This is a genomic window from Muribaculum intestinale (genome assembly GCF_002201515.1).
Taxonomy (GTDB): domain Bacteria; phylum Bacteroidota; class Bacteroidia; order Bacteroidales; family Muribaculaceae; genus Muribaculum; species Muribaculum intestinale.
This window is the reverse complement of sequence record NZ_CP021421.1, coordinates 2,938,628-3,306,969: the sequence shown is the minus strand read 5'-3', so window position 1 is coordinate 3,306,969 and position 368,342 is coordinate 2,938,628. Positions and strand designations below refer to the sequence as shown.

Sequence of the window (368,342 nt, the reverse complement as noted above, 5' to 3'; positions counted from 1 at the left end):
CTCATCCCCTCGCGGCGATGAGACAGAATAATGGATGTTTTTTCCTCCATGTGTAGCATTTTGTGGAATCGTTGATGTCGTTCTTTCTAATCAACGATATCCGGTTGAACTTACCCATGGGGTGGGTCCCTTTTCAATTGCTCTACCTGGGTCCCTTTTCAAATGTTAGATGCAGACGAGGACGGTCATGATATAAAAGTGCCTGACAACGAGGCTATCCAACTTGCCAATACCAAGATTGACGAGATAAGAAACGGATTTAGCGAATGGCTCGAAGCACAGTCGCCGGAGTTTAAGGAGAAACTCGTTGACCTCTACAATGACAAGTTCAACTGTTTCGTGCGTCCGCAGTATGACGGCAGTCACCAGACGTTCCCTGACCTCAATATGAAATTATTGGGTGACAGGTATGGAATCCACTCCATTTATCAAAGTCAGATGGACTGTATATGGATGCTGAAACAGAACGGAGGTGGCGTGTGTGACCATGAGGTGGGGACGGGTAAAACGTTGATAATGTGTATTGCAGCGCATGAAATGAAGCGTCTTGGACTGGCACACAAACCGATGATTATCGGTCTTAAAGCCAATGTCGCCGAGATTGCCATGACATATCAGAGTGCCTATCCCAATGCCCGGATACTGTTTGCCGATGAAAAGAGTTTCAAGGCGGACAATCGCGTCAACTTCTTCAACCAGATCAAGAACAACGACTATGATTGCGTGATAATGTCGCACGACCAGTTCGGCAAGATCCCGCAGTCACCGGAAATGCAGCAGCAAATCCTTCAGGCTGAACTTGACACTGTTGAAGAAAACCTCGAAGTGCTGAAACAGCAGAGCCACGACATCAGCCGCGGTATGCTGAAAGGTCTTATCAAGCGTAAAGAAAACCTTACCGCCAAGATTGCCACCATTCAGTATCAGATGGAGCAGAACAAGGATGCAGTCGTTGACTTCAAGCAGATGGGCATCGACCATATCTTCGTTGATGAATCGCATCAGTTCAAGAACCTTATATTCAACACCCGACATGACCGTGTGGCAGGTCTCGGCAACTCGGAAGGCTCACAACGTGCGCTCAATCTTCTCTACGCAATCCGTACCATTCAAGAGAGAACCGGTAAGGATTTGGGAGCGACATTCCTGTCGGGTACAACAATCAGTAACTCGCTTACTGAATTGTATCTGTTGTTCAAGTATCTCCGGCCCAACGAGCTGGAGCGTCAGGATATCCGATGCTTTGACGCGTGGGCGGCAATCTTTGCAAAGAAGACTACCGACTTCGAGTTCAATGTGACCAATCACATTGTGGCGAAGGATCGTTTCCGCTACTTCATCAAGGTACCTGAATTGGCGGCCTTCTATAATGAGATTACTGATTATAGAACCGCTGAAGATGTGGGAGTTGACCGACCGGAGAAACATGAGATTCTCCACAATATCCCGCCGACACCTGCACAGGAGGCATTCATCGAAAAACTGATGAAGTTTGCCGAAAGTGGCGACGCCACTATACTCGGCAGGGCACCGCTTTCAGAAACTGAAGAAAAGGCAAAGATGCTCATCGCCACGGACTATGCCCGCAAGATGGCTCTTGATATGCGTATGATTGACCCCAACGCCGAGGACGACCCGAACAATAAAGCTTCGCACTGTGCCAAGATGATTGCAGAATATTACAGAAAATACGATGCCCAACGTGGTACACAGTTTGTTTTCAGCGATCTCGGCACATACAAGCCCGGCGAGTGGAATGTCTATTCCGAAATCAAGCGTAAGCTGATAGAGGATTATGGGATTCCGGCGCATGAAATCAGGTTTATACAAGAGTGTAAAACCGAAAGGTCGAGAAAGGCAGTAATCGAGGCTATGAACAGTGGCGATGTGAGAGTTTTATTCGGCTCGACTTCAATGCTTGGAACAGGCGTAAATGCCCAACAGAGAGCGGTTTGTATCCATCATTTGGATACGCCGTGGCGTCCCTCTGACTTAACTCAGAGGGATGGCAGAGCCATACGAGCCGGTAACGAGATTGCCAAGTTGTATGCTGATAATAAGGTAGATGTAATAATCTACGCTGTGGAAAAGTCATTGGACTCCTACAAGTTCAATCTCCTTCACTGCAAGGCGACATTCATCGACCAGCTCAAATCCGGCGCACTCGGAGCACGTACAATCGACGAGGGTGCTATGGATGAGAAGAACGGTATGAACTTCTCGGAATATATGGCTATTCTCAGTGGTAACACCGACCTTCTCGAAAAAGCTAAACTTGAAAAGCGTATCGCGGCACTGGAATCTGAGCGCAAAGCCCACAACAAGGGCATTTCAGATTCCAAGTTCAGGCTTCAGACCATTAGCCACGACATTGCCAACAATGAGGCGGCAATCGGGAGAATGAAAGAGGATGCAGCCCGGTATGCGTCGGTCGTCCAGCGAGACAAAGACGGCAACCCCGTCAACAATCTCACCATAGATACCTGCCACCTCTCTGACGAGAAGAATATGGGTATCCACCTGCAAGGTCTGGCAATGAAGACTGATACCCACGGTCAGTACCAGCGCATTGGCGAGGTCTATGGTTTCCCCATCAGCATCATCTCGGAGCGTAATCTTGTTGACGGCAAGGAGACCGTTCAAAACCGCTTTGTGGTCGAAGGGAACTACAAATACAAGTTCAACAACGGGTTCATAGCCATGAGCGACACTCACGCCGCCTGTATGAACTTCGTCAACGCACTGGAAAAGATACCCGGCATCATCGCCCAGTATGAGGAACGAACTGCCAGACTCAAAGCTGACGTTCCCCAGCTCGAAGCCATCGTCGCCAAGCAGTGGGGCAAGGAGGATGAGTTGAAACAACTCAAATCAGAACTTGCCGCTCTCGACCGCAAAATTACCGCAGAACTCGCTCCAAAGAAAGAGGAACAGGACGGCGAAGAAAACAAGCAGGTTAACACAGTTGAGACTCCTACCACCGACACGAAAAAGTCGATGGTTGCGGAGCCAGCCGACATCTACCGCCAGCGTGAGCCGTTGAGTTCCCGCATAGTAATCGGAGGATGCGGAACTACTCCACCCGGAGGGTTTCGCGCCGCCGGCCCCAAACTATAATTATAATGTGTGCCAGTCCCAAAACCTGTCAGGGACTGGCACACTTAACAACCCGACAGGAACCCAAACCGCATGATTGATATCAATACACTCATTGAAAGCGGTATCACCGATTTCAATATAACGATAAAATATTCTGACCTCGTAATACTCGGAGACCGTCTTGTCGAGAGAATACTCGGTGAGGTCTGTCCAGTGGCCGCCGACAATGCAGTTGAGAAACTGCTTACCAAACCAGAAGTGATGCAGAAATTCGGAGTCTGCCATACCACATTACATAATTGGGCCAAGGCTGGTGTACTCGTCCCTGTGAAGGTAGGACGCAAAATCCACTATCGCCTTGGCGATGTTCAGGCACTGCTTGAACGCAGAGGGGGTAAATGAAAAGACAGCCGGCATCCTTGCGAAAGGGTGTCGGCTGTCGCTGTATATTGTATGTCACGGCATTTCAGACAACAGTACTTTTTCTGGCAGCTCTTCCGTCTGATTTTTCCTGAGCGACAAGATTGTCGTTGAGACAATCGCTGAGGTCATCGCAGAAATAGGAACGACTGTCAAGCATATTTCTACGGTTATATTTTCTGTCGCCTTTACCTTTGCGCTGCTTCATGGTACGCTTGGATTCATAGCATCCATCGACATTGATGTCAACATTGAATACTGAGGCTATATAAGGAACGAGTACATTGGTATCTATATTTCCGTTGTTGAAACACTTCCTTATCTGGAGAGCGTTCAGCAACTCATATAGATTTCCGTTACCTCCTGTCCATCTGATTTCGGTGTCATCACCAGTGGAGAATCCGGAACGAAAGGATCTTATCGTATCCGCGCTTGCTTTCTGAGTCTCAATCAGCAGCTCCTTCATTGTCTTTATCAGTGAGAGGGCAAGAGACAAGTAGGTATGTGAGATGTCACTCTTGACTTTAAGCGTATGCACATGGAATATGGCATTCAGCCTTACAAGACAGTGATGCTTCTCGACCCAGTGAACAGGCTCGTGGATGAAGTTTATCAGATGAGAGGCAAAGGACTCAAAAGCCTCTTTGATTTCGTCAAGTTCATCATTGATGATATGCCTTACGAATGCCGCCTCAACGATTGTGTTGATATTTGTCATAAACATTGGGGGTTAGGGCTTGTTATGAAATTCTTTTAACGAAAGCATAACTCTTGGGCATCAATTTGGTTTTCAAAAAGATAAAAGTTTTGATAAACTGCTGTATGTCTGCGGTCTATGTAAACATAGGCGATGCAAATTGTGTTAAAACATAAAGTGTAAACATAAATAGGCTTTATATTTCCCTCTCACAACTTTATGTTTTTGTGCAAAATGCGGTTTGATTGTTATACTTTTTGCAAACATTACAAGGTTAGAATCTGTTTTATAGCGTAAAACGGCTTTTCATACGAGGGTTGTTGCAGCTTACAGCATCATTCCCCCTTGCTATTGTCGCTTAACTTCAAAAACACCATATTCATTAGTATATGAAGATTCTACTCTATGAACCCGACCAACGTACCGGAGAACCGATTTATCATGCCCTCCGCAGAGAGGGACATGATGTGATATGGATTCAGGAATATATGGATGCAAGAACAAAAATCCTTGACGAAAAATTCGATGCTTCCCTCATTGAGATTGATGATTATGAAGGACTCCGGCTTATAGAGTCATGGGTTGAACAATCTCCAAGGTTGCTGTGCGTGGCCATTTATAAGGAGCAGGATGCTGGTGTCGGTTTCAAGGCAAGTAAACTGGGTTCACAGGAAATATATGAGATTGAGCACGGTAGCATAGCCGAACTTGACAGAATCCTTAAGCAATACAAGATACTTGCGAGATTGCCACAGGTCTATCGTCACAAATCGGTGGAATACAATAAGGCAGTAAGCGACCTCCGGAATCTTGTCAACCATCATAAGCCGGTGATCATAACGGGTGAGGTCGGAACAGGCAAAAGCTATCTTGCAGAACACGTCCACCGTGATGACTCAGACACTGTCTTCCGTCTGGAGGAGATACAATGCTCTACATTGAATGTGGAAAATGCGATGGAGCTGTTTCTTGGTGTCGTCCGGGGTTTCAGGCCGGAAATAAAACAGCACAGGAAAGGGCTTATTGACAAGTCTAATGATAAGGGACTGCTTTATCTGAAAGATATTGCAGACCTTCCTGCAAATTTACAGGAAGTCCTTCTGGATATTCTTGAAAGAGGCGAGTATCGTCGTGTGGGGTCGGAGATATGGGAACCGTTCACGGCACATTTGATTGTATCATGTAAAGACATATCTGAAATCCGCACAGACAGGTTTGACCGCAGACTGTATGATTTGCTGAGCCATAATATTGTGCGAATACCACCGCTCAGAGAGTGTCCGGCAGATATTGTATCTAACGCAGAGCAGATGGCAGAAGATTATTGCAGGTCGAAAGGGATAGTTGCAATACCTGTTTTCAATGCAGACGCCATGATAAAGCTGATGGCACACGACTGGCTCGGCAATTATCGAGAATTGAAGAGCTGTGTTGAAAATGCTGTTGTATGCTGCACAGGAAACACAATCACCGCTTCGGATCTCCATATCACTCCTGTTGAATCGGACACTCCACCTGAAGATGATAAAGGAAAACTGATATTCTACCTTGATAAGTTCTGTGGGAAGAAAGTAGATGTTATGAAGGCACTCGGCATCACGGCACCGACCCTTGACAAGAGATTGAAGAAATACGGAATCGACTACAAACTCTTTAAGAAAAAGAAAGAGCGCAAGCCTCGTAGGAAGGCTGCAACATCCTGATAAAGTCAATTCTCATCACAATAGAAACGAGCCACTCGCAAGTTCTGGATGGCTCGTTTTATTTATATGGTGCAGACAACTTCAAAAAAGCTCGAATCGGACTTTATTAAAAAGAGTTAAAAAATATAAAAACCGACAGAGCAACAAAATTCAGCCCGATTCAAGAGGGTAAAAAATCATATTTTTTCGACCTTCGCTGACAATTTGCTGACAAAAATTGGCATGAAAAAACCGTAAGTATTGAAAATCAATCACTTACGGTTAATATAGGTGCCCAGAACAGGACTCGAACCTGCACGCCTCGCAGCACTCGCACCTGAAACGAGCGCGTCTACCATTCCGCCACCTGGGCATGTGTCTTTATTTATCAAGGCCTTTGCCTTGGATGAGCAATGTTTATTGCCGTTTGCGGATGCAAAGGTATATATAATTCTTTAATAAACCAAAAAAATAATCAGATAAAAAAAGTAAAAACCAATAGTAAAGGCCATTTTCTGCATTGTTGTAGATGCTGTTGAAGCGTGTAAACTATTGGATATTTGGCTGCTGCATAGTGGGGTGGGGCGGATGCGTTGCCTTGAAATAATGTCGGTTTTTTTGATGAACTGTTGACTTTTGAATGTTATTTCGAGAATGTATTGATATTGCGAATATGGAATTACAGACACTCCATTTCATAAAGACGGAACAAAAAGGTAGATAAAACCCGTCAGGCGAGATTCTGTAAAATTATATTTGTAATACGGAAACCAGATGTCGATATAAATATTTGAGTCGGGAGGCATATTTATGCCGTAAATAGTGCTACTATTGTAAAATCTGAAAAATATCCTCTGCTTATTTTGGGCAATTATGCATTTATCTCGCGAATTCTCGCTATTTTTGTGAAGAAATTTTTGAATGACTCAGATTGATTGAAAATTATTCTGAAATAATTAAACGAAAGAAATATATGTCATCATCTGACAACAAGATTATAATCGCCATCGATGGATATTCATCATCCGGGAAGAGTTCTATGGCGCGTGCTTTGGCATCATCAATCGGCTACCGTTATGTCGACTCAGGCGCCATGTACCGTGCTGTAACATTATGGGGGCTGCGTCGTGGTATTGTATCTGACGGCACTGTGGATGAAGAGGCCCTTATTGCTGCCTTGCCCGATATTGCCATAGATTTCCAACCGATTCCCGGTGAGGGGCAGCATACGTTGCTGTGTGGTGAGGATGTCGAGAGTGAGATACGTTCTCTGAGGGTGTCCGACAATGTCTCTCAAGTCGCGGTTATTCCGGCTGTGCGTCATCATCTCGTCGCTCTTCAGCAGCAGTTCGGCAGGGAAAAAGGCATTGTGATGGATGGACGCGATATCGGCACCACTGTTTTCCCTGATGCTGAGATGAAGGTGTTTGTTGACGCATCGGCAGAGACGCGTGCACATCGCCGTTTCCTTGAACTCCAGCAGAAAGGCATGGAAGCCACATATGAGGATGTGCTTGCCAATGTAAAGCAACGCGACCATATCGATACAACTCGCGCTGAAAGTCCGCTGACAAAGGCCTCGGATGCCATAAGCCTCGACAACAGCGACATGACTATTGCTGAACAAAACGAGTGGCTCATAGAACTCTATAATCGTATTTTAGCTGCAAAACGATGAGGGTTGAGATTGATCAGGCCTCCGGATTCTGCAACGGTGTTGTGACGGCCATACGCAAGGCCGAGCAGGAACTCGACTCGTCCAACAGGCTTTATTGTCTTGGCGACATTGTGCACAATAGCGACGAGGTAGAACGTCTGTGCAGTAGGGGACTGGTCACCATCACGCATGATGATCTCCATTCGCTGCATGGAGTCAAAGTGCTCCTGCGTGCCCACGGCGAGCCTCCGTCGACCTATGCTACTGCAAAAGCCAACGATATAGATATTATCGACGCCACATGTCCAGTCGTGTTGCATCTGCAGAAGCGCATACGCGAAAGTTATGACCGACGTTCCCCCGGTCAGCAGATTGTAATATATGGCAAGCGCGGGCATGCCGAGGTTAACGGACTGGTCGGGCAGACCGACGGCGAGGCTGTCGTGGTCGAGGATGTTGCCGGGCTTGACAGGCTCGACTTCAACCGCGACATAATATTATATAGCCAGACTACCAAATCCGTGCATGGCTTTCACGAAATGATTCGTGAAATAGAGCGCCGGAAATCTCCTGATACGCGTTTCGAGTATGTCGACACGATATGTCGTCAGGTAGCCAACCGTGTGCCTCAGCTCAGGGCTTTTGCTGCCGAGCATGAGGTGATTCTCTTTGTCAGCGGACGTAAATCCAGCAACGGACGATTCCTCTATGGCGAATGCCATGATGTAAATCCGATGACATATTTTATCTCCAATCCAGATGAAATACAGCCCGACTGGATTTCAGAGGTTGAAAGTATCGGCATATGCGGCGCCACATCTACCCCCCGCTGGCTGATGGAGCAGGTAAGAGATCGTATAAATCAGCTTCAGCCTAATGGATAATTTCATCGCCATAGATGTAGAGACGGCAAACAACCAGCCGACGAGTATCTGTGCCATAGGTGCCGTCCTTGTAATTGATGGCATTATCAAGAGTACATTTTACGAACTGGTGCGTCCTGAGCCTAACTGGTACATCCGCTATTTTTCCACAAGTATCCACGGTATATATCCTAATGATACTGAAAACTGTAGCGGGTTTTCACTCGTGTGGAGTCGTATGGCCGACACTTTTGCCGTATATGGAGCCGATATGGAAACAATTCCGTTTGTGGCCCACAATAAGAGTTTTGATGAGAAATGTATCCGTGCATGTCATCGCATTTATTCAATGACATGGCCCGACAATCCATTCTTCTGCACTTTGTCGGCTGCACGTCGGTCAATACGCCGAGCTGACATCGGAGGTAGCTATTCACTGCCGTGTGTGGCCAATTATCTTGGCATCCCTTTTGACAATCACCATAATGCACAGGCTGATGCTCTTGCCTGCGCAAAAATTGCAATGTGTCTGTTATGAATTCTGCCATGCGGATTATAAGCCGTTACCATATATATAATGTAGCCGTATCCATATTGATTGCAGCCACTATGGCAGCATGCGGATGCTCTTCATCTCACGATTTCAAACTTGTAAGTCAGCGTGGAGCCAATGATGCACAGACTTTTGTCCAACGGGCATCTTCGATGTCTCAGATGCAGATGGAAGGTTTTCTGTTAAAAGTGCGCGCAAATGAACACGAATATCGCAGCGAAGGGCGCAGTGCGCTGGCCGATGCTTACATTGAGGCGTTCGAAGTGACTCTGGCCCACCGCAGTGATAGCCTGGCAAATATAATTTTAGGGCCTGAAGCCACAGCTGTGCTAAGAGGCCGTTCGGAGATATCAATATCCGATGTCCCGGCACCGGTGGCCTCGAAATCTTCCTCTTCCGGGGAGCGAATTGTGCAGAATCCGGATTTGGTTGACAAGGAAAATGCTGGAGATATCCTTGAGGAGGATGGAATTATTGTTGACGAATCAGGCTCTGTGGCCGACATAAAGTGATATCATACATATTGAACAAACAGTGAGGTAAATTATACGACATGAATACAAAGGAATGGTATGCCGACTATATCAATCAGACTGTAAATGACATAAAATATCCCGTTGAGCCGGAGGGCCTGTATGCTCCTATCGCCTATACTCTCGCCTCCGGAGGCAAACGTCTTCGTCCGATGCTGCTGTTGGCCGCATGTGAGGCATGTGGTGCAAGTGCCGACAGTGCGGTAAACCAGGCGTTGGGTATAGAGATGTATCATAATTTTACTCTTCTGCATGATGATGTGATGGACCGTGCTGATGTGCGTCGCGGCAGGCCCACTGTCCATGTCAAATGGGATGACAGTACCGCCATACTCTCCGGAGATGCCATGCTGACAATGGCCGGACGACTTGTTATGAAAGTCGTGGATGACAAAATACTGCGTCCGGTAATGGAGCTGTTCAATACCACTGCGATGGAGGTGTACGAAGGGCAGCAGTACGACATGGATTTCGAGCACCGTGATGATGTCACTATTGACGAGTATCTCAATATGATACGGCTCAAGACTTCAGTTTTGCTCGGAGCTGCATGCAAGCTCGGAGCGATTGTGGCCGGAGCCGATGCGGCCACAGCTGACAGCCTTTATGAATATGGCACGATGCTTGGACTTGCCTTCCAGCTGCAGGATGACTATCTTGACACATTTGGCGATCCGGCTGTGTTCGGCAAGGCCATTGGCGGTGACATCCTCAATGACAAAAAAACATATCTGCTTATTTCTGCACTCCGTTGCGGCGACGATGCCGTTGCCTCGGAAATCGCGTCAATGTTTGGTGTGCGGTCTGACCATAAAATAGAGCGCATACGTCAACTGTATGTTGAGTATGGTATTGACCGTCTTTGCCGTGAGGCAATTGATTATTACAGTGATATGGCAGAGAAGTCGGTGCTTGCCACAGACTTGCCTGCCGACGCCAAGGAATTTTTTGTAGATATTGCGCGGAAATCGCGTGCCCGTTCAAAATAATGCTCGTAGACACTCACACACATATCTATCTTCCTGAAGAATTTCAGGATACCGACGAGGTCATTGACCGTGCGGTCAAGGCCGGGGTAGGGCATATGATATTGCCAAATGTCGACATGCTTACGCTCCAGCCCATGCTGGCTCTACACGAGCGTTATCCTGAACTCACATCAGTCGCAGTCGGACTTCATCCTACTGAGGTCGATTGCGGTTTTGAGAATGTGCTCGGTCACATGCGCGCTATTCTCGACAATCCACCGGTCGGCCTGTGTGCAGTTGGAGAAATCGGAATAGATCTTTACTGGGATACTACACACCGCTCCGAGCAGCGCGAGGTGTTTGCCACCCAGTGTCGCTGGGCTGTTGAAAAAGACCTGCCTGTAATAATCCATTGTCGCGAAGGGCTTGATGACACTCTCGAAGTGCTTTCCGGTCTTGATGCCACTCCACGGGGCGTTTTCCATAGTTTCGGAGGCTCGGCCGATGATGTCGACCGGATACGCCGCGTAGGAGATTTCTACTTTGGAATCAACGGTATTGTCACTTTTAAAAACAGCAGGTTGCGCGATGTGCTTACTGATATAGGTATCGACCGGATTCTTTTGGAGACCGACTCGCCATATCTCGCTCCCGTGCCACATCGCGGACATCGCAATGAGTCGGCTTATGTCGCTTTGGTTGCTCATACGGTTGCGGATTCTCTTGGTATTGATTATGATGATGTGTGCCGCCGTACTACCGTGAATGCAATGACTCTTTTTGGTATCATGGGGCGAGTCACGGATGCAACTGCATTCAAGACTGTTCAGGTGCAGTCTGATTAATTCGACAAAACAGTGTAACTTTGCAGGCAATACCGGTGTTATGCTGATAAACGTTAAGACTATTTGAGAAATAGAGTGGATAGCAATGATAAGGTAATAGGGCTGTTCAACGACAGCTTTCCTCCGGTGCTCGACGGAGTAACGCTCACTGTCGAGAATTATGTGCACTGGCTCACGACGATGGGTTACAAATCCTGTGTCGTGACGCCGTGGAACCCTGTCATGCCATCTCATGACGGTTTTGACCTTTATCGGTTCTTCTCACTCCCGATACCTTCCAGGGCGCCTTATCGTTATGGCTATCCTAAAGTCGATCCCTTTATATGGAGAAAGCTGCGGCGCACACCATTTTCTCTTGTCCATAGTCACTGTCCGTTTTCTTCAGGGCGTTTGGCATTGTATTCATCGCGATACCATGATGTTCCGCTTGTGGCCACTTTTCACTCCAAGTATCGCACCGATCTGGAGCATTCTCTTCCCCCCTGGATGGTAAAGCGGATAATGAAGCGTGTACTTGATTTTTTCAATGCAGCCGATGAGGTGTGGATACCGCAGGCTCAGGTAGAGGATACCGTCAGAGAATATGGCTACAAAGGGCGTCTCACTGTAGTCGAAAACGGTATTGACCTCGCGATGGAGAATTTCGACAGTATACTTGACTTCAAGGCCGAGTCGCGCCGCCGTATTGGGATTGACAGGTCTGAGATGCTTTTGCTTTTCGTAGGGCAGCACATCTGGGAGAAAGGAGTCGAGGTAATTATACGCGCAATATCCATGTTGAGGGATTTGCCTGTCAGAATGGCATTTATCGGCACAGGCTATGCTGTCGACGATATGAAATCGCTCATCCGCTCTCTTGGTGTTGAAGACCGTGTCACACTCCATGGAGTCATCCGCGATAGGGATACACTGAAACAATACTATGCAGCTGCAAGTCTTTTTCTCTTTCCGTCATTTTATGACAACGCACCTCTTGTAGTAAGGGAAGCCGCAATGATGGGCACCCCCTCGATATTGCTCCACGGGGCCACGGCTGCCGAGGTTATTGTCGACGGGGAAAATGGCTTTCTCGCAAATCGTACTCCTGAGAGCTATGCCGCATTGATTCGTGAACTATACAACAATCCCGAGCGTATCGATATTGCCGCCAAAGGCGCCTCGTCTACTCTCACGCGTTCATGGCGTGATGTGATGGAAGAGGTTGTCCAACGTTATAACGAGATTATTGAACGCCATGTCCGACGAAAAAAATAATAATAAACAATATCCTAATTCGGTGACAAATACCTCTCGGTCGCCGCATATAAGCATGTGGAAGGTGCTCATACCCGTTGTCATAGGCCTTACTGTGGTTGTATGGCTTTTCCGTAGGGAATTCAGTGTAAAGGTATGGGACTCAATTCACTTTGATGTTCATGTGATAGTGTGTATCCTGTTGGCGTGGCTCTGTATGGCTGGGCGCGACTTTGGGCTTACATGGAGATTCCGCTCCCTTACTGACCGTGAGCTTACATGGTGGCAGGCCATCAAGGTCAATTTCATGTGTGAGTTTACGTCTGCGGTCACTCCTTCTGCCGTGGGAGGCTCATCGTTGGGGATGATATTTCTGCATCATGAAGGGATTGCCCTCGGGCGTGCCACTACACTGATGATGACAACCTTGTTTCTCGACGAGCTTTTCTTTGTCGTGTCATGCCCGATAATTGTCGCTATCGTACCCTACGACGAACTGTTTGGATTCAGTCACACTAAATTTGAGATTGGCCTGCGTTGGGTTTTCTGGATTGTATATGCAGTGCTCTTTGCGTGGACGCTGATACTGTTTCTTGGCATCATCCTGAAGCCGGAGGGTGTCAGAAAGGCATTGATATGGCTCTTCGGATGGAAGTTGTTGCGTCGGTGGCAACCGGCTGTCATATCATTGGGCGACAGTATGGTGGCTACTGCTAAGTCATTGCGCACCCGATCTTGGAAATGGTGGGGTGAGGTGTTCGGCGCCACTGCTCTCACATGGACATCACGCTACCTTGTGGTCAATGCCCTTTTTCTCGGATTTGTCCCTGCCGCCAATCAGCTGGTCGTATTTGCCCGGCAGTTTGTTGTGTGGGTAGTGCTCATGGTGAGTCCTACCCCCGGAGGCAGTGGAGTCAGCGAATGGCTTTTTACCGAGTATTACGGAGATATGCTCGGCAATGCCTCTGTCGCGCTAATCATCGCTCTCTTCTGGCGTATAATCACATATTATGTGTATCTGATTGTAGGCGTGTTTCTTGCACCCTCTATGTTAAGCGGTCGTACTGCCCGGCCGGTCGTTGCCGACCTGGAGATTGCGATAGATTCCACCACTGCGGATTCTGATATTAAAAATAAACAAGACGACCGTACTGCGGCCGAAAAATGATATATTTTTTTCCATGACTACATTTATAGGAATTATACCTGCGCGATATGCATCATCGCGTTTCCCCGGCAAACCATTGGCCGACATATGCGGCATGACCATGATAGAGCGTGTCTACCGCCAGGCCTCAAAGGAACTCGACGAAGTTGTAGTAGCTACCGACGACGAAAGAATCGCGGATGCCGTAAGAGCATTCGGCGGAAATGTGGTGATGACATCCGACACCCACAGAAGCGGTACCGACCGTTGCTGTGAGGCTTACCATAAATCCGGCTCAAAGGCCGATGTGGTTATAAACATCCAGGGCGACGAGCCGTTTATCGATCCGTGTCAGATTGCAGCGCTCAAGCAATGCTTTGACTCCGACAGCACAGACATTGCCACCCTCGTGCGTCCGTTCGACCGCAATGGCAGCTATGAGGCTCTTTCTGACCCTAATCGCCCCAAAGTCGTTGTGGGTGATGATATGTCGGCTGTATATTTCAGTCGGTCGGTGATACCGTATCTGCGCAATTATCCTCGCGAGGAGTGGCCGTCGCGTGCGCAGTATTATACCCATGTAGGTATGTATGCTTATCGTGCAGCTGTGCTCGACAGAATCACCTCCCTTCCGCAGAGTACACTTGAGATTGCCGAGTCGCTCGAGCAGTTGAGGTGGCTTCAGGCCGGCTATTGTATAAAGGTTGGCTTGACGGAGTGTCCGACTATCGGCATTGATACCCCTGAGGATTTATGCCATGCCATAGAGTTCTGTAAATCTATTGAAGCCTGACTGCATTATGCTTGATCGTATCACACCGCCTGAGGTGCGGCCGTTCGGACATCTGTCGTTGCCGCCGATGAAACGCATCGTGCTTGACAACGGTATTATACTCAATGTTTACGACCATTCATTCCAGGATGTCAGCGAGCTTATGCTCCTTACTCCGGGAGGGATGGTGGAAGCGATGGGGTCGCCTGTCGCCTCAATGCTGGTGCCGGTGATGCTCGACGGATCCCGGATGTATCCCGGCAGTGCTCTTTCTGATGTCTTTGACTTTAACGGAGCGAAGATTTCACCTTCAGTGTCCGACCACTTTACCGGAGTGTCTATCAGGATGCTTAACTCACATTGGGAAAAACTCCTGCCGGTATATGCCGACATGATATTCTCTCCCGAATTGGACAGTCATGCGGTAGATACATGTCGCCATCGCATGGCGCAGAGCGCGGCGATTGCCATGCAGCGTGTGGAGTATAAGGCCCAAAAGACTGTGCGTGAGCTTGCTTACGGTGCTGATCATCCCAAGGCTGTCATGGATACGCCGCAGAGTGTCGAGGCTGTTTCAAGAGAGGATTTCCTAAGGTGGCATGACTGCATATTCTCCCGCAATCTTTCAGGAGCCGAGCTGTTTCTGTCTGGACGTGTCACTCCGCCGATGATTGATGGCATAAACCGGATATTCGGTTCGGTGGCTGTTGATACAGATAGCGATACATCCCCTCATATTCTGCCGTTTGACACAGTTGCACCATCTTTCAGGTTTATCGAAAGCCCGGGGGCATTGCAGAGTGCCATACGCTTTGCGATACCGTCGATACCGCGCACTCATCCCGATTATATCATGCTTCGTTGTGCCGTGGTTGCGCTTGGCGGATATTTCGGCAGCCGTCTTATGTCCAACATCCGTGAAGACAAAGGGTATACGTACGGTATTCAGGCCGGTCTTCTGGGGTCGCCTGAAGGCACGGTCATGCTTGTCCAGACTTCGGCCGACAATGCCTATGCCGAGGCTGTGGTCAATGAAATCAGGGCAGAGATAGAACGTCTTTATTCGGGCGATTTCACGGATGAGGAGATGGAGCGTCTCCGACAGTACCTGATGAGCACGCTCGCGCAGCATCTTGATACCGCATTCTCGATATCCGCATGTCATGTCACAGAGAGAATTTCCTTTACCGGATCCGAGTATTTTGCCAGACAGGTCGATGTCATTTCATCAATGACCCCTGATGCTCTTTGCAATGTGGCCCGCCGACATCTTCCGCTGGATAAGGAGATTGTTGTAATCGCCGGCAGTAAGGTTTAGAACCCTTGTTTGCATCCGAATAAATGTTAAATAATACTGTTAAGTGTGTTAAATGTTTATCTCCTTTGACTTTTACAGCGGAATTCGCTATTTTTGAACGTTATTGTATTATAATCCACTGACGGTATAATTATTATACAAGCTCTTAAACTATTGCTATATGCAGTAGTCTAATGATTAGATTTGTTCAAAAGGAGAATTAGAATTATGAAATTAACGAAAGCATTTCTCACCGCATTTCTCTGTGGCGCCGCGGCAACCGCTTCAGCACAGGGATACTACGATGATGACATCTACTACGACGCCTCTAAGGATACAAAAGCCAAGGAGGAAATCGCCGCACATAAGAAAGCCGTCGAGGAAGAGCGCATTCGTCAGCAGCAACAGTATGAGGCCGAGCTGGCATACTGGCGTTCGCTTGCCAATCAGCAGAGCACATATAATCCCAATCTCGGCGGTGGCGATTATGCCGCAGCCGATACATATGCCTTGCCCGGTACCGGGTCGGCACGTAATGTCGATGAATATAACCGCCGTGGGAAGTATGCGTCATCTTCACAGACGGGTGATACCACTGCTGTGGACGACAATTTCACATATACACGGCGTATAGAGCGTTTCCATAATGGTGACATTATTGCCGATGTCAAGGATCCCGAACTGGTCGACTACTATTATTCTTCTGCCGCATCTCAGCCCGATATAAATATATATCTTGTAAATTCCGGATGGAATTCCTGGGGGTGGGGTCCGTCGTGGTATGATCCGTGGTGGCCGTCATCGCCGTATTGGGCATGGAATTACTGGGGCCCGTCGTGGTCGTTCGGCTGGAACTCATGGTGGGGTCCGTCATGGTCATGGGGTTGGGGTCCTGGGTGGGGTCCCGGATGGGGACCTGCCTGGGGTCCGTCATGGTCATGGGGCTGGGGACCCGGATGGGGACCCGGATGGGGACCCGGATGGGGCGGTGTGGCTTGGCACCGTGGAAATTATACGCCCAATGGACGTCAGTCTACAGGTATACGCAATGGCTATACAGGTGTCGGCTCCTCGCATCCGGGCTCGCCGTTCAACAGCCGTACTAACGGGCGTGCAGGCAATGTGACACGTCAGTCGCTTGGCAACTATCGCCCGGGCGGATCTTCATCGACTCCGGCATCAAACGGCAATGTCGGAAATTATCGTCCCGGTAATAATGCGTCACCTTCATACACTCCGTCATATACACCGTCGAATAGCAATTCCGGTACATATCGTTCGGGCAGAGGCAACTCTCGTTCCTCGTCTCCGTCCTACAGTTCGCCGTCGCCCTCGCGCAGTAGCGGAGGCAGCGGATGGGGTGGGGGCTCTTCCCGTGGCGGAGGTGGCGGTACTACATCGCGTGGCGGACGCCGATGATGTCACTCTTTTAAAGACCTTGTTACTATATTTTGTTGCATAACTGTTTTCATCCACTGGTATATGAAAAAATCTTTATTTATAGCAGCCGCGGCCGCCGTTCCGGCGATTGCAATGGCACAGGCTGGTGTCGATGTGGCGCATCTGTCAGAACTTGGAATGCGTGGTACCGCCCGATTCATGTCGATGGGCGGTGCGTTTACAGCACTCGGTGGTGACCTGTCCACTCTTGGACAGAACCCTGCCGGTATCGGCATATATCGCAGCAGTGAGGTTGGAATAACTCTTGACTTGAATTTCCAGTCGTTTCAGGCCTCGGCTCCTTCGATGACCGATACGCACAACCAGACCCGGTTCAATGTAAACAACTTTGGATATATCGGTACGATGAAGCTCTACAGCGAGGCTACCCCGACATTTTCGTTTGGTGCGTCATACTCGCGTATCAATTCGTTTGACCGCGTGTTCAAGGGCAACTTCAATAACCTTGGCGGGTCTTCGCTCTCCAACTATGTGGCTGCATTTACCAACTCGCTCAATCCTATGGGCGACGGGTATAGCCCATATAGAGATGTCGACCTTATCTGGGGCAGTAATTACAATCCGTATGATAACGCTCCATGGATGTCAGTATTGGCATATAACAGTCTTATAATAAACAATGGCCAGGAGAACTCCAATGGACAGATATCATTTCAGGGTCTGATGGGCGACGGCACCACCGGTTCGGCTAATTTTGATATCCGCGAGAAAGGGCATGTCGACGAATATAATATTACTTTCGGTGGCAATATTTACAATACCCTTTACTGGGGTATTGGATTCGGCATTACTGATGTTGATTATACCCAGTGGTCGTACTATGGCGAGCGTCTGAGCAACGCATATCTGAGCGTACGTACAGATGAAGGTCCCAAAGATTTGTATTATAAGGATGTCCCGGGCACAGCCAGCTATGGCCTTACCAATTATCTCCATTCGTCCGGTTCAGGTTTTAATGTGAAATTTGGCCTGATACTGAAGCCAATCAACGAATTCCGTATTGGTATCGCGGTACATACTCCTACCTGGTACTCTATGACCGATACATACTGGGGCGCTATTGACTATAACATGCTTCCGGACAACGGGCTTCTTGCACCCAATGGAGAGCATTACAAAAATGAGACGGACAATGTAGTCGCCAATGATTCATATGATAACTTCCATGACTATCATCTGCGTACTCACTGGCGTATCATGGTTGGTGCTGCGGGCGTAATCGGTGGCAAGGCCATTATTAGTGCCGATTATGAATATCGTGGTGCGAATATGCAGCTTTCCGATGTCAATAATAATGAGTATGTCGACGTCTCCGATGAGATTAAGACATATTACAAGGGCGTGAATATATTCCGCGTCGGCGCCGAGTATCGCGTGACTCCTCAGCTCAGCCTCCGTGCCGGCTACAGCTATGAGTCCTCGCCTGTGAAGCAGTGGGTCGCCAATGATGGTGAGAACATACAGTTTGCAGGCACAATACCTTCTTATTCATTCAACAAGGCTACACAATATATTACGGCCGGTCTTGGCTATCGTGTAGGACGTTTTGCGATAGACCTCGCTTATGTCAACAAACACCGTGAGTCGACATGGCATGCTTATTCTCCAATAGTTGCCGAAGGCACTATTGTAATGGATTCTCCTCAAGCTACAGTGAAGTCTAACTACAATCAGCTTGTGCTCTCTCTCGGATATAAGTTCTGATTACCGACAGATAACAATTCTATAAACAGAGCCGCTGCAAGCACATCCCTGCAGCGGCTCTGTTTATATATGCATTTCTTGATGTAAAATGTGTGTAAATGAGGTGTGTGGCTATTTTAGTGTGGCCTACAATGGATAATCTCTCATAGAGTATGTCTATGGCAAAGACTTGAATCGAGAGATTTAGAGGGTGTTTAATAACAAAAGTTAAAACCTGAGTGGTGTATCTTTTGATTAAATGGCTGGCTGTGAGGAGGAAGCATAGCGGTGCTATGTGACCGACGAGCAACAGCCAGTTAACAAAAGAGACACCAAGGCGATGGTAATTTCAAAAAATCACAAAAGAATGAAACATATGACTGACATAAAGATAGCATCATGTCTGCGGCTTTTGAGCGTATTCGGCTCTATGCCTCAGTCACATAGCCCGCTATGCTCCTTCTGCATAGAACCGAATCCATCTCAAAATCCGCAGCTCAGGATTTAACTTTTGTTATTAAACACCCTCTTAATAGTGGTCGATAGGATAGGGGAGCAATGTCATGCCGCCGGATCATGTTATCAAGATGTTTAGGAGGGTGTCATATAAACAACATCCTCTTATAAAAAGAGTAAGCCGTTGTAACATGAGTTACAACGGCTTACTCTTTTCTTTAGTCGGGGTGACTAGACTCGAACTAGCGACCTCACGCCCCCCAGACGCGTACTCTAACCAACTGAGCTACACCCCGCTAAAATATTGTGTCCGAGATGAGATTCGAACTCACACAGCCTTTCGGCCACTACCCCCTCAAAGTAGCGTGTCTACCAATTCCACCACCCGGACTTTTGTCAGCATAATAGATGCATAACTTAGAGCGAAAAACGGGACTCGAACCCGCGACCCCGACCTTGGCAAGGTCGTGCTCTACCAACTGAGCTATTTTCGCAGATGTTTTCGGGGATTTATCCACATGAAGTGGAAAGGTCTGCATCTGTGCTGACTATTATTTAAATGTTCTCTTTATCGTCGGGGTGACTAGACTCGAACTAGCGACCTCACGCCCCCCAGACGCGTACTCTAACCAACTGAGCTACACCCCGCTAAAATATTGTGTCCGAGATGAGATTCGAACTCACACAGCCTTTCGGCCACTACCCCCTCAAAGTAGCGTGTCTACCAATTCCACCACCCGGACTTTTGTCAGCATAATAGATGCATAACTTAGAGCGAAAAACGGGACTCGAACCCGCGACCCCGACCTTGGCAAGGTCGTGCTCTACCAACTGAGCTATTTTCGCAGATGTTTTCGGGGATTTATCCACATGAAGTGGAAAGGTCTGCATCTGTGCTGACTATTATTTAAATGTTCTCTTTATCGTCGGGGTGACTAGACTCGAACTAGCGACCTCACGCCCCCCAGACGCGTACTCTAACCAACTGAGCTACACCCCGCTAAAATATTGTGTCCGAGATGAGATTCGAACTCACACAGCCTTTCGGCCACTACCCCCTCAAAGTAGCGTGTCTACCAATTCCACCACCCGGACTTTTGCCGACATAATAGATGCTGGGCTTAGAGCGAAAAACGGGACTCGAACCCGCGACCCCGACCTTGGCAAGGTCGTGCTCTACCAACTGAGCTATTTTCGCAGATGTTGTATTGATTCCGATGGGGATTGCGGAATCGGCTCGTGCATCATGCCGGCTACATTAATTAAATGTTCTCTTTTGAGCGAAAAACGGGACTCGAACCCGCGACCCCGACCTTGGCAAGGTCGTGCTCTACCAACTGAGCTATTTTCGCGTTTCGCAAGGCGTTTTTGTCGTTTGCGATGCAAAGGTAGGTACTATTTTTGAACTGACCAAATCTTTTTGTCGCTTTTTTTTGTTGTATGTTGCCGGCTATTTATGGAAGTCGGGTGTCAATCTGTTGAATGAGTTAGTGTTAAAGGGATGAAAAAATATTGAAAAACACATATGCCTCAGGCTTGGCGAGAGCTCTGAGACATATATGGTGTATGAATCTTATTGCAGGCGATTATTCGGTCAGAATCCCGTCAGCCATTCTTTAAGCTGATTCAACATTGCGTCGTGGTATTTGAATGATGGTTTATAGCCCCATCCGTGACCTCCGGATGGATATATAACCATTGAAGCCGGCACTCCGGCTTGGTGTAGAGCCTCATAATAGCGCAGACTGTTGGCGGGAACGACTCCTTTGTCATCATCGCTCAGCAATATGATGGCGGGAGGAGTGTCCGCTGTTACCTTGAGCTCATTGGAGTATTCGAGTATATCGGCTTCCGATGGCTTTTCGCCCAACAGGCTTTTGCGAGAGCCGCCATGGGTGATTTCATCCTTCATGGATATGACGGGATAAAACAGTATCTGGAAGTCGGGCCGGGCTGTAGTGTCGGCGTGGGTTGCTACTGTGGTGGCGAGATGTCCGCCGGCAGAAGAGCCCATGATGCCGATATCGTCGGTTTTTATGCCCCATTCGGATGCGTGCTCGCGCATTGTTTTTATAGCATCGGTGGCATCTTTGTATGGCAGTTCCCGATTGCCGGCGGGCAGGGTGTATTCCACTACGGCGTAGGCTATGCCCATGCCGTTGAAGTATGGCACCCAGTCAAATCCTTCATGGCCGGTAGCGAGGTGGGAATATCCTCCTCCGGGGAGGTCTACTACCGCACGGCCTGTTGCTGCGGAGGTTGGAGGCAGAAATACTGTCATCTTGGGATTGTCAATTCTGATGATTCTGGGAGCACCATTTTGTGCAGGCAGGCTTACTGTTGCGAGCGCACCGAGAGACATAGCTGTAAACATTTTTCTTAGAAACTTCATTTAGTTGATGGTTTGAGAGAATGTATGTACTGGAGTGCTGAAGCGCCTGTTTGGCCGGTCGGAATTCAGCATATGTTAACAAAGTTAGCTTTTTTTGCTGACACTTCAATTATATTTGCTTAATTTGCGCATTCAAAAAAAGCCGCATATGGATTCCGTCAACAAATATACCGCAAATATTGATGATATATTGCAGCGCAGGCAGGTGCGTCCTACGGCAAATCGTATAGCGATTTTCCGGGAATTGCTGAATGCCGGCGGCCCACTCAGCATGGCTGAGCTTGAGGAGAGGCTGGTCACTATCGACAAGTCGGGCCTGTCGCGCACGCTTGGGCTGTTTGCCTCTCGACATCTCGTGCATGTGATAGAGGATGGTAGCGGGGCTGCGAAATATGAAGCATGCCAGGGCCATTCCGATCATTCGATTGATGACATGCATCCCCATTTTCATTGCGAGGGCTGTGGCGTGACGGTTTGTCTCGATGATACTCCCGTGCCGCTTGTGTCAGTTCCTGACGGATATGAAGTATATTCAGTTAATTATGTGATAAAAGGCTTGTGTGGGGTATGCGCGAGTAAATACAATAGTTAAATAATGTAAAATGTGCGTGTGCGGGGATTTGTTGCGTCATGATTTTAGGCGCTCAGATTTGTTGTAATGGAATAGAAATCTTATCTTTGCATCGTTTTAAGGGTAAGCTGTGTAGCGGGCCGCATGATAATGGCTATTGTTTTCGTCGCAACGGCATCGGATGTCTCAACCAGCGGAACATAGCGGACTTGCAGGTGGCAGGCATGCTTGATTCTCTTAATTCGTAAAGATATATTAGTCAATTAATTATTACCAACTGCTTAATTTAAGAAATATAGCTGAAGATTAAAAACAACAACTCACTGAATGGCAGAGTATGCGATTCCACCCCTTAATTGTAATCGCTCCTGTCTTTTTATTAACAGGATTTTGACGCCGAGAGGCTGCACCATTCTACGTCAACATTTATCATCACGAAATTTTATTTAGATTATGGATACTAACAACGAAGAGAAGAAACCGCGCCGACCCAGAATCGGTGACCGCATGCAGGTAGGAGAAGGCGGCGATGCCGTGTTCAATAGCACAAAACCTAATTATTCTAACCCCTCGCCGGCCGATGATTCGCAAGGCCCGCGCAATGATTACGGACAACGCCCTTATCAGCCACGTCAATATAACAACAATCGTCCTGGCGGCTATCAGCCCCGCTACAATAATCAGGGTGGCTACAATCGTCAGGGTGGTTACAACAATCGGTATAATCAAGGAGGCTATCAGCCCCGTTACAATAATAACGCTCAGTCGGCTGCTGTTTCAGAAAGTGGCGACTCTGCGTCCGCTTCGCCGGCCACTCCTTACAATTCCGATTCGCAGCAGTCGAATTATCAGGGTGGCTATCAGCCACGATATAACAACCAAGGCGGATATAATAACCGTCAGGGCGGCTACAACAATCAGAACCGTCAGGGCGGCTACAACAATCAGAACCGTCAGGGCGGCTATAACCGTCAGGGTGGCTACAACAACCAGAACCGTCAGGGTGGCTACAACAACCAGAACCGTCAGGGCGGCTACAACAACCAGAACCGTCAGGGTGGCTACAATAACCAGAACCGTCAGGGCGGCTACAACAATCAGAACCGTCAGGGTGGCTACAACAACCAGAACCGTCAGGGCGGCTACAACAATCGCCCCGGCGGCTATAATAAGAATCGCCAGCAGGGAGGCATGCGCCAGCAGGGAGGATTTGGTGCTCCGCGCCAGGGCAAGAGCTTTACGCCACGCCCCAAGCGTATTGAGTACGAAATGCCTATACCCGATCCTAACGAACAGATTCGTCTCAACAAGTTCATGGCCAATGCCGGTATCTGTTCACGTCGGGAGGCCGACGAATTTATCCAGCAGGGACTCGTCAAGGTCAATGGAGAGGTTGTGACCGAACTTGGAACAAAGATTTCACACAACGATGTGGTTGAATACGATGAAAAGGTCGTGACTCTGGAGAGCAAGTGCTACATATTGCTCAACAAGCCCAAGGATTGCGTTACCACCAGCGATGACCCCAACGGACGCACTACTGTGATGGATCTCGTGAAGGGTGCATGCAACGAGCGTATCTATCCCGTGGGACGCCTTGACCGCAATACTACCGGTGTGCTCCTCCTTACCAATGACGGTGATCTCGCCTCGAAACTTACACATCCGAAATATGTGAAGAAGAAGATTTACCATGTGTGGACCGACAAGGATATCTCGGAGGATGATATGCAGGCTATTGCCGACGGTATCGAGCTTGAGGACGGACCCATCCATGCCGATGCAATATCTTATGCTACCGAGACCGACCGTAACCAGGCCGGTATTGAGATTCATTCGGGCCGCAACCGCATCGTGCGCCGTATCTTCGAGAGCCTCGGCTACCATGTGACAAAGCTTGACCGTGTGTATTTCGCCGGTCTTACAAAGAAGAATCTTCCCCGTGGACGTTGGCGCTATCTCACACAGGAAGAGGTCAACTTCCTTAAGATGGGCTCATTTGAATAATGAAAAATATATCATGACAATCTGGCGCGCGTAAGGTGCGCATATCATACGCGCAGCCTGAATGTCATGGATTACTATTACATTTCTAAATGAAAAGAGAAAAAATTATCGACCTTTTCAAGAAGGCCGAACTCATAGGCACTGAAGTCACAGTAATGGGCTGGGTGCGCACACGTCGCGGTAACAAGCACGTGCAGTTTGTAGCTCTCAACGACGGGTCGACCGTGCGCAATATTCAGATTGTGCTTGACATGACCCGCTTTTCCGACGAGCAGCTGAAACCAATCACTACCGGCTCGGCTCTGCGTGTCGACGGACGTCTTGTAGAATCTATGGGTAAGGGTCAGACTGTAGAGGTACAGGCTGACAATGTGCTGGTGTACGGTACCGCCGACCCCGAGACATATCCCCTTCAGAAGAAGGGGCATACCCTTGAGTTCCTTAGGGAGAAAGCTCATCTGCGTCCGCGCACCAACACCTTCGGTGCTATTCTGCGTGTGCGCAGCGCCTTGGCTTTCGCCATTCACCGTTTCTTCCAGGAACGCGGATTCTTCTATCTGAACACTCCGCTTATCACTGGCAGTGACTGTGAGGGTGCCGGTGCTATGTTCCAGGTAACCACACTACCGCTTAACGAGTTGCCCAAGACCGAGGACGGTGTCGTGGATTATTCCAAGGACTTCTTCGGAAAGCCTACCGCGCTTACCGTAAGCGGTCAGCTCGAAGGCGAGCTTGGCGCTACAGCTCTTGGCGCCATATACACATTCGGTCCTACCTTCCGTGCCGAAAACTCCAATACTCCGCGCCACCTGTCGGAATTCTGGATGATTGAGCCGGAAGTGTCGTTCTTTGACATAACCGACAACATGGATCTTGCCGAGGCATTTGTCAAGTACTGTATCTCATATGCTCTTGAAAATTGCCGCGACGATATTGAGTTTCTCGCCGAGCACTACGATAAGGAGCTTATCGAACGTCTGAATTTTGTCATCAGCAATGACTTCGTCAGACTTACATATACCGAAGGTGTGAAGATACTTGAGGAATCCGGACATAAGTTTGAATTCCCGGTATACTGGGGCGCTGACCTACAGAGCGAGCATGAGCGTTTCCTCGTGGAGGAGTATTTCAAGAAGCCTGTAATCCTTACCGATTATCCCAAAGAGATAAAGGCATTCTACATGAAGCAGAACGAGGATGGCAAGACTGTCCGCGCCATGGATGTGCTCTTCCCCAATATCGGCGAGATTATCGGCGGTTCCGAGCGTGAGGAGAACTACGATAAGTTGCTCGCACGCATCGAGGAGCTGGATATCCCTATGAAGGATATGTGGTGGTATCTTGATACCCGTCGTTTCGGCACTGTTCCTCATTCTGGATTCGGTCTGGGCTTCGAGCGTCTGGTGCTTTTTGTTACCGGCATGACCAACATCCGCGATGTAATCCCGTTCCCGCGTACTCCCAACAACGCAGAGTTCTGATTATACATATAATTTATATAAACAGCGCGCCCCGGACTTTCTGCCGGGGCGCGCTTGTTATATGGGTATTTTCCGTGTCGGTTTATTCCATGAGCTTGCGGTAGCGGCGACGGGGCAGTTCCTTTCCGCCGTTGCGGGCCCGCTTGTAATCCTCATAGTCGGAGTACGAACCTTCGTAGAACACTACGTTGCCGTCGGGCTCAAATGAAAGTATGTGGGTGCATATGCGGTCGAGGAACCAGCGGTCGTGGCTTACCACTACAGCGCAACCTGCAAAATCGTCAAGGCCCTCTTCAAGGGCGCGCAGTGTGTTGACGTCAATATCGTTGGTCGGCTCGTCGAGCAGCAGAACGTTTCCTTCCTCCTTCAGTGCCATGGCCAGATGCAGTCGGTTGCGTTCGCCGCCTGAAAGCACACCGATTTTTTTCTCCTGGTCGGCGCCTGTGAAGTTGAACTTCGACAGATAGGCGCGGGCGTTTATATCGCGTCCGCCCATGCGGAATGAGTCGGTGCCTTGAGAGATTACCTCATATACCGATTTCTCGGGCAGGAGGTCGTGATGGCGCTGGTCGACATATGCTATTTTTACAGTCTCTCCTACATCGAATGTGCCGGCGTCGGGTGTTTCCTGACCCATGATAAGGCGGAACAATGTTGTCTTGCCTGCGCCGTTGGGGCCGATTACTCCTACGATGCCGTTGGGGGGCAGGGAGAATGACAGATCCGAGAAGAGCTGTTTCTTGCCAAACGCTTTTGCCAGTCCGCTGGCTTCGATTACCTTGTTGCCGAGGCGCGGTCCGTTGGGAATGAATATCTCCAGACGTTCCTCGCGTGCTTTCTGGTCTTCGTTGAGCAGCTTGTCGTAGGAATTCAGACGGGCCTTGCCTTTGGCCTGACGTGCTTTTGGAGCCATGCGCACCCATTCAAGCTCGCGCTCGAGAGTCTTGCGGCGCTTTGATGCCTGCTTTTCTTCCTGGGCCATGCGCTTTGTCTTCTGGTCGAGCCATGAAGAGTAGTTGCCTTTCCAGGGTATGCCTTCTCCGCGGTCGAGTTCGAGAATCCAGCCTGCCACATGGTCGAGGAAGTAGCGGTCGTGGGTGATTGCGATGACCGTTCCGGGATACTGCTGCAGGTGTTGTTCGAGCCAGTCGATTGACTCGGCATCAAGGTGGTTGGTCGGCTCGTCGAGCAACAGTACATCGGGCTGCTGGAGCAGAAGGCGTATCAGGGCTACGCGGCGGCGTTCGCCTCCAGAGAGGGTGGATATTTTCTGGTCGTCGGGCGGACACTGGAGGGCATCCATGGCGCGCTCGAGTTTTGAATCGATGTTCCATGCGTCGGCGGCATCGAGTTTGTCCTGAAGCTCGGCTTGGCGCTGGATGAGAGCGTCCATCTTGTCGGGATCTTCAAGCACCTCGGGGTCACCGAATGCTTCGTTGACTTTCTCGAATTCAGCGAGAAGGTCCATCACAGGCTTTACGCCCTCGCGCACTACGTCTATCACAGTCTTGTCGGGGTCGAGCTGCGGCTCCTGTTCGAGGTAGCCTACAGAATATCCCGGCGAGAATACTACTTCGCCCTGATAGCTCTTGTCGATGCCGGCGATAATTTTCAGCAGCGATGATTTTCCCGAGCCGTTAAGACCGATGATGCCGATTTTGGCGCCATAGAAGAAGGAGAGATAGATATTTTTCAGTACTTGCTTTTGTGGCGGGTATATTTTTGATACACCTACCATCGAAAAAATTATTTTTTTGTCGTCAGCCATTATATTATTAATGTGTGATAGGGGATACCGGTGTTATTTTCTGCCTTTTTGGGGTGCGTAGCGCACGGGGTAGTCGACACGCTTGCGGCCGGTGATGATTGCCGACAGTTTGGCGCGAAGCAACTGGCGGCGGATAGCTGAGATATGGTCGATATATAGCTTCCCTTCGAGGTGGTCGCATTCGTGCTGTACGATGCGGGCGAGAAATCCTGAGATTTCCTCTTCGTGAGGCTGGAAATCGTCGTCGACCCATTTGAGGCGGATATGCTCCACACGGGGCACTGACTCTGAAAGGTCAGGCAATGACAGACAACCTTCGTTGCGTGTCTCCACCGGGCCGTCGAGTATCTCGATTTCGGGATTTATCAGTGTGAACTTGCGCCCTTTGCACTCGGGGAACGCATCGGCCACAGGGTCTGCGTCAATAACGACGATGCGGTCGTTGCGGCCCACCTGCGGAGCTGCCAGGCCTACTCCGTCGGAGTTGTACATGGTCTCCCACATGTCGGCCACGAATTTCTTGAGTTCCGGATACTCGGGGGTGACATCTGTCGAGATGGCACGCAACACCGGATGTCCGTAAAGGTATACGGGTAGTTTCATTGGTTGAATTGTTTGCTTTGCAGATAATCGTTAAGAATGATAGTGGCGGCTATTTCATCGACCACGGCCTTGTCCTGACGGCGCGATTTGCGCATGCCGCCATCAATCATGGCCCGGTGAGCGAGCACCGAGGTGAAGCGCTCGTCCCAATATGTGATTTCAATATCCTGAGGCAATGCTTTCCTTAGCATGGCTATACCCGGGCGGATATAGTTCATCGATTCCGAGTCTTCGCCACGCATAGTCGACGGCTTGCCTACGATGATTGCATCGACATTTTCCTTGAGTATATAGTCGGCCACCCATTTGGCAAGGTCGCAGGTCCGTACTGTGGTAAGTCCGGTCGCGACAATGCGCAGCGGGTCAGTCACTGCTATGCCGCAGCGACGTCTGCCGTAATCGATTGCCATAAGTCGTCCCATTCTGTGCAAAGTTACAAAAACTTACATGTTTAAGTGCATGTTTAAAAAATAAATGTTATTAAAAATCCACAGCCCATTCATTTCCATTCATTTCAGAGCTGTGGATAGGAAGAGAATACCTTTACAGATGTCTACTCGCACTCGGGTATTACCATGCCTTCGCGGAGCGCTTTTTCAGTTTCCGGGCCTTTTGCTTTGCGTACTATGGCAAGCGCAAATTCGATAGTTGTGCCCGGTCCTTTTGATGTAATCATGCGGTCTCCGATTACTACAGGCTCTTCAGAGTATATCCCACCGTTCCTTTCAAGGTCCTCTTTGAGAAACGGATATCCTGTGGCCTTTACTCCCTTGATGATGCCAAGAGGGCCAAGAATAAGAGCTTGTTTAATAATAAATGTTACCGTCAGGGCGGTCAGTCGGCGAGCAGATTTCCGCTTGTGATGAGGGAGTTATGGGGCTCCATAACGACCGAAGAACGGGCGGAAATATGCCGGCGAATGACCGAAGTGATGTAATTTGTTCCATATTGTTGATATATTTTTACATTTGCTTTAAAGCAGGCAAGAGATTGAATGGTTATAAAGCTACCTTTTGTCTCGTATATCCTGGCCGCTTTTCGCCTTGTTCCTCAGTCATGTACATAAAGTACACTCCTTCGTCACATATCGAAAATCGACTCAAGCTATACGACCCTGGCGGCAACATTTATTATTAAACAAGCTCTAAGAGCCGGGGCGGCACAGATGGCTGCGATATTGCCACCTTTATCCCAATGGTCTTTCACGATGTCATTCAGGCTCTCGTCAAGGTTTACTGCATCCTCCGATTTGTCAGCTCCGGGAAATACGAGCCAGTCAATATGCTCCGGATTTAAATCCGAGATGCCCATGTCAGCCACAATATTGTTGCCTGTGGCTCCTCTTACAAGACGTTTGTCAGTCATGGATACGGTGAACACTTTCATTCCGGCACGTCGCATTACGTCGACCGGAGCGAGAGCTTCGATTTCGTCGAATCCGTTGCCAAGCATCACGAATGTAGCTTTGCCGGACGGTCGTGATGATGTCGGAATTCTGATACTGGTTTCAGTCATAGTTTGATTGTTTAAGTGTTTTTAATTAACTTTACAAATGATAACAGATATCATTTGGATAGCACGAAGTTATATCTCAAAATATTCTTATACAAGAGGTTACTTTGATGATATTCGCTTACTTAAAACTCACTTTCAGTAATAATCAACCGGATGAAGACCGAAAAAATTTCAGAAAAATATTCATGCGTTGCCACGTGTCCGATGAGAAACGTGATAGCCCGCTTCGCCAACAAGTGGTCGATGCTGCTCCTTGTCATTCTCGATGAATTCGGTGTTATGCGTTTCAATGAACTGTCACGAGCGATTCCCGACATCTCACCCAAAGTATTTGAATTATAAGTGATTTTACATCGGCAAAATTACTTATGTATCCTCATACATACAAGTACCGAAAAATTTTTCATATATCGAAAAATTTTTCGGTATTCTGATTATCAGTGATATTGCTTAACTTTGCGGTTAAACATGCTCTCAAATAAATTGTATGGCATACGAAAAGAAGATACCTGTAGACCTTGATTGCCCACTCAGGCTCACGATGAGCTTGATAGAATCCAAATGGAAGTCCTGTATTCTCGACGAGTTACGTTCAGGAGAGGCTATGCGCCCGAGCGAAATACACAAATGCCTGCCGGAGGCTGCTCCACGAGTACTTGACATTCAGCTTAAAGAGATGGTTGAGGATGGACTTGTAGTAAAAACAATATATCCCGAACTTCCTCCCCGCTCTGAATACAGGATTACCGAACTCGGTCAATCACTTATTCCAATAATTGACCTGATGCTCAAATGGGGCAGGGAACACTTCGATATTTTTGAAAAGAAATATGGTAAGAGCTTGGAAACTGTTTAAAATTCATAATTACTCTGCTTTTGAGAGTCTTGTCGGCGTCTTTTAGCTTATTCTTGGGTCATGTAGCTACGGCTACACTCCCTCATCACAAGCAAAAATCCATCAGACAATCCTTCTCAAAATCGGTATCATATAAATTTAAACAGTTTCTTAAATTCGAATCCATAATGTGCTCTTGGCCGCCGGTTATATCATATCTGTTTGTCCCTCCGCTTTAGCATACCATTAAGCCGGTCGCCTGGCGATAATAACTGCTCATATAAATAAAGTGTAAAGTATAATATATTATGAAACGCCCTCTAAAACAGCTTATCATACTTCTGTTCATATTGTTGTCGGTATGTGCCGGATGCTCAAGCAAGCGATATGTGCAGCATGAACGTTGCTATTCGCATATTGAGGAGCGGTTGGCAACATATATTGCCGCCCAGGATGCCCGCATTGGTGTCGCGGTCATAATCGACGGAAGAGATACCATTTCCGTCAATGGCAACAGGGATTTTCCGATGCTGAGTGTCTACAAGTTTCCGCAGGCGATGGCCGTGGCCGACTATTGTATGAAAAACGGTGTCGGACTCTCTGACACCATTTCAATCCGTGGCGATGAGATGAAAGAAAATACATGGAGCCCTATGCGCGACAGATATGGGGTGGGTGATTTACGCCTGCCGCTGTCCGAACTGCTCGAATACTCTCTTCGCGACAGTGACAACAACGCGTGCGATATCCTTTTCCGCCTGATAGGTGGCACACATGTGGCCGACAGTCTTATGAAAGCCATGGATTTTGACGATATTGTCATAGCCTCCACCGAGGATGAGATGCACCGGGATATTTATTTGTGCTATCAGAATCGCTCCACACCCATAGCTATGGCCGGGCTGTTCGACAGATTTTACCGTCAGGAGATGCGCCACGACTCTCCGTTGCATGAGGCAATAGGCAGGATAATGATGACTTGCACTACCGGCAACAGGAGACTGCCGGCCCCGTTGATGCCTACAAATGCTGTCATCGGACACAAGACCGGCACAGGCGATGTCAATTCCCAGGGGCGTATAATAGGCGTGAACGATGCGGGATACGTGTTTCTCCCTGATGGCCGCGGATATGCTGTTGCGGTTTTCATTGCCGACTCTGCTTGCGGTATGGAAGAGACCGAGCGTATGATAGCCGATATTTCCGATATTATATTTCAGACATTATTTAAACGATAATTAAAATGAAGACCACTATATTACTCGCTGCAATGACCATGATGACCTCGTCAATCGTGGCTTTTCCACAAGAACCCGCACTGACTGGCTCATGTGCCGTCCCGGAAGATGTGGCTGAGTCTTTCTTCCCTGAATCCATTGATTCCGGATTGAAGAGCGTGCTACTTCCTGTCGATTATGGCCGAATGGTCAACTGCAGAGAGTGGGTATCTGATGCGCTCGCCACTGTGACTCCTGATTCTTATGGCTATGATGAAAAAAGCGGGGTAGAGAAGCTGTTGAATGAAAAGACCTATCCTGTTACCCCCGCCGACATGGTCGGCTCATGGCGTGTGCGCTCGATACAGATTGATGCACGCGACGGCATATTTTCATATCCTTATTTTAGATGCCGCTTCCGCAATGTTGATGGAAAAGTGTTTTTTGAGAAGACCACCGGCAGTCAGCGTAAATCAGGATTTGTATATCAGAATGGCCCGGAGTCTTTGGCCTTTCTTGGCGGATGGAGCGTGAACGACGAGCCGCAGACTTTATATGGCGCTGAGAATTCAGTTGCCGGAGTCCTCTATAAGATTGGGACGCGCAGAGCTATAATTCTATTCCCGACAAGTGCCGACCGTGTCGAGATATATGAACTGATAAAATGATTTGAATCGGTTGCTTATGGATATCGACGGAATGTTGTCGCGCAAGATAAACCTGCCTGACATAAAGAGCATGGCGCATTGGGCCTCCGGTGATGCCGACCACATGGCGACTTTGTGGTCAGCGGTGTGTTCTGCCGACCGGCTTACGTCTGTGAATGCGCTATGGGTTATGACACATCTGTGTGAATCTGAATCGGAGTGGCTGCGTTCCCGACAGGACATGATTATTGACATGTTACTCGCCGCTACGGATGTGGCAAAGAAAAGGATGTTGTTGCAGATTCTGAAAACTCAGGATTTTGATGCCGGCACAATGCGAGCCGACTTACTCGACTTCTGCTTGTCTAAAATAAATTCGGAGTGTGAGCCATATTCCATAAGAGCATTCAGTATCTATGTCGCATTCCGTATGGCCCGACACTATCCCGAGCTTATCGCCGAACTGAAGGAATATCTTAAGATGCTCTCATTTCAGGGTATGTCGCCGGGACTGGCTTGCGCCCGACGTAATACTCTCGCAGAAATCAGAAGGATTGAAGCCGGTTAATAAGGCTGACATAAACATCAACGGGGAATGCCTCCCGGCATCCCCCGTTGATGATCATATATTCCAACAAAACAGATTAATACAGTAAATGGCTAAATTTCATACTTTAACTTTCCTTGATAGTCCCCCGAAGGGACTATAGACAGAACATCAATATCTTTGGCGTGGGCGAGGCCCACGGTTGTTGTCTTTAGAAATTGTCGGCTTTACGCTCGAAGTAGCCTTGAGGCTTTTCACATACGGGACACTTCTTGGGCGCATTCTTGCCGCGGTGGATGTATCCGCAATAGCGGCATTGCCACAGTACCTCTTCAGCGTCTCCGAACATTGTGTCGGTGGCCAAACGGTCGAGCAGACGCAGATAGCGCTCTTCATGACCCTGTTCTACCTGTGCTACAAGTTTGAAATTGGCGGCAATCTGGGGGAAGCCTTCTTCCTGGGCTGTCTTGGCGAACGCAAGATACATGTCGGCCCATTCCTCATGCTCGCCGGCGGCGGCTTCCTGTAGATTCTGTGCGGTAGTGCCTACCGGTCCTGCAGGATAAGAGGCTGTGATTTCGAGCATCCCTTCTTCCAGATAGCTGAAAAATTTCTTGGCATGGGCATATTCCTGTGAAGCTGTTTCAAGAAAGATGGCGGCAATCTGTTCGTAGCCTTCTTTCTGTGCCACTTCGGCAAATATTGTATATCGGCCGCGGGCCTGGGATTCTCCGGCAAATGACTTCAGAAGGTTCTTTTCGGTCTCGGTGCCTTTGATACTTTTCTTATCCATAGTTATTGTGTGGTGTTTAAGTTCGTAATTGAGTTTTTATACTATCTTAACGCCTCTTCATAAAAATAGTTCACGTGTGTTATAAAAAAACGATGTGGCTTGCCGGTATAATAGATGGAAAATAGTTAATTTTGTGGTCAAATGCAGATAAATAAGTAACTGGTCGAAATTTTTTTGATGTTTATTCGAGTGAAATTTTAGAAATTTTTTCGCTGAAGAAGGAGTGTGGCGAGCTACGCGACTGATGAAGAGAGTGAAATTTTGCCGACAAATATCGAAATAATCCGACCGGTCAATATAAACAGTTACTTAAAACTCTAAAATATTTATGAACGACTATATTGAGTTGCGTGTCGACCTCACCCCCTGTGATGAGGCTGCCACCGATGTACTTGCCGCGTTGCTTGCCGAGCATGGGTATGAGAGTTTTGTGCCTGATGACGGTGGTCTCACTGCCTATGTGCGCGAGCCGGAATTCAATGCCGGGGTTCTCCGGGGAGTAATTGACGACATGCCTTTCGAAGGGATTACCGCAGATACGCGCTGGAGCAAGGTAGAAGGGCGCGACTGGAATGCCGAGTGGGAAAAAAATTATTTTCACCCTATAAATATCGATGGACGTTGTGTCATCCACAGCTCATTTCATACCGATATCCCTGAGGCCGAATATGATATAGTGATTGACCCGAAGATGGCATTCGGCACTGGCCACCATCAGACCACTACATTGATTATACGCCATCTCCTTGCTTCCGAGCTCAAAGGCAAGTCGGTGACCGACGTCGGCACAGGCACAGGCATTCTCGCCATCCTTGCGGCCATGCGTGGCGCGACGCAGGTTCATGCTATTGAGATTGACGAGTTTGCCCATGTCAATGCCGTGGAAAATGTAGCCCTCAACGGTCATCCGGAGATTGACGTGATTCTTGGCGATGCATCGTCGCTTGCACCTTTGGCTCCGGCTGACATCCTGCTGGCCAATATCAACCGCAACATTATCCTTAATGATCTCGGACGATATGCCGATGCGGTAGTAGCCGGTGGAGAGATTGTGCTCAGCGGTTTTTATTCGGCAGATGCCGATGTGATACTGGCAGATGCCGGCAGATATGGACTTGAATACAAGTCGCGAGCTTCAATTGACGACTGGACATGTCTGGTGCTCTCTAAATCCTGAGATTATACTTTTATTGAATATTATTGGAATAATTACGTAGATGGACAATCTTATCGAAGCCTCCGGTGTCGTAAAGCGCTACGACGGGCATACTGCTCTTGACGGTGTTGACCTGTCGATACCCGAAGGCACTATTTACGGTCTGCTCGGCCCTAACGGTGCGGGCAAGACCACACTCATACGTATAATAAATCAGATTATCACTCCCGACAGCGGTACGGTGCTTCTCAATGGGAAACCTTTGCATCCTGACGATGTGATGCGTGTCGGTTATCTTCCCGAAGAACGCGGCCTATATAAAAAGATGAAGGTCATCGATCATATCGTGTATCTCGGTCGGTTGAAGGGGATGACTTCGCGCGATGCAAGGATTGAGGCCGAAAAGTGGCTGCGCCGTATGAATCTTGTCGAATGGGCCAATAAGAAGATTGAAGCCCTTTCAAAAGGTATGGCTCAGAAAGTACAGTTCATCGGCACGGTTGTACACCGTCCGCCGCTTATGATTTTCGACGAGCCCTTCTCCGGTTTCGACCCAGTGAATGCCGAGCAACTCAAACAGGAGATACTCGAGCTTAACCACAACGGAGCCACAATCCTGTTTTCCACTCATAATATGTCGTCGGTCGAGGAAGTGTGCGACAGCATATCGCTCATCAACCATTCAAGGGTGGTGTTGCAGGGCAATGTAGCCGATGTAAGGCAGCGGCATAAAAAACACCTTTTCAAGGTAAGGGTCGCCGAGCCTGTCATAGCTCCAAATCCCGAGTTTTTCAGGATTGACAGTATCGAGCCGGATATCATGGGCGGCTCTCAGATAATTCTGCGGCTTGCTCCGGGGGTGGCAATGCGTACCGTTATTGACTTCCTTAATCCTACATATACTATTCTCGGATTTGAGGAAATTTTCCCTACAATGAACGAAATTTTCATCGAAACTGTGACCGGAAATGAATAAGACACGATTATGGCTTGTGCTGAGGCGCGAGTATCTTTCTATAGTTGCCAAGAAATCTTTTATACTGACCACTCTCCTCGTGCCGTTTCTGATTGTCTCCATAGGGTTTGCCATGGGACTGATGATGGTACTTAATGAAGCTGAAGGCGACCATGTGGCCGTTATTGACCAGAGCGGGCGCTACGGCGCATGTCTGGAAAACACAAGTGAGTATATCTTCGAGATGCCTTCCGACTATAATGTAGGGAATATGCGTCAGAAGTTTGCGAACGATGAAGAGTCGGACGACTATGACCGGCCTCCATATTATGCTATCGTGGTCATACCGGCTACTCTCGATTCCACGTTGCAGGTCAACGTGTTCAGCTCGTCGCCTACACGTTCCTCTCTCCGTGAGGTAATCGAAGACCAGCTCAGCAAGGCCGTGTCGGATACAAGGGTCGCATCCTATGGCATACCTGAACTTGACCGTATCATAAAGGACAGTCAGGTGCAGGTGGCTGTCCGCACAAATACATGGAGCGATGACGGTGACACTTCAGTTACCTCCGACGAGCTCATGTCGGTCATCGGTCTGGCACTTGCATTCCTTACATATATGTTTGTGCTTACTTACGGAGCTATGATTATGAGTTCGGTGGTCGAGGACAAGGTCAACCGTATCGTAGAGGTAATCGTAAGTTCATGCAAGCCGGTGGAGCTGATGCTCGGCAAGATTCTCGGTGTTGCCCTTGTGGGCCTTACACAGGTCGCTATATGGGCTGTGCTTATAGGTATAGGGCTGATGGTGCTCGGGGGGCTGGGCATTGCCGGTTCCATGGATGCCTCGTCGTTTGATGCCGGTGCTGTCGGAGCAGCCGCCGATATGGCGGCCGACAGCGAGCTTGGCGATATGATTCATGCTATTCTTGGGGTGAAGTGGCTGCAACTGCTTGGCATGTTCGTCATATACTTTATTGGCGGATATATGCTTTATGCGTCGCTTTTTGCCGCATTCGGCTCGGCGGTTGACCAGCAGAGCGATGCCAATCAGTTTATGACCCCCCTGATGATGGTGATAGTGTTCTCCCTTATGATAGGCCAGACTTGTATCCAGAATCCTGACGGCACGCTTGGTGTGGTATGCTCGATTATTCCGTTCACATCTCCTATTGTGATGATGGTGCGCCTCCCCTACGATGTGCCGGCTTGGGAGATGCTTGCCTCGATTGTGGTGCTCTATGGCACTGCTGCGTTCTTTACATGGCTGTCGGCGCGTATATATCGTCGTGGTATTCTCATGTATGGACACAAATCTACTTTTGCCGACTTGTGGCGTTGGATAAAATAATCAAATCGACACATTCGCGCAGGTGATTCTGCCGAATTGTTCACAATAACGGGGAATTGGCGAAATAATCCGGCTTTTGCTTGATTGTTTCGCCAATTTCCGTTATTTTTGCGGAATATTGGAATTTGAAAAAGTATTAAAATAGTTTTCCCTATGAGTGACAGACTTTTTATATTTGACACTACTCTTCGCGATGGCGAACAGGTGCCGGGATGCCAGCTCAATACTGTTGAGAAAATCGAGGTGGCCAAGGCGCTTGAGGAGTTGGGTGTCGACGTCATAGAAGCCGGCTTCCCCGTATCGAGTCCCGGCGATTTTAATTCGGTTGTTGAAATATCAAAGGCCGTCACATGGCCTACCATATGTGCATTGACGCGCGCTGTGGAAAATGACATCCGTGTCGCCGCCGAGTCGCTGCAATATGCCAAGCATAAACGCATACATACCGGTATCGGCACTTCCGACCCTCATATAAAATATAAGTTCAACTCCAATCGCGAAGAGATTATCGAGCGCGCGGTTGCGGCTGTAAAGTATGCCAAGAGCTTTGTTGAGGATGTGCAGTTTTATGCCGAGGATGCGGGCCGTACCGACAATGAATATCTTGCTAGAGTCGTTGAGGCTGTGATAAAGGCCGGCGCGACTGTCGTCAATATCCCGGATACTACAGGATATTGTATGCCCTGGGAGTTCCGCGACAAGATAAAATATCTCATGGAGCATGTCGACGGCATACATCGTGTCACAATAGCCACCCACTGCCATAATGATCTTGGTATGGCTACTGCCAACACCATTTCAGGTGTGATGGGCGGGGCGCGTCAGGCCGAAGTCACTATCAATGGTATTGGTGAGCGTGCCGGCAACACGTCGCTTGAGGAGGTTGTGATGGCATTCCGCTCGCATAAGGAACTCGGTATCGACACAAACATCAACGCCACTAAGATATGTGGCGTAAGCCGTATGGTGTCGTCGCTGATGAATATGCCCGTGCAGCCCAACAAGGCTATTGTTGGACGCAATGCTTTTGCCCACAGCTCGGGCATACATCAGGATGGCGTGCTGAAAAATCGTGAGAGCTACGAGATTATCGACCCGAAAGATGTAGGTGTCGACGAGAATTCTATTGTGCTCACCGCCCGCTCGGGGCGCGCGGCGTTGAAACATCGTCTGCATGTGCTTGGTGTGGAACTGAGCAAAGAGGCACTCGACAAGGCTTATGAGGCTTTCCTCCGTTTGGCCGACCGCAAGAAGGAAATCAACGACGACGATGTGCTGATGCTTGCAGGCGAGCACCACAAGGCCAACCGTCGCCTGAAGCTCGATTTCCTTCAGGTTACTTCCGGAGTCGGGGTGAAGTCGGTAGCATCTATCGGACTTGATATCGCAGGCGAGAAATTTGAGGCATGTGCCTCAGGCAACGGCCCTGTCGACGCAGCCATTACTGCCATCAAGCAGATTATCCATCGCAAGATGCTTGTTAAGGAATTCCTCATACAGGCAATCAACAAGGGCTCGAATGATATCGGAAAGGTGCATATGACGGTTGAATACGACGGCAACAGTTACTATGGATTCTCGGCCAACACCGATATTATCGCCGCATCCGCCGAGGCGTTTATCGATGCTATCAATAAATTTGTACATTGACCTGATACTTTATATCTATGCCGAAAACTCTTTTTGATAAAATCTGGGATGCCCACGCCGTAAATGTCATAGAGGGTGGACCAACACAGTTGTATATCGACAGGCATTATTGCCATGAGGTGACAAGTCCGCAGGCCTTTGACGGTCTGCGCCGCCGCGGCCTCAGGGTGTTCCGCCCCGGACGCACTGTCTGTTCTCCCGACCACAATATTCCGACAAAAAACCAGGATAAGCCGATTGCCGATCCGGTGTCGCGCAATCAGGTGGAGACACTCAACCGCAATGCGGCTGAGTTCGGTCTGGATATCTTCGGGATAGGGCATGAGCGCAACGGTATAATCCACGTCATCGGGCCCGAAAATGGCTTGACACTCCCGGGCTACACGATAGTGTGCGGCGACAGCCATACTTCCACTCATGGCGCTTTTGGCGCGGTGGCCTTCGGGATAGGTACCTCGGAGGTGGAGATGGTGCTTGCCTCGCAGTGCATACTCCAGCCTAAGCCAAAGTCGATGCGTATCACCGTTGACGGGCATTTGCGTCCCGGTGTCACCGCCAAGGATGTGGCGCTTTATATAATATCACGGATGACGACATCCGGCGCCACGGGATATTTCGTTGAGTATGCCGGAGAGGTTGTCCGCGATATGTCGATGGAGGAGAGAATGACGCTATGCAATCTGTCGATTGAGATGGGCGCGCGCGGCGGCATGGTAGCCCCGGATGAAACAACATTTGCCTATCTCAAGGGACGCGACTTTGCTCCCAAGGATGACAAGTGGGATGAGGCTGTGGCATATTGGCGCACTCTCCCTACGGATTATGATGCCGTTTTCGATGCCGAGGTGAGATTTGATGCTGCCGATATCGAGCCGCGCGTCACGTTCGGCACTAATCCTGGGATGGGTATCGGTATTTCTGAGGTTGTGCCACGGAATCCCGGGGAGAATGATGCTGAACGTGCAGGATATACACGTGCGCTCCGGTATATGGGATTTGAAGAGGGAGAGAAGATTACCGGTACGCGGGTGGATTACGTGTTTGTAGGCAGTTGTACCAATGGCCGCTTTGAGGATTTCAGGCTTTTTGCGGAAATGGTCAAAGGGCGTAAGAAAGCTCCCGGAGTGATAGTATGGCTTGTGCCGGGAAGCCGCAGGGTGCTGGGACAGATTCGCAGTGCCGGACTTGACCGCATTTTTGCCGAGGCCGGATTTGAACTGCGTGAGCCGGGATGCTCGGCATGTCTTGCGATGAATGACGATAAGGTAGCTCCCGGCAGGCTTTGTGTGTCTACCTCCAATCGCAACTTTGAAGGACGTCAGGGCCCCGGTTCCCGAACGGTCCTTGCCGGCGTGCCTGTAGCCGCCGCTGCCGCCCTCACCGGATATATCACAGACCCCCGTACGCTTTAATACAGAAATGGACGAAAAGATTACAATAATAACATCCACGGCAGTGCCTCTGCCTGTCGAGAATGTGGATACCGACCAGATTATCCCTGCCCGATTTCTTAAGGCTACCTCAAGAGAGGGGTTCGGTGACAATCTGTTCCGCGACTGGCGATTCGACAAGGAAGGAAACAAGATTGACAGTTTTGTGCTCAATGACCCGCGATATTCCGGTTCGATACTTATTGCCGGAAAGAATTTCGGCAGCGGTTCCTCTCGCGAACATGCCGCGTGGGCCATACATGACTATGGGTTCCGCGTAGTAGTGTCGAGCTTCTTTGCCGATATACATAAGAATAATGAGCTCAACAACTTTGTGCTTCCGGTGGTGGTCTCTGATGAGTTCCTGAAAGAACTTTTTGATACAGTGTTTGCCGCCCCGGGCTCGCAGATATGTGTGAATCTTCCCGATCAGACCATAACAAATCTGTCGACCGGACACATGGAGCACTTCGACATCAATCCATATAAAAAACATTGTCTGCTCAATGGTCTGGATGACATATCCTATCTGCTCTCACGCAAGGATGACACCGAGGCCTACGAGCGTAAGGCAAAACATTACTAAACAGACTATAACTTATACTGATGAATTTTAAAATAGCGGTATTGCCGGGCGACGGCATAGGCCCTGAAATCTCCGCACAGGGTGTGCTCGTCATGAAAAAAGTGTGTGAGCGTTTCGGACATACTGTCGAATTCTCCTACGGTATCGTCGGTGCTGATGCCATCGATAAGGTCGGGGATCCGTTCCCCCATCAGACATATGAACTGTGTCGCGACAGCGATGCTGTACTGTTCTCTGCCGTAGGCGATCCTAAATACGACAATGACCCTGACGCGAAAGTGCGGCCCGAGCAGGGATTGCTCGCAATGCGCAAGAAACTCGGTCTGTTTGCCAATATCAGGCCTGTGACGACTTTCCCGATGCTGCTCGATAAATCACCGTTGCGTGCCGATATAATTCGTGGCGCCGATTTTGTGTGTATCCGAGAGCTTACCGGCGGCATGTATTTCGGCAAAAAGCATGAAGGTGACAATGAGGCCTGGGATACCAATTTTTATACACGCAGTGAGGTAGGGAGGATATTGCGTGTCGGCTATGAGTATGCACGCCGCCGCCGTCGTCATCTTACTGTGGTTGACAAGGCTAACGTATTGGCTTCCTCCCGCCTGTGGCGCAAGGTTGCAAAAGAGATAGCGGCAGAGTATCCCGATGTCACCACTGATTTCATGTATGTCGACAATGCGGCCATGCGTATGATTCAGGACCCTTGCTTTTTCGATGTGATGGTTACTGAAAATACGTTCGGCGATATCCTTACCGACGAGGGTTCTGTGATATCCGGCTCAATGGGATTGCTCCCGTCGGCATCGACCGGAGAGTCGACTCCGGTGTTTGAGCCTATCCATGGTTCGTGGCCCGAGGCAAAAGGCCGTAATATCGCCAACCCGATTGCTCAGATTCTGTCGGTGGCCATGCTCTTTGAATACTTTAATCTTCCGGATGAAGGCAAGGCTATACGTGATGCCGTGCAGGCTTCGCTTGAAGCCGGATTTACGACTCCCGACCTTTCGAAGCCGGGATACCGCACGTATGAGGTAGGGCAATGGATTGCCGAGCATATCTGATGTGCCGCCCGACGGTTGCAGAGACAAGATGATGCGGATGTAACTATTTGCGCATTAAAAGTGTTATAATATGGAAGTTGTTGCTGATATACAGAGATGACTTCCATATATTTTTTAATTTGTAGTATGGTCATTATGAAAAAGCGTTTGCCATTGGCAATATTTGCACTTTCTGCCGCATTTGGAGCATCTGCTCAATACTATGAGCTGGCCAACCAGTTGCCCCAGCTTTTGCGTCCGGCTCTTTCCGGCTCGTGGCAATATAAGGGGTTTGTTGATGCGACAGCAATGGCAGGACTCGGCCATAACAGGGCCAACATACTGAGTGTGTCCACATCTCAGGGATTCCAGTACACATCATGGTTCTATATGGGCGTCGGCCTGGGTGTCGATGTCGCTTTTTCAAATTACGATGGTTCACTCTCAAGAGCCGATGTGCCGGGATACTGGGAGCACGGCGCCAATAAGACCGGTGCCATGTTGCCGTTGTTTACCGATTTCCGTTTTACATTCGGTGGCGCGTCAAACGAGTTGTCGGCTTTTATTGATCTGAGGCTTGGCGCTACATTTCTGCTCGGCAACAATTATCTGGAGTTCGGCAACGGATATCTGTCCAACGACGGTCAGTTCTATCTGCGTCCGTCGGTCGGATTGCGCATTCCCGTCAATTCATCTAATTCAAAGCAGGCAGTCGACCTCGGCATCACATACCAGCTTATTACTTCGGCAAACAATTATACATGGGGAGGTCGTGGCATGAGTCTCAATGCCCTTGGCTTTACAATAGCCTACGAGTGGTGATGCGATGGCCCGTGTCATATAAATGGCCGTAGCAATATGTGTATGCCTCTGCCACCGCGGCGGGTATAGGCATATGCTGTTTTCAACAACAGTCTGCGCCAATGGCTGTGCGCTCTCTTCATTACCTCGTTGTAAAGCCTGTCGGCCTCGGGACTTTTTTCGCGGGCATAAAGCGATGCGAGAATCATGCGGCGTAGTTCAAGCCACCGTAGTTCCTTCCGGAGATTATATTTTTGCAATGTCTCCTCGCAGCAGTCGAGCGCATATTCCCATTTTTGTGCTCCGGATGAATAGTCGGTGCCGGTGATGGATTTTCTCTGTTCTACAACAAGCACTGTCGGTTGTCCGTGAATCTTTAAAACCCGGGGATTCTCAGCGGCAAGACGCATGCCTGTTTCATAATCGTCCCAGCCCAATACTTTTGCATTCCAGGCCCCGGCTTTACGGAAGAAATCGGTGCGTACGGCATAGCGCTGTGTTGAGAAAATGGCGTTGAATATATTGCGGAACATTATATCCTTGTCTGCGAAATCGCGTATGGTACTGCTTCCGTCGAGGCATCGTACTGCAACATCCCAGCCGATGATATCATTGTCAGGATATCTTACGATTGCCTCGTGTACACGCTTGAGATGTCCGTCGAGCATCAGGTCGTCAGAATCGAAAAACATCACCCACGGAGTGTTTGCTTCCTGCAATCCGCGGTTGCGTGCGGCAGCTGCGCCGGCGGTTGTTTCCTTTACGACCGTTATGCACCAACCGGCTTTGTCTTGTTTTCGGGCCCAGTGCTCCAATACTTTTGATGTGCCGTCGGTACTGTTGTTGTCGACCAGTACAACCGGACATTTCAATCCTTGTCGTTCAAGCGATTCCAATGTCGCTCCGACAATATCTTCACGGTTGAATACAGGTATGACTACAGTAAGCAAAGATTCCATAACTTACAATAAAAACGAAAAACAGCTGTTCTTTATTATATGAGAATACTGTTATTGGGCGACGCAAGCAATTACCACAATTGTCTGGCCAAAGGACTTGAAAATCTTGGACATGATGTAGTTGTCGCATCCAACGGGAGCACGTGGATGGGCACACACCGCGATATCGATCTTGACCGGCACATACCGGGAAAGGTCGGTGGGGCCATATTGGCTGCCAGGATTAAGTGGCTTATGATGTCGGGACGTCTTTCCGGATATGATGTAGTGCAGATAGGGACTCCTTTTTTTGTCACACAGCGCCCGCAGCGTCTGAAATGGATTTTCGATTTCATCCGCAGAAACAACCGTCTGGTATTGAATTCGGCATATGGCGCGGAGCCGTACTGGATAGACTATTGTCTTGACAGAGGGGGTATGCGTTACAACGAGTGGCGTATCGGCTCCGGCCCGGGACCTCTCGCAGTCAGTAGTCCCGACCTGATGACGTCGTGGAACACTCCCGAGATGAGGCATTATAATGATTATGTATTCTCTCGTTTTGACGGTGCCGTTTCCGCTCTGTGGGAATACAATGAGGAGATGTTGCGCCATTTCCCGGCAGAGAAAGTCGCATATGCCGGCATTCCTATTGATGTCGATTCATTGTCACTGCGTCCCGAGATAGATTCGATACCGGGAAAGGTAAGGATATTCCTTGGTGTACATCGCGACCGAATGGTTGAAAAGGGCACCGACCGTATGCTCGCGGCTGTAAAAAAAGTCGTGGAGCGTTATCCCGACAAATGTGAACTTACCTACGTGGAAAGTGTGCCATATAAGGATTATGTCGGAATGATGCGCTCGTCACACGTAATTCTCGACCAGCTGTACAGCTACACACCCGCTACAAACGCCATGCTCGCTATGGCGCAGGGCATAGTAGCGGTAACCGGTGCAGAACCTGAATTTTACGATTTTATAGACGAACATGACAATCGTCCCATAATAAATGCTGTTCCTGACGACGAGGCATTGTTCCGCACTTTCGAGGATATAGTGCTGCACCCTGAACGTATTCCTGCACAGTCGCGTGCATCACGCGATTTCGTCGCCACGCACAATCATCTCGATGTGGTGTCGCGTCGCTTCCTTGACTTTTGGGCTAAGGGATTGTCTAAGCCTCCGTTCCCCAATATTTGTTAACGCCGTTCCGAGCCGTCGGATGATATATGTCTGTAACGGTATATGCATCCTTTCAGCATCAACTTTAACATCTGGGGAAACGATGTGTCAAGATGTCGGCTCCGCCGGTATGCGTTGACAATAATGCGGGGAAACCATGTGACAGGATGAATCAAGGCTATTGATGCGCCGTGAGCCATGATGACACCTTCATTGAGTGCCATATGCTCCATTGTTGTAGGATTAGGGTGGCTACACAGACTCAACGGGAAATATCGTCCGGTCATATTCCGTTTAAAAGCCTGATGGAGAAATACGGCGATTTCTCCGGATTGCAATATTGGAGCATTCCGCCCGAATAGTTCGTTGAATCTGACTTTATGGCGTCGGATACTTTCAAGATTAAATGCAATTTCGAATTCCAACGGCCAATAGAAGCGCGGAGGGTGTCGTAGGTCAAATGAATACGATGGCATATTGCGTTCCATTTGGCATTCCGCTTTAAAAGCAAAGATATCGACCGATGGATTATCCTTGAAGATATCAAATAAATGCCTGATGCTTTCTTCTGTGTATATCAGGTCATCATCTGAAATCAGGCAATAGTCAGCCGTTGCTTTTGATAATGCGAAATTCCTGTTTCGGGATACACCCGTTGAAAAGTGGGAATATATATCAATGTCTTTCCTTTTCAGAGAGTCGGGGATTTGCCCGGGAACTTCGCCCCTTGGTATTTGCCATGAAACAATGTACCTTACCCCCGGTATCGGGGGTAAGGTCATTTGGCTTACTCGGATTATGCCTTGATTGCCATATGTAGCAATGAGTATGTCAAGTGTCATCGCTTATTGCTGACAATCGGTTGTTAGAAATGGCGTCCTACGGTAGTGGAGATAGCGGAGGGATCTGTTACGCGGTCGGTAATCTGTCCGTTGGCGAGGACGAATGTGGTCGGAAGCCCCTGCACATTGTAGTTCATGAGAGTCTGGGCACCCTGTGTCGAGGGATGGTAGACGGTAATCCATGGAAGGTTTTTTGCCGATTTCTTCCATTGGAATTCATCGTCGTCAAATGCCACCTGATATATCTCAAGACCCTGGTTGTGATAGCGGCGGTATGCCTCGGCCAGAAGAGCATTATAAGCGGTGGAGCCTTCGGCGGTATAGGCGGTAAAGCTCAGTATCACTGCTTTATTGCGGTTTACAGCATCTGACAGCGAGATGGTGTCGCCCTTCTCATTAGTGAGGCTGATATCGAAATACGCGAGTTCAGTGGCCTGGATTGTGTCTGTCGGCATGGTTAAGTCGGGATTCATGGCCACACGGTTGGCCAAATACAGTTGCTTGAGATATGATGTGCGTGGGTCGTCGGGCCGTTTCTCGCTATATGCATTTGCCACGGCACCGATTACCCGGTTGTCCATTCTGTCGGCGGGATTGAAAAGATATCTGCCGTTGATTTGTTTTGAGATTATATAATATGCTACAATACCCGACGGATCCGCCAGGATTGTCTGGGCGAGTTCTCTCTTGAGTTCTGAGTCGGTCAGTGCCGATTCGGCTCCCTTGGCTCTTACCGCATCCATTAGTTTTCTGTCGGCTTCCATCATGGCTTCGGCGGCGGCGCTTCCTTCGATGGTGTAGGAAGCGTCAAACAGGCTGTCGGTCGTAGCTACTGTCACAGTCTCGATGCTGTCTATCGGGAAATATATATTTCGTCCGTCAAGATTCAGTCGGTACACGTCGGGACGTCCCATGGCAGTATGGGAATATTCGAATTTGCCATTTTTCCCGGTTGTTATAGTATCGAGTGTATACCAGCGTCCGTTGTCCGATGCCTGAACAAGTATCTCTTTGCCTGCACCACCTTCGAGAGTGCCTTTTACATGCCATTGGTTGTTGCTGCATGCTGCCGCGATAAACAACAGTGCGCAGCCTGTAGCGGTTGATATATGCTTCATATCTATATTGTAGAAATGGTTGTTTGGTCTTATTTGTTGTCGTTGATGTTGAATGTGCGCTTAAGTTCGGTAGTCACCTGGTGGGCGTCAAGAAGAGCCTGCACATAATGATTGTGCATCGACATTATCTGAGGATTGCTCTCCGGGTTGAATTCTTTGTTGATCATGCTGTCATCGAGCCATTCTCCAGGACTGTCGAAATCGGTGTCGTATCCAATCTGCTGGGTGAAATCGCGCATGGCGTCATCGCGTCTCATCTGGTCGAGCGAACGCACTGATTCGGTCCATCGGTCAATCACCGACACTAATATCTCGGGAGTGATGTCCTCGATATTTACCGAGTAGCATTTATTGAAATTGTGGCATACGAATGTCCACGCATAATGGTCGTATTGCGAGCCCTCGTAGTTGAGTCGTTCTGACAGTTGCTCTACCGACGTTATTGTGCCGTCGATGATTGAGCTGAATATATCCTTGATTTTACTTTCCGGAACGATTAGCGATACAATATCGGCCCAGTCGCCCGCTACATTTACCGGCTCTTCCTGTAGCTGTTCCCAAAGAGTCTTGTCAGGATTAAGTGGTGTGTGGAGCAATTTCTTCACTATTGTCTCGCCCATGAAATAATCGATGGCGAGAGCATAGTATTCACGTCCCTTGCGTATGTACTCGCGTTTGAGTCTGAAGTTATGACGGCGCGGATAGTCGTAGTTTTCGTCTGCTTCAATCTGTTCGAGCACACTCAGCGCCCTATATAATACAATCGCTGTAAGTGGGCTTAGCGATACAGTGTTGACATAATCGAGCTTGGGAATGTCGTGACTTCGCTTGTCGCGGATACGCCATTTCAGGATGTCGCGTATGGTACCGGCTGTCTTTACGTTGGCGCCGGGATATATCAGGCTCTCGCCGTTAGGCTGGCCGATTGCATAGGAGAAGGGGAGGGCAGAGGTGTCTGGATGGCGGCTGTGTTTGCCCAACACGAGTGTGAAGTCGCCGAAATGAGCCGGCCATATTATGTAGCTGTTACTGCCCGTCTTGCAGCCATGTTCGAGTATGCCGTTGTGTATAGGCCCCGTACGGTATAAATGGTTGCTCTGGTTGGAGTTGGAGCCGGCATTGAAGAAGGCGTAGTATCCGGCAATGAGCAGGGTCGATTTGTGGTGTGATACGCAATGTGGGCCGGCGAATATACTGCACGACTCGCCGCATTCCATATGGCAGTTGGCGAAGAATACCGAATCGTGGGCCGTGAAGCCATTGCGTATCTGGCTCGCCTGGCCTACAAAAGCATTATGCACCAGCACTGAATTTTCTACCACCGCCTCCGACGAGATTATGAAATTCTCAGCGATTACATTGCAGCCTACCGTGGCCCGGAATCCTACGGTGCCGTTGATAAGAGCCGATGCTCCGCTTATCGTGGCACGGTCAAGAATGCGCACGTTCTGTATTCTTGTTGTGTCGGTGATAGTGACATATGAGCCTATTTCTCCGGTATCCGACGAATGCTCTTCCGCATATCGTCGTATCATGTTGTGGAGAGCTTCGATGAGCTGTGTGTTTTCGGCGTAGATAGTCTGTAGGAAAGATATCTGTGCCGATAGCTTGTCGTATATGAGGTTTACCCTGCTTCCGGTCTCCTCCATAACGTTTACTTTCACGCCGTTGCCGAAAGCCGTGCGTCCGTTGCATATAATGGAGCCCACGTTAGAGATGCATGTGTTTGAGCCTATGCGGTAGTTTACGATGCATTCACGTATGTGGCTTATGCGCACATTGTCACCTATCTCGCAGTCGCGCAGCGTAGCGCTGTATATGCCGGTCGGGAAGTCGAGGCCGCCAAGCCCGCGCAATGAGCCTTCGGTTATGCCAAGGCGTATGTCGCCTATGAATACGCAGTCGTGGTAGTGGCATGGCTGAAAAGGGTCAGCCACCTTCACGCGTACCCATTCGTTGCTGTGGCATCCGTTTTGCCGCAACTGTGTGATTTCATCAATAGTAAGTTCTCGAAAATTAGCCATTGCTGTCTGGATAGAATACTGTGTGATTTGTTTATATTACGCTCTGTATTGTGATAAAGCAGATTATTCCTTGTCAGATGTCGGGGCGGTATCGTCTGATTCCAGATCCTCATAGGTCTGGTATAAAAAGTCGTTGTACGGGAACCGCTGCATGTGTACCTCGCGTGCCATTTCGTAAAGTTTCTTTCGCAGTTCGTCGATATTGGTCTGTTCTTTGGCCGAGATAAACACGCAGTTGTCTGATAGTTTGGCCATCCACGAAGCCTTAAGTTCGTCGAGCGACACATTGGCTTTTGTGCGCGGTGTCAGGTCATCCTCATCTTTGGGTGTATATGAGAATGCATCGACTTTGTTGAATACGACAATCATCTTCTTGTCGTTGTCTTTACCGCAGATATCGGCCAACGTGCGGTTGACAACCTCTATCTGTTCCTCAAACTGCGGGTGGCTTATATCCACCACATGTACAAGTATGTCGGCGTCGCGCACCTCGTCGAGTGTCGACTTGAATGAGTTGACCAGATGGGTAGGGAGCTTGCGTATGAATCCTACCGTGTCGGTAAGCAGAAACGGCAGATTGTCGATAATCACCTTGCGCACGGTGGTGTCAAGTGTGGCGAACAGTTTGTTCTCGGCGAACACATCGCTTTTGCTCAGCAGATTCATGAGGGTGGACTTGCCTACGTTGGTATATCCTACGAGGGCCACTCGGGTAAGTTTGCCGCGATTTTTACGCTGTATTGACTTCTGCGAGTCGATTCTGACGAGTTCGGCCTTGAGGCGCGATATTTTGTCGAGGATGATACGGCGGTCGGTTTCAATCTGCGTCTCGCCGGGACCGCGCATGCCTATACCGCCACGCTGACGCTCCAGGTGGGTCCACATTCTGGTAAGGCGCGGGAGCAGATACTGGTACTGGGCCAGTTCGACCTGGGTCTTCGCATTGGCTGTCTGCGCGCGCTTTGCAAATATGTCGAGAATAAGGCTTGTACGGTCGAGAATCTTAACCTTCAGTTCGCGTTCAAGATTGGCCACCTGCTTGGTCGTAAGGTCATCGTCGAATATTACGAGTCCTATGCCGTTTTCCTCGACATACTGCTGTATTTCTTCAAGTTTGCCTTTCCCTACGAATGTACGTGGGTTGGGATAGTCGACTCTCTGGAGAAAACGTTTCTCGGTGACAGCACCGGCTGTATCGGCGAGGAACGCGAGTTCGTCGAGATATTCGTTGGCTTTGGCTTCCGGCTGCTGAGGAGTGATAAGTCCTACGAGCACGGTGCGCTCCGATACCGGATTGGAGATTATATCTTCTTTCATAATCGTAAATGGTTCATTCGCCTCCGAGCAGACGTCGGTACTCTTCGGGCGAGTTGATAAGTCGCAGCCCTTCGGTAAATGTCGGGTTGTGCATGTTGGCAATGCGGTAGTACGAGCCTGCGTCGTAGAGGTCGCGTGCAAGCATCGCTTTTACTACCATCGATATATATTCGCGGCTCTTTTCATATTCTTCCCGGTTCATTTTCACACCTTCGTCCTCGGCACTCTTTGTGAGAGAATCGAGCATTCCGGGGGTTACGTCGAACCGGTTGGCAAAGTCATCGACCGTAGGATAGTCGCGAAGCAGCGAGGCGCGGTGGCTGTCGATATATCCGATTGTATATTTTACAATCATGCCTTTGGCCATCAGGTCGCGGTAGTATGGAGTGAACCATGCCGTGTCGAGTGGCACGGCTACATCGGGCATTATGCCTCCTCCGCCATACACCGTGCGTTGTTTCTTAAGTGTGGTAAAACGCAGACTGTCGGGCATCACCTTGCGCAGACTGTCGGGATGCATCAGTTCGCCCGAGTCAAAGCGCTTTTTGATGTCGAGTGCATAGTCGTCGATGTCGCCCTTTACATAGGGCTTCTGTATGCAGCGCCCCGACGGGGTGTAATATTTTGCAACAGTGAGACGTATCATTGATCCGTCAGGAAACGGAAACGGCCGCTGTACCAATCCTTTTCCGAAAGTACGTCGCCCGGTGATTACACCACGGTCATGGTCCTGGATGGCTCCTGACAGAATCTCGCTGGCCGAGGCCGAATATTGGTCGACAAGCACTACCACACGTCCGTCGTGGAAGTCACCGTCGCGAGGCGCGCGGTATGTATGGTTGGGTGTCTTTGGCCCTTCGGTGTATACTATCATATCGCCTTTGTCGAGGAAATGCGCTGCAATTTCCTGGGCGGCGTTCAGATATCCTCCGCCATTTCCCTGAAGGTCAATGATGAGATTTTTCATCCCCTCTTTTTTCAACTTTTCAAGAGCTTCCGAAAATTCCTTGGGAGTCTGTTCGGCAAAGCGCGATATACGTATATAGCCTGTTGTGGGGTCGGCCATATAGCTTGCGTCGACACTGTATATGGGTATATCGGCGCGGGTGATGGAAAAATCAATAAGCCCGGGCACATTCTGACGCATTACCTTGACGTCGACGCGAGAGCCCTTGGGCCCGCGCAGGCGGCGCATGACGTCGGAATTCTTCATTTTTACACCGGCGATAATCGTGTCGTCGACCTCGATTATCCTGTCGCCCGGCAGTATGCCTACACGTTCCGAAGGCCCTCCGGATATGGTCGATATCACATACAGCGTGTCCGATGCCATATTGAACGAGATGCCAACTCCGGAGAAGTTGCCGTTGAGCGGTTCGTTGAGTTCCTTGGTCTCTTCGGGGGTGGAATATATAGAATGAGGGTCGAGGGTCTTGAGCATTGCCCGTATGGCCTCGTCTACGATTGTGTCTCTGTCGACAGGCTCCACATAATAGTGCGATATGAGATCTTCCGCAATCTGGAGTTTTCGGTTGGCCGGCAGAGGTGTCATCTGTGCGGCCGAGGGTATGAATGTTGTTGCCAGCATTGCCGCAGAGAATATGCTTAACAAAAAGTGTCTCATCAGGAAAATTACGATAGTAAGTTAATGTATGGCGGTTCGTGAAGGATTGGGGATTATGTCTGTGGACATTCTCTCAATGATGCTCACGAACCGTATACTTATATATTAATGTATATCTGTATCGGAGTGTTCGCAGTCGGGAGCTTTTGGTACAAACTGGCTTATGTCGTAGCCGCAGCGGTCGAGGTCGCGTACCATGGTCGAGCTTACATACTGCAGTTCGGGTAGGGTATACAACAGTACTGTCTCGATTCCCGAGATGCGGCGGTTGGCATAAGCGAGGTTGCGCTCATACTCATAGTCGGCTACCGTACGCACCCCGCGAAGTATGAATTGGGCTCCGTGGCGGGCAGCTACGTCAACGGTAAGTCCGTCGTAGCTTGTCACCTCTACACGAGGCTCATCGGCCATCACGCCTTTTATGTGTTCCACACGTTCGGATGTCGGGCGGTAGCATCGTTTTGAGTCGTTGATACCTACGGCCACTATTATTCGGTCGAATAATTCAAGGCCTCTGTTGATTATCGACAGGTGGCCTATTGTGAATGGGTCGAATGTGCCCGGATATAGAGCTATGCGCTCATGATATTTGGGAGTCATCTTCTACTACAAGGTTGTCAATGATGAAATTTTGTCGCTCGGAAGTGTTTTTGCCCATATAGAACTCAAGCAGTTCGCCTACGGCATCTTCCTTGCGCAGTGTCACGAGGTCGAGCCGCATTTCGGGCCCGATAAATCCGCGGAACTCTTCGGGAGAAATCTCTCCGAGACCTTTGAATCGGGTTATCTCGGCATTGTTGCCGAGCCTGGCTATCGCAGCTACACGCTCCTCCTCGCTGTAACAGTAATATGTTTCGTCGGCGACTGAACTTTTTTTCCCTTTGGCTGCGCCACGCCGGCGGTTTACATTCTTGTTTCTTACTCTGAAAAGCGGGGTCTGCAACACGTATACATGCCCTTTCTTTATCAGCTCGGGGAAAAACTGGAGGAAGTATGTGAGCAGAAGCAGGCGTATGTGCATTCCGTCGACATCGGCGTCGGTGGCTATAATCACGTTGTTGTAGCGCAGGTCGTCGATGCTGTCCTCTATGTTGAGGGCCGCACGCAGCAGGGCGAATTCGTCGTTCTTATACACGTCGACAAGAGGCATGCCGTAGGTGTTGAGAGGCTTGCCTCGCAGTGAGAATACAGCCTGGGTGTCGACATCGCGTATCTTGGTGATTGAGCCGGCGGCTGAGTCACCCTCGGTTATGAATATCGACGAGGCGTTTTTGCGCTCTTCATCCCCCTTGGTATCGCTGAGATGCACACGGCAGTCGAGCAGCTTCTTGTTGTGCAGGGCTATTTTCTTTGCTTTCTCGCGCACAGCCTTTGTGACACCGGCCATTGCCTTGCGTTCCTTTTCGTTCTGCTGTATCTTCTTAAGGAGTATGTCGGCAGTGTCAAGATTGATATGCAGATAATTGTCGAGTTCCTTTTTTACAAAATCACCGATGAATTTTGCTACGCTCGGTCCGTTGGGGCCCATGTCGCGCGACGTGAGCTTGATTTTTGCCTGCGAGTCAAACACCGGCTCTTCAATCTTTACCGATATGGCGGCCACGATGCCTCCCCTTATGTCGGAATACTCGAAGTTTTTGCCGAAATGTTCCTTGATAGTTCTGGACAGTGCCTCGCGGAAAGCTGTGAGGTGGGAGCCGCCCTGCGTGGTGTGCTGGCCGTTGACAAATGAATAATATTCTTCGCCAAACTGCTTTGTGTGGGTGAGAACACATTCGATATCGTCGCTGCGCAGGTGTATTATCGGATAAAGCGGGTCCTGCGTCATATTTTCTTTCAGCAGGTCGAGCAGACCGTTGCGCGAATAGTAGCGTTTGCCGTTGAGAAATATAGACAGTCCGGTGTTGAGGAAAGTATAGTTTTTAATCAGACGCACGATATACTCCTCGTGATAGCGGTAATCGCGGAATATGGTGGCGTCGGGAGTGAAGCGCACAAGTGTGCCGTTGGGCTGGTCGGAGGCCTCCACCCGGCTGTCGCTTATGATTTCCGCACGCTTGTAGTCGACGGCATGGGTCATGCCGTCGCGCCAGCTCTGTATGTAAAAATCCGTCGAGAGCGCATTTACCGCCTTGATGCCGACTCCATTCAGACCCACCGACTTTTTAAACGCCTTTGAGTCATATTTCGCTCCGGTATTCATCTTTGAGCTGACATCTACGATTTTGTCCAGCGGTATGCCGCGTCCGAAGTCCCTTACAGTGATGGTCGTGTCGGTAACAGTCACTTCGATATGCTTTCCGAACCCCATCATATACTCGTCGATGGCGTTGTCGAGCACTTCCTTCAGCAGCACGTACACGCCATCGTCGCTCTGCGAGCCGTCGCCCAGGCTTCCGATATACATGCCGGGACGCAGGCGTATATGCTCGCGCCAGTCGAGTGTCTTGATGTCGTCGCCGGTGTAGTTTGATGGCAGTTGCGGTTCGTTGGCTTCGGGAGCCTCGTCGGGAAGTTGTGGAGTGTATTCTTGTTCTGAGTTGGTGGATGCCATTCTGTCTGATAGTTAAAAATGCGGTAAGAGAATCATACCTGCCTAATCAATTCACAAATTTAATAAAAAAATACAACAATGTAGCCTCGCATATCTAAAAATGGACTATATTTGCTAATAAAAGCATCGATTATGGCTGTAGAAATAGAGCGCAAATTTTTGGTAAAGAACCACGATTACCGGCACATGGCAGTCGGCAGTACTCGTATTATGCAGGGGTATCTCTCGACTGAGATAAGGGCCACGATAAGGGTCCGGTTGTGTGGCGACAATGCTTACCTTACTGTCAAGGGTGCAAATATCGGCTCTGTGCGCGACGAATGGGAGTATGAGATTCCTGTCGACGATGCCATGCGCATGCTTGAGCGCTGTGCGGCGGGAGCTGTTATCGACAAGGAGCGCTACCGTGTGCCCCACGAAGGGCATATGTGGGAAGTCGACGAATTCCATGGTCACTATGAGGGGCTTGTAGTGGCTGAGGTAGAGTTGTCGGATGAAAACGAGGAGGTGGCTATCCCCGACTTTGTAGGGAAGGAGGTCACAGGCAATACCCGGTACTATAATTCGGTGATGGCCTCTGCCGACAATCTGCGTGTTGTCGACGGGCGTCTTGTCTGAAGTGCTGCCACTACACACTGCGCCCCGGCACGGGAACTTTCCCGGGCCGGGGCGCAGTGTGTAGTCAATGGTCGAGTGGTCAGCCCCGTTTCACCAGTTTTACCACATTCTCCACATGGGCTGTATGCGGGAACATGTCTACCGGCTGTATCTCCTCTATGCGGTACTTGGCGTCGAGCATAGCGAGGTCGCGTGCCTGTGTGGCGGGATTGCAGCTTACGTATACTATGCGCTCAGGTTCGGCATTGAGTATCACTCCTACCACATCTTCGTGCATGCCGGCGCGAGGAGGGTCTACAATCATCACTTCCGGGCGTCCGTGGATTTCGATAAATCCGTCGGTGAGCACATCTTTCATGTCGCCGGCAAAGAATTCGGTATTTTCGATGCCGTTGGCTGCCGAGTTGATTTTAGCGTCCTCAATGGCTTCGGCTACATATTCTATGCCTATTACCTTGCGGGAGTTTTCTGCCACGAAGTTGGCTATGGTGCCCGTGCCGGTATAGAGGTCGTAGACGAGTTCATTGCCCGACAGTCCGGCAAACTTTCTGGCCACCTTGTAGAGTTCATATGCCTGGCGCGAGTTGGTCTGGTAGAATGATTTCGGGCCGATGCGGAATCGGAGTCCCTCCATCTCTTCCTCGATATAGTCGCGGCCTTCGAATGTCACTACAGTCTGGTCGCCGATAGTATCGTTGACTTTGGTGTTGATAACATAAAGCAGCGATGTGATTTCCGGAAATTCGGTCGCTACGGCGTTGAGCAGTGACTCGATTTTCTCGCGGTCATCTTCGCCAAACTGCATCAGAGCCATCACCTCGCCTGTCGATGCGATACGTACCATCAGGTTGCGCAGCAAGCCCTGCTGCTGGCGCAGGTCGTAGAATGTGTATCCGTGTGAGCGGCCGTAATCGCGGATGAAGTTGCGCAGACGGTTGCCCAGATTGTCCTGAAGGTGGCAACACTCTATGTCGAGCACCTTGTCGAATGCGCCGGGGATGTGGAATCCGGCTCCGTCGCGGTCGGTGAATTCCTCGCCTGATTCAAGCTGCTCACGTGTAAGCCATTTTTTGTTGGAGAATGTATACTCCATTTTGTTGCGGTACTCCCATATATCCGACGAACCCAGAATAGGGTTGATTTCCGGCGCATCCACTTTGGCGATGCGCTGTACGGCATCCTCTACCTGGCGCTGCTTGCATTGCAGCTGAAAAGAGTAGGGGAGATGCTGCCAGCGGCATCCGCCGCATATTGTGAAATGGTCGCAACGGGGCGCCACACGTATCTCTCCGGGAGTAATCAGGCGCTCGATGCGGCCGTCGGCATAGCTTTTGCGCTTTTTCAGCAACTTTATGTCGGCAATGTCGCCTGGTGCGGCAAACGGCACAAACACGACCAGTCCGTCTACACGTGCGAGGGCATTCCCTTCGGCGGCGACATCGGCTATCTCTATATGCTCCAGTACCGGGAGCTCCTTGCGTTTTCTTGACATCTGTTTCTTCTGCGAAATTTTTTTGCAAAATTAATGAATTTTATCGCTACTTTTGCACTCGATTTGCCCATTTCCCCTTTTTACCCCCTATTATGTCGGCCGGTTGCGGGTATGGCGCTTATCCGCAGACAATATTCAGATCCTTAAATTTCAGTATTCCGGTATGGTAACACTTATGTTAGTAGTCTTTGTGATAGGCTATCTGCTTATTGCTTTCGAGCATGTGATTCACATCAATAAGGCCACATTCGCGCTCCTTATGTGCGGAGTTCTGTGGGCTATCTATGCACTCGTCACTCATGACCCGGCTACATCCCACGATCTTGTCGTGGCGCTTGGCGACACCTGTGAGATTGTCGTGTTTCTTATCGGAGCCATGACGATTGTTGAGCTTATCGACCGTTATGGAGGCTTCCATATAATAGTAAAGCACATACGTGCCGAAAATAAGCGCGGACTTATGTGGGTGCTCGCTTTTGTCGCTTTCTTCATGTCGAGTATCCTTGACAACATGACGACGACCATCATCATGGTGATGATGTTGCGTCGCATGCTGCGCGACCAGAAGGAACGCTGGCTGTTTGCCTGTGTCATCGTGATAGCCGCAAACAGTGGAGGTGCATGGTCGCCTATCGGTGACATAACGACAATCATGCTGTGGATGAAAAATTATGTAAGTTCCGTCGACCTTATCGTAAACCTTCTCGTGCCCTGCATCGTGTCGGTGGTAATCCCCGTGTTCCTCGCTTCGCGCCAGATACAGCCTGCGCCGGTCGAGGCTCTTAACGCGCAGGACCAGCGCATAGGATATGAAATCTCCAAAGAGCACCACAACCTCTCGATACTTATCCTCGTGTGTGGCGTAGGAGGTCTGCTCTTTGTGCCTATGTTCAAAGCGCTCACCGGTCTCCCTCCATATATGGGAATACTGATTTCGCTAAGTGTGCTGTGGCTTATAACCGAACTTGTGGTGCGCCACTACAACCTCGACGGCAAGATTGAGGGCCGTATCTCAGGCGCTCTGAAGTCGATAGATATGCCTACAATCCTGTTTTTCCTCGGAATCCTTATGGCTGTAGCCGCCCTGCAGGAGGCAAAGATTCTTACCGCACTGGCCACATGGCTCAATGAGGCCATACACCAGCCCTACATCATCAACGGCATTATCGGTGTGTTGTCGTCGATTGTCGACAATGTGCCGCTTGTGGCCGCATGCATGAATATGTATCCGGTGGCTTCGGAAGCGATGATTCAGGCCTCGGCCGACCCATCGTATATGATGGCGTTTGTAGAGGATGGCCTGTTCTGGCACTTGCTTACTTTCTGCGCCGGTGTGGGAGGTTCGATGCTTATTATCGGATCGGCCGCAGGTGTTGTGGCCATGGGTATCGAGAAAATTCCGTTTATGTGGTATATGAAGCGTATCACATGGATGGCTTTTCTCGGATATATCGCCGGTATGGTGATGATTTGGCTTGAGACTTTTGTAATACATATCTGATAGTCTGTCGGAGTCATGATATAAGTAAGAACTTGTTTAATAATTTTTACGACTTACTTATAACGTCAGGCGTTGCTGCGGATAGTCCGCGCAACGCCTGACGTGCTATGTGTCATACTGTCGAAACGGTCGGCTCAACAATTGGACTATGCGCGGTGTTTATAAATCAATACGACACATTAATTTAGCCAAGAGTTATGTTACGACAGGTTATACTTACCGCTACATTGATTGGGCTGGGCGCCGCAGGCGCGTCAGCGCAATTCTTCTCTTTCGATGCCGGCACAGACGGTGTCAATTTCCATCTGTCTAATTTCTATCCCGCTCCGCGCATGCCTGTTGTGCTTACACTGCCTCGCGTGGTTGAGCCGTATCATCCGGCTGTGATGCTGACTCCGGCTCCGAGGTATTACCACAAGGCCATCAAGAAAGCCGCCAAAGCCTATCGCAAGGAGATGCGTCATCACAATTATTATGCATCTCCGGCATTGATGTATGTCGGATATGATTATGATGATGATTACGATGACTACATGGAGGATATGCACAAAGCCCGCAAGAAGGCTTACAAAGCATACAAGAAAGAGATGAAGAAGCATTACAATCATCATCATCATCACCATCACCATCACGATGATGACTAAAAGCTTGTTTAATAATAAGTGTAAAAGTCATATTCAAGAGGGGGTATCAAGCGTCGCTTGATACCCCCTCTTGAATGCTATATGAGATTTTGTGCCTATTCGAAGTGGGTGAAACTGAGCGGGAGCAGAGAGTGGACAGAATCCAGCACATAGCACTGGCGGCTACCCGCAAGCACTACACGCACGTTGTGGCCGGCAAGTGTCTCAAACTCAAGCAGCGCCTGGCGGCATGCGCCACATGGCGAAATAGGATCAGCCAATTCGCTCCCCGTCGTGTCGCGGGCGGCGATGGCTATAGTCTTGAACTTTGCGTCGGGATAGGTGGAGTGTGCGTAATATGCCGCTGTGCGTTCCGCACACAGGCTTGACGGTGTGGCTGCATTCTCCTGGTTGGAGCCTGTGACGATTTCGCCGTTGTCAAGCAGTATGGCCGCGCCTACATGAAATTTGCTGTAGGGTGCATAGGCCCGATAGGTGGCTTCGCGCGCTTTCATCACGAGCACACGGTCGGTCTCTGTAAGTTCGTCGTCGCGCAGGGCGGTGACGGGGACTGCAATATCGATTCGTTTCATATCTTTTGTACTTGAATTGTTGGTTTCTGCTGTCGCCAAAACCGGCGGCAGAGACAAATATACTATTTTAATGTGACATCGCACTCACTGTTCCCCTTTTTTGTAACTTTGTAGTTAATTTAACCATCCTTTTAGCTTTGGAAACGAATACTACCGTTACTACCGACAAGGAGGCATGCCGCATATTGGTATCGCTGCTTGAGAAGCATTGTGTCGAGGAGGCTGTTGTGTCGCCCGGCTCACGTAATGCTCCGCTGATGATGGCACTGAGCGCATCCGGCTCAATACGCTGTACTGTTGTCATCGACGAGCGCAGTGCTGCTTTTATCGCCCTCGGGAAGGCATCCGTGACAGGGCGTCCTGTAGTGCTTGTCTGCACATCGGGCACGGCTTTGCTGAATTATGCTCCGGCGGTAGCCGAGGCATATTACCGCAAGGTGCCTCTGATTGTGGTGTCGGCCGACCGCCCGGTAGAGTGGATTGACCAGGATGACAGTCAGACTCTGCGCCAATATGAGGCTCTTGCCAACTATGTAAAGGGAAATTATAATATTCCCGCTGACTGCTCGGCTCCTACCCGGCAATGGTATGCCAACCGCATGGTCAACGATGCGCTTATATCCGCCACTTCGGGCCGACAGGCTCCGGTGCATATAAATGTGCAGCTTGACGCGCCTCTGGGGGGTATGGCGGGATGGAATGACACACGCTGGACTGCGCGCACCGTAGGGATTATACAGCCCGACCAGCGTCTGTCTCATGCCGATGCTGCATCTCTTGCCACGATTGTGTCGACGTCGCCGCGGGTGCTCGTCATTGCCGGATTCCACAATCCTGACGTGGCTCTGCGTGATGCCCTTGAACGCCTGTCGCTACGTGGCAATGTAGCGGTGATGACCGAGACGATATCCAACCTCTCCTCTCCGCGGTTTATCAATGCCATCGACTCTGTGCTAAGCATTATGTCGGAGGACGAGCTCGACCATATGCGTCCCGACCTGGTGATAACTGTCGGTGGTGCCATAGTGTCGCGATTTATCAAGCAGTATCTGCGGCGTGTACATCCCGACGAACATTGGCATGTGGGCCTTTCCGACACGACTATCGATTGTTTCCAGTCGCTTACACAGCGTATCGATATGGAAGCCGCGCCATTTTTCAGCGGACTGCTGTCGGTTATAGATGAGGATTGTATTGCGTGCTGTCAGTCGGGATATTATGAGGCATGGATGGCGCTCGACTGTTCTGCAAGGAAGATTCACTCCTACTTTCTCCAATCTGCGCCATGGAGCGATTTACGCGCCGTGTCCACTCTTATGGATGCCGTCCCGGAGGGTACGGCCTTGCAGCTTTCCAACGGTACATCGGTGCGATATGCCCAGCTGTTTCCGGCACTGCAGTGCTCGCGTGCCGACAGCAACCGCGGAGTAAGCGGTATCGATGGCTCAACCTCTACGGCCATAGGCGCTGCTTCGGCGTTTCCCAATCGGCTTACGATGTTGCTGACAGGCGACATGAGCGCACAGTATGACATCGGCGCTCTGGCTGCACCGTGTATACCGCCCACATTCCGTATGGCGGTGCTGTGCAATGGCGGAGGCGGCATATTCCGTTTTATCGACGCTACACGCTCGATGCCGATACTCGACCGCTTCCTTGTTGCCGACCGGCCGTTCCCATTGCGGCAGTTGGTCGATGCATATGGATTTGCCTATCTTGAGGCATCATCCGAAGCTGAGCTCGTCGCTGTGCTGCCTGAGTTTTTCTCTCCGTCCGACCGTCCGGTGATTCTTGCCATCAATACTCCCGGCGATGTCAGCGCCAATATACTGCGCGACTATCTCGGATTGCAATGACTACATCCTTTAATACCATTTGTTTGTCTCGCCGATAGATACCTTGACCTTGAGGCTTGACGAATGGGAGTCGGCCGAGGTGTGCATGATAAGCGCGGCGGGCGACTAGTCCATTGTGTCGGTCACTCGCCGAGCCGTGAACCCCTTTGAAAGTGCCGGAGTCGGATTTCATCAAGCCGATTGCCCCGGAGGATGGTCATTACGCCGGCAACGTATACCTTTTGACATCCGGAAAGACTTTCTCGGCTGCCGCATCTTTTGCATGGACGTTTGCCGAATGCAATATCGGTACGATTATCGGCGAAGAGACCGGAGGGATGAGTGTGTGCTACGGTGATAAACTCTGGTATCATCTGTCTGTGTCAGACCTCGAGTGTGGCATTTCATTCAAGCGCTTCTGGTATCTTAATGCCGATGAAGATTATTCATGGAGCAATGCCCGATATAGCGGTACCGGCCTCCATGGCTCTTGACAAAGCACTCTCCCTGATTAAGCGTAAGTAAGTCGTAAAATAATTTTTACGACTTACTTAAAAAAACTATCTTTGCCATCGGATTGGCATAGCCGATCCGCGACATTTTTGAAAATCAAGAAGCGTTATGCTTATTTCGTAGTCGGGAACGTAGGAAATTCAAGACTTATCCGAGAGTAGGCATAGTGGTTCTCACGCGTATAGCGTGGGCTGCTATTCCCACATCTTTGGATAAAGGTTTTCCTACGACCTCCGACTCATGACGTGGCATAGTTGGCTCACGTATTTCTTTATCAGATACAACAGCCGCAGAGTCAGTGGCTGAACTATAAACTCTTGTGTAAGGTAATAGTATAACTTTACTTCGGGGTTTAATAATCATATTTTCAGATGCGTAAAGGAATTATGCTCACAATGATTTGCGGCATTGTTGCCACAACAGCCGGGGCACAGACAGAGACTTCTGATTCTATCAGGGCGCAACAACTTGACGAAGTCGTAATCGAGGCATCCAATCAGCGCATAAATGCAGAGGTGTCGACCTATATACCTATGGTACGTCAGAAAAACGCGGCTCAAAACGCTGTATCGCTTCTTTCGCAAATGTCTATTCCTCAGATTAGCGTAGACCCGGTCAGTCAGACGATACAGACCGCACACGGACAAGATGTGTCTGTATTCATTGACTTTATCCCTGCTACTTCTGAGGACTTGAAGGGCATGAGAACGCAGGATGTGAAGAAGGTCGAGTATTACACTCATCCGGCTGATGCACGTTTCCAAGGCGCTAAATATGTCATTAATTTCGTTATGCAGAAATACGAATGGGGTGGTTATACGAAGCTCAACGCCAACAAATGGTTTGGAGTAAACCGCACTGAAGGCTCTGTATATTCAAAAATTGCATACAAGAAAATGACATTCGACTTATTTGCCGATGAAATATATCTGACGAATCGGCATACGGGGCAGAATTCGGTTGAGAATTTTAGGTTTGCCGACTTGTATGGAATGGGACCAAAGGATGTGAGCAGAGTATCTGAAATGAGATTGGGGCGTTATCGCAACAATAGCAATGATATAAGTTTCAGAGCATTGTATGACACCGAGAATATACAGATATCAAATCGCATAGCCTATAGCCTGACAAATGTGCCACGGAATGATGTCGGTAATACTCTGACATACTCCGACGCTTTGTTCCCCTCCACAGAGTCATTCACAAAAACCTCGTCAAAAGATTGGGCCTTAAAATACAGCGGGGAATATTTCTTCATGCTCTCAAAGCAGACGGGGCTGAATGTTGATGCCAGTTATACCTACGGCCATAATGACCTTAACTCCGACTATACCGCTCATGATGACCTTTCGATTATAAATAATGCAAAGGAGGAGATTCACAAATTGAGTGTATATCTTCATTTGAACTGGAATCCCGGCAAAGCCAATCGCTTCTTTACGAATTTCGGAGTGCAGCACGACTGGAACATCATTAATTATTATGGCAATTCCCCGTCGAAGCAAAAATATGATGTCGGTATATATTTTCTTGGACAGAATTATCAGCATGTTTTTAACGAAAAATGGAATGTCGGAGCCGGTTTGGCGTGGATATGGGAGACAAACAGAATCTCAGGAGTAAATGCCGACAATAATTTCCCCCAGACCAATATTAATGCCACATGGTCGCCCAACGACAAGCATCAACTTTATCTCACTGCCAATTATGGTTCAATGTTTCCGGGCTCATCACAAAAGAGTCCCAACATGCTTCAGCAGGATGAACTTATGTGGTATCGCGGAACACCGGAGCTGAATGACTACAAATACACAAACGCACTGCTTTCATACACATGGTTGCCAGACAATCGGTGGCAGCTGTCGGCTGATGCTTATTTAGGGATGATTAAGGACCGGTGTGTCACGCTTTATTCTCCCACAGGTCCCGACGGCACTATGCTACGTCAATATTTTAATGGAGGCAACTATTTCAGCGAATATATCGGGGTCAGTGCCACAGGCAAATTTTTCGGAGGTAAACTGGTAGGCAAACTACGCCCTCAATTCTGGATTCGCAAGACCACAGGCGAGTATGCTTGGCATGACAATCAACTTACATGTACGGCTCAGCTCAATTACTACCTGGACAGCTTCTACATTTTCGGATGGTATATGACTCCCGGAAAATATCAGGAGACTCACAGTGGTGTTATCAGTAAATCTCCTTCAAAATATCAGATTGAAATCGGATGGGGGAAGAATGGCTGGAATATAAGTGCGTCAGCGTACAATTTTGCTCATACATCATGGGAAGACCTCAGAGAAACCCTCACAAGCGAATATTACAGTTTTGACCGCACTACATTCGGCACTCAGCATCATGCGCGATATACTATTTCCGTATCCTACACTATCGGATATGGCAAAAAGGTACAGCGCAAAAACGAGATTTCAGGCTCAGGCACAGCCGACTCGGCAATCTTGAAATAAGCGACGTTGACGGTCAATAGATAAGGTGTTCGCGGCGCGAGGCGTCGATGCGTAGAAGTATGAACAGCAGGAAGGTGAAGCCCCACAGCGAGGAACCGCCGTAACTGAAAAATGGCAACGGGATGCCGATAACGGGACAGAGCCCGATGACCATGCCTATGTTGATGGCGATATGGAATATCAGGTAGGAGGCCACACAATAGGCGTAGACGCGGCCAAATGTGGTGGGCTGACGCTCGGCTATCGAGATGATGCGGAGTATGAGTGCCAGAAACAGCAGAAGCACTACCGCTGATCCCAAAAATCCCTCCTCCTCGCCGATTGTGCAGAATATGAAGTCGGTATGCTGCTCGGGCACATATTTCAGTTTAGTCTGTGTGCCGTTGAGAAATCCCTTGCCGAAGGTGCCTCCCGAGCCGATGGCTATTTTCGACTGGTTTACGTTGTAGCCGGCTCCGCGCAGGTCTTCCTCGATGCCGAGCGACACCTTGATGCGTTGCTGCTGGTGGGGCTGAAGCACGTCGTTGAACACCTTGTTGACCGAAAACAGAAAACATATGGAAAGTACTGCCGCACCGGCGGTGACGAAAATCTCGCGCTGAGGTATGCGCAGAGCCTGAAACAGAATGTAGCCTATGGCTGCGCCGATTACTGTCAGAAAGAATACCAGACCGGGAATCACCACACCGCAGACAGCGAGCAGCCATGCCAGAATGCCGGTAGCGGTAAACCATACAAGCACGTTGCGCGCCACTGTCTGCAATTTGCAGTATATGGCGAGCATGGCCACAAGGCCGGCCTCAATCATGACAAATACAGCTACCTCTCCCGAAGGGATACCGAGCACAAGTGTCTCTGTATACTTTATCGTCGTCACGAAAAACACTACGGTGGCGAGTGCGGCTGTAAGCACAAGCCCGCTCATACCCTCGCGGTAGAGCACAAAAAACAGAGCCAGATAGGCGAGTGCCGAGCCGGTCTCTTTCTGTGCGAGGATGAGGAATATCGGGAGGAAGATAATCAGCAGGGCTTTCAGGTAGTTGGAGGCGCTTGCGTTGAGACTGAAATTATAGGATGAGAATAGCTTGGCGAGAGCAAGCGCTGTGGCAAATTTGCCGAACTCGGCCGGTTGCAGACTCATTGGCCCCAGCACGAGCCACGACCTTGACCCCTTGATGTCGGGCGCAATGAATATAGTGACAATCAAAAGTAATATCACCACACCGTAGATTGGGTAGGCGTATGCCTCGTATACTCTGAAGTCGATAAGCATTATCATGGCCCCGGCCAGGAAGGCCAGGCCGACCCATCGCAGCTGCTTGCCGGAGAACTCGTCGAACGAGAACATGGATGCATTGTCGAAGTCGTAGCTCGCGGCATAGATGCTTACCACGCCGCACAGCACGAGCAGCACGTATATTATCACTGTCGGCCAGTCGAGGCCGCGCAGCAGCGATGATGCGTTAGTGTTTCTTGACTCCACTGCTTATGATTGTGTTTGATTCAAACATGCGTTGTTCAATATATTTGCGCTCGGGGGCGATGGAGTCGTTGAGATATTTCTCCATCATCAACGAGCCGATAGGCACACCATATGTGGCGCCGAACCCGGCATTCTCTACGTAAACACAGATTGCAATCTTCGGGTCGTCGTAGGGGGCAAAGCCTATGAATGCCGAATGGTCCTTGCCGTGGGGGTTCTGAGCCGTACCGGTCTTGCCGGCCACGGCCACATCCTTGAGGTTGGCAAGGCGGCAGGTGCCTCCGAGCACGGCCATGCGCATACCTTCGGCTACATCAACGAAATGCTGTCGGTCGATGGTGGGGACGCGCTTCTCGGTTATCTCTTTCGGGAGTATGGTGTCCTGTATCTCTTTTACGATATGTGGGGTGACAAACCATCCGCGGTTGGCTATCGTGGCACAGAGGTTGGCTATCTGGAGCGGGGTGGCAAGTATCTCACCCTGGCCGATTGCAATGGATATTATTGTGTTGGCGCTCCATCGCCCCTCTCCGTAGATTTTGTTGTAGAACTGTGCGTTGGGTATGAATCCGCGTCCTTCGCCCGGTAGGTCGACTCCAAGGCGGTAGCCATAGCCGAGCGATACGAGATGGCGTTTCCACACCTCGAACGCCTCGGCGGTCGAGCCATATTTCGAGCGGTTGTTGTCAAGCATGCTTTTCAGGCCCCAGCAGAAAAATGCGTTGCATGAGGTCTGTAGCGCGGGTTTCAGTGTAATCGGCGATGCGTGTCCGTGGCATCCTACCTTAAGGCCTCCGCTGATAAATCCGTGGTAACATGGATAGGCCGTACTGAGCGTGATTATGTTCTCTTGACGCAGGATGAGGCCTTGCGAGGGCTTGAATGTGGAGCCGGGAGGATATGCACCCTTCAGAGCGCGGTCGAAAAGCGGCTTATAGAGGTCGGCAACCAGTTCGTTGTAGTGCTTGCCTCGGTCGCGTCCCACGAGCAGACGAGGGTCGTATGTCGGACTGCTGACCATTGCGAGAATCTCTCCGGTGGCCGGCTCAATGGCCACGATGGCACCGATTTTGTTGGCCATCAGCTTCTCTCCGTACTCCTGGAGGTCGATGTCGATTGAAAGTTTCAGGTCGCGGCCCGACACGGGAGCTATGTCATGTATGCCGTTCTCGTATTTACCCTTTATGCGGCCATATGCGTCGCGGATAAGAATCTCGACACCTTTTTGTCCGCGCAGGTACTCTTCGTAGCTTTTCTCTACGCCAAGGTCGCCGCAATAATCGCCGGGTGCGTAATATTCGTCGTTGTCGATTTCTTTCTGTGACACCTCGCGTATGTTGCCGAGGATATTGCCGCCGGCGGGGCGGTCGTATTGCCGCAGTATGCGCTGCTGTATGAAGAATCCGGGGAAGCGGTAGAGTTTCTCCTGCAGACGTCCGTAGTCCTGGGCGGATATGTGTGTGATGAAGCGCTGTGGTGTATAGGCCGAGTATCCGGGATTGAGGCGACGGTCCTTCATGTCGGCGAGCCTGCGGTCAAACTGCTCGCGGGTGATGCCCAACGTACGGCAGAAGTCGAGGGTGTCGAATGCCTGTACGTTTTTGGGAATCATCATTACGTCGTAGGCAGGCTGGTTGTACACAACCAGCTTGTCGTTGCGGTCGCGTATCATGCCGCGCGATGGGTATAGGGTCTTGCGCATGAATGCGTTGCTGTCGGCAACCTCCTTGTAGCGCGAATCCATTACCTGAAGGCCTAACAGACGTATGATGTATATGCACACAATCACGAGGATGAATCCCCCGATTACATATTTTCTTTTTTCAAGTTGATAGTCTTTTCTCATAGGTGGCGGAGAGTCAGCTGCCGCGCGATATCACACTGTCGAGACCAAGCAGCAGCAGAAAGGTGAGGAATGTACTGCATATGACACGCAGCATTATCCTGAGAGGGTCGAACAGGGAGAACGCTTCGATAAGGAATATGGCCGTGCAGTAGAAGAGCACCATTGTAAAGAGATATCGTCCGTATATCTCAGGGCCAAGCGAGCGTATTGACGGCTCCGGCATGGTGAGCTCGTCCTCTCGCGGGAAATAGAGATGCAGTATCGGACGCCGTGCCATTGCGAGCAGTGTGCACGCGAGCGAGTTCATACCCTGTGTGTCCGAAAATATGTCGACGACCAGGCCGAGGGTAAAACCGATTGTCAGTACCCAGTTTACGGCAAGCGTCATCGGCAGTCGGATTATCACATATATGAATACAAAGGGAACAGCCGCTCCGAAAAGGCATACATTGTTGAATACGATAGCCTGGGCGAGCGCGAGCACTATATATAGGATTGTAAACTGTATGGCTGTCTTTGTCATTTTGGCGGCAGGTGTACTCTCGTGGGTGGGTTATTCGGGATTAAAGAGTATTTTTTTCGACATACGAGAATATGCCGTGGCATATCATGGATTGGTACGGCTGTCATTTTCCTCTCCTGCGGTAAGAGAGTCAAGTTCTTGGCGCATGTCGTTGGCGATGACTCTTACGGTTGAAAGGGTGGAGAAGTCGGTCAGCAGCTTGATGCGTAGCGCGTAGAAGTTGTCGTCGTGCTCCTTTTCGTGGCTGATGATTGTGCCTACGGGTATACCTTCGGGGAATACGGCCGAGTATCCCGACGTGACTATGGTGTCGCCTTTGCGAAACCGTTCGTGTCGCGGCATCTCTTCAAGGACAGCCTCGCCCGGATTGCGTCCGTCCCACACGAGCGAGCCGAAATAATCGCGGCCTTTTACCTTGCAGCTCAGGCGCATCTTGGGGTTGAGCAGGGAGATGACACGGGCTGAATGGTCACCTACTACATTCACTATACCAACCACACCGTTCTGGTCTACAACTCCCATTTCTGGTCTTACCGAGTCGAGACGCCCTTTCTCGATGGTGATATAATTGTGGGTGCGCGATACGCTGTTGCTTATCACGTGAGCGATTATGAAGTCGAACGGCTGCATTACCGAGTCGTGGGCGAGCGAGTCGGCATACACTTTCTCGTTCATGGCCCGGAGTTGGTTGCGCAGTCCGATTACCTCGAGCTCAAGGTCGGCGGTGCGTCTCTGCAAGTCCTCGTTTATGTCGTGGAGATGGAAATACGATGTGACATTGGCCGCGACACCATATATAGCCGAGGTGACACGTCCTGCCGAGGTCATCCACACGTAGTGCTGATAAGGGTTTGTATCAAACAGCAGTATGCAAGATACCACTACGTAAAACGTGAATAGAAACCATCGGCTATATTTAAGCAAAAAGTCCCATAGGGTGCTCATCGATACCTGTCAGGGGGTGAAGCGGGGATGGATTAATAAATGTTTTTTCAGGATTATGCTCTCCATGAGCCGGCTGTGGCGGCTTGCGGAGTCATAATCCTGAAAATATTGACTGCTGATACCGGCGCCTTTTCAGGGCTTGCCGTAATGTGGCGTCAGCGTATCAGGAACTTGAATTTGTCGATATTCTTCAGCGCCACGCCTGTGCCGCGGGCAACAGCCAGCAGCGGATCCTCGGCGATGTGGAACTGGATTCCGATTTTGTCGTAAAGGCGCTTGTCGAGTCCGCGCAACAGGGCGCCGCCGCCGGCAAGCCAGATGCCGTTGCGCACGATGTCGGCATATAGCTCCGATGGTGTCTGCTCGAGAGCGCTGAGCACGGCGGCCTCGATTTTTGAAATCGACTTCTCGATACAGTGGGAAATCTCCTGATAGCTCACAGGCACCTCCATAGGGAGGGCTGTCATCTGGTTGGGGCCATGCACGATGTAGTCTTCCGGTGGATTTTCGAGCTCGGTAAGAGCTGAGCCTACATTAATCTTGATGAGTTCGGCTGTGCGTTCGCCTACACGGATGTTGTGGGCGCGGCGCATGTGCTCTTTGATGTCGTCGGTAAAGTCATCGCCGGCAATCTGTATGGATTTGTTGCTGACGATTCCGCCGAGCGATATCACGGCGATTTCAGATGTACCGCCGCCTATGTCCACAATCATGTTGCCTTCCGGGGCACGCACGTCAAGGCCGATACCAAGGGCCGCAGCCATTGGCTCGTATATCATATATACGTCGCGGCCGTCGGCATGCTCCGATGAGTCGCGCACAGCACGGATTTCGACTTCAGTGGAGCCTGACGGGATGCCGACAACCATGCGGAGCGACGGGCTGAACCAGTTGCTTTTGGTGCTTACCTTTTTTACGAGACCTCTGATCATCAGCTCGGCGGCGTTGAAGTCGGCGATAACGCCTTTGCGCAGAGGGCGTACGGTGCGTATGCCTTCAGGCTCCTTGCCCTGCATCTGCTGGGCCTCTGTGCCTACGGCAAGCAGCTTTCCTGTCTTGGTGTCGAGGGCCACAATCGACGGCTCGTCAATCACAATCTTGTCATTGTGAATGATGATGGTGTTGGCGGTGCCGAGGTCGATGGCTATTTCTTTTGTGAATGAGAATAGACCCATTTTTGATTTTCTTATTTTATATGCATGCTCCGTCCGTGGCAGGACGTGAGCATGCACAGAGATGTGTTGTTAGTGTTTGAAGTGGCGGAACCCGGTCACTGCCATAGCCATGTCGTGGGCATTGCAGAAGTCAACCGACTCCTGGTCGCGGATTGAGCCTCCGGGGTGTACCACTGCCTCTATGCCGGCTTCATGGGCGATTTTCACGCAGTCGGGGAAGGGGAAGAAAGCGTCGGAAGCCATCACGGCACCCTTCAGGTCGAAGCCGAAGCTCTGGGCTTTGGCAATGGCCTGGCGCAGGGCATCGACACGCGAGGTCTGTCCTACACCGGATGCGTAGAGCTGTCCGTTCTTAGCAAGAACAATTGCGTTGCTCTTAGAGTTCTTGACAATCTTGTTGGCGAAGAGGAGGTCGGTTATCTGTTCCCCGATGAGGGCGCGGTTGGTTACGCATTTGAGTTCGTCGGGGGTCTCTATCTTGAGGTCGCGTTCCTGACCGAGGGCTCCGTTGAGGCATGAGCGGAACGACATCTTTGTCGAAAGTGGCTCGTTCTGCACGAGAATGATGCGGTTCTTTTTCTGCTGGAGCACCTTGAGGGCATCGTCGGTGTATGCGGGTGCAATGACTACCTCGAAGAAAATTTTGTTGATTTCTTCGGCTGTGGCTTCATCGATGGTGCCGTTGGTCACGAGCACTCCTCCGAATGCGCTTACGGGGTCGCCGGCGAGGGCGTCTTTCCAGGCGTCGAGTATGGTGGCGCGGGTGGCTACACCGCATGCGTTGTTATGCTTGAGTACGGCGAAAGTCGGGTCGGCGAATTCACTGATGAGGGTAACGGCCGCGTCGATGTCGAGGAGGTTGTTGTAGGAAATCTCCTTGCCATGGAGCTGGGTGAACATTTTTTCGAAATCGCCGAAGAAGAATCCTTTCTGATGGGGATTCTCGCCGTAGCGCATTGTCTTGGCTCCGTCGATGGCCACACGCAGAGCTGAGGGGCCTCCGTCGAGGTCGAAATAGTTGAATATCGAGCTGTCGTAGGCCGAGCTTACGGCGAATGCCTCTTTGGCAAACCAACGGCGCTCGTCGAGCGACGACTTGGCGCCGTTGCGGCGGAGCATTTCGGCGAGGGGGGAGTACTGGCCTTTCGAGGCCACGATTATCACGTCGTTGTAGTTTTTAGCGGCTGCGCGTATGAGCGATATGCCGCCTATGTCGATTTTTTCGATGATATCGGCGTTGGATGCGCCGGAAGCGACTGTGTCGACAAACGGATAGAGGTCGACAATTACCAGGTCGATTTCAGGAATCTCGTACTGTGCTATCTGGGCCTTGTCGCCTTCGTGTTCGCGGCGGTTGAGTATGCCGCCAAACACCTTGGGGTGAAGCGTCTTTACGCGGCCACCGAGTATCGAGGGATAGCCGGTGAGGTCTTCCACTGCATCGCAGGGATAGCCGAGACTTTCGATAAATGTCTGTGTGCCACCGGTTGAGAGAAATTTCACACCGTCGTTGTGGAGTAGGGAGAGTATCTCGTCAAGGCCGTCTTTATGATAGACCGAGATGAGTGCAGTCTTGATGTTTTTGATGTCGGACATGCGTTAATTCTTTTTTATAGTCGGATTCAGAGCGCAAATTTAGTAAAAAATGCGCGTACTTAATAATGTGAGAAGAGAAAATTTTCCAAAAGATTTTCGTGTGTATATGCCTCGGGCCGGCAATGGCTTTTTGGGGAGCTTATTGCGATTCTTTTGATGGTGATATCATATTGAAATATGCCAATAATGAGGCGCACATGATTGCCTGTAGCTAAGGATGTGGGGGTGGGAATCGGTGGTGTGTCATAATTATCAGATTAATTTTAGATGATAAATGGTGTGTTGTAAATTCCTTGTGTAAAAATACATTGCAAATGTATGGATTATTTTTGTATTTGCAAAACTGTTGGCGAAAAATTTTCGTAAAAAATTTCCATAAAAAAGTTATATCTTTGTAATTGGGTATGTCAAATATCTGCCTATGGTATCCGATAATACGGGTATTGCCTTGTTTAATAGTGAAATACATTTTTATTCGAAACGATTATGAACGGACTGATTCGACTGGCGGTCGGCACTGCAGTGCTGGCTGTCTCTGTTGCGGCAGGCGCTCAGGCTCTTTATCAGGATGAGAGCGCACCTGTTGACGCAAGGGTGGCTGACCTTATCGGACGGCTTACAACGGAAGAAAAAGTGGGATTGCTGAGAGCTACCTCTCCGGCGATACCCCGACTTGGTATTGATAAATATTATCATGGCAACGAGGCGCTCCACGGTGTGGTACGCCCCGGACGTTTTACGGTTTTCCCGCAGGCCGTAGGGCTGGCGGCTACATGGAATACCGATTTAATATATAGCGTGGCGACTGCGATATCGGACGAGGCGCGCGCACGCTGGAACGAGCTCGACCAGGGGAGGAAGCAGACCGAGCAATTTACCGACCTGCTTACATTCTGGTCGCCCACAGTAAATATGGCTCGCGATCCCCGCTGGGGGCGCACTCCCGAGACTTACGGTGAGGACCCGGTGCTGAGCGGAGCTATGGGGGCGGCGTTTGTCAGGGGATTGCAAGGCGATAATCCCCGTTATCTGAAGATTGTGTCCACTCCAAAGCATTTCGCGGCCAACAACGAGGAGCATAACCGTTTTTCGTGCCTCCCGCAACTCACGGAGAAGCAACTCAGGGAGTATTATCTTCCGGCGTTCGAGCAGTGTGTGACCGAGGGGAAGGCGGCCTCAGTCATGGCCGCGTATAATGCCGTGTTCGATGTGCCATGCGCGGCCAATCCGTGGCTGCTGACCAAGGTGTTGCGCGATGACTGGGGATTTGACGGTTATGTAGTGAGCGACTGTGGCGGAGTCGCTGCCGTGCGCAATGCGCATAAATACTGCAAGACTCTGGAGACTGCCGGCGCGCTCTGTCTGAAGGCCGGGCTTGATCTTGAGTGTGGTGACGAGGTATACGACGAGCCGTTGCTCCGCGCCTATAGGCTGGGGATGGTGACAGACGCCGATATTGACACTGCGGCTACCCGTGTGCTCAGAGCCCGCATGCGTCTCGGCATATTCGACTCCGGGAAGGACAATCCGTATGCCCGGATACCGGCGTCGGTGATAGGCTCGGCCGAGCATCAGCGTATCGCGCTTGAGGCGGCACGCCAGTCGATAGTGCTGTTGAAGAACTCGGGGTCTACATTGCCACTCGATTCAAAGAGGATAAAGACGATTGGCGTGGTGGGAATCAATGCCGACAAAGCCGAGTTCGGCGATTACAGCGGCATGCCTGTCGTGGCGCCTGTGTCGGTGCTTCAGGGTATACGTGACCGGGCCGGCAAAGACGTGAGGGTGCTGCATGCTCCGTGGAAATCAGCCAAGGATGGCCTGGAGATTATTGACGAGCGTTCGTTTCCGGAGGGTGTCAAGGCCGAGTATTTCTCCAATATGAATCTTGAGGGCACGCCAAGGGTGCGCCATGAAAAGTGGGTCAACTATGAGCCTGCCAATCAGGCACCTGACCCGTTTCTGCCGGGCAATCCGGTGTCGGTGCGCTGGACCGGAAAACTCCGTCCGCCGGTAAGCGGCGAGTATGTGATGACATTTACCAGCGATGACGGTGCACGACTGTATATCGACGACAAGCTGCTCGTGGATTCGTGGGGAGGACATGCCGTGCGTACCGACTCTGCGTCGGTGTATCTGGAGGCGGGACGTGACTATAATCTGCGTGCCGAGTATTGGGACAACCGCGACTATGCCATAGCACGCCTTCAGTGGAGGGTGCCGAGCGCTCCGGCGTCGACGCGTCTTGATATGTTTGGCGAGGCCGGTGATGTGGCTCGTAAGAGCGATGTGGTTGTCGCGGTGATGGGTATCAACAAGTCGATTGAGCGTGAAGGGCAGGACCGCTATGATATATCTCTGCCCGACGACCAGCGCGAGTTTCTGCGTGAGCTCTACAAGGTGAACCGTAATATAGTGCTTGTGTCATTCGACCTCAGCAATACCGGGCGTTATGACGGCGATGAGGTGGCGCAGGTATACATGCGCTTGCCGGAGTATGGCTGTGCGATAGCTCCGTTAAAGGAACTCAAGGGATTCAGGCGCGTGAGTGTGGCCCGCGGAAAAAGGGAGCGCGTGGCGATAGCGGTGCCAAAATCGTCGTTGCGCTACTGTGATGAAACGACGGGCGGTTTTGTGACTGTTCCGGCGGGTCTGTATGATGTGTTTGTCGGGTCGTCGTCGGCTGATATCCGCCTCCAGACAGCCATTATGCTCTGATTTATTAGGTATAATTGATTAAAATGTATTATCTTTGTGGAAATTATGAAAATTATACTAACTGTAATACCTTAAACGACATGATTAAATCATCCATGAAGTATGCAATCCGTGTTTCGGCGTTTTCGATGTTGATGTTCGGCAGTATGGGAATTTCCGCCCAACAGGTGCATACCGCGGAGTGGGCCGACGGGGTAGAGCGCGCGCTTGTATACCGCCCCGGCGACTATGGTTCGAAATTCTACCGTATCCCGGCGATAGTCACCGCAAAAGACGGTTCGCTCGTCACAGTGGCAGACAAGCGTATAGAGCACAACGGCGACCTTCCGGCCAAAATCGATGTGGTGTCGCGCCGCAGTACCGACGGCGGCCGCACATGGAGCGAATATGTCACAGTGGCCGCTCACGATGAGATAGGCGGATGTGGTGACCCCGCTCTTGTGGTGGATCAGAAATCGGGCGATATCCTTGCGATATTCAGCCATGGCAACGGCCTGTGGCAGGAGAGTCCGGCGCATATCAGCGTTGCCCGCAGTAAGGACAACGGACTGACCTGGGGGCCAATACTCGACATCAATCCTCAGATACTTACCACCGACCCTTCGGGCAAGCAGCCGATAAAATGCACAAGCGCCTTTGCCTCGTCGGGACGTGCCACTCAGCTCGACAACGGGCGCATAATGTTTCCGCTTGTAGTGCGCGAGAAGGAGAATCCGTGCTTCAAGGTGTATGCTATCTATTCCGACGACTGCGGCAAGACATGGATGGTGTCGAAGAATCCGGCCACTGCCGACGGTGACGAGTCGAAGATAGTGCAGCTTGCCGACGGGTCGCTGATAATGAGCATACGGAACCGTTTCGGCTCGCTCCGCAAGTTCTCGTATTCTCACGACCGCGGCGAGACCTGGAGCGACCCTGTGCCTATGGAGGGTCTGCCCGATCCGCGATGCAACGGCGACATCATCCGCTACAACCGCGACGGCCACGACCTGCTGCTGCAGTCGCTTCCCGGCGACCCCAACGGCCGCAACAATGTGGCTATCTATGTGAGCAAGGATGGCGGCAAGACATGGCCTGTGAAGAAGACCGTGGTAACCATTCCGTCGGCTTACTCGTCGATGACAATTCTGCCCGACGGCAGTATCGGCATCCTCACTGAAGAGAGCGCCAACGGCCACTACAGCTACGACATATGGTATACACGCATGCCTATCGAAGTGATTCTCGCCGGCGACAAGAAATAGTGTCGCAGACGTGATATATAACCATACATTCAGTCTCCGGCGGCGCGTAAATTACAGTTAGCCGCCAAATCGACTGATAATCTGCAAAAAGCGTCCGTTGCCACAAGGCATCGGGCGCTTTTGCTGTCCGGTGGGTTAATTAAGGTTAAATATTAAATGCTTTTGGCAATAGTGCTGATTTTATATAAAATTACCGCTATATTTGCGATTATTGCTAATAATATTTAAAATGATTGCTTATGGATGTCATGCGCCCTATATCAATGTCAATTAATTATGTTGGTAGCAATCGGTATTTGTTTCAGAGCGATGAAACGCTTAATGACAATATCGAGCTTCCGGATAATACCGAAATCATATTGCGCAATGATGCCCACGTGTCGTGTGGCAATCAATTAATTTAATATATTATGAGTATGAGAAGATTACTGTTAGTTATATGTATCATATCCGGTATAGGTGTCTGCGATGCTTATCAATGGAGAAGTGAAGGACGCAAGATGGCTTATTGGAAGGGTACGCATGAGCCTTACTACTATCCATATACATGTGCTATGTGGGAAGAGTCTGGAGGGCTTCAGGTAAAAATACAGAACCTTTATTATGACACTTGGAATGCGACTCCCTACAATTTTTTGGGACTATCACATTCGGTACCGGTGCTTGAGATACCGTCAACTATAAGTATCGTTCCATTTGATGAGAATGAGAAGCCATGGGAATCAATACCATTGGTAAGTGATGGTCCGTGTCATATGCATACGCCTACGTTAATGCTTGAGAAAAAAAATTTTGATGTACTGTCGCTGTACAGAATAGAGCCGAGACCATATGAGGAAATGGAATATTGGTATAGATTTTATTATGATTCCGATTACTCAAATGTTTTGAGTGTGGATAAATCTTATGGTAATTCTTTTTATGATAACTCTAGCAAGGAAAAAAGGTACGAAGAAATAAAGAATGTCAAATATAGGCTTTTTTGGGGATTTGAGTCGGTGGTATTACCGTTGAGTCTGAAGCATATCGCCGACTCGGCCTGTGTGGGGGTGGTTGATATTGAGACTCCGCTCATTGTGACTGAAAAAGTGGAATATATAGGAGATATGGCGTTTTGCTGCGGAGATTTTGATGTGGACATGTCGCAGGCCAAATCGTTGACTCATATCGGAGTAAAGGCTATGTATGCCATGTCGGCCAAAGAGATAGTTGTTCCCGAGTCGGTGAAGGAGGTAGGTGAATTAGCTTTCGGCCCTGCATTGGAAGTGCTAAAGACTCTTGATTATGAGGGTGCTACTGTTTGTTTATTTCCGCCTTATTACATAAGTTCCGGCCGTTTTGTCCGAGAGTATACTAAGGATGTGTCTTATCAGGCAGAAGTGTGCCTTGAACGTCTGGTGTCTAAAAATCCTGAGCCTCCGGCAATTGTCATGGAATACAAGCGTGATGAAGATACCGGCGAACTGACGGACGAGCCTTTGCGGACCGAGCCGATACTTTGTCACCCGGAGTTTTCTTCTCGTATACCGCTGTATGTGCCCGACGGCTCGGTGGATGCATATAGATCGGCTCCCGGCTGGAAGAACTTTACGCAGATATATACGCTGTCGGATCTTGAGGCGAGCGGTATTGACAATGTGTCGTCGGACATACAGGCCGTAGAGACCGGCCGTTATGATATCAATGGGCGACCTGTCGATGGTGAATACCGTGGAGTGGTGGTCGTAAGGTATTCCGACGGCAGCGTGAGGAAGGAGCTGGCGAGGTAGGCCCTGTGGGCCTGCCTCGTGCCGGGGCGTCGGAGTGGCTGCGGGAGTGCGGGCTGTGTGACGCGATGTTGAGATGGCAGTTGGGAATGTCGGCAATTATGATTAACTTTGCTGTTGCGATGGCCGGATGGCTGTCGTGGCAGCCGGACAAGGTGTAATTGCCGGTATGCCGGAAAGTATCTGATTCTCACTGTCATTGAAATCTCTTGCAAAAGATGAGTCACTCACGTCAGGAAAAAATCGAGGCTATCGGCCGGGTTATAGACACTCTCGAACGTCTGCGTGTCGAGTGTCCGTGGGACCGCAAGCAGACCAATCAGTCGCTGCGCCCGAATACAATTGAAGAAACATATGAGCTATGCGAGGCTCTGCTCAATGAGGACAACGCCAATATCTGCAAGGAGCTTGGCGATGTCCTTCTCCATATACTTTTCTATGCCAAGATAGGGGAGGAGAAGGGGGTGTTTGACATCGGAGATGTGGCCACGTCGCTCAACAACAAGCTGATTTTCCGTCATCCCCATGTGTTCGGTGAGGCCAAGGCGGCCGACTCGCATGCTGTGGAGCAGCGCTGGGAGGAGATAAAGCTGAAGGAGAAGGGTGGCAACCGGACGGTGCTTGCCGGCGTGCCTTCGTCGCTGCCTGCGCTTATAAAGGCTTACCGCATACAGGAGAAAGCCGCCAATGTGGGGTTTGACTGGCATGATAATGCCGATGTGTGGGACAAGGTGAAGGAAGAGGTGGCGGAGTTTGAGGCCGAGGCCTTGGCCGGAGACCGCGAGCGGATGGAATCGGAGCTTGGCGATGTGCTGTTCAGCATAATCAACGCCGCCCGCAAGTATGGCATCAATCCGGAAAACGCTCTTGAACGTACCAACCAAAAGTTTATATCCCGCTTCGGCTATGTCGAGAAGGGGGCTACGGAGAAGGGACGTTCGCTGCGCGACATGTCGCTTGATGAGATGGACGCTCTTTGGAACGAGGCTAAATCACTTGAAGTAAAACGGCAAGAGGATGTAAAATGAGCAATTCCGGTAAACGCCGTGTAGGCATATTTATAGGATGTGTGGTGGCGCTGTTTGTGGCCGTGCTCGTGGCTCAGGCCCATGTGGAACGCCGGTACAGAACCACTGCATCGCAGCATATAACTCTGGTGGTCGACAGCATCGACTATCGTCAGGACCTTACCCGTGTGTACGGCAAACTTATAGGCACGCCCCATACGTCGCAGCGCATCGATGCTATGACGCTGACTGCGGGCAGCAACGCGCATGAGGCTGTCGATATCGACGGCGTTGACTTCAGTCGCTGGTTTCAGTGGGAGGAGGATGGTGTGATTGCTGTAGAAATCGACTTTGAAGCAATGGCTCCGGTAAGGGATGGAGTGATTACGATAAATACCCCGCGAGGAGTCGACACGATGCGCATTGACCGGCCATGAAAGTGTGTATTACCGAGAAACCGTCGGTAGCCAAGGATATCGCCGCCATACTGGGGGCTGATGTGAAGCGTGACGGATATTACGAGGGCGCCGGCTATAGGGTTACGTGGACATTCGGACATCTCTGTACGCTTAAGGAGCCTGCCGATTATACCGACCTGTGGAAGCGGTGGTCGCTCGGTGCGTTGCCGATGCTGCCTCAGCGGTTTGGCATAAAACTGATACCCGATGCCGGCATCGAACGTCAGTTCAACGTCATACGCTCGCTTATCGCGGAGGCCGACGAGGTAATCAACTGTGGTGATGCCGGCCAGGAGGGTGAACTGATACAGCGCTGGGTGATGCAGCTCGCCGAGACCAGGTGTCCGGTGAGGCGTCTGTGGATCAGTTCGCTTACCGATGAGTCGATACGGGAGGGATTCCGGGATTTGAAGCCCCAGCGGGATTATGACCGTCTGTATCATGCCGGCCTGTCGCGTGCCATAGGCGACTGGATTCTCGGCATGAACGGCACGCGTCTTTATTCGCTCAAATACTCGTCGCCCGGCAATGTACTGTCTATAGGGCGTGTGCAGACCCCGACGCTGGCGCTTATAGTGCAGCGGCAGAATGAGATTGATAATTTCACTCCTCAGGATTACTGGGAGCTCAAGACGGTGTATCGCGACGCAACATTCAGTGCAGTCGATGGACGGTTCAAGACGGAGGACGAGGCTCAGGCTGTGGTAGGGCGTATCTCTGCCGTGCCGCTGGTGATACGCGACGTTGCCGACAAAAAGGGACGCGAGGCGCCTCCGCGATTGTTTGATCTTACTTCGCTCCAGGTGGAGTGTAACCGCAAGTGGGGGTGGACGGCCGACGATACTCTCAAGACCATTCAGTCGCTTTATGAGAAGAAGGTGACTACGTATCCGCGTGTCGACACCACTTATCTGAGTGACGATATATATCCGAAGGTGCCTGATATCATGCGCCGTATGACTCCATATGCCCGTTGGACGGAGCCTGTGCTTGCCGCGAAGCTGCCCAAATCGAAAAAGGTATTTGACAATTCAAAGGTTACGGACCACCATGCCATTATCCCTACCGGTCAGTCGCCGTCGGCTCTTGTAGGGCGTGAGCGTGATTTGTATCATCTTGTCGCGATGCGTTTCATTGCCGCATTTTATCCCGACTGTCAGTTCCGGCAGACAACCGTGATGGCCGATGCCGCAGATGTGGCTTTCAAGGCTACGGGAAAGGTGATAGAGAGTCCGGGCTGGCGTGCGCTTTTTGCCGACAAGGACAAGAAGACGCAGGAGCAGGGCGATGCTTCAAGCGGTGAGTCGGCTGATGGAATCCTGCCTCCGTTTGTTGTCGGAGAGTCGGGACCGCATACTCCCTCGGCCACAAAAAAGCAGACTCAGCCACCGAAACTGTATACCGAAGGTACGCTTCTGCGCGCCATGGAGTCGGCCGGAAAGACGGTTGACGACGAGGACTTGCGTGAGGCTATGAAGGAGAACGGCATTGGGCGTCCGTCGACCCGGGCAGCCATTATCGAGACTCTGTTCAAGCGGCATTATATCGCCCGCAAGGGGAAAAGTATCACGGCTCTTCCTGCCGGAATCGAACTAATAGCTACCATAAATGAGGAACTGCTCAAGAGTGCCAAACTTACCGGTCTGTGGGAGAATAAGTTGCGACGTATCGAGCGCGGAGAGTTTTCGGCGGCTGAGTTTATTGCCGAGCTTAAGGAACTAATGGTGCAGATTGTACACAATGTGTTGAGCGACAACTCCATGCGGCGCATTGACACCGGTTCGGCTCCTCCTCCGGGAGGCAAGAGCAGTGGCAGTGCCGAGGGTGCTGATGGCGTTGAGACGCCCAAGCCTCCTAAGCCGCGTGCTCCCCGTATTAAAAGTATCGAAGAGATTGCATGCCCGTTATGCGGCGAGGGGCATCTGCTCAAAGGACGCACGGCCTATGGGTGCAGCCGTTTCAGAGAGGGGTGTACGCTGCGTCTTGATTTCGCGCAATATCCACAGGATGCAACTCCGGGCAGGTTGCGTGACATGGTGAAGAAGAATTTTTCAAAGAAGCAGGCGAAGTAGCTGTCGCATAGCGCGTGGCATATATTGCCTGTTATGAAACATGCTCTTATAATAATTATGTTATGAACGATGAGATATTTCCGATTGTTGAGCCTGACGGAAGGGTTGTTGGAAAGGCTACGCGCAGAGAATGTCACGGTGGTTCCATGCTGCTGCATCCTGTGGTGCATCTTCATGTAATCGGGGCGGGACATACGCTTTATCTGCAGAAAAGGGCAATGACTAAGGATATACAGCCGGGGAAATGGGATACGGCTGTAGGCGGACATGTGGACTTTGGCGAAAGTACGGAGGAGGCACTCCGCAGAGAGGCCCGCGAGGAACTTGGTCTGACCGGATTTGAGATGACGGCTCTGCCTCCGTATGTATTCTGTTCGGACCGTGAGCGTGAACTAATCAATCCGTTTATTGTTATAATCGGGGAGGAAACGACGATTGTGCCGGATCCTGTTGAGATAAGCGAAGGCCGTTTTTGGCCGCTTGCCGAGATTGAATGTGCGATAGGAACCGGAGTGTTTACTCCAAATTTTGAACAGGAATTTAGTATTATAAGAAAATATCTTGATTGATTATGGCATTGATGACCGACGCCTACCTGCTGCAATGGGTATGGGTGGCGCTGATTGTTATTGCGGCTGTCATATTTGCAATAAATGCAATTATGCGCTATGTTAAGCGAGTCTCCGAGAAAAAGGAGTGTTGTGGGTGCGAACTTGCCGATAAATGTTCATCGGCAAAATCCGAAGTGTGTGGCAGACGTTCGTCTGGATGCAGTGGAGGTGGTTCCTGTAAGAAATGACTGTGTGATTGTATCTCTTTGGTTTATAGGAGAGAATTAAAAAACATCGGGCGTGTTAACTTTTATTAACGCAATATGCATTGCAGATAGCGTAAAATCCGTTAACTTTGCATTCGATTTGAGAGGGGCGCTGGAAAGGTGTCGTCCAATTCAGAAAGCAAGAGAGCTTTCACAATGCGAAAGCATACTATGGAGCGATGCTCGAGTGGCTGAAGAGGCACGCCTGGAAAGCGTGTATACGCCAAAAGCGTATCCCGAGTTCGAATCTCGGTCGCTCCGCCTTATTGACCGTTTTTATAATGGTTTCGGTCCTATAGCTCAGTTGGTTAGAGCACCTGACTCATAATCAGGGAGTCCTTGGTTCAAGCCCAAGTGGGACCACAAATTGAAAATCAAGCACCTACATTCATTTGTAGGTGCTTTTCTTTTTATAGGTCGGAACTTATTCGGAACTTTGATTTTCGATTCCTGCTTTTCGCCATCTTCTTGGGAACTTCAACGAGCGCAGATTTGCGTTGGTTGATAATCCTGCCATCGAATCCACATTAGGACTGGTCGAGGTTTTGCGGCATAATCCGCATAACTCTGCTTCTGAATCCAGTCTTGGACGCAGTATTGCCATCAATAGCAAAAGAGCCATCACCACGACTGGCAACGGCTCATCTTGATAAGGGGTGCAGGGGGTAAAAGTAGCTGCCCACATTTTTGTGGCGAGTGTGACCTTGAAAAATTTTTTGTTGAGGTTTTCAGAGCATACCCCGCCCCCCCCTTTGAAGCCGCAGGTTTTAGTATGTCAGCATCCCCCGAAATTTTTATTTTATTTTTTTCAGATTGGCGAGGTATCAATGTTTTTGACCTGCTTTCCCCGCCATGCTTCCCAACGCCTTTTCCCCTTGAAGCCTTTTCTGCTGATATAGAGTAGTCCGCCATCCGCGCAGTCAATCACTCGGTCTAATAGTTTTTGTATCTGAGGCTCACGGACACGCCTACTGGCAAGCACCGCGCTACTTTGCATTGTCGCAGATGTTTTGTAGCTTAGTCTGTAAGCCATAGCCGCAGAAAATCCGCTTAACATCAAAGCGACAAACATCTTATCCTCCTCAAAATATTTATGACTATCCGAATAGCTGTTCAAGCACTCGTAGATTGTCATTTTATGAGATTCAAAATATATTTCCTGCTTAGATTTTCTTCCCATATAGTTTTAATTTTATGATGAAATAGTGAGTATCGGGAACGGAATCCGAGAAGCTGAAAATCTCGCACTTGATAATAATAACCAAAAATGCTGATTATTACCCGACATTCACATTGATTAAATTAACTCGATTGTTAACCACAATATCGACAAGAGTTTACTTTTTTAGCGATATCACGTACATTTTGGAAAGGAACATTTACTTGATAGCCTTAAAAGTTACCTTGCCGATATTGTGAGCCGTTTTTTTCAGTTGAGGTTCAAGGCTGCAAGTGCAGGCGAACCGCAATTGTCAATCCTTATCCATTCGGGAATCTCCAGTTTTGGTGAAGTCTTGGCGATTTCCGATTTAAGGTGTTCAAGGTTATAGTATCCGTTTGCTTCTGCCACGTTGTCATCGACCCGCATTTCAATGATTCCAGTAACGAAGTTGAAGCGGAACTGAATATCAAGCCGATTGTCGTAGCGCATTGTCTTATAAGTCCACATATCTTTGATAGTTTTGAGTTATACGATTTGCCACTGGCCGTGATAACCATAGCAAGTTATGATTAAATCCCATATCGGCTTCCCTGCTTGAACGTAGCGCAGAATCACGTCGTCGAAGCCATCACCATCTTCAATCTCGCAGTCGATAGCATGAGGGTGAAGATTCCGCTCCATAGCCGTACTTATCCACACTTCCTTGCAGAATCCTTTGAGCTGCTCGCCCTTGGCTTTCCAGTCCTCGAACTTGCCGTTGTCGGGGAATAGCACGACTTTTCGATTCTTCAAGACTTGAATCTTGTTATATGGATTTTTACGAGAATCCAAACTTGGATTTAGGTTGCCGCATGAGCAAGTTGCCATCGGGACTTCCGTCATTCGACATCCGCCCCACATCAGAGCGATAGACATAATGACTGCCGCTTTGGGCGATTCAAAAAGATATATGATAGGCTCGACTTCACATTTCTGCATATTTGGAATAGCATCCCATTCTTGATGAATCTCTGCAACGACTTTATCAGCGGAATTGATGAGGTGACTGCCGAAGTAGCATTGTTCAAGTTTATAATCGGGATAATTCTCCTGCATCACGGAATGAACCCAGTTTTGTTGCTTGTGATTACGCTTGCCCGAAGTTGCATCATATCCTATTATCTGCCCGCTTCGGATTCTGCCGAACTGGTCCACCTGCCAAAAGATAGCCGAACCGCCATATCTTGACGAGGTGCCAACGGCATAACGCTCGATGTTGGCTTGAACTATATCCGCACCTGCTACCTCATCAAATGTAGAGTGCAGAAACTTTGCAAACGAATTCATTTCATATCCGCGCATAGTATCAAGCATAAGCGAGGAATCAATATAACTTGGGGGTGTTATGACTGGTCGCTTCCGTTGAGGTCTGAACTGACTGAATCTTGCAGGCTTGAATGTAGGATTGTCTTTGAAGTATTCTCTTGGGGGATAATGAACGCCACAATTATCCGCTCGGTCGCACTTGCCGCACACGCCATCAGCGACTGGAGCGCCATCAGAATAAATGTAGTTCACAAAGGACTTTTTGCCGCAGTATGAGCAAACCGCTTTCCCACGTTTGGCAAGTTGTATGTCTTGATTATATCTTCCCATAATTTTAATTCTTTTTGTTCACGCTGTTCATCTGTTCACGCCTTGAACACGTGAACAAAATGAACATTGCGAACATCGGTTATCATTTGTTATGAGATTTAATGATTTTGTTGACCTTGCCAAGACTGACCCCGATTTCTCGACTTATCTCACGTTGCTTTTTGCCTTGACGGTGCAACTCCATCACTCGACTATCAATTTCGGATTCATCTTTATCTGATACTTCTTTCAGATGTTCGCGTTCCTTGGCGTAGCCGATATGATTAAACTTCAAGAAGCCATACTCCTTTGATATGTCAGCGACAATGACATTATCCGCGCCATACTCAAATGAGCCGTAACGACATTTTATCTGCTTGATATATCGTAGTGCTTCATCTTTGGCACTCCTGCCGATAGCGAAAGCACTATCAAAGAAGTTAATCAACTTCTTACTCCCTGCAAGTGTGTTTTGGTCGATTGGCGAAGTCAGAGGTCTTTTAGGGGTGTGAGCGATAATCAGCAACGACCATCCATGTTTCTTTTTGAGTCGCACCAAATTCACCATTAGACGCCCTGCCGCATCTCCTTTCTCGCTTGCGTTGCATATCCAACTGAGATTGTCGATGATGATAACCTTGACGGAATGAGCGATTGCCGCGCTTTCAATGTCTTGAACGACTATATCTTCATAGTCTGCTCCCATTACACTTTCCCCCATAGCTTCGGGGTCTATCTCGGCACGCTTGAAGTTTGCGGGGAATTTGTAAAGTGTTCCAGTCGCATCATCGGAATAGCGAAGTTGAAAAGCCTTGTCGGAAAGCTCGAAGTCGCAGTATAAAACTGGCTCATTCTTGGCTATCTCATTGGCTATCTGAACGGCATAAATCGACTTGCCAAGATTGGAGTCAGCAAATAGACACGCACATTCGCCCTCATACCATAGCGACATCCACAACTGCTTGGGGTCGGGTCGTTGAGCCGCTTCTTCGCACCATTCGTTTGCGTCCTTGATACATAGAATCCCGATAGAGGACTTGTCGATTTCGGGTTCAGTCGGATTGCTGACGAGAGCCATCAAGGAATTAAGCTCACTGCTTTGCTCATGTCGCTGATTTTCGCTATCTTTGCACTGGAACTTAGTAACGCTTGACGTTGCTGCCCCTGCTTCTTCGGGAGTGGGGGTATTTGTTTTATTCATACTGCCGCACCTCCTTTCAGAGCCGCATCCACTTCTGACGGATAGAAGAGATAGCGATTACCAACTTGACGGAACGGAATCTTATCCGCTTTCATCATTTTGTTGAGCGTTGCGGTACTCATCCCATAGTGACGGCATAAAGCGCGTACACCGCGCAGGGGTTTTTCTCCAGTTGTACACGGCTCGACTTCTTTCTTGTCAGGAATAATCCCCATCAGCTTGCTTGCAACCTTATCGGCAACTGAATCGGTGAACTCATCCCATGACTTGCCACTCATCGCCATTGACAATGCCAATTCAGCGAGATTGGGATTCTTTTCAGGTGTTGTTATTCTTTTCATATCATTTTTTTGATTCTGACGCGAAGTTACAACACTCTGAAACGCACCACAATAGACAAAATATTAGTCTATTATTATCTATTAAAGTCTATCATTTTTGTTGGGTAATGAATCTTTTTATCATATTTTCGAGAAACACTTCTCGCTTGGAATTATCCTTGTAATATCCTATATCGGTGTAAGTGCTGAATCCTTGCTTATTCCCAATTCCCTTGCCGAATAATCCAACTACTTGCTTATAAGAAGGAAGATTGATAAGTTTTCCTGCTTTGAAGCAAGCCAACATCGCGCATCCGACGATTTTACCTTTATTGCCATCTACTATTTGATGAAGTGTGTGCAGAGTTTTCTCGCATTCCTTTTTATCACCCACTAAAAGAGTGACAAAAGATTCCTCATCAGACTTCGGCCTGCCTATTTTACCCTTGTCCCCATTATTGCTTGGCTCATTTAGTCTTGATAGATGATATTCCGCTAATCGGGGAGTTCTGAAGTCCATCCATAAATCATTTACATCAAGACGCTCGATTATAGTAATGCCGCTTCGGTTCTGAATGTCTAAGATATTTATCCCAAGTTTTGCGAGTATTACCGCAAGTTTTTCAGCGAATGTTCGGAACGCACTTCTCCATGTATGAAAGAAGTCCTCAATAGAGTGAAGTTGTATAGTATTGCTGACCGCATCCAATTTTTCTTTTGATAGAGAGTAGAGCCATACCCACGTCTGCATCTTACATATCATTTCTTCGGCATACATTTGTCGGCCATCATCGGCGAGAGAGGCGAGATTATCAGCTATCTCATCCATCAGAGGACTGCAATTACCAACACCGCCCCACGGCCACGTATTGAACGTTTCCGTACGTTCTCGAATTTCAGCAAGAACGCCATCGGGATAATCTTTTCTTCCTGCCGTACCATTGCCGATGCCACAATATTCAAAGTGCATCATGTCGAGCGTCATTATTGCCGCCCCGTCATATTGGAACTCTTTGAAAAATTTGTATTCTAATTCTCTTTTCATAGTTGGTCGAGGTGCTATCAGTTTTGAGGAATCGGCGGAATGATGAAGATTTTCTCATTGTAGGCTTGCATAGCTTCATCAGATAGATTATTGATATAGCCTGCAAGAAGCGCGGACACTTCCGATGTTGTATGCCCCACGGCATAGTCGATATAAGAAGTCATCACGCCATGATGAGCCAACGCGGAAATGAAACTATTGCGGGCATATTGCGGTGTTATGCGCTGAATATCGAGCGAGTCACACACTTCTGCGATATTCTTTGATATGCGTCTATTGAAGTCGTGAACGCGAATCACCTTTGCTTCATCGGTGACGGCATTGCCGAATATATCGGGGAACACTGGCGCACCTGCCTTGAATGGACTGGCATATTCATTGAGCAACTGCCGAAGTTGAGGTATTATCGGAATGATAGTCACATCGAGCTGCTTGCCTACTGGCTTGTTTGCCCGGTCTATCTTTGAGCGAATAAAGCTAAGTTGAGGATAATCCTCATCAGCGGAACTATTGCCCTGCCATACCAACTTGGCCATATCGATAGCGTTAAGGCCGTTGAGGGAATATAGCATAAGCCATCGACCAACGGCACGACCTTTGGCGGACTGCTTGCCACGGCTATCAAGAGAAGTCCAGTAGTCCCATAGTTTGAGGACATCTTCGACTGATATAGCGTTTGTGCGTCGACGATTCCCAGTGTGCATGAAGTCCTTGAACTCTGGAACTGCATCAATCAAGCCATCTTTCTTTGCTTGATTCAGCACGGCACGAAGCGCACGAAGTATCATCATGCGAGTATCAAGCGACAACGGCTTATTCGGCTTCTCGCCCTTGCGTACGACTCCCGATTTTTGCTTCATGAGCCACTTGTCGAACTTGCCGATTAAGTCAGTAGTGACATCGGGTAACTGGATAGTTGAGCCATTGCGGAACTCACGGAATCTTTTCAGTGCCATGTCGTACATCTGACGGGTCTTGACCTTTTCCTTTCCTGCCGATAAATTCTCCCAGTAGGTGAATGTATCATTGACTACTGGCTTGAATCCCTTGGCTACTTCTTCTTGCAGGCGTTCAAGCGTGAATCGACCTTTGCTTGATAAGATGATAGACTTGACTACATCGAGAATCATATTGAAGTAGTCGAGTTGTTCTTTTCGGTCGGGTCGGGAATCACGCGCACTTACAAATGATAGATATTCCTTTGATGAGGACATCTTCATTCCAGTACGGAAATACTTCTTATCTTTGTCGTATGACACGCGCACAGCAAGGGGAACATCTTCACCACGCTCAAATTTGGCGTGACGAACATCGGCTATCAGAGATAGGAACACGCCGCCGAAGTCTGCTTTCATAGCGACTGGCAAGCGTTTAGCCGAATTTACGGAACTTTCGTTTGACATTGCTTTATCTAATTAGTTGGAACTTAGTATTGTTACAGACATCAGTCACGGAACTTTGCGGAACTTATTCGGAACTTTCAATCTGAAACAATGCAAAATTAACAAAAACAATCGACATATACAACTATCTAATTCAAAAGTTTTTACTAATTTTGTAGCACGATTAAAAACGCTGAAAAACACTATTGGATATAACTCATAATCAGGGAGTCCTTGGTTCAAGCCCAAGTGGGACCACCTCCTGAAAATCAAGCAGTTACGAAACAACTCGTAGCTGCTTTTTCTTTTCCCTTGAACACAAATCTGAACACAACTCCGCACCAACTCATTTCAGGTCCCTATGGCATACACCTGTGTTCATGCCCCTGTGTTCAAAATCATGACTGAGGAAAAAGAAAATTTAAGGAGAGCCATTTTCTTTTGCCCAGTCTCCATATATAGGTTTAGGTTTATCCGGGCATATATAAAGCCCGAACCAAACCAAGAACAGCGAATATCTACTTGTGAAAAGATAATGCTGAACTGCACTCTCGTTGCAGATAGCTATCTTGTGAGTATGCCGTGTAGAATTTGACCAACAGGGAGGCCGATTGCTACTTTTTTCTTTCCGGTGCCTACTTTGACGTAGGGAGTAACTATTGGTTCGGGACGGTATTCCCGGGTGTACACCTGTTGGACGGTCTGGCCACCGACAAGAACCCCAAATCGCTCGCCTAACGATTGGTTGACGTACCCTCCGAATTTAGACGTATCGTAGTAGCCAACCATCGCTGGTGGCATTGGCAGTCCGCCGCCAATCATAGGCGGTCTGCCGAAATAGTATGTGCCAAATGCTGTGAATGAGGTTGTCGGAGATAAATTATATGTGATGCTTCCATCCACTCCGTATTGAGTGTGTATGCCTCTGAAAAATCCATACTTGTTAACTTTCCCTCCAACATATATGTCAAAGTTACCAAATCGATGAAATACACGGAGAGCACCACTGTCAATCTGCATCAGTCCCGGATATACCGTAGTACCGCCCGAGGCTATGAATTCCCCATTTGTCCACCGGAAGATTGAAGCTTGTCCCGGAGCAAAGGTAAAATCGGGGATATTCAGTTTTAAAGGAACTGAAGCACTATTATCGACGAGCGGGGTGTTCTCAGGGGCATATTGAAATGTCGGACCGATGTATGAGGTCAGATTGTCGCTTTTGACTAAACCGCCGATATTGATGGATTTAGCCAATGAGTCGCAGCGCAGACTGATTGTGTCCGGCACTTCCCGCTGTGCGAAACCCGCCAGCGGTGCCGCCAGGCAGATAACAAATGTAAGGATGTAAGCTTTCATAGTCCGGTTCATTTAATGGTGAGCATATAGCCGAACCCACGTTGATTGATGATAGAAATTGATGGATCGTGACGGAGGGCTCGGCGGAGTTTGTGGATGTAGCCATGCAGGGAGTTGCGGTTGCTTTGTTCATCGCGCTGCCACACGGCAATCATCAATTCTGAGGCATCGACAGTCTTGCCAATATTGGTTGCCAGACGTTCAAGAATCTTGGCTTCAAAGTGAGACAGCTCTGTCTCTTTGTCGCCAAATGACAATGTCTGGGTTGTTACGTTAAAAGTATAGGCTCCAATTGCAAACCGGATATCCTCGGTGCGATTGTTACCATATCGTCTTAATAGTGCCTTAATCCGCACTATCAGTTCGCGGAGTTCAAAGGGCTTTTTAAGATAGTCGTTGGCTCCGATTTCAAAACCTTGCTCAACATCATCTATTGTGCTTTTTGCGGTGAGAAAAAGCAATGGCACTGTCGGCGACAATTTCCTTATCTCCTTCGCCATAGTGAACCCATCCATTTTGGGCATCATGACATCAGCCACGACTATATCGGCAGCTTCGGTTTTGAATTTCTCAAGTCCGACTACGCCATCAACAGCAGTGACAACTTCATAGCCTTGCCCGCGCAGAGTGTCGGCGACAATCAGCGTCAGGTCTTCCTCATCTTCTACAAACAGTATCTTATTGCTCATCTTTGCTGAATTTAATAGTGAACACCGAACCTTCACCTTCTGTACTCTTGGCCTCAATATCCCAGCCCATTTTGTCGAGAATACTCTTTACATAATATAGTCCTATGCCATAGCCACGGACATCCTGACGGTTGCCATGCGGAACGCGGTAGAACTTATTGAACAGGTAGGGAATGGATTTTGACGGAATGCCGATGCCGTTATCTCTTACCGAAAGGTCATGGCTGTCGCCGGTTATCGTTATCTCAACGCTATCTCTGGAGTATTTGATAGCATTGTCAATCAGATTGTTCAGTACATTTGCCAAGTGCGCCATGTCTGCCTCAATGGTGGTATTTTCGGGAATATTAACATTGATGGTTATATCCTTATCGCCTCTCATGCGCTGGGCTGCGGCGATTTCTTCTATAAACTCACGCAGCGGTATATCTTCCGGTCTGAGTTTCATAGCCTTTCGACGTTCCATACTCATTGCAAGGATATTTTCCACAAGTTCGCCAAGTCGTTTCAGTTGCTTGTTTGCAATCGTCAGATACTTTGTCTTTTTGTCGGGGTCGTTGGTTGTGTCATAATTGAGCAGAGCGTCATTGGCTGAATATGCTATGGCAATAGGCGTTTTCAATTCATGGGTCATATTGCTGACAAAATCATCTTTCATCTCCTCAATGGTGCGCAGTCGCGAGACTGTGCGGAACAGATACCAAAACGCCAGAGAGAATGCAACCATCAGAAGAAATACCGTAATAATGATTCCAAACATCTGCGATAGGATATGGCGGGTCAGTGGTGTCATATATGCCTTGTAATATATTCCCTCGTCAGGATTGATATTGAAGCTGAATGAATCCAATCCTGATTCTCCGTTGAATTTGGGATTGCCGCAAATCACGGAATCGTTACTGTTGACAACTTCCACACATAGGAAATCCGGATATATGAACCTATTGGAAAGTCTCTTATATAAGACGCTATCCATAACCTCCATATCGTAAGGGATGTATCTATCCATTATAGCGTGAAATTGCCGGCTCATAGCATCAACCATCTGATTGGAATAGGACGAGTTTTCAGATAACATCGCGCGCTCTTCAATAACAGTTCCGTCGGCTTCAGTCCGGACTGATATGAGTTGACCGTTTTCATCTTTATATGTTGATGCTTCTGCTTTTCTGGGGGCATTATATTCTTCAATGTCTTCCTGCATTTGTACATTTGATGCCAATGCCTGCGCCCTCCCTGCCCGATACATTAGGTCGTCAATATCAGCATCAGCCAAAGCAGTCATTACATCGCGTTCGACATCTGTCCTGATCGAATTGTAAAGGGATATGAGATAATAGACATTACAGCTGAAAATAACTGCAATGACAACAATAAACGTAGTCGAGATAGTCTTAAAGCGTTTCATAATGCGAAGTTACTAATAATCCGTCACACAATTGTTTAGGAACACTTCAATTTAAGACTAAATAAGGGAGCATTTCAGACTAAATAAGGTTGAGGATTATCTGCCAAAGGCCATATGCCTGTAATTTTGCATCAAACAAAAACTAAACAGCTATGAGGAAAGGCATATTATTCGCTTCATTCATTACGTTCATATCGGCTGTGGCTCAGACGGAAGCAACTGATACAATTTCTACCAGACAGCTCGATGAAGTTGTTGTAAAGGGAGAGAAACCTCAAGTCAAAGGTAAGGACGGAATTATGGTAGTCGACCTCCCCGGAATAGTCAAGGACAAACCGGTTAACAATATTCTTGAAGCCCTTGGCTATATGCCCGGCGTCACAAACAATAACGGTATGATCTGGCTCGCGGGAGCTTCCAATGTCACCATTATTCTCAATGGTGAGCTTACCAATATGCCGCTCCAGAATCTTTATCAACTTCTCTACAACACTTCGGTTGACAGACTGAAAAACGTGGAGATTATGTATTCCGCTCCGGCAAAGTATCATGTAAATGGCGCGGTAATCAACGTGGTTCTGAAAACGCCGACGCCTCTCGACGGCTTGCAGGGACAAGTCAGAACCGGATACAATCAGGCTCATTATGGTTCGTATGGCGGTGTACTTGCAGCCGCATACGCTATAAAGGACTTGACTTTTGATTTGAATTATGGGCTGTCGCTCACCAAGTCTTGGAGCCGCGAGGAAACATGGTCGAATCATCTTAATGATGGTAAGCGAACTATGATTGAGGATGACATGAGCCGAATCGGTCAGAACTGGAGCAATACCATATTTGCATCCGCTTCTTGGAAAACGCTCAAACTCACTTACAACGGTCAGATAATCTCCGATTCAAAGAGATGGAGTCTCTCATCAGGCACTTTGGGCAACTATACAAATGCCTACAACATGCTGTCGCCTGTCGGCTATCATAATATCGCCCTGCGCTACACGGCGCCATTCGGCATGACAATAGGAGGTGACTACACCCGCTATTCCGAAAACCGCTCACAGTCATTATTTAAGGACACAGACTACCTTCTTGGCTCTGAAAACCGTCAGGATATTAACCGTTGGCATGCATATATTGACCAACAGCATCAGCTTGGACAGTGGCAACTGAACTATGGCGCGGAATATCAACACTCAAAAGATCACAGTTCACAACACTACGCAATGTCCGACAATCCCGATTTCGATGATATTCTCAACGAAGATGTGGCGAGTTTTTACGTCGGCACAGAACGGTCTTTCGACTGGGGACTGTCGTTCAATCTTTCGGCAAAGGGTGAGTATTATTACACTAAATATCAGCACAACTGGAATTTCATTCCTCAGTTCGGGGCGACTTACTACAAAACACCCAAAAGCATATTTCAACTGAACTTCAACACCCAACGCATATATCCCTCATATTGGGAACTACATGGCGGCACGAGCCACATTAACGACTACTCGACAATTGTCGGTAATCTCCAGTTGCAACCCTATATTCAATATGATGCCCAGTTCAACTATATCCTCAGGCAAAAAATAAGTAGCGACCTTCTATTTCCAATATGGCGACAAGACCACGGTGCAGCTTCCTTACCAATCGCCGGATGCCATGAATCTCATCTATCAGACCATCAACATGAACTATAAGCGCGTTGTCGGGCTTAATCTTTATGCGCCTTTTGGTGTAGGATATATCTGGAATGCCACGGCCACAGCCAATGTTTTCAATCAGCGGGAGAAAGCCGACCATTTTCATGACATCGGCTTTGACAACAGCAAGTGGATATTCTATGGTGAATTTAGCAATTCTTTTAAGTTCAGTCAGAACTGCCCGGTATCACTGACCGTTGATTTCAGCTACATCTCGCCATCATTGCAGGGTATAGCCGACTTATCGAGTATATGGAAAGTCGATGCCGGCGTAAAATGGCAGTTCGGAAAGAATCGATGCTGTGAACTTGATTTGAAAGCCGATGACATTTTCAATAAATGGTCGCCGACCATGACTATCAACCATGCCGGTCAGGATTACCGGATGAAAGTGCGCGACATGTCTCACAATCTCAAACTGACATTCATCTGGCGGTTCAACGGCTTCAAACCCAAAGAAACAAACATTGACACATCGCGTTTTGGCACAGGAAAATAGCGTTAAACTACTGATTTATGAGAATTTTATTACTACTAATAACATTGATGGCTTTTTGCTCTTGTAGCTTAGAGAAAAAAGTTATTGTTACAACACGAGGATATGAACCATATCGTCAAACAGGAATGTCTGATGCCCAAATTAAAGGGCTGCAACGATCAGATGCTGCACGTGCGGATACGCTCTTTCTATACAAGTTCAAATAATATCAGCTTAATCATACAATAGACAAAGACAGGCAACCTCGGCAGAAATGTTGGGGTTGCCTGTCTTACGATTAGAGTAATGCTATTTCTCCGTGGGGTTGAAATAGAGGAAGGTTTCTTCTATGTGTCGGGATTTTTCGAGCTGGCGGGTGCGGTTCTTTATTGAATCCTGCTCATGTTGTGTGCCGACAGCAAAGATTTTTTCTCGGCGGAGCATATCTTCCTGTTCCTTGCCTTCCCACCAAAGCCTTTCGTATCGGTAGAGCCATTCCACATCTTTTAGCTTTGAGTTTTCGTTGAGCTGATAGAAGAATCCATAACCGAAACCTCCGGCGGCGAGAAGCAGAACCACAAAGATGGCATAGACCCAATGTGGGGTAGCACGCCACCATTGCCCCCAGATTATCGACTGGGCTTTGTAGCGCATGTCGTTCACCACGTCATAGAGCTTTCTTCGCTCATCCGCAAACTCCCTGCGGAATCCTTCATAAAGAGCGTCCTTGACCTTGTCTCCCAGATTGTCGGACAGTACATCCGCAACTCCTTTCGACAGGCTACCCGGCAGTTGCTCCATAACTTTTTTGAGTGTGCCGTTGGTTGAGGTTTCTGATAGTTTCTCATCAATCAGTTTGCCGACGCTTTCATTGGTCGCTATGTTGTCGGGCAATTTCACCGTTATAGGTCCTTGATTGACTGCTTGTGTCGGCGGCGTTGCCTTCGCTTTTGTTTCGAGGGTCTCGATGCGTGTGCCGTGGTTGGTAACTGTCTTTTGCAGGTCGTCAATCTGCTCTCCTTGTTTCTTGACGTCATCATATAGCTTTGACATATTCAGATTCTTCTTGATTTGCGTTTACGTTTGGCTTCTTCTTTCTTGATGGCGTTTTGAAACGCCTGTTCCTCAGGGTCGAAGCCGGGGCCGAGAGTGAACAGATTTCCGATTGCCCCGACGGTGGCTTCAATCACATCTTCCACAAGTGAGGACTTTTGCGTCGGGGTATATTCGACGGTTACCTTGGGGCGCGTCGGAGCGTAATCAGACTGTTGTTGCCCATGCTTGCGGTTAAACTCAAAGAGGTTGTTCAGGCGGCGATATGTGAAAGCACGGTCGATTTTAGACCCGTTGACTGTTATATCACCGTCTGTAAATTTCACGCCGATGCGTATGCCGGTGTTGTGGTCATCATGGAATTTTACCTCAAGTCCTGCACAGGCAAGGCGGCGCGAGAACTCATCCCACGACTTACAGCCATAAATCGCCTGACTGATCCGCTCCTTAAATACCGGAATTTTGTCCTCGTATTTCTTTTTCAGCGGCGAGTATGTGAGTCCGTATTTGTCCTTGATAGCCTTTACAACACGGTCGCTGCGCCTGAAATTGTTGCGCTCGTCGACTGCCTTGCCTAACATATCCACACGATTATAGACGATATGAAAATGCGGATGTCCGGTTTCCAGATGGCGCACGACAAGATACTGGGTGTTCTTGATTCCCATGCCGTCCATGTACTCTTTGGCGAGCTGAGCCATGAATTCATCGGTCAGGCGAGGCGCATCGGCGTTGTCAAAACTGATGGAAATATGTCCTGCCGGATTCTCCTTTCCGGGCATAAATCCATGTATAGCTTCAAACGATTGTACCATTTTCGCATAGTCGGAGACGAAAATATTTTCGCTTCCGATGATGCGCCATGTGTCGGCTGTGTACTCTTTCGGGTCGTGGAATTGGCGCGTCACATACCCCACGACATCGTGAAATGTGCCGCTTTTAAGTATTCTTGCAAACATAATCAGTCTCTTTATTGGGTCTTAATTTTTTGAGAATGTCAAACATCTTATCGACGACAGCGGCTAATTTATTGGCCGCGCTGCGAAGTTTGAGCTGATGAAAACAGGTCATTGCCTGATTGAAATCGGAACTGAGATTTAGTATTCCTCTGGCAATTTCCTGTTCAATCCCGCTCAGGCGACTGACAATCGTGAGCCGGAACGCGCCGTGTCTGACATACTCCGCCATCTTTACTCCGGCGGCTTTTGACCGCTCCAGAAGGTCGGAGTATTCGGCATCGTTCAGTTTGATTGTAACCACATGGGTGCGCTTCTCATCGGTCGGTTTAGAGGGACGACCACCCTTCCTGACAGTAGGTTTACTCATAGTAGACATTGTTGTGGTTTATTTGAATTGGGAGGCAAAGAGCGGCTTATGCTGCGCAGTTTTGGGAGTCGTTTTCGGAGAAAAAGAAATCCCGAAACATATCCTTGCCTTCCCAATTCACTACGTTCATCGGGAAGCTGCCCCACGGTGTACCGGGTGCAGTGGTCCCCCGACATTATTATCTCAGAGTTTACGCCATATTTCGATGTCGTCGGCATAGAGATTGAGATGCTCCAAAAGGACAGCATTGATGTAGCTGCCGACGGTGGTGTCACGGTCACCGAGGATGCGGGCGATGCGTTCGAGCTTCGCCCATACGCTGTCCTCTATGTTGACCTGATGACGCTTCATCAGTTTTGCAGGTGTGAGATAGGTAGCCTTGAACTCGGCGTAATCCAATTTGCGCTGCTGCTTGCCCACGCGCTGTTGCTTGGGCTGCTCGGTAGTATCGGTTGCCGTCTGCTCGTTGTCGAACAGATTGTCTGTATTGGTAGGATTGGTGCTGTTAACAGCGTTGTCGCTGTTAACAGGATTGACAGGGATGGTTGAGTTGATTGAATTATCCGGTTGCATAATAATTTGTGATTTGATGGTTGATACTTTGGATTCGGGTGCATCGGTCAACTCGGTTGACTTGGATGCGGTGGATTTATTTGTTTTCATTGGATAGTGTGTTTTTGGTGAAACTTTGATTTGTGAGATACTCATTCAAGTCGTTGAACTCGGAGTATAGTATGGAGCGGTCAATCACCGCAGAGCCATATATGGCTGTCAGCTCGGTGAGTGCTGTTCGTCCGGCAGTGTCGTTGTCAAGATAGTAGTTGATGGTGGTGTAGCCTTTGAGATATGGCACAGCCTTGTTGGTATTGACAACCGAGTTGAGTATGATTGCGTCGGCTCCGCTGATTATGCCGAGTGTGAGTGCGGAGAGATAATCAATAAACCCCTCGAACACGGCACACTCTTTTGACGGGCCATCTCTCGCCCACGGCAGATATGAGATGTCCTTGCGACCCCGGCAACCTTTGAAATATCGGTTGCGCAGTTCCCGGCCACCGCTGACATTCTCGAATGCCACGGCAAAATAAAATCTGCCGTTAACGTTGTAGTGAGCCTCCTTGCATTTCGCTTTGGCGATGTGTGCCGGAATGCCACGCTCTTGGAGGTATGCGACAAGTGCGCGGTGTTCCAGTGGCACGACCTCAAATCGCTCCATGCTCGGCGCAGAGTGTCGCTGGGGATAAGAGGAAGCGACTGTCTGCACCGATGGCACCGGACAACTGTCAGCGATGCAACGCATGAGATAGCGCAGGTCGGTTGACCGATATATCTCGGTTGCAAGGTCAATGATGTTGCCGCCTCTGCCAAGTCCGAAATCATACCAGCAATTGAGCGTGGTTTCCACCTTAAACGACGGCGTATGTTCCTGTCGCAATGGCGACTTATACCATAGCCTCGTTCCTTTTCTTGCCGTCGGTTCATGTCCGAGTTGAGACAAGAAGGTGGCTAAAGGGATTGATTTAATCTCTTTTATCATGAGTTCTAAAATGTTTGGGTGAGCTGGTTCGTGGTTCAGGTCCTATTATATATGCCCTTTGCTAAACCAAACCAGAATTGTGTTTCTCAATAGTAGAAATCCGGATTGTAGATATACTCGCGGTTCTCATAGCGAATCATGCCTTTGTTGTCAAGAAAGGTCTTTAAGCCCTTGACCTTATTGTTGGAATACGAGTGTCCGCAGGCGGCATATCCGGCTTTCAATGCCGCCTCGAAATTGCGACAACCTTTTATCGGGCCGTTGACGAAAACTACCGCCAACGCTTCGCGGTGCTGTTCCTCGGTCAACTCCTTGTAGGGATACGGATCTTTGGCTTTCTTGCCCGGTTCGGTGAACACATATCCGCTGGCTATCTCCGGCAGACCGTAGTCATTGATACGGAATGCAAACGGGTCGAACTCGGCGGCGCGTATCATGGCGGCGCAGACCTCAGACACGGTATCATCTGTTTTACTGCGGCTCACCTGAAGGACGGTTTCAGCCTTGTTGTTCAGCTCGGTACCTACATGGCCACGGGCATTGTCATCGCTCTTGTTGAGATGCAGGACGGTGTGTATATGTATCTGGAATTTGTCAGTCCATTCCATCAGCTTGCCAATAAGGTCGGTGGACTCCTTGGCGCAGTTGATGTCATACATCAGGTCGCGCACACCATCGATGATTACCAGACCAACGCCGGGAGTATTGATGATGGCCTGTTCGATAACCTCAAGGCGCAACGAGGGTGTAAGCTGACGCAGGGCCGCGAATTTCAGATTCTCCGGATGGGTGTCGGTCGGCAGTTTTGCCAGTCGCAGAGCGCGCTCCATGACCTTCTGACAGTGATACGGACTTTGCTCGGTGTCGAAATAGAGGATTGTGCGCTTGTCGTCAGGAAACTCGACGGTATAGCCCAGCACCTTGCCGTTGACGAGCGAAGCACCGACAATGGCAGCTACATTAAAGGTCTTTTTGCTTTTCGCCTTTCCGGTGGATGCCGAGAAGTTACCAAGTGTGCCGATAACGCTGCCATTGGCATACAGCACCTCCGGCGCAGTCTGAATCTCATCAGTGATTCTCAACTGCTTCTCCTCCCAGAGTCGGAGGATGTCTTGCTTTACTTCGCTCACTTTTCACCTCCTTCCTTATAAGCCTGCATAAGGTCGAGTGCTTTCTGGGCGTCTATGACGATTTTTCTGCCTGATTGTGTAATGGCATCTTTGATTACGCCACTGTTCTTGATACGGTGTGCAGTAGCCTTGCTGCACTGGAGAAGGTCGCATAGTCCTTTGATTCCATAAACGAGCCAACGCTTTGCTGTGGTGGCAACATTTTCGTCAGAGGTTACGCTTGTGGGTGCGGGTGGAGTCTTGACAAAATGAGAGTCAAGTAATTCTAAAAATTGTTCTCCGGTGTACTGCCAGAGAGGAAGTTTGAGTAACTGGTCTTTTGTCATACGCAGTGTTGTTTAGAGTTGTACTTACCGCCCTCTTGTAGGGCGCATCCGAGTAACTCCCGGACACTGCAAAATTACTGCCGGCCATGAGTGGTGTGTATGTGGTGTATGAATATGTATATAGCAAAGCTACCCGCCAGAGTATCAAACTCTAACGGGTAGTATCATGAGGTTTCAAAAGTGGAATTTCAAGTGGTGAAAGTGGTGCGCGAGTGGTATCTTTAAGTTGCAAGGACTCTCATGCTCGCTTTTTATGATTTTTGAGGATTCTGTCAATCTCATCAGCATACTCTCTGCTTGACACACTGGCATCATCGCCGCGTGGATGACAATACTTCTTTTCATAGTAGCTCCACTGAATATCAAGATGAGCGAGAATATCCTCGCGCCACGCTGCTTTATGCTTGGCCGGAACAATCTCGTATAATTTCGATATGAGATAACACGCCTTGATTTTCTGTTTTGGTCGTATCTTTATAGGTTCATGCTTACCATGGAGATTGAGCGATGAATGGAACTGAGTCTCGGTGCTGTCGAAAACATCAGAACAAACTTCGTATAACTCCGAAACAAGTAACATAGGGAACAGATCTTCTTCCCATTGTCGGCATGATTTCGTATTTGTCTGATTCTGTTTTACAGGTTGTTCAGGTGCCGGATAACTACCATTGGGAACCTGCATCTTTTGGATAAAGGTTTCTTTACATTTCGGATGTAACCGAATTTCACATGGCGGAAAGTATCGCTCCACCGTGATGAAAATTCTACGACAGACACTTCGCAACTCATGGTACACATCGAATGATGGCTTCAACAGAAATTCGTCATATTCAACGCTTTCCTGTAATTTCTTAAGGAACTCCCGTTTCTTTTCAAGCCATCCTTCACGGGTTTCGGACATATGGAATTGCTCGATTTCCTGTTTGTATTTATCTATCGTCCAGTCGTCAGGCACCGGGATTTTGTGGCAAGCCTTTAGTGCGTACTCATAATGAGCTGCACAGATATAGAAAATCTCCACGTCTTTTAGGAAGTGGTTGCTTTCGTACCCGTCTATCATGTCTGCCTTGGATTTATTCTTACGTTCACGGTCCAACGTATGGAATACACTCCAGAATGTAAGTAGCCTTGTTGCAATCTCGGCACAGTAATTTCGGGTTTGGTCAGCTTGTACCTTTCCGATTTCTCCAGAGGCGTGAGATTCGATGATAGCGTTTTCGATATCAATAGAACATAGTTTGCTGGTGGCTTCGGCAATTCGCTTGTATAAAATTGTATCCTGTTTGGCTACCAGCGGAACTTTCGTAAGCTGCCTCAAATCTTCCAATATTGGCACAACATCGCGTAAGGTCGTATAGTTTGGCATTGGCGGGGTGGTATTTAACGGGCTGATGAATATGAATGCCAATCTTTCTTAACAATACTTGTTGAAACGTTATGAAATTTTAGCACTCAGTAACTCAAACAACTAATATATCAGGAGTGTTCACAGAAAGTCTAATTGAAAGGAATTAAAATACTGAAGTGTTATTATGCTAAAAAAAGTTAAACCTTTAAGTCGAAGGTGTAAAAGTCTGAGAAATTTGTTTTATCTTTGCAGATTAAGAAATCAGAACTCCCTTACAAAATGATTGATGTTAGGACAGCAGCAAAGTATCTGCTTCAGCGATACGAGCAAGAATCAGGTAGTACTATGGATGAAATGAAGCTCCATAAATTGCTTTATTTCACCCAGAGGGAAAGTTTTGTCCTATTGGGGAAACCTATGTTTCTTGACAAATTTGAAGCGTGGAAATACGGACCAGTCATGCGCTGTCTCAGAAAAACACACTGGGATCGTCAGGTTCAATCGTTATCAGCAGACTCAGAATATATTCCTGTTCTTGAAGACACATTAAGGAGATATGCAGGGATGGGGTCTTGGACATTGAGCAATATTTCTCACGGCGAGACTTGTTGGCAAAAGGCCAAAGATAAAGAGGTCGGTTCATACCCTGTGGAAATTGAGACTTCCGATATAGAGTATGATGCCAGGGTCATCAAGTACAGACGATTCATGTGTCCCCAATGAAAATTACCAAAGATCAATTAGACATTCTGAATTCATTCAGCGTCACGCGATTGAAAGAAGACGATTCATTGCTCAGAGAAGTCAGTGACTTTGAGAACTCCAAAAACGAGAATTTGGTTGACTATCTTGTAGGAAATGCATTTGATGACGATGCTGAGAACAGGTGTGCATGCTATGCAGTTAGGAATGAAGACGGCGAAATCCTCTGTTATTTTTCAATCAAGTGTGGGCTCCTTTACTCAGAATTTGAGGAATTGAAGAAATTTGAAAAATTCAAGAACCATAAAATAAAGCTTATGGAACTTGAACAAAGAGGCGATCAAGCTGTGGTAAAGGAGTATATAGAAGAAATCAAGACGAAACTCAAGGAAGCAAAGGAAGACATCGAACGATTATTGGGTAAATTCGACTCAATGCCTACCAATAAGCAGGTCGCCAAATCTTTTCCTTCTATAGAATTGACCCACTTTTGTGTCAATGAAGCTTACCGGAATAAATGGCAGACATACGGGTTCTCAGCAAAAAACAGAATAGGATCCACTATGTTCTGGCATGTGATTGTTGGCATTGTTGAAAAGATAAGAAGCCTCACTGGTTGTGAATTCTTATATCTCTTTGCAGCCGACTCCACTTCCGACCGCCATTTGGTGAATCATTACAAGAATATGATGGGACTCCGTGAAGATATGGCAATGTCAGCACTTCAGCCAATCTATGACTTCAACTGCACATTCTTGTGCGCGGACATCGATTCGCTCCTCAAAGCCAGAGAGGATTTCTACGAAAATTTCAATGTTACTGAAGATTTTGTCTGAAGTTGCAATTGAATTCAGTCTACAATAAAAAGAGCGGCCTTGACCGCTCTTTTTTCGTTTACCAGCCATGTATTGGCTATAAAGATCAAACTTCGGTAAACCCGCAAATTTTAGTATGTCAAACTACGATAAATAGGCATATTGGGGGGATACGTACTACGATAAACCGACATTCATGACATTTTTTTTGGATGAAGCTTCATAAAATTGGTGGCACTATGAAGATTTTCTCGTTGAAAGCCTGCATCATAGCGGGTGTTACATTGGATATATAACCTGCAAGGAGTGCAGACACCTCCGATGTGGCATGACCTACCGCATAGTCTATGTAAGCGGTCATGACCCCATGATGCGCCAATGCCGAGATAAACGAGTTGCGGGCATACTGGGGAGTGACACTTTGGATTCCGAGAGATTCGCATACGTCCTTTATGTTCTTTGAGATGCGGCGGTTAAAGTCGTGAACACGGATTGCTTTCTGTTCATCAGTGACGGCATTAAGAAAAATATCAGGGAAAACCAGTTCACCGGGACTATATGGTGATGCATACACATCAAGCAATTGCCGTAACTGCGGAATTATGGGTACTGATGTTTCATCAAGCTGCTTGCCGATAGGTTTGTTTGCCCTGTCAATCTTAGATCGGATGAAAACAAATTGCGGAAATTTCTGCGAGACTGCCGCCTTCTCTGTCCAGACGAGTTTAGCCATATCTATAGTATTCATACCATTCAGACAATAAAGAAGTAGCGAGCGCCCAACGGCACGGGCATACTTCGATTGCTTATCAGGTGCAGCAAGCCAATATTCCCACAACCTCAATACTTCTTCCACAGTCAAGGCATTCAAGCGGCGACGGTTGCCTGCATGAATAAGACCTTTGAAATTGGGAACCATAGTGGTGTGTCCGTCTTTATATGCCTGATTGAACACAGCACGAGTGGCGCGAAGAATTACCATTCGCGTGTCCAAAGAAAGCGGCTGATCTGTGCCGTTTCGCGCTTTCTGTTCATCAAGCCATTTGGCGAAGCGTGTAATTATGGCGGTATCGACAGCACTGAGAGAAATAGGTTTATCCTTGCGGAACAGTTTGAACCAGTCAAGCGCGGAAGAATACATAGCGCGGGTCTTTACTTTTTCTTTCGATGCTCCAAGAGCTGCCCAATAAGAAAAAGTATCATCTGCTCTCATCGTTTTTTCTGTCACTTTCCCTTCCGACTTGTCGAGATAGCTTTTCAAGTCGGCTACAGAGAAGCGATTGAGCAAGATAAGCTCATCAGCTTTGGCGCATACCCGATCAAACATCTTGCGAAGTTCTTTTCGAGTTTCGATGGCGGTATTAGATTTTGAGAACAGAGCCTCGTATTCTTTCATTGATGACACCTTATATCCGGTTGAGAAATATCTTCTCGCCCGCTGATGGGTGACGCAGACTGTCAACGGCACAGATTTGCCTGTGTCGAATTTATATCTATTATCAGGAGCGAGAATGATATACACCGTCGCCCCTGCGAATCTCCGGGATTCGTCGCTGAAGAGAGCCTTATTCATATTGATGTGTTCAAAGTTGTGTTCAAGTTTTTATCAGACCTGCCAGATCCAATAAAACAATCAGGGAGCGTGTTCAGCAAATGGGGTTTGAACACATTTTGAACACAACTCGCGAGTTTCAAGAGGTCTCGCACAAAATTACAAAGATTGTTTTGTACTTGCAAATATCTGATAATCAATCTGTATATTATTAACAAAGTTTCATACGGTTTCGTTCAAAATCACGCCTTCCACCTACTCATAATCAGGGAGTCCTTGGTTCAAGCCCAAGTGGGACCACCTCTAAAAATCTCTACTTATCTATAAATTAGGTAAATAGAGATTTTTTTGTTTTGTATATTTGTCCGCAAATTGTCCACGAATTTGAGTTTTAGAGCGGGGTGGACAAGAAAATTTTGTTAAAAATAGTGGTCTTTTCTTTATTCGGGCAGATTCTCCCCCCAATACGCATTCACTGAACTTTTCTTTTGGGGAAGCGTTTTCAATGGTGATGTAATATTTTGTTTCACTGTTAATGCCCCCTGAATGAATAAAGAGGACACTAAAAGGCTTACCAAAGAGCTGCTGAAAGAATGGCAGCGCACCCACTATCAGGAATATTGCGATTTCTCCGACTTGATGCACAACCGCGATGGCAAGGGGTTCGATGTGGTATTTGCAGAAGCGTGTATGATGATTCCAAGATTTGAAAAGGAACTCGTATTGTATCTGAAGAATGACCGCTCCGAAGGGATAGAAGATCTGGAGACCATGCTCAAGGAGGAAGGAATTATCTCCAAATTATCCCTACACTTCTTTGCCCAGCTGCCCGACAGTAATGTGCCGGCCATGCTATGTTGGCTTTTCTTTGGCCGCAGTTTCGAGTGTATGGTAGAATATGGAGAGGAAATGATCCGCAATCCTAAATTGAATTTTCTTTTACGTCGCCTCGCGCGTGTAAACATTAAGGTCATTATCAACCGTAGCATTTCGATAAAGGCAAGGACGGAGGCAGACTGGGTCAAGTTTGTGGAAGAACTTGATGAAATCGGAGAGACCCCGACAGTCACTGCAAGTGTGGTATCTAAATTCAAATCATTGCCGACAGATACGAAAGCGACAATGAAAGAAACCTCCGAGAAGAAACCTATCACCGGCAAACAGAAGAAACGCCGGACGCTTGAAGAACTGCTGCCCAACGGTGATGAGTATCTTTTCGATTCTATCGACGAACATGTAAACCTCCGTCAGAGCGGGCGCGATCTGGCGATGCTGTATCTCGTTCTTGACAAAGGTCGGGCTATGGTGAGGACAACCGTCACTGAATTTCATGCCGCACTCGTTGTGAGATATAAGGACAAGAAGAATATAGAGATTCCGGGACACCGATGGATTCAGGGTGCATTGAAAGATTATCTTGAACCTACGGAATATCGGCAGAAATCTATTCTTACTTTCGAGCGACCCGAACACATTGTTGATTACAACGAGTTGCGGGAACGCCTCAATGTCGCCGACTATATGTATTCATACTGACAGCACACATTATATTATAATATTATAACCGGGAGTCATCCGACATAACGTCGAGTGACTCCCCGTTTCTTTTTTCATGCTCTGACGCTATTTCGACAGCCTTCTATCCAGCATAAAATCCACAAAATTCTTCGTTTTACTTCGCAACGAATTAAAGCGAACTTAACACGCTGTGTATCAGTGTTATAAATTTGGAGAAAGCAAACAAATATGCTTACTTCGCACCGTCAAAACGCAAAAGCGAATGTCGGAATTGATATTGCTAAGGGTAAAGACCGGTCACCCGATGCCATCAGTTCCATTCATTATTTCGCTTTCCGCGCGGCGACCGTCGGGCATTTAATTGTTGTCGGTGTCCGATGAAAAAAATAACACAGACGACGCGAGGAATAAAAGATGATTGATTTTTCAAATCTCTCGCCCGAGGAGCTGACCGGACTTTCTATCACGCTCCCTCTGGCACACCTCTTTGAAATTGTCGAACACACGGCAGAACGTGTAGTGGATAAATTCAAGGAGGAGATTCTTCCGGCACATAAGCCCGTGGATCAGGATCCTCTCATTCCCCGCTTGGAGGTGATGAGAATCCTTGGAGTCTGCTCCAATACTCTCCGAAATTGGCGCAGGAGTAAATATCTTGAAGCCACCCTTGTCGGCGGCAAAGTCTTCTATAGGACATCGGCCATTAACACTATTCTCGATAAGTATGGAAAAGAACACATCTAACCAGAAATCAGTTGACCCGATGCTCGTTCTCGGCAAAGCCGTTGATATGAGCGTGAAAATCCGTGGCGGGGATTTCCCTCTGGGCGCGTTGCCGATTAAGATTCAGAGAATCGTCATGGAAGCGCACGACTGTTACGGCTATCCGGTGGATTATCTTGCCGGGGCTATGCTCGTGGCTATAGGACTTGGTATAGGAAATACCCATTTCGCACGGCTCAAAGGGAAATGGGACGAGAGTGCCATACTTTTCATGGCTCTTGTCGGAAGACCGGGAGCCTGCAAGTCACATCCGCTGAATTTTGCCATCAGACCGTTCACAGAGCTGGACGGTGTGGCGACACGCGCCTATGTCAAGGCGTGTGAGGAATACGAGCGTCAGCGCGAGTTACCGATAAAGGAACGCTCAGAGCCGCATCCCGTCGCCCCTGTATGCAAACGGTTCCTGATTTCAGATGCGACACCCGAAGCGATGTTGCTTATCCACTCGCAGAATCTGCGCGGCATCTGTATGTGGAATGATGAACTCGCGGGCTGGTTCAAGAACTTCAACCGATACAACAAAGGTTCTGATGAAGAATACTGGCTAAAGCTGTTCAACGCAAATCCATCATTCTCTGACCGCAAAGGAGTGAAGAATTCGGTATATATCAGCCGCCCTTTCATCTCGGTGGTGGGGACTATCCAGAACGGTATTCTCAACGAACTTGCGCAGGGAAGCCGCACATCAAACGGTTTTATCGACCGCTTGCTGTTTGTCATGCCCCACAATCAGGACAAACAGCCGTGGAGCGACAAAGAGCCAACTTTCGATATAGAAGCGGAATGGGCGGAGATAATAGAAAGGCTCGTCGCTATTCCATACGAAACGGATACAGACGGAAATGTCATAGCTAACATCCTACCCTTTGCGCCGGATGCGAAGACAAGACTCTACGAATGGCAGCGTCGGAACACCGAGGAATGTAACCGCGAGGAATGTGACGCGCTTAAAGGAGTTTACAACAAGTTCGATTTCCATGCAATTCGGTTCTGCCTGATATTGCAGATGGCGAGATGGGCCTGCGGCGAAGCCGACAGGACAGAAATAGACCTTTTATCCGTAGAAAATGCCATATCGCTCGTGGATTATTTCAAATCCACCGCCAGAAAAGTACATGGCATCATCAGCGAAATGTCGCTGACCGAGCAACAGAGAGCCATCATCGCCGCTCTCCCTGACTGTTTCACGACCGAGGAAGGGATAGCTGTAGCAAAGGAGAACGGTATGCCGGGGCGCACGTTTCAGGACTTTCTCAAACGGTCGGTATCATTAGGCAATTATTTCCAACGTGAGAAGCATGGGCATTATTCCAAACTTTGACACCTGCGCTTTCTGCATTTTCCGCATTTTCTATCTCCAAAATGCGGGTTACGCAGAAAATGCAAGCATATTTCTTTGAGAATCTATGAACGCACACCGATTCATTCTCCAGCCCTATAAGGGAGCGGCGACACGGCACACTTGCCCTGCCTGCCACAAAAAACGCTGTTTCAGCCGCTACATCGACACCGAGAAACAAATCTCGTTTCCTGATGATGTCGGAAGATGCGACCATGAACAGAGTTGCGGTTACCACTTGACGCCGAAGGATTATTTTGAGCGTAATCCGGAGGCGAAGCCCTTGCGCTCCGCTTTCGCCACTCCGTCAGCATGGCGAGCCAAATCGACCGAGCAGCGAAAACCAACATCTTTTATCGCGTCAGAGACTGTTTCACAGACTCTGCACGGCTATGAGAAAAACAATCTCTATCTGTTCCTCCGCTCCAGGTTCGGAGCCGAGGATGCTCTCCGACTGATAAAGGATTACCGCGTCGGCACATCGAAGCACTGGCCGGGGTCATGCGTGTTCTGGCAGACCGACATCAACGGCAGTGTCCGTACCGGAAAGGTAATGCTCTACGATGCCGAGACTGGCAAGCGCGTGAAGGAACCGTTCAACCATGTTACATGGGTTCACTCGTTGCTCCGACTGCCCGATTTCAATCTGCGTCAGTGTTTCTTCGGAGAACACCTGTTGCCGATGAACAGAGGCAAACCTGTTGCCATCGTCGAGAGCGAGAAGACCGCACTTGTGGCATCGTACTATCTGCCCGAATATGTGTGGCTCGCTTCCAGCGGTAAAAACGGATGCTTCAATTCTGATGCACTCCGTGTTCTCAAAGGTCATCAAGTTATTCTGTATCCCGACATCGGCGCAACCGACCAGTGGCGGCAGAAACTGAGTTTGCTCCGCAATCTCGGTATCGAGGCAAGCACCTTCAACTATCTTGAAGAAATTGCCACTGATAACGAGCGAACAGCAGGACTTGACATAGCTGACTATCTCCTGCAAATCGAGCCTGACCAAGCTGTGCTGCAATCTATGATACGCCGAAATCCGATTTTGCAGAAACTCATTGATGACCTGCAACTCACTCTCGTGTCAGTCGAACGGTATGACCCGGATACTGATGCTATTCACAAACCCTCAAACACTGAAAAACAATGATTGCGAAAAAATCTCCGTCAACAACCGCATCCAAGTCAACCAAGTTGACAGATGCGACCAAATCCAAAGTATCAACCTCTAACCCCGAAGTTACAATGAAATCAGATAACTCTATCAACTCCACCATCGCTATCAACGCGACCACCACAATCAACAGCGATAACGCTGTTAACAACACTACTCCTGCCAACGCCGACAATCTGTTTGACAACGAGCAGACAGCAACCGAGGCAACATCTGTGACCGCCACAACCGAGCCGCCGAAACAACAGCGCATCGGCAAGCAACAGCGCAAATCGGATTATGCCGATTTCAAGGCCACGTTCCTTACACCGTCAAAGCTGATGAAGCGTCATCCGGTCAACATCGAGGACAGCGTATGGGCGAAGCTCGAACGCATCGCCCGTATCCTCGGCGACCGCGACACGACTGTCGGCAGCTACATCAACGCTGTCCTCTCCGACCACCTGCGAGCCTACTCCCCGGACATCGAAGTTTGGCGCAAACTATGAGATAATTATTTCGGGATACCACTGCACCCGGTACACCGTGGGGCAGCTTCCCGATGAACGTAGTGAATTGGGAAGGCAAGGATATGTTTCGGGATTCCTTTTTCTCCGAAAAACGCCTCCCTAAACTGCGCGTTGAAAAACGCTCTTTGCCTCCCCAATTCACATAACCCATCATAATGACCACAATGAGTAAATCACCCACAAGAAAGGGCGGTCGCCCCTCTAAACCGACCGACGAGAAGCGCACCCACGTGGTGACAATCAAGCTGACTGATGCCGAACATGCCGACCTCAAAAAGCGGTCGAAAGCTGCCGGTGTAAAACTGGCAGAGTATGTCCGCCACGGAGCGTTCCGGCTCACAATCGTCAGCCGCCTTACCGAGATTGAAAAGGAAATAGCCAGAGGAATACTCAATCTCAGTTCCGATTTCAATCAGGCGATGACCTGTTTTCATCAGCTCAAACTCCGCAGCGCGGCAAATAAATTAGCGGCTGTCGTAGACTGGATGTTTGACATTCTCAAAAAATTAAGACCCAACAAGGAGACCGACTATGTTTGCAAGAATCCTTAAAATCGGCACGTTTCACGATGTCGTGGGGTACGTGACACGACAGTTTCACGACCCGAAAGAATACACGCCCGACACATGGCGCATCATCGGAAGCGATAATGTTTTCACCTCCGACTATGCCAAGATTGTGCAATCCTTTGAGACGATACACGGATTTATGCCTGGCAAGGAGAATCCGGCGGGGCATATCTCCATCAGTTTTGACAATGCCGACGCTCCCCGGCTTACCGATGAATTCATGGCTCAACTCGCCAAAGAATATCTGGACGGAATGGGATTCAAGGACACACAATACCTTATCGTGCGTCATCTTGAAACCGAACATCCGCATTTCCACATCGTCTATAACCGTGTGAATCTTCATGGCAAAGCCGTCAACGAGCGAAATAATTACAAGCGGAGCGACAAGGTTGTCAAGGCTCTGAAAGACAAATACGGGCTTACATATTCACCTCTCAAGGAGAAATACGAACAGAAAAAGCCCGTGTTCAAGACAAAGATTTCCGCTGCCATATACGGCTGTAAGTCGTGGGATGAATTCTGCCGCCGTCTCGCCTGTGCCGGAATTGACGTGAAATTTCACGATGACCACAACACCGGCGAGCATATCGGTGTGAAATTTTCCGATGGCGATATTACGTTGAACGGCTCCAAAATCGACCCGGCTTTCACATATCGCCGACTCAATAATCTCTTTGAGTTCAACCGCAAGCACGGGCATCAGCAGTCAGATAATGCGACTAAGCAACCCAACGTAACCGTGGAATATGCTCCGTCTCAAAAGACCTCTCTTATCGGGGACATGATGGAAGCCACAGTCGGTGCAATCGGAAATCTGTTCACTCTCGGACCCGGCTTCGACCCGGAGGAACAGGCGTTCCAGAACGCAATCAAGAAAGAGGAAGCCAAACGTAAACGCAAATCAAGAAAAATCTGAACATGTCAAAACTCTACGATGACGTCAAAAAACAAGGAGAGCAGATTGACGACCTGCAAAAGAAAGTAACTGGCCACGACACCCGCATCGAGACTCTGGAAACTCAAGCGATGGCGACACCGACAAATTCGGACGCGCCGATGCCGAATGTAACGGTGTCAATTCCCGACAACATCGCAACCACCGAAAATATATCGGATCTGGTCGATGACGCTATCGAAAGGAATACGGAGGTCATGACAAATGCAATAACGCAACTGTATACAACTGTCTTGCCGAAGCAGTCAGCAGCCGAGCCTTCGCCAGCGGCTATCAGCAATGAACAGATAAGAAAAATCGCACAAGAGGCGGCGGACAAAGCATCGGAGAAGGCGATGACCATCCGTTATGACAAATTGGATGCTGCGGCAGATACCGTCATGCACCGCTTATACAATCTTGTCAACGGTGCTATATGGGCGGCAATCCCCAGGTGGGTATATATTGTTTTCGCAGTCGCTGTTCTCGCCGCCGGAGGCTTCGGTTACGGCTTCTTCTATATGCTCAACGAAAACTCCAAGCTGAAAGATGTCGAATGGCTCTATCGCTACGAGCGCGGACTCAACCGTGACCTGAATGTAGTAATGCACCGTGAGCGTCAGATGCTCCATGGGACATCTCATGAAGTTGACAGCCTGAAATCGCTGATTCGCCACCACGAACAGCGAACCAACGCCGATACCACTTTCATATACTTCTATCCCTCAAATCTATAATCACTATCAATGCCATCGACAGTTCCACAGTTGTCGGTGGCATTTTTATTATTCTGAGCTATGGGATATAGCAGCAAGAGACATCAGTATCCCCAAAGGCATATGTGTATCACTTCGCAGCCCAAAGAAGAACCTATATATTTTGCTGTTAGATTTCATTCGTAAGAAACAATCATTATAATCATTCTTTAGCTGATTCGGTATTGTATCAAGCAATTGTTCGTGAGAAACAAATAGATACTATTTCCATAAATGGAACATGCTGCATATAATTCACTGTTAGGGATATCAAAGGTTTCCCAATCTTTTCCTGAATTATTACTAATCACGAGCTTGTACTTCATGAATATTCCCGATGTATATCCTAAAACCAAAATAATAGTATCCTCTTTGTCGGTTATAAGCTCTTTTACAAACGTATAATCGTTAGACGAATATATAAGTAGCGGATTATGTATGGATTGATTATAAAAATAAACTTCCACTCCATTAGATTCAGTAATTCCGGAAATACATATCCCATCCTCAAGTTCTGCAATGAATTCAGGTGATACCGGACATGTAGATATGCCCCATTGTCCGTTTTTATCAAGAACAAACACATTATTGTTTCTAACGTATCGTTTTATTGCAATCATCTCATCTTTCCCCAAAAGGCTTTGGGATAGAGAAGGAGATGGAACACTATTTATGACATAATATGAGGAATCCATCGTTATCAGATTATGCTCATCCTTAAAATCTGCTACCGAATAAAGCAGATTATTTTTGAAAGCAATAGGATAAAATCTTGTTTGACCAGTAGAAGTTAATTTTGCCGAATATTCTGGAGCATACGTTATTCGCAATAAGTAGGCATCTCCACTTTGCGAAAATAGAGGCGTTAATAAGTAGGAATCACTTTTAATAGTATTTCCAATATGTGTAAGATCATCAAAGTAGAATTTTGATTTTAGCAACCATTGGGCACCTTTATTTGATGACATATATATTTCAATGGAATTACGATATTGAGTTGATATAGAGTCATTATATTCTTGATGCCTGCCAATTATGATTCCGTTGTTTTGATTTAAGAAACAAGCATAACTAATTGTAAATCCTAATTGTGGGATACCATCCATAAATGTGCTATCGGGCTTCACATGGGAACAACCTGACAGAACTAATATGATTATGATAAAATTGGTGAATCTCATATGTCAATTTTTATTACACGCAGCTACATCCCTATCAAGATTTATTTAGCTATTAGAATCAGAACCACTGCTAAAACAAGTAAGCCGAGAAATCCATTGACAAGGTTGTTGTCAGCATGGTCTATGTTATTAAAATCTTCCGAACCATAGCGGATTTGCCTGTATGACACTTTCTGCCCGCGATGAAACAGCCGCAGACACCCATACCGAAGCCCGGCTCCGATATGTCTAATCGCCGAGCCGAACCATGACCGTATAAACATATCATTTTGAGATTATTTAAGAATCTGTCGTTTAAAAACGGAATTACTGTCAACTCCGATAGATGTGACAAGATTGTATGCACTTATTTTGTTGGAAAAGTCTGCTCCATAACGCTGATTATCTCATCAAGACGTGAGAAGTAGTCGATTACATTTGGCTCATGCCTATTAGCCATTTTTTGGACTTGCGCCAAGACTAATTCTTTGACTGCCGGATAATCTTCAGGTGACACAATGCGTGTTAGAGTAAGATACTTAAACGCCCAGTCTGCTCCGACATCTGGTAACGCCCTCTTACCCTCCAATCTGGGTATAATCTCGCGGTCAAACATATCACGTAAGGACGTGTATGATTGAAAGACTATGCCGGAACAGTCGGCAAGCGTGCCACAGAGTTTTGAGTAATCGCGCTCCAGATTGGCTTCTGAAATCATAAACTTATCCTGTCTGCCAAGCATATTTCCGGTAAATCCAACAGAAGGATTGTCCTGCCGGTCCTGCCGTGATTTGACGTTATATGGCTCAAACCATTTTAACAGGATATCAAAACGAACCATATAGATAGGATAGACGATAAGCACTCCGTCTTTGGTCCAATGGTCCAATTCGATATGCCGCCGTAAGCCTTGCTCTTGTTGAATAAAAGAGTAGTCACGTTTGCGAAACTTAAATCCATTGAGAAAAAGCTCAGCCTTTAGCCGATCAACTACGGTTAAAAATAATTCTTTGTTTGTCATATCACTTTTCTTTCACCGCTATCTATTTTTATAATCTTATTTGTGGTCCCGTCAACTTCCATGTACAGGATGTCTGTCACGTTATCATCGTTGTGGTAAGGCTTGAATTTAACCTCGAATGAATACTTTTCCAACGGAAGTCCCGTAAAGCCGTCTTGAGGTTCTATTTGAATTGTCTTATAGGCGTGCCGAAAGTCGGTATTATCCGAAACGATCGGGAAAGTCGCCGCAGATAGTTCTTCGGCAAGCTCCTTGGAGCAATACTGCTCATACAGTCTTTTCAAGTCGGCCGATGATGCACCAACTGCTCTTTCGTTCAGATACAGAGCCATAAAGTCAGCCACTACATCAAAGCCATCAATACCCATATATACATCTATAACAATGATGTTGGATTTGCCATCCGGTAAAATTTGATACAGCATATTCCAGCCGTCGTCCGTGTCAGGGAGGAAGCAGCCAAACGATAAGTAGATAGCTGAATCCGATACCCAAAAAACTTCACCGCCCCATTGCATGATATATTCACCCTCGCTGCCGACCACATCTTTCGTCCGTATTTCCTTGTCGGAGTACACAATATTTCGGTCATAGAATAGGGTCAGAAAGACGGAGGAATCTTTCACTGCCCAGTCATGTCGCCCAACTACAATATCATTGGAATCTTTGGTCGCTTTGATAGTCCAGTGCCCGATAACGGTATCTTCGATTATCCGGCCTCTGATAACATCAGCGATATTTTCAGTTTCAGAATCTCCTATCTTTTGCAGCTTTGTGATGTCGCCGGATTTATTTCCTCCGTTGCATGCAATAATTAAAGAAGATATAATAATCGTTAGGAGCGTAATACCAATCAAATTTTTCATAACATCAGTCATTTGATAACCATAATTCAGTCATTTCCCTATAATATGCCAGCATTGCCGGATTGTCGAGTCTGGCGATAGCTGCATCAATGTTTTTGCGGGATTGCGGGGTGTATGTGTAGTAGAATCCAAGAGGCATCGTCAGGGACAGAGATTTATATTCGCGATTTTCGTAAATATATTTCAAAACCTTTTCCGGCTGTGGCATGAATACATAATTAAAAAAGTTGAATATGAATGATTCAGCCGTAGCTCCATCAACACTATTACCCAAACTATCCCATTTATCAAGTACACTTTCATCAGAATAAGGATAATGGGTAAGAGTCTGTATCTTTCCAATCAGATCCCATTCCTCCTTGCTGTCTGAGCCGCTCCATAGTCTGAATACACCTTCCTCATAGGCATCAGCCTCAGGCAAACTTATTACTATTTTGCCGTTCATCTCTATGTTACAACACATTGAAACTGTTTTAGAGTATGTGGCTGTGTCCTCGTCAGTATTGATGTTATGTTCTATTTCTTTGTATTCATAGTTGTATGTAAATTCATGGTCTGCGATAAAATATATCAAAGTATGCTCGGCGCATATTAACTCTGTTGAGTCTGACGGATTATCTATTAAATCCGACTTATCCCAACAGTTCCCTGCATACATTGCGTCAATCAGAACTCCGTCAGTATTGTATGTGGCAATATACACATCTTCGAGATCGCTGAACAGATATTTATATTGACATAATACTACATTATCATTTATTTGCCTGACTGATACAAGATATGCCGATGCGGTATCGGACAGGTTAAAGTTTGAAGTGATTACACCTTTGAGCAACGCCCCTTGCTCTTTTGCGGTAAGAAGATAATCTCTGTCAGATGGAGCCGGCAAAGAATCATCTTTCGCGATTAGTGATTCTTCTTCAATGCCGAGTTTCCTTAGGAATTCAAATGATTTGCTATCGTTTATCTCTGTAATAGAATCATGCTTATTGTCATTTGATGGCGATGTATTGCTTTTGCCCTTGCACGATATACACAAAGTCAATAATGCTATTATTATCAAAAGTAAATATTTCATCGCTTGCCTCCTTTCAGGCAGAACAAGAACGATAGACTTTGCGCCCAGAGGTTACTGGAGAGAGCAAAGCCAACACACAGAATCAATATCTTATAGAGTGTTGCCATACGCAAAGTTACTACAAAATTTTGTAACTCTGTGATAATCGGGCAAGAAAATCCGCATCTCCACGGCAGCCACCATAAAAATGCGGATAATGTAGAAAATGCAATGTTATTTCAGCTCTAATTCAATGTCCTCTATTGATGGCAGGGAACTCTTAAATTCATCGGGGATGAATTTTGTAAGTTGAAACTCTGCCACGCCGATAGGCTGCGATGACGATTCAAGCGCATATTGAGCAAGCACATTATCTTTATCCTTGCATATCAGAAGTCCTATGGTCGGATAATCCTGCTCGGTTTTCAGAATATGATTGACAGCCGTCATATATGTGCCGAGTTGTCCAATGTCCCCGGCTCCGAATGTACCCGTCTTGACTTCTATAACACAATAAGCGTGCAATTTTATATTATAAAACAGCAAATCAATGAATTGCTCCGTATGCCCGACTTTAAGACGGTATTCTTCCCCGACGTATGCAAAACCCGATCCAAGTTCAAGCAGAAAACGAGATATGTTTGACATCAGAGCCTTTTTCAATTCCCGTTCCTTATATGGCTCCGTCATTTCGGTAAAGTCGAAGATATACGGATCTTTGGTCAGTTCCTGGGCAAGGTCGCTGTCGGGAGCCGGCAGTAGACGAGAAAAACTTGTCAATGCCTTGCCCTGGCGAAGATGCAGATTGGTATCTATAAATGACTTCAACACGTTTCTCGACCAACCTTCTTCTACAACCTTGTGGGCATAGAATAGCACGGTATCCCGTTCTCCTTTTTCGAAATATTTATCTATCAGAGTACAATGATGTCCCCACGGAACAGAAAAGATAATATCGTCCTTGATACATTGAGATATGCCAACAAGCTGTTGGCACATTTCGGCTTTAGAATTGCCAACAGGTTGTTGGCAATTTGTAGGCAGCTCACTATAAAGAAGATACATCTTCTTCATATATTGCAAATTCTGCCGAGAAAAGCCCTCTGATTCTGGAATAGCCTCTTTCAAATCCTGACTGAGATTCCGATAGAAACTGCTGCCATAAACATTCTCGGCATCACGAGCCACGATGTCACGACCGAGCGACCAGTAGAAGCGCAGCATCTCGCAGTTCACTTGGGCAGCGGCCTTAATCTGACTGCGGCGGTATCGTTCTTTCAACTCCTGTATCCACCGGGAGTATTCGGCATCGGTTTTTATCAGCTTGCTCATGCTTTACATTCTTGAAATTATCCTATTACAAAATTACAAAAATATTCTGATACTGAGAGCATAATTAATCCTATTACCGGCTATTGTCAATCCAGCAGCCCGACAAGTTCCTTTTTGATGTCCTCGTCAATCTCACGGTAGCGGGCGAATGCTTTGCTACCCTCCTTATGTCCGGACAAAACACCGACAAGACTGGGGTCTTTTACCTTCTTATAAAGATTGCCGACAAAGGTGCGGCGAGCCATGTGGCTGCTGGCTATCTCATTTATTGGGCGACGTTCCTCTTCTCCGGTTTTTGGGTTGAGAACGGTAACGATTCGCGTTATTCCACAGGCCGTAAAAATGCTTTTGATTGCATCGTTGTACTTTTGCGTACTGATAAAGGGGAACAATCGACCTTTCTTGTCGACACCTTCGTATTTCTCCACCAAAGCCATTGCCCGTTTGTTCAACGGAACGCGAACAACCTCTGGCCGTTCTCCTTTCGTCTTGTTCGGCATATATTCGACGGCTCCGTCGATAATGCTTTCCGGAGTCATCTCTATCAAGTCGGAGACTCTACATCCTATGAGACACTGAAAGATGAAGATGTCGCGTTGAACTGCTAATGCCGGTTTATCCGAGAAATCATGGTCGGCGATTGTATCTCGTTCTTCGATGCTTATATAATATGGAGTGCCATATTTTTCAGCACCTATGCTTGTGCAGGAGGCAAAGGGAGTGCGGGTAATGTAACCACGCTTGACACACCAGTTGAAGAACGCCCTCAGTCTTTTCATGATTGCGATGACTGCGTTATGACCCCGCTGCTCAGGTTTGCGGGGCTTGCGTTTGGTCTTTACAACCTCAGACACATCCTTATATATGGAAGGGAATCTTTCGTATATCTTCGGTTCGTCAATTACGAACTGTTTGAAAGCATCCACCACTTCACCCGTAAACTCTTCAAGTTTGAGAGCGAAATTCTGTCGCGTCGATTTCCGTTTGTATTTCTCATATCTCTCCAGCAATCTCGCCAATACGCGGTAATGGCTCGACAGTTTGGTGCCGTCTTGTGTTGTCACAAGATATTCGTTGAAGGTATCGAAGAAACTCATGCTTACCGGTGCCGTCTCAAACAGTTCCGGATGATTGTGGCGCATTATCGCATCCTCAAAGAATTCCTTTGAAAGAAGATTCTGGGGAGTATTTACGCATAGAGATACCAATCTGCTCTCAAGTGAGACAAGATTATCGCTGATTGTTTGTAAATTTGCAAGCGTCTTGCGGTCGGCTCGCGGCATTATAAATTTCCCGTCACGAAATCGAGACGGATCAACGAATATGCCGCTTTTGAGCCTGAGGCGTAAATCACGCGACACCGATAGCCGGAGCATGATTTCGGACTCGCCATTGCCGTTTACCTTAGAGGAAAGAGACCTTGTTATAGTAGCCATATTGAGAGAGGTTTTGATTACAGGTACAAATTTACTAAAATTTGTCCACGCACCAAAATTTCTGTCCACGTTTTGTCCACATCCTTTGCTCCTGCTTGCACTGCGTTGACATGCAAGATGCAACAATAAGCCTCATTACATATTTGCAACGCTCTGGCTATCAATGGGTACGACAACGAGGCTAATGAGAGCTGACATTCAAGCAGATTCAACGAAATTCAGATTTACAGCTCCAAGTGGGACCACAAGTAAAAATTACAAAATTAAGAAAATCGCTGAAAATCAGATATTTCAGCGATTTTTCTTTTGCACTTTTCCATCGAAAATCGGCAAAATATTGAAGTCTGCGGAGTATAATTCGGGAACAGTCAAAATCAAGTCAGTTTTGTTCACCAGAACCGCTGTAACTCACTGATAATACAGCGATAGCAGAAATACGACTTGATTTAATGGCTCGATTTCATCGTTTTTACTCGATAAAATCATGACCCCATTCTTGATGTTAAAGTCACTGGATACCAACAGTTAAATAATGTTGAGATTCGAGAGTCTCAGAAGAGCGGAAGCAAATATAGGAGTAGATTTGAGGCGATTTTCAGAACTCTGTTCCCGATTCTTACACCTGCAATGGTGATATTTCTCTGATATTCAATTTTCTGCGCCATAAGAGCATGACACGTGATAATTAATTTTGTGTCAAATTAAAATTGACTCTTATGTATCAGCCAAATTATTACACGCTGTCCTTCATGATGAGGTCGGCTCGCTCCACCAGAACAGGTGAGGCACCAATCTACGCATGTATCTAACATTTGAAAAGGGACCCGGATAGCATTTGAAAAGGGGACCACCCGGGATGGGGATGCAAAGATAATTATATTTGTTGAGTCATCATTTCCTGAGTTTCTTTCATGCGGTATGATTTGCCTGTCATGTTAAGCAGTATAGCCTTGTGGGTCAGGCGGTCTACCATTGCGGTGACCAGTACTTTGTCGTCAATAATCTCGTTCCAGCGGTTGAAGGCGAGATTGGTTGTGACGACGGTCGTCTTCTTGTCGGTGCGGAGGGAGAGATGGTTAAAGAGCATCTCTGCGCCGGCCTTGTCGCAGGAGACGTATCCGAACTCATCACAGATGACCATGTCGTATCTCTCGAACTTGTTTTCCAGCGACCGGAGTGTCAAAGCGTTGCGGCACTCGCGTATCTGCGTGAGCAGTCTTGGCACGGATGTGAACAGCACCGAGTGTCCGGCATTACATGCGGCGATACCGAGAGCTGTCGCCAGATGAGTCTTGCCTGTTCCGGGATTGCCGTATAGAATGAGGTTGCGTCCGTTTTTGATGAAGTCGAGTGTCTCGAGTGTCGGGAGCGCTTTCCGGGCATCGGCGGGCAGAGCGTCGGTGTCGATTTCGTTAAGATAGCGAAGTTGCGGGAACCCTGCGTTTTTGATGCGGTGACGGCGCTGGTTTTCAGAGCGGTTCTCTTTTTCGCGCCGGAGCAGTTCGGCTGTAAACCGCCATAGGTTCCATTGTTCGTCGGCGCTCTGCTGTATAAGCAGGTCGATGTCGCGCCGCACAAGCGGGAGTTTAAGGTCGAAAGCGCATGAGCGAATGAGCTCCCGAAGTCCGTCACGGTCTGTTTCATGTATGTCTGTCATTGTCATTCAGTGTATTGGTTGTTTTTTGGGGGGGTATTCAGTCTGCCTGCGATGCGCGGGTATATTCCATAAATGATGAAAGCATGTCAAGGGTATGGCTTGCCGAACTTTCTATTTCAGCCTGTTGCGGGTCGGGAACGTTCGTTGCCGCGATATCGGCGGTTGACTGCATATGTCCTTCCGCCGAGATCATCTGAGCCTGTATCTGTTCAGATGAGAGGCGCTGGAGCCCGCGGGACGAAAGACTTGTGGCGGCACGGACGATGTCAGTGTATGCCAGATTGTTGTCGCGGGTGAACACAAGCAGTTCTATGAAGCTTCGCGGAGACTCGCGGAAGTGTTCGCGGTAAAGCGCCGCCACCGACGGATGTACCTGTTGCAGAGCCACAGACCGCCCCAGAGCGGCCGGTTTGCGCAGGAATGTACCCAGATAATGCATCAGGTCGATGACCCAGTCGCCGGAGCGTCGGCTTCGGGCATGATTGGCCACCTTGTCGCGTCCGTAAAGCACCACGATGCGCTCGGAATACAGCTTTACCGCCACCTGCGAGCCCACCAGACGGTCGGGCACAGAGTAGTGCACTCCGTCAACGGTTATCGTTGAATACTTTCCGACGCGGTACAGCCGCTGCTCGAAGCAGCCGATGTCACCGTGGTCCAACGGACGTAGCGCCGCCAGATCGGCCTGTATGCGCAGGCGTTTTTCTTCCGCCGACATGTTGGACGCCTCTGTGTTGAGCCTGTCGCAGACTGCCGCCAGATGCGTCTGCGCGGCATCCAGGGAGTCAAACCGGACCTCGAACGAGAATGCACGACGCCGGATATATTCCACCGAACGTTCCACCTTGCCTTTTTCCCATCCCGAGCGAGGGTTGCAGAAATGGGGTGTGAAACAGTAGTGTACCTCCATGCGCAGCAGCGCATCCGTGTGCTCGCGGTCGCGCCCGAGGAACTTCTTTACGGCGGTACGCATGTTGTCATAGGCCATCACGCGCGGGGTGCCCCCCAACTCCCGGAAGCAGTTGCGGTGGGCTTCCATAAGAGCCAGGGTATCTTCGCGCGAAAACAGATATGCCTTGCGCATATTGCTGTGGTCGAGGGTGAATACCGCCATGTGAAGGCGAGTCCTGACTCCACCGATCCACAGGGTAAGCACGCCCCAGTCGAACTCGCAACGGAATCCAGGCTCATAGTCCTGACGGATATATGCCTTTGCAGGCTTTTCTTGCGACTTCGGCGCTGCCTCCAGCGCACGGACATACTGACATACTGTGGAATAGGCGATACGCACGCCATCGTCCTGAAGACGTCGCCACATATCGAGCTTGCGCATCTGCTGCTTGTGCAATCCGGCAGCGACGTTCTCCCGGTTGCGGGCGATAAAACCATCGATGCGACGGCGGACATCATCGGTCACAACACGCCTGACGCGTCCGCTGCTGTCATACTTCGGCCTGGTCAGCAGATAATCGTCAACCTCCCGCTCTGTCGGTGACGGGCCGGCCTCTCTCTCGAACTCGCGCAGATACTTGCGCACGGTCTTGCGGCTCATGCCGTTGCGGCGCGCTATCTCGCGGATGCTCATCCCCTCGCGGCGATGAGACAGAATAATGGATGTTTTTTCCTCCATGTGTAGCATTTTGTGGAATCGTTGATGTCGTTCTTTCTAATCAACGATATCCGGTTGAACTTACCCATGGGGTGGGTCCCTTTTCAATTGCTCTACCTGGGTCCCTTTTCAAATGTTAGATGCACCCCACTGACATGAGCGTGCTGATCTTCGGAGAGAACGGTACGGGCAAGGAGCATATCGCCCACCTGCTGCACGATAAGGGCAAGCGGGCAGGAAAACCGTTTGTGGCTGTGGACTGCGGTTCGCTTACCAAAGAACTTGCGCCGTCGGCTTTCTTCGGACACGTCAGAGGGGCATTCACTGGTGCGGACAATGCCAAGAAAGGTTATTTCCATGAGGCGGAAGGCGGCACGTTGTTCTTGGACGAGGTGGGCAACCTCGCACCGGAAACACAACAGATGCTACTCCGCGCCATACAGGAACGGAGATACCGTCCCATTGGTGATAAGGCGGATAGAAGTTTCAATGTCCGCATCATCGCCGCCACCAACGAGGATTTGGAGAAGGCGGTCAATGAAAAGCGTTTCCGGCAGGACTTGTTGTACCGTCTGCATGACTTCGAGATAACCGTCCCGCCGTTGCGCGACTGTCAGGAGGACGTCATGCCGCTGGCTGAGTTCTTCCGTGAAATTGCGAACCGGGAACTGGAATGCGATGTCACCGGCTTTGACGGAGAAGCCCGCAAGACATTGCTGACCCATGCGTGGCCGGGCAATGTCCGCGAGCTTCGGCAGAAAATCATGGGTGCGGTGTTGCAGGCGCAGACGGGTCTTGTCACGAAAGAGCATCTGGAACTTGCCGTGACGAGGGCGACTTCACCTGTCAGCTTCGCCCTGCGCAGCGATGCGGAAGACAAGGAGCGTGTCTTACGCGCGTTGAAGCAGGCGAACGGGAACCGCAAGGTTGCCGCCGAACTGCTCGGGATAGGACGTACGACGCTGTACAACAAACTGGAAGAATATGGATTGAAGTATAAATTTCAGCAACCATAGCCGGTAATTCGCTGAATTTGTATGATTTTGATTATCAGAATTTGGTTAATTCTCAAAATAATATTATCTTCGCATTGAGCTATTTGAAATGATTGAGAATCATGCAAAATGATGAAGACAGGTGGTTTCTAAGCCATTACCTATATCTCTATTATTAGCTTATAATTTATTGATAATCAACTACACATTAGTTAGTGCAACAAATGTGAAGCAGCAGAACACGAATGTGTCCCTGACAAGTTCCAGGCGCGGCATCATGGAGAAGTCGAGTTTGAGAATCTCCATAATCTCAGCCTCAGTCAAAAATTGGCGTTTAGCCTGAGTGCGGTGGAACTTTCTGCCGATGAACGGGTCTTCAGTTATCCACTTATGCGCGTCTTGAGATAGCGGAGATACTTCACAGCCGTGTTGTTGGCGCAGTTCTTGCTGACACGCAGGAAATGCTCGAAATCATCTATTATTCCTGCCGTGACATCCCTTACCGGAATATCATCGACATTCATAGTCAGACGCAGGAACTCGCCGAGATAGGTCACACACCGCTCCCAACGAAGATAGGTGGCATTGACCATATCGCCACGCTCCATTTCCTCTTTTCTCTTTGCGTTGGATTCAGTGAAAATCTCACATAGCATCTTAGGCTTCTCAACTTTGCCGAGAAACAGGTCGCGCATGACAATAGGGTTTACGAGTTTCTTCTCACGCACGAGATTAGTATGAATCTCGCAGAATCTGGCCCGTATCTCATCAAGGTACTTGTTCAGCTCCAGATCGCGCCGGGAGCGACCTTTCGAGATCTTGCGTTTCTGGTCCCAGTTCTCAGGATTGACCGAGCGGCCTATGGCGAGGTCAGTCTGCTGACCTGCCACTGAAATTCTGACATACACCTTGTGGTCGGTGTAGCCTTCCGACCTTGGCTTCCTTGTGAAGAAGGTCAGGGTGAAATAAGGGTTGTTTGTCATGTTACTTACGGGTTTAATGGTTACTTAAAGATACTCATTTTTAACCCGGATTCCAAATGCGCTTCGGAACATGATACTCCGGCGGTGGCGTAACCGTGTACATCCGGCCGATTTTTCGGCGAAATTTAACATTGTACACGAATTTCACACGGCAGAATGGGGAAGACCACAGCAGGGACGACTGAGAAAATCATCGGATAAGGTCAAATCTTAAATAAAGTTAAAATTCACCATATCGCACCCGAATTGTGGGTCGAGGGTCGCGTTCCCGCCCGCAGAACCCCACATTTTCAAAGTTGAATTTCTGCAAATGCACAGTCATCAGCCTGTTGCGGGCCTTTCCGTGTAACCGTGTACATTTTTGTACACGAAACACGATGTACACGTTTTGTACACGCCTGTAGGTAATATTCTGCGTTATCCTGCAATTTCACCAAAAAGAAAAAGCACTGAAAATCAACTGATTTCAGTGCTTTGCGGTGTTCTTCCGAACCCTTTCGTGATCCGGTTGGTGTCGGATATTTTACACTCAACTGAGTTGATTTGTAGCGTTTTATCTTTCGTGTCCATATTCCTGACCACGAATTGCACACGGCATGAATTCATCGGTTTTCCATGATTTGCCATGTGAATGCGACCGGAACCTCTGTCCCGGAAGGTGATTGAGTGTCCTCTTTCACACCGCAAAGATAGCAGTTTTTATTGGTTCGGACACCATTTTCGATGTTAAAAATCGTGATTTTTGATTCGATTATTTTAATTAAGCGGTCTTATATGGCGTAATTTGATTTTAGATTTGGAGAAAAATGCCCTAAAACAAGAATTAAAACCGCTAAAAATTCGATTTTGATTTTGTGATGCGACGGATTTTCGCTATATTTGCGCCATTAAAACGCATCGGATATGATACAAGAGCTGAAAATACGTAATTTCAAGTCGTTTCGCGATGAAGTGGAATTGAGTTTTGAGCCGTCGACAGACGACCGTTACAACAGTGTGGTCACGATGCCTGACGGCGTGAAGCTGTTGCGCTTTGCAGTGGTGCTCGGCGCAAACGCCAGCGGCAAATCAAATCTGCTTGAAGCGATTGAGTTCCTGCGCGGTTTCTGGAACACACTTCCATCCACCAACGATGACGGTACGGATGTGCAGCCATTCCTGTTACGCGACGATGCGCTGTCTTTCGACACGGAATTTGAACTTAAATTCTATGCTGAAGGTCTGCGCTATTGGTACAAACTCAAGGTAAATCCTGAAAAGGTCTGCCATGAGTCGCTCTTCGTCTATCTCACCAACCGCCCGACAAAGGTGTTCTGTCGCGAGGATGTCGGTGGTATATCCAGGTTGAATTTCAATCCGGCTGTCGTCAGACTTTCTCAGGCGGAGGTGGACGTCATGACGATGAACTGTCTCCGCAATATGTCGCTGCTGGCTACCATGAAGAAGGTGAATGTCTCGGTCGCATATCTTGACAATATGCGCCGGTGGATTGACAGCCGTATTCTTCCGTTGCAAAGCGGTTCGCTTTCCTCTCTTTCAAATGATGCGAAAAAGCACATAGCGGACAGTGAGGATTTCCGCGAGTATCTTTTGCAATTCGCAAAGGAGGCCGACTTCAATATCTCGGATATCAGGATTCAGAAGATGGCGGCTCTGTTCGGACATAAGGTTGAGAATGCCGACGGTTCGCATGATTATATTCTCCCTGAGGCTTGCCAGAGCACGGGCACAAAGCGAATGGTTGAGCTGGAGTCTCTGATCTACGAACAGCTCAACCGTCAGGCGTTCCTTTGCATTGACGAGATTGAAGCCTCGATGCACCCCAACCTGATGGAGTATATCCTCTCGAAATTTGTCAATACACCGGATAACCAGTCTCAGCTTCTTGTCTCTACACATTACGACCCGATTCTTAAAGACATCGACGACATTTTCGGCAAGGACTCCGTATGGTTTACCGAGAAAGGGAAGGACGGCAACTCGCAGTTGTTCTCGCTGGTTGATTTCAATGGCCTCAACAAACTCTCATCTATTCACCGCGCTTATATGAACGGTCGTTTCGGCGCACTTCCCAACGTATTGTAATCATGGCAAGAAGAATCAAAGAGCGTAAACTCAGAAATCCGGCGATTACAATCATCGGCGAGGGTGCTACCGAGCGCTACTACTTCACACACCTGAAACTCCTCAACGGTTATAACTACGTCTGCAAGCCCCGCAACTTTGCCGAGCAGAACATTGATGACATTCAACGGCAGGTGGAACGGGTACTCGCTGATGAAGGGATTGCCGTATGTGTATTCGATGTGGATGTAACCCGCATACATCCGGCGGACAAGGTCAAATTCGATGCCATGCGTCGGCGTTATGCCGGTAATCCGTCTGTAATCATCTGTGAGAGTATGCCGTCGATTGAGTTCTGGTTTCTTCTCCACTATCTCAATACCAACCGCTATTTCGCTTCATCTGATGATGTGATTGCCCTGCTCCACAGATTCATGCCTAATTTCAGCAAACAGCAGTCATTCCTGTCCCGCGACAATTGGGTAGCCACACTATTGGCCGACAACAAACTTTCAACAGCCATCTCTAATGCCATTGGTATCGGAGAAGACGGAGAATCATATTCCAACCTTCATAAGTTATTCGCGCTTCTTAATTCATAAGGCGACTCACATAATACCATAACGTAATTTTCGGTTATTCCCATACAAAATATTGCGATTAAGCACCGTCGAAGGTACAAATTTTTGCGATTATAACCGTAATTTTTACAAAAAACTGAGTTTGGAACATAGGTAAAGCGATGGGACGAGTGGCGGCGGTGCATATGTCATGTCGGCATAGCCGTCAATAATGTCGGGGCCAGCCCTGACATCCTTGACCGCCATTCCGACAACGGCGGAGGGCGACACCGCAAGATCCAACACGAAACCTATGCCACCATACCCTTACGGTGTATCTAACATTTGAAAAGGGACCCGGATAGCATTTGAAAAGGGGACCACCCGGGATGGGGATGCAAAGATAATTATAATTGTTGAGTCATCATTTCCTGAGTTTCTTTCATGCGGTATGATTTGCCTGTCATGTTAAGCAGTATAGCCTTGTGGGTCAGGCGGTCTACCATTGCGGCGACCAGTACTTTGTCGTCAATAATCTCGTTCCAGCGGTTGAATGCGAGATTGGTGGTGACGACTGTCGTCTTCTTGTCGGTGCGGAGGGAGAGATGGTTGAAGAGCATCTCTGCGCCGGCCTTGTCGCAGGAGACGTAACCGAACTCATCACAGATGACCATGTCGTATCTCTCGAACTTGTTTTCCAGCGACCGGAGTGTCAAAGCGTTGCGGCATTCGCGTATCTGCGTGAGCAGTCTTGGCACGGATGTGAACAGCACCGAGTGTCCGGCATTACATGCGGCGATACCGAGAGCTGTCGCCAGATGAGTCTTGCCTGTTCCGGGATTGCCGTATAGAATGAGGTTGCGTCCGTTTTTGATGAAGTCGAGTGTCTCGAGTGTCGGGAGCGCTTTCCGGGCATCGGCGGGCAGAGCGTCGGTGTCGATTTCGTTAAGATAGCGAAGTTGCGGGAACCCTGCGTTTTTGATGCGGTGACGGCGCTGGTTTTCAGAGCGGTTCTCTTTTTCGCGCCGGAGCAGTTCGGCTGTAAACCGCCATAGGTTCCATTGTTCGTCGGCGCTCTGCTGTATAAGCAGGTCGATGTCGCGCCGCACAAGCGGGAGTTTAAGGTCGAAAGCGCATGAGCGAATGAGCTCCCGAAGTCCGTCACGGTCTGTTTCATGTATGTCTGTCATTGTCATTCAGTGTATTGGTTGTTTTTTGGGGGGGTATTCAGTCTGCCTGCGATGCGCGGGTATATTCCATAAATGATGAAAGCATGTCAAGGGTATGGCTTGCCGAACTTTCTATTTCAGCCTGTTGCGGGTCGGGAACGTTCGTTGCCGCGATATCGGCGGTTGACTGCATATGTCCTTCCGCCGAGATCATCTGAGCCTGTATCTGTTCAGATGAGAGGCGCTGGAGCCCGCGGGACGAAAGACTTGTGGCGGCACGGACGATGTCAGTGTATGCCAGATTGTTGTCGCGGGTGAACACAAGCAGTTCTATGAAGCTTCGCGGAGACTCGCGGAAGTGTTCGCGGTAAAGCGCCGCCACCGACGGATGTACCTGTTGCAGAGCCACAGACCGCCCCAGAGCGGCCGGTTTGCGCAGGAATGTACCCAGATAATGCATCAGGTCGATGACCCAGTCGCCGGAGCGTCGGCTTCGGGCATGATTGGCCACCTTGTCGCGTCCGTAAAGCACCACGATGCGCTCGGAATACAGCTTTACCGCCACCTGCGAGCCCACCAGACGGTCGGGCACAGAGTAGTGCACTCCGTCAACGGTTATCGTTGAATACTTTCCGACGCGGTACAGCCGCTGCTCGAAGCAGCCGATGTCACCGTGGTCCAACGGACGTAGCGCCGCCAGATCGGCCTGTATGCGCAGGCGTTTTTCTTCCGCCGACATGTTGGACGCCTCTGTGTTGAGCCTGTCGCAGACTGCCGCCAGATGCGTCTGCGCGGCATCCAGGGAGTCAAACCGGACCTCGAACGAGAATGCACGACGCCGGATATATTCCACCGAACGTTCCACCTTGCCTTTTTCCCATCCCGAGCGAGGGTTGCAGAAATGGGGTGTGAAACAGTAGTGTACCTCCATGCGCAGCAGCGCATCCGTGTGCTCGCGGTCGCGCCCGAGGAACTTCTTTACGGCGGTACGCATGTTGTCATAGGCCATCACGCGCGGGGTGCCCCCCAACTCCCGGAAGCAGTTGCGGTGGGCTTCCATAAGAGCCAGGGTATCTTCGCGCGAAAACAGATATGCCTTGCGCATATTGCTGTGGTCGAGGGTGAATACCGCCATGTGAAGGCGAGTCCTGACTCCACCGATCCACAGGGTAAGCACGCCCCAGTCGAACTCGCAACGGAATCCAGGCTCATAGTCCTGACGGATATATGCCTTTGCAGGCTTTTCTTGCGACTTCGGCGCTGCCTCCAGCGCACGGACATACTGACATACTGTGGAATAGGCGATACGCACGCCATCGTCCTGAAGACGTCGCCACATATCGAGCTTGCGCATCTGCTGCTTGTGCAATCCGGCAGCGACGTTCTCACGGTTGCGGGCGATAAAACCATCGATGCGACGGCGGACATCATCGGTCACGACACGCCTGACGCGTCCGCTGCTGTCATACTTCGGCCTGGTCAGCAGATAATCGTCAACCTCCCGCTCTGTCGGTGACGGGCCTGTCTCTCTATCGAACTCGCGCAGATACTTGCGCACGGTCTTGCGGCTCATGCCGTTGCGGCGCGCTATCTCGCGGATGCTCATCCCCTCGCGGCGATGAGACAGAATAATGGATGTTTTTTCCTCCATGTGTAGCATTTTGTGGAATCGTTGATGTCGTTCTTTCTAATCAACGATATCCGGTTGAACTTACCCATGGGGTGGGTCCCTTTTCAATTGCTCTACCTGGGTCCCTTTTCAAATGTTAGATGCACGATTGGCACATGATTGGCCAACGACATTGTCGCAAAGGTATGTCGGGCTATATGCGACGTCAGGTGTTTCTTGATTTTAGCCAGCGATGCTATCTCTTTCAGATATGAGTTTGTGCGCTGGTTGGAGAAAACCGGTATCACCACGTCATCGGCAACAACTTTCGGATGGTCGGCATATTTCTCCATTATCTTCTGTGGTATTTCCAGAAGCGGGATGGTGCTGAGTTCTCCTGTCTTTTCCCGATGCTTGCGTATCCACTTGTTGCCGTCGGCATCAACATAGATGTCACTGCGTTTCAGCGACGAGATGTCGATGAAAGCGAGTCCGGTGAAGCAGCAGAACACGAATGTGTCGCGTACTGTTTCCAATCTCGGAAACTCATGCAGGTCAACATTCATCATCGCTTGCAGTTCCGGCTCTGTCAGAAATTCTCTTTCCGCTACTGTACGCTTGAAGCGTTTGCCCACGAAGGGATCTTCAGAGACCCATTTGTGAGCCATTGCATACTGCATCACATTCTTCAGGTAACGCAGGTAGCGAACCGTGGTGTTGTTGGCCGTTTGCTTTGTCATTCTCAGGAAATGCTCGAAGTCTTGAATAAAGCCTCGGCTGACTTCCTTGATAGGGATGTCCTTGGTGTTCTGGGTGAGTTCCATGAACTCCTCCAGATAGGTGACACAGCGTTCCCATCGTCCGAGGGTGGCAGCGCAGATATCGCCGCGCTCAAACTCTTCCTTGCGCTGCTTGTTCACTTCGCGAAACACATCGCAAAGCATCTTCGGTTTCTCCACTGTGCCAAGATAGTGGTCACGGAGGACTTTCGGATTCACAAGCTTGTTCTCGCGAAGAAGCATATTGTGGATTTCATTGAAACGGGTGCGGATATTCTCAAGGTACTTGTTGAGTTCAAGTTCCTTTTTAGCGCGACCCGTTGCAACATTTCTCTTTTGATCCCATAGTTCGGGGGCAACGCTTCTACCGATGTAGAGCTCGGATTGCTGACCACTTACAGTGATACGGGCAAAGATTGGAAGTTCACCGTTTCTCAACGGTCGGTTCTTTCTCACGAAGAACGCCAGTGTGAAATAACTGTCGTGTAACATAGAGGTGGATTAAAAGGGTTAATAAATATAATCATTTTTCTCCACATATGCAAATCTAAAAGGCATAAAATCAGTGCCGTGACTCATCAATCGTGGGCAAAATCGTGGGCAACAAGTACCCATTCAAAAAATGCCCACGGCGGAATGATGCAATTCTATGAAATCATGGCAGAGTTTGAGAAAGAATAATCTCAATTCAACACTAATTTCAGCTTAAATCGAGCGAATCGTGTTAATATATGTTATATCACAATACTATGCGGCCTACAATATATAACAAATGTTAATATTCGCTCAATTCCCGCGAAATCTGAGGCTTCTGATGGCTATTTTAGGTTCAGAACCCCACCATAAATGCGGGAATTCATCTCTAAAGTTCTAATACTGCGAGAGTAAGGTATCGGGATTTTCAATCGTGGGCAAAAATGCCCACGGATTGTTTGCCCACGATTTGCCCACGCGTGTATCGCACAGGGCGCACTCAGATGCCGTTTGGACATAAAGAAAAAAACACTGCTACTGAACCAGTTGCAGTGTTTTGCAGTATTCTGCCGAATACCTTGGTGATCCGGTTGGGATTCGAACCCAAGACCCACAGCTTAGAAGGCTGTTGCTCTATCCAGCTGAGCTACCGGACCGTATATATGTTATTCGAGGTGTGCAAAGGTAGTAATTTATGAGTTAACGTTTTATTGACATCACGTTAAAAAATGCTAAACAAAACATCCGAGTAAATTCTACTCTTGTGCAAGTACAAGATTGCCAGATGGTTATGATGGCTGTCGAAATGGGGATATCTCGATGTCTGGAGTTTCAGATACCGCAATATCTATGAAACTTCTATTATAGAGAAGCTCACCTTTTGCTATGTCAGACAAATTGCATATTTTTGTAGATTCAAAGATAAGAGACTGTCATGGTTTGTCTGCCGCAATATTTTGATAGTGCATGCGAAAAGAATTTAACAACTGCAAACAAATTCAAGATGGCTGATTTGGAAAATGCAATAGCACTATACTTCAATATGGAGGCATGATTCTATACGGTTTCTTATATGATTGGTTAAGATAATATGGAATTTCAGCTACAGTCAGAATATTCACCAACTGGCGATCAGCCTGAAGCAATCCGCCAGCTTGTGGATGGCATCAATGATGGTGTGCCCGCGCAGACCCTTCTTGGAGTTACCGGCTCCGGCAAGACATTTACTATGGCTAATGTCATTGCCAGGGTCAACCGTCCCACGCTTTTGCTCAGCCACAATAAGACACTTGCCGCCCAGCTCTACGGAGAAATGAAACAGTTTTTCCCAAGCAATGCGGTAGAATATTTTGTAAGCTATTACGATTATTATCAGCCTGAGGCCTATATACCTTCTTCCGACAAGTATATTGAAAAGGATTTGATGATTAACGATGAAATAGACAAACTGCGTCTCGCTACTACTTCTGCGCTCCTCTCCGGACGTCAGGATGTAATTGTCGTCTCTTCTGTATCATGTCTTTATGGTATTGGTAATCCTGAAGATTTTCATGCTTCGGTAATTGATATCCGTGTCGGACAAAAGATTGCACGTAACGTATTCTTGCGCAAACTTGTAGATGCATTGTATTCTCGCAATGAACTGGAACTCGGCCGCGGTAACTTCCGCGTGAAAGGCGACACTGTAGACATTCGTCTTGCCTATGAGGAAATCACTCTTCGTGTGGTATTCTGGGGCGACGAAATTGAGGCGATACATACCATACATGCTGAATCAGGAACTTCGCTTGGAAAACACGACCAGTTTAAGATATTTCCGGCCAACATTTTTGTGACTTCACGAGAAAGAGTGGGGCAGGCAATAGCGAAGATGGAGATTGACCTTGGCGAGCAGGTCGATTTCTTTCGTCGGGAGGCCAAGGAGATTGAGGCCTCACGCTTATACGAGCGTACTACCTATGACATCGAAATGATACGGGAAATCGGTCATTGCAGCGGAATAGAGAATTATTCACGTTATTTCGACGGACGAGAACCCGGGATGCGACCATTCTGTCTACTCGATTATTTTCCTAAGGATTTCCTTACTATAATTGATGAAAGCCATGTTACAATACCTCAGATACGCGCCATGTATGGGGGAGATGTTTCACGAAAAATGAATCTTGTGGAGTACGGTTTCCGTCTGCCTGCGGCCCTTGACAACCGGCCTCTTAAGTTCAATGAATTCGAGTCCCTGACCTCCCAGACTGTCTACGTTTCGGCTACTCCCGCCGATTACGAACTTGAGAAGAGCGATGGTGTCATTGTCGAGCAGCTGATTCGTCCTACGGGACTGCTTGACCCTGTTATCGAAGTGCGTCCGAGTCTCAACCAGATTGATGATCTCATGGAGGAGATTCAGCTACGCATCGAACGTGGAGAGCGTGTCCTGGTCACAACACTTACAAAACGCATGGCCGAGGAGCTAAACGAATTCATGCTCAAAATGCGTATCAAGGCCGCATATATTCACAGCGATGTCGATACTCTCGACCGTATTCGTATTCTTGATGACTTGCGCTCCGGTACATATGATGTACTAATCGGTGTCAACCTGCTTCGAGAGGGTCTCGATCTTCCGGAAGTGTCTCTTGTAGCAATACTTGATGCCGACAAAGAGGGCTTTCTGCGTAGTCACCGCTCGCTTACGCAGACTGTGGGTCGTGCTGCACGAAATCTTAATGGCACTGTAATCATGTATGCCGACAAGATTACCGACTCCATGCGTCTTACAATTGAGGAGACTGAGCGCCGTCGCGCAATCCAACTTGCCTATAACGAGGAACATGGTATCACTCCCCAGGCAATAGTCAAGGCCCGACAGGCAATAATTGGCATTGATGAAGATACAGAGACGGTCTCTCATTCATCTGATGGAAAGAGATTACAGTCGCACAAAAAAGAGCGTGGTGTCGCTATCTCCAAATCCAAACTGGTACCATATATGCAGGAATATACTCACAAAGTCGACATCGCGGCCGACCCGATTGTTCCGTATATGAACCGCGACGAACTACAGCGCTCAATAACTCGCCTGCGTACCGAAATGGTGGCTGCCGCAAAGGCTATGGATTTCATGGAGGCTGCCCGTATGCGCGATGAAATCCTCCAGATGGAGGAGCATCTCAGTCGCCTTTCTGAATGAGATGCTACCTATGAATTTTTTCTTGATACATCGTTTAAATGGACAAAATCACATATACTGACCCTACACTCTGGCTTCCGACTTCCGTCAAAGAAGTTAATGCTCTTGGCTGGGATAGACTTGATGTAATAATCTTTTCCGGCGATGCTTATGTCGACCATCCCTCATTCGGAGCAGCTGTAATAGGCCGAGTCTTGCAGGCACATGGACTTAAAGTCGCCATTGTGCCGCAGCCCAACTGGCGCGATGATTTGCGTGATTTCCGCAAACTGGGCCGACCGCGCTTGTTCTTTGGAATATCACCTGGTGCCATGGACTCCATGGTCAACCATTATACGGCAGCCAGGCGTCGTCGAAGCGATGATGCATACACCCCTGATGCGCGCCATGGCATGCGTCCTGATTATCCTACAATTGTATATTCCAGGGCATTGCGCTCAATCTATCCGGATGTTCCGATTATTGCCGGAGGTATTGAGGCATCCTTGCGTCGTGTGAGTCACTATGATTATTGGCAGGACTGTCTGCGTCCGTCAATAATGGTTGACGCTGATGTCGACATGATACTCTATGGCATGGGTGAGTTGAGCATCGTGCAGCTTGCCGAACGGCTTGCATCAGGTGAAAGAATATCACAAATCACAGATTTGCCACAAAGTGTCATACTCCGTCCGTTGAGTGAAATGCCCTCTGCCGACTCTGGTAATATCATACTCAATTCGTATGAGGAATGTCTGCGTGACAAACGTCTGCAATCAGCCAACTTTAAACATGTCGAACAGCAGAGCAACCGCATGCATGCATCTGTCATCTGGCAGCCGCATGGCGATAGGGTGGTGCGTATCAATCCAATGCATCCTCCGATGACTACCGCACAGATTGATGCATCGTTTGACCTACCTTATACACGTTTGCCTCACCCGCGCTATAAAGGGAAGACTATTCCCGCATGGGATATGATTAAGCACTCCATCAATATGCATAGAGGGTGCTTCGGGGGGTGTGCGTTCTGCACAATATCAGCTCATCAGGGAAAATTTATTGCGTCGCGAAGCAAGGAATCGATTCTACGGGAGGCCCGTCAGGTGACGCGTATGGCTGACTTCAAGGGATATATTTCTGACCTTGGCGGCCCGTCGGCCAATATGTATCGTATGGGTGGCCGCAATCTTTCGCTCTGTGAGCGGTGTATGCGCCCTTCTTGTCTGCATCCTAAAGTATGCCCCAATCTCAACAATGACCATGGCCCGCTGCTTGACATATATCATGCGGTCGATGAACTCCCTGGTGTAAAGAAATCGTTTATAGGAAGTGGTGTGCGTTACGACTTGTCGATGCATGTGTCCGGTGACGAACGAGTTGACCGAAACAATCGCCGATACAATGAGGAACTAATTCGCGACCACGTATCAGGACGGCTGAAAATCGCGCCAGAACATACTTGCGATGGTGTACTGAGTGTCATGCGTAAGCCTTCGTTCAGTCAATTCTATGAATTCAGAAAGATTTTCGAACGCGTAAACCGCACGTGTGGTTTGCGGCAGCAGCTGATACCCTATTTCATATCCTCTCATCCCGGATGTCGAGAGATAGATATGGCTGAACTGGCCGCCGAGACACGCGACCTTAATATGCATCTCGAACAAGTGCAGGATTTTACGCCAACACCCATGACGGTAGCTACTGAGATATACTACTCAGGTTATCATCCTTACACCGGAGAACGTGTATTCTGTGCTGTATCGCCTGAAGAAAAACTCGCTCAGAGACAATATTTTTTCTGGTACGACCGCGCTTATCGTCAGGGAATCGTTGCGTCTCTTCGCCGTCTCCATCGCCCTGACCTGATACAACGTTTGTTCCCGGGCTATAATTCTCGCTTTGACGTTTCACCAAAGACTAAGGTGGCCCCATCCTCAAAAGGCAGATATCCGGGGAAATCCAACAATGTAGCCTCCGGCCAGAAACATGGCTCAACACGAAAACAAAGATGACAGGGTTATCCCAATCGATACACAAGGAAATCCGATTATTTAAATTTTAGTTAACTTATTTCGTAGATTCCACCATTTGAGTTAACTTTGATGGTTAATTGCATGATGGGTTCGTTCCTCTACATAATTATACGCGGGCTCGCTATAGGCGTTCTCATATCGGCTCCAATGGGGCCGATAGGGATGTTGTGCATTCAGCGCACTCTTAACAAAGGACGTTGGCCCGCATTCTTTACAGGGGTGGGAGCTGCATTGAGCGATATAATATACTGCTTGCTTACAGGACTATGCATGTCGTTCATTACCGATTTCATACAGACCAACCAACTCATACTTCAGATACTCGGCTCAGTCGTTCTCGGAGTATTTGCCGTGTTGCTGTTTAGGCAGAATCCAGCCCGCGGACTGTCGACACCGTCCGATTTGCCAAATACATATTGGAAAGATTTTGGTAGTGGATTCTTGCTTACATTCTCCAATCCTCTTATTCTGTTCTTTATAATCGGCCTTTTTGCCCGGTTTAACTTCCTTCTGCCTGAGTTTCGCTACTATCATTATATAGCCGGATATACTGCTATATTTGGTGGCGCGCTGCTTTGGTGGTATTCGATAACATATTTCGTAAATAAAGTCCGGACACATTTCAATGTGCGCTCCTTGTGGCTTATCAACCGTATTATCGGTGGAGTGCTTTTGCTCATGGGCATAGTGGGGCTTGTAATGGGTGTTAAGGACTATATCTTGATTTCCGAATGACAACTCAATTCAATAATTCCGACATCCTCGCCGTGCCGTGTATCAGTGAGCTTGACGATATGTCACCTGACAACTTGATTACAACTCTTGATGACCGGGGTGTACGGCGTACGATAGAGTATGTGACAGATCCGAAATTTCCTTATCGGCCTCTGACTACATTCTCTATGGCTCATTCCAATCGATACATATATATTGACTTTTTTGTACGGTGCAATTTCCTTCGTGCGGTGAATTATATTACCAATACTGCCGTATATGAAGACTCGGCTGTGGCGGCAATGATTCAACCTAATCCCGGCGATTCTACAGTATACGTTTTTACATTCAATTGTATTGGTACTGTTTCCGGCTTTATCCTGCGTCCGGGTCATGATGATGTCGCTATAGAGCCGGAGATACTTGGTCGCATACAGAGAGTCGCCTCCTGTGGCTCGCGGCCGTTTCAGGAACTAGAGGGATTGTTCTCATGGAATATTCTTGTCGGAATTCCACTCGACCTGCTTGGCATATACGGAGACTCATGGCCGATGGAGATTAAAGGAAATTTCTTCAAATGCGCTACAGCCACCTCTCAGCCGCATTTTATGAGTTGGCTCCCTGTAGATGGCAATTTTCCGTACACATTGCAGCCCGACCGCTTCGGACGTATGATTCTTGATTGATGTAGCCACATATTGTTAACTTAATATATTATGAGAAAGATATCAGTATTGCTTGTCGCTGCTATATGCTGTTTCATGACAGCATCTGCTCAGAAAGTCGATTTAGGCTCATTGCTTGGCAAACTCTCGTCAGCCACAAAGGATTCTACCGCAACTGCCGGATCGACATCATCCGCCGGTCTTGGCGGGGTTCTCGGAAGCCTTCTGTCCAATGTGCTTGGCAACGATAAGATTACCACTGACGACATGGTCGGCACATGGCAGTACTCCTCGCCTGCAGTTGCCTTCAAGAGCGATGACTTGCTGAAAAAAGCCGGAGGAGCTGCGGCCTCGGCTGCCGTAGAGCAGAAACTCGCGGAATATTACAAAATGATAGGTTTTGACGGAATGACTCTTACTGTAGCTGATGACAAAAGTTTTACGATGAAGAGTTCGCGTCTGTCGCTTTCCGGCACTGTAGAGCAAGGTTCTGAGGCCGGCGAAATCCTGTTTAAATTTACTGCGCTTAAAAAGATTCCTCTTGGCAGTTACACGGCCCATGTATCTATTGTCGCCGGACGCATGACAATTACGTTTGATACGACCAGACTTATGGCTTTGGTCAATACCATATCCAAGTTTGCCGGCAGTACCTCATTGTCAGCGCTGAATTCCGTGCTTCAGCAGTTCGACGGAATGGAAGCTGGTTTTGCCATGACCAAACAACGATAAAATAAGGTGTTGTCCAGAAATTAACATATATTTGCTTTATAATACTAAAAAAGGTTGCACTTTTGTGCAACCTTTTGCATTGTTGACGCATCTATCAGACGTATGATACATTTAAAAGACGTACATAAGACCTATCCCGGAGCCGTGCCGCTTCATGTGCTCAAGGGCATTAACCTCGATATTGAGCGAGGCGAACTAGTAAGTATCATGGGTGCTTCCGGCTCTGGAAAATCCACGTTGCTTAATATTCTCGGCATTCTCGACAACTATGATTCTGGAGAGTATGTGCTTGACAAGCGCCTTATCCGTAATCTTGGGGAGAATGCGGCTGCGGATCTACGTAACCATCTTATTGGTTTCGTATTTCAGTCATTCAACCTTATAAGCTATAAGGATGCTGTTGAGAATGTGGCGCTCCCGCTGTTCTACCAGGGTGTGTCGCGTCGTAAGCGTAATGCTATGGCCATAGAGCAGCTTGACCGTATGGGGTTGCGTGAATGGGCTCATCATCTGCCGAGCGAGCTTTCTGGCGGACAGAAACAACGTGTTGCTATTGCCCGGGCTCTTATTACCAACCCGGCCATTATTCTGGCCGATGAACCTACCGGTGCGCTCGACAGTAAGACTTCTGTAGAGGTGATGAAGATATTTCGTCAACTCAACAACGAGGGAATGACAACAGTAATTGTGACCCACGATCCGGGTGTTGGAGCTCAGACCAATCGTATTATACGTATATCCGACGGACTTATCATACCCGATAGTCAGATTGTGAAATCGCAGACTGACATGGATAATAAAAAGACTGATAATGTATCGGTTCAGCACTCTTGATTGTCGACAGTCCGAAAAGTAATCTTGACTATGTTTGATCTTTTCAACGAAATATTGCAGACCATGCGCACCAACAAGTTGCGCACCATACTTACCGGCATCGCCGTTGCGTGGGGCATATTTATGCTTATTGTGCTGCTTGGTTTTGCAAAGGGTGTGCGTACGGCTTTCGAGGATTCTCCCATGGGGCAGACCAGCAATGTACTACAGTTGTGGAGCGGACGTACATCCATGCCTTTCAATGGATTGGGCGCCGGGCGCACAATCCCGGTCAGAGAGCGCGACATGAAAGCATTGCGGCACGATATTGTCGACAATGTTTCGGCAGTCTCCGGTGTGCTTGAAGGTAACACCGTGGTGATGCGTAGCGATAGCTCAAGCATATCCTCCACCTATTCAGGTGTATATCCGATAATGCAGCGGGAAGAACAGCTGAGAGTTACCAACGGTCGTTTTATCAACGACCGTGATGTTAACGATGCTTCAAAAGTAGTCGTACTTGAAGAGCGCAATGCAACTACCTTATTCGGTTCGCCTCAACGTGCCATAGGACGCATACTGGATATCAATGGACTGGCTTTTAAGGTAGTCGGCACATATGAGCATCGATGGATTTCTTCTGTATTTATACCTTATTCCTGTGCCAAGGCTATGAATGGTTTTTCCGATGTGCTCGGTACGATACGCGTCAACGTAGAGGGCATGTCGACACAGGAAGAGGCCGAGGCTATCGAGCGCTCTATACGTGAATCCATCGGGCGTTCAGAGTCGTTTCATCCTGATGACCAGAGCGCTATATGGATATGGAACCGTTTTTCCAACTATCTGAGCCAACAGACAGCCATGAGTGTGCTCAACTGGATAATGTGGATCATCGGATTGCTTACTCTTATTACCGGTGTGGTCGGCGTGAGCAACATCATGTTTGTAAGTGTGCGCGAACGCACACATGAGATAGGTATTCGTCGTGCTATCGGAGCACGTCCACGATATATTCTTACGCAGATTATTCTTGAAGGAGTTGTGATTACCACTCTTTTCGGTTATGTCGGCATATTGCTTGGCACAATTGCAGGAGAGATAATGGCATATGCCTTTGCTGATGTCGAGTTTATAAAAGATCCACGGGTCGATGTCGGGCTGGCGTTTCAGGTTACGGCGTTGCTTGTTGTTGCCGGTGCTTTTGCCGGTTTTTTCCCTGCAATGCGAGCGTTGAAGATACGTCCGGTGGAAGCATTGCGCACTGAATAGCCTTCTCAAAACAATCATTATAGTCAATGAAAAATCCGATTTTCGATATAGATAACTGGCGAGAGATTACAGCTATGCTATCTCGCAATAAGACCCGTACTTTCCTTACCGCATTCGGTATATTCTGGGGTACAGCCATGCTCGCGATGCTTATGGGTGGCGCGCAGGGTGTCCGTGGCCTTATGATGCGCAATTTCGACGGTTTTGCCACAAATTCCGCATTTATATTCTCGAGCAATACAACCCGGGCATACAAAGGATACCAGAAAGGACGTGAATGGAGTCTCACGCAAGGCGATGTGGATGCATTGCGTGTCGGAGTTCCGGAAATTGACGCCATTAGTGGTATCGTACAGGCAGGCGGTGCTGTGTCCTATCGCGATAAAAGTTACGTCAACGGCAATATTCTCGGGTTTACTCCGGATTATTATCAAGTGATGGAACCTATGCTCATAGAGGGACGTCTGCTCAATGAAAGCGACGAGATGCAGTTACGTAAAAATTGCCTTATCGGAGCCAGGGTGGCAAGCGAACTGTTTGGCACTGAGTCGCCTATAGGCAAATACGTACAGGCCAACAATATATATTATCATGTAGTTGGCGTGGTGCGTCCTCGTAACGATAATATAAATATCGGCGGCAATATGGAAGAAATGCTTATGCTTCCGCTCGCTGTGATGCGGCAGAATTATAATCTCGGAGAAAAGGTATATTATGTCGCATTCACCGTTCGTGATGGATGCACACCGGGCAAATTGCGCGGTCGCATAAAGCGTATTCTCCAGAGCCGCCACACAATATCGCCTGAAGATGACGAAGCTGTTCCTTACTGGGATATCTCTGAAGATTTCGAACAGGTTGACGGGCTATTCAGCGGAATAGATCTTCTCGCGATTTTCGTAGGATTCGGCTCTCTGCTCGCAGGTATAATCGGAGTGGGTAATATCATGTGGATTATCGTCAAGGAGCGTACACAGGAGATTGGCATACGCCGTGCCATCGGCGCCCGGCCTCGCGATATAATAGCGCAGATTCTTTCCGAGGCAGTAGTGCTTACCACTGTTGCCGGTGTGGGTGGAATATGTTTTGCGGTATTCATACTCGCGGTCGCCGGAAGGCTTACGGCCGGTCCCGACGGTTCGGAAGTCAGTTTTCAGTTGGCGTTTTCCACAGCGTTCGCCATACTTGGAGTATTCCTTGTGCTTGGCATGGGCGCCGGTATTATCCCGGCTGTAAAGGCTATGCGCATAAAACCTATTGAAGCGTTGAATGACAATTAAATAGAAACAATCAAAATAACGTACTGCAATGAGGAAAGCCTCACGTATTATTATCTGGACAATAGTCGTCCTGCTGTTTGTAGGCACATTCGTCTATCTTTTTCTCAATTCTCGTGAAAAAAGTGTAAACTATGAGCTTGTTAGCCCGTCAACAGGCAACATAAGCCGTACTACTGTGCTGACCGGAAAGATTGAGCCGCGCGATGAGATTGAAATCAAGCCTCAGATATCTGGCATCATATCCGAAATCAACGTAGAGGCCGGCGACATGGTCCGTGCCGGCGATGTGATAGCCCGTATTAAGGTGATTCCTGAAGAGTCGCAGCTTTCGGCGGCACAGTCAAGGGTGTCAACTGCAAAAATTGTGCTTGACCAGGCGCGTCAGCTATTTGATCGCACACGCGGTCTTTATGAACGCAAGTTTGTTGCCCGGGAAGAGTACGAACAGTCGGAGACTGAATATAAGAAAGCCGTTCAGGAACTTGATGCCGCGGAAGATGCGCTCCGTATTGTCCGTGAGGGTGTCAGTTCATACAACGCTACTGAGTCTAACACTCTTGTGCGTGCCACCATTGACGGCCAGGTGCTTGAGGTGCCCGTAAAAGTCGGCACATCTGTCATTCAGGCCAATACAATGAACGATGGTACGACTGTGGCAAAGGTTGCCGATATGCGCAATCTTATATTCCGCGGTAAAGTAGATGAAACTGAAGTCGGGCTACTGAGAACCGGAATGTCGACCACCATATCGATTGGTGCTCTTCCCGATGTTATGCCTGCGGCAGTAATCGAATATATTGCTCCTAAGTCAACCGAAGAAAACGGCTCCAACACGTTTGAGATTAAAGCAGCCATTGAGGTGCCCGATTCTGTGAATCTCCGTGCCGGATATAGTGCAAACGCTACAATTACGCTGGCTCGTGCCGATTCGGTTATGACACTTCCGGAGTCGGTGGTAGAGTGGGGTGGCGACTCTGCTTATGTATATGTTCTTACAGATACAGTGCCTGAACATAAATTTGAGCGCAAAGCCATATCTACCGGTCTTTCCGATGGTATCAACATTCAGGTTAAGGGTGGAATTAACGCTGACGACCGTTTGCGCGGCAGTGAAATTTCAGGAAAATGATTATGAAAAAATCTCTTTTTACCATATCGATGCTCATGGCCGTGAGCTCGGCAGTCGCATCACCGTGGAGTCTTGACTCCTGTATCAGTTACGCCGTAGAGCATTCACTTCAGGTGAGGCAACGTATTGTCGAGGTGCGCCAGGGCAATGTTGAAGTATCGTCGGCAAAATCGGGGTATCTGCCAACACTTGGCGCTCAGGTATCGCAAGGATGGAATATCGGGCGTGGACTTACTTCCGACAATACTTATGCCGACCGCAATACGTCCAACACACAGTGGGGCGTGAATCTCTCGCTTCCATTGTTCGATGGCCTTAACACACCGCGTCAGGTAGCATATGCCAAGGCTTCACTTGCAGCGTCTCTGCAACAGCTTGAGGCAATCCGTGACAATGTTACCCTCAACGTTATTGCCGGTTATCTCCAGGTGCTTTATCAGAAAGAACTCCATCAGGAGGCTCTGCATCAGGAAGCCCTGTCATCATATGAGTTTACACGCCGCAAAGCGTTGCTCGAAGCAGGCAAAATTCCCGAAATTGACATGCTTGAGGCTGAGTCACAGCTGGCACAGGACCGTATGTCGGTGGCGACTTCTGCCAATGATACACGCCTCGCTTTGGTTGACCTTGCACAGCTTCTATATATAGATGATATCGATGGCTTTGATATAGAGCCAATTGATACCGATATGCCGGCACTCACGATGGCTCCGCTTGCCGAACTTTATGCCCGGGCCTTGGGCCGGAGTCACGCGGTAGCCGCTGCTCGTGCGAATATAACGGCAGCCGAACGTGGAATAGATGTCGCAAAAACCGGTTATATCCCTCGTTTGTCTTTTAATGCCGGTATAGGCTCAAGCTACTATACTGTAAGTGGATTCAGTAATGAACCATTCGGGCGTCAGATGAGAAACAATTATGCGACTTCGATGGGCTTCTCGCTCTCAATCCCTATATTCGACGGATTGCAGACACGTAATCAGGTAAATCGTGCCAAGGTGCAGAAAGTCAATGCCGAGTTGCAGCTTGACCAGGCCGAGCAGGAACTTATGCGTCAGGTGCAGCAGGCGTATTATCAGGCCGACGGAGCAAGAGCGCGTCTTGCGGCAGGCGAGACCGCCCGTGATGCCGCCAATAAGGCTTTTGAGGCGATGCAGGAAAAATACAGTGTCGGACGGGCTACTCCTACCGACTACGAGCAGGCAAAATCCAAAGCCTTGACAGCCACTACGCAGGCCATTCAGGCTCGCTATGAACTCATACTCCGTACGCGTATCCTCGATTTCCTTACCACTCCCTCCTTACGTTGATTAATATCATACTTTGTAAATGTTGCGAGACGGCTTCAGATTGGCCGGTCTCGCAATATTTTTTATAGGGTGAAATGATATAGATATTGGCTCTGTGGGATTTTTTTGATGCATTATGATATTGTGCGGTTCATATGTTTGAATTATATTTGCTGAGTAAGTCGCAAAAGTTGAAATCTCCTCGTAAATATTCTCTTAGACAATGAATATATCTCAAGCGGAAATGTCCGCGCATGAAAATAAACTCCTGCTTATAATTGACCCGCAGATTGATTTTATCACAGGTGCGCTGCCTGTGCCTGGAGCAGAGCGTGCAATGAACGCTCTTGCCGGGTATATCCGCACTCATAACATTGATTATGCCTTCATTATAGTGACAGCCGATTGCCACCCCATGCGCCACTGTTCATTTAAGCCCGACGGAGGCGAATGGCCACGTCATTGTATCGCAGACTCCGTGGGTGCTGCAATATGGCCTCCGGTAATGACTGAATTGCTTGATAATTCCGACAAGGTTGTCATTCTTCACAAAGGCAAGGATGCCGGGCGTGAGGAGTATTCAATCTTCAAAAACTCAGTAGCAGCAGAGAGGATACTTCATATCATTGAATCGTACGATATCAAGAGAATTGACATCTGTGGACTTGCCGGTGATGTATGTGTGTCGGATACCATACGCGATGGCGTGGAACTGATAAAGAATTCGCGGATTAATGTCCTCTCAGCTTTTTCGCCATCGATTGATGGAGGCGATGTGTTGCACTCTGTAATCTCAGCGTATGGCTTGTCATGCGACACTGATGCTGACATATGATTGTGGTCTACAGCGGATTCACGACTGATATTCTGTTGCAGATATTTCTATATTGTACCTCCCGTCTGAGACCGCACATAAGAGTGTTGGCGGATTCATATAATATTGTTACCTTTGTGGGAAAATATAATATATTGCTATGTCAGAAATTATTGAAACAATCAATGACGAGGAGAGCAAAAGCGGTCTCAACTTTGTGGAGCAGCTTGTAGCCGATGACCTTGCCGCCGGCAAGAATGGAGGACGCCTTAATACACGTTTCCCGCCGGAGCCTAACGGCTATCTACATATAGGCCACGCCAAGGCAATATGCATGGACTTTGGTGTCGCGGAGAAATTCGGCGGCACATGCAACCTGCGTTTTGACGACACCAATCCTACGAAAGAGGATACAGAATATGTCGATGCCATTCGCGATGATATCCATTGGCTTGGTTTCGACTGGGGTGACCGTGAATATTATGCAAGCGACTATTTCCCTCAGCTTTATGATCTTGCCGTACGAATGATAAAGGAAGGCAAGGCATATGTAGATCATCAGACTTCTGAGGAAATCGCCCGACAGAAAGGCACTCCTACTCAGCCCGGTGAGAACAGCCCTTACCGCGATCGTCCGGTAGAGGAGAATCTTGATTTGTTTCATCGCATGAATGCCGGTGAATTTGACGAAGGCACCTACGTGTTGCGAGCCAAGATTGACATGGCATCGGACAATATGCACTTCCGCGATCCGATTATGTATCGTATCATCAAAACTCCGCATCACCGTACCGGCACTACATGGAATGTATATCCCATGTATGACTTCGCCCACGGTCAGAGTGACTATTTCGAGGGCGTGACCCACTCGATATGCACTTTGGAGTTTGTGCCTCACCGTCCGCTCTATGAGTACTTTGTCAAAGAGCTTGCCGACGACAGCTACTGCCCACGTCAGATTGAATTCAATCGACTCAATCTTACATACACGGTAATGAGCAAGCGCAAGTTGCTCCAACTTGTAAAAGAAGGCCTTGTGGCCGGATGGGATGATCCCCGTATGCCGACTATATCGGCTATGCGACGTCGTGGCTATACCCCCCAGTCAATTCGTAATTTTGTAAATCTTATAGGATATACAAAGGTTGAGGCGCTCAACAGCATATCCTTGCTTGAGCATGCGGTGCGCGATGACCTCAACCGTGTTGCTACACGAGTGATGGCTGTGATGAATCCCGTGAAAGTCATCATAACCAACTATCCCGAAGGTCAGACTGAAACTGTAGAGATGGAAAACAATCCGGAGGACAGCACCGCAGGCACACACAAGATGCCTTTCTCACGAGAGATATATATAGAACGCGACGACTTTATGGAGAACCCTCCCAAGAAGTTCTTCCGTTTGGCTCCCGGTGGCGAGGTGCGTCTGAAGGGCGCTTATATAATAAAGTGTGAAGATGTGGTAAAGGATGCCGAAGGCAATATTACCGAAATTCACTGTACATATGATCCCGATACCCGAAGTGGCCTTCCCGGTAGCATGCGTAAGGTTAAGGGTACACTTCATTGGGTGTCGGCCGCACATGCCATAGATGCCGAGGCTCGTCTCTATGACCGACTTTTCTCTGTGGAAAATCCGGCCGAGGAAAAGGACCGCGACTTCCGTGAGATGCTCAATCCCGATTCGCTGAAAGTTGTCGATGGAATAAAGATAGAGCCGTTCCTCGCCGAGAATGCAAAGGTTGGTGGTCATTATCAGTTCCAGCGTATTGGTTACTTCACACTTGATTCCGACGCTACTGCTGCTCATCCGGTATTTAACCGTACCATACAGCTCAAGGACACCTGGGAGAAGATTCAGAAGAAATAATTGTATCCCCGATTCCGTTTATACGGTATATACTCTATAACGTGACAGCACACCCTGTATAGCTTTGTGTGTGCTGTCACGATAACCATTTATCCCCTTGTTTCATGGATCAGGAGCAGAAACGCAGAGAAAATCTCTACAGGAAGTTTCGCGAGTTGGCTTCGTCGGGCGAGATTCCGTCAAACTTCGATGAAAACGACCTTGTGGATATTTATGACTACGCCAACGATAGTTATGACGAGGCCGTGCAGTTGCAGGTCATTTTTGCAGCTGTAAGATATTTCCCTGACAGTGACGAACTGATGCAGCGGCGGGCTTATTTCCTGCTTGAAAATCTGTCGATGAGCGACTCTGCGATATCCATTGCCGAAAGCCACAGGAATACAGGCACTCTGTGGGATTTGCTTGTGTTGCGAGTGAAACGTCCTGTAGGTCAGGATGCGGCTGACGCCATGTCGGATATCCTCAATCGTTATGGCGACTATGATGACGAAACTATAATACAGCTCGTGACAACATTCTCCGAACTTGGGCTGCTCGACTGGCTTAAGGAACACAAAAATCTTATACAGCAACGCTGTATGTATAAGGATACATTCTTGTATGAGCTCGCCCAGGAGGTGGAAGAACAGGGAGACTATCACTTTGCCATCAAACTGCTCGATGAGCTTACCGGAATGGAGCCGTTCAACTCTACATACTGGCACATGCTCTCACAGGAATATCTTAATGTCGATGATTATGAGAATGCTCTCGGGTCTATCGAATATGCTGTGGCTCTTAATCCGGATTCCGCTTCCATACTCACCACGAAAGCTCAGATTCTCTTCGACATGAAGAAGGATACACAGGAAGCCTACAGGATGATGCGTGAGGTTGTGGCCCGGGACAATGAGTACACTCCTTCACTCTTTACTCTTGCTGCTATGCTTGCAATAGACGGGAGTGAGGAAGAGTCGGCAAGTCTGCTTGAAAAGTATCTTGCCGAACATCCGGCAGAGCGAGAAGCCGTAGAACATATACTTAAACTCGGCGACTCTTTGCGCAATCTGCGTGTACTGCGGCAATATCTGCCAAACTCAGGAATGAACAGTGACGAATGGACTGCATGGGCCCGTGGATTTTATGAAAGAGGCCAATGGCAGTCTGCTGCCGACATTCTTCTCACATGGTTGTATGTAAAGGGGATGTCGGATGACTGGAATATTCTGGTTGAGTCGCTTTACCGACAGAAAAGAGTAGGGGAGATTGCTCAGCTTTATCGGGAATATCTGCTTAAAATTGATGATCCACAGAGCACCAATATATCTTTCATGACATATCTGTTGCTGATACTTGCGCTTTTACGCGCCGGACAGCAGGGCGTGGCTCAGAACATGGCTGGCTATCTCCTTTCGGTTAATGTGAATATTGTGGATTCTCTTGAACAGAGAATGCAGCTTATCGGTGCTCAGAGTATCATACGTTCGATGCAGGATGTCCTTCTTGGTGACGAACATGTCGACATCGATTCCATTGATCCATTTATCACTTCTGCCGTGGATGGCAAAACATCCGGCAATGACACTGTGCCTGAATGAATATAAAAACATCAATATTATTCTTTATGACACTGGCCACGGGTAGCGGAGTCTATGCCCAGACTCCACTCAGACCCGACGCACCGGCGCATATACCGACACACGCTCCATCGGGAGATGTTCTTCCGGAGCAGGAGACAACTCCGGCTGAGGAAGTCACGGCCGAACCTTATGCCTGGAAAATCCTCCCTCCTCTCGGATTGAGAGAGCCTTCCACTATTGATACTCTCTATGTTAATTATGCGCAGCGATTTGTTCCGTCATTAGTGACTGATGCGTATGGGACAACCGGCAACTTCGGCGCTCCGGGCCGCACGTTGCTCTACTTCGAGCGCGAGCCCATGAGCGATTTTTTCTTTACCGATGCTCTAAGATACTGGAAACCGTCGCTGGCAGGTATGAAATTCTATAATACGCGCATTCCGATGACTCTTCTGTCATATAATAATGCGGGAGGAAAGGAGAACGCACAGGACCGTTTGCATGGGATATTCTCAGGCAATGTGGATGCTCACGGACAGGTTGGAGCCATGATTGATTACCTATACTCAAAGGGTTGCTACGACTATCAGGCGACAAAACATCTCAACTGGGGATTTTCCGGATCGTATATAGGTGACAGGTATGAGTTTCAGGGATTTTTCAACCACTGGAATATGCTTAATATGGAAAACGGTGGTATAACTGATGATTTATATATCACCGACCCCGCACAGCTTCAGGGCGGACAGGCTTCTATTCAGCCCAAAGCAATCCCTACCAATCTTACAGGTGCATTCAACCGTGTGAGCGGCGCGCAACTATATCTCAACAATACATACAATGTCGGGTTTTGGAAGGAAGAGGAGGTTGACGATACTACAACGGTGAGAACATATGTGCCTGTGACGCGTTTTGTATGGACTTTAGACTATCAGAAAGGACGGCATACTTTCCGCGACACACAGGCTTCCGATACTGAATTCTGGAAGAACACATATCTTTATCCCGACGAATCAAATGACCGCACGAACTATTGGTCGCTGTCAAATACGTTGGGTGTGCAGCTTATTGAGGAGTTCAATAAATTTGCCAAGTTTGGTCTGTCTGCATTTGTCACTCACCAGATACGCAACTACAAGCAGACAACGGATACAATCGACCGTGTCGTTCCGCTCCCTGACGGATTATCCCCTTATCCTGTAGGCAAGGTTCCCGGAAGTCATAGTGAGAATCTCCTATGGGTCGGAGGACAGTTGACCAAACAGCGCGGATCGATTCTGACGTATGATGCGACTGCTCGGTTCGGACTGATCGGACCGGCAGTGGGAGACCTTGAGATTGACGGACGGGTCAATACTCGGTTCCCTCTTTTCGGAGACTCAGTGAGCATTACCGGCTATGGGCGTTTCCGCAATGTGGCGGCTCCGTATCTGATGAATCATTATGTTTCCAACCATTTCATTTGGGATAATGATTTCGGAAAGACTCGTTCGTTGCGGTTAGGTGGAATTCTCAACATTCCTCACACGCGTACATATATAAATGCCGGGGTAGAGAATGTACAGAATCTTATATATTTCGGACCTGATTGTCTGCCGGTTCAGGCCGGAGGGAGTGTGCAGGTAGTCAGTGCGTCTCTTCATCAGGATTTTAAGTTTGGCCCTCTTGTATGGCAGAATCGCGTGACACTCCAGACCTCATCGGACGAAACTGTGATACCGTTGCCCAAACTTGCAGTATATTCCAATCTGTCGCTTAACTTCAAAGTGGCCGGAGTGCTTCATGTGCAGCTTGGCGTTGATTGTGACTATTATACGAAGTATAAGTCAATCGATTATCAGCCGGCCACCATGACATTCTACAATCAGCGCACAATAGACGTCGGCGGTTATCCGCTTATGAATGCATTTGCCAACATGAAGTTGTCGAAAGTGCGTTTCTATGTGATGATGAGCCATGTAAACCAGGGTATGATGGGCGACAACTACTTCTCGCTTCCTCATTACCCCATCAATCCACGCCGATTTCAGATGGGATTATCGGTCGACTTCCCCAACTAATCTCAAGTGCGGATTGTTGTTACTCTATGAGGCCATTGGATAAAAATGTATTGTCATGGAACTGATGCCTAAGAAAGGGAACGGAATACTTTATGCGACATTGATGCTGTTTGTACTGCTTGGTATGTATGGCCTTCGGCGTTGTGCTGTCGACAATAATCATAGTAGCGCGGAAATACGTCCTTCAGGGGCTGATACGATTGATGTCGCTATTGAATATACGCCGCTTGTCTGCTACACATATGGCGATACTCTTGGTGGCTTGCACTACGATATGTTGCGCGATATTGCCTCGCGTCATGGACTTGTGGTAAAGTTTCATCCTGTCACATCGTTTGAGAAGAGTCTGCCGCTTATTCATGACAGTATCGTAGACCTTTTGGTAGCCGATCTTCCTATGACAGCTGAATTTCGCCAACGTTACCGTTTTTTGGAACCGGTGGTGGTGGATCGTCAGGTCCTCGTACAGTTGCGCGATTCTGTAAAAGGGCATGGAGCTGTGCGTAACCCCCTTGATCTCGGAGGCGATACAATATGGATTGCCGCCGGCTCTTCGGTAGAGAGTCGTATAAAAAGTCTTGGCCGGGAAATCGGTGATACCATATATGTTAAGTCAGAAAGTGATTACGGCCCGGAACAACTTGCTATAATGACAGCTCTTGGTGAAATACAGGGGGCGGTAATCAGTCGCAGGGTAGCTCAGGAGATTGCCGGAGATTACCCTCAGCTTGATGTGGTTACCGAAGTCTCGTTCAACCAGTTCCAGTCGTGGATTTCTGCACACCGTTACTCCGCTCTTGCCGATTCTCTTGATTCGTGGATAAAATCATATAAGGGCACTCCGGATTACGACAACCTGCTGAAGCGCTATGGCGCTTTTTAGGGCCGCTTCAGGAGGTGTGCTTTTATAGCGCGCGCCATAAGCATAGTCCCACGTGGATTAGGATGGTCGTTGGGTGCGTATACGTGGGCTTCCTCCCCTTTGAATACATCAGTCAGAGATATTACGCTCATATGGTTGTCAATAGCGGTAGTATTGATTCTTTCACACATTTGTTCGTAGTATCCTTTGTTTTCAAATCCCCATGAAAGTGTCTGAGGTGTTTCCTGCATATATGGTTCGATTACAAGATATATTTCAGGGAGAGCCGGTAGCATGCTGAGTGTATCTACGAGAGATTGATAGTCTGCCGTAAATTCACTGTTGAAATTTTCCCAATTGTACGATTTGCAGTCATTGACTTCGAGGGCGATTATTACTATGTCGGGATTGAAGTCGATTACATTGCGCATGGCAGTGTGTATTATATAGCCGAACGGACGTCCTGCATCCGTGCCATTCCGAAGCATTGTCGCACAGCTGACTCCGAAATTACCGACCACATATTCCCGGCCCGGGAGTGTCTGAAGTTGTGCCGGATAGCTCTGAGTGGAGAAGTCATCGGTGCCAACGCCTTCGGTCATGCTGTCTCCGATACATGCTACCCGGATTGGGCGCAGGTTATGTTGGCCATACAGACATTTGTATATAAATTCAGCTATCGGATATGGATTGCCGATGCCAAGTGGATGATGGCCGGAATGTGACCTGACGACTGATTTTAACGGCATATCCCATCGCCGGTATGTATCCTTGATTATTTTTCCGTTACGCTCGTATGGAACTATTGTATCGGCACCTCCTGACAGCAGCAACACCGGGATTTTGTTGTCAACAAGTATCGAAATATTACATGCGGCATTTTCTGCTGACCCTGGGGGCGGCAAAGAGTCCTGACTCCACTTGGTAGTCACATCGTTCCACCAATCGACGTTGCGCCGCAGTTCATTGATATCAACAAGTGGATTGTCAAGCAGTAAGGCTCCTATGTGTTTGGGATATGTCTGTGCGAAACGTAATGAATAATATCCCCCGCGGCCCAGTCCCTCCATCACAACCTTGTCCATGAGGCCATGCTCTATGGCGTAGTCAAAGAACTCCTTTCCTGCGCGGAGCGATGACGGACGCGCCCATTCATCTGTCACATTATATAAGCGATATGATATCCTTGCTCCAGCATAGCGATATCAATCGACGGAAAGGCATCGAAAAAGGCCGGTCGCCATATCCACGGATTTCCGGGGAGCGGATTGTCGGGAACTATCATTATTGCGCTACGGCCGGCAATTGTGAAATCATATCTGTCGGCTCCGTGCCACACACTTTTGGCTCCATGCCATTCTGCAGATAATACAATATTTGCAAATGACGCGACAGCTGTCGCCAATAGTATAAATAATCGTTTCATCTATGATAACTTTTGCTTTTGCAAAGATAATTGTAATGACCCAATATCTACAAGTGTTTGATGTCGTAGATACAAAAAAAATAAGACTACCTCACGGCACCCTTATTTCTCGCTTGTTGCTTGTTGAATATCTATTCTGTCTTTATTGGAAAGTTACGTATGAAAAAGTATTCTGTTTACCTTTTTGTTGGTGTTGTTTCGTGGATGTCAGATTTCTTAGTTAGCTAAGAAGATTTGTTCAATCGGGAGGTTTATTTCCCTCTTGCATTGCAAAGGTAATAAATTGTTTTGTACTATCAATGGCCCCTGCTATATGTTTAACAACATATTTTGGCAATATGTAGGGTAATAGTGGGTACTATTGCTTAAATTTGATAATGAATGTGGTGTATAATTGTGAAAAGTTAATATAGATAGGCATAAAGTGAAAATCATTAAATACGTAAAAAAAAGTTAAAATGCAATCTGCTCTGACCTTATGATACAAAAAGCAGTCCTATCTATACTCAGATAGGACTGCATGCTATCATTTTGCTATGATTTCCGGCTCAAACGAGGTGTGATAATTTTGAAGTTATGCGATTGAAATCATAGTGTATTGCTTTCAATTGCCATAGATAATACATGATGACATTGAAAGGATAGTTCCGGAAATAAGTCCATCGCTCACGTTGAAGCCTAAGCCATGTACATTGTCGGTGTATGTCCCTTTGGCAAGAGATGTGGGAAGATTCACCTGCTGTGGTTCGTCCGAAATATTTATCAGTATAATGCCTTTATTCCCACGTTCGACAGCAATTACAGCACCATTGTCAGTGGCTGATATCTGTTCTGACTGACCATGCATTGCATGGCGGAAGTGGTTGGCGGCAACAACTTCCGGATTAAAAAACTCATCGTTGCCACGGGCCCCGATGCGGTTATTGCCCCAATAATTCTGGCGGGTAGAACCCATCGGACGGCTGAAGAAAAGCGGGGTGCCATATTGTCGCGCCACAAGAAATACATATCCCTGGCGAATCTGGTCATCCTCAAGATCTGCTGATTCATGTTCGTTTGCATATGTGTCATGCGACTCAACCCATGTCACAAGTCGGGCCGGTGGCGCGGGATTCATCCATTGTGCAAGTGAATCGGCAAAGTAGTTTCCCTCGGAGAGTACATGTCGGAGGGCATGGCCGTAGTTGCTTGCAGTTACGCCCATATACTCGGCATAATCGGCTTCACGTACATTTTTGTCCTGAAGCACTTCTCCGTATATAAACAAGCTGTCGGCAGGCATTGCGAGAGAAAGTCCCTGCACACTTTCACGTCCGGTGGCAATGTCCCAGAAGTTATTGCGTTCAGACAATGAATCGCGCGGGTCATCGGGTAGTCCGATATGTTTGGCGGTATCGTATCGGAAACCTCTGGCACCACAGGCGAGAAGATCGTTGACATACTGCAGGTAGTAATGTTGGAACCCGGGATTTTCAGTATTGACATCGGGTAGTCCTCCCATCATTCCTGTGGTACATTCGTATCTGTCGTTCCACTGATGGATATTGTTGAATCCGTTGGCATGGAAAAGTTTGTCATGGCCTCCCGCTGCACTGTCAAGATCGGCTGTAACCGCACTGTGGTCTACTGCTGTATGATTGGGAAGAACATCGACAATCACTTTTACACCATACTTGGCTGCGCTGTCACACATGTTTTTAAACTGCTGACGTGTGCCAAGAAGATGATTGCCGATTTTCCAGTCGATTGGCTGGTAATAATAATACCATTTGCCTTTCACAGAATCGCCTTCTTCACTGAATAGAGCCATGCCGCCCTGCTCGCCGATGAAACATGTGTTGGCCGGGGAGGTCTGTACATAGTCAAATCCGGCGTCTGCAATGGCTTTCATATTTGCGGCAATAGTGTCGAATGACCATGACCACGCATGAAGAATAGCCCCGTCGCATGTAGGTACTTCGTTTGTTTCGGGCTTGCATCCTATGACACTGCCGGCAATCATTATCCCTACTGTCGGGAACAATAGAAAGTTTTTCATCATAATAATTTGGTTAAGTTTATCTTTAGAATACTTGTATGGCTATTTATAAATCGGTCTGACTGCCGTGAAAATAAATCATGCAGACTCCCATATGCCGATGTGTATATGAGAGTCTATACGATACGATATGCCCCGTATTTCAGAATGATGTTATACGTTTGTCGTGGCAACGCAGAAGCCTGGCCGGAAATTGCTCTACTAAAGCGAGATTATGTGTAGCCATTATTACCGCTGTACCTTCAGCGGCAATCTGGTGCAGGAAGGCTACAATCTGTTCTCCGGTAGCGGGGTCAAGGTTGCCGGTTGGCTCGTCGGCAAGAATAAGCCTGGGCTTGTTCAGAAGTGCACGGGCTATAACTATTCGTTGTTGCTCTCCTCCGGATAATTCGTGAGGCATTTTGTAGCTTTTGTTGAGCATCCCTACTTCTTTCAATACCTGTTCGATACGTTCGTCCATGTCTGCCTTGATCTTCCAGCCTGTAGCCTGAAGTACAAAAAGAAGATTGTTGTAGACCGAACGGTCGGTAAGTAACTGAAAGTCTTGGAATACTATGCCGATTTCTCGGCGAAGCATCGGCACATCCTTGCGTTTTATAGCCGTCAGATTATATCCGAGTACATCGGCATCACCTTTTATAATGGGAATGTCGGCATACATCGATTTCATAAGACTGCTCTTGCCGCTGCCAACCTTTCCGATTATATATAGGAATTCGCCTGCCTTTACCTCAAGATCAATGTCCTTAAGTACAATCAGTTCTTTGCGATGGAGTTCTACACCCTTATAGGATACTAATACCGATTCTTCCATAGGCATTTGTCGACCGGTTATTCTTTATGGCGCTTTTGTAGTTCGGCTGCAAGATGCTCGATACGCAGTCCTTTGGATGTGAGAAGTACAATCAGATGGTATATGAGATCGGATGCTTCATATACAAGACCGTCGATAGTGCCGTTAGTGGCTTCGATGACAGTCTCTACCGCTTCTTCTCCGACTTTCTGTGCCATGCGGTTTATCCCTTTCTTGAAAAGCGAGGTTGTATATGAGCCTTCCGGCATTTCATCATGACGACGGTCTATGAAGTCCTGGAGATATCGTAGGAATTCGATGCCCATAATATTGGGTGTGCCGAAGCATGTGTCAGTGCCTTTATGGCATACCGGACCCACCGGCTTTACTTTTATGAGGAGTGTGTCGTGATCACAGTCTTCTTCGATGCTTATTACATTGAGGAAATTGCCGCTCTCCTCTCCTTTTGTCCACAATCTGTTTTTGGTGCGGCTGAAGAACGTTACTTTGCCTGTTTCAAGTGTCTTGCTATAGGCTTCATCGTTCATAAAACCAAGCATTAGCACATTTTTGGTAGCGTCATCCTGGATTATTGCGGGAATCAAACCGCCTAATTTATTATAGTTCAGTTCTGACATAGTCTTACAGGAATATTATTTTGAGAAAGATAATTTTTTAGTTCAGGGATAGATACTTCTCCAAAATGGAAAATACTTGCGGCAAGTGCGGCATCGGCATGTCCGGTGGAGAATACGTCGACAAAGTGACTCATGTCTCCGGCGCCACCCGATGCTATAACAGGGATGGTGAGTTTTGACATCAGTTCGGCCAACGCCTCGCAGGCGAAGCCTGTTTTTACTCCGTCGTGATTCATTGATGTAAACAGAATTTCACCGGCACCACGTTCCTGGGCTTCATGCGCCCATTCGAAAAGAGTGCGGTCTGTCGGTTTACGGCCACCGTTGAGATAACACCGCCATTTGCCATCGTCAAAACGGGCGTCAATGGCTGCGACACACACCTGGCATCCGAAGCGTGAAGCAATACCGTCGATAAGTCCCGGATTGCGCAATGCAGCCGAGTTGACCGATACTTTATCGGCTCCGGCATCCAACAGCCTGGCCACATCATCGACAGCACTTATGCCTCCACCTACGGTAAACGGTATATTTACATTTTCGGCAACCCGTCTTACAAGGTCGATGAATGTTCCTCGTCCTTCATGGGACGCTGTAATGTCAAGGTATACCAGCTCGTCTGCACCATTCTCGCTATACTGCTGACCGAGAACCACAGGATCTCCTGCGTCGCGGAAGTTGACGAAGTTGACACCCTTCACTGTCTTTCCCTCCTTGACATCGAGGCAAGGGATTATTCTTTTGGCTAACATGACGATAGGTTGATACGTGATATATCGGAGAGTGAGATACGTCCTTCATATATGGCTTTGCCTACTATGACAGCCGGTACACCGGCGGCGTCAAGCATTGCGATGTCTGATATCGAGCCTACGCCGCCGCTGGCTACAAGCCACAACTCAGGTAATATGTCGAGTATACGTCGGTATAGGCTGACCGCCGGCCCCTCAAGGGTCCCGTCGACACTTATTTCGGTAGATATGACCCGTCGTATGCCGTGACTGGCATATCCTTCAATAAACGGTACAATATCACGGTCGGATGTCGCAGTCCATCCCTCGGCGGCGATTTTACCGCCGCGGGCATCTGCACCCAATATTATGCGGTCGGGGCCATAAGTATCAAGCCAGCGAAGAAATGTGTCGGGACACCGTACGGCGATACTGCCTCCGGTCACCATAGCTGCGCCGCTTTCGAATGCGATGCGCAGGTCATCATCGCTTTTCAGCCCTCCGCCGAAATCAATGGTGAGTGGTGTGCGCGAAGCCACCTGCTCCAATGTGCGGTGATTGACAATATGATTGCTCTTCGCGCCATCGAGGTCCACAAGATGCAGACTGCGGCAACCGGCATCGACAAAACGCTTTGCCATGTCGACCGGGTCGTCGGAATATACTTTGGAGGTGGAGTACTCGCCACGTGTGAGTCTGACGCATTTGCCTCCGATAATATCTATGGCAGGAATAATCTCAATCATAAGCAATCACAAGTTAAGAAAGTGAGAGAGTAGGCAAGTGCCGGCGGCTCCGCTCTTTTCGGGATGGAACTGTACGGCATAGAAGTTGTCGCGATGCATAGCGGCGCTCCACGGACCACAATAATCGGTTATTGCGGCTGTATCAGAGTTTACAGGTACGACATAGCTGTGCACATAATAGAAATATTGCCCGTCGAGCATCTCCGGTACGGGGCCGTCGGGAGCCGTAACGGTTACTGTGTCCCAGCCGGTATGAGGTATCTTGAAATTATGCTCGGTGGATACGAGGCGTCTTACGTCCGCGTCAAATATCCCGAGGCAGTCAACATCTCCCTCCTCGGAATGGCGGCACATCAGTTGCTGTCCGATACATATGCCTAACACCGGATTTGTGAGGTTGCAAAGCACACGGTCGAGGCCTGTGCTACGAAGATGGTGCATGGCAGCGGCGGCCTCGCCAACGCCGGGGAAAATTACCTTGTCGGCAGAACGCAAGGTCTTCTCGTCGGCAGTCAGTACAAACTCAACGCCGAGACGGTTGAGTGCACACTCTACGGAAAATACATTTCCGGCGTTATATCTTACTACTGCTATCATGAATCGTGTCCGATTGAGTATAATTGGGAGTGTCTGACTGCAATCAGCAAATCAGCTGAATACTACAGTCTTGTTGTTGTAAGTGAGAATCTTTCTCTGGATATGTTTCTCGACTGCTCTCGACAGCACTATTTTTTCAAGGTCACGACCTTTTTTTACCAAATCGTCAATCGTATCCTTATGTGTTATGCGCGTGATGTCCTGTTCGATAATCGGACCTGCATCAAGATCGGTAGTCACATAATGAGAGGTGGCCCCAATAAGTTTCACTCCTCTGTCGTAAGCGGCATGATAAGGTTTGGCTCCAACGAAAGCCGGGAGGAAGGAATGGTGTATGTTTATAATGTGGTGGGGGTAATGGCTGATGAAGTCGGAAGAGAGCACCTGCATGTAGCGAGCGAGTACTATGAAGTCGACATTGAGCTCACGCAGGAGCGCCATTTCGGCTGCTTCCATCTGCTCTTTGTTGTCCTTTGTGATGTGGAATACTTCATATCTTATGCCAAACTGTCGTGCCACCTTTTCCATATCGGGATGGTTTGATATGATGACCGGGACTTCAACATCCCATTCACCGGCTACAACGCGTGCGAGGATGTCATAAAGGCAATGCGACATTTTGCTTACAAAGATGGCCATGCGTTGTTTCTGTGACGAGAACTTCAGAGAATACATCAACTCATAGCGCTTTGCATATAGGGTGTTGAAATAGTCGCTTATCTTCTCTTTGGGGATGATAAATCCGTCAAGGTCCCATTCAACACGCATATAGAAAATCCCGTTGGCTTTATCAACATACTGGTCAAGGTACATGATATTGCCGCCGTTTACGGTGATGAAATCGGTTATCACCGCTATGATTCCCGGCTGGTCGGGGCAATTCATAAGCAGAATTGCTGTATCTTTTTCTTTCTTTTCCACGGGTTTCGTATTGTTTTATCGGCAAAGATAGTAAATTTATATCAAAATGCAAATAGACGGCACGTCGATGCCGTCTATTTGCATTTTGATATATCAGTTGCCGAGCTCTGACAGGAACTTGATGCGCACCAGTCTGATTTCCTCTTCGCTGTACTCATTGCCGAGTTCATCGATAGCAGCTTCAAGGTCATCGCTCTCGCTCTCCTTGAAATATTCGAAAATGTCGGTCTGACGGTCGTCATCCATTATCTCGTCAAGGAAATAATTGATGTTTATCTTTGTGCCTGAGTATACGATGGCTTCAACTTCGTCAAGAAGTTCGGAGAATTCGAGTCCTTTGCTTTCGGCAAGAGAGTCGAGCCCGATTTTGCGGTCAATGCCTTGGATGATTGAGATTTTTAATTTGCTTTTGTTTGCGACACTGCGCACACGTAAATCCTCGGGACGTTCAATCTCGTTTTCCTCGACATGGGCCTTTATCACTTTCAGGAAATCCTCGCCATAGCGTTTTGCCTTTCCGGCTCCTACGCCCGGTATATTCTGAAGTTCATCGATTGTGATGGGATATGTAGTGGCCATTGCCTCGAGTGAGGGATCCTGGAATATCACGTAGGGAGGAAGTTCGAGGCGTTTGGCCATCTTCTTTCTCAAATCCTTAAGGATATTGTATAATTCAGGATCGACTGCGCAGGCTGCGCCGCTTTTCATTACCTGTTCTTCCTCCTCTTCGCTGAAGTCATTGTCTTCAACTACTTTGAAGGATGTAGGTTTTTTGTAGTACGCCTTGCCTTTTGCGGTCAGTTTCAGTATGCCGAAATTCTCGATATCGCGGTCGAGATATCCTGCAATCTGTGCCTGACGGATAATTGTAGAAAGTGTACGTGAATCACTGCCCTGCATACAGCCGAATACTTCAAGCTCGTCCTGGGCATCGGTCTTGACAGTCGAGGTGTTTTTCCCGAGCATAACATCAATAATCTGCTCGGGCTTGAATTTTTCTTTCAGTGCGCTGACGGTTTCAATTACGGCGCAAAGTTCATCTTTAGCTTCCACGAGTTTCTTTGGGTTTAAACAGTTATCACAGTTCCCGCAGTTTTCTTCAGTGTATTTTTCACCGAAGTAGAGCAACAACAGTTTCCTTCTGCACAGTGACGACTCCGCATATGCCGCAGTCTCAAGCAACAGCTGTCGGCCTATTTCCTGCTCGGCCAACGGCTTGCCCTGCATGAATTTCTCCATTTTCTGGAGATCCTTATGCATATAGAATGCAATGCATTTGCCTTCTCCGCCGTCGCGCCCTGCACGTCCGGTCTCTTGGTAATATCCTTCAAGAGATTTCGGTATGTCATAGTGAATGACAAATCTTACGTCGGGCTTGTCGATTCCCATGCCGAACGCTATAGTAGCGACAATTACATCGACTTTCTCAAGCAGAAACGCATCCTGGTTGGCGGCTCTTGTGCTCTGGTCGAGTCCGGCATGGTAGGGGAGGGCACGGATGTTGTTAAGGCGAAGTATTTCCGCAAGCTCTTCGACTTTCTTACGGCTCAGACAGTATATAATGCCGCTTTTCCCGGGTTGCTGCTTGATAAAGCGTATTATATCCCGGTCGATTGTCGAGGTTTTGGGCCTCACTTCGTAATAAAGGTTGGTGCGGTTGAACGACGATTTGAAGAGTGTGGCGTTCTGCATGCCGAGATTCTTCTGTATGTCGTGCTGAACTTTTGGGGTCGCAGTTGCCGTCAACGCAATTACCGGACGTGGACAGATTTCATTGATTATAGGCCTGATACGCCGATATTCGGGACGGAAGTCATGGCCCCACTCCGATATGCAGTGAGCTTCGTCGACTGCGTAGAAAGAAATGGGTACTGTTTTTAGAAATTCAATATTGTCTTCTTTTGTAAGAGATTCGGGCGCAACGTACAGCAGCTTTGTCTTGCCGGAAAGGATATCGGCCTTTACTTCTTCTATGGCTGCTTTTGACAGTGATGAATTCAGGAAGTGGGCTATGGTGTCGACCTCGCTGAAGCTGCGCATCGCATCCACCTGATTTTTCATCAGGGCAATCAGTGGCGAAATCACAATCGCGGTCCCCGGCATCAGTAATGCCGGCAGTTGGTAGCATAATGATTTGCCGCCGCCGGTGGGCATAAGCACAAATGTGTCGTTCCCCTCCATCAGAGAGGTGATAATGGCTTCCTGGTTGCCTTTGAATGTGTCAAATCCAAAATGCTTTTTCAGCTCATCGGTGAGGAAGGACGACTTGTTTGGCATGGCAGTGATTGGGATTTATGCGCCGAATCTTGGCGAAATTAGAATTTTATTTGATTGTCTCGTATATATCTGAAATTTTATCGTTGCTGCGTTTATTTTGCATCTGAATGTGCGGCTTCAAAGTTGGCTTTTTCAAGCTGCTCTAATGCATATTCACGCGTTACGGTAAATGATTGGTCGTCGGATGACGGAATCTCGAACATGCTGTCAATCATTATTGTCTCTACAATCGACCGCAGACCTCGCGCTCCGAGTTTATATTCAATAGCCTTGTCGACAATGAGTTCCAGAGCGGCATCGTCGAAAGAAAGCTCTACACCGTCCATAGCGAATAGCTTCTGGTACTGGCGTACAATTGCATTTTTCGGTTCGGTTAGCACGCGTCGCAGAGCTTCGCGGTCAAGAGGCTCAAGATTTGTGAGGATAGGGAGTCGACCTATAATCTCGGGGATGAGACCAAAAGATTTCAAATCCTGCGGCATCACATATTTCAGATAATTTTCGCGTTTTATGCGCTGGCGCCCCTGGTCGGTCGAATATCCTACAACATGAGTGTTGAGGCGGTGGGCTATTTTCTGCTCGATTCCGTCAAAAGCGCCTCCGCAGATAAACAGAATGTTCTTCGTGTTGACGGGAATCATACGCTGCTCGGGGTGTTTTCTTCCTCCTTGTGGCGGCACATTGACAACCGAACCTTCAAGGAGCTTGAGAAGTCCCTGCTGCACTCCTTCCCCACTTACGTCACGGGTGATTGAGGGATTGTCGCCCTTGCGGGCTATTTTGTCGATTTCATCTATGAATACAATCCCTTTTTCAGCTTTTGCCACGTCATAGTCGGCAACCTGAAGCAGGCGCGTAAGCAGACTCTCGATATCTTCGCCCACGTAGCCTGCCTGAGTCAGGACAGTGGCATCGACAATAGTGAACGGTACGTTGAGCAATCGTGCAATTGTCTTGGCAAGAAGTGTCTTGCCGGTACCTGTAGGTCCGACAAGAATTATGTTGCTTTTTTCGATGTCGATATCGTCAGCATCCTGTGCAAGGCGTTTGTAATGGTTGTATACGGCTACTGACAGGTATTTTTTCGCATCGTCCTGACCGATTACGTATTGGTCAAGGAATGCGCGTATTTCCTTGGGCTTGGGTATATCGTCGAGTTTTGTCTCGCTGCTGTCGCCGGATGATGATTGTTCGTTTCTCAACTCTTTTATCATCTGCTCCATGGCGTCGACACAGTCGGTGCAGATATACGTGCCGGAATTAGTGGCCGAAGGTATCATACCTTCAGTCATGTCGGCCGGCCGGCCGCAGAATGAGCATACCGGTGTTGATTTTTTTGCCATTTCCTTTACTTAGTGTTTGGCTTTTACAAGTACCTGGTCAATCATGCCATACTCTTTGGCTTCTTCTGCGGTCATCCAATAGTCGCGGTCGGAGTCGCGTTCTACCTTTTCGAACTGCTGGCCTGAGTGGTCGGCGATGATGGTGTAAAGTTCTTTTTTTAGTTTTTGTATCTCCCGGGCAGTGATTTCGATGTCGCTGGCCTGACCTTGAGCACCACCCATCGGCTGATGAATCATGACGCGGGAGTGCTTCAGCGCATAGCGCTTTCCGGCAGCGCCGGATACAAGCAATACTGCAGCCATAGATGCGGCCATGCCGGTACAGATTGTGGCTACATCCGATGAGATGTACTGCATCGTGTCGTATATACCAAGACCTGCATATACCGAACCTCCGGGTGAATTGATATAAATGGAGACATCCTTGCCGGGATCGGACGAGTCGAGATACAGGAGCTGTGCCTGAATCACGTTGGCGGTATAATCGTTGACATCTGTGCCGAGAAAGATGATTCGATCCATCATGAGACGGGAGAATACATCCATCTGGGCTACGTTTAGCTGGCGTTCTTCTATGATAGTGGGAGAGATATAGCTGGAAGTGATGTTGGCGGCATTGGCGGCGGCGATATATTGGTCAAGCGCCAGGCCGTTAAGCCCGCAATGCTTTACAGCGTAGTTTCTAAAGTCGTTGTTCATATTTCAAAGTATATGTTGAGGGTGGATGCGTATCCGCCTTTTTAGTTTCAGTTATTCAAAGATATGAAATTTCTGCGATATTTCCATAAAATTCCGGCATGATTTGAAATTTTTCCAAATTAATACCTGTTTAATCAGAGTGAGGGCGATGCTGCACGTATTGTGCGCATCGCCCCCGCATCCGTTTTGTCCGGACAGATCCGGTATGGGAATTATCAGAGATTCTGAGCTATTTCCTTAAACTCGTCGAGAGATACGGCTTTTTCGTCGAGGGAGACTTTGGCCTCAACGGCGTTGAAGAGTTTGCTATCGCCTACCTCTTCGATAAGGCGCGGACGATAGTTCTTGTCGGCGAGAATGCGCTTTGCATATTCTTCGAGTGTATCGTCGGGAACATTGGTCATGCCGTACTGTGCAAACTGCTGGCGTGCAATCATTTTTGCAAAGTCGGTGAGGTCCTTCTCTTCAATCTTGATTTCGCAGAGTTCGGCCATGCGCTCCTTAATCAGCTGCCATTTGAGAGAGGGGAGCATCTTTTCAAATTCGGTGTCGACATTTTCGGCGTTGATGCCCTCATTTGTAGCTACGAGCCATTTCTTGAGGGTCTCGGCGGGAATTTCCATGTTGCCGTATTTTTCGGTCATGTATTTCTGTACATCGGCACGGAATACATACTTGCTGTTCTGCTCAAGGTCGCGCTCTATCATAGTTTTTACGCCGGCGAGATACTGGCTTTCGTCGGTAGCTGCATCCTTGCCAAGAACGTTGTCGAACAGTTCCTGATTGAGTTCGGCAGGACGTACGACGATGATTTCGGAGATTGCCATCTCGAAGTCGCCCTTGACATCTGCTGCTTTTTCTTTGTCTATGCCGAGCATTGAAGAGAGTTCGGCCGGATTGCCGTCACATGTCTTCCAGGGGTTGAATACAACCTTGTCGTCAATTTTCTTTCCGGCAAATTTTTCTGCTTCGGCCTTGTCCTTGAAATACATGGGAGCAACAATGCCGTTGATCATCTGGATAGCGTCTTCGTCGGTCTTTACGTTGCCTTCTGCATCCAGCTCCATTATTGAGCCTTTTACAAGAGCATTCGGTTCGACGGCCTCTCCGGGCACCTGAGCGCCGAAGCGTTCACGGAACTTATCGCTCTGCTCATTGACCATCTCGTCGGTTACATTAATCTTATAATAGGGGATATGCACGTCCTTATTGAGCTCTACATTGATTTCAGGCACGAGGGCGAGGAGGTACTGGAACTGGAAATCCTTCTGGTTGTCGAGGTCAAGTTCTTTTACATCTACGGGTACGGGCTGTCCGAGGACTGCGAGTTTGTTGTCGCGGATATAGCCTACGACAGCGTTGTATACTATGTCGTTGATAGCATCGGATGTGGCCTGCTTGCCGAATCTTTTCTGAATCATGCCTGCGGGTACATGACCTTTGCGGAATCCGGGGATATTGGCGTTGCGGGCGATTTCCTTAAGTTTTTTCTCTACTTCGGGCTTGTAGTCGTTTTCTTCAATAGACACATTGAGCACGGCGCTCACGTTGTCGGTCTTGTCAAGTGTGACGTTCATTTCGTTGACGATATTTTTTATTGTGATTATTCTTGTTCGGGTGTCATATGCCTACGCAATCCGCGGTTGATTGATGGAAAGGATACGCACGGATGTCAGACAATTCCGGCACAAATTTAGTGCTAAAATTGGCAAACATGCAAATTTCGCATAAATCTTTTTATACTCTTTCTCGCATGGCGCCGACATATATCCTACAATGGATAATGCAAAATGCGTGCCAAAGTTCTGCCGGATATGGAATGTTTATTATTTTTTGCATTTCTGGCATATTGTCAGTATTTCAGGTGTCGGGCATGACACGGTTTTATAATAGGCGACGGTAAAAATAGTCCCATATCGGTATAGCCGGCCAACTTTTTTGGCAAAAATCACTCAGATGAGCCGAAAATTTGTAATTTTGCATTCCTAAGCGCATCGGCATACCGATGCATGCAAAACCAGTCATCAACATTTATCAGGAAATAGATAGAGTATGGTTGTATTCTTCAAAAAAGGCGCCAATCTTGTGATTGCCGTCGAGACTACCCACCGACCGGATGCCACAGAAGCGGAAAAGCTGTCGTGGCTCTTTGGAGGCGCTACCCTCCTTGTTGCTACCAGCCTTAAAGGTCGCTTTATAGGGCCACGTCGGGAAATGATTACCCCGTGGAGCACAAATGCAGTGGAAATCACCCAGAATATGGGGCTCGAGGGGATTACCCGAATCGAGGAGTTTGTACGCACTGTCGAGCCGGAACCGCGTTACGACAAAATGCTACAGCGGGTTTATGAGGGCCTCAACAGTCGCATATTTACAGTCGCAAAGACTCCGGATCCGATAGTATATATCGACGATATTTCAGAATACAACAAGGCTGAAGGTCTCGCGCTCAGTCCTGATGAAGAGCAATATCTGCGCGATCTTGCAGCAAAGCTCGGTCGCCCGCTGACTGATAGCGAGGTGTTTGGCTTCTCTCAGGTCAATTCGGAGCATTGCCGTCATAAAATTTTTAATGGCACATTCGTGATTGACGGCGAGGAAAAGCCAATGTCGCTGTTCAAACTTATTAAGAAAACATCTCAGGTCAACCCCAACAAGCTCGTTTCGGCATACAAGGATAATGTAGCCTTTGTCGACGGCCCAAAGGTTGACCAATTTTATCCTGTAAACCCCGACCGTCCGGATTATTTCGAGGTGAAGGATCTTGATACGGTAATCTCGCTCAAGGCCGAGACTCACAACTTCCCCACTACTGTCGAGCCATTCAATGGCGCAGCCACAGGCACAGGCGGCGAAATCCGTGACCGTCTTGGCGGAGGCAAGGCCTCACTGCCTATCGCCGGAACAGCGGTTTATATGACTTCATATCCGCGAATGGCGCCCGAGCATCGTTGGGAACTTATGATGAATCCGAGGGTGTGGCTATATCAGACGCCTTGTGACATTCTTATCAAGGCTTCCAACGGAGCAAGCGATTTCGGCAACAAGTTCGGTCAGCCGCTTATATGTGGTTCGCTTCTTACTTTCGAGCATGAGGAGAATGGTAAACAGTATGCCTACGACAAGGTAATCATGCTTGCCGGCGGAGTTGGTTTCGCTGCTAAAAAAGATGCATTGAAGGGACATCCCGTTGCCAATGAAAAAGTAGTGGTAATGGGCGGCGACAACTACCGAATCGGTATGGGCGGCGGCGCTGTGTCGTCGGTTGAGACGGGCCAATATGACAATGCCATTGAATTGAACGCTGTACAGCGAGCCAATCCTGAGATGCAGAAGCGTGTCAGCAACGTGATACGCGCTCTTGCAGAGAGCGACAACAATCCTATTGTATCGATTCACGACCATGGCGCCGGCGGACATCTCAACGCATTGTCGGAGCTTGTCGAAGAGACCGGTGGCAAAATTCATATCGACGCACTGCCTGTCGGCGACAAGACGCTCTCGGCCAAGGAGATAGTAGGCAATGAGAGTCAGGAACGCATGGGCCTTGTGATTGAGGAGAAAGATATCGACTATGTGCGTACAATCGCCGAACGGGAACGTGCTCCTTTCTATGTGGTGGGAGAGACTACGGGCGACGACCGTTTTGTGTTTGAGCAGGCCGACGGTGTCAAGCCTATTGATTTAGGAATGGCCGATATGTTTGGCAACTCGCCCAAGACTGTACTTACCGACACTACGGTCAATGTAAAATATAAGGATGCGGTCTACGATGAAAACCGCATCGAGGAATATCTGACCGACGTGCTTTCGCTTGAGGCGGTAGCTTGCAAGGACTGGCTGACCAACAAGGTTGACCGTTCGGTTACAGGAAAGGTTGCCCGTCAGCAGTGCCAGGGCGAGATTCAGCTCCCTCTGAGCGACTGCGGAGTGGTTGCGCTTGACTACCGCGGAAAAGCCGGTATCGCCACATCTATCGGTCATGCACCACAGGTGGCGCTGATTGATGCCGCCAAGGGTTCTGTGATGGCGGTTGCCGAGGCTCTTACCAATATAGTGGGGGCTCCTATGGCCGAAGGGTTGAAGAGCGTTTCGCTCAGTGCCAACTGGATGTGGCCATGCAAGAATCCCGGAGAGGATGCGGCTCTTTATCGTGCTGTAGAGGCCTGCTCCGACTTCGTGTGTGAGCTTGGAATAAATATCCCTACCGGCAAAGATTCGTTGTCAATGACACAGAAGTATGGCAACGATAAAGTATATGCTCCCGGAACTGTCATAATCTCGGCGGCAGGCGAGGTAAGCGATGTGCGCCGCACTCTTACTCCGGTACTTCAGGCCAAACCATCTACATTATATTATATAGATTTTTCAGGCACCTCGCTTGCATTGGGTGGCTCGGCCTTGTCGCAGGTGCTTAATGCTTTAGGCAGCGAGGCTCCTTATGTTTCCGACGCCAAGCAGTTTGCAACTACTTTCAACGCCGTACAGACTCTTGTAAAGAAAGGTATGCTTCTCGCAGGACATGATGTGGCAGCCGGCGGTCTGGCAACTACACTTCTTGAAATGGCATTTGCAAATTGCGACGGAGGTATAGACTTCAATACCGAAGCATTTGTGGCAGCCGGCGAATCGGATCTTGTCAAGATTCTTTTCGCCGAAAATCCGGCACTGGTAGTGCAGGTGGCTGACGAAAAGTGTCAGCGAGTGGAGGATGCTTTGTCAGCGGCCGGTGTTCGCTTCTTTGCCATCGGCACACCATGCGCCGAACGCATGCTCACCGTAACCCACAACGGTGCCGACCACATCTTCTTTATTGACCACATGCGTGACGTATGGTTCCGTTCGTCATATCTGATGGACGCTGTGCAGAGTGGCGAGAAGTGTGCGGCAGAGCGTTTTGAGAACTATAAGAAGCAGCCTATACGCTATCGTTTCCCGTCGGGATTCAAAGGCTCGCTTGCGTCACGTGGTCTGTCACTCCGCCGTGACGGCAAATCGGGCGTACGTGCCGCAATTATTCGAGAGAAAGGCGTCAACGGCGATCGGGAAATGGCCTACTCGCTGTATCTGGCCGGCTTCGATGTCAAGGATGTGCATATGACCGACCTCATGTCGGGACGTGAGACACTTGAGGATGTCAACATGATTGTATTCTGTGGCGGATTCTCCAACTCCGATGTGCTTGGTTCTGCAAAAGGATGGGCCGGTGGATTCCTTTGGAATGACAAGGCCAAGGCTGCTCTTGAGGCATATTACAAGCGTCAGGACACCCTGAGCCTCGGTATCTGCAACGGTTGTCAGCTCATGATTGAACTCAATCTCATCAATCCTGAGCATAAGCGCAAGACAACCATGGAACACAATGTAAGCCATAAGTTTGAGTCGCAGTTCCTTGGATTGACCATTCCAAAGAATGATTCAGTTATGTTCGGTTCACTCTCCGGCTCGAAGCTCGGTATCTGGGTTGCGCATGGCGAGGGACGTTTCAACCTGCCTGAACCACTCTCAAGCTATAATATTGTTGCCAAATACAACTACAATTCTTATCCTGCCAATCCCAACGGCAGTCGTGGAGCCGTTGCCGGCCTGGCGTCGGCCGATGGCCGTCATCTGGCTATGATGCCTCACCTGGAACGTGCTATCTTCCCATGGCAATGTGGCTACTATCCTGCCACACGTCGCTCGGAGGATGTCACACCATGGATTGATGCATTCGTCAATGCCCGTCGTTGGATTGAGGATAAAACCAAATAACCTATTAAAGATTCACAGTTTCTATGGGTGGCTTTTTCGGCGTTGCAAAACGCACAGAATGCATCAACGAGCTATTTTACGGAGTTGACTACAACTCCCACATGGGTACAAAGCGCGCAGGTATCGCAACATGCAACAACGGCGTCTTTACCCGCTCGATACACAATATCGAGAACAGTTATTTCCGTTCGAAGTTTGAGGGAGACCTCAAGGACTTTACCGGGAATGTCGGTGTCGGTGTCATAAGTGACACCGATGCCCAACCAATTATCGTGAACTGCCATCTTGGCAAATTTGCGATAGTGACAGTAGGACGTATAAATAATATCGCCGAGCTGGAGAAGGAACTGCTGGCCAAGGGTCATCACTTCTGTGAACACTCCTACGACATTATCAATCCTACAGAGATGGTTGCTGCGCTTATATGCGAGGGGAAAGACTATGTGAGCGGTATTGAGAATGTGTATAAACGGCTCAAGGGCTCATGCTCGATGCTTCTCCTGACAGAGGACAGTATTATTGCCGCACGTGACCGTCTCGGACGCACACCAATTATAGTAGGGAAGAAGGAGGGTTCTCATGCGCTTACGAGTGAGACATGTGCTTTCCCAAATCTTGGGTATGAGGTGTGCTACAATCTCGGTCCGGCCGAGATTGTAGAAGTCAAGGCTGACGGTTTCCATCAGCTTAAGGCTCCCGGAGAGGAGATGCAGGTATGTGCTTTCCTTTGGACATATTATGGATATCCCGTATGTGAATATGAGGGACGCAATGTCGATGAAATGCGTTATGAGGCCGGGATGGAAATGGGTCGCAATGATGACCAGGAGGTCGACTTTGTGAGCGCGGTTCCGGATTCAGGTATAGGCATGGCTCTTGGATATGCTGAAGGTAAAGGCGTGCCTTATCGCCGGGGGATAGTAAAGTATACTCCGACATGGCCACGCAGCTTCACCCCTTCAACTCAGGAGCGCCGTGAGCTCGTTGCCAGAATGAAACTTATACCTAATGGCGCATTACTTTACAACAAACGTGCGATATTCTGCGATGACTCTATCGTAAGAGGAACACAGCTACGCGACAATGTGAAGGATTTGTTTGACTGTGGTGCCAAGGAGGTACACGTACGAATAAGTTGCCCGCCGCTCATATATCCGTGTAAGTTTATCAATTTCACCGCATCCAAGAGCGATATGGAGCTGATAACCCGTCGCGTCATTAAAGACCTGGAGGGCGATGCCGATAAGGATCTGGATAAATACGCTACTACCGGCTCGCCACAATATGAGGCCATGGTAGAGAAAATCCGTGAGCAACTCGGGCTTACATCGCTTAAGTTCAGTTCCGTAGAGACTGTGGTCAAGGCTATCGGGTTGCCCAAATGCAAGGTCTGTACCCATTGCTTCGACGGCACCAGCTACGAGTGATAATCAACCGAATCAATTAACTTAATATATCTAATAACCTTAAAAGTATGAGTCTTAACATCATCGTGCTCGCCAAGCAGGTGCCTGACACCCGCAATGTGGGCAAAGATGCCATGAAGGCCGACGGTACCATCAACCGTGCCGCCCTTCCTGCAATCTTCAACCCGGAGGACTTGAATGCTCTTGAGCAGGCGCTCCGCCTCAAGGATGCCAATCCGGGATCTACGGTGACCCTTCTTACAATGGGTCTGCCACGTGCTGCTGAAATTATCCGTGAAGCCATCTATCGCGGTGCCGATACCGGTATAGTCCTTACCGACCGTACACTTGGCGGTGCTGATACACTTGCCACATCGTACTCACTGGCCCAGGCTGTAAAGAAGTTTGGCAACTATGATATAATTCTCGGAGGCCGTCAGGCTATCGATGGCGATACCGCACAGGTTGGCCCCCAGATTGCCGAGAAACTTGGCATTCCCCAGGTGACATATGCTGAAGAAATTCTTGACCTCAAGGATGGCAAGGTGACAGTGAAGCGCCGCATAGAAGGCGGGGTGGAGACTGTAGTGGCACCACTGCCATGTGTAGTTACTGTCAACGGCTCGGCTGCTGAGTGCCGTCCCCGCAATGCAAAGCGTGTACAGAAATATAAATATGCCGTATCTCCGTCAGAGAAGGGAAACCTTTCTCCTGAAATACAGGCACTTGTTGATGCACGCCCGTATCTTAACCTACAGGAGTGGAGTGCGGCATATGTAGATGCCGATCCCTCACAGATAGGCCTGGCCGGATCTCCGACAAAAGTGAAAGCCATTGAAAATGTAGTATTTACAGCCAAGGAGAGCCGTACTCTCACAGATGATGACACTCAGATAGAGGATCTCATCAAAGAGCTTATCGTCAACCATACTATCGGCTAATTATATTGAATCATGAACGACAACAACAATCTCATAGTATATTGCGAGTATGAGCATGGCAAAGTAGCCGATGTGAGCCTTGAACTTCTCACCAAGGGCCGCGTGCTCGCCGACAAACTTGGCGTTAAACTTGAAGCATTGGTAATAGGCGATAAACTCAACGGTATCGAGGATTCGCTCTTCCCCTATGGCGTGGATGTGGTTTATAAGGTAGAGGACGCTCGTCTCTATCCATATACCTCCAACCCCCACGCAGCAGTGCTTATCAATCTTTTCAAGGAGATTAAGCCCCAGATTTGCCTTATGGGAGCCACATGTATTGGTCGTGACCTTGGCCCACGTGTCAGCTCATGTCTCCACAGTGGTCTCACCGCCGACTGTACTTCGCTTGAAATCGGCGACCATACCGATCCCAAAACCGGTAAAAGCTACACCGACCTCCTTTACCAGATTCGTCCTGCATTCGGCGGCAATATTGTGGCCACTATCGTCAATCCCGATCATCGCCCCCAGATGGCTACCGTACGCGAGGGTGTGATGAAGAAGGAGATAAAGGATTCCGCATACAAGGGTGTAGTAGTAGACCTTGAAGCTGACAAGTATGTTAAGCCAGAGGATTTTGTGGTAGAAATAATCGACCGACATATCGAGAAATCGAAAATAAATATCAAAAACTCTCCGATAATTGTGTGCGGCGGTTATGGCATGGGGTCCAAAGAAGGCTTCGACATGCTCTATGATCTTGCTGCCACTCTTGGCGCCGAAGTAGGCGCTTCGCGCGCCGCGGTTGATGCCGGATTTGCCGAACACGACCGTCAGATTGGCCAGACAGGCGTTACCGTACGTCCCAAGCTGTATATCGCCTGCGGTATTTCCGGACAGATTCAGCACATTGCCGGCATGCAGGAAAGCTCTATTATCATTTCGGTCAATAATGACCCCAACGCACCTATCAATACCATCGCCGATTATGTAATCACCGGCAATGTGGAGGATGTCGTGCCCAAACTCATTAAATATTACAAGAAAAATTCGAAGTAATGGCAAATTTTTATAACGACAATCCCGCTCTTAAGCATCACCTTACCCATCCTCTTATGGGTAAGATTGTCGCCCTCAAAGAACGCAATTTTACCGAAGCTGACAAGTTTGATTATGCTCCGTTCAACTTCGATGATGCTATGGACTCCTACGATAAGGTACTTGATATCGTAGGTGAGATTACAGGCAATATCATAGCCCCTAATGCCGAGGCTGTAGATCATCAGGGGCCTCAGGTAATTGATGGACGTGTGAAGTATGCCGACGCCACTGCGGAGAACCTTGATGCCTGCCGCAAGGCCGGTCTTATGGGTATGGCTATGCCTCGCCGATTCGGTGGTCTCAACTTTCCGATTACACCCTATATCATGGCTGCTGATATTGTCAGCCGTGCGGATGCCGGATTTGAGAACCTGTGGGGACTTCAGGACTGTGCTGAAACAATCTATGAATTTGCCGATGAAGACCAGAAGAGCCGCTTCATTAGCCGTGTATGTGAGGGTGAGACCATGTCGATGGACCTTACCGAGCCTGACGCAGGTTCCGATCTCCAGTCTGTAATGCTCAAAGCCACTGAACAGCCCGACGGCACATGGCGTCTGAATGGTGTTAAGCGATTTATCACCAATGGTGACAGTGATATCCATCTGGTGCTTGCACGCTCTGAGGATGGAACAAAGGATGGCCGCGGCCTGTCAATGTTCATTTACGATAAGCGCGACGGTGGAGTAACCGTACGCCGTATCGAAAATAAAATGGGCATCAAGGGTTCTCCCACCTGCGAGCTTGTTTACCGCAATGCAAAGGCTGAACTCTGCGGTTCGCGCAAACTTGGTCTAATCAAGTATGTGATGGCTCTTATGAACGGCGCCCGTCTCGGTATCGCCGCGCAGTCTGTCGGCATTTCAGAGGCGGCTTATCGTGAAGCCCTTTCTTATGCCCGCGACCGCAAGCAGTTTGGCAAGGCTATCATCGAATTCCCGGCAGTATACGAAATCCTTTCGGTAATGAAGGCCAAACTCGAGGCTTCTCGCTCTCTTCTTTATGAGTGCTCTCGTTTTGTCGATATCTATAAGATTTACGATGATATCGCCAAAGAACGTCCTCTCACTCCGGAAGAACGCAAGGAGGCAAAATACTACAGCAAGTTTGCCGACGCATGCACACCCCTTGTCAAAGGTCTTGGCAGTGAGTACGCCAATCAGAATGCATATGACGCTATCCAGATTCACGGTGGATCCGGCTTCATGAAGGATTATGCATGCGAGCGTATATATCGCGACGCACGCATCACATCAATTTACGAGGGCACCACACAGCTCCAGGTTGTTGCCGCTATCCGCCACGTGACAACCGGTACTTACCTCAACCTCATCCGTACATATGAGGCACAGGAAATCGGACACACCTATAAGCCGTTGCGCGACGAACTCGCCCGACTTACCGCTACTTACGAGAAGTGTGTGAAGAAGGTGACCGAAGCCAATGACCCCGCATATCTCGATTTCATGGCTCGCCGTCTTGTAGAGATGGCCGGTAACATCATAATGAGCCACTTGCTCATACTTGATGCGTCTCGCAATGCTGATCTGTTTGATGCCAGCGCACGTGTTTACTTCAATCTTGCCCAAGCTGAAGTAAACAAGCATGCCGACTTCATCAACCGTTTCAATCCTGCCGAAACAACACTGTACAAGCAGGCATAAAGGATAATAATAAGGAGAATGAATGGAGCGCCAATGTGGATTTGGCGCTCCATTCCTTTTTTATTTTATATCATCAAAATTAATCCGCCATTTAGCCGTGAAGCTAAATGGCGGATTAATTTTGATTGCTTGTATATAACCTTTATTTTATTCCTGCGGCTTTGGCTTCGTTACGAGAGAAAGAGTAGGGGGCATCTGAGGGAGAAGTACCTCTTGTGGTATTGGGAGTAGCCGACTTCTTAATCTTGATAGTGGCGCCATTCTGCAGGTCGTCATGGTGCAGGAAAGTCGGGGAATATGGCTTGCCGTTTAGTACCACAGAGTCAACATACCATTCTTCAGGCGAGGATTCAATTACAGTCTTTTTGCCACCGGGCATTGTGAGGGTGGCTTTGCCGAATAGGGGAGTGCCGAGCACATACTCTCCGGTACCGGGAGTTACGGGGTAGAAACCGAGGGCTGAAAATACGTACCATGCGGATGTCTGGCCATTATCCTCGTCGCCGCAGTAGCCGTCGGGAGTGGGGGTATACATGCGGTTCATTACCTCACGCAGGCGTTTTTCAGCTTTCCATGGCTCACCGGCGTAGTTATATAGGTAAATCATATGCTGGATAGGCTGGTTGCCGTGGGCATAATTGCCCATGTTCATGACTGTCATCTCGCGAATCTCATGAATCGGGAATCCATAATAGCTGTCATCATATAGGGGAGCCACGTTGAATACAGAGTCGAGCATTTCCACGAATTTCTTACGTCCTCCCATCAGACCTATCAGGCCGTCCACATCGTGGAATACCGACCAGGTGTAGTGCCAGCTGTTGCCTTCTGTGAAAGCGTCGCCCCACTTGAGAGGGGAGAATGGGCTTTGGAATGTGCCGTCGGCATTGCGGCCACGCATAAGATTGCTTTCTTTGTCGAAAACATTGCGGTAGTTCATGGCACGCTTGGCATAAAGTTGCTGCTCTTTTTTCGGTCGGCCGAGAGCTTTTGCAAGTTCATATATACACCAGTCGTCATAAGCATATTCAAGTGTGCGGGCAACGTTTTCGTTGATTTCAACATCGTATGGAACATATCCAAGCCAGTTGTAATACTCGTGGCCGCGGCGACCGCTTGACGATACTGTAGGATGTACATTCTCGGTGCCTTTCACAATACCTTCCCACAAAGTGGCTGTGTCGCTGACTTTCACTCCGTTGAGATAGGCATCGGCCAGCACGGATGCCGAATTATTGCCGACCATGCAGTCGCGGTGACCGGGACTTGCCCATTCGGGGAAGAAGCCGCTTTCGCGATAATGGTTGAGCATTCCTTCCTGGATTTCTGAGTTGACCTCGGGATAGAAAAGATTCAATAAGGGGAATAGCGCACGGAATGTATCCCAGAGTCCGGTGTCGGTATACATGTATCCATCCTTTACCTCGCCGGTATGAGGGCTGTAATGAACGGGCTTGCCTGAAGCATCGAGTTCGTAAAATTTGCGTGGGAACAGGAGGCAACGGTAAAGACACGAGTAGAATGTGCGCATGTCAGTTTCCTTTCCGTCCTCGACACGGATTTTGCCGAGTTCAGTGTTCCATCTGTCTTTGCCTTTGGCTACAAGTATATCGAAACTGTCGTTCCCAAGTTCATTGAGGTTAAGTAATGCTTGTTCGGGCGATATGAATGATGACGCCACACGGGCATTCACAATCTCGCCTTTGGAAGTCTTGAAGCCAACTATAGCACCGGTGTGATTGCCTTCGGCGCTTGTTGCCCCTTTTGAAAGCACACTGTCGGTCACAGTGTAGAAATATTCAAAAGGCCGGTCGAACTCAACAACGAAATAGTTGCGGAAATTATCAGGTACACCTCCGCTATTGCGTGTCGTATATCCTGTGACACGGTGTTTCGACGCATCTATATTTATTGCTGAGCCGCGGTCAAAGGCATCAATAATCACATTTGCACTGTCCGTGGCAGGAAATGTGAACCGGAACATTGCAGCACGCTCAGTCGGTGTGACTTCAGCCACCACATCGTGGTCGGCCAGATATACCTTATAATAATGTGGCATAGCTGTTTCTCCTTTATGTGAGAACCAGCTTGCACGCTTTTCTTCGTCAAACACAGGAGTCCCGACTGTAGCCATCATGGAGAACTGACCATAATCGTTAATCCACGGACTTGGCTGATGGGTCTGCTTTATACCGCGGATTTTATGCGCGTCATATGTGTATGCCCATCCATCTCCCATCTTGCCTGTCTGGGGTGTCCAGAAGTTCATGCCCCAAGGCATAGCTACTGCCGGATATGTATTTCCTGTCGAGAGTTCAAAGCTCGACTGTGTGCCCATCAGCGTATTGACATACTGAGTGAGGTCGTCATTGGCCGTTGCTGTACAAGCAATAGTGGCGGCCATGGCAAAAAGTTTGATTCTATTCATCAGATTTGAGGTGATAATTGCATTCTGTAATAACTGTAGTGCAAAATTACAAAAATTTATTCATTGTCGGGGAATGACGCCGGAGTAGCTGACATCTCCATGTCTACAGTAGCTCCCGACATTATCTGCTCGTGAGTGATGAAAGTCTTGTCATAAGGCTTACCATCGATTTTTATCGAGCGGATATATATGTTTTCTTTGCTGACATCAGGAGCATTGACGGTAAATATTTTGCCGTTGTCAAGATGCAGCTGCATCTTTTTAAATAGCGGAGTTCCCAACTCATATATTCCATTTACGGGATTGACCGGATAGAAGCCCATTGCCGAGAATACAAACCAGGCCGACATCTGTCCGCAATCCTCATTGCCGCATAGACCTGCAGGTGTCGTATTGTAAAGCTGCTCCATTATTTCAGAAGCATATTTCTGGGTTAAATCGGGGCGTCCGACATTGTTGTACAGATACACTACATGATGGCTTGGTTCATTTCCATGAGCATATTGGCCTATCATTCCGGTGCTGAATATCGGGAGTGAGTCATTGGGCGAAGGATTGTAGGTCATCATGCTGTCGAGTTTTTCTTTAAAGCGGTCTTTCCCTCCGACAAGGTCAATGAGTCCGTCAATATCATGTTGTACCGACCAGAAATACTGCCATCCATTGCTCTCACAGATATCTTCAGTATAGTCATCGGGGTTGAAACCGTCAAGAAAATCTCCTTTAGAGTCGCGAGGCTGCATGAAAGATGTCGCAGGATTATATACGTTTACATAATTGCCGGATCGTCGGTAGAATTCGTCAGCGACATCCTTACGCCCCATATTTTCAGCCATAAGAGCTATACAGTAATCATCGAATGCATATTCAAGTGTTTTCGAAAGCGACCAATTCTCTTCTCCTTCGATATGGCCGGGGCTAGGCACATAGCCAAGGCGCTTATAGTCGCCTATCTGTCGGTATGAATCAAGATTGGCAGTGGCAATGCATGCGTCAAGAGCTTTTTCTGCGTAGTCATTATCGATAAGTCCTTTCATATATGCGTCGACTATCACAGGAACTGCATGATATCCAATCATCATATCAGTCTCCGAACCCTGGAAGTTCCATACAGGCAGGCGTCCGTTCTGTTCACCGAATTCTACAAGTGATTTTACAAAATCATGAGCGCGAACCGGCTGTAGATAAGTCATCAGAGGATGTGACGCCCTGAAAGTATCCCACAGTGAGAAAGTGCCGTAGTTAGTCCATCCCTCAGCCTGATGGTTGGCTTTGTCGGGACCACGATATGCACCATCGACATCGCCGTAGATAGTAGGAGCGAGCATTGAGTGGTAAAGAGCGGTATAGAATTTTACTTTGTCATCATCGCCTCCGTCAACGGTGATTTTTGACAAAGCTGAGTTCCATGTCTTACGGGCGTTTTCGCGATATTTGTCAAAATTGTCATCAGGGACCTCTGTGGTAAGATTGAGTGCCGCTCCTTCTGCTCCTGTACATGACAAGGAGGTGCTGACGGAAATCTGCTCCCCGGCTTCGGTCGAAAAATAGAACCATGCCACATCGCCGTTGCCTATCGTTTTCCCGTCTTTTATAATCGGAGTGCGGTCTATGCGCAGAGAATCCCACGGCTGTGAGAATCTGGACCGGAACCATAGCCGTTGGTCGCGGGCCCATCCGTCAGAGAACCGGTATCCTTCGATTGTTACCGAGTCAACAACAGAAATATGACTGTCTTGTGTAGCGTCCCAGTTCATTGCTTTGGCAAGATTCAGTATTACGGCGCCATCGCCTTTAGGGAATGTATAGCGCTGTATGCCACAACGCTCGGTTGCGGTAAGTTCTACATTGATGTCGTAATCGGTAAGGCGCACCTGATAATAACCTGCGTTGGCAGTCTCATCGTCGTGAGAGAAACGGGAGTGTACGCCGAGCGGTGCATCGGACTCACGCACCGGAAGCATAACAGGCAGGAATGAGATATCATATAAGTCGCCTGCGCCGGTACCTGACAGATGGGTGTGGCTGAATCCTGCGATGGTCGAGTCGGGATAGAAATATCCGGCAATACGATCCCACCCGGGTATACCGTTGTCAGGACTTAGCTGAACCATTCCAAATGGCATTTGAGCGCCGGGATAAGTATTTCCGGTGAAGTCGGTGCCGATAAGAGTATTGACATATTGTGTCAAATCTTGATTCTGACTGGCATCATTATGTCCTGCACAGGCCGGCAAAACGAGTGCCAGAGGCATTAGATGCAAAGTAGACATTTTCATAATCTCTAAGGATGGTTTAATAAAGTTTAGATGTATAATACACGATTGAAGGATGGGGGGATTGTGTCAAAAGAGACAGACTATTGGCTATATTATTTTTAAATCAAGTTTATCTGAAAATCCCCGTGCTCTCAGATACAATTCTGACCTATTAAAATATAAAACGAGGGAATTGGTCGATTTATTGCATTATGTTCATTTTATTCATACTGCCTGAGGCATTGCGATGAATCCCAATGAGCCCACAATGAGTTGTTGTGTCAAAAATTCCACCTATTACGGTATGTATTGCACCGACTATAGCGGAGTGTTATAGCTATATTTGCATATCCCATACTAAGATGTGTGGAATGTATAATCTTAAATCGACATTACAATAATCTTAGATCCATAAACTGCATGAAATTAAATCCAAGTTTCCTGTGTGCTTCCTCAATCGCACTGTTTGCCTCGTTTTCGGCAGATGCTGCGATAGAGGGGTCTTTTGATCCGGCTTCTGTCGTGGAGCAATGGAGCAATTCATCGACTTATCCAAAAGTGATTGACATCAACTTCAGCGATGAGAGCTGGCCTTCAACCTGGCAGAAAGAGACCGGACGTGACTGTCCGGAATGGGCCGACGGAGGATATGTCAACGCTGTACTAACCACTCCGGCCAATGGCGATGCCTCCGATGTAAGTTACCCGGTGTTGTTCCACAACTGTACTTTTGCGACCAAGAAGTCGTTTAACGGTAGAGCCGGAGTGACGGCCGCTTTTGCCCGACAGTACTATCTTGGCGATAAGTGCTCCGGCAACAGTTCATCGACATACAATAATTGGACGGTAAAAGGGCACACACATTATCTTGAAGATAACATTACCTATGATGACAAAGGCAAACCTAATTATGGAGAAGCCGGCTTTGTACAGATGTGCCGTAATGCAGCCATTAACGGCGAGTCGATGCACGGCTGGATGGAAATAGACCATATACCGTATGTCGACATAATCCAATGGTCATGGTCATCTACATCCTGGGGACGAGGTATCAAATGTGACTACAAGGTTGGCGACGGCGAATGGAAGCCACTTGTATGGATGGGATCAGAACGTCAGAAGAATGGCTGGACTGTATTCTCTGATCAGGGATACTTCATGGAGAATAAAATCGATGCTCATGATGTATCTATCCGCTGGCGTGTATGGGATGGCGAGATAAAGGGCAATCCCGTACAGAGCGATGTGTTTACCCATTATGCCGACCCGATGGCGGAGCGACAGGCACCACGTGTGCATAAAATCCAGATTTTCGGAACTGAAATTACCGCTTCTGATGCAGAATATGCGCGAGAGAATCCAATCGGGGATATCGGTACACCCTCCGACCTTGGCGACTACGGCTTTTCCGGAGACACACAGAAAAAACCGTCGCCCGATACTGATGCTGAGATTGTAACCTATACTGTCGGAGCAGCTGATACTGCTGATTACAGCAGTATACAAAGCGCAATAGATGCAATTCCGGCATATACACGTGGTATCATATATCTGCATCCGGGCATATATGAGGAGAATGTATATGCCGGCCGCAAGGGTGAGGAACCTAAATTTATCAGTATCATCGGCGAGGATCCGGCCACCACTATAATCACATCATCCACCAGCCGTGGCGGTAGCAATTCAGGCAACAGCTATCTGGATTGTGCCGCTCTCAATGTGTTTGTCGACCGATTCTATGCCGAGGGGATAACAATACGCAATACTTCGGGGAATGTCGGACAGGCAGAAGCACTTTATACAGCAGGTGATGCACATGTATTTAACAACTGTGTTATTTCCGGTTATCAGGATACATATAAAGCTAATGTCGGTAGCCGGGGCTATTTTGTCAACTGTGTAATTTCCGGTGCTACGGATTTTATTTACGACGGAGGCCTTGAATGGTTTGAGAATTGTGAGATACGATGCCTGAAAGGAGGAGGCTACATAACTGCTCCTGCTGAAACAGCGATGCCAATGACTAAACTCCTTTATCCGGAACTTAGTGCCGACCGTTTCTATCCCGGACTGTTTTTCCGTAATTGCCGCATAACATCCGAGAACGGAGTAGCAACCGGTGCATATACCCTCGGACGACCATGGAAGGATACCTGTGGCGCAATGTTTATAGGGTGTATCCTTGGCAATCATATCAGCCGCGCGGGATGGTCATCCTGGAACGGAACTGAAAACAATGCGTCACTGTATGAATATAAGAATATGACTGAGGACGGTACTTTTACGGATATCTCCGGTCGCGCGTCGTTCAGTCATCAGGCTACCGATAACGAAGTTGAGGCATATATGAATCCGGAATTCATGTTTGGCAAACTGTCAGATATAGAGTTCGACTACTCTTCGATACTTCGCGGCAGTGCTACTCCACGCAACTTTGATATAACCGACAAAGGCATATTCTGGGACGCAGATGAAAATGTGGCCGCATTCATCATATATAAGAATGGCAAGTTCTGCGGCATATCCGCCAAGCCGGAATTCACCGAAGGCATTGAGCCGGGCGCGTCATATGCCGTACGTTCCGTATCGCGACATGGCGTAATGTCATCTCCGGTCAATGCGTCTGAGGCCCGTTCGCTTCTGGCATTTCCATCAGCCGAGGGATTCGGCAAATATACCTCAGGCGGCAGAGGAGGTCGTGTCGTGACTGTTACATCTCTTGCCGATGACAATTCCGAGGGGACTCTGCGATGGGCGTTTGAGCAGCATAAAGGCGAACCAATCACTATCGTCTTCTCGGTCAGTGGAAATATCCAGCTGAACCGTGAATTGCGAGTTAGTCGCTCAGATTGGACTCTTGCCGGTCAGACAGCTCCCGGCGACGGAATACTTATAAGCCGCAATAAAGTCAACTTTGGTGGTTCCAGCAATTTTATTGTCCGAAATATGCGCTTCCGTATCGGACAGAAGAGTATCAGTGGAGATATTCTTGCGGAAAATGCTTGTGGTGCGGAAAACTGTTCCGACTTTATCTTCGACCATTGTGCTTTCGGATGGTCGGTTGAGGAAAATATGAACACAGCAGATGCTCATTTCCTTACAGTACAGCATTCGATTGTACATGAAGGCCTCTACAATGCCGGCCATTCGAAAGGTGCGCGTGGATATGGATGCCAGTGGGGAGGCTCTCCGGCAACATACCATCATAATCTGCTTGCCCACAACAACTCTCGTTCTCCGCGATTCAATGGCGCACGCGGAGAGGACTATGTAGTGTTTATGGAATATGTCAACAATGTGAATTATAACTATGGCTCCAGAGGAGGGTGCTACGGTGGAGAGAACACTGCTGCAATCACATCTTACAACGGGCTTAATTCCGCACATGAATGTAATTTCATAAACAATTATTACAAGCCGGGACCAAATTCGAGCAAGACGGAATTGTGGTTTGTCAATTCGAGCGGAGCAAGAGAGGGCGCTACCTCATGGGCTCCGGCAAAATGGTGGGTTGACGGCAATGTCGGCGAGGGATTTGCCAAAGCGACAGCCGACAACTGGAAGGCGATGAATACCGAACTTTATACCCTGGATCAGATACGCGCATCGGAACGTATAGTTCCGGCAACACCATATTATAAGTGGACACTCGCCGGTCCGGTCGGCACCTATGTGCCGGAGCGATATATGCTTAGCGGGTATATGTCGGGTGAGGAGGCTTACAATTATGTAGTAGAACATGCCGGTACTGTTAATCGTGACAAGGTAGAACAGCGGGTAGCCGAGGAGGCCCGCACCGGTAAGGCTACGTATGGAGGCTCACTTGGACGCACACGCGGTATTATCGACAAAGAGACGGATGCCGAAGGCTTCTATGAATACTCGATCGATTATATTGTGCCTGCTGATACTGATGGCGACGGTATGCCTGACGAATGGGAGAAGTCGGTAGGACTTGATATTAATGCCACTGATAACAATCGCATCAATTCCGACGGCTATACAGCTCTTGAAGTGTACCTTGCGTCATTAATGGGAGAGAGCATGTCGACTGACTTTTTAATGTCAGGAATAGAGAATGCTGTAGTTAGTGCCAAGATATCCTACGACCCGTCTACTTCTATTCTGACAGTAAGCCCGGATGCAATCGGAGCGACACTTTCAGTATACGCTCTTGATGGACGCATGATTTACAATCGGGTCGTAACCTCTTTAGAGTCGAGACTTCCGCTTCCATCCGGAATAAACCTACTGCATCTGCATGGTCGTAATATTGCGCCACGGATGCTTAAAATCTCACGCTGAGATACTCAAGACCTAAATTATAATATGCGGCAGTCCTTCAAAATTTGAGGGGCTGCTATTTTTTTTTGAATGTTTAGAACATTTTGTATAGATGAACTGTTTTACGATTAATACCAATATATCAAGGATTCAATGCCAATATTATAACATCTTTGCCCGATATGAAAGACGTAAAGACCACCTTACTCGATCGCCGATGCATTCGTCGCTATGAACGTGAAGATATACCGTCAGAAATGATGGGATTCATATATGATGCGATACGTAATACACCCACAAGCTATAATGGACAACAGTTCTCAGTCATAGATATTGATGACCAACCTACCAAGGAGAAGCTATACGAGCTTACGGGGCAGAAGCAGATAAAGACCTGTCGCCATTTTCTGCTTTTCTGTGCCGATTACAATAAAATATCACTGGTGGCTGAAGCCAAAGGCATTGACATGCCTGATTTCGCTCACACGGCAGACGGTGTGATAGTAGGTATTGTAGATGCTACGCTTGCCATGATGAGCGCACTTACGGCGGCAGAGTCGGAAGGACTTGGAACATGTCCTATCGGATATGCGCGTACTGCGGCTCCGGAGGCTATCGCTCGCCTTATGAAGTTGCCGCCCAAAGTATTTGTGGTATGCGGGCTTGCAATCGGTATCCCACGCGAAATGCCGGATCTTAAGCCGAAGCAGAGTGCGGATCTTGTCGTCTATCACAATACATACCGTCAGGATAATCTTGTGCCCGAACTTTTGCAATACGATCAGCAGATTCGCGAGTACAATGCGACTCGTGCCGGTACAAAGAGCAATAATGACTGGGTATCCCATATAATATCCTACTATAAGGAAGCGATGGACTATCATACCCTTGACGCACTTCGTCGCCGCGGATTTGACATGTGCCGTTGAGGAAAATGTTGCCTTTAAAATTAAACTAAATATTTGGGAAGGCTTGCAACATATAATATCCAAATTGCGATTCCGACTTTTGTAGTTGTTATCGCATTTTTATTTTCAGGATGCAGTCTCATATATGAGCATGATGAATGTCCCGTAGCTTCGTATAATGGAAATTTCCATATTGATGTCAACTGGGAATATGCTCCGGATGCTATGCCTGAGGGAATGGCATATATGTTCTTCCCGATAGAAGGCGATGATGTATGGCGATTCGATATTCCGGGCAGGAATGGCGGAGATATTGAGATTCGCGATGATGATTATAGAGTAGTATGTATGAATGATGATACCTCCGGCATCCTTTTTAAGGACGAAGACAGTTTTTATTTTACATGCTACTGCCGCACAGGTGGCCTTTATGATGGTCTCGGAGGTACTCTTGATAATCCAATAGGCCCGGCTGTCGCCGATAATGGAGAATCCGTTGAAGTATGCCCTGACATGATGTGGTGTGGCTCGGTGTGGGAGATGGATTTGAATGCGTTGGGTGAGTGGATTACATACAATGAAGGTGAAGATAATGTGTTACAGGATATCCGGGGAATTACATTGTACCCTCGGCCTGCTGTGGCAAATTATCGGTTTATCATTGAAAATGTATCCAATCTCTCCGGAGTGAAGAGGCTGTGTGCGTCTATAAGCGGTATGGCATCAGAGATGTGCCCGGCAACTTTGATGTGTGGCTCCAGATGCGCTACATTGCCATTGAAAGCCGATGCGGCTGGCGATGATTGTATTGAAGGCCGTTTTTTGACTTTCGGGCTGCCAAAAAGTCCTGAGTCTGCCAATATATTGACTTTATATGTGTGGCTTACTGACGGAAAGAAATTACGATACGATTTTGATGTCACTAAGCAGGCTCGCAATGCAAAGGATCCGATGAATGTCAGTCTTATTGTCGGAGGCATTGAGCTTCCGCCTTCAGACCCTGTTGGTGGAGAAGGTGGACTTGATGTAAGCATAGATGGATGGATTACTGAAATAATCGACATACAATCATGAATATATACTCTCTTGTCTTAAAAACTTATTGGTTTGAAGCAGTGTTATAATCTATATAATGAGAATATACGAATCTTTAAGGTTTGAATTATGAAAACAAAGTCTCTTTTAGCTCTTGCTTTTGTATCTTCGGTAGCATTTATATCATGCTCTGATGACGGGTCTGGTATAAATGTTCCTGATGATAGCCGTGAGAATGCGATTGCATTCAATGTCATGGTTCCGAAAGCTCCCCGCGCGGCTTCGACCACAACTGCGACTATAAAAGAATTTTATGTATATGCCTTTACTGCAGGTAAACCATATATGGAGCGCGTTGTGGTAAGACGCAACGGTTCATCGTGGACTTATACTCCTACTATGTATTGGCCTGATACTCCGGTCAATTTCTATGCTTATAGTCCTAATATAACCAATTCTCCAAATGTCGGAGACGATGCAATCGGAGATATACCCGATTATACATGCGACGGGCAGACTGATTTGCTATATGCCGTAAATATAGGAGAGACGTCAAAAGCATCTCCCGTCAATATTAATTTCCGGCATGCGCTGTCCAAGGCCAGCATCATGCTGAGCAGTTCGAATGAGGCTATCAGAGTCAATGTGCGTCATGTTGTACTTCATGGTCTTAATCATACCGGTACATTCTACTACCCGGATGCCACTACTTCACAGTCAATGCACCAGAATGTAGGACATTGGGAAGACTTGAAACTCAGGTCTCCACTCATGATATTTTATGCAATTGGTGAGGAAGATTTTGTAAACCTGACAACCACTCCTGTTGATATCACAGAGAACAATCTCAATATGAGTTTCTTTCTCCCGCAACCTCTGACCAAACTTGAATTTGACGGTTCAAACTACACCGGGAGCTATATAGAAGTAGACTGTGAGATTTTCGATGTTGCCTCCGGTGCCAGAATATGGCCGACTGCATCAACTCCACCTTCACAGTTGGTCGATGAGAGTCCGGCCGGACGTCTGATATTCCCGATGACCTCCTCGGCAGTATCGGACTGGAAGATAGGTCATGCATACATATATAATATAAAGATTGATAATCCTACGGTTCTCCAGCCTATCGATTTTAATGTGACGGTCGACGACTTTACTTTGGAGAATTAATGTAAAGGATAAATCCCGATAGCGGATTGATATATTTGTACTGCCGCCAAAGAGTTCTGAATAGATACTCTCTTTGGCGGCAGTACTGTTGTGAGGTGTAATTTATTATTAAGCAGATTCTAAAGTATAGACAAATTCAAAAAAGTTGTTACGGTTAGGATAGGCTTGCCTGTGAGGGCGAGCCTGTCTTTTTTGTATTTATCAAGTTGTTTTGAGAAAAATTGCTATATTCGCAGAAAAATTGAGAAGCGCTTTAAGCTGTCATCAATACATCTACAGATATTCGTAGTGCTATAATTTGATTATGAATGATATGAACAAAGATAAACTCCCTGTGATTCTGGTGTCTAATGACGATGGAATCAATGCACCCGGTATACACCGACTGATTGACTATATTGCAGGACGAGGACGAATCATAGCCGTAGCACCCGATGGTCCCCGTAGTGGGCAGTCATCGGCTCTTACGGTAAATTCGCCGTTGCGCATCACTCGTCTGCCGGATTATAATGGTGCGGAGATGTACAGTGTCAATGGCACACCGGTTGACTGTGTCAAACTTGCCGTACATGTAGTGCTTAAAGATATGCATCCCGACATGCTGTTGGCTGGTATAAATCACGGTTCTAATTCAGCGATAAACGCATTGTATTCCGGCACTATGGGTGCTGTATTCGAAGGGTGTTTGTTGGGAGCCGACGCAATTGGCTTCTCCTACCATAGTCATGATGAGAATGCATCACTTGCAGCATGTGCGCCTGTCGTCGAGGAGGTTGTAAGTCGTGTGATGGAAAAAGGCTTGCCAAAAGGCGTATGTCTGAATGTGAATATTCCAAAATGTGACAAAGTCGCCGGAATAAAGACTGCACGTGCAGCCGAAGGATACTGGACTGAGGAATATGCTGAGTACACCGACCCTCATAATCGACCATACTACTGGCTCACAGGTCGTTTCCACAACGCAGAACCGGATGCTCGTGACACTGACCTTTATTGGACTGACCGTGGATATGCCTCAATCGTGCCATGTCGGCCTGACCAGACCGCATACACCGATATATCTGCTATAAAGTCGCTTTTTTAGGATTGACCGAATCTGTCGTTTATGCAAATTAACCGAAAGGTGAGTGCTATATTAATAATTTGAGTAACTTTGTACCAGTATGGACTCTTCTACTCTAAAATCACATTCGCCATATAAGCGTGGTGCTGACTGGGGTGCCTGGTTTGGCATTTACCTGTCGGTTCTGTTTTTTGTTACGTCATATTCGGTAAGCAGTCCTGTCTGCGCCTTGATAGGACTGCTTATGATTATTGGAGTGCCTCCATGTATATACTTCATGTTGCGTAAAAGCTATGTGTCTGACAACGGCACTACCATTTTTTCATCTCTATGGATGGAAGGTATCTCGATATTCTTTTTTGGCGGCTTGATTGCCTCGATTGTGGCAATGATATATATGCGTTGGATTGACCCTACTTTTTTTGACAGCAGAATTGACACTCTTATCGACATGTATTCATCCATGGATATGCAGCAGGCGCAGGATGCCGCTGATATGCTTACCGCAGCCCGCGACCAAAAGCTCTTGCCTAAGCCAATTGAACTCACTGTCGATATGTTGTGGCTGATTGTATTTTCCGGTTCGATTCTATCCATGTTGATATCATGGTTGGTTCAGTTGACAAAAGTGGCTCCAAGAGTTCATAACCAAAAGAAATAAATTTAATATAATAAAGTCTATGGACATATCTGTCGTAGTACCTCTATATAACGAAGCCGAATCCCTTCCTGAACTTGAGGCGTGGATTGACCGAGTTATGAAAAACAACGGTTTCTCCTATGAAATACTTTTCATTAACGATGGGTCGACCGATGATTCATGGGATGTAATCACTGGACTCTCCCAAAAGAATCCGTCAGTCCGTGGAGTATGTTTCCGCCGCAACTATGGTAAGTCGCCTGCATTAAATACCGGATTTGCCCGTGCTAAAGGAGATGTCGTGATTACTATGGATGCGGATCTTCAGGACAGCCCGGATGAAATACCGGAACTATATCGTATGATAACCGAGGAGGGCTATGACCTTGTCAGTGGGTGGAAGCAGAAACGCTATGATCCTCTGTCAAAGACAATACCTACCAAGTTGTTCAATGCCACCGCACGCAAGGTAAGTGGCATTCACAATCTGCATGATTTCAACTGCGGGCTCAAAGCATACCGCTCAAAAGTGGTTAAGCATATTGAGGTATATGGCGACATGCATCGCTATATACCGTATCTTGCGAAGAATGCCGGGTTTGGCAAAATCGGAGAAAAGGTAGTTCATCATCAGGCCCGCAAATATGGTTCTTCAAAGTTTGGACTTGACCGTTTCGTAAATGGATATCTTGACCTTGCCACATTATGGTTTACATCAAAGTTTGGCGTTAAGCCGATGCACTTTTTTGGATTGCTTGGCTCACTGATGTTTTTGCTCGGCTTTATAGCTGTGGCTGTTGTGGGTTTCTCCAAACTTTACAATATGCATCATGGACTTGATTATCGCCTGGTAACTGATTCGCCATACTTTTATCTCGCTCTTACGTTAATGATACTCGGTTCTCAGCTTTTCCTCGCAGGATTCATAGGTGAGCTTGTCGTAAGAAATTCTCCCGGACGGAATCATTATGAGATAGAGGAAGAAATAGTACGATAAAAAAATAATAACCAATAAAATATTAGAATATGTATCCTCAATTATATAATCTGGTTAAGCAGCGTTACAGCTGCCGCCAGTATCTTGACAAACCGGTAGGTCGCGACTTGATTGCCGCTGTCCTTGATACGGCGCGTCTCGCACCTTCCGCATGTAATCGTCAGCCTTGGGAATTCCTTGTGATTGACACAGACCCTTTGCGTGGAAAAGTAATAGAAAGTTATGGCCGCGACTGGGTAAAGAATGTTCCTGTGTTTATTGTAGCTTTAGGACGGCACGACGAGGCCTGGAAGCGACCTACAGATGGTAAAGACCATACCGATATTGATGTAGCCATTGCTGTAGAACACATGTGTCTCGCCGCAACATCAATGAATCTTGGCACATGTTGGATTTGCAACTTCGACGCGGCTCGTCTGACTGCGGATCTTGGACTGCCTGAAGGGATTGAGCCGATTGCGATAATTCCGCTGGGTTATCCTGACCCTACAGCTTCATTGCCTATGAAAAATCGCAAGCCTTTTGATCAGGTAGTAAAATGGGGTGTTTATTGAAATATAAGGCAATAGTAATATTTGCTGCATGTTCAGGCATATCTCTGCTATCGGGGTGTAACTCTTCCGGATGTACTGACAACAAGAGTTCCATCCCGTTGGCCGGATTTTATTCGTATACGACTCTGTCTCCGATATCCGTAAACAAGATATCGTTGGGGGGCGTAGACGCACCCGACGATTCCTTGATTATCAATAATGCGTCGGCATCGGAGGTGTATCTGCCATTTCGTGCCGAACATGATGAGACTCAGTTTTATATACATTATCATTCCAGAGGTATTGATGATTCCGCATTCAATGATACCTTGACATTCCGATATAACCGTCTCCCATATTTCGCATCCGAAGAATGCGGTGCAATGTATAAGTATGAGGTCAAGGAATTCTCATCTACTTATCATCTCATTGACTCAATCGCACTGCTTGATGTGAATATTACCAACACCGACAGAGAGACAATAAGAATATTCTTCCGAACATATACCGAGCCGCCGGAGGAAGATACCGATGACTCCGAAAACACGGACGATTCTGTCGATTCAGCAAATAGAAATATGCTATGAGCAGTATACGCCACATATTGATACTTGTGTGTGCCATGTTCGCCGTAACGACCATGGCACAACGTCGTATCACGCCTGTAGCCAATCCTGAGAATAAACGCCCGGAGACTGAGACTCCTGTGGTAAAAGAAGTAAAACCGGGTGAGACACCTGTACGACCGGCCAGTGTGATTGAAACGCATGACATGGAGGGCCGTGTGGTTCTTGTCGATACCATATCCGGAGTGGAATATCACGACACCATTACCGTGAAAGCTCCTCCTACGGTTTATCCCCGGTTTGCAGCCGTATCTGTCGGAGTAAATGCCTGGGATGCTCTTGCACGTCTTGCCGGTCAACAATATGGAGTAGGGGGTGTATGGGCCGAACTCAGTATACACAATTGGTTTAAACCAATTGTGGAATTTGGTCTCGGTATGGCCGACTATATGCCGAAGGACGAGAGTTATCGTTATAAATCAGGCATGGCTCCATACTTTAAAATCGGGCTTAACTACAATTTCCTATATAACTCGACTCCCGATTATTCAGTATATCTTGGCCTTCGTTATGGAATATCTTCGTTTAGCTATAGAATTGAGGATGTCACTGCGGTAAACGGCTATTGGGACGAATCAACCACATTGAGCGTTCCTTCTCAGCATGCCACAGCGGGCTATTTTGAATTTCTTTTTGGATTACGTGTCCAGATATGGCGTAATATATCCCTTGGATGGGAATTGCGTGTACACAAATTATTGCATCAGGGTACACATCTTTATGGAGATCCATGGTACATACCAGGATTTGGAACAGATGGGTCACTTTTTTCTGGAGCATTCTCTGTGAGCTATACTTTGCCGTTTCAACGCACATCAAAGAAATCCACCATATCTGAGATGGAAAATTAAAGTATACGATGGCAAAATGTTGGAATTATGCTTAAGATTTTATACTTTTGCATATAATGTCTTGAAATGAATAGAAAAATAACAATATAAACAATAGCAAATGATGGAACATATCTCAGACCGTGTAAATGCGTTGGCTCCTTCACAGACCCTTGCCATGTCGCAGAAAAGTCAGGAACTGAAGGCCCGGGGCGTGGATGTTATCAATCTCTCTGTTGGAGAACCCGATTTTAACACACCTAACCATATCAAGACTGCCGCTGTCAAGGCTATTGACAACAATTTCTCTTTCTATACTCCGGTTCCCGGATATATGTCATTGCGTAAGGCAATATCTGAAACTCTTAAGAAAGAGAATGGCATTGACTTTGCTCCGGAACAGATTGTTGTCAGTGGCGGAGCAAAACAGTCGTTATGCAACGTAGTGCTCGCAGTAGTAAATCCTGGCGACGAGGTGGTGATTCCTACTCCTGCATGGGTAAGCTATGTAGAGATGGTAAATCTCGCCGGAGGAAAGAGCGTAGAGGTTCCTGCTACTATTGAGAATGATTTTAAGATTACTCCGGAGCAGTTGCGTTCAGCGTTAACTCCGCGCACACGCCTTATAATGTTCAACTCGCCAAGCAATCCTACCGGAAGCGTGTATAGCCGCGAGGAGCTTCAGGCTCTTGTTGATGTGCTTGCCGATTATCCTGATGTGTTGGTGCTGTCGGATGAGATTTACGAACACATCAACTTTACAGGCTCCTTTACTTCCATGGCTTCATTTGAAGCTATTGCCGACCGTACTGCTATTGTCAACGGTGTGTCAAAAGCATATGCTATGACCGGATGGCGTATCGGATTCCTTGCCGCTCCGCTGTGGCTTGCGAAGGCTACCTCCAAACTGCAAAGCCAGTACACTTCAGGAGCATGTTCTATAGCCCAGAAAGCTGCTGAGGCTGCCTATACCGGACCACAGGAGTGTGTTGAGGATATGCGCAAGGCGTTTGAGCGTCGTCGCGACCTCATTGTCGGACTTGCGCGTACAATCCCGGGGTGGAAAGTCAACGAACCTCAGGGCGCATTCTATCTTTTTCCGGAAGTCTCAAGATATTTTGGCAAACGCAATGGTGATTATGTCATAAATAACGATTCGGATTTGGCCATGTATCTGCTTCAGGAAGCACACGTGGCAACTGTTGCCGGATCTGCGTTCTGTGCTCCGGGGTATATCCGTATGAGCTATGCCACATCCGACGACAATATCCGTGAAGCTATGGAGCGCATAAAAAGCGCACTTGCTCTTCTCGTATAAACAGATTGTCTGCAAGTATAAATCTCGCAGCTGCAATCAACATATCCATTACCTAACTGAGAATAAGTTTATAACAATGTCAGAATCCACCTCGGTAGTTATCATACCTACTTATAATGAGTGTGAGAATGCCGCCGCCATCATAGAGGCTGTACTTTCACTGGCGACTCCGATGGATGTCCTTGTAGTTGATGACGGCTCGCCTGACGGCACTGCCGCCATTGTGAAGAGCAAACAGACCGAGCATCCGGGACGCATTCACTTAATTGAGCGTTCCGGCAAACTCGGACTCGGCACCGCGTATATAACCGGATTTCGCTGGGCTCTTGAACATGGTTATGAATATATATTTGAGATGGATGCGGACTTCTCGCATAATCCTCTTGACTTGGAGAAACTGTATTCTGCATGCGCTAATGGTGCGGATGTTGCGGTAGGGTCGAGATATGTCACCGGGGTGAATGTAGTGAACTGGCCGATGAGCCGTGTTCTTATGTCATATTTTGCATCAAAATATGTCCGATTGATTACCGGTATGCCGGTACATGACACTACTGCCGGATTTGTATGCTATCGGAGACGTGTTCTTGAGGCTATGGAGCTTGACAAAATACGCTTTAAGGGCTATGCGTTTCAGATTGAGATGAAGTTCACCGCCCGGCAGTTGGGTTTCCGTATCGAAGAAGTGCCTATAATTTTTGTCAATCGGGTGCTGGGAACAAGCAAGATGAGTTCGGGAATATTCTCGGAGGCTATGTTTGGTGTGATACGCTTGAAGATTGACAGTTGGTTTAGAAAATATCCGGGAAAATGAACAGTACAATAATATATAACGGGACTATCATAAACGAAGGCCATAGTTTCAAGGGATATCTGATTTTTGATGACCGTGGAATAATACGTAGGGTCTGTCATGGTACACCTGCCAATGAAATTATAGCAAACTGTACCGATTCATTTGATGCCGGCGGATGTATTGTAATTCCCGGCGTTATCGATGACCAGGTTCATTTCCGTGACCCGGGGCTGACACATAAGGGTGATATCGCTACTGAATCGCAGGCTGCCGCCGCCGGAGGTGTCACTTCATTCATGGATATGCCCAACACTAAACCTCCGACAGTAACGACCGATGCATTACGAAGCAAGCTGATGCGAGGTAGGGAAGTGTCTGCGGTGAACTATGCTTTTTTCATAGGAGCCACAAACGACAATCTGGACACTCTTCTGAAAACCGATTTCACAAGATGTCCGGGTGTGAAACTGTTTCTCGGATCTTCTACGGGAAATATGCTTGTTGACAACGAGAAGGCTTTAAATAGAATTTTCGCGCGTGTACCGGCTGTTATTGCCGTACACTCAGAGGATGAAGCCACCATATGTGCTAACCGTGAACGTATTTCTGCCGAGTATCCGGATGGAGTCCATATTGCTCTTCATCCGGAAATCCGCTCTCGGGAGGCTTGTATACTCAGTACCGGGAAAGCTATTAGACGGGCTCGTAAGTATGGTAGCCGCCTGCATGTGCTGCATGTGAGTACTGCGGAGGAAGCTGCGATGTTTTCAAATCGTCCATTGGCGGATAAGCGTATTACGGCAGAGGTTTCGGTGCATCATCTTTGGTTCTGTGACCGGGATTACGAACGTCTTGGCGCTCGGATAAAGATGAATCCGGCCATCAAGACGTCGGCGGACCGTGATGCACTGCGCAAGGCGTTGTCCGACGGGCGTATCGACATTGTGGCCACTGACCATGCTCCACATTTGCTTGTGGAAAAAGAAGGCGACGCCCTTACAGCAACTTCAGGTGCACCAATGGTGCAGTTTTCTCTCCCGGTGATGCTTGAGATGGCAGATATGGGTATATTCACACGCGAGCTTGTTGTAGAAAAAATGTGCCATGCTCCCGCGCGTCTGTTCGGTATACGACGTCGTGGTTTTTTGCGCAAGGGATTTGCGGCCGATATAGCGGTAGTGCGTACCGGCACATCCTATACCGTGACCGATGATATGGCGCTCAGCCGATGTGGATGGACTCCGCTTGCCGGAACTACTCTCCATAATCAGGTGATTGCAACATGGGTTGACGGTAAACCTGTTTGGCGGGACGGAAAGATACTTGCAGAGACCCGAGGTCAGGCCATACGTTTTGAATTGCGCAAAACAAGATAATTAATACACACTATAATAGACCATCATGTTAGAAAAAGCTGATGTAAAGACCATTGATAAGGTGGTAGTAAGATTTTCCGGTGATTCTGGCGACGGTATGCAGCTTGCCGGAAACATTTTTACAAATGTATCGGCTGGTGTCGGTAATCAGGTGTCGACATTCCCTGACTATCCTGCCGAAGTACGCGCTCCTCAAGGGTCGCTCAGTGGCGTATCCGGGTTTCAGGTAAACCTTGGTATCGGAGTGCATACGCCCGGCGACAAGGCCGACGTCCTTATTGCAATGAATCCTGCCGCATTGAAGCAGAATGTCAAGCATCTTAAAAAGGGAGGCGTGGCAATTGTCGACATTGATTCTTTCAAGGAGAGTGACCTGAAGAAAGCTAAATTTGAGACATCTGATCCGTACACCGAACTGGACCTTAAGGTCGAGGTGGTCGAAGTGCCCGTTACGTCAATGACTAAAGCTGCGCTTGCAGATTCCGGACTTGACAATAAATCGGTACTTAAATGCAGAAACATATTTGCCCTTGGTCTCGTATGCTGGCTTTTCGATCGTCCGCTTGATGCTGCAATCCATCATCTTCACAACAAGTTTGCCAAGAAACCGGCGGTGTTTGAGGCGAATGCGAAAGTAATACGTGCCGGATATGACTATGGAGCGAATATCCATGCCGGAGTGTCTACCTACCGCATTGAGTCAGAGGCTGTGCGCCCGGGAGTATATACCGATATCAATGGCAACACGGCTGTTGCCTGGGGCTTGATTCTGGCTTCTGAAAAAGCCGGCCGTCCTCTGTTCCTCGGAAGTTACCCTATAACTCCGGCTACTGATATCCTTCATGAGTTGGCCAAGCGCCGCGACCTGGGAGTCAAAGCTATACAGATGGAGGATGAGATTGGTGGCGTTTGTGCTGCTATCGGTGCTTCATTTGCCGGGAATATCGGTGTCACCTCGACATCCGGCCCCGGTCTGGCATTGAAGAGTGAGGGTATCGGATTGGCTGTTATGGCAGAATTGCCTCTTGTTATTATAGATGTGCAGCGTGGCGGTCCCTCTACCGGTCTTCCGACAAAGACCGAACAGACCGACCTCATGCAGGCCCTTTATGGCCGCAACGGTGAGTCTCCTGTTGTTGTCGTGGCACCGGCTTCTCCTACCGATTGCTTTACTATGGCTTTTGAGGCTGCGAGGATAGCCATTGAGCATATGACTCCCGTAATACTGCTTTCGGATGCATTCATCGGCAATGGCTCGAGCGCTTGGCGTGTACCCGATGCAGAAGATTTCCCCAGGATTAATCCCCGGTATGTTCCTGACGGACTGCGTGAATCGTGGAGACCATATCTTCGCGACGAAGACACTTTGGCACGTTATTGGGCTATCCCGGGCACCGAGGGTCTGGCCCATCGTCTCGGAGGTTTGGAAAAAGACTATAACACAGGAGCATTGTCCATCGACCCTGTAAACCATGAAAAGATGGTATATGCCCGCCGCGAAAAGGTAGAGCGCGTCGCTGACGATATCCCTGAACTTGAAGTAATCGGATGTGGCGACGCCGACACCTTGTTAATCGGGTGGGGTGGTACTTACGGCCATCTGCGCACTGCCGCCGAGGAACTCGTAAAGGAGGGTTGTAAGATTGATTTTGCCCACTTCCGCTATATCAATCCCCTCCCGCGCAATACACATGAGGTGCTTTCGCGATACAAAACAGTAATATGTGCCGAACTCAATACCGGTCAGTTTGCCGATTTCCTCCAGAGCCGTAATCCAGGGCTTCAGATTAAACGCATAAACAAGATTCAGGGTCAGCCGTTCTTGATTAGCGAGGTCGTAGCCGGTGTAAAGGAAATTCTCGCCAAATAGTCCCTTAATTTAAAAAGACTTTAGTAACAATGGATACAAAGCAATATACTCCCGCCGACTACAAGAGCGACCAGCCGGTACGCTGGTGTCCCGGTTGTGGCGACCATGCTATTCTCAATGTCCTCCATAAGGCCATGGCCGAGATTGGAGTTGCGCCGCATATGACAGCTGTAATATCCGGTATCGGATGCAGCTCCCGCCTGCCGTACTATATGAATACCTATGGATTCCACACTATCCATGGGCGAGCCGCGGCAATTGCTACCGGATTCAAGGTAGCCAATCCCGATATGACGGTGTGGCAGATATCCGGTGATGGCGACGGCCTTGCCATAGGTGGCAACCACTTCATCCACGCCGTGCGCCGCAATGTCGATATAAATCTACTGTTGCTCAACAACAAGATTTATGGATTGACAAAGGGACAGTACTCTCCCACATCCGACCGTGGATTTGTGAGCAAATCTTCGCCTTACGGCACAACGGAGGATCCATTCATCCCGGCCGAACTCGTGTTTGGAGCGCGAGGCACATTCTTCGCCCGGTCTATCGATGTAGAACTTGCCACCTCGCAGGAAGTAATGGTTGCCGCCGGACGCCACCGTGGCACCTCGGTCGTCGAGTTGCTTCAGAACTGTGTGATATTCAACAACGGCATCCACAATCATATCACCGACAGAGAATATCGAGCCGACCGCACTATCCATCTGCGCCATGGCGAGAAAATGCTTTTTGGCAAGGAGATGAACCGCGGACTTGTGCGTGATGGATTCTATCTGAAAGCCGTCGAACTTGGCAAAGACGGCTACACTATCGACGATGTGCTTGTGCACGACGCACATACACAGTCAAACTTCCTCCACCAGCAGCTTGCCATGATGGATGGACAGGAGCTACCGCTCGCCATCGGTGTAATCAGGGATGTCGACTCTCCGGTCTACAATGAAGAGATTGACGCTCAGATTGCCGACGTTCGGGCAAAGAAAGGATTTGATACGCTCCGTTCGATGATTCTCGCAGGCGAGCATTGGACGGTAGAATAATAATCGGTACACGATATTTATCCAAGGCTACAGATTGCAGCTTAACCGCAGGCAATCTGTAGCCTTTGGTATTCAAGCTATTATACTTATCTCGGCTATAAATATGCCATTAAATTTGACTGAATCGCATATTTGGCTTAACTTTGCAGAAAAGAATCGGCCTTTATCCGGCAAATGCAGCAGAGGTATTTCTGATATTATGCTTTGATTCTATGTGTGTTATCTGTGATTACACGCTCATCCATCATTATTACACCAGTCACCCCACTCAATTCCGTACGGTTTGTGGGGGAGAGAAAGAATTGCCGCTAAATCAAGCGGTTTAATTTTTTATGTACCCTCCTGTCACAACAGCAGAGCAAATCTCGGTCGACAATCTCGAACGATATGTCGAAGAAAATTATTCCGAAAAGTCTCAAAAGTTGTATCTTGCTGTATTAAAGCAGGTTAGAACACATGGGGGGGGGTATTTGACACCTTCTGAAATTGATGGAAAATACATTGCAGGATTCCGGACACACCTATCCGACCGACTTTCTCCAGGAAGCATATCCCAATATCTGCGCAGTCTGCGCTCGCTCCTCAACTCCTATCTCGGGCCGGAATACCGACCGGCGATAAAAGAAGCGTTTGCCGGCATCGGCTCCAAAAATGAGAGCGACACACGCCACATCACCCCCGCCGACTTCCGCAAGATCAAGGACACAACAGCACTGTCCACCTATCCGGCGCTTGAAAAAGCACGACGAATATTCATTCTCAGCACACTGCTGGGCGGGATCGACATAGAAGAGCTCCCTGCGGCACTTAGTGCTATCGAGACGAACGGTCGCTCCACATTGCGCACCGGAGTCTCAATAAGTGTACCGTCACAGGCACTGTCCGTGATACGGCATTTCAAGGAAGAGTTCGGAGTAAGCATTTCCCAATGCCTCTCGACTCTTGCCGATGACAGCTACCCGAAATGTCTCGATGCCATTGGTGCGACACTCTCACTGCGCCACCCCCTCCTCCCAAAATCATCGGCTGATGTATGGGTAGCATTGGCCCGCACCGACGGAGTCCCGGCCACGGTAATAGCCTCGGCTGTCAACAACAGCGACGTTGCCATCCTGCGCTATTCCGAAGCCGACGAGTCAATCTCCGCCGACGATATTCAGGAGGTATACTATGCCGTTGCCGACACCATCGAAAGTTCCACAAACCACTGGTATGGAGCGCGATGCTTCACCACCGCTCCCTCAGAAATAAAAGAGCGCCTGCTCTATGCCAAGACAAAACTCGGCATAGAGCCCGACGACGTATACATCCCCTTCAGCGGAGACTCAGCCGTCACTGAAGGCTGCGACAAGGTGATGCAGCCGATGCTCTTTTTCCGCGCCACCGCCACCCGTGCGCGAGACATAAAGCGCCATCTCGGCAGCCACGCATACGTCTATTCATACCGCACCGGCGAGAAAAGCCCCGCCATCATCTCCGACACCGAGATGATGACATTCATGCTCCTTGCCCGAGTCGGCGCCGACACCATAAAACTGTACTTCCCAAAGGCTGGCGACAATCCTCCCGGACTGGAAATCAACGATACGGTAATAATCACCGACGGAAATTTCTCAGGACATGTAGGCATAATCGAAAAAGCCGGGAGCGACAGTTTCCGAGTCATAGTACGCATAACCGGCATCAGCGCGGTAGTCACCGCCGAAGTGCCAAAGAAATTCCTCCGTGGAGTGGGGGACAATGCCTGAACAGCCATGGCCACCACTCCGCATACCGATATAAACTCAGGACGTGCCTGTGCCAATGGAGCTACACCGAGCCCTGAATCCGGCAACCGCATCCTGCCTACATCTGTTGTCTGCCCGCCTATAGACGCATCTACCGCCACATGGGCCGAGCTCGATGCACGCTACCGCACACTCCTCTCCACATACGGCGACGGCACATACCCTCCGGCAGACGAACGCGACTGCCTCACCGCCATATTTGCCATACTGCGCCAGCGCTCCGCAACAACCACTGACCCAGCCGAAGCCGCACACTGCTGCGCCACAATGCTCGACATCCTCTCCCGCGCATTCCTCCTCCGTCCCGATCTCTCCCGCTACCCCTACCTAGGCGCCCGCGCCCACATCGACCGACTCCAACGCACATTCCGACACATCTGATGAGAACAAACGACAAAAAAAGAGGGATGATTCACTGGTGGCATCTCGTATACATAATTGGGATACTCCTTACGATACTCTTCTGCGTCATAATCTGTCTGAGCAAAGAGAGCGTGAGCGATGCGGCGATGGACAACGTCTCGTTTGCCTCCGCCATCGTTTCCATAGTTCTCGCCGTAGTATCGATTGTAGTATCTCTATATGCCACATTCAGCACCTCGGCCAACCTTGGCTCCATGCAGGATGTAGCCCACGGCATCAAACGAAGCCTCAGCAAACTCAAATCACTCAAAAATGTGGCCGACGACAGCAACCGACGCATTCAGGAATTGACATCAAAGATGCTTGAGAAGGCTACCCCCGAAGAGGTGTTGCAAAAACAAGCCATAGAGCAGATTGAAGCAGAAGAAGCCGCCGAATCAGAGAATGAAAAAGGGAGTGCCTCCAATGATGACACACCATCTGAGGATGATAAAACCACGGAATCTTCCGATACGGCAAAAGGCACATCGCCCGACGGTACCACTCAAAGACAGACCATTACACGACATGAAATCAGCGAGATAGAGGCAAAAGCCATCGAGAAAGTGCGCGACATGCTTGGGCTTGGCGACATTATGCGCGACTATAAGCTCAGTGTCAATGATATGACACTGATGTTCGACGCAGTGTCTGAGTCACCATTAGGCAAATATACCTTTATAGAAGTGGGTATTACACCGGCTAGCCCATCATTTGTTGAAATGCGCATATCTCGCTTCCGCCAGACTATCTCCATGATGTTTGAAAATATGCAATCTGCCGGCAACCATGTCTACTATGTAGTGGTATTCCGCGACAACAATAAATCCAGATTCCTCTCTCGTATCCGACTCCGTCGCCGTAACCGCCCTATTACCCTCAGCAACACCCCTTACCTCACCATCCTCTACTTCAATCTCAACGAACTGTAAAGCCGCAAAGTCAATGGCGCTACATCTATCGAAAAATAAAGCATATGTTCGTCTGAAAAGCAGTCGACTATTCAAAGATTCGTTCTGGGCAATATGTGGTAATGTAATAAATAAAGGAGCTGCTTTAGCTGCTGCTGTCATTATTGCCAGATGGCTTGGAAAGGATATGTATGGAGAATATGGAGTCATTCGAAATGCTCTATTATATATAGCTGTATTTTCGACATTTGGTCTTGGTTTTTCCGCAACCAGATATATATCCAAGTATTATAATAATGGTTCTTTAACATTACAGGTTATTAATGCCGGCTATATTATTTCTTTATCGTTTAGTGGAATTATGGCTATTGCTCTAACGATATTTGCACCTCAACTTTGTACATATCTTGAGATTCCGGAAGAGGTAAAAATAATGCGGCTGACAGCTATTACGATTGTTTTTAATGCATTATGCACATTTCAAATAGGTGTAATAGCCGGATTTAAACAGTTTAGAGAATTAGCCAAAATCAATGGAGTTGTAGGAATCTTGACATTGCTATTCACATTGTTTCTAACTTATTACTATGGACTACAGGGGGCAATATTTAGCCTATTGATTACAAATGTGTTGAATAGTCTATTAAATTGGCGTTTAATACGTCAACAAACACAGAATTATGAGCCAATCGAACACTGGTTTGATTTGACTGTAGCAAAATCTCTTGCAAAGTTCTCATTCCCAATTGCTCTTCAAGAGAGTTTATATACTGTATCGTATTGGGCCGGGATGTTGATTCTCATAAAAATGTCAGATTATGGAGAAGTTGGATTAAATTCAGCTGCTACTCAATGGGCTGCTGCTATATTGTTTATCCCAAGTGTGCTGCAAAATGTGATGCTGTCACACTTATCCGTCACAGAACAAATGTCGGAACACAGCAGTAAGCTAAAACGAATGCTACTGATTAATTTTATATGCACGACATTGCCATTCATCGCTATACTAATTGCAACACCGTTGATTCTTTCATTTTATGGTGAAAATTTTAAAGGACTTGGGCTGGTATTGAACGTTGCAATAGCTGCAACAGTAATAAGATGCCTTATTCAAGTGTTTGTACAGGAATACATTGCAACAGGACGCACATGGCAATTGTTTGCGATTAGACTCTCCAGGGATGTATTCACGCTTATTCTTGCGTGGTTATTTATCTCTACATTAAAAGAGAAGGCTGCATTCTACTATAATTTGTCGTATCTGATAGCAAGTCTATTATGTTTATTATTCTTAATTATATATCAAAAATATGGGTATAATAAAATTCATTAAGAAAGCAATTAAATATTTATATCGAGAAACAGTATTGTATGCAATCTGGCATTTTTCATCCTATTTCCCCCTATTTCCGACGTTTATGCTGAGTAAATTTAGACCTATATCATGGCGATGGTTAGGCGCTGAAATTGGTAAGGGATGCTTAATTGGTTACGGGATATATTTGGATGTATCGAGTCTTAAAAGATTACATATTGGAAATAATGTATTTTTTAGTTCCGAATCCTTAATTCTATTACATCGTAGGGATCTTAAGAAATATTGTCAAGGAATGTCTACACATGATATTCCGATGAAAGAATATCATATCTACATAGAAGATAATGTACAGATTGGAATGCGAGCGATGATAATGCCGGGAGTTCGTCTTGGCAAAGGTTGTGTCGTAGGAGCCAACTCAATTGTGACAAAAGACGTACCTCCATATACAATTGTTGCAGGACAACCTGCAAAAGTGATAAAGGAAGTTCCAGAAAAGATTTGATATAATGATTATTCTTCTTAATTATTGGGAGAAAACAGAGCTTCCAAATTGGAAGTTGCAGATAATCAGTCTTCTGAGTAATTCTGGGGTAAAGTATGTGATTAAATACATAACTGCCCCAAAGCCTCGAATCCCTTTATCCTATAAACTGGAGCATAAACTTATAGGTAGCGGAGAGATTGTCCCTAACATAATCCATGCAACCAATAATGAGAGTGTTGAGGATGACAGAATCCTTAATCTTTCCTCTATGTCAGGTCTGCAGGTACTGAATAATAATAAGGATTGTACAATATTAGAGTTTCAGTATAATGGAAATAATGTTGCATCATTGCTCTCTATCGGCGAATTGGAGATAGTAAAGTCTCTTCCTTCTATAAAATTATCGTTAGTTGAAATTTCGCAAGCTGATTCTATATCAGAAGTTGAGATACATATACTCCGGACATTTTCCGCATTGAGAAATCTATTGAACGCACAAAATGAATGTGTAAACTTATTAAAGTACTATCTGTATTCTTATAATAACGGGAATAATCGTTCCGGAAGTAATTTTATTAAATTAAATTGGTCGATAAAACTATTATACCATCTTGAATTCTACAAACAATTATCAGTCAAGGCTATAAATATCGTAAAGAGCCGACTAATAAAATCACATAATGAACATTGGACTGTCGGATTAGGTAAATCTCCATTTCTACATTCTGATTTAAGGGATATCACTCTGATTGAAATTCCTCAGAATGAATTCTGGGCGGACCCATTTTTGTTCACAAATAATGGTGTAACGTATCTGTTCTTTGAACGGTATCCGTTTGATACTTGCAAAGGCATTATTTCTGTTGGTGAGGTCAAGGACCAGCGTATTGTAAATGTCCGGGATATTCTTATCCGACCATACCATCTGTCATATCCGAATGTGATTGAGGAAAATGGTGAAATATACATGATTCCGGAATGCAGTGCAAACAGATGCATTGAAATATGGCGAGCTACTAAATTCCCAGATGAATGGGAATTATACTCAACGGCATTTCAAGGACGAAATATGGCAGACTCTGTTTATTACTGTGATAAGAATGGGAATAAATGGCTTTTTACATCCGAGGCTTCAAAATCACCGGATGAACATTGCTATAAATTATCTCTGTTTAAGATTGATTCTTTGGCGATGCATGAAATAAAGGAGCATCCATGTTCTCCAATCGTTATTGACTGCTCATGCGCCCGTAACGGAGGCCGCATTTTTGAAAAGGACGGACATATTTATCGTGTAGCTCAGGATAATAGTTTTGGTGAATATGGGCATGGCATTGCAATTATGGAAATTATAAAGTTAAATGATGATGAGTATCAAGAGAGCTTAGTGAAAAGAATCGATCATCCTATATGTGAAACCATGTTAGGAACTCATCACATGACCGAAAGCGGCGGTATGTATGTAATGGATATTTGTACTAAAAGGTAAATACACAAAGATAATGTGGTCAGTTGTTTTCTATGTTATATCCTTTTGGTGGGTTCATGTTTGTGTGAGAAATTCCAATTTTTCCCCACGAGTTAAAATGGGATTTGAGGCGATATATTGTTTCTTCGCTCTATTTATATTCTTCTGTTTTCGAGACATAACTATTTTAAATGACACACATGCATATTTTGAGTGGTTTGATGATTTGAGCCATAGTGCAGAGCACATGTCTCATGGAATTTGGCACGTTAATGCACTTGATAGATTTGAGCCCGGTTTTCAGATTTATGCAAATATGATAATGCATTTCATTACGAGGAATGCATACGGAATTATATTCATTTCAGGTTTAATTGTCACAATTGCCAATATCTTATTTATACGCAAGTTTACGAATGGCATATGTCTGGTTGTATTTCTGATGTTATGTGCCGGCGTTTTAGAGAGTGAATACTCCGGCATGAGACAAGGAATAGCCATATGCGTATTATATTATGCTTATTTTCAATTATTAAAACATCGATTATTTATTTTTATATTATGCGGTATTATAGCAACGACGTTACATAGCTCTGCTATAGTATTTTTTCTATTGCTGATATTACAGAAGGTAGAATTGAATCGTAAATTCATCTCTATTACGTTTATTGGTGGCATAATCATTGCTTTTTTTATTGATAAGGTGTTTGAAATGCTTGGATTAACCGATTTGGTATATTATGAGCAGGGAATGACGCGCGATTCTGTTGCGTGGGCAGCAATTATTAATACCGTTATTTCCGCAATAGTACTATGGTTCTGTTATTATATCCAACGAAAATATTCTTTTAAGGTAAAAGAGCCATTGTTGTGGTGGATGACAATCCTGAATGTCATATTCAATATGACGTCGATAACATTCCCAATCATGACACGCTTCTCTCTGTATTTTTATCCGTTTATTTTTATTCTATGCATACTCTTGATTAATAGAGTCCCAAGCGGTAAAACTCGACTTAAATATATTAATCTTATAATCATTGGATTTTTATTGCGTTTTATTGTGATTTTAGAGTATAAAAACGATTGGAATGTAATGTATCCATACTTATTCTATAATTTTAATTAGCATATGAAAATAGCAATTTTGTACATCTGTACCGGAAAATATAATCAGTTCTTTAATGATTTTTATTCATCATGTGAATCTAAATTCTTAAAAGGACGTGCAGATAAGGAGTATTTTGTATTTACTGATGATTTATCGATTTCAAATCAAAAGAATGTACATCTTATAGAACGGCAATGTATGGGGTTTCCTTTGGATTCACTCTTGCGGTTCGAAATATTTATGACAATCAAAGACAAACTTCTAAAGTTTGACTATATTTTCTTTTTTAATAGTAATGCTTTGTTTGTTGACTCTGTAGGAATTGAACTACTACCCTCTAATTCTGAAAAATTAGTTGGAGCAGAATGGCCAGGCAAACGTAAACCATTTAAGCATCCGATGTTCTATCCATACGAGCGTAATAAGAATTCTGCTGCGTATATTGCTCCATATGAAAAGCAACCATATTTATATTATATGGGAGGACTAAATGGAGGCGAAGCTAAAGCATATCTTAATATGATTTCAACGCTTGCCCAAAATATAAGGAGAGATTATGATGCAGGAATAATAGCTCGTGTTCATGATGAGTCTCATATAAATAAATATTTTCGAGCCCATCCATGTAAAATCCTATCCCCCGAATATTGTATGCCGGAGGAATGGATAACTCCCGAATTCACACCTAAAATTATATTTAGAGATAAGGTGAAAATTGATCAATATTTCAATAAAGGCCGGTCATCATCATATGGGTCTAAGATAAAAAAAAGTGCGTTAATAATTAAAGATGCTCTTATTTGGTATTTAAAATGAAAATAGTAAAATTCTTAGGTGGACTCGGCAACCAGATGTTCCAACTTGCCTTATTGAAATCACTGCAAAACCTATATCCTGAGGAACGTATACTTGCCGACATTTTTTCTTACAATGGATATGGATTACATAATGGTTTTGAGGTAGCAGATATATTTAATTTATCAGTTGAATTTGCCACCCTTAAAAATGTAGCGAGTGTCGCTTGGCCTTTTCCCAACTATCGTACATGGCAAATTGGTAGCCGCATCTTACCGCAAAGGCGTTCAATGTGCATTGATTTGAAAAATGCTGATTGGGATAATCCGAAATATAAATACTACGAAGGTTATTGGCAGAATGAAAAATTTTTCAAATCGATTCGCCCGTCTCTATTAGATGTATTCTCTTTCCCATTAGATGATAATATACACAACAATAAACTTTTAAATGATTTAACGAATACGTCAAGTATATCTATTCATATCAGACGGGGTGATTATATCGGCAATAAATTATATCAAAATATTTGTACTTCAGAATACTATAGAAATGCGATAGAATTCGTCACAAGTCAATTACAAGCTGTAGACATAGCCTGTATATTTTCCAATGACATGGAATGGTGTAAAAAAAATATTCCAGTATTATTGCCAAGCGGTGTAGATATTAGATATGTGGATTGGAATACAGGCATCAATAGTTTCCAAGACATACATTTAATGTCTAAATGCAACCATAATATTATTGCAAATTCTTCATTCTCATGGTGGGGGGCTTGGCTAAATCAGAATCCTAATAAAATAGTGGTTACTCCTAATAAATGGACAAATAATACTATTGGGGAGAATCCAATATGCGACTCTTGGAATAGAGTCAAAATAAATTAAATTACTGATAATAGATTCTATATCTCATGTTATTTTCTGTTTTGATGTCGCTCTACGCCAAAGAACGGCCCGACTTTCTGCGTCAAAGTCTCGACAGCATATTTAGCCAGACAATAGCACCTACTGAAGTTGTTATTGTAGAAGACGGTCCACTTACTACAGATTTATACTCTGTACTTGATGAATTTGAGTTAAATCATGCTGAAATCAAACGTGTAGCACTTAAAGAAAATGGAGGGTTAGGTAATGCACTTAATGAAGGGTTGAAATACTGTTCACATGAGATAGTGGCACGAATGGATACTGATGATATTGCACTTCCCAATCGTTTTGAAAGTCAGATAGACATATTTAACACATACCCTGATGTGCAGGTTGTAAGTTGTTGGATTGACGAATTTGAGGGTAACCCTATGAACATTGTTTCTACCAGGAAAATACCTGAATTCCCATTTGAAATTTATAAATATGGGAAAAAACGGTGTCCAATTAATCATCCTGCATCTGTATTTCGTAAAAGTGCAATTTTATTTGCTGGTGGATATCGGCATTTTCCTTTATTTGAAGATTATTATCTTTGGGTACGTTTACTATTAAATGGTGCTAAATTTTACAATATTCAAGAGTCATTATTGCTTTTTCGCTCATCTTCAGATGTGTTTAAACGTCGAGGTGGACTAAAGCATGCATTGGAAGAAGTAAAATTCCAAAATCACATACGGGCAATCGGATATATAAATATGTTACAAATGGTTGTAAACATTACGATTCGATTTACCACACGAATAGTTCCTAATTCATTGCGTGGATTTATATATAAAAAGCTACTCCGCTAATCACCAGTTAACAAATTCTATGATAAAAAGGCTTGGTTATATTGATTGCCTGAAAGGATTTGCAATCTTTCTCGTTGTCTTAGGGCATGTTGTCCAAAATTATAATCTGATGGACTCGTGGATTTTCCGGATTATTTATTCGTTCCATATGCCATTGTTCATGTTTATGAGCGGATACTGCTTTGACCTGTTTGCTAAAGTGACCGGCAAAAAGCTGACTTTATACGCTTGAGTTTGAATTCGTGCATCCTCGTCCCGACGACATTACTTTCAAGTCGGGACGAAATCAATATAATGTCATTTCATTATGTTAATTGAAAATAAATTACCAAAACTTCAAAATATTATAGTATTAAGGACTTTTGCAATTATTGCAGTAGTCCTATATCATTGTTATTGTCCTTGGTTAGAAGCCTGGAATTGGTATAAATGTGAGTATCGTTCTCTTTATTCTTTTATTTTCGAAACTGTCTTAGTCGGACGAATGCCATTATTTGTCTGTGTATCAGGATATCTTTTCTCTCATTTATATCTTGACAGAGGAAAATATCATGAGTTTGGCAATTTCTTGCAAAATAAGATAAAACGACTTCTTGTTCCATGCATGCTTTTTACCGGTCTGATGTGTTTGATTCTCCAACTTAACTATGTTGAAAACATCGTTGGTTATGGATTCCATTTATGGTTTTTGAAAATGCTGTTTTTTTGCTTCATGACAACTTGGTTATGTGCAAAATATATACATCAGATCAAACTTGATATTATAGCAATATGTATAAGCATCATAATGATGTTCATATCAATGCCTAAATTTCTTGGAATAGGACAATACTTTAAGTATTACTTTTTCTTCTTAGGAGGGTATATGCTATATAAATATCGTTACCAACTGAAATTTTTATATAATAAATATTTCGCAACATTATTAATGACTTTTTTCACCTTAATTTGTATTATATGCGCATGGCGATATCTAGCTCAACCTCAGCTTGCTAATGGCGATATCATACATCTTGATAAAGTCGTTATGATATGCAGAATGCTTTTAAGACCATTGACTATTTTAATTGCCTTTATTATTGTTGATTTTTATCTTAAACATAATACCACATTAGTTAATACATTCGATCATATGAATAAACTAAGCTATGGAATATATCTGTTTCATATGCTTTTCCTCCAAATTATCCACAAATATTATTTTTCTTACACACAAAGTGTATGTGAAATTCATTATATAATATCACCAATTATATTCTTCATCATAATCTTATCATTAAGTATATTATTTCAGGGCTGGCGCATGAGATTTAACTCAAATTCAGTCAAAAATTCACCTGATTATGTGAAATAAACTTTCAGATATTGCATATATTGCTGAAAATGGATATATTAGAGGTATGCAAATAGAAATTTTCAGCAAAGTAAAAGACCCGCGTGACTTGGGCAAGGTTAAACATGAGCTCGAGGATGTGCTCCGAATGGCACTCATCGGCGTGTTGTGTGATTGTGAGGACTGTGACGACATATCGGATATGGTTACAGACCGAGAGGAAGAATTCAAGGCCGCCGGATTGCTGAAGCTTAGCAACGGCGTCCCGTGTGGTGACACGATACTTCGTGTTGTAGAGTCTGTCAATCCCGCTCAGCTCCGGGCAAGTCTTGATTGCTGCCGAGGCCACATAATCGAATCCCTGTGCGGCAATCAGGTCATCATTGACGGTAAGAAACTGCGGGGTGAAAATCCCAGGAGTCCCGGATGCCACGGACTGTATATCCTCAATGCGTGGGTATCTGAAACAGAAATCTGCGTTGCCGAAAAGCCGGTGGATGGCAAGACCAACGAACTTACGGTTCTGCCGTCCGTATTGTCCTCTTTATGGCTTACAGGGGCATTGGTTTCAGTCGACGCAATGGGGACCCACCGTAATATCGCAGAACAGATCATACTCCAGGGCGGCGACTATCTGATGGCGCTTAAAGACAATCAGCCGATACTCAAGGGCTTGACGGAAAGTATCTTTAGTCGCACTACTCCAATATCGGTATACACAACCGAGGAAAAGGGGCACGGAAGAGTTGAGAAGAGAACCTGTTCAATTATGGATACGACACTTTTGGAACAGGAGGGAATGTACGAGAAGTGGCCCGGTCTTAAACGTATCATAAAGATGGAGCGTGAGCGTACTGAGAACGGTGCCCGCTCGCGTGAAACAATCTACTATCTCAGCAGCGTGGAGAAAGATGAGGCTTCTTACTATGCGATGCGTATTCGTGCGCACTGGGGTATCGAGAACAAACTGCACTGGCATCTCGACGTGACGTTTCGGGAAGATATGTGCCGCGTACGCGCCAAGAATGGCGCTGTCAATTTTTCAGCGATGCGCAAGTATGCATTGGAAATGCTTAAAAAGCAGAACGATAAACTCAGCCTTAAACGAAGACGCAAAAAATGTATGTGGAGCACTGAATATCTGTACAAAGTCTTTAAGGATAGTTAAATCTCATGCGCCAGCCCTGATATTATTTACGTACTTATTGCGTAAAACGAAATGGGGAATATATTTAATTGGCTAATTGTAGATTGTTAATCTTATTTCCAATTAATAATAGTCTGTAACTGCTATACTGAATTTTCGTAAATTTGGAGCGTGTCCCCAATGGTGTGGGTAAGGCTTCCGTTTTTTAGGGGCAAAGGTAACCGATAAAGCATTAATGGATATGGCGAAAGAGATACTACCGACGAGATAGTAGAGACAATGGCGGCGATGCGTGATGATGTGCAGCGCAGGGTGTTGTGTCGGTTTTTCAAGACAAGACCGGCCTAGCAACAACGGCGTCCCCGCCATTACTTCTAAAAACGCCTATATGGAGCATACACTGGCTCCATATAGGCGTTAAATCATTTTATTGTGTGTCGAATGGTATAGCTATAGGGCGGAATAGTAGTGGTCGAGGATATCACGAGCGGCGGTGAACGACGACTGTCGGTTGGCCAGCACGCGTGCCTCCTTGTCGGAAAGCATGGCCTCGATGTCGGGACGTGTGTAGAAGTTGCGGCGCAACTGCTCGTCGATGGTCTCATACATCCAGTAGCGCGCCTGCTCGTTACGCTTGCGCTCGAAGTAGCCGTTGGCCTTTACATAGTCGAAATATCGGTCAATCATGTCCCACACTTCTGCTATGCCTATAGCATAGTAGCCGGAGTAGCAGAGCACATCGGGCGACCATCCGGATGGCGACGGAGGAAAAAGCTGCAACGCGCTGCGAAACTGTGCCTGCGCCAGGCGCGCACGGTCTACATTGTCGCCGTCGGCCTTATTGATTACAATGCCGTCGGCCATCTCCATGATGCCGCGTTTTATTCCCTGCAGTTCGTCGCCTGTGCCGGCAAGTTGAATCAGCAGGAAAAAGTCGACCATAGAGTGCACTGCGGTCTCGCTCTGGCCTACGCCTACGGTTTCGACGAAGATATTGTTGTAGCCGGCGGCCTCGCATAGCACGATAGTCTCGCGGGTCTTTCTTGCCACTCCCCCCAGACTTCCGGCCGACGGGCTGGGGCGTATGAATGCATGGGGATTGACCGACAGACGCTCCATTCGGGTCTTGTCGCCGAGTATCGAGCCTTTTGTGCGCTCGCTCGAGGGATCGATGGCGAGAACTGCAAGTCTGCCGCCATCTTTCAGTACATGTAGCCCGAACTCATCAATCGAGGTCGACTTTCCGGCACCGGGCACTCCCGTTATGCCGATGCGCCGAGAGTTGCCGGAGTGGGGGAGACATTTCTCAATCACCTCCTGGGCGATTGTCTGATGTTCCGGAGAAAGGCTTTCGACCATGGTCACAGCGCGGCTTAGCATAGTGACATCGCCTCGGAGTATCCCTTCGACGAGTTCGCCGGCCGACGGCAACGGTCGCCGGCGCCGGGCCTTCAGGTAGGGATTGACTGATGGCGGCTGGGCCACTCCGTTGTTGACTGTAAGACCCGCAAACTGCGAGTCATTTTCGATATGATGATGGTTGTCGTGATGGGCGTCCATGGTGATTTCAGTTTTACAATAATGCAAATTTAATAATTCATGAACCAATAAGCAAAATAAGAGCCGGCAAGATTTAGAGCTTGTTTAATAATAAATGTTACCGTCAGGGCGGTCAGTCGGCGAGCAGATTTTCGCGTGTGATGAGGGAGTTATGGGGCTCCATAACGACCGAAGAGCGGGTGGAAAGATGCCGGCGAATGACCGACTGGAGGTAATTTTTCCCATATTGTTAATATATTTTTTACATTTGCTTTAAAGCAGGCAAGAGATTGAATGGTTATAAAGCTACCTTTTGTCTCGTATATCTTGGCCGCTTTTCGCCATGACCCTCAGTCATGTACATAAAGTACACTCCTTCGGCACATGTCGAAAATCGACTCAAGCTATACGACCCTGGCGGCAACATTTATTATTAAACAAGCTCTTATAATCACACCGGCTCTCGAAGGCTGTAGAGGCGTAACTCTACTTATGTGGCATGTCGTGCCCGGCATCAATGGTCGGACATCAATCCCTTAATCTGCAGCCTGCTCCACTGCCATGGCAACTTCGGAGGGTTTCTCAGCCGGTTTCGACAATGTGACGGGAATCTTTACCCACAGCCGTCCGGGGATAAGACGCCAGAAGAATACTGCCGCAGCCCACCGACGGTCAATGACGGCGATTCGGGTGCGTTTCTTCAGTGCCTTTACAATCATCGGCACAACTTCGCCCTCCTTCATCGTCATAGGATATTTGCGGTCAGGGTCGAGCAACGGGGTGCGCACCCATCCCGGTCGGATATCGGTAAACGCAATCTTAAGTCCGTGCATGCGCGACAACTGCTCCAGAGCCTCGATGTAATTCTGCTGATAACGCTTCGACGCAGAATATGCCGCAATCTCGCCTATGCCTTTGGTCCCCGCCACCGACGATATTATGGCAATGTGCCCCTTGCCGACATTACGGAAATAATGGAACGCGGTGTCTATCATTCGGGTAAATCCTACCACATTGGTCTCTGCCGTGTCCACTTCCCGCTGTATATCGAGCTTCGGGTCAAAGAATCCGATTCCGGCCACATGGAAATAGATGTCCATACCGCCGATTTTCCGGATAAGCGACAATAGCTTGCGTGGCGCTTCCGACTTGGTAATGTCTATCGCTTCCCATTCGATAGAATCGGGAAACATCTCTTTGAGGGCTTTCATTCGATCTACCTTGCGCCCGGCCACGCCGACACGCCATCCGGTTGCAGCCAACGATTCAGCTACATGCTCTCCGATTCCCGAAGTGGCGCCCATTATCACGATTTTCTTCATGTCAGAGTTGTCTTGATTTTATGTTACAGAGAAATATTACTTAAATGTAACGCATGCCATGCATGTATTGTTGGATTTAGAGCTTGTTTAATAATAAATGTTACCGTCAGGGCGGTCAGTCGTCGGACAGATTTTCGCTTGTGATGAGGGAGTTATGGGGCTCCATAACGACCGAAGAGCGGGCGGAAATATGCCTCCGAATGGCCGACGGGAGGTAATTTGTTTCATGTAGTTGATATATTTTTGCATTTACCTTACAAGCAGACAAGAGATTGTAGAGGTTATAAAGTTACCTTTTGTCTCGTATATCCTGGCCGCTTTTCGCCCTGTTCCTGCGGTCATGTACATAAAGTACACTCCTTCGTCACATGTCGAAAATCGACTCAAGCTATACGACCCTGGCGACAACATTTATTATTAAACAAGCTCTTACATGGCACAAATATACGGATAAGACGAGCGGCACCGCCCGGAAGGTGATGCCGCACATACAATAAGGTTTATTTCAGACTGTTAATTGCCTTGGCCAACCTGTGGCTTGATATCATAGGCAAACATGCATATCGAGAAGCCCCAGTAGATAAATGCCAGAGAAGTAAGGAAGCTGACCATCTCCATATTCTGAATCCATCCGGCCTCTACGAAGAAAAATCCGATAAGCATAAGCAGTATGCCGTTTATCAGATACAGCCACCAGTATTTTCCCTTATGCCCGTTGACCGAACTTATAATCATCGTGATGCCCCAATAAATGAAAATAAGAGCAAGGAAGTAGGGGAATACCTCTTCCGACAGAATGATGCTTCTCACCATAAGGAATCCGATAAACATGTCAATCATACCTCCGGCAATCCACCATCCCCATCCTTTCGGAAAATGGGGCCCAGCAGCTACTATAAGCTGTACAATACCGGCAAGAATCAGAAGCCAGCCGAATATCTGGGACGCAACAGCATACCCTGCTACCGGCCAAAACCAGTATGCGAAACCGCACAACACCATTACGATACCGGCTATCAACACGAGCCACCAGCTCTTGGAGTAGCCCAGGAAGTTTAATTTTGAGAGACTCATAATTTAATAAATTTAGTTGAACTATTATTTTAATTTAATAACAATGCTATTTGTGAAATAGTTGCAACTGATATTGAAATTATTGAGCCTCCTGTGATGTAGCGGATTATATCAATAAAGCATAAAAAATGCTCCTCCGGCGCATGCATGACACCGAAGGAGCAATATATGAGGGATTATATATCGGTCTATGATTAGAACGCGGTAACGATACCCATGAAAGAGGCTGCATCAAGAGCTGCGCCACCGATAAGACCGCCATCGATGTCGGGCTTGGCAAAGAGTTCTTTTGCATTTGAGGGCTTGCAGCTGCCGCCATAGAGGATAGAGGTATTGTCGGCTACTTCCTTGCCGTAACGCTCTGCAATGAGGTTGCGGATATGAGCGTGCATGTCCTCAGCCTGCTCGGGAGTAGCAGTCTTGCCGGTGCCGATAGCCCATACGGGTTCGTAAGCAAGAATAATCTTGCCGAATTCCTCGGCCGACAGATGGAAGAGAGCCTCTTCAATCTGCTTCTTTACTACCTCGTTGTAAGAACCGTCCTCACGCTCGGCAAGCACCTCGCCGATGCAGAAAATAGGGGTAAGGTTGTTCTCAAGGGCAAGAGCTACCTTCTCTTTCAGTATTTCAGAAGTTTCACCGTAGTACTGACGACGCTCCGAGTGACCGAGAATCACGTATGTCGCGCCGGTTGAAGCCACCATAGGTGCGGAAACCTCGCCGGTGTAAGCGCCCGACTTGTGGTCGGCACAGTTTTCAGCGCCCAGACCCAACTTATTTGTGTCGATTACAGCGTTTACAGATGCAAGGTGAGTGAACGGGGTGCAGATAACCACGTCGCATTTGGGTGTTACGCCACAGAGGGCCTCGTTGACTTCTTTGGCAAGAGCCACGCCTTCCTGGAGAGTTGTGTTCATCTTCCAGTTGCCGGCTACTACATTTTTTCTCATAGTTGTATTGAATTTTATTGGGTTATGTCAGTTGCATGAAGAGAGGAGCTGCCTGATGATGTGCAAATTTACTTATTTTTTTTGATTCCTGCGAGTAAAATGCAATTTAACAGCCCTACCACTTCTGTCAAGAATCCATAAGAAAAGTTCAAGACCGCAAAAAAACATCGTCAGAGTCAGCATTATGGTCTTTCCGGAAAATCCGAGTGATGCCAAAGTATCCGGACCGGGATGCTCGAAAATTTCGGAATCAATCGAACTGAGAGTACGCTTCCATCGGATAATGCCATCGCTAAGATAGACTACAGCAATACTGCCACGGGCGATTTCCTTTATCGATGTGTCTTCACTGGTATAAATAGAGTATGACGCCATCGACAGGTCGCGCCACATATCCACTCCGTCGCTGTCGGCCGCGATTATTGCGGCCATTGTGCCGCCTCGCGAATTGATATGTCTGTCAATCTCGTTTATAAGATATGTAGAAGACACATCTATGCCGTGTAAGTCCGGGATAAGAAGCAGTATCTCCTCACCTTCGGCTGAGATAGCATCAGCAGTGGCGTCATCTCCATTTTCGTCATATACAGTAATCATACCATCATAGCCGATACTGTCATGACTTATGTTGCCCTCTGCCGGCTTCTCCTTGCGTTCAACAAATACCCATGAATCATCCGGTATGGAATCCTCGGTGAAATCACGCCTTACACCATCTTTTTCATATACAAATATATACTCGGGTATGTAACCGTCACCGCTATTGCGCGCAAGTTCTCCTATTGGTGTGCCTACTGGATATGGTCGGAAGTCGATAAGCGGCTGGATATTATAGCCGAATATTGCTATTAAGAGAACATATATGATGGCTATAACGGCAACAAGCCATTGACTATACGTGGTAAACAACCCGGGTACGCTTGAATTCCTTAAAATAAGGTATATGACAAGTGCCGTCAGAACTACATTCTTGAGAAAAGTTGCCGTATTTGATATCACCCACATGTCGCCGAAACATCCGCAGTCGGCCACCGGATCAGCTATCATTATATATAATGTGAGCGGAAGCATGCCGGCCATGATAAGGCCTATCAGCCATGCACATGTGCGCTTGTAGCTGCCGGTAATAAGCAGAAAGCCCAACAGAAATTCCACCGCTGCAAGAGCTGTAGCGCCGGTAAACACCACACCATGCGGCATAGGCATCTGCCACACGGCCAGATACTGGTCGATTTTGTATACAAACCCCCATAAATCTATGGTCTTGGATATACCGGATACGACAAAAGTAGAGCCTACTATTATACGGCATATCCATACCAGTATTGTAGTGCGGGGAGACACAAGTCGAGTCTGTGTATCGCTGCTATTCCCTTCAGTCGGACCTGGGGCATTGGCTGTCACCGGAGCGGGATTACTCGATGCCGGTGAGTTTGATAAGGGCGAAAGCTGCATAGTTTATCATATCCTTATAGTTGGCGTCAAGTCCTTCACTTATAAGCGTTGTGCCTTGATTGTCTTCAATCTGCTTCGTACGCCATAGTTTTTGGAGTATTATATCCGTAAATGAAGACACTCTCATCTTACGCCAGGCTTCATCATAATCATGATTCTTGTCAAGCATTAGAGCGAAAGCGCATTCCAGATGTCTGTCATAAAGAGCAAGAGCATCCTCGATTGACAAATCAGCGGTATCGGCCCATCCTTTTTCGAGCTGGATGAGTGCTATTACTCCATAATTGACTATGCCAACCCACTCAGGTATGACCCCTTCCTCCACACGATGCTCAGATTTTGTCTCAAGCGAGCGTATGCGTGCTGCCTTTATGTAAATCTGGTCGGTCAGCGACTCCGGACGCATCAGACGCCATGAGGAACCATAATCCTTGAGTTTTTTTTCGAATATGTCGCGGCACATAGTGCCTACCTTACTGAATTGTTGTGCGGTATCTGCCATATTTATTAACATTAAAGATATCGGAGAGATAGTACAGTGATATATAAACCTTGTGTAGAATCAACTAATCACTCCGCGCGCGGTCAGTATCCTGAATACCATATCATGCATCAGGTCATATGGATCCTGCCTGGAACCTACGCCTTTTGTCGCTGCATCCGTACGTCGGAGTTCCCGCAATATTTCTACAGTCTGACGAGCATTATATTGCTTCATGCCGTTCTTGTAGTCTTTTGAAAGCCAGTTGCCTTTACGTCCCAAAGCAGCACACAAGGCAGGCTCGCTCTTATCCCGGGTGTAATGGATTATGAGCAGATTGGAAAAGAATGTCCATAGCATGCCCAATGTCGGCGGGAACGGATTATCCTTAGGGTTTCGGCGGAAATGGTCGATTATGCGGAATGCGGCTACGCTGTCCCTTACTGCTACAGCGTTGATGAGCTCAAAATTATTAAAATCCTTACTCATGCCGATGTGCGACTCGATTACCTCCGGAGTAACCATCGAGCCCGGAGGCAATGCTACAGTGAGTTTCTCGATTTCATTATATAAACGCGAAAGATCCGCTCCTACATAGTCACTGAGCATCGACAGTCCTTTTTCCTCCACATGGAGCCCTTTTTCAGTAATCACATGTCGTATGGCATCAGTAAGAGCCCTGTCACGAAGTTTCACCGCTTCAAACACACACCCTCCGGCTGCCACAATTTTAGATGGAAGCTCTTTTGACTTCACCTTTGCTCCTCGTCCACAGATTACGAGCACTGTTGTCGATGTCGGATTGGAAAGATAGCCGATGAGTTTGTCAAGTTGTGCGGCAGGCACAGATTGAGCCTCTTTTAATATCACGACCTGATAATCCGACATCATCGGATATCTGCGACATGCGTCGATTACAGTGTCTATGTCAGTCTCCGGCCCATATAGAGTATATAGATTGAAATCATGATCCGCTTCAGGGACAATTGCCTCAAACTCTTCGACAAGACGGTCGATAAAGAATCCCTCCTCGCCATGTATGAGGTAGGCCGGAGCATAGTTTTTTCTGCTAAGCGATGCGCGGAGCTCGGCGTATGTAACTGTTTTGGCTGTTGCCATGCTGGTAGAATCGGAAATTTCCGTAAATTTACAAAAAGTTTTTCACTCAGTATCCCCTAAAAGCATTATCTCTGACATGAACCATACCCCGCAAAGTTGCATTGTGCCGCTGAATCTGCCTCCAATCGATTCGTCGCGCCTTAGACAAGGTGAATCATATATCGAGATTTTCGACCGGTTACGCCACAAGCACGTAGTCCTTACGCCGGAAGAATGGGTACGGCAGCACTTTGTTGACTACATGATAAAAGAGAAGCAGTTTCCTGCTTCTCTTATGGCAAATGAGATAGGGCTTGAACTCAACAATACGCGCCGCCGTTGCGATACTGTGGTATTCGACCGAACCGGCAATCCCATGATGATTGTAGAATACAAGGCTCCGGGCATAGTAATCAGTCAGAAAGTATTCGACCAGATTGTCAGATACAACATGGTGCTGCATGCCCGCTATCTTACCATATCCAATGGCATGACACATTATTGTTGTCGTATAGATTACGACACGCATACATACACGTTTCTGAGGGAGATACCGGACTATACCTTGTGTTGTGCCTACGGTCAGAACAGATAGGTGACACGTAAATCCATTGTGCGGTTCTTCGCGCTGAAGTGGTCGAGCAGTTTTGTCTGTTCGGCATATACCATTCCCCAGGTAAACGAATACGACACCTGCCAGTTACGCATGATTTCCAGTCCGCCACCGACTGTCAGTCCCATTTCACCGTTAGCATATTCAAGAGCCTTGATATGGCTATGACCGATGAGAAGGCTGAATGACGGGCCTCCAAACACAAATGGCGCTACATAATCCTCAATTCCCGACATTCGGGTCCACTTAAAGCGGAGATGAATCGGTATTTCCAGATAGTGCAGATAACTGCGCTCGGTGCCGAAGCCTTGTGATGACCATATGAGTTTGCCGCCTAAATGCAGCTTGGCGCCTCTCATCTCATAATATATACCGGAATTTATGCCAAATCCGAGGCCGGGGAATATAACCTCGGTAGTTACACCGGCCGACATGCCGCATACTTTATTTACTTCAATAAGCGACTGCTTAAACTTCAGAGTGCTCATGTTCACACCGAGCATCGGACCATATCGCAGCTCGGCATCAGCCTTATTAGGGGCGCTTAATATTGCGATGAGTACTGTGAGTGCAACGAAAAATCTCTTCATTATAGATCTAATTTATTGGCAAAGTTAATAATATTCCCAATAAATCGGCACTCCAATGTAAAATTTCGCTCATCGACTATATCGATGAGCGTATTAATGTGATGGTTATGTGTGATATATACATTGATTAACAGACGGCGCCGGTATAAGGGACTTCAATGTCCCGTCGATCGGCTCAGGATTCCTACAATCCACAACAGCACTACCGCACCCACAACGGAGGTAATCAGACTCCCGATTATTCCACCGGCAGTAATTCCGACCAGCCCGAAAAGCCATCCTCCGAGCACGCCGCCTATAATGCCTACAATAAGATTCACCACCAGTCCGAAACCACCGCCACGCATAAGTTTGCCGGCTACAAATCCGGAGGCAATACCTATTAATATGTACCAGATGAAACTCATAATATATTGCTTTTATATGTTAGTGATACCTCACAAACAATAAATCGAGCTATGTGGTTCGCGGCAGTATTGTCGTTATGATTTCTCCGAGAGTTCAAGCCATCGCATCTCTTTTTCGTCAAGCAGTGTCTGGATTTCCTGATAGCGAGCCGACTTTCCTGCTATATCCTCAACATCAACACCGCTGCTGAATAGTGTGTCAAGTTCCTTTTTTTCTGTTGTAAGCACGTCGATATCTTTCGTTAGCTGCTCAAATTCGCGCTGCTCCTTGAAAGTCATTTTGTTGGCATCGCGTTCTCGTTTCGGACGATTCGCAGTCTTTTTCTCGGTCGACCCTTTCGTCGGTGTGTTATCGAAGGCCTCTCGCTCACGCGTCCATTCACGAAAATCACTATATGACCCCGGGAAATCGCGTACAACACCATCGCCTTCAAGCACAAAAAGGTGGTCGACAATACTGTCAAGAAAGAATCGGTCGTGACTTACCACAATCAGGCATCCTTTAAAGCCGGCGAGATACTCCTCCAGCAGTCCGAGCGTGACAATGTCAAGGTCATTGGTCGGTTCGTCAAGTATAAGGAAGTTCGGAGAACGCATAAGCACCGAAGCCAAGTGAAGGCGTGCTTTCTCTCCTCCGCTAAGTGTTCCGATATATTTCTGCTGGTCCGCAGGTGAAAACAGGAAATGATTCAGAAACTGCATGGGAGAGTAGTGGACTCCGTCGTTGACTATGACTTCCTCAGCAATATCGGTAATGGCATCAATCACACGCTTATTGTCATCAAGCTGTATGCCGTCCTGACTGTAATATCCGAATTTTACAGTTTCTCCTACGTTCCAGTTTCCGCTGTCGCATGGCACAATTCCTTGAAGCATCTTTATAAATGTCGATTTGCCGACGCCGTTGTGACCGATTATGCCCACGCGTTCATAACGAGCGAATACATAATTGAAATCACGGAGTATCACTTTGTCGCCAAAAGCCTTGTTTATATGCTCCGCTTCAAAGATTTTTGAACCGATGTAACTCGACTTGACATTCAGGTCTACATTCCCTTCAGATGCCCGGGACGAATTCAGTTCGTTTTTGCGGTTGCTGAGTGCATGGTAGGCATCTATCCTGAACTGTGCTTTCCCGGCTCGTGCCTGCGGCTGCCGTCTCATCCATTCGGTCTCGCGGCGTAATGTATTCTTTATCTTTGACATTTCTGCGGTGAGAGCTTCGATGCGCTCTTGCCTGCGACGCAGATAGTAGTCATAATTGCCGTTGTAGGTGAATATCTGCTGATTGTCAATCTCAATAATCTTATTGGTCACACGGTCAAGGAAATAACGATCGTGTGTCACCATCAGAAGTGTCACACGGCTTTTGCGCAGATAATCCTCAAGCCACTCTATTATCTGTATGTCAAGATGGTTGGTAGGCTCATCAAGTATGATAAGCTCCGGCTCCCGCAGTATGACATTGGCAATCGCGATACGCTTTGCCTGTCCGCCCGACAGATGTTCTGTCGAGGCTGTCAAGTCTGTTATTCCAAGCTGGGTCAGAAGCTGCTTTACCCGGTCCTCATATTCCCATCCACCCAGACTGTCCATTATATGGATTGACTCATTCAGCTCGTTCTCATTGCCGGAAACGAGAGCTTTCTCGTAGCGGGATATGGCCCGGCATATGGGGCTGTCCTCCTGAAGGCATGCCTCGATGATGCTTGCACCGGGGGCAAATCGAGGGCTCTGCTCAAGAATGCCCACTCTCAGTCCGTTGCGAAAAATCACATTGCCGGAGTCGGGACTTTCATTCCCTGCAATTATATTTAATAGGGTAGACTTTCCGGTACCGTTTTTTGCGATAATGCCGATTTTGTCCCCTTCATACACACCGAAGGTTACATCACTGAAAAGCATACGGTCTCCGTAGCTTTTTGTCAGATTTTCTATTTGTAGATAGCTTGTGGCCATGCTGATTTTTTGAGTTGCAGGCTACAAATTTACTCAAAATCCGCCGAATGATAGAATTCTCGACAAAAAATTTGCGTATTGCAATTGTTTGTGGTATCTTTGCAGTGTTATTCGTTATGAGTCGTCCGATGATTCGCGACTGTTGCGAAAAATAATCAAAGTGTCTCTTTGGAAATTGATATTTCCTGCCAAAATATTAAATTTGCACCACCAAATTAATCTTAATAAACAGATAACAGATATGGGAAAAGTAATCACACTCGGCGAAATTATGCTTCGCCTCTCGCCTGCAGGCTGCAACCGCTTTGTGCAGGTCGACAATTTTGATGTAATATGGGGCGGCGGCGAGGCCAATGTCGCTGTCAGTTGCGCTAACTACGGACACGAGTCGGTTTTCGTAAGCAAACTGCCGACACATGAGATTGGGCAGGCTGCTGTAAACGCATTGCGTCGTTACGGCGTCGTCACTGACCATATTGCCCGTGGAGGAAACCGCGTAGGTATTTATTATTGTGAGACAGGCGCGTCAATGCGTCCGTCAAAGGTAATATATGACCGCGCGAACTCTTCTATATCGGAAGCTGACCCTGAAGATTTTGACTTCGACAAGATTATGGAAGGTGCCGACTGGTTCCACTGGAGCGGAATCACCCCGGCCATTTCCGACAAGGCCGCGGAGCTCACTCGCCTTGCATGCGAAGCCGCCAAGCGCCACGGTGTCACCGTTTCGGTCGACCTTAATTTCCGCAAGAAACTTTGGACTTCTGAAAAAGCCCAGTCAATCATGCGTCCGCTTATGAAGTATGTCGATGTATGTATCGGCAATGAAGAGGATGCCGAACTTTGCCTCGGATTCAAGCCCGATGCCGATGTCGAGGGTGGTAATACCGATGCTGAAGGCTATAAGGGAATATTCGCGGCCATGATGAAGGAATTCGGCTTTAAATATGTCGTTTCCACTCTGCGCGAATCATTCTCGGCTACTCACAATGGCTGGAAGGCTATGATATACAACGGTCAGGAATTCTATCAGAGCAAACGCTACGATATCAATCCGATTATCGATCGCGTAGGCGGAGGCGACAGTTTCTCCGGCGGCCTTATACACGGCCTTATGACAATGGATAATCAGGGAGAGGCTCTTGAGTTTGCGGTTGCTGCATCAGCACTCAAGCACACAATTCCCGGTGACTTCAATATGGTCACAGTTGATGAAGTCAAAGCTCTGGCAGGCGGCAGTGCCAATGGTCGCGTACAGCGTTGATACATTTATAAATGAAGTCCGGGGCACTGTCTGCTATCTGCACGACAGGCAGTGTCCCGAAATAATCCAATGAATAAAAATGGCAAAATTCGATAAAATCCAGGTCCTTCAGAAGATGGGCGAGACCGGAATGGTACCGGTGTTCTATCATAAAGATGCCGATATAGCATGCGCGGTAGTGAAGGCATGTTATGACGGCGGAGTGCGCGCCTTTGAGTTTACCAATCGTGGCGACTTCGCTCATGAGGTGTTTGAAAAAGTAGTTAAGTTCGCTGCAAAAGAATGCCCGGAAATGGCAGTCGGAGTTGGCTCTGTCGTTGACCCGGCGACTGCTGCACTCTATATGCAACTTGGTGCCTGCTTTGTTGTCGGCCCGCTTTTTAATCCCGAGATTTCGCGCATATGCAACCGCAGGCTCATTCCTTACACTCCAGGTTGCGGCACTATATCTGAAGTCGGGGCCGCTCAGGAGACAGGATGCGATTTGTGCAAGGTATTCCCCGGCGACGTTCTCGGCACTAAGTTTGTGAAAGGCCTGAAAGCTCCAATGCCCTGGTCTAAACTGATGGTCACCGGAGGTGTCGAGCCGACAAAAGAGAATATCGAGGGATGGATAAAAGCCGGAGTATTCTGTGTAGGCATGGGCTCAAAGCTGTTCCCGTCCGACCGCGTCGCCGCCTCTGACTGGGCATATGTGACTGAAAAATGTCGCGAGACCCTGGGCTATGTGGCTGAAGCACGTAAATAACACTGCCGAATATATCCAATGGCGTTATTTCTGATTCCAAGGAGTAATAATTGAACTTTTCGGGCGTGCATGTGTTAATAGTGTCAGAATTATTTAACATAGAAATCACTAAAGTCTTATATAAAAAAGACCTATAAAAACGTTAACACTTTATGAAACCCTTACACATCATTCTATCTGTAATCGGCGGCGCTGTCGCTGGTGCAGCGGTCGGCCTTCTTCTTGCCCCCGAAAAAGGGGAGACAACACGCGACAATATCCGTCATTTCCTGAAAGAGAAAGGCATTAATCTTCGCAAGGATAAATTGGAAGAACTTGTCGATGAGATTGCTGATGAAATCGAGAAATAACTCTAAATCCCGATAAATCAATTTAAACGATGAACAATACCCTCGGACTCATAAGCGCTTTCCTCGGAGGCGCAATTGTCGGAGCCGGTGCGGCCCTGCTTTTTGCCCCGGAGAAAGGCTCGGAACTTAGAACCCGCATTGCCGACATACTTCGCAAGAAAGGCATCATTTGCTCTGACAGCGACGTTGATGCCCTCGTCGACAAACTTACTAAAGATCTTCAGGCAGAAGTGTGCGATTAATCGCAATACATCTTGTTATTTCCGGCCGGGCAAACTCAATATTTCCGGCCGGAAATATTATATCGATTGTCTCAAAAGTTACCCCTAAATATATTAGCCTTAATTGTCATGAGTGAAAAATCTGACGAAATGCGTTCAGTATGGAAAGCCGTACTCACATATCTGAAACTCCAGATTGAGAATATACGCCTTGTATCTACTGAAAAATCCGCCATATTGCTGTCAACAGGTGTTGTTGCTGCAATCCTCGGCATAATGCTTGCATTCGCATTGTTTTTCATATCCATTGGGCTGGTGTTGCTATTGGCCACCGCACTGCCTATATTTTGGTGTTTTATGATTATGGGCGGTATATATATATTACTTGGGGTAACGCTATATCTCATGCGCACCACGCTTATCACAGATCCGATTGCACGGTTTCTGTCGCGCCTGCTGCTTGATGAACCCGATGCTGATAAACAACAAAAATCCCTTTGACGTATGGCCACCGATTCACTTCCACCTCATGATCCGGCATCTTCCGCCAAGCGCTGGAGCGGATATACAATCGACGACTTGCGATATTGCCGCGCCGTAAACCATGTGAAAATGGAAATGGTACGCGAACAGCTGATGTCAAAAGCCTCGAAAGTCACAAACTTTAAAATGCTCGATTCGTTAGGCGGCAACAAACTGCTTGGAAAGATATTGTCAGGATTCTCTATGCTTGACTATGGCATACTGGCGTTTCAAGGAGTAAGACAGGCTACACGTCTGTATCATTTCTTTAAAAAACGCAAATAGATTTTTGCCCGATAACCATTCGATTGCCTCCTCAGCCGGCTCGTATTGAGCATTTATGTTGTTTTTGTGAAGAAACTTTGGTAAATTTGCATTCTAATTTAGAATGCATGAATACCGCTACACTCTTCCGCCTACTATGCCTCACGGCTCTATGGATTATATTGTGTTACCTGCTCATTCAGGGACGCGGCATCAATCTGTGGACAATTTTTGTTATTGTAGCTTCCGGAATTGTGGTATTCGTGCCTCTTTACAAAAAATATATGCGCAATGGAAATGGAAAGGCCTGATACCACAATCCAGGAAGCCGATAATAAATATCCCCTCCTGCAATCCATCGATTCGCCGGCCGATCTGCGCAGGCTTCCGCAGTCGGCACTCCCAGAAGTATGTTCGGAAATACGTGAATTCCTAATAAACTCTCTATCTAAAAATCCGGGTCATTTTGCCTCAAGCATGGGTGCGGTAGAGCTCACTGTCGCTCTGCACTATGTGTTTAATACTCCATACGATCGAATCGTATGGGACGTAGGGCATCAGGCTTATGGACATAAACTGCTTACCGGACGCCGTGAATTATTCGCTACCAATCGGAAATTCGGAGGTCTGAGCGGCTTCCCGAACCCCGAAGAGAGCGAATATGACACTTTTACAGCTGGACATGCATCCAACTCGATATCCGCAGCTCTTGGAATGACTGTCGCGTCCAAATTGCAGGGCGAATCTCCGCGCCGTAATGTCGTGGCGGTAATCGGAGATGCATCTATCTCAGGCGGACTTGCATTTGAAGGCCTGAACAATGCCGCAATCACCCCCAACAACCTGCTGATTATACTTAATGATAACGACATGTCGATTGACCGCAATGTGGGGGCATTGAATTCATATCTGACACACATAAATACGACAAAGGCCTATAACACGTTCAGATACCGGATATATAAACTGCTTAAGAATATGCATCTGGTAGGCGAACGCAGCAAAGGTTCCATACTGCGTTTCAACAATAGCATAAAATCGCTCCTCGGCAAGCAGCAGAATATATTCGAGGGCTTGAATATCAGATATTTCGGACCATTTGACGGACACGATATAGACCGAGTGGTCAGAGTTCTCAATGACATAAAAGAGATGGACGGTCCGCGTATTCTGCATCTTCGCACTGTAAAGGGCAAAGGATATCGCCCAGCCGAGAAAGATCCGGCGAAATGGCATGCTCCGGGCCTGTTTGACGCTGTTTCCGGGAAAAGAATAGGGGATGGCTCCGCGTCCGGCCCTTCCAAATGGCAGGACGTATTCGGTGAGACACTCCTTGAACTGGCCCGGGATGACAAACGTATCGTCGGCATTACAGCCGCCATGTCATCAGGCACATCAATGAATATAATGCAAGAAGCCATGCCGGAAAGAGTATTTGATGTCGGCATATCCGAGGGACATGCTATAACATTTGCCGGAGGCCTTGCAAAAGAGGGCATGCGTCCATTTGCAGCAATATATTCGTCTTTTACCCAACGTGCTTATGACCAGATAATCCACGATGTCGCCATCCAGCATCTTCCGGTCACCTTATGTCTTGATCGTGCCGGCATAGTAGGGGAGGACGGTGTGACTCACCACGGCGTCTTCGATATGTGTTATCTACGGCCGATTCCCGGTATAATAATATCATCGCCAATGGATGAGTCGACATTACGCTCTCTGATGCTTACATCTGTGAGCGGAAATTACGGTCCTTTTGTAATACGCTATCCACGAGGCAAAGGAAACGACGCCATGTGGCGTGAAAAGACACCCGAAGTAATTCCCGTAGGGAAGGGACACAAGTTGCGTGATGGTAAAGATGTGGCTGTGCTTTCCATTGGTCCTACTGGACGATGGGCCGTTGCGGCGGCCGACAGAGCAGCAGCCGAAGGCATCAGCGTAGCACATTACGATATGATATTCCTGAAACCCATCGATGAAGAGATTCTTCGCGAAGTGGGAGAACGCGGCGTCCCGGTGATTACCATAGAGGACGGCATGCGCGACGGAGGTCTTGGCTCTGCTGTGGCCGAGTGGATGGCGGATCATGACTATCATCCCGAGATTATCAGAATCGGCGTTCCTGATCGATTTGTCGCTCATGGAAAGGTGCCTGAACTGATGAGAGAGTGTGGGATGGACGAGGATGCTATTTTCTCAGCCATAAAAGAAGCCGCAAGCAAATCGGCCGTTTAAATTAAATAGGTATGAAGATTGTAATCGTAGGAGCGGGAGAAGTCGGCTCGCATCTGGCAAAACTTCTGTCAAGAGAAGAGCAGGATGTAATGCTTGTGGATGATGACGCCGAACGCCTTGCCAGTATCGACGCCAACTACAACCTGATGACGCTACGCGGCAGCGCGATTTCGTTTAACACTCTCCGTCAGGCTGGAGTGGAAAAATGTGACTTGTTTATCGCGGTGACACCTGACGAGACACGCAATGTCACTTCCTGTACTATTGCCAAAAGCATAGGTGCAAGAAAGACAGTAGCCCGCATTGACAATTACGAATTTCTTGATAAGAATAATCGCGATTTCTTCACCCGGCAGGGAGTCAACGCATTGATTTATCCGGAGTACCTCGCGGCACAGGAGATTATAACCGCACTGAGACGCAATTGGGTGCGTCATTGGTTTGAACTCCATGATGGCAAGCTCGTAATTGTAGGCGTGAAGCTACGCGAAAATGCCCGCATTGTAGGCATGCATCTTAAAGACTTCGCCCGGACAGAGCATAATTTCCACGTTGCAGCAATAAAGCGCCGTCATGAGACAATTATACCGCGCGGTGATGACGTACTGAAGCCCGGCGATATCCTATACTTTGCCACCATGCGCGATCACGTAAGTGATTTGCTTGACCTATGTGGGAAAGAGGAATTTCGCATACGGAAAGTCGTTATCATGGGAGGAAGCCGTATTGCTATCAGACTTGCCCATATGGCTGCGGATGAATTCCGCATTAAAATTATCGACAATGACATGGCACAGTGCCGCCGGCTACCGGAAAAATGCCCAAATTGCGACATAGTATATGGTGACGCACGCGATATTGACGTGTTGCGTGACGAAGGTGTCGACGAGGCAGATGCCTTTATTGCTTTGAGCGACAGTTCGGAGACAAATATCCTCACATGTCTTACCGCCAAAGAACTCGGAATACGAAAAACAGTAGCTGAGGTCGAAAACCTTCAGTTTATCTCCGAGGCAGAGGGTCTTAATATCGGCACTATTATAAACAAGAAGCTCCTGGCTTCAAGTAAAATATTCCAGATTCTTCTTGATACGGACGTAACCTCCTCAAAATGTCTGGCGCTTGCCGACGCAGAGGTTGCTGAAATCGAAGTAAAGCCCAACAGCAAGGTTACCCGCGGTCCGGTCAAATCATTATCTTTGCCATATGGTATGACCATTGCGGGACTCATACGCGGCGAAACAGGCATGCTCGTTACCGGTAATACTACAATAGAGGCCGGTGACCATGTCGTAGTATTCTGCTTGTCAGGAGCATTGCATAAGATAGAGAGACTGTTTAGCTAACAAAATTCATATATGAACTTTTTTGGCAGCAAAAGCCGCGACAAAGTCCAGAGTACGACTCTGTTCGGCAATGTTCGCAAAATAAATTTCCCGATGCTTGTGAGAGTATTGGGCTGGCTTCTCATGATTGAGGGCATATTCATGTTTGTGCCTATACTTACATCGCTTATATACTCCGAGAGCGATGTAATGGCATTCATTATTGCTGCCGGAATCACACTTGTCACAGGTGCGGTGATGACATTCTGCATCCGTCCGTCACATACTCAGATGGCAAAGCGCGAGGGATTTCTACTCACGGCTCTTGTATGGGTGGTGTTTAGTTTCTTCGGTATGATTCCATATATCATATGCGAGCATCCTCTTAGTGTCACAGATGCTTTTTTTGAAACCATGTCGGGCTTTACTACAACAGGATGTTCAATTTATGAGTCAGTCGATGTGCTTAGCCATGGCATTAATATCTGGAGATGTCTGACACAATGGCTTGGCGGCATGGGTATCATCCTCTTCACCCTCGCAGTCATACCGATGCTCAACTATTCAGGAGGAATGCAGATGTTCAATGCCGAAGTAACAGGCATCACCCACGAAAAACTGCGCCCTCGAATAAGCCAGACTGCCAAAAGCCTCTGGACTATTTATTTTGTGCTCACCACACTTCTGATTTTGCTTTTATGGGCCGGTCCCATGGATATTTTCGACAGCATATGCCATTCTCTGTCCACAGTATCTACCGGCGGCTTTTCCACCAAAAACAGCAGTATCGGTTTTTGGGATTCCAACTACATCAAGTGTGTGGTTACTCTGTTTATGTTTCTTGGCGGAGTCAATTTCAGTCTGATTTATAAGGCATATCATGGTGATTGGCGTTCATTGCTGCGCAATGATACCTTTATGGCATATATCGGCATACTTGTTGTAATGTATGTGATTTTTGTCATCAGTATTGCCGTTACCGGACATGCAACATCCATAGAGGCTGTCACAATCGACCCTATTTTCCAGATAATAACGACAATTACATCGACCGGCCTTACTGCCGATAACTTCGAAAACTGGGGTCCGTTGGTACTCTCCCTGTCATTCTGCCTGATGTTCTTTGGCGCCTGCGCAGGCTCTACGAGCGGCGGAGCCAAAATAGACCGTCTGCTCTATCTGCTTAAGAACACCAACAACGAACTGTATCGCTCGGTACACCCCAATTCAATACGTTCGGTGCGAATCAACGGTAATGTAATGGCACCGGAGGTTGTCGATAAGGTGATTGCATTTTTGTGCATATATGTTATGGTCATCGCGGTAGGCGGAATTATGCTTACTGCCATGGGGCTGCCGTTTATGGACGCATTCTTCAGTTCATTCAGCTGCGTAAGCAACACCGGGCTTGGAGCCGGTGTGACCGGTTATGGAGGAGGCGGTTATGAAATCATACCTGACTTCGGCAAATGGGTACTGTCAATATTGATGCTCATCGGGCGTCTTGAGATTTTCACCGTACTAATACTGTTTACACAGGCTTTCTGGAAGAAATAATCAAAAGTATATGGATGATAAACTGATTTATGCCGCACCCCTGCAAGGCTATACAGATGTGGCATGGCGCTTGGCCCATGCCGGTATTTATGGCGGTGTCGATGCATATTTCACACCATTTATCAGAGTTGAAAAGGGCAGCGTCAGGCAACGTGACCTTAATAATGCGATTCAGAATATGCCGTCTGGCATACCGGTAATCCCACAGATTATTTTTGGGAGCCGTGACGAATTTATCATACTTGCCGACACTTTGATTGACGCCGGAGCAACACATATCAATCTGAACCTCGGATGTCCGTTTCCACCACAAGTAAAACATGGGCGGGGAGCGGGTGCATTACGGGCTGCTTTGATTGAGGAAATCGCAAGCATTATAATCACGCGTTATTCATTTGCTGTATTCTCGGCAAAATTACGTCTTGGCATCAATAGTTCTGATGAATGGCGCCCGATATTGAACATATTAAATACAATTCCTCTCGATCATATTACTCTTCATCCAAGAATCGCGGCTCAGCAATATGTAGGAGAATGTAATAGTGAGATATTTGATGAGTTTTTAGCATCTACAAGTCACCGTGTAGTATATAACGGTGATATACGGTCAGTTTCAGATATCGCCCGCATCGGCAGTGTGCACAATATCTCTGTGGATGTAATGGTTGGAAGAGGATTATTGTCACGCCCGTCGCTTGCTCTGGAATATCGCAGTAATGAGGAGTGGTGTCACGACAAGCGTGTTTCAGTTTTAAGAAGATTCCACGAAGAAATATATTCCACCTATATGACTGTTCTTTGCGGAGACCAGCAGATATTACAAAAAATCAAACCTATGTGGGATTGGCTTGAAGACGAGATTGGTCATAAAGCCTGGAAAGCAATCCATAAGGCCACTACTCTCAGAAAATATGAATCGGCTGTGGCTGATGCATTGTCATAAAAACGGCCTGAAAATTCAAAGATTGTCAAAATTTATATAAGAAGGATTCTCCGATGGATTTTTGCCTGTTATGAGGGAGTGTAGCTGTAGCTACATGATTGAAGAATAAACAAAAAGACGCGGACAAGACTCTCAAAAGCAAAGTAATATGAATTTTAGACAATCTTTCAGAACGGCGGATAGAATGCATCTGGAATGTGTTCAATTTCAATAATTTCCCCATCATCATTGGCCGAGACAAGCAATATGTCGAACTGAACCTCAAATGGCAGATTTCGTGATTTTACGTATGCGTCAGCCGCTCGCACAAGAGATTTGATTTTTGCTTTGGTTATGCCTTCTATGCCTGAAAAGCCGGTCCCGGCAGTGCGCGTTTTTACTTCAGCGCAGACAAGTCTCGGACCGACCATTGCGACAATATCAATCTCCAGATGCCCTACACGCGCATTCCGTTCCATGATGGCATACCCCTTGGCTGCAAGATAAGAGCATGCTGCATCTTCTCCAATTTTACCAAGGGTGTTATGTCGTGCCATCTGATAATCTAAGAATCAAAACAATTTATAGGATATGCGAAAATTGACTGATGGGAATACCTTGAACGAATTTACAATATCGACATAATCACCGACCTTACCGTTCACATTTTCAACGTCATTAATCAAGTCGATACCTTCATGAGTAACTATCTTAGGGCTTCCACCCCAGAACATCACTCCGGCATCAAATCCGATTGACAAACGTCCGGATTTTCCCACCTCATTATTATATCCAAAGCCGATATAGGGGCGGAAACGGTTGACCAAAGCCTTTGCTCTAACAAGTCCGTCGGTTCCCGGGCGCATCATGTATGGCTGTCCCTTTCTATAGATGATATTGCCTTCGTTATCGTGTATATCACGGCTGAATGTGCCGACATTTATACCAACCGCGCCACGTTCAATGAGTTTCTCAGCCATTTCCGGCGACATATAATAGTCATCATATCCCGGAATCATAGGCTCATCCCAATATGCCCCGCTTTTGGCAAAATCATAAAAATGATTATAGATATTCACCGCGAGCAGAGATGGCATCTCTTCGATTGTGTTTCTGGCGTTGGCAATCTTATTTGACCCAAGATAAAAACCGGCGGTAATATGCCAGCGTTTGTCGGCCCATGGCATGACGTCGACCATAAATTTAAAATTCCAGAAAGAGGGCCGACCCTGCATGTCGACATGTTCGTCGACATGTATATTGGTGATTCCGTACATCAGCTCCTGCAGCTTGTCAAAATTACTTTCATTCACTGTATAGCCATCATCCGGTGTGGCTCCCTCTTTATAACTTGTTATGTTGAATGACATCGGCACTGCAAATTCAGGCATATAATCAACACCCGCGCGTAAGCGTACCCAATCAGTAACATTGGTTGATAAGTCAAGCCCAATTCCTGCCGAGCCCAGAGAAAGGCCGACATCCAGATGATTGAATATATTGCGGTCAATGCGAACACCGTCACCGGCAGTAGCAGATGGAGCAACAGACTGAGAGTAAAGGATAGTAGGGGAGAAAAGAACGGCCAATGCCGCTATAGATGGCAATTTCATTTGATTGTCTTGAATAAATGCGTGTGATTGAGAATCAATATTATTTTGACAAAGGTAAGCAATATTTCTAAACAAAATCAAAAACATTCGCATAATTAACACGTATGTTAACTTAATTATGCGTCAAAATATTCCGGTTCATGACAGAATTTTCGTATATTTGCAATAAACAATAACATTACAGTGATGAAATGTGGACTTGTACTAGAAGGCGGAGCAATGCGTGGATTATTCTCAGCCGGAGTAATTGACATAATGATGGAGCACAATCTCCGTCCTGATGGCATTGTCGGCGTATCAGCCGGAGCTGCTTTCGGATGTAATTACAAATCAGGACAGCATGGGCGTGCTTTACGATATAACCAACGTTTTGCCCGAGATTCCAGATATTGCGGAATTCGCTCACTAATCAAAAGCGGGGATTTATTCAATGCGGAATTCGCGTATCATATTGTCCCGAACCATTATGACGTGTTTGATTCCGAGGCCTTTGAACTGAACCCAATGGAATACTATGTAGTATGTACCGACGTAGATACGGGAGAGGCCGTCTATCACAAATGCACACATGGCGGAGATTTATTTTATGAATGGGTAAGAGCCTCGGCATCAATGCCTTTAGTATCAAATATTGTTGAAATAGATGGCCGACGGCTCCTTGACGGAGGCATGTCCGACTCTATACCTCTCGAATTTTTTGAACGCTGTGGTTATGATGCCAATGTAGTGGTGCTGACTCAACCGGAAGGATATGTAAAGAAATGTTCCCGATTCATGCCGATGATAGAGTGGGGTCTGCGCAAGCATCCGGGAGCAAGAGACGCGATGAGCCGCCGTCATGTAATGTATAATGCCCAGCTCGAATATGTCCGTCATGCAGAATCTGAAGGCCGCTGTGTAGTAATCCGGCCGGAATCTCCGTTGCAAATCGGACATGTGTCACACAGTCCGGATGACATGCAGCGCGTCTACGATTTAGGACGTGTTGCCGCGCAGAAAAAGATTCAGGAAATCAAAACACTTTGGCATCAATAATTGATTTATTGCCCATTTCCCAAAGACATAATATTTTTTCTTTCAGATGAAAATCTCTACCAGCAGATGCCGCAGGCTTTTTCAAAGCCCTTGGTGCAAACAATCTATTGAAATAGTCTTCTTCAATTCCATATAGCTTATTAGGACATAAACTATAGAAAACAGATAGAATTTGTGAGCTGAATGATTTGCGGCTTACGTCCCATAATCTGTATTATGTTAAATTGCGTGAGCGAGAGTTTCTCAACTTCCCTCTTGCCATAGTGCTTCATTCCCATTACTCACTCATGGTATCTCCCAATCCCCCTCGGCGATATCGGACTCTCTCTTTTACTGTCTATCGAACAAAATGAAAGGCATACAGGCCGAAAATCACGAAAAATCAAAGCGCAATATTAACGACAGATACGCCGTTTTGAAAAAAACACTATCTTTGTATGTTATGGCATATCTTGACAAACGATTCAAAAGATTGAAGGCAATACCTCGACACATAATTCTTGGTATCGGAATCTGTGTTTCCCCAACAGGCATTCCTCAATATATGTCGGCACAGGTATCAATCACCGGCGATATATATCCTCCTATTTCTATAACACCGGAAGCGTCTACCGGGCTTTCGGCTATATACGTGCTACATTCATGTCAAGGCAGCACCTCGCTTACCTATCAAGCAAAAAACACCACCCACCCTATATGGTATACATTCGGGCAGCTTGGAGCTGCATATGCCGAGCCGATACCAGAGAATAAGATAGACTACTCAGGGGCGGAATCGATATTAAATGAGGTACGGTCTGATTGCGGGTATGTGATTGAAGATGGCAATTCACGCACATATTTCTGGATAATCGATTATTCGGAATACGAACTTCTTCTCAGTTCCCTGTCGGTTGACGGAGACAGTGATTGCTACACTACAATCTTAAATTTAGGAGGAGATGCATATCCCATATATTATTATACAATAACCGGTCGTCGCGGCGAGTTGTCGCGAGAGATGTCGCTGAAATATACCACGATGGAATATTCAGCAGATTATCAAGGATATAGAGAGATTGAAGCTACAGTATCCCTGCCAAATGCGGATGGTGCAATTCATTGTACCGCAGCGCTATGCGACACTGAATACACTCTTGTCGGAGACAGATTTCTGCGAGAATGGGGTCTGCCGGAGTTGTCGGTTAGCACCGACGTGATTGCGGCCCGTCGTGTTGAGGCCCATACCTCCGCAGAACAGGAGACAGAGACATTCGACAACCAGCAGAGAACATCATCAGGAGAAGGCTCGGCATCTCTTGGCGGCTCGGCGCCGGTTGAGATTTCTTTCATCGCAGATGTCACCCCTGCTGCGATATTTACCGAATGGCAAGTATCAACCCATCCTGAATTCGAGGATATCTTATTGCGCGACAAGAATCTTTCATTTACCCGTACATTCCGCGATGCAGGTACAACATATGTACGCTTCATGGCGGCTGACGCCGATGGTGAATGTGAGCATTATTCCGAGACATATCAGATAAATATCGGAGAATCCGACCTGCATTGTCCAAATGCGTTTTCGCCGGAAGGCTCTCCGGGAATTAATGATGAATGGAAAGTAAGCTACCGCTCAATAACTGAATTCAAGTGCAGTATATTCAACCGATGGGGTATCTGTGTTGCGACTCTTGATCACCCATCACAGGGTTGGGATGGCAAGTATAAAGGGAAATATGTCGGCTCAGGTGTTTATTATTATGTAATAAAGGCTCGTGGAGCCGACGGCCGCGTTTACAACCTAAAAGGAGACATCAACATTATAAAATATAATAACGAAAATCAAGGCATAGCCTCTCCTCAGCCATAAAACTTAACTAACATGCAAATTTATTATCATAAAATAATAGCCACCGCACTGTTTTGCGGACTTTTTTCCGGCACAATAAATGCCGAGGCAACTGACATAAAAAACGGCGATTCGTCGACACTGTTCAGCACCGTTGTCAATCCGAGAATTCCGTCAAAGGTTACATTTGCCGGACAAACGGTAGATCTTGACCGAGTGGATTTATTCGAGCGTCTTGACCGTGAACTCACATCCATGGCTTATACGCATGGCAATACTCTGCTCACAATAAAAAGGGCCAACCGATACTTCCCTAAACTCATCCCCATTTTGAAGAAAAACGGAGTCCCTGAGGATTTAATATATCTTGCATGCATCGAGAGCACGCTAAATCCTCGTGCATACTCCCCGGCAAAGGCCGCGGGTCTGTGGCAGTTTATACCGTCCACAGGAAAAGAATATGGCCTTGAGGTAAATGAATTTGTCGACGAGCGCTATCATCCGGAGAAAGCGACACAGGCTGCATGCAGATATCTAAAAAACGCACTTGCCAAATATGGCAACTGGGAGTCTGTCGCCGCAAGCTACAATGCCGGCATGGCTCGTATATCCAAAGAACTCGACGCCCAAAAAAGCAAATCAGCCTACGACCTGTATCTCAACGACGAGACATCGCGCTATATATTCCGTCTCATCGCCATGAAGCTCATAATGGAGAATCCGAAGGCATACGGATATCGCATAAGCTCTGATCAATTGCATACTCCAGTACGCACAACGACTGTCGAAGTCAATGGTCCAGTAGAAGATTGGACTGCTTGGGCAAAATCTCATGGCATAAGCTATCTTACCTTGCGCGATTTCAACCCATGGATAAGGGCAAAATCGCTCCCTAACAAAACAGGAAAAACCTACCGGGTTGAAATACCTCTTGCTGACGATATGCTTCGTTCTACAAGTAAGACACACGTCTACAATCCCGCGTGGGTAGTAGACTGATGGATGAATATTGATTTATGAAAAAAGATATAACCGAAAATATTCCGGCAGATGCCGATAAATTATCGGTGCTTGGCGCACGCGTCCATAATCTTAAGAATATCGATGTGGACATACCTCATAATTCCCTTTCTGTAATTACCGGACTTAGCGGAAGCGGAAAGTCGAGTCTTGCATTCGACACAATTTTCGCAGAGGGACAACGTCGGTATATCGAGACATTCTCGGCATATGCACGCAACATGCTCGGTACTCTTGAGCGGCCGGATGTAGACCGCATCACTGGCCTGAGTCCGGTTATTGCTATTGAGCAAAAGACCATAAACCGTAATCCGCGAAGCACTATCGGCACAACAACCGAGGTGTATGACTATATGCGCCTGCTATTCGCTCGCATCGGTGTAGCGCGAAGCTATATCAGCGGAGAGAAGATGGAGAAATATACTGCCGAGAAAATCGTGGCACTTATATTGTCACGATATGACGGGCATAAAATTTATGTTCTTGCTCCACTTGTGAAGAATCGTAAAGGCCATTACAAGGAACTCTTCGAACAACTGCGTAAGAAAGGATACCTTACAGTAAGAGTCGACGGCGAACTTCGCGAAATTACATTCGGTATGAAACTCGACCGCTACAAGAACCATTCCATAGAACTTGTGGTCGATAAGCTGAAAGTAGGCCGTAAGGATGCCATTCGTCTGAATGATTCTGTAGAAAACGCATTGCGCCAGGGAGACAAACAGATGATGGTCTATGATCTTGATGAAGATACTGTAGCCCACTATAGCCAGATGCTGATGGATGCTGAAAGTGGGTTGTCATACCGTGAGCCTGCTCCACACAACTTTTCATTTAATTCTCCCCAAGGGGCATGTCCCTGTTGCAAGGGACTGGGCTATGTCAACATTATTGACAGGCAGAAACTGATTCCGGATTCGTCGCAGTCAATCTATAAAGGTGGTATCGCCGCACTCGGTCCATACAAGAATACAATGATATTCTGGCAGATTTCAGCCATCTGTGAGAAATATGGGTGCTCATTGAAAACACCGATATCCGACTTGCCAGAAGAGGCTCTGAACGATATTCTAAACGGGACTGACGAGCGTCTTCAGCTAAAGACCGACATGCAGAGCACCTACAACTATTTCCGCACATATGAAGGTCTCGTCAAGTATATCGAGCTGCAACAATCGGATGATGCAGGAAGCAAGGCCCAGAAATGGAGCGGACAGTTTTATTCCCGAGCAACATGTCCTGAATGTGGAGGTCGACGACTTAACCGTGAAGCATTGCATTTTTTTGTTGACGGATATAATATTTCCGATCTGGCGCGCATGGATATCGGCGAACTGTATGAATGGGCTTCGCAGGTAGAGAAGCGCCTCGATTCACGGAGTCTGATGGTCGGCGGAGAGATTCTGAAGGAGATACGTTCCCGACTGCGCTTTCTTGTGGATGTCGGACTCCATTACCTATCTTTGGACAGAGCCTCGGCTACACTTTCCGGAGGCGAAAGCCAGCGTATACGACTGGCTACACAGCTCGGGTCGGAACTGGTCAATGTAATGTACATACTTGACGAGCCGAGCATAGGTCTGCATCAGCGTGACAACAAAAGGCTGATTGATTCATTAAAGAGATTGCGCGATGCATTTAATACCATCATTGTTGTCGAGCATGATAAAGAAATCATGCTCGAAGCTGATTATATCGTAGATATCGGCCCTAAGGCGGGCCGCAAGGGTGGCAACGTAGTATTCGCCGGCACCCCCAATGAAATGCTTGCGCAGGATACTCTGACAGCACGATATCTCAACGGCACATGCACAATAGAGCGTGGCAGTGCTCCACGGCCCGGTAATGGCAAATATCTGCGTCTTGAAGGATGCACGGGCCATAATCTCAAGAATGTCACATTAGAGATTCCACTCGGATGCCTGGTGTGTGTGGCCGGAGTGTCAGGCAGTGGGAAATCCAGTCTTATCAACGGCACATTGCAGCCTATACTGAGCCATCATTTCTACCATTCTCTGCAAGAGCCCCTGCCATATAAAAGCATCGAAGGGATTGAGCATATCGACAAGATTGTTACGGTCGACCAATCGCCACTCGGGCGTTCTCCACGATCCAATCCTGCAACGTATACCGGAGTATTCTCCGATATACGCTCTCTGTTCGTAAATCTACCGGAGGCCAAAATCCGCGGTTACAGACCCGGCAGATTCTCATTCAATGTGGCCGGAGGCCGATGTGAAGCATGTAATGGCAATGGCTATAAAACAATTGAGATGAATTTCCTGCCTGATGTGCTTGTGCCTTGTGAGGTATGTGGCGGGAAGCGCTATAACCGCGAGACGCTTGAGGTGCGTTACAAGGGGAAATCTATCGCCGATGTTCTCGACATGACCATAAACCAGGCTGTCGAGTTCTTTGCCGGTATCCCAGGCATATTAAAGAAACTTCAGGTGCTTCAGGATATCGGACTCGGATATATCAAGCTCGGACAACCTTCGAGCACACTTTCCGGAGGCGAGAACCAGCGCGTAAAACTCGCTACAGAGCTTTCAAAACGCGACACCGGACGTACTATGTTCATACTTGATGAACCAACAACAGGGCTGCATTTCGAAGATATAAAAGTGCTGCTTGGAGTATTGAACCGTCTGGTCGAAAAAGGGAACACCGTAGTCGTTATCGAGCATAATCTTGATGTGATAAAATGTGCAGACTATGTAATCGATATGGGGCCGGAGGGAGGCAAAAACGGCGGCATGATAATAGCGGCAGGAACTCCTGAAGAGATTGCTCAAACCAAGTCGCCGACGGCGGCATATATAGCCGAGGAACTTGATGAATCAGAACGCCTGAAGAAACGACAAGAGCATATTTAGAGCTTGTTTAATAATAAATCTTTCCCGAAGGAATTAAAGCAATGCCGTGTCCTACAATTATAGGGGCACGGCATTGCTTTATCTATATACCGGTTTTTCAAGGAATAATACTACCAGCCTCTGTATATTCGATTGAATTTCTGCTATAAAACATGTGAAAAAATTTGCAAAATTCGCATTTATTATACCACAAACGCAAATTGGTGTTAAATTACAGAATATTAAGCACTTGAATAGTTAATGAATTCTTATTAAGAAATCTTAACAACATATTTCTGTGTTATATTTGCAAATGTCAACTTATTTACTTTGAAAGGAACAGCCACCAAATAGATTTGCAAACAGCACAATCTGAAATCCAATTTGCAAATGCATATTGAAATATCAAAGCCCATAAATTTACATTATTAAACACGAATTTCATATATGTGTGGTTCGCAAACCACCATAGCTCTAATTTGAAAAACACGGAATGAATGCTTCTACACGGTTCGCAAACGCAAAAATACCCTACTTAACACAGATTGATATATGGGCATAATGTACTATAACTCATACTAAATAGTTTTAAAATATTTAGTATTGCTTTAGGTTTGTATCGAGAAATTAACATAGGTGACTTCCAACGCAATCCACATAGCGTATAATAAACTAATTATCAGTAATATAATATACAACAAGTAAAGTGATACATTACGACAAAACCAACTAAAGCGTGCTTATTTGCAAATTGTTTACAATCCCAATTTGCAAACAGAAATACATTGTTGCAAAATACAAATTTGCATTTCCCAAAAATATATTTTACATTTGCATTCTCAAAATTGCAAAATCAAACACTCAAAATGGATATATCATCACGTCTCAAGGAATTTCTTGATTATACCGGTATGCAGAGCACTCAGTTTGCAGACTCATGTGGTATACCTCGACCATCTTTTTCCCAGTTACTTCGCGGCCGTAATAAAAAAGTCAGCGACGAAGTAATTACAAAGATTCATGAGTCATTTCCTCAACTTTCCATACTGTGGCTGATGTTTGGCGAGGGAAATATGGTGACATCTTCAAATATAGAAATCTCAGAGCCTGAAAATGCAGCCAACCCCCTACTCCATACCAATCAATACGCTGACAATAAGCCTAATAATCCAGAGACAGACAATCCTTGCAATCATCGAGAATTATCGCAATCTACAAATATACCTCCGCTCCCAGGTATAAATGTCCCGGATTCGGTACCGGACAACGCACCATTTGCCATATCCAGTTCCTCAGCAGTAAAAAACAACACATCCCAGAGCTGCAATACAGCGGCGTTGAACAATGTTCAACATGATTCAATGCCGATAATCGGCATCAATTCCAATGATGCCGGTCAGCGTCGCGTAGTAAGCATAATGGTGTTTTACAACGACAACAGCTTTGAGACCTTTGTGCCTGAAAAGACAAAATAATCTATCAGAAATATGTATCTTCGCAAAATCAATTATTAAAGCCATGATAATACCGTATATCAATAAAAAGAAAATTGCAGTAACAGAGATTTCAGACTTACTTGATCGGAATGAAATCGCTCCGCAGTATATAAGCACAGCCAACTGGCCCGCTGAGTTCCCCTACACTCCTGATGTCCGATTCCGCATAGCACATAATGGCTCAATGATTCTTTTGGAGTACACAGTTGCCGAAGACTACATTCGAGCAATGGCTAAGGAAGACAATGGCCCTGTATGGGAGGACTCATGCGTGGAAATGTTTATCACATTCGATAATCTCAACTATTACAATATCGAATGCAACTGTTGCGGTAAGGTATTGCTTGCCTGTGGTCCGGACCGGAACAATCGCACATATTCCACGCCGGAATGTGTAGGAGCCATATCACGAGCCACATCGATTACCGATACACAGTTTGACAGCTGTAAAGCTCCGGACAAATGGTGCGTACGGCTTGCCATTCCCGTCGTCATCTTTTTTGCCGACAACATAAAAAATCTACACGGAATGAAAGCAAGGGCAAATTTCTATAAATGCGGAGATAAATTGCCTGTGCCGCATTTCTTATCTTGGAAACCGATAAATGTTCCGGCACCCGACTTCCATCTTCCCCATTTTTTTGGAGAAGTTGTCTTTGAATAATTTCGGTTGATTTATCCGACATCAGGTCATATCACAAGCCTTGATTTACGCTGCATGGTGCTTTGCAACATAGTTGCACTATTTATTGCTTAAATTAGCGCCATGAAAACCAATCAAGCAATGATACCGACTAATATTCATTATTGCCGTAGTGTATTAACACTTGCGGCAACTTTTGTATTCTCCGGACTTATCTCATGTACAGGACATGACAATCATGCCGAGTCCGAAAGCGAGGAACACGAACATTCTTCAGAAGAAATCATATTATCGCCACATTCGGCACATCGATTTGGCGTCAAAGTCGAACAGGTTGCAGACTGCAAGCTGCCTCGCATAGTCCGGGCGTGGGGCGCGCTCGAAGCAGTACCCGGCACTGGGCGACAAATACTGTCATCCCGTTCGGCGGGCATAGTTCGGCTGTCGCCACGTGCAGTCGCCGGCGCATCGCTACGTCCCGGAGAACGCGTAGCTACCGTCAGCGGCAAAGGAATTGCAGGAGGTGACGCCAACGCCGTTGCATCTGAAGAATTGGCCGCCGCACAGAAAGAACTCGAGCGCATAGAGCCGCTACGCAATGAAGGCATAGTGAGTGAGCGAGATTATCAATCGGCACTGTCGACAGTAAAACGACTAAGCGCTGCATACAGCGGAAATGGTTCAGGAAGTGCAGTCACGGCTTCACAGAAAGCAACGATAATAAAAGTGAATGTAGCCGATGGTGAATGGGTGGAGGCCGGAACACCTGTAGTAGAAACATCGACTGACAGCCGACTTTTGCTTCGTGTTGACCTTCCATTGTCAATGCGCAATGTGGCCGGCATGATTGTTGATGCCAACTTCGCCACAGCAGATTCTCCCGATAATGTCAAATCCGTAAGTATGCTTGGAGGCTCAATTATCGAGGATACAAAAGGTACAGCTGCAACAAACGGTAATTATATGCCGATATACTTTTCCATCCCTAACGACGGGTCATTGTCACAGGGTGTATACACCGATATATGGGTTATTCTCGAAGATGACAATGACGTGACAGGATCTACAATTCCAGTAGAAGCTGTGGTGGAAAGTGAGGGCGAATATTTCGCCTATGTCAAAGTGGATGACCATGGATATGAAAAACGGCGTCTTTCACTTGGGGTGACCGACGGAAAAATTGTAGAAGTCAAGGCCGGACTTGTTCCGTCGGACAGTGTTGTCACCAACGGTGCCATGATTCTGAAGATGGCTGAGAACAGCGGCAAGATTCCGGAAGGGCATTCACATAATCATTAATATCCGGACAGAATATGCTTGACAGAATAATAAAAGGCTCACTTGACCGACGCAAACTGGTTCTTGTTGCGGCGGCGCTATTATTGATTGTCGGATGCGTGGCTATGCTTCGCGACACATTTGATGTCGATATTTTCCCAGACCTAAATGCTCCTACGGTGGCAATAATGACCGAGGCCGGCGGCCTTGCTCCTGAAGAAGTAGAGAAACTTGTCACCTACCCCATAGAGACAGCAATGGGCGGTGCTCCAGGAGTAAGACGTGTACGCTCTTCAAGTTCCGCAGGATTCTCAGTAGTATGGGTTGAGCATGAATGGGGCGTTGACCCATACAAGGCCCGCCAGGGAATATCCGAGCGTCTATCCGGAATAGGATCCACACTTGCTCCCGAGGCAGGGATTCCAGTGATGGGACCTCCCACTTCGGTACTTGGCGAAGTGCTTATAATAGGGCTTACCAACAAGACCGATTCTTTATCAACAGACTCCCTGTCAATGCTACAGCTTCGTACCATTGCCGACCGTACACTACGTCCGGCGCTACTTGCCATTGAAGGGGTGTCACAAGTATCGGTACTCGGTGGCCAGGAAGAGGAGATACAGATAAAACTCAATACACCTCAAATGGCCCACTACGGAATATCCCTTGAGGAAGTATTGGCGGCCTGCGATGGATTGAATACAAACTCTTCCGGAGGCAATCTTAGCGACTTTGGGAATGAATATCTTGTAAAAGGGAGTATATCCACAAGCCGTGCCGATGAACTTGGCCTGACAGTAGTAAAAATCATCGGCAATGACAATGCGAACACCGGTGCTCCGGTAACATTGAGCGATATTGCCGTAATCGAACGTGGTGGTGCCACTCCACGTATCGGAGCTGCAGGAGAGAGAGGTAAAGAAGCTATACTACTCACCGTAAGCAAACAGACCGGCGCATCGACAACCCGTCTCACAAAAGCAATAGAAGCAAAACTCGCACAACTTGTTCCTTCACTACCAAAGGACATTAATGTATCGACAGACATATTCCGACAGGCTGACTTTATCGACAGTTCTGTAAATAATCTGCAGCAATCGCTCTTCGAGGGTGCAATATTTGTAATCGTAGTGCTCTTCTTTTTCCTTATGGACATACGCACTACGCTGATATCGGTCATTGCTATCCCCATGTCGATTATAGTGACCATTTTTGTTCTACATGCCATGGGACTTACCATTAATACCATGACACTTGGAGGCATTGCAATTGCCATCGGATCCCTGGTGGACGATGCCATTGTCGACGTAGAAAATGTTTACAAACGTCTTCGGGCAAACCGCGCATTGCCGAAGGAGCAGCAGAAGAATGTAGTCAGCGTAGTCTATGAAGCATCCCGAGAGGTAAGAATGCCGATATTCAACTCCTCTCTTATCATCATGGCGAGTTTCCTGCCGCTCTTCTTCCTACATGGCATCGAAGGCCGTCTGCTCGGCTCGCTTGGAATAGCTTTTATCGTATCGCTGATAGCATCTACAATTGTAGCCCTCACCCTTACTCCGGTATTGTGCAGCTATCTTCTCGGAGATTCCGCGTCCGGCACAAAAGATAAAGAGCCGGCACCTGCGGCATGGCTCCGACGCGTGTATAATAATGCGCTCACCACAGGCATGCGGCATAAACGCGCCATACTTTGGTGGACCGGAATATTGTTTGTGGCCTCGATGTGCATTATGGCCACACTTGGACGCAGCTTCCTGCCGCCGTTCAATGAAGGCTCATTTACGATAAACATAAGTGCCATGCCGGGCATATCGCTTGAAGAGAGCGACCGTATCGGACGCATTGCTGAAAAAATAATAATGGAGGTGCCCGAGATAACAACGGTTGCAAGAAAAACAGGACGTGCCGAACTTGACGAACACTCTCTTGGAGTCAATGTAAGTGAAATCGAAGCACCTTACATACTTGACGGACGCACGCGCTCTGAAGTGGCCGACGAACTGCGTCATAAACTCGCAGATATCCCCGGAGTCAACATTGAAATCGGCCAGCCGGTATCTCATCGTATTGATGCCATGCTTTCGGGAACAGAGGCCCAGATTGCCATAAAAATTTTTGGACCGGATCTTCCTACTCTCCATCGCACCGCAACAGAGATATCCAATGCTATCGGCGACGTCAATGGGATTACGGACATTGCCGTTGAACAGCAGGTAGAACGTCCGCATCTTGAGATACGTCCCCGACGTCATGCAATGGCCTACTATGGCATAACCCCAGGACAGCTTGCCCGCTGGGTCAGCGTGAATATCGGAGGTACTGAAGTGGGAAAGATTTATGATGACGGTATCCCCCGCTCTATAAGGCTAATGAGCAGCGAACGATGGAGAGGCAGTATTGACGGAATATCTTCGTTGACAATAGACACTCAACGAGGAGTAGTGCCAATAACCTATGTCGCAGATGTCGTATCGACCTCCGGCCCAAATACTATTAATCGAGAGAATCTCAACCGTAGGATTGTAGTATCGGCCAATGTTGAGGAACGTGACCTTCGAGGAGCTGTCAATGAAGCACGTAACGTTATTGAAGAAAAGATTAAGATTCCCGAGGGATACAACGTTGTCTACAGCGGTCAATTTGAAAGTGAAGCCGCTGCCACCAGAACTCTTGTTTTAGCATCAATCGGAGCTCTTATAATCATTCTGATACTTCTGTATATGGAATTCCATGATATCAAGGAGTCTCTGATAATACTTGTCAACATGCCACTGGCAATGATTGGGGGTGTATTAATGCTGCGACTGACCTCAGGCGAATTGAACATTCCTGCAATAATTGGATTTATATCACTGCTTGGTATCACAACACGCAATGGCATGTTGCTAATATCCCGCTACAACTCATTGCACAATGATGGCCTCGCTCTGTCTGAACGAATATTAAAAGGCAGTTCCGACCGCCTGCTTCCGATTATAATGACAGCACTTACTTCGGCATTGGCGCTTGCTCCTCTTGCCTTGCGTGGAGGAGATCCCGGCAATGAACTGCAGTCGCCTATGGCCATTGTGATTCTCGGAGGATTACTTACATCGACTCTTCTGAATATCTTTGTAATACCGATACTTTATTATTACGTACAACACCGTAAGAAATAGACTCATGAAATCTATAAGAACAATCGCCCTCATAGTTGCATCCACAGTCGTGCTCCATGCAAGCGGAGAGAGTTTTGACTCCCTTGTCGACCGTATGATTGCTCTCAATCCGGGCCTACGCAGTGAAGCATATGCCTATGCCGCCCAAAGGGAAAGTCTGCGATCTGCAGCCATGCTCCCGGATCCGGAAATCGAAGGAGGATATATGTGGAGTAGCGGGGAGCCTGGAAACAAGACCGATATTACAGTAAGCCAATCGATGGAATGGCCGGGAGTATACAGCGCGATGCGACGTGAGGCCCGACTTCAGTCAAAGGCAACCAACCTGTCGGAACAAGCCACAATAATCAGCGCACGAGAAAACGCTCGGATTCTACTGGCAGAAGGTGTATACCTTAATAAATGCCATCAAGTAATGGTAAATCGCATGGAATGCATCGATTCTCTGCTTGATATCGCCACGAAAGGCGCTCTGCGCAATGAAATCACATTGCTTGATGTCGAGAAACTGAAACTTGAAAGGCTTGAAGTACTTGCAAGACAGACTGAGCTCAACACTCAAGCGACACAATGTATATCGGCAATCGGAGCATTTATCGGGTCGATTGAAAATGCAAAAGACATATATAATGCGATTGAAGACTACCCGGCCGAAATGCTTCATCCTCTTGCTATATACAGCGACAAACTTGATGAAACGCCCGAGGTGGAGCAGTCAAGAATACTTGCCGAGGCATCTCGGGCACGGAGTGAAGCTGAGCGCCGCCGGTCGCTTCCTTCCCTTACTGCGGGATATCATTTTGCCAGAGAGGAGGGTACCCCGTTTCATGGGTTTGTAGCGGGATTATCAATACCTGTGTTCTCCACCAGAGGCAAGTCGGAGGCCGCACGCCTTGAAAGCATGGCAGCAGAGGCTCGCGCCGAACAGCAGGCTATAGAGCAGCGATTATCGTTAGAGTCCATACATGCGTCAGCGATGCAGTTCAAGACGCAGTATGAATCATACCACAAAGTTTTGACAGATTCCCCGACTCCCCGACTATTGCTTCGGGCGCTGGAGGGTGGCCAGATAAGCATGATGGTGTACCTTATTGAATCAGCCTCGCATACCGACGCAATATTACGGATGCTGGAAATACAGTATCGTTACCAACAGGCAATGGCACAGTTGGCTCGTTATAATCCGGGAAATTAATCTCCGGCGAGAACCTTTTGGCTGTTTATGGCGTTATTTGGGAAGAAAATATCTATTAACCAAATAACGCCTTTTTATGGAAACAAACGTATATAGCCAGCCAAAACTCCCCTATGCGTCCGATGCTCTTGAGCCTGCCATCAGCGCTGAAACTATCAGCTACCACTGGGGAAAGCATGAAAAGACTTATATCGACAATCTTAATCGACTGATTCGTGATACAGAATGGGAGGACACACCTCTTGAAGAGATTATCAAGACTGCCAATGGCCCTCTGTTCAATAATGCGTCGCAGGCATGGAACCATATATTTTATTTCTTCTCATTCTCGCCTGATGGCGGAGGTGAACCGCAGGGGCCTCTTGCGGAAGCTATCAAACGTGATTTCGAATCATTCGATGAGTTCAAAAAACTTTTTGAAAAAGCCGGTGTCGATTTGTTCGGCTCGGGGTGGGTATGGTTGTCTCAGGATAAGGATGGACGTCTGTTCATAACACAAGGCCCTAATGCCGCCAACCCTCTTACCCAGGGTCTGACTCCTCTGCTCTGCTTTGATGTATGGGAGCACGCCTATTATCTCGACTATCAGAACCGTCGTGCCGATGCTCTACATAGATTATGGGACATCATCGACTGGGATGTAGTATCGTCGCGATATTCCGTAAAATAAAAGCCTGACAAAGACATAAATCGCACTTTTAGCATAATGTGATGAATGCCGGGGGTGGAACTCGTGAGAGTGACGCCCCTTTTTATTTTGGGAAATTGTCTGCCGGGATAGAGGTTATTATGAAAAGGGGGCATATCAAAAAAATGACAGCCCCCTCCTATATTGATGTATAGTACGTCTCAATCAACGCTCAGCACGCATAGGATTGGAGAGGAAATCCTCATAGGCAAGACGTATGCCTTCGGGGAGTTCTGTTGTATATGTCCAGCCAAGAGCCTTAGCCTTGCTTACATCAAGGAGTTTACGTGGAGTTCCATTAGGCATGTCGGTATTCCATAGTATACGGCCCTTATACCCTACCGTTTTTGCAACGAGCTCAGTGAGTTCCAGGATTGTCAGCTCTTTGCCGGTACCGGCGTTTACAGTCTCATTGCCGGAATAATTATTCATAAGGAAAACACACAGATTGGCAAGGTCGTCGACATAGAGAAATTCGCGAAGCGGTGTACCGTCACCCCAGCATGTCACCTCCTCAAGTCCGGCTTCCTTAGCTTCATGGAATCGGCGGATAAGCGCAGGTAGCACATGCGAATGCGTCGGATGATAATTATCATTCGGTCCATAAAGGTTAGTCGGCATAACCGATATATAGTCCGTGCCATACTGACGATTGAGAAACTCGCAGTACTTCAGTCCCGAGATTTTGGCAAGAGCGTATGCCTCGTTGGTTTTTTCAAGTTCGGAAGTCAACAGACACGATTCAGGCATAGGCTGTGGTGCCATGCGCGGGTATATACATGACGACCCCAAGAACTCCAATTTCTTGACACCGTTTTTCCAGGCTGCATTGATAACATTCATTTCAAGCATCATGTTGTCATACATAAAATCGGCAAGAGCCGACTGGTTGGCTTCTATTCCGCCAACTTTTGCTGCGGCAAGAAAGACATAATCCGGCTTCTCGGCTGCAAAGAAATCATTTACAGCCTGCTGATTGATGAGGTCGAGTTCCTTGTGAGTACGGGTTATAATATTAGTATACCCCTGTCGGCGAAGTTCGCGCACGATAGCTGAGCCTACCATGCCTCTGTGACCGGCAACGTAAATTTTCGAGTCTTTTTCCATAGTGCTAACTATTCTTTCCTATTTTAGCGATATTGGTTATTCTTTTCTTCTGATTTTTATTCGTATGATATTTTCATCCTCGGGTATCCGGTCTACTACAAGAGCAAGATGACCGCCACCTCCGGCTCCAAGCATCTTCCATGCCAGGGCATGATTACGCCAACGATTGATATATTCCTCCACTCCGGGCTGCATCATTGCGGGGAACATTGAAATCTGTGCTTCAAAAGAATCGCGGAATGCTGCGGCAAACTCATGAAGGTTGCAACGCATCACAGCGTCCCAGCAACGGTCGGCAGCTTCTGTAAGACGTCTCACCTTCGCCGGCGTGATATCCTTGCCTTCCACAACAGAACAGCCCGGACGCCGTGGAAACATCGGAATAAGCACAATATGATTCTCAAGCCATGACAGGACATTCTCATCGTGGCATGATTCAATTTTTGCCGGCCAGTAATGTCCATCATAATAATGACGGTTAAGACCGGACATACAAATGCCTATCGCATCCTGAGCCCCGGAAATATGTCCTTTGTTCTCCGGATCATTCTCGAAGCAGAACAGAAGTCGCGCGAGCATCTCTTCATTGTAATTCGGAAGCTCATAAGGCCAGATTTTCTTTGCAGCATTACGTGTCGATGTCGACATGCCGCCACGTTCCATAAATTCGACAGTCGGTTCTATCGAGATAGTAAGTGCCCATCCTGCCCCATATTCCGATACATATGGCTGGTCTATCCATGTACCGGCGATATCTACGCGGTATGGAAGGTGAGATTTTACACCTTTCCGCAAAGATGTTGTCGACCTGGCCTCCAATCCGGCATCCGGCACTCGTTCAAGTTCTACATATTCGATGCCTTTTTCCCGACAGAGATTTCGTTTGAGCTCAGAGCCGCCATCAGAGTTGACAACGAAAATATCAGGCTTTACTCGATCAAGCGTGTCAAGAAAATCAAGCATGCCACTACCTGAATTTATATATGCATCAGTAACATACCGGATTGACTTCACCATATACAGGCGCTCCTTTTCAGAGTACACTGTCTTGCGGTTTTTGAGGCCCTCGATTGTACTGTCGGAACCAATGCCTACATAAAGATCACCGTAGCGTGAGGCCTCTTTGAAGAAAGCCACATGACCGGAGTGAAGCATATCGTAGCACCCCGACACAAACACTTTCTTTTTATTGTCAGTCTGCATAAATAAGAGATTTCTTGCGTGAATATACTATAGCTGAAGCGTAACCAAGTATCACTACAAAACATAGAAGCGATACAGCAAAAGATGCGGAAATACCGGCAATATCCGATATCCATGCCTGAAGCGGCGTAAGCAAGGCTCCTCCAAGTATTGCCATTATAAGCCCGGAGGCTGCAATTTTGTTATCAGCCGGAGGCATACCCTCAAGAGCTATGCCATATATGGTCGGGAACATCAGCGACATTGTTGCCGAAATACCTACAAGAGCAATGACCGAAGGCATTCCGGAAAGAATTATTACCCCTCCCGTAAGAATTATAGCCATAACTGAGGCATACATCAGCAACATTACGGGCGCCACGTATTTCATAAGCCATGTGAACACAAACCGGAATAGTGTAAACGAGAGTATGGAGTAGAGAAAAAACATTGACGCATCTTTTTCAAGACAATCAAGTTCCGACATGACATAACGGATTGTGAACGACCATACACATGTCTGCACGCCTACATAAAAGAACTGAGCTACAACACCAAAGCGATATGGACGGTTGCTCCAAAGGCGGCGCAATGTATCTCCTACCGGCGCAGCCTCTGACTCGTCTTTAAATTTCGGCATTCTTACAAGAATGATTATAGCCAGCAATACAAGCAATGCACATCCGATGAGCATATACGTGCCTGATATGGCCGACAGTTCATGACTTTGAATCTCCATCAACTGAGCGGCCGACATGTCGCCCCGTTCTGCAGCATCGGCGGCGTTTAACTCCGACAATATGAAATGGCGGCTTACAAGTATACCGCATACAGCACCTACCGGATTGAACGTCTGTGCGATATTAAGACGTCGGGTAGCGTTGTCGCGACTGCCCATGGACAGTATGTAGGGATTGGCAGTAGTCTCAAGAACAGCACATCCGCATGCCATAACATAAATGGCAAAAAGAAATGCCGGATAACTCGCAGCGACACCTGCGGGATAAAAGAGCATAGTACCGCAGGCGTATAGGAGCAGGCCCAGTATAATTCCTGATTTAAAGGAGTATTTGCGGATAAACATAGCCGCCGGGAAAGCCACACAGGCATATGCCCCGAAGAAAGCGAACTGCACCATAGAGGTCTGCAAATCGCTCATCGACATAATACGCCGAAATGCTGCAAGCAGCGTGTCATTCATATTGTTGGCCAGGCCCCATGCGAGAAAAATAGTGGAGACAAGGAGGAAAGGTACGCCTATGCGTATTACGTCATTGGATTTTGCCATTTTCAATTTTGTATAAGGGAGAGGAATTCCTGTCGAAGTGTTGTATCTTCCGCAAACACGCCGTCGTAGTCAATAGTTGTAGTAGAGCTGTCCTGTTTTTCAACTCCACGCATTTTCATGCAGAGGTGTTCGGCACGACACACTACAATCACCCCTTTAGCTCCGAGGGTATTGCTGATCACCTTGGTGACTTCTGCCGTAAGACGTTCCTGCACTTGAAGGCGACGAGCATATACATTGACTACTCTTGCAAGTTTAGACAGCCCAATCATATTGCCGTCGGGGATATAGCCTACTGATATTTTTCCGAAGAACGGGAGTATATGATGTTCGCAGAAGGAGTAGAACTCTATGTCACGTACAATAATCATACGCGAGCCGGCATACTCAAATACAGCCTGCTTCATTACGGCAGAGGCATCCTGTCGGTATCCCTGAGTAGCATAATATAGTGCTTTCGCTGCCCTGAGCGGAGTTTTCCTAAGTCCTTCACGGTCGGGGTTCTCCCCTATCAGTTCTATAATAGCCCGGTAATGACGGGCCAGTTCTTCTATAACTATGTCCTGATTCTGCATAGCTTTTTGTGTCGTATTCATTTACAAAAGCGACTATTCTCCTACAACAATTCGGTCGCGCACCACACGTATCTCTCGGCTATAACCCGGAAATGCCTCCTTGATTTCAGCGGCGGCCTTCTCTGCCTCGTCATAAGTACGGAAATTTCCTATGCGTGTCCGCCAATACGGAGCTTTGTATTCAACATAAGAAGGGTATGCTTCAAAACGCGATACGACATTGCGCGCACGTGTGCGTGCTTCATTCTTAGCTGTACGCGGATTATTGTCAGCGAATATCTGTATTCTGTATCCTCCGGTCCGGCCATGAACTATCGCTGAAGATACCTCCTGCTCTTTTGACGCATCAACTCTCAGGCGATTTTTAAGTGCATCAGGCATCCGGATGATTACAACACCCTCAGCGGCGATATGCTCTTCAATCACCGGGCGCACCGGTTCAGTCTCGGTGACACTATCTGTAGTCTGCGCATGCATACCAATTGTCATTGCTATTGCAGCAATCGCCAAAGAGCATGCCGGCAGAATGCGTATATGTAGGAACGAGCTCTTGCTTTTCTTCATAATATTGCATTAACAACCGCAAAGTTAGTAAAAATAAATTACTTTGATGCAGATATTCCACATATTACTCAATTATAGGAATATCTGCATGCATATAAATGGAGACAGGCAACATCTCTTTTGAATTACAACCTGTTGGCAACCGACATATTCATATCAACTGATTATGGATACCCTCACCTTCTTGCCCTTAAGTTTCTGGGAAGACAGACGTCTTACCAACCCATCGGCATCATCTACAGGGACAGCTGCAATGGCGCTGTGGTCGCGCACAACAATACGCCCTACCATACTGGCATCTACACCACCTTGTTTTATTATATAGCCGGCTATATCTCCGCGAGAAATTTTCTCTTTCTTGCCTGCATTGAAATAAAGGGTCGCGGATGAGGCATGAATCGGGTTGTCGGAGTGTCCGGTAGGCGAATACGACCTGTCAAACACTATATAGTCGGGTATAGTGTCAGCTTCAGAAGATATCACATATATCGTACCGGTCGAGTCGACTCGTGCCGTACGGCCATTTCTATGTGTCCATACTTCCTGCGATAATGGCATGTGATAATGCACAATGCCACTTACTGAATCGATATCAAGTCCGCGGGCGCCAAGATCGGTACTGACAAGTATTGGTGTCGAGCCATTATTAAGCAAATCAACAGCCTTTTCCCTGTCATTCTGGTCAAGTGCTCCATGATATATGCCCACCGGAAGTCCGGCATCATGCAGATGTCGGTATACTCTGTCGGCGCTTTCCCGATGGTTCACAAACACTATTACGCGTCCGTCCGGCAGAGAATGCAACAGGTCAGTAAGGGTCTCAAGTTTGTCTCGCGACGGACTCTCTACATCAACTATCTGCATACGTGAGCGCGGTGCGTCGGCATTATTCAGATAGTTGATAATTTCCATCTTGTCTAATTTCATAAATCCCGGCAGTTCATCCAGGCGAGTAGCAGAGGTAAGAATTGTTCTGGCGCGATTGGGCATCGTGCGTATTACCTTCTTCATCTCGTCATGAAATCCAAGTTCAAGGGATTTGTCGTACTCGTCGAGCACCAATATCCTTGTTGTATATAAATCAATCTGCTTCCGCTCGATATGATCAAGCAACCGGCCGGGCGTAGCCACAATGATATCAGGCACCGGAGTCAGAGAATTCTTCTCGTCAAGCATAGAGTGTCCTCCATAAAGTGCTACGACCTTATATCCGACAGCCAGCTCGCGCACTACACGATATATCTGCATTACCAGTTCGCGCGATGGGGCAATCACGACGCCCTGCAACTTTGCCGCAGGCGGCTGCAGTGACAGCATCATGGCTGATGCAAAAGCGATTGTCTTGCCGCTTCCTGTCGGAGACAAAATCATTATATCCGATGCACTGGAAGCCATTGCTGCCTCTTGCATCGGATTTAGGGTATCTATACCCATGCGGGTACGGATATTCGCTATTATTTCTTGATATTTCATATTTTTCTGGTTACGGGACAAAATTACATAAATACTAACAATAATCCATTTAGAAATAGCCACAAAATTGGCGAGATGATTTGCATCGAGGTTAATCATTGACATTTAATGTTATACATTTATGTTAAGTAGAGGCCGATTGGGGTCGCCTCGACATCTCGCGCTTCCAAAATTTACATTAATTATTGTTAAACAAGGCCTCAGGTATTTGCACAAATCACAAAATCTCCCTACCTTTGCAAGTGTGTTTTTCATAGTATTAGATTAAGATAAAGGTTTAAACGGGAAGAGATGTCGTGAGACATCTCTTCTTTTTATACGCTTACACTATTGATAACGTTTGTTATGCGGTACAAAAAATATCCAAATGATCTATTTATTAAAATGCGTACAATAATGAGATAAATTATGTCGTTACTACCCATAGATGCAAACACGACGCAACATATCAGTTTTTATATGTATAGCGCTTATGATATTCTCCGGAAGCGCTACCCTCAACGCCCAGCGAAATGATAAGGTGCTCAACAGGCCATATACTGATCTACGGCATTGGCATATGGGGTTTTCTGTGGGTTTATTTGCTCCTACCCTTGGGTTTACCCACAATGGATATGTCACCGAGAATGGCGAGACCTGGTTTATGGAACAGCCATCTTACTCTCCGGGGTTCTGTGTAAACGGATTGTTTGATCTCAGGCTAAATGAATATTTCAGTTTGAGATTTACTCCCGGAATGTATTTTGGCAACCGTACGATAAAGATGCGCGACAATATATCGGGCACTATTGAGCAACAGGATATAAAGTCGACATATATTGTCATGCCTTTGGATTTGAAGTACAATGCGATACGTCTGCACAACGTCCGCCCATATATGTTGGCCGGAGTAATGCCGGTTTTTGATGTAGCCAAACGACGCAATCGTGATTTATTACAGTTAAAATCTTCCGATATATTGCTTTCAATCGGCTTTGGATGCGATTTATATCTGCCATATTTCAAATTTGCTCCGGAAATAAAATTCTGCATCGGACTTACCGACCTGCTACAACGAAATCGTCCTGACCTCGATGATGATCCGGATCGGCTCAAATTTACACAGTCACTATCTAAGGTTCGCCAGCAAATGGTGGTACTTACATTCTATTTTGAGTAAAGAAGATGATTCGTCCACTTATTTGCAATATCAAGCGGATTGTTGCTGCGGTATTATTGCTATCGGCAATATCAGTTGAATCTGCGGCCCAGGTCGATGCCGGCTTCACGCAATATATGGAGGTTCCCTCCTATTACAATCCGGCAGCCATCGGACTTACCGACTATCTTAGGATAAGAGGCGGCTCTCGACTGCAATGGATGGGAATACCCAAAGCCCCCAAAACTTTCCTCGCCAATGCCGACATGCCAATGAAACTATTCGGAAAAAGAATTGGAGTAGCCATCGTGATGCAACAAGAGAGCATGGGCCTGTACAATAATCTCACGCTTGGAGCCATGGGAGCATATAAACTCAAGATATTTAAGGGGGAACTATCCATCGGTGCCCGCATCGGTCTTTTTGACGAATCATTCCGTGGCTCGGAAGTCATCCTCCCGGATGACAATGATTATCACCAAAGTGCGGATGACGCCATACCCACTACTGATGTGCATGGCACTGCATTTGACATAAGTTTTGGCATTCATTATACCCATCGGCTATTCTGGGCAGGAATTTCCGCAACTCACATAAACCAGCCGACAGTAAAAATGTCGACAGACGGCACGGATGCAAAACAATACGAATTTCAAGCCGGATGTAACTTCTATTTCATGGGAGGTGGCAATATTCCGATTAAAAATACGTTATTTGAATTGCAGCCTTCCGTATTGGTAAAGACCGATTTTATATTTACTACAGCGGAGATTACTGCAAAACTGCAATATAACCGTTTCTTTTACGGGGGATTGGCCTATCGCTATAATGACGCAGTGGCATTATTGCTCGGAGCCTGCTTCAAAAACTTTTTTGTAGGCTACAGCTATGATTATCCCATAAGCGACATAGCCAAAGCAAGCTCTGGCAGTCATGAAATATGGCTTGGCTATAGCATGAAACTCGACCTCGGAGAGAAGAACAAGCATAGACATAAAAGCATACGAATAATGTAACGTCATAGTTATGGATAAAATACAGAATCATCTATTAACCGCCATAATAATAACCCCGATAGTCGCGTCATGTGCATTGGGCAGCCATAGCAGCATGGGGGGAGAAGTGACCGGAGTAAGCGGCACTTCGTGGACCGAGCCTACACCTTATGGTATGGTTCTTATTGACCGTGGTTCCATGAAAGTCGGTCCGGCTAAAGCCGACAGCGCATGGAATCTCCGTGCCGATGCCCGAGGAATCAGCGTCGACGGTTTCTGGATGGACGAGACTGAAGTCACCAATGGAAAATACAAACAGTTTGTACATTGGGTTCGTGACTCCATTATCCGCGAACGCCTCGCAGATCCTGCATATGGGGGGAATGAGGAATTCAAGATTGAAGAAGATCGCGAGGGCAATCCCGTAAAACCTTATCTAAACTGGAACAAGGCTATTCCATGGCGTAATCCATCGGAAGATGAGGCACGTGCGATAGAGAGTGTCTATCGCATCAATCCTATTACAGGAGTTAAGGAGCTCGACCCAGAGCAACTCAACTATCGTTACGAAATATATAATCACACTGAGGCGGCCAAACGCAAGAACCGCATGAACCCAGCACGACGCGATTATAATACCGATCGTCCGATAGACACTACATTGCCTGTAATATCAAAAGATACAGCATACGTAAATGATGAAGGCGATATAGTGCGTCAGACAATATCCCGTGCATTGTCAGGTGACTATGACTTTGTCAACACTTATATAGTCAATATATATCCTGACACCACAGCATGGATTAATGATTTTGAGAACGCCTACAACGAGCCCTATGTACGCCTTTATTTCTCCCATGGCGGCTACAATGACTATCCGGTAGTCGGCGTAAGTTGGGAACAAGCGAATGCATTCAGTCACTGGCGCACAGAATTCCTTAGACGTTCGCTTGGCAAAGACGGAATTTATGTGGAACCGTATCGTCTGCCGACAGAAGCGGAATGGGAATATGCCGCTCGTGCCGGGAACAATGAAAACATGTATCCCTGGGATGGCGAACTTCCGCTAACCGAGGACAAGGGATGTTTCTATGCCAACTTTAAGCCTGACGAAGGGAATTATTCTCGCGACGGGCATATTATAACCTCTCGTGTCGGAACATATTCACCAAATGACTTCGGTCTTTATGACATGGCCGGAAATGTAAGTGAATGGACCTCTACAGCATATACCGAAAGTGTGGGTAAACTCACATCCGATCTCAATCCCGAATACCGTTACGATGCTGCCATAGAGGATCCATACAAGATGAAACGAAAGATTGTACGAGGCGGTTCATGGAAAGATGTCGCCCACAATGTACGTTCTGACTTGAGAATGTGGGAGTATCAGAATGAGCAACGTTCGTATATCGGTTTCCGTAATGTCCGTACCCAGATAGGGTTTGCCAAAGGCCAGGGACAGAAACAAAAATAAGAGTTCCGTATCCTCGACTATTGAATCATACAGTAACAATAATATCATCTCCAAGCACAATGGGAAAGATAAAACGATATAAAAACAGCATAGAGCGTTTCCTATCTGGTGAAAAAGGACAACGCTTCTTCAACTTCGCATACTCAATCGGCGCAGCCATCGTAATCTGGGGCGCTCTGTTCAAGATTCTGCATCTTCCCGGCGGCAGCACTCTGTTGTCCATCGGCATGGGCACCGAGGTGCTTATGTTTATACTTACAGCCTTTGACCGTCCGCCGCGGGAATATCATTGGGAGGAGGTATTTCCGGTATTGAGCACAAAAAATCCGGATGACCGACCGGAGTTTCAGAACGGTGGCAGTATCGTAATCGGCACTAATGGCACTCCTGTCGCAGGAAGCATCGCTCCGAATGGCAACGCGCAATTTGCGAACCTTCCCTCAGGTGCTCCTACTGACGAATACATGACTCAGATTGCCGCTCTCTCACAACAGATGAACCAACTGCGCCAGACAACGGAATCTCTAAACAATGTAAGCGAAGTATTATTGCAATCATACAAAGCCATCACAGAGAATTCCGAAAACATCACTCGCAGTTCTACAGGATACGTAGAAGAGATGCAGGCTCTTAACCGAAATATCGCAGGACTGAACACTATTTATGAAATACAGTTGAAGAGCGTTAGTTCACAACTTGATTCAATTGATCGCGTCAACCGCGGCATCAAGGACATACGCGATATGTACGAGAAATCGTCGGCCATGAGCGAACGTTATTGCGAAGAAACTGAAAAAATGGCCCGCTATATGCAGCAACTCAATCAAGTATATGAAAAGATGCTGCATGCCATGACTATCAACATGTATAACCCCATGGGAGCACATCAGCCACAGGCAAATTCGTCTCAGGCAATGCCGGAGTCGATGCCCCCTATCCGTTAACGATATTAACCTTTCACGACACCCAACATGGGAAGCAATAATACACGTTCTCTTTCACCACGTCAGAAGATGATAAATCTGATGTACATTGTACTGACAGCAATGCTGGCTCTCAATGTGTCGTCAGATGTGCTTGACGGCTTCGGACAGGTTGAGGAGGGACTTGCACGAAGCAACGCTACTGTCGACCAACGCAACGAGGCCGTATTTCGTCGGCTTGAGGCATTTGCCGAGCAGAATCCGGGAAAGGGTGCGGCATGGCTTGACAAAGCCGCAGAAGTGCGCTCTACTACATCTCGTGTCTATGGTCTCATTGATACCCTGAAAATGGCTATCGCAATCGAAGCTGACGGCAATAACGCTAATCTTGCCAATATCCTTAATCAAGATAATCTTGACGCAGCATCAATTGTAATGCTATCACCCGGAAGTGCTAAAGGAAAGCATCTGCGCAGCACTATTGACTACTACAGAAATTACATCGGCTCGCTCATGAGCGACTCGCTTAAGCGCGACAACATAATGCGCTCGTTATCGACCGAACAAATTACTCGCCGTGGCACTGTAACACCACAGTTGTGGGAGGAAGCGATGTTTGAAAACAAACCGGTAATCGCTGCAATCACACTGCTTACCAAATTGCAGAGCGATATACGCTATGCAGAGGGCGAGGCATTGTCCACTCTATTGGCTAATGTTGATGCCGGTGACGTTCGAGTAAATGAGCTGAACGCTTTTGTAATACCCCAGTCGCGCAATGTAATGCGTGGAAGCCGATATTCAGCCAATATAGTGCTTGCAGCCGTCGACACTACCCAGCGCCCCACTATATATATCAATGGCAAACAACTTGATAATGACCGTGGACTATTCGAAACTCTCGCATCCTCGACCGGCAACTTTGATTACTCCGGCTATCTGGAAGTGCCACACGGCGATGGTACCGTGACACGTCATGATTTCAATTCAAGCTATACTGTGATTGAACCTACCGCTACGATATCGGCAACGATGATGAACGTCCTCTACGCAGGGATTGACAATCCGATGAGTATATCAGTACCGGGCATAGCTCCATCAGCGATATCAGCCAGCATGACAAACGGCACGTTATCACGCCACGGAGATTCGTGGGTTGCTCGCCCCGGTAAAGTCGGCACAGAGGCAGTCGTGACTGTTACCGCCAATATCGACGGTCGGCCGCAGACAGTTGCCACAACGTCCTTTCGTGTGCGCAAACTTCCCGATCCGGCCCCGTTTATCTCATATACTGATTCAAAAGGCCATCAGGAACGTTACAAAGGGAGCAAGCCATTCCCAAAAACTCTTCTGCTGCAAGCTCCCGGCATCGAGGCCGCTATCGATGATAACCTGCTTAATGTGAGTTACCGTGTTCTTAGTTTTGAGACCGTATTTTTCGATTCAATGGGCAACGCAATACCAGAAGTGTCACAAGGTTCCCAATTCTCGCAGCGCCAGAAAGACTCATTCCGCCGCTTGCAACGAGGGAAAAGATTCTACATCTCGCGTGTAAAAGCCATCGGCCCCGATGGCATCGAGCGCGATCTTGCCCCGATGGAAGTCATCGTAAATTAATACACTTTCCCGACTCAACAAATTACTTGATATGAAACCATCAAATCGTCATATTCATATTCTGCTCGGTTCTATGGCTGTAGCCCTTGTCGCATTTGACACAATGGCTCAACAGCCACAGAGCGCGCAACAACAGTCTACATCATCGGCTATCATAAGGCGAGCTCGAGAGGATGCACGTAACGACGCACGAAAAAACGCATCCGGAGTTACAGAGCGTATGCAGCAGTTCTATGAAGAACCGGCACGCAGTGATGCCGATGCACAATGGATGAAGATAGTATACCGCCAGGTCGACCTCGACAAAGTAAAGAATGCACCTCTTTATTATCCGGAGGAAATAATCGACGGTCAAGAAAACTTATTCCGCATTATAATGCGCCTGGTGGCCGACGGACAACTTGATGGATACGAATATCTCGACGGCCGGGAAATCTTCAACGACCAATATCGCATAAAAGTACGCGATATGCTTGATCGCTTCCACATAATATACACCGAAGCCAAAGGGTCTACCGAAAAAAATCCAAGATTTGCAATTGAGGAGAGCGATGTTCCTACCAACGAGGTACTTTCCTACTACCTTCTTGAGCGCTGGGAACTTGACAAACGCACAAATCGCATGCGCACAACTGTGGATGCAATATGTCCGGTTCTCCATCGAGCAGGCGACTTTGGCGGTGAAGCTGTGAAATATCCTATGTTCTGGCTAAAGATGGATAAACTTCGCCCATATCTGGCTCAGCAGTCGATATTTATTGATGATGACAATAATCTCGCATCATATACTTACGATGATTTCTTCACGTTAGGGCTATATGAAGGGGATATCTACAAGACTCGAAATCTGCGAAATCTATCAATGATGCAGATGTATCCCGACCCTGACGATTTACGCCATGCCCAGGATAGCATCCAAAACTATCTGACAAACTATGAGAAGAAGATGTGGGTACCTTCCAGGGAAGAACTCGCCATTATGGCTGAAGAACGTGAGCGTATTGCTGCAGGCGATACTATAGCATCGCGCGATGAGGCTGTATCATCAGTTCCGAAATCATCATCACGACGAGCGGTAACCTCTCGACGCGGACAGAAATCATCGTCCGCTCCCAAATCGAAAACGACCAAAGTCAAGACATCAAAACCAAAAGTGGCAAAGTCTTCGGCAAAGCGCTCTGTGCGTCGTCGCAAATGACAATTCACAATATGGGGCGATAATCTCATGGATTTATCGCCCCGTTTTTTTTTAAGATTCGGAAGGAGGCCCAATAAATGTTTTTATCATCCGAATTTATTTTGTACTTTTGCCAATAAGCAACCGAATAGAACTGTGACAGCCCAATTAGGTCGGGACATCAGTCGAACAATCTATTCATTCGGTTTTATATTCAGTGCAATGAAGTTATCGAAATTTAGTACGTACCAATAAAATAAAGTTATGAAACGATTTTTTTATCACAGTATGATTGCATTTGCCGTAGTTGGTATGACGCTGAGCTGTTCGCCGTCAAAGACTCTTGGCCCACAGACACCATTGCAACTTGCAGACAATCCATTTATCACCCACATGTATACTGCCGATCCATCGGCTCATGTTTGGGAAGACGGACGGCTTTATGTATATGCGTCTCATGATATAGATCCGCCTGCCGGATGCGATCGTATGGATCGTTATCATGTATTCTCAACCGATGATATGGTCAACTGGACCGATCACGGAGAAATACTCAACTCAGGAGATGTCGCATGGGGACGTACGGAAGGTGGATTCATGTGGGCTCCTGACTGTGCTTACAAGAATGGCAAGTACTATTTCTATTTCCCCCACCCTTCAGGATCAGACTGGAACAACACCTGGCGCGTAGGCATTGCAGTCAGCGACAAGCCTGCATCAGATTTCAAAGTACTCGACAGACCAATGATCATGACAGGAATGGAAGATGATGTATTCGCTATGATTGATCCATGTGTATTTGTAGATGATAATGGAGAAGCCTATTTTTATTATGGAGGAGGCGGACGATGCGTAGGAGCACGGCTTAAAGAAAATATGATAGAACTTGCTGAGCCTCTGCGTAATATGGATGGGCTTACCGACTTTCATGAAGCTACATGGGTACACAAATACAATGACAGATATTATATCACATATGCCGACAATCATGCGGAAAATGGTCGTGGAGCCAACCGTCTGCATTGGGCATCAAGCAAGTCTCCACTTGGCCCATGGGAATACGGAGGCATATATCTACAGCCTACAGGATGTGACACATCTCATGGGTCTATTGTTGAATACAAAGGACATAGCTATGCTTTCTACCATAATCAGGCACTTTCAGGCCAAGGAAACCTGCGCAGCATATGTGTTGACGAACTTTTCTATGGCCCGAATGGCGAAATATTGGAAGTCGTGCCCAGATGTCCCATAGTCACAGATAAACCGGCACCATCCGGTCCATATGTCAGTCCCAAAGAAATCAAATAAGGATTTGACTTCTACCTTTGAAAAAAATACCGATGACTATGCCACAATAACAGACATAGTCATCAGTTTTATATTTGCTTTAAAATATCAAGATACCACAGAGGCAGGAATTGGCCGCATATTGTAACCCATTGCCATAACCTCACCATATGCTCCGGCCGAGCGCAACGCCAGGATATCACCCCTATGCGTAACAGGGAGTATCTCATCTTTGCCAAAACAGTCGCTTGACTCACATATCGGACCGACCACATCATATTCATCAGTCAGCGAGGAATCAGAAGTAAGATTCTCGATTTTGTGGTGAGCGCCATAAAGCGCAGGACGTATAAGATCGGTCATGCCGGCATCAACGATGATGAATTTTTTTCCTACACCTTCCTTGACATATAACACACGGGTAATAAGAGACCCACACTGAGCCGCCACAGATCTGCCGAGTTCAAAATGCAACTGTTGCTCGGGCGCAAGATTCAGATTGTTGCGGAATATATCAAAGAATTCCTTAAACTTAGGAATCAACTGAGAATCGGGATCATCATAATCAATACCAAGACCGCCTCCGACATTGATTATGTCGAAGCGTATGCCTTGTGCAGAGTACTTTTTCATGAGTTGCGCGACGCGCTCACAAAGTATTCGATATGGCTCCATATAGGTAATCTGAGAACCTATATGAAAATGAAGCCCGCACAGACGTATATTCGGCTGCCTGAGGCATACCGAGATTGCATCATCAAGCATCTCCAATGCTATTCCGAATTTATTCTCTTCGAGCCCGGTAGTGATATAATGATGTGTATGTGCGTCAATGTTCGGATTCACTCGCAGAGCCACATTTGCTATAATTGACTTATTTGAAGCCATCTCTGCAATCAGTTTCAGTTCCGGCAGAGATTCTACGTTAAAACAACCGATGTGTGCATCAAGAGCAAAATCAATTTCAGAGTCGCTTTTGCCTACCCCTGCAAAGAATATTTTATCAGCAGGAAATCCAGCGTTTAAAGCAACTTTGATTTCACCGACGCTCACACAGTCAGCGCCTAATCCAGCAGCTACAATTGGAGTAAGGAGTGCCGGATTGGCATTTGCTTTCAAGGCGTAATGTACATGATAAGGCGATTGGCCTATTCCTTCATTAATAGCCTTTAGAGTCTCGTCAAGGACCCCGAGGTCATAGTAATAAAATGGAGTCGGTCGCTTTTGAAACTCCGATAAGGGAAACTGTGCCATATTTTATCTGTAACATTATCTAAACAATCGTTCACTTAGAAGATTCAAGGCTTTCACCTTGTCTTCCTTGCGGATAAGGAATGAGATATTGTAGTTGCTACCGCCGTACGAAATCATACGCACTGGAATATCTTTTAGGGCGTCAAGCGCCTCGGCTTCAAAACCGCAGTTTTGCCATTCAAGATCACCGACCACACAGATGATAACCATATCCCGATCAATGGTCACAGTTCCGAACTTGCGTAAATCATCAAGAATCCCATCAAGATTGCGCTCATTGTCAATAGTCAGCGAAACCCCGACTTCAGATGTCGCAATCATATCAATCGGTGTCTGATATGTCTCAAATACCTCAAATACCTTACGGAGGAAACCGTATGCAAGAAGCATTCGGCCTGATTTTATCTTTATTGCCGTTATATTATCCTTTGCTGCAACAGCCTTAATTGTCTTTGGTGTCTGATAGTTGTGTATCAATGTTCCTTCAGCATCAGGCTGCATAGTGTTGAGGAGACGCACAGGGATATTGTTGAGCTTGGCTGGAAGCACACAGGTCGGATGAAGTATTTTTGCCCCGAAGTAGGCCAACTCGGCAGCTTCTTCAAAGTGCAGTTCATGCACGGGAGCGGTATCCTGGACAAAACGGGGGTCATTGTTATGCATTCCATCGATATCAGTCCAAATTTCTATTTCATCCGCATTTATGGCTGCGCCAATCAGCGAGGCGGTATAATCGCTGCCTCCACGCTGAAGATTATCTATCTCGCCGTAGGCATTTCGACATATATATCCTTGGGTAATATATAAGTCAGCATCCTGATGCTTTTCAAGCAGAGCGGTAAGTTTCTGCCGTATATACTGCGCGTCAGGTTCTGCGTTCTTGTCGGTACGCATAAAGTCAAGCGCAGGAAGCAACACAGAGTCCACACCGAGTTCATAGCGCAGATATACGTTGAACATGGCTGTTGACATCAATTCGCCCTGTGCAAGAATCTCCTTCTCTTCAAAAAGAGTGAAAATATCTTTTGTGAATGTGCGTATATAGTTAAAGCATGACTTTATTTCCCGCGTAGCATCTTCTTTTGCAGCATCCGAGCTATAAAGTTCACTGATTGTGCGCATATAGGAACTTTCAAGTTTGTTGATAGTCTCCTTGGCCCCATCTATATTGCGCTTATAAAGATATTCCGATATTTCAACAAGCGTGTTGGTGGTCCCGGACATCGCAGACAGGACTACGATGTTCTTTCCTCGCTGAGTAACAAGCCCGGCAACTTCTTTTATGCGATGGGCCGAACCCACCGAAGTGCCGCCAAATTTCATTACGTTCATCCTTGTAATCTTAAATGATAGTTAAAACACGGTTTTTATTACGTTCCAAATATGTCTACCTGAGATTCATAAAACCAGTATATATCTGCGCAAAGATACGAAAAAACTTTGGAGTTGAAGCTCTCTACATATAAGAAATATCACTATGGGGATAGCATAATATCGTTTTTAAGAATACCCCAAATAAAAAAAGAGTGAATATTGACTGCCTGACAATCATATTCACTCTTTGAAATATAGCTCGTTATTCGCTCAATTGATATTCTCCGGCCTTATCGTTTACACCCGACTGAAGAACATCCAATGGCAATTCGCCATCGGCAAATTGGACTGTTGCGACGGGAGGCTCAAGTGTTACCGTTGCCTTAACACCTGAAATGGAATTCAACGCTTTCTCTACATGAGCACGGCAGTGTCCGCACATCATTCCGGATACTTTGTATTCTTTCTTCATTATTATATTGGGTTTTGGAGTTAAATCGGATTCTTCTATAGGTCGCAAAGGAAGCTGCACAATAGGCAATGTTATACGCCTGCGGTTCAACAGCAAAGAATTAGCGACAACACTTACACTACTGAATGCCATCGCAGCACCTGCTATCATAGGATTCATTAAGAATCCGCACAGCGGATAAAGCACACCGGCTGCTACAGGAATTGCTATCACATTGTAAATAAACGCCCAAAAAAGATTCTGACGGATTGTCCGCAAAGTCAGTTTTGAAAGCCCGATGGCAATCGGTATACGGCGTAAATCTGATGATATGATGGTAATTCCTGCGACATCCATTGCAATGTCACTCCCCTGTCCCATGGCAATGCCAAGAGTGGCGGTAGCCAAAGCCGCGCTGTCGTTAATTCCGTCGCCCACCATTGCAACTTTGCGGTTATATCTACGCTGCAACATGTCTACAAATTCAGCTTTATCCTGAGGCAACATAGACGCACGCCAGTTTGATACACCGGCTATCTTAGCTACGGCAGCAGCAGTCGCTTCATTGTCTCCGGTCAGAAGCCATACGTCAAGCCCCATTTGCTTCATATTGGAAATCGCATCGAATGAAGTCGTACGAATCGGATCGCTTACAGCCACAAGGCCTATGACTGAAGGGCCGCATGCCACCCAGATTACTGTAGACGCATCTGCTTCAAGCGACTCAGCATGAGCCATAAGGCCCGCAGGGATTACAATATCATGTCGCAGAAGCAGCCGCTTATTTCCAACAAACCATATATTGCCCTTAATACATCCTTTTAATCCATGCCCGGGCATATTTTCAAAACCGGAGATATCTACTCGATGGGCCGCCGGCAGTCCGTTGGCTATAGCAATAGCTATAGGATGATCAGACATTCGCTCCATTGAAGCAAGTATATCAGCCGCATCAGATGGTGCCGATTCAGTCCATTCAATATGTTTAATCTCAGGATGTCCCTGAGTTATCGTCCCGGTCTTATCAAGGACTACCGTGTCAATTGTCGGGGCAGCCTCAATAGCGCGGGCATCTTTTATCAGTATTCCATTAGTGGCTGCACGTCCGACACCGACCATAATTGCAGTTGGCGTAGCAAGCCCGAGCGCGCAAGGACATGCAATAATAAGCACCGTAACTAAAGCCAGAACGCCATGAATGAGAGCGCCTGAGCCACAGGCAAACAGCCATATTAAAAATGAGATTACAGCCAATATTATAATCACCGGCACAAAATATGAGGCAATCTTGTCGACAAGTTTTTGGACTGGAGGTTTTGAACCCTGCGCATCCTGCACCATTCGTATAATTTTAGAGAGCAAGGTATCGGCTCCGACGGTATCGGCTCTGAATTGCAAAGTCCCATTGCCATTAATAGTGCCGGCATACAGTTTTGAATCAATATCCTTCTCAACAGGCACCGGTTCGCCGCTCAGCATACTTTCATCGACAAAGGAATGTCCGGAAATAACACTCCCGTCGGCAGGGATACGCTCGCCGGACCTAACCATAAGTATATCTCCTGAGACTATAGCTTCTATAGAAACTTCTTCACCCACTCCATCGGAATTTATTCTGACAACAGATTTCGGGCGCAAGCCCATCAGTTTCCGGATAGCGGATGTCGTACCCTCTTTTGCACGGGCCTCCAGAGTGCGTCCAATCAATATGAATGCAATTATCACAGAAGCAGCTTCGAAATAGACATGAGGCTCTATCCCGTGGTCAAGCCAAAACTGAGGAAAAAACAGGTTAGACGCACTAAATGCCCACGCTATGCCTGTTGAAAGAGCTACAAGTGTATCCATGTTGCATGAGCGGTGACGCAACTGTCGGAATGCGCTGACATAGAACTGCCCTCCCATACCGAACAGTACTATTGACGAAAGCACGAACGAAATCCACTGTCCCGGAATCCAGTGCATGAATCCCATGCCAATAACCACAACCGGCAATGACAGCGCTATAGCCCACGCCATCTTACGCCGTAGCGCCAGATAATGCAATCGCGCAGCGTCATCGCTGGAATCAGCCACATCACGCGCGACCAACATTTCATATCCGGCATCCTGCACAGCCCTACATAAAGATTCAGCGTCGGTCAGAGCAGAATCCCAATAAACCTTTGCAGTGGCTGCCGCATAGTTGACGGCTACCTCATTGACACCGGGTTGTTTTTTTAAAGTACGCTCGATACGTGCGGCACATGAGGCACAACTCATACCTCTAAGTTCAAAGTTTCCGGAATAATTATGTCGAGATTTATCCATATTCATACGATAAAATTAACAATATTCATCCACATGAACAAGAATTGCAGTCATTTTCAGAAGTCTCCGCCTCAATGGTGGAATGAGATATGCCCATCCCTGACGCAAGATGTCGCACATCACAGATTACCCTGTCTACTGATGCTCCATCATCTACAATTACATGTACCGTCATGGCTACCTCGGTCGTACTTATCCCCCAAATGTGAAGATGATGCACGTCAACAACTCCATCAATCCCGGAAATCGCCGACATGACTTTTATGGGGTCTACCCCCTGCGGCACTCCGTCAAACGCAAGGCAAATGCTTTCACGAAGCATACCATATGAACCATACGCGATGAACAATGCAATCACAATGCCGACTATCGGGTCTATAAGCGTCCATCCGGTGCACATTATCACAATCCCGCTGATTACAACTCCTACCGACACAAGAGCATCGGCCGCCATATGAAGGAAAGCGCCACGCACATTGAGATCACCATGGCTGTCTTTCATAAACAACCATGCCGTAATTCCATTAATCAGCACACCGGCCGCCGCCACCCACGCGACAAGATCGCCTTCGACGTCCGATGGGTGAAACAATTTACGTACGCTCTCAACGAGTATAAAAATTACTGCAACATATAATATAATAGCGTTGACAACCGAGGCATTCACTGTAGCACGACGAAATCCATAAGTAAAACGCTCGGTAGGCTTATTTTTTGACACTTTGAAAGCCACAAGCGCCACAAGGAGCGAAAAGATATCACTCAGATTGTGTCCGGCATCAGAAAGAAGCCCCATCGAATCAGACATAAAGCCAAACAACGCCTCAAGTACAACATATCCGGCATTAAGCCATATGCCGATTTTAAATGCACGCTTCAAGCGTCCGTCACCATCCGTCGAAATATTATGGACATGCCCATGATGTGCATGGTGAGCATGTTCGCAGGAGTGGGTCTCATGATTTTGCGTCGTTGTATTCATAATTCATCAATTAATAACTTTATTGCGAATGCAAAGATATAACAGCGACAATGCAACAACGTTGCAAACTTCGGCAATCTAAGATTGCATATATACGTTAAGAGAGTTTAAGATGTTGTAAATAACCGTGTTAATTATGTTAATACACTGAACTATACATGCTCTGCCAATTGTTCTATAGTCGAAGTTCGATACAACACATAACAATTTGTATTGCGGACTTCAAGCAAAGTATATCGGACAAACTCCCCCATATACTTGGTGTAGCAACGAAAACTTTTGGAGAATCGATAAATGTGTGAGTTGAGGGCGTGTCAGGATTGTTCCCCGCACGCCTTCTTTTTTTATGCTATGAAAAACTTTTTATACGCCCGCAATGTTATACCTAAAAATTAATCCGAGGCCATGTGTATTCAACAGCACATGCCCTCCGGACAGACCTAAATATATTAACTATGGACTTTTTAACAGATGAAAAACTGGTAATTGTCGGCGCAGCCGGCATGATTGGGTCTAACATGGCACAGACAGCAGCCATGATGAGGCTTACACCTAACATATGCCTGTATGATACATACGCACCAGGACTCGAGGGGGTTGTTGAAGAAATGTACCACTGTGGGTTCAAGGGCATCAACTTTACGTTCACATCTGATATAGCAACCGCATTCAAGGATGCCAAATACATTGTATCTTCCGGAGGCGCAGCCAGAAAAGCCGGGATGACCCGAGAAGACCTGCTTAAAGGCAATGCCCAGATTGCCGAGCAGTTAGGCAAAGACATCCGAAGCTATTGCCCTGACGTGAAACATGTGGTCGTAGTATTCAATCCCGCCGATATCACAGGTTTGGTCACATTGATTTACTCCGGCTTGAAGCCCTCGCAGGTATCAACGCTCGCAGCTCTTGACAGCACCCGTCTGCGTAGCGAATTATCAAAATACTTCCACATCCCGGCCGATGAAATCGTCAACTCCCGTACTTACGGAGGCCATGGAGAACAGATGGCAGTATTTGCCTCTACCACCACCGTGGCCGGACAGCCACTTTCGGAGATTATCGGCACTAAGGCACTCCCCACACAGGAGTGGGAAGAAATGAGACAACGTGTCGTACAAGGCGGAAAGAACATAATCGACCTTCGTGGACGCTCTTCATTCCAGAGTCCCGCCTATCTGTCGATTGAAATGATTGCCGCAGCAATGGGTGGAAAGCCTTTCACCTGGCCTGTGGGGACCTACGTTGACAACGGCACCTACAACCACATAATGATGGCAATGGAGACTACTGTAGACAAAAATGGCGTGACAGTGCATCCCGTCAGTGGTACCCCTGAAGAAAAGAAAGAACTCGACCAGAGTTACCTCCATCTATGCAAGCTCCGCGACGAAGTAATCCAGCTCGGTATCATTCCGCCTATCAGCAAGTGGAAAGAAATCAACCCCAATCTATAATAAGACTTCCAACTCTGACATTTTTTCAGCCATATAGCCACATAAGCTATATGGCTGATTACTTTTATATTACTCCTTGCGCCCAAGATACCGACAGAACAAATGCCGACAAATCAGGTTGCATAGATAATATAAAATTTCTAACTTTGTAGACGCAAATCAAGCGGTGCAACTGTGCCGCAGAACCAAACACCCTGTAACGCAAGTGTTTGCTCTATTTTACAGAGGTTGGCCGAACTACTCTCGCCCACTGACAACAGACTCTGACTACACGATTGACGCCGCAACGCTCATCGAGAGTCGGGGAAGAGAGATTATACATGGACACAACGTCAAAGTTCGCACACACAGGTCGACAATCTGCTGATTACCAGACCATGTCCACAGTCTGCTTCGCAAATATCCCATACAATATCGATAGACGGCTTAGCGAGATGGCCTTGAAGAGCATAGCCTCGTTCAGCCGTCTGGCCCCTGTGGACTGCCCATCTCTGGAAGAGCAACTGAGAGCATGGGTGGCACAACTATTCCGATCCGGCATGTCGACGTTGACAATCAAAAGATATGTGCAGAGTCTCCACAGCGTGTATGAGTCTGTCACCAAAACGTCCGACGACAGCTCGGCAGAACTTTTCATAACACTCCTCCGCGAGATAAGCCAATCGTCCGACAATGACGACGAACACTCCACAGAAGCAAGCGTCGTAAAATTCATAGCCTCAGGCACAAAACAGCTGAATGCCGCACAGCGGCTCTACCTCGATGCTTTCCTCTACATGATATATACGCGAGGCACATCTATCGAAGATGTGATTACGCTTCCGCGCAACAGTGACACGTCCATGCTGCCACCACAGGCGATTGCACTCGCCGAGACCCACCGCAAGCCACACAGCCGCAGGGCATTTCCATTCTCCGCGGAAGAAAATGCCACAGGAGGAGCGGATGTAATATTACGAAAAATTGATACGGTAGTCAACAGTATCACAGAAAGTAAAAAGATAACAGTAGCTCCCGACACAGCATTGTCACTATGGATTGCCTGTGCACTTGAGTGCGGCATCCGGGCCGAGGAAATCCACGCATGCATATCCCACATCCCCGAGAGTCACAGCTGGCTCAGATTCATAAAACCGTCCACACTCCTTCCGGAAGAAATCTACGACATCGCATGCCATGTCGCCGACTATATCAACCCCAACCGGTCCGCATGGTATGCCATGCGACTGCGCAGCGGAATCACCCCGACAGCCATCCGACAGCATCTGCGCAAATCGGATGCAACCCACATGGTGCAACAATACTTCTACCCCTGCCAGGAAATCGCACGCCGCACAGGCCGCAAACTCACATTCGACTCAAGGCCATATATCGCCGACATACTGTTTTTCAAAGCCCTGCCGCGTGACCTGCGGCCATTGTTTTCCACAATAGGCCACATGGCATGGTGCTACCGCAACACCAACAGCACCCAAAGCGACTATGCCCGCATACCCGACCGTAGTATGCAGCGCTTCCAGAGCGCAATAGGCATATTCACACCCGATCTTACACCGAAAATACAGCGCCGCGCCGATTTCTCACCCGGGATTCCCGTGCGCATCGTCGCCGGCCCCCGTGCAGGACTCGTAGGCTGGATAAGCAAGACACACACCAATGCCACTGCTCCGGTTGCCGACGCTACCGGCATTGGCTTCTCAGATGAGAACTCCGATTTTGCAACCTCCCGGGCCGAAGATTCAGGCGCAGCCAATCCCTCGGCACCCGAACTGCGCCGATTCTCCATTCGCCTCTCCGTATCCGACTACCTCACCTGGGAAGAAACCTTCGACGAGACTTTCCTCTCCCCTATCCCCGACTCCGACCTCCGGCTCTACCCTGAGCTGACCTCCGACTACCTCCATATCGGATAATCCGGAAAAAACCAACAACACTCCGATATCTTAATATTGCAAGAATTACTGTTGATCGATATTAATCAGTATTCTTTTCATCACCCTATACTTTAATTTCTACCACTCAATCTATTTGCAGCAAACATACAGAAGATTGCTATAGATTGACATCTAATCGACCAATAATACTAAAATATATGCAAGCTATAATCTTAGCGGCCGGTATGGGCCGTCGTTTAGGAGAATTTACAGCCAACAATACCAAGTGTATGCTTGAGGTGAATGGCATTCGACTTATAGACCGAATGTTAAGCCAGTTGTCAATGTTGGAATTGTCACGAATAATCATCGTAATCGGCTATGAGGGACAGAATTTAAAGAATTATCTGACCAAGAACTATCCGGACTGGAATATCGAGTTTGTCGAGAATCGAGTATACGACAAGACTAATAATATATACTCGTTATGGCTTGCACGCGGATATATGAGTGAAGATGACACTCTATTATTGGAGTCGGATCTGATTTATGAAGATGCGATATTAAAAGCCGCAGTCGACTGCCCGAATCCAAATGTTGCACTTGTCTCCAAATACGAGACATGGATGGACGGCACAATGGTGCGCATCAATGACGAACTTGACATAGTCAACTTTATCCCGAAGGCTGCATTCAAATACAGTGATACAGGATTCTATTATAAGACCGTAAATATCTATAAATTCAGTAGGGATTTCATCGTCAACCATTATCTTCCGTTCCTTGACGCCTATATAAAAGTCTTAGGCGAAAATGAATACTACGAACAGGTATTGCGCGTCATCACCTTAATAGACAAATGCGGCATAAAAGCCTTGCCAATAACCGGCCTTAACTGGTATGAAATCGATGATGTTCAGGATTTACGCATAGCGGAGACCATATTCGCCACACCGGAAGAGAAATTAAAGAAGATTCAGCATAGCTTCGGCGGATACTGGCGCTATCCCGGTCTGATTGATTTCTGTTATCTGGTCAATCCATATTTCCCACGCCCCCGCATGGTTGATGAAATGAAGGCAAATTTTGAGACTCTACTGAGGGAATATCCCTCCGGAATGGGTGTCAACTCACTGTTGGCAGGTAAATATTTTGCCATCAAACAAAAATATGTCGTTGTAGGCAACGGGGCCGCCGAACTCATCAAAGCCCTTATGGAAAGCCACGAAGGGAAATTCGGCGTGACATATCCGACATTTGAGGAGTATCCGAATCGCTACGACAGCAGTCAGCTGATAAAATTCCATCCGTCGAATCCCGACCTGTCGTATACAGCCGATGATTTGATGGCATTCTTTTCCGATAAAGACATCAAGTCGCTACTATTGGTAAATCCCGACAATCCTTCCGGCAATTTTATATGTTTTGACGATTTGCTCAGACTTGCCGACTGGGCTCAGAAATCACAGATACAATTAGTGGTTGACGAGTCTTTTGTCGATTTCTCCGACAATGGCATCAACGATACCCTGCTGAAAAATGAGATTCTCGAACAGTTCCCGACCCTGTGTGTCATGAAGAGCATATCCAAATCATATGGAGTGCCGGGGCTACGTCTTGGAATTTTTGCATCAGCCAACGAGCATCTGATATCAAGTCTAAAGAAAGATGTCGCAATCTGGAATATCAACTCATTCGCTGAATTCTATATGCAGATATTCGGCAAATATGAAAAGGATTATGTCCGCGCATGTGATAAATTCCGCGAAGAACGCGCTATTTTCCAAACTGAACTTGAAGCTATACCCTATCTTCATGTAGTGCCATCACAGGCTAACTATTTCCTCTGTGAAATCACTGATCGCTTTACGTCATATGAGCTAACGCTCAAACTCCTTACTGACTATAATATCCTAATAAAGGACTGCTCGTCAAAAAAAGGTTTCGGAGAGAGCAACCGTCAATACGTACGTATAGCCATCCGCGACCGAAAAGACAATTCATATCTCATTGACACCCTTAGCCGAATTTAAATATGAGATACATAAGTTCTGAGGCAATAGCAAATCTAAATATCTCGCCATCTACATGTGTGGATTGGGTGCGTGAGGCCTTTCTAATGAAAAATAGATGTCAGCTTCCGCCAAAGATATCATTGCATCCACAAGGCAATGATTTCTTCAACACAATGCCCTGTATGCTTCCGTCCGAATACCACACATTCGGATGCAAGGTCGTCTCTCGCATAAAAGGCTCATTCCCGGCTCTAAAAAGCGAAATGATGCTGTTCGATTCTCTTTCAGGAGAAATGACAGCATTGATGAATTGCGACTGGATTACAGCCATGCGAACCGGAGCTGTAGCCGCATTAGCAATTAATACCCTACGCAAGTCAGATGCAAAAATATATTCCATAGTCGGATTAGGCGTTATCGGTCATGCTGTTTTGGATTGTATTTTAGCTACAAATTCCGATATTGTAGTCAGGCTGATGAGATATAAAGACCATGCTGAAAAAACGATTGGGCAATATTCCGGTTATCCGAATGTTGCATTTGAAATAGCTGACACAATGGAGCATCTTGTTTGCGACGCGGATGTTGTCATCTCTTGTATAACTGATGCAGACGGACTGCTTGTACCGGATATAAATCTCTTCAAGCCCGGAGTCCTTGTAGTGCCGGTGCATACACGTGGCTTTCAGAACTGCGATACTGTTTTTGACAAGGTATTTGCAGATGATGAAGGGCATGTAAAAGGATTCAAATACTTCTCCCAGTTCCGTGAATTCGGCGAGTTAGGAGATGTCCTTTCCGGAAGAATTGCCGGCAGAGCCAATGATGATGAACGCATACTATCCTATAATATCGGTCTTGGACTGCATGATGTTCTGTATGGTCACAAGATTCTGAATCTTATTAATGTCTGAATCATTAGGAAATAAAGCGACTGTCGGAGCTGTGTGGGCCACCATTGACCGGTTTGGCTCAATGACGTTGCAGTTTATCGTCAATCTGATTATGGCCAGATTGCTCGTGCCTGCTGATTTCGGAGCAATCGGAATGCTTGCGATTTTTATCGCAGTGTCTCAGACTCTTATCGATGGGGGCTTCAGCTCCGCACTTATTCAGAAAAAAGAACCCTCACAGACCGATTATTCCACAATATTCTTTTGGAATATTTTCTTCTCGGCCTGCCTCTACCTGATTCTTTTCATATCTGCTCCCCTTATCGCCGGATTTTTCAATATGCCGGTTCTGTCCTCTGTCTTGCGAGTGATAGGGCTGAATCTTATTCTCACAGCAGTAATCGCCATTCAGACAACACGGCTCCGTAAATCGCTGGCATTCCGTTCGATTGCAATAACCAATATTTCGGCCTATATACTTGGAGGCGCATGTGCCGTCACCTATGCATACAATGGTGGCGGAATCTGGTCGCTCGTGATGATGCAGATTCTATATGGTTTGTTCAGCATCCTTATATTATGGATAATAACCCGATGGCATCCATCTGCCGTATTCTCACGACAGACAATGAAAGAACTGTTCGGCTTTGGCGGTTATATTATGGCGGCCAATTTATTACAGACAATATGCCAGAATATCCAGGGTGTGATAATCGGACACCGCTTCTCCGCTACTCAGACCGGTTATTACTCCCAGGCATATAAATTGGATCAGATTACCAGTTATTCTATCCCTCAGGTCATTGTTCAGGTAATGTATCCTGTATATTCTTCCATACAGGATGAACGCAAACGGCTATGCGACATGTTATTGATGAACATACGTGTAATATCATATATTATCTTCCCAATGTTGGCATTGCTGATATTAGTCGCACATGACCTTATTGAGTTCCTATATGGCGAGCAATGGCTCCCCTCGGTACCATATTTCAGAATTCTTTGTGTAGGCGGTATATTTGTATGTCTGCAGAATATTAATTTTTATGCAGTCGCGGCCGTAGGCAAAAGCAAGTCCCTGTTTATGTGGAGTTTCTATAAATGGGGATTTCTGTTATTGGCGGTAATAATAGGAGCTCAATTCGGCATGGATGGAATAATGTGGGGTATGGTTCTAAGTAGTGCAAATATATATGTAGTAAATGCGGCTATTGTACAAAGATATATACATTTAGATATTAAAAAACAAATACAGACCATCTTGCCTACAGGACTGATTACAATTCTAAGTTTTATATGTAGTTTTGTTATAAAAGATTTAGTATCTACAAATGATTTCTTAATACCTGCGATGTGTTTCTTTTGCCTCTATATCTTGCTTTCATCCCGGTTAAAGGCTTCTACAGAAACTTATCAATTAATACGCCGATTAAATTATAAAAAATGATTGATTACACTACCCAATTAAAACTGCGGCAGCAATTTAATCCTGATGGATCTCCTCTAAGACAACTTCAAATTCGACTGTTAGATTTGTTGCGTTTTTTTGATGATTTTTGTAATGAACATGGTATCAAATATTGGCTTTCGTCAGGAACATGTCTTGGAGCTATAAGGCATGGCGGTTTTATTCCATGGGACGATGATGTTGATGTAGAGATGTTGGATGAAGACTATCAAAAATTATTATATGAATTTGGAATTCATTCAAAGGGAAATTACGTGATTCAATCTCAACTAAATGACGAAAATTATATAATGCCATTTGCAAAATTACGAGATTTAAACACTGTTATAAGTGAAAAATTCGGATATGATAAGAAATATAAATATAAAGGATTGTTTATTGATATATTTCATTTGACTAAATCCAACTCATATTGGGCGCACCGTATTGCAGGGATAATATATTGGAGAAGTATATATTGTGACAATAATCTTATATCCAAAGTCAAGAAGTCAATTTTTAAATGCGTATATATTACCATTTATCCAATTTTAAAATTGATAGATTCTCTAAAAAATACCTCCATACTTAGGCACAAATTAGGGTCTTCATATCATGCAAAAAGAGAATATAAGGATATATTCCCTTTAAAATATGTCAGATTTGAAAATTTATTACTACCGGTCCCGAATAACTATGAATCTTATTTATCAAAGATATATGGTGACTATGAAAATTTGCCAGACTTAAATTCGATACATACGCACATAACTGACTACAAGGTTATTAAGTGATATTATATTATGACTAATGATATATTACATGTATAAAAAAACATATAGTTTAATTCCACTATTTATCTCGTTAATTACATTGTTGTATTTTTACAATATTGGGATTACTGATTTTCCATTCCTTCTATTTGCTTTTCTAAATACACTAATCTGCAATTGCATCATGTTTAGCAATGCGAATAGACCATTTACATTGTACAAAATGATAATGTTATTTATATATGTTTTCTTTATTTTAGCAAATGCAATACAATATTATAATCATACAAATACTCTGACATTCCCAAATATATTTAATTCATCTGATTACATTGGATTCCAAATAATGCTATTTCTAATCATATTAATTACACAGATTACATATTCAGAAGTAGCAAAAATAGAATTAAATAAAATAAAACACCAATCATATAATATTCCAATTATAAGAGTCAATTATTTCAGTTTAGTTGTAGCAGCGATATTTAGTACATTCATTACTTTGTGTTATATGGATTTTAATCCATATCGGCTTTTCTTCAGAGGGCTAACCGACGAGTATCTGCTGAATGACTCGTCATTAGAAGTAAACAGTAGCATCTATTTAATATTCGACAAAATAATACGACCAATTCCATTTGCGGTTACAACAATATTATTTCTATTTAAATCACCATCAATATATAAATTTATAGGTCTGTTATGCATGCTTATAGTGCTATGCCCGACAGGATTATCTCGGAATGCTGTTGCGATGTATTGGTTACCTATTTTTATACTATGGGGAGGTAATCGATTGCGTCACAATATATTTATGTGGATAATTTGGTGTGGACTTTTTTTTATATTCCCTTTTTTAAACATTTTTCGAAGATGGGATGGCAATTTTGAGTTCAAGTGGTCAATGGATTTCTTAGACAATATAAATTTTGACGCTTCGCAACTATTTATGGCTGTAATAAAATATGATTGGATTACATTTGGATATCAGTTGCTTGGACCTTTTACTTTTTTTATCCCACGATCGATTTGGTCTTCAAAACCATTAGGAAGCGGTCATCAATTTACGACATTATATCATGCAAGTCATACAAATGTTTCAATGCCTTATTGGGCAGAAGGATTTGTAAATTTTGGTTTTTGGGGCATTATATTATTTTCTATAATCCTTGCATATGTATGCGCAAAGTTAGATTCGCTATATTGGTATAAATGGAAAGACAAATTTAACAAAGAAGCAGGTATATACTTGATTTTTATAGGCTCAAGTATATTTATTTTACGAGGTGACTTATTGAGCAGCACAGCATATTGTGTGGGTACAATATTATGTTTCATATTTACTATATCGCTATGTTCCAAGGTGTTAAGAAAATATTAATTATTGATAAATGATGCCAACACTTCTACAAATTAATGTCACAGCCAATTGGGGATCTACAGGTAAAATAGCCGAAGATATAGGGAGAATTGCTATCGAGGCCGGATGGGAGAGTTGGATTGCATATGGAAGGGGCAATCCACACAGTCAATCCAAACTAATTCGCATAGGTACCGACTTTGACATGAATCTCCATGGCCTGCAGACTCGTCTATTTGATAATCATGGATTAGCATCAAATAAAGCTACAAAACATTTTATCAAACAAATTAAGGCCATTAATCCGGATATCATTCATCTCCATAATATACACGGCTATTACATAAACTATGAGATATTATTCGATTATCTCAAAGAATGGGGTGGCCCAGTAGTATGGACATTACACGACTGCTGGACTATTACGGGGCATTGCTCTCACTTTGTAACGGCCAATTGTGATAAATGGAAAGCAACCTGCTACAATTGCCCCCTAAAAAAAGAATATCCAGCTTCATTCTTATTTGATCGGTCAAAGAAAAATCACAAGATTAAAAAAGAGAAATTCACATCACTCGATAATCTAATCTTAATTCCAGTCAGCAATTGGATTGATAATCTCTTAAAGGAATCATTTTTTAAATTTACCACTACAAGAGTAATTCACAATGGCATAGATTTGACCGCATTTTGCCCTAAAGAACCATCGTCTTTTAACATTGATAAATATGCTATTCCGGCCAATAAAAAATATGTATTAGGTGTTGCCGGAACCTGGACAAAAGACAAGGGATTATATGATTTTTACCAACTTCGTAAAATTCTGTCTGAGGATATTGGAATTGTACTTGTCGGAGTCTCCGATAAAATAAGTGACAATTTACCTGCCGGTATAATAGGAATTAAGCGCACAGAAAGCATACACGAATTAAGTCTTCTATATTCAAATGCGATAGCATTTATTAATCCAACCTGGGCAGACACATATCCTACCACAAATTTAGAATCAATCGCATGTGGTACTCCAGTCATTACTTATAGAACCGGAGGCTCTCCTGAATCGGTCAATCAGTCTATTGGATTAGTCGTAGAGCAGGGTGATATTGAAGGCTTGAATAATGCAATAATGGAAATCATAAATTGTACGAATGTGCGTTTCAAGCAATCAACCTGTAGAGACTATGCACTTAAAAATTTCGATAAAGAAGCTCATTTTAAAGAGTACTTTGAGATATATAATAATCTCATAAACCCAAAAAGCTGACTTACAACAGAATATTAAGTTAACACTCAATACGTCTAATGTTAATTTATGGAATTGTTTTCTGAACAGTTCTAAATTAAAATTGTCCAAATAGTTTCTCCATTTTATGAAAATATCCATTATCACCGCTACGTGGAATAGCGGTGCGACTCTCCGTGACACATTAGAAAGTGTGCTTCAGCAATCATATACGAACTATGAGATTTTGATAATCGACGGCGGATCGTCCGACAATACTCACGATATTGTAGAGGAATACATTCCGAAATTTGATGGTCGTCTGCATTGGCATACCGGCAAAGACAAAGGACTGTATGACGCAATGAACAAGGGTATAGCCCGTGCTACCGGCGATATAATCGGAATTCTTAATTCCGACGACTTTTATGCTGATTCGGATGTTCTGTCACGAATTGCCGAAGAATGTCGGAACGTCGAGGCGGTTTATGGAGATCTTGATTTTGTCGATGCCTCCGATACATCAAGAGTCGTACGACAGTGGCGAGGGTCTCAGCATCGGCCGGGCGCATTTCTGAAGGGGTGGCATCCCGCTCATCCTACATTTTATGCCCGTCGTAAATGCTACGAAAGATTAGGCGGCTTTGACATTTCATTTGATGTCTCCGCCGACTTTGAGCTAATGCTCCGTTTCTTGGAGGCTAATCGTCTTTCTAATCGCTATATTCCCCATACATTCGTAAAGATGCGCATGGGAGGCGAGAGCACAGGCTCTATCGGCAAAATCATTCAAGGAAACAAGAATGTGCTTCGTGCATTCCGCAAAAATGGGTTCAAGGTGCCGCCTTTCTATTTACTCCGTCGCCTTGCTCCAAAAGCCTTGAATCTAATCAAAAACAAAATGCATATTTAATCCAACTCCTCCAGGTACTGTAAAAGCTGAATTCTTAGGGGTCGCAAATCATTCTTTATGGTGTTCCATCCTTCATGAGAGTCAATCTGGTAGTAACCATGTACTAAGAAATGACGCATTCCTATAATCTGATTCCAGGGGGTTGACTGATGTGTTTCCTTAAATTCCGGTGTCAGCATGTAGGCAGCCTCTCCGATAATTTCAAGATTCTTGATTACCGCATAATATAGCAATGAATCAACTTCAAAATCATCAAGAGTCTTATCTGACATAAACCGGCAGATATTTTCCATCGCATGAAGCATGTGGCGAAGTCGGCCGGAATCACGCAGTTTTTCTCTCATAAATAAGGATTTTATCTTTTTCCACCTGTTCGCGAACCCATGGAAACAGAGTGCCGTCAGTGACAAGGTCAACCGCCCGGCTCAGTATATTCTCCAAATCCATTACCATCGAGGCATGCTTGAACAGTCCGACATTTGCTTCCGGATCAAATTCGACAAGTATGTCGACATCACTCTGGGAATTATTCTCTCCACGTGACATAGAGCCAAACAGCCATGCCTTCACGACAGGCTGCCCGGCAAAATAGCGCTGAATTTTATGGATAAAACTCCTGTTCATAATCCACTGATTTCTGCAAATATAATAACTCTTTGCATTTAAAACAATAAATCCATAATAAAAAGTTCTTATGAAAATAGCAATGATTGGTGCCAGCGGTTTCGTCGGCACCCGGCTGATTAATCTCCTTAAGGAGGAGCCGGCAAAATATACATGCAGCAATATCGACCTGCAGCCGAGTCATTTCTTCAATGAAATCACCACAATAGGCGATGTCCGCTCACAGGAGCAGATGGACCGCGAGCTTAAAGGCGCCGACGTAGTAATTCTGTTGGCCGCGCAGCACCGCGACGATGTGTCGCCCGTGTCGCTATACTACGACACCAACGTCGGGGGCATGGAAGTGACTCTCAAGGCCATGGAGAAGAACGGCATACACCGTATAATATTCTTCTCGTCGGTGGCTGTCTACGGCCTCAACAAGAAGAATCCCGATGAAAACCATCCGGCCGATCCGTTCAACCACTACGGCAAGTCGAAGTGGCAGGCCGAGGAAGTGCTTCAGAAATGGTATGAGTCGCATCCCGACTGGAACATCAACATCATACGCCCCACCGTAATATTCGGAGAACGCAACCGTGGAAATGTCTACAATCTGCTCAAACAGATATCCTCGGGCAAGTTCCTGATGGTGGGCAAGGGCGAGAACAAGAAGTCGATGGCTTATGTCGGCAATATTGTGGCGTTTGTGAAATACATGATCGACAATATCACCGAGGGCTACAATGTGTTCAACTATATCGATAAGCCCGACAATAACATGAATCAGCTTGTGGCGCATGTGTCAAAGGTGCTGAACAAGCATATCCCGGCCACACACTTCCCTTACTGGCTCGGAATGACGGGCGGATACTGTTTCGATTTACTCGCGAAAATCACCGGAAAGAAACTTACCGTATCTTCAGTTCGCGTCAAGAAATTCTGCGCCACCACAGAATTTGACGCAACAAAAGTGCACACCTGCGGATTCAAAGCGCCATACACCCTCGACGAGGGACTCGCCCGCACGCTCGAGTTTGAATTCGTGCATCCTCGTCCCGACGACATCACATTCAAATCCGAATAAGCACACTTCGCGAGCATCCTACAAGCATATAAACAATCCCGAGAGGGATAACAGTCAATGGTGCAAACTTCCATCATGGGGTTTGCACCATTGTTTTTTTATGACATTACTTGGGGGCAACACCATTTCAGAGGCTTTTTAATGCTGCAAAAACCATATTTAAACAATTTAACCAAATTTTACAAGGCAAACATTTGTACGTTTACGTTTTTTTTGTATACATTTGCAAATATAACATATTAACCCCCATAACCAATATTTACTAACCTTAATAAACCAAATCAACACATGAGGAAAAGATTTTTACTCCTTGCGGCTCTTTTAGGGCCTGCCGTCACACCATCTGTTCACGCTCTGAATGATGTCTATGAGATATGGTATATAACCCATAATGAAGCAAAGGATGTCTATACCATTGAGATTCAATTCCCGGAAAAATACGACACTACCGATAAAGAGTCTCTCTACATCGAGCTCAGTAAATATCCGGATTTCACATTTATCGAAAAAGCATATAAGGTCGAAAAGGATAGACATCGTTACTTTACGCTGAACCTCGACCCGTCGGAAATTCCTGAAGGCCAGTATTATTATCGTGCGGCAGTATACACTCCAGGCACCAGCTGGTGTGATTTCAGGGTCTACGATTCACCGCCGGCCTCATCTTCATATAACGCTGCAAAACTAACCAAAATTACGGGCACAAAAGTATCAGACAGCCAAGGATACTGTATGACCGTCGACACAAACACTTACGAAGATATCCCGATATCCGATGACACAAAACTGTCGATTGAATCAGTATGGCTCAGATCGGGGCTAAACGGACAGCCGCTTATGCCCACCACTCCTCCGGGCCTCAATCCACTCAACCGTTCCGAGTTAATCGGAACACTAGAGAACTGCGACAACTCTCCGTTCGATAGTTTCTCACACGGGGCAATTGTAAGCAATGGGACAATCTATATCGGAGTCGGCTCTTCATGCAGTTTTCACCCTGCAGTAACAGGCAAATACGATAACCAGGTGAATAATCCAAGTCCTGACCGCCTGATGCTATACCGATATGACCTCGCCACAGGCAATTTTCTGTCCACCGTACGGATTAAAAACAAAAACGGCAACGAAATCGACCAGACAGGGTGCCGGATGATGCCATGGCTTCGCGTCGACGATGCCGGCACTCCATACTTCATGTGTCCTCCGTTGCATTCCAAGTCCGGCCTCGGGTCCAGCTTCCAGAAACCCACTTATGCAACGGCCGCGTTTACTCTCGATTTGTCAAAGATAAAAGAGGTCACCGGAGGGATTGCCACCTTGATTGCCGACACTATCGACTTTCACGAAGATATCAAACTTGCTGCAAATGAAACCGACTATATGTTTGGCACAATAAGCGGCGATATAATAAACAAGCCTTATCGGGTATGGGGTATGAAATACAGCCGCAGTGCCAATAGCAATCCGACTGACATCTGGGACACCAATATAAAGACGTGGGACATGGCAAACAAGAACTCCACGTTTCCACCATTTAAATCCTATACGATTGATGTAAATCCGTTTGCATCAACAGAAAAGATATTTTCGTCGTATACGCCCAAAATATATCCGGTTGATAACACGCATGTCTACACCCATGCCACACCTGCATTAGTTGTCGGTAAAACAGACTTTGCCGACTACGACAACTACGAGCCGGCATTTTATGAACTTGAGGAAACCGAAATGACTGCAACTCTGAAAAATAAACTCAGCGATGCCATTACTCCGGAAATGGATATAGCCCCGGCTACGGACACAAAACGCATGTCAGGATTTCCCGTAGTGAAGATTGGCGATATCACTGTGGCCGCATACGGGCATATCTCAGACAACAATAATGCCACAGCCGTACAATTAATTCAAATCAAAGACCCGGCACTCGGATTTGAGCCGGGCAACATTGTGCCCCTGTGGGATCTATTCAAAGAAACAGGGCTTTCCACATCACTGTTCCAAGCACTTGACATGACATTCATTCCTGCAGGAGAACAAAGTGAAACCACCCAGTCCGATGACAGCAATCTGCTGGGCCATCTGCTCGTCTACGCATCCGGAGGCGGAATGGGACTATATCGTATCAACGCACTCGAGAATGAACCGGTAACTTCAATCGACCGAATTCACGACGATGGCTCAATTGAAATCAAAGGGTCATCCCTTATCATCAACAAGACTGCAGCCTCAATCGATATTCTTGATATGCAGGGTCGAATTGTAAAGCATTACGATAGCCCGGCATGCGGCACATATCCCCTGCCCTCTTTGGCCAAAGGTGTATACATACTGCGCACTCCGACTACCGCTACAAAATTCACCATCTGAAATATCCCATTTTACCCCTCGTAACCAATCCACGGGTCTGTGTCGATAACAATGCTTTCGGCACAGACCCACTTTTTTTAGAATTACATCGGCTTGTATGCCCAACCTTGCCGATTTGCCTGCCATGAAAATTGCCGGCTATTTCGGACAAGGCATGAATGAAATTGATGTAATGCCTCCTTTTTTCGCGCCTATGTAAGCAGGCACACGAATATCGCCGCGCTCAATATCACAGACATATATTGGATGTCCGATACACAAAGTGTGGAGAGTAAACTTGTCGCCGACTAACAATTTAATATTCTGCGAGCTATTGACACGAAACCTCATATGTGAGATACACTCTATCTCACAGGATTTGTCAACACCCCATGTCAACACAAGCATGTCGCCACATTTAAGGCTGTCAGCATTCACAGCCGACTCATTTATAAATCCGGAGTCACAGGTATCATTCTCCATATTATGAAACATAAACGATTCCCAATCCTTGAATTCATTATATTGGGCGAGAATATTAAGTGTGGTCACAGACGGAAATCCCTCATATTTCACATAGCCCCATATACGTTTAATTGACGACAAGCTCAATGAACGTCCAGTCTTCTGCTGAATAAGCCGACTAAGCTCATTGAATTCGGTCGGTGTCGACGGCACATAGCCAAGATTATTATTGGTAATGTCAACAAGGGCTTCTAATGCATTGTTCTTTTCCATAATATAATAAAGGTGAGATTAACTATTGTAATTAAGCATAATAACAATGGCCGCCGCAAGTACCAGGCAGACGCCACACAAAATATATGTCAGTATTTTTGAGGACAGGAGATTAGTGAGCGTTTCCATGGCCGACTGACGCGCCCCCGGCAATTTAATCATAGCCACAGATTGCGGCCGCTTATCCGGATTATGGCTGACACACTGTTTGGCTACCTGTGCCAGAAGTCGGTCGCCGGTAGCCGAAGCAAGTTCGTCAAGTACAACCCCGAATGAATATATGTCGGCCACCGCCGATGGTTTCGCATCGGGACACATCTGTTCGGGAGCCATATAATTCTTAGAGATTGTCTAAAAATTAGTGCGAAATAATGTTATTAGGCATAACAAACCCTCAATCAGAGTGTTGAAAGAGAAAAGGCTAATATTATGCACGAAATCAATCTCTATCAGACACATCTGACCGAGGGTCAGTGGTCTTATATAAACAAAGAATTCCTTGAAAATGATAGACGCAAGAGAAAATATTCACTACAATCAGTTTTTGAAGCTATCCTCTACCTATTGGCCAGCGGTTGTCAATGGCGAAGGTTGCCTCACGACTATCCCGCGTGGAAAAGTGTCTATTATTACTACCATAAATGGAGACAAGAGGGTCGTGTCGAGCATTTCCTTGAGAAACTCGTCAGAAAGATACGTCGCAAACGCGGCCAGGCATCAAGTCCGAGTGTTGGCGCGATGGATGCCCAAAGTGTCAGATGGGGTAGCAGACAGGGAGATAACGGATATGACGGCAACAAAAAAGTCAAGGGTGTCAAAAGGAATATCATCACCGACCGCAATGGCTTCATCCTTGCGAGGAAAGTCTGTAACGCTGGTATTCACGATTCAAAAATGGCTCATGATCTATGCGGACTGGCGGATGATGTATGGGAAGACCTGCGCAAGGTATTGTCCGACCGAGGGTATCGGGGAGACGTGGACAAAGACATTGAAAAAGACTTCGGCATCGAGCTTGAGGTATCCAATACCCCCAATGGAGTTAAGGGATTCCTGCCAAAGCCGCTCAGATGGGTGGTTGAGAGGACTTTCGCATGGCTTGACTCTTGCCGCAGACTCGCCCGGAACTATGAGATACTGAATGAATCAGCGGAAGAAATGATTGATTTCGCTGCCATAAAATTTTTAATCAATAAAATTTAGACAATCTCTTAGAGCCGGCCGGAATCTTAAGCACGATGAAATCGTCACTGTCGGAAAGATTGAAATCAATAATCTTAACCACACTGCCTGAATGTGATACAAGAATATTCGACGGTTTGAGATCACGGTGAAACACCTGCTTGCTGTGGATATACCTGAGAGCATCAGCCAGCTGTACGGCTATAGCTCTTGCAGAAGTAAGCGAAAGGCAGCCTGATGCAAAAATGGTTTCAAGCGAACAACCGTCGACATATTCGAGCACAATGACGAGCCCGATGTCGCCGACTGTCTCGATACTAAGTGTGCGCCTGATACCGTGATGCTCAAGCGTGATGCCTATTTCAAATTCCTTGGCAAGAGCAATCGTATAGATTGGATCATTACGATACTGTTCCTTGAGTCCTTTGAGGATGAATCGCTTTCCGTAGCGTGTGGCCGAATATATTTCTGTCGGTCCGTGAGACGAACTATAAACCGGTGTAATATTAGTGAACTGATGGGAGAATAGCCCACCGAGATCCAACGACTCAGACAGATTATTAATACCGATAAATGCCGAGTCAGTATCTGCTATAGATGGTTTGTCAATATTTTCTTTTCGACTCTTGTTCATTTCCGTTTTAATGCCTGTATTCTTCAATCTGCTTGAAAAGCCCCCATTTTGAGTTGTTCCTGTAGACAGCCTTAGTGCCATAAGGTACATGCAAAACGCAATTTTCTGTTATAGACACCGGAGTTCCGAAGAACGCATGCTCGGCTGCGTAAGGGGGAATTGAGGCAGAGATATAAAGGTCTTTCAAGACTGTTCCGCTAAATACATAATTGCCTACATACTCAGTGCCACTCCCGAGACGCACAGTGGCAAGACTGGCACAATTCTGAAACATTCCTTCTGAAATATTGGTGATATTGTCGGGAAGCGTAATTTCAGTGAGCGCAGATTCGGCGAAAGCGCCTCGCCCTATGGCAGTGACCGACGAAGGAATCTCGATACTTGTAATAGATGTCCCGTAGAAAGCATTTTCACCGATTGACGTAATTGTAGACGGCAACGAGTATGCGCCTCCTTTCCAAAGCGGGAACCATACAATTCCGGTAGCTCCGCTATTGAAAAGCACGCCGTCAATGGAGGTGAAACTACAGTTGGCCTCCGAGACTTCTATAGCCTTAAGTAACCGACAATCCTCCGACGGCATTACAGAGGTTGTCCCTGCAGAGATTGTCAGAGTCTCAAGCGAACTACAGTGTGCAAAGGCATTCCTGGCCAGCCGAGTCGCAGAAGATGGCAGTATGGCTGACCGCAGACTTAAACAATCGGCAAACAACCCCGTTGACAGTTCGTCGGCAGAAGTAAAACGCATGCCGTCATACGACCCGCCACCTTCAACGATATATATATCCGACAGGTCAATATCTGTGACTCTGCTATCTATCTGCAATCCATCGAACGATTCCGAGCCTCCGAGTAAATGCCTTAGAAAACGGAAATCGTCACCGTTCATACAGCCGGAAATCGTGAGACAACTTAGGTCAATGCTCGTTGCGCCGGCAAAAAGCTCATGCAACGTTCCGGCTTCTGTGAGCAATATAGTATTTTTTGTCGTATATTCCAATGCCTCTCCCTTGGCTTCCCCTAAGGAATTAGACGCAAAAGGAGTGATTACATATCCCGTCATCGGTACAAGTCCGGTTATATGAAGCCGATGCTTCCCCAAAGTCAGACAATCTTCCGACAGATGTATTCTTACGGTTTCCAAAGTCGACGCGTCAGTCACATCACATCCCGCCGTCAAGACAGGTTCGCCACCATCTTCAACAATTTCAAACTCCACAATAATCCCAATCGGCCCTGTAGACAGCGCGACAGGAGGCGATACTACCGGCTTTTCATTTGGCAAAGTCGTAAAACTTATAGTCTGTGACCGCAAAGTAGCAGTAGACGTTCCGCCCTGTGCATAACATTTATATGTCGTGCCCGGCTTCAGTCCATTCAGATGCAGCGTCAGGACTGACTCTACAGATTCTTCCTTCGGAGACTGACAGGTAACCTGCCCCTCCTCTCCATAATAAAAATCTACATAAGACAGACGTCCGGTTCCGCGATTTCTGACATGGGCAGTAACCAGTGCCTCTGTACGTGTTATTTCAGTAGCGGGCTGCAGTTCTATTAACGGCTCAATATTTTCGGGACGGGCTGCATCCGAACATCCAACAGAAATCAAAGGCAAAATAATCAATGGAATAAGCAACCAGGACTGTATATATTTCAAAAATAGCGACATAGTGAATTTCCTTTTACAATTTACTTACCAAACTTTATACCTGCTCCGACAGAACCATACCAGTCTTTTCCCTTGACGGTTGTCACAGAGGCTGAAATCGCAATACGTCCAACTACAAGTGACACCCCCGCCTCAAACGAAATACCCTTGAGGCTATAATGGGAATTCTTAAGATATCCGCCACCCTCCGATGGAGCAAGCTGCCATGCAAGTGACGAAGATGAATATCCCGCTCCTTCATATACAGATAAGTTTTTTGTTATGCGATGTGCCATACCCGCATTTATCATAAATGAGCTACTGCGGGTACGTCCCGTATAGAACGGAGTAGAGCCTGCTGTCTCTCCGGTTATGCCACATTCACCTCTGACAGGTCCGATTTTGCTAAAATCGGAAGCAACATGCACAAAACCTCCATGCCTCTTCATGGCCATAAGCAATAATCCACCAAGTATGTTCCCGTTGCGACCGCCATAGCTTATTGTCGCTACAGTTTCAAGGTTAAATGGCACATATTTCACAGGAGGCCTGACCACAAGGGTATCGACACGCGTAAGCACGAGTGTGTCTCTGACAACCTTAACCTCTGCCGGCACATTGCTCATGGTAATCGGCGCTACCGGCTCTTCTATCCGCAACTCATAAGCCATGTGACTGACAACTTTGCCTGGAAATGCGTAGTCGCGCAGTACACCCCATGTCGGATGCTTAATTGTTATTTTCTTTGACCCACGAGGCAGATACAGCCATATCTCACCGGTCTTGTCGATACGCTTGACTATGCCAAGCGGTGTTGAAAACGCAAAGTCCTCCGAAGCTATTACCTTGACAAGGGCGCAATCCTCGTCGTTGAGGTCGCGCACAGGGTTGATGAACGCCGAAACATCGTTGGGCAACATCTTAAAAGAGACCACCGAAAAACGCTGGGCCCATGCCGAGGAATTAACACACAGAATGAGTACCAGTGGTAAAAGCACATGATATGTAAAACGCGACGCTGTCATATTTCACTATTCGAGATTAAAATCTCCCATATCAATTATATCATCGTCACCGGCAACAATTGAGGATGACGGTTGCCATGTACGCACATGAATAAGCGGCATGGAACTGTCTCTGAAGTCCCATAAAAGGAACATGTAGCCGTCGTCACTATATGCGCCGCAGGAATAATTCTGTCGGAGTGTGACACCATATATTCCTTCGGCCGTAGCATGTCTCATAATTCTGAATTCTGAGAATCTGACATCTATATCTTTCCCGGAATTGAAGATATGCGATAATTTTTCGAGGTATTCTTTTTTTGACCGGATACTGTATCTTACTTTGCTGTTGTCAGTCAGAGCCGTATTATATCCCTCTTTGGAACGTACCACATGTCCCACGATGATAAGTGCATCATCGCTGAAGACCTGGCGTATGAAGTCAATGTCACGGGTTTCATAAGAAGCACGCAGATGTTCGCAATAGCTCAAAATCTTATGTCTGCTTGCGGAGTCGGTCTCTTCAAGCCGTCCACTCAATATTTTTAAGGCTTCCTGCCTGAAAGGATGACCGGCCGACATCATGCGTGGTTCGGCGTCTTTAAATCCGACAGTCTCTACACGCCGCACTATTCTTTCCCTCTCAGATGTAACCGGCAAAGACATTCGGACTGAATCATCAACCGGCGTCGCTGCTGAAGAATCGGCCGACACCCGAGGTTTCTCTACAGAAATATATATTGTGTCGCGCGTAGATATTCCGTTGTCATTTTCCGAGGGTGGCTCATTGTCTAAAATAAGAGGAGGGCGCTTGTAAATACAAGCGGCCCATCCTCCTAATATCAGGCAAAGAATTATAAGCAGTATGTTAAGACTCCTCCTTTTTAAAGACATATAACAGTTAAGTCAATTTCAATTCCAATCTAAGATTTCTCCTCCGATTTCAATCTTAATCTGCTCAGGATTCTTATCTACTATGAGATTTACAATATGATGCATACCCGGTTTGAACAGGAATTTGCTCTCATAAAGAAATGATACGCCATTCATGACAACCTCAATCAAAGGCACACGATTTTCAAGACGCTGCGGTACTATAATCGCGGAATAGACTGTCGGCGCAGTCTGGCGCGCCATTATTGACTTGCGACTGCCTCGCAGAGCCTTGGTAGCCACACCGACCATAAGATCGATACTCGATTCTGTTACCGTATTATGAATATACACATCGGCCTTTTCCGGTATATCCCCTTCATAGTCCTCGCCTTTTATCAGTCTGATTGAGATTTTGCTCATGATATGGCGAAATTTTAAATCGACAGGGTTGGGCGAAGCTGAAATCTCCTTGGCTGAGGCAAACAGAAAATCAGATGACTCATACCCGTCAAGACCTGACAATTGCGACTCCCGCTGGTCAGTCGCCACTTCAAACACAAGATCTGTGATTGAGCCTATCTCATTGAGACGCGGACAATATGCATAGACATTATAAGTCCCCGCATCCCAATAAAGCGGACGTGATGACTTCCAGTTGGATCCGGTGAAAGTCAAGGCCTCATTATTGACGGTATTACCCGCAATTTCAAGAGGTTTTTCGGAGTTGCTGACAAAAACGCCCACGACATCACCGCTCTCGAAAGAGGTTTCGGTAGCGCGTGACTGCGACGGATGGCTGAACGTGAATTCCATCGCAATTTTTCCGTTGGATGTGTTGTTGTCCGGTTCCATTGAATCGTCAGTGCAGGAGGAGAGTCCGACTGTCAACAATAGAACGCTGATTATTGAACTAATATTGTGTTTCATTTGAAATGACATATATGTTATTATTTCAATTTTTTCTTGTTGGAACGGGATGAGGAAAGCGGACTCCCTTTATGGATTACCGGCGGCATTGAACGCGATGCCTTCAGCCCCGAAGTAAAACCTCCGGTACTTCTTGACGCATTTACAGACGTGCGCTTGTCGAGAGCCACAAATTCCTCAAAATTGTATTCCTCACCGGCATAGCGCTTGATGCGTTTCACGATACTTTCGCGACTGATGGTGCTATAATAGGGAATATCATTGTTCATACAACTGTTCTGTTCCGAGCGGAACACACCGCGGGTGTGCATATAGCCTCCTTCGTAGATGTCGACAATATCGCTGTAGCGAGAATCGAATATCAGATGACTCCATCCCACTGCATGCATCTTTCCGGTCAGCTCGATATTATCATACCAGCCGAGTGACTTAGCTCCAAGTATTGCGTCGACATGACCGCAACACGTGCAACCACATGCATCTATAAATGCGTTGTGATATATGTACTCGTCGGCAAGTTTGCCGAATCCGTGACCACCGGCTTCGTGCTGTATCACACCTCGTGAATCCAATGGATACCCATAGTCGCTCTTTGGACAGAATGCAATAGCGGCTCCTGACTCCCACATCTGACAAATACCACCGTAATCGGTGCTGTTTGGAACCATTATGATAAGCGTCTGGTCGATATTGCCAGCATTGACTGTCGGAGCATCCATAACATAGTCAAACACCTGGTCGTAGTCACATTTCAGACCGACACCTCCGGTGTAAGTGGTGCTGAACTTATTGTAACGGATTGAATTGACAGTGCCGACTCCTGTTTCGGTAGAAAGCGGGAAAGCGGTGTAGACATTGAAGTAGTCGCGGTAAGTGGTATATGGTTCGATTGCGAAGAAATATTCAATCTCCTGCCTCATGTCTTTCAGATAACTTCCATCGGAAATCTGCTTGGCATCGTAGCCGTCGCCGAGAATTACTATATTGATTCCGCCGTTGGAGCCTTTGGTGGCCTTTTGTAATTCGAGGAATTCATCCTCGGCATATTCGTATCCATATTGAGTCACATGGCAACTATGTGTATAGTCCTTGTCTTTAAGACGGAACACTATGTCACCCTCGCGCTGCTCGGTGGCCGACGAAGATTTTATGGTAAGGGTGATTTCATTTTTCTTGCTACCGGAGTTCTGCGACAACTCACACCATGAGGGGATTGATTCTACCTCCCAGTCGCCTTCTGCATCGATGACAAGTGTCTGGCGATGTTCAGTGCTGAGAGCACAAGCCACAGAGGGACGGCAGACAAGTTCGTGATGGGCGGCAATACGTTTGAAATCGCACCAGCCAACGGCTGTCTGATACTGTGTGAGTGATGACTCGGGTACTTCGAGTGTGAAATTGTCTTTTGCAATGCCATTGAAAGCGCCCTGCTGCACATAGGGTGGAATCTCACTCTTGCTTACAATCGAGCCTATGCCGTAGCAACCCTGGAAAGCGCCGCCATCATCATTATAGCTTGCCTCGTAGCGGATATTTTCAAGGCTTTCAGGAAACACAAGTCCCTCCAGGCTACGGCAGTGGGCGAATGCACCGGCACCGATAGTCAACAGACCTTCGCCGAATTCGAGTGTTCCCATCAGACGCCAGTTATAAGCAAATGCCTTATCACCAATAGTAACAAGATTTTTGGGAAGAACCAGTTCGCCGGAAAAATCGCAATTATAAAACACATTATCGTTGATGACCGTGAGGTTTTTCGGAAGTGCCAACTCTCCTTTGAAATTGCAATCAGAGAATGCGCTTGTTCCTATACTCATAATACCGTCGTGAAGGAGTAGAGTCCCGTCAAATCCACACGTCGAAAATGCTTCTTCCGGTATATTTGTAACACCTTGCGGAATTTCAAGTGAGCCGGTTAGATTCATACACATAAAGAACGCTCTGGCACCAAGTCGTTTCAGTTTTGACGGCAGACGCAGACTACCATATAATCCCTTACAGCGATCAAATGCATATCCGCGTATAATTTCCACATTATCAGGGATAACAAGTTCGCATGTAAATCCACATTCTGCAAAAGCGCCATTATAATAATCAATACCTTCATCACCAAATTCGTCATACTCTCCGGTTGATTGTTTTTGTGAAGTACCAATGTATCTGAGTGTAGATGGTAGAGATAACGATCCGGTCATTGACCGACATCCATTAAACGCACCGGTCTGGATATCAACTACCCCTTCAGGTATAATCAGAGAACCGGTGAGATTGGAGCATCCATAAAATGCACGCGTACCGATTGACTTTAGGACATCCGGAAGGACCAAATTAGTAAGTGTCGTTTTCCCGGAGTTAGTAGCATTTGTATAAAAAGCACTTCCCGGGATTTGGTCATCAAGAGTCTTAGTGTTATTATAAAATCCACTCTTGATTCTGACTTCTTTCAGATTGAGAGCACGAAGCATATTCATAGAATCACGCATGAAATAGAAGTCACGCGAATCAATCTGTCCTGTTATCTTTAGATTCTTCAACTGGGTATAGTCCTTGCCGGCAGCAACAATCGCATTTTTCAGGCCACCCGGTTCGGAATTGACTATGACATACTCTTTTGAAGTAGCGTCGTGACTCACAAGGTCACTTTCCCACGGAGTAATGCTCTCGCTGATAAGAGTCAAGGTGTAGTCACCCGTAGATTCCTTTTTATCAACCCGGATACCGAAATTGTTCATCTTACCGGACACATACACAAACTCTTCATTCTTAGAAAATTTGTAGGGTATACCTCCCAGGGTGATGCTGAACATCGTCGTTCCGGCCGGAACAGACTGAGGCACTACGATGGCACGCCATTCGTCGCCACGTTTTGTCGGGATAATAGAATTGGGGCTGACATCGCCTGACGATGTCACGGTTCCATCGGCAAGGTTGATGACCGCATCTTGTATGGTGTTGGTCACAAGAACCTGCTTTTCAAGGCCAACCCATTCTCCCTGTGCGAAACCGGAACCTTCGACAAGGGTGACACGGGCATTGGCCATGCGATGGGCAAGCGGGAGACGTATGACATTGGTCGTCGGCTCTACGCCTTCTACTTTACCCCAAAGGAAGTCGGATGCTTCATAGTCGCCCATAGTGCCGTTGTCATAGGTACGTGCCTGATTGGTAAGTACGGTGAAGTTGTAATTGTTGACATCGTCGGGAGAGCCAAATGGATAATAGCCATAGACATCAATGCGTGTATGCTTATCCTTCCAATAGAGATCGTAAGCCGAATTCCAGCGATAGGCGGCTTCGTTGAATGTATGGCGTACATTATCACCACGGTTTCCCTTGCTGAGCAGACTTCCGGGTACGTTGCCGTTATAATCGACGATATACACGCCCATCACATCACCATCGGCAAATCCATCATCGTTCACTCGTGATACTGCCTCCTGAGCTATCTGTCCGGCAAGATTAATCAAACTCTGACCGTCAGTCACCTGACCGGGAGCGATAAAATCTTCGTCAGAGCATGCACTCAGCATGGCAACGGCCATCAGACCGGCCGGCAAAATATACTTTTTCAATTTATGCATTGCAGTGTATCGTTAAGGTTTATTTATTCAGCAGTTCCGCCATTGTCTGTGCCGTCGTCACCCCAAGGGTTGATTGTGACATTGACACCGTTTGACGTCTTGCTCAGGATAACGGTAAATTTATGGCTTTTAGCTGCTACGAATGTGAACTCCTTCTGTAGGTTGTACTCACGACCGTCGACTGTGACGGAAATAAGATTGCCCTTTTCGACTTTCTGCGGCACAATCAAGGCTTTGTAGGAATCATCAACAAAGAGCGGATTTACAGTTGACGGCTCTCCGATAGGTGTAGCGACGCCTGTCGACAGATTGACAGTTGAGTTACACTTGACTCCGTTGATTCTGACCGATACCGAAGCTGCAGCAAGTGACTCCGCTGTGAAACCGTTGCCGGCCTCAAGGGTAATCATTATACGGCTCATCACATGATTTACGCGAACAACCGTAGCATCCTCGCTTGGTGCGACATTAGTAGTCTTGCCAATCATAAGATCTGAGGACTTATAAGCAGCTTCGGTAGACTGGTCAGATTTTACAGCAAACGGCTGAGCGTTTACTGATTGGATATTTGTATATGGATGATAAAGGTAAAAATCAGCATGAGTCTTGTTGTCAGCCCAATAAATAGGAGTGTCAGGTATCCATGAGCCATTGTAGCGGAAGCGCATGTTATCGACATGATTACCCGCATCGCTGAGAGTTCCCGGAGTGGAGCCTGAATAGTTTACTACGTAGAGTCCGATACAATCACCGGTCTCGAAGCCATAGTCTGTGGCACGGGAATCGACCAACGACGGGCTTATCCTAATTTCCATACTTTTTGTTTCGGGCTCGGGAATGACCATGTCTGGTCCATCGGAGCTCTGACAAGCGCTAAAAAGCATCGCACATCCGGCGATAACAGCGAACGAGGCTAATGTTTTCATTTTATTATGGTATTATATTGTGAAAATGATTTCATCGCAAAAATATGTAAAAATATATTTCAGAAAAATTTTATTCCGGTTCAAAACGGTTCAAACTCCAAACTTTTATAGAATACGCAAATTTCGATTATGCGGCTATACATTAAATAATACATGTGTGCCAACCGGCAATCCGGGATTAGTTATCGAAACAGCCCCTTCATTTTTAACGACAAGCACCATCCGAAATGAAATCGTAAAAACACCTTATGCAATTTTGAAATAAACCATATCAGTCCGGCGCTACATATTGTCGAATATGACAGTATGTAGCGCCGGACTGATATGGTAGCCGCCTATAAGTTGCAATTCTGAAGTCTGACGGAGATAGACAACTAATCGGCCTATCTCCTGTCAGAACTCCTAATCATTGGGGGTATTATATCCCTACAGGCAAAGCGGGGCAAGATATTTGGCAAGGATATAGCCACCGACAATAAGCCAGACATCGAGGCAGAATGCAAGAACAAACGGCTTGGCACCGGCCTTCTTAAACTTATCAATACTTGTCTCTGCACCCAAGGCAGCCATGGCCATTGTAAGGAGGAACGTATCAACATAGTTGATTGCGTCGACAAAAATAGGCGGAAGCAGATTAAGGGAGTTGAATCCTATCACTGCCAGAAAACCGACTGCAAACCAAGGTATGTTTACCTTGCCCTTCTCTGCTGTCGCTCCATCCTTTGCATTACGGCGAGCAGCCCATACTCCCAGAATAAGCAGAACAGGCACAAGCATCATCACTCGAATCATCTTGACAATAATGGAAACATTGGAAATCTCCGTACCCATGGCATTGCCGGCCCCGACAGCATGAGCCACCTCATGAAGAGTGGCACCTGAATAGATACCCATCTCCTGAGGAGTAAGGTCAACCCATCCGGAGCGATATGCGATAGGATAGAGGAACATTGAGATGGTTCCGAAGATAACCACGGTAGCCACTGCCACTGCAGTCTTATAGGCCTGTGTGCGAATCGTTGACTCTGCGCCAAGCACTGCCGCCGCACCGCATATACCGCTACCGACCGAGGTAAGAAGCGCGGTGTCACGATCCATCTTCAGCAGACGGCCAATCCAGATACCACCAAGGATTGTTACCACTACTATGATGACATCGACTACAATACCGGCGACTCCGACATTTACAATATCCTGAAATGTAAGGCGGAATCCATAGAGAATGATACCCAGACGCAACACTTTCTTGGAACAGAACTGAATACCCGGCACCCAGGTCTCAGGAAGGTGGTTGCGCAAGGAGTTGGCATACAGCATTCCAAGGATAATACCGATAATCATCGGACTGAACGATATGTCTTTAAGTATCTGCGCCTCGCCTATATAGAAGGCCGCACATGCAAATAATGCTATCAGCAGAATGCCATGCAGCATGCTGACGCGGGTTTCTGTAAATTTTGGCATTTTTTAGTGTATGAGTTAGGTTGAATTATTTCGTTAACAACTGCCACGAAAACCATCATAAAAGATAAATTCCATGGTGAACGGATTAATCGTGACGGCAAACGCCTCCCGACTAAAAATGTAACGTTTGCTCAATAGGAAAGTTCGGCGAAAGCCAAATGTTGGTAATATCATTATCCGGCCACATTTATCACAATAATAATACTCTTACGAGGGGCAAGCAGCACAACAAGCTAATCAGCAACAATTTAACCACAATTAATAGCGCAATGATTTCGCAATCTCTTAGTAAGAGATTGTGAATTTTGCTAAATTGCTGTAAACCAGCAGCTTAATTGGGCGGTTTGATTTTCCCGTAATATTTAGAGTCATTTATGCACTTATATATCAGGCTGATATGCCATCATGAGCGCAGCCATTATCACTGATAATTTGTGAGTTTCATAAGATATTGCTAATTTTGCAGAGTCAATGTGTATCTCTTACTAAGAGATGCAGACGGAACTTATCTTGATTTCAATCACACCAGAGTGTTTGGGACAGCCGACATATCCAAGTCAAACTCCTGCGGCAATGCATATGAAAACGCCATGGGAGGACAAGAGGAATTGTCTGGAAAAATGCATTTGTCCACTCGCAAAAACGATACCTTCATAGCTGAGTCAGAGCATGTTGCACAGCCCACTGCTTCCGACTTTTTCCGGATGACGATAGCCGGGACAGACAACCGCGCCACTGCCACCAACCGACAAAAAGCGCTCGCTGCCTACATTGATTATATAGGCACAGACACACTGGAATTTGACAGTTTCACATCACGACAACTCTCCGGATGGGCGATATGGCTCATACACGCCGGCCACACAGTCAAGACCGTCATACACTACATGAAGCACCTATCCGCACTCTACGGAAAGGCCATAGCCGAAGGACTTACCGCCGACAACGGCGCCTTCAACGGCATAGTGCAGCGTCTTGCCGCTCTCCCGGCCGATGCAATCAGAGTCGACTGCAACCCAGTCGCCACACTGCGCGACATTATTCTCTCTGGCGGCGCCACACAAAAGGCCAATCTTGCCAAGGACATCACGCTCTTCGCCATATTGGCCGGAGGAATCTCATTCGACGAGATAGCAGCATTCGAAAAAGACAATTATACCGGCGACGACCCAACGCTTAAGGCATTAGTCGCACGCTATTCAAAGCCACGCAACAAATACTTGTTTCCGCTCCGCCAATCAGAACGTACTCCGCGCCAGTTGCGCGAATATGTCAACACGCTGTTCTCGGCTACAATCCATGTCCACCACGCCCTCACCCCGGCAGACATATGGAGCACAATTGCCTACGACTGCGGCATATCGCCCGAAGAGATAATGAGCTGCACAGGAAAAATACCTGCAACCAACCCGGCATTCGCACTTACCGGAGCATCCCCCGTCGACAGCGACAATCGCGCCGCAATCCTACGCCGGGTGTCGGACACACTCACAAGCAATCCCTCCAACTGGTACGCGCTACAGATGCGCCACGGCACTGACTACGACGACATAGCCCGACGCATCGAAGCCCACACCGGTCGATTCCGCATCGAAGAGACATACTACCCGTGCCGAGAGATAGCGCGCCGCACAGGCCGCAAGTTCATATCCGAAAACAAACCGGTAGTGGCAGGACTAATGTTTGTAAAATGCAGATTCACCGACATCACTGCTATGATGCGCCACATCAGCGACATAGCATGGTGCTACCGACAGACAGCCCGCACCGGCAGCGCATATGCCGCCATTCCCCAGACGCAAATCGACCTCTACCAGCGGACAATCGGCATATTCACCCCCTCTACCGAGATATTCCCCGTCGGGACGCTCCCCATAGCTCCGGGCGACAGAGTAGTGGTAATCGGAGGCGAATTCTCCGGACAGCCGGCAGTGTTGCAGCAGCTGATTGGCCCCGACAGCGCTCCGACAATATGCCGCCTCACCCTCCCGGGAGCCAACAGCATAGAATGGCGCGTCGATGCCGACCCGCGCCTCATACGCAAAATCACCGAACAGCAGTATGACACTCTTGTCACAGAAATATCTGCCATCTGACTACACCCCCGACATTGCCGACATAGGCGATGTGGCCGGCTACACCCACCTGCTACTCATGCTCAGCCGGATACCCGCCGACAACCCCGCCGCCCCCGACCCTCGGGAGCTCGCCATGTCCATGCGCAGATGGTCCGACAGCATACGTAGTCAGATGCCACACTACGCTCCCGAGCATCTGGGCCGTGCCATAGAATGCTACGACATCTCCCACAGACTTGGCTACAACGAGCGCCCCGACTCACGCACCATCGATGAATACCGGCGTCAATACTTCGACTCATGGGCCCGAGGCAACGACCGAATCAACGAGTCGGACATCTATGCAATGGTATCCCGAAAGGCTGCCGCCACCCCCGACGATGTCGACAGCCGGCAGTTTGGCGCCTTCTACGACATACGCGAGCGATGGATGAAACAACTGCGCTACAACACGGCATTTGCCGAAACCACCCCCGGGGAAAACTATCGCCGACTGAGCCTCGTGATGCCGGAAAATCTTAGGCCGTGGTTCCGGTTTGACCAGCGCTCGCGAAAACGCCAATGGGCCGAATGCAACACGGTGGCCGACCTACGGTCGCTCGACACCCCTACCCTGCTATCATACAAGGGATTCAACCTATCACTCTGGCCCGCAGTAAACCCCGACGCCGAGTGCAACCGCGCATCCGACATCGTCATCGCCAGCGAACTCGCCATCCGTCCCGACCTCAACCGCTACGAGCGCCAGGCCTTCATCCTGGCAGAAACAATCTGAAAAAACGCCTAATATTAACATATCAAAATAAGAAATATCCGATTATAATTCATACGACTTTAATTAATTATGAATCAAATCAAATCCGGAATAATTCTATCGTATGCATCATTGGCGCTAAACAACATTGTAGCCATAGTATATACTCCTGTTCTATTACGATATTTAGGACAATCAGAGTATGGCCTATATTCATTAATAACATCAATAATCGCATATCTAACCATTTTGGATTTAGGCTTGGGAAATACTATAGTCAGATATTCAGCATTGTATAAAAGCGAAGGAAAAATAACAAAGTTGTATGATTTATTCGGGCTATTTATTAAAATATATCTTGGTATAAGTTGTTTTGTTGCGATTATTGGAGTCGGATTATATACCCAACTGGATGATTATTTGATTAAATCAATGAATACATCAGAGATTGAGCGTGCAAAAACTATGTATCTCTTTTTAATCGGTAATCTTATATTTACATTTCCTCTTAGCGTATTTTCGTCTATTGTAACTGCATATCAACGATTTGTTTTCGCAAAAGCACTAAATATAATCCGAATTGTATTACAACCATTAATCATGACTCCATTACTTATTTGGGGATATAAAGCAGTAGCATTAGTTGTTGTAATAACCGCACTAAACTTAGGAACATTAATTGCCAACATGCTCTATTCCTTTATAAAATTAAAAATAAGAGTTTCATGGAACAAAACAGATCCAGGCATTATACGTGAAATTTTCATTTTCTCATTTTACATATTCCTAGGAGTAGCAGTTGATAAAATGAATTGGTCAACAGGACAGATTATATTAGGACTTACGGCTGGCCCCTCTACTGTTGCAGTATATGCCGTGGCAATCCAGATTTTGTTATGTTTTTTTGGATTTGCAAGTTCAATATCTGGAATTTTCCTGCCAAAAATTACAGAAATGATAAATAAGCACAATTCATCAGAATTATTTTCTCAATTATTTATAAAGATTGGTCGACTTCAGTATATTCTATTACTATTGGTTTTAATGGGATTTTACTTTTTTGGCAAATCCTTTATTTTGTTTTGGGCTGGAAAAGATTACAGTAACGCATATGGATTATCTCTTATTGTTATGATTCCTCTTATGCTAACTGCAATACAGCATACCGGAGTATTGATTCTGCAAGCAATGAATCGCCAAAAGTTCAGGTCAATCGTGTATTTTTTTATTGCCATATTCAACATATTCTTAAGTTGGGCCTTATCATCTCAATTTGGAGAATATGGTTGTGCTATTTCGTTCGCAATTTGTATGCTGATTGGCAATATTCTCATAATGAATCTATACTTTGAAAGAAAAATCAGATTGGACATAACTCTGTTTTGGAAAGAGATTTTTAAATCAGTATATCTTATAATTTCAATGGTTGCATTTGGCTATACATTGATTCATGTCATAAACCCCAATAGCATAATTAAGCTATGTGGTGATATAATTATTTTTTCGACAATATTTACAATCTTATCTTATTATCTATATATGAATACATATGAAAGGCACCTATTATTCAACATATTAAAGAAATTAGGGTTATGAAAATAGGCATTCTAACACGTAGAGACGGATATAACTTTGGAACGTCTTTACAAGCATACGCAATATATCGTGCCATTAAAAGACTTGAAAACAATGTAATTGTTATCAATTACTCTGAATATTCTTTGAAAGCTAAGATAAAGTATATTGCTTTAAGCGTAATGGGGAAATTACATATACCATACAACAAATCAAATATACGATATATTCAACGCAAATTATTTATTGAGTTTGATAAATTACTTGACAAGACTTCATCACAATTCAGATATAACATACCTGATGGTTGGAATGATGGATTTGACAAGATTGTCTGTGGAAGCGACCAAATTTGGAATCCTGCACAAAAAACAGATGCGTTCTTACTGAATTTTGCCCCAGACTATGTTAGTAAAATTGCATATGCCCCAAGCATTGGATTGACTGATTGTATAGATAAGTTTACTTCCAATGACCTGTCTTTACTTAAAAAATTCAACCATTTATCATGCCGAGAAAGCAACGGCTGCAAGCTATTATCGTCCATGACAGGAATGAATTGCCATGAAGTAGTTGACCCCACTCTATTATTGGATTGCTCAGATTGGATTAAGATTGAGAAGCCTATAGATACTCCAAAATCATATCTCCTTACGTACTTTCTTGGTGAATCAAAAAACTATCCCGATAAAGCGATTCATGAATTAGCACAAAGATATAATCTTGAAATTATAAATGTATGTTTACCTCACTATAACGATTATCCGGGAATACTAAATATGAGGTGTGGGCCACAGGAATTTCTATATTTGATTCATAATGCCTCTATCATATGCACCAATTCATATCACGGTTCAGTATTTTCGATGATATTCAATAAATTATTTTATGTATTTGAAAGAAGATATAATATTTCAGGATACAATGAGCATTCACGTTTTGATACTTTATTTGCATCAACACCGTTGACAACTGTTCCTCTGACATCTAATCTTGATGAATTACCATATCAGCATATAGATTATGCTATGATTAATGAAGTAATTCAGAAGAAAAAAGAATTTTCTATTTCATATTTGCAAAAGTCTATTTATGACTGACAACATCCAATTATGTACTACGGAGAAATGTACCGGCTGTAAAGCATGTGGCGACATCTGTCCAATAAAATGTATTACATTTAAAGAGGACTCCGAAGGTTTCTATACTCCCGATATAAATCGCGACGTTTGTATCAAATGTGGGAGATGTATGAAGACTTGTCCAGTCATCACACCTCCAACCGACACAAACACACATAATCCCAAAACATACCACGCATACTCATTAAATCAACAGACGGTAAAAAGCAGTTCTTCCGGTGGTATATTTGTAGAATTGGCTAAGTCTATAATATCTCAAGGAGGAATAGTATGTGGGGTAACTCAAATTAAAGGGAGTCTTAAATCTGTTAATATCGCCATTGATAAATTCGACGATATTCAATTACTACAAGGCAGCAAATATGTACAATCAGATGCATCAAATATATATTCTACGGCTATAAAAGCATTAACGAACGGACAAAAAGTACTATTCAGCGGTACTCCATGCCAAATCGCCGGAATGAAAAATGCAGTAGGTAAAAATAAAGAAAATCTATTCTTGGTTGAAGTAATATGTCATGGGGTTCCATCATATCGTTTCTTCAAAAGATATTTAAATCAAGTCTCAAATTTATCACCTTCTTATTTTGAATTCAAAAATAACGCTATTTGGGATTATGATACCATTATGTATGATAATCGTAACCGAAAACACATTTTAATTGCAAAAAAAGATTTCTACATGAAAACCTTTCTAAATGAAGAAATCTTTCAAAATGCATGTTATAGCTGTCCTTTTGCAAAACTTCCTCGACAGGCAGATATTACGTTAGGGGATTATTGGGGAATTGAAAATTATGAACCTCACAATTCCATTAACAAAAGTGGGAATTCTGTCATTCTTATTAATAATGAGAAGGGGATGTCTCTGTTAAATGCGATTGAATCGGCTTGTTATATATCCGAAGTTGAGTTGAAAAATGTAGTCAAACGCAACCATAACATCTATGAACCGAGCAAATACAAACCACAACGAGCTACAATATACTCCGATATGGACAGATTGTCGTTAAGTGACATGGCAAAGAAATACAACCATAGATTCACAATTCGTAATTATCTTGGATTTTTAAAACGCCGAATTAAAGAAATATTCATATGATTACCCAATTAAAAAAAATCATTGACTCATCTTTAAGGAAAATCTATCCTTATATCCAGCGTAGTTATACTAAAAAAATCAAAGGTAGTAAACACAATATGTTTATATCATACCTTGCAGCACCGTTCTATCATAGAAATGACATAAAATATCTTAATCATCATCAAAACAGAGGTGAAACATTAATAATCGGCGATATTCTCTGCGAATTGGGAATTTCACATAAATTCGTAAGATTGGACAAACCTCTTATTACGTATGCTGGATATGATATTGTATTCGGAGTTGAGCCCAATTTTATAAAAGCGTGCAAGGCCAATCCCAATGCACTAAAAATATATTATGCTACGGGAGCGTATTGTAAATATCAGAATAAAGCTGTAAGAGAACGCACCGACCAATTTAATAAAAGTCATAACACATCTATTCCATATTATCGATTGGCAACAGAACATGATGCAATAGAAATTGCCGACGCGATAATTCAGATTGGGACAAAGCATACAATAGCCACATATCCTAAGCATATACAGAATAAAATTATCCCTATACGCCAAACTTGTCACACATATGACACCAACGACTATATTAAGAATAAATTGGAGAATGTAAGTTACTCCGATTTCGTATGGATGGGTAGTGCGGGAAGTATCTTAAAGGGGCTTGACTTAGTACTTGATTATTTTATCAGTCATCCTGGCTTAAATCTACATATCTTTGGCAATATCGATTTTGACATATGGGATTATTATAAGCAACGTGTTATCCAATGCAAAAATATTCATTTTTATGGATTATGCGATTTAGATTCTGACACTGTAAGAAATGTAGGCTTAAAATGCGCATATGTAATATTACCAAGTGCAAGCGAAGGATGCCCCGGTAGTGTAATAAACATGGCTAAATTAGGGTGTATCCCTATTGTTACTCCAATATCTTCTTTTGAAGGATTGGAATCATACGGATTAATAATTCCATCGTATACATCCGAGGGAATCGATATGGCAATACAAACAGCTATCAATTGGACAAAAGACGAGATTAATTCTAAGATAGAGGGGATTTTTGATTTTTCAAACAAAAATTTCTGTAAAAAGACATTTACCGAAGATTTTCAAACTGCGCTTAGCGCCATTATTTCTAAGTATGAAAATAAATCAGCAGACTAAGGCGAATGTAGTGATGTTTGTGGTAAGTTTATTACCTCCGCTTATAATAAACTGTTCAATCACCGATTCATTCTTCCCCTTTCAGTTTGTAAACTTTATTTTAATAGTATGGTGTGCTTGTCGGATCTTCTCCTTTGACAATAAGCCCATTTCCTCTGACACAATAACCTATCTATTTATATATATATTTCTTGGTATAGCGCCACTGTACCAGTTCTCGGCAAAGGCATTGCTATGGGGAGGAGCACCAATCAAAGACACTGATTATTTCTATGCAACAATCATATTGCTTGGAGGAATATTAATATACGACATGGCATATCGTGTATATTATTATAGTAAACGGCATTTAAGGCAATCGAAGAGTTCAACTCATGCAAAGTCGTTACAATTAAGTAATACTCGAGCCTTAATATTAAGCACTCTTTCTTTAGTCATCACATTGTATGCTTACAAAGATTATCCGATATTATTAATATTACGCGAGTATAACGAAGATGTAAAAATCGTATTTGATGCATTCAGTAATACATCATTAAATCTAATATACACTATTGTAATTCGTCCTATTCCTATTGTTGTATTGATGTACTACAATATCATAAGTAAGAAGCAATGTCTGTTTTCATATATACTACTATTCATTGTTCTAATCACAAATTTCCCATTATCCCTTCCTCGCTTTTATGTTGCTGGATTATATCTGCCACTTATGTTTACATACTACAGACATCTAATCTACAAGCCTTTATTAATTAAATTCATATTTATATTCGGTATTTTATTCGTTTTCCCTTTTTTGAATCAAGGTCGTACTGTTACTTCTATTTCAGAATTGGAAGTGAGTATTATTCCAGACTATGAAATGTTTTTGACGGGTCATTTTGATACATTTCAAAACGGACTTCGTGTAATTAGAGATAATTATGTCACTTACGGTGAACAATTATTAGGAGTAATTTTATTTTGGTTTCCACGATCAATATGGCCTGGAAAACCAATTGGCTCCGGGGGAGTAATCGCTGAAGAATTTGGCCTTACATTTGACCATATTGCACTTAATTATTGGGCTGAGGGGTGGATTAATTTTGGGTTAATAGGCATTGTCTTATTCTCTATAATTTTAGGCAAAATAAATGCCACATTTGATATAAAATTTTACAAACGAAAGCCCTCAATATGTTACATGACAATATATTTCATTTATCTAGGCATGTTGTTCTTCATACTCCGTGGAGACTTGATTAGTTGCGTAGCATATATGGTTGGTCTGTCAGCCGCGACATATGGATGTTCAAAACTTATTATACATAAATCCCGATGAAAATAATATTTGACAATATTATATTCTCTCTTCAAAAATCTGGAGGAATATCAATATTATGGCAAAATCTATTATCTAAAATATCTGAGACAAAGGAGTTTAAGACCGAATTTATTGAGTATCCTTATTCAATAAATAATATCTTCAGTCGACAATTAAAGATTCCGATAGACAAAATAGATTTCAGATCAGGACGCATATTGAGTATTAAACGATATTTTCCCCCTAAAATAAAATGCACCGAACCATTCATCTTTCATTCTTCTTATTATAGGACATCCAATTCCTCGAAAGCCATTAATATAACGACAGTCCATGATTTCACTTATGAAAAATATTTTCCTTTTTTAAAACGAATTATCCACTCTTGGCAAAAATTCAAGGCAATAAGGAAATCAGATTATATTGTATGCATCTCCGAGAATACGAAATCCGACTTATTGAATTATATTCCAGATATTGATTCAAACAAAATAAGAATTATATATAATGGTGTTTCTTCCGACTATTGTCCTTTATCTCAAAAACCATATCCGAATTTAAGCAACTCTATTCTATTTATCGGTTCTCGAGTTGATTATAAAAATTTCGATTATACAATTGAATGTATACAACAGTCTTCTTTTAATTTAGTAATCTGTGGGAATAGGCTATCTAATGAGGAACAAATAAAATTAGACACAAAATTAGGACCAGATAGATACCAGGTAGTTGAGAATCCCGATAATCATGAGTTAAACAAAATATATAACTCTGTATTCTGTTTGTCATATCCATCTTCATATGAAGGATTTGGGATACCTGTAATTGAAGCGCAAAAAGCAGGTTGCCCAGTAATCGCATTAAATAAATCCAGCATACCTGAAATAATTGGTAATGGATATCCAATGCTACGCGATTTAACACAAGCTGAATTCAATCGCATTATAAATCAGTTCAAGAATCCAGACATCAGAAATAAAATAATTTCATTAGGATATCAGAATTCCTCAAAATTTTCTTGGGAGAAAATGATACAGGAGTACACTGATTTGTATTTGGAAATTTCCTCTCTCATAAAACAATAATTTATCACTTTATGAAAATATCCATCATCACCGCTACGTGGAATAGCGGTGCGACTCTTCGTGACACTATGGAGAGCGTATTGTCTCAGGATTACACCGACTTCGAACATCTGATAATCGACGGAGGGTCAACAGATAACACTCTCGACATCGTAAGAGAACTCGAACCGCGGTATGGCGGAAAACTAAAATGGATATCTGAGCGCGACCGCGGCATCTACGATGCCATGAACAAGGGGATAATGATGGCAACCGGAGATGTAATCGGCATACTCAACTCCGACGATTTCTATACATCAACCGATATACTATCAACTGTTGCCGACGGTATCCAACAATACGATGCCGTATATGCCGATATCCACTATGTCGACCCGGCCGATTTGACCAGACCGGTACGCCATTACTCGTCGGCTCCATTCCGCCGATGGAAGATGCGACTCGGATTCATGCCTGCCCACCCATCGTTCTACTGCCGCAGGTCGGTATATACACGATTCGGTCTGTTTGACCTCGACTTTAAAGTTGCCGCCGACTTTGAGCAACTGCTCAGACTTATTTATATAAACCGCATCTTCACACACTATATACCCCGTGACTTTGTCACCATGCGCACAGGCGGGGCATCTTCCTCCGGATTTCAAAGCCACAAACGTATACTTCGCGACCACCTCAGGGCATACAAGAAAAACGATGTTCCGTCCAACCTATTCCTTGAATCGCTTCGTTATGCTTATCGTGTAGTAGAAAAAATTTCTTTTTCCACAAAGAAAATACTGAAAAAGAATTTCCAATAACACTCATCACAATCCTTACAGATATACTGCGCCGCCGATACCTTGACAAGGATATCGGCGGCGCAGTATATATAGATATTTCAAATTTTGTTGTACCTTTGTCTGCATCAGCCACATTTCATAATCATAAACATGGGATGGCCGACATAATCATGATTTACAGATATTGACAATGACAACTCAAATATACAACGGAAAGATTCTAATACCGGGAGGACGCTGGATCGACGGCGGTTCGGTAGTAATAGCCGACGGTAGAATTGACGATATATATGCCCACAGCCGCATATTCGAAAATATTGGCAAAGCCATTGATGCCGAGGGGGGATACGTGTTGCCCGGAGGCATTGACATGCACATACATGGAGGAGGGGGCCGCGACTTTATGGAAGCCACTTCCGAGGCTTTCCGCACTGTCATAGATGTGCACCGTAGCCACGGTACCACGTCGCTGTTCCCCACCCTTGCTTCGGCATCCGAATCCACCATACGCCAAGCGGCTGCCATATGCTCTGAGCTTGCATCCGACCCCGGAAGCGGAGTCTTAGGGCTGCATCTCGAAGGTCCGTATTTTCATCCGTCGATGGTCGGAGGCCAGATTCCCGAGAACATACGTCTGCCCCATCCTTCGGAATATGTCGGGATTATTGAAGACTTTCCATGCATAAAACGCTGGGATGCGGCTCCAGAGTTGCCCGGGGCTCTCGACTTCGCTCGATTTGCTACAGGCAAGGGTGTAGTAGCCGGCCTCGGCCACACACGTGCCGGCTATGGCGAGATTGTAGCAGCATATGAGAACGGCTACACTCTGGCTACTCATTTTTATAATGCCATGACCACATCTCATAAAGAAGGTATCTACAAGCATGAGGGTACAGTCGAATCGGTATTCCTGATGGATGGCATAAATGTGGAGGTAATATCCGACGGTATCCATGTGCCTCCTGTAATACTTAAGCTCATACATAAAATCAAAGGATACCGGCGCATGTGCCTTGTCACTGACTCGCTGGCAATCACCGACTCGACCGACGGGAGCTCGTTTGATGACCGTATCATGATTGAAAACGGGGTGTGCAAACTGAAAGACGGCTCAGCCATAGCAGGCAGTTGCGCCACAATGGATCGCCTGATACGCACCGCCGCCCTTGAAGCCGAGATACCGCTTGAGGATGTAGCACGCATGGTGTCGGAGACTCCGGCGATGATAATGGGTGTATACGACCGCAAGGGGAGCATCGCCAGACATAAAGACGCAGATATAATAATAATGGACAGGAGCCTTGGCCTGACCCATGTCATCGCAATGGGGAATGAGATACCGGTTGCCGGCGCCATTGCATGACACATGCTACGACTTGCATTTCTCTTTCCGGCATATCTTGAGACGCAAACATACAGCAGGCCCTAAACGTTAATAAATATGAAAGCACAATGCTTTCATTTTGAAACTCCGGGCCAAAATCATATATTTGCATACTGACCCTTTCAGCCGTAACCAAATATAAAAAAACATAGTCCAATCGACATGTCGCCAGCATCGCCTACATATACTCCTGAAAAGATACAGAACGACCTTCGTGTGCTCGAACTGTTATCCAACAATTTTCCGAATGTAAGTGCGGCCTCTACAGAAATCATCAATCTTGAGGCCATCCTCAACCTGCCAAAAGGAACCGAACATTTCATAGCCGACATCCACGGGGAGCACGAGGCATTCCGGCACATACTGAAAAACGCTTCAGGAAATATAAAGCGTAAAGTAAAGGAAATATACGGCACCGCCATGAGAGACGATGCCATACGAAGCCTTTGTACGCTCATATATTATCCTGAACGTAAACTCGAACTTCTTAAGGCAGACGAGACCGATCTTGACAATTTCTACAACATCACACTTCACCATCTGGTAAGAGTGCTTCAGTCGGTATCATCAAAATATACTCGCTCAAAAGTAAGAAAGGCCCTACCCAAGGAATTTGCATACATTATCGAGGAACTTTTACATGAATCTCCATCCGACGATGACAAGCAGGCATATTTCAACCGAATCATAGAGACAATCATATCCACCGGACAGGCCGATGCCTTTATCGTGGCCATGTGCAATACCATCCAGCGTCTCAGCATCGACCAGCTACACATACTCGGCGACGTATTCGACCGAGGCCCTGGAGCACATATAATCATGGACACACTCTGCGAATACGGACGGTTTGACATGCAGTGGGGCAACCACGATGCACTATGGATGGGCGCTGCCGCCGGCAACAATGCATGCATAGCCAATGTATTGCGCCTGTCGCTACGTTATGGCAACATGGCGACTCTTGAAGACGGCTACGGCATAAACCTCGTGCCACTGGCTACATTTGCAATGGAGACATACGCCGACGACCCATGTGCCAACTTCACACCAAAGCTGAATAACGATGACATCCTGTATGATGACAAGACGCGTCGTCTGCTCGCCCAGATGCACAAGGCCATTGCCATAATACAGTTTAAACTTGAGGGACAGCTTGCCGACAAACGTCCGGAATGGGGCATGCAGAACCGCAAACTCCTTGACAAGATTGACATGCAACGTGGTGTGCTCACTCTTGACGGGAAAGAATATGAGCTAAAAGACAACCGATTTCCTACTGTCGACCCTACCAATCCATTCAGGCTGACCGACGAGGAGTTGGAACTGGTAAACAAACTGCATCACTCGTTTATCATCAGCGAACGACTTAAAAAGCACATACAATGCATACTCCTGAATGGTTGCATGTATACGGTATGCAACTCCAACCTGTTGTTTCACGCCTCAATGCCGTTGAATGCAGACGGTTCGCTTAAAGAAGTTGCTATTGGCGGAAAGCGTTACAAGGGTCGCGACCTATTCAACCACATAGGCATGACAATGCGTGCGGCCTTCAACGCAGAAACCGATTCCGACGAAAAAGACTTCGCCATTGATTATTACTGGTATCTATGGTGCGGTCCTGACTCTCCACTTTTTGATAAATCAAAAATGGCGACATTCGAACGATATTTTCTTAGTGACAAGGAGACACATCGCGAAGAAAAAGGCAACTACTATGAGTTGAGAAACAAAGAAGAAGTATGCGATATGATTCTCGACTCGTTTGATGTCGAAGGTGAACACCGACATATAATCAACGGCCATGTGCCTGTGCGTATAAGTAAAGGTGAGACGCCCATACGCGCCAACGGCAAACTGATGGTAATTGACGGCGGCTTTGCAAAAGCATATCACGACACAACCGGAATCGCCGGTTACACTCTGGTATACCACAGCCGGGGCTTTCAACTCGTGCAGCACGAGCCTTTCTCTTCTACAGAAGAGGCCATAAAGAACGGAACTGATATCGTGAGTACGACACAGATTGTCGAACTCACCAATCATCGTATGCGAGTAAGAGACACCGATAAAGGTCATGAATTGTCAGCTCAGATTGACGAACTGATGGAACTATTGTACGCCTACCGCACAGGTATTTTAAAAGAACGCACAAACGGCAAACCAATCAGTTGATTCATATAGAATGAGATAATACCCGACAACGCCATTCTCCTCCTTGCATATTGTTACTTAATAGTACATTACAATTAGCGTTTCCGTGAGCTGCCGGTCGATTTCCATGAAGTCAACTGCAGCTCCTTTTTTACAGGGCTGGCGCATGAGATTTAACTATCCTTAAAGACTTTGTACAGATATTCAGTGCTCCACATACATTTTTTGCGTCTTCGTTTAAGGCTGAGTTTATCGTTCTGCTTTTTAAGCATTTCCAATGCATACTTGCGCATCGCTGAAAAATTGACAGCGCCATTCTTGGCGCGTACGCGGCACATATCTTCCCGAAACGTCACGTCGAGATGCCAGTGCAGTTTGTTCTCGATACCCCAGTGCGCACGAATACGCATCGCATAGTAAGAAGCCTCATCTTTCTCCACGCTGCTGAGATAGTAGATTGTTTCACGCGAGCGGGCACCGTTCTCAGTACGCTCACGCTCCATCTTTATGATACGTTTAAGACCGGGCCACTTCTCGTACATTCCCTCCTGTTCCAAAAGTGTCGTATCCATAATTGAACAGGTTCTCTTCTCAACTCTTCCGTGCCCCTTTTCCTCGGTTGTGTATACCGATATTGGAGTAGTGCGACTAAAGATACTTTCCGTCAAGCCCTTGAGTATCGGCTGATTGTCTTTAAGCGCCATCAGATAGTCGCCGCCCTGGAGTATGATCTGTTCTGCGATATTACGGTGGGTCCCCATTGCGTCGACTGAAACCAATGCCCCTGTAAGCCATAAAGAGGACAATACGGACGGCAGAACCGTAAGTTCGTTGGTCTTGCCATCCACCGGCTTTTCGGCAACGCAGATTTCTGTTTCAGATACCCACGCATTGAGGATATACAGTCCGTGGCATCCGGGACTCCTGGGATTTTCACCCCGCAGTTTCTTACCGTCAATGATGACCTGATTGCCGCACAGGGATTCGATTATGTGGCCTCGGCAGCAATCAAGACTTGCCCGGAGCTGAGCGGGATTGACAGACTCTACAACACGAAGTATCGTGTCACCACACGGGACGCCGTTGCTAAGCTTCAGCAATCCGGCGGCCTTGAATTCTTCCTCTCGGTCTGTAACCATATCCGATATGTCGTCACAGTCCTCACAATCACACAACACGCCGATGAGTGCCATTCGGAGCACATCCTCGAGCTCATGTTTAACCTTGCCCAAGTCACGCGGGTCTTTTACTTTGCTGAAAATTTCTATTTGCATACCTCTAATATATCCATTTTCAGCAATATATGCAATATCTGAAAGTTTATTTCACATAATCAGGTGAATTTTTGACTGAATTTGAGTTAAATCTCATGCGCCAGCCCTGCCTTTTTTATGAGTCAGCATCGTAATGTCACGGATTCTCCGTATCTTTGCAGTGCTATGCCGCAAAAACAACGAACACCTAATAGACGACGTAAAAAACGCTCTGCCAACAATAGGCTGAGCGTAAATGCCCGTCTCATGATGATTGGATTTCTTACATTAGCCGCGATAGCCATAATAATGTCGTCCGGGAAATTCAACGAGTATAATGCCGAAAAAGATTGTCCCAGCCGTTATGACAGCCTTGAGTACGTTATTACAAATCCGGAATTGCCCGAAGAAATAATATACTATACGGGCATGACCATATCATATAATCGTCGTGCTCATGTGCCCAACTGGGTTGCATGGGAACTTACACGTGAAGAGACTCTTGGAGAAGAACCCCGCGCTCAAAACTTTGTGACCGATGAAAACGTAGACGGATGCGCCGACCCTTGGGATTACAGCTATTCCGGATACGACCGCGGACATATGGCTCCAGCCGGAGATATGAAATGGAGCCCGACGGCAATGCGCGAATCATTCTACATGACCAATGTATGTCCTCAAGTAAAGAAACTCAATACCGGCACATGGAAACGCCTCGAAACTAAGTGCCGCACATGGGCTCAGGTAGACAGTGCTATCTATATTATATGCGGCCCGATTCTTACAGACACTCTGACTGAAACAATCGGCGACAGCCATGTAATAGTGCCTAAACGTTTCTTTAAAGTAATCCTATCGCCCTATGCCAGTCCACCGCGTGGTATAGGATTCATAATGAACAACGGTTATGTGAAAGGGGGCATGCAGCAGGCGGCAGTATCAATTGATGAAGTTGAGGCTGCAACTGGCCATAATTTCTTCTCATCTCTCCCCGACGATATTGAAAATGAAGTCGAGTCGCAATGCCGTTTCCACAATTGGTCAGTACTAAAATAATATCAACCCAAATTACACATTAAAAATACCGAGATGTCAACGATATGTGCAATTTCTACCCCAGGAGGTGTAGGAGGTATTGCAGTAGTAAGAATCAGCGGCCCGGAAGCCATCGACATTGCCGATAGACTTTGGCTTGGTAAATCTCTTAAACAATGTGACAGCCATACAGCCCATCTTGGATGGATAACCGACAGCAACGGCGAAAAACTCGACCAAGGTGTTGCAACAATATTCAGAGGCCCACGTTCTTTTACAGGAGAAGATACTGTGGAATTCTCTATACACGGCTCGCTTTACATCCAAAGAGAATTGCTTAATGCGCTGCTTGCCAACGGCTGCCGAATGGCTGAAGCCGGCGAATTCACTCGTCGCGCTTTTACATCCGGGCAAATAGACCTGGCTGAAGCAGAAGCAGTTGCCGACGTTATCGCATCAACTTCAAGAGCGTCCCATCGACTTGCTGTAAGCCAAATGAAAGGTGACTTCTCACAACGTATAGAACATCTAAGAGAAAGTCTGCTTGATTTGGCTTCATTGCTTGAACTCGAACTCGATTTCTCGGATCAAGAAGTGGAATTTGCATCAAGGGAGCGTCTGATGCAAATCGCTATAGCCGTCAAAGATACCGTAAATACCCTTGCCGGAACATTTCATCGTGGACAAGCGTTCCGCACTGGAATACCTACCGCCATCGTCGGTGCTACAAACGTTGGGAAATCAACCCTGCTCAATCGCCTGCTCCATGATGATAGAGCAATTGTAAGCGATATTCATGGTACGACCCGCGATACAATCGAAGACACGACTGAAATAGGAGGAGTGATATTCCGCTTCATAGATACTGCCGGATTGCGCGATACCAGCGACACTATCGAAGCAATGGGAATAAACCGCTCTATTCAGCGCATTCGTAATGCTTCTATAATAATCCTTGTGGCAGACTCAACACGCCCCGAGACACTTAGCGAGGCATGGCATCGAATAGAAGATACATTATCCGACCGGAACAACGCCTCGCAACCCTATCCTACCCTGCTGCTCCTATGGAATAAGACCGATATAAACAATAATCAACCGGCCATTACAACGGAGGAGTCATCTGAAATTCCAGAAAACAAGACGAATTCCAATGGCAAACAAAGCCAAAACCGATATAACTCCGATGAAATCGAACAACGAATTAAGGATTTCTGCAAAATTAACGGCATGGAATTGCATCATGCGCATTATAGTGCCAAAACAGGAGAAGGATGCGACATTGAAGATGTATTGATGAAATGTGCCGCAACTGACATGTTGAATAATTCCGATATAATAGTTACTAATGCCCGCCACTACCAGTCATTAATAAATGCTCTCGACTCAATATCCCGAGTAATCGACGGGCTAAATACAAATATCCCTCCTGAATTTGTCGCACAGGATCTTCGACAGACCCTTACATCTCTTGGCGAAATAACCGGCACTATTTCCACACCACAGATTCTATCCTCAATATTTTCCCGGTTCTGCATCGGAAAATAGATAAACGCTTGAAAATCACATAATTAGCTAGCAAATAACACGAAACGCCTCTTTTCAGGGGCGTTTTTTATTGGTCAAAATTGCCGATTTTTGTGCATTTTGGTCGATTTTAGCGATTTCCTGTACCGCGATTGTACCGTTTCCGGGGTTCACCACCTACCTCATCCGAGGTAGTGGAGGATGTTGCACACGCTTGCACACAGTTGCACGCGCTTGCACAAAAAAGTAACCGTTTTAACAGAAATAACTATGAGTAGTACAATCGAAATCTCAAAAATCTGTGGTTGGTGCGGTAAAGAGTTCATTGCTCGCAAATGCTCCACCAAGTACTGTTGTAAGCGATGTAGCGAACATGCTTATAAAGCGGAAAAACGTAAAGAACATGTTGCTCGATGCAACGAAAAAGCAGTGGAAACTGAGAAAGTTAAACAGTCGGGTAATAATGAGTATATGACGCCACGTCAGTGTGCAGCTTTACTAGGCCTTTGTGTTAGAACTATCTATTATCATCTGGAAGCAAATCTCATACCATGCATACGCCTGAAAGGTAAGACTCTCATCAGCCGAGCAAGCATTGACAAGATGTTTGAGAACCCTCCTGAATATATCAAGAGGGAGAAGATGGTGGCTGAACCCATTGAGGAGTTTTATACGACCAAGGAGATTCTTGAAAAGTTTGGCATAAGCAATTCGTGGCTTTTCAAGATGGCAAAGGAGCGGAACATTCCGAAAACAGTTGTCCGTGGCAAAACACTCTGGAGTCGGAAACACATCGACAAGGCTCTTGCCGATAAACAGCCAACTGAGACGGTAGCAGAAGAATGGTATTCCGTAGAAGAAGTGTGCGCCAAGTTCAATATGTCGAAAGAGGCTGTCTATCGTTTCGTGTCGGAGCGGAAGATTGGCAAGCGTAAGGATAAATGTAAGGTTTTCTATTCGCGCCGTCAGTTTGACAAGGCGATGGGAATTGAGTCTGAGTTGGAGCCGGAATACTACACCATGCCGGAAGCGATGGCGCGGTATAACATGACCCGTGACCAGATTTCCCATTACGTCCGGACACATGACATTCCAAGAAGTTATGAGGGCAGGTATGTGAGAATCGACCGCAAGGCTCTCAATGCTCTGTTCGCCCCACCGAAGATTGGTTAAAAATCGGTGAGCGGTACAGGTGATTCTATCATCACCATTTCACCATCAGTCTTTTATATAGTTTTGTATAACGATTAATCAACAAACAAGAAATACAACCATGTTACCATCAACCTGTTCCAAAGTCAGCCTGCGCCAGCGTCCGATAAAGAACGACCGCCTGTCGCTGTACCTCGACTACTACCCGGCGATACGCAATCCAAGAACAATGAAGATGTCGCGTCGTGAGTACCTGGGATTCTACATATTCGCAAATCCGCGCAACAAATATCAGCGTGAATACAACGACTCGATACTGATGCGTGCCGAGATAATACGCTGCCGCCGTCAGGAGGCGGTCATTAACAATGAGTTCGGTTTCCTCGACCGCGAACAGCCGAAAGCCGACTTTCTGCTGTATTTTGAGGAGAAAGCGAAAAAGCATTATGACAAGTGGCTCATCGTCTATCGTCACTTCGAGAGATTCGTAAAGGGGAAATGCTCATTCGGCGATGTCACCATAGAGTTGTGCAACAAATTCCGTGAATATCTGCTGACAGCCAAACAGCTCCGTCACCCTAAACTGACCATCACACGCAATTCTGCCGCCGGATATTGGTCAACATTCCGCGCTCTGCTGAAAGAGGCATACAAAGAACGGTTGCTTAAAGAAAATCTCAACGACTTCATTGAGGATATCGAATATGAGGAGGTCAAGAAAAATTTTCTCACGGCTGATGAAGTGAAGTTGCTTGCCGCCACACCCTGCGAGAAGCCTATACTGAAAGCGGCCTCACTGTTCTCTATACTGACAGGATTGCGAATAAGCGACATACTCAAATTGCGGTGGGAGGATATACGTCCGGATGCCGATGGAGAGATGGCTATGTTCATCCGTATTCAGAAGACGCAGAAAGAATCAATCCACCCTCTCAGTCCGGAGATGCTGGCATTGTGCGGCGAACGGGACAAGGGGATTGTCTTCAAGGGATTCAACCGCTCTATGACGCAGGAACCGCTGAAGAAATGGCTGAAAGCGGCGGGTATCACAAAACGTATAACATTCCACCGTTTCCGAGATACGTTCGCCACTCTCCAACTCGCTGCCGGGACTGACATATATACGGTAAGCAAGATGCTCGATCATGCCAACGTGACCACGACGCAAATTTACGCCCGATTGGTTGACTCCACCAAACGCGACACAGTTGGTCGCATAAAACTTACATAAAATCATCAATGGCAACCGTGGTTCAGTGTGGACCACGGTTGCTGTTTACTCATCTTGTGACTTATATCCGGTGACACAGTTACCCGATAATAAACCATTGGTTTCCATATTATTCCATTTTAGTTCATGTTAGCAATACGACTGTTAAAAAAGGACATTACAGGATAAAATTTGTGTCCAAAATTTCGTATTTAGCAATCGGCATATTATACTTTTGCAGGATAAAACAATAGATTTTATCCACATGAATACACATTTGAATTCAATCCGTACAATAGCCCTTGTCTGCATCGCGGGTAAGGCTGTATCTGTAGGTTTCTCATCGGAAGAAGCATCCCTGGCGACTTCCGTAAACGCCTCAATCACCACTTTTCTTATGTTCACACTATGTTATCTTTCCGTAGAGTATGGCATACAATTCTTTATCATCCCTCTTGTACGTGAGCCATTGGGTGTTATATCATTCAAGCGCAGAAAGGATAAAGCAGTCGAACAATTAGAAGGAACGGTAATTAATTTAGCCGAGGGAGTGTCACCGCTCGACACTCCCAAAGCGCAGGAAGTGATAGCCTATACTCTGGGAACATTTGCCGGAGTATTGGCCAATGAGGAACTGATGTCTCTTGACAATAATCTGAAAGCCTTTATTCTCGGAGAGCCGACAACGCAAATCTCAGTAAATCGCCGCATCTCAAAATTTCGCACACATGACGTGTATCATTTCGGATGGAATATCGCCAAACGGCTTAAAATACCCAATACCATGATGGCCGAATTTCTGAAATCACAATTTCCGTGGCAACTCGCTGATGTCGAGATAAGTACCATCGCCAAAAAACTTTCTTCGGATGAGGGTGCATTCACTCTCCCTAAAGTCGAGCCACGTCTGCCTCTGGCACCTTTTCCTCTCGCCAAGAAACTCAGTATCTGTTAAATTTCGGTGAAACTCTGCCAATCAGCAAAATAACCGTTTCCCTCACCGGTTCACCATTGCCGATACCCATAATTTTGCGACAAATTCTAAAACGTAAAATATGGAAAATACAATTCCTTCATTTGACTCGCTCCCGCATCTGGTAGGCAGTCTGATTAATGAGATCGAGGGACTGAAATCCCTCGTGAAAGAGGCAATCGGCATGAAACCGTCCGAGCATGACAACCGTCTTGTTGGCATCGACGAGGCTTGCAAGATTCTCCGACGTAAGAAATCGACGGTGTATCACATGGTGCGCGATGGCATACTGCCTCACTACAAAGTAGGCAAGATGCTGGAATTCCGCCCTTCGGAACTTATCGCTTGGCAGGAACAGCACGCCTGCGATGGTTCCAAATCATCAGGCGAGATTCTTGCCGAGATGAAATCAACCATGCGCCGCAAACCCAAATCCGGATGGTGATGGCTTCTTATTATCAAAACCGCAGGATGCCACTGCGTCCGGCTTGTGGGTTGCATGAGGATGAGCCTGTTATCCCTCAAAGCAAACTGCAAAAGGTAGTACCCTCTTTCCCTCTAAGCGTGTTTCCTATGACTATACGTAATATCGTGGAGGCGTTGGTTGAGTATGAGCATTTCAACGTCAATTTCATATCTGCGTCCATGTTCACTACTTTCGCTGCTGCAATGGGTAACCGCTGGACGGTGCGCTTTTCGGCGACATGGGTTGAGCGACATATTATGTATGTGGCACTTGTCGGTTATCCGAGTTGCGGCAAGACTCCTCCGCTCAGGCTTGCCCTGTCGCCTCTGCTCAACCTCGACCATGAGTATGACCGGGAGTATTGCGTTAAACTCAAAGCCTACAAGAAATGGGAGTCCAAATCTCAGAAAGAACGTACAGCACTGTCTTTGCCGGAGGATATGGAGCGACCGAGGCGCAGGTGTCATGTGGTTGTCGATGCGACCATCGAGGCGTTGATCGGTGCCATGCGCGACAATCCGCAGGGCGTGATCCTTTACAGCGATGAACTTGAAAGCCTGTTCGCCAACTTCAACCGTTACAACAGTTCGGATGAGAGCTATTTTCTCAGCGCGTTCAGCGGCACACCATTCAAGTATATCCGAAAATCTGCTGATGAGCATATATTTCTGCCGAACCCGTATTGCTCCATAATCGGCAGTACCCAACCGGGACGTCTCGCAAAGCAATTCGGCGGTGAGCGTGTTGTCAATGGCTTTTCATCCCGCTTTCTGAAAGTCTATCCCGACATTATCGATATGCCTACATGGGGCACTGACCGTATGCCTGATGGAATCATGGAGAAATGGGAGCAGATAATCCGCAAAGTCGTTACTTTTGACTTCAAGGGAAAAGAACAGCCAACAGAATTGACTTTCTCCCATGAAGCCCATAGGAGACTGTGCGAATGGAAAGATAATGTTAACAACGCGATATACTCTGCCACCGAATCGGAAGCGGAGAAAGCCGTGTGCGGAAAACTCGAGACCTATCTCATACGCTTCTGTCTAATAATCCGGATAATGAAGAATATCTGCGCCGGAGAGTCGGCAACAATGATAGATACCGAAAGCGCGGAGGCGGCTATTGAGTTGGTCGAGTATTTCCGTGAGATGGAAAACCGTGTAATCCGTGTGTCATTATCCGGCAATCTTGACAAACGGCAATTAGAATTGTTGAACGCTTTGCCTTACGACTTCCGGACATCGGATGCCATCGACCTCGGACGGTCACTCGGGATGTCTGAATCCACGGTAAAACGGTTCCTGAAAAACTCTGCCCTTTTCAGAAAAGAGGAGCATGGACGCTACACGAAAATGTCATGTGACCCTTGAAATTTTCGACACTTTGACATTTTTCACGAGGCCATTCAAGTGGGGTGTGAGAACGAGTCTGTCAGACTTCTTAGGTGTATAAATCTTGCTGTGCAAGATATGCCGATTGTTCCCACAACGGCAATCCTGCCACCTCGCAGAGTTGGGTCAATCCCGCTCGAAACTCGCAGTCTTTTGTAAGGATGAAAATATCATGTGACCATGAAATCAAGAGATACAATCATCAAGACATACAGTCTTGATGGCATTATGACTTCAAAACATAATATCATCATAACATCAACGTATCAGAGCATCAAAGCATAATAACATCATGTCATCAAATAATAAGAACATCATAATACGGCTTCGCGTGGATGAAGCGACCGCCAGAGCAATCCGTGCCAAAGCAAACAGCCATTTCAACGGTAACATAAGTGCTTGTATCCGTTGTGCCACTCTGCAATATGAGAGAGAGTTTACGTCACCATCAGCCAATTCCGAGATAACAGCGTTACTGACCGCTATTCTGCGCCATCTGAAGAAAATCGGGACAAATGTCAATCAGACCGCCCATCAGATTAACGAGCGCATGAAAGTGTCTCCCTACGGATTGTCCGTATCGGATATCCAACCATTCGTTTTCTTCCGAAATGATCTCTCAGCCATTTGGGAGCATCTTAACCAAATCAAAGAGCGGTTATGATAGTCAAGAAACTTGGCATGGTATCCGGCGGTGGCTTCCCCGGTGCCGGATATAATGAACGTAAAGTTGCCGAGGGCATGGCGCGGCTAATGGTGATGGAGAATGTCGATGGTGCCATGCGTCATAAGGTGGAACTGTTGCATGAGGCCGGATTTGACTGCGCCGGAGAGATTGAGAAATATCTCAAGGAGCGGTCGAGGACATACGGCAACACCAAGACCACGCGCTTTCAGTTCCACATCGCCGCCTCTGTAAAGGGTCAGGCGATGTCGGCCGAGGAGCTGACCAACTTTGCCCGTCAACTCATGGCGGAAGCCGGATATGGCAGACAGCCGTATTTTGTGTACTACCACCACGACACTGACAACCATCACGTGCATATACTCTCCACGCGCATACAGCCGAACGGCTTCCCGATACCCGACCATCACGACTATGCACGACTCAATGCTGCCGCCAACCGTATTCTATCGTCGGACATCAAGCGAGACATTCAGCGGATGTTCTCTTATGGCTATCTCACTGAGGGGCAGTTCGCCAATATAATCCGCTCACATGGATATAAATTTGAGCGAGTGGAGGATAGATATGTGCTCTTTCGCGGAGGTGTCAAGGCTGCAACAATCTCATTATCTGAGATAGAGAGGCATATTTCGCAAGAAAACGACACCCGGAAGGAACGTGCTAAACAACTCCGTGCGATTATCAGGAAATACAAGGCTGAAATAGTTGATGGAAAAGTTCAAAATGTCGAAAATGTCAAGGGTCACAAAGGTCAGAAGAAAAAATACGTGCGCCGTAAAGTCAACCCCGACATCCGTAAAATCAAGGCTTCAAACGGCAAGACGCTATCGCAGGAAGAACAACGGCATCTGTCGGATATGCTCGACATTCTCAAAACCAAATTCGGTATAGACATTCATTTCCAGAAGGACCGCAATGGTGAAATCCGTAGCTACGGCATAGTTGACCATAACCGGAAGATAGCCTTTGACGGCAGTAAGGTGATGAAGTTGTCTGAACTGATTGACTTCGCGCAGAAACAGGAGCGCAATGCGAGTCCGCTTGATATTTACCGCGACCTGTTTGCAATGGAGGTTAGGAAATCCGGCGTGGACGGCGAAATGACAATACGTTTGTTCGACGGCTCAGAGCATACTCGCAAGATGTCACCACGTCAATCGGCATGGTACTTCAATTCGCCCGAAAGTGAAAGGGAAGATGTGGCTATACGTATTGCCGCCACCATGTTTTCAACCGAGATATTTGAATCCGTATTGCAGAAATATCCGGTAAGCGCCATCAGTTCAAGAATAGGAAGCGTCAACATTATCAAGATGCGCGAGGGCGGTAGAGCAATCCGCGTAGTCTCTACTGATGGGTTCTCGGCGACATATCCGATGACAGCCGATGAATTGCACTGCCATGCAAAACTACAAGGCGAAGCCGCAAACGGTTATCTTCGTCAACTCGCAATCCTGCGCATAACCCATGAAAACGCTACCGAGCTGACCAACCGCATCAAGGAGCTGACCGCCAAATCATCCGGAAGCCTCTCTCTCCCTCCGCGCCAATCCGATTACAACCCGGAACAATCCAAAGCCTTCACCTCGCATCAAAGCACCGTCCTCACCCGTCTCATGCCCCGCGACACCTCATCCCCCAACTCCGCCAACCGCGAATGGGAAGTCGGCAAGCAATCCCGCTACGACCACATCGACAACCAACAATCCGGCACACAACTCACAATGTAGTACAACTTATTTCCGTGGTACGCACTGCTTAATCAACAAATAGACATCCCGACCATAGAACTTTGAACCCAAACCAATTCTACACCGACAAATCTTACTTTTGCCCGTATAGAGTTACCGTTTTAGCGGTCAGCCTCTTGTGTAGCTGGAATTTTATTTGTAATTTTGATTTCATACAATAAAACATCCAATATGATTGTAAAATATTCAAGTGAAGAGCTTCAGATGAACTATTCGGAAGAGGAGATTTCTGAAATTATCCGAGAATATATGCGTGAGAATGAATTCTTTTCATTCAAAGGTATTTGTTCATACATCTTTGACAAAGCGAATCAAGAGGATAGAATTAAAAAAGAGAAAGACACCGAGTATCGTGGAGGTGTCAAAATTTCATACTTTGATGAAATTATTGTCAGCCAACTTTTATGGGAGGAAATCTGGAATAAAAGACTATTCATCAACTTCTCCAAAAATCCATACTTCGTTCAGACAAATGAAATTCAATTTGTCGTAAGGAATAATGGCTGATGTGATGACACCGGAGCAGCGCAGCCGTTGTATGGCGGCTATCAAGGGAAAGAATACTAAACCGGAAATGATTGTGCGGAAGTATCTTTTCTCCCGAGGTCTGCGCTATCGTGTCAACAACCGCAAGCTACCTGGGTCGCCTGACATTGTGCTGAAGAAATACAAGACGGTTGTTTTCATCGACGGTTGCTTCTGGCATGGTCATGAGGGTTGCAAATATTACCAGTTGCCTAAAACCAACGTTGACTTCTGGCGGCACAAAATAGCCATGAACATAGCTCGCGACTATGCAAACAGTGTCGATCTCCGCCTCGCCGGATGGAAAGTGATACGCGTATGGGAGTGCGACATCAAGACAAAAGCAAAACGGGAGGAAACTCTTGAACGGCTATATCATGCAATAGTCAGAACTGAACGTAAGCCAAGCGCTTATGAATCCACGCCCAGTAGTGCTTCAATAGCCGCAGAACCAAGCACACCATACAGCGATAAGAAAATTTAAGCTAGATGAGTCTAAATCTTGCCCATGTCTGTCACTATCTTTGCCGAGGATAGCCAAAGTATCAGAAAAATTTCGTAACTTTGCAATCTAATACGCGCTTGCGCAGACAAATAGACCAATCAATGTAAGTAACAACTTATATTCAACATATTAGAGGACTTCCGTGTAGTCGTATAAAAGGCTTGGTCGCCTGTCTGCCTACACGGAGGTTCCTTGTTTTTGAAGATGGCGAGACCGAACTACACCTTCATCGACTTATTCGCTGGTTGCGGTGGCTTATCTGAGGGATTCTACAAACTCGGATACACGGCTCTTGCCCACGTGGAAATAGATAAATTCTGCTGTGAGACCCTGAAAGAACGGATGCGTTATTACGGCTATTCCGAAAATGATATTACAAAATCTGTCATTCATCAAGATATTACGAATGATGATGTCATGTCTCAATTAAAGGAAGCCGTTGGCGATGCAACTGTCGACCTTATAATAGGCGGTCCTCCATGTCAAGCATATTCTTCCGCCGGACGTGCGAGAGATTACAATGGGATGAAAAAGGATCCAAGGAATTTCCTTTTTGAGCACTATGTGAAAATACTGAATGAATTCCTTCCCAAATTCTTCGTATTTGAGAATGTTACCGGAATACTTTCAGCAAACGTGAACAATGAGCCCATCATTGATAAAGTGTTTGCCGAACTTGGCAAACACTACAATCTTGTTGAACCAAGCAGATTGGAGTTCAACATGGCTGAATATGGTGTGCCCCAAGTGCGGAGGAGAATAATCATCATGGGCGTAAGAAAAGACTTGAGTATAACTCCCGATGAGTTGTATGACAGTCTTAAGAAAACCCATTATCTCCCCGATGCTACCGAGGGAGACAAGAAGAAACTTAAGAAATTCATCTCTGTAAAAGAAGCCATAGGCGATTTGCCCTCGATACCCCAAGGGCATAAGTCAAAGTCAATACCGTTTTCATATTCTACGAACAATGAGTTTATTTCTTGGGTTAAAAACGATGAGAATCTGCTTTATGACCATGTGTGCAGGACTCAGAATCCTACCGATACAGAAAGGTATCAGGAAATGGCTCGCAACCATTGGACTTTTGAAGAACTTCTTCGTCAACGACCAGACCTTCAACACGCGAAACAGCGCGTTTTTGGGAACAGCTATGTTGTTCAGTTTTGGGATGTCCCTGCAAGAACAATAATAGCTCATCTTTGTAAAGACGGCAATCAGTTTATTCATCCGGATTTTTCACAAGGACGTTCAATCTCAGTAAGAGAAGCCGCAAGGCTACAGTCTTTCCCGGATGATTTTAGATTCTTTGGGGCTATGACACAGCAGTTTAAGCAGATTGGCAATGCTGTGCCCCCGCTTTTTGCATATAAAGTAGCTAAATCATTAAAGAAACTCCTCGGAAAGAAATGATAAACATTCCAATATCCTCGGTTAAAACAAAGACTGATAAGGAGTTTTTTGTTGAGAAAGTCAGATTATACATCCGGCTCATAGAGTGCTACGTTCAGAAAGAACGTCTCTCTTTACCGCAAGTGCAGATTAACAACTCCGTTATTTCAGAATGGCGTAATATAGGTTTTATTTCTACCGAAGCCGATATAAAACTATTGGCAAAAACAGTCGGCAAGGATGCCTTTGCGAAACTCATTAACTGCACAGCGTTCGCATTGTCTGATAATGATGCGCAAATTGTTATACAGAAAATCCACAACGCCGCGCGAAAGAAATTGCAGTCCAAGAAATCGGATAAGCCGACTATCGTTGACCTTTTTTGCGGAGCTGGGGGCCTAAGCTTAGGTTTTATTGAAGCTGGATATCAGGTCGTTCTTGCCAATGACATTCAAGATGTATGTTGCGAAACTTATAAATACAACCATCCTGAGCTTTCATCAGAAAGGGTGATTATGGGGGACATCCGTCAAGTTTTAGATGATTTCTCCATACCTGAAGATGTCGATATAGTAGTCGGTGGTCCTCCATGTCAGGGATTCAGTTCTGCCAATCAGCACCATAAGGTGATCGATGATCCACGCAATCTCCTTTACAAGTATTTTATTGAGGCAGTGACTAAATTCGCGCCTAAGTTTGTGGTAATGGAGAATGTGCGCGGCATGCTGAAAGTGGCAGACCAAGTCATTTCGGATTACAACAACATCAGAGTAAATGTGAAAGGAGAGGAGGTTCATTACATTGCCGACTATCAGCTATTGAATTCTCAGAACTTTGGTGTGGCTCAAAGTCGTGAACGCCTCATTTACATTGCCATTCGTAGTGATATAGCGGAGCATTTCAATATAACTCCGGCAAGTATATACAAAACCATAGAATCTTCAATGACTGATAGATTCCACGCTCTTCGAGAAGCATTAGAATTTATCCGTCCACTGGAGTCTCCGCGAATAAAGGGACTGACAAATGTTGATGATGAAGCAACAGGCAAAAAGATTGATATTAATGAGTACACGGGCACAGACAATGAATATCTCACTGAGATTAACTGCGGACGTACCATTCCTTTTGTATTCAACCACAAGGCTCGGTATGCTTCAGACACTAATTATCAGATATTTGAACGTCTTGAACAAGGCGATGATGCCACAGATGAAAAGATTAAGGATATAATGCCTTACTCGCATCGCAATCACTGTTTCAAAGACAAGTACTACAAACTTATAGCTGATAAGCCGTGTCGCACCATTACCGCACATTTAAGAATGGATTGTCTATCACATATACACCCATTCCAAGTTCGCACGATTACACCGCGAGAAGCAGCAAGGATACAGTCTTTCCCGGATGACTATCTCTTCATGGGAGCATATTTGAAAACTTACATGCAAGTCGGCAATGCTGTTCCGCCTCTTATGGCCAAACAAATAGCCACTGCAATTAAACCATACCTCAAATGAGCACTTCACGATTCTACAAGAAACTTACTCAAGCGGAAGTCGGGCAGACAAAGACCCATGAGGTCTACATCCGTATGCCGAACGATTTCGATTATGAGAAATTCTTCAATAACACCCATATTGAGAATGGCAGTGTCATTGAGGTTAATTTCACAGCTCCAACTGTTTCAAAGAAAAATCCTATGATTCCTCAGCAGGAGTACGATTACCGTTTCGTATTCTTCGCCAATTCCAACAAAGAAAAGCGCATTCCTGGACTAGGTCCGCTATTCAAGGCTTTTGAAGTCGAAGAAGGAGATGTCGTGTGCCTCGAACGTGTTGGAGAAGGAGAGAACGTCAAATTTGCAGTGACATTCTATAACGCTGAACAGGTACAAGTATCTCCAGCCGCTGTGATGATTACTTCAGAACCGGAAGAATTAGATGCTCCGCAAATAGATACCCCATTAAAAGACCTTCCCCTGCAAGTAATCTACTTTGGAGCACCGGGCACTGGTAAGTCACACAAAATAAACAAGGCAAGTGCAAAATATCCCACTTTTCGCACGACATTCCATCCCGACACTGACTATGCGTCGTTTGTGGGGTCGTATAAGCCCATAACCATAAAGGTGCCCATCTATGGCATCCAAGGCCAGCCCATACGCGACATTCAAGGCAAAATCATCGAGGAAGACCGCATTGTCTACCACTATGTTTTCCAAGCGTTTCTCCAAGCCTACATCAAGGCGTGGGAGGAGCAGACCAAGGAGGAGCCTCAGCCGGTGTTCCTCGTCATAGAAGAGATAAACCGTGGCAACTGCGCGCAGATATTCGGCGACATCTTCCAGCTGCTTGACCGCAATGGATCGGGATTTTCTGACAGGGCTGGCGCATGAGATTTAACTCAAATTCAGTCAAAAATTCACCTGATTATGTGAAATAAACTTTCAGATATTGCATATATTGCTGAAAATGGATATATTAGAGGTATGCAAATAGAAATTTTCAGCAAAGTAAAAGACCCGCGTGACTTGGGCAAGGTTAAACATGAGCTCGAGGATGTGCTCCGAATGGCACTCATCGGCGTGTTGTGTGATTGTGAGGACTGTGACGACATATCGGATATGGTTACAGACCGAGAGGAAGAATTCAAGGCCGCCGGATTGCTGAAGCTTAGCAACGGCGTCCCGTGTGGTGACACGATACTTCGTGTTGTAGAGTCTGTCAATCCCGCTCAGCTCCGGGCAAGTCTTGATTGCTGCCGAGGCCACATAATCGAATCCCTGTGCGGCAATCAGGTCATCATTGACGGTAAGAAACTGCGGGGTGAAAATCCCAGGAGTCCCGGATGCCACGGACTGTATATCCTCAATGCGTGGGTATCTGAAACAGAAATCTGCGTTGCCGAAAAGCCGGTGGATGGCAAGACCAACGAACTTACGGTTCTGCCGTCCGTATTGTCCTCTTTATGGCTTACAGGGGCATTGGTTTCAGTCGACGCAATGGGGACCCACCGTAATATCGCAGAACAGATCATGCTCCAGGGCGGCGACTATCTGATGGCGCTTAAAGACAATCAGCCGATACTCAAGAGCTTGACGGAAAGTATCTTTAGTAGGACTACTCCATTATCGGTATACACAACCGAGGAAAAGGGGCACGGAAGAGTTGAGAAGAGAACCTGTTCAATTATGGATACGACACTTTTGGAACAGGAGGGAATGTACGAGAAGTGGCCCGGTCTTAAACGTATCATAAAGATGGAGCGTGAGCGTACTGAGAACGGTGCCCGCTCGCGTGAAACAATCTACTATCTCAGCAGCGTGGAGAAAGATGAGGCTTCTTACTATGCGATGCGTATTCGTGCGCACTGGGGTATCGAGAACAAACTGCACTGGCATCTCGACGTGACGTTTCGGGAAGATATGTGCCGCGTACGCGCCAAGAATGGCGCTGTCAATTTTTCAGCGATGCGCAAGTATGCATTGGAAATGCTTAAAAAGCAGAACGATAAACTCAGCCTTAAACGAAGACGCAAAAAATGTATGTGGAGCACTGAATATCTGTACAAAGTCTTTAAGGATAGTTAAATCTCATGCGCCAGCCCTGATTTTCTGATTATCCCATAGTGGCCGACAAAGACCTCGCCCAGGAATTGAAAGCTGTGCTTGCAAAACTCAACATCGCTAAGGCAGACCAAATCAACACCATGTATGAGGGCGGTCACGATGTGGTGGGTATGGTGAAGCGCGGCGAGAAACTTCTGTTGCCCAACAATCTCTATATCTGGGCGACGATGAACACATCCGACCAGTCGCTCTTCCCGATTGACTCGGCTTTCAAACGCCGTTGGGATTGGGAATATATCAAAATCAAAGACCACTCAGAACAAGGCTATGGCATACAGTTCAGCAACGGTAACCGCTACGACTGGTGGCAGTTTGTCACTGCCATCAACGAGCATATTGAAGGCGGTGAAATTCAGCAGGAGGATAAGAAACTCGGCTACTTCTTCGCCAAAACCGCCGACGGCACAATTACTGCCAAGCGTTTCCTATCGAAGGTCATCTTCTATCTATACACCGATGTGTTCAAAGACTTCGGTTTCGACGAACCCTTCTTCAAGGATGAGAACGGTGAAACAATGACTTTCGCCTCCTACTTCAATGAGGAAGGAGATCCAGACGAGAGCCGCGTGGAACGCTTCCTTATCAACCTTGGTCTTAAACCGATTATGGTTAATGAGGAAGATGCCTTAGATCAGATATATGGCTTGACCGTTAATGGCCGTAAGATGCTGACAATAACGCAAGCGGTGTTTGAAATTTTAAATGAGGCCGCGAAACGTATGACATTTGATGCGATTAAACAAACTGTCGGAACCATCTTCGCAGATCGGGATGATGTTGTCAAGGCCATTGATAATCCTGAAACATATATAAAGGAGAATCGGTGGAATAAAATACCAATCGTCATGGAGGATGGACAGGCCTTCGTTGTGAGCAATCAATGGCATAAAGAATCTATTCCGCAGGTAAAGGAACTTGCAGAATCGTTTAACGTCCCTTTTGAATCTGCCGTTGAGGAATATGACAACGAGGATGATGAAAGTTCTACAAGTGGAAAACGATTGAAGTACTCCGTTAACGGCAAAGGTAACTATGGTATCGGCGAGGCTTTTCTTGAAATGAGTAAAGCAATCGCAAATCAACCTGGAATGACTTTTCAAAAAATGGTTGATGCCGGTAAAATAATCAGAGGTAAAGCTATTTTCCTACCTACTGAATCACTTGATAAATGGAAAGAAGATCATATCAATGATAGCAAGCGTGACCGCCGTTTCTTTGAAAATCTTCCTATTGTCACCAATGGAGATAATGTAAAGTTTGTTGTTTCTACCCAGTGGGGAAAACAACGACTTGAAAAAATACAAGAATTTGCCGCAGTTTTCGGCATTAGTTTTGAGCAAATCAGTGAATGAAACTGCTTGTAGAAGGACATCCGTACCCGTTTGAACGCATAAAGGAGCTATTTCCCAACGTTGACGAACTCGACGTTGTAGACGGTGTTGCCTCCGTGAACTACGTGGGCTACTATTACTATGCTACCAAGGGTACACCGGTGTTCATTCTTCCCAAGGTTGTAATCGACCAGCACGACAACGTCTTTGGCGTCGAGGGTTTGAGGCCGGAGGACATTATAGAACTCACAGAATCGTCTAACAAGCTGACACAAGGCCAGCGGCAGTTCATCTATGGACTGTCGGTTTGGATTTATCGTGCCATAGCCGTCTATCGCGACAACTGCATCAGACTCAACAAAGATCGAACAATCATCCGCCAGCAGAATGCCATCAAAATCGGCAAAGGGAAGCGGCGCACAAGCAACACATTCCTCGACATCATCCTCTCGCTTATCGAGTTCAACCGCCAAAACCGCGATTGGTTCATGTTCATTGTCAAGAACAACCGCCGCGGTTTCAACAAGATAAACTGGTCACAGACAATCACCAAGAGTCAGGTTATTGTCCAGAATAACGAACCGATTTATATTGACCCCTTGACGAAGAAACGGCAAATTAACTTTGACGAAGAACTGCTCGTAATCTTCTATTCCATCCTCAACCATATCCATGAGGGATACGGATTCCCGATTCAGTGGAACGTGAACTATGAGCTTATCACCGGAAAGCGGTTTGAGCGTTATCTCGCCCACAAGCGGGAGGACGGCACCGTAGATCCCGGCTTCGGGGTGCGCCGTCTAAGGCAGATAAAATACAAGTACTTTTCTGACAAGGCTCTTCAGCTTTGGGAATTGTGCTTTGCATTCTTTGACCAGTCGCGACAGGTCAAGATAAATGCTCAGTTCAACGAGTTTCTGCTTGCCAAGAATTTCAACATCGTATTCGAGGCCATCATTGACGACCTTATCGGCGACAACAAGTTCCCAGACAAGCTTAACAAAAAGCAGGAAGACGGCAAAGAGGTTGACCATATATTCCTATGGGATTCGCTGACTACGGTTGAACCAGGCAAGCAAACATTCTATATCGGCGACTCGAAATACTACAAGCAAAAGAACCGGATAGGCCCGGAGTCGGTGGCTAAGCAATACACCTACGCCCGGAATGTAATTCAATGGAATCTCAACCTTTGGTTTGGCGAGGACGCCAATCCCGACCAGAATGAGTCAGACATATGTCTGCGTGACGAATTGACGGAGGGTTACAACGTGCTTCCCAACTTTTTCATATCTGCGACTATTCCGGAAAGCCTCGACTACAACGAGACACCCATCGAGGTGACCAAGCATAAGCCCGACACGCGCGTTTCGCAGCAGTACAAGAATCGCCTATTCGACCGAGACACATTGCTTATCACTCACTACGATGTAAACTTCCTTTACGTCGTATCGCTCTATGCTCGTAATAATGTTTTCAAGAAAAAGCAATGGCAAATTAAGGTTCGCAATATCTTCCGCGACAAAATCCGCAAGGAACTCAGCCACCGCTATGACTTCTATGCCATGCGTGCCAAATCCGGAGTTGACAGCCGCGAATATATTGAGACCCATTTCCGCGACATTCTTGGCAAAGTATTCGCCCCATATGAAGACAAGGGAATCATAGCACTTGCCCTGCGCAACCTGCCGGAATTTGAGGCGGAAAATGCAAAGCTTCTCGCCCAACTCAGCGAGTCATTCACCGTGATTGAATGCGACCTTGGTACCGACCCACGTCCACTATTGCCACCTCCGGTAGCCACTATAAACGTATCATTTACTGGAATCAAGAAGCGTGGCGTGATTATGGTTATGATGGAGAATTACGATTCTCGATCACTCAAATTTATGGAATTAGGGAAAGTTGCGGTGCCAATTAAATACACACCCGATGGAATGGATATTTTGGCAAATGCCACTAATATTGGCTCTGTTCTATTTCATAAACGACACCAAACCGGTCAACATCTCTTTGTACTTCGAGAATCAGTGCGTTTTGTTCCCAAAGACAGAATTCCGGAAGACTTCTTCCTATCTACTACCAACATAAAAAAGCCCATTCCAGACACAGAGATAGTCTATCTCTATGCGCTATTGGATATTGATACTCATAACGAATTGGACTCCTCGGCTCTTGACTGCCAACGTAAGCCATTCGACGTAAAAGAGGAACGATACGATGCGCAATACAGTAATCTTTCGGACTTGATTGTCCCATAACACAATGCAGTTTGTATGGAAAACGACAATGAATTATATTTGCCATTTGACGCATTTTTGAGATCATTTAAGTTGACATTGAGCGGAAAGCATGCTTTTCTGCTTGGTGCTGGATGCTCAATATCCTCGGGATTACCTTCTGCGCAGCAGTGTATATGGGATTGGAAAAAGGCCATATATTCCTCTCGCAACAAGGTAATTGCCCCTATTTTTGATGTTCGTCAAGAATCAGTTCAAAACACAATTCAACGTTGGTTAGACAGTACTGGTGAATTTCCTCCATTGGGAGATTCCTCCGAGTATGAACGCTATGTAGAGATAGCATATCCGTTAGAATCAGACAGAAGAGAATACTTCGCTCAATTATCAAGAAATGCCAAACCTGCAATAGGATATAAACTTCTAATCGAACTTTTTCGTTTTGGAAGGGTATCCTCCATCTGGAGCACCAATTTTGACGGCCTAGTTGAAAGAGCAGCCCACAAGGTTGATGTCTCGTGTGTAAATATAAACATAGACACGGCAGATCTTATATATTCTAGACCTACTTCTGCCGACCTTCTATATGTTGCATTGCATGGGGATTATAAGTTTTCTAGTTTAAAAAACTCATCAAGAGAACTCGATAACCAAGTAGAGAGTTTTCAAAAGTGTCTACAATCTCATCTTTCAACCAATACTTTAGTAGTATTGGGATATAGCGGCCGTGATAAATCATTGATGTCTGCATTAAAGAACGCATTTTCTCAACCAGGAAGTGGAAAATTGTTTTGGATTGGATATGGCAACTATATTCCAGAATCAGTAAGGGATTTGATAATAGAAGCTCGCAATAATAAAAGAGATGCTTTTTTTGTTCCGTCAGCAGGTTTTGATGAAGTGATGCTTTCGATAATGGAGAACTGCTTCTATGATGATTTAGATAAACGCACCATCATCGAGAATATTAAAAATCAGACGATTTCGTTGGGGACCACGGTTTCTCCAGTTCTTCTGAATACGGGAACCCTGTTTAACTCCAAGCTCAAATTCAATCTCTATCCACTCCAAATTCCAAAGTTCTATTATCAAATAGATACAACTCGGCTCGATGCAGAGGTATTAAACAATCTGAAAGAAATTTTACAAAATTATCACATCGTTTGCACACCTAGTGGAAATCAATTATATGCCTTAGGAACATTGTCTCAATTAACGGACTCGTTCAAAATATCGTCACCTGATACTATTGAACAAGTTCAAATGCCCGCTTTCCCACTTTCCAATAGCATCTTAAAAAATCTCTTGACCAAGGCTGTTATATTCGGGATAACTTCATTGAAGCCAAACTTGCAGCCCTCATATAGCAAGCGAATTATTTGGGATAGTAAACGTAGGTTTGCGGGTAAGGGCTTTGAAGGGGTAAGAGTCAATCTTTTCCATAAAGAAGGAGATGTATTTTTACTCACATCATTTTCCCCCACGATTTATTTTATTAGAGAAGACAACTATGACAAAGTTCAAAAGCAAAACATTGTTCGCAAATACATAGATGGTTTAAGAAATAAAGAGTTTGATTCGAAAATTTCCAATTGGGAAAATATGATATTTGGTGGAAATCGATTAAGTTGGAATATCCCAATCGGAATTTCTAATATTTCTAATGAATGCAACTTCACTCTTGGCAATAACAGTGCATTCGGAGGGATATATGATCCTGAAAGCGTAGAACCAAAATTCACCCTCACAAAAAGAGAAATTTGGAGTGGGAAAAGATTGTCAGAGCCAAAATTATTGTTCGTCGACAAGATGGGTGAATCACTTTTGGAAGACTCCAATCCCATGAGAGGTCTCTCTTTGGGGCAACCTTTAGAGAGGATTCTTGGAGAAGGGCACAATTACCCAATATATTTAGGCGTGATTTGTCCTATATCTTATTCCGAACGGCTTCATCGCTTTCTTTTGAAACTAAACCAATCATGCAATCCAAGGTATAACGATTATATCCAACCATATCCTGGGTTTGAGAACGCTTATTCCACCCCTCTGGATATTCCATCGCCCAATGATAAGAATAGATGGATTAAATGCAATGACGCTCAGCAAGATGCCCGTGTGTTAGCGTCTAAAGTCTGCGAATTCTCAAAAAAATTAGTGAGAACTATCCTAATTTCACCGTAATTATCTTTATACCCAACGGATGGGAATCATTAAAAGAGGAAATTACATCTAACGAAGCGTTTAATTTGCACAATTATGTAAAAGCGTTTGGGGCACAATCAAGGATAACGACTCAATTTATAGAAGAAAAGACTCTTTCAGAGTCAATGGATTGTGAAAAAAGGTGGTGGCTATCTCTTGCCTTATTCGTGAAAGCTCAACGTCTCCCATGGTCATTGACCAACCTAAATTATGATACGACCTATGCCGGTATAGGATTTAGTATTGACCAAAGGAAAGCCAAAGGGGAGCAGCTTGTTATCGGTTGTAGTCATCTGTATAACAACCAAGGTCATGGTTTAAAATACAAATTAAGGCAAGTGGAAAATCCCCTATGGATAGACCGAAAGAATCCATACTTATCTGAGAATGAGGCTTATAAATTTGGTTTATCCATTCTTGACTTGTTTCATGAATCAATGGAACGCTTTCCCAAAAGAGTTGTCATTCATAAGAGAACGCCTTTTCAACCAACTGAAATAAATGGATTGAGGAAGTCTTTGGCTATGGGTGGTGTGACAGAAATTGACCTCATCTCAATTACCGAAGAAGCTAATATTAAAGCAGTGTCTCAAATTGCCAATTCATACGGAATCTATACGGATGGCTATCCTCTTAAGCGGGGTGTCTGCATTCAGATTTCCAATCAAGAGATATTGTTGTGGACTCATGGGTCTGTACCGTCCGTGCAACAAGGGAGATTGTATTATGCAGGAGGAAGAGCAATTCCGTCTCCTCTACGAATAAAAAGATGCTACGGATCTACTGATATAGAAACTATTGCATCGGAGGTCCTTTCTTTTACCAAAATGGATTGGAATACCTTTAATTTCTATAGTAAAATTCCTGCTACAGTTTCGACGTCAAATGTCGTAGCACAAGTAGGACGCCTCTTAACACACTATCCTAATAGTACATTTGACTATAGATTCTTTATTTAGGAAAATTTATTGATTATGCTATTAGATTCACTGATATGATTATATGAAAGCATTGACATATATTGAGATAGGTCGGTTTGATGTGACGGAGAAGGCGAAGCCAGTAATTTCCGCAGCCACGGATGCTGTGGTGAAGGTGACTATGAGCAGTATCTGCACTTCTGATTTGCATATCAAGCATGGGAGCGTGCCGAGAGCTGTGCCGGGAATTACTGTCGGGCATGAGATGGTCGGCGTGGTAGAGAGTGTCGGCGATGCCGTCACTAAGGTGAGGCCGGGCGACCGTGTGGCGGTTAATGTGGAGACATTCTGCGGTGAGTGTTTTTTCTGCCGTCATGGGTGGGTGAACAATTGCACTGACCCGAATGGCGGATGGGCTCTTGGTTGCCGGATTGATGGCGGACAGACGGAGTTTGTCCGCGTACCGTTTGCCGACAATGGTCTGACCGTGATTCCGGATAATGTGAGCGATGAGCAGGCTCTGTTTGTCGGGGACATTCTTGCTACGGGCTACTGGGCGGCTAAGATTTCGGAGATTGGCCAAGGTGATACGGTGCTGATTATCGGTGCGGGTCCGACCGGGCTCTGCACTTTGCAGTGCGTTAGACTTTATAATCCTAAGCGGATTATTGTGTGCGAGAAAGATGCGGCGCGTCAGGATTTTGTCAAGAGGCATTATCCTGATGTGGTTATCGTTTCACCAGAGGATTGTTTGACGGGAACTTTGCAACTTTCGGAGCATGGCGGTGCTGATCGTGTGATTGAAGTTGCCGGTGCGGAAGATACTTTCCAGTTGGCTTGGCAAGCGGCGAGACCTAATGCGATTGTTACTGTTGTGGCTCTTTATGACCAGCCACAGGTGTTGCCATTGCCGGATATGTATGGTAAGAATCTGACGTTCAAGACCGGTGGAGTAGATGGTTGCGACTGTGGTGAAATTCTGCGACTTATCTCGGAAGGTAAGATTGACACTACCCCACTGATAACCCATACCTTCCCCTTCTCACAGATTGAGGAGGCCTACAACCTATTTGAAAACCGCCGCGACAACGTTATAAAAGTGGCGATAACCTCTAATTGAAGCAATAATGGATACCGGTCAAATAATATTATACCAGACGCAAGGGGGCGAGGCGAAGATTGAGGTTCGGCTTGCCAATGAGACTGTGTGGTTATCTGCGGACCAAATGGCTGAGTTGTTTCAGCGCAATAAGTCAACTATTTCAAGACATATCAAAAATGTCTTTGAAAGCGGTGAATTGAAGCAGAATCGAACAGTTGCATTTTTTGCAACTGTTCAGAATGAAGGGCAGCGAAAGGTTGAGCGCAACATTGCATACTACAATCTTGACATGATTATCAGTGTCGGGTACAGGGTCAATTCTCATCGTGGCGTGCAGTTCCGACAGTGGGCTACGCAGGTGTTGAAGGAGTACATGATTAAGGGATTTGTACTGAATGACGAGCTACTTAAAAATGCCGGACAGGGCAACTATTTCGATGAACTGCTGTCAAGAATCCGCGACATTCGCAGTTCTGAAAAGGTGTTCTACCGTAAGGTACTGGAAATTTATGCCCTCAGCATTGACTATGACCCTCGTACTGAGGCCACACAGCGGTTCTTCAAGACAGTGCAGAACAAGATGCACTTCTCGGCTCACGGTCATACCGCCGCTGAGGTCATATTCCAACGCGCCGATGCCGATAAGGATTTCATGGGACTAACGACATGGCGCGGTGCGATGCCTACCAAGCATGAAGCGGAGATTGCCAAGAACTATCTGACGGAAGAGGAGGTAGATATGCTCAACCGTATCGTCAACCTATACCTCGACTTTGCCGAACTGCAAGCGAAGAGCCATGTGCCGATGTATATGAAGGACTGGATCAAGAAACTCGATGATTTCCTGACGCTTTCAGGCAAAGAACTCTTGACCCATGCCGGAACGGTCTCAGCCGAGGTCGCGAAACTCAAAGCAGACACGGAATACGACCGCTTCCGCGAACGCACCCAGTATCAACTTTCGCCTGTAGAGATACATTTCCTCGAAGCATTCGAGGCCGAGCAGAAGAAACTCAAAGGCAAGTGATTATTCCGGCAGGAGGTAGTTGGCACTGCGGCCTCCTTCACCGCTATTGCGGAGCATACCTTTGGCTATAAGGTCGTTGATGTCGCGCAACGCTGTGTCTTGCGAGCAACCGCAAATCTTCGCCCATTTTGAGGATGTCAGTTTTCCCTCAAAGCCATCCCACAGACGGTTGATTACCTTGCGCTGACGCTCATTTATTTTAACATCGCGGAACTCATCCCAATATGCCGCTTTCTGCAATGTGCGCTCGATGATGCCAGATGCACGAACGATGGCATTTTCAAGACAGCCGAAGAACCACAGCATCCATTCAGTTATATCAAGGTCTCCTTTCTGAGTCCGTTCAAGCACCTCATAATATGCCTTCTTGTTGCGGTTTATTTCAGCCGACATGCTGTAATATCGCGCCGAATCTTCATCAAGCCGGGCAAGTAGCATATCCGCAAGCGTGCGGCTTATGCGACCATTGCCGTCATCAAACGGATGGATGGTAACGAACCACAAGTGCGCCACAGCAGCCATAATGAACGGAGACTGATTGACCGTGTTACACCACTCAATCAACCGCTCCATCTCAGCCGGAACAGCATCCGATGGCGGAGCCTCATAATGTACTTTCTCATGCCCGAAAGCACCGGACACTACCTGCATCGGCTCCTCACCCTTCCGCCAATCGGCAACTGTGATTCTGAGCATACCGCTTCGCCCAAACGGAAACAAAGCAGCGTGCCAATCGAACAATCGTTCATCTGTCAATGGCTTCCTGCAATTACGCACGGCGTCGAGCATCACATCAACCAATCCTTCGACATAATGATCCTCAACCAATAATCCGTCATCCTCGATACCGAGCCGTCGGGCGATACTGCTACGCACTGAATTCGGATTGAGCAACACGCCCTCGATTTCCGAAGAACTTATCAACTCCTCAGTCATTGCCGACAACAGCGACCGACACTTCTCATTGAATCCAAGCATCGACATCCTGCCGTTAAGGAGTCCATGCAACTGACTGAGCCGGCTAAGCGGTTCAAGCAACGCATCGGAGTCCCAGCGGAACTCCGGCCAATCCTTCCGTTGCCATATATAGGCACCATGTCTTACGGTTCTTCTCATACCGCGAAGTTAGTCATTTGCAGCTAAACCACCAAATATTCCCCTTAAATTTACGGAGAATAATTCAAATTTTTACCATGATTATTTTGTAGTTTCTGTGATTTTGTATAACTTTGCGGTGGTTCTTGATGGCTTCGCCACCGCGCACCGGCTTCGCCGACATACGCTTCAAGCCCACTCGCGAATCCTTACGGATTTGTCTCTCGGAAACAAGAACATAGCGGTACAGACAAATTGCCCGAAAACGCTGATTGCAAGCGAATTGCACTTTCAAAATTCAATTACACAATAAATCATTGAAAGTAAGCGACTTAGCACATCCACCATCTGTACCTTTTAAGAGGTTAACTCGCTGTTCATTAGCTGATTATATAGTGTGCATCGGAAAGTGACCGGCAGTTAAAGACAGGCAACTATAAGTATAGATAAGTATTAAGGCGTTCAGTTTGAGCGCCTTTTCTTGTGTCCGGCTGTCGGCGGTTTAATCGGTAGAACTCGTTTCTACCTGTTTTTCACTCCATTTTTGAACCACATTTGTTGCTCGTCCACGGTCGGAACAAGTCGCTCCTTCCTATTGTGGACACATGTATACAATGGGATACGTAGAAATACGTAGGGATACATAATCGGCTCCGTGAGCGGCTCAAAAAATGTTCAAAAATGGCAACCTCAACCATCAGAATCAAAAAAATCTGTGAGTGGTGCGGAAAGGAGTTTGAAGCTCAAAAATGCTCCACCCGCTTCTGCTGCAAGCGATGTGCGGAACACGCTTACAAAGACCGACAGAGACACAAACGAAAACAAGAGACTGAAGCGATGGTGATCGAAACAATCATCCGCCAAAGAGAAGAATCGGTAATTCATAGGGCGTATCTGTCAGTTCAATAGACCGCTGACCTTATGGGAGTAAAACGAAATGCGGTCTATCAGCTCATTTATCATGGAAAGTTGAAAGCATACCGCCTCACTTCCTGTATCTAACATTTGAAAAGGGACCCGGATAGCATTTGAAAAGGGGACCACCCGGGATGGGGATGCAAAGATAATTATATTTGTTGAGTCATCATTTCCTGAGTTTCTTTCATGCGGTATGATTTGCCTGTCATGTTAAGCAGTATAGCCTTGTGGGTCAGGCGGTCTACCATTGCGGTGACCAGTACTTTGTCGTCAATAATCTCGTTCCAGCGGTTGAAGGCGAGATTGGTTGTGACGACGGTCGTCTTCTTGTCGGTGCGGAGGGAGAGATGGTTAAAGAGCATCTCTGCGCCGGCCTTGTCGCAGGAGACGTATCCGAACTCATCACAGATGACCATGTCGTATCTCTCGAACTTGTTTTCCAGCGACCGGAGTGTCAAAGCGTTGCGGCACTCGCGTATCTGCGTGAGCAGTCTTGGCACGGATGTGAACAGCACCGAGTGTCCGGCATTACATGCGGCGATACCGAGAGCTGTCGCCAGATGAGTCTTGCCTGTTCCGGGATTGCCGTATAGAATGAGGTTGCGTCCGTTTTTGATGAAGTCGAGTGTCTCGAGTGTCGGGAGCGCTTTCCGGGCATCGGCGGGCAGAGCGTCGGTGTCGATTTCGTTAAGATAGCGAAGTTGCGGGAACCCTGCGTTTTTGATGCGGTGACGGCGCTGGTTTTCAGAGCGGTTCTCTTTTTCGCGCCGGAGCAGTTCGGCTGTAAACCGCCATAGGTTCCATTGTTCGTCGGCGCTCTGCTGTATAAGCAGGTCGATGTCGCGCCGCACAAGCGGGAGTTTAAGGTCGAAAGCGCATGAGCGAATGAGCTCCCGAAGTCCGTCACGGTCTGTTTCATGTATGTCTGTCATTGTCATTCAGTGTATTGGTTGTTTTTTGGGGGGGTATTCAGTCTGCCTGCGATGCGCGGGTATATTCCATAAATGATGAAAGCATGTCAAGGGTATGGCTTGCCGAACTTTCTATTTCAGCCTGTTGCGGGTCGGGAACGTTCGTTGCCGCGATATCGGCGGTTGACTGCATATGTCCTTCCGCCGAGATCATCTGAGCCTGTATCTGTTCAGATGAGAGGCGCTGGAGCCCGCGGGACGAAAGACTTGTGGCGGCACGGACGATGTCAGTGTATGCCAGATTGTTGTCGCGGGTGAACACAAGCAGTTCTATGAAGCTTCGCGGAGACTCGCGGAAGTGTTCGCGGTAAAGCGCCGCCACCGACGGATGTACCTGTTGCAGAGCCACAGACCGCCCCAGAGCGGCCGGTTTGCGCAGGAATGTACCCAGATAATGCATCAGGTCGATGACCCAGTCGCCGGAGCGTCGGCTTCGGGCATGATTGGCCACCTTGTCGCGTCCGTAAAGCACCACGATGCGCTCGGAATACAGCTTTACCGCCACCTGCGAGCCCACCAGACGGTCGGGCACAGAGTAGTGCACTCCGTCAACGGTTATCGTTGAATACTTTCCGACGCGGTACAGCCGCTGCTCGAAGCAGCCGATGTCACCGTGGTCCAACGGACGTAGCGCCGCCAGATCGGCCTGTATGCGCAGGCGTTTTTCTTCCGCCGACATGTTGGACGCCTCTGTGTTGAGCCTGTCGCAGACTGCCGCCAGATGCGTCTGCGCGGCATCCAGGGAGTCAAACCGGACCTCGAACGAGAATGCACGACGCCGGATATATTCCACCGAACGTTCCACCTTGCCTTTTTCCCATCCCGAGCGAGGGTTGCAGAAATGGGGTGTGAAACAGTAGTGTACCTCCATGCGCAGCAGCGCATCCGTGTGCTCGCGGTCGCGCCCGAGGAACTTCTTTACGGCGGTACGCATGTTGTCATAGGCCATCACGCGCGGGGTGCCCCCCAACTCCCGGAAGCAGTTGCGGTGGGCTTCCATAAGAGCCAGGGTATCTTCGCGCGAAAACAGATATGCCTTGCGCATATTGCTGTGGTCGAGGGTGAATACCGCCATGTGAAGGCGAGTCCTGACTCCACCGATCCACAGGGTAAGCACGCCCCAGTCGAACTCGCAACGGAATCCAGGCTCATAGTCCTGACGGATATATGCCTTTGCAGGCTTTTCTTGCGACTTCGGCGCTGCCTCCAGCGCACGGACATACTGACATACTGTGGAATAGGCGATACGCACGCCATCGTCCTGAAGACGTCGCCACATATCGAGCTTGCGCATCTGCTGCTTGTGCAATCCGGCAGCGACGTTCTCCCGGTTGCGGGCGATAAAACCATCGATGCGACGGCGGACATCATCGGTCACAACACGCCTGACGCGTCCGCTGCTGTCATACTTCGGCCTGGTCAGCAGATAATCGTCAACCTCCCGCTCTGTCGGTGACGGGCCGGCCTCTCTCTCGAACTCGCGCAGATACTTGCGCACGGTCTTGCGGCTCATGCCGTTGCGGCGCGCTATCTCGCGGATGCTCATCCCCTCGCGGCGATGAGACAGAATAATGGATGTTTTTTCCTCCATGTGTAGCATTTTGTGGAATCGTTGATGTCGTTCTTTCTAATCAACGATATCCGGTTGAACTTACCCATGGGGTGGGTCCCTTTTCAATTGCTCTACCTGGGTCCCTTTTCAAATGTTAGATGCACTCGCGGCGATGAGACAGAATAATGGATGTTTTTTCCTCCATGTGTAGCATTTTGTGGAATCGTTGATGTCGTTCTTTCTAATCAACGATATCCGGTTGAACTTACCCATGGGGTGGGTCCCTTTTCAATTGCTCTACCTGGGTCCCTTTTCAAATGTTAGATGCAGATATTATAATCCGCTATTGTTAGACCTTTGTCAAAACGTTCCTCAATTTTGATTACGCCTTGAAGAGGATTTTGCTTGAGCTTCTTTGGTAGTTGATTATCTGAAAGACCATCAAGGTGGTAATGGAACGTGGTCTTTAGAAAATGGTTAATAAAATTATTAGGTTTGCCAAATAGTCTTCCCATGTTCCAGCCAAAATGCAATAATGACCACTTCTCTATCGGTGATGCGACCTCGATTCTTGCAGCCGGTATATTAGCCTCGATTTCCTCCGGAGTACGTGAATCCCAGTTTGGAGACGATGCTCTTTGAAACAATCCCAAACGGAAAAACAGCTTTTCCAAATCACAAGGTTTGACATATGGACCTAGTTTCTCGGCGGTGTATTCGCAGGCAAACCGATATTTGGCGTCTTCCTGCGACTGTACCAGAGATGCGGCTGATTCCTTCATGTCATTTATGTTGAAGGATACGACTCCGGTCTCATCATGTTTCTTTAATGATGCTTCCGGTGGGATTGCCGTTTCTTGCCGCAATTTAGTTACAACATTAAGCATCATATCCTCAAAATCACCACGAGATAAGGGCTTTTCTTTGGCCTGTGGAGTGGATGAATTGATGTCAATAACCGGTTGCGATACAGGAATCTGCTGTACAATCTTAGCTTCCTTTTCTTCTGTTTCGCCGATTAGCGGCATATCTTTGCCTGAAAGAAATTCGACGAGCAAAGCATATAGTGCAAGTCCGGCGACAATGACAATAAAAAAGAAAACGTTAGCATTGAATTCTGATTCTCCTTTTGATAAAATAGAGTGGCGGATGGTCAGTGCTGAGAAAATATCGACAGCAATCACCAGCACAAGCAACCATGGATGATGGCCTTTGAATAGGTCTTTCATTCGCGTAATTGTTTTCGTATAGTCTTAAAAAAATGATGAGTTATGCAAACAAGGTTAAAACACAGTAACACTTTTGATTGTTCATCAACTTTCACAAGATGAATTTCAATCGGGTGAGCAACTTTCTTCGTGATGGATTTGTTTGTGTTATATATTTGTTTTATCTTTGCAAACAAAATGATAGCACTATGGAAGCAGCAATTCAGAAAAAGGCAACAATGTTCCGTCTGAGCGTTGACCTGATAGAACGTCTCAAAGAGATGGCAAAAAGAGAGCATCGCAGTCTTAATAATTTTGTTGAGTGTGTGTTGCTTGATGTAGCGTATAATGAACCCAACGAAGTTACTAAAGCAGCCATTGAAGAGGCTCGTAGCGGAAAACTCCGTGACGTGCCGCCGGTTGATACATCCTCAGTAGAAGCTATGTTTAAGTCTATGGGATTATGAAGAAACTACACCCTTCGACTCAATATAAAAAGGACTTAAAGAGGATTAGAAATAACCCAAAGAAAGCAGAGGCATTACTTGAAGTTTTACGACTGTTGGAAAATGAATTGCCAATTCCAGCGATTTACAAACCGCATATGCTGACAAGTGATTATGCGGGCTGCATGGAATGCCACATTCAAGGAGATTTTCTGCTAATTTGGATTGATCAGACTACCAATGATATTGATTTGGTGCGACTTGGCTCTCATTCAGAATTATTTGGCAAAGGAGCTAAAAGATAGAAAATAATAGACCGAGACAATGCTGACAAGGCAATCATCCCGGTCTATCTTATTATTATTTCAGAGTGATGGCGTTGGATGCCTCGCGTTTTTTCTCGCTTACGACATCGGCGTAAATTTGAGTAGTTCTTACGCTACGATGGGTTAACATCTTTGATACCACGTATACGTCGATGCCCAATGAGATAAGGATTGTGGCAAACGAGTGGCGCAGACAATGGAACGACAGTTTTTTCTCGATTCCGGTTGCTTTGACCCATTTCTTGAAAGGCTGTTGCGCCATTGAACGCTTGAAACCTTTGAAGATAAGTCCTTCACCACGCTCACCGCAATATTTCAGAGCCTCTTCACTTACTGGTAATGTCGCTTCTGTCTCTGTCTTTTCAGTGCATAGGCGTATGCAGTGGCCACCGTCCGGGCTTCGCTCAATATTATCCCATCGGAGCTTCAACAGGTCGCTAAGACGTAATCCGGTAAACAGACCGAACATAGATGCTTGTTTGAGGATAGGCACCTCACACTCGGTAGCATCAAGGATTTTCATCTCGTCGAGCGTCAGATACTCCTTCTTTACCTCCTGCCATTTGATGCCTTCAAGAAAGTCGTTGACGTTCTCGGTGATATATTTTTCCTCAGGGCTGGCGCATGAGATTTAACTATCCTTAAAGACTTTGTACAGATATTCAGTGCTCCACATACATTTTTTGCGTCTTCGTTTAAGGCTGAGTTTATCGTTCTGCTTTTTAAGCATTTCCAATGCATACTTGCGCATCGCTGAAAAATTGACAGCGCCATTCTTGGCGCGTACGCGGCACATATCTTCCCGAAACGTCACGTCGAGATGCCAGTGCAGTTTGTTCTCGATACCCCAGTGCGCACGAATACGCATCGCATAGTAAGAAGCCTCATCTTTCTCCACGCTGCTGAGATAGTAGATTGTTTCACGCGAGCGGGCACCGTTCTCAGTACGCTCACGCTCCATCTTTATGATACGTTTAAGACCGGGCCACTTCTCGTACATTCCCTCCTGTTCCAAAAGTGTCGTATCCATAATTGAACAGGTTCTCTTCTCAACTCTTCCGTGCCCCTTTTCCTCGGTTGTGTATACCGATAATGGAGTAGTCCTACTAAAGATACTTTCCGTCAAGCTCTTGAGTATCGGCTGATTGTCTTTAAGCGCCATCAGATAGTCGCCGCCCTGGAGCATGATCTGTTCTGCGATATTACGGTGGGTCCCCATTGCGTCGACTGAAACCAATGCCCCTGTAAGCCATAAAGAGGACAATACGGACGGCAGAACCGTAAGTTCGTTGGTCTTGCCATCCACCGGCTTTTCGGCAACGCAGATTTCTGTTTCAGATACCCACGCATTGAGGATATACAGTCCGTGGCATCCGGGACTCCTGGGATTTTCACCCCGCAGTTTCTTACCGTCAATGATGACCTGATTGCCGCACAGGGATTCGATTATGTGGCCTCGGCAGCAATCAAGACTTGCCCGGAGCTGAGCGGGATTGACAGACTCTACAACACGAAGTATCGTGTCACCACACGGGACGCCGTTGCTAAGCTTCAGCAATCCGGCGGCCTTGAATTCTTCCTCTCGGTCTGTAACCATATCCGATATGTCGTCACAGTCCTCACAATCACACAACACGCCGATGAGTGCCATTCGGAGCACATCCTCGAGCTCATGTTTAACCTTGCCCAAGTCGCGCGGGTCTTTTACTTTGCTGAAAATTTCTATTTGCATACCTCTAATATATCCATTTTCAGCAATATATGCAATATCTGAAAGTTTATTTCACATAATCAGGTGAATTTTTGACTGAATTTGAGTTAAATCTCATGCGCCAGCCCTGATTTTTCCTTATATGCCATTTTCAGCAGACAGCGGAATGTTGACCAATAGCCTGAAGCAGAGTTGTTGGATAACGGTATCTTTTTGCCAGGGTGGCGCAGACTATGTGCATAAAGAAGATACTCCCGGAATTCTTCGCACAGTTCCGTAGTAATATCGCCGAATGTGCATCGGCCACCGCAGAATTTTTTGAAATGGAGATAGACGCTCATCCATTTGTCATATTTGCTTTTCGCCTTCTTCTCGAAGTAGGCAAGAAAGTCCATCTTCTGTTTAGTCTTGTCAAGGAATCCGAACTGTTCGTTTACGAGGCTCTGATAACGGATGCAACGGATGGCCTCGGCTTTCTCCTCCATTTCCTGATTGAAACGGCGTTGTATCTCGTTGGCTGGTTCGGCAAAGATGACTATGCCGAGAGTTTCGCGGCGGGTCATTTTGTTTGTGTGGGGATTGCGTATCGCGGGATAATAATCGAGATAGAGCGATACCTTACCTCCGGCATACGGGCGACGACGGAGGAACACTTTGGTGCAGGTGTTTATCATTGCTTTATGGGGTTTGAGGGTTTGAAAATCAGATACAAAAGTAGCGGGAGAAGCATGAGAGAACAATGAGTTCTCCAGCAGTCCCAAGGCTTCTCCAAAGTCTCTCTGGAGATTAAATCTCCGGAGAACCGAGGAGAGAATCAAGTTCCGAGCAGAGTATGAGAGTGTATTTTCCTTTCTTCACACGAGTGATGTTGTGGTATTTCAGATAGTGGTGGAGTTGGTCGCGTGTCAGCCCATACTTCTCCATTGCCTCTGGATAGGTGTAATATTCCGGCTCCTTTGGCGCGGTCGTACCCTTCGCCAAATCGAAGTGATACTTTGAATACATCACATAGTTGCCATGCTTTTTTTTCGGGATTCCCTCCTTTGATACGAGAGTATAGATTGCCGATAGCGTCATTCCATAGGCGGCTTGAATATCAGCCGCGGTGTACCACTCGTTGATTTCCTCCTTCGGCTGCTGATTGGCAAAGTAGCGGTCAACATGGCTTCGGCTCCAAAGAGTCTTTCCTCGGCTCTGAGTCTTCGGCCAGCCCTCACATTCCGCAATCTTATACATCCCGGAGTTTGACACTCCGAATTTTTCCTGCACCTCCTTCGATGTGTAGAACTCAGTGATGGGCTCCCGTACCGGCTTTTCTCGTTTGAGATACTTATGACCTTTCTCGAACAGTTGGTCAATGTCCTGCCGTCGTACCAGCGTTTTTCCTTTGAACTGCACGGTTGCGATAGCGTTGTCGGCAAAGTATCGGTATGCAGTAGCCCGGCTGACTCCAAGCAATCGGCATACCTGAGTGGGGGAAAGGAACTCAAGTTTCTCAATTTCTATCTTACCTTCAATCTGGGTTGAGTATTCCGCCTTGAACTCGCTGAGTTTCGCTTGCCGTTTTCTCTCCTTATAGGCGAGCCCGGAACATCTGTGGCTACAGTATTCCGTGGTAGTCTTTCGTGCGACAAATTCTTTGCCACACCACTTACATTTTTTGATGATTTCAATATTACTGCTCATATTCGCTTTTATTGGTGGTTATTTCGCCAGTTATTTCGCCGAAAGTGTCTTATCGCGTCTCACTGCGTCTCATGGTGTCTTAAAAGTCCACGACCTTGCGACACGATGTGACGGGATTGACCGACTTGCTACAAATCGGGTACAAAAACACAGGTAAAAAGGGGTGAAAAGCGGTTATATTGCAGTATGAAGACGAAAAAAGCCGCTCGATAACGAGCGACTTTTCAATATTTTACACCAAATGGCACCAGTTGTCACCAATAGGCTACTTTCCGATGCACTATTCTTATAGTATTGATAGCGTGCTACTTTAGCTTTTATTATACAAGGGTCGGTCTCACTTCTGATTTTTGATGATTTGGGGTTTCCCAGCTGACTTCATCTAAGGAAACAGACCTCTCTATCGTACATTTTGCACAAGTGCGAAGTTAATGATTTTCCACGACATAGAGTGTTAAAATACGAGAAAATACTTTCAAGTAACTGTAAATTTTTCAGCCACCGAATTTGTACCGCGAAAAGTAAGCCTGACAGAAGTCTTGAACGAAATGCTAAATCTGCAATAATGGCATTGAATATTAGGTATTTAGCTACTATCCGAGTGCAACTGTTACTTTCTACATAAGAAAGTGAAGAAGATGCGGCTGAGGATGTCGGAGACTGAATGATTCGACCGGGTCAGGCAAGTGTATCGGATAGTGAAACCGGGTATGAAAACAGACCTCCGGGGAGGCCTGTCTTTACTCTTTTTCTTCATCGAAAATTCGGTTGAAAATATCTTCAAGTTTCTTCTTGTCGGCGAGTAGCACATGAAGTTTCTTCAGGTTCCTGGCGTTGTCGCTCCACGGTATCCATATTTTCAGATAACCCTTCGGACCGTACTTCTCGTTGAGGTGCTCGATTGTCCGTTGATAGTGTCCGGCTTTGTCGAGTTTGGGATAATTTGCAAGACCATATTGAATAGTTCTTCGGATTATCGTGTCTGCCTCGATGAAGCGGTCGGCCTCCGCTACAATCATTCCGTAACCGTTGCGAGGCTTCTTCTGATTCGATGCACGGTGGTCTTCAACGGCACGACCCATAGTCACAATCTGCTTGCGGGTGAAGTGCGACTTCACAAACTCGTCCGCTTCGAGTATCGTGCAGGAGTCCTTGTGATGATTTTCCCTGCCATTGATAAGACCGTGGTCATGAAACGCCGCTATGATATAGACCATATCGGAATTCATAGCCGGTGTATGTTCGGCGAGTTTTATACTCTGCTCAATGACCATACGGACATGGCTCTCCTGATGCGCCTTGTCAAAGGCGGCATAGCGGGGGATTATCTCATTCTCAACATAGTCTATGACCTCCTGAGACACCGGTTTCAATTTCAATTCCGGTATTTCGCCACGCTCCCGCTTTTCTTTCAGTATCTGACGGCGGTGGGCACGTTCCTCCGCCATACACATCTTGCAGATATGTCGAGCGTGACCTTTGCCCGAAAATTTCTCATTGGCGAGATATTGACCGCACTTCCAGCAATAATGTCCCATGTGCTCTGTTGTTTTGGTTTTGAGATTTAGATACTGCTGCTATCAGTGTCCCATGTCTTCAAGAGACAGGGCAGCATATTCGATGCGCCAGCCTTTGCGCTTTGTTATGATATTCTGGGCTTTATGTTCCAGACCATGCAGGTCGATACGTCGTGGATTACGCTTGACTTCACCGATTACAATCTCACAGTCAGCCTCGTTGACAGCGATAAGGTCAATCTCATTGTTGCCGTCTTTCTCCCAATAGTTTGTCACAATGTTATAGAGACCTGTCTCACGGTACGTCTGCCTGAACCAGCGTTCAAGAATCCACCCCGAGAAGGTAGAATAGTCGGCAAGCACCTTTCCCTTTACATAGGCAAGATTTCCAATCTCCACTGCACTCCGGTATTTATATATGAATCTGAACCAGAAATTGAGGAAGTTGTCCTTGATACCGTATTTTACATTGCGACTGTTCTCACTTGCGAGATAAGGTCGGTAACGATACACAAGATCATAGATATTCTCCAGCTTGTCGAGATAGCCTCCCGCTTCCACGCCGGTATAGGATTTGATTTCTCCGCGTTCATTGAAGCCTCCGGCGATTGCAGACAGAATGGAAAAGTAATTACCATAGTCTTTGCCGAACTCATCGGAGAGCAGCTCCTTTCCCTCGTCAATGAAGTAGGAGCCGAATGACAGTACGGATTCTATTATCTTCTCTTTTGTGAATGCCTTCTGCATATGGAGCTGTTCCACATATTTTGCAACTCCTCCCGTAATCATATACATTGCAAGCAGGTCATCGGGGGTGTAATCGGGATTATTGTCCCGCATTATCTCACGAAGTGTTGAAAGTGGAAATTCACGAAGACGGATGCGTGAGGTTGCCCTGCCGTAAAGAGGTTCCTTTTTATCATCGAATATCTTTGTCATCATTGAATACAATGAGCCACATACTACCAGATTTATACGTGCCTCATTCTTGTTGCTGTCCCACACATTCTGCATCTCACTGAAAAATGACTCGTTGACATATTTGAAATTCTGAAACTCGTCAAAAACGAGTGTGAAATGCCGACGCTTGGCAATCTGCATGATAGACGCGAACAATCGGGCCATACTTGAAAAGTCGCCCAAATCCTCGCCAAGCACATCACGCATCGTGTCGGAGAGTTCCTGACACAATAAAGCCTCGCTCTTACGCGCCACAAAGAAATATATCATCTCTTTGCCTTCGTAGGCGTGTTTTATAAGCGTTGTCTTTCCGATACGTCTTCGTCCGGTTATGACGGTCATCTGGGCGTATTCCCTGGATGTCGTCTCTATACGCCTCAATGTCTCAGTCTCTATCTCTCTGTCGTAGAATTTCATATTATAGTAACGGCCGTTACAGTAACCGCTGTTGCAAAGATAGTGAGTTTATTTTGATTGAGCAACAGATTTCTTATTTAGGGTTTCGATCGGGGCGAAAAACGGTATTGCACTATATCGTCCCTGCAAATGCACTATATCGTCCCTGCAAATATCCTTTCTGCACATTTTCACGGGGCTTATGCTCTGCAAGAGACACAAGGCGGGATGCTCCGTCCTTGTCTTTCTCTACAAACCAGACCTCATCGGAGCGAATCATGTCAAGATTGAGAAGATTACATTCATGTGTGGATATTATAAGCTGAGTATCTCTTTCCGATGAAAGTTCGTGGAGATAGCACTCTATAAGTTTTTGCGACAACAGGGGGTGCATACTGCGGTCAAGCTCGTCAATCATATAGTCCACTTCATTCTGCCCCAAGTCGATAAGCATGGGGATGAAATCAAGAAGCCTGATTGAACCGTCGGATTCCTCGTTCATTTCAAAAACGACCTCGTCATCCGCATCATTGCGGTGTACCGCCTTCTGCTTGTATATGGTGTATGTGCCGTCCTCTTTGAAATCAAAGAAGAAGCACTCGTTACTTTCAGGAGCCGCCACCAAAGCCGTACGTCCCGGAGTTGAGCTGCTAATGATTTTCAACGCTGATATATCGTCACGTTTCGGCGCCCTGCTGACATGAGCAGGGTGAACCGCTCCCTTTCCGGCAACGAAACTGATTGAAGTCTCTTCCTTGAAAGAGTATATGTTTTCAAATGGGGCTCTAAGAATCATTATTTGTCTTTTCGTGATTCATATCTCAGTTGCGAATTATTGCAACAGTCGTTACTGTAACCGCAGTTGCAAAAGGCCGATTCGATATTGGGCAACCGGATAGGAACAATCACCGTGAAAGCGTTTTTATGTATCTAACATTTGAAAAGGGACCCGGATAGCATTTGAAAAGGGGACCACCCGGGATGGGGATGCAAAGATAATTATATTTGTTGAGTCATCATTTCCTGAGTTTCTTTCATGCGGTATGATTTGCCTGTCATGTTAAGCAGTATAGCCTTGTGGGTCAGGCGGTCTACCATTGCGGTGACCAGTACTTTGTCGTCAATAATCTCGTTCCAGCGGTTGAAGGCGAGATTGGTTGTGACGACGGTCGTCTTCTTGTCGGTGCGGAGGGAGAGATGGTTAAAGAGCATCTCTGCGCCGGCCTTGTCGCAGGAGACGTATCCGAACTCATCACAGATGACCATGTCGTATCTCTCGAACTTGTTTTCCAGCGACCGGAGTGTCAAAGCGTTGCGGCACTCGCGTATCTGCGTGAGCAGTCTTGGCACGGATGTGAACAGCACCGAGTGTCCGGCATTACATGCGGCGATACCGAGAGCTGTCGCCAGATGAGTCTTGCCTGTTCCGGGATTGCCGTATAGAATGAGGTTGCGTCCGTTTTTGATGAAGTCGAGTGTCTCGAGTGTCGGGAGCGCTTTCCGGGCATCGGCGGGCAGAGCGTCGGTGTCGATTTCGTTAAGATAGCGAAGTTGCGGGAACCCTGCGTTTTTGATGCGGTGACGGCGCTGGTTTTCAGAGCGGTTCTCTTTTTCGCGCCGGAGCAGTTCGGCTGTAAACCGCCATAGGTTCCATTGTTCGTCGGCGCTCTGCTGTATAAGCAGGTCGATGTCGCGCCGCACAAGCGGGAGTTTAAGGTCGAAAGCGCATGAGCGAATGAGCTCCCGAAGTCCGTCACGGTCTGTTTCATGTATGTCTGTCATTGTCATTCAGTGTATTGGTTGTTTTTTGGGGGGGTATTCAGTCTGCCTGCGATGCGCGGGTATATTCCATAAATGATGAAAGCATGTCAAGGGTATGGCTTGCCGAACTTTCTATTTCAGCCTGTTGCGGGTCGGGAACGTTCGTTGCCGCGATATCGGCGGTTGACTGCATATGTCCTTCCGCCGAGATCATCTGAGCCTGTATCTGTTCAGATGAGAGGCGCTGGAGCCCGCGGGACGAAAGACTTGTGGCGGCACGGACGATGTCAGTGTATGCCAGATTGTTGTCGCGGGTGAACACAAGCAGTTCTATGAAGCTTCGCGGAGACTCGCGGAAGTGTTCGCGGTAAAGCGCCGCCACCGACGGATGTACCTGTTGCAGAGCCACAGACCGCCCCAGAGCGGCCGGTTTGCGCAGGAATGTACCCAGATAATGCATCAGGTCGATGACCCAGTCGCCGGAGCGTCGGCTTCGGGCATGATTGGCCACCTTGTCGCGTCCGTAAAGCACCACGATGCGCTCGGAATACAGCTTTACCGCCACCTGCGAGCCCACCAGACGGTCGGGCACAGAGTAGTGCACTCCGTCAACGGTTATCGTTGAATACTTTCCGACGCGGTACAGCCGCTGCTCGAAGCAGCCGATGTCACCGTGGTCCAACGGACGTAGCGCCGCCAGATCGGCCTGTATGCGCAGGCGTTTTTCTTCCGCCGACATGTTGGACGCCTCTGTGTTGAGCCTGTCGCAGACTGCCGCCAGATGCGTCTGCGCGGCATCCAGGGAGTCAAACCGGACCTCGAACGAGAATGCACGACGCCGGATATATTCCACCGAACGTTCCACCTTGCCTATTTCCCATCCCGAGCGAGGGTTGCAGAAATGGCGTGTGAAACAGCAGTGTACCTCCATGCGCAGCAGCGCATCCGCGTGCTCGCGGTCGCGCCCGAGGAACTTCTTTACGGCGGTACGCATGTTGTCATAGGCCATCACGCGCGGGGTGCCCCCCAACTCCCGGAAGCAGTTGCGGTGGGCTTCCATAAGAGCCAGGGTATCTTCGCGCGAAAACAGATATGCCTTGCGCATATTGCTGTGGTCGAGGGTGAATACCGCCATGTGAAGGCGAGTCCTGACTCCACCGATCCACAGGGTAAGCACGCCCCAGTCGAACTCGCAACGGAATCCAGGCTCATAGTCCTGACGGATATATGCCTTTGCAGGCTTTTCTTGCGACTTCGGCGCTGCCTCCAGCGCACGGACATACTGACATACTGTGGAATAGGCGATACGCACGCCATCGTCCTGAAGACGTCGCCACATATCGAGCTTGCGCATCTGCTGCTTGTGCAATCCGGCAGCGACGTTCTCCCGGTTGCGGGCGATAAAACCATCGATGCGACGGCGGACATCATCGGTCACAACACGCCTGACGCGTCCGCTGCTGTCATACTTCGGCCTGGTCAGCAGATAATCGTCAACCTCCCGCTCTGTCGGTGACGGGCCGGCCTCTCTCTCGAACTCGCGCAGATACTTGCGCACGGTCTTGCGGCTCATGCCGTTGCGGCGCGCTATCTCGCGGATGCTCATCCCCTCGCGGCGATGAGACAGAATAATGGATGTTTTTTCCTCCATGTGTAGCATTTTGTGGAATCGTTGATGTCGTTCTTTCTAATCAACGATATCCGGTTGAACTTACCCATGGGGTGGGTCCCTTTTCAATTGCTCTACCTGGGTCCCTTTTCAAATGTTAGATGCAATTATGCCGACGAAGAGGCAGTGCGCGATGCTTCCATTGAAGATCTTGATGCCGATACCATCAAACTGTATATGATGGAGCGTTTCTCCCCGGTGTTCCGAGGCAAGAATATTGATGAACTGACAATGAAGGATTATTCGCTTGACCAGATGGCGGGATTCGTCATCAAGGGAGCGACTATCGAGCGGCTTTTGCGGAATCTTCGTTTCATTCGTCCTGACGGTCAAATGACGAAGGCGGCGATGATGCTTTTCGGTAAATACACTCAGCGTTGGTTGCCGGAAATTACGGCCAAATGTATCTGCTTCTTCGGTAATTCTGTCGGAGGCACTCAGTTCCGCGACAAGATGCACGACATGGAAATCGAAGGAAATTTGCTTCATCAGTACCGTACCATCATGAACTTCTTTACCCGCAATCTGCGGAAGGTGCAGGTAAAACGCGAGTTCAATTCTCTCGGGGAAATGGAGATTCCCTACGAGAGTCTGACGGAGTATGTTGTCAATGCCTTGGTGCATCGGTCGCTGAATATAAAGACTCCGATTCGTATCTTCATCTTTGATGACCGGGTAGAGATACACAGTCCCGGTTCACTCCCCAATGGTCTAACTATCGAAGATGTGAAGAACGGAACCTCCATGCCTCGTAATGTGTTCCTTTTCACAAACGCAAATTATCTGCTTCCATACACGGGAGCTGGAAGCGGTGTACGCCGTGCGTTGGAATATGACCCGGATGCGGTTTTCTCGAATGGTGTTTCCGACAAGGAAATCACCCATGCCTCCAATGAGTTCGTCATCACCATTCCCCGGAAAAGTAGCCAAGTTACTGACCAAAGTAACTTAGTTACCGACCAAGCATCCTCAAAAAGTGAGCAAGTTACTGACCAACCTCACCGCAAAAGTGACCAAGTTCCCGACCCAGTTATTAGTAAAACCGACCCAGCTTACTTTGAAGCCGACCCACCTATCGACCCAGTTCCATCAAAATCCGACCTACCTACCGACCCAGTTAGGCTAAAATTATCAAAAAAGCAACAGGATATTCGCAACTTTTGCTCCGTACCAAGAAGTCGTAAAGAGATATTGGAACGTGCTGGAGTTTCTGCGCATTTTGATAATAGAAAGAAATATATCTATGATTTGGTTGAGGCTGGTGTACTTGAACCCACCATCCCCGAAAAGCCCAATGATCCGAATCAGAAGTACCGACGAAAGAAATAATCGGATAACTTTACCCTCAAATTAACGACAGAAACAATGAATAAAGACCTTGACACACAGATAAAGGAGGCTCTTAAAGCTTATCTGGCTTCGGGAGTTGAGGAACAGGTGGACTATCATAAATTTTACCTCTATTCCATCGTGACCAATTCCACTGCCATTGAGGGTTCTGCTGTTACCGAAGTTGAGAACCAACTTCTTTTCGATGAAGGTATTACCGCCAAAGGACGTTCGCTGACTGAGCAGATGATGAATGTTGACCTGAAAGATGCTTATCTTTATGCTTTCAAAATTGCAACTGAGAATCCCACATATACGCCTCAGTTATTGCAGCAATTGTCTGCCCTTGTTATGCGGCGAACATGGAGCGAATACTCCACTATTGCCGGACATTTCGATTCATCTAAGGGAGAGTTCCGCCTGTACAATGTAAGTGCCGGTATTGGCGGAAGGATTTATCTGGCTTATAGCAAGGTTCCACACGCAGTGGATAATTTTTGCGAATGGATTAACGAAGAGATTGCCAAGATTGATAAATCGGATATTGCGGCATGTTACCGTCTTAGTTTTGAGGCTCACTTTCGGCTGGTAACCATCCATCCTTGGGTAGACGGCAATGGACGAACTACTCGACTGGTGATGAATATGATTCAACGGCAGTTAGGACTTGTTCCATCCATAGTCAGAAAAGAAGATAAGGGAGAATATATCCAGTCATTAGTTGATAGCCGGGAGAATGACGATTCTACCATAGCGCAGGATATGATGCTTCGTCACCATATATCGAACCTCAAACGTCGGGTTTTACAGTATCAAGAAGGCTATGGCTTGATGAATGACAATGTCAATAGTGTCGGTGTAAAACTTACCAACACACAAAGAACGATATATAAGTTGATACAGGCAAATCAAAGCATCATCCATTCTGAAATGGCAAAAGCTCTTTCCGTTACATCTAAAACAGCTGAACGAGCCACAAAAGCATTGAGAGATTTCGGATTGTTAGGGCGCGAGGGTTCTGACAAGACTGGCAGATGGATAATCCTGAAATAACCTCTGTTTTGAACAGCATCAAAACAGCATCAAGTAACATTGTCGGCATAGTAACATATGAATCTTGAAAATCATATCATAATAATCAATGGGGCAGATAAGACGTATCAGGTTGAATCTATTCGACTTGATGGGTATAAATACGCCATCAAATTTCAGAACACCGATAAAATCTATTCCTACTCAAGAGACAATATTTTATGGCTGTCAAATCCGACCTCAATAGATTTTGAGAACTGTCATGTCTTTGCAAATGGCAAAAAGGAGAAAAATATTAAGGCAATTCATTTGTTTGCAAACAATGCCGTAAGATATTATGCTATAACTTATGGTAGCGACTTTGTCAAACATTACTCAGGAAACGAGGTTGACATTCATCGTTCATGTTTGACCGGGAAGGCAACAAACGTGTTTGATTATCTGCAACAATGCGCGGCAATAAATACTCTTGGCATCAATGAGGAAGATGAATCATCTGAAGGCATTCTATCATCGGTATATTCCAAAATTAGTTTTGTAGATGAAGAAACGGCCGCCGCTGTTTATATGAGCCCCGGCCGGGGTTTAAGACGCTATAGTAATGACACTGCATTATTCCCCTTTGGCTGCAATGCAAGTCAGATGCGAGCAGTGAATATAGCTCTAACCAATCAGATAAGTGTTATCCAAGGTCCTCCGGGAACTGGTAAGACTCAGACGATACTCAACATTATCGCGAATTTATTGAAAGATAAGAAATCTGTTTTAGTGGTTTCCAATAATAACTCTGCAACAGAGAATGTATTGGAAAAGCTCTATAAAAACGGGCTTGATTTTCTGGTTGCCTCATTAGGCAAAAAAGAGAATAAAGAAGCTTTTATTGCGAATCAACCGCCTTTAAATTCGGATCTCCCTACGTGGCATAAGACCTCAATAGAGACGAACCGTGCACACCGGGAAGTCAAGGACAGCGTAGAAAAAGTCGAAGAAATTTTTACCATGCAAGAAAGACTGGCAGTGTGCCGTCAGGAATTGGCCGAGATAGAAATCGAAATGTCTCATTATAAGAAGGAGCAACCGGATAAATTCAGCAATAAAGAAGTCAAGACATCCTCATCCAAAATTCTCAAAATATTAGGCCGAATAAAGAGTTTTTCAATAAAATATCAGCATGACTCAAAAGATTTCGTGCAACGATTCAAACGTCTTTGGAGTAAATTCAGTCTTGAATTACGCCTTAGGTTATCCTTTGACATAAAGGGGGAATTGACACCGGATTCAATGCCCCGGATCATATCACTGCTTGATTGGCTATTCTATATCCGTAGAGTCCATGAGCTTAAATCTGAGATTGAAAATTTAGAAACCCAACTGCGCAGGTTCAACTGGCAAGTGCAAAATTAGCGATTTGTTTGAAGAACTCGGTTTTCGGGTTTGAAAAACCGAGTTTTTTCCGTGGTCTGAGGTTTAGTTTCTTTGCGACATTCTTGATGTATAGGTCAGTGAAATCATTGAAATTTGACTTTTTGGGGATGTATTGACGGATGAGTTTGTTGATGTTTTCGACCGCTCCTTTCTGCCATGAGCAGTAGCTGTCGGCAAAGTAAACAGTCACATCATCGAGACCTTTGATGCGTAATCCGGCGGTTATGTCGAGGTGTGCCGCGAACTCGCTGCCGTTGTCAGTAGTGATGGTTTTAAGATATTTACGGTATGCGTACAGCATTCTCACGACAGTCTTTGACAATGGCTTGGCTCTTTTTCCGTAAGGTAGTTTCTCCATCATCACAAAGCCAGTCATGCGTTCAAGCAGCACTAGAATCGCGTGCCCGTAGGCATCAACAATAAGATCCATCTCAAAATCGCCAAAGCGTTTGCCGTCGGCCTCGGCCGGTCTGTCGTGTATGCTTGTGCGGTTTGGTATGTTGGTGGCTTTAGTGGGTTTGCGTTCGCCTTTTGGTCGTCGTCGGAAGTCGGGATGTCTGCGGTGACGGCGCAGTTCTCCGCTTTCATCAGCGTTTATAATGTTGTAAATGGTCTGTATGGATACGGAAACACCTTCCTTGGCCAACACGCCACGAATTTGTTCTGGTGACCATTGGTGGTCAATAATCATCTGTTTTATACGCCACACCAACACGCTGTCGAGCTTCTTGTTGGATGTGGTGCGCTTTCTGCGTTCAAGGGCTTTGGCATGAGCCTTTTCCCACAGATAGTGGCCTTTGGTTGTGGAATTGCGCTTCAGTTCACGACAAAGCGTTGACTGACTGCACCCTACTATGAGGGCAATTTCTTCTCTCGAAGTTTTTCTTTGCAGTAAGGCGAAAATTTGCGACCTTTGCTGCGAGGTTAATTGTCTGTACATAAGCAATACAAAATTAGTTAATCTCAGGGAGACTTCGGTCTCCCTTTTTATTTTGTATTGCCAGTATGTTCTGCTGCTGTTCGCTCTTGGGGGCGGTTTAGGCCGCCCCCGCCGCTTGGGCATCCCCTCGCCAGAAGGAGAGAGGAGAATGACTAATGCCCATCTCAAAGTTTTGCACTTCGATTTGGAATCTTCATAGAAACCCAACTGTCGCAACTTAATGCCGAGGCCTTAATGAAGTCTCTGACTGAAAGTTCAATGGCAATTCTTAAAGCGTCTTTAGCCCGACGATATAAATCGGAACGACCAATTATAGCTTCAGTTGCGGAATTATTCAACAATGGGGAATCTGTATTAGCCGATTATCCTATTATTCTTAGTACCACATTCTCGTCCAAGAACTGCTTCAATAGTGACACACTCTTTGACTATGTTATTATGGACGAGGCATCACAGGTTTCGGTCGAAACCGGTCTGTTGGCCTTAACATGCGCAAAAAATGCAGTTATTGTGGGAGATACTATGCAACTGCCTAACGTCATTACCGAAGATGACAGAGTAAAATTGAATGAGATTAGGAAATCAACAAATATACCCGATTCATACGATGCCGCCAATCACAGCTTCTTAAGTTCAGTATTGGCTACAATTCCAAACGTTCCGGAGACACTGCTTCGTGAACATTACCGTTGTCATCCCGACATAATCAACTTTTGCAACCAAAAGTTTTATGGCGGAAATCTGCTCATCATGACAAAGCGGAACGATGTCGAAAAACATCTGTTAGCCCTCGCGACCGCTCCCGGACAGCATTGCAGAGGACACTATAACCAACGTGAAATTGACGCTGTAAAAATCGAGTTAATGCCGTTGCTTGATAATTTTGAGAATACGGGTATTATCGCTCCATATAATAGTCAGGTTAATCAATTTCGTTCTCAGATTCCCGAAATAGAGGTCGCTACGGTACATAAATATCAGGGACGTGAGAAAGACACCATCATTATGAGCGTTACCGATGATTCTATTACCGAATTTACTGATAATGCCAATCTTTTGAATGTTGCAGTGTCACGGGCAAAAAATAAATTTTGCCTTGTCGTTTCCGGAAACCCTCAAAAACTGAACGGCAACATCCATGATTTAATCAATTACATTAAATATCAGCAAGGTGTTGTTATACAGAGCAATCTTCGTTCTATTTTTGATTATCTTTTCTCTCAAATTCAGGCGTATAATCGCGATAATGAGCCTGTATCTGAATACGATTCGGAAAATCTGACTTTTGATTTAATTGAGAATATCCGAACAAATTATCCTCACCTTTCTCACATCAAGGCTCTTTGTCATTATCCTGTGCGATATCTCATTAACGACACACAGGGCTTGTCGGAACGAGAGAAAAGATATGCGCTGCATCCGGCAACGCATATCGACTTCTTGATTATCAACCGAGTCACAAAAGAACCTCTTCTTGCAATTGAAACAGATGGCTATAGTTACCATAATGAAAAGACTGAACAGTTTCAAAGAGACCGCATGAAAGACAAAATCCTTGAATTATATGGTCTTCCACTACTGCGCCTTTCAACAGTCGGATATGGAGAGGAATCCAAAATTGTCGATGCGCTTGATAAACGAGTTAAATTAGGGATATTCAGTTAATGGCTTGATTTTTCAAGCTGAAAATGGAGCGTGGTCGCCCTATGGCGGTGCTGTTTTGATTATGAGGGCAAATTTTCAATTCTCGGCGCATAAAATATGACATTTCGGACAGATAGGGATACACTGATTCGCCTCCGATATGTTTCGGAGGTGAGGTGACAGTATGATTTTTCACGCTCGCTGTTTCTTCTTTTCTTCGATGGCGAGTTGTCGGGCGGCAAGCGTTGCGGCATTTGCCATGTGGATGCCGAAAAAGAGCAGCAGCGTCTCGCTGCGGGAGTTGCGTGCAGCAATCCGGCTGACACCGTAGTGCTGTTTCTGGTTTCCGAAGCTGCCCTCCATGGCGGTAGAGCGCAGTGTCCCGATTATTCGTCGGGCTGTGCTTATGTCGGTGTTTTCATCCTTTGGCTTCGGGCCTTTGCGGACAAAACATGTCGTTATGCCGTTTTCGGTACAGTACCGCCGGTTGTCGTTGTTGGCATAGATGGTGTCAGCTCCGACTTTGGCGACTTTGACTCCGGTCAGTTCCTGTTGATATTCAATACACTCCTGTAATCTCACGCCCTCGTTGAAGGCTTCGAAGGAATGATGCTCGATGAATGATATTCCATCAATCTGGATGTTGTTGACCTTGGCTCCGAACTCCACTCGCTTGTTCTCCTTGCCTCTGACGATGGGCCGGATGTACGGACGGTCTATGCTGACGATGCGTTTCTTCACCTCCTTTTTCTGAGCAAGCGCTCTCTGCTGTCGATACACCTCTTTAAGAGCGAAGAGACGCTTGCTTTGCTCGGCGGTGAGCGCGATGTCAACGGTGTGTATCTTGCAGATTCTGTTCCATTGCCCTATCTGTTTGGAAAGCAAGCCGAGCAATCGACGGCGGAGTTTGACAGTGGCCGCCCTGCTGTGTTTGCGATGCTTGGCATAGGTGAGTCTGGCGCGGTCAATATCACGATACTTGTTGCGCGGCAGCCGTTCCTTCAGCGCCTTACAGGTCTTTGCAATTAGAGATTGAAGCCACTCGCAGCATTCCCACAACAGTTTTACATCTGTCGGGAACCGCAGATGGCTCTCGTAGCAGGTGGCATCGGTCAGACACAAATCCTTGTTTCTCAGCGAGCCGCCCCATTTGCCATACAGGATTTTCTGCAGTTCTCTGATGTCCAGAACTCCGGCTATGCGCTGACGGATAGCACTGACTATCTTGCCGTTCTTTATGGGCTTGGCGGGATCTATGAGCACCCCGCAGAACATCTGCATGTGTATGTTGCCGTTGAGCATCTCGATCAGGCCGTCATCCGATTGTCCGGTATATGGTTTGAGGAACATCAGCGCCACCTCTCCCTCCGGCGGGAACATCGGCGTGTTGCCTTGAGGATGCGTTTTGGGAAAATGCGAGCGGATTTTCTCTGCCAGCTCCTTCAATGGCAGTTGCGCATGGATGCGCCCGAGCTCGCTTACGGCAAAACTCTCGCGATATTTTTGCATAAAATCGAACTCGGTAAACGGCAACGTGGCCGTAATCTCAGATATTTTCCGTAACTTCACGAACATTTATTTTTAAGAATTACCTCCGAATAAGCCCGTGATGGGTTCATCGGGGGTTCTTTGTAAAGTTACAAAATATCTATAACTCTGCCAAATAATCAGTTAGCCATTAACTGAATATCCCTAAATTATAACATTGTGGGCATAGTAACACGAAAAATTGGTTATGAAAAAGTTTGGAGGCACTAAATATAATTCGATGTGGGATGGGTCAACATGGCTCATGTTGGGATTTGTAGTGGCATGCTGTCTTGTGCCTTGTTTCATAGACCATAGTATATGGCTAATCACATTGTGTCTGGCTATGTTGGCTTTTGTGTTGCTTACCTTTATCGGTATCTATTACCGGATTGACCGGGACAAGTTGGTGGTGTATTCATTCTTTGTTCCGACCGCCTACCCGATTGACAAAATCAAGGAAATCAAGCCGACCAGGAGCGTACTCTCATCGCCGGCTACATCGTTATCTCATCGGTTGGCAATCACCTTTACCAACCGGAATATTCTCAAAAGCTCTATTCCACTCATTATATCGCCCATGCGTCAAGAGGAATTTATCCGACATCTTCTCTCCATCAATCCCGAAATTAAGCATTTGGCATAGGTAGATTGAGGGAAAAGAAGCAATCATTCTCTCCTCAATATATCATATAATAAATATTTTTGCTACCTTTGCAGTATTAAAAGATAGATTGAGTATAGCAAAGTCATCGGCTTTGTCGCTTTGTACCTTAAAATATAAACGATGGCAAAGAACACTATGGGGACTAAGTTGCCCCGAAAACTGGAACAGAAAATGGCTCTTATGGGCGAGCAGATTAAGCTCGCTCGGCTGCGTCGTAATCTCTCGATTGCGCAGGTGGCTGAACGTGCGACCTGTTCGCCTCTCACGGTAAACCGCATCGAGAAAGGTTCTCCTACAGTTTCAATCGGCATCTATGCCCGCGTTCTTTATGCTCTGCAACTTGATGACGATCTTCTTTTGATTGCCAAGGAGGATACCCTCGGACGCAATCTGCAAGATTTGAGTCTGAAACACCGCCAACGCGCTTCTAAAAAGGAATAAGCCATGAAGAAACTATATGTGTATGCCGACTTTGATTGGCTTGATAATCCACAACTGATTGGCGAGCTATCTTGCGACTCGGTGCGTGGCAGCGAGACATACGGATTTTCGTATGATAAAGAATGGCTTGCAAAATATGGAGATGTTTTTCTCAGTGAGGATTTACAAAACTATTCCGGCATCCAATACACCCGACCGGAACGCGATATTTTCTCTTGTTTCTCGGATTCCCTACCAGACCGTTGGGGACGCACATTGCTGAACCGTAGGGAGCAAATTGCAGCCACCGATGAAAAGAGAGCCGTGCGACGCCTGACATCTTTCGATTATCTGATGGGTATAGATGACGCTTCACGTATGGGCGGTTTTCGGTTTACCAAAACGTCCGGAGGGAAGTTCATCAACTGCGAGGAAAGTCTTCGGGTGCCGCCAATTGCGAATGTCAGAGAGTTGATGAATGCTGCACATGAGATTGAGCTTAGCGAGGAAAAGCATCTATTACCGTCAAAAAAATGGCTGGCACAGCTGCTACATCCGGGGACTTCTCTCGGTGGTGCAAGACCGAAGACATCTGTAATTGATGAGGACGGGAGTCTGACTGTTGCCAAATTTCCTTCGCGCAAAGATGATTATGATATTGCCCAATGGGAGCATTTCTGCCATGTGATGGGTCGAAAGGCAGGACTGAATGTTGCCGAGACACGAACTATAAACGGTGAAGATTATCACATCCTGCTATCAAAACGCTTCGACAGAAACAGGGATGGGAGGCGAATACACTTCGCCTCCGCATTGACCCTTCTCGGATTAACTGATGGTGACAATGCTTCAACCGGCTACGGTTATACTGACATTGCCGATTTCATCATTCAGCACGGCAGCAATGTCGAGCAAAACTTAGAGGAAATATTTCGCCGCGTTGCATTCTACATCATTGTCGGTAACTCCGACGACCATTTCCGCAATCATGGTTTTCTCCTGACGCGCAAAGGTTGGGAACTCTCTCCAGCTTACGACATTAACCCCACACTTTCCGATAACCAGAGTCTGCTGATTAATCGCTCCACAAGCGAATCCAACCTCAATATCCTATTGGCATCAGCTGGAGAATACATGCTTTCAACGGAGAAAGCCAATCGCATTATAACCGATGTAAAAACAACCATGAAATCGTGGCGGACAGAAGCCCGCAGACTCGGTCTGCTCCAACGCGACATCGACATGTTCGCGCCACGATTCGACACGAGGCTTTTTTGAAATTAGTTTAGCGATTATATTCGGAGGAAGTTTGCCATTTGAAGAGACCGACTCTTTGTTATATGTGTTGGAGAATTTTGACGAAATAATCAATCTATGTTCCAGTATGCAGATGGATCCCCATCAAATATAGTGTCAATGTCATCATCACTATATCCCATTTCGTCCTGTGCGTACGATCCGGAATATCGTCCATATGTAGGTGGTTCGAAGTCATCATAAAAACCATGTTCATCAAAATCCTCATTTTCGTTATAGTCTTCCTCCCAATCTTCATATTCGGCAATTCGCTGATTTCGCATTGCTTCAAAATCTGGAGAGATTTCAAACTGAGGAAATAGCAATTTAAGTTCTTCTATAACAGAATCGCCAAATACACATATCTCACCGCTGACATTTTCAACTACCCATGAAATATATTCAGGATTATATTCCACAACTTCAGCAAATGAACATCCTGTAAACTTGCCAAAGTTGAACTTATCGTCTAAATGCTCAATGTACGTCATCAACAAATACTTCGTTAAGATTGTACTGCGTATAACACATTATTCCTGTTTCTGTATGGAGATAACGGCATACTACCATGATATTCTCGCCAATACTCTTAATTTCTCCGTCTTTGTCTATAATTTGAATATGTGATTTAGGCGCATTTAATATTGCCTTTCCCTCAATAGCTTTTATATATGAGGGAAATTTCGCTTTTTCTAAGTCATATTCACGAATAACAACTCCATTTCCGTGACGTGACTTAATCTTACGATAAAGTTGGTTTCCTACCAAAGAAGGAACATACAAGTTTTCTATATTGTATTGACCTTCAGATCCAGATACCACGAGTGACTGAAAGATAGGAATAGCCATGCCTTCACTTGTAATTTCTTTACCACTATAGTGAGTAGTTACTTGATAAATGTAATTGGACAAAACAATTTGACGTTTTGGTTCCTTGTTTACAATGCCATTGAGAATAAGTCCGGCATATACATCGTTATACATGTCTTCATCCTTACAGGCATTTGCAAATCCGTATATTTCCAATTTATCAATAAGATTGCTTTTGGCATTCATGCCACAATGAATACTTCCATGATTCTTCAGATAATCTTCTAATGTAATTCTTTTCATGATTTCTATATTTTATTGATTCTTTAAATTATCCATTTCTTCTATCAACTCTGTGAGCTGTCTATTTGCCTTATGAAGTTTCTTCACTTCTGCACTCAGTTGTTTCTCTAAATCATCCTTTCTAAGAATAATATTGATAAGTTGGTTTTGTGTGAGTTTTCGCAACCCTGTTAATTCCATACTTTTGTTGTTTATTGTTTCCATTACTGCTATTCTATCTAATGATTTACAATGAATTTATTGACTCTGCAATTAGCCAATCACTTGAAGGCTTCGTAACCAATCGCGCATTACTGTATGCCATGTCTAATGTGAAGATTGTAACCGCACGATACCGACCTGAAGGTGTCTTTGTCATTACCAATGCAATTGATATTTCCTCAGGCTCATTAATGTTTAATGCCAAAGGCAAGATCAGATGCACAGAGTCGTCTGTAGGATAATACACAGGTATTGCTGTCTTATAATTCCAAGCTACTCGATGTTTTGCTGTTTCAACCGCCATACCCATCATACTCGAAATGACAGACAACCGCATTGGATTTGACTCCAAAACATTTCTCAGTTCATCGTAATAACGCGCTTTGTCGTTATCATTAATTTGAGATGGATCAAGGACGTCAAAAGATCCGAAACAGACTTGACGCAGAAGTTCTGTTGGCATTCTGTCTATGTTTTCCAAGATGATGTGTTCCCAATTTACATCAACAGGGAGTGAAGTGTCGTAAATCACATCATCATAGTTTTGAATATATGATGCTCTTTCTGGTAGATGAGAAAAGTTATCCGTTAGCTTTCTTGCAGCAACAGTACTACTTCCTGCCACACAAAAGTCTATAAAATGCCACGGTTGTTTGTTGAACTTGTTTTTATCGAAAACCGCATAAATCGGTTTGTAGAACTTATCTACCAATCCTGTATTGAAAGAGGCATAGTCATTTGAATACAGGATTTTGTCCTCCTTCATAAGTTTTACAAAAGTCCATTTCAAGTACTTTGCAAGAATTGGACTTGGGTAATTTTCATCCTCTACATTGTATGTCCAACGTTCAGGAAGTGCCATGTTCTTTAATGTCTCAATTGCACTCTTTTGGTTTATATTCGCCCACTGAGTTAAATGCATCATTTCTTTTTTATAACAATTCGAGTTCTTTTTTGTATTAGAAATGGAAGTTGTAGACGCCATATCACAACACTTTACCAATGGCAAACTACTTTGTTCATCAATTCCAATAACAAAATACTCGCTTAATGACTCAAAGAAAGGTTTCAATTTACCGAAACCATCGTCTTTGATGTCGATACCGTGAGCTTTAAGTTTCGAACCAATGGTTGACATTGGTGTCCAACCATCTTCTCTCATACTAATAGATACAATCTCTTTGATCTTGGAAATTCTTTCAGACTTCATAATTTCTATCAATTAACGTTTAACATCAAATTGTTTGACGATGCAAAACTACACGTAAAAAATCATAGGCGGAAGAAACAAACTGTTAGTTTCTTCCGCCCATCAATAATTAACAGAATATGGCTCATTTCCCTGCTATTCCATCTATCAAATTTATTAGTACAGAGACATCTGGCATTTCCCCCATATTCATAGTGAAGTTTGTTAAGGAAGCCTCTTTATGCAATTCATTTTCTTTAAGAGGGTTTATATTACCTTTGCTCCAAATGCTATAAGGAATAAACTCTATGTATAATTTTAGCTTCGTTTCTAATAAACCAGGAATAATGAGAGGCATTATGTGGTCAACCGCTTTATACTTATTATTGAAAAGTTGTCTAAATCGGGATTCCGTTACAATTTCAGGAGAAAAATCAAAAAACTTAAGAAGATAACAGACCAACTTTTGTTCTGTCGTTGTAAGGTAACTATTCTTTCTTCGTTTTACAGAACCGAAATAGTTATGCAAGAATTTTGAGATATAACGTACAAACTCAATCTGCCCATATTCTTTAGTGTAAACATCAATTTTCTTTATTAACCGATCAAAACCAACCATTGACATATCACTCCCTTCAAGGGAATTAACTATTAACTTCTTAACCTCACAGAAATCTGTACTGTGTTTATTACCATTTTTAAGATTGAAGGTTACGCTTTCAAGATTATCCAGACCTCCTATCTCTTCAACAGTATCTTTCAGTGTAGGTTTTAGTAAAAGTGCATATCTACGATTGATTATCTCTCGTATATAGGCACATAGTCCATATAATGCTACCCAATTTATATATGTACCATACTTTTCCAGCATCTCATGATGAAGAAAACATGAATAATCATCGGTCAAGAATGTGCAAATCTTTTGATGGTTTTTATCTTTTATGAAAATCTCTACAAATTTATCTAGTCGGAGTCCATCAAGATAAACACTATGCTCTGAAATATCTTTCCTTTGGATATTTTCAAAGAAATATATAGCATATTTCCATGTATCTACAGCTACAGTTTTACCTTCTGAATCTACCATTTGAACTATATTGTTCTTGGTGTCGTAAGTAAAATCTTCTGTCGATATGGAAATACTATATTGCTTCTCTTGTTTCTTTGACATATAATCACTTTACTAGCTTTGTTCTACTTGCTTAGAATTCAACAAGTAAGTGCAAATTTACAATAATAATTTGAAAAACTCTGTATCTTCCTTCGATAATCGGATTATTATAGTTAACTTTGTATAATAAGGATGCGAACAGATAGAATTTATAATCAAAGGAAGAAACACATTTCGAACTATCCCATATTACAAAAGGAATTTCAATTAAGACGCAATAAATTTGGTTGTACGATATTTCATGTCCAAATTTGCAAATATCATTTTATGGAATATTATACCCATATATAGGATATAAATATCATCATGGTGACACTTACAAATAACCATTGGCTACAAGTTGGGAATCTTTAATACTGGAACTCCCGGAATCACCATATACATACGATGACAAAGTTAAAAAGATGCAAAGAGTAAGACATCATAAGTC

At 46.6% G+C, this 368,342-nt stretch carries 312 protein-coding genes, 14 tRNA genes and 6 pseudogenes; 192 read left to right on the top strand and 140 right to left on the bottom strand.

The genetic code is table 11. The annotated features are described in order from the left end of the window. Positions 1-174: 174 nt before the first annotated feature. Together ADH68_RS13785 and ADH68_RS13780 are read left to right on the top strand one after the other, a co-directional pair. Positions 175-3,117: pseudogene (locus tag ADH68_RS13785) on the top strand (helicase-related protein); the annotation flags it as partial. Between the two features lie 72 nt (positions 3,118-3,189). Continuing rightward, positions 3,190-3,501 (top strand): helix-turn-helix domain-containing protein, encoded by a 312-nt coding sequence (locus tag ADH68_RS13780; RefSeq protein ID WP_068960324.1) that lies wholly within the window; start codon positions 3,190-3,192, stop codon positions 3,499-3,501. 64 nt (positions 3,502-3,565) lie between these two features. Here the strand turns inward: ADH68_RS13780 and ADH68_RS13775 are convergent, their stop codons facing one another. Next, positions 3,566-4,237 carry an RteC domain-containing protein gene (locus tag ADH68_RS13775; RefSeq protein ID WP_157755905.1) on the bottom strand — a complete coding sequence of 224 codons (672 nt, stop codon included), beginning with the start codon at positions 4,235-4,237 and terminating at the stop codon, positions 3,566-3,568. A gap of 368 nt (positions 4,238-4,605) precedes the next feature. Between ADH68_RS13775 and ADH68_RS13770 the strand changes: the two genes are divergently transcribed. Then, positions 4,606-5,919 carry a sigma-54-dependent transcriptional regulator gene (locus tag ADH68_RS13770; RefSeq protein WP_068960326.1) on the top strand — a complete coding sequence of 438 codons (1,314 nt, stop codon included), beginning with the start codon at positions 4,606-4,608 and terminating at the stop codon, positions 5,917-5,919. A 271-nt stretch (positions 5,920-6,190) separates the two neighbouring features. Here ADH68_RS13770 and ADH68_RS13765 read toward each other — a convergent pair. Continuing rightward, positions 6,191-6,271, bottom strand: a tRNA-Leu gene (locus ADH68_RS13765). A gap of 600 nt (positions 6,272-6,871) precedes the next feature. Here ADH68_RS13765 and cmk point away from each other — a divergent pair. The 12 genes from cmk (at position 6,872) to ADH68_RS13705 (ending at position 18,931) form a co-directional block, all read left to right on the top strand. Then, entirely contained in the window at positions 6,872-7,576 is a 705-nt protein-coding gene (gene cmk, locus ADH68_RS13760) for a (d)CMP kinase (RefSeq protein WP_068960327.1), read from the top strand. Then, positions 7,573-8,439 carry a 4-hydroxy-3-methylbut-2-enyl diphosphate reductase gene (locus ADH68_RS13755; protein ID WP_068960328.1) on the top strand — a complete coding sequence of 289 codons (867 nt, stop codon included), beginning with the start codon at positions 7,573-7,575 and terminating at the stop codon, positions 8,437-8,439. The genes cmk and ADH68_RS13755 overlap by 4 nt, the downstream gene beginning before the upstream one ends. Further along, positions 8,432-8,956, top strand: a complete 525-nt coding sequence (locus ADH68_RS13750; protein WP_068960329.1) for an exonuclease domain-containing protein — start codon at positions 8,432-8,434, stop codon at positions 8,954-8,956. The genes ADH68_RS13755 and ADH68_RS13750 overlap by 8 nt, the downstream gene beginning before the upstream one ends. Next, complete coding sequence (locus ADH68_RS13745; protein ID WP_068960330.1) at positions 8,953-9,483, top strand: hypothetical protein; 531 nt, start codon at positions 8,953-8,955, stop codon at positions 9,481-9,483. The genes ADH68_RS13750 and ADH68_RS13745 overlap by 4 nt, the downstream gene beginning before the upstream one ends. A 41-nt stretch (positions 9,484-9,524) precedes the next feature. Then, positions 9,525-10,493 (top strand): polyprenyl synthetase family protein, encoded by a 969-nt coding sequence (locus ADH68_RS13740; protein ID WP_068960331.1) that lies wholly within the window; start codon positions 9,525-9,527, stop codon positions 10,491-10,493. After that, complete coding sequence (locus ADH68_RS13735; RefSeq protein WP_068960332.1) at positions 10,493-11,317, top strand: TatD family hydrolase; 825 nt, start codon at positions 10,493-10,495, stop codon at positions 11,315-11,317. The genes ADH68_RS13740 and ADH68_RS13735 overlap by 1 nt, the downstream gene beginning before the upstream one ends. Positions 11,318-11,392: 75 nt before the next feature. Continuing rightward, positions 11,393-12,571, top strand: a complete 1,179-nt coding sequence (locus ADH68_RS13730; RefSeq protein WP_068960333.1) for a glycosyltransferase — start codon at positions 11,393-11,395, stop codon at positions 12,569-12,571. Next, on the top strand, positions 12,552-13,718 hold the full coding sequence (locus tag ADH68_RS13725; protein ID WP_068960334.1) for a lysylphosphatidylglycerol synthase transmembrane domain-containing protein: 1,167 nt from the start codon (positions 12,552-12,554) through the stop codon (positions 13,716-13,718). The genes ADH68_RS13730 and ADH68_RS13725 overlap by 20 nt, the downstream gene beginning before the upstream one ends. A gap of 13 nt (positions 13,719-13,731) precedes the next feature. Beyond that, positions 13,732-14,490, top strand: a complete 759-nt coding sequence (kdsB, locus tag ADH68_RS13720) for a 3-deoxy-manno-octulosonate cytidylyltransferase (RefSeq protein ID WP_068960335.1) — start codon at positions 13,732-13,734, stop codon at positions 14,488-14,490. A 7-nt stretch (positions 14,491-14,497) separates the two neighbouring features. Next, complete coding sequence (locus ADH68_RS13715) at positions 14,498-15,787, top strand: M16 family metallopeptidase (protein ID WP_068960336.1); 1,290 nt, start codon at positions 14,498-14,500, stop codon at positions 15,785-15,787. A gap of 207 nt (positions 15,788-15,994) precedes the next feature. Further along, the gene (locus tag ADH68_RS13710; RefSeq protein WP_068960337.1) at positions 15,995-17,185 is read left to right on the top strand and encodes a hypothetical protein; all 1,191 of its coding nucleotides are present in this window, start codon (positions 15,995-15,997) and stop codon (positions 17,183-17,185) included. A 63-nt stretch (positions 17,186-17,248) separates the two neighbouring features. Further along, positions 17,249-18,931, top strand: coding sequence for an OmpP1/FadL family transporter (locus ADH68_RS13705; RefSeq protein WP_068960338.1), 1,683 nt, complete (start codon positions 17,249-17,251; stop codon positions 18,929-18,931). 657 nt (positions 18,932-19,588) lie between these two features. Here the strand turns inward: ADH68_RS13705 and ADH68_RS13700 are convergent. The 11 genes from ADH68_RS13700 to ADH68_RS13650 form a co-directional block, all read right to left on the bottom strand. Then, a tRNA-Pro gene (locus tag ADH68_RS13700) sits at positions 19,589-19,662 on the bottom strand. Positions 19,663-19,673: 11 nt separating this feature from the next. After that, a tRNA-Leu gene (locus ADH68_RS13695) sits at positions 19,674-19,757 on the bottom strand. Between the two features lie 30 nt (positions 19,758-19,787). Beyond that, positions 19,788-19,860, bottom strand: a tRNA-Gly gene (locus ADH68_RS13690). An 80-nt stretch (positions 19,861-19,940) separates the two neighbouring features. Next, positions 19,941-20,014 (bottom strand) — tRNA-Pro (locus ADH68_RS13685). Positions 20,015-20,025: 11 nt separating this feature from the next. Next, positions 20,026-20,109: transfer RNA gene (locus ADH68_RS13680), tRNA-Leu, on the bottom strand. Between the two features lie 30 nt (positions 20,110-20,139). Continuing rightward, positions 20,140-20,212 (bottom strand) — tRNA-Gly (locus ADH68_RS13675). 80 nt (positions 20,213-20,292) lie between these two features. Further along, a tRNA-Pro gene (locus ADH68_RS13670) sits at positions 20,293-20,366 on the bottom strand. An 11-nt stretch (positions 20,367-20,377) separates the two neighbouring features. Then, positions 20,378-20,461: transfer RNA gene (locus ADH68_RS13665), tRNA-Leu, on the bottom strand. A gap of 30 nt (positions 20,462-20,491) precedes the next feature. After that, positions 20,492-20,564 (bottom strand) — tRNA-Gly (locus ADH68_RS13660). A gap of 81 nt (positions 20,565-20,645) precedes the next feature. Next, positions 20,646-20,718 (bottom strand) — tRNA-Gly (locus ADH68_RS13655). 242 nt (positions 20,719-20,960) lie between these two features. Beyond that, a complete protein-coding gene (locus tag ADH68_RS13650; protein WP_068960339.1) occupies positions 20,961-21,758 on the bottom strand; it encodes an alpha/beta hydrolase in 798 nt (265 codons plus the stop codon). A 148-nt stretch (positions 21,759-21,906) separates the two neighbouring features. Between ADH68_RS13650 and ADH68_RS13645 the strand changes: the two genes are divergently transcribed. The 3 genes from ADH68_RS13645 (at position 21,907) to asnS (ending at position 25,817) form a co-directional block, all read left to right on the top strand. Next, positions 21,907-22,350: a Fur family transcriptional regulator gene (locus ADH68_RS13645; RefSeq protein WP_068960340.1), complete on the top strand. Its 444-nt coding sequence runs from the start codon at positions 21,907-21,909 to the stop codon at positions 22,348-22,350. A gap of 432 nt (positions 22,351-22,782) precedes the next feature. Further along, the gene (locus tag ADH68_RS13640; protein ID WP_068960341.1) at positions 22,783-24,336 is read left to right on the top strand and encodes a pseudouridine synthase; all 1,554 of its coding nucleotides are present in this window, start codon (positions 22,783-22,785) and stop codon (positions 24,334-24,336) included. 89 nt (positions 24,337-24,425) lie between these two features. Then, on the top strand, positions 24,426-25,817 hold the full coding sequence (gene asnS, locus ADH68_RS13635) for an asparagine--tRNA ligase (protein WP_068960342.1): 1,392 nt from the start codon (positions 24,426-24,428) through the stop codon (positions 25,815-25,817). Positions 25,818-25,899: 82 nt separating this feature from the next. Here the strand turns inward: asnS and ettA are convergent, their stop codons facing one another. The 5 genes from ettA to ADH68_RS13610 form a co-directional block, all read right to left on the bottom strand. Next, positions 25,900-27,585: an energy-dependent translational throttle protein EttA gene (gene ettA / locus ADH68_RS13630; RefSeq protein WP_068960343.1), complete on the bottom strand. Its 1,686-nt coding sequence runs from the start codon at positions 27,583-27,585 to the stop codon at positions 25,900-25,902. A gap of 33 nt (positions 27,586-27,618) precedes the next feature. Further along, positions 27,619-28,188: a peptide deformylase gene (gene def / locus ADH68_RS13625; protein ID WP_068960344.1), complete on the bottom strand. Its 570-nt coding sequence runs from the start codon at positions 28,186-28,188 to the stop codon at positions 27,619-27,621. After that, positions 28,185-28,610, bottom strand: a complete 426-nt coding sequence (ruvX, locus tag ADH68_RS13620; RefSeq protein WP_068960345.1) for a Holliday junction resolvase RuvX — start codon at positions 28,608-28,610, stop codon at positions 28,185-28,187. The genes def and ruvX overlap by 4 nt, the downstream gene beginning before the upstream one ends. A gap of 131 nt (positions 28,611-28,741) precedes the next feature. Beyond that, positions 28,742-28,984 carry a DJ-1/PfpI family protein gene (locus ADH68_RS14215; RefSeq protein ID WP_255201342.1) on the bottom strand — a complete coding sequence of 81 codons (243 nt, stop codon included), beginning with the start codon at positions 28,982-28,984 and terminating at the stop codon, positions 28,742-28,744. 308 nt (positions 28,985-29,292) lie between these two features. Beyond that, complete coding sequence (locus ADH68_RS13610; protein WP_068960346.1) at positions 29,293-29,703, bottom strand: DJ-1/PfpI family protein; 411 nt, start codon at positions 29,701-29,703, stop codon at positions 29,293-29,295. Between the two features lie 153 nt (positions 29,704-29,856). Between ADH68_RS13610 and ADH68_RS13605 the strand changes: the two genes are divergently transcribed. The 5 genes from ADH68_RS13605 to ADH68_RS13585 all read left to right on the top strand — a co-directional run bounded on the left by ADH68_RS13605 (position 29,857) and on the right by ADH68_RS13585 (position 32,970). Further along, complete coding sequence (locus tag ADH68_RS13605) at positions 29,857-30,045, top strand: winged helix-turn-helix transcriptional regulator (RefSeq protein ID WP_084273963.1); 189 nt, start codon at positions 29,857-29,859, stop codon at positions 30,043-30,045. Between the two features lie 145 nt (positions 30,046-30,190). Next, complete coding sequence (locus tag ADH68_RS13600; protein WP_068960347.1) at positions 30,191-30,559, top strand: winged helix-turn-helix transcriptional regulator; 369 nt, start codon at positions 30,191-30,193, stop codon at positions 30,557-30,559. Between the two features lie 287 nt (positions 30,560-30,846). Then, complete coding sequence (bla, locus tag ADH68_RS13595; RefSeq protein WP_068960348.1) at positions 30,847-31,776, top strand: class A beta-lactamase; 930 nt, start codon at positions 30,847-30,849, stop codon at positions 31,774-31,776. Positions 31,777-31,781: 5 nt separating this feature from the next. Further along, entirely contained in the window at positions 31,782-32,423 is a 642-nt protein-coding gene (locus tag ADH68_RS13590) for a DUF4893 domain-containing protein (RefSeq protein ID WP_068960349.1), read from the top strand. Positions 32,424-32,439: 16 nt separating this feature from the next. Next, positions 32,440-32,970 carry a hypothetical protein gene (locus tag ADH68_RS13585; protein ID WP_068960350.1) on the top strand — a complete coding sequence of 177 codons (531 nt, stop codon included), beginning with the start codon at positions 32,440-32,442 and terminating at the stop codon, positions 32,968-32,970. Positions 32,971-33,160: 190 nt separating this feature from the next. On the opposite strand, the gene rbr is transcribed toward ADH68_RS13585, so the two are convergent. After that, entirely contained in the window at positions 33,161-33,742 is a 582-nt protein-coding gene (gene rbr / locus ADH68_RS13580) for a rubrerythrin (RefSeq protein WP_068960351.1), read from the bottom strand. 328 nt (positions 33,743-34,070) lie between these two features. On the opposite strand from rbr, the gene prmA reads away from it, so the two are divergent. The 8 genes from prmA to ADH68_RS13540 all read left to right on the top strand — a co-directional run bounded on the left by prmA (position 34,071) and on the right by ADH68_RS13540 (position 42,735). Then, positions 34,071-34,919: a 50S ribosomal protein L11 methyltransferase gene (prmA, locus tag ADH68_RS13575; protein WP_068960352.1), complete on the top strand. Its 849-nt coding sequence runs from the start codon at positions 34,071-34,073 to the stop codon at positions 34,917-34,919. 40 nt (positions 34,920-34,959) lie between these two features. Beyond that, positions 34,960-35,874 (top strand): ABC transporter ATP-binding protein, encoded by a 915-nt coding sequence (locus ADH68_RS13570; protein ID WP_068960353.1) that lies wholly within the window; start codon positions 34,960-34,962, stop codon positions 35,872-35,874. Then, positions 35,867-37,204 carry an ABC transporter permease gene (locus ADH68_RS13565; RefSeq protein ID WP_068960354.1) on the top strand — a complete coding sequence of 446 codons (1,338 nt, stop codon included), beginning with the start codon at positions 35,867-35,869 and terminating at the stop codon, positions 37,202-37,204. The genes ADH68_RS13570 and ADH68_RS13565 overlap by 8 nt, the downstream gene beginning before the upstream one ends. A gap of 153 nt (positions 37,205-37,357) precedes the next feature. Beyond that, on the top strand, positions 37,358-38,854 hold the full coding sequence (locus ADH68_RS13560; RefSeq protein WP_068960355.1) for a 2-isopropylmalate synthase: 1,497 nt from the start codon (positions 37,358-37,360) through the stop codon (positions 38,852-38,854). Positions 38,855-38,871: 17 nt separating this feature from the next. Continuing rightward, entirely contained in the window at positions 38,872-40,266 is a 1,395-nt protein-coding gene (leuC, locus tag ADH68_RS13555) for a 3-isopropylmalate dehydratase large subunit (protein ID WP_068960356.1), read from the top strand. A gap of 7 nt (positions 40,267-40,273) precedes the next feature. Further along, positions 40,274-40,870, top strand: coding sequence for a 3-isopropylmalate dehydratase small subunit (gene leuD, locus ADH68_RS13550; protein ID WP_068960357.1), 597 nt, complete (start codon positions 40,274-40,276; stop codon positions 40,868-40,870). 20 nt (positions 40,871-40,890) lie between these two features. Next, positions 40,891-41,934, top strand: a complete 1,044-nt coding sequence (gene leuB / locus ADH68_RS13545) for a 3-isopropylmalate dehydrogenase (RefSeq protein WP_068960358.1) — start codon at positions 40,891-40,893, stop codon at positions 41,932-41,934. 135 nt (positions 41,935-42,069) lie between these two features. Continuing rightward, positions 42,070-42,735, top strand: coding sequence for a hypothetical protein (locus ADH68_RS13540; RefSeq protein ID WP_133165678.1), 666 nt, complete (start codon positions 42,070-42,072; stop codon positions 42,733-42,735). A gap of 14 nt (positions 42,736-42,749) precedes the next feature. Here ADH68_RS13540 and ADH68_RS13535 read toward each other — a convergent pair whose 3' ends face one another. Next, positions 42,750-43,673: a glycosyltransferase family A protein gene (locus tag ADH68_RS13535; protein ID WP_068960360.1), complete on the bottom strand. Its 924-nt coding sequence runs from the start codon at positions 43,671-43,673 to the stop codon at positions 42,750-42,752. A gap of 39 nt (positions 43,674-43,712) precedes the next feature. On the opposite strand from ADH68_RS13535, the gene ADH68_RS13530 reads away from it, so the two are divergent. Then, positions 43,713-44,858 (top strand): glycosyltransferase family protein, encoded by a 1,146-nt coding sequence (locus ADH68_RS13530; RefSeq protein ID WP_068960361.1) that lies wholly within the window; start codon positions 43,713-43,715, stop codon positions 44,856-44,858. Here the strand turns inward: ADH68_RS13530 and ADH68_RS14170 are convergent. From ADH68_RS14170 to ADH68_RS13495, 8 genes and pseudogenes are all read right to left on the bottom strand, one after another. Further along, positions 44,855-45,061, bottom strand: a complete 207-nt coding sequence (locus tag ADH68_RS14170; RefSeq protein WP_232321474.1) for a hypothetical protein — start codon at positions 45,059-45,061, stop codon at positions 44,855-44,857. The two genes, ADH68_RS13530 and ADH68_RS14170, sit on opposite strands and share 4 nt — an antisense overlap. A gap of 225 nt (positions 45,062-45,286) precedes the next feature. Next, positions 45,287-45,619 (bottom strand): annotated as a pseudogene (locus ADH68_RS14325) (glycosyltransferase); the annotation flags it as partial. A gap of 83 nt (positions 45,620-45,702) precedes the next feature. After that, on the bottom strand, positions 45,703-46,797 hold the full coding sequence (locus ADH68_RS13520) for a TlpA disulfide reductase family protein (RefSeq protein ID WP_068960363.1): 1,095 nt from the start codon (positions 46,795-46,797) through the stop codon (positions 45,703-45,705). Between the two features lie 29 nt (positions 46,798-46,826). Beyond that, positions 46,827-48,821 carry a DUF4954 family protein gene (locus ADH68_RS13515; protein WP_068960364.1) on the bottom strand — a complete coding sequence of 665 codons (1,995 nt, stop codon included), beginning with the start codon at positions 48,819-48,821 and terminating at the stop codon, positions 46,827-46,829. A gap of 63 nt (positions 48,822-48,884) precedes the next feature. Further along, positions 48,885-50,138, bottom strand: a complete 1,254-nt coding sequence (gene hflX, locus ADH68_RS13510) for a GTPase HflX (protein ID WP_068960365.1) — start codon at positions 50,136-50,138, stop codon at positions 48,885-48,887. Positions 50,139-50,151: 13 nt separating this feature from the next. Further along, positions 50,152-51,726: a S41 family peptidase gene (locus tag ADH68_RS13505; RefSeq protein WP_232321476.1), complete on the bottom strand. Its 1,575-nt coding sequence runs from the start codon at positions 51,724-51,726 to the stop codon at positions 50,152-50,154. Positions 51,727-51,867: 141 nt separating this feature from the next. Then, the gene (coaD, locus tag ADH68_RS13500) at positions 51,868-52,362 is read right to left on the bottom strand and encodes a pantetheine-phosphate adenylyltransferase (protein WP_068960367.1); all 495 of its coding nucleotides are present in this window, start codon (positions 52,360-52,362) and stop codon (positions 51,868-51,870) included. Further along, complete coding sequence (locus ADH68_RS13495; protein WP_084273966.1) at positions 52,343-54,316, bottom strand: DNA topoisomerase IV subunit B; 1,974 nt, start codon at positions 54,314-54,316, stop codon at positions 52,343-52,345. Before ADH68_RS13495 ends, coaD begins: the two co-directional genes overlap by 20 nt. A 132-nt stretch (positions 54,317-54,448) precedes the next feature. Here ADH68_RS13495 and ADH68_RS13490 point away from each other — a divergent pair, with 132 nt between their 5' ends. Further along, positions 54,449-54,934 carry a CYTH domain-containing protein gene (locus ADH68_RS13490; protein WP_068960368.1) on the top strand — a complete coding sequence of 162 codons (486 nt, stop codon included), beginning with the start codon at positions 54,449-54,451 and terminating at the stop codon, positions 54,932-54,934. Positions 54,935-55,013: 79 nt separating this feature from the next. Here ADH68_RS13490 and rlmD read toward each other — a convergent pair whose 3' ends face one another. Then, positions 55,014-56,426 (bottom strand): 23S rRNA (uracil(1939)-C(5))-methyltransferase RlmD, encoded by a 1,413-nt coding sequence (gene rlmD / locus ADH68_RS13485; RefSeq protein ID WP_068960369.1) that lies wholly within the window; start codon positions 56,424-56,426, stop codon positions 55,014-55,016. 175 nt (positions 56,427-56,601) lie between these two features. Between rlmD and nhaD the strand changes: the two genes are divergently transcribed. Then, a complete protein-coding gene (gene nhaD, locus ADH68_RS13480) occupies positions 56,602-57,927 on the top strand; it encodes a sodium:proton antiporter NhaD (RefSeq protein ID WP_068962017.1) in 1,326 nt (441 codons plus the stop codon). A 197-nt stretch (positions 57,928-58,124) separates the two neighbouring features. Then, a complete protein-coding gene (locus ADH68_RS13475; protein WP_068960370.1) occupies positions 58,125-58,571 on the top strand; it encodes a hypothetical protein in 447 nt (148 codons plus the stop codon). A gap of 95 nt (positions 58,572-58,666) precedes the next feature. Here the strand turns inward: ADH68_RS13475 and ADH68_RS13470 are convergent, their stop codons facing one another. Continuing rightward, complete coding sequence (locus ADH68_RS13470) at positions 58,667-59,143, bottom strand: cytidine deaminase (RefSeq protein WP_068962018.1); 477 nt, start codon at positions 59,141-59,143, stop codon at positions 58,667-58,669. A gap of 137 nt (positions 59,144-59,280) precedes the next feature. Here ADH68_RS13470 and menD point away from each other — a divergent pair, with 137 nt between their 5' ends. The 3 genes from menD (at position 59,281) to ADH68_RS13455 (ending at position 63,962) form a co-directional block, all read left to right on the top strand. After that, the gene (menD, locus tag ADH68_RS13465; protein WP_068960371.1) at positions 59,281-60,999 is read left to right on the top strand and encodes a 2-succinyl-5-enolpyruvyl-6-hydroxy-3-cyclohexene-1-carboxylic-acid synthase; all 1,719 of its coding nucleotides are present in this window, start codon (positions 59,281-59,283) and stop codon (positions 60,997-60,999) included. Positions 61,000-61,151: 152 nt separating this feature from the next. After that, on the top strand, positions 61,152-61,472 hold the full coding sequence (locus ADH68_RS13460) for a S41 family peptidase (protein WP_232321536.1): 321 nt from the start codon (positions 61,152-61,154) through the stop codon (positions 61,470-61,472). A 390-nt stretch (positions 61,473-61,862) separates the two neighbouring features. Continuing rightward, positions 61,863-63,962, top strand: a complete 2,100-nt coding sequence (locus ADH68_RS13455; protein ID WP_068960373.1) for a TonB-dependent receptor plug domain-containing protein — start codon at positions 61,863-61,865, stop codon at positions 63,960-63,962. 13 nt (positions 63,963-63,975) lie between these two features. On the opposite strand, the gene rodA is transcribed toward ADH68_RS13455, so the two are convergent. The 6 genes from rodA to purH all read right to left on the bottom strand — a co-directional run bounded on the left by rodA (position 63,976) and on the right by purH (position 71,530). Then, complete coding sequence (gene rodA, locus ADH68_RS13450) at positions 63,976-65,445, bottom strand: rod shape-determining protein RodA (RefSeq protein WP_068960374.1); 1,470 nt, start codon at positions 65,443-65,445, stop codon at positions 63,976-63,978. Beyond that, entirely contained in the window at positions 65,426-67,291 is a 1,866-nt protein-coding gene (locus ADH68_RS13445; RefSeq protein WP_068960375.1) for a penicillin-binding transpeptidase domain-containing protein, read from the bottom strand. The genes rodA and ADH68_RS13445 overlap by 20 nt, the downstream gene beginning before the upstream one ends. A 13-nt stretch (positions 67,292-67,304) precedes the next feature. After that, positions 67,305-67,814, bottom strand: coding sequence for a rod shape-determining protein MreD (gene mreD, locus ADH68_RS13440; protein ID WP_068960376.1), 510 nt, complete (start codon positions 67,812-67,814; stop codon positions 67,305-67,307). An 84-nt stretch (positions 67,815-67,898) separates the two neighbouring features. After that, on the bottom strand, positions 67,899-68,759 hold the full coding sequence (mreC, locus tag ADH68_RS13435; protein ID WP_068960377.1) for a rod shape-determining protein MreC: 861 nt from the start codon (positions 68,757-68,759) through the stop codon (positions 67,899-67,901). 155 nt (positions 68,760-68,914) lie between these two features. Then, positions 68,915-69,934: a rod shape-determining protein gene (locus tag ADH68_RS13430; protein ID WP_068960378.1), complete on the bottom strand. Its 1,020-nt coding sequence runs from the start codon at positions 69,932-69,934 to the stop codon at positions 68,915-68,917. A 69-nt stretch (positions 69,935-70,003) separates the two neighbouring features. Next, the gene (gene purH / locus ADH68_RS13425; protein ID WP_068960379.1) at positions 70,004-71,530 is read right to left on the bottom strand and encodes a bifunctional phosphoribosylaminoimidazolecarboxamide formyltransferase/IMP cyclohydrolase; all 1,527 of its coding nucleotides are present in this window, start codon (positions 71,528-71,530) and stop codon (positions 70,004-70,006) included. A gap of 486 nt (positions 71,531-72,016) precedes the next feature. Between purH and ADH68_RS13420 the strand changes: the two genes are divergently transcribed. The 9 genes from ADH68_RS13420 (at position 72,017) to ADH68_RS13375 (ending at position 81,975) form a co-directional block, all read left to right on the top strand. After that, positions 72,017-74,248, top strand: a complete 2,232-nt coding sequence (locus tag ADH68_RS13420) for a glycoside hydrolase family 3 N-terminal domain-containing protein (protein ID WP_068960380.1) — start codon at positions 72,017-72,019, stop codon at positions 74,246-74,248. Positions 74,249-74,328: 80 nt separating this feature from the next. Continuing rightward, entirely contained in the window at positions 74,329-75,492 is a 1,164-nt protein-coding gene (locus ADH68_RS13415; protein WP_068960381.1) for a sialidase family protein, read from the top strand. 410 nt (positions 75,493-75,902) lie between these two features. Then, positions 75,903-77,261 carry a leucine-rich repeat protein gene (locus ADH68_RS14235; protein WP_107033550.1) on the top strand — a complete coding sequence of 453 codons (1,359 nt, stop codon included), beginning with the start codon at positions 75,903-75,905 and terminating at the stop codon, positions 77,259-77,261. Between the two features lie 215 nt (positions 77,262-77,476). After that, positions 77,477-78,286: a nucleoside triphosphate pyrophosphohydrolase gene (gene mazG, locus ADH68_RS13405; protein WP_068960383.1), complete on the top strand. Its 810-nt coding sequence runs from the start codon at positions 77,477-77,479 to the stop codon at positions 78,284-78,286. Next, positions 78,283-78,702 (top strand): hypothetical protein, encoded by a 420-nt coding sequence (locus tag ADH68_RS13400; RefSeq protein WP_068960384.1) that lies wholly within the window; start codon positions 78,283-78,285, stop codon positions 78,700-78,702. Before mazG ends, ADH68_RS13400 begins: the two co-directional genes overlap by 4 nt. Continuing rightward, complete coding sequence (locus tag ADH68_RS13395; RefSeq protein ID WP_068960385.1) at positions 78,699-80,795, top strand: DNA topoisomerase 3; 2,097 nt, start codon at positions 78,699-78,701, stop codon at positions 80,793-80,795. Before ADH68_RS13400 ends, ADH68_RS13395 begins: the two co-directional genes overlap by 4 nt. Positions 80,796-80,857: 62 nt before the next feature. Further along, a complete protein-coding gene (locus tag ADH68_RS13390; RefSeq protein WP_068960386.1) occupies positions 80,858-81,364 on the top strand; it encodes an NUDIX hydrolase in 507 nt (168 codons plus the stop codon). Between the two features lie 421 nt (positions 81,365-81,785). Then, positions 81,786-81,873, top strand: a tRNA-Ser gene (locus ADH68_RS13380). A 28-nt stretch (positions 81,874-81,901) separates the two neighbouring features. Next, positions 81,902-81,975: transfer RNA gene (locus tag ADH68_RS13375), tRNA-Ile, on the top strand. Between the two features lie 445 nt (positions 81,976-82,420). Here ADH68_RS13375 and ADH68_RS13370 read toward each other — a convergent pair. From ADH68_RS13370 to ADH68_RS13325, 11 genes and pseudogenes are all read right to left on the bottom strand, one after another. Beyond that, entirely contained in the window at positions 82,421-82,792 is a 372-nt protein-coding gene (locus tag ADH68_RS13370; protein WP_068960388.1) for a hypothetical protein, read from the bottom strand. Between the two features lie 249 nt (positions 82,793-83,041). Further along, positions 83,042-83,281 (bottom strand): hypothetical protein, encoded by a 240-nt coding sequence (locus ADH68_RS13365; RefSeq protein ID WP_068960389.1) that lies wholly within the window; start codon positions 83,279-83,281, stop codon positions 83,042-83,044. Positions 83,282-83,299: 18 nt separating this feature from the next. After that, positions 83,300-84,127: a DUF6371 domain-containing protein gene (locus tag ADH68_RS13360; RefSeq protein ID WP_068960390.1), complete on the bottom strand. Its 828-nt coding sequence runs from the start codon at positions 84,125-84,127 to the stop codon at positions 83,300-83,302. Between the two features lie 147 nt (positions 84,128-84,274). After that, positions 84,275-84,409: pseudogene (locus ADH68_RS14320) on the bottom strand (hypothetical protein); the annotation flags it as partial. A gap of 82 nt (positions 84,410-84,491) precedes the next feature. Next, positions 84,492-85,589 (bottom strand): AAA family ATPase, encoded by a 1,098-nt coding sequence (locus tag ADH68_RS13355; RefSeq protein WP_084273969.1) that lies wholly within the window; start codon positions 85,587-85,589, stop codon positions 84,492-84,494. After that, complete coding sequence (locus ADH68_RS13350; RefSeq protein ID WP_068960391.1) at positions 85,586-85,930, bottom strand: helix-turn-helix transcriptional regulator; 345 nt, start codon at positions 85,928-85,930, stop codon at positions 85,586-85,588. Before ADH68_RS13350 ends, ADH68_RS13355 begins: the two co-directional genes overlap by 4 nt. Positions 85,931-86,021: 91 nt before the next feature. Beyond that, positions 86,022-86,954, bottom strand: coding sequence for a hypothetical protein (locus tag ADH68_RS13345; protein ID WP_068960392.1), 933 nt, complete (start codon positions 86,952-86,954; stop codon positions 86,022-86,024). A 17-nt stretch (positions 86,955-86,971) separates the two neighbouring features. After that, entirely contained in the window at positions 86,972-88,309 is a 1,338-nt protein-coding gene (locus ADH68_RS13340) for a tyrosine-type recombinase/integrase (RefSeq protein ID WP_157755903.1), read from the bottom strand. A 591-nt stretch (positions 88,310-88,900) separates the two neighbouring features. Next, entirely contained in the window at positions 88,901-89,692 is a 792-nt protein-coding gene (locus ADH68_RS13335) for a hypothetical protein (RefSeq protein ID WP_133165676.1), read from the bottom strand. Positions 89,693-89,700: 8 nt separating this feature from the next. Further along, complete coding sequence (locus ADH68_RS13330) at positions 89,701-90,381, bottom strand: response regulator transcription factor (protein ID WP_068960395.1); 681 nt, start codon at positions 90,379-90,381, stop codon at positions 89,701-89,703. After that, complete coding sequence (locus ADH68_RS13325) at positions 90,371-91,789, bottom strand: sensor histidine kinase (protein ID WP_068960396.1); 1,419 nt, start codon at positions 91,787-91,789, stop codon at positions 90,371-90,373. Before ADH68_RS13325 ends, ADH68_RS13330 begins: the two co-directional genes overlap by 11 nt. Positions 91,790-91,941: 152 nt before the next feature. On the opposite strand from ADH68_RS13325, the gene ADH68_RS13320 reads away from it, so the two are divergent. Then, the gene (locus ADH68_RS13320) at positions 91,942-93,477 is read left to right on the top strand and encodes a TonB-dependent receptor plug domain-containing protein (RefSeq protein ID WP_068960397.1); all 1,536 of its coding nucleotides are present in this window, start codon (positions 91,942-91,944) and stop codon (positions 93,475-93,477) included. Then, positions 93,440-93,979 carry an outer membrane beta-barrel protein gene (locus tag ADH68_RS13315; RefSeq protein ID WP_068960398.1) on the top strand — a complete coding sequence of 180 codons (540 nt, stop codon included), beginning with the start codon at positions 93,440-93,442 and terminating at the stop codon, positions 93,977-93,979. Before ADH68_RS13320 ends, ADH68_RS13315 begins: the two co-directional genes overlap by 38 nt. Before the next feature lie 288 nt (positions 93,980-94,267). On the opposite strand, the gene ADH68_RS13310 is transcribed toward ADH68_RS13315, so the two are convergent. From ADH68_RS13310 to ADH68_RS13275, 8 genes are all read right to left on the bottom strand, one after another. After that, on the bottom strand, positions 94,268-95,011 hold the full coding sequence (locus tag ADH68_RS13310; RefSeq protein WP_068960399.1) for a hypothetical protein: 744 nt from the start codon (positions 95,009-95,011) through the stop codon (positions 94,268-94,270). Positions 95,012-95,013: 2 nt separating this feature from the next. Continuing rightward, entirely contained in the window at positions 95,014-95,970 is a 957-nt protein-coding gene (locus tag ADH68_RS13305) for a relaxase/mobilization nuclease domain-containing protein (protein ID WP_068960400.1), read from the bottom strand. Next, a complete protein-coding gene (locus ADH68_RS13300) occupies positions 95,951-96,337 on the bottom strand; it encodes a plasmid mobilization protein (RefSeq protein WP_068960401.1) in 387 nt (128 codons plus the stop codon). Before ADH68_RS13300 ends, ADH68_RS13305 begins: the two co-directional genes overlap by 20 nt. 183 nt (positions 96,338-96,520) lie before the next feature. Further along, positions 96,521-97,000 carry a DUF3408 domain-containing protein gene (locus tag ADH68_RS13295; RefSeq protein ID WP_068960402.1) on the bottom strand — a complete coding sequence of 160 codons (480 nt, stop codon included), beginning with the start codon at positions 96,998-97,000 and terminating at the stop codon, positions 96,521-96,523. Next, complete coding sequence (locus ADH68_RS13290; RefSeq protein ID WP_068960403.1) at positions 96,987-97,874, bottom strand: toprim domain-containing protein; 888 nt, start codon at positions 97,872-97,874, stop codon at positions 96,987-96,989. The genes ADH68_RS13295 and ADH68_RS13290 overlap by 14 nt, the downstream gene beginning before the upstream one ends. Positions 97,875-97,960: 86 nt before the next feature. After that, positions 97,961-99,004 (bottom strand): AAA family ATPase, encoded by a 1,044-nt coding sequence (locus ADH68_RS13285; RefSeq protein WP_068960404.1) that lies wholly within the window; start codon positions 99,002-99,004, stop codon positions 97,961-97,963. Continuing rightward, positions 99,001-99,330: a DUF3853 family protein gene (locus ADH68_RS13280; RefSeq protein WP_068960405.1), complete on the bottom strand. Its 330-nt coding sequence runs from the start codon at positions 99,328-99,330 to the stop codon at positions 99,001-99,003. Before ADH68_RS13280 ends, ADH68_RS13285 begins: the two co-directional genes overlap by 4 nt. Before the next feature lie 238 nt (positions 99,331-99,568). Then, a complete protein-coding gene (locus tag ADH68_RS13275) occupies positions 99,569-100,696 on the bottom strand; it encodes a hypothetical protein (RefSeq protein WP_068960406.1) in 1,128 nt (375 codons plus the stop codon). Positions 100,697-101,023: 327 nt separating this feature from the next. Between ADH68_RS13275 and ADH68_RS13270 the strand changes: the two genes are divergently transcribed. Both ADH68_RS13270 and ADH68_RS13265 read left to right on the top strand, forming a co-directional pair. Then, positions 101,024-101,401 carry a Panacea domain-containing protein gene (locus ADH68_RS13270; protein ID WP_157755902.1) on the top strand — a complete coding sequence of 126 codons (378 nt, stop codon included), beginning with the start codon at positions 101,024-101,026 and terminating at the stop codon, positions 101,399-101,401. Further along, a complete protein-coding gene (locus ADH68_RS13265) occupies positions 101,398-102,216 on the top strand; it encodes a hypothetical protein (RefSeq protein WP_068960408.1) in 819 nt (272 codons plus the stop codon). Before ADH68_RS13270 ends, ADH68_RS13265 begins: the two co-directional genes overlap by 4 nt. Positions 102,217-102,415: 199 nt before the next feature. Here the strand turns inward: ADH68_RS13265 and ADH68_RS13260 are convergent, their stop codons facing one another. After that, on the bottom strand, positions 102,416-103,768 hold the full coding sequence (locus ADH68_RS13260) for a phage integrase SAM-like domain-containing protein (protein WP_068960409.1): 1,353 nt from the start codon (positions 103,766-103,768) through the stop codon (positions 102,416-102,418). A 525-nt stretch (positions 103,769-104,293) separates the two neighbouring features. On the opposite strand from ADH68_RS13260, the gene ADH68_RS13255 reads away from it, so the two are divergent. The 8 genes from ADH68_RS13255 (at position 104,294) to ADH68_RS13220 (ending at position 111,313) form a co-directional block, all read left to right on the top strand. Then, the gene (locus tag ADH68_RS13255) at positions 104,294-105,283 is read left to right on the top strand and encodes a DUF6043 family protein (protein ID WP_068960410.1); all 990 of its coding nucleotides are present in this window, start codon (positions 104,294-104,296) and stop codon (positions 105,281-105,283) included. A gap of 396 nt (positions 105,284-105,679) precedes the next feature. Beyond that, entirely contained in the window at positions 105,680-106,009 is a 330-nt protein-coding gene (locus ADH68_RS13250) for a helix-turn-helix domain-containing protein (RefSeq protein ID WP_068960411.1), read from the top strand. Then, a complete protein-coding gene (locus ADH68_RS13245; RefSeq protein WP_068960412.1) occupies positions 105,990-107,369 on the top strand; it encodes a DUF3987 domain-containing protein in 1,380 nt (459 codons plus the stop codon). Before ADH68_RS13250 ends, ADH68_RS13245 begins: the two co-directional genes overlap by 20 nt. Before the next feature lie 85 nt (positions 107,370-107,454). After that, a complete protein-coding gene (locus tag ADH68_RS13240) occupies positions 107,455-108,537 on the top strand; it encodes a DUF6371 domain-containing protein (RefSeq protein ID WP_068960413.1) in 1,083 nt (360 codons plus the stop codon). A gap of 95 nt (positions 108,538-108,632) precedes the next feature. Then, the gene (locus tag ADH68_RS13235; RefSeq protein ID WP_161953072.1) at positions 108,633-109,049 is read left to right on the top strand and encodes a DUF3408 domain-containing protein; all 417 of its coding nucleotides are present in this window, start codon (positions 108,633-108,635) and stop codon (positions 109,047-109,049) included. Between the two features lie 185 nt (positions 109,050-109,234). Then, positions 109,235-109,621: a plasmid mobilization protein gene (locus tag ADH68_RS13230; RefSeq protein WP_133165674.1), complete on the top strand. Its 387-nt coding sequence runs from the start codon at positions 109,235-109,237 to the stop codon at positions 109,619-109,621. Then, positions 109,602-110,558, top strand: coding sequence for a relaxase/mobilization nuclease domain-containing protein (locus tag ADH68_RS13225; RefSeq protein WP_084273972.1), 957 nt, complete (start codon positions 109,602-109,604; stop codon positions 110,556-110,558). The genes ADH68_RS13230 and ADH68_RS13225 overlap by 20 nt, the downstream gene beginning before the upstream one ends. A 2-nt stretch (positions 110,559-110,560) precedes the next feature. Next, entirely contained in the window at positions 110,561-111,313 is a 753-nt protein-coding gene (locus tag ADH68_RS13220; protein ID WP_016564623.1) for a hypothetical protein, read from the top strand. A gap of 188 nt (positions 111,314-111,501) precedes the next feature. Here the strand turns inward: ADH68_RS13220 and ADH68_RS13215 are convergent, their stop codons facing one another. From ADH68_RS13215 to istA (ADH68_RS13170), 8 genes are all read right to left on the bottom strand, one after another. Further along, positions 111,502-112,437 (bottom strand): hypothetical protein, encoded by a 936-nt coding sequence (locus tag ADH68_RS13215; protein ID WP_107033549.1) that lies wholly within the window; start codon positions 112,435-112,437, stop codon positions 111,502-111,504. Between the two features lie 421 nt (positions 112,438-112,858). After that, a complete protein-coding gene (locus ADH68_RS13205) occupies positions 112,859-113,512 on the bottom strand; it encodes a hypothetical protein (protein WP_068960419.1) in 654 nt (217 codons plus the stop codon). Further along, complete coding sequence (locus ADH68_RS13200) at positions 113,509-114,378, bottom strand: hypothetical protein (protein ID WP_133165672.1); 870 nt, start codon at positions 114,376-114,378, stop codon at positions 113,509-113,511. The genes ADH68_RS13205 and ADH68_RS13200 overlap by 4 nt, the downstream gene beginning before the upstream one ends. Positions 114,379-114,382: 4 nt before the next feature. Continuing rightward, positions 114,383-115,456: a hypothetical protein gene (locus ADH68_RS13195; RefSeq protein WP_107033548.1), complete on the bottom strand. Its 1,074-nt coding sequence runs from the start codon at positions 115,454-115,456 to the stop codon at positions 114,383-114,385. 213 nt (positions 115,457-115,669) lie between these two features. Further along, on the bottom strand, positions 115,670-116,767 hold the full coding sequence (locus ADH68_RS13190) for a PDDEXK nuclease domain-containing protein (RefSeq protein ID WP_068960422.1): 1,098 nt from the start codon (positions 116,765-116,767) through the stop codon (positions 115,670-115,672). A gap of 86 nt (positions 116,768-116,853) precedes the next feature. Further along, positions 116,854-118,203 carry a site-specific integrase gene (locus tag ADH68_RS13185; RefSeq protein ID WP_068960423.1) on the bottom strand — a complete coding sequence of 450 codons (1,350 nt, stop codon included), beginning with the start codon at positions 118,201-118,203 and terminating at the stop codon, positions 116,854-116,856. Between the two features lie 874 nt (positions 118,204-119,077). After that, on the bottom strand, positions 119,078-119,860 hold the full coding sequence (gene istB, locus ADH68_RS13175) for an IS21-like element helper ATPase IstB (protein WP_068961956.1): 783 nt from the start codon (positions 119,858-119,860) through the stop codon (positions 119,078-119,080). 37 nt (positions 119,861-119,897) lie between these two features. Beyond that, on the bottom strand, positions 119,898-121,499 hold the full coding sequence (istA, locus tag ADH68_RS13170) for an IS21 family transposase (protein WP_068959738.1): 1,602 nt from the start codon (positions 121,497-121,499) through the stop codon (positions 119,898-119,900). Between the two features lie 119 nt (positions 121,500-121,618). On the opposite strand from istA (ADH68_RS13170), the pseudogene ADH68_RS13165 reads away from it, so the two are divergent. Next, positions 121,619-122,485: pseudogene (locus ADH68_RS13165) on the top strand (sigma 54-interacting transcriptional regulator); the annotation flags it as partial. Positions 122,486-122,844: 359 nt separating this feature from the next. On the opposite strand, the gene ADH68_RS13160 reads toward ADH68_RS13165, so the two are convergent. Further along, positions 122,845-123,447 carry a phage integrase SAM-like domain-containing protein gene (locus tag ADH68_RS13160; RefSeq protein WP_068960425.1) on the bottom strand — a complete coding sequence of 201 codons (603 nt, stop codon included), beginning with the start codon at positions 123,445-123,447 and terminating at the stop codon, positions 122,845-122,847. Positions 123,448-124,350: 903 nt separating this feature from the next. Between ADH68_RS13160 and ADH68_RS13155 the strand changes: the two genes are divergently transcribed. Next, positions 124,351-125,532, top strand: coding sequence for an AAA family ATPase (locus ADH68_RS13155; RefSeq protein WP_068960426.1), 1,182 nt, complete (start codon positions 124,351-124,353; stop codon positions 125,530-125,532). Between the two features lie 2 nt (positions 125,533-125,534). Further along, the gene (locus ADH68_RS13150; RefSeq protein WP_068960427.1) at positions 125,535-126,113 is read left to right on the top strand and encodes an RloB family protein; all 579 of its coding nucleotides are present in this window, start codon (positions 125,535-125,537) and stop codon (positions 126,111-126,113) included. A gap of 365 nt (positions 126,114-126,478) precedes the next feature. On the opposite strand, the gene istB (ADH68_RS13145) is transcribed toward ADH68_RS13150, so the two are convergent. The 4 genes from istB (ADH68_RS13145) to ADH68_RS13130 all read right to left on the bottom strand — a co-directional run bounded on the left by istB (ADH68_RS13145) (position 126,479) and on the right by ADH68_RS13130 (position 130,758). Continuing rightward, complete coding sequence (gene istB, locus ADH68_RS13145) at positions 126,479-127,261, bottom strand: IS21-like element helper ATPase IstB (RefSeq protein WP_068961960.1); 783 nt, start codon at positions 127,259-127,261, stop codon at positions 126,479-126,481. 37 nt (positions 127,262-127,298) lie between these two features. Further along, on the bottom strand, positions 127,299-128,900 hold the full coding sequence (gene istA / locus ADH68_RS13140; protein ID WP_068960428.1) for an IS21 family transposase: 1,602 nt from the start codon (positions 128,898-128,900) through the stop codon (positions 127,299-127,301). A gap of 83 nt (positions 128,901-128,983) precedes the next feature. Then, entirely contained in the window at positions 128,984-130,120 is a 1,137-nt protein-coding gene (locus tag ADH68_RS13135) for a site-specific integrase (protein WP_068960429.1), read from the bottom strand. A 561-nt stretch (positions 130,121-130,681) separates the two neighbouring features. Further along, positions 130,682-130,758, bottom strand: a tRNA-Arg gene (locus ADH68_RS13130). Between the two features lie 434 nt (positions 130,759-131,192). Here ADH68_RS13130 and uvrB point away from each other — a divergent pair. From uvrB to ADH68_RS13055, 15 genes are all read left to right on the top strand, one after another. After that, positions 131,193-133,289, top strand: coding sequence for an excinuclease ABC subunit UvrB (gene uvrB, locus ADH68_RS13125; protein WP_068960430.1), 2,097 nt, complete (start codon positions 131,193-131,195; stop codon positions 133,287-133,289). 38 nt (positions 133,290-133,327) lie between these two features. Beyond that, positions 133,328-135,283, top strand: coding sequence for a YgiQ family radical SAM protein (locus ADH68_RS13120; protein WP_068960431.1), 1,956 nt, complete (start codon positions 133,328-133,330; stop codon positions 135,281-135,283). A gap of 90 nt (positions 135,284-135,373) precedes the next feature. Continuing rightward, positions 135,374-136,039: a LysE family translocator gene (locus tag ADH68_RS13115; RefSeq protein WP_068960432.1), complete on the top strand. Its 666-nt coding sequence runs from the start codon at positions 135,374-135,376 to the stop codon at positions 136,037-136,039. After that, on the top strand, positions 136,036-136,704 hold the full coding sequence (locus ADH68_RS13110) for a carbohydrate-binding family 9-like protein (RefSeq protein WP_068960433.1): 669 nt from the start codon (positions 136,036-136,038) through the stop codon (positions 136,702-136,704). The genes ADH68_RS13115 and ADH68_RS13110 overlap by 4 nt, the downstream gene beginning before the upstream one ends. Before the next feature lie 30 nt (positions 136,705-136,734). Beyond that, positions 136,735-137,415: a lipocalin-like domain-containing protein gene (locus ADH68_RS13105; protein ID WP_084273976.1), complete on the top strand. Its 681-nt coding sequence runs from the start codon at positions 136,735-136,737 to the stop codon at positions 137,413-137,415. A 102-nt stretch (positions 137,416-137,517) separates the two neighbouring features. Further along, on the top strand, positions 137,518-138,249 hold the full coding sequence (locus ADH68_RS13100; RefSeq protein WP_068960435.1) for an ABC transporter ATP-binding protein: 732 nt from the start codon (positions 137,518-137,520) through the stop codon (positions 138,247-138,249). 30 nt (positions 138,250-138,279) lie between these two features. Next, the gene (locus tag ADH68_RS13095; RefSeq protein ID WP_068960436.1) at positions 138,280-139,500 is read left to right on the top strand and encodes an ABC transporter permease; all 1,221 of its coding nucleotides are present in this window, start codon (positions 138,280-138,282) and stop codon (positions 139,498-139,500) included. 26 nt (positions 139,501-139,526) lie between these two features. After that, entirely contained in the window at positions 139,527-140,780 is a 1,254-nt protein-coding gene (locus tag ADH68_RS13090; protein WP_068960437.1) for an ABC transporter permease, read from the top strand. Between the two features lie 28 nt (positions 140,781-140,808). Next, positions 140,809-141,909: an efflux RND transporter periplasmic adaptor subunit gene (locus tag ADH68_RS13085; protein ID WP_068960438.1), complete on the top strand. Its 1,101-nt coding sequence runs from the start codon at positions 140,809-140,811 to the stop codon at positions 141,907-141,909. 2 nt (positions 141,910-141,911) lie between these two features. Then, the gene (locus ADH68_RS13080; RefSeq protein ID WP_160899724.1) at positions 141,912-143,219 is read left to right on the top strand and encodes a TolC family protein; all 1,308 of its coding nucleotides are present in this window, start codon (positions 141,912-141,914) and stop codon (positions 143,217-143,219) included. 202 nt (positions 143,220-143,421) lie between these two features. Further along, positions 143,422-144,033, top strand: a complete 612-nt coding sequence (locus ADH68_RS13075; RefSeq protein ID WP_232321478.1) for an isochorismatase family protein — start codon at positions 143,422-143,424, stop codon at positions 144,031-144,033. A 139-nt stretch (positions 144,034-144,172) separates the two neighbouring features. Further along, positions 144,173-145,882, top strand: coding sequence for a glutamine--tRNA ligase/YqeY domain fusion protein (locus ADH68_RS13070; protein WP_198161558.1), 1,710 nt, complete (start codon positions 144,173-144,175; stop codon positions 145,880-145,882). 104 nt (positions 145,883-145,986) lie between these two features. Further along, positions 145,987-147,462, top strand: coding sequence for a tetratricopeptide repeat protein (locus ADH68_RS13065; protein ID WP_068960441.1), 1,476 nt, complete (start codon positions 145,987-145,989; stop codon positions 147,460-147,462). Positions 147,463-147,488: 26 nt separating this feature from the next. Next, positions 147,489-149,504 (top strand): putative porin, encoded by a 2,016-nt coding sequence (locus tag ADH68_RS13060; protein ID WP_157755901.1) that lies wholly within the window; start codon positions 147,489-147,491, stop codon positions 149,502-149,504. 55 nt (positions 149,505-149,559) lie between these two features. Next, a complete protein-coding gene (locus tag ADH68_RS13055) occupies positions 149,560-150,387 on the top strand; it encodes a transporter substrate-binding domain-containing protein (RefSeq protein WP_068960443.1) in 828 nt (275 codons plus the stop codon). Here the strand turns inward: ADH68_RS13055 and ADH68_RS13050 are convergent. From ADH68_RS13050 to ADH68_RS12990, 13 genes are all read right to left on the bottom strand, one after another. After that, entirely contained in the window at positions 150,384-151,529 is a 1,146-nt protein-coding gene (locus ADH68_RS13050; RefSeq protein ID WP_068960444.1) for a GDSL-type esterase/lipase family protein, read from the bottom strand. The genes ADH68_RS13055 and ADH68_RS13050 overlap by 4 nt on opposite strands. Next, positions 151,526-151,792 (bottom strand): hypothetical protein, encoded by a 267-nt coding sequence (locus tag ADH68_RS13045; protein WP_068960445.1) that lies wholly within the window; start codon positions 151,790-151,792, stop codon positions 151,526-151,528. Before ADH68_RS13045 ends, ADH68_RS13050 begins: the two co-directional genes overlap by 4 nt. 604 nt (positions 151,793-152,396) lie before the next feature. Continuing rightward, the gene (locus ADH68_RS13040; RefSeq protein WP_084273977.1) at positions 152,397-153,833 is read right to left on the bottom strand and encodes an alpha-amylase family glycosyl hydrolase; all 1,437 of its coding nucleotides are present in this window, start codon (positions 153,831-153,833) and stop codon (positions 152,397-152,399) included. A gap of 139 nt (positions 153,834-153,972) precedes the next feature. Then, positions 153,973-154,644, bottom strand: coding sequence for a cell division ATP-binding protein FtsE (locus tag ADH68_RS13035; protein ID WP_068962021.1), 672 nt, complete (start codon positions 154,642-154,644; stop codon positions 153,973-153,975). 17 nt (positions 154,645-154,661) lie between these two features. Further along, entirely contained in the window at positions 154,662-155,261 is a 600-nt protein-coding gene (gene hisIE / locus ADH68_RS13030) for a bifunctional phosphoribosyl-AMP cyclohydrolase/phosphoribosyl-ATP diphosphatase HisIE (protein ID WP_068960447.1), read from the bottom strand. After that, positions 155,249-156,013 (bottom strand): imidazole glycerol phosphate synthase subunit HisF, encoded by a 765-nt coding sequence (hisF, locus tag ADH68_RS13025; RefSeq protein ID WP_068960448.1) that lies wholly within the window; start codon positions 156,011-156,013, stop codon positions 155,249-155,251. The genes hisIE and hisF overlap by 13 nt, the downstream gene beginning before the upstream one ends. After that, a complete protein-coding gene (locus tag ADH68_RS13020; RefSeq protein ID WP_068960449.1) occupies positions 156,007-156,738 on the bottom strand; it encodes a 1-(5-phosphoribosyl)-5-[(5-phosphoribosylamino)methylideneamino]imidazole-4-carboxamide isomerase in 732 nt (243 codons plus the stop codon). Before ADH68_RS13020 ends, hisF begins: the two co-directional genes overlap by 7 nt. A gap of 6 nt (positions 156,739-156,744) precedes the next feature. After that, a complete protein-coding gene (gene hisH, locus ADH68_RS13015; protein ID WP_068960450.1) occupies positions 156,745-157,335 on the bottom strand; it encodes an imidazole glycerol phosphate synthase subunit HisH in 591 nt (196 codons plus the stop codon). 51 nt (positions 157,336-157,386) lie between these two features. Next, complete coding sequence (gene purU, locus ADH68_RS13010; RefSeq protein ID WP_255201339.1) at positions 157,387-158,256, bottom strand: formyltetrahydrofolate deformylase; 870 nt, start codon at positions 158,254-158,256, stop codon at positions 157,387-157,389. A 93-nt stretch (positions 158,257-158,349) separates the two neighbouring features. Beyond that, positions 158,350-160,533 carry a DNA helicase RecQ gene (recQ, locus tag ADH68_RS13005; RefSeq protein ID WP_068960451.1) on the bottom strand — a complete coding sequence of 728 codons (2,184 nt, stop codon included), beginning with the start codon at positions 160,531-160,533 and terminating at the stop codon, positions 158,350-158,352. Positions 160,534-160,625: 92 nt separating this feature from the next. Next, a complete protein-coding gene (gene clpX, locus ADH68_RS13000) occupies positions 160,626-161,876 on the bottom strand; it encodes an ATP-dependent Clp protease ATP-binding subunit ClpX (protein WP_068960452.1) in 1,251 nt (416 codons plus the stop codon). A gap of 9 nt (positions 161,877-161,885) precedes the next feature. After that, a complete protein-coding gene (gene clpP / locus ADH68_RS12995; RefSeq protein WP_068960453.1) occupies positions 161,886-162,575 on the bottom strand; it encodes an ATP-dependent Clp endopeptidase proteolytic subunit ClpP in 690 nt (229 codons plus the stop codon). Positions 162,576-162,790: 215 nt separating this feature from the next. Then, positions 162,791-164,152 carry a trigger factor gene (locus ADH68_RS12990; RefSeq protein WP_068960454.1) on the bottom strand — a complete coding sequence of 454 codons (1,362 nt, stop codon included), beginning with the start codon at positions 164,150-164,152 and terminating at the stop codon, positions 162,791-162,793. A 475-nt stretch (positions 164,153-164,627) separates the two neighbouring features. Here ADH68_RS12990 and purL point away from each other — a divergent pair, with 475 nt between their 5' ends. Genes purL through ADH68_RS12965 form a run of 5 tightly spaced genes read left to right on the top strand, consistent with a single transcriptional unit; the run spans position 164,628 to position 173,423 of the window. Continuing rightward, positions 164,628-168,329, top strand: a complete 3,702-nt coding sequence (gene purL / locus ADH68_RS12985) for a phosphoribosylformylglycinamidine synthase (RefSeq protein ID WP_068960455.1) — start codon at positions 164,628-164,630, stop codon at positions 168,327-168,329. 23 nt (positions 168,330-168,352) lie between these two features. Continuing rightward, positions 168,353-169,756 carry an amidophosphoribosyltransferase gene (locus ADH68_RS12980; protein WP_068960456.1) on the top strand — a complete coding sequence of 468 codons (1,404 nt, stop codon included), beginning with the start codon at positions 168,353-168,355 and terminating at the stop codon, positions 169,754-169,756. 47 nt (positions 169,757-169,803) lie between these two features. Further along, complete coding sequence (locus ADH68_RS12975; protein ID WP_068960457.1) at positions 169,804-170,676, top strand: electron transfer flavoprotein subunit beta/FixA family protein; 873 nt, start codon at positions 169,804-169,806, stop codon at positions 170,674-170,676. Positions 170,677-170,688: 12 nt separating this feature from the next. After that, entirely contained in the window at positions 170,689-171,717 is a 1,029-nt protein-coding gene (locus ADH68_RS12970; RefSeq protein ID WP_068960458.1) for an electron transfer flavoprotein subunit alpha/FixB family protein, read from the top strand. Continuing rightward, positions 171,717-173,423, top strand: coding sequence for an acyl-CoA dehydrogenase family protein (locus ADH68_RS12965; protein ID WP_068960459.1), 1,707 nt, complete (start codon positions 171,717-171,719; stop codon positions 173,421-173,423). The genes ADH68_RS12970 and ADH68_RS12965 overlap by 1 nt, the downstream gene beginning before the upstream one ends. A 142-nt stretch (positions 173,424-173,565) precedes the next feature. Here the strand turns inward: ADH68_RS12965 and ADH68_RS12960 are convergent, their stop codons facing one another. Together ADH68_RS12960 and ADH68_RS12955 are read right to left on the bottom strand one after the other, a co-directional pair. Continuing rightward, positions 173,566-175,827: a GH92 family glycosyl hydrolase gene (locus ADH68_RS12960; protein WP_232321538.1), complete on the bottom strand. Its 2,262-nt coding sequence runs from the start codon at positions 175,825-175,827 to the stop codon at positions 173,566-173,568. A gap of 80 nt (positions 175,828-175,907) precedes the next feature. Then, a complete protein-coding gene (locus ADH68_RS12955) occupies positions 175,908-178,130 on the bottom strand; it encodes a GH92 family glycosyl hydrolase (RefSeq protein WP_084273978.1) in 2,223 nt (740 codons plus the stop codon). 399 nt (positions 178,131-178,529) lie between these two features. On the opposite strand from ADH68_RS12955, the gene ADH68_RS12950 reads away from it, so the two are divergent. From ADH68_RS12950 to ADH68_RS12815, 28 genes are all read left to right on the top strand, one after another. After that, positions 178,530-182,414, top strand: a complete 3,885-nt coding sequence (locus ADH68_RS12950) for a pectinesterase family protein (RefSeq protein WP_068960462.1) — start codon at positions 178,530-178,532, stop codon at positions 182,412-182,414. Between the two features lie 161 nt (positions 182,415-182,575). After that, positions 182,576-183,322, top strand: coding sequence for a nitroreductase family protein (locus tag ADH68_RS12945; protein WP_068960463.1), 747 nt, complete (start codon positions 182,576-182,578; stop codon positions 183,320-183,322). 33 nt (positions 183,323-183,355) lie between these two features. After that, a complete protein-coding gene (locus ADH68_RS12940) occupies positions 183,356-184,375 on the top strand; it encodes a DUF5119 domain-containing protein (protein WP_107042760.1) in 1,020 nt (339 codons plus the stop codon). A 90-nt stretch (positions 184,376-184,465) separates the two neighbouring features. Then, on the top strand, positions 184,466-185,506 hold the full coding sequence (locus ADH68_RS12935; RefSeq protein ID WP_068960465.1) for a fimbrillin family protein: 1,041 nt from the start codon (positions 184,466-184,468) through the stop codon (positions 185,504-185,506). A 313-nt stretch (positions 185,507-185,819) separates the two neighbouring features. Continuing rightward, positions 185,820-186,590: a 5'/3'-nucleotidase SurE gene (gene surE / locus ADH68_RS12930; RefSeq protein ID WP_232321480.1), complete on the top strand. Its 771-nt coding sequence runs from the start codon at positions 185,820-185,822 to the stop codon at positions 186,588-186,590. Positions 186,591-186,669: 79 nt separating this feature from the next. Further along, entirely contained in the window at positions 186,670-187,230 is a 561-nt protein-coding gene (locus ADH68_RS12925) for a DUF4199 domain-containing protein (protein WP_084273979.1), read from the top strand. A 19-nt stretch (positions 187,231-187,249) separates the two neighbouring features. Beyond that, entirely contained in the window at positions 187,250-188,206 is a 957-nt protein-coding gene (locus ADH68_RS12920) for a glycosyltransferase family 2 protein (protein WP_068960468.1), read from the top strand. A 29-nt stretch (positions 188,207-188,235) separates the two neighbouring features. Beyond that, positions 188,236-188,760 carry a nitroreductase family protein gene (locus tag ADH68_RS12915; protein WP_068960469.1) on the top strand — a complete coding sequence of 175 codons (525 nt, stop codon included), beginning with the start codon at positions 188,236-188,238 and terminating at the stop codon, positions 188,758-188,760. Continuing rightward, complete coding sequence (locus ADH68_RS12910) at positions 188,757-189,326, top strand: DUF6452 family protein (protein ID WP_068960470.1); 570 nt, start codon at positions 188,757-188,759, stop codon at positions 189,324-189,326. The genes ADH68_RS12915 and ADH68_RS12910 overlap by 4 nt, the downstream gene beginning before the upstream one ends. Further along, positions 189,323-190,216, top strand: a complete 894-nt coding sequence (locus ADH68_RS12905) for a DUF6048 family protein (protein ID WP_068960471.1) — start codon at positions 189,323-189,325, stop codon at positions 190,214-190,216. Before ADH68_RS12910 ends, ADH68_RS12905 begins: the two co-directional genes overlap by 4 nt. A 103-nt stretch (positions 190,217-190,319) precedes the next feature. Beyond that, on the top strand, positions 190,320-191,513 hold the full coding sequence (locus tag ADH68_RS12900; RefSeq protein WP_068960472.1) for a pyridoxal phosphate-dependent aminotransferase: 1,194 nt from the start codon (positions 190,320-190,322) through the stop codon (positions 191,511-191,513). 76 nt (positions 191,514-191,589) lie between these two features. After that, positions 191,590-192,327 (top strand): polyprenol monophosphomannose synthase, encoded by a 738-nt coding sequence (locus ADH68_RS12895; protein WP_068960473.1) that lies wholly within the window; start codon positions 191,590-191,592, stop codon positions 192,325-192,327. Further along, complete coding sequence (locus ADH68_RS12890) at positions 192,324-193,685, top strand: dihydroorotase (RefSeq protein WP_068960474.1); 1,362 nt, start codon at positions 192,324-192,326, stop codon at positions 193,683-193,685. Before ADH68_RS12895 ends, ADH68_RS12890 begins: the two co-directional genes overlap by 4 nt. 25 nt (positions 193,686-193,710) lie before the next feature. Continuing rightward, the gene (locus ADH68_RS12885) at positions 193,711-195,555 is read left to right on the top strand and encodes a 2-oxoacid:acceptor oxidoreductase subunit alpha (RefSeq protein WP_068960475.1); all 1,845 of its coding nucleotides are present in this window, start codon (positions 193,711-193,713) and stop codon (positions 195,553-195,555) included. 29 nt (positions 195,556-195,584) lie between these two features. Beyond that, complete coding sequence (locus tag ADH68_RS12880; RefSeq protein WP_068960476.1) at positions 195,585-196,598, top strand: 2-oxoacid:ferredoxin oxidoreductase subunit beta; 1,014 nt, start codon at positions 195,585-195,587, stop codon at positions 196,596-196,598. Positions 196,599-196,930: 332 nt separating this feature from the next. Next, complete coding sequence (locus ADH68_RS12875) at positions 196,931-198,346, top strand: phage integrase SAM-like domain-containing protein (RefSeq protein ID WP_088294835.1); 1,416 nt, start codon at positions 196,931-196,933, stop codon at positions 198,344-198,346. Positions 198,347-198,352: 6 nt separating this feature from the next. Further along, positions 198,353-198,766, top strand: a complete 414-nt coding sequence (locus tag ADH68_RS12870; RefSeq protein WP_068960478.1) for a hypothetical protein — start codon at positions 198,353-198,355, stop codon at positions 198,764-198,766. Continuing rightward, positions 198,766-199,719, top strand: a complete 954-nt coding sequence (locus ADH68_RS12865) for a hypothetical protein (protein ID WP_068960479.1) — start codon at positions 198,766-198,768, stop codon at positions 199,717-199,719. The genes ADH68_RS12870 and ADH68_RS12865 overlap by 1 nt, the downstream gene beginning before the upstream one ends. 13 nt (positions 199,720-199,732) lie before the next feature. After that, a complete protein-coding gene (locus tag ADH68_RS12860; protein ID WP_068960480.1) occupies positions 199,733-201,031 on the top strand; it encodes an oligosaccharide flippase family protein in 1,299 nt (432 codons plus the stop codon). Beyond that, the gene (locus tag ADH68_RS12855) at positions 201,009-201,521 is read left to right on the top strand and encodes an acyltransferase (RefSeq protein WP_068960481.1); all 513 of its coding nucleotides are present in this window, start codon (positions 201,009-201,011) and stop codon (positions 201,519-201,521) included. The genes ADH68_RS12860 and ADH68_RS12855 overlap by 23 nt, the downstream gene beginning before the upstream one ends. 4 nt (positions 201,522-201,525) lie before the next feature. Continuing rightward, complete coding sequence (locus ADH68_RS12850) at positions 201,526-202,992, top strand: glucosamine inositolphosphorylceramide transferase family protein (RefSeq protein ID WP_068960482.1); 1,467 nt, start codon at positions 201,526-201,528, stop codon at positions 202,990-202,992. A 13-nt stretch (positions 202,993-203,005) separates the two neighbouring features. Continuing rightward, positions 203,006-204,100 (top strand): EpsG family protein, encoded by a 1,095-nt coding sequence (locus ADH68_RS14315; RefSeq protein WP_084273980.1) that lies wholly within the window; start codon positions 203,006-203,008, stop codon positions 204,098-204,100. Between the two features lie 3 nt (positions 204,101-204,103). Continuing rightward, positions 204,104-204,898 (top strand): family 6 glucosyltransferase, encoded by a 795-nt coding sequence (locus ADH68_RS12840; protein WP_068960484.1) that lies wholly within the window; start codon positions 204,104-204,106, stop codon positions 204,896-204,898. After that, positions 204,895-205,767, top strand: a complete 873-nt coding sequence (locus tag ADH68_RS12835; protein ID WP_068960485.1) for an alpha-1,2-fucosyltransferase — start codon at positions 204,895-204,897, stop codon at positions 205,765-205,767. The genes ADH68_RS12840 and ADH68_RS12835 overlap by 4 nt, the downstream gene beginning before the upstream one ends. Positions 205,768-205,793: 26 nt before the next feature. Then, positions 205,794-206,603: a glycosyltransferase family 2 protein gene (locus tag ADH68_RS12830; RefSeq protein ID WP_068960486.1), complete on the top strand. Its 810-nt coding sequence runs from the start codon at positions 205,794-205,796 to the stop codon at positions 206,601-206,603. Positions 206,604-206,622: 19 nt separating this feature from the next. Beyond that, the gene (locus ADH68_RS12825; RefSeq protein ID WP_068960487.1) at positions 206,623-206,835 is read left to right on the top strand and encodes an acyltransferase family protein; all 213 of its coding nucleotides are present in this window, start codon (positions 206,623-206,625) and stop codon (positions 206,833-206,835) included. Between the two features lie 75 nt (positions 206,836-206,910). Next, a complete protein-coding gene (locus ADH68_RS14310; RefSeq protein WP_084273981.1) occupies positions 206,911-207,957 on the top strand; it encodes an acyltransferase family protein in 1,047 nt (348 codons plus the stop codon). 46 nt (positions 207,958-208,003) lie between these two features. Further along, a complete protein-coding gene (locus tag ADH68_RS12815) occupies positions 208,004-209,104 on the top strand; it encodes an ISAs1 family transposase (protein WP_068959909.1) in 1,101 nt (366 codons plus the stop codon). A 429-nt stretch (positions 209,105-209,533) separates the two neighbouring features. Here ADH68_RS12815 and meaB read toward each other — a convergent pair whose 3' ends face one another. The 7 genes from meaB to holA form a co-directional block, all read right to left on the bottom strand. Beyond that, positions 209,534-210,643: a methylmalonyl Co-A mutase-associated GTPase MeaB gene (gene meaB / locus ADH68_RS12810; RefSeq protein ID WP_068960489.1), complete on the bottom strand. Its 1,110-nt coding sequence runs from the start codon at positions 210,641-210,643 to the stop codon at positions 209,534-209,536. Between the two features lie 515 nt (positions 210,644-211,158). Beyond that, positions 211,159-211,944, bottom strand: coding sequence for an SDR family NAD(P)-dependent oxidoreductase (locus ADH68_RS12805; protein ID WP_068960490.1), 786 nt, complete (start codon positions 211,942-211,944; stop codon positions 211,159-211,161). A 513-nt stretch (positions 211,945-212,457) separates the two neighbouring features. Further along, on the bottom strand, positions 212,458-213,018 hold the full coding sequence (locus ADH68_RS12800; protein WP_068960491.1) for an HdeD family acid-resistance protein: 561 nt from the start codon (positions 213,016-213,018) through the stop codon (positions 212,458-212,460). Between the two features lie 194 nt (positions 213,019-213,212). After that, the gene (tpiA, locus tag ADH68_RS12795) at positions 213,213-213,968 is read right to left on the bottom strand and encodes a triose-phosphate isomerase (protein ID WP_068960492.1); all 756 of its coding nucleotides are present in this window, start codon (positions 213,966-213,968) and stop codon (positions 213,213-213,215) included. A gap of 72 nt (positions 213,969-214,040) precedes the next feature. Next, entirely contained in the window at positions 214,041-215,312 is a 1,272-nt protein-coding gene (locus ADH68_RS12790; protein ID WP_068960493.1) for a BT_3928 family protein, read from the bottom strand. A gap of 70 nt (positions 215,313-215,382) precedes the next feature. Continuing rightward, positions 215,383-215,925 carry a DUF1599 domain-containing protein gene (locus ADH68_RS12785; RefSeq protein WP_068962023.1) on the bottom strand — a complete coding sequence of 181 codons (543 nt, stop codon included), beginning with the start codon at positions 215,923-215,925 and terminating at the stop codon, positions 215,383-215,385. A gap of 60 nt (positions 215,926-215,985) precedes the next feature. After that, entirely contained in the window at positions 215,986-217,023 is a 1,038-nt protein-coding gene (gene holA, locus ADH68_RS12780) for a DNA polymerase III subunit delta (protein WP_068960494.1), read from the bottom strand. 100 nt (positions 217,024-217,123) lie between these two features. Here holA and ADH68_RS12775 point away from each other — a divergent pair, with 100 nt between their 5' ends. After that, positions 217,124-217,597 carry a type I restriction enzyme HsdR N-terminal domain-containing protein gene (locus ADH68_RS12775; RefSeq protein WP_068962024.1) on the top strand — a complete coding sequence of 158 codons (474 nt, stop codon included), beginning with the start codon at positions 217,124-217,126 and terminating at the stop codon, positions 217,595-217,597. On the opposite strand, the gene ADH68_RS12770 is transcribed toward ADH68_RS12775, so the two are convergent. From ADH68_RS12770 to abc-f, 3 genes are all read right to left on the bottom strand, one after another. Further along, entirely contained in the window at positions 217,585-218,205 is a 621-nt protein-coding gene (locus tag ADH68_RS12770; protein ID WP_068960495.1) for a porin family protein, read from the bottom strand. The genes ADH68_RS12775 and ADH68_RS12770 overlap by 13 nt on opposite strands. Positions 218,206-218,360: 155 nt before the next feature. Beyond that, positions 218,361-218,612, bottom strand: coding sequence for a GlsB/YeaQ/YmgE family stress response membrane protein (locus ADH68_RS12765; protein ID WP_068960496.1), 252 nt, complete (start codon positions 218,610-218,612; stop codon positions 218,361-218,363). Between the two features lie 75 nt (positions 218,613-218,687). Then, positions 218,688-220,571: a ribosomal protection-like ABC-F family protein gene (abc-f, locus tag ADH68_RS12760; protein ID WP_068960497.1), complete on the bottom strand. Its 1,884-nt coding sequence runs from the start codon at positions 220,569-220,571 to the stop codon at positions 218,688-218,690. A gap of 241 nt (positions 220,572-220,812) precedes the next feature. Between abc-f and ADH68_RS12755 the strand changes: the two genes are divergently transcribed. The 10 genes from ADH68_RS12755 (at position 220,813) to ADH68_RS12705 (ending at position 230,006) form a co-directional block, all read left to right on the top strand. Further along, on the top strand, positions 220,813-221,835 hold the full coding sequence (locus tag ADH68_RS12755) for a sugar kinase (protein ID WP_068960498.1): 1,023 nt from the start codon (positions 220,813-220,815) through the stop codon (positions 221,833-221,835). Positions 221,836-221,914: 79 nt separating this feature from the next. Further along, on the top strand, positions 221,915-222,583 hold the full coding sequence (locus tag ADH68_RS12750) for a bifunctional 4-hydroxy-2-oxoglutarate aldolase/2-dehydro-3-deoxy-phosphogluconate aldolase (RefSeq protein ID WP_068960499.1): 669 nt from the start codon (positions 221,915-221,917) through the stop codon (positions 222,581-222,583). A 152-nt stretch (positions 222,584-222,735) separates the two neighbouring features. Next, positions 222,736-222,933, top strand: coding sequence for a YtxH domain-containing protein (locus tag ADH68_RS12745; RefSeq protein ID WP_068960500.1), 198 nt, complete (start codon positions 222,736-222,738; stop codon positions 222,931-222,933). 29 nt (positions 222,934-222,962) lie between these two features. Continuing rightward, positions 222,963-223,175, top strand: a complete 213-nt coding sequence (locus ADH68_RS12740; protein WP_068960501.1) for a YtxH domain-containing protein — start codon at positions 222,963-222,965, stop codon at positions 223,173-223,175. Between the two features lie 108 nt (positions 223,176-223,283). Next, a complete protein-coding gene (locus ADH68_RS12735) occupies positions 223,284-223,655 on the top strand; it encodes a phage holin family protein (protein WP_068960502.1) in 372 nt (123 codons plus the stop codon). 3 nt (positions 223,656-223,658) lie between these two features. Beyond that, positions 223,659-223,961 carry a hypothetical protein gene (locus ADH68_RS12730; RefSeq protein ID WP_068960503.1) on the top strand — a complete coding sequence of 101 codons (303 nt, stop codon included), beginning with the start codon at positions 223,659-223,661 and terminating at the stop codon, positions 223,959-223,961. 276 nt (positions 223,962-224,237) lie between these two features. Further along, entirely contained in the window at positions 224,238-226,181 is a 1,944-nt protein-coding gene (dxs, locus tag ADH68_RS12720) for a 1-deoxy-D-xylulose-5-phosphate synthase (RefSeq protein ID WP_088294834.1), read from the top strand. Positions 226,182-226,192: 11 nt separating this feature from the next. Next, a complete protein-coding gene (gene trkA / locus ADH68_RS12715) occupies positions 226,193-227,527 on the top strand; it encodes a Trk system potassium transporter TrkA (RefSeq protein WP_068960505.1) in 1,335 nt (444 codons plus the stop codon). A gap of 12 nt (positions 227,528-227,539) precedes the next feature. Beyond that, positions 227,540-229,063 (top strand): TrkH family potassium uptake protein, encoded by a 1,524-nt coding sequence (locus ADH68_RS12710; protein WP_084273984.1) that lies wholly within the window; start codon positions 227,540-227,542, stop codon positions 229,061-229,063. 10 nt (positions 229,064-229,073) lie between these two features. Then, the gene (locus ADH68_RS12705; protein WP_068960506.1) at positions 229,074-230,006 is read left to right on the top strand and encodes a tRNA-dihydrouridine synthase family protein; all 933 of its coding nucleotides are present in this window, start codon (positions 229,074-229,076) and stop codon (positions 230,004-230,006) included. A 167-nt stretch (positions 230,007-230,173) separates the two neighbouring features. Here ADH68_RS12705 and ADH68_RS12700 read toward each other — a convergent pair whose 3' ends face one another. Both ADH68_RS12700 and ADH68_RS12695 read right to left on the bottom strand, forming a co-directional pair. Then, positions 230,174-230,542, bottom strand: a complete 369-nt coding sequence (locus ADH68_RS12700) for a YraN family protein (RefSeq protein ID WP_068960507.1) — start codon at positions 230,540-230,542, stop codon at positions 230,174-230,176. Positions 230,543-230,557: 15 nt separating this feature from the next. Further along, on the bottom strand, positions 230,558-231,691 hold the full coding sequence (locus tag ADH68_RS12695; RefSeq protein WP_133165685.1) for a hypothetical protein: 1,134 nt from the start codon (positions 231,689-231,691) through the stop codon (positions 230,558-230,560). A gap of 93 nt (positions 231,692-231,784) precedes the next feature. Here ADH68_RS12695 and ADH68_RS12690 point away from each other — a divergent pair, with 93 nt between their 5' ends. From ADH68_RS12690 to ADH68_RS12645, 10 genes are all read left to right on the top strand, one after another. Continuing rightward, positions 231,785-232,633: a patatin-like phospholipase family protein gene (locus tag ADH68_RS12690; RefSeq protein WP_068960509.1), complete on the top strand. Its 849-nt coding sequence runs from the start codon at positions 231,785-231,787 to the stop codon at positions 232,631-232,633. 544 nt (positions 232,634-233,177) lie between these two features. Next, the gene (locus tag ADH68_RS12685) at positions 233,178-234,485 is read left to right on the top strand and encodes a T9SS type B sorting domain-containing protein (protein ID WP_157755900.1); all 1,308 of its coding nucleotides are present in this window, start codon (positions 233,178-233,180) and stop codon (positions 234,483-234,485) included. 12 nt (positions 234,486-234,497) lie between these two features. Next, positions 234,498-235,463, top strand: coding sequence for a lytic transglycosylase domain-containing protein (locus ADH68_RS12680; protein WP_068960511.1), 966 nt, complete (start codon positions 234,498-234,500; stop codon positions 235,461-235,463). A gap of 17 nt (positions 235,464-235,480) precedes the next feature. After that, positions 235,481-238,360 (top strand): excinuclease ABC subunit UvrA, encoded by a 2,880-nt coding sequence (gene uvrA / locus ADH68_RS12675; RefSeq protein WP_068960512.1) that lies wholly within the window; start codon positions 235,481-235,483, stop codon positions 238,358-238,360. Positions 238,361-239,205: 845 nt separating this feature from the next. After that, entirely contained in the window at positions 239,206-239,814 is a 609-nt protein-coding gene (locus tag ADH68_RS12670) for a helix-turn-helix domain-containing protein (RefSeq protein ID WP_068960513.1), read from the top strand. Positions 239,815-239,857: 43 nt separating this feature from the next. Continuing rightward, entirely contained in the window at positions 239,858-240,499 is a 642-nt protein-coding gene (locus ADH68_RS12665) for a carbohydrate-binding family 9-like protein (RefSeq protein WP_068960514.1), read from the top strand. A gap of 120 nt (positions 240,500-240,619) precedes the next feature. After that, positions 240,620-241,777 (top strand): efflux RND transporter periplasmic adaptor subunit, encoded by a 1,158-nt coding sequence (locus tag ADH68_RS12660; protein ID WP_068960515.1) that lies wholly within the window; start codon positions 240,620-240,622, stop codon positions 241,775-241,777. 14 nt (positions 241,778-241,791) lie between these two features. Next, complete coding sequence (locus ADH68_RS12655; RefSeq protein ID WP_068960516.1) at positions 241,792-244,917, top strand: efflux RND transporter permease subunit; 3,126 nt, start codon at positions 241,792-241,794, stop codon at positions 244,915-244,917. 4 nt (positions 244,918-244,921) lie between these two features. Continuing rightward, the gene (locus ADH68_RS12650; protein WP_068960517.1) at positions 244,922-246,112 is read left to right on the top strand and encodes a TolC family protein; all 1,191 of its coding nucleotides are present in this window, start codon (positions 244,922-244,924) and stop codon (positions 246,110-246,112) included. 76 nt (positions 246,113-246,188) lie between these two features. Continuing rightward, a complete protein-coding gene (locus ADH68_RS12645) occupies positions 246,189-246,782 on the top strand; it encodes a superoxide dismutase (protein WP_068960518.1) in 594 nt (197 codons plus the stop codon). A 183-nt stretch (positions 246,783-246,965) separates the two neighbouring features. On the opposite strand, the gene ADH68_RS12640 is transcribed toward ADH68_RS12645, so the two are convergent. The 6 genes from ADH68_RS12640 to ADH68_RS12615 all read right to left on the bottom strand — a co-directional run bounded on the left by ADH68_RS12640 (position 246,966) and on the right by ADH68_RS12615 (position 252,989). Beyond that, on the bottom strand, positions 246,966-247,907 hold the full coding sequence (locus ADH68_RS12640) for a GDP-L-fucose synthase family protein (RefSeq protein ID WP_068960519.1): 942 nt from the start codon (positions 247,905-247,907) through the stop codon (positions 246,966-246,968). A gap of 36 nt (positions 247,908-247,943) precedes the next feature. Continuing rightward, on the bottom strand, positions 247,944-249,110 hold the full coding sequence (locus tag ADH68_RS12635; RefSeq protein WP_068960520.1) for an adenylyltransferase/cytidyltransferase family protein: 1,167 nt from the start codon (positions 249,108-249,110) through the stop codon (positions 247,944-247,946). After that, positions 249,100-250,377 (bottom strand): L-fucose:H+ symporter permease, encoded by a 1,278-nt coding sequence (fucP, locus tag ADH68_RS12630; protein ID WP_068960521.1) that lies wholly within the window; start codon positions 250,375-250,377, stop codon positions 249,100-249,102. The genes ADH68_RS12635 and fucP overlap by 11 nt, the downstream gene beginning before the upstream one ends. A 2-nt stretch (positions 250,378-250,379) precedes the next feature. Continuing rightward, entirely contained in the window at positions 250,380-250,952 is a 573-nt protein-coding gene (folE, locus tag ADH68_RS12625) for a GTP cyclohydrolase I FolE (RefSeq protein ID WP_088294833.1), read from the bottom strand. Between the two features lie 33 nt (positions 250,953-250,985). Further along, positions 250,986-251,516 (bottom strand): SPOR domain-containing protein, encoded by a 531-nt coding sequence (locus ADH68_RS12620; protein WP_068960523.1) that lies wholly within the window; start codon positions 251,514-251,516, stop codon positions 250,986-250,988. Between the two features lie 156 nt (positions 251,517-251,672). Further along, positions 251,673-252,989, bottom strand: a complete 1,317-nt coding sequence (locus tag ADH68_RS12615; protein WP_068962027.1) for a DEAD/DEAH box helicase — start codon at positions 252,987-252,989, stop codon at positions 251,673-251,675. Between the two features lie 427 nt (positions 252,990-253,416). Between ADH68_RS12615 and porT the strand changes: the two genes are divergently transcribed. The 7 genes from porT (at position 253,417) to ADH68_RS12580 (ending at position 261,627) form a co-directional block, all read left to right on the top strand. After that, the gene (gene porT, locus ADH68_RS12610) at positions 253,417-254,148 is read left to right on the top strand and encodes a type IX secretion/gliding motility protein PorT/SprT (protein ID WP_084273986.1); all 732 of its coding nucleotides are present in this window, start codon (positions 253,417-253,419) and stop codon (positions 254,146-254,148) included. A gap of 5 nt (positions 254,149-254,153) precedes the next feature. Then, positions 254,154-255,143, top strand: a complete 990-nt coding sequence (locus tag ADH68_RS12605) for a PorP/SprF family type IX secretion system membrane protein (RefSeq protein WP_084273987.1) — start codon at positions 254,154-254,156, stop codon at positions 255,141-255,143. Between the two features lie 10 nt (positions 255,144-255,153). Further along, entirely contained in the window at positions 255,154-256,599 is a 1,446-nt protein-coding gene (porK, locus tag ADH68_RS12600; protein ID WP_068960525.1) for a T9SS ring complex lipoprotein PorK/GldK, read from the top strand. Positions 256,600-256,658: 59 nt separating this feature from the next. Continuing rightward, positions 256,659-257,543, top strand: coding sequence for a type IX secretion system motor protein PorL/GldL (gene porL / locus ADH68_RS12595; RefSeq protein WP_068960526.1), 885 nt, complete (start codon positions 256,659-256,661; stop codon positions 257,541-257,543). Between the two features lie 27 nt (positions 257,544-257,570). Then, complete coding sequence (gene porM, locus ADH68_RS12590; RefSeq protein WP_068960527.1) at positions 257,571-259,139, top strand: type IX secretion system motor protein PorM/GldM; 1,569 nt, start codon at positions 257,571-257,573, stop codon at positions 259,137-259,139. Positions 259,140-259,170: 31 nt separating this feature from the next. Then, a complete protein-coding gene (gene porN, locus ADH68_RS12585; protein WP_084273988.1) occupies positions 259,171-260,337 on the top strand; it encodes a type IX secretion system ring subunit PorN/GldN in 1,167 nt (388 codons plus the stop codon). A gap of 243 nt (positions 260,338-260,580) precedes the next feature. Further along, positions 260,581-261,627, top strand: coding sequence for a family 43 glycosylhydrolase (locus tag ADH68_RS12580; RefSeq protein WP_084273989.1), 1,047 nt, complete (start codon positions 260,581-260,583; stop codon positions 261,625-261,627). Between the two features lie 87 nt (positions 261,628-261,714). On the opposite strand, the gene lysA is transcribed toward ADH68_RS12580, so the two are convergent. The 4 genes from lysA to ADH68_RS12560 all read right to left on the bottom strand — a co-directional run bounded on the left by lysA (position 261,715) and on the right by ADH68_RS12560 (position 267,917). Continuing rightward, on the bottom strand, positions 261,715-262,860 hold the full coding sequence (gene lysA / locus ADH68_RS12575) for a diaminopimelate decarboxylase (RefSeq protein WP_068960529.1): 1,146 nt from the start codon (positions 262,858-262,860) through the stop codon (positions 261,715-261,717). Positions 262,861-262,875: 15 nt separating this feature from the next. After that, positions 262,876-264,192: an aspartate kinase gene (locus ADH68_RS12570; RefSeq protein WP_088294832.1), complete on the bottom strand. Its 1,317-nt coding sequence runs from the start codon at positions 264,190-264,192 to the stop codon at positions 262,876-262,878. A gap of 244 nt (positions 264,193-264,436) precedes the next feature. Next, positions 264,437-266,935, bottom strand: coding sequence for a heavy metal translocating P-type ATPase (locus ADH68_RS12565; protein ID WP_068962029.1), 2,499 nt, complete (start codon positions 266,933-266,935; stop codon positions 264,437-264,439). 25 nt (positions 266,936-266,960) lie between these two features. Continuing rightward, positions 266,961-267,917, bottom strand: a complete 957-nt coding sequence (locus ADH68_RS12560; RefSeq protein ID WP_068960531.1) for a cation diffusion facilitator family transporter — start codon at positions 267,915-267,917, stop codon at positions 266,961-266,963. A 455-nt stretch (positions 267,918-268,372) separates the two neighbouring features. Here ADH68_RS12560 and ADH68_RS12555 point away from each other — a divergent pair, with 455 nt between their 5' ends. From ADH68_RS12555 to ADH68_RS12515, 9 genes are all read left to right on the top strand, one after another. Next, the gene (locus ADH68_RS12555) at positions 268,373-269,371 is read left to right on the top strand and encodes a malate dehydrogenase (RefSeq protein WP_068960532.1); all 999 of its coding nucleotides are present in this window, start codon (positions 268,373-268,375) and stop codon (positions 269,369-269,371) included. A gap of 320 nt (positions 269,372-269,691) precedes the next feature. Then, complete coding sequence (locus ADH68_RS12550) at positions 269,692-271,284, top strand: transcription termination/antitermination protein NusG (protein ID WP_133165687.1); 1,593 nt, start codon at positions 269,692-269,694, stop codon at positions 271,282-271,284. Positions 271,285-271,463: 179 nt separating this feature from the next. Continuing rightward, entirely contained in the window at positions 271,464-273,278 is a 1,815-nt protein-coding gene (locus ADH68_RS12545) for an aminotransferase class I/II-fold pyridoxal phosphate-dependent enzyme (protein ID WP_068960534.1), read from the top strand. A gap of 2 nt (positions 273,279-273,280) precedes the next feature. After that, positions 273,281-274,174: an ornithine cyclodeaminase gene (locus tag ADH68_RS12540; RefSeq protein WP_068960535.1), complete on the top strand. Its 894-nt coding sequence runs from the start codon at positions 273,281-273,283 to the stop codon at positions 274,172-274,174. Beyond that, positions 274,167-275,600, top strand: a complete 1,434-nt coding sequence (locus tag ADH68_RS12535) for a lipopolysaccharide biosynthesis protein (RefSeq protein WP_068960536.1) — start codon at positions 274,167-274,169, stop codon at positions 275,598-275,600. The genes ADH68_RS12540 and ADH68_RS12535 overlap by 8 nt, the downstream gene beginning before the upstream one ends. Continuing rightward, positions 275,597-276,394 carry a LicD family protein gene (locus ADH68_RS12530; protein ID WP_068960537.1) on the top strand — a complete coding sequence of 266 codons (798 nt, stop codon included), beginning with the start codon at positions 275,597-275,599 and terminating at the stop codon, positions 276,392-276,394. The genes ADH68_RS12535 and ADH68_RS12530 overlap by 4 nt, the downstream gene beginning before the upstream one ends. Positions 276,395-277,322: 928 nt before the next feature. Next, on the top strand, positions 277,323-277,754 hold the full coding sequence (locus tag ADH68_RS13990) for an O-antigen polysaccharide polymerase Wzy (RefSeq protein WP_133165688.1): 432 nt from the start codon (positions 277,323-277,325) through the stop codon (positions 277,752-277,754). Positions 277,755-277,764: 10 nt separating this feature from the next. Continuing rightward, positions 277,765-278,997, top strand: a complete 1,233-nt coding sequence (locus ADH68_RS12520; protein ID WP_317044375.1) for a glycosyltransferase — start codon at positions 277,765-277,767, stop codon at positions 278,995-278,997. A gap of 106 nt (positions 278,998-279,103) precedes the next feature. Then, complete coding sequence (locus tag ADH68_RS12515; protein ID WP_068960539.1) at positions 279,104-279,868, top strand: glycosyltransferase family 2 protein; 765 nt, start codon at positions 279,104-279,106, stop codon at positions 279,866-279,868. On the opposite strand, the gene ADH68_RS12510 is transcribed toward ADH68_RS12515, so the two are convergent. Together ADH68_RS12510 and ADH68_RS12505 are read right to left on the bottom strand one after the other, a co-directional pair. Further along, positions 279,865-280,212, bottom strand: coding sequence for a HepT-like ribonuclease domain-containing protein (locus ADH68_RS12510; RefSeq protein ID WP_068960540.1), 348 nt, complete (start codon positions 280,210-280,212; stop codon positions 279,865-279,867). The two genes, ADH68_RS12515 and ADH68_RS12510, sit on opposite strands and share 4 nt — an antisense overlap. After that, complete coding sequence (locus ADH68_RS12505) at positions 280,193-280,492, bottom strand: nucleotidyltransferase family protein (protein WP_068960541.1); 300 nt, start codon at positions 280,490-280,492, stop codon at positions 280,193-280,195. The genes ADH68_RS12510 and ADH68_RS12505 overlap by 20 nt, the downstream gene beginning before the upstream one ends. A gap of 70 nt (positions 280,493-280,562) precedes the next feature. Between ADH68_RS12505 and ADH68_RS12500 the strand changes: the two genes are divergently transcribed. Beyond that, positions 280,563-281,558 (top strand): NAD-dependent epimerase/dehydratase family protein, encoded by a 996-nt coding sequence (locus ADH68_RS12500; protein WP_068960542.1) that lies wholly within the window; start codon positions 280,563-280,565, stop codon positions 281,556-281,558. 288 nt (positions 281,559-281,846) lie between these two features. Continuing rightward, positions 281,847-283,925: a hypothetical protein gene (locus tag ADH68_RS12495; protein WP_068960543.1), complete on the top strand. Its 2,079-nt coding sequence runs from the start codon at positions 281,847-281,849 to the stop codon at positions 283,923-283,925. A 138-nt stretch (positions 283,926-284,063) separates the two neighbouring features. On the opposite strand, the gene ADH68_RS12490 is transcribed toward ADH68_RS12495, so the two are convergent. Both ADH68_RS12490 and ADH68_RS12485 read right to left on the bottom strand, forming a co-directional pair. Beyond that, complete coding sequence (locus ADH68_RS12490) at positions 284,064-284,642, bottom strand: hypothetical protein (RefSeq protein WP_068960544.1); 579 nt, start codon at positions 284,640-284,642, stop codon at positions 284,064-284,066. A gap of 18 nt (positions 284,643-284,660) precedes the next feature. Next, positions 284,661-284,975 carry a hypothetical protein gene (locus ADH68_RS12485; RefSeq protein WP_068960545.1) on the bottom strand — a complete coding sequence of 105 codons (315 nt, stop codon included), beginning with the start codon at positions 284,973-284,975 and terminating at the stop codon, positions 284,661-284,663. Positions 284,976-285,071: 96 nt separating this feature from the next. On the opposite strand from ADH68_RS12485, the gene ADH68_RS12480 reads away from it, so the two are divergent. Next, the gene (locus ADH68_RS12480; protein WP_068959933.1) at positions 285,072-285,845 is read left to right on the top strand and encodes an IS5 family transposase; all 774 of its coding nucleotides are present in this window, start codon (positions 285,072-285,074) and stop codon (positions 285,843-285,845) included. Here the strand turns inward: ADH68_RS12480 and ADH68_RS12475 are convergent. The 8 genes from ADH68_RS12475 to ADH68_RS12440 form a co-directional block, all read right to left on the bottom strand. Then, positions 285,832-286,458 carry a serine/threonine protein kinase gene (locus tag ADH68_RS12475; RefSeq protein WP_068960546.1) on the bottom strand — a complete coding sequence of 209 codons (627 nt, stop codon included), beginning with the start codon at positions 286,456-286,458 and terminating at the stop codon, positions 285,832-285,834. The two genes, ADH68_RS12480 and ADH68_RS12475, sit on opposite strands and share 14 nt — an antisense overlap. Before the next feature lie 7 nt (positions 286,459-286,465). After that, positions 286,466-288,073: a leucine-rich repeat domain-containing protein gene (locus tag ADH68_RS12470; protein WP_161954350.1), complete on the bottom strand. Its 1,608-nt coding sequence runs from the start codon at positions 288,071-288,073 to the stop codon at positions 286,466-286,468. Positions 288,074-288,147: 74 nt separating this feature from the next. After that, entirely contained in the window at positions 288,148-289,104 is a 957-nt protein-coding gene (locus ADH68_RS12465) for a hypothetical protein (protein WP_157517398.1), read from the bottom strand. Positions 289,105-289,137: 33 nt separating this feature from the next. Beyond that, the gene (locus ADH68_RS12460; RefSeq protein ID WP_068960549.1) at positions 289,138-289,740 is read right to left on the bottom strand and encodes a hypothetical protein; all 603 of its coding nucleotides are present in this window, start codon (positions 289,738-289,740) and stop codon (positions 289,138-289,140) included. A 282-nt stretch (positions 289,741-290,022) separates the two neighbouring features. Further along, the gene (locus ADH68_RS12455; RefSeq protein ID WP_157755899.1) at positions 290,023-290,913 is read right to left on the bottom strand and encodes a fimbrillin family protein; all 891 of its coding nucleotides are present in this window, start codon (positions 290,911-290,913) and stop codon (positions 290,023-290,025) included. Positions 290,914-290,933: 20 nt separating this feature from the next. Then, on the bottom strand, positions 290,934-294,494 hold the full coding sequence (locus ADH68_RS12450; protein WP_068960551.1) for a fimbrillin family protein: 3,561 nt from the start codon (positions 294,492-294,494) through the stop codon (positions 290,934-290,936). Positions 294,495-294,517: 23 nt separating this feature from the next. Beyond that, complete coding sequence (locus ADH68_RS12445) at positions 294,518-295,309, bottom strand: fimbrillin family protein (protein ID WP_161953100.1); 792 nt, start codon at positions 295,307-295,309, stop codon at positions 294,518-294,520. A gap of 537 nt (positions 295,310-295,846) precedes the next feature. Continuing rightward, positions 295,847-296,854 carry a YeiH family protein gene (locus ADH68_RS12440; protein WP_068960553.1) on the bottom strand — a complete coding sequence of 336 codons (1,008 nt, stop codon included), beginning with the start codon at positions 296,852-296,854 and terminating at the stop codon, positions 295,847-295,849. A 650-nt stretch (positions 296,855-297,504) separates the two neighbouring features. Between ADH68_RS12440 and ADH68_RS12435 the strand changes: the two genes are divergently transcribed. The 11 genes from ADH68_RS12435 (at position 297,505) to ADH68_RS12385 (ending at position 311,439) form a co-directional block, all read left to right on the top strand. Next, positions 297,505-298,980, top strand: a complete 1,476-nt coding sequence (locus ADH68_RS12435; protein WP_133169808.1) for a phage integrase SAM-like domain-containing protein — start codon at positions 297,505-297,507, stop codon at positions 298,978-298,980. Then, the gene (locus ADH68_RS12430; RefSeq protein ID WP_068960555.1) at positions 298,946-299,737 is read left to right on the top strand and encodes a hypothetical protein; all 792 of its coding nucleotides are present in this window, start codon (positions 298,946-298,948) and stop codon (positions 299,735-299,737) included. The genes ADH68_RS12435 and ADH68_RS12430 overlap by 35 nt, the downstream gene beginning before the upstream one ends. A gap of 69 nt (positions 299,738-299,806) precedes the next feature. Further along, a complete protein-coding gene (locus ADH68_RS12425) occupies positions 299,807-301,312 on the top strand; it encodes an oligosaccharide flippase family protein (RefSeq protein ID WP_068960556.1) in 1,506 nt (501 codons plus the stop codon). After that, complete coding sequence (locus ADH68_RS12420; protein WP_068960557.1) at positions 301,309-302,391, top strand: polysaccharide pyruvyl transferase family protein; 1,083 nt, start codon at positions 301,309-301,311, stop codon at positions 302,389-302,391. The genes ADH68_RS12425 and ADH68_RS12420 overlap by 4 nt, the downstream gene beginning before the upstream one ends. Further along, complete coding sequence (locus ADH68_RS12415) at positions 302,384-303,538, top strand: Coenzyme F420 hydrogenase/dehydrogenase, beta subunit C-terminal domain (RefSeq protein WP_084273993.1); 1,155 nt, start codon at positions 302,384-302,386, stop codon at positions 303,536-303,538. Before ADH68_RS12420 ends, ADH68_RS12415 begins: the two co-directional genes overlap by 8 nt. Beyond that, on the top strand, positions 303,535-304,707 hold the full coding sequence (locus ADH68_RS12410; RefSeq protein ID WP_068960559.1) for a glycosyltransferase: 1,173 nt from the start codon (positions 303,535-303,537) through the stop codon (positions 304,705-304,707). Before ADH68_RS12415 ends, ADH68_RS12410 begins: the two co-directional genes overlap by 4 nt. Beyond that, positions 304,685-306,031 (top strand): O-antigen polymerase, encoded by a 1,347-nt coding sequence (locus tag ADH68_RS12405; RefSeq protein WP_068960560.1) that lies wholly within the window; start codon positions 304,685-304,687, stop codon positions 306,029-306,031. Before ADH68_RS12410 ends, ADH68_RS12405 begins: the two co-directional genes overlap by 23 nt. Then, positions 306,028-307,098, top strand: coding sequence for a glycosyltransferase family 4 protein (locus tag ADH68_RS12400; protein ID WP_068960561.1), 1,071 nt, complete (start codon positions 306,028-306,030; stop codon positions 307,096-307,098). Before ADH68_RS12405 ends, ADH68_RS12400 begins: the two co-directional genes overlap by 4 nt. A gap of 11 nt (positions 307,099-307,109) precedes the next feature. Continuing rightward, positions 307,110-307,895, top strand: coding sequence for a glycosyltransferase family 2 protein (locus ADH68_RS12395; protein ID WP_068960562.1), 786 nt, complete (start codon positions 307,110-307,112; stop codon positions 307,893-307,895). 172 nt (positions 307,896-308,067) lie between these two features. Next, complete coding sequence (gene nagA / locus ADH68_RS12390; RefSeq protein WP_068960563.1) at positions 308,068-309,240, top strand: N-acetylglucosamine-6-phosphate deacetylase; 1,173 nt, start codon at positions 308,068-308,070, stop codon at positions 309,238-309,240. A gap of 183 nt (positions 309,241-309,423) precedes the next feature. Continuing rightward, positions 309,424-311,439, top strand: coding sequence for a fructose-bisphosphatase class III (locus ADH68_RS12385; RefSeq protein WP_068960564.1), 2,016 nt, complete (start codon positions 309,424-309,426; stop codon positions 311,437-311,439). A 152-nt stretch (positions 311,440-311,591) separates the two neighbouring features. Here ADH68_RS12385 and ADH68_RS12380 read toward each other — a convergent pair whose 3' ends face one another. Continuing rightward, complete coding sequence (locus tag ADH68_RS12380; protein ID WP_068959909.1) at positions 311,592-312,692, bottom strand: ISAs1 family transposase; 1,101 nt, start codon at positions 312,690-312,692, stop codon at positions 311,592-311,594. Between the two features lie 246 nt (positions 312,693-312,938). Between ADH68_RS12380 and ADH68_RS12375 the strand changes: the two genes are divergently transcribed. The 22 genes and pseudogenes from ADH68_RS12375 to ADH68_RS12275 all read left to right on the top strand — a co-directional run bounded on the left by ADH68_RS12375 (position 312,939) and on the right by ADH68_RS12275 (position 337,742). Further along, a complete protein-coding gene (locus ADH68_RS12375; RefSeq protein WP_157755898.1) occupies positions 312,939-313,727 on the top strand; it encodes a DNA/RNA non-specific endonuclease in 789 nt (262 codons plus the stop codon). Positions 313,728-313,760: 33 nt separating this feature from the next. Further along, positions 313,761-315,254, top strand: a complete 1,494-nt coding sequence (gene mnmE / locus ADH68_RS12370) for a tRNA uridine-5-carboxymethylaminomethyl(34) synthesis GTPase MnmE (protein WP_068960566.1) — start codon at positions 313,761-313,763, stop codon at positions 315,252-315,254. A gap of 180 nt (positions 315,255-315,434) precedes the next feature. Then, a pseudogene (locus ADH68_RS14305) lies at positions 315,435-315,836 on the top strand (helix-turn-helix domain-containing protein); the annotation flags it as partial. Continuing rightward, complete coding sequence (locus ADH68_RS12365; protein ID WP_232321484.1) at positions 315,837-316,406, top strand: helix-turn-helix domain-containing protein; 570 nt, start codon at positions 315,837-315,839, stop codon at positions 316,404-316,406. Positions 316,407-316,506: 100 nt separating this feature from the next. Then, a complete protein-coding gene (locus tag ADH68_RS12360) occupies positions 316,507-317,616 on the top strand; it encodes a tyrosine-type recombinase/integrase (protein ID WP_068960568.1) in 1,110 nt (369 codons plus the stop codon). A gap of 244 nt (positions 317,617-317,860) precedes the next feature. Continuing rightward, positions 317,861-318,550: a hypothetical protein gene (locus tag ADH68_RS12355; protein ID WP_068960569.1), complete on the top strand. Its 690-nt coding sequence runs from the start codon at positions 317,861-317,863 to the stop codon at positions 318,548-318,550. 100 nt (positions 318,551-318,650) lie between these two features. Then, the gene (locus tag ADH68_RS12350) at positions 318,651-319,013 is read left to right on the top strand and encodes a helix-turn-helix domain-containing protein (RefSeq protein ID WP_068960570.1); all 363 of its coding nucleotides are present in this window, start codon (positions 318,651-318,653) and stop codon (positions 319,011-319,013) included. 128 nt (positions 319,014-319,141) lie between these two features. Next, positions 319,142-320,407, top strand: coding sequence for a DUF3987 domain-containing protein (locus ADH68_RS12345; RefSeq protein ID WP_068960571.1), 1,266 nt, complete (start codon positions 319,142-319,144; stop codon positions 320,405-320,407). A 313-nt stretch (positions 320,408-320,720) separates the two neighbouring features. Next, positions 320,721-321,092 (top strand): plasmid mobilization relaxosome protein MobC, encoded by a 372-nt coding sequence (gene mobC, locus ADH68_RS12340; protein WP_068960572.1) that lies wholly within the window; start codon positions 320,721-320,723, stop codon positions 321,090-321,092. Beyond that, entirely contained in the window at positions 321,089-322,846 is a 1,758-nt protein-coding gene (locus tag ADH68_RS12335; RefSeq protein ID WP_068960573.1) for a relaxase/mobilization nuclease domain-containing protein, read from the top strand. The genes mobC and ADH68_RS12335 overlap by 4 nt, the downstream gene beginning before the upstream one ends. A gap of 192 nt (positions 322,847-323,038) precedes the next feature. Next, the gene (locus tag ADH68_RS12330; RefSeq protein WP_068960574.1) at positions 323,039-323,374 is read left to right on the top strand and encodes a hypothetical protein; all 336 of its coding nucleotides are present in this window, start codon (positions 323,039-323,041) and stop codon (positions 323,372-323,374) included. Next, complete coding sequence (locus ADH68_RS12325) at positions 323,367-323,876, top strand: very short patch repair endonuclease (protein ID WP_068960575.1); 510 nt, start codon at positions 323,367-323,369, stop codon at positions 323,874-323,876. The genes ADH68_RS12330 and ADH68_RS12325 overlap by 8 nt, the downstream gene beginning before the upstream one ends. A 225-nt stretch (positions 323,877-324,101) precedes the next feature. After that, positions 324,102-325,310 (top strand): DNA cytosine methyltransferase, encoded by a 1,209-nt coding sequence (locus ADH68_RS12320; RefSeq protein WP_068960576.1) that lies wholly within the window; start codon positions 324,102-324,104, stop codon positions 325,308-325,310. After that, positions 325,307-326,809 (top strand): DNA cytosine methyltransferase, encoded by a 1,503-nt coding sequence (locus tag ADH68_RS12315; RefSeq protein WP_068960577.1) that lies wholly within the window; start codon positions 325,307-325,309, stop codon positions 326,807-326,809. Before ADH68_RS12320 ends, ADH68_RS12315 begins: the two co-directional genes overlap by 4 nt. Continuing rightward, a complete protein-coding gene (locus tag ADH68_RS12310) occupies positions 326,806-327,687 on the top strand; it encodes a 5-methylcytosine-specific restriction endonuclease subunit McrB (protein ID WP_068960578.1) in 882 nt (293 codons plus the stop codon). The genes ADH68_RS12315 and ADH68_RS12310 overlap by 4 nt, the downstream gene beginning before the upstream one ends. Positions 327,688-327,780: 93 nt before the next feature. Continuing rightward, positions 327,781-328,881: an ISAs1 family transposase gene (locus ADH68_RS12305; protein WP_068960103.1), complete on the top strand. Its 1,101-nt coding sequence runs from the start codon at positions 327,781-327,783 to the stop codon at positions 328,879-328,881. A gap of 38 nt (positions 328,882-328,919) precedes the next feature. Continuing rightward, positions 328,920-330,272: a hypothetical protein gene (locus ADH68_RS12300; protein ID WP_068960579.1), complete on the top strand. Its 1,353-nt coding sequence runs from the start codon at positions 328,920-328,922 to the stop codon at positions 330,270-330,272. Then, positions 330,269-332,512: an LlaJI family restriction endonuclease gene (locus tag ADH68_RS12295; protein WP_068960580.1), complete on the top strand. Its 2,244-nt coding sequence runs from the start codon at positions 330,269-330,271 to the stop codon at positions 332,510-332,512. The genes ADH68_RS12300 and ADH68_RS12295 overlap by 4 nt, the downstream gene beginning before the upstream one ends. Positions 332,513-332,527: 15 nt before the next feature. Next, the gene (locus ADH68_RS12290) at positions 332,528-334,672 is read left to right on the top strand and encodes an SIR2 family NAD-dependent protein deacylase (protein WP_084273997.1); all 2,145 of its coding nucleotides are present in this window, start codon (positions 332,528-332,530) and stop codon (positions 334,670-334,672) included. Between the two features lie 146 nt (positions 334,673-334,818). Then, positions 334,819-335,652, top strand: coding sequence for an argonaute/piwi family protein (locus ADH68_RS12285; protein ID WP_084273998.1), 834 nt, complete (start codon positions 334,819-334,821; stop codon positions 335,650-335,652). A 43-nt stretch (positions 335,653-335,695) separates the two neighbouring features. Continuing rightward, the gene (locus tag ADH68_RS12280; protein WP_068960581.1) at positions 335,696-336,733 is read left to right on the top strand and encodes an alcohol dehydrogenase; all 1,038 of its coding nucleotides are present in this window, start codon (positions 335,696-335,698) and stop codon (positions 336,731-336,733) included. Positions 336,734-336,740: 7 nt separating this feature from the next. Then, positions 336,741-337,742 (top strand): virulence RhuM family protein, encoded by a 1,002-nt coding sequence (locus ADH68_RS12275; RefSeq protein WP_068960582.1) that lies wholly within the window; start codon positions 336,741-336,743, stop codon positions 337,740-337,742. Here ADH68_RS12275 and ADH68_RS12270 read toward each other — a convergent pair whose 3' ends face one another. The 5 genes from ADH68_RS12270 to ADH68_RS12255 all read right to left on the bottom strand — a co-directional run bounded on the left by ADH68_RS12270 (position 337,743) and on the right by ADH68_RS12255 (position 343,507). Beyond that, positions 337,743-338,858, bottom strand: coding sequence for a Fic family protein (locus tag ADH68_RS12270; RefSeq protein ID WP_068960583.1), 1,116 nt, complete (start codon positions 338,856-338,858; stop codon positions 337,743-337,745). 669 nt (positions 338,859-339,527) lie between these two features. Continuing rightward, complete coding sequence (locus ADH68_RS13985; RefSeq protein WP_133165747.1) at positions 339,528-339,722, bottom strand: hypothetical protein; 195 nt, start codon at positions 339,720-339,722, stop codon at positions 339,528-339,530. 182 nt (positions 339,723-339,904) lie between these two features. Beyond that, a complete protein-coding gene (gene istB / locus ADH68_RS12265) occupies positions 339,905-340,687 on the bottom strand; it encodes an IS21-like element helper ATPase IstB (protein ID WP_068961956.1) in 783 nt (260 codons plus the stop codon). A gap of 37 nt (positions 340,688-340,724) precedes the next feature. Continuing rightward, positions 340,725-342,326, bottom strand: coding sequence for an IS21 family transposase (istA, locus tag ADH68_RS12260; protein WP_068959738.1), 1,602 nt, complete (start codon positions 342,324-342,326; stop codon positions 340,725-340,727). 272 nt (positions 342,327-342,598) lie between these two features. Beyond that, positions 342,599-343,507: a hypothetical protein gene (locus ADH68_RS12255; RefSeq protein ID WP_068960584.1), complete on the bottom strand. Its 909-nt coding sequence runs from the start codon at positions 343,505-343,507 to the stop codon at positions 342,599-342,601. Positions 343,508-343,695: 188 nt separating this feature from the next. Here ADH68_RS12255 and ADH68_RS12250 point away from each other — a divergent pair, with 188 nt between their 5' ends. Together ADH68_RS12250 and ADH68_RS12245 are read left to right on the top strand one after the other, a co-directional pair. Then, positions 343,696-343,953, top strand: coding sequence for a ribbon-helix-helix protein, CopG family (locus ADH68_RS12250; protein WP_068960585.1), 258 nt, complete (start codon positions 343,696-343,698; stop codon positions 343,951-343,953). After that, positions 343,950-344,237: a type II toxin-antitoxin system YafQ family toxin gene (locus tag ADH68_RS12245; RefSeq protein WP_068960586.1), complete on the top strand. Its 288-nt coding sequence runs from the start codon at positions 343,950-343,952 to the stop codon at positions 344,235-344,237. The genes ADH68_RS12250 and ADH68_RS12245 overlap by 4 nt, the downstream gene beginning before the upstream one ends. A gap of 55 nt (positions 344,238-344,292) precedes the next feature. Here ADH68_RS12245 and ADH68_RS12240 read toward each other — a convergent pair whose 3' ends face one another. The 9 genes and pseudogenes from ADH68_RS12240 to istA (ADH68_RS12200) form a co-directional block, all read right to left on the bottom strand. Then, positions 344,293-344,781: a site-specific integrase gene (locus tag ADH68_RS12240; protein WP_068960587.1), complete on the bottom strand. Its 489-nt coding sequence runs from the start codon at positions 344,779-344,781 to the stop codon at positions 344,293-344,295. A gap of 108 nt (positions 344,782-344,889) precedes the next feature. Continuing rightward, on the bottom strand, positions 344,890-345,990 hold the full coding sequence (locus ADH68_RS12235) for an ISAs1 family transposase (RefSeq protein WP_068960103.1): 1,101 nt from the start codon (positions 345,988-345,990) through the stop codon (positions 344,890-344,892). Positions 345,991-346,100: 110 nt separating this feature from the next. After that, positions 346,101-346,643 (bottom strand): annotated as a pseudogene (locus ADH68_RS12230) (phage integrase SAM-like domain and Arm DNA-binding domain-containing protein); the annotation flags it as partial. 112 nt (positions 346,644-346,755) lie between these two features. Continuing rightward, positions 346,756-347,655 (bottom strand): helix-turn-helix domain-containing protein, encoded by a 900-nt coding sequence (locus ADH68_RS12225; protein ID WP_068960589.1) that lies wholly within the window; start codon positions 347,653-347,655, stop codon positions 346,756-346,758. Between the two features lie 740 nt (positions 347,656-348,395). Further along, positions 348,396-349,028, bottom strand: coding sequence for an HD domain-containing protein (locus tag ADH68_RS12220; RefSeq protein ID WP_068962031.1), 633 nt, complete (start codon positions 349,026-349,028; stop codon positions 348,396-348,398). A 207-nt stretch (positions 349,029-349,235) separates the two neighbouring features. Further along, positions 349,236-350,549 carry an ATP-binding protein gene (locus ADH68_RS12215; RefSeq protein ID WP_068960590.1) on the bottom strand — a complete coding sequence of 438 codons (1,314 nt, stop codon included), beginning with the start codon at positions 350,547-350,549 and terminating at the stop codon, positions 349,236-349,238. A gap of 112 nt (positions 350,550-350,661) precedes the next feature. Continuing rightward, positions 350,662-351,324 (bottom strand): AAA family ATPase, encoded by a 663-nt coding sequence (locus tag ADH68_RS12210; protein ID WP_084274000.1) that lies wholly within the window; start codon positions 351,322-351,324, stop codon positions 350,662-350,664. Positions 351,325-351,527: 203 nt separating this feature from the next. Next, positions 351,528-352,310 carry an IS21-like element helper ATPase IstB gene (gene istB / locus ADH68_RS12205; protein WP_068961956.1) on the bottom strand — a complete coding sequence of 261 codons (783 nt, stop codon included), beginning with the start codon at positions 352,308-352,310 and terminating at the stop codon, positions 351,528-351,530. Between the two features lie 37 nt (positions 352,311-352,347). Next, positions 352,348-353,949 (bottom strand): IS21 family transposase, encoded by a 1,602-nt coding sequence (gene istA, locus ADH68_RS12200; protein WP_235606680.1) that lies wholly within the window; start codon positions 353,947-353,949, stop codon positions 352,348-352,350. A gap of 15 nt (positions 353,950-353,964) precedes the next feature. Here istA (ADH68_RS12200) and ADH68_RS12195 point away from each other — a divergent pair, with 15 nt between their 5' ends. From ADH68_RS12195 to ADH68_RS12185, 3 genes are read left to right on the top strand one after another with little or no spacing between them, the layout of a single operon-like run. Further along, complete coding sequence (locus ADH68_RS12195) at positions 353,965-355,287, top strand: ATP-binding protein (protein ID WP_084274001.1); 1,323 nt, start codon at positions 353,965-353,967, stop codon at positions 355,285-355,287. Between the two features lie 36 nt (positions 355,288-355,323). Continuing rightward, the gene (locus ADH68_RS12190; protein ID WP_068960592.1) at positions 355,324-356,340 is read left to right on the top strand and encodes a Fic family protein; all 1,017 of its coding nucleotides are present in this window, start codon (positions 355,324-355,326) and stop codon (positions 356,338-356,340) included. A 57-nt stretch (positions 356,341-356,397) separates the two neighbouring features. Continuing rightward, on the top strand, positions 356,398-357,723 hold the full coding sequence (locus ADH68_RS12185; RefSeq protein WP_068960593.1) for an AAA domain-containing protein: 1,326 nt from the start codon (positions 356,398-356,400) through the stop codon (positions 357,721-357,723). On the opposite strand, the gene ADH68_RS12180 is transcribed toward ADH68_RS12185, so the two are convergent. Beyond that, a complete protein-coding gene (locus ADH68_RS12180) occupies positions 357,701-358,684 on the bottom strand; it encodes an IS30 family transposase (protein WP_068960594.1) in 984 nt (327 codons plus the stop codon). The genes ADH68_RS12185 and ADH68_RS12180 overlap by 23 nt on opposite strands. A gap of 234 nt (positions 358,685-358,918) precedes the next feature. On the opposite strand from ADH68_RS12180, the gene ADH68_RS12175 reads away from it, so the two are divergent. Continuing rightward, complete coding sequence (locus tag ADH68_RS12175; protein WP_068960595.1) at positions 358,919-360,349, top strand: AAA domain-containing protein; 1,431 nt, start codon at positions 358,919-358,921, stop codon at positions 360,347-360,349. Positions 360,350-360,520: 171 nt separating this feature from the next. Here ADH68_RS12175 and ADH68_RS12170 read toward each other — a convergent pair whose 3' ends face one another. After that, positions 360,521-361,903, bottom strand: coding sequence for a transposase (locus tag ADH68_RS12170; protein WP_068960596.1), 1,383 nt, complete (start codon positions 361,901-361,903; stop codon positions 360,521-360,523). A 160-nt stretch (positions 361,904-362,063) separates the two neighbouring features. On the opposite strand from ADH68_RS12170, the gene ADH68_RS12165 reads away from it, so the two are divergent. From ADH68_RS12165 to ADH68_RS12155, 3 genes are all read left to right on the top strand, one after another. Then, positions 362,064-362,501 carry a PH domain-containing protein gene (locus ADH68_RS12165; protein ID WP_068960597.1) on the top strand — a complete coding sequence of 146 codons (438 nt, stop codon included), beginning with the start codon at positions 362,064-362,066 and terminating at the stop codon, positions 362,499-362,501. A 141-nt stretch (positions 362,502-362,642) separates the two neighbouring features. Next, complete coding sequence (locus ADH68_RS12160; protein WP_016411820.1) at positions 362,643-362,963, top strand: helix-turn-helix transcriptional regulator; 321 nt, start codon at positions 362,643-362,645, stop codon at positions 362,961-362,963. A gap of 3 nt (positions 362,964-362,966) precedes the next feature. Continuing rightward, entirely contained in the window at positions 362,967-364,220 is a 1,254-nt protein-coding gene (locus ADH68_RS12155; RefSeq protein WP_068960598.1) for a type II toxin-antitoxin system HipA family toxin, read from the top strand. A gap of 89 nt (positions 364,221-364,309) precedes the next feature. Here the strand turns inward: ADH68_RS12155 and ADH68_RS12150 are convergent, their stop codons facing one another. From ADH68_RS12150 to ADH68_RS12130, 5 genes are all read right to left on the bottom strand, one after another. Next, positions 364,310-364,729, bottom strand: a complete 420-nt coding sequence (locus ADH68_RS12150; protein ID WP_068960599.1) for an exodeoxyribonuclease X C-terminal domain-containing protein — start codon at positions 364,727-364,729, stop codon at positions 364,310-364,312. Continuing rightward, positions 364,716-365,351, bottom strand: coding sequence for a hypothetical protein (locus tag ADH68_RS12145; RefSeq protein WP_068960600.1), 636 nt, complete (start codon positions 365,349-365,351; stop codon positions 364,716-364,718). The genes ADH68_RS12150 and ADH68_RS12145 overlap by 14 nt, the downstream gene beginning before the upstream one ends. 12 nt (positions 365,352-365,363) lie before the next feature. Then, the gene (locus ADH68_RS12140; protein WP_068960601.1) at positions 365,364-365,555 is read right to left on the bottom strand and encodes a hypothetical protein; all 192 of its coding nucleotides are present in this window, start codon (positions 365,553-365,555) and stop codon (positions 365,364-365,366) included. Between the two features lie 22 nt (positions 365,556-365,577). Beyond that, positions 365,578-366,762: a DUF3825 domain-containing protein gene (locus tag ADH68_RS12135; RefSeq protein WP_088294830.1), complete on the bottom strand. Its 1,185-nt coding sequence runs from the start codon at positions 366,760-366,762 to the stop codon at positions 365,578-365,580. A 124-nt stretch (positions 366,763-366,886) separates the two neighbouring features. Further along, positions 366,887-367,912 carry a hypothetical protein gene (locus tag ADH68_RS12130; RefSeq protein ID WP_068960603.1) on the bottom strand — a complete coding sequence of 342 codons (1,026 nt, stop codon included), beginning with the start codon at positions 367,910-367,912 and terminating at the stop codon, positions 366,887-366,889. Between the last annotated feature and the right edge of the window lie 430 nt (positions 367,913-368,342).

Bases quoted from the DNA above. Each gene is read 5' to 3' on its own strand.
- ADH68_RS13155 (WP_068960426.1), top strand. From the start codon at position 124,351: ATGATACAAGAGCTGAAAATACGTAATTTCAAGTCGTTTCGCGATGAA.
- ADH68_RS13020 (WP_068960449.1), bottom strand. From the start codon at position 156,738: ATGATTGAGATTATTCCTGCCATAGATATTATCGGAGGCAAATGCGTC.
- ADH68_RS13345 (WP_068960392.1), bottom strand. From the start codon at position 86,954: ATGAAAAGAGAATTAGAATACAAATTTTTCAAAGAGTTCCAATATGAC.
- meaB (WP_068960489.1), bottom strand. From the start codon at position 210,643: ATGGACGCCCATCACGACAACCATCATCATATCGAAAATGACTCGCAG.
- ADH68_RS12400 (WP_068960561.1), top strand. From the start codon at position 306,028: ATGAAAATAATATTTGACAATATTATATTCTCTCTTCAAAAATCTGGA.
- istB (WP_068961956.1), bottom strand. From the start codon at position 340,687: ATGACAGACATACATGAAACAGACCGTGACGGACTTCGGGAGCTCATT.
- ADH68_RS12475 (WP_068960546.1), bottom strand. From the start codon at position 286,458: ATGAACAAGAGTCGAAAAGAAAATATTGACAAACCATCTATAGCAGAT.
- ADH68_RS12545 (WP_068960534.1), top strand. From the start codon at position 271,464: ATGCAAGCTATAATCTTAGCGGCCGGTATGGGCCGTCGTTTAGGAGAA.
- ADH68_RS13265 (WP_068960408.1), top strand. From the start codon at position 101,398: ATGAAAATTACCAAAGATCAATTAGACATTCTGAATTCATTCAGCGTC.
- porM (WP_068960527.1), top strand. From the start codon at position 257,571: ATGGGAAGCAATAATACACGTTCTCTTTCACCACGTCAGAAGATGATA.
- cmk (WP_068960327.1), top strand. From the start codon at position 6,872: ATGTCATCATCTGACAACAAGATTATAATCGCCATCGATGGATATTCA.
- ADH68_RS12335 (WP_068960573.1), top strand. From the start codon at position 321,089: ATGATAGTCAAGAAACTTGGCATGGTATCCGGCGGTGGCTTCCCCGGT.
- ADH68_RS13055 (WP_068960443.1), top strand. From the start codon at position 149,560: ATGGAACTGATGCCTAAGAAAGGGAACGGAATACTTTATGCGACATTG.
- ADH68_RS13300 (WP_068960401.1), bottom strand. From the start codon at position 96,337: ATGAGTAAACCTACTGTCAGGAAGGGTGGTCGTCCCTCTAAACCGACC.
- hisIE (WP_068960447.1), bottom strand. From the start codon at position 155,261: ATGTCAGAACTGAACTATAATAAATTAGGCGGTTTGATTCCCGCAATA.
- ADH68_RS13520 (WP_068960363.1), bottom strand. From the start codon at position 46,797: ATGAAGCATATATCAACCGCTACAGGCTGCGCACTGTTGTTTATCGCG.
- ADH68_RS12980 (WP_068960456.1), top strand. From the start codon at position 168,353: ATGGGTGGCTTTTTCGGCGTTGCAAAACGCACAGAATGCATCAACGAG.
- ADH68_RS12945 (WP_068960463.1), top strand. From the start codon at position 182,576: ATGAAAGACGTAAAGACCACCTTACTCGATCGCCGATGCATTCGTCGC.
- mreC (WP_068960377.1), bottom strand. From the start codon at position 68,759: ATGAGCACCCTATGGGACTTTTTGCTTAAATATAGCCGATGGTTTCTA.
- purL (WP_068960455.1), top strand. From the start codon at position 164,628: ATGGTTGTATTCTTCAAAAAAGGCGCCAATCTTGTGATTGCCGTCGAG.
- ADH68_RS12530 (WP_068960537.1), top strand. From the start codon at position 275,597: ATGATTGATTACACTACCCAATTAAAACTGCGGCAGCAATTTAATCCT.
- ADH68_RS12535 (WP_068960536.1), top strand. From the start codon at position 274,167: ATGTCTGAATCATTAGGAAATAAAGCGACTGTCGGAGCTGTGTGGGCC.
- ADH68_RS13985 (WP_133165747.1), bottom strand. From the start codon at position 339,722: ATGAATTACCGATTCTTCTCTTTGGCGGATGATTGTTTCGATCACCAT.
- ADH68_RS13495 (WP_084273966.1), bottom strand. From the start codon at position 54,316: ATGGCATCCACCAACTCAGAACAAGAATACACTCCACAACTTCCCGAC.
- ADH68_RS12800 (WP_068960491.1), bottom strand. From the start codon at position 213,018: ATGAGTCTCTCAAAATTAAACTTCCTGGGCTACTCCAAGAGCTGGTGG.
- ADH68_RS13745 (WP_068960330.1), top strand. From the start codon at position 8,953: ATGAATTCTGCCATGCGGATTATAAGCCGTTACCATATATATAATGTA.
- ADH68_RS12235 (WP_068960103.1), bottom strand. From the start codon at position 345,990: ATGCAAATAGAAATTTTCAGCAAAGTAAAAGACCCGCGCGACTTGGGC.
- ADH68_RS14170 (WP_232321474.1), bottom strand. From the start codon at position 45,061: ATGGCACTCAATGAAGGTGTCATCATGGCTCACGGCGCATCAATAGCC.
- ADH68_RS12730 (WP_068960503.1), top strand. From the start codon at position 223,659: ATGGCCACCGATTCACTTCCACCTCATGATCCGGCATCTTCCGCCAAG.
- ADH68_RS12920 (WP_068960468.1), top strand. From the start codon at position 187,250: ATGGACATATCTGTCGTAGTACCTCTATATAACGAAGCCGAATCCCTT.
- ADH68_RS12550 (WP_133165687.1), top strand. From the start codon at position 269,692: ATGGACACAACGTCAAAGTTCGCACACACAGGTCGACAATCTGCTGAT.
- ADH68_RS13120 (WP_068960431.1), top strand. From the start codon at position 133,328: ATGGACAAAATCACATATACTGACCCTACACTCTGGCTTCCGACTTCC.
- ADH68_RS12345 (WP_068960571.1), top strand. From the start codon at position 319,142: ATGACTATACGTAATATCGTGGAGGCGTTGGTTGAGTATGAGCATTTC.
- ADH68_RS13065 (WP_068960441.1), top strand. From the start codon at position 145,987: ATGGATCAGGAGCAGAAACGCAGAGAAAATCTCTACAGGAAGTTTCGC.
- ADH68_RS12490 (WP_068960544.1), bottom strand. From the start codon at position 284,642: ATGGAAAAGAACAATGCATTAGAAGCCCTTGTTGACATTACCAATAAT.
- leuD (WP_068960357.1), top strand. From the start codon at position 40,274: ATGGACGAAAAGATTACAATAATAACATCCACGGCAGTGCCTCTGCCT.
- ADH68_RS12500 (WP_068960542.1), top strand. From the start codon at position 280,563: ATGAAAATAGCAATGATTGGTGCCAGCGGTTTCGTCGGCACCCGGCTG.
- asnS (WP_068960342.1), top strand. From the start codon at position 24,426: ATGAAAAGAGAAAAAATTATCGACCTTTTCAAGAAGGCCGAACTCATA.
- ADH68_RS13515 (WP_068960364.1), bottom strand. From the start codon at position 48,821: ATGGCTAATTTTCGAGAACTTACTATTGATGAAATCACACAGTTGCGG.
- ADH68_RS12285 (WP_084273998.1), top strand. From the start codon at position 334,819: ATGGATTGTGAAAAAAGGTGGTGGCTATCTCTTGCCTTATTCGTGAAA.
- ADH68_RS12560 (WP_068960531.1), bottom strand. From the start codon at position 267,917: ATGAATACAACGACGCAAAATCATGAGACCCACTCCTGCGAACATGCT.
- ADH68_RS12960 (WP_232321538.1), bottom strand. From the start codon at position 175,827: ATGGCCGCCACTATTGCTTGTACAGCAACGGCCAATGACGACCTCACT.
- ADH68_RS12540 (WP_068960535.1), top strand. From the start codon at position 273,281: ATGAGATACATAAGTTCTGAGGCAATAGCAAATCTAAATATCTCGCCA.
- istB (WP_068961956.1), bottom strand. From the start codon at position 119,860: ATGACAGACATACATGAAACAGACCGTGACGGACTTCGGGAGCTCATT.
- ADH68_RS13060 (WP_157755901.1), top strand. From the start codon at position 147,489: ATGACACTGGCCACGGGTAGCGGAGTCTATGCCCAGACTCCACTCAGA.
- abc-f (WP_068960497.1), bottom strand. From the start codon at position 220,571: ATGGCCACAAGCTATCTACAAATAGAAAATCTGACAAAAAGCTACGGA.
- ADH68_RS12280 (WP_068960581.1), top strand. From the start codon at position 335,696: ATGAAAGCATTGACATATATTGAGATAGGTCGGTTTGATGTGACGGAG.
- ADH68_RS13150 (WP_068960427.1), top strand. From the start codon at position 125,535: ATGGCAAGAAGAATCAAAGAGCGTAAACTCAGAAATCCGGCGATTACA.
- istA (WP_068959738.1), bottom strand. From the start codon at position 121,499: ATGCTACACATGGAGGAAAAAACATCCATTATTCTGTCTCATCGCCGC.
- ADH68_RS12155 (WP_068960598.1), top strand. From the start codon at position 362,967: ATGAAGAAACTATATGTGTATGCCGACTTTGATTGGCTTGATAATCCA.
- ADH68_RS13320 (WP_068960397.1), top strand. From the start codon at position 91,942: ATGAGGAAAGGCATATTATTCGCTTCATTCATTACGTTCATATCGGCT.
- ADH68_RS12210 (WP_084274000.1), bottom strand. From the start codon at position 351,324: ATGATTCTTAGAGCCCCATTTGAAAACATATACTCTTTCAAGGAAGAG.
- ADH68_RS12270 (WP_068960583.1), bottom strand. From the start codon at position 338,858: ATGAGAAGAACCGTAAGACATGGTGCCTATATATGGCAACGGAAGGAT.
- ADH68_RS13650 (WP_068960339.1), bottom strand. From the start codon at position 21,758: ATGAAGTTTCTAAGAAAAATGTTTACAGCTATGTCTCTCGGTGCGCTC.
- ADH68_RS13115 (WP_068960432.1), top strand. From the start codon at position 135,374: ATGGTTAATTGCATGATGGGTTCGTTCCTCTACATAATTATACGCGGG.
- ADH68_RS12690 (WP_068960509.1), top strand. From the start codon at position 231,785: ATGAAATGTGGACTTGTACTAGAAGGCGGAGCAATGCGTGGATTATTC.
- hflX (WP_068960365.1), bottom strand. From the start codon at position 50,138: ATGAAAGAAGATATAATCTCCAATCCGGTATCGGAGCGCACCGTGCTC.
- ADH68_RS14310 (WP_084273981.1), top strand. From the start codon at position 206,911: ATGTTAATTGAAAATAAATTACCAAAACTTCAAAATATTATAGTATTA.
- ADH68_RS12375 (WP_157755898.1), top strand. From the start codon at position 312,939: ATGATGATTGGATTTCTTACATTAGCCGCGATAGCCATAATAATGTCG.
- ADH68_RS12615 (WP_068962027.1), bottom strand. From the start codon at position 252,989: ATGAAATATCAAGAAATAATAGCGAATATCCGTACCCGCATGGGTATA.
- ADH68_RS13200 (WP_133165672.1), bottom strand. From the start codon at position 114,378: ATGAAAAATTTGATTGGTATTACGCTCCTAACGATTATTATATCTTCT.
- ADH68_RS13735 (WP_068960332.1), top strand. From the start codon at position 10,493: ATGCTCGTAGACACTCACACACATATCTATCTTCCTGAAGAATTTCAG.
- ADH68_RS12225 (WP_068960589.1), bottom strand. From the start codon at position 347,655: ATGAGCAGTAATATTGAAATCATCAAAAAATGTAAGTGGTGTGGCAAA.
- ADH68_RS12555 (WP_068960532.1), top strand. From the start codon at position 268,373: ATGGACTTTTTAACAGATGAAAAACTGGTAATTGTCGGCGCAGCCGGC.
- ADH68_RS13470 (WP_068962018.1), bottom strand. From the start codon at position 59,143: ATGAAACGAATCGATATTGCAGTCCCCGTCACCGCCCTGCGCGACGAC.
- ADH68_RS13415 (WP_068960381.1), top strand. From the start codon at position 74,329: ATGATTAAATCATCCATGAAGTATGCAATCCGTGTTTCGGCGTTTTCG.
- ADH68_RS12870 (WP_068960478.1), top strand. From the start codon at position 198,353: ATGGCCACCACTCCGCATACCGATATAAACTCAGGACGTGCCTGTGCC.
- ADH68_RS12680 (WP_068960511.1), top strand. From the start codon at position 234,498: ATGCAAATTTATTATCATAAAATAATAGCCACCGCACTGTTTTGCGGA.
- ADH68_RS12990 (WP_068960454.1), bottom strand. From the start codon at position 164,152: ATGAACGTCACACTTGACAAGACCGACAACGTGAGCGCCGTGCTCAAT.
- ADH68_RS12580 (WP_084273989.1), top strand. From the start codon at position 260,581: ATGAAACGATTTTTTTATCACAGTATGATTGCATTTGCCGTAGTTGGT.
- ADH68_RS13640 (WP_068960341.1), top strand. From the start codon at position 22,783: ATGGATACTAACAACGAAGAGAAGAAACCGCGCCGACCCAGAATCGGT.
- tpiA (WP_068960492.1), bottom strand. From the start codon at position 213,968: ATGAGAAAAAATGTAGTAGCCGGCAACTGGAAGATGAACACAACTCTC.
- ADH68_RS12365 (WP_232321484.1), top strand. From the start codon at position 315,837: ATGTTTGAGAACCCTCCTGAATATATCAAGAGGGAGAAGATGGTGGCT.
- ADH68_RS13305 (WP_068960400.1), bottom strand. From the start codon at position 95,970: ATGTTTGCAAGAATACTTAAAAGCGGCACATTTCACGATGTCGTGGGG.
- ADH68_RS13590 (WP_068960349.1), top strand. From the start codon at position 31,782: ATGAAGACCACTATATTACTCGCTGCAATGACCATGATGACCTCGTCA.
- ADH68_RS12740 (WP_068960501.1), top strand. From the start codon at position 222,963: ATGAACAATACCCTCGGACTCATAAGCGCTTTCCTCGGAGGCGCAATT.
- istA (WP_068959738.1), bottom strand. From the start codon at position 342,326: ATGCTACACATGGAGGAAAAAACATCCATTATTCTGTCTCATCGCCGC.
- ADH68_RS12485 (WP_068960545.1), bottom strand. From the start codon at position 284,975: ATGGCTCCCGAACAGATGTGTCCCGATGCGAAACCATCGGCGGTGGCC.
- ADH68_RS13035 (WP_068962021.1), bottom strand. From the start codon at position 154,644: ATGGAAGAATCGGTATTAGTATCCTATAAGGGTGTAGAACTCCATCGC.
- ADH68_RS12860 (WP_068960480.1), top strand. From the start codon at position 199,733: ATGGCGCTACATCTATCGAAAAATAAAGCATATGTTCGTCTGAAAAGC.
- bla (WP_068960348.1), top strand. From the start codon at position 30,847: ATGAAACGCCCTCTAAAACAGCTTATCATACTTCTGTTCATATTGTTG.
- leuC (WP_068960356.1), top strand. From the start codon at position 38,872: ATGCCGAAAACTCTTTTTGATAAAATCTGGGATGCCCACGCCGTAAAT.
- ADH68_RS12895 (WP_068960473.1), top strand. From the start codon at position 191,590: ATGTCAGAATCCACCTCGGTAGTTATCATACCTACTTATAATGAGTGT.
- mreD (WP_068960376.1), bottom strand. From the start codon at position 67,814: ATGACAAAGACAGCCATACAGTTTACAATCCTATATATAGTGCTCGCG.
- ADH68_RS12620 (WP_068960523.1), bottom strand. From the start codon at position 251,516: ATGAAGAAAAGCAAGAGCTCGTTCCTACATATACGCATTCTGCCGGCA.
- ADH68_RS12695 (WP_133165685.1), bottom strand. From the start codon at position 231,691: ATGCGAATGTTTTTGATTTTGTTTAGAAATATTGCTTACCTTTGTCAA.
- porK (WP_068960525.1), top strand. From the start codon at position 255,154: ATGGATAAAATACAGAATCATCTATTAACCGCCATAATAATAACCCCG.
- ADH68_RS14235 (WP_107033550.1), top strand. From the start codon at position 75,903: ATGAGTATGAGAAGATTACTGTTAGTTATATGTATCATATCCGGTATA.
- ADH68_RS13455 (WP_068960373.1), top strand. From the start codon at position 61,863: ATGCGTAAAGGAATTATGCTCACAATGATTTGCGGCATTGTTGCCACA.
- ADH68_RS13335 (WP_133165676.1), bottom strand. From the start codon at position 89,692: ATGAAAGCTTACATCCTTACATTTGTTATCTGCCTGGCGGCACCGCTG.
- ADH68_RS12135 (WP_088294830.1), bottom strand. From the start codon at position 366,762: ATGAAGTCTGAAAGAATTTCCAAGATCAAAGAGATTGTATCTATTAGT.
- ADH68_RS12510 (WP_068960540.1), bottom strand. From the start codon at position 280,212: ATGAGAGAAAAACTGCGTGATTCCGGCCGACTTCGCCACATGCTTCAT.
- ADH68_RS12905 (WP_068960471.1), top strand. From the start codon at position 189,323: ATGAGCAGTATACGCCACATATTGATACTTGTGTGTGCCATGTTCGCC.
- ADH68_RS12380 (WP_068959909.1), bottom strand. From the start codon at position 312,692: ATGCAAATAGAAATTTTCAGCAAAGTAAAAGACCCGCGTGACTTGGGC.
- nagA (WP_068960563.1), top strand. From the start codon at position 308,068: ATGACAACTCAAATATACAACGGAAAGATTCTAATACCGGGAGGACGC.
- istA (WP_068960428.1), bottom strand. From the start codon at position 128,900: ATGCTACACATGGAGGAAAAAACATCCATTATTCTGTCTCATCGCCGC.
- ADH68_RS13475 (WP_068960370.1), top strand. From the start codon at position 58,125: ATGTTACGACAGGTTATACTTACCGCTACATTGATTGGGCTGGGCGCC.
- ADH68_RS13245 (WP_068960412.1), top strand. From the start codon at position 105,990: ATGGAAAAGAACACATCTAACCAGAAATCAGTTGACCCGATGCTCGTT.
- ADH68_RS12195 (WP_084274001.1), top strand. From the start codon at position 353,965: ATGTCGTTCTTTCTAATCAACGATATCCGGTTGAACTTACCCATGGGG.
- ADH68_RS12450 (WP_068960551.1), bottom strand. From the start codon at position 294,494: ATGCATAAATTGAAAAAGTATATTTTGCCGGCCGGTCTGATGGCCGTT.
- mnmE (WP_068960566.1), top strand. From the start codon at position 313,761: ATGTCAACGATATGTGCAATTTCTACCCCAGGAGGTGTAGGAGGTATT.
- ADH68_RS12635 (WP_068960520.1), bottom strand. From the start codon at position 249,110: ATGCAGACTGACAATAAAAAGAAAGTGTTTGTGTCGGGGTGCTACGAT.
- ADH68_RS12250 (WP_068960585.1), top strand. From the start codon at position 343,696: ATGGAAGCAGCAATTCAGAAAAAGGCAACAATGTTCCGTCTGAGCGTT.
- ADH68_RS12965 (WP_068960459.1), top strand. From the start codon at position 171,717: ATGGCAAATTTTTATAACGACAATCCCGCTCTTAAGCATCACCTTACC.
- ADH68_RS13585 (WP_068960350.1), top strand. From the start codon at position 32,440: ATGGATATCGACGGAATGTTGTCGCGCAAGATAAACCTGCCTGACATA.
- ADH68_RS12215 (WP_068960590.1), bottom strand. From the start codon at position 350,549: ATGAAATTCTACGACAGAGAGATAGAGACTGAGACATTGAGGCGTATA.
- ADH68_RS12440 (WP_068960553.1), bottom strand. From the start codon at position 296,854: ATGCTGCATGGCATTCTGCTGATAGCATTATTTGCATGTGCGGCCTTC.
- ADH68_RS12310 (WP_068960578.1), top strand. From the start codon at position 326,806: ATGAGCACTTCACGATTCTACAAGAAACTTACTCAAGCGGAAGTCGGG.
- fucP (WP_068960521.1), bottom strand. From the start codon at position 250,377: ATGGCAAAATCCAATGACGTAATACGCATAGGCGTACCTTTCCTCCTT.
- ADH68_RS13110 (WP_068960433.1), top strand. From the start codon at position 136,036: ATGACAACTCAATTCAATAATTCCGACATCCTCGCCGTGCCGTGTATC.
- ADH68_RS13240 (WP_068960413.1), top strand. From the start codon at position 107,455: ATGAACGCACACCGATTCATTCTCCAGCCCTATAAGGGAGCGGCGACA.
- ADH68_RS13220 (WP_016564623.1), top strand. From the start codon at position 110,561: ATGTCAAAACTCTACGATGACGTCAAAAAACAAGGAGAGCAGATTGAC.
- ADH68_RS12685 (WP_157755900.1), top strand. From the start codon at position 233,178: ATGTCGGCACAGGTATCAATCACCGGCGATATATATCCTCCTATTTCT.
- ADH68_RS13270 (WP_157755902.1), top strand. From the start codon at position 101,024: ATGGATGAAATGAAGCTCCATAAATTGCTTTATTTCACCCAGAGGGAA.
- ADH68_RS13780 (WP_068960324.1), top strand. From the start codon at position 3,190: ATGATTGATATCAATACACTCATTGAAAGCGGTATCACCGATTTCAAT.
- ADH68_RS12130 (WP_068960603.1), bottom strand. From the start codon at position 367,912: ATGTCAAAGAAACAAGAGAAGCAATATAGTATTTCCATATCGACAGAA.
- ADH68_RS12570 (WP_088294832.1), bottom strand. From the start codon at position 264,192: ATGAACGTAATGAAATTTGGCGGCACTTCGGTGGGTTCGGCCCATCGC.
- ADH68_RS12650 (WP_068960517.1), top strand. From the start codon at position 244,922: ATGAAATCTATAAGAACAATCGCCCTCATAGTTGCATCCACAGTCGTG.
- ADH68_RS14315 (WP_084273980.1), top strand. From the start codon at position 203,006: ATGTGGTCAGTTGTTTTCTATGTTATATCCTTTTGGTGGGTTCATGTT.
- ADH68_RS12645 (WP_068960518.1), top strand. From the start codon at position 246,189: ATGGAAACAAACGTATATAGCCAGCCAAAACTCCCCTATGCGTCCGAT.
- ADH68_RS12880 (WP_068960476.1), top strand. From the start codon at position 195,585: ATGGATACAAAGCAATATACTCCCGCCGACTACAAGAGCGACCAGCCG.
- ADH68_RS12670 (WP_068960513.1), top strand. From the start codon at position 239,206: ATGGATATATCATCACGTCTCAAGGAATTTCTTGATTATACCGGTATG.
- ADH68_RS12385 (WP_068960564.1), top strand. From the start codon at position 309,424: ATGTCGCCAGCATCGCCTACATATACTCCTGAAAAGATACAGAACGAC.
- ADH68_RS12430 (WP_068960555.1), top strand. From the start codon at position 298,946: ATGACACTCTTGTCACAGAAATATCTGCCATCTGACTACACCCCCGAC.
- ADH68_RS12825 (WP_068960487.1), top strand. From the start codon at position 206,623: ATGATAAAAAGGCTTGGTTATATTGATTGCCTGAAAGGATTTGCAATC.
- ADH68_RS12315 (WP_068960577.1), top strand. From the start codon at position 325,307: ATGATAAACATTCCAATATCCTCGGTTAAAACAAAGACTGATAAGGAG.
- ADH68_RS13340 (WP_157755903.1), bottom strand. From the start codon at position 88,309: ATGAAAGCAGACTTCGGCGGCGTGTTCCTATCTCTGATAGCCGATGTT.
- ADH68_RS12855 (WP_068960481.1), top strand. From the start codon at position 201,009: ATGGGTATAATAAAATTCATTAAGAAAGCAATTAAATATTTATATCGA.
- ADH68_RS12360 (WP_068960568.1), top strand. From the start codon at position 316,507: ATGTTACCATCAACCTGTTCCAAAGTCAGCCTGCGCCAGCGTCCGATA.
- ADH68_RS13260 (WP_068960409.1), bottom strand. From the start codon at position 103,768: ATGAATAAGGCTCTCTTCAGCGACGAATCCCGGAGATTCGCAGGGGCG.
- ADH68_RS13330 (WP_068960395.1), bottom strand. From the start codon at position 90,381: ATGAGCAATAAGATACTGTTTGTAGAAGATGAGGAAGACCTGACGCTG.
- ADH68_RS12520 (WP_317044375.1), top strand. From the start codon at position 277,765: ATGATGCCAACACTTCTACAAATTAATGTCACAGCCAATTGGGGATCT.
- coaD (WP_068960367.1), bottom strand. From the start codon at position 52,362: ATGACTCCCAAATATCATGAGCGCATAGCTCTATATCCGGGCACATTC.
- ADH68_RS12950 (WP_068960462.1), top strand. From the start codon at position 178,530: ATGAAATTAAATCCAAGTTTCCTGTGTGCTTCCTCAATCGCACTGTTT.
- ADH68_RS13185 (WP_068960423.1), bottom strand. From the start codon at position 118,203: ATGGCTACTATAACAAGGTCTCTTTCCTCTAAGGTAAACGGCAATGGC.
- ADH68_RS12175 (WP_068960595.1), top strand. From the start codon at position 358,919: ATGAAGTCTCTGACTGAAAGTTCAATGGCAATTCTTAAAGCGTCTTTA.
- ADH68_RS13530 (WP_068960361.1), top strand. From the start codon at position 43,713: ATGAGAATACTGTTATTGGGCGACGCAAGCAATTACCACAATTGTCTG.
- surE (WP_232321480.1), top strand. From the start codon at position 185,820: ATGAACAAAGATAAACTCCCTGTGATTCTGGTGTCTAATGACGATGGA.
- holA (WP_068960494.1), bottom strand. From the start codon at position 217,023: ATGGCAACAGCCAAAACAGTTACATACGCCGAGCTCCGCGCATCGCTT.
- ADH68_RS12505 (WP_068960541.1), bottom strand. From the start codon at position 280,492: ATGAACAGGAGTTTTATCCATAAAATTCAGCGCTATTTTGCCGGGCAG.
- ADH68_RS12165 (WP_068960597.1), top strand. From the start codon at position 362,064: ATGAAAAAGTTTGGAGGCACTAAATATAATTCGATGTGGGATGGGTCA.
- ADH68_RS13445 (WP_068960375.1), bottom strand. From the start codon at position 67,291: ATGAGAAAAGACTATCAACTTGAAAAAAGAAAATATGTAATCGGGGGA.
- ADH68_RS13075 (WP_232321478.1), top strand. From the start codon at position 143,422: ATGAATATATCTCAAGCGGAAATGTCCGCGCATGAAAATAAACTCCTG.
- ADH68_RS13360 (WP_068960390.1), bottom strand. From the start codon at position 84,127: ATGCTTGATACTATGCGCGGATATGAAATGAATTCGTTTGCAAAGTTT.
- ADH68_RS12935 (WP_068960465.1), top strand. From the start codon at position 184,466: ATGAAAACAAAGTCTCTTTTAGCTCTTGCTTTTGTATCTTCGGTAGCA.
- porN (WP_084273988.1), top strand. From the start codon at position 259,171: ATGAAACCATCAAATCGTCATATTCATATTCTGCTCGGTTCTATGGCT.
- porL (WP_068960526.1), top strand. From the start codon at position 256,659: ATGGGAAAGATAAAACGATATAAAAACAGCATAGAGCGTTTCCTATCT.
- ADH68_RS12815 (WP_068959909.1), top strand. From the start codon at position 208,004: ATGCAAATAGAAATTTTCAGCAAAGTAAAAGACCCGCGTGACTTGGGC.
- uvrB (WP_068960430.1), top strand. From the start codon at position 131,193: ATGGAATTTCAGCTACAGTCAGAATATTCACCAACTGGCGATCAGCCT.
- ADH68_RS12735 (WP_068960502.1), top strand. From the start codon at position 223,284: ATGAGTGAAAAATCTGACGAAATGCGTTCAGTATGGAAAGCCGTACTC.
- mobC (WP_068960572.1), top strand. From the start codon at position 320,721: ATGTCATCAAATAATAAGAACATCATAATACGGCTTCGCGTGGATGAA.
- ADH68_RS12410 (WP_068960559.1), top strand. From the start codon at position 303,535: ATGATTACCCAATTAAAAAAAATCATTGACTCATCTTTAAGGAAAATC.
- ADH68_RS13195 (WP_107033548.1), bottom strand. From the start codon at position 115,456: ATGAAATATTTACTTTTGATAATAATAGCATTATTGACTTTGTGTATA.
- ADH68_RS12255 (WP_068960584.1), bottom strand. From the start codon at position 343,507: ATGAAAGACCTATTCAAAGGCCATCATCCATGGTTGCTTGTGCTGGTG.
- recQ (WP_068960451.1), bottom strand. From the start codon at position 160,533: ATGCCAAACAAGTCGTCCTTCCTCACCGATGAGCTGAAAAAGCATTTT.
- ADH68_RS12495 (WP_068960543.1), top strand. From the start codon at position 281,847: ATGAGGAAAAGATTTTTACTCCTTGCGGCTCTTTTAGGGCCTGCCGTC.
- nhaD (WP_068962017.1), top strand. From the start codon at position 56,602: ATGTTAGTAGTCTTTGTGATAGGCTATCTGCTTATTGCTTTCGAGCAT.
- ADH68_RS13420 (WP_068960380.1), top strand. From the start codon at position 72,017: ATGAACGGACTGATTCGACTGGCGGTCGGCACTGCAGTGCTGGCTGTC.
- mazG (WP_068960383.1), top strand. From the start codon at position 77,477: ATGAGTCACTCACGTCAGGAAAAAATCGAGGCTATCGGCCGGGTTATA.
- ADH68_RS13505 (WP_232321476.1), bottom strand. From the start codon at position 51,726: ATGCTGGCAACAACATTCATACCCTCGGCCGCACAGATGACACCTCTG.
- ADH68_RS12455 (WP_157755899.1), bottom strand. From the start codon at position 290,913: ATGAAACACAATATTAGTTCAATAATCAGCGTTCTATTGTTGACAGTC.
- folE (WP_088294833.1), bottom strand. From the start codon at position 250,952: ATGCAGAATCAGGACATAGTTATAGAAGAACTGGCCCGTCATTACCGG.
- istB (WP_068961960.1), bottom strand. From the start codon at position 127,261: ATGACAGACATACATGAAACAGACCGTGACGGACTTCGGGAGCTCATT.
- ADH68_RS12900 (WP_068960472.1), top strand. From the start codon at position 190,320: ATGGAACATATCTCAGACCGTGTAAATGCGTTGGCTCCTTCACAGACC.
- ADH68_RS12275 (WP_068960582.1), top strand. From the start codon at position 336,741: ATGGATACCGGTCAAATAATATTATACCAGACGCAAGGGGGCGAGGCG.
- ADH68_RS13230 (WP_133165674.1), top strand. From the start codon at position 109,235: ATGAGTAAATCACCCACAAGAAAGGGCGGTCGCCCCTCTAAACCGACC.
- ruvX (WP_068960345.1), bottom strand. From the start codon at position 28,610: ATGGGACGACTTATGGCAATCGATTACGGCAGACGTCGCTGCGGCATA.
- ADH68_RS13095 (WP_068960436.1), top strand. From the start codon at position 138,280: ATGTTTGATCTTTTCAACGAAATATTGCAGACCATGCGCACCAACAAG.
- ADH68_RS13755 (WP_068960328.1), top strand. From the start codon at position 7,573: ATGAGGGTTGAGATTGATCAGGCCTCCGGATTCTGCAACGGTGTTGTG.
- ADH68_RS12350 (WP_068960570.1), top strand. From the start codon at position 318,651: ATGGAAAATACAATTCCTTCATTTGACTCGCTCCCGCATCTGGTAGGC.
- ADH68_RS12405 (WP_068960560.1), top strand. From the start codon at position 304,685: ATGAAAATAAATCAGCAGACTAAGGCGAATGTAGTGATGTTTGTGGTA.
- ADH68_RS12325 (WP_068960575.1), top strand. From the start codon at position 323,367: ATGGCTGATGTGATGACACCGGAGCAGCGCAGCCGTTGTATGGCGGCT.
- ADH68_RS13070 (WP_198161558.1), top strand. From the start codon at position 144,173: ATGTCAGAAATTATTGAAACAATCAATGACGAGGAGAGCAAAAGCGGT.
- ADH68_RS12330 (WP_068960574.1), top strand. From the start codon at position 323,039: ATGATTGTAAAATATTCAAGTGAAGAGCTTCAGATGAACTATTCGGAA.
- ADH68_RS12705 (WP_068960506.1), top strand. From the start codon at position 229,074: ATGGATGATAAACTGATTTATGCCGCACCCCTGCAAGGCTATACAGAT.
- ADH68_RS12145 (WP_068960600.1), bottom strand. From the start codon at position 365,351: ATGAAAAGAATTACATTAGAAGATTATCTGAAGAATCATGGAAGTATT.
- ADH68_RS13355 (WP_084273969.1), bottom strand. From the start codon at position 85,589: ATGAATAAAACAAATACCCCCACTCCCGAAGAAGCAGGGGCAGCAACG.
- ADH68_RS12190 (WP_068960592.1), top strand. From the start codon at position 355,324: ATGAATAAAGACCTTGACACACAGATAAAGGAGGCTCTTAAAGCTTAT.
- ADH68_RS12665 (WP_068960514.1), top strand. From the start codon at position 239,858: ATGATAATACCGTATATCAATAAAAAGAAAATTGCAGTAACAGAGATT.
- ADH68_RS13090 (WP_068960437.1), top strand. From the start codon at position 139,527: ATGAAAAATCCGATTTTCGATATAGATAACTGGCGAGAGATTACAGCT.
- ADH68_RS13255 (WP_068960410.1), top strand. From the start codon at position 104,294: ATGAATAAAGAGGACACTAAAAGGCTTACCAAAGAGCTGCTGAAAGAA.
- ADH68_RS13280 (WP_068960405.1), bottom strand. From the start codon at position 99,330: ATGACAAAAGACCAGTTACTCAAACTTCCTCTCTGGCAGTACACCGGA.
- ADH68_RS13395 (WP_068960385.1), top strand. From the start codon at position 78,699: ATGAAAGTGTGTATTACCGAGAAACCGTCGGTAGCCAAGGATATCGCC.
- rlmD (WP_068960369.1), bottom strand. From the start codon at position 56,426: ATGTCAAGAAAACGCAAGGAGCTCCCGGTACTGGAGCATATAGAGATA.
- lysA (WP_068960529.1), bottom strand. From the start codon at position 262,860: ATGGCACAGTTTCCCTTATCGGAGTTTCAAAAGCGACCGACTCCATTT.
- ADH68_RS13275 (WP_068960406.1), bottom strand. From the start codon at position 100,696: ATGCCAAACTATACGACCTTACGCGATGTTGTGCCAATATTGGAAGAT.
- ADH68_RS12605 (WP_084273987.1), top strand. From the start codon at position 254,154: ATGATTCGTCCACTTATTTGCAATATCAAGCGGATTGTTGCTGCGGTA.
- ettA (WP_068960343.1), bottom strand. From the start codon at position 27,585: ATGGCTGACGACAAAAAAATAATTTTTTCGATGGTAGGTGTATCAAAA.
- istB (WP_068961956.1), bottom strand. From the start codon at position 352,310: ATGACAGACATACATGAAACAGACCGTGACGGACTTCGGGAGCTCATT.
- ADH68_RS13705 (WP_068960338.1), top strand. From the start codon at position 17,249: ATGAAAAAATCTTTATTTATAGCAGCCGCGGCCGCCGTTCCGGCGATT.
- ADH68_RS13350 (WP_068960391.1), bottom strand. From the start codon at position 85,930: ATGAAAAGAATAACAACACCTGAAAAGAATCCCAATCTCGCTGAATTG.
- ADH68_RS12850 (WP_068960482.1), top strand. From the start codon at position 201,526: ATGATTATTCTTCTTAATTATTGGGAGAAAACAGAGCTTCCAAATTGG.
- ADH68_RS12515 (WP_068960539.1), top strand. From the start codon at position 279,104: ATGAAAATATCCATTATCACCGCTACGTGGAATAGCGGTGCGACTCTC.
- ADH68_RS13540 (WP_133165678.1), top strand. From the start codon at position 42,070: ATGAAAAAGCGTTTGCCATTGGCAATATTTGCACTTTCTGCCGCATTT.
- ADH68_RS12160 (WP_016411820.1), top strand. From the start codon at position 362,643: ATGGCAAAGAACACTATGGGGACTAAGTTGCCCCGAAAACTGGAACAG.
- ADH68_RS13160 (WP_068960425.1), bottom strand. From the start codon at position 123,447: ATGACAAACAACCCTTATTTCACCCTGACCTTCTTCACAAGGAAGCCA.
- ADH68_RS12425 (WP_068960556.1), top strand. From the start codon at position 299,807: ATGAATCAAATCAAATCCGGAATAATTCTATCGTATGCATCATTGGCG.
- ADH68_RS13295 (WP_068960402.1), bottom strand. From the start codon at position 97,000: ATGAAAACAAATAAATCCACCGCATCCAAGTCAACCGAGTTGACCGAT.
- ADH68_RS12770 (WP_068960495.1), bottom strand. From the start codon at position 218,205: ATGAAGAGATTTTTCGTTGCACTCACAGTACTCATCGCAATATTAAGC.
- ADH68_RS12915 (WP_068960469.1), top strand. From the start codon at position 188,236: ATGTATCCTCAATTATATAATCTGGTTAAGCAGCGTTACAGCTGCCGC.
- ADH68_RS12750 (WP_068960499.1), top strand. From the start codon at position 221,915: ATGGCAAAATTCGATAAAATCCAGGTCCTTCAGAAGATGGGCGAGACC.
- prmA (WP_068960352.1), top strand. From the start codon at position 34,071: ATGAACGACTATATTGAGTTGCGTGTCGACCTCACCCCCTGTGATGAG.
- ADH68_RS12320 (WP_068960576.1), top strand. From the start codon at position 324,102: ATGGCGAGACCGAACTACACCTTCATCGACTTATTCGCTGGTTGCGGT.
- ADH68_RS12805 (WP_068960490.1), bottom strand. From the start codon at position 211,944: ATGAAGAAAATCGTGATAATGGGCGCCACTTCGGGAATCGGAGAGCAT.
- ADH68_RS12480 (WP_068959933.1), top strand. From the start codon at position 285,072: ATGCACGAAATCAATCTCTATCAGACACATCTGACCGAGGGTCAGTGG.
- ADH68_RS12745 (WP_068960500.1), top strand. From the start codon at position 222,736: ATGAAACCCTTACACATCATTCTATCTGTAATCGGCGGCGCTGTCGCT.
- ADH68_RS12290 (WP_084273997.1), top strand. From the start codon at position 332,528: ATGGAAAACGACAATGAATTATATTTGCCATTTGACGCATTTTTGAGA.
- ADH68_RS12885 (WP_068960475.1), top strand. From the start codon at position 193,711: ATGTTAGAAAAAGCTGATGTAAAGACCATTGATAAGGTGGTAGTAAGA.
- ADH68_RS12180 (WP_068960594.1), bottom strand. From the start codon at position 358,684: ATGTACAGACAATTAACCTCGCAGCAAAGGTCGCAAATTTTCGCCTTA.
- ADH68_RS12835 (WP_068960485.1), top strand. From the start codon at position 204,895: ATGAAAATAGTAAAATTCTTAGGTGGACTCGGCAACCAGATGTTCCAA.
- ADH68_RS13750 (WP_068960329.1), top strand. From the start codon at position 8,432: ATGGATAATTTCATCGCCATAGATGTAGAGACGGCAAACAACCAGCCG.
- ADH68_RS12640 (WP_068960519.1), bottom strand. From the start codon at position 247,907: ATGGAAAAAGACTCGAAAATTTACGTTGCCGGTCACAGAGGCATGGTA.
- ADH68_RS12420 (WP_068960557.1), top strand. From the start codon at position 301,309: ATGAAAATAGGCATTCTAACACGTAGAGACGGATATAACTTTGGAACG.
- ADH68_RS13365 (WP_068960389.1), bottom strand. From the start codon at position 83,281: ATGTGGACTTATAAGACAATGCGCTACGACAATCGGCTTGATATTCAG.
- ADH68_RS13645 (WP_068960340.1), top strand. From the start codon at position 21,907: ATGGATTCCGTCAACAAATATACCGCAAATATTGATGATATATTGCAG.
- ADH68_RS13325 (WP_068960396.1), bottom strand. From the start codon at position 91,789: ATGAAACGCTTTAAGACTATCTCGACTACGTTTATTGTTGTCATTGCA.
- ADH68_RS12710 (WP_084273984.1), top strand. From the start codon at position 227,540: ATGAACTTTTTTGGCAGCAAAAGCCGCGACAAAGTCCAGAGTACGACT.
- ADH68_RS13770 (WP_068960326.1), top strand. From the start codon at position 4,606: ATGAAGATTCTACTCTATGAACCCGACCAACGTACCGGAGAACCGATT.
- ADH68_RS13775 (WP_157755905.1), bottom strand. From the start codon at position 4,237: ATGACAAATATCAACACAATCGTTGAGGCGGCATTCGTAAGGCATATC.
- hisH (WP_068960450.1), bottom strand. From the start codon at position 157,335: ATGATAGCAGTAGTAAGATATAACGCCGGAAATGTATTTTCCGTAGAG.
- porT (WP_084273986.1), top strand. From the start codon at position 253,417: ATGCAAACACGACGCAACATATCAGTTTTTATATGTATAGCGCTTATG.
- ADH68_RS13605 (WP_084273963.1), top strand. From the start codon at position 29,857: ATGAAGACCGAAAAAATTTCAGAAAAATATTCATGCGTTGCCACGTGT.
- ADH68_RS12975 (WP_068960457.1), top strand. From the start codon at position 169,804: ATGAGTCTTAACATCATCGTGCTCGCCAAGCAGGTGCCTGACACCCGC.
- leuB (WP_068960358.1), top strand. From the start codon at position 40,891: ATGAATTTTAAAATAGCGGTATTGCCGGGCGACGGCATAGGCCCTGAA.
- ADH68_RS13290 (WP_068960403.1), bottom strand. From the start codon at position 97,874: ATGATAAAAGAGATTAAATCAATCCCTTTAGCCACCTTCTTGTCTCAA.
- ADH68_RS13225 (WP_084273972.1), top strand. From the start codon at position 109,602: ATGTTTGCAAGAATCCTTAAAATCGGCACGTTTCACGATGTCGTGGGG.
- ADH68_RS13205 (WP_068960419.1), bottom strand. From the start codon at position 113,512: ATGACAAACAAAGAATTATTTTTAACCGTAGTTGATCGGCTAAAGGCT.
- ADH68_RS12245 (WP_068960586.1), top strand. From the start codon at position 343,950: ATGAAGAAACTACACCCTTCGACTCAATATAAAAAGGACTTAAAGAGG.
- ADH68_RS13535 (WP_068960360.1), bottom strand. From the start codon at position 43,673: ATGGAATCTTTGCTTACTGTAGTCATACCTGTATTCAACCGTGAAGAT.
- ADH68_RS13560 (WP_068960355.1), top strand. From the start codon at position 37,358: ATGAGTGACAGACTTTTTATATTTGACACTACTCTTCGCGATGGCGAA.
- ADH68_RS12840 (WP_068960484.1), top strand. From the start codon at position 204,104: ATGAAAATAGCAATTTTGTACATCTGTACCGGAAAATATAATCAGTTC.
- ADH68_RS13370 (WP_068960388.1), bottom strand. From the start codon at position 82,792: ATGGGAAGAAAATCTAAGCAGGAAATATATTTTGAATCTCATAAAATG.
- trkA (WP_068960505.1), top strand. From the start codon at position 226,193: ATGAAGATTGTAATCGTAGGAGCGGGAGAAGTCGGCTCGCATCTGGCA.
- hisF (WP_068960448.1), bottom strand. From the start codon at position 156,013: ATGTTAGCCAAAAGAATAATCCCTTGCCTCGATGTCAAGGAGGGAAAG.
- ADH68_RS12170 (WP_068960596.1), bottom strand. From the start codon at position 361,903: ATGTTCGTGAAGTTACGGAAAATATCTGAGATTACGGCCACGTTGCCG.
- ADH68_RS12185 (WP_068960593.1), top strand. From the start codon at position 356,398: ATGAATCTTGAAAATCATATCATAATAATCAATGGGGCAGATAAGACG.
- ADH68_RS13045 (WP_068960445.1), bottom strand. From the start codon at position 151,792: ATGAAACGATTATTTATACTATTGGCGACAGCTGTCGCGTCATTTGCA.
- ADH68_RS12355 (WP_068960569.1), top strand. From the start codon at position 317,861: ATGAATACACATTTGAATTCAATCCGTACAATAGCCCTTGTCTGCATC.
- dxs (WP_088294834.1), top strand. From the start codon at position 224,238: ATGGAAAGGCCTGATACCACAATCCAGGAAGCCGATAATAAATATCCC.
- ADH68_RS12445 (WP_161953100.1), bottom strand. From the start codon at position 295,309: ATGGAAATTAGGATAAGCCCGTCGTTGGTCGATTCCCGTGCCACAGAC.
- ADH68_RS12875 (WP_088294835.1), top strand. From the start codon at position 196,931: ATGTACCCTCCTGTCACAACAGCAGAGCAAATCTCGGTCGACAATCTC.
- ADH68_RS13740 (WP_068960331.1), top strand. From the start codon at position 9,525: ATGAATACAAAGGAATGGTATGCCGACTATATCAATCAGACTGTAAAT.
- ADH68_RS13715 (WP_068960336.1), top strand. From the start codon at position 14,498: ATGCTTGATCGTATCACACCGCCTGAGGTGCGGCCGTTCGGACATCTG.
- ADH68_RS12435 (WP_133169808.1), top strand. From the start codon at position 297,505: ATGCATTTGTCCACTCGCAAAAACGATACCTTCATAGCTGAGTCAGAG.
- ADH68_RS13990 (WP_133165688.1), top strand. From the start codon at position 277,323: ATGGCTGTAATAAAATATGATTGGATTACATTTGGATATCAGTTGCTT.
- ADH68_RS13570 (WP_068960353.1), top strand. From the start codon at position 34,960: ATGGACAATCTTATCGAAGCCTCCGGTGTCGTAAAGCGCTACGACGGG.
- ADH68_RS12415 (WP_084273993.1), top strand. From the start codon at position 302,384: ATGACTGACAACATCCAATTATGTACTACGGAGAAATGTACCGGCTGT.
- ADH68_RS12655 (WP_068960516.1), top strand. From the start codon at position 241,792: ATGCTTGACAGAATAATAAAAGGCTCACTTGACCGACGCAAACTGGTT.
- ADH68_RS13725 (WP_068960334.1), top strand. From the start codon at position 12,552: ATGTCCGACGAAAAAAATAATAATAAACAATATCCTAATTCGGTGACA.
- ADH68_RS12925 (WP_084273979.1), top strand. From the start codon at position 186,670: ATGGACTCTTCTACTCTAAAATCACATTCGCCATATAAGCGTGGTGCT.
- ADH68_RS13430 (WP_068960378.1), bottom strand. From the start codon at position 69,934: ATGGGTCTATTCTCATTCACAAAAGAAATAGCCATCGACCTCGGCACC.
- uvrA (WP_068960512.1), top strand. From the start codon at position 235,481: ATGAAAAAAGATATAACCGAAAATATTCCGGCAGATGCCGATAAATTA.
- ADH68_RS13100 (WP_068960435.1), top strand. From the start codon at position 137,518: ATGATACATTTAAAAGACGTACATAAGACCTATCCCGGAGCCGTGCCG.
- ADH68_RS13135 (WP_068960429.1), bottom strand. From the start codon at position 130,120: ATGTTACACGACAGTTATTTCACACTGGCGTTCTTCGTGAGAAAGAAC.
- kdsB (WP_068960335.1), top strand. From the start codon at position 13,732: ATGACTACATTTATAGGAATTATACCTGCGCGATATGCATCATCGCGT.
- ADH68_RS13105 (WP_084273976.1), top strand. From the start codon at position 136,735: ATGAGAAAGATATCAGTATTGCTTGTCGCTGCTATATGCTGTTTCATG.
- ADH68_RS13235 (WP_161953072.1), top strand. From the start codon at position 108,633: ATGAAATCAGATAACTCTATCAACTCCACCATCGCTATCAACGCGACC.
- ADH68_RS12295 (WP_068960580.1), top strand. From the start codon at position 330,269: ATGAAACTGCTTGTAGAAGGACATCCGTACCCGTTTGAACGCATAAAG.
- ADH68_RS13190 (WP_068960422.1), bottom strand. From the start codon at position 116,767: ATGAGCAAGCTGATAAAAACCGATGCCGAATACTCCCGGTGGATACAG.
- ADH68_RS13610 (WP_068960346.1), bottom strand. From the start codon at position 29,703: ATGACTGAAACCAGTATCAGAATTCCGACATCATCACGACCGTCCGGC.
- ADH68_RS12240 (WP_068960587.1), bottom strand. From the start codon at position 344,781: ATGAAAATCCTTGATGCTACCGAGTGTGAGGTGCCTATCCTCAAACAA.
- ADH68_RS12830 (WP_068960486.1), top strand. From the start codon at position 205,794: ATGTTATTTTCTGTTTTGATGTCGCTCTACGCCAAAGAACGGCCCGAC.
- ADH68_RS12890 (WP_068960474.1), top strand. From the start codon at position 192,324: ATGAACAGTACAATAATATATAACGGGACTATCATAAACGAAGGCCAT.
- ADH68_RS12785 (WP_068962023.1), bottom strand. From the start codon at position 215,925: ATGGCAGATACCGCACAACAATTCAGTAAGGTAGGCACTATGTGCCGC.
- ADH68_RS12150 (WP_068960599.1), bottom strand. From the start codon at position 364,729: ATGACGTACATTGAGCATTTAGACGATAAGTTCAACTTTGGCAAGTTT.
- ADH68_RS13400 (WP_068960384.1), top strand. From the start codon at position 78,283: ATGAGCAATTCCGGTAAACGCCGTGTAGGCATATTTATAGGATGTGTG.
- ADH68_RS13215 (WP_107033549.1), bottom strand. From the start codon at position 112,437: ATGGATGGTATCCCACAATTAGGATTTACAATTAGTTATGCTTGTTTC.
- purH (WP_068960379.1), bottom strand. From the start codon at position 71,530: ATGTCCGACATCAAAAACATCAAGACTGCACTCATCTCGGTCTATCAT.
- clpP (WP_068960453.1), bottom strand. From the start codon at position 162,575: ATGAACAACGACTTTAGAAACTACGCTGTAAAGCATTGCGGGCTTAAC.
- clpX (WP_068960452.1), bottom strand. From the start codon at position 161,876: ATGGCAAAAAAATCAACACCGGTATGCTCATTCTGCGGCCGGCCGGCC.
- ADH68_RS13315 (WP_068960398.1), top strand. From the start codon at position 93,440: ATGAATCTCATCTATCAGACCATCAACATGAACTATAAGCGCGTTGTC.
- rbr (WP_068960351.1), bottom strand. From the start codon at position 33,742: ATGGATAAGAAAAGTATCAAAGGCACCGAGACCGAAAAGAACCTTCTG.
- ADH68_RS13250 (WP_068960411.1), top strand. From the start codon at position 105,680: ATGATTGATTTTTCAAATCTCTCGCCCGAGGAGCTGACCGGACTTTCT.
- ADH68_RS13600 (WP_068960347.1), top strand. From the start codon at position 30,191: ATGGCATACGAAAAGAAGATACCTGTAGACCTTGATTGCCCACTCAGG.
- ADH68_RS13565 (WP_068960354.1), top strand. From the start codon at position 35,867: ATGAATAAGACACGATTATGGCTTGTGCTGAGGCGCGAGTATCTTTCT.
- istA (WP_235606680.1), bottom strand. From the start codon at position 353,949: ATGCTACACATGGAGGAAAAAACATCCATTATTCTGTCTCATCGCCGC.
- ADH68_RS13710 (WP_068960337.1), top strand. From the start codon at position 15,995: ATGAAATTAACGAAAGCATTTCTCACCGCATTTCTCTGTGGCGCCGCG.
- ADH68_RS13080 (WP_160899724.1), top strand. From the start codon at position 141,912: ATGAAAAAATCTCTTTTTACCATATCGATGCTCATGGCCGTGAGCTCG.
- ADH68_RS12700 (WP_068960507.1), bottom strand. From the start codon at position 230,542: ATGGCACGACATAACACCCTTGGTAAAATTGGAGAAGATGCAGCATGC.
- ADH68_RS13390 (WP_068960386.1), top strand. From the start codon at position 80,858: ATGAACGATGAGATATTTCCGATTGTTGAGCCTGACGGAAGGGTTGTT.
- ADH68_RS12755 (WP_068960498.1), top strand. From the start codon at position 220,813: ATGGGAAAAGTAATCACACTCGGCGAAATTATGCTTCGCCTCTCGCCT.
- ADH68_RS12305 (WP_068960103.1), top strand. From the start codon at position 327,781: ATGCAAATAGAAATTTTCAGCAAAGTAAAAGACCCGCGTGACTTGGGC.
- ADH68_RS12140 (WP_068960601.1), bottom strand. From the start codon at position 365,555: ATGGAAACAATAAACAACAAAAGTATGGAATTAACAGGGTTGCGAAAA.
- ADH68_RS13310 (WP_068960399.1), bottom strand. From the start codon at position 95,011: ATGTCAAAGCTATATGATGACGTCAAGAAACAAGGAGAGCAGATTGAC.
- ADH68_RS12565 (WP_068962029.1), bottom strand. From the start codon at position 266,935: ATGGATAAATCTCGACATAATTATTCCGGAAACTTTGAACTTAGAGGT.
- ADH68_RS13085 (WP_068960438.1), top strand. From the start codon at position 140,809: ATGAGGAAAGCCTCACGTATTATTATCTGGACAATAGTCGTCCTGCTG.
- ADH68_RS12765 (WP_068960496.1), bottom strand. From the start codon at position 218,612: ATGAGTTTCATCTGGTACATATTAATAGGTATTGCCTCCGGATTTGTA.
- ADH68_RS12955 (WP_084273978.1), bottom strand. From the start codon at position 178,130: ATGAAAATGTCTACTTTGCATCTAATGCCTCTGGCACTCGTTTTGCCG.
- ADH68_RS12660 (WP_068960515.1), top strand. From the start codon at position 240,620: ATGATACCGACTAATATTCATTATTGCCGTAGTGTATTAACACTTGCG.
- ADH68_RS12970 (WP_068960458.1), top strand. From the start codon at position 170,689: ATGAACGACAACAACAATCTCATAGTATATTGCGAGTATGAGCATGGC.
- ADH68_RS13040 (WP_084273977.1), bottom strand. From the start codon at position 153,833: ATGATGAAAAACTTTCTATTGTTCCCGACAGTAGGGATAATGATTGCC.
- ADH68_RS12395 (WP_068960562.1), top strand. From the start codon at position 307,110: ATGAAAATATCCATCATCACCGCTACGTGGAATAGCGGTGCGACTCTT.
- def (WP_068960344.1), bottom strand. From the start codon at position 28,188: ATGAAACTACCCGTATACCTTTACGGACATCCGGTGTTGCGTGCCATC.
- ADH68_RS13490 (WP_068960368.1), top strand. From the start codon at position 54,449: ATGGCTGTAGAAATAGAGCGCAAATTTTTGGTAAAGAACCACGATTAC.
- ADH68_RS12865 (WP_068960479.1), top strand. From the start codon at position 198,766: ATGAGAACAAACGACAAAAAAAGAGGGATGATTCACTGGTGGCATCTC.